The organism is Lactobacillus kefiranofaciens (assembly GCF_014656585.1).
In the GTDB taxonomy this organism is placed as follows: domain Bacteria; phylum Bacillota; class Bacilli; order Lactobacillales; family Lactobacillaceae; genus Lactobacillus; species Lactobacillus kefiranofaciens.
Map to the genome: position 1 here is coordinate 288,357 of NZ_CP061341.1, position 461,373 is coordinate 749,729.

Here is a 461,373-nt window from a genome sequence, read left to right on the forward strand (position 1 = left end):
GTGAAATTTTGGTGTTTTTTCTAAATAGTGAGTACAAAAAACTCCGAGAAACTCCCAGTCGGTTACACAACTCGATAATGTTGCAGGTGGGATCGGTGTAGTTTTTATTTAAGTAGTTGATTGCAATTTGATATTGATCATTTTTGGGAATTTTACGTACTGGGGGATGATCAGGAAATTCGCTAACTAAGTGATAAAAGAGCTGGTAGGTGAGTGAGGCGATCTGTAAATGATTAAGCAGCGTTTTTTTCTTATTCAAAACACCATATAGTTCAGTTAAAGTTGAAAAGAATTTAGTATTTTGAATCTGACGTAAAAAGTTTTTGTTCGGTAAATTCGAAGCTTTGAGTATCTTGCCAGTATCGCTGCCAGTTAATCCGATCCACAAATATTCCCACGGGTTGCTGTGATCAGCTTGAAAAGAGCAAGTCCGACTGCGTGGTACCAAAAATAAATCGCCAGTTTTTAATTTAACCTCGTGATGACCACTGGATAAAAAAGAGCCGGTGCCTTTAATTACATAGTACAAAACATCATTTTTGCGTAAATTATCGCCTTCAAAATATTCGTCAGGCTGACATTGCTGTTGACCATAAAATAAAATATGACTATCGATCTCTGGATTAGTTAGATTATGAAATTGATTAGGCATCTTGACCTCACTATAAAAATTACTCTTAACTACTATTATATAGTAAGTTTAAGAAAATGTGATCGATAAGAAAAAAGCGCTCATGAGGAGCACTTTTCGAGGTTTAAAGAATATTCATAGAAAAATTATGTGTGGAATTATAAATTATGAAATGGGGTATTCAACTTATTGGGCATCCCTTCTTCCGTTAAAGATGAGGTTAAGCAAGGTTGCACTTAAGCTGGCTACGACAATCCCGTTACCTAAGAACAATTGCACTGTTTGTGGTAAAGTTTGGAAAATTTGTGGATAGATGGTAACGCCTAAGCCTAAACCGATTGAGATGGCCACTACTAAAATATTGCGGTTGTTTTCAAAATTAACCTTGGTTAACATTTTAATTCCTTGAACGGCAATCATGGTGAACATCACAAGCATGGCACCACCTAAGACTGCATCAGGGATCATGGTAACTAAAGCACCAATTTTAGGAAGAAGTCCCATACCCATCAAAAGGCCAGCGGCCCAGAAAATAGGACGTTTAGTTTTAATACCTGATAATTGAAGCAAACCAACATTTTGTGAGAATGTGGTGTAAGGGAAGGTGTTGAAAAGCCCACCAAAGACTTGAGCTAAGCCTTCAGCGCGATAGCCCTTTTTGAGGTCTTCTTCAGTGATATCTTTATGAAGCAAATCACCGATAGCGAAGAAGACGCCAGTGGATTCGACCATCGAAACTAAGGCGATGATAATCATCGTTAAACAAGATGACCATTCGAATTCAGGTACGCCGAAGTAGAACAGTTGTGGCAAGTGGAACCATGATGCTTGCATGACTGGTTTTAATGAAACCATGCCTAAGCAGCTAGCGATCAGCGTGCCGACGATCAAACCAATTAAAACAGAAATGGAACGCAGGAATCCTTTAGTCCAGACTTCAATGGCGACAATGATGATGATGGTTAAAAAGGCAACGATAAGATTTTTAGCATCGCCGAAGTCCTTGGCTTGCACATTTCCGCCGCCCATATTTTGAAAAGCGACAGGGGTTAAAGTTAGTCCGATAACGGTGATCAGCGTGCCAGTAACTACTGGTGGAAATAGCTTCTTAATTTTGGAGAACCAACCAGAAATAAGGAAAACGAAGATCCCCGCCACGATGATTGCCCCGTACATAGTGTTGATTGAAAACTTCTGCCCAATCATTTCTAGTGGCGCAACTGCTTGGATGGCACAGCCTAAAACAACCGGCAAACCAATTCCAAAATATTTATTGCGAAATAATTGAATTAAGGTGGCTAGGCCACACATGAAAATATCGATGGAGACAAGGTAAGTCATCTGCGTACTATTGAATTTAAGTGCGGTCCCGATCAAAAGTGGAACAGCAACCGCACCAGAATACATAGCAAGCAAATGTTGCAAACCTAAGATAGCAGCTTTTTTGTGACTAACTTCTTTTTGTGCCATTTTTGTTTTATTCTTCCCCTTCGAAATGAACGTGACCATCCTTGAAACTGTCGATCTTGGCTAAGGCTTCAAAACGCAAGCCTTCGTTTTCGACCCATTCGCTACCGCCTTGGAAGGTCTTGGCAACGATAGCGCCGACACCAACGATGTCACAGCCAGCTTGCTTAGCAATGTTGACCATGCCCTTAACAGCTTCACCGTGGGCTACAAAGTCATCGATGATTAAAATGTGTTCACCTTGGTGCAAAAATTTTTCTTCCACGCAGATCTTGTTGTTAACGTTCTTGGTGTAGGAAAAGACATTTGCCCAGTAGACTGCATCGTTAAGCGTTGATGGCTTCTTTTTTCTAGCAAAAACCATTGGGACACCTAATTGGTAAGCGACCATGATGCCGGGTGCAATACCAGAAGCTTCACAGGTTAAAACTTTGTCGATCTTTTCGTCCTTAAAAAGTCGTTTAAATTCTTCACCACATTGCATCATCAATTTGGGATCAACTTGGTGATTTAAGAATGAATTGATCTTCAGCACATTCCCATCTAAAACTTGTCCATCTCGTTTAATTCTCTCTTCTAATAACTTCAACGTTATCCTCCTAAAGAAATAAGGACCTCTTCTACCTAAAGCTAGGTAAAAGAAGTCCTTAAGATAATTTCTTAACTTTCAATCACCTATAGTCCACCATTTACGGTAGTGGGTAGAAACTGTCGACCTTATTACGACGTTATATAGATATTTATGTTGGTTTAATCTTAGCAGAAGATGTTAACGAACACAAGAGGAAAATTAAGAGCTAATGTTCGACTTATTGAAAGGCTATTCTGCTTTTTCTTTAATGAAAAAGTAAGTGAATAGAAAGTAGGCAATCACACTTAAGTAAAAGAAGTTAGAACCACTACCATAAGGGAAAAAGCGGGAAAGGATGTAGTAAATTCCAATAACTATTAAGGTATACACCCAACTGCCATAAACAAATAAGCGGCGAAGGTGAATTGGTAAGTGCTTTTTATGCTTGATTAAGATCGAAAAGCTAACTTGCTGGAGTAAATAAGAGCTGAAAAAGTAGACTGCAATACTTAAAAGTAGCCAAGTCATTCCCCAAGAAATAACACCGCCCAAGCCGTTTGAGTAATTTTGACTGGCGATCAGTGGTGGGATGATGCTTAAGCTGCCTAAAACACTAGCTAGTACAACATATTTGTTATTGCTTTGCCGAAACTGTTGAATTTGGGATGCTAACTTAGCTTTGGTAGCAGTTAAGTTAAAGTTTTGCTTTTTTAAATCTTTGAATTCACGCATATTTAACCAACTATAAACTAATAGACCGCAAGCAACCGCGATGACAATCAGACTTAAGGCTAGCCCAGTTAATCGAATAATCAAATTGTTAATTTTAAGCCAAATATCGAGAGCTGTCGTAAAACAGAGAATTGCGAGACTGCAAATGGTCAGACTAATAGCTAGGGCACGTAGTTGAGAGTTCTTTTTGGTGGCGGCTAAATAGTTTTCTATTTTATCATCAGCTAGAATGGGTAATTCTTTAGTTGGAGTATTATTTTCATTTTTCACTTCAAAAGAAGGCGTACCATTTTTTAGTAGATAATCAGTAGTAACGCCGAATAATTCTGATAAATCGACAATTTTTTCAATATCGGGAATAGATTGATTGCTTTCCCATTTAGAAACGGCTTGTCGGCTGACATTCATCTTTTCAGCTAAGCCTTCTTGGGAAAGATGATCTTTTTTGCGTAATTCCGCAATTTTTTGACCTAATTTCATGATTGATTGTCCTTTCTGTTTTTGCTTAACTTAAATCTACAAAAAAGCCTGGTTGCAGACAAGAACTTTATGCTTGCATTGCTGGCAACTAGCGGTTGCAACTGCTGGTTGCTTAGGATGAAAGCCGAACAATAAACGAGTATTTTGTATTTTTTGATTGACCTTTTTAATTTTTCCTAGTAGAGTTAGTTAGAAATGTGTAATTGAAAAGAGGGAGTAAATAGTGGCTAAGAATCTAGACGATTTTGATAAAATTATTGTGCTTGACTTCGGTAGTCAATATAACCAATTAATTACCCGCCGTATTCGTGACTTCGGCATCTATTCTGAACTTTTACCACACGATCTTTCCATCGAGAAGATTAAGCAGATCAATCCTAAGGGGATCATTTTTTCAGGTGGTCCAAATAGCGTTTATGACGATGGAGCATTAAAAGTTGATCCTGCAATCTTCAAGTTGGGTATTCCAATTTTGGGTATCTGTTACGGGATGCAATTAATGTCTTACGACCTAGGCGGTAAGGTTGAACAAGCTGAAAACAAGGAATATGGCCGCGCTAATATTACGGTTGAAGACCCAGACAGCATTTTGTTCAAGGGATTGCCTTCAAAGCAATACGTTTGGATGAGCCACGGTGACTTGGTAACTCAAGCTCCAAAGGGCTTCGAAGTAACTGCTTCCAGCAAGAATTGTCCAATCGCCGCAATTGCTAACCCAGCTAAGAAATTCTATGGTATTCAATTCCACGCAGAAGTGCGCAACTCAGAATATGGTTTAGATATCTTGAAGCACTTTGCTTTTGATGTTTGTGGTGCCGCTGCTAACTGGACCATGAACGACTTTATCGACATGAAGGTTGATGAAATCCGCAAGGAAGTCGGCGATAAGAAGGTTATCTTAGGCCTTTCTGGTGGTGTTGATTCCAGCGTTACTGCAACTTTATTGCATAAGGCAATTGGTGATCAATTAACTGCGATTTTCGTTGATCACGGGATGCTGCGTAAAGACGAAGGCGACCAAGTAATGCAAGCCTTGAACAAGGATCTTGGGGTAAACATTATTCGTGTGAATGCCCAAGAAAGATTCTTGAACAAGCTTAAGGGTGTTACTGATCCCGAAAGAAAGCGTAAGATCATCGGTAAAGAATTTATCGAAGTCTTCAACGAAGAGGCTAAGAAAATTAAGGATGTTGACTTCTTGGCTCAAGGTACGCTTTATACCGATGTCATTGAATCAGGTACTAATACCGCGCAAACTATTAAGTCCCACCACAACGTAGGTGGTTTGCCTAAGGACATGCACTTCAAGTTGATTGAACCACTGCGTAAGTTGTTCAAGGATGAAGTACGTGAACTTGGTGAAAAGCTGGGTATTCCGCATGACTTGGTATGGCGTCAACCATTCCCAGGTCCAGGCCTTGGTATTCGTGTTCTTGGTGAAGTTACTGAACCTAAGCTGAAGATCGTGCGTGAATCTGATGCGATTTTACGTGATGAAATCAAGAAGGCTGGATTGCAAGAAAAGATCTGGCAATACTTCACGGTTTTACCAGGAATTCGCTCAGTTGGTGTTATGGGTGATGGTCGTACTTACGACTACACCATTGGTATTCGTGCCGTTACTTCAATTGATGGGATGACTGCTGACTTTACAAAAATTCCATGGGATGTATTAGGCCACATTTCAGACAGAATCGTAAACGAAGTAGACAACGTTAACCGCGTAGTTTACGATGTCACGAGTAAGCCACCTTCAACTATTGAATGGGAATAAGCGGACAATATAATTTGAATGGTAAACCTTGATTTAAAAGCATTTTAAGGAATGAAACCAGCTCAAAAAGAATAAAAAAAGATAAGGTTGTATGCCAAAATGTATGCTAAAAATAAATAGGGATGCATGGTAAAACCATAGTAGTAGCAATAATTGGAGAAGATGATATTTGTTTCGAAGAAGTATCATGTTTACCAAAGTATGCCAAAAAGAAACAAGCTCTTAGTATTATGAAACTAAGGGCTTTTTTGCTTATATAGTATGGAGTATATTAATTATATGAAAGATAAAGATTTAATACATATGCCACTTGGAGCAGTTGAAAAAGAATTAAAAAAATATAGATCACAAATACTAAAGCAGGGAAAAGTCAATTCTGCGGTAGTAAAGCAAATGAATAAACTTGGAAAAGTATCGGGAAAAATTCCAGCGAAAAGTATTTTTTCAAGTCTGCAGTCTAATGGAACTTTAGGCTATAAAAATGCTATAGGGACTTTTAGAAAAAGAACGTCGATTGAGGGTAATTATAGCCAAATCAATTCTGCAGTTAGAACCTTTAGACAGTTAACAAGAAGAATTTTGGGTGATCATGATGAAAACATCAAGGTAGCTAATATATTAATGAGGAATGGATGGGTTACATCAGAATTCATTTATAATGATATTTTGAAAATGAATTATCATAAATCTGAGGAAGAAGTCTTAAGGTATATTGAAAGCTTTTATTCCGCTAATAATTATCAAAGATTTTTTAGAATATTTGATTTAGTGATTGATGGTTTTCAAGAATTAGGAATGAATGAAGGCTATAGATTACAGCTAGTTAGAATAAGAAAAGCTATTTATTCCGATTTTACCAATTATGATCTTTTCATGAATGACTTGTTTTCAATTGCAGAATATGTTTGTGATTTTCAATTGGGATTACTTTCGAACAATGATTACATTAATAAAACTTCGATAAAAGCTAGTAGGAGAAAATATGCTGATGAAAATGGGCAGCTAACAGCGATTGATCTGTTAAGTTTTTTTACAGTTTTAAGAGATTGGTGGGGAAAAGCAAATTTTAAAAAAAGGTTAGCGCATACGGAGTTCAATAGAAATACAGTTGAGCATGGTAGATTTGATCCTAGAAGATATAGAAAAATAGATTTTGTAAAGATACTAGTTTTTATTTTTAATGCAATGATGTCACCAGCATTAAGAAATGACTAATTTAGGAGAAACATTAATGGCAGAAAGAGATCTTTTAAATTTAAAGCAACTAATAAATAGAAATGTTCAAGCAGTAATGCCTCAAGAAGATCAAAAAGAAAATTTTAAAAAGAATATAACTGATTACATTACTAAACTTGAAGGTAATAAAAATCAAAGTGAAGAATTTCAAAAAGGTATTTTTAGAGATTTCCTTGAAGAAGTTATACCAGATAAGCAAATTAATACTAGTGATCGAATTGATTTGGCAATTTATAACGGTAAAACCAGTAAAAGTAGTGTAGGTGTAATTGTTGAGTACAAAAAACTAGACAATAAAGCTGAAATGATGAGTCAAGATAATCTCAATGCCAAGGGATTTAGAGAACTAGTTTCATATTACTTAAAAGAAAGAATTATCAATAAGAATATCGAAGTTAAACGTGGAATAGTGACAAATGGTTATGAATTCTTTGTCATTGATTCTAGGGAATTAGAGAAGCATTTTGTTAAGAACAAGAAGTTAGTTGAAAACTTTAAGAAGTTTGAAAAAAGACAATTATCAGGAACAACAACAGATTTTTTATATAATGAAGTTGTAGCTCCAGAGATTGATAAAGCTTTAAATAAAAAGATCAAAATTGGTTATTTCAATTTACAGGATTATTTAGTAAAGGGTTCCGACCAGTTTAAGCAAAACAGGATAACGCAATTATATCGTTTCTTTAGTTCTGAGAATTTATTAAATGAAGAAATCTTCTCAGATTCAAATAGCCTTAACAAGAACTTTTATAATGAGCTCTTGTATATTATGGGACTAGAAGAGCACAAGAAAAGCGGTAATAAGGTTATTGACCGTTTAAAAGAAAATAAACGTCAATATGCATCCCTCATTGAAAACACTATTGAACAATTGGATATGAAAGATGTACCTGAGAAGGATAGATTTGATATTGCTATTCAATTAGTGGTTGTTTGGGTTAATAGAATTTTATTTCTTAAATTACTAGAATCATCATTAGTATCTTTCAACGGGAGCAATGATTATAAATTCTTGAATTATAAGAAGCTCCATACTTTTGATGATATTAACGATTTGTTCTTTGCAGTTATGGCAAAGAGATTAGATGAACGCTATCCAAGAATCAAAGCAGAATATCCTAACGTTCCTTATATGAATTCATCCTTATTTGAAGCTACTTCTTTGGAAAAATCAGCTAAAGGAATAACAATTAATGAGCTCCGTGAAGGAGATATTGAAGTTTATTCTAAGACCAAGTTAAAAGATAGTAATGGCAAGAAATTAACTGGGAAAATACCTATACTAGATTATTTATTTAGATTCTTAAGCGCTTATGACTTTACTTCTGCTGTAGAAGCAAAGAGTAAAAAGGAGCAAGATCAATTAATTAATGCTTCAGTTCTAGGGCTTATCTTTGAAAAGATTAACGGGTATAAGGATGGCTCTTTCTTTACACCTGGTAAAATCACTATGTATATGGCTAAAAGAGCTGTAAGACAGGCGGTATTAACTAAAGTTAATGAAGTCATGGGCTGGAATGCTAAAGATATAGTTCAGCTAGGGATGCATACTAGAGATTTTGATTTCTCTATTGAAGATCGAAAGAAAATCAGTAACGCAATTGATAATTTGAAAGTACTTGATCCTGCTGTTGGTTCAGGACATTTCCTTGTTTCTGTTTTAAATGAATTAATTGCTATTAAGTCTTCTTTGCGGGTTTTATTTGATAGTGATGGTAACTTATTAAACGACATTCAATGTACTGTAGTGAATGATGAATTAATTGTTCAAACAGAGACAGGTGACAATTTTTCTTATGATGTAAATAAGCCTTCAACTTTAAGAATACAAAAAGCTTTGTTCCACCAAAAACAACGTATTATTGAAAATTGTTTATATGGTGTGGATTTAAATCCTAACTCTGTAAATATTTGTCGGTTACGTTTATGGATTGAGTTGCTTAAAAATGCCTATTATTCAGTTGATGAAAATGGTAACCGTGTTTTAACAACTCTTCCTAATATTGATATTAATATCAAAATAGGTGATAGTTTAATTCATCGGTTTATGTTGAATGCTAACTTTGATTTGCGTAAGACAGATTACAAGAATTACTTATCTTTGGTTAGACAGTATAAAGAAACTAGTAATAAACGGGTTAAAGCTGAAATAAATAAGAGTATTGAAGATATTAAAAATAAACTGTTTGCTAGTTTTACGACTCCTGCGGGTGAAAGATTAAGAAAATTACAGAATGAATTAGGTGATGTTGGACAAACGAATCTTTTTGGAAAGATAGATAATGCTAAATTTGAAGAATTAAAGAAAAAAGCTAAGGAAGCACAAGAAAATTATGAAAAACATAAAAATGATCCTATGTTTAGTAATAGTTTAGAGTGGAGAATTGAATTTCCTGAAGTATTAGATGAAAATGGTCGCTTCGTTGGATTTGATATAGTAATTGCTAATCCACCATACATTTTTGCTAGAAATCAATCTTTTGATGAAAAAACTAAGCAATATTATCTTGCTAATTATGAGGTAGATGAGTATCAAGCTAATACATATACCTTATTTATGGAGCTGGGATACAAGTTATTAAAGAAGAATGGTACGTTTGCATATATAGTTCCTAACAACATGTTAACTATTCAGTCTAACCAAAAAATTAGGGATTTCCTGTTAAATAAAGCAGGTAGTTTAGTAATAATAAATTCCTTAGATAAAATATTTGCAGATGCTAACGTAGATAATTGCCTTGTATTTCTGAAAAAAGAAAAGTCCGATGAGGTAACCGTAGGTGAGTTAGAGAAAGGCGATTTTAATACTGTTGGCACTGTAAAGAAGGATTTCTTTGGTAAAGAAAAACCGTTAATTAGTATTTCTATGGTTAAATATAGGGATGCTATTGATGCTTATTGGAAGATAAATAGTTTGAAATCTTTTGTTGAAAAAAATATTGCTATTGTAAAGGCTGGAATAAAAGCTTATGAGGTAGGTAAAGGTAACCCGAAAATTACTAGAGAAGATAAAGATAATAGGATTTATCATTCAAGAAATAAAATTGATGATACTTATTTACCCTATATTGAGGGAAAAGATGTTAAACGTTATTTTCTTACTTGGTCAGGTGAATATATAAAGTATGGTCCTAATTTAGCTGCTATGCGAGATCCGATGATATTTAGTAAACCTCGTATTTTAGTAAGACAAATACCAAATAAATCTGATTATGCTATTGATGGTATATATGTTGAAAAGAGAGTGATCAACGATTTAAATTCAATGGTGATTACTAATATACAAAATATTTCTCCATTAGTATTGCTTGGATTTATTAATTCTAAGCCTATGACTCTGTGGTTTTTAATGAGATTTGATAAATTTCAGCGTAGGTTGTTTCCACAATTTAAGGTAAATGAATTAGGACAATTTCCTCTTCCCGATATAGGCACTGAAATACAAAACAATATTGAATCATTAGTAAAGATAATCATGCAAAAGGCTAAAAATAATGATGATTATTCTAAAGAAAATACAAAAGTTGATGAATTAGTAATGACAGCTTTTGGACTTGATGAAAAAGAAAAAGAAACTGTTAGAAAATTTGAATTTTGATATCTGTAAATATTAAGATTATTTAAAGAGATGCACTAGAAATTGCTGGCATACTTTAAACATGGTATAAATGATTTACAAAGTTTTTTATTATTTTTAAAGGTATATTTTATTTACTCATTCTGGCAAACGTAGTTATTACATTGCGCCAACATGTTGTGATGACGTCATTATGAGATTGTGTTGGATAAGTCGTAGAACAATGTTGCTGCTACTACAGATCTACGGTGGATTTAAATAGACAAATGTAGCAGTACCACCGTGGGCGCCACGCTAGCGGGTTCTGGTAGTAGCGTGGTTAAAGTATTTAAGTATTTAAAGGTATATTTTTTAACTTTAACTTCTCATACGCTACCAGTCTGCCCATTTTTGGAAAACTGAATAAAAATAGCAATGAGAAGCAAGTGTTCAATGACATTTGCTTCCTTTTAATTTTTTGCGGATTATCAAGCGTTAGAGAATACTTCAACACTGATAATCCGCTTTTTTTGTCCAAATATTGATGTTAGGGATGCTGTATCCCGCTATATCTCAACAAGGAGGTACACAAATATGGCACAACAAAATGAAACTATCAAGGATTCTACCTTTGCACAAGCCATCTTGCCAAAGGCAACTCCAATTAGTAACGCACTTCAAAAACCTTTGAAATTAGCTACTGGTAGCATTTTTAAAGTATTATCTGGTAGCACCGAGGCTGCTAAGGATAGTAATGGTGATGATATCGTGCGTGCAGTTTACAGGGTTCAATCTCTTAATAGCAAGCTTTTACCTTTGTCAACTGAGTTTGAAGTTAAGGTTAAGGGACAAGAATGCATGTTTAAGGAAGAAGATAACGTTGAAATCATGTTTAATTCTAAAATGGTCATTGTAGCGTTTGATGATCTATCACATTGGTCATTTAACGGTCGAGAGGGCTTAAGCGCAACAGGTGTGAGAGTTTTAAACCTTACAAATGATCAAATTATGAAGATCGTTGGGGGCAATCATGCGCATGCTTAAGTACAATCCTAATGATCATTTTCAATTGAATGCTCCATTATTAGTTACTGGTGTAATAGCTGGAATTATTCTAGGTTTTACTTTTCATTCAGCATCATTGTTAATTCTTATGCCAATTGTTAGCCAATATAAGTGGTTAATTGATTGTTTCAATAGAATTGTTTATTCCGATCAAATTAAGGCACTTGATCGTTTAACTAACTCCGCTAAGTTAGCAGATAAGCGTGATAATTACACTATTGGTCGCTATCGTAATGCTGTTAATTATATGTTAGATATGTCTAATCCTAGATATTATTTGTTAGCAGTCGATGCGAATGGTGTTACTAATACTCGCAATTTGCGAGAGCTAGCAAATGAAGTGGGTGCTGCGTTTCATCATTCTGCAAATTTAGAGAGTGTAAGTAATGGTAAAGCGGTATACAGAATTAACATTACTCAATCTCAAGGACAGGTTAGTGAAAGTGATTTCTAAAGTATTACTTACTCCTAATTGTGTAATTGACTGGAAAGCTAGTCCTCACATGATTGTTTCCGGTGTTACTGGATCGACTAAAACAAATACTTTGGAAGATATCTTGTTGTCGTCAATGAGCGCAAAAAGTCGCTTGGATAGCCAGCAAATAGGGATGAGTGCTAAGCCATATCTCATTGACGGAAAGGGTGCGGATCTTGCCAGCTTAAAAAGCTTACATCCCGCAGTAACACCTAATCAAGCCGCACGTGTATTACGTATCATTACACAGAATATGCATAAACGCTATGATCGTTTTTCTGGAGACTTCGGTAAAGTAGCCAGTGATTATATTGAGAACGGTAAAAGTGTTAGAAATATCGTTCTCATAATAGATGAACTGGCTGTTTTACTGAACGATCCAAAGCTTCGTAGTGAAATTCTACGGTACCTTTTTGATTTACTCGTTGCAGCACGTCAAGCATCTATATATGTCTCGCCCCGTTGGGGCAAACAGTAATAGTTGGTATTCAGCGACCATCAGCTGAGATTCTTCCAAGAGATACAACACTTCAGTTTAATAACCGATTATTAATGGCACCCAATGGAGCTGATAACGATACTAAGAGGATGCTATTTCCAATGTCCGACGTTAAAGGACTACCTCTAACTGAGAACATTAAAGGAGCGGCTTTATTCTATAAGAACGGATTTATTATGCCGAAACCAGTGTATTTTCCTAATATGTCTACAATTGATATTCCTAAAATTGTAAGGAAAATTCAAAAAGAGGTCAATCCAAACTGGTTTATACATGAGGATTACTGGGAAGAACCTTAGATGTTGTCTGCTGACGGATGCCAGCTGGAAGCTGGCAAGTGGAACGTTCCGAACGGAGTGTTCAGCATTAACCCGCAATAACTATTAGGCGGGTATATCTGATTAGTTAAGAGGTGTACATAAAAATGACAGAATATTTTGTTACTGTCGATCAAGTTAGTATTAATTTTCCTATCAATAAGATGGGAGGTATGAATACTGCACTTCAGCTGGACAAAGAACTGAAATTATCAAAAATTTTTGGTGATTCAAATAAATCTAAAGCCTTAAATCATTATTCAGATGCCATTGGTTACTATGATGGCAAAATAAAATTTATGTGGAATGATAAGAAAAAGTCGCAAGGTTTATTACTCTACTTTAGTGCATCTGGTTTTAAGGCTTGGAAAAATCTGGGTAAACTCAGGGGTTATGATTTAGATTTTGACAATCTAATTAAAATAATGATAAATAAGAAAGCTAAATTTACGAGACTTGATGTAGCTATTGATGTGATTAATTATGACTTAACGGTTGATGATTTACATCAAAAGTTACAAGATAAACAAGTTTTAATCTTGGATTCTCTTAAAAGAGTATTATCTGCAAAGCATCAAAAATTCTTTGGAGCAAATAAAGTCATTACTGGAATTACGTGTGGTGCGCGTTCTAGTGATAACTTCTTGCGTATTTATGATAAGAAAATAGAGCAAAATAAAACTAGTGCTCCGTATTTTGATTTAGCTCAACAGTGTGATAGTTGGATGCGAATTGAAGGAGAATTTAAACACGACGCTGCTCATGCAGTTCTCAACGACCTAAACCAAAAAGATAAAGATAAGATTAGTCAAAAGTTGATTGGTTATGTAGTTAAGCGATGGCTTCTTACTGATTCTAATCGCAAACTTATTCCATTATGGGAAGAACTTACTGCTTTAGCTAATGATGAAGGTTCTATTCCTCCGTTAATGTCTAAACTTACTGATAGGTTAGTACAGGAATTAAAGTGGTTTTTAGTTGGTGGTGCAGCAGGGATATTTTATCGAATTGCTCAGTTATTTGGAGAAGACGGTAAAAATGATTTTTTTATTCTTTATGATAGATTATGTAGCAAAACCTAATCAAAAAAATCATTATGCAATTCCGAGCAATATGGCGCAGGATTTAGAATTAATTCGAACACAGCATCCAAATATTGATACTATAAATTATTATTTAAAACGAGCAGTTAAAGAAATCGAAAATGAAAAAAAGGCTAATCATACCGACCAAAGCAATGATTAACCCTTTATGGCGAACAAACCAATGAGACGGTTGTTCGCTTTTCATTATCTACTTCTAAGAAGACTTTGAAAAGGAAAAGCTATGAAAAAACTATTAATTAATTATGCAGATCTAGTTGCATTAGGCTTTAAGCCTAACCAAGCTAGAACCATCATTAGAAATGCTAAAAAATTGATGGCTAAAAAAGGTTATCCATTTTATAATGGGAAAAGAGTTGGTTCTGTTCCAGCTTATGCAGTTTCAGAAATCACAGGTTTATCATTCTCTGATAAGACAGAGGGTGGTAATTAATGACACTGATTAAAACCAGATATGCCAATGTTTACAAAGATTCTAACACAGGAAAGTTCCTTTATCAGGTCTTTCTTGGCAGGGATGCTTTGGGTAGATCTCGTTTTAAGAAGGGTAGACGTAACCAATTACGTAAACCTTTTAAAAGCGCACGTGAAGCATATCAAGAAGCACAGCGAATCAAGCAAGAGTATCTTAATATTGATCTGGATAATATCTCTTATTCATACTTCATGAAAGAAAAGTTCTTGCCAAAATATCGTGGTGATGTTGAAGCAACAACGTATGAAACTCATAAAATCATGTTCTTAAAAGGGATAGATTATTTTGAGGATATGTTGTTAAAGAAGATTACAGTTGCAGAATGTGAGGAATATCGCACCTGGCTATTAACTAATTCTGGGTATTCACAGAGCTACGCTAGTTTAGTTTATACGGCGTTTAGGCAGTCTTTAGATTATGCAGTTGAGATAAAGTTGATTCCAAGTAATCCAGCATTGGAGACCAAGGCTATTCCTAAAGGAAGGGCAGTAGCCAAGTATTGGACTAAGGTAGAATTTGAAAAGGTATTATCTTGTATTTCGACTGATAGCTTCTATGAACAACTAATCTATATAACATTTTTATTCTTCTATCGGATGGGTTGTCGAGTTTCTGAAGGCTCAGCGTTAACATGGCGTAATGTAGATTTGGTAAATGGTAAGGTTTCATTTATCCAGAACATACATTATAAGAATAAAATGGATTATACAATTAGCCCATATCTAAAAAATGATGCTAGTCGTAGGACTGTAACTCTTGATAATGAGCTACTCCAGGTCTTAAAAGATTGGAAAAGGCTTCAAGAAAAATATAATGTTAAAAATTTTGTCTTGAGTTATGATGATACTCCATTGAATAAATCAACCTTAAGCCGTTGGTTAAAAAAGTATGCTCAACTTGCTGGAGTACCTAGAGTTAATGGACGTGGTTTAAGACACTCTAACGCTTCATATTTGATTGCTGAATTAGGCGCAGATGTATTAACGGTCAGTCATAGGTTAGGTCATAAAACACCTATGACAACCCTTAAATACCATGCTCACATGTTTTCTGATAATGATTTAGTGATCGCTTCCAAGATGGAAAACAGTATGAGTATTCAACCAGCAGAGAAGTCAGAGGTTGAATTTAATGGAAATCAATATTTAGGCGATGGCAAGATTGTCGGTATGCCAAAAGTATGCCAAAACAAGAAAAAGACAGCTTAAGCATTGATATAAAAGAAACATCCCCTATTCTCGGGGAATAAAACCATTATATTAGTTGGAATTGGAATGCCGATATATCAGCATTTAACAGGAATAAAAACTACTTAAAAAGGTATTAATTGACATAAAAGTATGCCAAAAGGAAGAAGCTCTTAGTATTATAATTATACTAAGGGCTTTTTATTCATGTAATAATTTGGAAAGGAACAAAAATATATGGATAAAGCAAAAATTATGTATGAAAAAGCTATTATTTCTAGAGATAATGTGGCAAGAATTAATTTTGACAAACGATATGTTGATATTGAAGGAAGAAGAATAAATTCAGATCAACCACAAATGTCATTAATTTCTACATTTGTAGTTTTTATCATTAATGTTTCAGAAGGAATAATAGGTAGTTTACTTGCATCTAAAATAGAGAAATTGTGGAATGGAATGAACGTAATAAAAATAAGATATTAAAGAAATTGGATGCAACGGGAAAAATGCAGTCTTTAAAACCTAGTTTTAAAGACTGCAATAATCAAGGAACAGAGATCACCATAATTGTCAGTGGTGACTTGATGCAGATACAAATTATAAATATATTTGAAATCCTTAGGCATTTGAAAAATGATAGATATATTTTTATGTTATCTGAAGATGGAACAATAAAAATTTATACTGAACTTGAGTATGCGCAATCAAAGCATGATTTACAAAACAGGTAGGAACAAAAATGGCAATTACAGAAATTGAAGACAAAATTTCAGAGATAATCATTAAGAAGGATCATGATAACTTTATCTATGACTTTTTAGGAGTGTATGACATCCCTAAAGCAACGATTACTAAATTAAAGAAAGGCATCAATAACTTATCTGATATTGCTGGTGAAGTTTACTTGAAGAATAAACTTTATTATAAGCAGACGGATAAGGATTTAATGCAGTCATTTACTGATGTTAAAGCTAAAGTTGATGAGTTAGGAACTAAGCCTAGATATATATTTGTTACAAACTTTAAAGAAGTCTTAGCATACGATATTAAAACAGATGATACATTGAGCATCCCTTTTGAAAGATTGCCACAGAAGTTTGAATTCTTCTTAGCATGGAATGGTATTGAAAAGGCGGACTTTGATAAAGAGAATCCAGCTGATATTAGAGCGGCTGAAAGATTTGCTAAATTGTATGATGTGATTGTTAAGGATAATCCTAGTGCAACAAGAAAAGGTTTGAATCTTTTCTTAATTAGAGTACTATTTTGTCTTTTTGCAGAAGATACAGATATTTTTGAAAAGAATCTGTTTACTACCAGACTAAAGGAATTAACTAAAATTGATGGTAGTGATTTAGATGATTTTATTGGTCAGTTATTCAGTGTTCTAGATGTTAAAAAAGAAGATCGTCCAGAAGATACTCCTAGTTGGTTAGCAGACTTTCCATATGTTGATGGTGATTTATTTAAGGATCCACATGAATCATTGAAGTTTACGGCTAAGTCTAGAAAACTAATTATTGATGCTGGTGAGAAACTAGAATGGGATCAGATTAATCCTGATATTCTGGGATCTATGCTTCAAGCCGTTGCCAGTGAAGACAGTCGTAGTCATTTGGGGATGCACTATACTTCTGTACCAAATATTATGAAAGTTATTAAGCCTTTGTTCCTTGGTGATTTAAGAAATGAATTTGAAAAGAGTAAAGGAAATTACAAGAAACTTCAACATCTTTATGATCGTATTGGCAAGATTAAGTTTATGGATCCTGCCTGTGGCTCTGGTAATTTCTTAATTGTGACTTACAAGCAATTGAGACAACTAGAGATTGATATTTTAAAAGAACAAAATAGAATTCTAGCTGAAGAAGGTAGCGGTAAGGCTATGATGTATCTGCCTTCTGTAACTTTAGATCAATTCTATGGGATTGAAATTGATGACTTTGCTTGTGATACTACTCGTCTTTCTCTCTGGATTGCTGAACATCAGATGAATATTAAGCTTAGGGATGAAATTAACAATGCTGTTCGTCCAACACTACCTTTACAACATGCAGGAGCTATTGTTTGTGGTAATGCTTTGAGATTAGATTGGGAGAAGATCTTACCTCATAAGAAAGATGATGAGGTTTATTTGTTTGGTAATCCACCTTACTTAGGTTCAAGAAACCAAAATGATAGTCAAAAAGAGGATCTCGCACTAGTCTTTAATGATAATACTGTGGTAAAAAAATTGGACTATGTTTCAGGTTGGTTTATTTGTGCATCTAATTATATCAGTAACACTAACGCACAAAGTGCTTTTGTATCAACAAATTCTATTGTACAAGGAGAACAAGTTCAACGATTATGGTCAAGAGTTTTAAAAGAAAATGTTAATATAAAATTTGCATATACTTCTTTTTTATGGAGTAATAATGCTAAGTCTAATGCTAATGTATATGTCATAATAGTAGGCTTATCTGGAATAAAAGAAAAAACTGAAAAGATAATTTTTACAGGTAATTCATTTAGAACAGTAAAATTTATTAATGCTTATTTAACTGATGGACCTAATGTAATTATTAAACCGTCGAGTAAACCTCTATTTTTAAAGTATTTAGCATTAAGAGGTTCAAGTCCTACAGATGGAAAAGGCGGATTCATTTTATCCAAAAGTGAATATAAGAATGAAGTTAATAGAAATCCAAATTTAAAAGAAATTATTTGTCCATATGTTAATGGAAAAAATTATATTAACAATACGATGGAATATTGTATATGGATACCTACAAAACAGATCTTTGATAAATTTAAAGATGACATATTTATTAAAGACAGAATACAGAAAGTTGAGATAGCTAGATCAAAACGTAAAGATAAATCGTTAATACATATTCCATATAAATTTCAGGTGGTTCAAAATAGAGATTTACCAGCATTATTTATTCCTCAGGCTTCCTCTGGAAATAGAGACTATATTCCTATGGGGTATATAAGTTCTAAATCTATAATTGCTGCACCTAACTTCGGTATATATAATGCACCCATATATTTATTAGGGATTTTGATGTCAAAAATGCATATGTCTTGGATTAAAGCTGTTGGTGGAAAATTAAAGACAGATTTTAGATATTCAAACAGATTGTGTTTTAATACCTTCCCTGTTCCTACTTTATCTACACGAAGAAAAAAAGAAATAGAACAACTAGTTTTAAATATTCTTGATATTCGTGAAGAAGAAGGAGGTACTTTAGCAGAGTTATATGGTTCACCACTTGCTGAAAAGAATCCTAAACCAATGAATGCAAGGCTATTAAAGGCTCATCAAGAAATTGATCAAGTAGTTGATCGAGCATATAAACCTAATGGTTTTAGAGATGACAATGAACGTTTAGCTTTATTATTAGATATGTACAGTAAGAAAGCGAAAGAAAATGAATCAACCAATTAAAACACCAGAAGAATTTTATAAAGACTATGTTGCGCTTTTTGTTCCAACTAATACTGGCTATAACGAATTAAAAAGTATGACTAAAAAGTTGAACATTATATTTGAAAAAGCATGGGCAATAAATTCCGAAGAGACGGCAAAATTAGTTGCTGCATGGGTATTAGGAACTGAAGAAAATAGGGGACTTGAAAATCAAGTTGCCTATGATACTTATATCCAACAGCACTTAGAAACTACTTCTTATATAGATAATATGAAAAATAACCCTAATTTTTCGAAAAATATGTTAGCGAGACTATTAGTAGATGACTTTAAGAATTCATTTGAATTAGATATTAAAATTTTAGCTAATTTAGTATGTATTGATCGGCTCATTCATGGACAGAATTATTCACTAGAATCATTATATTTTGAATCAGCAGGCAGCTTAATAAATCGTTTAAGACAATCTCAAACTGATTGGTCTTTCATAATTGATGCTTTAAATAAAAAAGTTAGAAATGCTTCGTCCCACTTAAACTTTGTTTATGATGCTCGACGAGGATTATTTATTGGTAAGGACGTTGATAGAAGAACTAAAAGTATTGAAAGTTTTGAAGTAACTGCGGAAGAATTTCTTTTAAAGCCACTGCCAGGCCAATCAAATATTATTCAATCATTTATTGCATGTGGTGAATTGCTTTGTATGAAGAAAGATAGTCGAATACATGTAGAAGCATTAAAAGTTTTAAATTAAAGGTAATAAAAATGCAAGATAAAAATGTAGTTGAAGTAAATTATCATCAAACTGGTAAAAGCACTAATACCAATGAATTAGGGATGCGTGAGATGCAGGTGCGTGTTTACCAACATCGTAATTCTCAATATCTTTTAGTTAAAGCACCACTGGCTTCAGGTAAATCTAGAGCTTTAATGTTTGTAGCTTTAGATAAGTTGGCTAATCAAGGCGTTAAAAAAGTTATTGTAGCTGTTCCAGAAAGATCAATAGGTAGATCATTTAAGAATACTGAATTAGTCAAATATGGCTTTTATGAAGATTGGAAGCTTGATCCACAATATGATTTAACTCTTCCAGGTGGGGATGAAAGCAAAGTACAAAAACTAGTGGACTTTCTTAATTCTTCAGAAGGTAGAATTTTAATTTGTACGCATGCTACCTTAAGATTTGCCTATGAAAAAGTAGCTGATGATCGTGCATTTGATAATGTTATGGTTGCGATTGATGAATTTCACCATGTTTCATCTAATGATAGTTCTGTCTTAGGTACTGCCTTGAAGAATATCATGCATAATTCCTCTGCCCATATTATGGCTATGACTGGTTCTTATTTTAGAGGAGATTCAGAGCCAATCCTTTCTCCAGAGGATGAGCAATTATTTGATAAGGTCACTTATACATACTATGAGCAACTCGATGGCTACCAATACTTAAAGTCATTTGGAATTGATTATAAGTTTTATCAAGGTTCATATTTAGATGCTTTACCAGATGCGATTGATACAACTAAGAAGACGATTATTCATATTCCAAGTATCAATTCTAGTGAATCGACTAAGGATAAATACAATGAAGTTGATGCTATCTTTGATGCAATTGGTAACCTCGTTGATAGAGATGATAAGACTGGTATTTATACCATTAAGAGTAAACAAACTGGTAAATTATTAAAAGTTGCTGATCTGGTTAATGAAGATGGTAGAGAAAAGGTTCAAGAGTATCTAAGAAATATTAGTAGTGCTGATGATTTAGATATTATTGTGGCTCTTAATATGGCTAAGGAAGGATTTGACTGGCCATGGGCTGAACAGGCTTTAACTATTGGTTATCGTCATTCATTGACTGAAATAGTTCAAATCATTGGTCGTGTAACTCGTGATAGTTCAAATAAGATACATGCACAGTTTACTAATATGATTGAACAACCAGATGCTAAAGATGATGCTGTTCAATACGCAGTTAATCAAATATTAAAGGCTATTACTGCATCCCTCTTAATGGAACAAGTACTTGCCCCAGAGATTCATTTAAAGAGAAGAAATCATAAATCTGATACTCCTTCAGGGGATGCAGATATTTTGATTAAAGGACTTAAAGAACCAACTACCAAGAGGACTCAAAGTATTATTGAAAATGATCTGCCTGATTTGAAAGCCGCGATTTTGCAGGATCAAGATGTAAAGAATGGAATTGCAGCTAATGTGGATGCAGAAGTAATGAATAAGGAATTAATTCCTAAAGTTGTTATGACTCGCTATCCAGATTTAAGTAATGATGAGATAGATCAAGTTAGTCAATATGTTGTAGCTGATACTGTCTTGCGTCATGCTAAGGTAGATTCTTCGGTTGATCAAGAAGGAAATACGAATGAATTCCTTAAGATGGCAGATAAATTTATTAATGTTAATGATTTAGATATTAATTTGATTCAGTCAATTAATCCATTCCAAAGAGCTTACGATGTTATGTCTCAAAACATTGACAGCAATACTCTTAGAATTATTGAGCGTTCAATTGATGCGAAGAAGTATGATTTCTCTGATGAAGAATTAATGCAATTGTTTATGAATGCAAAGGTATTTGTAGAAAGAACAGGACGCAGCCCAGATAAAAATTCCAATAATGAAGAAGAAGTACGTATGGCTTATGCTTTAGCTAAATTGAGTGACATGAAGGCTAGAAGAAATGAAAATAGATAATTCGCGTCCGATTCGCTCTCTTGATGATATTTTTAATGATCCTGCAGCTGACGAATTGTTGGCAAAACCTAAAAAGGTACAGGTTACTTATGATCCTGAAGTTGAAAAATTTAAAGAGATAGAGAGCTGGGTAAAGGAACATAATGGCAAGGAACCTGAGAAGACTACAGATCTTAGTAGATTAGGTGAACGAAAATTAGCTAGTAGATTAAAAGGAATTCGAGAAGATCCAGAAAGAATAGAACTATTGAAACCTTACGACAAATTAGGTTTACTAAAGCAAGAAGATCAGAATGTGGCTTTAAAAGAAAAAGTTAGTCATGAAAAGATGACTTTCAATTCTTTAGATGATATTTTGAATGATGATTCCGCTTTGTTTGATAATTCTGGTCAGTCCTTGAATTCAAAATTATTTGATACTGGTTCCCTTAATGCATATAAAAAATCTCAAGAAAATGTTGCTAAAAACAAATCAAAGAGAAAAACAATGGATGATTTTAATAAATATCGTCCGATGTTTAAGAAAGTGCAAGCTGAGTTAACTTCGGGCAAGCGACATTTAGTAAGGTATGGTAATAATAAGCTCAAATTACATGGATTCTATGTTCTAAAAGGTCAACTAATGTATATTGAATCTATTGGCTCCGAGTTTAAAAACAATAACCGTAGTGATACCGATACTGATGCACGTTTACACGTAATCTATGACAATGGGACAGAAAATTTCCCGTTGAGAAACGGTTTAATTGCCTCCTTATACGGGTCTAGGCAACGTGGTGGCGGTGGCAAGATTGTCACAGAACCAGATAATAAATTTGAGTTCGGGGCTAATGATCAAATAACTGGCTATGTTTATGTATTAAAATCACTTAGCAATAACGCAGATGTAAAACGAATTCAAGAGGATCATCCTTTGTATAAAGTTGGATTTACTTCGGGAACAGTTGAAAGAAGAATTGCTAACGCCGAGAATGAGTCTACTTATTTATATGGTCCTGTTAAAGTGGTGGCAGAGTATCAGGTTATAAATCTTAATCCAGAAGCTTTAGAAACAGCTTTGCACCATGCTTTATCTCAATATCGTTTAGATGTAGATATTAAGGCAGCTAATGGCAAGATTATTCATCCTAGAGAATGGTTTGTAGTAGACTTTGAGACTATTAATGATATTATTAATGAAATTATGAGTAAGTTACAGATGGCAAACTAAAAATCTTAAGAAATTATAAAGGTAAGCTAAGCGAGCTTTTTAATTGAAAAACATGTTATAATTAAGTAAAGAAAAAGGAGACACAACGGTCTCCAATTACAGCCTGCTTTAAGAGCGGTGGCTAATGATTAATATTTTGTACTAAAAGGCACTCAATATAACCCGCCAAAGTTATAAGATTGAGCGGCTTTTTATTTATTGTGGTGGTCGATGTATGTCAGCAATGCCAACAGAAACGTCCCAAACATCAGCATCAAAGAAATGCCTTCGTAAACCGACATGACTGAAACCTTTTCTTTTAGTGTAGGCCATAGCCCTCACCTCCAGGAGGATAAAAACAGCCACCGCTCATAAAACTTTCTGCAGAAATAATTATAGCGAAATAGATTGTTTTGAGGAAGACGAACAAGCAATAAGATCGCAATCAAATTTGCGGTCTTTTTGAATTATTAAGTTTTTCTAAAGCCTTAAACTCATAGCAAAAATATGTCATTTTTTTGCGTAATTAATAATGGAGTAGGTAAAATGAAAGGAGAAAAATATGTTTTTACTTACGAAAAAAGGTGACAAAATGTTGTATCCTTATGCTGAATTTCCAGGTCGGTTAATAGTTACACATACTCAACCATTAAAAGAAAAAGATGGAAGTATTAAGGTTGAGGTAAACTTCGAATTGCCAACGGATGATGGCTTTAGTGAAGCAAGATATACTTTGCCAGATTATAAATTGCTTTTTAATAATGGCTTTACTCCCTCTGAGACTAAGCGCAATGAAGAGATCCTGCACAATAATGCCAAAATTATCTTAGCAGCGGCAAAAGAGAAAGAGGCTACAGATACCTAATTATTTTACTTATGCGGGATATAAATTATATTTTTGGTCGAATGAAGGTAATGAACCAATACATGTTCATGTAACTAAGGGACACCCCAATCCAGCGTCAACTAAATTTTGGATTTTAAAAGATGGAACAGCTAAGTTATCCAATAATAAAGCAGAATTGTCTTCAAAGGATCTAAAGAAAACTTTCCTGAACTGTGTAGAACTTGGAAGAATTACTTTAGGGTGAAAGATCTAAAATTTTATAAATGAAATATTGCTCAAAGCTCGCAATTAAGTTTGCGAGCTTTTTAATATTAACAAAATTCAAATTTGTTAATATTGAAGATCCATTAAAGCTATAATTATTGACAAAAGACTGCTTTTGTTAATAATTATAGCTAACTAATATAATATAAATTAACAAAAGCCCTATTTGTTAATTTATATTAAAAATGGAGGCTATTATGGTCAAAAATTATCATTCATTATCTAAAGAAAAATACTTACATAAACCACAAATGGTTTCTAAAGGAGAAATAGATCAGATTTATCAATCACGTTTACATGGAGTTAGTTCATATCAAACCAATCTGTATCCCTTTTTGACTAATAAAAATGGAGTACAAACAAATAAATATCCTATCTTTTTTGTATATTTACCTGAGATTGTTAGATTAGAAAGTAACTTAAGAGATAATTCTAATCAAATTAAGAGACTTGCAGAAGCATTACCGGGAATTGCTAAAAGACAGTTTTTAAATTCACTTCTGGTATCTGAGATTACTTATACTAATATAATCGAAGGCGTAAAAACTGACCGAGGAGAGATTAGTACAATTATTCGTGATAATGAAAGTGATCCCAAACGCCCCTCACATAAGAGATTACAATCAACTATTAGAATGTATCAAGAAACTCAAAGTAATCACCTGATTGAAATTGAGTATTTAAAAGATTTTAGAGAAATTTATGACAGCTTATTAGAAGGCGAAATTGAACAAGATAAGTTGCCTAATGGTAAGCTTTTTAGAGATAAGTTATCAAAAGGTGAGAAATTACGAATAGGTGATGCTGTTCATACAGTTCATGTCCCTCCTCAGACGGAAGAAAATATTTCTGAGGCTCTATCTAGTTTAATTGAATTTATGAATAATGATGATTTACCATCAATTTATAAAAGTTTGATTACGCATTTCTTCTTTGAAAATACACACCCTTTCTTAGATGGTAATGGAAGAATGGGGAGGTATTTGCTTTCAACATATATTTCTCATAAGTATGATCATTTTACTGGCTTTTCAGTTGCTACTGCAATCCATTCACGGGTGCAAACATATTACAGGATTTTTAAGGAAGCTGATCAAGCAGAAAATTATGCGGAATTAACCTTTTTCATTGATGAAATGCTACAGTTGCTAGTTGCTCAACAAGAAGAAATTATAGCTACTTTAAGTGAAGATCGGCAGAAATTGACACAAATTGGTGCAAACATTAAGCATCAAGTAAATTCGCTTGATGAAAAATATGATAAAGAAGCAATCCATGCTGTTTTATTTTATCTAGGTGAATCAAAGCTTTTTGCTGGTAATAGAGAATTGGGGATTCTAGATAATGATATTATTGAATTGAATTCAAAAACTGGTAATATTTCGATTAGACGAACTAGGGATGCAATAATTCAATTGGAAAACATGCAATGGATTAAGGAAATTAACGGTAGACCAAAACAGCATGAGATATTGAATGAAATAATTGGATTAAAAGATAAGAAATAGGTTGTTTTAAGAAAGACGAACAAGCAAAAAAGCCCGCAATCAACTTGCGAGCCTTTCTTCTTACTTAGATAACTTATGCACCTTATGTGCCAGGACCATTTCCTTATTGCGATCTTCGTAGATAACGTCTTTGACATAGTTCCATGGTGCCATTAAGCGTCCCTTGTTGTTTCTCCGGAACAAGAAATCTGCGTGATGATGGTTAAGGTGGCGCAGATATCTTTTAGCATTCTGGATATGTGCATGATGTTTTAATGCAATTCTAGGTTCAAAATCGACAATCTTGTGATCAGCATTAAACACTGGATGAACTTTATGGTGCCAATTCTTAGTATCGGCAATGTGCCGGCTCACTTTCTTACCGGCTTCAACGATATTTTCTTTAGTGGCTAAGCCATTCTGATCATCCAATTGTGCATGTGAGTCAAGATAATAGTTGCCTAAACCATCTTGACGATAAAGTCTTAATTTCTTAAATGACTTATCCTTGTGGTCCATTTTTACTTCAATTACATCACCATTAATATGATTCATCAGATACATGTGATGCTTCTTCTTATAATTAACGCTCTTCATGATCAGAAATTCACCCCTATTCAACTTTAAAAGTATAAACATATTTTGTCTTGATGTATAGTAGGATAGCATGAAATTTTAGATAAATCATTAAGTTGCGCTTAAATAAAGTAAAAATAAGTTTTGCTGATAATTAAAATAGTAGCTTTTTTACGGTTTACTCCAAGTTTAAGGGGAAATGTGTTAATAACGGCATTTAACTATTCGTTAAAGCGTGTTACGCTAACCACGGACGTTATATTATAGGATGATTACTTTTAAGTGATTTCATGTATAAGAAAACATGCTTAACTACGGATAAAGTTAAGCATGCGTCCCATAATGCAAAGTCGCTCGTAATGTAGAGGTTGCGAGCGCTTTTATTTTAGAAAAAATTGAAATATATTTCAACTAAATATGTTAATTTTTGCCTTACAATTAATCACGAGGAGAAAATTCATGAAAGTTACTTATGATCGTACTGGGTGTAAATCTTTTTTCAAAAAACATAAAAATTTACATTCGGTAATTGAGAAAATGATTCAGCAGGCTATTCAAGTTCAATTAGAGACGGGAATGAGCAAGGTGAAAATTGCCTCACCGGTTAGAATTGCGGGCCAGTCTATCTACGAATTTCGCTTAAATTTGAAGCAAGCTGGGTCAGTGCGAGTTGCTTTTGCCGTGAAGGATGAACAGATTTTGGTGGTTTTGATTACATCAAATTTGCAAAAAGATAGTTTTAGTCGAGAATTAGAAACGACTTTGAAAGGAAGTCATTATGCGTTTGGTTCCCGTTAAACAGGCAATGAATTTGCTTAAAAAGATGTGCAGCACTAAAAATAAGTATCAAGAGATTAAGCTGCTGACGGCTAAGAAAGATCGTGCAATTACTGTCAAAAATGATGGTAGCGAATTGACCTTGATTGAGGATGGCTATTTACATTTTACTCAAAAATATCCTTTGACTGATCCAGAATGTCGGCATTATGTAAATGCAGCTTTTAAGAAGGAATTTCCACGTAGTCAGCGCGCGTATTTAGTTACCGTGCCAAACATAGTAAACAAGTATTAGGAATGGTATAATTTTTGGTAAGATATCTGTTTAAAAAGGAGGACTTATCTTGAAATACTCAGAAAAATCACCCGTATTGTGGGATGCCATTCATCATGAAGAGCAGCGCCAGCAAGAGACAATTGAATTAATCGCTTCAGAGAACATTGTGTCTGATGCTGTGCGTGAAGCTCAAGGTTCAGTTTTAACTAATAAATATGCCGAAGGCTATCCTGGCAAACGTTATTACGGCGGCTGTCAATATATCGATCAAGTAGAACAGTTAGCGATCGATTATGCTAAAAAGTTATTTGATGCTAAGTTTGCTAACGTACAGCCCCACTCAGGCTCACAAGCTAATATGGCTGTTTATCAAGCTTTATTAAAGCCTGGCGATACTATTTTAGGAATGGGTATGGACGCCGGCGGTCACTTGACTCATGGCGCTAAGGTTAACTTCAGTGGTAAGAATTATCAATCTTATAGTTATGGCTTGAATACTGAAACGGAAGAGTTAGATTTTGACCAGATTCGCGCATTGGCATTGAAGGTAAAACCTAAGCTGATTGTGGCTGGTGCTTCTGCTTATAGTCGCATTATTGATTGGCAAAAGTTCCGTGAAATTGCCGATGAAGTTGGTGCATACTTGATGGTTGATATGGCGCACATTGCAGGGCTAGTCGCTACAGGTCAACATCCAAGCCCAATTCCAGTGGCAAATGTGGTAACTACAACTACTCATAAGACGCTGCGTGGACCACGTGGTGGGATGATTTTATCTAATAATCTTGAGATTGGTAAGAAGATTAATTCCGCACTTTTCCCAGGTATTCAAGGTGGTCCGCTTGAGCACGTGATTGCAGGGAAGGCACAAGCCTTTTATGAAGATTTGCAACCACAATTTACCGATTATATTAAGCAAGTAGTTAAAAATGCTAAGGCCATGGCTGAGACTTTTGCTCAGTCAGAGAATATTCGGGTAGTTTCTGGCGGTACAGATAATCATTTAATGATTATTGATATTACTAAGACCAGCTTAACTGGCAAAGATGCTCAGAATCTGCTTGATAGCGTGCATATTACGACTAATAAGGAATCAATTCCGGGCGACAAGCGCAGTCCATTTGTAACTAGCGGCTTAAGAATTGGTACACCGGCAATTACTAGTCGTGGCTTTAATGAAAAAGATGCTAAGAAGACAGCTGAGCTGATCATCAAGATTTTATCTAATCCAGAAGATGATGCTACAATCGCTGCAGTGAAAAAGGGTGTACAAGAATTAACACAAAAGCATCCAATTAAATAATTACTTGATTAAAGGAAAATTAACAGTCTTAGTTTGCTACTAAGGCTGTTTTTGCTATAATTAAAGGCTAAAAATGGGATAAAAATGAGGGGATGAGTGATTATTTGGAAAAACTAACACGACATAAAATAGGATTATTTTCTGCTGTTATGTTGGCACTAAATTCTTTAATTGGTTCGGGTTGGCTGTTTGGATCCGGTTCTGCTGCTAAGATTGCGGGGCCAGCAGCTATTTTATCTTGGATTATTGGGGCAGTAATTATTATTGCAATTGCTTTAACGTATGTAGAACTGGGAGCGATGTTTCCTGAAAGCGGTGGCATGAGTCGCTATGCTCAATATAGCCACGGACCACTATTAGGTTTTATTGCGGCGTGGGCTAATTGGATTTCATTGATTACTTTAGTACCTATGGAGGCAGTCGCTGCTGTTCAATATATGAGTTCCTGGCCGTGGAGTTGGGCTAATTGGACGAAGAATTTCATTAAAAATGGCAATATAACTTTTGCTGGTTTAGGCGTCGTTTTCATTTTTATGTTGATTTTTACCATGATTAATTTTTGGTCGGTCAAAATTATAACGCACTTTACTAATTTAATCTCGGTGTTTAAAATTTTGTTACCCACATTAACCATTGTTACCTTGATTATATCTGGGTTTCATCCACAAAATTTTGGTTCTAATATTCATGAGTTCATGCCATATGGCACGCGGTCAATTTTTGAAGCAACCTCTGTTTCTGGCATTATCATGTCCTACGATGCCTTTCAAACGGTAATTAATATGGGTGGAGAATTAAAGAATCCACGCAAAAATATTGTGCGTGGAGTGCTGATCTCAATGTTAATTACGGCAGCGATCTATATTATGCTGCAAGTGACCTTTATTGGTACCGTTGAGCCGGGGATGTTAGCTAAAGTAGGCTGGCATGGGATTGACTTTACCTCACCGTTTGCGGATTTAGCTATTATCTTAGGTATTAATTGGTTAGTAATTTTGCTTTATTTAGATGCTTTCGTTTCGCCATTTGGCACAGGAGTAGCTTTTGTAGCCACGGCTTCTAGAGCACTAGCTGCAATGACTCATACGCGCCATTTGCCAAAATGGTTAGGGCGTCTTAATCAGAAGTATTTAATTCCGCTTTATGCAATGATGGCAGACTTTGTTTTGGCGGTTATTCTAGTAAGTCTATTTAGAAATTGGAATTTATTAGCGACTGTAATTACAGCCTCGACGCTAATTGCTTATCTAACTGGGCCAGTGACGGTAATGACGCTGAGAAAATTACGTCCAGATCTAGAACGGCCATTTAAGCCACGCTACATGCCTTGGCTTGCGCCGGTAGCATTCGTTTTAACTAGCTTAGCGATTTATCGGTCAATGTGGCCAACGACTATTCAAGTTATTTTGGTGATTGCGTTAGGCTTGCCGATTTATTTTTATTATGAAATTCGTTACCAGCATTCTAATTGGAAAGAACAGCTGCGCAATTGCTGGTGGATGCTGGTCTACCTGATCTTCATGTCGCTCATGTCGTTTATTGGCAGTAGCGGTTTTGGCGGTCAAGATTGGATTGAGTATCCATTTGATTTTGTAGTAATTATTGTGGTTTCACTATTCTTTTATTATTGGGGATTAAAGACTGGCTTGAATGAGCTTGATCCGTATGCAGAAAAAATTAGTCAAACGAGAAAATAAAATGGCTGAACGATTTAAGTTCAACCATTTTTCTTATGCTTTATTTAAGTATTTATTCAATACCTTAAAGACGCCGTTGTCGTTGTTGCTTGGCGCGATAAATTTGGCAATTTTCTTCACGCTGTCTTGCCCATTAGCCATCGCATAGCTAAGGCCAGCCAATTTAAGCATTTCAATATCATTTTCGCCATCGCCGAATGCAATTAATTCATTTCTAGGCACATCAAGATAAGCTAAAAATTCCTTTAGACCAGCAGCCTTATTAACATTTTGTCTAATAATATCCATATAGTTCCAGCCGCTTGTAGTGACATTAACTTTTTCCACGCTGCGGCTGTTAAAACCATATTCTAATTCACGCCGAACCTTGCTAGGATAATCTACCGTGAGTTTGGTATATTGGTCATCGGCTGGAATTTGAGAAAAGTCATCAATTTCGATACTGTTGGGATAAAAATAATGATGGGAGCGCTTAAACTTAGGCGGAGTGCTTTTCAAAAAATAAGAATGCTTAACGCCACTGACTAATAGCGTTTTAGTTGAGCCGGGATAACGCATCCTTAAGTAATCAACGAATTGCAAAATGCCTTTTTTTGAAAAAGTCGTAGTACGAATAATTTTGCCATCACGCACGAGCACTGCTCCATTGTCTGCGACCAGGTCAACGGAATCGATAAATTCGCTAAAGTCTTCGATTAATCGTCCCGCTGGTCGGCCACTGGCAATGATAAAATGTGCGCCATGCTGATGCAATTGGTGTAAGATTTGTTTAAACATTTGATGATCGTATTCTTTATCGTCATTTTCAAAAGTACCGTCAACATCTACAGCTACAGCTTTAAAAGGAAGATTTGTCATTGTTTTACCTCATTAATATTATTTCTTTTAGTTTAGCATTTTTTGTAAATGCTTACGGAAAAATATCTGCTAATATGAAGAAAAAAAGAGCTTGAATTACTAACTTGAATATGGTATTCTTATTAATGTTAATCGATTAATCTATGATCTGTAATACGGTCATGGCAAAGGAGTAATAAATTATGAAACAAGGTATTCATCCAGATTTTCAAAAAGTAGTTTTCATGGACTCAGCAACTGGTGCTAAGTTCTTAGCTGGCTCAACTTTGAAGCCAAAGGAAACTATTGACTACGAAGGTGAAACTTACCCATTAGTACGTGTTGAAGTTTCATCAGATTCACACCCATTCTACACTGGCAAGCAAAAGTTTGCTCAAGCAGATGGTCGAATCGAAAAGTTCAACAAGAAGTACGGCTTGAAGAAGTAAACTTTTATCTGGTGGAAGCAGTCCCATTGGGGCTGCTTTTTTCATTAAGGGATTATTTGGCAGAATGCTTGAAAGCAAGTATAATGTTTTCTGTATAAAAATGTTTTTATGGGAGTAAATATTCAATGAAAATGCAAATGGCTGAAATTGCCAAGGCTTTAAATACTACTTGTGAAGGCGACGAAAAAACTGTTATTACTTCTGTTGCCTTTGACTCTAGAAAGATCACCAATGGTGGATTATTTGTACCGCTTGAAGGCGAACGTGATGGACATGATTTTATAGAAGGTGCAATTAGTAATGGTGCTTCTGCTACGTTATGGAAGAAGGGCCATCCTAATAAGCCAGATGACATTGCAGTAATTGAAGTTGATGATCCACTGGCTGCAATACAGGATTTAGCACGTTATTATTTGCGTAAGGTTAATCCAACAGTAGTAGGAATCACCGGTTCTAATGGTAAGACCACTACTAAGGACATGGTGGCTGCAGTTTTATCTAAACGTTTCAATGTACATAAGACTCAAGCTAACTTTAATAATGGCATTGGTGTGCCAATGACTATTCTTGAGATGAAACCAAATACCGAGATTTTGGTACTTGAGATGGGCATGGATAGACCAGGTCAATTGCATCATTTAAGTGAATTGACGCACCCTGATGTAACTGTAATTACAATGATCGGTGAGGCCCATATTGAATTCTTCGGCACACGTGATAAGATTGCAGACGCTAAGATGGAAATCACGGACTTTTTACGTGAAGATGGTGAATTTATCTATAATGGCGATGAACCATTATTGCAAGAGCGTGCTAAAAAACTTGATCAAGCTAAGGCTACCTTTGGTTTTAGAGATGAAGACACAGTGCATGCAACTGGTTTTAAGAGCTACATGCACCATGCTACCTTTACGATTAATGACTCTGAGCAGAAGTTCTCAATTCCAATGATTGGTAAGCATAATGTTTCTAACGCGATGGCTGCTATTAGTGTTGGACGTCACTTTGGTGAAAGCGATGAAGAAATTGCAACATCATTGTCTAACTTTAAGCCAACTGCTAACCGCATGGAATGGGAAAAAGGCGACGCTGGCGAAGCAATTATGAGTGACGTTTACAACTCTAACCCCACTGCTGTCAGAGCCGTAATTACTAGTTTTGGCCAAGTTGAGGTTAAACCAGATGGTCGCAGAATTGCTGTATTAGGCGATATGCTGGAATTAGGCAAGAATTCACCAGAGCTTCATGCTGGATTGAACGATACTTTGGATCCACAGATTATTAATGAAGTATATTTATATGGCTCCGAAATGAAGAACTTGTACGATGCATTGCAAGATAAGTACAAGCCAGAACATTTGCATTATTATATGCAAGAACAGACAGATCGCATGATTGACGATCTAAAGAATGATATTAAGCCGGACGACATTGTAGTATTGAAGGGTTCACATGGGATGCACCTGGAGAATGTCTTAGCCCGACTCAGATAGGAGAACAATTTTTTGAAGTTTTCAGAATTAGGATTAAACGACGCACTACTTAAGGCGATCAAGCGCTCAGGTTTTGAGGAAGCAACGCCAATTCAGGCCCAGACTATTCCGCTTGCTTTAGCAGGCAAAGATGTAATTGGCCAAGCTCAGACTGGTACTGGTAAAACAGCAGCTTTTGGCTTGCCAATTTTACAAACTATCAATAAAGAAGAAAAGGTAATTCAAGCGGTAATTATTGAACCAACGCGTGAATTAGCTATTCAGACGCAAGAAGAGCTTTTTCGCTTAGGTCGTGATGAGCATGCTCACGTGCAAGTCGTTTATGGCGGGGCCGATATTGGCCGCCAGATTCGCTCATTAAAGCACCATGTACCTTCAATTTTGGTTGGGACACCAGGTCGTTTATTGGATCACTTAAAGCGCGGTACTGTTAGCTTAGATAATGTAAATACTGTTGTTTTGGATGAAGCTGATGAAATGCTGGATATGGGCTTTATTCAAGATATTGAAAGTATTTTAAAGTACGCTAAGAATCGTAATCAAGTGTTGCTTTTCAGTGCGACGATGCCTAAACCAATTTTGCGCATTGGTGAGAAATTTATGGATCACCCGGAAATCGTTCAAATTAAAGCTAAGGAATTAACTGCTGATTTGATCGATCAATATTTTGTTCGTGCTAAAGAATCCGAAAAATTCGATATTATGTGTCGTTTGATTGATGTTCAAGGACCAGATTTAGCTCTTGTCTTCGGTAGAACTAAGCGCCGCGTAGATGAGTTAACACGTGGTTTGCAAGCTCGTGGCTACAATGCGGCAGGGATTCACGGTGACCTTTCTCAAAGCCGTAGAATGACTGTCTTGAAGAGGTTCCGTGAAGGCAAGTTGGATATCTTAGTTGCGACAGATGTAGCTGCTCGTGGCTTGGATATTTCTGGCGTAACTCACGTTTATAACTACGATATTCCTCAAGATCCAGATTCTTATGTACACCGTATCGGTAGAACTGGTCGTGCTGGTCAAAAAGGAATCTCAGTTACCTTTGTAACGCCAAATGAAATTGGCTATATGAGAACCATCGAACAATTGACTAAGAAGAAGATGTCAACACTTCGTCCGCCAACAGATGATCAAGCTTTGCGTGGTCAATTGAAGCAGGCTAAGTCAGAGATTGAAGACTTGATGAAAGGTGACTTAGGCAAGTATACGCAAGATGCTAGTGAATTATTAGATAATTACTCAGCTCTTGACTTAGTAGCTGCCTTTTTAAAGAATCTGTCGAAAGATTCAACCGATGTCAAGGTGAAGATTACACCTGAAAGGCCATTGCCATATAGGGGTGATGGTCATCATCGTGGTGGTCATGGGCGTGGTCGTAATCATGCACGTGGCAATCATCGCCGTCGCCGTGACAATAATAGTTATCGGCATAACGGCAATCGCGGTAAACGAGGACGCCGCGGCGGTCATTAATTTGTGATCAAGAATAAAAAAGATTAAATTTTTATCTTAAAAAAGAAGTTGTAATCATTGCAGCTTCTTTTTTGTATTATAATTAATTGCATTATGTGAGGTGAAAAACAATGATCAAAGGTGTAGGAATTGACTCAATTGAAGTAGAGCGAGTTAAAAAGATCGTTGCTAAGGGGGATGCTTTTGCTAAAAAAGTACTAACTCCGAATGAATTTGTCCAATATCAAGAAATGAAGGGCAAACGGAAGGTTGAATATCTTGGCGGTCGGTTCTCATTGAAGGAATCTTTTTCTAAAGCAATGGGCACAGGCTTAGGCAAATACGTTGGCTTTCAAGATATTGAAACTTTGTGGGATGATCTAGGGCATCCTGTAATGACTTCAACTAAGTTTAACGGCAATATCTTCCCTAGCATCACACATGACAATCATGAAATTATTACATTTGTAGTTTTGGAGGGAAAATAAATGGTTCCAGGCTATCATCGCCCAGCAGTAGTCAAGGTAAATTTGGGCGCTATTAGAAGAAATCTAGAAAACGAAATGAAGCATCTTGACCCGGGTCAAAAGATGTTTGCAGTTGTTAAGGCTAATGCTTATGGCCATGGTGCAGTTGAAGTGGCAAAAGTAGCCGAAAAAGTTGGTGCAGCTGGCTTTTGTGTAGCAATTTTGGATGAAGCTTTACAATTGCGTCGCGCGGATATTGTTAAGCCAATTTTGGTTTTAGGCGTGGTTTCTCCAGAATATGCACCGGTAGCTGCTGTAAATAATATTTCATTGACCGTACCTAATCTGGAATGGTTGAAGGATGCTGAAAAATACTTAGTTAAAGAAAATCTGCAGCTTAAGATTCATTTAGGAATTGATTCAGGCATGGGTCGAATTGGTTTTAACGAATATGATGAATTTATTGCCGCTAATAAGTTTTTGGAAAATAATGAGCATTTCTTCGTAGAGGGCATGTTTGCTCACTTTGCTTCTGCTGATAGTGCTGACGAAACTTATTTCGAGCATCAACGCGATAAGTTTAATCACATGAAGAGCTTATTAACCGTTAAGCCAAAATGGATTCATGTTGATAATACTGCCGCAAGTATTTTCCACTCAGGCATCAAGAGCGATTTGGTACGTTTTGGCATTGGTATTTATGGCTTAAACCCATCATCTAACCCAGCTTCTCCTGATTTGGATTCGCAAATTAAACTCGAACCAGCTTTGTCATTTGAGAGTGAATTGACTCATGTAAAAACTATTCATCAAGGTGATGGCGTGGGTTATGGTTCAACCTTTGTGGCTGATGAAGATACTATTATTGGAACTGTGCCTGTCGGTTACGCAGATGGCTTTATTCGTAAGTTCCAAGGCTTCAAAGTTAAAGTAGGCGATGATTATTGCCCAATTGTTGGCCGGATATGCATGGATCAATTTATGGTTAAGTTGCCAAAGAAGATGTCAGTAGGCACCAAGGTAGTGATTATTTCAAATAATCCTGATGATCCCAATAATATTAAGGCAGCTGCAGACTACGTTGACACGATTCACTATGAAGTAGCTTGCTTATTAAATGATCGTTTGCCACGCGTTTATTATGAAAAATAAATATTAAAAAATGCTTCCGGGAGATCCCAGAAGCATTTTTATTTTAGCTTAATCTTTTTTCGGATGTTCAATGAAGACGCCTGGATTTTCATCACTCATAATGGTCATTCCAGCTTGCAAGTCTTCAATTTCAGAAACAACAAAGCCTTTCTTTTGCAATTTTTCAACGATCGCCTTCATCGTAATCTCAGATACACCGGCAGGTAATGTGAATAAAGTTCTTCTAACGAAGTCACCTTCAAGTTCTCCAGCTGCAGCATCTAACGTCATTACGCTAGACATATTGGTGTGCTTAGATACGATCTTAGACATCTTAATTAAATTGCCACGGGCATTATCTGACAAAACGGTTAAAACGTAAGAACCATTCTTAATGTCCCAGGCATCTGATAACATATCAAGCAATCTTGAGTGAGTTAGAATACCATAAAAATGACTATCTTCATCAAGTACAGCAATGTAAGGTAAGTCCTTAATATTAAAGAATACCTTGAAAAATGGTGAGTTAACTTTAATCGTCTTAGTAGCATTTTTAAGCAAGTAAGTAACAGGTAAGTTCATATCGCCGTCTTGTGACTTATGACGATAAATATGCATCTTATAAATGTTACCGCGGAAAATAGTGCCAGTATCATCTACGATGGGCACACATCTAAAACCTGAATCTTCTAGAACTTGCAAAGCTTCTGCTAATGTGGCTTTTTCATTAACTGTTGTTAAGTAATCTTTCTTAATAACCAACGATTTAATAAGCATGAGTTCGCCTCCAAAGTGAAAATGTTTCCAATAATTATAGCATAATCGATGAGTTAATTAAATATTAATTAAAGACCTGCTAAAGTAATCATATATATTTTAACAATAGTTAGGCAAATAAAAAAGCATTGCTTTCTGAGAAGTAATGCTTTTTGAAAGTTTAAGGCAGTGATTATTGACGAACCTTAACGCCAGTTTCCTTAAATGCCTTGTCCATAACTTTCTTTAATTGATCTGCAGAAGCAGTCATCAATTCTTGTTCTTTGTCAGTTAATGGCATTTCGATGATTTGTTCAAGACCCTTGCGACCAACAACTGCTGGAGTACCGATGTGAAGGTCGTGTAAGCCATATTGACCATCCATTGGTACTGAGAGTGGAAGTACACGGTGTTCGTCATTTAAGATAGCCTTAGCAATCATTGCAGAAGCAGTACCGATACCATAGAAAGTAGCACCCTTCTTGTTGATGATGTCGTAAGCCATGTTAGCAACTTCCTTGTGGATATCTTCAAGCTTAGATTCATCCATGCCGTGAGCCTTAACCCAATCGCTAACCTTAACGCCACCAACATTGTTGTAGCTCCATGCTGGAAATTCAGTATCACCGTGTTCACCAAGCATGTAAGCATTAACTGAACGTGGGTCAACATGTTCCATTTCGGCGATAACTTTTTGAAGACGACCAGTGTCAAGTGAAGTACCTGAACCGATAACACGATCCTTAGGGAAACCTGACATCTTCCAAGTTGCGTGAGTCAAAATGTCAACTGGGTTGGCAACTACTAAGAAAATACCTTGGAAGCCTGATTCAACAACTGGTTCAACGATTGAAGATAAGATCTTCAAGTTTTTGTTAACAAGGTCAAGACGGGTTTCACCTGGCTTTTGTGGAGCACCAGCAGTGATAACAACTAAATCTGCGTCCTTGCAGTCTGGGTAGTCAGCTGCATAGATATTCTTTGGTGAAGTCCAAGGAGTAGCATCAGCTAAATCGATTGCATCACCTTCAACGTGTTCCTTAGCGATATCAATAATACCTAATTCTTCAGCGATACCTTGTTGAACCATTGAAAATGCGAAGGTTGAACCTACAGCACCATCACCAACAAGAATAACTTTACGGGGTTTTTCATCTCTTGCCATAACAAATAAATCTCCTTTTGATTAGTGATATTTTTAACAAAAAGAATTATATCATGATCTGGGTGCATTAACAAAAGTATTATTTGTCAGTTGTGCTATGATATTTAAGTATTATTGATGAGGAGTTATATTATAAATGAAGATAATTGCAGGTTTAGGTAATCCTGGCCCAAAATACGATAAAACTAAGCATAATACCGGATTTATGACTATGGACCATTACCTTAATGAAAAGGGATTGTCATTAGATAAAGATAAGTTCGAGGGTCATTGGACTAAACAAAAAATTAATGGTGAAGATGTTATTTTGTTAGAGCCACAGACATTTATGAACGAATCAGGTCGTTCTATTAGTCAGGTGGCTAATTTCTTCAAGGTTGATCCGGCTGATGTATTGATCATTCAAGACGATATGGATATGCCAATTGGCAAGATTAGAATCAGAGCTAATGGTAAAAGTGGCGGTCATAACGGTATCAAAAGTATTATCCGTGATTTAGGGACTGAGAAGTTTAATCGCTTGAAGATTGGTATTCGTCATCCTAAGAATGCGACTGTAGTTTCATGGGTACTAACTCCATTTAACGATGAGCAGCAAAAGCTAATGGATGACGCATTTGACACAAGTGTTAAGATGATTGATGACTTTATTGCAGGTCATGATAGTCAATATTTGATGAATAAATATAACTAAAATGCGTTTGACAGAGATTTTAAAACAAGATCAAGATTTAAATAATTTTATTGCAAAAACTAAACAAGTAAAGAATTCACTAATCACTGGCGCTAATGCCGGTGCTTTTAGTCTACTCTTAAAACAGATTGTATCTGAACTTAAAGCACCTCTGATTTTGGTTGAAGAAAATGAGAGTAAGGCACAAAACTTATATGGAGAATTAAGCGCTATCTTAGCAGAAGGAACTGCGCAAATCTTTCCTGTAGATGCAACTATTGCTACACAAACAGCAGTTAGTTCTCCTGATGAATTGAGTAGCCGTATTCAGGTGCTTAATTTTTTATTGAGTGGAAAACCAGGTATCGTAGTTACGACACCGCAAGGTTTGCAATATAAATTGTCAAATCCAGCAGATTTTGCTCAAGCAAGACGAATTTTTGCGCCAGAAAAGGAATATGAACTTCCCGAATTGAATAGTTGGCTAGTGCAATCAGGCTATCATAAAGAAGCTTTAGTTGCTAAACCAGGAGAATTTGCAATTCGTGGGGATATTTTAGATATTTATCCGTTAGATCAAGAGAATCCGGTTAGAATTGAATTTTTTGGTGACGAAATTGATACAATTAAAGAATTTGATTTAGCCACCCAGCGCAGTCAAAAAGAAATCGATCAGGTAGAAATTGCGGCTGCTCAGGATCGAGTTTTTTCTAGTGCTGCTATTCAAAAAGCTGCTGAACAGATAAAAAAGGATATGGCAGATGCACCTGCGCCAGATAAAGCGGTGAAAGATCATTTTACTGTAGTCTTAGATGATTTGAATGCTGGGGGACTGCCTAAAAGCTATGCATTTTTGGTTGATTATTTAATTGCTAAGCCAAGCAGCTTGGTAGAATATTTGGCTAAAAATGGGCAAATTTTATTAGATGATTTGCCTTTAATCAAGCAAGCTGTAGAAACCGTTGATCAGCAGAACGCAGCTTTTATTGATGATGAATTGAAAACTGGTGCGATGCTACCGAAGCAAAGTTTGCGTTTTGACTATGATAAAGTTCTATCTAAAGATAAGCACCATCGAATCTATTTTTCATTATTTCAAAGAAGCATGGGGCGTCTGCGTTTAGGGCAGATGCTTAACTGGCAAACACGGGAACCTGAACAGTTCTTTAGCCAGATGCCTTTGATTAAAACTGAATTGGAATCTTATCGAAAAAGTGGTCAAACGGTTATTTTGCAGGCTGATAATGAAAAAAGAGCTCGTCAGATTGATCAAACAATGGTTGATTTTGGCCTGAATTTGCCAATTGTTAGCCGAAATGAAATCGTTGAAAAACGAGCACAAATTGTGGTTACCGGTTTTACAAGCGGTTTTACTTTGCCATCAGTCAATTTAGTTTATCTGACTGAACGAGAATTATTTAATAAACGACCACACCGTAAAAAGCGTATTAAAACCTTAGAAAATGCCCAAAGACTACGTAATTATACTGAGTTAAAACCAGGTGATTATGTTGTCCATGTTAATCATGGGATTGGCCGCTTTGAAGGGATTAAAACTTTAGAAAACAATGGGGTCAAGCGTGATTATATCACCATTACTTATCAGCACGGCGATCAGCTTTTTGTTCCAGCGGATCAACTGAGTTTAGTTCAAAAATATGTGGCTTCTGAAGGGAAAACGCCGCATATCAACAAACTAGGTGGCAGTGAATGGGCTAAGACTAAGCGTAAGGTTCAATCTAAGGTTGAGGATATCGCCGATGAATTAATCGATCTTTATGCTAAGCGTGAATCGGAGAAGGGTTTTGCCTTTTCACCAGATGATGATTTGCAGAAGAAGTTTGACGATGCTTTTCCGTATCCAGAAACACCAGACCAATTGCGGTCGATTAAAGAAATTAAAGCAGATATGGAAAAACCGAAGCCAATGGATCGCTTACTAGTTGGGGATGTTGGTTTTGGCAAAACTGAAGTAGCACTTCGGGCAGCATTTAAGGCTATTCGAGATAATAAACAAGTAGCCTTTTTAGTACCAACTACTATTTTGGCGCAGCAGCATTATGAGACCATTCAGGATCGTTTTAAAGACTTTCCGGTGAATACAGCAATGTTGTCCCGTTTTCAAACCCCAGCTGAATCCAAAGAGATTATTGACCAACTTGAAGCAGGCAAGATTGACTTAGTGGTGGGGACACACCGTCTGCTATCAAAAGACGTTCATTTTAAGGATTTAGGTCTGTTAATTGTTGACGAAGAGCAGCGCTTTGGCGTTAAGCATAAAGAAAAGCTTAAACAGCTGAAGGCAAATATCGATGTTTTAACATTAACTGCCACGCCAATTCCGCGGACTTTACACATGTCAATGGTTGGCGTGCGTGATTTATCTGTCATGGAGACACCGCCACAAAATAGGTATCCAATTCAAACTTATGTAATGGAACAGATTCCGAGCGTAGTAAAAGACGCATGTTTGCGTGAAATGCAGCGTGGTGGTCAAGTCTTTTATTTGCATAATCGAATTGGCGATATTGATGAAACTGTAGAAAAACTGCAGCAGCTTATTCCGACAGCGCGCATTGCTAGTGCCCATGGACGAATGAGTCAGAATCAATTAGAGGATGTCTTATACCGCTTTTTAAACGGGGAATTTGATATTTTAGTAACTACTACGATTATCGAAACTGGAATTGATATGCCCAATGTTAATACAATGATTATTGAAGATGCGGATCATTATGGGTTGAGTCAGCTCTATCAGCTGCGGGGCCGCATTGGACGTAGTGCACGTTTAGCTTATGCTTATTTTCTTTATCAGCCTAATAAGGTTTTAACTGAAGTTGGTGAAAAACGACTAGATGCAATTCGTGACTTTACTGAATTAGGGTCAGGTTTTAAGATTGCGATGCGTGATTTATCTATTCGCGGAGCTGGCAATATGTTAGGTGCACAGCAGCATGGTTTCATTGATAGCGTAGGGTACGATTTGTATTCACAAATGCTGAGTGATGCGATTAAAGTTCGGAAAGGCAAAAAGGCGGCCAAAAAGTCTAACGCTGAGATCGATTTACAATTAGAGGCCTATATTCCTGATACTTATATTGGTGATCAGGAAGAAAAGATCGAATTTTATAAAAAGATCAAGACTGTTAATAGCCAAGAAGAATTAAATAAGATCGAGGATGAATTAATTGATCGTTTCGGCGATTATCCAGCAGCTGTAGAGAATTTATTAGCTATTGCTGGGTTAAAAGTTGACGCTGATTTAGCGCAGGCGTTAAATGTAATCAAAACTGGCAATAAGATTAAAGTGGAATTTAACGTTGCTGCTTCGCATGAATTAGAAGGCCCGAATATTTTTAGAGCACTTGAGCATGTTAGTTTAAAAGCTCGAATCAGTATGAGCCCAGAAAAGCGCATGGTAGTATTGTTATTGTTGCCAGATGGCATGAAGAATCGAGTTTTATTTAATGAATTAGCCACCTTTTTAGGTGCTGCGAGTGATATTATTCAAAGATGATGTGAAAGGAAGACGACAGTGAGAATCGATAAATTTTTAAAGGTTTCTAGATTAGTTAAAAGAAGAACCGTGGCCAAGGAAATGGCAGATCAAGGCCGAATTAAAGTAAATGGCAGAGTAGTTAAGTCAAGTTACGATGTTAAAATCGATGATTTAATTGAGATTGGCTATGGCGCTAGAACAATTAAAGCCAAGGTGTTGAATATTCGCGAAACTACTAAAAAGGCCGAAGCAAGCGAACTTTATGAATTAGTTGATTAATGACTTTTAACCCAATCGTTGTTATACTTAACTTATATATTTGTTTAAGTAACAGAGGATTAAAAAAATGAATCATGGTCCACGTATTTATAATTCGCTCAGTCCAGAGGAGCAGAGAGCGCGTATTCAGCGTCGACAGGCTAAGAGAATCAAGGAAGTACATCGTGTACGGCTAAATAGAATAATTGCTATTTTTGCGATTGTTTTCGTTGCTTTTGGTGTGCAAATTGCCATTAAGATTTCTCAAACAGGTCGTCTTAATAATCAAGTTCAAGCTGAAAAGAAGACTTTAACTAAAGTAAAAGAGAAGAGACGTAATTGGGCTACTAAGAGAGAAGATCTTAAGGATCCAAATTATGTTGCTAAGCTGATTCGTTATAAATTTTATTATTCTAAGTCAGGAGAAAAAGTTTATAACGTGCATGAAGGAAATGATGATAACTGATGAAGAAATATCAAGCCGGTAATCGGGTTACAGGAGTAATTAATAATATTACCGATTTAGGTATTTTTGTGACTTTGCCTAATAGACATTCTGGGTTAGTGCATCATAGTGATTTTGGCAATAATTGGCCTCGTCAGCGACGCCAATATCAAATTGGTGATCATATTCGTGTGGTAGTGGTTCATATTCATAAGGGTAAGTTTAACTTATCGGTTGCACGGGTGAATGACCCTAAGCTAATTGATCACGATAATCAGTTTTCGACTACTAAAGCAGCTGATTTTAATCGAGTTTTAAACCAGACAAATGAAAATGCTAAAAAAGAGATTGCCCAATTAAGGCAAGTCTTAACTAAAAATTAATCAAATGACCTGTAATGGGTCATTTTTTGCTAGACAAATGAAATTAATTGATTTTTTTAAACAGAATAAAATTGACTTAGTTAATAAAAAAATAGTGGTGGCAGCTAGCGCCGGGCCAGATTCAATGGCCTTGTTAGACATGTTGGTTAAAATGCAGGAAAAAATGCATTTTAAGGTACTTGTAGCGCATTTTGATCATCAATTACGTAATGATAGCCAGCAAGAAACGGAAGTATTGCAAAATTATTGTGAAAAAAATAAAGTGTCGCTCTTTTGGGCTAAGTGGGATAAGCATCCTACAAGCGGTGTTGAGGCAGCGGCTAGGAATGCACGGTATGCTTTTTTAACTCGAATTGTCAAAAAAGAGGGTGCAGCTTATTTGTTAACAGCGCATCATGGTGATGATCTGCTGGAAAATATTTTGCTTAAGTTTATTCGCTCTGGTAATCCAGAAGAAATGAATAGCTTGCAAGCCGTGGGCCAAATGAATGGCGTGGCTTTGGTGAGACCATTTTTAGCTTACAGCAAGCAGCAGCTGTTAGAATATGATCAGGAATATGGAATTAATTATATTGTTGATTCCACTAATCGAGCGGATGAGACAATGCGCAATCGGCTGCGTCATCACGTGGTACCTTTATTAAAAAAAGAAAATCCTGCTTTGCTTGCGAATGCTTTGCGCTTTAGCCGGCAGATGCATGAATTAACAGATTTTGCTAATAAAAGAATTGTACAAATAGGCAAAACGACTAAGTTTTTAACTGCTTATCGAATTGAGAGCCAACAGTTAGCTAATTTAACTGAGTTAGAACGAAAAATTTTCTGGCAGAGAATTATTTGGCAAAAATATCAGCGCCGCGTTAATCAGAATTTAGGCAATTTTGTGGTAATTGAATATCAGGGTTATTTTTATTTATTGAAAAAAGAAAAAAAGGTAGTAGTTCAGCCTAAAAAGATCTTGCTAGATCAGCCATTTATGTTTAAAAATAGAAAGTTTATTTTGACTACTACGAAAAAGCCGGAGATGCAATCAATTGGAGACTTTTGGTTTAAGAAGAACTCGTGCTTTGCGGCGGGGTCATTAATTCCAGAAAAGAAATTATTGCTTAAAAACGGTCAATTAACTAAAGCTAAAAAGAAATTTGCGGAAAACGCGATTCCACTAGCTTTGCGTCCATTATGTTTGACGATTTATACGGATAACGAGCCAGTTTGGGTAGAAAAAACTTATCAAAATCAAAATTGGCTTTCCAATGCCAAACATTATTTTCTATATGAACTTTAAAGAATCACTAAATTAGTTGAAAATATTAGTGGTAGCAACCTATTTTGTGATAAAATTTTAAACGTATAACTTAAAGACTTTGCGGAGGTTTTTTATGAAGAATAACCGGAATCGGCTGTTATCGAACGGCCTGTTCTACATAGTTGTGTTCCTTCTGCTCCTATGGGGAATCAACTGGGCACTCGGCGGCTCTAACAATGGTGGTAGTTCTGAGAATATCAGCTATTCACAATTTGTTAAAGATTTGCGTCAAGGCAAAGTTAAAAACTTTAGTGTTCTGCCCGCTAATGGTGTTTACACTGTTTCGGGTAGTTACAAGAATGCACAAACAACAAAGAATCAATCAAATAGCAATTTTGATTTCTTTAGTAATAATTCCAGCAGAAAAGTTTCACGCTTCTCTACTACCATGTTACAGAATGATTCTACCGTTTCTAACGTGCAAGACTTGGCACAAAAGAGTAATGCTCGGATGACGACTCAAGGAGAATCACAATTTGGCAATTGGATCTCAACCATTGTCATGCTTGTACCAACTGTTTTGTTCATTGTCATGTTATGGATGATGATGAACCAAGGCGGTGCTGGACGTGGTGGTGGCGGCGGAATAATGAATTTTGGCCGCTCACATGTTAAGCCAGAAGATCCTTCTAAGAACAAGGTTCGTTTCTCTGACGTAGCCGGTGAAGAAGAAGAAAAACAAGAATTAGTTGAAGTAGTTGAATTCCTAAAAGATCCATCTAAATATACTAAGTTGGGCGCAAGAATTCCATCAGGTGTTTTACTTGAGGGTCCTCCTGGTACTGGTAAGACGTTACTTGCTCGTGCCGTAGCTGGTGAAGCTAATGTACCGTTTTACTCAATTTCAGGTTCAGACTTTGTTGAAATGTTTGTTGGTGTTGGTGCTAGTCGTGTACGTGACTTGTTTAACAACGCTAAGAAGAATGCACCAAGTATTATCTTTATTGATGAAATTGATGCGATCGGTCGTCGTCGTGGCAATGGTACCGGTGGCGGTAACGATGAACGTGAACAGACATTGAACCAATTATTAGTTGAAATGGATGGTTTTGAAGGCGACGAAGGCGTAATCGTGATCGCCGCAACTAACCGTTCTGATGTCTTGGACCCAGCCTTGCTTCGTCCTGGTCGTTTTGACCGTAAAGTTTTAGTGGGTCGGCCTGATGTTCGTGGACGTGAAGCTATCTTGAAGGTTCATGCTAAGAATAAGCCACTTGCTCCTGATGTTGACTTAAAAGAAGTCGCTCGACAGACACCTGGCTTTGTAGGTGCTGATTTGGCTAATGTTTTGAACGAAGCCGCTTTAGTTGCCGCTCGTCGAAATGGCACTGAGATTACTGCTTCAGACATTGATGAAGCTGAAGATCGAGTTATTGCTGGACCTGCTAAGAAGGATCGCTTGATCGCTGAACCTGAAAGACGTCGGGTTGCTTTCCATGAAGCTGGGCACTCTATCTGTGGTTTGGTTTTAAGTGATTCACGGACGGTTCGTAAGGTAACTATTGTGCCCCGTGGTCGTGCCGGCGGTTACAACATCATGCTGCCAAAGGATGATCAATTCATTTTGACCAAGAAGCAATTGTTTGAACAAATTGTTGGTTTGATGGGTGGTCGTGCTGGTGAAGAAGCAACTATTGGCGATAAGTCAACTGGTGCTTCTAATGACTTTGAACAGGCTACTGCAATTGCACACAGCATGGTAGTTAACTACGGTATGACAGATTCATTAGGAATGGTTGAGCTTGAAAAAGAAGGCGAAACCAATCCATACGGCTTTAAGCCATACAGTGAGGCAACTTCTGCTAAGATTGATGAAGCTGTTAAGAAGATCTTGGATGAAGGTCATGCTAAGGCTCTTGAAATCGTCAAAGAAAATAAGGAAAAGCACAGAATTATCGCTGAAGCTTTGCTTAAGTATGAAACTTTAAACGAAAAGCAAATTATGTCCTTGTACAAGACTGGCAAGATGCCTGAAAAGGATGCCAACCAATATCCAAGTGAATCTAAGGCTTCAACTTATGAAGAAGCAAAGGCTGCTGCAGAAAAGCGAGAAGTCGAAAAGGCTGAACAAAAAGATGCAGATCAAGCATTAGCTGAACAAGAAAAGAATACCTTAGAAACTCCATCAGAGAAGAATCATGATGTTGAAGAACATAATGTGGAAAATCCTGAGAAGAATAAAACTACACCTAATTCAACTCCGGATTCTACTTCAGATGATGAGCATAAGGATAACTAATAAAAATGGGGCCTGAAGAGGGCTCTATTTTTTTAGAGAGAAGGATAAACATGAATGACTATTTAGTAAAATCAATTGATAAAACTAAAAATCTACGCTTGCTTACGATTACAGCCAAGGGTGTAGTAGGAGAAGCACAAAAGAGACATGATCTTTGGTCAGCATCTGCTGCAGTATTGGGCCGTACATTGGTTGGTTCCCTTTTATTAGCTGGAGCTGAACTAACTGATAAGGAAGAATTAACGGTTAGACTATTAGGCAACGGTCCAGTGGGTCCAACTATTGTCACAGCTACTGCCGACTTAGGCGTTAAAGGTTATGTGAAAAATCCCCATATTGCTTTACCACCTAAAAAAGATGGACATATCAATGTAAAAAAGGCAGTTGGTCAAGGTTGGCTAGAAGTAACCAAAGATTTAGGCTTAAAACAGCCTTATACTGGTCAAGTCCCAATTGTTTCTGGTGAAATTGCAGAAGACTTTGCCTACTATTTGACTAAATCTGAACAAATTCCGTCAGCTGTTGGCTTATCAGTCTTTGTCAATCCTAATAATTCGATTGGTGAAGCAGGTGGTTTTATGTTGCAAGCTTTGCCTGGTGCTAGTGATGCTTTAATTACTGAAACAATCAAACGGATTAAGGCTCTGCCAGCTCTTTCTAGTTCATTCTTAGATGGTATGACTCCAGAAGATTTAGCGCGTAAGATTCTAGGTACTGATTGTAAGATTTTGGAAAAAGATGATGTAGCATTCAAATGCGATTGTTCTAAGGAAAAATATGCTGGCATTCTTGAAACCTTAAAGAGCTCAGAATTAAAAGCAATGATTGACCAAGATCACGGCGCAGAGCTTACTTGCAATTTCTGTGGTAATAAATATAATTACACTGAAGACGAATTAAAGGCTATTTTAGCTAAAAAACATGATGAAAAAGACTATTAATTAAACTAAGAGGCTCTAAGGCTTTGTCCTGCGGGGCTTTTTTGATATTATAGTAGGGTATTTGAAAGGATGATTTGGTGGATAACAGCTGGAAAATTCGCGATATCACCATTCCAAACCGAGTTGTTGTTGCGCCGATGGCGGGAGTCTCGAACTCAGCATTCCGCGTTGTCTGTAAGGAATTCGGAGCTGGGTTGGTTGTTTGCGAAATGATTTCTGATCATGGAATTATTTATGGAAATAAAAAGACTTTGAGCATGATGGACGTTGATCCCCGTGAACACCCAATGAGCATTCAGATCTTTGGTGGTAGCGAGGAGACGCTGCTTCAGGCAGCTCAATATATCGATCAACATACCGATGCAGATATTATTGATATTAATATGGGTTGCCCTGTCCCTAAGGTTACTAAGACCGATGCTGGCTCTAAGTGGCTGCTTGATTCAAACAAGATTTATCAAATGGTGCATGCAGTTGTGCAGAATGTCCAAAAGCCGGTTACCGTTAAAATGAGAATTGGCTGGGATCGCAAGCATATTTTTGCCGTAGAGAATGCACTAGCTGCGCAAGAAGCAGGTGCCAGCATGGTTGCCATGCACGGCAGAACGCGTAAGCAGATGTATCAAGGCGAAGCTGACTGGGGCGTATTGCATGATGTTGCGCAGGTCTTGGATATTCCGTTTGTGGCTAATGGCGATATCAGAACGCCCGAGCTTGCTAAAAAGGCCTTGAATGAAATTGGCTGTACTGCCGTTATGGTCGGTCGAGCTGCATTGGGCAATCCTTGGATCTTGAAGGATATGGTACACTATTTAGAAACAGGCGAAACTTTGCCGCCACAAACCGTGCGTGAAAAGGTTGAGACGGCTAAGCATCAGCTTCATGCTTTGGTAAAAATTCATGGAGAAAAACGTGCTGTACCAGAATTTCGGCAACAAGCTGCATACTATTTGAAGGGAATTCCCCGTTCGGCCCGTACTCGTGCTAAAATAAATGAGGTCTGGACGCGTCAAGATGTGTACGACTTGCTTGATAATTTTGTTGATGAATATGAAAAAAGAGAAAAAGCTCGTGCTGCACGACGCGTGACAATGAACAATTAATGGAGGAAAAGATAAATTGGCAAAGAACGAAATGAACGACCAATTACGTGTTCGTCGTCAAAAGATGGACGAAATGCGTGAAAACGGAATCGAACCATTTGGTCAAAGAAAATTTGATCGTCAAGACTTGGCAAGTACTTTAGAAGAAAAGTACGGCAAGGAAGACAAGGATGAATTAAACGATGATATGCCTAAGACCAAGATTGCAGGTCGTATGCTTGCAAAACGTGGTAAGGGTAAGGTAGGTTTTGCTGACCTTTACGACCGTACTGGCAAGATTCAAATTTACGTACGTAAAGACATCGTTGGCGAAGACAATTACAAGATCTTCAAGAAGTCAGATATTGGTGACTTCTTGGGTATCGAAGGTGAAGTTATGAAGACTGATACTGGCGAGCTTACTATCAGAGCTCTCCACGTAACCTTCTTATCAAAGGCTCTTCGTCCTTTGCCAGATAAGTACCACGGCTTGAAAGACGTTGAAGCGATTTACCGTCAACGTTACCTTGACTTGATCACTGACCGTGAAAGCTACATGCGTTTTGTTCACCGTACTCAAATTATCCAAGCTATTCGTGACTACTTGAATGGTCAAAACTTCTTGGAAGTTGAAACTCCAGTATTGCACAACATTCCCGGTGGTGCTGAAGCTCGTCCATTTATTACTCACCACAACGCTTTGGACATCGATCTTTACATGAGAATCGCTTTGGAATTACCACTTAAGCGTTTGATCGTGGGTGACATGGAACGTGTTTACGAAATTGGTCGTGTATTCAGAAACGAAGGTTTGGATACTCACCACAACCCAGAATTTACTGAACTTGAAAGTTACGCAGCTTACTGGGACTTCCACGATGTAATGAACGAAGCAGAAGGCATTATTCGTGCTGCCGCTAAGGTTGTTATTGATGACGGCAAGGTTACTTACCAAGGTACTGAAATTGACTTAGGCAAGCCATTCCGCCGCGTTCATATGGTTGATTTAATCAAGGAAAAGACTGGCGTTGACTTCTGGAAGCCAATGACTCTTGAAGAAGCAACTAAGATTGCCGAAGACCATGATATCCACGTTGAAAAATTCTGGAAGGTTGGTCACATTATCAACGCCTTCTTTGAAAAGTATTGTGAAGAAACTATCGTTGACCCAACCTTCGTTTACGGTCACCCAGTAGAAATTTCGCCACTTGCTAAGAAGAATGCCGACGATCCAAGATTTACTGACCGTTTTGAAATTTACATTATGGGTGAAGAATACGGTAACGCCTTCTCAGAATTGAACGATCCTGATGACCAACGTGCTCGTTTTGAAGCTCAAATGGAAGAACGTGAAGCTGGTAACGACGAAGCCGACATGATCGATGAAGATTACCTTCGCACAATGGAATACGGTATGCCACCTACAGGTGGGTTGGGTATCGGTATTGACCGTTTGGTAATGCTTTTGACTGATGCCCCAGCTATTCGTGATGTCTTGCTCTTCCCAACAATGCGTCCTGAAAAGGTTGAATCAATTGATGCGGAAGTTAAGGCTGACTTGGCTAAGAAAAATAAAGAAAATAAATAGTTTGATTTAAGAAAATAAGTCTTATATCTGTGCTTATGCATGGGTATGAGGCTTTTTTGATACGGAACAACAAATGATTAGCAATATTTCTATTTTTTACAAAAAACACTTGCAAATGAGCGAGCATTTGCTATAATTATATTTGTTGTTGCGGAAGTAGTTCAGTGGTAGAACATCACCTTGCCATGGTGGGGGTCGCGGGTTCGAATCCCGTCTTCCGCTCCAAGATGAAAGGCTCACCGAGTGGTGAGTCTTTTTTTAACGGGAAATGGCTCAGTTTGGTAGAGCGCTGCGTTCGGGACGCAGAGGTCGCAAGTTCAAATCTTGTTTTCCCGATATTGTAAGCTGTCTGTTAGGACAGCTTTTTTATTTTTGCTATAATGAAACCCAAAAACTATAGGGGATGTATATATGTCAGCAGCTACTAAGGAAGAATATGAATTGTTAGTTAGTCAAGCTAAAGCATTAGTTGCAGGTGAAACCGATTGGATTGCTAATACTGCTAATCTGTCTGCACTTTTGTTTAATTCACTACATAATGTGAATTTTGTAGGGGTTTATCGCTACGAAAATGGCGAGCTGATTTTAGGACCGTTTCAAGGGATGCCGGCCTGTGTTCATATTCAAATGGGTAAAGGTGTCTGCGGCACTGCAGCAGCTGAAGAAAAAACACAGATCGTGCCTAATGTACATGAATTTGCAGGTCACATTGCCTGTGATAGTGCTTCTAATTCAGAAATTGTGGTGCCGCTTTTTAAGAACAATCAATTATGGGGTGTATTTGATTTTGACTCTACTGAATTGCATAATTTTGACGAATTAGATAAAAAGTACTTAACTGAAATTGGAGATACAATTTTTAATTAAAAAACAAATTATTTTACTTACTAACAAAATAAAAGTAAAATACCATAGCGTATTTAAAGGGTGGTGTTTGTATGGAAAACTCATATAGTAAAAGCGTAAATCAAGCATTGAAAATCGCACGAGAACAAGCACAAAATTTCCATCATCGCTTAATTGGAACAGAACATGTTTTATTGGCCTTAGTGATTGAAACTGAGGGTAAGGCAGGTAAAATCTTGCGTTCATGGGGGCTAACTCCAACCGCTGTACGTGAAGAAATTGAACGATACACTGGTTATGGCTCTGCCGCTAAGACAAGTTATATGGAAATGTCTCCTCGGTTAAGTTTGGCATTAGATTATGCCAAGAGACAAGCTGATCAAGATGGCTTTAAGGAAATCCAAACCAATCATGTTTTGTTAGGAATAACAGCTAGTGAACAGGTTTTGTCGGCTATGATTCTTAAGAATCTAAATGTAGACATTAGTCGTTTACGTCAAGATGCGATGGATAGTTTGCAGCAAGAGCAAGATTTTGGCGATTCTGCTAATTGGCTTGGTGGCAATGGTAATACTGATGTGAATCAAAAGAAGCAGAAGAACAGTACGACACCAACTTTGGATAAAGTTGCGGTTAATTTGAATCAACGTAGTCGTGAAGGCAACATTGATCCGGTAATTGGTCGTCAGAAGGAAATTAAACGAGTTATTCAGATTTTATCGCGTCGTACTAAAAATAATCCTGTTCTGGTAGGTGAACCTGGTGTTGGTAAGACTGCTGTAGCTGAGGCGATTGCAACTGAGATTGTTAACAAAAGAGTTCCGGAAGATTTGCTTAATAAGCGAGTTATGGCCTTGAACATGGGTAATTTGGTCGCAGGGACTAAATACCGTGGCGAGTTTGAAGACAGAATGAAGAAAATTCTGGATGAAATTGCCAAAGATGGTAAGGTAATTCTTTTTGTTGACGAAATGCATACTTTGATTGGCGCTGGTGGCGCTGAAGGAGCAATTGATGCTTCCAATATTTTGAAGCCGTCATTAGCACGTGGTGATATTCAAATGATTGGTGCAACGACCTTTGATGAGTATCAAAAATATATTGAAAAAGATCAAGCTTTAGCACGTCGTTTTCAACAAGTACGCTTAAATGAGCCTTCTAGAAAAGAGGCTCTAGCAATTTTGCAAGGGCTAAAGCCTAAGTATGAAAAATTCCACTGGGTTACAATTTCTGAGGCTAGTTTGGAAGATGCGGTTGATTTATCTAGTCGCTATATTTCGGATCGCTTTTTACCAGATAAGGCGATCGATTTGGTTGATGAAGCCAGCGCCGCAGTGAAGATTCGCAACAACGTCGGTTCCGATAATAAGCTGATTCAGATTGATGACAAGATTAAAAAATTGATCACTGAAAAGAATGAAGCCGCAGCTAGTCAGAACTTTGTTAAGGCGGCTGAACTTCAAGACACGCAGAACAATTTGCAAGTACGTCGAGAAAAAATGATTGATAACTTGCATGATAAGGCCAGTGCTAATGCGGTGGTTGAACCAGAAGATATTGCAAAGGTGGTTTCTGATTGGACCGGCGTGCCGGTTACTCAAATGAAGCGTAATGAGAGTAAGCAATTAGCTAACTTGGAAGGCATTTTACATAAGCGAGTTATCGGTCAGGATAAGGCTGTTTCAGCTGTTGCTCGTGCTATTCGCCGTAGCAGAAGTGGTATTAAGGATGAACGTCGTCCAATTGGTTCATTCCTTTTCTTAGGCTCAACCGGTGTTGGTAAGACTGAGTTAGCTAAATCCGTTGCAGCTACAATGTTTGGCTCAGAAGATAATTTGATCCGACTTGATATGTCGGAATATATGGATCAAATTGCTTCCAGCAAGTTGATTGGCTCAGCTCCTGGCTACGTTGGTTATGAAGAGGGCGGCCAGTTGTCGGAGCAAGTACGTCGCCATCCATATTCAGTTGTTTTGCTTGATGAAGTAGAAAAAGCTCATCCAGATGTCTTTAACTTACTCTTGCAAGTTCTTGATGAAGGATTTTTAACTGATTCTAAGGGCAGAAAAGTTGATTTTAGAAATACAATTATTATTATGACTTCTAACTTAGGTTCACGTTCTCTGTTTGATAGCAATGCTGTTGGTTTTAATGCAGACAAAATTGATCAAGCTAAGGCTCGTCAAGCCAAGGTAGAGCAAGCGATCAAGCAATTCTTCCGTCCAGAATTTTTGAACCGAATCGATGAGACAATTGTCTTTAATGAATTAACCAAAAAGCAATTGCGCGAAATTGTTACTCTGCTTACGCATAAATTGGTGGTACGTTTACAAAAGAAAGGCGTTACGCTTAAGTTATCACGTGCTGCTTTGGATAAAATTGTCAAAGATGGCTATGATCCAGAAAATGGTGCTCGTCCACTTAGAAGGGCTATTCAAAACGATATCGAAGATAAGGTAGCAGAAATGCTGATTACTGGTGAAATTAAAGATGGTGATACGTTAAAGATCGGCAGTCATCAGGGTCATTTAAAATTTGAAGTAGTTAATGCAAAAAAAGAAGTTGCAAAAGTCAAGTGATATCAGGCATTTAGCCTTGACAAACTTAAAAAAATAGCATATACTTTTTGATGATTTAAAAAGACTGAGATTCAGGATTTTGCTGATCTATTGTCCAGCAAAATGATAAGGGCAAAAACGACAATTCGTTGTTTTTGTCTTTTTTATGCCTAAAATTGCAGTTTTTTGAATTTGTAACAGAAATGTAATATTTGCTTTCTTAGACAGAAAGGATGTTTTTCCTTGTTAAATGGACACGTAGTGAACTACGGTAAACATCGTACCAGACGTAGCTTCTCCCGCATTAAGGAAGTATTGAAGTTACCTAACTTAACCGATGTACAAACCGAATCATATAAGTGGTTTCTTGATAAAGGCATTAAAGAAGTCTTCGACGACATTATGCCAATCAGTGACTTCTCAGGTAAGCTTTCATTAGAATACGTTGGCTATAAATTGCAAAAGCCAAAGTACACCGTTGATGAAGCTCGTAATCATGATGCAACTTATGCCGCACCAATGCACGTTACTTTGAAGTTGACTAACCAAGAAACTGGTGAAATTAAGACCCAGGATGTATTCTTTGGCGATTTGCCATTAATGACCGAATCAGGTTCATTTATTGTTAACGGTGCCGAAAGAGTTATCGTTTCACAATTGGTAAGATCTCCAGGTGTATATTACACTGGCGATTATGACAAGAATGGTCGTCAAATCTTTGGTACTACAGTTATTCCTAACCGTGGTGCTTGGCTTGAATACGAAACTGATGCTAAGAATGTATCTTACGTTCGTATTGACCGTACTCGTAAGTTGCCACTTACTGTATTGATTAGAGCTATGGGAATTGGTTCTGACAGTGACATCCTTGACATGTTTGGTCAAACCGATACCTTGCAATTTACTTTGGACAAAGATGTTCATAAGAACCCAGCAGACTCACGTGTCGCTGAAGCTTTAAAGGATATTTATGAAAGACTTCGTCCAGGTGAACCAAAGACGACTGATTCATCACGTTCACTTTTATATGCTAGATTCTTTGACCCACGTCGTTATGATTTAGCTCCTGTTGGTCGTTACAAGATCAATAAGAAGCTATCACTTAAGAACCGTTTATACGGTCAAACTTTAGCAGAAACTTTAGCAGATCCTGACACTGGTGAAATCATCGCTAAGAAGGACACTGTAGTTACTCACGAAGTAATGGATAAATTGGCTCCATACCTTGATCGCGATGACTTCAAGATGGTAACTTACCAACCTTCAAAGGAAGGCGTATTACCAGATCCTATTACAGTTCAAGAAATTAAGGTCTACTCAAAGGTTGATCCTGAACGTGAAGTTAAGTTAATGTCTAACGGTCATATTGCCGCAGATGTTAAGCATTTAACTCCAGCTGATGTTTTAGCTTCAATCAATTACTTCTTTGCTTTGCAAGACAGCATCGGTACTACTGATGATATCGACCACTTAGGTAACCGTCGTATTCGTCGTGTTGGTGAACTTCTTCAAAACCAATTCAGAATTGGTTTGGCAAGAATGGAACGTGTTGTTCGCGAAAGAATGTCAATCCAAGATCCATCAACTGTTACTCCACAACAATTGATCAACATTCGTCCAATTGTTGCAAGTATCAAGGAATTCTTCGGTTCCTCACAACTTTCACAGTTCATGGACCAACACAACTCATTGGGTGAATTGACTCACAAGCGTCGTATGTCAGCCTTAGGGCCTGGTGGTTTGACTCGTGACCGTGCCGGATATGAAGTTCGTGACGTTCACTATACTCACTACGGTCGTTTATGTCCTATTGAAACGCCAGAAGGTCCTAACATTGGTTTGATCAGCTCTCTTGCTTCATACGCAATCATTAACAAGTATGGTTTCATCGAAACTCCATACCGTCGTGTATCTTGGAAGACCCACAAGGTTACCGATAAGATCGACTACTTGACTGCTGACGAAGAAGATAACTACATCATTGCCGGTGCTAACACTCCTTTGAACGATGATGGTTCATTTAAGAGTGATTTGATTTTAGCTCGTCAAAAGGAAGACAACGTCGAAGTTACTCCAGATAAGATTGACTACATGGACGTTATTCCTAAGCAGGTTGTTTCTGTTGCTTCAGCATGTATCCCATTCCTTGAAAACGATGACTCTAACCGTGCCTTGATGGGTGCCAACCAGCAACGTCAGGCTGCTCCTTTGATTAATCCACACGGCTCACTTGTTGGTACTGGTATGGAATATCGTGCTGCTCACGATTCAGGTGCTGCATTAATTGCTAAGGCTGCTGGTACTGTTGAATACGTTGATGCTAACGAAATCCGTGTCAGACGTGAAGATGGTACTTTAGACAAGTACGTACTTGAAAATTACCGTCGTTCAAACAACTCTAAGTCATACAACCAAACTCCTAACGTTAAATTAGGTGACCATGTTGACGTAAGCGATATAATTGCCAATGGTCCAACTATGGATCATGGTGAACTTGCATTGGGTCAAAACCCACTCATTGCTTTCATGACTTGGAACATGTACAACTACGAAGATGCCATCATGCTTTCAGAACGTCTGGTTAAGGATGACGTTTACACCTCAATCAGTATTGAAGACTACGAATCAGAAGCACGTGATACCAAGCTTGGTCCTGAAGAAATTACCCGTGAACTTCCTAACATTGGTGATGATGCTTTGAAGGACCTTGACGCTGATGGTGTTGTTCGTATCGGTGCCGAAGTTCATGACGGTGATATTTTGGTAGGTAAGGTAACTCCTAAGGGTGTAACCGAATTATCTGCTGAAGAAAGATTGCTTCACGCTATCTTTGGTGAAAAAGCTCGTGAAGTTCGTGATACTTCACTTCGTGTACCACACGGTGGTGGCGGTATCGTTCAAGACGTTAAGGTTTATACTCGTGAAGCCGGCGATGAACTTTCACCAGGTGTCAACACCATGGTTCGTGTCTACATTGCGCAAAAGAGAAAGATTCAAGTTGGGGACAAGATGTCTGGTCGTCACGGTAACAAGGGTACGGTTGCTGCCGTTGTTCCTGAAGAAGATATGCCATACTTGCCAGATGGTACTCCAGTAGATATTTGTTTGAACCCAATGGGTGTTCCATCACGTATGAACATTGGACAGCTTCTTGAATTGCACTTAGGTGCAGCTGCTCGTCAATTGGGTATTCACGTAGCAACTCCAGTATTTGATGGTGCTAGTGAAGATGATGTTTGGGACACAGTTCGTCAAGCCGGCGTAGATAAAGATGGTAAAACTGTTATCTACGATGGCCGTAGCGGTGAGCCATTCCACAACCGTGTATCAGTTGGTGTTATGCACTACTTGAAACTTACTCACATGGTTGATGATAAGATCCATGCTCGTTCAATTGGGCCTTACTCATTGGTTACTCAACAGCCTTTAGGTGGTAAAGCTCAGTTTGGTGGTCAGCGTTTTGGTGAAATGGAAGTTTGGGCTCTTGAAGCTTATGGTGCTGCTTACACATTGCAAGAAATTTTAACTTACAAGTCAGATGACGTTGTTGGTCGTGTAAAGGCATACGAGGCTATTGTTAAGGGCGAAAGAATTCCAAAGCCAGGTGTTCCAGAATCATTCCGTGTTCTTGTTAATGAACTTCAATCATTAGGTTTGGATATTCGTGTTCTTGATATAAACCATAAAGAAATTGAACTTCGTGATATGGATGAAGATTCAAATGAACACTTGAATATTGATTCTTTATCACGCATGGCAGAAGAACAAGAAAAGAAGAAGTTAGCCGAAGAAACTGGAAAATCAGAAGATAAAAAAGATGATAAAGAAACTGCAGATAAGCCAGTAGCTCCTGCAGATGAATCTGACGGAAAAGTTTCTAAATAGTAGGAGGTTAAACTTTTGATCGACGTAAATAAATTTGAAAGTATGCAAATTGGTCTTGCATCACCTAACAAGATCAGAAGCTGGTCATATGGTGAAGTTAAGAAGCCAGAAACCATCAACTATCGTACTTTAAAGCCTGAAAAAGATGGTCTGTTTGATGAAAGAATCTTTGGACCAACTAAAGACTGGTCATGTGCTTGTGGTAAGTACAAGGGTGTTAGATATCGTGGCATCGTTTGTGACCGTTGTGGCGTTGAAGTTACCTCTTCTAAGGTAAGAAGAGAACGGATGGGTCACATTGAATTGGCTGCTCCTGTAACTCACATTTGGTATTTTAAGGGTATTCCATCACGTATGGGTTTAGTCTTGGATATTTCTCCAAGATTGCTTGAAGAAGTTATCTACTTTGCTGCATATATCGTAATTGATCCAGGTGATACTGATCTTGAACCTAAACAATTACTGACTGAAGCAGAATATCGTGAACAAAAGGCTAAATACGGCAACCGTTTTGAAGCTAAGATGGGTGCCGAAGCTATTCGTGAATTGCTTAAGAAGGTTGACCTTAACAAAGAAGTTAAGGATTTGAAGAAAGAACTTCAAACTGCAACTGGTCAAAAGCGTACTCGTGCAATTAGACGTTTGGATATTTTGGACGCATTTAAGAACTCAGGCAACAAGCCTGAATGGATGGTCATGGATGCTGTCCCAGTTATTCCACCAGACCTTCGTCCAATGGTTCAACTTGAAGGTGGTCGTTTTGCTACCTCTGACTTAAACGATTTGTACAGACGAGTTATTAACCGTAATAATCGTTTAAAGAGATTGCTTGATTTAAACGCTCCAAGCATCATCGTTCAAAACGAAAAACGTATGCTTCAAGAAGCTGTTGATGCTTTGATCGATAACGGTCGTCGTGGCCGTCCAGTTGTTGGACCAGGTAACCGTCCACTTAAGTCATTGTCACACATGCTTAAAGGTAAGCAAGGTCGTTTCCGTCAAAACTTACTTGGTAAGCGTGTTGACTACTCAGGTCGTTCAGTTATCGATGTTTCACCAAAATTGAAGTTCTATCAATGTGGTGTTCCTCGTCCAATGGCTTTGGAATTATTTAAGCCATTCGTAATGCACGAATTAGTTAAGCGTGGAATTGCTTCTAATATTAAGAATGCTAAGCGCAAGATTGATCGTGAAGACGATGATATTTGGGATGTACTTGAAGACGTAATCAAGGAACGTCCAGTTCTTTTGAACCGTGCGCCTACTCTTCACCGTTTGAGTATTCAGGCTTTTGAACCAATTTTGGTACCAGGTAAGTCAATCAGACTTCACCCATTAGCTTGTGAAGCCTACAACGCCGACTTCGATGGTGACCAGATGGCCATTCACGTTCCACTTTCAGACGAAGCTGTTGCTGAATCACGTTTGTTAATGTTAGCTGCTCACCATATTTTGGCTCCTAAGGATGGTAAACCTATCGTTACTCCATCACAGGATATCGTTTTAGGTAACTATTGGTTAACACAAGCTGAACGCGGTCGTGAAGGCGAAGGCATGATCTTCAGTTCACCAGCTGAAGCTGCTGTAGCATATGCAAATGGCGATATTCACTACCATACTATTATTGGTATGTCAGCAGATGCTATGCCTAAGAAGCCATGGCCTAAGGGACATGAACACGGCATTTTCATTACTACTTACGGTAAGATTGTGTTCAACCAATTGTTCCCAGATGACTACTTCTACATCAACGAACCAACTGAAGAAAACTTGAATAACCCATTAGCTGCTAAGTACTTCTTGGGTGAAGGCGAAGATATTCACGAAAAGATTGATCAAATCGGTGATGATTTAATCGCTACTCCATTCAAGGGTAGCTGCTTGTCAGATTCTATTGCTACTATCTGTAAGTACTATAAGGTTCAAAGAACTTCAGAATACCTTGATGACTTAAAGAAGTTAGGTTACACTAGTTCAACTACTTCAGGTATTACCATTGGTATGACTGACGTTCCTGAAATTCAAGACAAAGATGAAAAGGTAGCTAAAGCCCGTAAGCAAGTTGACGTTGTTTCTAAGCAATTTAGACGTGGTTTGATTACTGAACAAGAACGTCACGATCGAGTAATTAGCATTTGGAATGCATGTAAGGATGAAATCCAAAATGAAATTGCTCAAATTCACGCTCCACGTAACCCAATTTCAATCATGGCCGACTCAGGTGCCCGTGGTAACATTTCTAACTTTACTCAGTTAGCTGGTATGCGTGGTTTGATGGCTACTCCTAACGGCGGTTTGTTTGAAATTCCTGTTACCTCAAACTTCAAGGAAGGCTTGTCAGTACTAGAATTATTCATGTCCACTCACGGTGCTCGTAAGGGTATGACTGATACTGCTTTGAAGACCGCTCAGTCAGGTTATTTGACTCGTCGTTTGGTTGATGTTGCTCAGGATGTCATTATTCGTGATGATGATTGTGGTACCGACCTTGGTATTACAGTTAGCGCCATCATGGAAGGCGACGAAATGATCGAACCATTATTTGATCGTTTGCTTGGTCGTTTCACCGCTGAAACTGTTAAGGATCCAGAAACTGGTGAGGCTATCGTTGGCAAGGATGTCATGATGGACGAAAAGATGGCTCACAAGATTTGTGATGCTGGCGTAACCCACGTTAAGATTCGTTCAATCCTTACCTGTGATACTCCACATGGTGTATGTCGTAAGTGTTATGGTATGAACTTGGCTACTGGTGAAGAAGTTGAAGTCGGTGAAGCAGTTGGTACTGTTGCTGCACAATCAATTGGTGAACCTGGTACTCAGCTTACTTTGAGAACTTTCCACAACGGTGGTGTTGCCGGTGCTGAAGATATTACTCAAGGTTTGCCTCGTGTTCAAGAATTGTTCGAAGCACGTAACCCTAAGGGTCGTGCAACCATTTCTGAAGTAGATGGTGTAATTGATTCAATTCAAGAAAACCCAGCAGAACATACTCGTGAAATTACTGTTAAGGGCAAGATTGATACTAGAAGCTATAGTGTTCCATATACTGCTTCAGTTGCTGTAGCTGAGGGTGATTACGTTCACCGTGGTGATAAGCTAACTCTTGGTTCTGTTGACCCTAAGGAATTGATCCAAGTAACTGATACTTTGACCACTGAAGAATACATCTTGGCTGAAGTACAAAAGGCCTACAGAATGCAGGGTGTAGATATTGCCGACAAACACGTGGAAGTATTGACTCGTCAAATGTTGCAAAAGGTTCGTGTCCTTGACCCAGGTGAAACCGATATTCTGCCAGGTGAGGTTATGGATATTGGCCAATTCAGAGATCGTAACAAGGAAGTTATCATTTCTGGTGGTATTCCAGCAACTGCTCAAAGTGTTATCTTGGGTATTACTAAAGCTGCTTTGGAAACTAACAGTTTCTTATCAGCTGCTTCATTCCAGGAAACTACGCGTGTTCTTACTGATGCTTCAATTAGAGGCAAGAATGACCCACTTCTTGGTCTTAAGGAAAACGTTATTATTGGTAAGATTATTCCAGCTGGTACTGGTATGCCTGTATATCGCAATATGGAACCTGAATCAGATGTTAAGAAACCAGATTCAGTTTACTCAATTGCCGATATTGAAAAGCAAATGAAGGAAAAAGACAAAGCTAAACAAAAATAGCATAATATAAGAAAAGCGTTTCTACTCGCAAATGAGCGGAAACGCTTTTTCTTTTTACAAAAATTGTGTAATTATGAGTCCAATTAAAATATAAGGAATGAACGGATAATGATAATTAGTTGCCCTTGTATCAATTAAATAAATCAGAATCAATAATATGGAAGCAAAAAGAAGAACTAGATTAGTAATTGAAGGCGTGAAGTATAATGCAATGATGAGGTAGATAAGCAAATCACCACTTCCCATGTTTTGCTTAAAAATATTCCAGCTAAAGACTAAGATAAGTAGTAAGAGAGAAAGCCAGTCAATTAATTGAAAACAGGGGATTTGATTGTCAATTAGAATTACTAGAAATGCTGGGAAAATTAATGGCAAATCGAATTCTTTTTGTTGATAATCAGCAATTGCTACTAAAAATAATGAAAATAATAAAATTCCAGTTAAAAGACCCGCTTTACTACTAAAGTCAATTAAACAAAAAGCAAAACCACCGAGCAATTCGAAGAAAAATAGTTCAGGTGGAATTTTTGTTTTGCAATACTTGCAGCGGCCTTTTAGCAATAAAAAAGAAATAAGTGGTAATTCATCAAGTAGTGATAATTCAAAATGACAGTTATCACAACGTGAGCGCGTCAGTATAAAATTTTGAGTAGTATAACGTTGATAAAATACGCAAGCATGGGATGCTAAACAACATCCGATTAAAAAATTAGTAAAAGTATAAAATGAATACAAAAAATCACCTCATTATTTATTACGCAAAAAAATTGTATTTTTTCTTTTTATTTTAAAAAAGTTTGATTTCTAATAAAATCCGAGTACAATAGTGTTTGTATGTTTTGAACAGTCTATTCGTGAGTCTAAAAAGAAACTCCCGGATGTGTGAACAAAATAGTAATTTTTAGGAGGAAAAATTAATGCCAACCATTAATCAATTGGTAAGAAAAGGCCGTCATTCAAAGGTTACTAAATCAAAGTCACCTGCTTTGAATTACAGCTACAATAGTATGAAGAAGGAATCAGTATTCAACCCAGCTCCACAAATGCGTGGTGTTGCAACTCGTGTTGGTACTATGACTCCAAAGAAGCCTAACTCAGCTTTACGTAAGTATGCTCGTGTTCGTCTTTCAAACTTAATTGAAGTTACTGCCTACATCCCAGGTGAAGGCCACAACTTGCAAGAGCACTCAGTCGTATTAATCCGTGGTGGTCGTGTAAAGGACCTTCCTGGTGTTCGTTACCACATTGTTCGTGGTGCCCTCGATACTGCTGGTGTTGACGGCAGAAAGCAAGGCCGTTCTAAGTACGGTACTAAGAAAGATTAAAGGAGGAGTTAAATAATGCCTAGAAAAGGTCACGTAACTAAGAGAGACGTTTTAGCAGATCCAGTTTACAACTCAAAGCTTGTTACTAAGTTAATCAATCACTTAATGGTTGACGGTAAGAAAGCTAAGGCATCTTCAATCCTTTACGATGCTTTCAACATTGTTCAAGACAAGACTGGTAAGGAACCACTTGATGTATTTGAAGAAGCTATGAACAACGTTATGCCAGTTTTGGAAGTTAGAGCTCGCCGTATCGGTGGTTCAAACTACCAAATCCCAGTTGAAGTACGTCCTGAAAGAAGAACTACTTTAGGTTTAAGATGGCTTGTTTCATACGCTCGTTTACGTAACGAACACACTATGGATGAACGCTTAGCTAACGAAATTATTGATGCTTCAAACAACACTGGTTCAGCAGTTAAGAAGCGTGAAGATATTCACCGTATGGCTGAAGCTAACCGTGCATTCGCACACTACCGCTTCTAATTCGTTCGTTTTAATTTAAGGAGAGAATAATTTATGGCTAACAAGCGTGAATTTCCATTAGAAAAGACACGTAACATTGGTATCATGGCCCACATCGATGCGGGTAAGACTACCACTACTGAACGTATCCTTTACTACACTGGTAAGATCCACAAAATTGGTGAAACTCACGAAGGTGATTCACAAATGGACTGGATGGATGAAGAAAAGGAACGTGGTATTACCATTACTTCTGCAGCTACTACTGCACAATGGAAAGATCACAGAATTAACATCATCGACACCCCAGGGCACGTTGACTTCACTATCGAAGTAGAACGTTCACTCCGTGTTCTTGATGGTGCCGTAACTGTTCTTGATGCTCAAGCCGGTGTTGAACCACAGACTGAAAACGTATGGCGTCAAGCTGAAGCATACGGTGTTCCTCGTATTGTTTTTGTTAACAAGATGGATAAAATCGGTGCTGACTTTGATAAGTCAGTTAAGTCATTGCATGAACGTTTAAACGCTAATGCACATGCCGTTCAAATGCCTATTGGTGCTGCTGATACTTTTGAAGGTGTTATCGACTTAATCAACATGGTTGCTGACATCTATGATGAAGACAAGCTTGGTTCTAAGTGGGATACTGTTCCGGTTCCAGATCAATACAAGGCTGAAGCCGAAAAGCGTCGTGGCGAATTGATTGAAGCCGTTGCTGATGTTGATGACGGCATTATGGAGAAGTACCTTGGCGGTGAAGAAATTTCTAACGATGAATTAAAGGCAGCTATCCGTAAAGCCACTATTAACTTGGAATTCTTCCCAGTATACGCTGGTTCAGCATTCAAGAACAAGGGTGTTCAAATGATGCTTGATGGTGTTATTGACTACTTACCATCACCACTTGATGTTAAGCCTTATGTTGCTCATGATCCTAAGACTGGTGATGAAGTTGAACTTAGAGCTAACGATGATGAACCATTTGCTGCTTTGGCATTCAAGATTGCTACTGATCCATTCGTAGGTCGTTTGACTTTCATCCGTGTCTACACTGGTTCTCTTGAATCAGGTTCATACGTATTGAACGCATCAAAGAATTCACGTGAACGTGTAGGTCGTTTACTTCAAATGCACGCCAACGAACGTAAGGAAATCCCAGAAGTATTCTCAGGCGATATTGCTGGTGCCATTGGTTTAAAGAACACCACTACTGGTGATTCATTAACTGATCCTAAGCGTCCACTTATTTTGGAAAGTTTGAAAGTCCCAGATCCAGTTATCCAAGTATCAGTTGAACCTAAGTCAAAGGCTGATCGTGATAAAATGGATGTTGCTTTGCAAAAACTTACTGAAGAAGACCCAACCTTTAGAGCTGAAACTAACCCAGAAACTGGTCAAACTTTGATTTCAGGTATGGGTGAGCTTCACCTTGACATCATGGTTGAACGTATGAGACGTGAATTTAACGTTGATGCTAAGATTGGTGAACCACAAGTTGCCTACCGTGAAACCTTTACTAAGGAAGCTAAGGCACAAGGTAAGTTTGTCCGTCAGTCAGGTGGTAAAGGTCAATACGGTGATGTTTGGATTGACTTTATTCCTAACGAAGAAGGCAAAGGCTACGAATTCGAAGACGCTATTGTCGGTGGTGTTGTTCCTCGTGAATTCATTCCTTCAGTTGATCAAGGTTTGCAAGAAGCTATGAAGAATGGTGTTCTTGCAGGTTACCCATTGATCGACGTTAAGGCTAAGCTTTACGATGGTAGTTACCACGAAGTCGACTCATCAGAAGCTGCCTTCAAGGTTGCTGCATCATTTGCTTTAAAGAATGCTGCTTCTAAGGCTGGTGCTGTTATCTTGGAACCAATTATGAAGGTTCAAGTAACTACCCCAGAAGAATACTTAGGTGACGTTATGGGTTCAATCACTGCTCGTCGTGGTACCATGGAAGGTATGGAAGACAGAGCCGGTGCTAAGATCATTAACTCATTTGTTCCACTTTCAGAAATGTTTGGTTATGCAACTACTTTGCGTTCATCAACTCAAGGTCGTGGTACATTTACGATGGTATTTGATCATTACTCACCAACTCCTAAGTCAATTCAAGCTGAAATCATTAAGAAACGTGGCGGAGACGCTGAATAATTTTTAATTGTTTTAGCTTATTGAAAGCAATTACACTATAAAAAAGAGTTATCGGAAAAATCCGGTGACTCTTTTTTTGAAAATAAATTTTGAAAAAATCTCCTTAAACCTTGATATTTAAGGAAAGACAAAGTACAATAGTCTTTGTGCTTGAGGGACGATTGTGCCCTGAAGCTATTAATTTGTTGTAAGCGTCGACACAAAAGGTTGCGGCACGCCAGGCTGCATTGCCACAGTGGCGTGCGGGGAATTTTTGCCGAGCGAGTCATCTTTTAAAGAAGACGTTAAGGAGGTAATTTAATGGCAAGTCAAACAATTCGTATTAGACTTAAGTCTTACGAGCATGGTATTCTCGATGAATCAGCTGCTAAGATCGTAGCTACTGCAAAGAGAACTGGTGCTGAAATTTCAGGCCCAGTTCCTCTTCCAACAGAAAGAACTTTATTCACTGTTCTTCGTTCACCACACAAGAACAAGGACTCACGTGAACAATTTGAAATGCGCACTCACAAGCGTTTAATTGATATTTTGAATCCAACACCTAAGACTGTTGATTCATTAATGAAGCTTGATCTTCCAAGTGGCGTAGACATCGAAATTAAACTGTAATTTAAATAGAAAGAGGTGTAATCATGACCAAAGGAATCTTAGGAAGAAAAGTTGGTATGACTCAAATCTTTACTAAAGATGGTGCCTTAGTTCCTGTAACTGTTGTTGAAGCAACTCCTAACGTTGTTATGCAAGTTAAGACTGTTGAATCAGATGGTTACGAAGCTGTTCAATTGGGTTACCAAGACAAGCGTGAAGTTTTGAGCAACAAACCAGAAAAAGGTCATGCTGATAAAGCAAAGACTTCGCCTAAGCGCTTCATTCGGGAAATCCGCGGTGTTGAGCTTAAGGACTATGAAGTCGGCTCAGAAGTTACTGTGGATACATTTAAGGAAGGTGACGTTGTAAACGTTACTGGTACTTCAAGAGGTCATGGATACCAGGGTAACATTAAGCGTTGGGGCCAATCAAGAGGACCAGAAACCCACGGTTCAAGATACCACAGAATTCCTGGTTCAATGGGTTCCATTATCAACCGTGTACCAAAGGGCAAACATTTGCCAGGTCACATGGGTGTAAAGAAAGTTACCATTGAAAACTTAGTAATTGAAAAAGTTGTTGCAGACAAGAACGTATTAATGATTAAGGGTAACGTCCCAGGTGCTAAAAACTCATTGATCGTTGTTAAGACTGCTTCTAAAGCTGTTAAGGCTGATAAATAGGAAGGAGGACTAGAATGGCTAATTTAAAAGTTATGGATCAAAACGGTAAAGACTCTGGTGAAGTTACTTTGAACGATAAAGTTTTTGGTATTGAACCTAACGAAAGTGTCGTTTTTGAAGCAATCATTAGACAAAGAGCCGGTAAGCGTCAAGGTACCTCAAAGGTAAAGAATAGATCTGCTGTTCGCGGCGGTGGTAAGAAGCCTTGGAGACAAAAGGGTACTGGTCGTGCTCGTCAAGGCTCTATCAGAGCTCCACAATGGCGTGGTGGTGGTACAGTATTTGGCCCAACTCCTCGTTCATATGCATACACAATGCCAAGAAAGCAACGTCGTTTGGCTATTAAGTCAGTTCTTTCCCAAAAGTTGATTGACAATGACTTGATCGTTTTAGATAAGTTGACTATGTCAGCTTCTAAGACCAAGGATTTAGTATCAATGTTAAGTAGCTTAAATGTAGATGGTAAAGTATTAGTTGTTTCAGATGACAACAATGTACAACTTTCTGCAAGAAACTTGGCTAAGGTTAAGGCTGTTCCAGTTAATGGCTTGAATGTTGAAGATGCTGTTAACTACGACAAGTTAATCTTAACTCAAGAGGCTGTTAAGAAGATTGAGGAGGTTTTGGCTTAATGAACGCACGCGATATCATTTTAAGACCTGTCATTAATGAAAAGTCCACGAACTTAATGGATGATAAGAAGTACACATTCGACGTGCTTTTAACTGCAACCAAGACACAAGTTCGCAACGCTGTTGAAGAAATCTTCGATGTTAAAGTTAAGAGCGTTAACATTATGAACGTTCGCGGCAAGGACAAACGAGTTGGCCGGTACACCGGTAAGACTGCTCGTCGTAGAAAGGCTATCGTTACTTTAACTAACGATTCAAACGACATCAAGATTTTCCAAGACGAAGATAAAGAAGACAACAAGTAATAGGAGGTCAGTCAATTGGCTATTAAGATTTACAAGCCAACCACGAATGGTCGTCGTCATATGACTTCTTCCGACTTTGCTGAGATTACCAAGACTAAGCCTGAAAAGACTTTGCTTGAATCACAATCACACACTGCAGGTCGTAACTCATATGGTCATATCACTGTAAGACACCGTGGTGGTGGTCACAAACAAAAATACCGTATCATCGACTTTAAGCGTAACAAGGATAATGCTAAAGCAGTTGTAAAGGCTATCGAATATGATCCAAACAGAACTGCTAACATTGCTTTGCTTCACTACACTGATGGTATTAAAGCATATATCTTAGCTCCTAAGGGCTTAAAGGTTGGCGATATCGTTGAATCAGGCGATATGGCAGACATCAAGCCAGGTAATGCTTTAGAGTTAAAGAACATCCCAGCAGGTACTTCAATTCACAACATTGAATTAAGACCTGGCAAAGGTGGTCAACTTGTTAGAAGTGCTGGTGCTTCAGCTCAAATTTTGGGTAATGATGGTAACTACACTTTAGTAAGATTGCAAAGTGGCGAAGTTCGCAAGATTTTGTCAACTTGTCGTGCTACTATTGGTATTGTTGGTAATGAACAACATTCATTGATCCAATTAGGTAAAGCTGGTCGTAAGCGTTGGTTGGGCAAGCGTCCACAATCACGTGGTTCTGTAATGAACCCTAACGATCACCCACATGGTGGTGGTGAAGGTAAGGCTCCAGTTGGTCGTCCACAACCTATGACTCCATGGGGTAAGAAGGCACGTGGTATTAAGACTAGAAATACCAAGAAGGCCAGCGAGAAGTTAATCATTCGTCACCGTAAGGGTAGCAAGTAATAGAAGGAGGGTTAATTAATGAGCCGTAGTATTAAAAAAGGTCCTTTTGCTGATGCATCATTATTAAAGAAGGTTGATGCACAAGCAGATGCAGATAAGAAGCAAGTCATTAAGACTTGGTCACGTCGTTCAACTATTTTCCCTTCCTTTGTTGGTTTGACTATAGCTGTTTACGATGGTAGAAAACACGTTCCAGTATATATTACTGAAGACATGGTTGGTCATAAATTAGGTGAATTTGTTCCAACGAGAACTTTCCATGGACACAGATCCACTGAAGATAAAGCCACCACAACACAAGCTTAGAGGAAGGAGAAACATCTAAATGGCAGAACAAATTAGTTCAGCTAAGGCTGAATCAAGAACTGTTCGCATCGCTCCAAGAAAAGCTCGTTTAGTCGTTGACTTAATTCGTGGCAAGAGCGTTGCTGAAGCATTAGCAATCTTAGAATTTACGCCTAGAGCTGCTTCCCCAATCGTTGAAAAGGTTTTACGTTCAGCTATTGCTAACGCAGAACACAACTACGATCTTGAAAGTGCTAACCTTTACGTATCAGAAGCGTACGTAAACGAAGGTGCAACTTTAAAGAGATTCCGTCCCCGTGCTAAGGGTATGGCTTCTCCAATTAACAAGAGAACCAGTCACGTAGTTGTAGTAGTTTCAGAAAAGAACGATTAAGGGAGGTATATTAATGGGTCAAAAGATTAACCCAAACGGTTTTCGTCTCGGTGTCATCCGTGATTGGAAATCAAAATGGTATGCTGACAAAGGATACAAAGAAACTTTAAACGAAGACCTTCGTATCAGAAAGTTTATCTCAGAAAAATTGAAGGAATCTTCAGTATCCACTGTTGAAATTGAACGTGCAGCTAACAGAATTAACATTTCAATTCATACTGCTAAGCCAGGTATGGTAATTGGTAAAGGTGGTTCTGAAGTTGAAGCTTTAAGAAAACAATTAAACGCTTTAACTGGTAAGCAAGTTCACATTAATATTGTTGAAATTAAGAAACCAGATCTTGATGCTGAATTAGTAGCAGACGGTATTGCTCGTCAACTTGAAGCTCGTATTGCTTTCAGACGTGCTATGCGTCAAGCTACCCAAAGATCTATGCGTGCTGGTGCCAAGGGTATCAAGGTTCAAACCTCAGGTCGTTTGAACGGTGCCGACATGGCAAGAAGAGAATGGCACACAGAAGGTCGTGTTCCATTACAAACTTTGAGAGCTGATATTGATTACGCTTGGGTAAATGCTTTCACTACTTATGGTGAAATTGGTGTTCAAGTTTGGATCAATCGTGGCGAAATCTTACCAACTCGTAAGAATAAGCCAGCTTCAAAGCCAGCGAAGGGAGGAAATAGATAATGCCTTTAGTACCAAAGCGAGTAAAACACCGTCGTGAATTCCGTGGTAAGATGCGTGGTGCTGCTAAAGGTGGTAAGTATATCGCCTTTGGTGAATACGGTCTTGAAGCCCTTGAATCACACTGGATCACTAACCGTCAAATTGAAGCAGCCCGTGTTGCTATGACACGTTACATGAAGCGTGGCGGTAAAGTTTGGATTAGAATTTTCCCTCAAAAGTCATACACTGCTAAAGGTGTAGGTGTACGTATGGGTTCTGGTAAAGGTGCACCTGCAGGTTGGGTAGCTGTAGTAAAGAGAGAAAAGATTTTATTTGAAATTGGTGGCGTTTCTGAAGAAGTTGCTCGTGAAGCTTTAAGACTTGCTTCAACTAAGTTGCCAATCAAGACTAAGTTTGTAACTAAAAGTTCGGAAGTAGGTGGCGAATCTAATGAAGGCTAAAGATATCAGAGCATTAACCACTGATGAAATGTTAGAAAAAGAAAAGCAATACAAAGAAGAACTCTTTAATTTGCGTTTCCAACAAGCAACGGGTCAATTAGAAAATACCGCTCGTTTGAGCAAAGTCCGCAAGAATATCGCCAGAATTAAGACTATTCTGAGCGAAAAAGCGTTAGAAAACAATTAGTGGAAGGGAGCTATTAACTTGAGCGAAACAAACGAAAGAAATCGTCGTCACGTATATCAAGGTCGTGTGGTTTCTGATAAAATGGACAAGACTATTGTAGTTGTTGTTGATACTTACAAGAACCACCCTGTTTACAACAAGCGTTTTAGATACTCAAAGAAGTACTACGCACAAGACGAAAATAACGAAGCTAAAGTTGGCGATACTGTACGTATCATGGAAACCCGTCCATTATCTCGTAAGAAACGCTTCCGTTTAGTAAAGATTGTTAAGAAATCTGTTTAATTTGCGGATTTAGTGAGGGGAGGATTACACAGTGATTCAAAACGAATCCCGTTTAAAAGTTGCTGATAACTCTGGTGCCAGAGAACTTTTAGTTATTAGAGTTTTAGGTGGATCTAAGCGTAAAACTGGTAACATTGGTGACATCGTGGTATGTACTGTTAAGCAAGCAACACCAGGTGGCGTTGTCAAAAAGGGCGACGTTGTAAAAGCTGTAATTGTTAGAACAAAATCAGGTGCACGTCGTGAAGATGGTTCATACATCAAGTTCGACGAAAATGCTGGCGTAATTATCAATGCAGATAAGAGCCCACGTGGTACTCGTATCTTTGGGCCAGTTGCACGTGAGTTACGTGAGCAAGACTTTATGAAGATCGTCTCTCTTGCTCCTGAAGTCTTATAATTGATAGTGAGGTGCACTGATGTTCGTTAAAATTGGTGACAAAGTAAAAGTTATTGCCGGAAAAGATAAAGGTAAAGAAGGTACTGTTCTTTCTGTTAACGTTAAAAAGAACCGCGTAGTTGTTAAGGGCGTTAACAAGATCAAGAAGCACCAAAAGCCTTCACAAACTAACGCTAATGGTGGTGTAGTTGAATCAGAAGGTTCAATTCATGCATCAAACGTTAAGGTTATTAGTAAAAAAGAAGATAAGTAGGAGGGAGGACACACATGGCAAGTTATTTAGCTAAAGAATACAAAGAAAAAGTAGCTCCTGCATTGGCAGACAAGTTTAATTATACTTCATCTATGCAAATTCCTAAGATCGACAAGATTGTTTTAAACATGGGTGTTGGTGACGCTGTTTCTAATGCCAAGAACTTGGATGAAGCTGTTGAGGAATTAACTTTGATTTCTGGTCAAAAGCCATTAATCACCAAGGCTAAGAAGTCAATTGCTAACTTCCGTTTACGTGAAGGTATGTCTATCGGTGCTAAGGTAACACTTAGAGGTGATAGAATGTATGAATTCTTGTACAAATTAATCAATGTTTCACTTCCACGTGTTCGTGACTTCCGTGGTGTATCCACTCGTTCATTTGATGGACGTGGTAATTACACTTTAGGTGTTAAGGAACAATTGATTTTCCCAGAAATCGATTTTGATAAGGTTAACCGTACTAGAGGGTTAGACATTGTTATCGTAACTACTGCCAATTCTGATGAAGAAGCTCGTGAGCTTTTAAGTCAATTTGGTATGCCGTTTGCAAGATAGTGGAGGACATTAATGGCTAAAACATCACAAAAAATCAGAAATCGTCGTCCTGCTAAGTTCTCTTCACGCGAATATACGCGTTGTGAGAGATGTGGTCGTCCACACTCTGTATACCGTAAATTCGGTTTATGCCGTATTTGCTTAAAAGAATTAGCACACAAGGGTCAAATCCCTGGTCTTAAAAAGGCTAGTTGGTAGGATTAGGATACGGTTAGGAGGATAGCTTAAATGGTCATGACAGATCCAATCGCAGATTACTTGACTAGAATCAGAAATGCCAACATGGCAAAACACGATTCAGTTGAAATTCCTGCATCAAACATTAAAAAGTCTATTTCGGAAATTTTGAAGCGTGAAGGTTTCATCCGTGATTACGAAGTTGCAGATGACAACAAGCAAGGCGTTATCAAGGTATTCTTGAAATATGGTCCAAATGGAGAACGTGTCATTTCAGGTTTGAAGCGTATTTCTAAGCCAGGTCTTAGAAATTACGTAAGCGCTGAAGACTTACCTAAAGTTCTCAATGGTTTAGGTATTGCCATCGTTTCTACTTCTTCCGGTGTTATTACTGACAAAGAAGCAAGACAAAAGAACGTTGGCGGCGAAGTAATTGCCTACATTTGGTAATACTGACAGAAAGGAGAACAATCAATGAGCCGAATCGGTTTAAAGACTATTGAAGTCCCTGACAGTGTTACTGTTACCAAGGAAGGCAACAACATTACTGTTAAGGGCCCTAAGGGTGAATTAACTAGATACTTCGATCCAAAGATTACTTTTGAACAAAAAGATGGCAAGATTAACTTCTCACGTTCAAGTGAAAATGATAAAGCACTTCACGGAACTGAAAGAGCTAATTTGGCTTCAATGATCGAAGGCGTAGTTGATGGCTACAAGAAAGATTTGAAGTTAATTGGTGTTGGTTATCGTGCACAAGCACAAGGCAACAAGATTACTTTGAACGTTGGATATTCTCATCCAGTTGTATTGACCGCACCAGAAGGTGTTTCTGTAAAGACTACATCTGCAACTGATGTTGAAGTTGCAGGTGTTTCAAAACAAGATGTTGGTCAATTTGCAGCTGAAATCCGCGCCGTACGTTCACCTGAACCTTATAAAGGTAAAGGTATTCGTTATGTTGATGAATACGTACGTCGTAAGGAAGGTAAGACTGGTAAGTAATAGTTAGTTATTTTTGAGGTGAAATTGTGATTTCTAAACCAGATAAAAACAAGTTACGCTTAAAGCGCCACAGACGTATTCGTGGCAAGATTTCTGGTACTGCTGAGCGCCCACGCTTAAGCATTTTTCGTTCAAATGAAAACATCTACGCTCAATTAATTGATGACGTAGCGGGTGTTACGCTTGCAAGCGCCTCAAGTTTGGATGAAAATATATCAGAAGATGCAACTAAGGTAGAACAAGCTACTGCTGTAGGTAAGGCTATTGCTGAAGCTGCAAAGGCTAAGAACATTTCTACTGTTGTATTATTTGATAGAAGTGGTTATTTATACCACGGCCGTATTCAAGCATTAGCTGATGCTGCTCGTGAAAACGGATTAGAATTCTAGGAAAGGAGATTAACACATGGCAAACCGCAATGATTCTCGTAATAATCGCAGAAATAAAGACGATATCGAAGATCAATTAGTCGCTATCAACCGTATTACCAAGGTTGTTAAAGGTGGCCGTCGCATGAGATTTGCTGCTCTTGTTGTTGTTGGCGACAAGAAAGGCCGTGTAGGTTTTGGTACTGGTAAAGCTCAAGAAGTCCCAGAAGCAATCCGTAAGGCTGTAGAAGACGGTAAGAAGAAAATGATCAACGTGCCTAAAGTTGGTACTACTATTCCTCATGAAGTTATTGGTCACTACGGTTCAGGTAATATTTTATTGAAGCCTGCCGAAGCTGGTTCTGGTGTTGCTGCTGGTGGTGCCGTACGTATCGTTATGGATATGGCTGGTATTTCAGACGTAACTTCAAAATCACTTGGTTCTAATACTCCAATCAATGTTGTTCGTGCAACTATTGATGGTTTGAAGAAGCTTAGAACTAGCGAAGAAGTTGAAAAACTTCGTCAACCTGAAAGAGCTTAGATTAGGGAGATCATAGATGACTGATTTAAAGATTACTTTAATTAGAAGTGCTGCTCACCGTCTACCTGAACAAAGAAAAATTGTTAAAGCTCTTGGTTTGGGTAGAGTAGATAGTACTGTTGTTCTTCCAGACAACGCTGCTACTCGTGGTGCATTATTGAAAATTGCTCACTTAATCTCTGTTGAAGAGATTACTAAATAAGATATCAAGGAGGTGCCAAATTAATGAAGCTTCATGAATTACATTCTGCTGAAGGCTCACGTCGCGCTAGAAAACGTGTTGGTCGTGGTACTTCAAGTGGTTACGGTAAGACTTCTGGCCGTGGTCAAAAGGGTCAATTAGCTCGTCAAGGCGGTCATACCCGTTTAGGTTTTGAAGGTGGTCAAATGCCATTATTCAGAACTATGCCAAAACGTGGTTTTAAGAATATAAACCGTAAAGAATACGCAATCGTAAATTTAGATGACTTAAATAAGTTCGAAGACGGCAGTGAAGTAACTGTTGCAACTCTTAAGGGAAATGGCTTGGTAAAGAAAGAATTATCAGGTGTTAAGTTACTTGGCAACGGTGAATTAAAGGTTAAGTTAACTGTAAAAGTTAATAAAGTTTCCGCAGCTGCTAAGAAAGCAGTTGAAGCCGCTGGCGGAACTGTTGAGGTGATCTAATGTTTTCGACCTTGAAGAACGCCTTTAAGGATAAAGAAATTAGAAATAAAATTTATTTCACGCTCTTTATTCTTTTGCTATACCGGATCGGCGCTAATATTACCGTTCCTGGTATTAATGTGAAGGCGATCACACAGGTTGCTCAAACTGGTTTAGTTCCAATGCTGGATACTGTATCTGGTGGTGGACTAGATAACTATTCAATATTTTCTCTAGGTGTTTCCCCGTATATTACGGCACAAATTGTTATTCAGCTGTTACAGATGGACATTGTACCAACATTAGTTGAATGGGGAAAACAGGGTGAAGTTGGACGACGTAAAACTAATCAAGTGACAAGGTATTTGACTTTAGTTGTTGCCTTTGTCCAAAGTATTGGTATTACATTAGGTTTCAACGCTTTGACTCAAATGGGTTTGGTTAAGAATCAAACACCACAAACCTATGTAGAAATTGCTATTATCATGACTGCCGGGACTATGTTGTTAACATGGTTGGGTGATGAAATTACTGATAAAGGATTAGGTAATGGTGTTTCGGTAATTATTTTTGCCGGGATTATTGCTAGATTACCTAGTGGTTTATATCAAATCTACAAAGAGGAAATTATTAATAATAGTGCCAGTGATCGTTGGCAAGGTATTTTGTTCTTCATCGCGGTTATAGTTGCAATCTTAATCGTAACCCAATTGGTTACGTGGGTTGAACAAGCTGATCGTCGTATTCCAATTCAATATACTAGAAGAGCGACGATTAGTGGTTCTGAAAGTTTTCTACCATTAAAGGTTAATGTATCTGGAGTTATTCCAGTTATTTTTGCCAGTTCTTTTATTGTTACACCGGCAACAATTTTAATGGCCTTTCAAAGAACCCAAGGCGATCAGCAATGGTTTAAGGTAATGAACCAAATTTTTAGCTTACAAACTACTCCTGGTGTTATTATCTACACTCTTTTAATTATCTTATTTACTTTCTTCTATGCTTTCGTACAGGTTAACCCTGAGAAGCTAGCAGAAAACTTACAAAAACAGGGTGCTTATATTCCTAGCGTTTGGCCGGGCAAAGATACACAGGATTATGTTTCCAAAATGTTGATTAAATTATCAACGGTAGGTTCAATATTCTTAGGTTTAGTTGCTTTATTACCTCAATTGGCCACTAACTTTTGGAATCTTCCAAGTTCCATTGGTTTAGGCGGAACAAGCCTTTTAATTGTAATTGGGGTTGTTCTTGAGTTATCTCGTCAGATTAACGGCTTGTTAATGAAAAGAGAATATGTTGGATTCATCAGATAGGAACGGATAAATGATTAACTTAATTCTTTTAGGTTTACCGGGTGCTGGTAAAGGTACAGCATCAGAGAGAATCGTCGATAAATATCACTTAACTCATATTTCAACTGGAGATATGTTTAGGGAAGCAATGGCTAATAAGACTAAAGTTGGTCTTGAAGCTAAAAGCTACATTGATAAAGGTAATTTAGTACCTGACGAAGTTACTGCTAAATTGGTTGAAGAACGTTTAAGTCAACCTGATATTAAAGAAGGTTTTATCTTAGATGGTTTTCCAAGAACTACCGTGCAAGCAGAACTCTTGGAAGGAATTACTAAGCGTTTAAAGAAGCCTTTAACAAATGTCATTGCGCTTGAAGTTGATGAAGATACTTTGATCAAGCGTTTATCAGCTCGTTATATGTGTAAAAAATGTGGCGCAACTTACAACAAGATTTCTAAGAAACCTAAAGTTGAAGGTACTTGTGATCGTTGTGGTAGTCACGAGTTTTACCAACGTGAAGATGATAAGCCAGAAGTAGTTAAGAATCGTCTTGAAGTTAATGAAAAGATGAATACACCTTTGAAAGACTTTTATCAAAAGAAAGGTTTGCTTACTGTAATTAATGGTGAACAAGCTCCAGAAAAAGTCTTTGAAGATATTGATGCGGTATTGAGTAATAATCAATAAAGAAAAATTTGTATAATTTTTTATCCGTGTTATAATTTCAAAGTATGACTGTTTAATTGCGGAGGAACAACTTTGGCAAAAGATGATGTCATTGAAGTAAAGGGTAAGGTAGTAGATACCTTACCTAATGCTATGTTTAAAGTCGAATTGAAAAATGGAGCTACTATTTTAGCTCATGTTTCCGGCAAGATTAGGATGCACTACATTCGTATTTTGCCTGGAGATCGTGTAACTGTTGAATTGTCTCCATATGATTTGACTAAAGGTAGAATTACGTATCGGTTTATAAAGTAATATAACGGAGGGAAACATGAAGGTTAGACCATCTGTTAAACCAATGTGTGAACATTGTAAAGTTATTAAAAGACATGGCCGTGTTATGGTGATTTGCTCTGCAAATCCTAAGCACAAGCAACGTCAAGGTTAATAGTAGAATAAGAGGAGGTGTAGGTTATGGCTCGTATTGCTGGTGTTGACTTACCAAGAGACAAGAGAATTGTTGTTGCATTAACATACATTTACGGTATTGGTGATGCAACTGCTAAGAAGATCTGCGCAGATTCTGGTGTATCAGAAGATGTTCGCTCAAAGGATTTAACTCCTGAAGATCAAGAAAAACTTCGTGCTGAAGTTGACAAGTACCGTGTTGAAGGTGACTTACGTCGTGAAGTAAGCATGAACATTAAGCGCTTAGTTGATATTGGTTCTTATCGTGGTATTCGTCACCGCCGTGGACTTCCAGTTCGTGGTCAAAATACCAAGAATAATGCGCGTACTCGCAAGGGTACTAAGAGAAACCGTTAATTTTATTTATAAGGAGGTTTATTGATGCCTGCAAAGAAAACAGCACGTAAGCGTCGTGTGAAGAAGCATGTTGAAAGCGGTGTGGCTCACATTCACTCAACGTTTAATAATACTTTAGTCATGATTACTGACGTTCAAGGTAATGCAGTTGCTTGGTCTTCAGCTGGTGCATTGGGCTTTAAGGGTAGTCGTAAGTCTACTCCATTTGCAGCTCAAATGGCAGCTGAGGCAGCGGCTAAGAGTGCAATGGACCAAGGTATGAAGCATGTAGAAGTTTCTGTTAAAGGGCCTGGTACTGGTCGTGAATCTGCTATTAGATCACTTCAAGCAACTGGTCTTGAAATTACTGCAATTCGTGACGTTACGCCAGTTCCCCACAATGGTTCCAGACCACCAAAACGTCGTCGTGTTTAATATTGTCCTTGATATAGGACGTTACGTTTTGAAAGGGGCCCAGTAATGATTGAATTTGAAAAACCAAATATTACCGTTGTTGAACAAGAAGATTCTTACGGTAAGTTTGTTGTTGAACCACTTGAGCGAGGCTTTGGTACTACTTTAGGTAATTCTTTGAGAAGAGTATTACTTACTTCTATTCCAGGTACTGGACTTGTTTATGTGCAAATTGATGGCGTTTTACACGAGTTCTCAACAGTTCCTGGCGTCAGAGAAGATGTAACTAAGATTATTCTGAATTTAAAGAAACTTGAATTAAAGTCTCTCTCAGATGAACAAAAGGTTATTGAATTAGACGTTGAAGGTCCTGCCACAGTAACTGCTGATGATCTTAAAGTTGATGCAGACGTTCAAGTCTTGAATCCGGATCAATACATTTGTACCATTGCTAAAGGTGGACACTTGCATATGGAACTTGCCGTAAAGAATGGTAGAGGCTATGTAACTGCAAGTGACAATAAGAGTGATGACATGCCAATTGGAGTTATTCCTGTTGATTCTCTATTCTCACCAATTAAGAAGGTTAACTACCAAGTTGAGTCTACTCGTGTTGGTAAGAGAGATGATTTTGACAAGCTCACTTTTGAAATTTGGACTGACGGTTCAATCAAGCCTAATGACGCCCTTAGTTTTGCTGCTAAAATTTTAGTTGAACACTTTAAAGTGTTTGAATCAGCTGATGCAAATACTAAATTCAGCGAAGTAATGGTGGAGAAGGAAGACGATAAGAAAGAAAAGAAGCTTGAAATGACAATTGAAGAGCTTGATCTTTCTGTTCGTTCATATAACTGCCTTAAACGTGCCGGCATTAACACTCTACAAGAGTTAACTGATAAGTCAGAATCAGATATGATGCGTGTACGTAACTTAGGACGTAAATCATTGGAAGAAGTTAAGAATAAATTAACCGACTTAGGTCTTTCACTTCGTCAAGAAGACTAAGTAGGCAAATAAAGGAGGCAAATCCATGGCATACCGTAAATTAGGTCGCGATAGTGCTCACAGAAAAGCAATGCTTAGAGAAATGACTACTCAATTAATCATGAAAGAACGCATTGTGACTACTGAAACTCGTGCTAAAGAAGTTCGTAAGACTGCTGAAAAGATGATCACTTTAGGCAAGCGCGGCGATTTAGCTTCAAGAAGAAAGGCTGCAGCATTTGTGCGTGACGAAGTAGCAGATATTCACGAAGAAAAAGATACTGTTGTTGTTAAGTCAGCATTACAAAAATTGTTCAGCGATGTAGCACCTCGTTACAAAGACCGTAATGGTGGTTACACCAGAATTTTGAAGTTAGCTATTGCTCGTAAGGGTGATGCTGCTCCAATGGTTATTCTTGAATTAGTTTAATTCAAATAATCACAACTTAATACGTATTAAGAATTATCCATGAAAGTGAGAATAAGCGTAAAGATGATGGCGCAAGCTTAGTCTAGCTTAGATGATTAGAATCATCCCTCTTCATGGGTGATTTTTTTTGCTCTTTTTTCTGTTACAATTACTATTAAGTAATTGATAAGGGGGGGAGTGAAAAAAATGGCAGACAATAGTGCCGTTGAATTTAAGAATGTGTCGTTCACATACCCAGATGCGAAAAAATCTGTTTTGCATGATGTTAGTTTTCGAATAAAAAAGGGATTATGGACAGCTTTAATTGGTCATAATGGTAGTGGTAAATCAACTATTTCTAAACTAATTAACGGATTGCTTATTCCTGATCAAAATGAAAAAAGTGAAATTAAGGTAGAAGGAATAAAACTTACACCCCAGAATGTTTGGAATATTAGGGAAAAAGTTGGGATAGTTTTTCAGAATCCTGATAATCAATTTGTAGGTGCGACTGTTGGTGATGATGTCGCTTTTGGATTAGAGAATCGTGGAGTTCCAAGAGACCAAATGTTAGATAGGGTTCAACGAGTTTTATCCGATGTAGGAATGTTGGACTATATTAATGCAGAACCTGCAAATTTATCTGGTGGTCAAAAACAAAGAATAGCGATTGCTGGAATTCTAGCTGTAGAGCCTGACGTTATTATTTTCGATGAATCAACTTCAATGTTGGATCCGAATGGACGAGAGCAGATACTAGGAATTATTAAAAAGTTAATGTTGGAGAAAAAGTTAACGATTATTTCAATTACTCATGATATTGAAGAAGCTAATTTAGCAGATGAAGTTCTTGTTTTAAATGATGGTCAAATATTAGCACAAGATATTCCAGCAGAGGTTTTTAGTAAAACTGAAATGCTGCGAGAGATAGGATTAGATATTCCCTTTACTGAAAAATTAATTAGTAAATTGGATCAAATAGGCATTAAAATTCCGCAGAATGTAAAGACGAAAGATGAGTTGAAACAATATCTATGTCAATTAAATTTGAAAAAGTAGATTATGTATATTCTCCGGAGACTTCAATGGAGAAAAAGGGGTTAGACAATGTTTCTTTTGAAATAGCTGATCATAGTTTTGTGGCATTAATAGGTCATACTGGTAGTGGTAAATCCACCATGATGCAGCATTTTAATGCTTTGTTAAAGCCGAGTACAGGAACAATTGACATTGCTGGATATCATATTACGTCAAGTACTAGTAATAAAAATTTGAAAAATCTACGTAAACAAGTTAGTTTAGTGTTTCAATTTCCAGAAGCTCAATTATTTGAGAATACTGTACTTGAAGATGTTGAGTTTGGTCCTAAGAATTTTGGCGCTAGTGAAGTAGAGGCTAAGAAGAAAGCATTAAAATGGCTAAAAAAAGTTGGTTTATCAGAAAGCATAATATCTAATTCTCCGTTTGAACTATCCGGTGGTCAGATGCGTCGAGTAGCCATTGCTGGAGTAATGGCCATAGAGCCACAAGTATTATGTTTGGATGAACCAGCAGCAGGATTAGATCCACGGGCTCGCAGAGAAATGATGCAACTATTTGTTGACTATCAAAAAGCGGGTCATACTGTGATTTTAGTAACACATAATATGAATGATGTGGCTGAATATGCAGATGATGTTTTAGTGATGGAGAATGGTAAATTAATCAAGCATGCTCGGCCAGAAGAAGTTTTTGCGGACAAGAACTGGCTCAAAAGGCATTATCTAGATGAACCTACTCCTAGTCTGTTTGCGTCAAGTTTATCTAATTTTAATTTTGAAAAAAATCCATTAATGCTTGAACAATTAGCTAATGAGATTAAAGATAATTTGTGGGGTGAAGCAAGTGAGTAAAATAATTGTGGGACGATATATCCCAGGGAATGCTCTAATTTATAAGATGGATCCTCGGGGGAAGTTATTAATCACTATTTTATTTATTTTTACCATTCTTTTGGCTAATAGCCCTATTAGTTATGGAATAATTACGCTGTTTTGTTTTTTAGCGGTTTTTACTACTAAGCTTAAAGTACGGGTGTTTTGGAATGGAGTTAAACCATTAATTGGTTTGATTTTTTTCACGGCTTTATTACAATTATTTTTTATGACTGGTGGAAAAGTTTATTGGCAGTGGTGGATTTTTACATTGTCTAGTTATGGGATTGTTAATGCAATTTATATTTTTATTCGTTTTACGCTAATTATTCTTATTTCCACAGTAATGACAGTAACTACGATGCCCCTTGAAATTGCAGATGCTATGGAGTGGTTATTAAAGCCATTGAAAATATTTAAAGTACCTGTAGATAAAATTGCTTTGGTAATCTCTATTGCATTAAGATTTGTTCCAACGTTGTTTGATGAAACCTTTAAAATTATGAATGCTCAAAGGTCTCGCGGAGCTGATTTTAATGATGGTGGATTGATTAAGCGAGCTAAGGCAATTACGCCTATCTTGGTACCATTGTTTATTCATTCATTGGAGACAGCGATAGATTTGTCAACTGCAATGGAATCACGCGGTTATCGCGGTAGCCAAGGACGGACAAAATATCGAGTTTTAAGATGGTCAAAATATGATTTGCTTGACTTAGCATATTTCATATTGTTAGTAGTATTATTATTGATTTTTAGGAACCATTAATTATGTTGACAAGATATAAAATGACAATGTCTTATGATGGACATTTATTCCATGGCTTTCAATTGCAGCCAGATCAACGTACAGTCCAAGGAACTGTTGAAGATGCTCTTAAGAAGATGACTAAAGGACAACGAGTTATCGTACAAGGCTCTGGCCGGACCGATGCGGGCGTTCATGCACTAGGGCAGGTAATTCACTTTGATTACCCAGGAAAGGCAATACCAGCCAATAAAATGATTTTAGCGCTTAATTCCATGATGCCTACTGATATTATTTTTACTGATTGTCAAATAGTTGATGAAAATTTTCATGCACGGTATTCGATTAAAGGGAAATGGTATCGTTATCGTGTCAGTTTGGATCATTTTGTCAATCCTTTTAAACGTTTTTACACGGGACATTTTCCTTATGCGCTTGATGTGAAAAAAATGCAGGAAGCTGGACGTGACTTATTAGGAAAACATGATTTTACTAGTTTTGCAGCTAGTGGTGGTCAAATTGAAGATAAAGTCAGAACAATTTATTATGTAAATATTACCAAAGACGAAAAGGAAAATGAGGTAATTTTTGATTTTATCGGTTCAGGTTTTTTATATAATATGGTACGAATCATGGTAGCCGCATTACTAGAAATTGGCAATGAGCGTCGTCCATTGCATGATCTAAAAAGAGTAATTGCAGCTAAGGATAGACAGGAAGTTCGTCAAACAGCCCATGCTAGTGGATTATATCTTTATCATGTTTTTTATGATGATGTACCACAAAAATATCGTCAAGACCGGCATTTATAATTGACTTTTATTGCAAAAGGACGTACTCTAGTATAGTATGTTTGTCCACGATAGGCCCCGGAAACTTATTGTTTTCAAACTGCAAGTAAACGGAGGAATTTAAATTGCGTACTACACCATTAGCAAAATCTAGTGAAATCGAACGTAAGTGGTACATTATTGATGCAACTGACGTATCTTTAGGTCGTCTTTCTGCAGCTGTAGCCACTATTTTGAGAGGTAAGAATAAGCCTCAATACACACCTAATGTTGATACCGGTGATAACGTTATTGTTATCAACGCTTCAAAGATTAAGTTAACTGGTAAAAAGGCTTCAGACAAGATCTACTACCACCACTCAGAATGGCGCGGTGGCTTAAAAGCTGTTTCATACGGTGAGTTGCTTGCTAATAACCCAGTTAAGATGGTTGAAATCTCAGTTAAGGGCATGCTTCCAAAGAATACTCTTGGTCACCAAGAATTCTTGAAGATGCACGTTTATGCTGGTGAAGATCACAAGCATGAAGCACAAAAGCCTGAAAAGTTAGATATCAACAAGTTAATTTAATTAGGAGGTTAAATAATGGCACAACAAGCTGCATACACAGGTACTGGTCGCCGCAAGGATTCAGTTGCGCGTGTTCGTTTAGTACCAGGTAACGGTAAGATCACTGTTAACGACAAAGATGTTGATCAATACATTCCATTCCCTAACTTGGTTAAAGATTTGAAGCAACCTTTAACATTAACTGAAACTGACGGTCAATACGACGTCCACGTTAATGTTAACGGTGGTGGCTTCTCAGGCCAAGCTGGAGCAATCCGTCTCGGTGTTGCACGTGCTCTTCTTGAAGTGGACCCAGATTTCCGTGGCCCACTTAAGAAGGCAGGTTTCTTAACCCGTGACCCAAGAATGAAGGAAAGAAAGAAGCCAGGTTTGAAGAAAGCCCGTAAAGCTTCTCAATTCTCAAAGCGTTAATCTTTGGATTTTACGTTTATACAAAAAGCATCCCGATTTGGGATGCTTTTTTTGTACATTCTTTAATTAAATGTAAGTTAATAATCATTTATGGATATTACATATGATTAACTATAATTACTTTTTCTTTTTTGATTTTATAGTTTCATATGTGTATATTCCCCAGCCAATGAGACATACAATACATAAAAATAATTTCAATTCTTTAGAGTTACTTGTCCAAGTACACCATAAATTGACTGAGGTTGAAATAATTACAAGGATTACTAAATATATATTTAATTTGTTTTTAAGCACGCCTCTACCTCCTAATAAAAATAATATTGTTTTTATCGGTATTGTATATTAAGTTAAGAAGCTGTTCAACTTACAGTCTTGAAAGATGAAATTTATTAAAATAATCTATAAAATGGTCACAATTGGTCACCAAGTTTTCTAAAAGTATCCCAATTTGGGATGCTTTTTTTATCTTCCAAACGTACTTTTCCACCGTTTACCCACAAGAATTAACCATTCACCGAAATTCTTAAATTTAAAATATTTTTCCAGCTACACTAATAAACAAGAAAGGAGGAAAAAGGATGAAGGTAAAATTTAACATTGATAATCAGTTACCAGAAGAACATGCTGAATTTTGGTTAAAAAAGATGACGGATAAATTCAGCCAATTAGGCAAGGAACTAAGTGGTGAACAAGACATGGTCTGGTGCAACCAGGATGATGAAATTGTTCCCGTGAAGTTTGAAAACATTTATTTGATTCAAGTTGAGAGTGAACAGACTGTAATTTATGACGAAGCTCAAAATTATCGTTATAAAGGACGGCTGTATCAAATTAAGAATGTCTTACCACATGATTTTTTAACAGCATCAAGAAGTGCAATTATTAATTATCGGAAAATTGATCATTTGGAGATTATGGATGGCGGCAATATTGATGTCATTATGAAAAATCAGATACGGGTACAAATTTCTAGAAGAAAAATTAAAGATTTGAAGGAAAGGTTAGGATTATGAAAAGAGTAACATCGTTTTTAGTAAGTGGAATGATCGGTATTGGAATTGGAATGGTTTGGTATGTAGTAGAAACCATGCTTCAAACAGGAGAAAATTGGCAACATGTTCAAGTTTCGTTTACTAGCTTAATTTTTTGGTTGATTGCTACTTTTGCAATTGGTGCATTTTTCAACTTGGCTGGATTAGTTTTTGAGCAAACGCAATGGTCATTAAGAAAGCAAATTATTGTAAATTTCTTTGTTTGTTATATTGCATATTTTGCTTTCGAATTAGTAATTAATGATTTTTTCTTATCGATTAAGTTTTTCTTAGTAGTTACTGGAGCTTTCGTCTTAATGTATCTGATTGCTTATGGCTTATATTTTTGGCAATTATATCAAGACGTTAAGGAAATAAATCAAAAATTGAAGGAAAAATAAAAAAGCTCCGAAAAGTTCGGAGCTTTTCTTCATGTTTATAAACTATCTTGAATATTGTCAGCTAAGTAGTCATAAAGCATACCGTGCTTTAATTGTTTAGTGTCAACACCAAGGACTTCAGCGATAGCATAAGCAAATGCCCAAGCGGTAGCAGGACCACGGCTAGTTAAAATTTTATGTTCTTTATCGGTTACAGTGATCTTTTCGCTAAATTTAGCACTCTTATCATACTTCAAGCATTCATCTTCAATGCCAGGATAGCAAGTAAATTTAGCATCCTTTAATACGCCGTAACGAGCTAAAGCACGAGGAGCGGCACACATAGCTGCATCCCATTTACCTGCTTCATGACGCTTAACCATTAAATCACGCAACTTTTCATTATCGCGCAAGTTAGCTGAGCCAGTCATGCCGCCTGGGAATGCGACTAAATCATAATCAAGTAAACTATCATCTACAACTTTGTCGCAAGTTAACTTGATATGGTGGTCACCATCAACTTCTTTGCTAGTTAAACCAACCATATCGCAGTCAACGCCGAGACGACGCAATACGTCAACAACGCTTAAGCCTTCAACTTCTTCGCAGCCATCTGCGAATACTACAGCAACTTTTGCCATTAAAAATCATCCTTTCTGTTAATTTCATTATAAGGGTTAATTGATATCTAGGTAAAACAATAAGTCCGATAATTTACTTAAATGCAAAGTAGGATGCGGTGAAATTGGAATTTTATCTTTCTTAGAGGCAAGCCATAATGATTTTAAGTTGGCATTTTCAGCGCCTTGAATTTCTTCATCTAAATTCGTACCAATGACTAAAGCATTATCCGGGTCAATTTTGGGATGCTCTTTCAAAATTTGAAAGAAAATATTTTTGCTCGGCAATTTTTCTTTAAAATCATCCGCAAAATAAGCTGCATCAAATGAACTAAGAAGTTCGCTAGGAGCTAAGCGTGGTTCGATTTGGGCTTTAGTTTCTTTAGCTAGCAAAATTAAGTTGAGCGAGCCATTAACTTCATCTAAAAAATCGGTTGCACCCTTAACGAGATGAGTTTGTTTTTTCATCTTTTCGTCAAAGATTGCGCGCGTTTGTTCAAGATTTTCTTTTAAAAAAGTAGTTAAGGCAAGATTAATCTGATCATTATGGGACAAAATCTTGAATTGCTTTTGCAGGCTGGTATATTTCAACCTTTCTGCCGGTCCCCAATCTAAGTCGTATTGCTTCAAAGTTTGACGCAAAGCGTTTTTCTCGGCCAACTTTTCATTTAAAAGGCTGCCTTCGGGGATAAAAACTAATGTATCAAATGTGGACATTTAATCACTTCCTTTACGTTAATAACCATAAAAATTATAATAAACTACACAACTTAAAGGAAGGGCTTGCAAATGACGATTTGGACAGTAATATTTCTATTAATTGGTGGCGTGGCCGGTGGATTGTTATCTTCAATTGCTTCAATGGCCTCGCTAGCTTCATACCCAGTTTTATTGGCGGTGGGCACCAGTTTTTGCCAACGTTACTAACGACGCAGCGCTAATTTGGAACAGCTTAGGTGCGACTATTTCTTCAACTAAAGAATTGAAAGGACATTGGAAACAGGTCTGGTTCTACACCATTTTTACCGTTATCGGTTCAATTATGGGCTGCATGGCTTTGCTTGCCTTTCCTTCTAGTGTTTTTGAAAAAGCGGTGCCATTCTTCATTGCATTTTCTGGGATCATGATCATCGTTTCAGGCCAGCAGCATGTTCTGAATACTAAAAAACAGCCACTTGGGTTAAAGATTCTTTACTTTATTGCCTTGCTAATCATGGGTGCTTATACAGGCTATTTTGGTGCAGCTGGTGGCGTCATTGTCTTAGTATTGTTAACCTATATTGCTGGTGAAAAATTTATTGTCATTAACGCGATTAAGAATGTAATTTGTGGTTTCGCCAACCTAGTTGCTCTTATTATCTATATCTTTACCTCGCACATTTATTGGCTGCAGGCTATTCCCCTAGCAATCGGAATGTTTATTGGTGGCTACATTGGGCCTATCATTTTACGTCATGTACCCGAAAAACCGGTTAGGATTTTTATTGCGACTTTAGCATTTATTCAAGCTGGCTACTTCTTTTATACAGCGTATCTGCGCTAAATTTGATACAATATTTAGTAATGCAAAGGGAGTGAGAATTTAATGGCAACAGAAGTTTATTTAGTTCGCCACGGTGAGACGATGTTTAATCAATTGAATAAGGTGCAAGGCTGGTGCGATTCTCCTTTAACTGTTAAGGGGATTAATGATTTAAAGAGAACAGCTAGTGCTTTGAGTCAGGTGCATTTTGATAACATGTATTCATCGGACCTAAAGAGAGCAATTGATACCGTTCACTTGATGAAGAATGCTAATGTGGTTTCAGATATTGGCAAGATCAGAAAGCTGCCTGAGTTTCGGGAAGTCTTCTTTGGTACTTTTGAGGGTGACGATATTAATAAAACCTGGGATCAAGTCGCAATGGCAGCAGGCATAGGACATGAAGATGATGTTGCCAAAATTATCAATCAAGTGGGTTTGCGCAAATTCCGTGAGGCTACTAAAAAGGCAGATCCCCGTCATTTGGCTGAAGATAAAGATGAACTTGATGAAAGAATGGTCCGCGCAATTCAAGTTTTAGGCGATTTGACTAAGAATGAACAAAGAGTGTTGTTAGTCAGCCACGGCGATTTTATTAAGACACTCGCAATCAAGTACTGGGATCAAAGCGATGGCAACCACGACATTCTTTTTCCTAATAATGGTAGCGTTACTCGTGGTATCTTGCATGACAATGGCAAATTTGAGATTGTTGATTACAATATGGATGCGAATAAACTATAGAAAAGTCCTACTGCATAAGCGGGGCCTTTTTTGGTACACTGATAACGAGAGGAAAATATTTATGAATAAAGATCATACAACTAAACGCTATGTGTTTGTCACATTGCTAAATGTTGTTATTACCATCGCTGAATTTTTGGGTGGTATTTTGTCAGGTTCATTAGCATTGCTGTCAGATGCGGTGCACAACCTGAGTGATGTCGGGGCAATTATCTTGTCCTTTGTAGCTCATTTGATTAGTAGAAGAAGTCGCAATACTAAGAAAACTTTTGGCTATGATCGAGCCGAGATCTTGGCTGCTTTTACTAACGGGGTTATCCTAATTGTCATTAGTGTTGTATTGTTTGTGGAAGCAATCCAGCGCTTCTGGAAGCCGGAACATATTCATGGCGGAATCATGCTAGTGGTTTCCATTATTGGTCTGTTAGCTAATGTAATTTCAATGTTGGCGATGCATCGAGATGCAAAGGGCAATCTAAATGTTCGCTCTACTTTTATTCATATGTTGAGCGATGCTTTATCCAGTGTTGCCGTAGTAATCGGTGCGGTTTTCATTTACTTTTGGAATGTGACTTGGCTTGACCCGGTTTTAACCATTTTGGTTTCGCTGTTTGTTTTGCATGAAGCTTACGAGATTACGATGAAGGCGGCCAACGTCTTGATGGAGTCTAATCCTGATGTTGACTTAGCTGAAGTGAATAAAATTGTTTTATCTTTTCCAGTCGTCCAAAATATTCACCACGTCCATGTTTGGCGCTATAGTGACGATTTCATCATGATGGACGCCCATATCAATGTGGATCGCAATTTGCATGCGGATGAATTGGAGAACTTATATCAAAAAATTGGTAAAAAGCTTAAGCAAGAACTGGGCATCAATCACGTTACTTTGCAGGCAGAATGCGAACGCGGACGTAATGATAAGATGATTGTTCCTGGCCGTGGCAATAACGAAAATTAGGTGAAAAAATGTTTAATGTTAATATTTTTACAGCAGTAATCGTTTTAATCATGGGAATTTATGATATGTCCTATGCTTTTAACAGGCGCCACCAACCCAATAATAAGTTTGGCATTGCAGCCTTTATGATTTTGGGTATTATTTTTACTATCGGCGGAATTGTAATGATTGTCAGAAGTTTAATCAAATAAAGGAATCTTAGAATGGCAAAATTAGTATTAGTTCGGCATGGCGAAAGTGTAGCCAATGCCGCCAACGTTTATACAGGCTGGAATGATGTTCCATTAACTAAAAAAGGTGAAGAGCAGGCCAGACAAGCGGGTGAATTGATTAATACTATCTCAGATTTTGCTCCTACGCATATCCATACTTCCGTTTTGTCACGGGCTATTGTTACGGCTAATATTGTTGCCGAGACCTGCAATTTATTATGGCTGCCGATGACTAAGACATGGCGGCTGAATGAACGTCACTATGGTGCTCTTAGAGGTCTTAACAAAGATATCTCGCGCAAAGTCTTTGGTGTAGAACAAGTCTTACTGTGGCGGCGGGGTTTTGATTCGGTGCCACCCGCACAAGGCTCGCCCATTATTGATCGGCGTTACAAGTTGTGTGACCAACATTTAATGCCGCGTGCAGAAAGCTTGCATCAAACGCAAAATCGCTTAATGCCATATTATCATGACCATATTGCTAGTAGGCTAATGAACGGTGAAGATCAATTGATCGTGGCTCATGGCTCTAGTTTGCGTGCTTTAATCAAAAAACTAGAGCAGATTAATGACCATGATATTGTAAAACTTGAGGTGCCGAATGCAGAACCGATTGTTTATACAATGGATGATCAATTAAATATTATTAAAAAAGAAATTTTACGCTAAAAAAATGCACTACGGTGCATTTTTTTAATACTCTTAATAATGATTTCTATCCATCTATGGTAAAATCAATAATGATTTCAAGTATATTTAGTTTGGAGTAGTAGGCAATGCGTAAATTATTTTTATTACGAGGTGCACCTGGCTCCGGTAAATCTTCTTTTATTGCTCGCCATCACTTAACGCCTTATGCGATCAGCCGTGATCATATTAGGCTACTATTGGCAGATTTGACAGTTTATTATCAAGAGGACGCGGATGTTTTACACCAAGTTATTCCGCGGCACGTAACCGTGCGTACTGAGCAAATGGTGGATCACCTTGTTGAACACAAAATGGAACATGGTGAAACCGTGATTGTGGATGGGACGCATATCGTTCCTAGTGCAATTGAACATTTTAAGCCATGGGTAGATAAGTATCATTATGAGTGTTTTGTTGTGGATTTAATGCAGCACAACACTTTGGAGAGTCTGCTTAAACGCAATCAAACCAGAATGCACTATGACTGGGTGAAGCCAGAAGTAGTTAAGCAGATGTATCATTCATATGAAGCACATCCTGAGGTGCCATATTGGGCTCACAAGATCGTTCCTAATCAGATGGAACATGCTTTATCACAAAGAGAAAGCAATTTAGATCGGTACTCACATGTGATTGCTGTGCCGGATAAAGTGGATGAAGAGGATTTTCCACATGTGCATATCTCGAACTTCTATTTTTCATTTAATAATAAATTTACTGAAAAATACGGCACGTATCGCAATGTAGTCTCCATTGCAAAAACGGAAGAAGAAGCAGTTAAGCAGTTCAAGCTGCCGTACTTTGTTTTCAAGTTCCACCACAAGCATTTTTTGATTTCGGCATATCCAATTAGAAATGAGATGCTGGATCCGATTAGAAAAGTAAAGGGAGTTTGGACATATGAAACTGGCCTTTACAACGTGGCTGATTTTGTTAAGGAATTTCCAGAGAATCCTAAGCAGCACGTGCATCAATTCAATTTAAGCAAGCTAGATTCAACCAGGTTGCTTCATATTTGGTAAAAAATTGACTTATTCACAGATAATGTGAATAAGTTTTTTAGTTTTCGTCAACTACCCCAGAATAAATTCTGAGGCTTGGTGGCTCGTTAGCTTGCGCTAACCAGAACACCAGCTTGCTTAGATACAGGCTTGACTTGCCGACGATAATCTTGCAACTATTGCCAGCAGAGGTCGCCTAATTACCAAAGCCTTTTAAGTCCGTGAGTTGCTAACGGACTGCAATTTTTTTAGGCTGCTTTTTCTTTTGTCTTAGGATTCTGCCACAGCTTTTGTCCTTTTTCCAAGATGTTTATTGCCGCATTCCAATCGCGGATATGATGTGTATGACACATCGGGCAAGCCCATTCCCGATCCCTAAGCGTTAATTTTCGATAGCCATTTTGTCCCATAATACTGCCACAAGCATGACAGCGCTGAGTGGTGTATTTAGGATCAATAGTCAGGAATTCTTTGCCATATAGCTGAGCCTTATAAGCCAGCATGTTAAGAAAGCTGCGCCAGCCAACATCAGAGATTGCTTGAGATAAGGCATGATTCTTTAACAAGTTCTTGCTTCTTAACTCCTCGGCAACTACTAAATCGTGGTTTTTGATTAATGCAGTTGAGAGTGTTTGTAAGAAGTCTGCACGTTGTCTGCGAATCTTGTCGTGCAGTTTAGCAACTGCCAGACGCTGCTTCTGATAGTTGCTTGCCGTCCGCAAATTGCGTCCTTCTTGCTTAGCTCGTCTTTGTCTGCGAGAGAGCACGCGTTGAGCATGGGCAAGCTTCTTTTTAGCTTTGCGGTAAAAGCGTGGATTAGCCACCATAGCCCCGTTTGATTCAGTCAAGAAATTATCAAGATTGAGATCAATGCCAATTTGACTCTGCGTTTTAGGCAGGTCTTTGACAAAAGATACGTCACTGCCTAGCTGCATTGATAAATAAAACTGATTATCAGCGATCTTTTTGATCGTCACTGTGCCAATTCTTGTCGGAATATGATTAAGCAAACGAGCTTCAATTAATTTTCTAAAACCAGCAATGCGGACAACGCCCAGCTTAGGCAATTTAACGTGTTTGTCATCGATAAACTTAGCAGTTCCATTATCAAGATAAGCTTCAAGCTGCTTAGGATATTGGCAGTTGGTTTGGTATGACCAGTCGCTGCGTTTCTTGTGGAAAGTCGGTATTCCATGTCCGATCTTGCGGTAGTTGTTCCAAGCCTTCTGATAGTTTTGAATTGTATTAGCCAGCGCTAGACTATCTATTTCTTTAACGCGTAAGAAGCTGTAAGCATTGCGGATATTCTTGGGCTTAGCCAGCAGTTCGTTATTAGCGGCCACTGTTTCTGCCAACTCAGTTTCATAGCGATTAAGAGCAGAAAAAACAAAAGGCATCGCTTGGCACTGTCTACTAGCTAAGAAACGTCGAGCATGATAATTAGTCCGATTGCGTCCTACATAAGAGTTGTAGACAAAGCGTTGAGCATCATAGTTTAGTTTAATGATTTTCTTCTGCTTGGAACTAGGATAAAAGCGCAACTTAATGCCGAAGTGACAAGCCAAACTACTCATTCTCTTCATATTTTTTCACCTCCTCGTAGATTTAATATTTATATTTTACCGGAAAAGGGAACATATGTCTCTAAATTATAATAAAAAAAGCTGACCTAAGGGTCAGCTTGAGCCCTATCCATCCCCGCATTAAAATACGGGGATGGATAGGGCTATTTTCATTAAAATTTTAAAGATTTATTTAAAGAGGTTGATTAGAATATTTTTTTGTCTTACCCTAGCATTGTTAAAAATAATTAAAGCAAATGAACTGTTAGGTGAGACTCCTACGTAAATATACGCTGACGCCCAGCAACATCCAGAGATGCCAACGGGTTAAACAGGCACTGTCGAGTTAAGGCTTTCCCCAGTCAGCTAGTTGAACAGACTTCACGTTACGTAGTGTTAAAACTGAACGACGAGTATAAATCGCTTGATAATTAAGACCAATGCAGTTTTTGCGTTGGCCTTTTTGTTTGTTTGCCGATTTTTTAGAGGGAGAGATTAGAATGCTGAAAATCAACTCTAAAGATCGTGTGGTAACAGATGCGACTTTAGCTAAACGGATTGCTAGAGAGGATAAAAGTAAGGTGTTAACAGAATTAGGAGCTTCTGTTAATGGCTTAACTGCTAGTGAAGCGCGTAAAAGGCTAGAACGCGATGGGTTTAATGAAGTGTCTAACAAAGAACACCATCCTAAATTACATTTTTTAGCTGATGCCTTTTTGACACCTTTTACTGGAGTGCTAGTAATTTTAGCAACTCTATCTTTTTTCACTGATTATGTTTTCGTACCAACTAATCAAAAAGATTTGAGTACAGTGATTATTATGTTGGTCATGATTTTGATTTCAGGAATTACTAGTTTTGTTCAAAACGTTAGAACAAGTGATGCTGTCGAAAGTCTTTTGAATATGGTTTCAGTAACAACCAATATTAGAAGAGACGAGAAAGATCAGGAATTACCAACTAAAGGGGTAGTAGTCGGCGATATTATTAATTTAACTGCAGGTGATTTAGTACCGGCAGACTTACTATTGTTGCGTAGTAAGGACTTATTCTGTTCTGCTAGCTCACTTAATGGTGAATCTAATCCTGTAGAAAAAATTGCCGATCAAAAACCGGAAGATGAAGATAGTTACTTGGATTATCCTAATGTTTTGTATGAAGGAACTAATATTGTTTCTGGATCGGGGATGGGCGTTGTTTTTGCGACAGGCGATCAAACTGTCTTTGGCAATTTAGCTCGTAGTTTAGCTAAAAATAAAAACAAAGAAACTACATTTGATATTGGAATTAAAAATATCTCTAAAATTCTGTTAACGATGACTGCGGTGATTGCGCCATTAGTTTTCTTAATTAATGGATTGACCAAGGGTGATTGGTTAAATGCTTTAATCTTTGCAATTGCAACTGCAGTTGGTTTAACGCCAGAAATGCTGCCAGTGATTGTTACTAGTAACCTAGTTAAAGGCTCTGTAGAGATGGCTAAGCATGAAACGATCGTTAAAAGAATGAGTTCTATTCAAAACTTTGGTTCAGCTGATATTTTGTGTACTGATAAGACGGGAACATTAACCCAAGATAAAGTTGTGCTTGAACGTCACTACAATTTGAATTTAGAAGAAAAACCGAAGGTCTTGGAATTATCTTTTTTAAACAGTTACTATCAAACAGGCATGAAAGATTTGATGGATAAGGCTATTATTGATGTAGCTGATGATGAATTAGACACTAACAATATTAAGCAAAATTATCAAAAAATTGATGAAATTCCTTTTGATTTTAAACGTCGGCGGATGAGTGTAGTTGTTAAAAATAAGAAAAATGAGCATCTATTAGTAACTAAGGGTGCTGCGGAAGAAATGTTGGCATGTTCTAATAGAGTAGAAAAGGATGGGGAGATCAAACCGTTAGATGAAGCGCAGCGAAAAGAGATTTTAGACAAGATTGATGAAATGAATCGTGATGGTCTTAGAGTTATTTTGCTTGCTTACAAGAAAAATCCAGCTCCTGTTGGTGAATTTAGTGTAGCCGATGAAAAAGAATTGATTCTCGCCGGATTTTTAGCATTCCTTGATCCACCAAAGGATAGTGCTAAGGAGGCATTGGATGCTTTAAAACAAGATGGAATTACAGTTAAGATTCTGACTGGTGATAATGAAGCTGTAACGAGAAATGTTGGTGCGCAAGTAGGTCTGAATATTGATAAAGTATACCAAGGTAAAGAACTTGAAAATAAAACTACAGCTGAATTAAAGAAGATAGTGCAAGAATGCGATGTTTTCGTTAAGCTATCACCACAGCAAAAGGCCAAGATTATTAAAGTATTGAGAGAAGATGGGCACACCGTAGCTTACATGGGTGATGGTATTAATGATGCTCCAGCTATGAAGGCTGCCGATGTTTCAATTTCTGTGGACACGGCTGTGGATATCGCTAAAAAATCTGCAGATATTATTTTGCTTCATAAAGATTTACGAATCTTGGAAAGAGCAGTTCAAATTGGTCGACAAGTATTTGGTAATGCAATGAAGTATATCAAGATTACACTTTCATCTAATTTTGGTAATATTTTATCAATTTTAGTAGCATCTTCATTTTTACCATTTTTGCCAATGTTGCCAATTCAATTACTAATTCTCGATTTGATGTACGGAACCAGTTGTTTATCAATTCCATTTGATACAATGAATCGTCATTATCTTTCAGAACCAAGAAAGTGGAGTACTAAGAAGTTGCCTAAGTTTATGTTTTACTTTGGTCCGACTTCATCGATTTTTGATATTTTGACTTTTGCAATTCTATTTTTTGTAGTTTGTCCACAAGTTGTGGGTACCAGTTATGCAGGAGCAACAGCTTCACAAAAATTATTGTTTAGTCTTGTCTTTAGTGCTGGTTGGTTTATTGAATCTCTTTGGACACAAGAAATGGTGATCCATGCTTTAAGAGATCCAAGAGTACCTTTTATTAAGCAACATGCAACGGCAATTGTTACTTGGTCAACCATTAGCATGGCAGTAATCGGAACAGCTTTACCATTTATTACACCGATTGCTAAGGCGATGAAGTTTGGCCCAATTCCAGTTTATTTCTTAGCTGTTGTCTTTATCTTGTTAGTTTTGTACATTGCTTTAACTACAGTAGTTAAGAAATGGTACATGAAGTCAGAAAAATATCTGATTTAAATTAATGCAAAAAGAGCGTAGGTAGATCAAAATATCTACTTACGCTCTTTTATTATTATGAAATGAATAAATTATTCTAATTTACCAGCTTTTGCTAAAACTTCCTTAGCCTTTTCAAGTGAGTGATGTTCTTCACGGTAACGCTTAATATCGTAACCATCAGTATCACTTAACTTATCAAGTCTTTCATCAAGTTCCTTGAATTCTTTTTCAAGGTCCTTAATGACACCTTCTTCATCCTTAACGTAAACATATTCTTTTTCATCAGCCTTAGCATCAATCTTGGCGTCATATTCACCAACTTTTCTAGCATGTTTCAGAATAGACTTGATGTCCTTAATAGTTTCATGTTGTGCGGTACGAGATGACGCTTGTCAGGTACTGAATCTTCAATTTTAGCTAAGTGACTTTCAGCGTTCACTAATCTTCTTAGAAATTCTGTCTAAAGCTTTCAATTATCTCTTTGAATAATCTGTCATGTTTATTACCTCCTAGGTAAATGATCATCTCTAATAAATAGGCTTTCACTGTATGTTTCATTTTTGGATAAAGCAAGAATATGCACTTGGAATTTTTTAAACATTATAAGATTGAGAATACTGGCAGGAAATGAAGAAAAGACTTCAGAATAAATCTGAAGTCTTTCATTAATTTTTAGTATTCATTGAATAGCAGCACCAATGATAATTAAGATTAGGCCAACAAAGGTTGCAATTAATTCGGATTTAGTCTTATTTTCACCGATAAAGAAAATACCGCCTAAAGTAGAAATTATTACGCAAAGTTGACTGTAAATAAAAGCAGTAATAACGCCGTTTAATTGAGCTGAAAAGATATATGCGAATGCGGCGATCCCAAATGAAAAACCGGAAAAGATATTAAGCCAGGTAGCTTTTTCTTTTAATACCTTGGTTTGGCGAGATACTAACAAAAAGATAATACTACCAATAAAGATACCAATCATTTGTGGTAAAAATAGGGTCTGTGCATCGGCTGTGATAGCTTTTGGAAATGATGAATAAATCCAATAACCAATTGATGTGAAGAGCAATAGAATAATATCTCTCATTTTGAGTTTGGCGCTTTTATCTTTGCTGATGGCGGTCAAACTAACACCAACGATAATTAAGATTAAAGCTAAAGTACCAATTAAATATTGAGAGCTGCTAGTCCATTCTCCAAAAATTATTGCCCCAATTAAAGTATTACCGATCAGTTGAAAACCTGTTGATAATGGCATCGTTTTACTGATACCGATATTTCTCATTGAAATGAATTGACCAGATTGTCCAAGTGCACAAAACATTCCAGAAATTAGTGATAACGAAAAAATTGTAATGTTGGAACTGGTTGGATGAATGATAGCTGTAATAATACCGATTATTAATGCCCCAGTTCCTAACCCCATTAACTCATTAGCAGGATGACTATTTTTAATTTTGCCAGCAATAAGTGAAAAAATTCCCCAACCAAGTGCTGGAATTAAAGCAATAAGTATATTCATAAATTAACTACCTTATTTTTTGTAAATACTTACATAATATTAAAATAAATCTAAATTGCTAGCAAATTTTTTGCCTTTTCATGAAAAAGACTAGGAGTGTCAAACATTCCTAGTCTGTTAATTATGTGGAATAAATCTAATTATTAATACTTAAATGCTAAAGCACCCATTGGATCCCATGGCAATAATTGAATAGGATTATCCTTGCCTTCGTCGTAAGCCTTCTTAAGATCTTCTGGCAAAATATCTTTGTTAATAACTGCTTGGTAAACAAATGAGTCAAACCATGAATCACTCATTACGAAGTAGCCTTTAAAGCCTGGCTTTTCACCCCATGAGTTTTCAATCTTCCACTTAGTTGGTTTGCCATCAACGATGTCAACACCAGTAATAACCATTGCGTGGTCCATCATGCTTTCGCCTGAGTCAAGCTTATCAGCCTTAGACATTGAGAAGTCAACGTCAAATAATTGATCACGGCGGTAAAGATTGGTGTCAAGAAGTCCAGCGCGACGTTCAGAATCCTTAACAACGTTTGAACCAAACCATACAACTTCGCCGCTCTTTAATTGCTTGATGATCAAATCCTTCATTTCATCAACCTTTAAGTTCAAGTGACGAACTTGACGACCGCCTTCAACGTTACCTAGGTATTCAACTGAGAAGACCTTGTGGAAAGGCTTATCATCAGTTGGTGAATTAATTGTTGAAATATGATTTTCAAGATCCATGCCAACGTACTTGTCAAAGAATTCCTTAGGAGTAATATCCTTGTCGATGTGGTAGTTCTTGTCATCATCACGGTATTCGAAATTGAATTTCTTAGGTGGAACACCAAGTGAGATTGAAAGAACGCGGAAGACATCGTTTAACATTTCTTCCTTGCGAGCTTGTACTTCATCTTCTGACTTGCCAGCATTAACTAAGTCTCTTAATTCAAGACCATCTTTACGAAGCAAAGTGTTTAAGGTGTCGTTTAAAGCACTTGAGTTGTTTGAGTTAGCAGTTTCTGGGTAAACGCTCTTGGGTACAATACCGTACTTTTCAATAATGCCGCAAAGCATGTCCCATTGACCACCGTCTTGTTGTGGGGTAGCAAATAAGAAGGAAACCTTGCGGTCGCCAAGTGGCTTATCTGCGGAACCGATCACATTTTCGAAGAACCAGTTAGACTTTTCAAATTTGTCCCAGAAGTTAGTGTAGTTTTGCGATAATTCAAAGTCCTTTAACTTAAATTTCTTTTGTAGTGGGTGGCGCATGGTGTTCAAAGCACTGAACATCCAGCAACGACCAGATTGTTTTTGATCAGCTGGTTTACCCGTATCAATTTCGATTGAGAAAGTTGGGTCTAAGTCAATCTTGGATTGTAAATTTTGGCTAGCTTTGAAGATGCCGTTTTCTTGAGCTGCATGACTAGCAACGTTAAAAGCGGGATGCTTGGCTAAATCATTTTCAAATTTAGCAATCGTATCATTGTTGATTTCTTTGGTCATTAAAAAATTCCTCCTTTATTAATTAAACATCAATTATATTTTAACTTATCAAAAGAAAGTAGTCTATCTTTTAAACGGACGATGGTACCAAATTTGGTGAAATTCGGGATGTTTTTCAAAATAGTCGATGATCAGCGGATCTAGCGGCCAGATAGGGTAGCCGCTTTCTTTAGCAATATCAAGTACAGTGTCCATTTCATCGTCTAGTAATCTTGGCATTGATTTTTTAGAATCTTCAGTAGGGACAAAAAAGAAGTGGTTCATTACCCAGACCGTTCCATCTTTGCGGTCAATTTGGTCCATTGTCCAACGACATACTAAAACATCGTTATTATCATAAGTTTCAAAAAATTGATGGGGATCTTGTGGATTATACATAAAATTTTCACCTTAAAAAAATAATTAAACTTTTTTGCGTAATAAATAATAGAGGGCTAAATATTTTTTGTTAGCTGAAAACATTGTAAAATAGATATCTGTTAAAAGAAAAGTAGTAAATGGAGTTATCAAGATGAAGACACGCGGATTTGAAGTAGTAAAAAAATATCAGGATCAAGACATTAATTTACCACGTAGACAGACTTTAGCCAGTGCTGGCTATGACATCGAGGCAGCGGCAGATGTGATTATTCCCAGTATTTGGCGCTTAAATTTCGTGAGAATTTTTAGATTAATTCGAAACGGTCACCAGCTTTATGAGCGTGATTATGAAATGGGCGATGAAGTGTTAAAACCATTTTTAGTGCCTACCGGTCTTAAAGCTTACATGCCAGAAGATGAAGTATTGATTTTAGCTAATCGTTCATCAAATACTTTCAAACGAAATTTAGCCTTGCCAAATGGGATTGGCGTGATCGATGCAGATTATTACAACAACCCTAATAATGAAGGCGAAATTTTCGTGCAGATGATCAACTATGGCGTGCGGCCTTTACATATTAAAAAAGGCGATCGGATTGCTCAGGGAATTTTTATCAAATATCTCAAGACTGATGACGATGACCCGATTAGTCGCCGAAGAGTCAGTGGTTTTGGTTCAACAAATGAAAAGGAAGATGATTAATGGCACGAGTAAAAACACAATATAAATGTCATTCTTGTGGCTATATTTCCGCCAGCTATTTGGGACGTTGTCCTAATTGTGGCGCGTGGAATCAGTTTGAAAAAGAAACTGAAGAAGTACAAAAGCGTTCTACAAAAGCGACTGCTAGCCGTTTAATCAAAAAGACGGGTATCAATGAACCAGTTAAATTAGACAAGGTTAAGGCAGAAAAAGAAGACCGCATCCATACTAAGTCAGAGGAGTTAAATCGCGTCTTGGGTGGTGGCATCGTCCCAGGTTCGCTTGTTTTAATTGGCGGGGATCCTGGTATTGGCAAATCGACCTTGATGTTGCAGATCATGAGCGACTTATCGGAAAAATATAAGGTGCTCTACGTTTCTGGGGAAGAATCAGCTAATCAGATTAAATTAAGAGCCGATCGTTTAGGCGTGGGTCAAAGTAATATGTTGCTATATCCTGAAACAGACATGCATGATATTCGCGAACAAATCAACGATGTAAAGCCTGATTTCGTAGTCATCGATTCGATTCAAACCATGAATGAGCCTAGTCTTGATTCAATGACTGGTTCAGCTTCGCAAGTGCGTGAAGTGACCAGCGAACTCATGAAGATCGCTAAGATGGACGCCATTACCGTGTTTGTCATTGGTCACGTGACTAAGGAAGGCGCGATTGCAGGACCGAAGATTTTGGAGCACATGGTGGACACGGTCCTCTATTTTGAGGGGGATGAACACCATTCTTACCGTATTTTGCATTCAGTGAAAAACCGTTTTGGTGCGGCTAACGAAATTGGTATGTTTGAGATGGAGAATGAAGGGCTAAAAGAAGTAACCAACCCATCATCGATTTTTCTTGATCAAAGATTACCCAACTCTACTGGTTCAGCTGTGGTAGTTTCTCTAGAAGGAACTAGGCCGCTGCTTGCAGAAATTCAAGCATTAGTAACGCCAACTGCTTTTGGCTATGCTAAAAGAACGACTTCAGGCATTAGTTTCAATAAGGCTTCATTATTATTGGCCGTGCTGGAAAAACGAGGCAATTTAATGTTGCAAAACCAGGATGTTTATTTGACTGCGACTGGCGGCATTAAATTAAATGAACCGGCGATTGATTTGGCTATTACAATGGCAGTAGCTTCAAGCTACACTGATAAAGAAATTTCGCCTATAGATTGTTTTGTAGGTGAAGTAGGGCTAACCGGCGAAGTTCGTCGCGTTGATAAAATTGAAGCACGAGTAAAAGAAGCCGCTAAAGTGGGCTTCAAGCGTGTTTTTATTCCGCGGCATAATATGCATGCTAGTTTAAACAGCTTAGGCATTGAGGTTATTCCGGTTTCCAGCATTCCACAGGCGTTAAAATTAGTTTTTGGTTAGCACCAATTGAATTATTACTATATAACGAGTAAACTAAAATTGTTTGTATATACTATTTTTGAAAGAGGCATGAATTTTGGCTAAAGAAAAAATCCGTGTAAGATATGCACCAAGTCCAACTGGTCACTTGCACATTGGTAACGCACGTACTGCACTTTTTAACTATTTATTCGCTCGTCACAACAAGGGTACGATGGTCTTGAGAATTGAAGACACCGACCAAAAGCGTAACGTTAAGGGTGGTTCCAAGTCTCAGATGGAAAACCTTCACTGGTTAGGTATTGACTGGGATGAAGGTCCGGATAAGGGTGGCGACTACGGTCCTTATCGTCAATCAGAAAGAAAAGCAATCTACCAAAAGTACATCGATCAATTAATTGACGAAGGCAAGGCATACTACTCATACAAGACTGAGGAAGAACTTGAAACTCAACGTGAAGAACAACGTGCTGCAGGGATTGCACCTCACTACACTTATGAATATGAAGGCATGACTGCCGATGAGATTAAGCAAGCTCAAGACGAAGCTAAGGCTAAAGGCTTGAAGCCAGTTGTTCGTATTCACATTCCAGAAATGGAAACTTATTCATGGGATGATATCGTTAAGGGTCACCTTGAATTCGAATCGGACACCATCGGTGGCGACTTCGTTATTCAAAAGCGTGATGGCATGCCAACTTACAACTTTGCCGTTGTAATTGACGACCACTTAATGAAGATTACCCACGTACTTCGTGGTGATGACCATGTTTCTAACACTCCTAAGCAATTAGTTGTTTATCAAGCACTTGGCTGGAAGCCACCTAAGTTTGGTCACATGACTTTGATCATTAACTCAGAAACTGGTAAGAAGCTTTCTAAACGTGATGAATCAGTTTTGCAATTCATCGAACAATATCGTGACCTTGGTTACTTGCCAGAAGCAATGTTTAACTTCATTACTTTATTGGGTTGGTCACCAAAGGGTGAAAACGAAATCTTCAACAAGCGTGAATTTATCAAGCAATTTGATCCTGCACGTTTGTCTAAGTCACCTGCTGCTTTTGACCAAAAGAAGCTTGAATGGATTAATAACCAATACATCAAGAAGGCTGACCGTGATACCTTACTTGACTTAGCATTAAACAACTTGCAAGAAGCAGGCCTCATTGATGAACACACAACTCCAGAAAAGATGGAATGGGTTCGTCAATTGGTTAACATTTACTCAGTTCAAATGTCATATACTAAGCAAATCGTTGACATGGCTAAGATCTTCTTTGAAGATGCTAAGGATCTTTCAGATGAAGAAATCGAAGAAATCAAGAATGATGATGGTCGCGGCGTAATTGAAGAATTCAAGAAGCAATTAGACCTCATTCCAAGATTTACTTCAGTGCAAATCATGAATGCTATTCAAGCAACTCGTCATGCAACAGGTATTAAGGGTAGAAAGCTCTTTATGCCAATCAGAATTGCTACTACCCGTTCAATGGTAGGACCTGGTATTGGTGAAGCAATGGAACTTTTAGGTAAGAAGCGTGTGGTAGAACACATCGATTTAACCTTGAAGCAAATGAGCGCCAATAATCTTTAATAAAAAAGAGAATTAACAAAGAAGAAGCTGCAGAAGACTGCAACTTCTTTTTTCTTCTGCTAAAATGAGAATAGTTATTTTCATAGAAGGGATGAGTGTTAGCTGTGAAAGTCTATAATACACTGACGCGCAAAAAAGAAGAATTCAAACCATTAGTTCCAGGACAGATTAGCATGTATGTCTGTGGACCAACTGTGTATAACTATATTCACATTGGGAATGCTCGTAGTGCGATTGCCTTTGATACGATTAGACGCTACTTTGAATATAAGGGCTATAAGGTTAAGTATGTTTCTAACTTTACTGATGTAGACGATAAGATGATTAATGAGGCGCACGCTGAGGGCACTACGGTACCTAAACTGGCGGAAAAGTTCATTGATGCATTTTTAGCAGATACGACTGCGTTAAACATCGAACCAGCAACACTACATCCCCGCGCTACACATGAGATTAAAGTCATTATTAAGTTTGTTCAAACTTTAATTGATAAAGGCTACGCTTATGAAGCAGACGGCGATGTATATTACCGCGCTAGAAAATTCAAGCATTATGGCGAATTAAGCGATCAAAACATTGAACAGCTTGAAGAAGGGGCTTCGGAGCATATTAATGATGAAGAACAAAATCGTAAGGAAGATCCAATCGATTTTGCTTTATGGAAAGCGCAAAAAGAGCCCGATGAAATTGCTTGGGATTCACCATGGGGCAAAGGCCGTCCCGGCTGGCATATTGAATGTTCTGTCATGAGCACTAAATATTTGGGCAAGACGATTGATATTCATGGTGGTGGCCAAGACTTGGAGTTCCCACACCACGAAAATGAAATTGCTCAAAGTGAAGCAGAAACCGGGCAAAAGTTTGTTAATTACTGGTTGCACAATGGCTTTGTCACAGTCGGTAAAGATCAAGAAAAGATGTCCAAATCATTGCATAATTTTGTTACTGTGCATGACATCTTAAAAGAAGTGGATCCGCAAGTTTTGCGTTTCTTCATGGCTAGTGTGCAATATCGCCGGCAAATCAATTACTCAGAAGAAAATTTGAAGCAAGCCACAACGATTTTGGACCGCTTTAAAAATACTTTGACTAACATTAACTATCGCTTAACTGATGATACTGCTAGTGAAGAATCAGCCGAATTAGCTCAGGCAATTGATAAAACTGAGCAAAAATTTGTAGCTGCAATGGATGATGACTTCAACGTTCAAAATGCTTTGACTGCAATTTATGACTTACTTCCAATAATTAATGCCAACGCCAATGCGGAAAAAGCAGATAAAAAGAATTTGCAAAGATTTGCGGATAAGTTGACGGCTTGGCTGTTGGTTTTCGGTGTTGATACGAATAAACTTTGCTTACAAAGCACCGGTTCTAATGACGATGAGATTGAAAAATTGGTTAAACAGCGTGATGAAGCACGTGCCAACAAGGACTGGGCAACTAGCGACAAATTGCGTGATCAATTAAAAGAGATCGGGGTTACTATTCAAGATACCCCTCAAGGGACAAGGTGGACTCGTGACTAAAATCAAGAAATTAACTGAAAAAAATATCAATCCAGATACGTTAAATGGACAAACTTTAGCTTATTTAGGGGATGCAGTTTATGAAGTAATTATTCGCCGACATCTAGTAAAGGGCGGAATCGTAAGGCCACAAGTATTGCAGCGAGAAGCAACTCACTATGTTTCAGCTAAGGCACAGGCTGCTTTAGTTACTAAAATGCAAGATGAACAAATGTTAACAGATCAAGAATTGACTGCCTTTCGTCGTGGTCGCAATGCTAAGACGCACACTAAAGCTAAGCATACTAGTTTGAAGACTTATCAATTATCAACAGGCTTTGAAGCGATGTTAGGTTATTTAGATTTATTAAATAAAAATGATCGTGTAGCTCAGCTTAGCAAGTGGTGTATTGATACTGTGGAAGAGGATGGAATTAAGGACTATGACTTCGAATAAAGATTTTGTATTTGGGCGTCATGCTGGAATTGATTATTTGAAGACGCAAAATGCTGATAAAATCAATAAGGTTTTTTTGCAACATGGCGTACAAGAAGAATTTGCTAATCAAGTTTATGCACTTGCTAAGAAAAAAAGACTGATTGTACAAAGCGTACCTAAAAATAAGCTTGATCGCTTAGTTGATGGAGGCAATCACCAAGGCTTAGTTTTAGCAATTTCAAGTTTTGAATATGCAGATCTAGATCAATTATTGGATAAGTTTGATGAGGATGGTAAAGAACCATTTTTATTAATGTTAGATTCAATCGAAGACCCGCATAACTTAGGCTCAATTTTACGTTCAGCCGATGCTACTGGCGTTGATGGCATCATCATTCCTAAGCGTCACGCAACCGGATTAACTTCAGTTGTAGCTAAGACATCTACTGGAGCAATTGATTATGTGCCAGTTGCGCGAGTAAATAATTTAGTTCAAACAACTAAGAGTTTGAAAAAACGTGGTTACTGGATTTTTGGTACGGATATGGTTGGCGTAGACTACCGTCAATGGAATGCTAAAGGCAAGACCGTTTTGGTAATCGGCAATGAAGGTAAGGGAATTGCGCCTTTACTTAAAAAACAGATGGATCAAACAATTACTTTGCCAATGATTGGCCATGTACAATCATTAAATGCTAGTGTTGCAACCGGAGTTTTGCTTTATCAAGCTTATAACAGCAGACATCCTTTAAAATAAGAATTGATCGAGTAGACAGAAAAAATTATCTGTCTGCTTTTTTGATACACAAAAAATATGCTGTTCTAAATAAACATTCGTTTTCTTATCGTGCTCTGAGTACGACTTGTATTCTTTAAACGAGACACGGGAGAAGATGAATGAAAGCAAGAGAGAAAAAATTAATTAAGAAAGTTAAAGCAGGAGATAGTCAAGCTTTAGAAGAATTATTTAGCTTGTATAAACCATTAGTTGGTGCTGTGGTAAAAAACTACTATGTTAGTCATTATGAATGGAAAGATTGGCAGCAAGATGCAATGATTATTTGTTATGAGACCGCATTGGTATTTAATAGTAAAAAAGGCGATTTCTGTAGCTTTTATCGAACGAAGTTATTTAATCATGCTAGAACATTAGTGAGATATACAATGGCAACCAGAAGAAAGATCAATCATGAGGCTGTTTCCTGGGAAATGGTGCGTGAGCATGGTCAAATTAGTGAACCGATGCAGTCGCCTTTAGCTATTCCGGTGGATGAGACATACAATACCTTTGTCAAAAATTTATCGCGATTAGAATTAATCTCTTTACAGACAATTTTGGGAGAAATTAGTATGGAATATGCAATCGATCATTTGGGGATTGAAGCAATAAAGCTAGTTCGGGCGCGATCACGCACCTTACGAAAAATGCGGAAAGTTCTTTTTTGACATAACTTTCTAGATGCAGTAGCACTCATTTGAAATTCGTATAATACTAAACTGGCCCAATACATAGGGATGATACTCCAAAACTCATCATTATTGGACGTAAATTTTTAAAATAAATGACAAATTATGATCATGATAAATGTTGTTAATAATAATTTGAGAATTTTTGCTTTCGTTGTAATTATCTCCCCAAAATTAAATTGATTAAAGTATACTAGCTAATTCATTAAAACGTAATTTGATGTATTACATTACATACTTTTGATTGTCAATTTGTAGATGAGAAAAAGAAAGTGCGGTATAATATAAAATGTAGAATATTTTAGGAGGTAATTTAAGATGGCAGACGAAATTTTAAAGACTGCATTGTTAGACCGTCACATGAAGGAAGCTTTTGACTGGAGTGATTCAGATATGCCAGTTAGAGATGCCCTTTGGGACTACTTTATGGAAAAGAATGGTAGAGATACCATGAAGACGGAAGAAGATATGCTTCCATTTTTGAAAGACTCAGACGATAAAATCGAAGCCTTCGTTAACGAAAATCTTAAGAAGTAAATCCGACTAAAAAACAATGTTCTACGCACCGTGGTCACGCAAGTTTGACCACCATGACAGCTACTATCCGGTAGCTGTTTTTTTGTATAAGAAATAAAAGGAAAAGCAATGAATTATATTATTGGCATGGATGTAGGGACAACGGCAACTAAAGGCGTTCTTTATGATGAGAACGGTAAAGATATATTTTCTGCCAGGTATGGTTATCCGCTAATTCAAGAAGAAGTGAATCAAGCCGAAGAAGACCCACAATTGATTTTTGATGCTGTTCAAAATACTATTTTTAAATTAGCGCAAAAAGTGAAGGGACAGATTGCGGCCATTTCATGGTCGAGTCAGATGCATAGCTTGATTGGATTAGGGAGAAATAATGAGCTCTTAACTAACAGTATTACCTGGGCGGACAATCGATGTGCAAAAGTAGTGGAAAAAGCTAAAAAAAGTGGTTTAGCACGCAAGATTTATGAAAAAACTGGGATGCCCATGCACCCGATGGCGCCGATCTATAAACTTATGTGGCTGAAAAATGAGCGCCCGGAATTGTTTAACCATGCGGAAAAATGGTGTGGTATCAAGGAATATTTGATTTGGCGTTTAACGGGAAAATTGATCACCGATACAACGATGGCTGCGGGTATAGGGATGCTTAATCTAAAGACCTTAGATTGGGATCAAGAGCTTTTAGAAATCGATCAGAATAAATTACCTAAAATAGTTAAGCCTACACAGGTTATTGCTGCCGTTTACCCAGAATATGTGCAAAAGCTGGGGATAAGTACAGATACCAAAATTATTTTGGGAGCTAGTGATGGTTACTTGTCTACAATTGGAGTTAATGCAATTGATAGCGATCATTTTGCTCTAAATGTTGGGACATCAGGAGCAGTTAGAACTATCGTGGCTCAACCTAAAATAGATCGAAATGCTAGTTATTTCTGTTATCCCGTTGATAAACAGCATTATCTATTGGGCGGTCCGATAAATAATGGTGGGATTGTCTTCAATTGGGCGCGACAAACCTTATTTGATGCTAATGAAATTCCACAGGATTTCTTAGATGTCGCTCAAACCGCACCAGCCGGCAGTCGCAGTCTGATTTTTTGCCTTATTTAGGTGGTGAACGTGCTCCGATTTGGGATGCCAATGCCAGAGGATCTTTCGTGGGTTTAACGCGCATGCATCAAAAGCCTGAAATGGCGCGGGCCGTAATTGAAGGTATTATTTTTAATCTTTACGATGCGGCTTTTAGTTTGATTAAAAATACGAAAAAACCAGTTGCAATTAACGCAACTGGTGGATTTCTCAAAAGTGATTTTGTAAGGCAATTATGTGCCAATATTTTTAATATTCCAATCGTCACAATGAAAGAAGAGCAAAGTGGCACGTTAGCAGCGATGTTTTTAGCACGACAAGCATTAGGTTGGAGTAAAAAGCTTGATGAAATAGTTCAATTTGCTCAAGAAGATAAGGTTTATTTTCCGAATGAAAAAGAAGCAGCTGTTTATCAAAAGCTGTTTCCACTTTATTGTGAAATTAGGAATGATTTGGCTGCTTCTTATAGAAAAATCAGTAGATAAAAACTACTCAGATAATTTCTTGATAGGCATCATTTCGATGTAGCCTCTTGTTCCGATTGGTTCAAGTTGGATTCTAGGATTTGTTTTATCCCAAACATAGCCAATTGTCTTAGGATCGTATTTTTTAATTGCGGTTCTGACCTCTTCAATAGTTTTACCGCAATTTTCCTCAGCAAAAGGTTCGCTTTGGAACATGAGATATTTAGCTGCGGGAAGCTCGATGATATCAAAGCCTTCAGGAACTTGATTATTGTAATCAGGAGCCACCTCAACTCCTTGAACGTATTCAGAAGTACCAGGCTTACGGTATTTAGCGGGTAACCATAGACAAACGGGTTCTCCGCTGATAGATTTGATGCTCTTGAGCAATCCCCATACATCGCAACCAACTTCATCACAATAGTCTAAGTAGTCAGTGGCTTTAATGCTACGTTTGAGGATGATTTTTCTCTTAGGTTTATCAACAACTTGGATAAAAATATTTTTCGTGTTCATGGCTATATCCTTTCTATATCTATTCGGCTTAAATTTCACGCCATAAGGATTAAATAGATAAATTGGAACAGGATAGGCAGCATATTCACTAGGATTACAGTGAAATTCACGTTGAAAAGCGCGCTGATAACCATCCACGCTTTTAAACCCACTTCTTAATGCAACGTCAGTAATTCTATAATTTTGATCGCGTAATTTTAGAGCAGTTTGTGCTAAACGTAGACGCCTGATATATTTTGCCGGTGTCATATTGAGATAATTAACAAATAAGCGATAGGAATACCAAGGTGAATACAAAGAGACTTTGGATAATGCAGTAAGCGTAATTTCTTCCGATAAATGCTTTTTGATGTAATTCTGCATTCGTTGAACTGCTTCGATTTGTTCCAATTTTTATTCCTCCTTACATGTTGTATTATGCCGGATTATTTAGAAAACTACTCGACTTATTTTGCTATAAAAAAATCTCTTCAGGACAATTACCCGAAGAGATTTTTTAAATTTATTTATCTGTTTAAGCGTTCTTCACATTTTTAACAATTTGGTCAACCGTCATCCGGTTATCCTTCAAAATCTCTTTCAAAGGCACTTGATCAGTGTAGACACGTTTTTGACCATAGTTCAAAACCTTCACATCCTTGTCACCAAGGTATGAAGCAACCTTTTCACCGAAGCCACCATCAAGTACGTTGTCTTCAAGGGTGACGATTACCTTGTTTTTATCAGCTAACTTATCCAAAGCATCTTTGTCCAAAATGTTAGCTGAAACAGGGTTAACCAAAGTGGCACCAAGCTTATCAGCAACGCCTTTACCTAACATGTCGTACATGTCACCTAAGGCTAAAATAGCGACATCTTTGCCAGGCTTAATTTGATACTTAATTTCTGAATAATCGCTGGCAATGCTTTCGCCATTTTCAGGCACACGCTTAGTTGGCATCTTGATTGCAACGGGATGCTTCTTTTGCTTAATAGCCCATTCCATCATGGCTTTTTCTTCAGCTAAATTGGTTGGAGCTAGGTAGATCCAGTTAGGTAAGTTGGAGATCATGACTTGGTCAAAAATTCCAAGGTGAGTCTTAGAAGTACCGGACATGCCGCCACCAGCAACCATCATTACTACTGGTAAGTCGTTTGCGGCAACATCATGTGATAATTGGTCGAAGGCACGTTGCAAGAAAGTGGAGTTTTCAAATAAAACGGGAACTGCGCCTTCCTTAGCCATTCCGGCAGCAAAAGCAACCGATTCTTGCTCAGCGATACCGACATCATGGTAGTTTTCAGGATAGTTGTTTTTAATTTCATCAAGGCCGAAGACGCCAGGAATAGCAGCGTTGATGGCCATGATTTTTTCACCGTTTTCGATATGTTCTTTCATAACATCTAAGGCAACGGAATTAGCAGTAGGAGTGTCACTACTTGGAACCGTAGTTTTGTCGGTCTTAAGATCAAATGGCATTACCCAGTGGTGGGCTTCTTCATGGTCAATTGCAGGTTGATAGCCTTTGCCTTTTAGAGTATTAATATGAAGCAAAATTGGATGATCGACGTCTTTAACAGCTTCAAAAGTATCAATCATTGATTTAATATCATTGCCATCAGCGACATAGCGATAGTCAAAGCCTATGGCCGTAAATGGATTTTCTTTGGTTTCACCGTTTGAGTCACGCAACTTTTTCAAAGCAGTAACCAAACCGCCGACGTTTTCATCAATCGACATTTGGTTGTCGTTAACCACTACAACCAAGTTGTGTTTTTCAATAGCTGCATTGTTCAAACCTTCGTAGGCAAGCCCGCCAGTCATTGAGCCGTCCCCGATCAAGGCCATGATATTTTCGTGCTTTCCCATTAAATCACGTGCTTTAGCCATCCCAGTTGCTAAAGCAATAGAAGTTGAGGTGTGGCCAACTGCGTAGTAGTCGTATGGACTTTCATCAGGATTAGAGTAAGGAGTTACATCTTCGTAGTGATCTGGATCAAGCCAGGCTAAGGCACGACCAGTCAGCATCTTGTGCGGATAAGTTTGGTGAGAAACGTCCCACACGATTTTATCTTTTGGTGCATCAAACACATAGTGGTAAGCAATGGTTGCTTCAACGATTCCTAAGTCTGGGCCTAAGTGGCCGCCCTCAGCAGCGTCTTTTTCAAGGATTAAGGTTCTGATTTCTTGGGCTAGTTGTTCCATTTCTGGAATAGATAATTTCTTTAAGTCACTTGGACCGGAAATTTTGTTTAATAAGTATTCTGGATGTTTATTCATAGAGGAGTCCTTTTTGAAAACTATTCATGCTTATTATAGATAAGCAAAATGATTAATGAAAATATTTCGTTCTTATGGATTTCGATTAGTTTTGGTTATTGCAAAAAATAGATTATTGACAGACTTAGCTTGAAGCATATAAAATACTCAATAAGTACGTGTTTTTATAAAAAGGTTTGGAAGTGAGATTATGGCAGTGAAAAAGGCAGCCTTAGCCTGCAGTGTTTGTGGGTCACGCAACTACTCAATCACCGCAAGTAAGAATCGTACTCAGCGACTTGAACTTAATAAGTTCTGTAAGCATTGCGGCAAGAAGACATTGCACAAAGAAACGAGGTAAAAAGGTTAATGATTAAGTTTTTTAAGAGCGTTGGTCATGAAATGAAATTAGTTACTTGGCCAAGCGCCAAGCAAAATAGACATGATACTGTAACTGTTATTACTAGTTCTATTTTGTTTGCGGCATATTTAGGTGCGCTTGACTGGCTATTCAGTTGGCTAACCCAAATGATGTAATTGCTGAGAATAGCAATTATTTACTAAATATGCTACAATATTGACAGCTAAAGAAGGACCTCTGTGGGAGGTTTTTTTATTTACCCAAAATTATAAGGAGAACAAAATGGTCGAAACAGCAAAAAAGCAATGGTACGTTTTACATACTTATTCTGGCTATGAAGATAAGGTTAAGTCAGACTTATTGTCACGTGCACAAAGTATGGGGATGCAAGATTACATTTTTCGTGTAATGGTTCCTGAGGAAGAAAAAGTAGAAACTGTTCGCGGCAAAAAACAAGAAGTTGAAGAAAAGATTTTCCCAGGTTACGTTTTAGTAGAAATGGTAATGACCGATGAAAGTTGGTTCATCGTAAGAAACACTCCTAACGTAACTGGTTTCGTTGGTTCACATGGTGGTGGTTCTAAGCCTTCACCACTTCTTGAAGAAGAAGTAAATCGCTTGCTTAAGAATCAAGGTCAACCAGCTAAGAAGCCAACTGTTCATTTTGACATTGGCGAATCAGTAACTATTACAGAAGGTGCCTTCAACGGCATGGTAGGTAAGATTACTGATATTCAACCAGATAAGTACAAGGTTTATGTTTCAGTTGATATGTTTGGTCGTGCTACTACTGCCGAACTTGATTATGATCAAGTTAAGAAGTTAGACGTCAACGAATAATCTGATCTTTTAGTTGTAATTGTACCTAAACGATGTTATTCTAGTACGGTACATTTATTATTGTGGGAGGAGAAAAAAAGAAAAATTCTCCATTTTAACCGCATCACGGAATCAAGGAGGTTTTGACCGTGGCAAAGAAAGTTATTAACGTAGTTAAGTTACAAATCCCAGCTGGCGCAGCTACCCCTGCACCTCCAGTTGGTCCTGCTTTGGGTCAAGCTGGTATTAACATTGTTGGTTTTACTAAGGACTTCAATGCTAGAACCGCTGACCAAAAAGGCATGATTATCCCTGTAGTTATTACAGTATATGAAGATCGTTCATTCGAATTCATTACTAAGACTCCACCAGCACCAGTACTTTTAAAGCAAGCTGCTAAGATCAAGAAGGCTTCTGGCGAACCTAATACCAAGAAGGTTGGTAAGGTAACCAAAGACCAAGTCAAGGAAATTGCCGAGACTAAGATGAAGGACCTTAACGCTGCTGATATTGAAGCTGCTATGCGTATGGTTGAAGGTACCGCTAGAAGTATGGGTATCGAAGTCGAAGACTAATCCTGTTATTTAGATAACACATTAGGTGGGAGAGTTAAGAGAAGCTCGTTTGACCACATATACAAGGAGGAATTCACATGCCAAAGCATGGCAAGAAATATTTAGATGCTGCCAAGAAGGTAGACTCAAATAAATTATACTCAGTAGCAGAAGCTATGAAACTTGTTAAGGAAACTTCATATGCTAACTTCGATGCTACAGTTGACGTAGCTTACAACTTAAGCGTAGATCCTAAGCAAGCAGACCAACAAATTCGTGGTTCTATCGTTTTACCAAATGGTACTGGTAAGACCCAAACCGTTGTAGTATTTGCTGAAGGTCCACAAGCTGATCAAGCTAAGGCTGCAGGTGCTGACTTCGTTGGTTCAGATGACTTAGTACAAAAGATTCAAGACGGTTGGTTAGACTTTGACGTCGTAGTTGCAACCCCAATGATGATGGCTAAGGTAGGTCGTTTAGGTCGTATTCTTGGGCCTAAGGGCTTAATGCCAAACCCTAAGACTGGTACTGTTACTATGGACATCGAAAAGGCCGTTAAGAACGTTAAGGCTGGTCAAGTAGAATACCGTGTTGACCGTCAAGCAGCTATTCATACTGCTATTGGTAAGGTATCATTCACTGAAGACCAATTAGTTGAAAACTTTGACGCTTTACGTGACGTTATTTTGCGTGCTCGTCCAGCTTCAGCTAAGGGTCAATACATTAAGAGTGTTGCTGTTTCATCAACATTTGGTCCTGGGATCAAGCTTGATCCATTAAACTTGGACTAATCTTAAAATAGATTAATAAAAGCCTCGCATTTGCGAGGCTTTTTTATTTGCCCACGAAAAACTAAATTATGGCTTAAGAAGCTATGGACATAATTGACCTAGTATTTTTTGACATGGTATCATTAATTGTCTATATGAAATCGGATTCGTTTACTTAAGGAAAATGCTAATGAAAAAAAATTCCATTGGAAAAATACTTATCTTAGTACTGCTGATGTTAGCCTTGGTAACTGGCTGTGCTAAGAATAATTCTAAGATTACTATCGTTGGTTCCAGTGCATTGCAGCTTCTAGCAGAGCAGGCTGGTAATGATTATCGGTTGACCCATCCAAATAGCAATATTGTTGTTCAAGGTGGGGGATCAGGTACTGGTTTAAGTCAAGTGCAAGCTGGCGCTGTCCAGATTGGAACCTCTGATATTTTTGCGGAGACGAAAAAAGGCATCGATACGAAGAAACTTAAAGACTATAAAGTGGCGGTTGTTGGTATCGTACCAATTGTCAATAAAGGCGTAGGTGTTAAAAACGTCTCTATGAAACAACTACGAGAGATTTTTACTGGTAAGTTAACGAATTGGCGGCAACTTGGTGGTAAGAATGTTCCAATTATTGTCATTAACCGTTCTAAGGGGAGCGGTACCAAAGACTCTTTTGAAGATATTGTTCTCCCTAAGCAAAAAGCTATTAAGTCACAAGAACAAGATTCAAATGGTGCAGTTAAGAAAATCGTTGATACCACACCGGGAACGATTAGCTATTTGTCCTTCCCATATGCTAACGGCAATAATATTCAAAAGCTAAGCATTGATGGTGTTAAGCCAACTAATAAAAATATCACCACTAATAAGTGGCAACTATGGGCTTATCAGCATATGTATACTAAAGGCGAGCCAAATAAGGAGACTAAGTCTTTTATCAAGTATATGTTGAGTAAAAAGGTGCAAGATGACCTTGTTCCTAAAGTTGGCTATTTGAGTATTAAAGATATTAAGGTAGCCCGTGACAGTAATAATCGAGTTATTAAATAGAAAGAATTTATGGACAATAAAGATAAATTAAAAGAAGTTGTTGATCAGGCGATTGCTGATCAGCAAGTTCCACACGTCAAATTAAAGAAAATCGGTCCGAGTAGTGTCAACATTGATAAACTAACCAAGCCATCCAAAGAAACCCACCAAGAATACTGGGGCAAGGGTCTAACTTATTTGGCAATTGGTTTAATCATTATATTAGTAGTCTCAATTATCGGTTTTGTGGGCTATCATGGTCTAGCTACTTTTACGAATGACCATGTTAATATTTTTCACTTTTTGACCTCGACGGATTGGGATCCAGGCGAAGGCAAGAATCATGTCGGTGCCGCGGTGATGATCGTTACCTCATTTGCGGTAACTTTACTTGCAGCCTTAGTGGCTACGCCATTTGCCATTGCGATTGCTCTTTATATGACTGAATATTCTTCTAAAAAGGGAGCAAATTTCCTGCAATCAGTAACGGAATTATTAGTTGGTATCCCTTCAGTAGTTTACGGTTTCTTGGGATTAACACTGATTATTCCAGCAATTAGAACGCTATTTGGCGGCACTGGTTTTGGTATTTTAGCGGCGACCTTGGTTTTATTCGTTATGGTTTTGCCAACGATTACTTCTTTAACGGTCGATAGTTTAAAAGCAGTACCGAATCATTTTAGAAAAGCTTCGATGGCCTTGGGTGCAACTCATTGGCAGACGATTTATCACGTTGTTTTGCGCGTAGCTACGCCAAGAATTTTAACAGCGGTAATCTTCGGGATGGCCAGAGCCTTCGGAGAAGCCTTAGCCGTACAAATGGTTATCGGTAACGCAGTCCTCATGCCATACAACTTGGTCAGCCCATCCGCAACACTGACTAGTCAGTTGACCAGTCAAATGGGAAACACGGTTATGGGTACCTTGCCAAACAACGCATTGTGGTCATTGGCACTCTTACTGTTAATCATGTCATTGGTATTTAACTTCTTGGTTAAATTAATCGGAAAGAAGGGACAAAAGTAGAATGGATGCAAAAAAGAGAGACAAACTGGCTACTATCATCATTTACATCCTGGTAGGAATTGTTGTCTTGATCTTAGCTGGTATTGTCGGCAATATTTTGATATCTGGTATTCCGCATTTGTCCTGGCATTTCTTAACTTCTGAAGCATCATCATATCAAGCTGGTGGTGGGGTAAGAGATCAATTGTTCAATTCGCTTTATCTATTGATCCTTACTACCATCATTTCATTGCCAATCGCTTTAGGAGCAGCAATTTATCTAGCTGAATATGCCAAAGATAATTGGATAACCAATTTAATTAGAACAACTATCCAGATCTTGAGTTCTTTGCCATCAATTGTAGTAGGTTTATTTGGCTACTTGCTCTTCGTAGTGCAATTCGGCTTAGGCTTTTCGATTATCTCTGGTGCTTTGGCATTAACATTTTTTAATTTGCCAATCTTAACCAGCAATATCGAAGAAGCAATTAAAGGTGTGCCACAGGAGCAACGTGAAGCGGGCCTAGCTTTAGGTTTATCCAATTGGAAAACTATTCGTGGGATCGTATTACCAGCTGCTTTGCCTGGTATTTTGACTGGGATTATCTTAAGTGCCGGCCGAATCTTCGGAGAAGCTGCTGCCTTAATTTATACGGCGGGTCAAAGTGGGTCTACCATTAACTACGCTGACTGGAATCCGCTTAGTCCAACCAGTCCGCTGAATGTAATGCGTCCAGCCGAAACATTAGCCGTTCACATTTGGAAAGTTAATACTGAAGGCATTATTCCTGATGCTACAATTGTTTCCGCCGCAACTTCCGCCTTATTGGTAATTGTCGTAATTGTCTTTAACTTAGGTGCGCGGTACTTAGGCAACAAGTTGTATCGTAAATTAACTGCAGCAAAGTAGGTGAAAGAATGCAGGATTTAAAACCAAGTTATATTAAAACCTTCGCTAAAGATGATTTAGAGCTTTCCACCAAGGACTTGAGCGTCTTATATGGTGGCAAAGTACAAAAATTATTTGATGCTAGTTTACAATTCAAAGAGCATACGATCACTGCTTTGATTGGTGCATCTGGCTCAGGCAAGTCTACCTTTTTGCGTTCACTCAACCGCATGAATGACCGTGTAGCTAAAATTAACGGTGAGATTTGGTTCCATGGCTTAGATGTCAATCAGCCAAATATCAATGTGTACGAATTGCGGAAAAATATCGGCATGGTCTTTCAGCGACCTAATCCATTTCCAAAATCTATTCGTGAAAATATTGTCTACGCCTTAAAGGCTGACGGTCAAAATGATAAAAATGAGCTCGATCGGATCGTTGAAGAAAGTTTGCGGGCCGCTGCTTTATGGGATGAAGTAAAAGATAAGCTCGATAAAAGCGCATTGGCTTTATCCGGTGGTCAGCAGCAGCGCTTGTGTATTGCTAGAGCCTTAGCTGTTAAGCCGGAAGTTTTATTGTTAGATGAGCCAGCTAGTGCGCTAGATCCTGTTTCTACTTCAAAATTGGAAGATACATTGAAGCAGCTCAGAAGCAGATATACGATGATCATGGTAACGCATAACATGCAGCAGGCTTCAAGAATCAGCGATTACACGGCATTCTTCCATTTAGGACATGTAATAGAATACAATTCTACTGCCGAGATCTTTACTAATCCTAAAGGAAAGATTACTGAAGATTATATTCAGGGAAGTTTTGGTTAAAATGACAACAATAATTTCAGCAAAAGATGTACATCTGAGTTACGGTGACTATGAAGCATTGCATGGCATCAATCTTAACTTTCAAGAAAAAGAATTGACTGCTTTGATTGGCCCATCAGGTTGTGGTAAATCAACGTTTTTGCGTTGCTTGAACCGGATGAACGACGATATCGAAAATATTAAGATCACTGGTGAAATCAAATTTGATAAGCAGGATATTTATAGTTCTAAGATGGATTTAGTCGAATTACGAAAAGAAGTCGGCATGGTCTTTCAGCAACCAGCACCATTTCCATTTTCAGTTTATGATAATGTAGCTTATGGTCTAAAGATCGCTGGTGTAAAGGATAAAGAATTAATTGATCAGCGCGTTGAAGAAAGCTTAAAGCAGGCTGCTATTTGGAAGGAAACCAAGGATAACTTAAAGCGAAATGCTCAAGCATTTTCCGGTGGTCAGCAGCAGAGAATTTGTATTGCTCGTGCTTTGGCCGTTAGACCTAAAGTAGTGTTGCTTGATGAACCAACGAGTGCGCTAGATCCAATTTCAAGTAGTGAAATTGAAGAAACACTAATGGATTTAAAGCATAAATATACTTTCATTATGGTGACCCACAACTTGCAGCAGGCTGGTCGAATTTCTGATCAGACAGCTTTTCTAATGAATGGCGATTTAATCGAAGCTGGTCCAACTGAGAAAATATTTATTGCACCTAAAAAACAAATTACAAGTGATTACCTTAACGGTCGTTTTGGATAAAATTTTTGAGGTATAAAGATGTACGAAATATTTTTAGATGAATTAAAAAAATTGAACACGCAATTCATGGAAATGGGTGTGTTTGTTAACGACAATATTGATGATGCAACAAGAGCGTTTGTTGATCACAATAAGGAGAAAGCTAAGTCAATGGTTGATGATGAGGAGAAAATCCCTAGCGAATCAATTGATATTCAAAAGCAAGCTTTGAAATTAATGGCTTTGCAGCAACCAGTAGCAACAGATTTTAGAGTTGTGATTAGTATTTTAAAGGCTACAACTGACTTAGAGCGGATTGGCGAAAATGCAATGAGTATTGCGCTTGAAACGATTAGAGTAAAGGGAAATCCAAGAATTCCAGAAGTAGAAGAAATTATTTCTAACATGACTCATAATGTGCGTCATATGCTGATTCAAGTATTAACAGCTTATGTTCAAGATGATGAAAAAATGGCGCGCGATGTTGCTAGTCGAGACAGTATTATTGATCATGATTATGTGCGTGCTCGCCAATTAATTGTTGATGGGATTGAAGGCGATCCTTCACGGGCAATGGCTTCATCAAGTTACTTTGTAGTAACTAGATTACTTGAGCGAATTGGCGATCATATTGTTAATTTAGCCAGTTGGGTTATTTACAAAACTACTGGTGAATTGGAAGAATTGAGTAATCCGACAGAAAATTTAACTATCTAAGAAAAGGGGTGTATGCCTTTTTTGTATATTTCTTTATAAATTAAAAAATATATATTTTACTTTTTAAGTAAGGATAGTCATAATGTAGAGGAACCGAAAAAGTACTTTAAATTTATGTCCTGTTATTTAGAGTGCAAGGATGTATCGTCTATCATAAGGGGGAAATTATGACTACAATTTTGGTAAACGACATCGTACCTATTTTGATTATCATGTTATTGGGGTACGTATGTGGTAAGTTTACATTCTTTGACGATGATCAACGTTAGGGATTGAATAAGTTAGTGTTAAACATTGCTTTGCCAGCTGCTTTGTTCATTTCAATTGTTAAAGCTACTAGGAAAATGTTTGCACAAGATATCGTTTTAACAATGATCTCATTAGTTGGAGTTACTGGTTTATTCATGCTGAGTTATTACTTGGATAAATTAATGTTCCATAGATCAACGCAAGAAGCTGCTATTTGTGCGATGATTGCTGGTTCACCAACCATCGGTTTTTTAGGCTTTGCGGTACTTGATCCTATTTATGGGAATAACGCAACTACTAATTTGGTTATCGGAATTGTTTCTATCGTAGTTAATGCGGTTACTATTCCGTTAGGCTTATCTTTGATTAATAAAGGTCAAAATGCTTTGAAGTCCAAGGTGGCTAATAAGAAGAGCAATGGTTCTACTCAAGTCGAAGTTAAGCTGCCTAAGAAAGGAACTAGCGCAGTAACTACTAAGAAGGTTGCTGTTCCTGACGATGTACCAGTTAGCGATGAAGAAGCTAAGGCACTTAAGGAAGTTGGTATCCAACGTGAAATTGATTTAGTTCATTCAGAATTTGAAAACCGCGCTGGCAAGGGCAAGGCTGCTGCTAAGAACTCAACTTGGAGTTCAATTGTTGATGCTATTAAAAAGCCAGTTGCTGCAGCTCCATTAATTGCTGTAATCTTGGTTTTAATTGGCATTAGAATCCCAACTTCATGGGCACCAACCTTTGATTTAATTGCTAAGGCAAATGCCGGTGTAGCTGTTTTGGCCGCTGGTTTGGCATTATCAACTGTTAAGTTCTCAATTGATAAGGAAGTTATTTGGAACACTTTCTTCCGTTTGTTCTTGACTCCAGCAATCATTGTTCTTGCTGCATACCTTTGCGGCATGGGCTCAGATCCAACTAAGATCTCAATGCTTTGCCTCGCAACCGGTTTGCCACCTGCATTTTCAGGTATTATCATTTCAAGTCGTTACAACATTTATGTTAAGGAAGGGGCAAGTTCAGTTGCCGTTTCAACCGTTTTCTTTGCAGTAAGTTGTATCTTCTGGATTTGGTTATTACCAATTATTGCTGGCGTATTCCATTAGTTAACAAGTTTAAAATAAACAAAAAATCGACCTAAAAAGTCGATTTTTTTATTTTGGTTTTATTTTTTGTCTTTGATAGGGATGCAACCGGCAATAAAGATAGCCCCACCAATGATTAACCAGAGATTATTTTGCAGTAAATAAGCAAAATTAGCGATTAGAATTCCTAGAACAATAATTAACCAATCTATCAATAAAAAACTTTTAGCTTTTGTTGATAATGGACTGAAGCTTTGAATAATGCTTAGGATAGATTGAGCAACTACTACGATAGCTAAAATGATCCACAGTAAATTGGAGGCGAGTGCACTCATTTTGCCGCCAGCATTAATAATGTCGCGAATACTTATAAAAATTACTGTAATTCCCAGCAATAAAAATAGAATATTGCGTAACTTAGTTAAAATTCGATTTTTTCGTTCTTGATTAGTCATGATTTTCTCCAATCTTTTCTAATTATCTTACAGAAGTTGGGTTAATTTGTAAATTTCCTCTTGTTATTTCTAGTTTTCCCTGCTATACTAAATAACTGTAAATTCTACCTAAGACTCGGGTGGCATGACGCCTTAAAATCCCGCCGAGGCCAGAAGATAATGAAGATTTCAATGCTCCATGTCTTTCGGCATGGAGTTTTCGCTTTAAAAGGCCTTATAGAATTTATTAATGTAATTATGGAGGTGAAACAATTTGAGTAAAACTGATATTGCTGCAAAGGAAAAGATCGTTGATGCATTTGCAGAAGAACTTAAGTCTGCTAAGGCTATCTTAGTTATTAACTACTTAGGTTTAACTGTTGAAGAAGTTACTAACATGCGTAAGGAACTTCGTGATAACGACGTTAAGATGAAGGTTATCAAGAACACTTACTTAAGACGTGCTGCTGTTAAGGCTGGTATCGAAGGTCTTGATGATACTTTCGTAGGTCCTACTGCTGTTATCTACACCGATAATGCTGATGACGTTACTGAACCTGCACGTATCGTTTCTAAGTACGAAGATGACTTCGACGTTATCGAAATCAAGGGTGGTATGCTTGAAGGTAAGTTAACTTCAAAGGACGAAATCAAAGAACTCGCTGCTATTCCAGGTCGCGAAGGTTTGCTTTCAATGCTTGTTTCTTGCTTACAAGACCCAATCCGCAAAGTTGCATATGCTGTTAAGGCTGTTGCAGATGCTAAACCTGACGATGAAGGTTCAGCTGAATAATTATTGAAGATAAATATCTAAATTCTAAATTTCGGAGGATACTTATAATGGCTTTAGATAAGGATAAGATTATTGAAGATTTAAAGGGCGCTTCAATCCTTGAATTGAACGACCTTGTAAAGGCTATCGAAGACGAATTTGACGTTTCAGCTGCTGCACCAGTTGCTGCTGCAGGTGCTGGTGACGCTGCTGCTGCTAAGTCAACATTTGATGTTGAATTGACTGAAGCAGGTCAAGAAAAGGTTAAGGTTATCAAGGCTGTACGTGACATCACTGGTCTTGGCCTTAAGGACTCAAAGGACCTTGTTGACGGCGCTCCTAAGAACGTTAAGGAAGGCGTTTCAGAAGACGAAGCTAACGACATCAAGTCTAAGCTTGAAGAAGTTGGCGCAACTGTAACCCTTAAATAATTACAGCCCAACTGGGCATTAAGAATAAGCTCTTTGCTATGTGCGGAGAGCTTATTTTTTTGTATAATTAATTTTATGATGATTAATATAAAAAATAAGTTAACGCCATATCAATGGTTAATGGCAGGATTATCCATTGTATCCATCTTTTTAATCATTTTGGATTTTGCGGCAGTAATCAGTATTGATCAGCCGTCGAGCAAATGGTTTTGGGTCAATTCTGTGATCGTAGTCTTTTTTGCAATTGACTATTTTCATCAACTTTATGAAGCTAAGAATAAAAAGCAATTTTTTAAAACTCATATTTACGATTTGCTAAGTATTATTCCAATTGTATTATTCCAATTGGCTTTTTGTTTGTGGGACTCAATGTTTTTAATTTATCTGGTCTAGTTTCTGATCTGCGTTTATTACGTTTAATTCGATTAGCCGGATTGATGGGAAAATTAAAGGATATTTTTCATACTAATGGCTTGCTTTATGTAATTTTCTTTACAATTGCATTTTTGTTAGTTGGGGCTGAAGCATTTGGCATTACTGAACACGTATCGCTAGATACCGCATTCTGGTGGGCTTTGTCTACTGCTTCAACTGTAGGTTATGATGCAATTTTTGGCAAAACGATTCCACCGCATAGCATTGTAGGTAAATTCGTAACGATGATTATGATGCTTTTAGGGATTGGAGTTGTAGGAATGTTGACGTCATCAATTACTTCATACTTTATGCGGCGGACTAATGGGCCGACTACTTCAAGAACGCATAATAATATTGAGTTAATTTTAAAAAAGTTGGATGAACTTGAAGAACAGAATAAAAATTTGGCTGAACAAAATAAGCAGATGCATAATGAGATTCAGGAGTTAAAAAATAAACGTGAGGAATCTGAAACCCAGAAGCTTAAAGAATGGTTTGAAAAAAGAAAAGAGCGGGATAATAAATGAGTGCAGAAAAAAATCAAATGTATTTTGCGGTTGATCCGACGGCTAAGCATGATGAACATGTGGTGGATTATCATGTGGATAATGTTGATTTGAAGTTTACCACAGATGCTGGTGTTTTTTCCAAGATGCGGATAGATTATGGCAGCGGCGTGTTGATTAAAGCAATGAAAGATGTTGCTTTCCCCGAAAAGAATATTTTGGATGTGGGAACAGGTTATGGACCTTTAGGCCTGTTTGCGGCCAAGTTCTGGCCCAAACAAACTGTAGACATGGTTGATGTCAATGAACGTGGTCTTAATTTAGCTAAAGCGAATGCGAAAAGTAATCACATTAATAATGTTAATATCTATTCCTCGGATTGTTATACGCAAATAGATGATGATAAAAAGTTTGGCTTAATATTAACAAATCCACCAATTCGTGCAGGTAAAAAAGTTGTAAATGAGATTTTACTGGGCGCAAATGAGCATTTAGTGAATGGTGGCGTTTTGTTAGTCGTGATTCAGAAAAAGCAAGGCGAGCCTAGTGCACGTAAGCTAATGGCCAATTTATATGGAAATTGTGAAATTTTAACAAGAGATAAAGGGTATTATATCTTAAAATCTACTAAAAATTAAATAAATAAAAGATGCTTAAAATCCTTATGAGAGTAGCACTAGAGTTTATAAAAAGACTTTCTTTTATAGGAAGAACTGCATATAATATACATTGAATAAAGAATAGTATGTGAATATGTGAAGAGGATATTAACTATGAAGAAAGCTTGGAAATATATTGTTGCTGTTTTAATCGTAATCATTGGCGTATTTATGTTAGGCATGATCTCTGGTGATAATGAGACTGCTGCTCCAGCAGGTATTGCCGCAGTTTACCTTATTTTGTCAGGCATCTTTTTCTACCACAACTTCAGAAATCGCAATATTGGTACTTTATAATAAGCACTAAGAATAAGTTCAAGAGCTGGTCAAAAAGATCGGCTCTTTTTTGATACAATGAGATCGTAACAGTCAGTGAGAGGTGAAATAATGCTTTCTAGCGATGATAAAAAGAAATACATGCAATTAGCCATTAAAGAAGCCCGAAAGGCTGAAAAACAAGGAGAAGTCCCAATTGGTGCGATTATTGTTGATCCGGAGGGGAAAGTAATTGGCACCGGTTATAATCGACGAGAACTCGATGAAGATGCAACACAACATGCTGAAATGATTGCTATTAAAGAGGCTTGTAAGAATTTAGGCATGTGGCGTTTAATCGACTGTAGTTTATTTGTTACTTTAGAACCTTGTCCCATGTGTGCAGGAGCGATTATCAATTCTAGAATCAAAGATGTCTATTTTGGCGCGCTTGATCCTAAGGCTGGAGCCTGTGGTTCGGTAATTGATTTATTTACGGTAGAAAAATTTAACCATCATCCCCATGCAATTCGAGGATTGTTCCATGATCAGTGTGCGCAAATGTTAAAGGATTTTTTTAGAGCGATTCGTGAAAAGCAAAAGGCGCAGAAGTTAGCTAAAAAAACAGAAAATAATTAATTTTTCATGCAAGAAACTAGAAAACACCAGCAAAATACGGTATTATATTTTGTGGGCAATGTTTGACCTCTGAATTGTGTCAGGACCGGAAGGTAGCAGCACTAAGGTTGCTCGGGCATGTGCCCTTTATTAGACAATTAACAAGCTCTTAGCTCTTTTAGGGTTAGGAGTTTTTTTACTAGGGAAGAGAATCTATGGCTTATCAAGCGCTATATCGTAAATGGCGGCCACGTACTTTTGACAGTGTGATTGGTCAAGAGGCAATTACCGATACTCTTAAGAACGCGATCAAGCGAGGCAAAGTTTCCCATGCATTTTTATTTGCGGGACCTCGTGGAACGGGTAAGACCTCCTGTGCCAAAATTTTTGCTAAAGCGTTAAACTGTACTAATCTTCAAGACGGCGAGCCTTGTAATAAATGCGCCAATTGTATTGCAGCGGATAAAGGTTCAATGCCGGATATTATGGAAATCGACGCAGCCTCCAACAACGGGGTTGATGAAATTCGAGAGATTCGTGATAAGGTAAAATACGCTCCTACTGAAGGTAAGTATAAAGTTTATATTATCGACGAAGTTCATATGCTCTCAATGGGAGCTTTTAATGCCTTGCTTAAGACTTTGGAAGAGCCGCCAGAGCATGTTGTTTTCATTTTAGCAACGACTGAACTGCAGAAGGTGCCAGCTACCATTATCTCGAGAACGCAGCGGTATAATTTTAAACGAATTTCAAAAAGCGACCTTGAAAAGAGAATGAAGTATATTCTCGAACAAGAAAATATTAAGTATGAAGATAAAGCTTTGGCTGTAATCGCGCAAGTTGCTGATGGTGGGATGCGGGATGCACTTAGCATTCTAGATCAGCTGCTTAGCTATGAAAAAGAAAGTGTCAATTATAACGATGCTTTGCAGATTACCGGTTTTGCAGCCAGAGAGAATATTGAACAGATCTTGTTAGCTTTGCTTAACCAGGATGCCGGCAGCGCGTTGAAGTTAGCACAGAAGGAATTAGATCAAGGAGCTAGCTCTAAGAATATCTTAGATGAATTGATTGACTTGGCAACTAAGAGCTTAATGCTGATTAAGACTGGTGACGAGACGAAGGATACTTTTTTATCTGCAGATTTTATTACCAAAATAAAACATATCCCTACAGCAACTTATTATCGTTTGATCACTTTGGCTAACAAGGCTCTAAATGATTTACGCTATACTAATCAACAACAGATTCCACTGGAAGTATTTTTAGTTGAAGCAAGCAGCCCTCAAACTGAGAAAACTGATAAGGCTGTAGCTTCTACAGTAGCTAAGGCTCCAGTTCAAGGCAATGCTGATATGTCTGCGGAATTAGCGGCTTTAAAGAAACAGATCGTAGATTTAACGCAAAAAGTTGCTCAATTAGCTAAACAACCGGTAGCGCAAAATCAAGTGTTTCATTTGGATACGGCACTGCCTAAAACACCAAGCAAACCATTGGTTAAGACGGAGCAGCAGCCGGTTAAGCAAACTAAAAAAAGAATCAAAAAAAGTGCGGCAATTAACCGTAAAGAGGTTTATCATGTTCTTGAAAACGCCACGCGTGCAGATTTAACTACGGTTAAAAATGTCTGGCCTGACTTGCAATCTGTATTAGCAGTATCGGAGAAGGCTTTGCTTGATGTGCTTGAGCCGGTGGCTGCTAGTCCAGATCAAGTAGTGATGAAGTGCAAATACACTTTATGGTTTGAAAATGCTACTAATAGCGATTTCTTGGATAAATTGACAGATTTGATTGAAAAGTTCGCCAAACGTTCTTATAGAATTGTTTTAGTTCCAGATGAAGATTGGCTAGCTGTGAGAAAGGAATTTGTTCAAAGTCACAAGGATGAGTTGCTAGCTAAGAAAAAGCAACAAATTGAAGTAAAAGAAGAAGCAGAAACCAAAGATGATTTACAAGTAATTAATAAAGCAAAGGAACTCTTTGGCGATACTGTAACTATTAAAGATTAAGAAGATATGAATTATGAGTAGAAGACCTAATTTTGGCGGTATGGGCATTGGCGGCATGAACATGCAACAGATGATGAAGCAAGCAAAGAAATTACAAGCACAAATGGCAGAAGAGCAAGAAAATATTACTGCCCAAGAGTTTACTGGTAAGTCAGCCGATGATTTGGTGGTTGCTACCTTTACTGGCGATCGTAAGTTAAAAGACATCAAGATTAATAAAGAAGCAATCGATCCAGATGATCCAGATATGTTGCAAGATTTGGTAATCGATGCGGTTAACAAGGGTTTAGCTCAAATCGATGAAGCAACTCAAGCTAGTTTAGGTAAATATACGAAAGGTTTGATGTAATTGCAATATCCATTACCAATTGCGCATTTAATTGATGCTTATATGAAGTTGCCAGGCATCGGTGAAAAAACCGCTACTCGGTTAGCTTTTTATACGATGGATATGCCGCAGGAAGATGTTGAGGATTTTGCGAAAGCCTTAATTCAAGTGAAAAAAGATATTCACCAATGTCCAATTTGCGGTAATATTACTGAAAAGGATATCTGTGATATTTGCTCTAATCCTAATCGAGATCAGACAACGATTATGGTGGTTGAACAGCCTAAAGATTTAATGGCGTTTGAAGAAATGGGCGAATATGATGGGCTCTATCATGTGCTTCATGGCGTGCTTTCACCGATGGATGGAATTGGACCAGAAGAGATCAATATTAAATCTTTGATTACCCGTTTGCAAAAACACGACGAGGTTAAAGAAATAATTTTAGCCCTGAATTCCACTCCGGAAGGCGAATCAACGGCGATGTATATCAGTAAATTAATTAAACCTGCAGGTATAAAGGTAACTCGCTTAGCAGCTGGATTATCTGTGGGTAGTGATATTGAATACGCTAATTCGATTACCTTGAAGCGAGCAGTACAAGGAAGAACGGCATTATAATGGCTAGAAACAAAGAAAAAATTCAAGAGCTTGGCGATCGAAAATTGGTAGCAGAAATTGAAAAACTGCAAAACCAGATTGCCTGGGAACAAGATTTAGACCAAAACACATTAGACCTGTCAGATGATAACTATATTCAAGGTAGAATTTTAAAGGCTAAGTATACTTTTTTGTATAATGAGGCTCGTCATCGAGGCACAAGATTTAGTGGTATCACTAATGCGATTACGCAATAAAATTAAGTCCTATTAAGGGGCTTTTTTTATTTGTCTAATTAAAAATTTCTAGGACTGTTAATATTTGTGAAACTTCTGTAAAATAGACCTATGGAGGATTTTATGAAAGGTTATTTTGTTAGTTTCGAAGGCCCTGATGGTGCGGGAAAAAGTACCGTTTTAAAAGAAGTATTAGCTGAAATTGGCCCAGAACTTAGACCACAATATCTTGTGACGCGTGAGCCCGGTGGGTCAAAGATTGCGGAAAAGATTCGAGATATTATTTTGGATCCAGCTAATGACGAAATGAATGCGAAAACAGAAGCACTTCTATATGCAGCTTCAAGAAGTCAGCATGTTGAAGAGATTATTCGCCCTGCACTGAAGACGGGAAAACTTGTCTTTTCTGATCGTTTTGTGGATAGCTCTTTAGCTTATCAAGGGGAAGGTCGAGATCTAGGAATTGCGGAGGTTAAGCAGATTAACGATTTTGCTACTGGTAAGCTTGATCCGGATTTGACTTTCTTCTTAGATGTTGCTCCCGAAGTAGGACTTAGTCGAATAAAAAAACTGCGTCCAGATCAGGAAGATCGTTTAGAACAAGAAAATCTTGCTTTTCATAAAAAAGTTTACGCTGGCTTTCAAAAAATTAAGCAGATGTACCCTGAGCGCTTCGTTACTATTGATGCGACTCAGCCAATTGAACAGGTAGTTAAGCAGGTAATCATTACTCTAAAACAGCGAATGCCAGAGATATTTTAAGGACTGATTAGATGAAATTAGTAATTGCTATTGTACAAAAAGAAGATTCCAATAATTTGCAAAGGGCGTTTGTCAAAAACAATGTGCGTGCTACTAAATTAGCAACTTCAGGTGGCTTTTTAAGTCAAGGAAATACTACATTTTTAGTAGGATGTGCAGATGAAAAAGTAAAAGATGTCTTGAAAATTATTAAAGAGGAATCACGTGCAAGAGAAGAGATAGCAACACCGCACATGATTTCGACCGGATATGAAATTACGCAGCCGCTTAAGGTTACCGTAGGCGGTGCTACTTGTTTCGTCGTTCCAGTTGATGAGTTTAAACGCTTCTAATGATTGATATTAAAAACATAGGAACAAGACAAGCTGAATTTCTACAGAGGGCATACGAACAAAAAAAGTTGGCTCATAGTTATCTTTTCGTGGATAGTGATGAGCATCGAGCACTCAATACGGCCTATTGGCTAGCCTGTTTGTTTAATTGTACTGGTGAAACTAAGCCAGATGGTAGCTGCCAAAATTGCAGACAGATTCTATCAGGCAATCATCCGGATGTTTTATTAGTTGAGCCACAAGGCAAGCAGACTTTAGGAATCGATCAAGTTCGTCCTTTAAAAGAAGAACTAGCTAAAAGCCCAGTAGAAAGCAAGCGGCGCTTCTTCTTTATCAATGAAGCTCAGAAGATGACTTTAGCTGCAGCCAACGGTCTGCTTAATCTATTGGAAGAACCGGTGGCGCCAGTAGTCACAATTTTAATTACTAATAATAGTGATCAAATTTTGCCGACGGTTCGTTCTAGAACTCAGATTATCAATTTTGATAATGGTGAAAAGCCTAGCGGTAAAACTGCAATTTTGCTTGAAAATGGTTTTACCAAAAGCGAGATTGATGAATTAGGCAACTTAGATAAATGGGATCAAGAGATCAAGTATTTTTATCAAGAAATGTTAGAACATAATAGTTTAGCATTGGTCAGTGTCCATAAATTATCTGAAGGTGCTAAGTTAATGTCTGAGCAACGCTATATTTTAGTTAGATTAAAGTTGCTAGCTGAGCATGATTTGACAGATACGCGAAAAATGTTAAATGCGGCGCAAATGTTAAAAGATTTGATTGAAGTTGACAAGATGCGACTAAGCAATGTGAGCTTACGTAATGCACTAGATTATCTTGCCTTAAGATGGAAGTAGGTGTTTTTTAATTGGATCCATATTCAAAACTACAACGATTACAAGAAACAACCGAAAATATGACTAAAACGATTGCTAGTCTTGAAAATGATATTTTAGAAACTTTGAAGGAGAATACTGAATTAAAAGTGGAAAATCAGTTACTCCATGAAAAGCTGGATAAGTTAACGGAGAATCAGCCTGCTCCAGAAACCAAGACACAAAGTGGATTGGAGTCATTGAAGAAGATTTATGATTCTGGTTACCATATTTGTAATATGTATTATGGTTCACATCGTGATCCAAGTGCAGATTGCATGTTTTGTCTTGATATTTTAGACAATTTTGGTGAAAAAAAGGGCAGAAAAAAGGACGGTAGATAATGAAACGTCAGAGTAGCTATGCTAAAGATGAAGGCAAGCTTTATTTGGTTCCTACGCCGATTGGCAATTTAGAAGATATTACCATTCGGGCTAAGAAAGTTTTGACCAATGCAGATTATGTTGCGGCAGAAGATACGAGAACAAGTGGGATTCTGCTAGAAAAAATTGGTGTTCATAATCACATGATTTCTTTTCATAAATATAATTCTAAAGAACGCGCGCCTGAATTGATCAAGTTGATGCAGGAAGGCAACGTGATTGCGGAGATCAGTGATGCGGGGATGCCGGTAATTTCTGATCCGGGCTATATTCTAGTGCAAGAGTGCATTAAGCATGATATTCCCGTTGTGCCGCTTCCTGGCCCTAATGCTTTTTCAACTGCTTTGATTGCATCAGGCTTTAATCAGCCGTTTACTTATTATGGTTTTTTGCAACGAAAGTCGTCGGAGCAGAAAACATATTTTGAACAAATGGAAAAAGCCAAAGCTACTTCGATTTTTTATGAAGCACCACATCGTTTAGCTAAGACCTTGAAAAACTTAGCCACGGTTTTGCCTGCCGATCGGCAAATTGTGGCTGCACGTGAATTAACTAAAATTCATGAAGAATTTATTCGCGGCACGGTGCAGGAAGTAACGGATTATTTTGCTAAAAATGCACCGCGGGGTGAATTTGTAATCTTGATTTCACCAAATACGGAAGCTCCTAAGCAACTGTCTTGGGCAGAATTAATTGATTTAGTCAATACTCTAGTCAAAAAAGGCGAGTCTAAGAAAGATGCAATTAAGCAAGTAGCTAAGGAGCATCATGTTTCTAAAAATGAATTGTATGATGAATATCACCAAGGATAAACATGAAATACACTGAAAACTATCAAATTGAATTTAAAGATTGTGATGAGAATCGTCGACTGAAGTTAACTTCTTTAGTTGATCTAATGATGCAGGTTTCTGAGCATCAATTAGATGAAGGCGGCGCTGGAACTGATGATTTAGTTAAGCGAGGGTTAGGTTGGGTCGTTACGCAATATCATTTTAATATTAAGGCTTTGCCTCAGCCAGGTGATCAAGTAGTTTTAAGTACTAATGCTAGTGGCTATAATCGCTTTTTTGAGTATCGTGATTTCGGTGTTGCAGATCAAGCTGGCAATCCATTGGTTACGGTAAAGAGTCAGTGGGTAATGCTTGATTTGAAAAAGCGTCATATGGTTCCCGCTGATCAAAAAATGATGGCAGACTGGGGCGTACCGCTACTTAAGAAGATGCCTCGTTTTCCGCGTCTGCGTCCATTAGATAATTATCAAGCCCAGCGAAGCTATCGCACTCGCTATGATGATTTAGATACTAATCATCATGTGACTAATAGTCATTATTTTAGTTGGTTTATTGATTTGCTTGAACGCGATTTCTTAAAAAGCCATGTAGTAGATACGATTGATCTTAAGTTTGATAAAGAAGTACATTATGGCGAGAAAATTAATTCTTGCATTAACTTAGTAGAAGATGATAATATTAAATCATATCATGTTATTAAGGCACAGGATGGAACCGTAAAAGCTGTCTGTGAACTAGGTTGGCGTAAGGCATAAAGACATGACGTTAGTTATACTTTTTTTATAGGGGGATGGCGGAATGAATACAAGGAAGATTTTGCAAACGGATTTGCAACAAATGGTCTTTTTGGGTATGGTTGTCGCAATGAAGATTATTTTAGGACAGATTTCATTTGGACCGACTATTGTAAAAATAGGACTAGGTTTTGTAGGGAGCGTCTTGTTAGGCTACTTATTTGGTCCGTTATGGGGGACAATTGGAGGCGGCATTAGTGATCTAATTGCCTCAGCTATTTTTGGCGATCAAGGTGGTTTTTTTATTGGTTTTACATTGACTGCAATGGCTGGGCCACTAATTTATGCCCTGTTTTTGTATAATAAGCCGGTCAAGATATGGCGAATTATTGCTTCAACGATTTTAGTTACAATCATTGTAAATATCGGGATGAATACGCTTTGGCTGCATATCATGTATGGGCTGAATTTTAATGCGGCTCTAGTGCAGCGTCTACCGAAAGAGATGATCATGCCTTGGATTCAAATGATTGTGATCTACTTTGTATTGCAAGCTGTTTCTCGTGTTAAAATAAAAAAGTAATTTAAAGCGGAAAGAGAATTGATAATGAAAATCTTAAGTGTTTCTACAGCTACTAATCATTTGAGCGTTGCCTTAAATGATGGTCAACAAGTTATTGTGGAAAAAAACGAACAAGATGAACGCAATCATAGTGAACACCTTGATCCATTAATTGATGAAATTTTAAAAGATAATAATTTAACCTTAAAAGATATCGATCGTTTTGCCGTAGCTATTGGACCTGGTTCATATACTGGTCTGCGGATTGGCATTACGACTGTGAAGATGTTTGCCAGCATTTTGAGCAAAGAAGTAGTTGGCATTTCAACTCTGCAAGCTTTAGCTAAAGGTGTTAAAGAAGAGGCCTTGGTGATCACGGGCTTGGATGCGCGCAATAATAATTACTTTGCAGCTGGCTATTTAAGTAGGGATGTACAGCAAAACGTAATCCCAGATGGACATTATAATATTGATGTTTTAATCAAGGCGATTCAAGAATATGTGGCTAAAAATGAAGTGAAAAAGATCGTTTTTGTTGGTTCAGGTCTTAAAAAACAAGATGAGAAGATTAAGTCATTAGGCATTCCATATGAGTATGGAACTGATGAGCAAAATGTTATTCACGCAGGTTTAATTGGACAATTAGCAGAAAATGCTATTCCAGTTGATCCAGATAAGTTATTGCCACGCTACTTGCGCAGAACTCAAGCAGAAGTGGACTGGCACAAGAAGACAGGAAAGCCATTCGAACCAGATAGTCACTATGTTGAAGAAGTTTAATCAATTTTTCCATTTACCTATTAATCGAATCGATATGGATTTTACGCCATTCATAGCTAATGTGAATGGTAAGATATTGCAAGTTATGCAAGCAACAGATGATAATATTCCAGATTTGTTAGTTCTAGAAGAGCAAGTTTATTCAGGTCACACGCCTTGAAGTAAATTCTCTTTTGCCAGTGAATTAAGAAAAAGACATAATTCGCTTTACCTGGTGGTCTATCATACTTCAACTTTAGTTGCATTTATTGGTGCTAGATTTAATCCAGAGGAAACGCATATTACTAATATTGCGGTCTCGTCGTCTTTTCAAGGGCAGAATATTGGTCGTTATTTGATGGAATTAATGATTGATCTTGCACGTGAAAATGATAGTAATTGCGTTAGCCTAGAAGTACGGGTAGATAATGAGATCGCCCAGAATTTATATCATTCGTTGGGATTTAAGGGTAATTATATTCGTAAAAATTATTATAGTGCCATCCATACTGATGCAATGAATATGGTTTTATGGTTAAAACCGCATCGAATTAACAGAAAGAATTCTACATTTTGAGTGAAAAGAAAGATGTCCGTATTTTAGCTTATGAAAGTTCATGTGATGAAACTTCTACCGCGGTAATTAAAAATGGTCGAGAAATTGAAAGTTTGATTGTGGCAACGCAGATTAAGAGTCACCAGCGTTTTGGCGGTGTCGTCCCCGAAGTCGCTAGCCGTCATCACATCGAAGTAATTAGTCAAATCACTAAGGAAGCTTTAAATGAAGCTAACTGTGATTGGCAAAATATTGATGCTATTGCCGTAACCTATGGTCCAGGTTTAGTCGGGGCACTTTTAATTGGCGTTAGTGCTGCTAAGGCTGCCTCAATGGCTACAGGAATTCCGTTGATTGGCGTTGATCACATCATGGGCCACATTATGGCTGCTCAATTAAAGGATGAAATTGAGTACCCAGCTTTGGCTTTGCAAGTTTCAGGTGGTCATACCGAAATCGTTTTGTTAAAGGATCCGGTTCACTTTGAGATCATTGGAGATACGCGTGATGATGCTGCTGGTGAAGCCTATGACAAGATCGGTCGTGTGCTTGGGGTAAATTATCCTGCCGGTAAGACCATCGATTCTTGGGCTCACCAAGGCAAGGATACTTTCAACTTCCCACGGGCTATGCTGGAAGATGATGACTATGACTTCTCATTCTCAGGACTTAAGTCAGCCTTTATCAATACTTGTCACCATGCTGATCAAATCCATGAAAAGCTGAACAAGTATGATTTAGCTGCCAGCTTCCAAGCTGCCGTAATTGATGTTTTGGCACATAAGACGATTCGTGCAATTAAGCAATATAAGCCGAAGACCTTTATCATGGGCGGTGGGGTTGCTGCTAACCATGGCTTGCGTGATCGCATGAGTGCAGAAATTGCCAAACTGCCTAAGGCAGATCAACCGAAGGTAATTTTGCCAGACATCAAGCTTTGTGGCGATAACGCCGCTATGATTGGCGCTGCTGCATATAACTTGTACAATGATGGTCAATTTGCAGATTTAACTTTGAATGCTGATCCATCATTGGAATTGCCATATGCTAAAAATATGTTGAATTAATAAAATAAATGCTCGTCTTGAAAGACAAGCATTTTTTTGTTGCTCAGATCAGCCACAACGGTAATTACGCTAATATCTGATATAATTAGGATAAATGAATAAAGGAGAATTTTTATGAAACTAAATCAAAAAATCACTTTAGTATCAGTGGCTGCCTTGATGACACTGACTCCTGCTTTAGGCACAATTAGTAGTTCTACTCCAGTCGTGCAGGCAGCTAAGACTTCACAAAAGAATACAATCAAGTTAGTGAAAAAGGAATATGGCGGTGTGCAACTTTATAGTGCTCAGGGTACTGCTCGTAACAAAACTGCTAAATCAGGTGCAACATTAAAAATTTACGGCACTCCTGTTTTGCTCAATGGTCCTAAGCTTTACGATGTCAGTTCAACTAATACTTTCCCTCAGATTCGGATTATCAAGGGTACGTCTTATTACTGGCTAGGCGACAATGGCTACATTAGAACACATAATATTGGTTCCAGCACTCGCGATGGCAAGCTAAAGGCAATGTTTAATTCTTATATTTACGATAAGAATGGCAAGCGTCTTAAGAGCTATCGTGGTGGTAGTGCATTAATTAAGAGAAATACTAGTGTTCAGGTCAAAGGCCAAGCCTATAGGTATAACCCTCATTATTACTATAATGTAGGGAATGGCAATTACGTTCGTGTTAGCGATGTTGCTGAAGTAAATGGCAAAGGCGTAATGATCTTGAATTACAATAGTGCTATTTATAATAAATACGGTAAGAGAATTAAGGGCAAAAAGACTCTCAAGAAGGGGATGCCAATTAATTACTCTGGCAAAATTGAAGTCAGTGATAACAAGGCTGATTTTTATTACATTAAATACGATCAAAATAAGCGCAGCTATTACTCCTTAAGTCATAAGGTAATTAAGGGTGAGTGGTATTACAGCATTGGCAAGGGCCAATATATTAAGGCTTATAATGTCAGTCATATTAATGGTGAAATAATGTACACCAGTAAGCCAACTTATGTAGTACCTAATTCCGACATGCACGTGCTTAATAAAGATTTACAAACAACGGATAAAGTAGTTCGTGCTGGTAAAAAAGTGAAAGTTGATGGAGCTACTGTCAACGGTCAAGGCGATAACGCGGAGTTATACTACCATTTAGCAGGTAAAGATGAATATCTCTGGTGGGGCGATGATAGTGAATATCCAGAAGATGCTCAAACCGAGGGCTTCTTTAAGATTCGCTTCCTGATCGGTGATGAGAGTAATTACAATGATCTCTATAACTCTTACATCACTTTTAAGAAAGATTATGAAAAGACCACGCCGCTCTATATGGCAAATGGTCAGCAACGCAATTTAGATGGCTATTTATATGTAGCTGAAGATGGCAATCAATCAGCTGAACAGAATTTTGACATTAATGGTGCCTGGTATATCTGGAATGCTAAGGAAAATAAAGCAGAGCTCTATTACCATTTGACTAATCAATGGCAACCGGTAGCCGGTAAAGCAGCTGGAAAGTATCAATATTCAAGAAAAACAATTCATCTTGGTGATAGTTTTGTTAAGGCAAGTGATGTTGATACTCATGGATTAAGCGTGAAGACACTTAACACTGCCAGTGAAGCTGAAGCACAAGCTAAGCAAACGTTGACTGCTAGTCAAAAGAATGAATTGGAAAGTAAAATCAGTGATGCTTCGAACATCAAAAATAGTGACAAGTATCGCCTTGCTAATGCCAATAAGCGAGCTAACTATGATGGCGTAGTTAGTGATGCAGAAAATGCACTTAAAGATAGTAAGACAACTGCTTTTGAGGCTAGCGTTCTTCTTTGGAATCTTGATCAGGCACAATCTGCACTTGATGGAGCTAAGGTTAAAGTTAAAGATGTTGATAATTTAACCGTGAATGAAGCTAATCAGGTACTGCAGGTAATGCGTAATGCTAATGGAAAGTTAGACACTTCTGATACTGTAAGTATTTATCAACATTGGGCTCATAAAGATGGTTATTATCCTTCATATAATTGGGTAAGCAGTAAGAAATCCGTTTTTATGTTGACTAGATCGGGTCACAAGAATCAAATCTTGGATGTTAAAGACTACGCTACTGAAAAGTAATAATTTGGAAGATAAAATAAAAATGCCTGGGAGTAAATTCCAGACATTTTTTGTTTAGATTTATTCAAATTCTTTACGAATCTTGTCGCCATCTTCATCAAGTTTTGGCGAATCTTTTTGCAAGCCATATGAGTTCCAAGTACCATATTTCATTGGCGTACCCAAAACTTCATTGCCGTCATCTAAGGTTTTAACCATGCCGCGGTCAATAATTTGATCAAGGCGACGTGTCTTATCAACGTTGAGAACAAGGCCAGCAGGAACGCCTGCTTCATGCAAAATATCATCCCATTCGGCTGCCTTCTTAGTCTTTAGGACAGCTTGCATGGCATCCTTGACGTCGCGCCAGTTTTGCTCACGCAAGTCATTGGTCTTAAAGTTAGCTTGCTCGATCCATTCTGGATGACCTAGGGCATTTAATAAAAGATTCCAGAGATGATCATTGCCACAGCAGATTGCAATTGGCTGATCCTGGCAGTCAAACGTATCAAATGGGTACATATCAGGGTGACGATTGCCAATGCGATGTGGCACCTTGTGTGGCCCGAGAGCGAGCATTAAATTCTGTACCATGAGTGAGAAGGTAGAATCAAGCATGGAAACATCAACCGTGGTGCCTTTACCGGTGCGCTCACGTGCAACCAATGCAGTAGTGATAGCACTGTAGCCGATAATTCCTGCTACGACGTCAGATACTGATGTACCGACTCTGGTTGGTTTGCCATCGGGTGTTCCAGTGGAATCCATTAAACCTGAAAGTGCTTGAACAATGATGTCATAAGCAGCTTGTTTAGACCATGGGCCATATTGACCGAAACCAGAAATGGAAGCGAAAATCAGCTTAGGATATTTTTTAACCATTTCTTTAGGGTCGAAACCTAAACGTGTCATAACGCCAGGGCGGAAGTTTTCTACTACTACGTCTGCTTTAGAGATCATTTTTTCTACTAAGGCATGGTCCTTAGGATATTTCAAATCTAAGGCGATTGATTCCTTGCCTGCGTTACAAATTCTGAAGTATTCGCTAGAACCATCTGCGATGTATGGTCCCATATGAAGCGTATCATCGCCTGTTTTTCTTTCAATATGAATTACCTGATTACCTGGGCACCGCTATCTGCCAGCATTCTGGTGCAAGTAGGGCCTGAAAGGACGTGAGTAAAGTCAATAACCAGCATCCCGCTTAAAGGATAGGGCTTATTTTTATCTAAATGACTGTTTTTTTGCTTCTAATTCCGCATAATTAGGTTCTGTCATAGTTGTACGCTTTCTATTAAAAAGAAAAAGCCGTTCGAAGTGAACAGCTTTTTGATTGAGAATAAATTAATTATTCACCCTTGATAACTTCAGTACGTGGGTTCTTAGGACCTTGAGCCTTAGAAATTACGCCTTCTTCAGTTAATTTTTCGATTTGATCTGGATCATAACCAAGTGAAGCTAAAATTTCCTTGTTGTTTTCACCAAGGTCTGGAGCACGCTTGTAATCAGGCTTGTAATTAGAAAGTGAGAATGGCAAACCAATAGTCTTGAACTTACCACGGTTGCCACCTTGGTCAATAGTTACGATAGTGCCATCTTTGTTCAAGTCTGGGTCATTTTCAATTTCGTGCCAGTCAAGAACAGGACCTACAGGAATACCAGCAGCACCAAGTTTCTTAGTTAATTCATACTTGTCGTATTGCTTAGTGTAGCTTTCGATTAATGGGTAAATTTCTTCCTTGTGTAATTGACGGTTGTGCCAGCCATCGAAGCGAGGATCAGTAGCCCATTCTGGGTGACCCATGGTGTTGGCAATAGCTTCCCAGCTCTTGTCACTGTTTTGGATAACAATGTATACGTAAGCATTAGGATCAGTTTCCCAGCCCTTAGCTTTGTAAGTCCAACCAATAACTTGGCCACCTTCAGTGTTCTCAGCACGAGGAACTGCCTTGCCCCACTTGTAGTTAGGGTAAACAGCGTAGTGAGGAAGGGCACCTAAGTTGTCTAACATGATTTGGTCACGCAACTTGATCCGGCAGAGGTTCAATACAGCGTCTTGCATTGATTGGTAAACAAAAGTACCTTCACCAGTGTGTTCACGTTGAAGAAGGGCAGCTAAGATACCGATAGTCAGATGCATCCCTGAGTTTGAGTCACCTAAAGCAGCAGCTGATTGAGTAGGAACGTTAGCCTTGCCTTCGTTCCAACCAGTAGCAGAAGCAGCACCACCAGCAGATTGAGCAACTGGTTCAAAGGCCTTAACGTTTTCAAAACGTGAGCCTTCGTTAAAGCCCTTTAATGAAGCGTAAATAAACTTAGGATTCATTTCATGCAGCTTTTCCCAGCCGAGGCCATTACGTTCAGCTGAACCAGGAGCGATGTTTTCAACGAAAACATCAGCCTTCTTGATTAAGTCGTACATGATCTTCTTACCTTCGTCAGTCTTAATGTTAACAGTTAAAGACTTCTTGTTGGCGTTTAATTGTAAGTAATAAAGACTCCATGAATCTTTAATATCAAGCAATTCATTTCTAGTTGGGTCACCAGTACCAGTACCAGTACGTTCAATCTTAATAACGTCGGCACCAAGCCATGCTAAAAGTTGTGTACATGATGGACCAGATTGGACTTGAGTCCAGTCGATAACCTTAATGCCCTTTAAAGGTGTATATTTATTTTCTTCAGTCATTATTTATCTTCCTTATCTTCAAGTTGTGATAAATCCAATTCTGGGTTTAAGTTACCAATGTGACCAGATTCCTTACCCATTGATACAGGAATCTGTGCATCAATAATAGTAGGGTTGCCTGATTCGTAGGCCTTTTCAAGGGCATCTTTCATTTCAGCGTAGTTGTTTACACGGTAGCTGTCACCGCCGAATGCCTTAGAAATATCGCTGTAGTGAGCGTTAGCGTCCAAAACAGTAGGGCCTAATTGATCCTTAACAACGTTACGGTCACCATTGTAGATACCACCGTTGTTAACGATGACTACAGTTACAGGTAAGTGGTAACGGCAGATGGTTTCCATTTCCATACCATCAAAACCAAAGGCTGAGTCACCTTCAAGGGCGATAACCTTCTTACCAGTTTCTACAGCAGCGGCGATAGCGTAGCCAAGGCCGACACCCATAACGCCCCAAGTACCAGTGTCAAGACGGTGACGAGGCTTTTGCATACCGATTAAGTTACGGCCAATATCCAAAGTGTTGGCACCTTCACTTACGATGTAAGCGTCAGGGTGCTTTTGCATTAAGTCGTTAATTGGTTCGATTGCGCTGTAGTAGCCTAAAGTTGATTTAGCTTCAGAAGCTGAAATTCTCTTAGCAAATTTAGCGTTGTTTTCATCGCAATGATTCTTAATAGCTTCAAGCCAATCTGCTGGAGCCTTAATGCCAGCCTTTTCGATTGCTGGAACTAACTTTTGCAATACAGACTTGATGTCACCTTGTAATGGAGCATCAATCTTTCTGTTTGAGTCAAATTCAGTTGCGTCAATTTCAACTTGGATAAACTTAGCGTCTTCACGGAACAATGGAGCTTGACCATTAGAAAGCATCCAGTTAAGACGTGCACCGATCAAGAGAACAGCATCTGCTTGACCAAGTGAAAGTGAACGAGCAGAAGCGGCGGATGATGGAGAATCGTCTGGTACAACACCCTTGGCCATTGACATTGGTAAGAATGGAATCTTAGTCTTGTCGACTAATTCTCTAATTTCCTCTTCGCTTCTTGAGTAGGCAGCACCCTTACCAAGTAAAATAACTGGGTGCTTAGCATTCTTCAATAATTCTACTGCACGGTCAATTGCGTCATCTGATGGCAATTGCTTAGGAGCAGGGTCAACTACCTTGTAAATGTTGGCGTCTGACTTTTGTTCAACAGTGTCAGCAACAGTTGCTGCAGGAAGGTCCAAGTAAACACCGCCTGGACGGCCACTAACAGCAGTTCTAACTGCACGAGCTACAGCTAAGCCCATGTTCTTGTGCGCGATCAACACGGTAAGCTGCCTTACAGAAAGGCTTAGCTACGTTGTATTGATCAATTCCTTCGTAGTCTCCACGATCTAGATCGATGACGTGACGGTCTGATGATCCTGAGATCATGATTAATGGGAAACAGTTCTTAGTAGCTTGTGCTAAAGCTGTTAAACCATTTAAGAAACCAGGTGCAGATACGGTTAAAGCTACGCCAGGTTTACCAGTGATAAAACCTGCAGCAGCAGCTGCATCTACAGCTGCATCTTCACGTCTAAATCCATAAAATTTCATGCCTTTTAACTCTGCCAAACGAGCAAAGTCTGTTACTGGAATACCGACAACACCGTACATGTTATTTAAGCCGTTTGCTTGTAAAGCATCAACTAAAAGTGCGGCACCAGTAAGTTCTGTATTATTAGCCACGAAAATACCTTCTTTCAATAATCCCCAAAAATGCAAACAAGACATGCATTTCAAGTTAAAGAAACACCACTTAAAATTAAGATACAAGTTAAAATTTATAAAAAATATATAGTTATTTATAAAGTAAAAACAAAAAACACTTCACTATATTAGGAAGTGTTTCATATATTTCTTTATAAGTTATTCAAAATTATCCATTTCTTCGATGGCTTTTTCCCAGGCGTTATTTGCATCGTCTAATTGTTTTTGAATATTAGATAATTTTTCTTGTAGTGGTCCGAGCTTGTCAAAGTTCGAGGCAATGTCTGGGTTAGCCATCTCAGTTTGGACGTTTTTTTCTTGCTCTTCAAGTTCTTCAATTTTCTTTTCAGCTTGATCAATAGCGCGTTGCAGTTTTCTCTTCTGTGAGTTGCGTTGCTTTTGTTCTTGATAAGACAGTTTTTGCTCACTGACTTCCTTTACCGGAGTAGTTTCTTCAATACTCTCAGCTGCCGCATTTTGCTTGGCCTTTTCATCAAGATAATAAGAATAGTTACCATTATATATCTTGGCGTGACCATCGCGAACGGAAACAATCTTGTTAGCTAGTTGGTTGATGAAGTAACGGTCGTGAGAAACAAAGAGCAAAGTACCGTCGAAGTCTTTCAAAGCTTCTTCTAAGACTTCCTTAGCTTCAATGTCCAAGTGGTTGGTCGGTTCGTCCATTAGCAAGAAATTATCGTGTTCAAGTGATAAAACTGTTAAAGTCAGACGAGCTTTTTGTCCACCAGATAATTGCCCGACAGTCTTGTCGATGTCCTTAGCCGTGAACAGAAAACTAGCAAGAATCGAGCGAACATCACGCTCTGGCATGGTCTTATGCCGATCCCAAACAGTATCTAAAACCGTCTTAGAAGGATCAAGGCCTTGGAGTTCTTGATCGTAGTAGCCAATATCTAAAGAGGCACCACACTTGATTGAACCGCCTTTAGGAGTTAGCTGCTTCATGATTGTTTTGAGCAGTGTAGATTTGCCAATCCCGTTTGGACCGATGATGGCTACGCGATCGCCTTTATTAATTTGGAAAGAGATATCTTTGACCATTGTTTTTTCAGGATAGCCAATGGTTAAATCCTTGAAAATTAGCACTTCTTTACCAGAAGGACGTTCGCTGTTGAAGTGAATACGTACCTTATTTTTATGTTTTGGTGGTTTAATCCGGTCGATTTTTTCTAGCTTTTTACGCCGGCTCTGTGCTCTTTTGGTAGTCGTAGCTCGAACCAAGTTCTTTTGGATGAACTCTTCGTCTTTTTTGATTTCAGCCTGTTGCTTTTCATAAGCGGCTTCTTGATCCTTGTCGCGTTGTTCGCGCTGCATGACATAGGCAGAATAGTTGCCCTTGAATGGCGTCAATTTGCCGAATTCTAATTCGAAGATTTGGGTAGCCAGGTGATCCAAAAAGTATTGGTCGTGGGATACAACCAAAATCGCGCCACTGTAGTTTCTTAAAAAGCCTTCCAGCCAATCCAATGTATCTAGATCAAGATAGTTGGTTGGTTCGTCTAAAAGAAGTAGGGCCGGCTTACGTAAAAGCAGTTTAACAAAAGCTAACCGCGTCTTTTCACCGCCAGAGAGACTGCCAATCTTTTTTTGCCAAGTATCTTCTGGAAACTTAAAGCCGTTCAGAATGCTCTTAATGTCAGACTGATAAGTGTAACCGCCTTTTTGTTCGAAATTAAATTGCTTTTGATCATATTGCTTAAGCAGTTCTTGATCTTCAGGATGATCGGCAATTCTTTCTTGCATCGCGGTTAAACTTTTGCCTTCTTTAATTAATGGGGCAAAAACGGATTCCATTTCATCCCAAATGGTTTGGTTTTTGTCTAAGGCATTTTCCTGTGCAATATAGCCGACATCAATGCCTTTATTAACGGTAAACTCACCATGGGTGGGTTCCTGTTCACCTGTCATAATTTTTAACAGAGTGGTCTTACCAACTCCGTTAGGACCAACTAAACCGATTCTGGCATTAGAATCAATTGAAAAAGTTACATTTTTAAATAGTGTATTGGCCCCAAATTGTTGTTCTAAATCGTGTCCTTGTGCAATAATCATAATTTTTCACCTAATCATTATTCTACCATATGATGCAACGGGTTTTGGAGAGGAATACTATGTTTATATATGTGAAAAATAGCATCCTTGTGAATAAGATACTTGCACAAGTAGCATGTTTATAGTTATGATAGTAATGCTTGATTGTGCATTCACAAACAAAAATACATTTGGGGGGCTTCCATTATGGAAAAAACAAAAATTCCAAAGGCAACAGCAAAAAGATTACCATTATACTATCGCTATTTGATTATTTTGAATGAAGAAGGTAAGGAAAAGGTATCATCAACTGAATTGTCTGAAGCAGTACAAGTTGATAGTGCTTCAATTAGAAGAGACTTTTCATACTTTGGCGCGTTGGGCAAACGTGGCTATGGCTATGACGTTAAGAGCTTGCTGTCCTTTTTCAAGAAGATTTTAAATCAAGATACTTTGACTAATGTTGCCCTAGTTGGTGTTGGTAACTTAGGGCGAGCACTGCTTAATTATAACTTTAAGAGAAGCAATAATATTCGCATTTCCTGTGCATTTGATATCAATAAGAAGATTACGGGTCGTATCTTAAGTGGCGTTCCTGTTTATGATTTGGAAGACATGAAGCAGCAGTTGAATGATCAGCAGATTACGATTGCTATTTTAACGGTTCCTTCTACGGCTGCTCAAAAAACGACAGACGTCATGTTCGATGCTGGTGTGAAGGGGATCATGAACTTTACGCCGATTAGATTATCTGCTCCAGCTAGTGTGCGTGTACAAAACGTTGACTTAGCAACGGAATTGCAGACTTTGATTTATTTCCTAGATAGTGATAAAGAAAATTAAAGCTAAAAAAATAACCAGGGACAAAATCCTGGTTATTTTTTATGCTGTCGTTTCACCCTTAATCAACTTAACTGGCAAAACATAATTTTTTTGTTTTAATTCTTGCTCAGGATGCGCAATTCGCTTGAGTAATAAATTAACCAATAAAGTTGCAATATCCTCGATAGGTTGAGCAATTGTAGATAGCTCCGAATGATAAGTTTGCATCAGTTGCGTTCCATCAAAGCCAATAACTTTTAATTCACTGGGAATCGAGATACCTAGCTTTTTAGCCTCCTGTAAAACCAAAATAGCGGTTAAATCATCAGTGCAGACAACCCCATCAGGTTGATCGTTTGTCAACATATTATGGACTTCCATATTTTTAATGTTAGTCGAATCCGAAAAAGCCACGGAGCGAATATGGGGCGTAAAGCCATAATTTTTAGCTTCATCGAGATAGGCATCTAGACGTTCATCGGTAGGATTGCCCTTTTTATGTTTGTTGCCTAAGAAGTAGATCTTTTTGCAGTCGCCTTGAATTAAATCACGTACGGCAAGTTTAATCCCCTGATAGTTGTCGCAACTGACAATCGGGACGTTTTCGGCTAGTTTACGATCAAAAGAAACAATCGGCAAACCTAATTGCTTATATTCTTCAATCCCTAGATTGTGAGCCCCTGCAATAATGCCATCAACCTGGTTGGCCTGGAGCATGCGTAAATATTCATGCTCTTTCTTTTTGTTCTGTCCTGCGTTGCAAAGAATTACTTTATAACCCCGTTTAAAGAGCGTCGTTTCAACATCTTGTACTAATTCCGCAAAAAACGGATTGGTAATACCAGGAAAGATCAACCCAATTAATTTCATTTTTTTACCTTGCAAGGAACGAGCAAGGGAATTAGGCTGATAATTTAATTTTCGCATTGCCGCAAAAACTTTGTCCTTGGTTTTTTGACTTAAATAGCCATGATTATTAATCACTCGCGAAACAGTTGTCACAGAACAGCCTGCTTCTTTGGCAACGTCGCTTAATTTAGCTGCCATTTATATCACCTTATTTAAAGAATTGTCTTCATCTGCCAAAGTTGGCCTGTGTAAGCAGTATTTTGCTCAAAAGCAATCTTTGGGTTAGCTTGATCAGCAAAGTAGCGACCGGTTAAGACTTCTTCGCCGCCATTGACGAAAACTTCGATTAATGAGTGGTCGACAAAGATATCAAGTTCTAAATCTTTGTTAGCTACTAAACTAGTTTCTCTACTTGTGCCATGATCAACTGCCACTGCTTGTCCAGCTTGAGCACGATCTAGTACTAATTTACCGTTTTGGGTATCAAATTTGATTTGTAGACTGTTAGTTAAATCTTCATTAGCTGCTAAATGTAAATTGCCGGTTTGACCTTGGGCAATTTTTAATTTTAATTCGTATTGCTGTCCAGCCTTTTCACTAATTATTGGGTCGCTGACTTGTTCTTCATCTTGACGCAGCGCCCTCATTGCTTTAACTGGTTTTTGGATCAATTTGTCATCCTTGATTACCAGTTCCTTGACCTGACTCAAGCAGTTAGCCCAGTTTTCATCATCAGTTGGGTAGGTAGTATCAGGCAAACCAACCCAGCTGACTTCGTAAGCATGACCATCTGGTGCGTTAAAGGCTTGGGTAGCGTAAACATCAAAGCCTTTATCCAAGTTGTGCAATTTGCCTGGATTGATCAATTTATGATTTTCAAAATCAATGTCATCGGCAATGATGTACATGTCAGGGTAGACATTGTCGTAGTCGGCGATCTTCTTATCTAATCCTTGTGGACAGAAGATGACGACCACTTTGCCGTCGACTCTAACAATATTAGGACATTCGATCATATAGCCCATGGGCTCTGTGCCCATGTCTAAAAAGCCAAGTTCTTCCCAATTTTTAAGGTCTTGAGATTTCCAAATATCAATGTGGCCATGCTTTTCGGCTTTGTCTTGTGCTCCTAAAATTGCATAGTAAGTATCATTTTGTTTTAAAATCTGTGGATCACGGAAGTGTTCAGTAATGTGATCCGGATTTTTAAATAGGATAGTTTTATCTGAAACTTTGCCATCTTTAGTCATCCAAGCACCGATTTGATAAGGGGTACGGACCCAATTTTCATCACGGTGATTGCCGGTATACATTAAGAAAAGTCTGCCGTCAATTTCACGTGCTGAGCCAGAATATGCTCCGTGAGAATCAGCCATTGTATCAGGCTCAACAGCTAAGCCCAAATTAGTCCAATTAACCAAATCTTGAGATTTAAAGTGAACCCATGACTTTAAACCGTGCACTGCGCCAAATGGATATGATTGATAAAACAGGTGATATGCACCATTAAAATAGGAAAATCCATTTGGGTCGTTTACCAGTCCGGAAATAGGGTGTAAATGATAATGCAACTGATATGGGGAATTAGCAGCTTGTGCTTGTAAATGAAGCAAAGTGTCGGCATCCCATTTATTATAAGGTAAGTAACGTTTTTCTCTTGTACATTCCATAATTTGGCCTCCATGTAAGCGGTATCTTTTAGATCTATTTTAGTAGATAATAAAAATTGTGTCAAACGTTTAACATATGATCTTTTACCAATATAATAACTTATTGGGCATAAGTAAGCAAAATAAATCAAGAATTTTATGTCAAACGATTGACATATTATCTGAATGCGTTATCGTAGTTAGTGAAATGAGAATAAAGCGTTTACAGGAGGATTTAACATGGACCATAGAAAGGTGGCGGAACGAGTAATTAAGGACGTGGGCCGCGATAATATTATTGCGGGTACTCACTGTGCTACTCGTCTGCGTTTAGTATTAAAAGATGATTCAAAAGTTGACCAAAAAGCATTGGACAACGATCCAGATGTTAAAGGTACTTTTAAGACCAATGGTCAATATCAAGTAATTATTGGACCAGGGGATGTTAATGATGTTTACGATGAATTCATTAAGATTACTGGCTTAAAGGAATTATCGACTGATGACTTGAAGAAGGTCGCAGCTGAAGGCCAAAAGAAGAATCCAGTAATGGACTTCATCAAGCTTTTGTCTGACATCTTCGTTCCAATCATTCCAGCCTTAGTTGCTGGTGGTTTGTTAATGGCTTTGAACAACTTCTTGACTTCACCAGGACTATTTGGTTCTAAATCAGTTGTTCAAATGGCTCCTAACATTGCCGGCTTATCAGCAATGATTCAAGTCATGTCAGCCGCTCCATTTATCTTCATGCCAATTCTAGTTGGTATGTCGGCGGCTAAACGGTTTGGCGCTAACCAATTCTTGGGTGCCACAATCGGTATGATTATGACCACGCCTAACTTAGGTGGTGCCGCTAAATTCTGGGATATCTTTGGCTTGCATGTTGCTCAAACCAACTATCAATACCAAGTTATTCCGGTTTTAGTAGCCGTTTGGGTATTGTCAATTTTGGAAAAGTACTTTCACAAGCACTTGCCATCTGCAGTTGACTTTACCTTTACGCCACTTCTTTCAATCATGATCACTGGTTTCCTTACTTTTGTAATTATCGGGCCAGTCTTCAAGGGCGTTTCTGATGCGATTACTAATGGTATTGTTTGGCTTTACAATACTACTGGTGCCTTTGGTATGGGTATCTTTGGTCTTACTTATTCAGCAATTGTTACTACTGGACTTCACCAAAGCTTCCCAGCTGTTGAAACTCAGCTTTTAGCAGCTTTTGCTAAGAATCCAGCAAGTTCCGGTGACTTTATCTTCGTTACCGCATGTATGGCTAATGTTGCTCAAGGTGCCGCAACCTTCGCAGTTTACTTCTTGACTAAGAACGAAAAGATGAAGGGCTTGGCAAGTTCATCAGGTGTATCAGCACTTCTTGGGATTACTGAACCAGCACTTTTCGGTGTTAACTTGAAGTACAAGTTCCCATTCTTCTGTGCCTTGATTGGTTCAGGTGTTGCTGCCGCATTTGCCGGCTTCATGCACGTAACCGCTGCTGCTCTTGGTTCAGCTGGTTTCCTTGGCTTCTTCTCAATTTATCCTAAGACGATTCCAATGTGGGTTGTCTCAGTGTTAATTAGTTTCGTTGTTGCCTTCACGCTTACTTATGTTTATGGTAAGAAGCACTTGAAGGAAGAAGTTCCAGGACAAGATGTTCCAGTTAACGATGCAACTACTCAAGCAGAAGCCAATCAAAAAGCAGAAAAGGTTTCTAAAGAACAATTAAGCTTGAAGGATGAAGTTGTTGCTTCACCAGTTGACGGTACTCCAGAAAGTTTAACCAAGGTTAATGACCAAGTATTCTCTGCTAAGTTGATGGGCGATGGTGCTGCTGTTATTCCAAGTGATGGCACAATCTATGCTCCAGTTACTGGTACAGTGACGATTGCCTATGAGACTAAGCACGCTTATGGTATTAAGTCAGATGATGGTGCTGAAGTTTTGATCCACATCGGGCTTGATACGGTAAACCTTAAGGGTGAGCACTTTGAAAGTTTTGTAAAGCAAGGTCAAATAGTAAACAAGGGCGACAAGCTTGGCACAGTTGATCTTGATGCTGCCAAGAAGGCAGGCTATGACACTACTGTAATGGTTGTCATTACCAACACTGCTAACTATGCAAATGTTCAACGCATTACTGATGCTGGCGACAAGCATGGTGATAAGCTGATTGCTTTGACAGCTCACAATTAATCTCTGATTATCCTCTAGAATCCAGAAAATCAAAACAATTAGATAATTACAGAAAGACACTAAGAAAGATTATTTCTTGGTGTCTTTCTGTAATTACATGCTATCATTATGTTATGACGATTGAGAGAGGAAGTTGAAAATTATGAGTTCTACTAAAGCCTTAAAAGATGAAACTAAAATGTTTAAAGCTGGTAATTCCTGGGGATTTAGAGTTACAAGCAAAGATAAAAAAGCACTAGGTGCCAGCGAAGATACTATCTTTGAAAAGATTATCGATCCTAATGGCGATAAAATTACTTTTAAAAAACTAGATGCCGTTGATCCATCATTAGATTCATTTATGGATGATTTTTATCAAAAGCACGGGGATTTAATGAAGGAGTTAGAAGATAAGTAATGTATTATCTTAACAAGCTAACCCTTATTGCTATTAATAAAAGTGTGATTGAACGTGCCGGAAAAGGTTCTATTGGAATTCAATATACAGAAGGAATAGATATAATTGTAAAGCAACCTAAGCAAGTGCTTTTTGGACATGAGCTTTATCCAACTATTTGGCTTAAAGCAGCTTTCATTTTGCAAAAGATTACTAAAAAGCATATTTTTGCTGATGGAAATAAGCGTACTGCACTGGTTGCTACTACATTTTTTCTTACTAAAAATGGTTATCAAGTTAATTTTACAAAAGATGAAGGCTTAAAGTTCATTCTATTTGTGACTAATAGTGATGATACGGAAGAAGTTATGAAATTTGTAGCGGATTGGCTGAAAAGTCATAGTAGAAAAATAAATTAATTTGTGATAGTTTCAGTAGAAGTCCAAAACAATTAAATCAGATAAAGAAAGACACTAAGAAAGATTATTTCTTGGTGTCTTTTTGTAATTAGAATTCTATTTTCATTTGCTTATTGCTAAAGAGACTATCAATCATGATAGTTTTCTTTTTCTCATCTACGCGGTAAAAAATAGCATATTTCTTGCCAATAGTAATCCGATAGGTTGGAACCGAAAAATGGTAAATTGAACTTACATCTTTGCTGATAAAAGGAAAATCACTGAGTAAGTGAATATTTTTAGAAATCAATGAAACATAATTTTTAATTTGTTCATCTGAGAATTCTAAATCATGCTGCCAATAAGTAATGGTCTGAGATAATGAGGAAGCAAAGCTCTTGCTATATTTAATTTGATACATTATCCCAGCCATACTTTCCAAATTTGGCTTGCATATCTTGTTCCGTCAATGAATTTTTGTCGAATTCAGCAAAGCTTTTTTCAATAAGTTCACGATCATGTTTAACAGCGGTAGATCTTAAATCAATGATGACTTTGTGGTGTTGATGGTCCACCCTGTATTCTAATTTAGCTCCATCTTCGACGCCCCACTCTTTAGGGAAGATACTTCCTAGAGAATTACCAATTTTTCTAACTTTAAGTTCTTTCATGATAGCCACCTCTTGTTGTTTAAATTAATTAAATTATAATATGTTATAACACAAAAACAACAAAATCTATTATAGATATTCACAACGTCGAGGAGTAATTTTTTGGAATATGAAGAATTATAAATCTAATTAACTTTATACTTTTGTTAAATTAAATAGATCTTTTCAACTAATTAGATTTTTAAATTCAAATATTGAGTAAAAGAATGTAATAGATTGGTTATTAGCATGGTGTTTTTTATGCTATAATTTTGCTAATTAAATAAGGGGATGATAAGAATGAAAAACAAAGAAACGACTAAAACTGTCTGGATCATGACCGCTATCTATTGGGTAGTGGGTCTCTTAAGTCTGTTCTGGGGTAAGCTGGAGCATAATGTGGTCTTTAAGCTAAAAGAAATTAATAATGTGTATGCACTAACTTTATTGATCATTTTGATTTTGCCGCTGCTTTTTTCAATCTTATTGTCTTTAAAGGTAAAGCCGTCACGTCTAATTTGCAATCCATTAGTTACCGTAATTTACTTGCTAGTCGTCATTGCAGCAGGGATGGCCTATAATTTTCAAAACATTATTGGTTACTTCTTCCCAATCCTTCTCTTCATTTTGATGGCGATCTTGGCAATCTTCTATGCATTAGTTAAAACCTTTAGGAATAGAAAAGATGGTAAGTACTATTTCATTGATGATGAAGATAAGGAAGAATGTAAAAGTTTTTGGGATGCCTATAAGCAATACTATGTGATGGGATTAACCTATGGCATTATTGATGGGCTACTTTCGGCCATTTAGTTAAAAAGTTAAGAAAAAGCAAAATTAGCACTCTTTTCTAAAAAGTGCTAATTTTTTCTTGCTTTTTTTCACAAAAGAGGTTATTATCATATTTGTAAGTTAGCACTTAGTAAATAAGAGTGCTAATGATTAATAATGATTTTAAATTTCTAAAAAGAAAAATAAAAACATAGGAGGTACTTAACATGTTAGAACCAATTGGTGATCGCGTAATCGTAAAGGTTAAAGAAGAGGAAGAAAAGACTGTTGGTGGCATCGTTTTAGCATCAAATGCTAAGAAGAAGCCAACTGAAGGTGAAGTTGTTGCTGTCGGTGACGGTGCTTACGCTTCAAACGGTGAGAAGATTCCTATGTCAGTTAAGAAGGGCGACGTAGTTATTTACGATAGATACTCAGGCACCAACGTTGAATACGAAGGCGAAAAGTACTTAGTTCTTCGCGAAAAGGACATTTTAGCAATCGCTAAGTAATTAGCTTTTAGTTAAGTTAGATCAAATACAAAATAAAGGAGCATAGATAATCTATGGCAAAAGATATTAAGTTCTCAGAAAATGCAAGACGTTCACTTTTAAAGGGTGTTGATAAGTTAGCAGATACTGTTAAGACTACTATTGGTCCTAAGGGTAGAAATGTTGTTTTGGAACAAAGTTATGGCAACCCAGACATCACTAACGATGGTGTTACTATTGCTAAGTCGATTGAATTAAAAGACCACTACGAAAACATGGGTGCTAAGTTGGTTGCTGAAGCTGCTCAAAAGACCAATGATATTGCTGGTGACGGTACTACTACTGCAACTGTTTTAACTCAAGCTATTACTCGCGAAGGCATGAAGAATGTTACTGCCGGTGCTAACCCAGTTGGCATTCGTCGTGGTATTGAAAAGGCTACTAAGGCTGCCGTTGATGAATTACACAAGATCAGCCACCAAGTTGATTCTAAGGAACAAATTGCTAACGTTGCTTCTGTTTCATCATCATCCAAAGAAGTTGGTAATTTAATTGCTGACGCTATGGAAAAGGTTGGTCACGATGGTGTTATTACTATTGAAGATTCACGTGGTATCAACACTGAATTGTCAGTAGTTGAAGGTATGCAATTCGATCGTGGTTACTTATCACAATACATGGTAACTGACAACGACAAGATGGAAGCAGACCTTGATAATCCATACATCTTGATCACTGACAAGAAGATCTCAAACATTCAAGACATTTTGCCACTTCTTCAAGAAATTGTTCAACAAGGCAAGGCTTTGTTAATCATCGCTGACGATGTTTCTGGTGAAGCTCTTCCAACTCTTGTATTGAACAAGATCCGTGGTACCTTCAACGTTGTTGCTGTTAAGGCTCCTGGCTTTGGTGACCGTCGCAAGGCTCAATTACAAGATATCGCTGCTTTAACTGGTGGTACTGTAATCAGTAGCGACTTGGGCCTTGAACTTAAGGACACTAAGATTGATCAATTAGGTCAAGCTCGTCGTGTAACTGTAACCAAGGACTCAACTACTATTGTTGATGGTGCTGGTTCAAAGGACGCTATTCAAGAACGTGAAGATTCAATTAGAAAGCAAATTGAAGAATCCACTTCAGACTTCGACAAGAAGAAGTTGCAAGAACGTCTTGCTAAGCTAACTGGCGGTGTAGCTGTTATCCACGTTGGTGCTGCTACTGAAACTGAACTTAAGGAACGTCGTTACAGAATTGAAGACGCTTTGAACTCAACTCGTGCCGCTGTTGACGAAGGCTACGTTGCTGGTGGTGGTACTGCCTTAGTAAACGTTGAAAAGGCTGTTAAGGACCTTAAGGGTGAAACCGCTGATGAACAAACTGGTATCAACATTGTCTTAAGAGCTTTGAACGCACCAGTTCGTCAAATTGCTGAAAACGCTGGTAAAGATGGTTCAGTAATTTTGAACAAGCTTGAACACCAAGAAAATGAAGTTGGTTACAACGCTGCTACTGATAAGTGGGAGAACATGGTTGACGTAGGTATTATTGACCCAACCAAGGTAACTAGAACTGCTTTGCAAAACGCTGCTTCAATTGCCGCATTGCTTTTGACCACTGAAGCTGTTGTTGCAGAAATTCCTGAACCAAAGCCAGCTGCTCCACAAGGTGGCGCAGGTGCCGGCGCTCCAGGAATGGGAATGTAGTCGTTAGTGCTTTAGCACTTACTGTTTCAATTCAAAAACGCTTTAGCGTTTTTGTTCATTTGATTAGCGCTTACCATTTCAAATATAGAATATATTCAAAAAGCCGAATCGTTGATGATTCGACTTTTTTATTGACCAGAATTTTGGATTTCGGTATATTAAAAAGCAGTTATTTTGTAAAGGATTGATGTTATTGGAAAAAGACAATTTATCATTTAAGAAAATTCTGGTTATTGCTTCTTTGTTCTTTGGCATGATTTTTGGGGCGGGAAACTTAATTTTCCCTGTTCATTTAGGTCAAATGGCGGGGAGCAACTGGCTGGTTTCTGGGCTTGGCTTTTTGGCCTCTGGTGTTTTATTGCCGCTTTTAGCTTTAATGGCTTTAAGTATCACGCGCTCAAATGGTCTTTATGAACTAGCGAGACCAGTGGGGATGAGCTTTGCTTCGATTTTGTTAGTGCTGATCCATTTGACGATTGGACCATTTGCGGCCACGCCAAGAACTGCCACGGTTCCGTATGAGATTGGTTTTGCGCCATATTTACCGGCTGGCATGCAAAAGTGGGGGTTATTAATTTTCACGGGAATCTTCTTTATCCTGGTTTTTGCCTTATCGATTACCGAAGGCAATATCACCGATTTGATCGGTAAAGTATTAAATCCGCTCTTTATTGTGTTGCTGTTTGTCATTTTTTTAATGGCGTTTATAAATCCCTTAGGAAAAGCTGGCACTACAGCTGTTACTGCAGCTTATCGAAGCGCTGGTTTTACCAACGGATTTTTGCAAGGATATAACACGATGGATGCTTTAGCTGCGTTGATCTTCGGCGTGGCCGTAATTACCGCAATTAAGGAATTAGGTATTACTAAACAAAAGGATGTTTCATTGACTTTAGCCAAAAGCGGTCTTTGGGGGATGCTGGCAATCGGCGTCATCTATGTTTGTTTAATCTGGCTCGGCGCAAGCAGTCTGCATCAATTCAAGCTGGCTTCTAATGGCGGAATAACCTTATCACAGATTTCCCACTACTATATGGGCGTCTTCGGCAATGTCTTGCTGGCAACGCTGACGACAATTACTTGTTTAACTACAGCGATGGGTTTGGTAATTGCCTTTGCGGAAGATTTTCATAAGCGCTTTCCCAAGATTTCTTACAAGACATTTTTACTAGGCAACTGTCTGCTTTCATTTATTTTTGCTAACTTGGGCCTAGATCGGATCGTTGCTTGGTCGACACCGGTATTGATGTTTATTTACCCAGTTGCTATTAGTGTCATTCTTTTAGGTTTGCTATCCCCCAATTTTTAAAAATAATCCACTTGTGTATAAAGTTACCTGCTACCTAACTTTGATCCCAGCATTTTTTGACTTAATTAATGCCTTGCCAGTTGAATTGAAAAATACTGCTTTTGCGCAGAGCATAATTAATTTTGGGCAAGAATATTTCCCGTTGTTTTCAATGGGATTTAGCTGGATTATTTTCAGTTTAGTCGGATTGATTTTGGGACTGGCAATCTATTTTGGAAAGAAAAATAAATAAATAAATATCCAAAAACTTCGAAGTTGAAAAAAGTTCAGCTTCGAAGTTTTTCTTTTAGCTTAATTTTTTAGCTCGGTATTAGCTTGCTGTTGAATATAAAAGATCTGATCGTCTAAGGTATTAGTATCTAATGCTTTAGTAATTGAATGGTCTAATACGCTATAGATTTCGCCAAAGTTTCTAAATTTTGGTTCTGTATAACCATTATTCATAATGGCATTTAGTTTGGTGGAAGTTAAGCTTCCCTGGCTATTATGACTTAAAGCCTGTTGTACTTTTTTATCTAAAACTACTTTAGGCAAGACAGAGCAGCCCTTGTTAATTTCCATTGCTTTTTCTTGTACTCTCTTGTTGATGCACAAAGTCTTAAGAAACTGCCAAGCTAGCTTAGGATTGCGTGCCTTAGAGGAAATTGCAAACATAGAAATATCTACTTGAGTTGCTTTTGCATTTTTAATATGTGGCATTTGCAAGCAGTTCCAAGTAAAGTTATTGGCATTAGTCACATAGTAAGGATAGGAAGTATAAGTCTGATATTTTGCTAAACTAATGGGAGTAAAAGCTACTTTGCCTTGATCAAATAAATCTCTGTTAGCTATTTTAGATTGACCAATATTTCTTAAATACTCAATCAGGTTAAAACCCTTAATTGCGGCAGCGGTGGTTAATTGAATTGGATTATCTTTAGTTTTGCTAAGCCGATAATTATATGCCATTAGAGCATCGCTACAATTATATTCTGAAGTAATGCCAAGTTTTGATCCTTGATATTTAGTAATAGCTAATTGCCGACAAATCCTTTTTAATTCAGCTGGGGTCCAGTTAAATGATGGGGCGAATATTTTGTTTTTTATAAGCAGATCTTTGTTCATCACCATAAATCTAGGATTGGCTTGAAAGGGCAGAGCATATTGTTTCCCTTTTAGTTCACCAGCTTTAAGTGCAACTGGATAAAAACTTTGAGTGGATACATTATTAGTGCTCATTAGACCAGATAAATCTTTAAAGGCACCATTGCTAGCCAATAAATTAAATGAATTATTAGGTACGATCATTAAATCCGGTGATTTTCCTTGTACCATTTTTTCGCTTAACCAGTTACGATAAGCAGATTTTTGAATACCATTTTCATATCTAATTTGTACATTGGGATGTTTTTTCTTGAATTCTTTGATGGCATAGTCGAAGACGCGATATTGGTTGTTGTTAGGTACGTCCCAGGGGCTACCGGTATAGATGCCAACAGTCAGAATATGTTTTGCTTGCCAAGAATTGTATTTAATGACAGCGGTTAAAATGCTTATAAGAAGCAAGATACTAAGGAATAAAATATTTTTCTTTACCTTGGTCATTAGTTAAAGTCCTTGTTAATAATTCCTTTTTGCACAGCCCAAATAGCTAATTGCGTTCTGTCACGAAGATCTAGGCAGCTCAGAATTTTTAGAAATATAATTTCTCACAGTTCCTTCTGATAAAAATAGTTTTTGAGCAATTTATTTGTTGGTGCGTCCTAAGCCGACTTGTTGAATGACTTGCCATTCGCTTTTACTTAAATTTTTAGCTTCGTCGCAATCTACAGCAATTGAATAGTTGGATTGAGCCATTTTAGAAAATAGGCGAAAAACCTTACCAGCAATATCGGGATTAATCATCGCACCACCTGAATAAACCGTATCGATTGCTTTATATAATTCATCGGGAGAAACGCCTTTAAGCAAATAGCCTGATGCACCATATTTTAAGGCGCTAAAAATAAAATCATCATCATCGAACGTAGTTAAAATAATAACTTTAATCTCAGGATATTTTTCTTTGATGTACTTGGTGTAAACCGTGCCATCCATTACTGGCATTCGGATGTCCATGAGGACTACATCAGGTTTATTCTTCTTAATGCTTTCTAGAGCTTCTTGACCATTTTTGACAGTGTCAGTGATGGTGTATTTAGGATTAACCTCAAGAATAATTTTGATAGAGTCTTTAATTAATTCTTGGTCATCAGCGATAAGAATTTTAATCATGATTATTTTCCTCCTTGGGGATCGTTACGATAGTAGTAAATCCAACCTTGCCATTAAATTTAATTTGACCACCTAAACTAGATACTAGATCTTTTAAGTAATTTAAACCAACGCCAGGGATGAAATGGGGTGCACTCTGACCATTGTTGTGAATAATCAGTTGATAATTATTATCTTTCATATTACACATGACTAATACTTTAGTAGCATGTCCATGTTTTAGAGAATTAGTAAAAGTTTCTTCGATGATGTGAAAAATCACGTTTTCCGTTAATTTTTCTAGATTTTCTGCATCCCAGTTATATTCTAAAGTGATATTAAGATGAGAGATGTTTTTAAACTTGTTCAGTAGTTCCTCGAGTGCTGCTTTAAAGGTGTAATTATCTAAAGCTCCTGGTCGAATTCGATTTAACGACTGACGGATATTAATCAGTCCTTCTTTAACAGAAGTAGAGACCTTACCCAATTGTTTTTTAGCAGCTGCCGGATCAACATCAATTAGAACAATTGCGGCATCTAAGCCTACTGCAAAACCAGTTAAAGTATGACCAATCGTATCGTGAATATCACGTGCTAATCTTTCACGGTCTTTATCATGTGAGACGTGCTCAGTAATGTCAGCCATCGATTTAAATTCTTCACTGATAGCCATTTTATTTTTTAATTCTTGTTCACGGGTAATAGAGTAGTGAGCGTATAAAACCAGAATAATAATAAATAGCATTAAATTGGTTAGAGATAGTAAATTACGAGTAAAAGAAATAATGGATCTCGTTGATTGGGGCAGAAAGTCAATATATGCAGATAGACTTGGCGCCTTGATTGCTTCATTAATTAAATTTTGATCAGAGAGAGAAAAAAGGATCAGTAGAATAAAACCGATTAATAGCCATAAACGAAATTTGTTAAATTGGGTTTCATCCTTATTTTTTAAGAAGAGATTGATGAAAACTAATAGAAAAATGCCGTTATATGCCATGTTGAGAGAAAAAAAATAGTTAAGGCAAGAATCAATTCAAGCAAAAGAATGAAATTATTTTGGGCTTTGGTTAAAGTCGTGTTTTGCCTAAAAAGAATGATTGCAGAGAGAATAAAGAAGAGAATAATACTTCTTAAAAAGATAACCATTGGACTAGTTGGGATAGAATTCAACTTAGTTAGCAACTGGTAATCTAGTTGATTTTCATTGATATAGCGACTGATGAAAATATATAGAGCAGCATTGAATAAAACAGCCAAAAAGTTGACTCCCAGCAATAGATTTTTCAATTTAACGATCTGATGAAATTTCATTATTGCCACCCACTTATATTATGTTGGTCCAGATTATGTTGATTGATTAAATAAACCGGAATAGTGATTTTCTTAGGAACCTTTTGGTGATTAATTAACCAATAGGTTGTGTTGACAGTAATTTTAGCCATTTTAATTGGAGATTGAGCTACGGTAGCTGTTACATTCGAATTAAGTGAAAACATCTTTTTCATATTCTCGGATCCATCAACACTGTAAACAGATACATGATAAGGATAATTAGTTGAATCAATAGCTGCTAGTGCACCGATGGAGGCTCGATCGTTTAGGCCCATAATTGTGTCAAATTTTGTCCCTTGCTTAATGGCTTTTTTAACTAAGGGCAGTGAAATTTCTGATTGGCCATAGGTATTGAGACGTTTGACGATCTTAAAATGTTTACCTTTCTTGCTTTGTTTAATTGTGTCGAGGAAGCCCTGAATTCGTTCAACACCCGATATGGCAGATTTATGTTCTAATAGTAAAATTCTGCCGCTTTTTTGCCTGCTTAACATATATTTAGCATCTAATTGCCCCGCGTGATAGTTGGCAGACTCGATTGTGCAATCAGCAATTTTGCTGTTTTTTAGTGGACTGTCGATTACTACAATTTTGATACCTTGTTTTTTAGCTTCTTTAAGCGCTTGATTTAACTTGTGAGAATTACCATTAACCGGATTAATGATAATGGCATTAACGCGTTTTTTAATAAAAGAATGCACTTCTTCTATTTGCTTTTGTTGATTTAAAGCTGGATCACGATTATAAAGGTGATCATTACGATTATTAATTTGGTTAGCAATCTGTTCGTTGATAATGGGATGAATTCATTATTCATTGTCATATAGCTACTGCCAATTTTGACAATTCTTCGTTGTCCTGCATGACAGAAATAAAAGATTAATGTTAGGGCTACTAGCACGATGGCAATGATCAATTCAACTGCTAAGTATTTGTTTAACCGTCTTTTGCTCATGGGACCTTCCTTAATAATGTTAAAACTGCATAAAACAATTATAAGCTAAATAATAATTGTTATAAATGCCATAAATGTGACAAATGTCATCAGAGTAGAGGGAAAACAAGTTACATTTGACACTATGTAAGCGCTTAATTACATGGTAAATTTACACTGTAAACAAACGAGAGGAGTAGAAATATGAAATATTTGATCATGGTTTCTCACGGTCGCTTTGCTGAAGGCGTGAAGACATCTTTGGAAATGTTTGCAGGGGATGCAAATGATCGTGTATTTGCCTTATGTTTGCATAATGGTAAATCTGCTGATGATTTTAAAAAAGAAGTAGAAACTTTTCTTGATCAACACGATTTTAAGGAAAGTGATGAGTTTATTGTTTTGGCCGACATTATCGGCGGCAGCCCATTAACTACTTTTTTGAATGTTTTCTCAGCACGGGGATATATGGATAGAGCAGTAGTTTTAGGTGGAATGAATTTCACCATGGCATTAACTGCAACTGTTTCTTTAGACAATATGGACAAAGAAACTATTGCTCAAACTGCATTGAATGAAGCTAAAACAGCTGTACAACAATATGAAATTCCATCATCCACTGATAATGATGATGACGATGATATTTAATTTTTAGGAGGAAAAATTATGTCAGTATCACTTGTTAGAATTGATGACCGTATGATTCACGGCTTGATCACTACTCGTTGGGCCAAGGAAGTTCCTTGTGATGGGATTATCGCAGTTAACGATAAAGCTCATGACAATCCAATCTTGAAAGAGGCTTATAAGTCAGCTGCTGAAGGTCAAGGTAAAAAGTGCTTTGTTTGGACGATGGATCACTTTAACAAAGTTAAGGATAAGGTCTTAGCTTCCAACACCCGTTACTTCTTGATTACTAAGAATCCACTTGACATGAAGACAATTTTAGTTGATTGGGGCTTTGTTCCTAGCGATGTTAAAGAAGTTATCGTAGGACCGGGCAATGATCGTCCAGGTGCAATTAAGTTAGGCGATAACCAATCATTTACTAAAGAAGAAGGTGTAGCTTTTGAAGCCATAGCTGAAAAAGGCTACAAGGTTCACTTTGCTCTTCTTCCAGATAAACAAATTGGTTACTGGGATAAATACAAGAGTAAGTTTGGTTTCTAAAAACTTAGTTAACTTGAAATAAAAAAGAGGGAATAAAAATGACAATAAGTTGGTTACAAGCTGCCATCCTTGGCTTGTTTGCATGTCTTTGTTCTAACTCATGTATGGCAGGTCAGGCTGTTGGTAACTATACAATTGGACGTCCACTTGTCGGTGGCTTAGTTTGTGGTATTATTTTGGGCAATGTTCCTTTGGGTATTGCTTGTGGTGTTGCTACTCAGTTGGTTTACATCGCTTTAGTAACCCCAGGTGGTACTGTAGCAGCCGATGTTCGTGCTATTTCTTACATCGGTATTCCTTTAGCTATGGTTGCTATTAGTTCACGTGGTTTGAATCCATTTAGTAGTGATGCTGCTAACATGGCTAAGTCATTAGGTACTTTAGTAGGTACTGTGGGTTCAGTATTGTTCTACGCAGTTGCCTTTATGAACTTGATTTGGCAGGCCTTTGGTTGGAAAGATATTGAAAACAACAAATTGAATAGACTTTATGGTGTTGATTTTGGTTGGCCATGGCTTTCACACCTTTGCTTCTCATTCTTGCCAACTATGTTAATGACTCACTTTGGTGCTCAAGCTGTTACTGCTTTACGTAACGCCTTACCAATGGATGGTATCCCAATGAAGACGTTGTTCACTGTTGGTGCTATGCTTCCATGTGTCGGTATTGCTATCTTGCTTCGTCAGATCGTTAATACTTCAGTTGACTTTATTCCATTTTTAGTTGGTTTTACTTTAGCTGCTTCATTACACTTGAACTTAGTTTCAATTACTATTATTTCATTGCTTTTCGCTATGATCTTCTACGAAATTGAAATGTTTGGTGCTAAGAGTGATAATGGTTCATCTGCTTCAACTGTTTCAGCTTCAAGTTCAGATGATGACGATGAAGAAGAGGAGGACATCTAATTATGGATGCAAGTAACGAAAAAAAGATTAGCAAAAAGACATTAAACAAATCTTTTAACTTATGGTTCTGGGGAGCATTAACCTGTTTCTCACAAGAACACATGCAGACATTTGGATATTTAGCTTCAATGTTGCCAATTATCAAGGAGCTTTATCCAGATAAAGACGAACAACAAAAGAATATTCATGCTTATACAGCATTCTTCAATACTAACCCAATGCTTGGTTCTGTCATTATTGGTACGACCGCTTCAATGGAAGAGGCACGTGCTAATGGCAAGGTTATTGATGGCGAAACTATTAACGATATGCGTGCCGGTTTGATGGGACCTATCGCCGGTATCGGTGACTCATTAATCGATGGTACCTTAATTCCTATTTTGCTTGGTTTGGCATTAGGGATGTCACAAAATGGTTCACCAGTCGGTGCGATCTTCTACATTGTTGTTTGGGACCTCATCGCATACTTAGGTCAACGTTTCCTTTACTTCCGTGGTTACAAGTTGGGTGACAAGGCCGTTTCTATCTTAATTGGTAAGCAAGGTAAGGCTATCCGTCACGCCATCTCAATTATCGGTGGTATGGTTGTTGGTGGTGTCTTGGCAAGTTGGGTAAACGTTACTACTTCACTTGAATTAAAAGATGCTACAGGTAAGGTCTTCTTAAACTTACAAAAGCAGTTAGATAGTATCTTCCCAGGTTTATTAACTGTTGTTGTAACTTTGCTTTGCTGGTGGTTAATGGCTAAGAAACATGTATCAGCTATTTGGACCATGATTATCTTAATTGGTGTAGCACTTCTCGGTGTATTAGTTGGTTTCTTCAACCCAGGTTTGAAGTACTAATTTGTAGAAAGGAAGATCCCGAATGACAATTGAGGAAATGCAAAATGGCTATAAAAAAGAAGTAGACTATCAAAAACATATGCTTAGAAACTTAAGCTACTGGTTTCAACTCTTTCTAACTATTAGTGCAGTAGGTTTAGTATTAATCTATTATTTCCACTCTTCAATCTTATTCCTCTTTATCATTGGGATTATTCTGATGGTCGTTGGTGTATTAGGAATGCTGACATTTGGCTACGCCTCTTGGCGAGGATGAAAGAATGTCGATCTAGTCATCAAAGACTATGAAGATAAACTAGCAAAGATCAAAAAGATTAACCAAAATCCAATTGGTACAGAAAAAATAAAATATAGATCAAAATAATTAAATCCATCCTTCTCTAGACGTAAAAACTTCGAAGTTGAAAAAAGTTCAACTTCGAAGTTTTTCTTTTATCTTCCTTTATAGCGTATAATATTTTACAGTAACTCTAGATGAAAATAGAAAAGAGACTTAAATGGCTGAAAAAAAGACTCCGATGATGGAACAATATTATGAAATTAAAAAGCAATATCCTGATGCTTTTCTTTTTTATCGCGTCGGAGATTTTTATGAATTGTTTGAAGATGATGCGGTAAAGGGTGCACAAATTCTTGAATTAACTTTAACGCATCGTTCTAATAAAACTAAGAATCCTATTCCTATGGCTGGGGTTCCTCATTTAGCTGTGGATACTTATGTGAATACTTTGGTAGAAAAAGGCTATAAAGTTGCACTTTGCGAGCAGCTGGAAGATCCTAAAAAAGCTAAGGGCATGGTAAAACGTGGCATTATTCAACTGGTTACGCCCGGAACCATGATGAATGAAGGCCCTAATGATGCCAAGGATTCTAATTATTTAACTTCTGTAGTGACTACTAAAAGCGGTTTTGGCTTAGCTTATAGTGATTTATCCACGGGTGAAATTTATGCTACGCATTTGAAGAGTTTTGACGCGGTTTCTAATGAGCTTTTGTCTTTAAGAACAAGAGAAGTTGTGTATAATGGTCCGTTAACTGAGCAAAAAAAAGACTTTATGCACAAGGCTAATATTACAGTCTCCAGTCCTACGCCAATTGAAGGTGAACATGCGGAAATTTCTTATGTTGAACAAAATTTAACCAATCATGCGGAAAAAGAAGCAACTAGACAATTAGTGGGCTATTTATTGTCTACGCAAAAGAGAAGCCTGGCTCACTTGCAGATTGCTAAAAGCTACGAAGTCAACCAATATTTGCAGATGTCGCATGTGGTGCAGAACAACTTGGAATTGATCGCCTCTGCAAAAACTGGCAAAAAGATGGGTTCGCTTTTCTGGGTTTTGGACAAAACTCATACCGCGATGGGTGGACGACTACTCAAACAATGGCTGGCGCGTCCGCTTTTAAATGTCGATCAAATCAATCATCGTGAAGAAATGGTTCAAGCTTTGTTTGAGGGCTATTTTACTCGAGAAAATACGATTGATGCGTTAAAAGGCGTTTATGACTTGGAACGATTAACTGGTCGGATTGCTTTTGGCAATGTGAATGCGCGTGAACTATTACAATTGTCGCGTTCGCTGCAAGCCGTCCCTGTGATTTTGGATGCCTTAAATCAATCAGATAGTGAAGTTTTGGAGGATTATGCTAAAGACATTGATCCACTTAAAGGCGTTGCAGAAATGATCTCTACTACTTTAGTTAAGGATCCACCGCTGTTAACAACTGAAGGTGGATTAATTCAACCGGGTGTGGATAAGCAGTTGGACCGCTATCGTGATGCTATGAATAATGGTAAGCAGTGGCTAGCTCAGATGGAAGCAGATGAGCGGCAAAAGACCGGCATTGAAAATCTAAAAGTTGGCTATAACAAAGTTTTTGGTTATTACATTCAAGTTTCTAATGGCAATAAGAGCAAAGTGCCACTTGATCGTTATACTCGTAAACAAACCTTGACTAATGCCGAGCGGTATATCACGCCAGAATTAAAGGAACACGAGAACCTCATTCTTGAAGCTCAAACTCGTTCGACAGATTTGGAATATGATCTATTTGTCAAATTGCGTGAAGAAGTTAAAAAGTATATTCCAGCTTTGCAAAAACTAGGCAATCAATTAGCCGCTCTGGATGTTTACTGCGGCTTTGCGACTGTGGCTGAACAAAATAATTACTGCCGGCCAACTTTCCATACTGATAATCAAGATATTAATGTGGTTAATGGTCGTCACCCCGTTGTGGAAAAAGTCATGACTGCTGGCTCCTATATTCCTAATGACGTCAAAATGGATTCTGCCACTGACATTTTCCTAATTACTGGACCTAACATGTCTGGTAAGAGTACCTATATGAGGCAGATGGCATTAATTGCGATTATGGCGCAGGTAGGTTCATTTGTTCCAGCAGACAGTGCTGATTTACCAATTTTTGATCAGATCTTTACTAGAATTGGAGCTGCTGATGACCTTATTTCTGGTCAAAGTACCTTTATGGTGGAAATGAGTGAAGCTAACGATGCTTTGCAGTACGCGACAAAACGCAGCTTAGTTTTATTTGATGAAATTGGTCGAGGCACAGCAACTTATGATGGGATGGCTTTAGCCGGTGCGATTGTTAAATATTTGCACGATAAGGTTGGCGCCAAGGCCTTGTTTGCGACTCACTATCATGAATTGACTGCTCTTGATGAAACGTTAGATCATTTGAAGAATATTCACGTTGGTGCAACCGAAGAGAATGGCAAGTTGATCTTTTTGCATAAAATTTTGCCAGGACCAGCCGATCAAAGTTATGGTATCCACGTTGCCCAACTTGCTGGTTTGCCACGGGCAGTTTTACGTGAAGCAACAAAATTGCTCAAGCGATTAGAAGCTCAAGGTAGTGAACTTGCTCCAGTTAGTCAACAATTAGACTTGTTTGCAGAACCTGTGGAAAACACTAATGATGAAGAACAAGTACAAAATGACAAACCTGCAATAACCGATGCTGAGCAAGACGTTTTAGATGATATTTCTAATCTTTATTTAGCTGATAAAACACCGCTGCAGATTATGCAGATGGTAGCCGATTGGCAGAAAGACTTAAAGGATGATCACTAATGCCTAAAATTCATGAGTTGTCGGAAAACCTTACCAATCAAATCGCAGCGGGTGAGGTAATCGAGCGTCCTGCTAGCGTAGTCAAAGAATTGGTAGAAAACTCGCTGGATGCAGGTGCCACACGAATTAGAGTTGATTTTATAGATGCTGGTTTAAAACAAATTGTTGTGCAGGATAACGGAACTGGGATTGCCCGTGATCAAGTTGATCTGGCTTTTACACGGCATGCGACTAGTAAAATTAATAATGAGCATGATCTGTTTAAAGTAGCAACCCTGGGTTTCCGTGGTGAAGCTTTAGCTTCAATTTCTGCGGTTAGTCACGTTGAGATCATAACTGCAACCGAAGGCGCCATCGGCGTTCGCGCTACTTTTAGCGGTGGCAATAAAAAGGGGCAAGAAGATTCTGCTGCGCGTCAAGGAACTAAGATTACGGTTAAGGATTTGTTTTTCAATACGCCAGCGCGATTAAAATATTTGCGCAGTCCACGGACGGAAACAATGAAAATTGTGGATATTATTAACCGGCTGTCTTTGGGTTATCCACATGTGTCTTTCACCTTGTCGAATACTGGTAAAGTAATTTTGAGAACGACGGGCAATGGCAACTTGAAACAAACCGTGGCTAACGTTTATGGTCGCCATATCGCGGAAGGCATGGAAGAATTTCAAGCTAAAGATAGTGATTTTAAAATCAATGGTTTAATGTCTAAGCCAAGCTTGACTAGATCGACGCGTAACTTTATTTCGATTTTGCTTAATGGCCGCTACATTAAAAACTTCCAGTTGAATACCGCAGTCATGGATGGATATGGTTCAAAATTAGCTGCGCGCCATTATCCAATTGTTGTTTTGGCAATACATGTCGATCCTTTGCTTGTTGATGTTAATGTGCATCCCACTAAGCAAGAAGTACGTTTATCTAAGGAAAAAGAATTAAGCCGCTTAATCACAAGTGCAATTAGTAATGCACTTGTGGAAAAAGTCGAGCAAACTAGTGCTTTCTCTAATTTACACAATCAGCGTGATACGCTTGTGGATCAATTGGAATTTAATTTAAACCAAGATGTGGTGAATACTACGCGTTCAAAAGAGCCAGAAGTACATGAAGAAGAATCGGTTTTTTCTGCTCCTAAAAAGGATGCGACTGAAGAAAAACAAACTAGTTCTGGTTACGTTAATTTAAATATTCCACGTGAAGATGATAAATATATCATCACCAAAACCTGGGATAAAAATGTTGCGCTCCAGCAGACCTTAACGCCATTTAGTTCAAATCAGAATAATCAGGAAGTCATCTCTAGTGGGGATGAAACTCTAGCCAATAATTTACCACGTCTGGCTTATATAGGGCAGACCGATACTTACCTGATTTCAGAAAATAATGGCGATCTTTTTCTAGTTGATCAGGTGGCTGCACGCAGAAGATTGAAATTTGAGCAAATTTTTAAAATGATTGCGGCTAAAAAGATTGTTCAGCAGGGATTACTGACACCAATTGTTTTAGAGTTTGGTAATCTTGATTTTTTACAGATTAAAGATAGAATTGAGCAAATTAAGACATTAGGAATTCACTTAGAGGAGTTTGGTCAAAATAGTTTTATTGTGCGGTCATATCCTACTTGGATTCATAATAATATTGAAGAATCAATTCGGCAGATTTTAGATAGTTACTTAAATCTTGATAAAGGAAAGTCAAATAGACTATTTAAACGGGTTGCTGCATTGCAAGCTAAGCGTGAAATTAAAGGTAAAATTAAGTTATCTGCCGCTGAGGGTAAGCAGATTTTGCTTGATTTGCGTAAAACAACGGATCCATATCACGATGCTGATGGACGTATTGTTTTGATTCGAATGAGTCAAAATGAATTAAGAAAAATGTTTAAGAGGAATGAATAAATGTATGAATATTTTGATGGCATAATTACTGTAGTTGCGCCAAGTTATGTCGTGGTTGATGTAGGTGGTGTTGGCTATAAAGTTTACAGCCCGACGCCATTTGCTTATACGCAAGGACAAAAGGCCAAGGTTTTTATTGAGCAAGTTGTACGTGATACTGGAATTACGCTATATGGTTTTCAAAGCCAAGATGATAAAGGCTTGTTTCTTAAATTGCTTAGTGTCAGCGGCATTGGACCTAAAAGCGCGTTGGCGATTATGGCAGCGGAAGACAGTGATTCGTTAGCTGAGGCAATTGAACAAGGTGAAGTAAAGTACTTAACCCGTTTTCCTGGCGTGGGCAAAAAAACAGCTTCTCAGATTGTACTCGATCTCAAAGGCAAGCTAGGCGATTATGTTGCGCGGCTGGATAGAACAGATGATGGCGAAGATGTGCCACCAGCCTTAAATGATGCGTTATTAGCCCTAATTGCGCTAGGTTATACCCAAAAAGAGGTCGACCGGATTACGCCAAAATTAGAAAAATTTGATGCAGATACGGCTGATCAATATATTAAAAAAGGCTTGGCATTACTGCTTAAGAAGTAGAACTTGGTATAATGGTAAGGCTTGATTAACATAAGGAAGTGAAAGTAGTGGCAGAAAATGAAGATGCAGTAACTTCAGGCAATATTGAAAATCCTGAAGAAGAAGAGATGGAGCTTTCTTTACGTCCGCAAACCTTAAATCAGTATTTAGGGCAAGAGCGAGTTAAAAAGGAAATGTCGATCTATATTAAAGCGGCTAAGCAGCGTGATGAAGCGTTAGACCACGTACTTTTATATGGTCCGCCTGGATTAGGTAAGACGACCTTGGCTTTTGTAATTGCTAATGAGCTGGGCGTGCACTTAAAGAGTACGAGTGGTCCGGCAATCGAAAAGACAGGGGACTTGGTTGCCCTTTTATCAGACCTTGATCCCGGTGATGTGCTATTTATCGATGAAATTCATCGCTTGGCTAAACCAGTTGAAGAAGTGCTTTATTCGGCAATGGAAGACTACTATATTGATATCGTAATTGGTGAAGGACAGACGACGCATGCTGTGCACGTGCCACTTCCACCGTTTACTTTGATTGGTGCAACGACTTTAGCGGGACAATTATCTGCTCCTTTGCGTGATCGATTTGGCATTGTGGAGCACATGCAATATTACACGGTTGATGAGCTAGAAAAGATTGTGCTTCGTTCCAGTGATGTGTTCCATACTTCGATTGCACCGGAAGCGGCCCACGAATTAGCTCGTAGATCGCGGGGGACGCCGCGGGTTGCTAACCGTTTACTAAAACGGGTGCGTGACTTTGCTGAAGTTAAGGGTGAACAAACGATTTCTTGGGCGACGACGGAACATGCTTTAAAGCAGTTGCAAGTTGACGATGAAGGACTGGATCAGACTGACCGTAAGCTGCTGCGGACAATGATTGAAGGCTATAATGGTGGTCCAGTTGGCATTCGGACCTTAGCTGCTAATATTGGGGAAGATCGAGAAACGATTGAATCTCTATATGAGCCATATTTATTGCAGCATGGTTTTATTTTATTGACGCCGCGCGGTCGCATGGTGACTGATAAGGCATATTTACAACTTGGTTTGCCTATTCCAGGTGATAAATAGTATATTTTTCTGTATAATAGTAATATTAATTACACAATAATTTTATGAGGTGAAAAATTTGAATACTTTATTTTTAGCAAATGCTGGTGGCGCTGCTGGCGGCAATATGATGATGATCATTTTATTTATTATTTTGATCGGTTTTACTTACTTTGGTATGATTCGTCCGCAAAAGAAGCAGCAACAAAAGAGAATGCAAATGATGGACAAGTTGAAGAAGGGTGACGAAGTAGTCTTAGTTGATGGTTTGCACGCCAAGGTTGATAAGATTAACGGAGATCATACTATCGTGGTTGACGCTGATGGCATTTACTTAACCTTCGAAAGAATGGCTGTCCGTCGTATTATTCCAGCTGCTGCTCCTGCAGAGCCTGCAAAGACTGAAGAAAAGCCAGCTGACAAGGCAGAAGATGCTAAGACTGATAAGTCAGATGAAAAGGAAAAAATTAAGCCAGCTCCAGCTGATGAACTTAAGTCAACTTCTACTGAAGAAAACAAAGAAGATAAGTAATTAAAACTTCGAAATTAACAAAAGCGGCAAATGTGACGCTTTTGTTTTGCCTTAAAACTGCTTGTTGTAAAATAGAAATGATTAAGTTAACAAGTTACAGAAAAGGATTTAGCTATGAAAAATATTCCTGTTGTGATGATTATTTTTGGTGGTAGTGGTGACTTAGCTCACCGCAAACTCTATCCGGCTTTGTTTAATCTTTATGAACAAGGTTTGATTCATGATAATTTTGCAGTTATTGGTACTGCGCGCAGGCCATGGTCACATGAATATTTGCGTGAACAGGTCAGTGATGCAGTTCATGAGACGCATGATACAGTTGACGAAAATGATTTAAAAGAATTCGCTAGTCATTTTTATTACCAATCTCACGATGTTACTAACGTTGAACACTATGAAACTCTTAAAAAGTTGGCTCAAGATTTAGATGATCGTTATTTTGCTCGTGGCAATCGGTTATTCTACATGGCAATGGCTCCAAGATTTTTCGGCACGATTGCTACACACATTAATGATCAGCATTTGACTGGCAGCGGCTTTAATAGAATTGTAGTGGAAAAGCCATTTGGTCATGATCTGGCTTCAGCTGAAAAACTTAATAAGGAAATTACTGCATCCTTTGATGAAGACGATATCTTCAGAATTGATCACTACTTAGGTAAAGAAATGGTGCAAAACATCATGCCAATGCGCTTTACCAACCCACTCATCAAGAATATTTGGTCAGGTGACTACATTAAAAATATTCAGGTAACTTTGGCTGAACGTTTAGGTGTAGAAGCCCGCGGCGGCTACTATGATACTTCTGGTGCTTTGCGCGACATGGTCCAAAACCATATCTTCCAGATTATTACTTTGCTTGCGATGCCGGAACCTAAAGATTTAGATTCTGCTAGCGTGCACCAAGCTAAGCAAGATTTGCTAGCCAGCATGATTATTCCAACGCCCGAAGATGTCAAAAAGGACTTTGTGCGTGGCAAATATTTGGGTAGTGACACCACTTTTGCTTACAAGCAAGAACCGAATGTTGATCCAAATTCGAATACCGAAACTTTTGTGGCCGGTAAAGTTAAATTTGCTAAGGGACCAGTAGCTGGTGTACCAATTTACTTCAGAACTGGTAAAGAGCTTAGAGAAAAAAAGAATCGGATCGATATTGTGCTCAAGCATATCAACAATCTATATGGTCAAGCTCATTCCAACAATATTACTATCGAAATTGATCCAGAGAGTAAGATCTACATTACCATCAATGGCAAGAGAATTGATCAACCGGGGATTCGCCGTGAAAATTTAACCTATGCTTTTTCTAAAGCAGAAATGGCTAAAGTGCCAGATGGCTACGAGAGATTATTGCATGATGTTTTTGTCAATGATTCGACCAACTTCACTCATTGGAGCGAATTGAAGCGCTACTGGGAATTCATTGATGCCATTGAAGATGCATGGCAAAAAGAAAATGAAGTGGGCAAGCCAAAGGTTGTCCAATATCTGCCATACAGAATGGGACCAAAAGAGGCTAATAACATCTTTGAATCCCTAACTGAACATTGGATTTATGAGTAAAGAAAATCTATTACCGCAAAATGACATCCATCGTCGGATTATTCATCTAGACATGGATGCTTTTTACGCTTCTGTAGAAACGCGAGATCATCCGGAATTAAAAAATAAAGCATTAGTAGTAGGGCAAGATCCACGGCATAATGGTGGCCACGGCGTAGTAGCAACTTGTAATTATCATGCTAGAAAATATGGCGTTCATTCAGCGATGCCAGCAATTCAGGCAGTTCACTTGGTGCCGGAAGAAGAATTAGTTTTTATTCGCCCTAATTTTGAAAAATATCATCGGGTATCTGCGCAAGTTCACAGTTTTATGCATGAGATTACGGATTTAGTAGAATCTGTTGCTTTAGACGAAGCTTATTTGGATGTCACTCATAATAAAATAGGACAGGAATCGTCGGTTCAGCTAGCCTTAGATTTGCAAAAGAAAATTAAAAGCAAATTAGGCTTGAATTCTTCATTTGGGGTTTCATATAATAAATTCTTGGCCAAAATGGGCTCAGAATATGCCAAGCCGTTTGGTAGAACTGTGATTTTACCTGATGAAGCCTTGAATTTTTTAGGGATGCAAAAGATTGCCAAGTTTCCTGGGATTGGACCAAAAACGCAGGAAGAATTGCACAAGATGGATGTTTATACTGGCGGGGATTTACGGCAGGTTCCAGTGTTTGTTTTGCTTAAAAAATTTAAGAAAATGGGCTACATTATTGCTCAACATGCGCATGGGATTGACTTGCGGCCGGTAGTGGCAGATTCCGATGCTAATCGTAAATCGATCGGAATGGAGCGTACCTATGAGCCGGCCATCTATAATCGCGATGAAGCATTGACCAAGATGCGCAACTACTGTGAATATTTAGAAAAAGAACTAAAGAAGCGCGGTTTTCACGCTGGGACGGTAGTTATTAAAGTGCGCAACAACAATTTTGAGACGGTAACCAAACGCAGAAAACTAAAGCATCCTTCTGATAGTCGCTTTGAATTTTTTGATGTTGCCAAGGATTTGTTTGACAGCGTCCATGGCTTTTTAGAAGATGGTATTCGTTTATTAGGCGTGACCGTAACTGATTTTGAAAAAAATAATTATCAACCGATCAAATTGTTCGAGTAAAAAATAAAATGTTTTTCTGTTAAACTAGATACAGATATTTTTAGAAGACGAGGAATAAAAAATGAGTAGTTTTGACGACATTTATGAAAAAATCTTACAATACCCAACAATTATCTTGCACCGTCACACTAGTCCAGACCCAGATGCAATTGGTTCACAAGCGGGCTTGGCTCGTGCATTGATGGAAAAATTCCCAGACAAGCGTGTTCTTTGTGCTGGTGAAAATGACGAAGGGGACTTAGCTTGGATTAATCATATGGACCAAGTTAAGGCGGAAGATTACAAGGGCGCATTGGTAATCACTACTGATACAGCTAATACGCCAAGAATTTCCAACAAGCTTTATGACCAAGGCGACTTTTTAATTAAGATCGACCACCACCCAGATGTTGATCCATACGCAGACATGAGCTATGTCGATCCAGATGCTCCTGCAGCTAGTCAAATTATTGTCGACTTCTTGAATGAAGAAGGCTTCAAGATTACCAAAGAAATTGCCTATCCACTTTATGCAGGTATCGTGGGTGATACTGGTCGTTTCATGTATCCAGAAACTTCAGAACACACCTTTAAGGTAGCAGCCCAACTTGCCGCAACTGGAATCGATATTACCGAAATTGCGAGAAACATTGCCGATGTAACCTTTGATGAAGCTAAGTTGCAAGCAATGGCCATGGATAAGATGAAAATTAACCCAGTTGGTGCAGCTTACACTATTTTGATGCAAAGCGATTTAAAGAAGCTTGGTTTAACTGATGATCAAGCTAATGTGGCCGTTTCAACACCAGGCCGCATTGAAGATGTTCTTGCTTGGAACGTCTTTGTAGAAAAGCCGGATGGCACTTTCCGGGTACATTACCGTTCAAAGGGTCCAGTTATTAACGAATTAGCTGCTAAGCATGATGGTGGTGGCCACGCTTTAGCTAGTGGTGCCAACGCTAAGGACATGGGCGAAGTAAAGCAAGTCTTTGCCGAAGTTGTCGAAGTAACTAAGAAATATAAGGAAGATCATGAATAATATTTTTGAAGATTCTAAAATTAAACCAGCTATTCAAATTGGCTTAAAGAAGATTCATTTTGAAAAGCCGACTAAGGTGCAGGAAAAAGTTATCCCTGCGATGCTATCTGACTTAAGCGTAATTGTTCAAGCCGCAACTGGATCAGGCAAGACGCATGCTTACTTAGTGCCAATTTTTAATGAAATTGAAGAAGACGCACATTATGTGCAAGCTATCGTCACTTTGCCTAGTCGTGAATTGGCAGATCAATTGTACCAAGTAGCTCGTCAGTTGAGAGACGCTTCAGGGATGCATTTTTCAATTGCGCACCTTGCTGGTGGGACTGACCGCGAACGTCAACTTGAAAAGTATGAAAATAATACGCCGCAATTAGTAATTGCCACTCCAGGTCGTTTGCTCGATTTTGTGGAGAAAAAAGTTTTCGCTGTTGACCAAGTGAAGACTTTGATCATCGATGAAGCTGATATGACCTTAGATATGGGCTTTTTGGCAGATATTGACAAGGTCGCTGCTAAGTTGCCTAAAGACGTGCAAATTGCTGCCTTTTCAGCAACCATCCCAGTGAAGTTGTCTAACTTCCTGCGTAAGTACATGACTCATTCGGATCAAATCGTCATTGATAATCCGACTGTGATTGCACCTACGATTAAAAATGACTTGCTTGATATTGGTTCTAAGAATCGTAAGAGCGTTTTGTATAAGCTGTTAACGATGGGACAACCATATTTAGCTTTGGTTTTTGCCAATACTAAGCAAACTGTCGATGAATTGACCAGATACTTGCAAGATCAAGGATTAAAGGTAGCTAAGATTCATGGCGGGGTAACTGAACGAGAAAGAAAACGTACTTTGCGTCAAGTTGAACAAGGACAATTTCAATATGTTGTTGCCTCCGACTTAGCAGCACGTGGTCTTGATATCGATGGCGTTAGTTTAGTTATTAACTATGAAATTCCACGTGATATCGAGTTTGTCATTCATCGGATTGGTCGTACTGGCCGTAATGGCTTATCAGGTCATGCAATTACTTTAATTCGTGAAGAAGAAATGAACCGGATTGAAGACTTGGAAAAGATGGGTGTTCATTTCGACTTTGTTGAAATGAAGAATGGTGAATTAGTACCGCGTAAGCATTACCGCAGTCGTGAGAATCGTCAAGGTAAGAATCGCAAGCTTGATACTAAGTTAGTTGGTTACGTTAAAAAGGAAAAGAGAAAACGTAAGCCTGGCTACAAGAAGAAGATTAAGCGAGCAATTCAAGAAGATAATCGTCAGAAACGTAAGCTTGAACAACGTCATGAAATTAGAAAAGCTAAGCGTTTAAGAAAACGCAAGCGTGAACAAGGACGTTGACACACGTTAATTTTGTAGTACAATTATTCTCAGCTTAAGATATGTTGCTTGATTAATTATTTCCAAGAGAGAGCCAGTTAGATGAGAAGGCTTAATAATGATTAAGGAATGCTCCTTTAAGTTTTTAAATTAATAATATCAAGAGGTAACAAACACTGTTGCAATCAAGGTGGTACCGCGCGCGGAGCGTCCTTGAGTAAGCAATGGTGTTTTTTATTTGTTTTTAGGGAGAAATTTTAATGAAGAAACTAAATAGTTCAGAGTTTCGCCAAATGTTCTTAGACTTCTTCAAAGAACATGGCCACATGGTTTTACCAAGTGCATCACTGATTCCACAAGATGACCCAACTCTTTTGTGGATTAACTCCGGTGTTGCAACAATGAAGAAATACTTCGATGGTTCAGTTGTACCAAAGAACCACAGAATTACTTCTTCACAAAAGTCAATCAGAACTAACGATATCGAAAATGTTGGTAAGACTGCTCGTCACCAAACTTTCTTTGAAATGCTGGGTAACTTCTCAGTAGGTGATTACTTCAGAGATCAAGCTATTCCTTGGGCTTGGGAATTCTTAACCAGTCCTAAGTGGCTCGATTTACCTAAAGACAAGCTTTACTGTACCGTTTATCCAAAGGATACTGATTCATTTAACGTTTGGGTAAAGGCAGGGATGCCAGCAGACCACATTGTTAAATTGGAAGACAACTTCTGGGATATTGGTGAAGGTCCATGTGGTCCTGATACTGAAATCTTCTATGACCGTGGTCAAGAAAACAACGACGTTGCTGAAGACGACCCAGAAAACTTCCCTGGTGGTGAAAACGCTCGTTACCTTGAAATTTGGAACATCGTTTTATCACAATTCAACCACTTGCCAAATGGTAAGTATGTTGATCAACCACACAAGAACATCGATACTGGTATGGGGCTTGAACGTGTGCTTTCAATTTTGCAAGATGCACCAACCAACTTCGAAACTGACTTGTTCTTGCCAATCATTCATGCTACTGAAGAAATGACTCCAGGCAAGAAGTACGGCGTTAACAAGGAAGACACTACTGCCTTTAAGATTATTGCCGACCACGTTCGTGCCGTAAGTTTTGCGATTGCTGACGGTGCCCTTCCTTCAAACTCCGGTCGTGGATACGTATTGCGTCGTTTGATCCGTCGTGCTGATTTGAATGGTCAACGTTTAGGCATCAAGGGAGCATTCCTTTACAAGTTGGTACCAGTTGTTGGTAAGATTATGCAAAGCCACTACCCAGAGGTAATGGACCAACGCAGCTTTATCGAAAAGGTAATCAAGAACGAAGAAGAAAGATTCCAATCAACTTTGGCTACTGGTTTGACTTTGCTTGATGACTTAATCGACAAGGCTAAGAAGTCACCTGACAAGATTATTTCAGGTAAAGATGCCTTCAAGATGTTTGATACCTATGGCTTCCCGTATGAATTAACCTTTGAATCAGCTCAAGATGCTGGTCTTAAGGTTGACAAGAAGGGCTTTGACGCTGAAATGAAGGCCCAAAAGGAACGTGCACGTAAAGCTCGTGGCGATTTGCAATCAATGGGTCGTCAAGACGTAACCTTGATGAACATTAGAGACAAGTCAGAATTTGAATATGGCGTTTACGAAGAACCTCATGCTAAGTTAGTTGACATCGTTGTTGATGATAAGTTAGTTGACAAGGCTGACGGTGAACACGCAACCTTAGTCTTTGACAAGACCCCATTTTACGCAGAACGTGGTGGTCAAGTTGCCGATCACGGTAATATTTACAACCAAGATGGCGATTTGGTAGCTAAGGTTACTGATGTTCAACACGCACCAAACGATCAAAACTTACACTTTGTTGACCTGATTTTGCCAGTAGAAAAGGGTCAAGAATACGTATTAAAGATCGACAAGGAACGTCGGGAAGGCTTACGTCACTCTCATTCTGCTACTCACCTTCTTCACGCAGCACTTCGTCAAGTATTAGGTGAACATACTCACCAAGCTGGTTCATTAGTTGATCCTGATTACTTGAGATTTGACTTCACTGCCATGGAACCAATGACTCCACGTGAAATTAAGTCAGTTGAAGAATTAGTCAACCAAAAGATTTGGGAAGCTATTCAAGTTAAGACTACTATCACTACCCCTGAAGAGGGTAAAAAGATGGGTGCCTTGGCATTATTTGATGGCAAGTATGGCGACAAGGTTCGTGTTGTTCAAATGGGCGACTTCTCCAGTGAATTCTGTGGTGGTACTCACTGTTCCAACACTAACCAAATCGGTATCTTCAAGATTACTTCAGAATCAGCTGTTGGTGCCGGCATGCGTAGAATCGAAGCCGTAACTTCAAAGAAGGCTTACGAATACTTAGCAGAACGTTCAAGCTTGCTTGATGATATTCAAGAAGACGTTAAGGCAACTAAGCCAGACAACATTATCGAAAAGATCGATTCAATCGAAAGCGATCTTCATGACAGTCAAAAGCAAGTTGAAGCTTTGAACAAGCAAATCAACCAAGCTAAGGCTGGCAAGATCTTTGATGATGTCAAATCAGTCGGTGACTTAACTGTCATTGCTACGATTGCTGACGTTAACAACATGAATGACTTGCGTGAACTTGCTGATAACTGGAAGAGCGGCAACAAGTCAGATGTTTTGGTATTAGCTGCTAATAACGATGGCAAGGTCAACATGATCATTAGCTTGAATAAGAAGGCCTTGGATAAAGGTCTTAAGGCTGGCGACTTGATCAAGAAGGCTGCCCCAATCTTTGGCGGTGGCGGCGGTGGTCGTCCTAACATGGCTCAAGCCGGTGGTAAGAAACCAGAAGGTTTGAACGATGCCATTAAAGCCGTAATTGACGAAATTTCTAAGAACTAAAATTAATTAATTGTGTTTAAGCTTTTTTTCAAGTAAAATTGTTGACAGGAGGAATAATTATGAGTTCGCTAGATAAGACGATGCATTTTGACTTTAACCAGAATAAAGGAAAAAATGTTTATGATACTCTGCAAGATGTTTACAATGCGCTTGAAGAAAAGGGCTATAATCCTGTCAACCAGATTGTAGGTTACTTACTTTCTGGCGATCCTGCTTATATTCCACGGCATAATGATGCCCGTAATTTGATTCTTAAGCACGAACGTGATGAAATTATTGAAGAACTTGTTAAGAGTTATCTTGGTAAGAATAAATAATGCGCTTATTAGGTTTAGATGTAGGTTCTAAAACTGTGGGAGTAGCCGTTAGCGATGAGCTGGGGATTACTGCGCAAAAATTAGAAACTATTAAGATCGATGAAACCAAATATAATTTTGGTATGCGTCCATTAAAGAACTTGGTTAGAAAATACGATATTGATGGCTTTGTATTAGGCTTACCTAAAAATATGGATGGCAGCTCAGGTGGTTCGGTTGCCCGTAGCAAAGCTTATGGCAAGAGGCTTGAAGAAAAATTTGGGTTACCGGTGTATTATTCTGATGAAAGATTAACCACGGTTGAATCACAACGCGTGCTCGTAGAGGACGCGGGTATTCATAACCGTAAAAAGCGTAAGCAAGTAATCGATCAAATGGCGGCGGTGCTCATCTTGCAAAATTATTTAGATTTACATCGAAAGGATTAAAATGGCAGCACAAGTTAATGGTGACGATGAAGATCGTCAAATTACCTTGATCGATGATCAAGGCAATGAAGAACTGTATGAAGTATTATTTACTTTTCATTCAGAAGATTATGACAAATCTTACGTGCTTCTTTATCCAGCAGCTGTTGGCGATGATGAAGATATTGAAGTACAAGCTTTTAGTTACGATGCAGATGATGCAGGAGATGTAACTAGTAGCGACTTGCATGAGATTGAATCTGATGATGAGTGGGACATGGTTCAAGGAGTGCTTAATACATTTTTGAACGATGACCGTTTAAGTGGTAAATAAAAAAGGGACTGGCTGTGGCTGGTCCTTTTTGTTAGTTTTAGAAACAAAAAAGTTATGAATAATAAAATCTTAAAAATCTTAGAATTTGGCGAGATTACTAAGCGATTAAGTAGTTTAGCCATTACTGCTCCAGCTAAACAAAGAGCAGAACAATTAATTCCTAGTGGGGATTTTGATCAGGTTCAAACGGCATTAAGGCAAACTCTAGCCTTGGCTAATTTAATGAGAATTAAAGGACAGCTTCCTTTAACTGACTTTCAAGATGTTAAGCCAAGTACTAAGCGGTTAAGCGTTAAGGCTAATTTAAATGCTCAAGAATTAGGTAATTTGCTTTTAGTTTTAAGCTTAGCCAATGAAATTAATGAATTTTTAGAAGATCTTGATGATGAGAAAATTGATTTAACTGCAATTGAACCAATTTTAGACCAGTTGGATGTACCTGATATTCTGTTTAAAGAATTAAAGAAATCACTTGATTACGATGGTGAAGTGTTAGATACAGCTTCCAATACTTTGGCTCGTTTGCGGCATGATATTCGCAGCAATGAAGAAGATATAAAAAACCGTATGGCTGCTTATACTAAAGGGAATAGCAGCAAATACTTGTCTGAACAAATCGTAACGATTCGTGATGATCGCTACGTTATTCCAGTTAAGCAGGAATACCGAGGCAAATTTGGCGGGGTAGTTCATGATCAAAGTGCGAGTGGACAAACGCTGTTCGTTGAACCTGAAGCGGTTTTAAATTTAAACAACCGACAGCAAAATTTAATTGCTCAAGAAAAGCAAGAAATTCGCAATGTGTTAAAACACTTGTCTAATTTAGCTAGAGAGGATATTACTGGCTTAAATAAGATTGCTGCTAGTTTAACTGAGTTAGACTTTTTGCAAGCTAAAGCTAAGTTAGCTAAGGCGATGAAGGCTAGCGAACCAAGGCTAACGAAAGATCATTCTTTGAATTTGCGTAATGCACGTCATCCATTAATTGATCCAGAAAAAGTGGTGCCGAATGATATTCGCTTAGGCGGCGATTTTGATACCATGCTGATTACTGGTCCTAATACTGGTGGTAAGACAATTACGTTAAAGACTGCGGGAATTATTCAACTAATGGCACAGTCAGGTTTGTTCATTCCAGCTGAAGAAGGTAGTCAAGTAGGCGTGTTTAAACAGGTTTATGCTGATATCGGGGATGAACAATCAATTGAACAATCTTTGAGTACTTTTTCGTCGCACATTAATGATATTATTGCCATTATGAAAAATGTAAACCAGGAAACTCTGGTCTTGATTGATGAAATTGGTGCTGGTACTGATCCTGAAGAGGGTGCTAGTTTGGCAATTAGTACCCTAGACTTTTTGCGTAAAAAAGATGCTAAGATCATGGTGACTACGCACTACCCTGAATTAAAACTATATGGTTATAATCGACCACGAACAACCAATGCTTCGATGGAGTTTGATTTAAAGACTTTGTCTCCGACTTACCGTTTACAAATTGGTATTCCGGGTCACAGTAATGCCTTTGCAATTGCGCGGCGGTTAGGGATGCGTGAAGATGTCGTTAAAAACGCGCAGAACTTAATGTCAGATGAAGATTCCGATATTAATAAGATGATTGCGAAGCTGAATGCACAGACTAAGGCGGCTACGACTGACCGTAATCATTTGGAGACTAGCTTAGATCGCAGTCAAAAGTTAGAGCAAAAATTGCAGCAAGCACTTGATTGGTATAATCAACGAGTACAAAAGCAGTTAGATTTTGCGCAAGAGCGAGCTAATGAAATTGTAGCTAAGCGTCGTAAAAAAGCTGATGAAATTATTGCTCGGCTTGAAAAGCAAAAGGGCGTAAAAGAAAACGAGATTATTGATGCTAAGGGTGAACTTAATAGCTTAGAGCGTCAGGCTGATAATTTAGCTTATAATAAGGTCCTACAACGTGAAAAACGTAGACATCATGTAAGTGTAGGCAATCAGGTTAAAGTCCTCTCATATGGACAGACAGGGACGGTTACTAAGAAATTGTCTGAGCATGAATATGAAGTTCAAATGGGTATTATTAAGGCTAAAGTTAGTGATCGTGATATTGAACGAGTTGATTCAGGCAATACGCAACCTAAGAAGCATACAGTCAGAGCAACTAGTGCTATTAGAAGAAGCACTGCTCATAGTGAACTAGATTTGCGTGGTCAGCGTTATGATGAGGCAATGACTAACCTTGATCGTTATATTGACTCTGTTTTATTAGCTGGATTAGATACGGTAACGATCATTCATGGCATCGGAACAGGTGCCATTAGAAAAGGTGTTTGGCAATATTTACGCAGCAGCAATCATGTTAAGGCCTTTAATTACGCTCCTGCTAATGAAGGCGGTAATGGTGCAACAATTGTCCAATTAAAGTAAGCAACCTACTTGCAAAAAGTAAGTAAACCACATATACTAATAATACAAAGTTTGATAAAAATAATTTTGAGAGGTATTTAAATATGGTTGATGCAATTAATGAACAAAATTTTGCGGAAGAAACAGATAATGGCGTAGCTTTGATTGACTTCTGGGCAACTTGGTGTGGCCCATGCAAAATGCAATCACCAGTAATTGATCAATTGTCAGAAGAGCGTCAAGATGTTAACTTCTACAAGATCGATGTTGACCAAAACCAAGATCTAGCTAAGAACTTAGGTATTATGGCTATTCCAACTTTGATTGTTAAAAAAGATGGCAACATTGTTGATCGAATTACTGGCTACACTCCTAAGGAGAAGTTAAACCAAATTTTGGATCAATACGCTAATTAATTATTGGGAATATAAAAAGGGCCTGAGACGTTTGTCTCAAGCCTTTTACTTTGCTTCTTTTTCTTTAAGTAGGTCACGAATTTCTTTTAGATATTCTACTTCAGTTGGTGCGGCTGGAGCTTTTTCTTTTCTAGTGAACTTGTTAACGACCTTTACGATTAGAAAAACTACAAAGGCAATAATTAAGAAATTAATCACTGAATTTAAGAAACTGCCATATTTAAAGTTCGCGTCACCCACTTTAAGCGTAAGATCTGATAGATCAATTTTACCCACAAAAAGTCCGATTAATGGATTGATTAAATTCTTAACGAGGGATTGGACGATTGCAGTAAAAGCCACACCGATAATTACACCAACGGCTAAATCAATTACGTTTCCTCGTGCAATAAATTGTTTAAATTCTTTCAGCATTTTATTACTCCTATATCTAAGTTTAAATTAACAGTTTTATTCAAAGTATACATAAATAAAGAATTATAGTCTATCTAAAAAACTATGCTTTAGCCAAAACGAGCGATAATTTGTACTTTTTTTGCTTTATCTAGAATATGAATTTCACTTTCGGTAGTTCTGCCGGTAGATTTTTGGACTGCTTCGGCAATCATGCCGCTTTCTAGTGAGAATTCTTTACTGTCGCTATTTAAACGATCTTCCACGTTTTGTCCGCTGATCTCGAAGGTAGTAGAGGAGCGGCGTTCTTTGACCTTCTCTAGTTGACCAAATTGAGCCATATTGAAGAATTCTACTAAATCATCCAAATCAGCCAAATCGTAGTGACGTGCAATCCGCTTACCTGCCCAATAAAGGATAGTAGCATTGTCATCACCTAAGATAGTCGGTAAAAGAAAATCGCGATAAAGTTGATTAATAAAATATACATGTTCGTTAGAGTGTTCTGTGTTTTCTGTCATAAACTTGTTCATCCCTTTTATTCTTTTTTATTTTACCGTAAACTAGTAGGAGTAGAAAATAAATTTTTTCTTAATAAGAGGTTTTTATCATGGATAATCGTCCGATTGGACTACTAGATTCAGGTGTTGGCGGCCTGTCTGTTGCTAAAAAAGTAATTCAAAAATTGCCTAACGAATCTACTGTTTTTATTGGGGACAATGCCCATATGCCATATGGTGATCGTACTAGGAAAGAAGTAATTGAGTTAACGCGTAAGTCAGTGAAGTTTTTGCTTAGTAAAAATGTTAAACTGATTATTTTTGCCTGCAATACGGCGACGGCTGCGGCAATGAGCACCATTCAAACAGAGGTTGAACCGCAAATTATTGGCGTCATTCAATCGGGTGCACTTGATGCTGCTAGAAAAACTAATAATAAAAAAGTTGCGGTAGTAGCTACTAACGTGACCATTAATTCTCATGCTTATGCTAAGGAAATTCACTTTAGAGATCCAGAGATTCAGGTAACTGAATTAGCTGCGCCTAAGTTAGCACCGCTGGTTGAAGCTCGAAAAGACCATGCGACTAACTTGAAAGTGGTAAAAGAAAGTTTGACTCCTTTAAAAGAAAAAGATTTTGATACTTTGGTTTTGGGATGTACGCATTATCCATTGATTCAAAGAGAATTTGAAGAAGCAATTGATAATCCGAATGTGACTATTTTGGATCCAGCTGATCAAGTAGCGCAATATACTTTCAATGTAATGAGCCGTGATGGATTATTTAGCACAAGTGATCATCAAGCCAGCCATGAATATTACACTACTGGCAATGTCGATAATTTTGATAAGTTAGCTCGTTCATTTATGGCTAACGATACTTTAACTTCCAAGCACGTGGATACGGAGAACGAATAATGGTAAAAGAAATTTTATTTGCGACGGGTAATCAAGGCAAAGCTAAGGAATTAAAAGAGGCTTTTAAGGTAGCCGGCGTTGATGTTGAGATCAAGACTAACGCGGATTTAGACAATCCACCGCATCCAATTGAGAGTGGCCATACTTTTGAAGCAAATGCCAAGATCAAGGCACATGAGTTAGCTGATTTTAGTAAATTGCCTACCATTGCGGATGATTCGGGTTTAATGGTTGACGCCTTAGACGGTGAACCTGGCGTTAGAAGTGCGCGCTATGCAGGTGAGGCTCATAATGACGCCAAAAATAATGCTAAGTTGTTGGCTAATTTAGGCGGTGTGCCGGAAGAAAAAAGAACAGCCAAGTTCTGGACCACGATTGTTGTTTCTATGCCAGGCGAATTTGATAAAGACTTAGTGGTTTCTGGTACTTGTGCAGGTCGAATTTTGGCTGGACCAGAAGGTGAAGATGGCTTTGGCTATGATCCGTTGTTCTTTATTCCAGATAAAGGCAAGACCTTTGCGCAGATGACAACGGATGAGAAAAATGAAATCTCACATCGCGGCAATGCAATTCGTGAATTGTTAAAACAATTGCCAGATTGGTTAAAACAATTTGATTAATGAAAAAGTGCTCAGGAACTAATATCCTAAGCACTTTTCTTATGCACTGGTTTTAATTGTACTGGCAGTTGCCGCAAATTTAATGTCATTTTTTTTAAAAGCCTGAATATATTGGCTCAAATAAGCATTTCTTACGACTGATTGCTGATCCGGTTTGACCTTAAAATAAACGCCATAGGTAATTGTTTGTCCATTTTGTCCGGTGACGCCAATAATTGACGGACCAGAAGAGATGGACTTTTTAGGTGGCTTGATTGAACCGTTGACTTCTTTGATAATTTGTTCGATTTTTTCAAAGTCATTATCTGCATCTAGCTCTAAGTTAATGGTCAACCCGATTGCGTTATGAGCCAGATTTTGCACAATTGTGATGTTACGGTTAGGGATGTAAATCATCGAGCCATCTGAGGCCTTGAGGCGAGTCGTTCGAAGACCAAGTTGCACCACTGTCCCGATTTGTGAATTGATGGAAACGGTGTCGCCTACGTCAAACTGATCTTCACTTAAAATGAAAAAGCCATTGACTAGATCACTGACAAATCCTTGAGCACCCATTCCTAAAGCCAGCGAAAAAATCCCGGCACTAGCTAATAACGTGCCTACTGGTGCGCCCAAAATGGACAAGATGCCAAATAGATAAAAGAAGATTAAAGTATATTGGAAAATGCTGTTGATTAAAGCCGTAATGGTTTTAGAGCGTTTATTTTTTAAGGTGTTGTGTCTAGATATATAGTTATTGATGATCTTGTGACCGAAGTGTGACAGTAAATAAAAAATTAGAGTAGTGATTGCCAGTTGCCAGATAATCGATAATAAATTTTGACCAATTTTATCCCAATCTATTTGGATTTTTTGCATTTTAAATTGTGTAGAAAACTTCATATGGTGCCCTTTCTGCTAATATATGGTTTAATTAAGGATAACAAGAGATAGTTTGAGAATAAAGTATATTCATGCTAGACTTTTTTTAGAAGATATGGAGGTTAGAAGATGACAATTTCTTATGGTGCTTTGGCTGGGCTAATTGCAGCAGTAGCATTTTTAATTCTGGTTTTGTTTACAATTCCAATGTTAATGCGTACTGCAAAAGTTTTAAATGAAACTAATAAGACAATGGAGACCACGAACCAATCACTAAAAAAGCTATCTGACAATGTGGATGGCTTAATGGGTCAAACAAGTGATTTATTAGATAAAACCAATGACCTAATGACTGATGTTAATGGTAAAATGAAGACGTTAGATCCAGTAGTTAAGGCTGCTGCTGATTTAGGCGAGAGCGTATCTGAATTGAATGATTCTTCTAAGAGAATGGCTAAACGCTTTAGCAGCAATCATTTAAAGCATGCGGGTCTAGTTTCTTCAATAGCTGCGACAGCTTTTGCAAGAAGAAGACGTCGCAGAGGTGACAATTAATAAAGGAGGATTCACCATGAAAAAATTTGCAAGTTTTGTATTAGGCGCGGTTGCTGGCTGCGCAGCTGGATTCATTGCCGGTTCATTGCTAGTTAGTGATGAGCAAGTTGACGATGTTAAGAACAAGATTAAAGATAACGACAAGCTTCAAGATCTGAAGAAAAAATACGATAATGGCACTGAAGTAGTTAAGAATCAATTAGCTTCATTCCCTAAGAATGTTGAAGACGATTCAGAGTTAAAGGACTTCGATGATATTGTAATCGATGATTCAGATAAGGATGACGATGTTACTGAAGAAGACAATGCTAAGCAATCAGTAGATGATTTAAGCAACGCCGAAAAAGATGACACTAGTTCAGACAAGCCAGAAGCTTAATTAAAAAGTAAGAAAAAAAGCTAGAATTTTCTAGCTTTTTTTTACGTAAAAGCGATAATTAATCTTTCAATGGTAAAACTTTTAAGTCCTTGTCAGTGTGAGTAAAGGTCTTGAAGCCATCTTTAGTTACAACACCACAGTCTTCAATTCTGACGCCAGCAAAGCCAGGAATATAAATACCTGGTTCAATGGAGAAGCACATGCCTTCTTCAAGAACTAAGTCATTGCCTTGAACAATTGATGGATATTCATGTACGTTTTTGCCAATCCCGTGACCTAAACGATGGATAAAGTATTCGCCGTATCCTGCCTTAGTAATGATATCACGAGCAACGCTGTCTAGTTCTTCGGCGGTAATACCAGGCTTAGCTGCTTCAATAGCTGCTTGTTGTGCTTCGCGATCAACTTCATAAATCTCACGCTGCTTAGCACTTGGTTCACCATAGGCAACAGTACGACTAGAATCGGATGCGTAGCCATCATGCATAGTTCCTAAATCGAATAAGACTAATTCATTGGGTTGAACTGTATTCATGGTTGGACCAAGGTGCGGGTTAGCAGCATTTTTACCGGCTTGAACGATAGTTTCAAAGCTTTCGTGCATGACGCCTTTTTGGATTTTTAGTTGGTAGTCAATTTGACCGGCAATACTTCTTTCAGTTGCACCAGTTTTAATTGCATCAAAACCAATCTTGAAGGCAAAATCAGCTTCAGCTCCAGCCCCTTGCAATTTCTTAATTTCTTCAGGAGTCTTATAGAGACGCAATCTTTCTATAAATGGCGAAACGTCATTTGTAAAACTAGCACTAGGGAATTCGCTGCGTAAAAGTTGGTAATGGGAAACTGATAAATCAGTTTTTTCAATTGCCCAACTGTGCGTGTCATTAGTTCTCTTGCGAACATTATCAGCAATCAAGCGCCAAGGATTTTCAGAATCAAGGTAGCCAAAGACATCGCCGTTCCATTCAGAATTCTTTGCTTCTTCAACGTTTAGGGCAGGGCAGAAGATGAAAGGTTCCGCATCTTTAAAGGCTAATAGAGCAAAAATTCTTTCATGAGGATCCATGGAATAGCCAGTAAAGTAAGAAATAGTAATTGGATTAGAAATGTATGCAATATCATTGTTTGAATCTTGCAGCCATTGTTGTAATTTATCTGAGTTCATATGTAACCTCTTTTCATTAGTTTATTGTCAGTATAACATGTTTAACTGTGAAAAAATGAAAGAAAAGCTGTAAACGTTTGCACTTTATACAGCATAATGATAAATTAAAGTGAAGGATTTTTTGGAAGGACTGAGAGATTAGAGATGCATAAACAAGAGGTTACAATTTATGATGTTGCTCGAGAAGCCAAAGTCTCAATGGCTACAGTTTCCCGTGTTGTTAATGGAAATAATAACGTTAGAAAAGAAACGCGCGATCGTGTACTTGCAGTAATTAAAAGATTACACTATCAACCAAATGCAGTAGCTCAAGGTTTAGCTTCTAAGCGGACTACTACAGTAGGTTTGATTATTCCAGATTTGACTAATTTATATTTTGCGGAATTATCTAAAGGAATTGATGATATTGCATTGTTATACAAATACAACATTATCATGACTAGTATTGAGAATCGCTTAATGAAAGAAGATCAGGTTATTCAAAGTTTGCTTAATAAGCAAGTTGATGGCGTGATTTATATGTCTAATCGTTTGCCTGAAGAAGCTGCAGAAGCCTTTAAGCGGACGGATACGCCAGTGGTTTTGGCTGGTACAAAGGATAATTGTGAAGAATTTGCTTCAGTGACAATCGATTATAAGAAGGCCGATACTGAAGCTCTTAATTTGATGTTGCATGATGGCAAGAAGAATTTAGCCATTGTAGTTGGCGATCAAGATGCCGTAGTTAACGGTGAAAATAGAATTCCTGCTTATCTTGATTTTATTAAAAATAATGATTTAGGTGAGCCACACGTTTACACGGGTATTAAGGATTACTCAGATGGCTATAATTTATTCCCACAATTGATTAAAGATGGCGTTGATGGCGTAATTGTTACTCGTGATGTTTCATCAGTAGGTATTTTGAATTCTGCAATTGATGCTGGCAAGAAGATTCCTGATGATTTGGAAATTGTCACTGCTAGTGCAACTCAGCTTGCTTCAGTTGTTCGTCCAGCGTTGACTACGATTAAGCAGCCGCTATATGACATGGGGGCTGTCGCAATGCGAATGCTTACTAAATTGATGAACAACGAAGAAGTAAACGAGACGCACATTGAGTTGCCATATGAACTAGTTAAAAAGCAAAGTACATTAAATCAATAGCTACAAAAAAGATCAGCTTTTCGAAGGCTGATCTTTTTTCATCGAATAATTTGGAGAATTTGTCTTTGTGCTTCCGCAAAAGTAGGATTGTAAACTAATTGGTTAGGATTGTATGCTAGTAAGACTAAGTTGGAATACTGACTGACTCTAGGCAAAAGATAGTATTGTTTAAACTCCGATTGATTAAAAAAGCCATAGAACAAAATATCTTTGGCTTTAATCCAACCTAATTTGGTATAAAGCCACATATTTTTAGGAGTACCGTTAAAATTGCGGATTTTAAATAGTTGATTAGCAGGTAAAATTTTGCTTGTTTTAGCCTGATTGTCTGGATAGCTGTAGATGGCAACTTTTTGCTTAGGCTGGGCGATAATTTTTTTATTTTGATAAGGGGCAATGTCTTTTCGTCGTAAATCTAGATTAACAAATTCTGCTGAAATAAAAGTTTTTTCTGCAATTTGGTAATAAAGCTTATCGTCAACTCGGACACCATACATAACATCTACTCGCTGATTGGGGTAGATGTATTTTTTCTCTTTAATTCGGATATAGGGATTCATCATCGTGGCGGTTTTAGTCTTGCCAAAGTAAATACCGGTGCGATCAATAGCATATTTCTTGGTTCCGCTTTTAGCTAACTTATATTTAAATCCGGTTGCTGGATAATTAGTCACTACACCATCAACATTACGGTTGATTAGCCAGTGCCAGAGAGCAGGAGATTCATCCATTTCAGCCCAGACATACAGTTGTTTGTGCAATTTATGCAGCCAATGAATCAGGAAGGGATGTTCCTGGACGATATCGGAAGATGCGTTAATTGCATTTACTTGGGGTAAAATACTGAAGTTGATTCTCTTTAAGCTGCCGACGATTAAAATTAAATAAGCATCAGGCATTATTTCTCTGAAATGAAATAGACTGGCCGCAGAAAAAGAATGAATCATAATTCGTTTTTGCATATGATATTTTTTAACTATCTGGGCAATTTTATCTTCTAGTTCATAAGATGGGTTTAGGCCATGATCAATTTTAGTTTCCAAAACAAATTTAGCATTAGGCTTGTTTTTGTAGTGTTCAAATAATTCGTTTAATGACATAACATGCTCACCATTGTCATACCTTAGCTGTTTCAGCGTCTCAAAGTTATTTTGTGATACAATTGCATGTGTATGAGTAACTCGATAAAGATCGTCATCATGAGAGATGACCAGAACCCCATCTTTAGAAAGCTGGAGATCGAGTTCTACGTAATCGGCACCAGAGTTGAAAGCAGAATTGTCTGCTTGAATCGTTTCCTCAGGATACTTGATTGGGTCACCGCGGTGTCCGACTACGGTAAAACCACTAGTTATTACAAAGACTAAGCTAAAAAAAAGAGCCCATAAGAGCTGGCTTTTACGTTTCATGTGTGTACACCTCTATCGCATATTACAATAGCATGGTTACACATTTTTTTCTATTTATAGTATTATTCTTTTAATCCGTAAAGGTGAATTTAATGGAACAATTGGATTTAATCGAAGAAATTACCAGAAATGATGGCAGTCAATATTATGAAATTTCCAATATCGATCAGAACGGGATTGCTGAATTAGCGGCAGACCATGGCAAAATTAAAAAAGTCAGAATATTGCAGCTGAATATTCCCCGTACTAAGGCCTTAATTGAATATGAAAAGTATATCAATGACACTTATGATCTTCAGACTTTGACTAATGAAGATGACTGGAAAAATCCTAAGTGGGTTGAATGGGCTAAACCCAAGGGAAAAATATTGGATGCATATCACATGATTTTGAAAGCCAATCGAATTGGATAGAAAGCGGTATGAGAAATGGAAACATGGCGAATTTTACATACAAATGATCTACATTCACATTTTGAACATTTTCCTAAAATTGGACGCTATTTAAAAAAGGCACAAGCAGATGATTCTGTTGATGAGATTTATACTTTTGATGCGGGAGATTTTATGGATCGCTCTCATCCATTGACTGATGCTACAGAAGGGCAAGCCAATATTCAATTGATGAACGGTTTTCATTATGATGCAATTACGATTGGCAATAACGAAGGGATCTCTAATCCGCATTGGGTGCTTGAGCATTTATTTGATCACGCGAATTTCCCAGTAGTTTTGGCGAATTTACGTGAAGAGGATGAATCTTTGCCTAAGTGGGCAGTTACGCATAAGATTTTAGTTACCAAGAAAAAGACTCGCATTGCCTTAATTGGGTTAACTGCAGCTTATCCTATGACATATGGACCTAATCACTGGCACGTGAAGATGCTAGGAAATACCATGGATAAAGAATTAGATCGACTTAAGGGACAATATGATGTTTTAATTTTGATTACTCATGTAGGACTAAAGATGGATCGCTGGCTGGCTAAGAATTATCCAGAAATTGATCTAATAGTTGGTGGTCATAGTCATGATCTGCTCGAACATGGCGAAAAAGTAAACGGTACTTGGATTACTCAAACAGGTAAATGGGGTAATTATGTGGGCGATATCCATGTTGAACTTAATGATGATCATCAGGTGACCAAGATTGTTCCCGATACCATACCTACAGTTTCAATGAAGACAGAACCGCAAGATGAGGCGATTATTCAAGGCTATTATGATAAAGGAAAAAGATTGCTTTCAGAACATCATGTAGCTGAATTGCCAGAAAAATTTGCTGATGATAAGGTGGCAGCGGTACAGGTTTCACTTGATGCAATTGCTGATTTTGCTAAGACTGATCTGGCAATTTTAAGTTCAGGCTTATTTTTGACACCATTTAAGAGCGGAATTCTGACGCAATATGATTTGCAAAATGCTTTGCCTCATCCGATGCATATCGTTCGTTCAACTTTGAAAGGCAGCGATTTATGGCGGCTAGTGATGGAAATTGAAAAGAACCGTCATTATTTGGATCATTTCCATCTGCAAGGAATGAGTTTTCGCGGTAAAATTTTTGGGCAAATGTATTATAAAGGCATTCAAGTTGATATGCGCAAGCGAATTGTCTATGTTAAGGGACGTGAAATTGAGCCTGAAAAAGAATATCAAATTGCCTGTTTGGATCATTATGTCTTAGTGCCATTTTTTCCAACTTTAGCTATTGTCGGTGAAAATGAATTTTTGTTCCCACAATTTTTGCGTGAAGTTGTCGGCAATTATTTAGCTAAAAAATATCCATTACCAACAAGAAGTGAAGTAAATGACTAAAAAAAACGAGACTAATTCCAAGAATCAATCATCAGAAAATAGATTTGAAAAAGAGCAGCCTTTACGTCATCCACTTGCTGATGTAGCCCAAGATGGTAAAAGCATCAAGATTGATCATCAGCTATATACGATTGTGGTGAATGAACGGGATGCGCTGGATTTAAAAATGCTCCGCAAAAAATATGATCCTTATCTTGATCAATATGATTATTTGGTAGGGGATGTTTCTAGCGACCACTTGCGGTTAAAAGGTTTTTATAAAGATGTGGTGCGTACTTCAATTGATAAAAAAGAATTGGCGATCGTCGATTATCTAACAGAATACTGTAATCCTGGTGGACCTTATTTTATTTTGGAATTGACAGATCCAGTGCAGCATTATCAGCATCAAATGCCTAAACGCAAGCGTGAATATTCAAGAGAACATAATAGAAATGAGCGCTTTCACCAACGTCGTCGTTATAATAAACGGCATAAAAATGACAACAATCCATTTAAAAAACGCCGAGTTCATCAGACCAAATTTAAGAAAAAGCAATCAGTCGCGGTTAAGAAAAAATTGGGCCGGCATCATTCTTTTGTAATTAAAAAGAGAAAGGGAAAATAGTGAAAGATTACCGGATATTTTTAATTGATTTAGATGGAACAGTCTATCGCGGTGATGATACCGTGGAATCTGGAGTAAGATTTGTTCATCGCTTGGTTGAGCAGAAAAAAGACTATTTATTTTTAACCAATAATACAACCAGGACGCCGCAAATGGTTGTGGATAAATTAAAAGGACACGGCGTACAGACAGATGTAACGCATGTTTATACGCCAAGTATGGCAACAGCAAGCTATATTCTAAAGCAGGATCACCGTAAGAAAGTTGGCTTATATATCATTGGTGAAATTGGCTTGTGGAAGGAATTATTGCAGCATCCTGAGTTTGAAATTAGTGAGCAGCATCCAGATTATGTCATTGTAGGGATGGATAAGGATCTAACTTATCACAAGGTTCGGGTAGCTTCCCGAGCTATTCGCAATGGTGCGACTTTTATTGGAACTAATGCTGACATGAATCTGCCACTAGGGGATGAACTGATTCCAGGTAACGGCTCGCAGTGTGTGTTTGTTGCGGCAGCAAGTGGCGTCGAGCCTTTGTATATTGGTAAACCGGAGTCGATTATTGTAAATATGGCCTTGCAAAAGACTGGCTATGCTAAAGAAGATGCCCTCTTAGTTGGCGATAACTATGATACGGACATCAAGGCTGGATTTAATAGTAATGTTGATCAGTTATTGACACTGACCGGGGTTACGCAAAGAGAAGATATTGCAGAAAAACGGCAGCCAACTTATTTGGTTAATAACCTGGATGAATTTGAGTTATGATTACTAAAAATAATATTTTTGCACTTATTTATCACTTTTTATTTGCTGTTTCTAGCAGCGTGGTGGGGGCAATTGTGGCAAGCTGGCCGTTGCTCTTTATTTTTATGCTCGTGCAGAAGACGTATGAGACCGTTCACATGTCTTTGTTTAAAGTTATGCATAACTATAACCAGTTGCTTTTTTATCTTGTCTGGCCCTTTAAAAAACGCCTGAGAATGGATAATTTTCCTACATCACCAGATGCAGCGGAACATTTTGCCGAGTGTAAGCATTTATTTGTTTTCACTGTAATAGTTTTCATTGTTTGTTTGGCAATGTATTTTATTTTTAAAAAACAAAGAAAAAAAGCACTGCTTAATTTGGACAAATCAGTAGCATTAATTTTCTTATTGTTGCCAATCGTGATCTTTCCATTTGCAGTGACTAATTTTGATAGTTTCTTTGTAGTTTTCCATCATATTCTGTTCAACAATAGCAATTGGTTGTTTAATCCTAGTACTGATCCTATTATCAACGTTTTGACTGAAGGATTTTTTGCTTCTTGTTTTGCAGTAGCTGGGATTATCTATGAATTGTATTTTGCAGAAAAATTATTACGTAAATAAAAAGGAGTTTCCGTTTAGTGGAACTCCTTTTTGAGTGACATTTTTTTCTTTAAGGCGACGATAGCAATTGGCACGACTGAAACTAAAATAATGGCAATCACGATCATTGAAAAATGATCTTTAACAAATGGAATATTGCCGAAGAAGAAGCCAATTACGGTGAACAAACCGGTCCAAAGCAGGCCACCTAAGATATTATAGGTAATGAATTTACCGTAATGCATTTTGCTTCCGCCAGAAATGAATGGCACAAAAGTACGAATGAATGGAATAAATCTCCCTATAACAATCGTGATTGGACCATGGCGCTCAAAGAATTTTTCAGCAGCTAGCCGATTATTTTCATTAATTAACTTATTGAACCAGCTGTGTTTTTCTCCCGCCCTAGTTGACCAAGCGCCAATTTTGTAATTAGCTGTATCACCGATTATGGCTGCAAAAGCAACAACTGCGTAGATAAGCCAAATATTTAAACCATATTTTGGATTGGCAGCCATTGCACTCGCAGCAAAGATAAGCGAATCACCTGGCAAAAATGGAAAAACTACTAAGCCAGTTTCGATAAAAATAATTGCAAACAAAATAAGATATGACCAGCCGCCAAATTGATTAACGATGGTGACTAAATGGTCGTCGATATGAAGTATAAAATCGATTAAAGTCATGTAAAACCCCTATATACTAGTTGAATGAATTGTTAAAGTTTTCTCAGGAAAAAGCCGCCGCATAATGGTTGTAATGGCAATTTGGGCTTCGCCAAAGCCAAGTGCGATTAGAGGAACGCGTCCAGGATAAGTTGCAACATCACCTACGGCATAAATTCCTGCAACATTAGTCTCCATTGTTGAATTAACCGCAACATTTGTCCCTTTAAGATTGATACCCCATTTTTTAACAAAGCGGTTGTTAGCCCTGAAGCCGTAGGCAACAATGATTTGATCAAAGTGCTCAGTTCTCATTTGAGTAGTTCCCATTTGCTTAAGGCCGATCTGTAATTGATTATCGCTTAATTCAATGGTTTTAGGAAGATATGGGGTCAAAAGTTCAACGTTTTTTAATGATTTTAATTGATTAACGCTTGATTCTAAGCCGCGAAATTGATCACGTCTGTGGATCACTTTTATGTTAGCGACCTTGGCTAGCTCTAAAGCTAGGTCTAGTGCCGAGTCACCTCCGCCAAAAATGCCAACGGTTTGGTTTGCAAAATCCTGTGGATTTTTGATGAAGTAATGAACTTTTTTGGAAATATTTTGATCCATCTTTAACGGTAATTCCTTGGGTTTGAAAGCTCCGGCCCCAGTAGCAATAATGATACTTCGAGTGAAGAAGTCATTATCAATAATAAATCCATCTGACTTTTTTTCTACTTGTTCAACTTTATGGTTAGTAATGATTTTAGTTTCATTAGTTAAATTATGTTTTAACTTGTTAATTAATTCAGATGCCTTGATTGAGTCATAGGTAGGGATGTCAGTGATTTGTTTAAATGGATAAAGTAGTTGTGGTTGCCCTCCAACTTCGGATAAGGAATCAAAAAGTATTGTTTTTAAACCATGCAAATGTGCAAAATGGGTTGTAAATAACCCTACTGGACCTGCACCAATAATTGCTAAATCGAATTTTTTAATTTTAAAAACTCCTTTCTAAGTGTTGATGTAACAACTTTAACATGATTTAGGAAGATAATCATTTAAAATTTAGTCTTGTGTAAATTTAGAAAGTAAGGTATATTATTGAAGTCGCGTTTTTGCGAAATGACTTTTGTTAATAAAAAAAGTACTTGCAATTGAGTTTCAAGTATTATATATTAATAAAATCGCTTCGAGAGAGGCGGCTGAGCTTCAATAAAAGAGCTTGAGCAAGGAAAAAACAAGAAAATGAAAAAAGTACTTGCAAAAGCATTGAGAAGCTGGTAACATATTTAAATGTCGTCAGGCGAGAGCAGAAAAGCTCAAGCAGGTCGACGAAAACAAATTCAAGAAAGTTCTTGACAGAGCTTTGAGAGTTTGGTAAAATTAAAGAACTGTCCGGTCTAGCCGGACAGAGGTAGTACTTTGAAAACTGAACAAAGTTTCGCTAAAAGTGTGCGGGTGTAAGAACCCAAACAAAAAGCGAAGTCAATTTCGCAAGCAATAAATTTGAGACAAAGATCTTAAATAATCGAATGAGCAATCATTCAAACTTAATTTTCAAAATGAGAGTTTGATCCTGGCTCAGGACGAACGCTGGCGGCGTGCCTAATACATGCAAGTCGAGCGAGCGGAACCAGCAGAATCACTTCGGTGAGGACGCTGGGAAAGCGAGCGGCGGATGGGTGAGTAACACGTGGGGAACCTGCCCTTAAGTCTGGGATACCACTTGGAAACAGGTGCTAATACCGGATAAGAAAGCAGTTCGCATGAACAGCTTTTAAAAGGCGGCGCAAGCTGTCGCTAAAGGATGGACCCGCGGTGCATTAGCTAGTTGGTAAGGTAACGGCCTACCAAGGCAGTGATGCATAGCCGAGTTGAGAGACTGATCGGCCACATTGGGACTGAGACACGGCCCAAACTCCTACGGGAGGCAGCAGTAGGGAATCTTCCACAATGGACGCAAGTCTGATGGAGCAACGCCGCGTGAGTGAAGAAGGTTTTCGGACCGTAAAGCTCTGTTGTTGGTGAAGAAGGATAGAGGTAGTAACTGGCCTTTATTTGACGGTAATCAACCAGAAAGTCACGGCTAACTACGTGCCAGCAGCCGCGGTAATACGTAGGTGGCAAGCGTTGTCCGGATTTATTGGGCGTAAAGCGAGCGCAGGCGGAAGAATAAGTCTGATGTGAAAGCCCTCGGCTTAACCGAGGAATTGCATCGGAAACTGTTTTTCTTGAGTGCAGAAGAGGAGAGTAGAACTCCATGTGTAGCGGTGGAATGCGTAGATATATGGAAGAATACCAGTGGCGAAGGCGGCTCTCTGGTCTGCAACTGACGCTGAGGCTCGAAAGCATGGGTAGCGAACAGGATTAGATACCCTGGTAGTCCATGCCGTAAACGATGAGTGCTAAGTGTTGGGAGGCTTCCGCCTCTCAGTGCTGCAGCTAACGCATTAAGCACTCCGCCTGGGGAGTACGACCGCAAGGTTGAAACTCAAAGGAATTGACGGGGGCCCGCACAAGCGGTGGAGCATGTGGTTTAATTCGAAGCAACGCGAAGAACCTTACCAGGTCTTGACATCTAGTGCCATTTGTAGAGATACAAAGTTCCCTTCGGGGACGCTAAGACAGGTGGTGCATGGCTGTCGTCAGCTCGTGTCGTGAGATGTTGGGTTAAGTCCCGCAACGAGCGCAACCCTTGTTATTAGTTGCCAGCATTAAGTTGGGCACTCTAATGAGACTGCCGGTGACAAACCGGAGGAAGGTGGGGATGACGTCAAGTCATCATGCCCCTTATGACCTGGGCTACACACGTGCTACAATGGGCAGCACAACGAGCAGCGAGCCTGCGAAGGCAAGCAAATCTCTGAAAGCTGTTCTCAGTTCGGACTGCAGTCTGCAACTCGACTGCACGAAGCTGGAATCGCTAGTAATCGCGGATCAGCACGCCGCGGTGAATACGTTCCCGGGCCTTGTACACACCGCCCGTCACACCATGGGAGTCTGCAATGCCCAAAGCCGGTGGCCTAACCGCAAGGAAGGAGCCGTCTAAGGCAGGGCAGATGACTGGGGTGAAGTCGTAACAAGGTAGCCGTAGGAGAACCTGCGGCTGGATCACCTCCTTTCTAAGGAAGCAGAGGTGGCGGAGAGTAGGGAAGACTACTAAAGGAAGCCACTAAAGCAAACGGAAGCACACTGAGAAACTTTGTTTAGTTTTGAGGGTAGTACCTCAATAAAGAAACGCCAAGCGTAAAAAAGTCGGGCCTATAGCTCAGCTGGTTTAGAGCGCACGCCTGATAAGCGTGAGGTCGATGGTTCAAGTCCATTTAGGCCCATTGACATAACGCGCCAAAAGAGTTAGAGTTATGTCTGGCTGAAAAAATGTTTGGGGGGCTTAGCTCAGATGGGAGAGCACCTGCTTTGCACGCAGGAGGTCATCGGTTCGAACCCGTTAGCCTCCATTGATTCCTAAAGGGGAATCAAAGAGCTAGTACATTGAAAACTGAATATAATCCAAGCAAAAAACCGAGAAAATCAAAGAGAACAGATTGCAAGAGCGACCGAGAAGAGAATTCTTGAGTAAGGTCAAGTAGAAAAGGGCGCACGGTGAATGCCTAGGCACTAGTAGCCGAAGAAGGACGTGACTAACTACGAAAAGCTTCGGGGAGCGGTAAGTACGCAATGATCCGGAGATATCCGAATGGGGGAACCCGGTGCAGGAATGCATCATTTAATGCTGTTAAGGCATTAAAAGGAAGACGCAGTGAACTGAAACATCTAAGTAGCTGCAGGAAGAGAAAGAAAGATCGATTTCCTTAGTAGCGGCGAGCGAAGAGGAAAGAGCCCAAACCAGTTGATTTATCAATTGGGGTTGTAGGACTGCAATAAGGCAGCGCAAGAGATAGTCGAATTATCTGGGAAGGTAAGCCAGAGAGGGTGAGAGCCCCGTAAGCGAAATCTCAAGCGCGCCGAGCAGAATCCTGAGTAGGCCGGGACACGAGAAATCCCGGTTGAAGCCGCGAGGACCATCTCGCAAGGCTAAATACTAGCTAGTGACCGATAGTGAACCAGTACCGTGAGGGAAAGGTGAAAAGAACCCCGGAAGGGGAGTGAAAGAGAACCTGAAACCGTGTGTCTACAAGTAGTCAAAGCACATTAAGGTGCAATGGCGTGCCTTTTGTAGAATGAACCGGCGAGTTACGTTAAGCAGCAAGGTTAAGTCAGAAAAGACGGAGCCGAAGCGAAAGCGAGTCTGAAGAGGGCGAGAAGTTGATTGACGTAGACCCGAAACCAAGTGACCTACCCATGGCCAGGCTGAAGGTGCGGTAAAACGCACTGGAGGGCCGAACCCACGTAAGTTAAAAATTGCGGGGATGAGCTGTGGGTAGCGGTGAAATTCCAAACGAACTTGGAGATAGCTGGTTCTCTCCGAAATAGCTTTAGGGCTAGCCTCGTGGAGAGGATAATGGAGGTAGAGCTCTGTTTGGACAAGGGGCCCGTCAGGGGTTACTAAATCCAGATAAACTGCGAATTCCAGATATCCATGCACGGGAGTCAGACTGCGAGTGATAAGATCCGTAGTCGAAAGGGAAACAGCCCAGATCACCAGTTAAGGTCCCAAAATTTATGCTAAGTGGAAAAGGATGTGGAGTTGCGTAGACAACTAGGACGTTGGCTCAGAAGCAGCCATCATTCAAAGAGTGCGTAATAGCTCACTAGTCGAGTGGCGCTGCGCCGAAAATTTACCGGGGCTAAGCATAATACCGAAACTGTGGATGTGTTTTAAAGAGCACGTGGTAGGAGAGCGTTCTAAGTGCGGCGAAGGTGAATCGAGAGGATCATTGGAGCGCTTAGAAGTGAGAATGCCGGTATGAGTAACGAAAGACAGGTGAGAATCCTGTCCGCCGAAAGACTAAGGTTTCCTGGGGCAGGCTCGTCCGCCCAGGGTAAGTCGGGACCTAAGGCAAGGCCGAGAGGCGTAGTCGATGGACAACAGGTAGAGATTCCTGTACTGTGTACAATCGTTAAGAGCGATGGAGGGACGCAGGAGGCAAAGCACGCATCGAGCTGGATCGATGTTCAAGCGACAAGCGTGGCTAAGAGTAAAATGCTTCTAGCCAAAAAGCGCGAGTCGTGATGAGGAGCGAAGTTAAAGTAGCGAAGGTGCAGCAGTCACACTGCCGAGAAAAGCTTCTAGCCAGAAAGTACATACCCGTACCGCAAACCGACACAGGTAGTCGAGTGGAGAACACTAAGGTGAGCGAGAGAACTCTCGTTAAGGAACTCGGCAAAAAGACCCCGTAACTTCGGAAGAAGGGGTGCTGGCCCGGAAGGGCTAGCCGCAGTGAATAGGCCCAAACAACTGTTTATCAAAAACACAGGTCTCTGCAAAATCGTAAGATGACGTATAGAGGCTGACACCTGCCCGGTGCTGGAAGGTTAAGAGGAGAGCTTAGCGCAAGCGAAGGTTTGAATTGAAGCCCCAGTAAACGGCGGCCGTAACTATAACGGTCCTAAGGTAGCGAAATTCCTTGTCGGGTAAGTTCCGACCTGCACGAAAGGTGTAATGATTTGGGCACTGTCTCAACGAGAGACTCGGTGAAATTATAATACCCGTGAAGATGCGGGTTACCCACGACAGGACGGAAAGACCCCATGGAGCTTCACTGTAGCTTGATATTGAGTATCTTTTAAACATGTACAGGATAGGTAGGAGCCAAGGAAAGCAGGACGCTAGTCTTGCTGGAGGCAATGTTGGGATACTACCCTTGTTTGAAGGATGCTCTAACCTCGACCTGTAAGCCAGGTCAGGGACAGTGTCAGGTAGGCAGTTTGACTGGGGCGGTCGCCTCCTAAAGCGTAACGGAGGCGCTCAAAGGTTCCCTCAGAATGGTTGGAAATCATTCACAGAGTGTAAAGGTATAAGGGAGCTTGACTGCGAGAGAGACAACTCGAGCAGGTAGGAAACTAGGACTTAGTGATCTGGTGGTACCGGATGGAAGGGCCATCACTCAACGGATAAAAGCTACCCTGGGGATAACAGGCTTATCTCCCCCAAGAGTTCACATCGACGGGGAGGTTTGGCACCTCGATGTCGGCTCGTCGCATCCTGGGGCTGAAGTTGGTCCCAAGGGTTGGGCTGTTCGCCCATTAAAGCGGCACGCGAGCTGGGTTCAGAACGTCGTGAGACAGTTCGGTCCCTATCCGTCGTGGGCGTAGGAAATTTGAGAGGAGCTGTCCTTAGTACGAGAGGACCGGGATGGACGCACCGCTGGTGTACCAGTTGTCTTGCCAAAGGCATCGCTGGGTAGCTATGTGCGGAAGGGATAAGCGCTGAAAGCATCTAAGTGCGAAGCCCCCCTCAAGATGAGATTTCCGATGCGCAAGCAATAAGACACCTCAGAGACGATGAGGTAGATAGGCTGGGAGTGGAAGTCCTGTGAAGGATGGAGCGGACCAGTACTAATCAGTCGAAGACTTGACCAAAGCAAAGGCAAGCTGTGAAGGTTTTTTGCGAGAAGGATTATGTTTAGTTTTGAGCGTAGTAGCTCAAAAGAGTACGGTGGCGAAAGCAAGAAGGATACACCTGTTCCCATGCCGAACACAGAAGTTAAGCTTCTTAACGCCGAAAGTAGTTGGTGGGCAACTGCCTGCGAGGAAAGGAAGCTGCCGTGCTCATATGGAGGATTAGCTCAGCTGGGAGAGCATCTGCCTTACAAGCAGGAGGTCACAGGTTCGAGCCCTGTATCCTCCATATCGAGTCGTTAGCTCAGTTGGTAGAGCAACGGACTTTTAATCCGTGGGTCGAGGGTTCAAGTCCCTCACGGCTCATGACCCTAATTTGCGGGTGTGGCGGAATTGGTAGACGCGCTAGATTTAGGTTCTAGTGTTTTCGGACGTGTGGGTTCAAGTCCCACCACCCGTATTTGCCAGTCATATTGACAAATTTGCCGATTTAGCTCAGTTGGTAGAGCATCTGTCTTGTAAACAGGGGGTCGTACGTTCAAGTCGTATAATCGGCATTTATAATTTGCGGAAGTAGTTCAGTGGTAGAACATCACCTTGCCATGGTGGGGGTCGCGGGTTCGAATCCCGTCTTCCGCTTTCATCAACACGCCGGAGTGGCGGAATTGGTAGACGCACGGGACTTAAAATCCCGCGGTTGGTTTCAACCGTATCGGTTCGACTCCGATCCCCGGCATTGATGATGCGCCCTTAGCGCAACTGGATAGAGTGTCTGACTACGAATCAGAAGGTTGAAGGTTCAAATCCTTCAGGGCGCATAGAACGGGAAATGGCTCAGTTTGGTAGAGCACCTGGTTTGGGACCAGGGGGTCGCAGGTTCGAATCCTGTTTTCCCGATTGTAATCTAATGGTATTAGTTACATTTTTGGCGGTGTAGCTCAGCTGGCTAGAGCGTCCGGTTCATACCCGGGAGGTCGAGGGTTCGATCCCCCCCGCCGCTATATTGTAAACTTGGACCTTTAGCTCAGTTGGTTAGAGCAGACGGCTCATAACCGTCCTGTCGTAGGTTCGAGTCCTACAAGGTCCATTTATGATTACTATAATTAATTATCGCGGGATGGAGCAGTCTGGTAGCTCGTCGGGCTCATAACCCGAAGGTCGTTGGTTCAAATCCAGCTCCCGCAATTTGGTCCATTGGAGCAGTGGTTTATCTCGTCTCCCTGTCACGGAGAAGATCGTCAGTTCAAATCTGACATGGACCGTAAGATGGCTCGGTAGCTCAGTTGGTAGAGCAAAGGATTGAAGCTCCTTGTGTCGGCGGTTCGATTCCGTCCCGCGCCATTCATTTTTTATATTAGGTGCGGGTATAGTTTAGTGGTAAAACGAAAGCCTTCCAAGCTTTAGTCGCGAGTCCGATTCTCGTTACCCGCTTTCATGGGCCTATAGCTCAGCTGGTTTAGAGCGCACGCCTGATAAGCGTGAGGTCGATGGTTCAAGTCCATTTAGGCCCATTGGAGACATACTCAAGTGGCTGAAGAGGCGCCCCTGCTAAGGGTGTAGATCGGGTTATTCCGGTGCGAGGGTTCGAATCTCTCTGTCTCCGTAGATATTATTTTTTATTATGAAAGAATCGTATGGCTGTGCGGTTCTTTTTGTTTTACTCTGCTTTTTTGATCGAAATTTGATAAAAAACAAGAAGATTTCAGTGATAATAAGATGATAATATTGGCTTATTAGATTTTTAATTGATTGATAGAATATTTATATTTTCTAAGAGTATTTAGAGGCTTTTTGATAGAGTTAAAGAGGTTCTGGTAGCAGAGGACATAAATAACTTGCAAAACTGCTTTAAGGCAAAATTACGATGAGTATTGGATTTTATTCAGAGTATTAATTAAGGTTAGCAGAATATTTAGCACAAAAGTAAATAAAATATTAGACTAATTTGAAGGGGTACTCCAGAATAGTGTAAGCTTAGAATCCATATTTTACGGCATAAACTAAATAATTAACAAAAAATGTAAAAAGTTCTTGCATTTTAATTAGATATCTAGTACTATTAAATACGTTGTGATTGAGAGCTAACTAATCAGCTTTTGAATTAAAGAAGTTGAAAAAAGTTCTTGACTTTTGAGAGATGATTAGTTATTATAATTAAGTGCTCTTGATTAAGAGATATGACCCGTTGGTCAAGTGGTTAAGACACGGCCCTTTCACGGCCGTAACATGGGTTCAAATCCCGTACGGGTCATTTACCATTAATTAAATATTTTTTGGCACTTACAGCTAATGGAGGATTACCCAAGTGGCTTAAGGGGACGGTTTTGAAAACCGTTAGGCGGTTCTGCCGCGCGTGGGTTCAAATCCCACATCCTCCTTAATATTATCGCGGGATGGAGCAGTCTGGTAGCTCGTCGGGCCCATAATCCGAAGGTCGTTGGTTCAAATCCAGCTCCCGCAATTTGGTCCATTGGAGCAGTGGTTTATCTCGTCTCCCTGTCACGGAGAAGATCGTCAGTTCAAATCTGACATGGACCGTAAGATGGCTCGGTAGCTCAGTTGGTAGAGCAAAGGATTGAAGCTCCTTGTGTCGGCGGTTCGATTCCGTCCCGCGCCATCAAGCTGGAGGAGTAGCGAAGTGGCTAAACGCGGCGGTCTGTAAAACCGCTCTCTCTGAGTTCGGCGGTTCGAATCCACCCTCCTCCATAATAGGGATATCGTATAATGGTAGTACATCGGTCTCCAAAACCGCTGATGTGGGTTCAATTCCTACTATCCCTGTTTAACCTTCATGGCGGAATTGGTGAAGGGGTTAACACACCGGTTTGTGGATCCGGCATGCGTGGGTTCGAATCCCACATTCCGCCCTAGTATTGGGATATAGCCAAGTGGTAAGGCATTAGACTTTGACTCTAACATGCGCTGGTTCGAATCCAGCTATCCCAATCTAAATAATTTTATACTTATGGCGGTGTAGCCAAGTGGTAAGGCAGAGGTCTGCAAAACCTTAATCGTCGGTCCGAATCCGACCTCCGCCTTATCAACTGAGTAAGTTGATTATTTAGTTTAATATTTTGGCGGTGTGGCGGAATTGGCAGACGCGTCAGACTCAAAATCTGGTGTCCATTACGGACGTATCGGTTCGACCCCGATCACCGCTATTGTTTATAAAGCGATTCATTAATTTGAATCGCTTTTTTGTTTTCTAGCTTTGATTTTCCATTATAAATTGCACATATCTTGACTAATCTTTATAATGCTATATATGGAGGTATTTAAATGAATATTGGTCTTTATACCGATACATATTTTCCCCAGATAAGTGGAGTAGCTACTTCAATTAAAACGCTAAAAGATGCGTTGGAACGACAGGGGCATAATGTATTTATTTTTACAACTACAGATCCTAATGTAAAAAAGGGAACGGTGGAGCCGAATGTATTTCGTTTCAGTAGTATACCATTCATTTCATTTACAGATCGTAGAATTGCCTTTAGAGGTTTGTTTGAAGCTACTAAAGTTGCTAAAGAAGTAAATTTGGATGTTGTACATACACAAACAGAATTTGCGTTAGGTACAATTGGCAAGTACGTTGCTCATCAGCTAGATATTCCTGCTATTCATACTTATCATACGATGTACGAAGATTACTTGCATTACATTTTGAACGGGCACTTGCTTCGCCCATATCATGTTAAGCAATTTGTTAAAAGCTATTTAAAAAATATGGATGGCTGTATTGCTCCAAGTGGCCGAGTTGAAGAATTATTGCGTCGTTATGGCGTGCAAATTCCGATTAGGGTAATTCCTACTGGAGTAGATTTGCAGGGCATGAATGGCGATGCTAAGCGTGATGTCCGTCAAGAGTTAGGGATTGCTGAAAATGCACCAGTAATTTTGACTCTAAGTCGAATTGCCGCAGAAAAGAAAATTAATCATATCTTGAATGTAATGCCGGCAATTGTCGATGTTTTTCCTAATATAAAATTTGTAATTGCTGGTGATGGACCTGATGTTAAGGTACTAAAAGATCAAGTTGAACGCTTGACTTTAGAAAATTATGTCATTTTTGCTGGTAATGTTGATCATGGCGATGTAGGGAACTATTATCGCATGGCCGATTTATTTGTTTCAGCTAGTGATACAGAAACCCAAGGTTTGACTTATATTGAAGCGCTGGCTGCTGGTACGCCTTGTGTAGTTTATGATACTGACTATACTGAAAATATTTTTGATCAAGGCATTTTTGGTCGCACCTTTACTACTCAAAGTGAGATGCAGGATGAAATTATTGCTTTGCTTAAACAGGGACGTAAAAGAATACCGCAAGAGATTTTACAAAACAAATTGCAAAAAATTTCCGCAGATCAATTTGCAACTAATGTTTGCGATTTTTATCAATATGCAATTGAACATTACCAGCCTAAACATGAATAAGAATAAAAAGAGGTATAGATGATTAGAATTAATATGTTCTCAGAAGCTGATTCGGTTAAGGGGCAAGGTGTTGGTTCTGCATATAATGAACTAATTAAACTATTGAGAACTCGGTTAGTTGAAAAATATTATGTAACGATCAATAAATATGGTAATAGTGACTTGACGCATTACCATACAATCAATCCAACTTATTATGCTAATAGTTTTTCACCAGCGCGAGGACGTAAGATTGGTTATGTTCACTTTTTGCCAGATACGCTTGAAGGCTCGATTAAGTTACCTGGCTTTGCTAAAAAGATCTTTTACCAATACGTGATCGATTTTTATCAACGGATGGATCAAATTGTAGTAGTTAATCCAGTTTTTATTGATAAATTAGTTGATTATGGTATTGATCGGGATAAAGTGAAGTATATTCCTAACTTTGTTTCTAAGACTGAATTTTATGAAGAATCCTTAGCTAGTAAAAATGCTTTTCGACATCAATTAGGAATTCCATTAGATAAGTTTGTCGTTTTCGGTGATGGTCAAGTACAAGAGCGTAAAGGCGTTGATGATTTTGTTAAAATGGCAATCGCTAATCCTGATGTCCAGTTTATCTGGGCAGGCGGCTTTTCTTTTGGCAAAATCACGGATGGCTATGATCATTTCAAAAAAATGGTAGATAATCCACCTAAGAATTTAACTTTTACAGGAATAGTTGACCGAACTCAACTGGTTAAGTATCTAAATATTGCTGACTTATTTGTTTTGCCATCATATGATGAATTGTTCCCAATGTCAGTACTTGAAGCGTTTAGCTGCGGGACTCCAGTTTTATTGCGTGATTTAGATCTTTATAAAGCAATTATTGCTGGCTATTACATGAGCGGTAAAGATTTTGGTGAAATGAATCAGCTTTTACAAAAAGCTGTTAAAGAGCCACAATTATTGAAGAAATATCGTGAATTGTCGCTTAAAGCAAGTCAGGAATATTCAGAAGAACATTTAGCCCAAATTTGGGATGATTTTTATCACGAACAATACAAATTGGGTAGAGAGTTAGGGCAAATTCACTAATGAACAAAAAACATTTATGGGGCATTTTGATCGTTTTAGCGATCAGTGCCTTTGTGCTTTATACAGACTTAAAACAAACACCATTAACAGAAATTTTAAAAGCAGCTCATGGGCTTAATGTTTGTGCTTTAGCAATGGTCTTTGGTTTGATGTTATTGTCCTATGTATGCGAAGCTGGAATCCTATCAACTCTAGCCAAGAGAAAAAGTGAACCTAAAAGATCAGCTTGGTCATTTTTACGTATTCCGATTATTCAGGCACTATTTAATGCCATTACGCCAATGTCGACTGGTGGTCAGCCATCGCAATTAGCGGCAATGATACAAATGGGCATGGAAGGTGGACGTTCAACTTCAATTTTATTGATGAAATTTATTATTTATCAGGTTGTAGTTCTATTTGCCTATGTTTCAACCATTATTTTTGGCTTTCATATGGTGATGACCAAATTTGCTGGTCTCGCAATTTTTATTGGCATAGGTTTTTTAATTCACGTATGTTCAATTGCATTTTTATTAGCAATTATGTTTGCTTATCGTTTTACTAAAAATACGACTAATTGGTTAATGAATTTATTAGCTAGATTCATTAATAAGCAGCGCGTGGAGAAATGGCGCGCAGCTACTTTGGCAAAAATTGATACTTTTTATACAGAAAGTCAAAAATTGAAAAAAGAAAAAAAGAAATTGTTGATTGCTTCTGGTTTAACGGTTTTGCAATTGCTTTTCTTTTATTCAATTCCATTTATGGTTTTAACTGCTCTCAATGTTCCGTGCTCATGGGCCAATGTAACCCAGATGAATATTATGATTATCATGTTTATGGCAATTATTCCGATTCCGGGTGCATCTGGTGGTGCAGAATATAGTTTTCAAACGTTGTTTTCAACTTTCATTTCATCACATGGTGCTCTTATCTTAGCAATGTTTATTTGGCGCTTTTCAACTTACTTCTTTGGTATGATTTTGGGGATTTTTGGTTGGATTTTTAAACCTAAAAAAATCAAGAATCTGGAAAAGTAATTAATTTTTCTTAAAATAACTGTGTCTTGCTTAAATCAGTAGTAAGATAAGATATCGAAATGAAAGGAGAAAGTGATGGAGCGTACCAAGTCTTTTTTTAAATGGCTAACACAAACTAAACTTGGCTTTTTTACGATTGTCTTAGTATTGTTTTGGCTAAAAACGTATTTTATTTACTTAACCAAGTTTAACTTAGGTGCAGTTGGTCCGATGCAGCAATTTTTGCTCTTAATCAATCCTATTCCTTCAGGGATGTTGTTATTGGGTATTGGTTTATTTTTTAAAGGGCGAAAATCATATTGGATTATTCTAGTCATTGATTTCTTGCTGACTTTATGGCTATTCGCCAATATTCTTTATTATCGTGAATTCTCGAATTTTTTATCCTTTTCGATTATTAAGACTTCAGGTTCAACCTCAGATAATTTAGGTAAGAGTATCGCTGGAATCACATTGGCTAGCGATTTTCTAGCTTTTATTGATATTGCGACTATTATTGTCTTGCTATTGACTAAAGTCATTAAAATTGATATTCGACCCTTAAAACTGAAAATCAATTTATTAATTGAAGCATTGGCAGTCAGCTTAATGGGGCTTAACTTGTTTATGGCTGAAAAAGATCGTTCAGGCTTGCTGACAAGAACTTTTGACAATAATTATATTGTTAAGTATTTGGGGATGAACGAATATGCCATTTATGATGGCTTTAAGACTGCTCAAACTAGTGCTCAGATGGCTAAAGCCAAAGTGTCTGACTTGGATACTGTTAAAAAATATTTGAAAGAAAATCGGGTTAAGCCTAATCCAGAGTATACTGGTGTAGCGAAGGGCAAAAATGTCTTGATTATTCACTTAGAAAGCTTTCAACAGTTTTTGATTGGCTATAAGTGGAAAGGCAAAGAAGTCACGCCAAATCTAAATAAGCTTTATCATCAAAAAGACACAATCAGCTTTGATAATTTCTTTAACCAAGTAGGTCAGGGTAAAACCTCTGATGCTGAAATGATGTTAGAAAATTCATTGTTTGGTTTGCAATCTGGTAGCGCGATGTCCACGTATGGCACTTCCAATACTTTTGAGAGTGCTCCGGCAATTTTGCACCAGCAAGCTGGTTATACCACGGCTGTAATGCATGGTGGTGCGGGATCGTTTTGGAATAGAAATAATGCCTATAAGTCATTTGGCTATCAATATTTTATGCCGCTTTCATTTTATAAAAACAAACCTGGCTATTATATTGGTTATGGTTTAAAGGACAAGATTTTCTTTGATCAATCAATTAAATATATTGAACGCTTGCCGCAGCCATTTTATTTAAAGATGATCACGGTTACCAATCATTACCCGTATGATTTGGACAAAAAGAATCAGTCAATTGCTAAAACGGATACAGGTGATGAAACTGTAGACGGGTATGTTCAAACTGCTCATTATTTGGATCAAGCAATCGGTGAATTAATGCGCTGGATGAAGAAGACAGGGCTAGATAAAAAGACACTGTTGGTCTTCTATGGCGATCACTATGGCATTTCCGGCAATCACCATAAGGCTAGTGCTGAATTGCTAAAGAAAAATTCGTTTAATGACTTTGATAATTTGCAATTTCAGCGGGTACCGTTGATGTTCCATATGAAGGGGCTAAAGGGCGGCATTAACCACACTTACGGTGGTGAGATTGATGTATTGCCAACCTTGCTTAATTTATTAGGTATTAAGGATAAAGACACAATCCAGTTTGGCCATAATCTGTTAGGCAAAGACGTTCCGCAAATTGTCGCTCAAAGAAATGGTGATTTTATTACGCCAGAGTATTCGAAGGTTGGCAGCGATTATTATGATACGAAGACTGGTCAAGAAATTAAGCCAGACAAAAAATTAAAGCAGAAGTTGACTTCAATTTCTAATGAAGTTACGACGCAATTATCTTTATCTGATCGTGTAATTAATGGCAACTTGCTGCGTTTCTATCGTCCTAAATGGTTTAAAAAGGTTAAACCTAAAGATTATGACTATAATAAGACGCCATCGTTAAAACGTTTATTTGACGATCCAAGTAAGACGTCATTATGGTATCAAAATCATAAGAAAACGACGCAGAAGGATTTTAAGACTGATGCGCCAGAATTGAAAAAATAACTGCAAAACTTGATAGTTTGTGATAAACTTGATAAGTAAATCGTATGTGTGTATTGGAGGCAGCGCATTGTATAATTTAGTTATGACGCTACTAATCATTGTCTCAATTTTAATTGTAATTGCGACAATGATGCAGCCACAAAAACAACAAGATGCATTAAACGCCTTATCTGGCGGTGCCGTTTTTAGTGGTCAAACCAAAAAACGTGGTTTTGAAGCATTTATGGAAAAAGTAACCTCAGTTTTATTGGTTTTCTTTTTCGCTTTTGCTATTATCTTAGCTTTCATGTCTTCAAAATAAATTTTGTACCTCCCGATCAAAAAGTGATAGGGGGGCTTTTTTTATAGTAAATATTAAAGATTGGAGAACAATTACATGGCACAAAACGAAAAAATTTTGGCCGGTGTTTTAGAAATTTTTCGCCATAATCCACAAAAACAATATCGTGTTGATCAGATTGAACGAGAAGCACGTCGTGAGAGATTAGGTAATTTTACTGAATTGATTAAGGCTCTTTCTTTTTTAGAGCATGAAAAGAAAATTATCACTGATGGTAAGGGACAATACCAATTGGCCCAAGAAAATACTATTGTTGAAGGCTCATTTAGAGCAAATGACAAAGGCTTCGGCTTTGTTAAGCTAGATGATGAAGAAGTTGATGATGTCTTCATTGCAGCTGATTATACCAAGTATGCAGTTGATGGTGATCGCGTTAAGGTCAAAATTACGGCAGGCGGCAATCCATGGAATGGCAAGGGACCAGAGGGTCAAATCATTGAAATCATTGAACGTGGAATTGATAGCTTGGTTGGTGAGTTTCATCCGTTAACTGATGAGCAAAGGAAAATCAGTCCATTTATCGGCTATGCTTTGAGCAATAATAAGAAGCTGCATAAATATCGGGTATACTTATCAGAAAATGGCTTAATGCCGCAGATGGGTGATATGGTTAAGGTAACCATCAAGGATTATCCTGAAGAAGATTATCCTGAATCAATGACTGGTGCGGTAATTAAGATCATTGGCAATAAGAACGATCCTGGCGTTGACATTATGTCAATCGTGTCAGCTCATGACGTACGGACTGATTGGCCAGAAGATGCAATGAAGCAGGCCAATAATATACCTGATCATGTTACCGAGGAAGAAAAGAAGGGCAGAGTCGATATTACGGATCAGCCAGCTGTTACTATTGATGGGGATGATTCTAAGGACTTTGACGATTCCGTTGTTTTATGGAAAAAGCCGAATGGCAATTATCATTTAGGTGTTCATATTGCAGATGTATCGCATTATGTTACAGAGAATACCCCATTAAATGAAGAAGCATTTCAACGTGGTAATAGTACTTACTTGGTTGACCGAGTAATTCCAATGTTGCCGTTTAGACTTTCTAATGGAATTTGCTCCTTGAATGAAGGCGTAGATCGGCTTGTTTTGTCCTGTGACATGGAAATTACGCCAGAAGGTAAACGCGTAGGCTATAAGATTTATCCTTCTGTCATGCGCTCACATGGCCGTATGACTTATAACAAGGTAAACCAGACTCTTAAGGGCGACTTAGACGGCTTAGAAGATAAGTACGTCAAGTTGCGTCCAATGCTAGAAGAAATGGCAGATTTGCATGCTATTTTGTATAAGCAACGTCATCAGCGTGGTGCAATTGACTTTGAAGAACCAGAAGCAAAGATTATTGTTGATGATCAAGGCAAACCAACTGATATTGTATTGCATGAACGCGGCACTGCCGAAAAAATGATCGAATCCTTTATGTTAATGGCCAATGAAACCGTGGCAGAAGGCTTCTTTAAAAAGCATATTCCATTCTTGTATCGTGTGCATGAAACGCCTGATGCAGAAAGAATTAGGAGCTTCTTTGTGTTCTGCAGTGCATTCGGGCTAAATATTCATGCTGATCCAGAGAACGTGAAGCCACTTGATTTGCAAAAAGTTGTTTCTAAAACTACTGGTACGCCTGAAGAAGCAGTAGTGCAAATGATGATGCTTCGTAGCTTAAAGCAAGCCCATTATTCAGAAGAAGCATTAGGGCACTTTGGCTTGGCTGCTAAGTTCTACACGCACTTTACTTCACCAATTAGACGTTATTCTGATCTAATGGTACACAGAATGATTCATGCTTATCAAGAGCAAGGAACCGGTGAAGAAGTACAAGAGCACTTTGCAAGTTACTTACCAGAAGTAGCTGAACAAACTTCAACGCAAGAAAGAGTTTCTATCGATACTGAACGAGAAGTCGACGATTTGAAGATGACTGAGTATATGGCTGACCAAGTAGGTCAACATTTTGACGCGGTTGTTTCTTCAGTCACTAGTTTTGGTATGTTTATTCAATTGCCAAATACCGTTGAAGGCTTGGTCCACATTTCGAACTTAACCGATGACTTTTACAGCTTTAATGAAAAATCGCTGACTTTAACTGGACGCGGAACGCATAAACAATACAAGGTGGGGATGCCGATTAAGGTAACCCTTATTAATGCTAATGTTGAACAGCATCAGCTAGACTTTGAAGTTTATGATCCTAATGCGCCTAAGAGAAAGCATAGTGATCGCGGCATGAATAATCGCCGTCGTGGCAATCGTGGTTTCCACAATGATCATGGTCATCGTGGCGGTCGTAATGGTAATTTCAATAGACGTGGCAATCGCGGTCGTGGCAACGGCAATAGAAGAAATCGCAGAGACTTTAAGCATTAAGGATTGATTCTATGAAAAAAGAAAATAATGATAATTTGATCGCGCAAAATAAAAAAGCGAGACACGATTATTTTATTAAAGATACGCTTGAGGCGGGAATTGCGTTAACAGGAACGGAGATTAAGTCTGTTCGTGCTAGAAGAGTTAGTTTGCGTGATGGTTACGTTCAAGTATATGGCGGCTCGGCTTATTTGGAAAATGTGCATATTAGTGAATACAAGCAGGGTAATCGTTATAATCATGATCCCCTTAGAAGCAGACGTCTTCTTTTACATAAAAAAGAAATTGCCCGTTTAGCTAAGGCACAATCTCAGCGTGGGATTGCGATTATTCCGCTAAAAGTTTATTTAAAGCATGGTTTTGCAAAAGTACTCATTGGCGTAGGTCAAGGTAAAAAAGAATATGACAAGCGTCAAACGATTAAAGAAAGAGATCAAAAACGCGAAATTCGTCGTAAATATAGTATTTAAAGGACTTTGCAGTCGAAAGATGGCGAAGTTTTTTCTTTTTCTACAGAAATTTTAAACTTTTTTTGCTTGATTTCCTACCTGAAAATGAGCAAATCCCGAACTTTGTCTGCTTATTTTGGTGATATAGCGGAATTGCTTAGTAAAAAATAAGCTGATTAGGGATGCAATAATTACAACACTGCCTCGCGTTTCACATTGATAGCGAACGAAAAGGAAGATTTGCCAAAAGGACAGAAATAGGGTAAATTAATAAAGTCGCTTCGAGAGAGGCGGCTGAGCTTCAATAAAAGAGCTTGAGCAAGGAAAAAACAAGAAAATGAAAAAAGTACTTGCAAAAGCATTGAGAAGCTGGTAACATATTTAAATGCCGTCAGGCGAGAGCAGAAAAGCTCAAGCAGGTCGACGAAAACAAATTCAAAAAAGTTCTTGACAGAGCTTTGAGAGTTTGGTAAAATTAAAAAGCTGTCCGGTCTAGCCGGACAGAGGTAGTACTTTGAAAACTGAACAAAGTTTCGCTAAAAGTGTGCGGGTGTAAGAACCCAAACAAAAAGCGAAGTCAATTTCGCAAGCAATAAATTTGAGACAAAGATCTTAAATAATCGAATGAGCAATCATTCAAACTTAATTTTCAAAATGAGAGTTTGATCCTGGCTCAGGACGAACGCTGGCGGCGTGCCTAATACATGCAAGTCGAGCGAGCGGAACCAGCAGAATCACTTCGGTGAGGACGCTGGGAAAGCGAGCGGCGGATGGGTGAGTAACACGTGGGGAACCTGCCCTTAAGTCTGGGATACCACTTGGAAACAGGTGCTAATACCGGATAAGAAAGCAGTTCGCATGAACAGCTTTTAAAAGGCGGCGCAAGCTGTCGCTAAAGGATGGACCCGCGGTGCATTAGCTAGTTGGTAAGGTAACGGCCTACCAAGGCAGTGATGCATAGCCGAGTTGAGAGACTGATCGGCCACATTGGGACTGAGACACGGCCCAAACTCCTACGGGAGGCAGCAGTAGGGAATCTTCCACAATGGACGCAAGTCTGATGGAGCAACGCCGCGTGAGTGAAGAAGGTTTTCGGACCGTAAAGCTCTGTTGTTGGTGAAGAAGGATAGAGGTAGTAACTGGCCTTTATTTGACGGTAATCAACCAGAAAGTCACGGCTAACTACGTGCCAGCAGCCGCGGTAATACGTAGGTGGCAAGCGTTGTCCGGATTTATTGGGCGTAAAGCGAGCGCAGGCGGAAGAATAAGTCTGATGTGAAAGCCCTCGGCTTAACCGAGGAATTGCATCGGAAACTGTTTTTCTTGAGTGCAGAAGAGGAGAGTAGAACTCCATGTGTAGCGGTGGAATGCGTAGATATATGGAAGAATACCAGTGGCGAAGGCGGCTCTCTGGTCTGCAACTGACGCTGAGGCTCGAAAGCATGGGTAGCGAACAGGATTAGATACCCTGGTAGTCCATGCCGTAAACGATGAGTGCTAAGTGTTGGGAGGCTTCCGCCTCTCAGTGCTGCAGCTAACGCATTAAGCACTCCGCCTGGGGAGTACGACCGCAAGGTTGAAACTCAAAGGAATTGACGGGGGCCCGCACAAGCGGTGGAGCATGTGGTTTAATTCGAAGCAACGCGAAGAACCTTACCAGGTCTTGACATCTAGTGCCATTTGTAGAGATACAAAGTTCCCTTCGGGGACGCTAAGACAGGTGGTGCATGGCTGTCGTCAGCTCGTGTCGTGAGATGTTGGGTTAAGTCCCGCAACGAGCGCAACCCTTGTTATTAGTTGCCAGCATTAAGTTGGGCACTCTAATGAGACTGCCGGTGACAAACCGGAGGAAGGTGGGGATGACGTCAAGTCATCATGCCCCTTATGACCTGGGCTACACACGTGCTACAATGGGCAGCACAACGAGCAGCGAGCCTGCGAAGGCAAGCAAATCTCTGAAAGCTGTTCTCAGTTCGGACTGCAGTCTGCAACTCGACTGCACGAAGCTGGAATCGCTAGTAATCGCGGATCAGCACGCCGCGGTGAATACGTTCCCGGGCCTTGTACACACCGCCCGTCACACCATGGGAGTCTGCAATGCCCAAAGCCGGTGGCCTAACCGCAAGGAAGGAGCCGTCTAAGGCAGGGCAGATGACTGGGGTGAAGTCGTAACAAGGTAGCCGTAGGAGAACCTGCGGCTGGATCACCTCCTTTCTAAGGAAGCAGAGGTGGCGGAGAGTAGGGAAGACTACTAAAGGAAGCCACTAAAGCAAACGGAAGCACACTGAGAAACTTTGTTTAGTTTTGAGGGTAGTACCTCAAAGAGCTAGTACATTGAAAACTGAATATAATCCAAGCAAAAAACCGAGAAAATCAAAGAGAACAGATTGCAAGAGCGACCGAGAAGAGAATTCTTGAGTAAGGTCAAGTAGAAAAGGGCGCACGGTGAATGCCTAGGCACTAGTAGCCGAAGAAGGACGTGACTAACTACGAAAAGCTTCGGGGAGCGGTAAGTACGCAATGATCCGGAGATATCCGAATGGGGGAACCCGGTGCAGGAATGCATCATTTAATGCTGTTAAGGCATTAAAAGGAAGACGCAGTGAACTGAAACATCTAAGTAGCTGCAGGAAGAGAAAGAAAGATCGATTTCCTTAGTAGCGGCGAGCGAAGAGGAAAGAGCCCAAACCAGTTGATTTATCAATTGGGGTTGTAGGACTGCAATAAGGCAGCGCAAGAGATAGTCGAATTATCTGGGAAGGTAAGCCAGAGAGGGTGAGAGCCCCGTAAGCGAAATCTCAAGCGCGCCGAGCAGAATCCTGAGTAGGCCGGGACACGAGAAATCCCGGTTGAAGCCGCGAGGACCATCTCGCAAGGCTAAATACTAGCTAGTGACCGATAGTGAACCAGTACCGTGAGGGAAAGGTGAAAAGAACCCCGGAAGGGGAGTGAAAGAGAACCTGAAACCGTGTGTCTACAAGTAGTCAAAGCACATTAAGGTGCAATGGCGTGCCTTTTGTAGAATGAACCGGCGAGTTACGTTAAGCAGCAAGGTTAAGTCAGAAAAGACGGAGCCGAAGCGAAAGCGAGTCTGAAGAGGGCGAGAAGTTGATTGACGTAGACCCGAAACCAAGTGACCTACCCATGGCCAGGCTGAAGGTGCGGTAAAACGCACTGGAGGGCCGAACCCACGTAAGTTAAAAATTGCGGGGATGAGCTGTGGGTAGCGGTGAAATTCCAAACGAACTTGGAGATAGCTGGTTCTCTCCGAAATAGCTTTAGGGCTAGCCTCGTGGAGAGGATAATGGAGGTAGAGCTCTGTTTGGACAAGGGGCCCGTCAGGGGTTACTAAATCCAGATAAACTGCGAATTCCAGATATCCATGCACGGGAGTCAGACTGCGAGTGATAAGATCCGTAGTCGAAAGGGAAACAGCCCAGATCACCAGTTAAGGTCCCAAAATTTATGCTAAGTGGAAAAGGATGTGGAGTTGCGTAGACAACTAGGACGTTGGCTCAGAAGCAGCCATCATTCAAAGAGTGCGTAATAGCTCACTAGTCGAGTGGCGCTGCGCCGAAAATTTACCGGGGCTAAGCATAATACCGAAACTGTGGATGTGTTTTAAAGAGCACGTGGTAGGAGAGCGTTCTAAGTGCGGCGAAGGTGAATCGAGAGGATCATTGGAGCGCTTAGAAGTGAGAATGCCGGTATGAGTAACGAAAGACAGGTGAGAATCCTGTCCGCCGAAAGACTAAGGTTTCCTGGGGCAGGCTCGTCCGCCCAGGGTAAGTCGGGACCTAAGGCAAGGCCGAGAGGCGTAGTCGATGGACAACAGGTAGAGATTCCTGTACTGTGTACAATCGTTAAGAGCGATGGAGGGACGCAGGAGGCAAAGCACGCATCGAGCTGGATCGATGTTCAAGCGACAAGCGTGGCTAAGAGTAAAATGCTTCTAGCCAAAAAGCGCGAGTCGTGATGAGGAGCGAAGTTAAAGTAGCGAAGGTGCAGCAGTCACACTGCCGAGAAAAGCTTCTAGCCAGAAAGTACATACCCGTACCGCAAACCGACACAGGTAGTCGAGTGGAGAACACTAAGGTGAGCGAGAGAACTCTCGTTAAGGAACTCGGCAAAAAGACCCCGTAACTTCGGAAGAAGGGGTGCTGGCCCGGAAGGGCTAGCCGCAGTGAATAGGCCCAAACAACTGTTTATCAAAAACACAGGTCTCTGCAAAATCGTAAGATGACGTATAGAGGCTGACACCTGCCCGGTGCTGGAAGGTTAAGAGGAGAGCTTAGCGCAAGCGAAGGTTTGAATTGAAGCCCCAGTAAACGGCGGCCGTAACTATAACGGTCCTAAGGTAGCGAAATTCCTTGTCGGGTAAGTTCCGACCTGCACGAAAGGTGTAATGATTTGGGCACTGTCTCAACGAGAGACTCGGTGAAATTATAATACCCGTGAAGATGCGGGTTACCCACGACAGGACGGAAAGACCCCATGGAGCTTCACTGTAGCTTGATATTGAGTATCTTTTAAACATGTACAGGATAGGTAGGAGCCAAGGAAAGCAGGACGCTAGTCTTGCTGGAGGCAATGTTGGGATACTACCCTTGTTTGAAGGATGCTCTAACCTCGACCTGTAAGCCAGGTCAGGGACAGTGTCAGGTAGGCAGTTTGACTGGGGCGGTCGCCTCCTAAAGCGTAACGGAGGCGCTCAAAGGTTCCCTCAGAATGGTTGGAAATCATTCACAGAGTGTAAAGGTATAAGGGAGCTTGACTGCGAGAGAGACAACTCGAGCAGGTAGGAAACTAGGACTTAGTGATCTGGTGGTACCGGATGGAAGGGCCATCACTCAACGGATAAAAGCTACCCTGGGGATAACAGGCTTATCTCCCCCAAGAGTTCACATCGACGGGGAGGTTTGGCACCTCGATGTCGGCTCGTCGCATCCTGGGGCTGAAGTTGGTCCCAAGGGTTGGGCTGTTCGCCCATTAAAGCGGCACGCGAGCTGGGTTCAGAACGTCGTGAGACAGTTCGGTCCCTATCCGTCGTGGGCGTAGGAAATTTGAGAGGAGCTGTCCTTAGTACGAGAGGACCGGGATGGACGCACCGCTGGTGTACCAGTTGTCTTGCCAAAGGCATCGCTGGGTAGCTATGTGCGGAAGGGATAAGCGCTGAAAGCATCTAAGTGCGAAGCCCCCCTCAAGATGAGATTTCCGATGCGCAAGCAATAAGACACCTCAGAGACGATGAGGTAGATAGGCTGGGAGTGGAAGTCCTGTGAAGGATGGAGCGGACCAGTACTAATCAGTCGAAGACTTGACCAAAGCAAAGGCAAGCTGTGAAGGTTTTTTGCGCGAAGGATTATGTTTAGTTTTGAGCGTAGTAGCTCAAAAGAGTACGGTGGCGAAAGCAAGAAGGATACACCTGTTCCCATGCCGAACACAGAAGTTAAGCTTCTTAACGCCGAAAGTAGTTGGTGGGCAACTGCCTGCGAGGAAAGGAAGCTGCCGTGCTCTTTTTTTAATATTCCGGCTTAGCTCAGTTGGTAGAGCGCTTGACTGTTAATCAAGATGTCGTCAGTTCGAGTCTGACAGCCGGAGTACTTTTATATGGAGTGTTGTCCGAGTGGCTTAAGGAGCATGATTGGAAATCATGTATACGGGCTTATACCTGTATCGAGGGTTCAAATCCCTCACACTCCGTATCAAGAGTCTGTAAGCATTGGTCTTACAGGCTTTTTCTTTTTAATGGATGTAATGGGGGAAGAATTTGTGAGATTAAAAAAGATTATAGTCGCACTGTCTTTACTGCTTTTAACCGGAGTGCTTACGGCTTGTTCAACTAAAAAAGAAGAAAATACTAATAAACATAAGGTAGATATTGTAACTTCAACAAATATTTACGCTAATATTGCTAAAAACATCATAGGAAAATATGGCGTAGTGGAAGCAGTCATTAATAATGGTGATATTGATCCCCATGATTTTGAGCCAACTAGTGATTCAGCTAAAAAGGTTGCTACGGCCAATGTCGTGATTGCTAATGGTTTGGGTTATGATAGCTGGATGAACAATCTAGCCAGTGCGAATGATATTCATGTTACTAAAGTGGGCGAACAGCTATTACATCTTAAGCAAGGCGATAATCCTCATATTTGGTACAATTTGAATATGCCGACTAAATATGTCAATTATTTAGTTAAAAAAGCAAGCAAGATAGATCCTAAGCATGCGACTTATTTTAGAAAAAATGCTGTAAAGTACCTTACTAAAATTGATCGAATTAAAAAGTTAGCACAAAAAATAGATGGTCAAAAACAAAAGCCCGTTTATGTCAGTGAGCCGGTATTTGATTATGCTCTACAAGCTTGTCGTTTTAAGATTGGTAATCCTGCTTTTGAGGAAGCTGTAGAAAATGAAACGGATCCTAGTCCTAGGGTTATTCATGAAATGCAAACCAACCTTAAGAAGCAAAAGGTGTCTTTCTTTATTAATAATGTACAGGCCTCAAGCGATACCGTTAATGGAATGGTTAAATTAGCTAAAAAACATCATGTTCCTGTTTTAAACGTGAGAGAAACCATGCCTAATGGGATTAGTTACTCGAATTGGATGTTCGATAATTACCAAAAATTATTTAAAATTTCTTCGAAATAAGGCTTGCATATCTGAAGATGTAATATAATAAACGTTGTGATTGAGAGGTCACTAAGATAACTGAGTTTAAAAAAGTTAAAAAAGTTCTTGACTTTTAAAAGATGATTAGTTATTATAATAAAGTGCTCTTGATTAAGGAACATGACCCGTTGGTCAAGTGGTTAAGACACGGCCCTTTCACGGCCGTAACATGGGTTCAAATCCCGTACGGGTCACTTATGGAGGATTAGCTCAGCTGGGAGAGCATCTGCCTTACAAGCAGGAGGTCACAGGTTCGAGCCCTGTATCCTCCATTGTTCGGGACTACCGTAGTGACGGTAGTCTTTTTTTATACAAAAAGTACGAACAAGAATATTATTTTATCGGTTCAAGTCCTGAGAGGATTCACTAAGAAGTGAAGATGCCTTGTAACCGAATAGCCTGTGTCTATATAGGGGGACTATTATGGAAAAACGTTTGTTTACTTCAGAATCAGTTTCTGAAGGACATCCAGATAAGGTTGCTGATCAGATTTCTGACGCGATCTTAGATGCGATGCTTGAGAAGGATCCTAATTCACACGTTGCTTGTGAAACGATCGTAACTACTGGAATGGTTTTCGTTTTTGGTGAAATTTCTACGAATGCCTATGTTGATATTCAAGAAGTTGTTCGGAAGACCATCTTGCGTATTGGCTATGATCGTCCTGAATTAGGTTTTGATGGCAATAACTGTGCCGTCATGGTGGACATTGACGAGCAATCACCTGATATTGCTGGTGGTGTCGATCACTCACTTGAAACTAGAGAGAATATTTCTGATAAGGATGTATTAGATCAAATTGGTGCGGGTGACCAAGGTTTGATGTTTGGTTTCGCTATTAAGGAAACTCCAGAACTCATGCCTTTACCAATTTCACTCGCTCACCGCTTGATGAGACGCGTAGCTGCATTGAGGAAAGACCATACTTTGGATTGGCTTCGTCCAGATGCTAAGGCCCAAGTTACGGTTGAATACGATGAGGAGGGCAAACCACTTCGCGTAGATACTGTAGTTATTTCAACTCAAACAGATGCAGAAGTATCTAATGAAGAGATTCGTCGGGCAATGATTGATCTAGTAATCAAGGAAGTTATTCCTGCTAAGTACTTGGATGATGAGACTAAGTTCTTGATCAACCCATCCGGCCGCTTCGTTATCGGTGGACCAAAGGGTGATTCAGGTTTAACTGGTCGTAAGGTTATCGTTGATACTTATGGCGGTTACGCTCGCCACGGCGGCGGTGCCTTCTCAGGTAAGGACCCAACAAAGGTTGACCGTAGTGCTAGTTACGCTGCTCGTTATGTTGCTAAAAATATTGTTGCAGCTGGATTGGCTTACCGCTGTGAAATTCAACTTGCTTATGCTATTGGTGTTGCTCACCCAGTATCAGTAATGATCGATACTGCAGGCACTGGTAAGGTTGATGATGAACTGTTAACCGAAGCAGTACGTCATGTCTTTGACCTTCGTCCAGCTGGAATTATCAAGATGCTTGATTTACGTCGTCCGATTTATGAACAAACGGCCGCATATGGTCACTTCGGCAGAACCGATATTGATTTGCCATGGGAAAAGACCGATAAAACTCAAGACTTGCTTGATTATATTAAAGATCATCAATAAAAAATGAGAGGGAGTAAAGAATGAAAAAAACAAACGTGCCTGTAGTCACGCTTGCGATTTTTATGACAACCTTTATGACCGCAATTGAGGGGACGATTGTTTCTACTGCAATGCCAACCATTGTTTCTGATCTGGATGGATTAGAAATCATGAATTGGGTTGTCTCAATCTTCCTGTTAATGACGGCTGTATCCACTCCTTTATACGGAAAACTGGCGGATAGCATTGGGCGGAAACCAGTTTTTTTGTTTGGGATTGCTTTGTTTGTCATTGGATCGTCGTTGTGTGGCTTAGCCCAAAACATGGTGGAGTTAATTTTGTTTAGAGTGATTCAGGGACTAGGTTCAGGAGCCGTTCAACCGGTTGCGATTACGATTATTGCCGATTTGTACACTTTGCAAAAAAGGGCAAAGATGTTGGGATTAAACTCAGGCTTCTGGGGCGTTGCTTCCGTAATTGCACCATTATTAGGTGGTTTTATTGTGCAACACTTGTCTTGGCACTGGGTATTCTATATTAACGTGCCGATTGGGATCATTGCCTTTTTATTAGTGATCTTTTGTTTGAGAGAGCCCAAGCATGGCTCTAAGTCAAAATTAGATCTGCAGGGAACTATTTGGTTAGTAATCTTGCTGCTGGCTTTAATGTTCTTCTTGCAGGATTTGGACAGTACCACAAATATTTTAATAATGGTTGCTCTGGCTATTTTAATAGTAGTCTCTGTAATTGCTTTCTTTAAGGCAGAAAAACGAGCAGAGGATCCAATAATGCCGCTCTCGATGCTAAAAGATAAGGAGTTCCTATCAATTAATTTAATTACCCTATTAATTTCTGGGGTAGTAATTGGTTTTGAATTTTATATTCCAACTTGGATGCAGGGGATTAATGGAACCAATCCTTCTTTGGCTGGCTTTGCGGTTACTCCAAGCTCACTGATGTGGATTGTCGGTTCATTCCTAATTGGTGGGATGCTCGGTCGCTGGGGAATTAAGAAGGCATATGATTATATGCTTCTTGTCTTAGTTCTTGCGGATGCTGTTTTAATCTTCGTGCCAATTTATACGCCATTTTGGGTATTTTGTATTGTAGCCGCCTTTAATGGTACGGCTTTTGGTGCAATCACGACCGCGTCTCAAGTGCGCTCGCAGGTTTTAGTGCCTAAAGATGATATTGGCGTTGCTACTTCATTCAATACGCTGATGAAATATCTGGGGCAAACAATGATGGTTTCAATTTACGGAATCTCATTCAACACATTGGTCGCTCATGGCTTAGCTAAACACCCGGGACTTACGCAAGCGATGATGAATAAAATTGTTTCTGCTGAAAATGCGAAGACCTTGGCTGCCAACGTGGTTCCCCAGCTAAGGCAGGTACTCTTAAGTGGATTAAAGGCAGTTTATGTCGTTTCCATGATTGTCATTATTGTTTCGATTTTCCTTAATCAAATTTATCGAGACCGTAAAATTATAAATAAATAATCTAAGAAAAACAGATATCATAAGTTGGTATCTGTTTTTTCTATGCAAAAATAGAATAACAATGATGCTTATTTAAAAAATATTAATAAAATATATATTTTTATTCCAGTACTTTATTTAAATAATGGTGAAATAAATAGTTCGTTTTTGTTTGCTTTTAGGAATATAAAATGAGCTGTTAACTGAGAATGCTATAATTAAAAATGAAAACTAACAGAAGAATAAGATAACATTATTGAAAGCGTGTGCAGTCCTTCTTGCAAGTAAGAAGAAAGCGCTGTACACTGAAAGTGGTTAAAATAATAGTTGTTATTATTTGAGGTAGAGACTTGAAATAATATGAGTGAGAGTTTTAATGGGGGGCGCTAAAAATGAATATAGTTAGTTTAGCGAGATTCCAATTTGCGATGACAACCATCTTCCACTTTTTCTTTGTACCATTTTCAATTGGTATGGTGTTTGTAGTTGCAATTATGGAATCGATGTATGTTCATACTGGTAAACCTGAATATAAGAAGATGACTAAATTCTGGGGCAATATCTTTTTGTTAAGCTTTGCCGTAGGTGTAGTTACTGGTCTTATTCAGGAGTTCCAGTTCGGAATGAATTGGTCGGATTATTCAAGATTCATGGGTGATATATTCGGTGCACCGTTAGCATTTGAAGCATTGTTATCCTTCTTTATTGAATCCACCTTTATCGGTTTATGGGTATTTACCTGGAATAAAGTAGGTAAGAAGCTGCATCTATTTTTTATCTGGATGGTTGTATTTGGGACAATTACTTCAGCAGTTTGGATTTTAACTGCTAACTCCTTCATGCAGCATCCAGTTGGCTATGCTGTTAAAAATGGGCGTGCCGTGATGGTTAACTTCGGTGCACTGCTTGCTAATAAGCAATTGATGTTTGAATTTGGTCATGTGATTGTAGCTGCTGTGCTTACTGGATCTACAATTATTACTGGTTTAGCTGCTTTCCAATTATTGAAGAAGCATACTTTATCCGATATTAATAAAAAAATTTACCACAAGACTATTCGTTTAGGCTTGACTTTAATGTTGATCCTCTCCTTAGGCACAATTGCAATGGGGGATGTACAGATGCAGTACTTGGTTCATGAACAACCAATGAAATTTGCTGCAACTGAAGCCGTTTATAAGACGACGGGAGAAAGAGCTCCTTGGACTGTAATTGGTTTTGCTAATCCGAAGACTCATGAAGTTAAAGGCAAGATTGAAATTCCTGACATGTTGAGTATTCTTTCATACCACAAGCCAACCGGTGCTGTTAAAGGGATGGAAGAAGTTAATGCCGAAATGGAAAAGAAGTACGGTACTCATATTGCTGGACACAAGATGGATTACTATGTTCCAGTTAATACCTTGTTCTGGAGCTTCCGTTTCATGGCCGGTTTCGGTGCTTTAATGGCATTAGTCTCAATTGTCGGTTTAATTATGACTCGTAAGAATAAAGAGTCGCTTTACAAGCATCGTTGGTGCTTATGGGTATTGGCTTTAATGACCTTTACACCATTTATTGCTAATACTAGTGGTTGGCTAATTACTGAACTGGGTCGTGCTCCTTGGACAGTTTATGGTTTATTCACGATTGCTCAGAGTGTATCACCAAATGTTTCGGTAGCTTCACTATTAACGTCAAATATTGTTTACTTCTGTTTGTTCACTGGCCTGGCTATTATCTTGATCAGCTTAATTGTGCGTTTCTTGCACAACGATCCTGAAGAATTGGCAATGCAAGGCCAAGGCAATAAAGAAACAGACCCATTTGCAAAGGGGGCCTTTTAAATGTCATTCTTGCAAATACTTTGGTTCATTTTAATTGGTGTTTTATTCAGCGGCTTCTTCTTCTTAGACGGCTTCGACTATGGTGTCGGCATGGCCGTCAAGACCTTAGGTCATAATGAAAAAGAACGTAGCCAAATTATTCAAACGATTGGCCCTGTCTGGGACGGCAATGAAGTTTGGCTAATTACCGCTGGTGGTGCAATGTTTGCTTCATTTCCATTCTGGTATGCATCATTGTTTTCTGGCTATTATCTGATTTTATTGATTGTCTTAGTTGGTTTAATTATTCGTGGAGTTTCATTTGAATTCCGGGCCAAGAGTCCTGCTCCCCGTAAGCCAATTTGGGATAACACGTTAGCTCTTGGCAGCTTGATTGCGCCATTCTTTTTAGGAGTAATGTTTATTTCAATGATTAAAGGGATGCCGCTTGATGCACAAGGCAATATGCATGCTACGTTTTTCGATTACTTTAATTGGTTCTCGATTGTTGGCGGAATTGCTTTAACCTTGTTAACTTACCTATATGGTTTGAATTATATTGCAGTTAGAACTAAAGGCGTGATTTGTGATCGCGCGCAAAACTATGCCAAGGCTTTATATTGGGTACTTTATGTTGGTGAGGTAATCTTTGCTTTGCTATTATTGTTCCAAACTGATTTTATTAAAGTACATCCAATTTTGACCTTGATCTGTTTAGTTTTAATTGTTGCATTCTCAGTTGCAGGTCATGTTTCAGTATTTAATAATTGTCAAGGCTGGGCATTTACCTTTAGTGGTTTGACTTTGGTTTCATTAGTCACACTGATTTTCTGTGGTTTATTCCCAAGAGTGATGATTTCATCAATCAGCGGTAAATATGACTTATTGATCCAAAGCGCCTCATCATCTAACTACACTTTAGTTGTGATGACGATTGCTACTGTCATCTTGATTCCATGTATCTTGGCCTACACGATTTGGTCATACTGGATCTTCCGCAAGAGAATCGAAATGCCTGCAATAGGGGAGGGATATTAACATGATTGATCAACACCTTTTTAAACTTAATGGTGCTGGTGCAATTGTAAGAAAGCTTGCAGTGCTTGAAGTTCTGCAAGCTTTTTTGATTATTGGCCAGGCTCTGTCGCTGAGCATGGTAATTACGACTCTCTGGCAAGGGAAAAAAATTGATTGGCTATATTTATTGCTGTTTATCGTTTGCTTTACCGGCAGGCAATTAAATGACCTGGTCCAAGATAAAATGCTAGAAGCTTATTCTAACCGTGAAGCAGAAGAATTACGCCAGCAGTTATTAAGTAAAATTTTTAATGAAGGTCAAGCAATCGTTCAAAAACAAGGAACTGGTAGTTTAATTACAATGGCTCTTGATGGCATCGATGAGGTGCGCAACTACATCAAGTTGATCTACAGTAAAGTCTTAACGATGATGATTGTGCCAGTCCTGCTTTTTGTTGCTATGTTATTTGTGAGTTGGCAATCGGCGGTTATTTTGCTGATCATGTATCCGTTAATTGTTTTGTTCATGATTATCCTGGGGCATGCGGCACAAGATAAGGCAATTAAGCAGTTTGGCAATTTTCAAAAATTGTCTAATAACTTTATCGATTCTTTACGCGGAATTGATACTTTAAAATATCTTGGTTTGAGCAAGCGCTATTCTACTAGTATTTTTCATTTGAGCGAAAATTTCCGCAAAAAAACGATGGCGGTATTAAGAGTAGCGATGCTATCTACCTTTGCGCTAGATTTCTTTACTACTTTATCTATCGCGGTAATTGCCGTCTATCTTGGTTTTAGCTTGTTAAATGGCAAGATCGCGCTCTTTGCGGCACTAGCTATTTTGATTTTGGCTCCAGAATACTTTTTGCCGATTAGAAATTTTGCTGGTGACTTTCATGCTACCTTGAATGGTAAAAATGCTTTTCAAAGAATCAGAGAATTGATTCATGCACCTGAGGAGCCAGTAGAAGACGTTCCCGTTAAAAAATGGGGCAAAACTGATGAATTAGAGCTAAATCAATTAGCTTTTAAATATCAAAAAGGTACTGAGATTGGTCCTGTTTCTTTAAAAATTAAGGGCTACGAAAAAGTTGGCGTTATTGGGGTCAGTGGTTCTGGTAAGTCGAGTTTGATCAACCTATTGAGTGGCTTTTTGACGCCAAAAGCAGGAGAAATCACTATTCAAAATCAGGCCGCTAAGACTTTAAATATCCCAGATTGGCACAAGCAATTGATCTATATTCCGCAAAATCCCTATGTTTTCACGGCAACGTTGCGCGATAATATCGCGTTTTATACGCCGAGTGCAACGGATGAGGAAATTAAGCAGGCAATTCATGTTATGGGCCTAGATGAATTAGTGCAAGAATTGCCGCAAGGAATAGATACGGTGATCGGTCAAGGCAAGCGAGTCCTTTCGGGTGGTCAGGCACAGCGAATCGCGTTGGCTCGAGCTTTTCTAGATAAAAAGAGAAAAGTAATGCTGTTTGATGAACCAACGGCTCATTTGGATATTGAGACGGAAGTTGATTTGAAAAAAAAGATGTTGCCTTTGATGCAGAACCATTTGGTAATCTTTGCGACGCATAGGTTGCATTGGATGAAAGAGATGGATTATATCTTGGTGATGGATCACGGGCAGCTAGTTGAGCAGGGCACCTTTGAAGAATTGAGTCAGCAAAACGGCTACTTTACGAAATTAACTAAGGAAATGCGAGGCAAAGCAGATGATTAATAGAATTCCGATAATCAAGGCCTTAAAGCATGATCGTTGGGTAAAGCCATTTTTAAAGCAATATCGTAAAACATTGATCTTAGCCATTTTCTTAGGAATTTTAACCTTTGTTTGTGGTTCAGGCTTGATGTTTTGTGCCGGGTTTTTGATTAGTAAAACAGCGACGCGGCCAGAGAACATTCTGCTCGTCTATGTACCGATTGTCTTAACTAGAGCCTTCGGAATCGCTCGACCAGCAGTGCAATATTTCGAACGGATTGTTAGCCATAATTGGGTATTAAGAATGACTTCAAGGTTCCGTCAAAAATTGTATGACTCCTTAGAGCGGGATGCGGCCTTGTTTTCTAGTAAGTATCAGTTAGGCGATATTTTGGGACTATTGTCTGATGATGTTAGCCATATTCAGAATTTATATCTGCGGTCGATCTTTCCGATGATGGTTGCCTGGGGCTTATATGCCATTATTGTCATTAGTTTAGGCATTTTATCACCGCTAATGGGCTTATGGATGTTAATTACCTTTGGTCTAATGGTTTTCACAATTCCTATTTGGTCAGTTGTAGTCAACGGCGCGCGCCAATCCTATGAAAAAAGCGTTCAGGATAAATTGTATGTGGATTTAACGGACAACGTGATGGGCGTGACCGACTGGATTTTAGCTGGCAGGGGTCAGGAATTCCTCAACTTGCACGTTGATAGCCGGCAAAAATTGGTCGAAGTGCACCAGAAGATGAAGCATTTTGAGCGGTTGCGTAATTTCTTGATGCAAATACTGTTTTTATTAATCGTGGTTAGCCTAATTCTCTGGGGAGCCGCTCGTTTTGGCGGGCAGGCTAGTCAACTAACCAATTGGATTGCTGCCTTTGTTTTAGCTGTCTTTCCTCTGAACGAAGCTTTAGCAGGGTTGTCAACTGCGGCACAGGAAACCAATGTTTATCAAGAATCACTTAATCGCCTTAATAATTTGCCCGATCCTGATCAAAAAGCAGAGCAAAAGAAAATCAATATAATTACTCCATATAACTTGAAAATAACAAATCTACACTACACTTATCCCAATACGAAAAAAGAAGTACTGCGTGGCATTGATTTAAATATTCATGCCGGTGAAAAAATTGCGCTCCTAGGTCAAAGTGGGGCGGGCAAGAGTACCTTTGCTTCTCTCTTGCGTGGTGATCGCAAACCGACACAAGGACAAATTACCTTGAATGGCATAGAAACTGATCGATTTGGTGATCAAATCACCAAATACCTCAGCGTAATCAACCAAAAGCCTTATTTATTCAATACCACGATTGCCAACAACTTGCGGTTAGGCAATGAAGAGGCTACTGATACTGAACTTTGGGAAATTTTAAAGCGTGTAGGATTAAAAGAAATGATCCAGGCTTTGCCTGAAAAGCTTGATACTAAGGTTGAAGAAGCCGGGCTGCGCTTTTCCGGCGGTGAACGGCACCGTTTGGCATTAGCTCGCGTTTTATTGAAAAATACGCCCATTGTTTTACTTGATGAGCCTACTGTGGGTCTTGATCCATTGACAGAGCAAGCCGTAATCAACACCTTTATTAAGCAGCTTGATGGCAAAACTTTGATTTGGATTACTCATCACTTACAGGGAATTGAACAGATGAATCAGGTGATTTTCTTAGAAAATGGTCAAGTTGCCATGCAAGGTTCACCTGCTGAGCTTTGGCAGACTAGTTCACGTTATCGGGAACTAAAAAAAGCCGATCAAGGACTTTGATCGACTTAGAAGTTGCGCGTTAATAATTTATTTGGCAGTTGCTTTAACAATCTAACTGCCGGATTAGGTTTAAGAATATTCAAGCAGTCAACTGCTTGGTGGACGTATTGCTTAGCTAGATCCTGGCTTTCACTGATGACTGAACTATTCACGATTATACGTTGAACAGCCTGCATATTAGTTAAAGTCATTTGTCGCTTTTTGTTAAGCAGCGGCAGTAATTGCTGCTTTAGGTTAGGTTTATCTAGTGCTAAAAGCAACGGCAAGGAATAAACACCGGTAGCTAAATCTTCTAGTGTGGGCTTATTCATTTGTGCGCCACCATTATAGTCCAGCAGGTCGTCAACAATCTGGAAGGCGATGCCTAAGTTCTCGGCAAAATTTGCTAAAGCCATGGTCTGAGCATGATTGCCACCGGCAAAATGTGCGCCTTCTTCGGCAGCTAGACGAAACAGAGCCGCGGTTTTACCCCGGACATCGCTGATGTAAGAATTCAAGGTTTGCTTCAAATTAAAGCGTTGACCCATCTGTCCTAGTTCACCGTTTAAAATCTGCCGCATCGTTTGGGCATTACGTACAAAGTAGTCGTGTTCATTAATCGCACCAAGCATCAGATCAAAGAAGTCGGTAAATAATAGATCGCCCGTGTAAACGGCCACGTCTTTGCCAAAAGCGGCTTGAATGCTAACGGCGCCGCGACGTTTATCTGAATCATCGATAATATCGTCATGGATCAAGGTGGCCATGTGCAAAATCTCGATTGAAGCGCCTAATTTGATTGTCTGCTCATCTACTTTGCCTACTGCTCGTGCCGCAAGCAATAAGAGACTAGGGCGAAGATATTTGCCGCCGTTGTCAGCCATTGTTAAAAGGGCAGATTGCAGGCTAGGATGAGGAGTCTTAATCGTCTGTTGAATTAGTTCGTTAACTGCTTGAAGTTCAGTATCAATTAGCGGATATTTTTTCCATGGCTTAGAATTATTCATTACTATGTTTTTCCTTAACTAATAAATCTATAATTATGATAAAGGCATCATTTGAGAGGAAGTGGCTTGATGTCGGTTAGTACATTTTTAGAATTAGTAGAAATCAAGGCCAAGACGGCTAGTGTAATGCCGTTTTTACTCGGTCTATGCTTTAGTGCATATTATTATCATTCCATCAATTGGGGCGTATCGGCCGTGTTCTTTATTGCCATGTTCATGTTCAACATGGTGGTTGACATGCTTGACAATTATAATGATTATTATCACGCAGATAGCCAATCTTACCAACAAAAAACCAATATTATTGGGCGAGAAAATATCAACCCCAAGCTGGTTAGAAATTTAATCATTAGCTTAACTGCTGTCTCCGCAATACTTGGCTTATGGCTAGTATATACGGCAGGCTTGGCAGTATTATGGCTAGGAATTTTCTGTTTCTTAATTGGCTACCTCTATTCATCGGGACCACATCCAATTTCTAGTTTGCCGCTAGGCGAGCTAGCTTCAGGCTTTACGATGGGCTTCATGATCGCCTTGATCAGCGTTTATTTGAACGCCTATCAAGTATTCACCTGGAATTGGCTGAGCGTGGGCCAAGTCTTCTTGTTAGCCCTAGCAGATGAATTATGGATTTCCAACTTAATGTTGGCTAATAATATTTGCGACGCTCAAGAAGACGAAGACAATCACAGAAAGACGATCGTTCATTTTATTGGTAAAAAAGCAGCTTTGACTGCTTTCAGTATCAAGAACGTCTTAGCTTTTGCGGTGATTATCTTATTGCCATTCTTAAAATTGGCACCAGCCACTGTCTGGTTAACAGTGTTAATTGTACCGTTCGTTTACAAGCAAAACAAATTACTCTTAGCTAAACAGGTAAAAACTGAAACTTTTATCTGTGCAGTCAAAACTTTATTAATTGGTTCACTTACCTATGTAGTAACGTATATGATCGGATTTTTGTTTAAATAGAAATACGAGGAATTATTATGAAAACAATCGTTGTGTTAGGTGCGGGTTATGCCGGCTTAAAGACCGTTGTTGCTTTACAAAAGAAGTTGCGTGAAGAAGTAAAAATCATCTTAGTTGACCGCAATCCTTATCACTATGAGACCATGCGGCTGTATGAAGTGGCATCAGGGCAAGATCATTACACCAGAATGTCTTATGAATTAGCCGATGTTTTAAATAAAAAGATGACTGAATTGGTCGTTGATGAAGTAGAAAAGATTAACATCAATGATAAAAATGTGGAATTAAAGAATCACGCACCAATTAGCTATGATTACTTGGTTGTCGGCTTAGGCTTCGTCTTAAGTGATATGGGCATTGCTGGGGCAAAAGGGTATGCTTTGCCAATGAGCAATGTTAAAGAAGCTGAGGCTATTCGCGATCACTTGTATGAAGAGATGTGGGCTTACTCCAAGTATAAGGATCCTAAGCATTTGCAAATCGTCATCTGTGGCGCAGGCTTCCAGGCTATTGAATTAGCTGGGGCCTTAGCCCAAGTTCGTCCGCATTTGGCTGAGATGGCCGGCGTTGATCAAAATCAGATTAAGATTACGATGCTTGATGGCTCACTAAGATTATTGCCAATGTTCCAAGGCAAACTCCTTGATTACGCCTTAGGTTTAATTAAAAAGCATCAAATTGAAATTATTAAGCCAGCCTTTGTGCAGCAAGTAACTGCAGATAGCGTATCCTACAAGATGAAAGATAGCGACGAAATTAAAACGATTAAGGCTGGCAACCGGATTTGGATGATGGGCTTCAGTGGCAGTCCAATTATTGACAAGTCAGGTTTCAAGAATCGCCGTGGTCGGGTAATGGTCAGCGATCATTTGACTGCTCCTGAGAGTGACGATATTTATGTCTTAGGGGATGTTTCTAGCGTAATGGTACCAGGTAAGAAGTGGCCATGGCCTAACACTGCACAGATGGCTCTTTCAATGGCCAACTATGCAGCTAAGGATATTAGAAGTCGCGTTAACCACCAGGCTCGTCCAAGCAAGTATGTTTACCACGACTTAGGCGTTGTGGTTGCCATTGGCGAGACCAAGGCCGCAGGCAAGGCGATGGGTCATGGCTATAAAGGCTATTTAGCTTCCGCTTTAAAGAAGATCATTATCGATAAATCTTTGATGGAAACTGGCGGAATCAAAGAAACTCTAGCCGTAGGTCGCTTTGACTTATATCACTAAAATTAAAAAATAAAGCAGAAAAATAAGCATCAGGTTAATTACAACTTGATGCTTATTCTTTATTCCTGATGACGTTCTAACATCTTGGGCTCGATGTAATAGCGGTAAAGGAAGGCATAACCAAGCAAAACAAAGGTAATTCCTTCGATCCAGCCACCAAGCACATCAGATGGGTAATGGACATGTACGAAGATTCTGGTGTAGCCAATCAAGATTGGGAATAGCGCCCAAATAATGATTAAGAGACTCTTCCAGAACTTGCTGCGAATTAGTAAAATAGTTAACACAATCAGAATTCCGAATAACGCGGCACTGCCGACCGAATGTCCAGATGGAAAACTATAACCGTCCGCATAAACTAGATGATGGATCGTCGGCCGCCGCCGTTCAACCGCGTGTTTGATAATCCAGTTATAGCCGTTAGCACAGATCATAACTCCGGCGGTGAACCAGGCATAGGCGTATTGCCGGAAAGTAATTAAAATAATAAATAAAATAATCGTTTCGATCGTGATCACGCTCGTATTGCCCAAATTAGTAAACAGCGTAGCAAAAGCCACATTGGCCGGATTATTATTGCAGATAATTCCCACAACCGCGTTATCAAACATAGTGATAATATGTGAGCCCGATGAAACTAGCAAAGCCCACACTGCATATATGACCACGAAGATGGAAGCAGGGACTAAGCTGCCTCTTGGTGGATTTTCTGTATTAATCAAAAAAAGCCTCTCCCCTTGTAATTTTTAGCATTTGTGGTAAATTATAATCATTATCTATAAGAAAATAAAGGTCAGGAAGCAGTAGCAAGGATATTTTTTCAGAGAGAAACTGGTCGCTGAGAAGTTCTAGAATAGAATTGCGAACTTAGCCTGGTGTAGAAGCCTATCGTCGCCAGCCGCGTTAAGGAGCATAATTAAGTGTCACATGATGTGGAACTTAGGTGGTACCGCGATGATTCGTCCTATGATTTTTATAGTCATAGGGCTTTTTATTTTGTAAAGGAGAAAAAATTTGTATAACCACAAAGTCGTTGAAAAGAAATGGCAAGATTATTGGGCAAAGCATGATACCTTCAAGACAGGTACCGATCCCAAGAAGAAGAATTACTACGCATTGGACATGTTTCCATTCCCATCTGGTAAGGGATTGCACGTAGGTCACCCAGAAGGTTACACCGCAACCGATATCGTTTCAAGAATGAAACGTGCGCAAGGCTACAATGTATTGCACCCAATGGGTTGGGATGCATTTGGTTTGCCAACTGAACAATACGCATTAAAGACTGGTATGGATCCAGCCGTTGTTACTAAGCAAAACATTGCCAACTTCAAGGAACAATTGAACAAACTTGGCTTTTCATATGATTGGGACCGTGAAATTACTACCTCTGATCCTAACTACTATAAGTGGACTCAATGGGTTTTTGAACAAATGTATGAAAACGGCTTAGCTTATGAAGCCGAAGTTCCTGTTAACTGGTCACCAGACTTAGGTACTGTTGTTGCTAACGAAGAAGTTATCGACGGCAAGACCGAACGCGGCGGCTACCCAGTTTACCGCAAGAACATGCGTCAATGGATGCTTAAGATGACTGCTTATGCAGATCGTTTATTGGAAGACCTCGACAGTTTGGACTGGCCAGAACCAGTTAAGGAAATGCAGCGCAACTGGATCGGTCGTTCAGTTGGTGCACAAGTGACCTTCAAGATTAAGGGCAGCGACAAGACTTTTGATATCTTTACTACTCGTCCTGACACCTTGTTTGGCTGCTCATACACTGTTTTGGCTCCAGAAAACAAGTTGGTGCAAGAAATTACCACTGATGGTCATAGAGACGAAGTCAATGCTTACATTAAGAAGATCGAATCCAAGTCAGACCTTGAAAGAACTGATTTGAACAAGGATAAGACCGGTGTCTTCACTGGTGCTTACGCAATCAACCCAGTTAACGGCAAGGAAGTACCAATCTGGATTTCAGATTACGTTTTAGCTAGCTACGGTACTGGTGCGGTAATGGCCGTTCCTGCCCACGATGATCGTGACTACGCTTTTGCTACTAAGTTTGGTTTGCCAATTAACCCAGTATTAAAGGGTGGCGATATCTCTAAGGCCGCCTTTACTGAAGATGGTCCACACATCAATTCTGAATTCTTGGACGGCTTGAACATCAAGGATGCCAAGAAGAAGATGGTTGACTGGCTCGAAGACCATAACTGCGGCAAGAAGAAAGTTAACTACAAGCTGCGTGACTGGGACTTCTCCCGTCAACGTTACTGGGGTGAACCAATTCCAGTTATCCACTGGGAAGATGGCACCACTTCACTTGTACCAGAAGATCAATTGCCACTTCGTTTACCACACGCAACCGACATTAAGCCATCCGGTACGCCAGAAAGTCCATTAGCTAACTTGACTGACTGGGTAAATGTTGTTGATGAAAATGGTCGCAAGGGTAAGCGTGAAACTAACACCATGCCTAACTGGGCTGGTTCAAGCTGGTATTACTTGCGTTATGTTGATCCACACAACGATAAGGAATTAGCTGACTACGACTTGCTTAAGCAATGGCTTCCAGTTGACCTTTACATCGGTGGTGCAGAACATGCCGTAAGACACCTGCTTTATGCAAGATTCTGGCACAAGGTACTTTACGACTTGGGTGTTGTTCCAACCAAGGAACCATTCCAACGTTTGTACAACCAAGGATTGATCTTGAAGAACCACGAAAAGATGTCTAAGTCTAAGGGCAACGTCGTTAACCCAGATGACGTCATCGATGAATACGGTGCAGACTCACTCAGAATGTACGAAATGTTCATGGGCCCACTTGATGCCTCAATCGACTGGGACGACAATGGTCCAGCTTCAACTAAGAAGTTCTTGGACCGTGTATGGCGCTTGTTCGTCAACGACCTTGACTTAAAGGCAATTCCACAAGAAAGAATCGTCGACAAGAACGATGGCGAACTTGATAAGGTTTATGCCGAAACGGTTAAGAAGGTTACCGAAGACTTTGACGCATTGCACTTCAACACTGCTATCAGTCAAATGATGGTCTTCATTAACGCCGCACAAAAGGCTAAGAGCATTCCACGCGAATACGCAGAAGGCTTCGTCAAGCTTTTGGCTCCAGTAGCACCACACATGATGGAAGAAATCTGGCAAGTCTTTGGTCATGATGAATCAATCACTTATGCTAAGTGGCCAACTTACGATCCAGCTAAGTTAGTTGAATCAACTGTTGAAATTATGGTTCAAGTTAACGGCAAGCTGCGGGGCAAGTTCCAAGCACCTAAGGACGCAGATCGTGACGCCGTGCAAAAGCAAGCTTTGGCAATCGAACACGTTAAAAAGTTCTTGGCAGGCAAGGACATTAAGAAAGTTATTGTCGTACCAAACAAGATCGTTAACATCGTTGCTAAATAAGTTAAGTTTTTCCTAAAAGAACAATAATTTTAAACTTTCGGGTTTAAAATGCGTGACAATTGATGAGTTAATACTTTTTGATTTAGGAAAAATTGATGGAAGAAAATAACTTAGATAGTAGAGATCCACAAAAAACTTTTCTAAAAGGTTCGGCCTGGATGACCTTTGGCTCGATTGCCTCAAGAATTCTGGGTGCCTTGTATATCATTCCATGGTATGCCTGGATGGGCCAGTACGGCAACATTGCCAATGCCTTGACCGCGCGTAGCTATAATATCTACACGATTTTTATCCTAATCTCGACAGCAGGTATTCCGGGTGCGATCGCTAAGCAGGTAGCGAAGTACAATGCTTTGAATGAATATGGCATCGGGCGCAAGTTGTTTCATAAGGGTCTAATTTTGATGGCGATTCTAGGCGTAGTCTCAGCCGCGATCATGTATTTTGCCTCGCCACTGCTCGCGTCGAATGGTAGTCAAAGCGACCCAAGGCAGATCGCGGTTATGCGTAGTTTGTCCTATGCGATCTTGATTATTCCGATTTTGAGTATCATGCGAGGTTATTTCCAAGGTTATGCCGATATGATGCCGAGCGCAATGTCGCAGTTTGTCGAACAGTTTGCCCGAGTAGTCTGGATGCTGTTGACTGCTTTTGTCATTATGCAAATGCAGCATGGCTCGTATGTGCATGCAGTTATTCAATCCAACCTGGCGGCAGCCATTGGGGCACTGTTTGGCATTGGCTTGTTAATCTGGTTCTTGTTTTCTAGAAGAAAGCAGCTGGATAGCCTCGTGGCACATTCGAATAATCGATTGAAAGTTTCCACGACGGATCTGTTTTTGGAAATTGTGGAACAGGCGGTTCCTTTCATCATTATTGATTCCGGAATTACCTTGTTCTCACTGGTTGATCAATATACCTTCCACCCAATGATTGCAAGCCTGGTTCATGCTAGTTCAGATACGATTGAAGATTGGTATGCCTTGTTTGGCCTTAATGCCAACAAGCTGATCATGATTATTGTGTCTCTGGCGAGTGCGATGGCAGTTACAGCGATTCCGTTACTGTCAGCGGCTCATACTAGAGGCGACTATAAGAGTATTTCCAAGCAGATTGCCAATACGATGGACTTATTCTTGTTCGTCATGATTCCGGCATCCTTTGGAATGGCTGCAATCAGTAAGCCGATCTACACCGTGTTTTATGGTACAGATCCATTAGGTAGCAATATCTTATACTTGTCTGCTTTTACCGCGATCAGCTTAGGCTTGTTCACGGTCTTAATGGCGATTTTGCAAGGTTTATCCGAGAATGGCTTAGCGATTAAGTATTTAGTCTTAGGTTTAATTCTGAAAGGAATCTTGCAATTCCCGATGATCTTTCTGTTTAAGATTTACGGACCGCTGGTAGCAACCAATTTAGGCTTATTGGTAGTTGTACTTTTATCATTGAAGCATCTTGAAGTGCAGTATGCCTTTAATCTGAACCGGACTAGTCGTAGACTGGTGGGGATTACTGCCTTCTCAATCGGGATGTTCCTGATCGTTAAACTAGTTGAAATGGGCTTAGGCAAGTTTCTTAATCCCGACCACAGAATCACGGCGTTGATTTTAGTAATCTTGTCGGTTGGCGTGGGCGTGATCTTCTATGGAATTGCCACGCTCAAGATGGATCTAGCGCAAAAAGTCTTAGGTAGCAGAATTGAACGCGTTTTAGTTAAGTTTCATATACATGATTAATAAGAGAACGATGATGTCACTTAGATGTCATCGTTCTTTTTTGGTGTAATATTTGTTCAAGTATAATTTAGTAAAGTATGTTTTAGTAATTTATATTTTAGTTAATGACTGAAACTTGAAAGCTAGAAATCACGCTCTTTCCGCATGGTTTCTAGTCTTTTTTGCGTAAAAATAAAAACGCAGGATTTCTCCACGTTATACTTTAAGTATCAAATCCAAAGTAAAGGAGATCCTACGCAATGAAAAGTATAACGCAATTTAACCAAGAAAAGGACACTGAATCCTTAATTTCTGCTTTTGTTAAACTAATTGGTCTAGCTGGGCTAAGCAAAAAAGTAAATTTTAGACGACATTCCCTGGTTAGCCTGTTAATGGTTATTACCTGGATGATCAAGGCTAGATTTGCGCGAAAGTCGCTTAACCGCTGTCAGCGCGCCAAGAATTTTACTGCTAAAACTGGCAGAAATGTGCTTAATGATGGCCGCATCAACTGGCAGAAGCTGGTCTGTTTGGCTGCTGTCAAACTGATTTCTGTTTTGAAACCGGTAATTGATCGACGTAGAAGATTGGCTTTAATCGTTGATGACACGCTAATGGCTCGTTCTTGTTCTAAGAAGACCGAATTATTGGCTAAAGTCTATGATCATGACAAGCATGAATTTTTAACCGGCTATCGTGGTCTAACTGTTGGCTGGAGCGATGGCAATACCTTCTTGCCGGTTAATTTTGCTTTGATGTCAACTAAGAAAAAAGAGAATATGATTGGCAATCAGCCTGTTACTACTGATCAGCGCTCAATTGCCGGTCGTAGAAGAACCCAGGCTCAAAGACCAATGAACGCTGTCACGGTGGAGCTGCTTAAGCAGGCTGTCGCGCTGGGCATACCGGCTGAATACGTCTTATTCGACAGCTGGTTCTCTTCACCTAAAATGTTCTGGCAGCTGAAACAATTAGGGTTAGACAGCGTAGGCATGCTTAAGCATACCAAGAAAGTTTATTATCGTTACCGCGGCCGCCTTTATGATGTCAAAGGCCTGTATGAACGTTTGGCTGCCGCCAAAACGCGGCAGTAAAGGAAAATATTTAGTACTGGCAACTACGCAATACAAGCTGCATCCACAGGAAATCATTCAGCTCTATGGCCGCAGATGGCAGATCGAAACTTATTTTAAAGCAGCTAAGCAATACTTAGCCTTAAACAAATCACAGATTCAAAGCTATGACGGGCAATGCGGCTACATTGCCGTGACAGCTCTAACTTATGATCTGTTGGCTTGGCAAGAAAGACAGAGTATCGATGATCGAACCTTAGGCGATTTATTCTATTTAATGAATGAAGCGCTGCCTGATTTAGCCTTTGAAGAGGCATTGGTCTACCTGCTTACCGCTCTTAAAGAAGTAAAAGCAGAGATCTCCGCCACAGTGGAACAAATATTAGACAACTTTATTAAGTTATTGCCGGTTTTCATGCAAAAGCAGCAGCTGCGGACAGCTTAAAAACTAATTTAAGAGACAAAAAGCCAGATCCAATATGGATCCGGCTAGTTTTAGTGCTTTCAAGTTTCAGTTAAGTAAAAAGGAAAGAGTGATTGGTAAGATAAATGAAAATATATTCTATATCTTAGCAGTAGATCCTAAGTTTGATTTATATCAACATGGTTGATCATTTAAGCCAGCTTTCAGTTGGCTTTTTGCATATGTAAAAAGCCTAATTGCTATTCAAAAAAAGTCTAGCATCCCTGCTAGACTTACCCTTATGCCCGCTAAAGGATTCGAACCTTCACTCAGTCACCTGAACAGCGACCTGAACGCTGCGCGTCTGCCAATTCCGCCAAGCGGGCTTTTTTAATTCGTACATGAATAATAATACCAAATATTTGGTAAAATGTAAGCATAAATATCTTATTATTTAAAAAAGGATGGAATTTCATGGTTTTTAGTAAAAAAATAAAGCGAGCTTTGATTAGTTTCGTTGCTCTTATTTCATTAGTTTCGTGTAGTACCGCTTTTTCATTGCCAGTATCCGCTGATGCGGCTAATAGCTATCAAGCAGATCAAGTCAATCTGGCCGTGAAATCAGCAATTGCAATTGATAGTGATTCTGGACAGATTTTATATGCCAAGAATGCAGATAAGACTTTGCCAATTGCCTCAATGACTAAATTGGCAACGGTATATCTTACTTTAAATGCAATTAAGAATAAAAAAATCTCTTGGAATAAAAAAGTAAAGCCAACTGCACCGATTGTTAAGGTGGCTAATAATGCTGAATATTCTAATGTGCCACTGAAGATGGGGCATTCATACACGATTAAACAGCTCTATCAAGCTACTCTGATCGAGTCAGCCAATGGTGCGGCTATGTTATTGGGGCAGACAATTGCCGGCTCACAGAAGGCCTTTATTAATCAAATGCGCGCGCAGGTTAAAAAATGGGGCATTGAAGATGCTAAGATTTATACGGCTTGTGGTTTGCCAAATGGTAATTTAGGTAAAGATGCATATCCTGGCATTAATAAAAACGCTGAGAATACTATGTCAGCCAAGGATATGGCGATTGTAGGTCAGAACTTGATCAAGGATTTTCCAGAAGTCTTAGATACTACTAAATTGGCTCACTTGGATTTTAAAGATCAGGGTAAGACAACCAAGATGGCTAATTTTAATTGGATGTTAAAGGGCCTTTCACAATATGATCAAGCATATCCAGTAGACGGTTTGAAAACCGGTACAACTGATGCGGCTGGTGCCTGCTTTATCGGCACTATTAAGCATAGTGGTGCCCGCTTAATTACTGTAGTAATGGGTGCACGTCATCAAGATGGGACGGATCCTTCACGCTTTATTCAAACTAAAAAGTTAATGAATTATATCTTCACTCAATACCGTCCAGTAACTATGAATGCTGGCAGTCAACTAAATGGCGCCAAGTCAATCAAGGTTACTGATGGTGACAATGCTGCTACTAATTTGGGTTTGAAGAATAAGACTACTATTTGGGATCCAGCAGATGGCAAGACTTTGGTTGCTAGTTTGAATAAAAAGGCGGTTGAAGCTCCGATTGCTAAAAATCAAGTGATCGGCGACTATCAATTGAAGTCTGGCAATGAGAAGATTGTTTCAATAACCAATTCAAATGGGATGAATGTACCAGCCAAGGCCTTGGGTGCCAATGGCAAGGTCAATATCTTCGTTAGAATCTGGCGCTGGATTTTCGGAGGCAGATAATAAATGACGGAAATCACTGAAGATTTATTAAAAAAAGTTATTGTAAAAAGAAAAAGCGATAGTTATAAGGGTAAGTATGGCCGAATTTTGTTAATCGGTGGCAGTGAAAATTATGGCGGCGCAATTATTATGTCAACTGAAGGAGCGGTTAATGCTGGTGCTGGTTTAGTAGCTACGGCTACGCATCCAATGAACTTGACAGCTCTTCATGCTCGTTTACCTGAAGCAATGTTTTTAGACTGGCATGACGCGCAACTAGCTGATTTAATCAAAAAAATGGACGTCATTGTTTGTGGCCCAGGCCTGGGGATGAGTGATTTAGCTAAGCAAATTATGGTCATCCTGCGGCGTTGTTGTAGTGAAAAGCAGACGGTAGTTTTAGATGCTAGCGCGCTCGATTTAATCAGTGAGGACAAGACCTTATTGCCAGCTAACGCGGGACATCTAGTTCTGACCCCACATCAGATGGAGTGGCAACGTCTTAGTCAAATCAGAATTCCATTTCAAACAGACAGTGCTAATATCGCGGCGCTTAATCAATTAATTCCTGATAGCAACGCGATGTTAGTGCTGAAGTCTAATCATACGCATGTTTATGATGGTACAGGACAAATTTTCGTTAATCCAATTGGTAATCCTGGAATGGCAACAGGCGGTATGGGTGACACGCTCGCAGGCATTATTGGTGGTTTTGTAGCGCAATTTGGCCCTAGTACTGAAACTGTTCTGGCGGCAGTATATATGCATTCACTAGCTGGTGATCTGCTTTATCAGGATCATTATGTAGTTAGACCAACAGAAATTGCTAAGGTATTACCAAAATTAATGAAAAAGTATTCAGAACTTAGCTAAACATGTTAAAATCTTAGTTGTAATAAAATACATCCCGATAGGGATGTTTTTTTAGCAAATGTTTCGAATGACGCGAAATATTGTTTGAATTAAGATTTAAAAAAGAAGATTAACATATTTATGAAAAGAAATATCATTATTGGAGTAGCATGTATTATCGTTTCCTTTGGTGCAATTATCGGTTTGGCTAAGGCTTGTGCGCCGCAGACTGATCCTACCCCAGCATCATCGGTGGCTACTCAAAGCAAGAATAAGAAGACTCATCACAAGAAGGCCAAGAAGATTAATGCAGCAATTTATCGTCCTTATAAAGATCCTAAGGATCTAAGAAAGGCTGGCACTTGGAAAAAGAAGAGCGAAACTAAGAAGCATCCTAAGATCAACCCTAATGAAACCGATTTAACTTTGCGTGTTTCGCTGAAAGGCAACCGTACTTATTTGCTAAGAAAAGGCAAGGTTATTTACACCATGCTGTCTACGGGTGGCATTTACAAAAAAGGTAAATCTTTAACACCAACTGGTAAGTACACCATTCAAGGCGGTCGCGGAGATAGTTTCTTCAATTATAATTTAGGTGAGGGCGCCAATAACTGGACTAGCTGGAGCCCTGATAACGTGTATCTTTTCCACTCCGTGCCAACTAAGGGTGATGGTACATATAATCTGAAAGAGGCTAAGAAACTTGGCCAAACGCAAGGTTCACATGGCTGTATTCGCTTGAGCGTGCCAGATTCTCGCTGGATCATGAATAATATTCCTAATGGTACTAAGGTAGTAATTAAAGATAAATAGAAGATCGCTGCTCAGATTAAGAGTAGCGTTTTTTTGCTGATAAGATTAATTTCTTAAATTTCTCACGAGAAAATCGTCTTTTTTACGTAATAAATAGTAGGAGTGCTTTTTTCACTTCAAATTATGTAAAGGACGGTATAATTATGGTACGAAATGAAAACCATAATCTAACAATTACTCGTGATCCTATTTTCGGCCATGTTTTTAGCAAACCAGAAAATTGTCTGCATTTGTTGCGCAGTATTCTTCCGGAGCGGGGTATAACTGAAGTTGAAGTTACGCCGCAAAAGCAATTGAACAAGAAATTGTGGGGAAGAAATGTGATCATGGATCTCTGGGCAAAAGACAAGCAAGGAGAAATCTTTGATGTTGAGATGCAAACCAGTAAACAAAAATGTGCTGGCGTGCGCTTTCGATATTATCAATCCGTAGCGGATCAGGATTCTTTGAAGTCGGGTGAAAGTTTTGAACAAATCAGAGAAACTTACATTATTTTTATTTACCCGTTTGATCCATTTGGTGAGGGGAAATATATCTATGAAAGCGTAACGCTGCTAGATAAAGGCAACCCTGATTCCTATGCAAATACAAAAACACATTGGATTTCAATTAATGCCAATGGTTACAAAGGTAAGATTACACCGGAATTAAAGGAATTTCTAGATTACATTAAGCATGGGTTGACTGAAAGCAGCAGTAGCTTTATCAAAAAAATCGATCAAGAGCGGTTAGATTACATTAGAAGTCCAGAATGGAGGGAAGCCAAGATGAGTTTAGATATGCTATTAGCTGATGAAAGAGCAGAGGCTAGAAAAGAAGGAAAAGCGGAAGGTAGAGTAGAAGGTCGGGCAGAAGGCAAACTTGAAGCTCAAAGAATAGGTGTCAAAAAATTTGTCAAAAGATTTCGGGAAATAAATCAGTCTGATGCTTGGATTATGTCCAAGTTAATCACAGATTATGGTGCTGATTTTAGTAAATCCGAGTTGGAAAAATTAATGCAAGAAGCGGAACGAGAATAGTTTTTATATTAAATTAGTAGCAAGACCTATTTTTTCCTGTTATAATCATCTGTGCTAAGTGGTTAAAAGTAGTAATTATTTTCTGTTTTAAGCGAATCTATGTTGGTGGAAGATAGGTATTAGGAAATAATGAAGGCGTGTTTAACTGTCAAAAATAAAGAATTTTAATAAGCGGATACTTTGTATCAATATGAGTGGTACCGCGGGTTAATGCTCGTCTCTTTCTACAGTTGTAGGAAGAGGCTTTTTTATTTGAAAAGAGGAAAAAGATGGACTTTAAAAACGAAGTAGTTGATTTAGTTGCAAGCCAAGTTGATTTACCAAAAGAAAAAATCGCTGCCTTAATCGAACGTCCTAAGAATGCCAAGATGGGCGACTATGCCTTCCCAGCATTTATTTTGGCTAAGACCATGCACAAGAATCCAGCAATGATTGCTCAAGACATTGCTGGGAACTTAAGTAGCGACAATTTTGCTAGCATCAAGGCGGTTGGACCTTACGTTAACTTTGCAATTGATCATGAGAAATTGGTTTCTTCAACCTTGAAGGAAGTTTTGAGTGCTGGAAAACATTATGGTGATCAAAAATTAGGTGAAGGCAATGTACCAATCGATATGTCTTCGCCTAACATTGCTAAGCCAATGTCAATGGGACACCTTCGTTCAACCGTAATCGGTAATTCTATTGCTAAAACCATGGAAAAAGTGGGCTATACTCCAATTAAGATTAACTATTTAGGAGATTATGGTACCCAATTTGGTAAGTTGATTGCTGCTTACAAGCATTGGGGCAATGAAGAAGACGTTAAAAAAGATCCTATCATGAACCTATTCCATTACTATGTAAGATTCCATAAGGAAGCTGAAAAAGATCCAGAACTCGATGATGAAGGTCGTGAATGGTTTAAGAAGCTTGAAGATGGTGATCCTGAAGCGGTTAAACTGTGGAAGTGGTTCCGTGAAGTTTCGCTGAAAGACTTTAAGCGTATTTATAAGGAACTTGGTGTAACCTTTGATTCTTATAGTGGTGAAGCTTTCTTTAACGATAAAATGCAACCGGTCATCGATGAATTGAAGGAAAAAGGCTTGCTGCATGAATCTCGTGGTGCTCAAGTTGTAGATATGGGACCTGATGAAAACCCAGCAATTATCGTTAAATCTGATGGTACCTCAATTTACTTAACCCGTGATCTGGCTGCTGCTGAATGGAGAATGAAGGAATACGACTTCGTTAAGATGCTCTATGTGGTTGGTAACGAACAAGCACAACACTTTGTTGAGCTTAAGACTGTTCTTAAGAAGATGGGTTATGACTGGGCCGATGAGATTCACCACGTACCATTTGGCTTGATTACTCAAGGCGGTAAGAAGTTGTCTACTAGAAAAGGCAATGTGGTCTTCCTCGATCAAGTATTAAAGGATGCGGTTTTTCTTGCTAAGAAGCAAATTCAAGAAAAGAACCCAGACTTGGCCAATCAAGATCAAGTTGCTCATGATGTTGGTGTAGGTGCGGTTGTCTTCCACGATTTGAAGAATGACCGGTTAGACAACTTCGACTTCAATTTGGAAGAAGTCGTTCGTTTTGAAGGCGACACTGGTCCTTATGTTCAATACACCAATGCTCGTGCACAGAGTGTACTCAGAAAAGCAGCTGCCATGGGCAAAAAGCCAGCAGAAGATGATTTAGCACTTGATGACGATTGGGCATTTGCCGTAGCTAAAGATTTAGCTGATTTCCCAAGAATTATTGCTAGAAGTGCAGATAAATTTGAACCATCGGTTATTGCTAAATTTGCTTTAGACTTGGCTAAGAAGTTTAACAAATACTATGCAAATGTGGAAATTTTAACTGACGATGATCAAATCGGTGCTCGTCTTGCTTTGGTAGAGGCAACTTCAATCGTATTGACTGAGTCTCTAAGACTTTTGGGCGTAAATGCACCTAAAGAAATGTAATGAAAAACGTGGAAAATAAAAAATAGCGCTTACATTTTGTGAAAAATTGTTCATAAAGCAATTATTAGGGTACAATATGCATGTAAGATATTTAGGAGGTATTTTTTAATGGCTTATTTTGACAACGGTAATAAAATCTTTAAAGATGCTCGTAAGAACCATTACGCTGTAGGTGCTTACAACACTAACAACTTGGAATGGACTCGTGCAGAATTACGTGCTGCTGAAGAAACTAGAACTCCATTGTTGATCCAAGTATCAACTGGTGCTGCTAAGTACATGGGTGGTTACAAGTTCGTTAAGGACATGGTAGCTGACCAAATGGATTCAATGAACATCTCAGTTCCAGTTATTTTGAACTTGGACCACGGTGACTTTGAATCAGCTAAGGAATGTATCGCACTTGGTTACTCATCAGTTATGTTTGATGGTCACAAGCTTGATACTGAAGAAAACTTAGCTAAGACTAAGGAAATTATTAAGTTAGCTCATGAACGTGGTATTTCAGTTGAAGCTGAAATCGGTAAGATCGGTGAAAACCAAGGTGCCGATGGCGGTGAATTAGCATCAGTTGAAGACGCTAAGACTTTCGTTGCTGCTGGTGTTGACAAGCTTGCTTGTGGTATTGGTAACATCCATGGTGTTTACCCAGCTGGCTGGAAGGGCTTGAACTTCGACCGTCTTAAGGAAATTGCTGAAGCTGTTCCTAACGAACCACTTGTACTTCACGGTGGTTCAGGTATTCCTGAAGACCAAGTTAAGAAGGCTATTTCACTTGGTATCGCTAAGGTTAACATTAACACTGAATTCCAATTAGCATTCCAAAAGGCTACTCGTGAATACATCGAAGCTAACAAGGACCTTGACAAGGCTAACAAGGGTTACGACCCACGTAAGTTACTCCTTCCAGGTACTGAAGCTATTACCGATGCTATGAAGGAAATGATCGGTTGGTTAGGTACTAAGACCATCGATGACGAACTTAAGGATGCATCATTCGACCGTTCATCATTAAACGAAGAATAATCATTTGATTATCAATTAGAATAAAGCTCAGCTTTTGCTGGGCTTTATTTTTTTGCAAAAGAGGATTTAGCTATGCAGGAATTAAGTATTCAATTGTCAGATACTGAATGGCCATTAACTTATACTGATCATGATCGCCAAATTGTACGAGCAATTGTGGTCGATGATCAACAAGATTTCTATTTTGTTAGGGCTAAGCGTGATGATAATTTTGGTAAGGCAACTTTAATTGAAACTTTTGGTGGCGGTGTTGAGGCCAGTGAGGATCTAGAGACTGCGCTTAAGCGAGAGCTCAAGGAAAAATTAGGTGCTGAAGTTGAAATTATTACGAAGATTGGCGTAGTTAGTGATTACTATAATTTGATTCATCGCCATAATATTAATAATTATTATCTTTGCGAAGTCACTTCTTTTGGTGAAAAACATTTAACTAAGGATGAAATAGAAGATTTTCATTTGTCGACTTTAAGGTTGAGTTATCGGGATGCCGAAGAAGAATATAAAAATGTGCGGAAACTAAAATTGGTAAATTAATTGCGGCCAGAGAGTTACCGGTTTTAAGAAGAGCAAAAGTGTTGCTGGGCGAATAATTATGCGTGAAATACCAATTAAATAAGTAAAGTCATTAATAAAACAGCTATTGAAAAGTAAAGAACCGAAATGTGTGGTGTTGCTTACTAAGAAGAAAGATCGTTCGTTAACAATTGAAGTTGATAGTGGACAGATGAAATTCACTGAGCAGGGGTATGAGAATACTGTTAATACATTTGCGATTGCTGATAATGTGGCAAAGCATGCTTTTACTGCGACATTTAAGCGTGAGTTTCCACGAAGTCATCAGGTTTATGTGAGTGAGAAGTGAGATTTAATTGTAATTAACTAATATGTATGTTTAGCTGATTTTTAGCTTATAATTAGAAGTTGAATATCTTAATTATTGATTAAAGTATGGCTCAACCTTTGTTGAGCTTTATTTTTTTGTAAATATGATGTCAAAATAGTGTGAATCTGATGAATTTAGGCGCAGAAAGGTAAAAATGATATTATATCCATAGTTTGTAACAATGTAAGTGGATAAATTTATATAAAAATGGAGACGTGGAAAATTATAAATTGAGATGACTAATTTGATTTTAGGTTTAATTGAACAGACAACATTTATAATAATTTCTGTTTTATTTGATATTTTATCTTTTAATAAAATATCGCAATCTGTAAAGAAAAAATATGATAAATTATTTTTGTTTATTTTTACTTTAAGTGTTGTTCTTCTAAATATATTTTGTGTTATTTTCTTCAATAGATATGATCTAATAATGACGTTATATGAAATATTAGGACTATATATTTATTTTGGATTGATAAGAAAAAATAATAAGAAACTTATTTTGGGATCGGCTATGTTTTTTAGTTTAGTTGATTTTATTTTAGATGTTGGTGATAAGTTAATAAATTCGCTTTTTTTAATATTTAAATTAAACAGTAGAATATATTTGTGGGATATATGTTTGAGTATTATTGGAATAGTTTTGAAACTGTCAAATCTTTTGTGTAAATAAATCTTTCTCGTAGATTGATTTTTTTAATTAATTATTTATTCAAAATAGGATTCTAGAGTGTCTTGTACTTGACCAAAGCCTTTATGAATTCGCTTGAAATATCGATCATTGTAGCTCATTGCTTGTATTCCAATAAAAGTATCTAATGACTGTTCATTTGGAAACTCTGCTTTAGGTTTGGCTTTGCGCTTAACAACATTATTAAAGGATTCAATCATGTTAGTTGAATAGATTGAACTTCTGATCTGTTTCGGATAGTTATAAAAAACTAGCAGATCCGCTTCAAGGTCTTTTACATTCTGAATTACATGCTTATAAGCTTTCTGCCATTTACTATAAAAGCTATGTAAGACTGTTATACCTTCTTGCTTGTTAGACTGTTGATGAACTTGCTTAAACTCGTTCATAATTGCCTCACGGTCTTCTACACGTACTTTAGCGCAGATATTACGCATTACGTGAACCAAACAGCGCTGGAAGTGAGCTTTAGGATAAGTTTGCATTAGTGCAGTTTTCATACCCACAACACCATCTGATAAAAATAATTCAACTTGTTTAAGGCCTCTGCTTTTCATATTTTGAAGCAACTCCGTCCAGACTTCGATATTTTCGCTAGGAGCTATGCAATAATCGATCACTTCTTTGTGACCGTTGGGCTTGATACCAATGGCAATATATACTGCTTCTCGTTCAAAAGTTTCTCGACGCAACGGTATATACGTTGCAGCAAGATAAACACAAAAGAACTTATCGCTCAGCTTACGCTTGTGATAAGCCTCAACTTTAGGAATCATTTGCTTAGAGATATTAGACACTTGAGCTGGACTATAATGACTGCCATACATTTTTTCGATCAAATTAGCTATTTCTCTAGTGGTTACACCTTTAGAATAAAGCTTTATAACCATATCTTCTAAGAGATCAGGATGTTGTTTATAGTCTGGCAGAGTGTGTTGATGAAACATACCATTGCGATCTCGTGGCACTTGTACCTCAATTGATCCAAACTGGGTATCAATTTTACGGAAATACGCACCATTTCTAGAATTACCAGTATTCCAGCCGTCTCTAGCATAAGGATCATAGCCTAAAAAGGCAGTCAGTTCAGATTCTAACAAGTCATTAACAGCTTGTTGGATTTCATGACGAAGCAAATCATTAATTTTATCTTGATTGAATAGAGCTTGAGTTATATTTTTGGTAAAATCATTCATGAAGGAGTTCTTCTTTCTGTATGTGTTTTTTGTTCAAACCAATCATACGAGAAAGGAACTCCTTTTTCTAATGTTTTAGGAAATTAAATTAAGGAATAATTCATCCTTACACAAACTATTTTACAGTCTCATAGTTTTTGTGTATAGATTTAATTCTCAAATTAGAATGTATTTAACAGACGTAAATAGTACTATTTTTTTAGGAATTATTATTTATTTATATTTTTCAATTGAATTAGTTAATAACTATTTATTCTTTAATCAAAGACCCGTTGAGGTTGCTAATATCCTTTTAAGTCTATTAATGCTTCAAACAATTTTTGCAATTGTATTGTATATGGGAATTATTCATATTCAAAGAGAAATTAAAACTAAGCAACAGCAGCTTTGAATGCAAGCTGAAAATGAACAGTTAAAAGAATATTCCAACTACCTTGATAAAAATGAAGATGAATTGCGTCGTTTTAAGCATGATTATCAAAATATCTTAAATAGTTTAAGAATTAGTGCTGAAAAATGTGATACGGAGTCTGTAGTAAAACAATTATCTGAATATACTGATACTCAGTTTGATGAAAAAGCGCTTCGCAAATATAAGGGTGTTAACCATGTCCATATTGAGGAGCTAAAAAGTATTGCCATTGCTAAACTGGCGAAACTGTATAACGAAAATATTGACTATAGTTTTGGTTGTGAGGTAGAAATTTATAAAATTCCGCAATCAGTTAATATTTTAGATATAATCCGGATTATGGGCATTACGTTCGACAACGCAATTGAAGAAAGTCAAAAATTAATTCAAATGACAGGTAACAAAGATAGTGCGAAAGTTGATGCAATGTATTACCAAGAGGATGGTAACTTTGAATTTAGGATTAGAAATCGAATAGGTATGATCGACAAGGTAAATCTCAATAGACTTAATCAAGAAGGTTATACTACTAAAAAATTTCATTCTGGCATTGGCTTAGCAAACGTAAAGCAAATCGAAGCGAAATATGAAAATAGTATGCTCATTGATTATGGTATCGAAGATGACTGGTTTGATTTTGATTTAACAATTATGCCAGACGATATGGAAGAAAATTCTTAAAATGAAATATTCAGTATTTATTTGTGATGATGATCAAAGTCAAATAAATATTATTAGTAAATTTCTAGGAAAAGCTGAAGGAATTATTTCTGATAATTACGATATTGTTTTTGATATTGCGTCGGCAAATAATTTTGGTAATGCAAAGAAATATTTAGAATCAAATCCATATGATGGTGGTATTTATTTCTTAGATATTGAATTAGAAAAAGAAATCGGCAAAAATAATGGGTTTGACTTAGCTGAATTGATTAAGAAGCAAGATAAAAAAGCACAAATTATTTTTATTACTACACATGCTGATCTATCTTTAATTTCTTTTGAAAGACGCTTGGGCCCAATTGACTATATTGTTAAGCCTAAAAATGAAAATGAATACATTCAATTTCAACGACGGGTAGTTAAAACTGTAGAAATTGCAATTTCTAACTTAAAGAACTCTGACTTTGTTCAAAAAATGACTTTTCATTATAAAGTTGGTAGGCAAATTAGAAATGTAAATATTGATGATATTATTTATATTGCTACTACAGATACACCACATAAGTTGGAGATTGTTAAAATGAACGGCCGAGGACAATTCTTCGGCAGTATTAGTAAATATGCGAAAGAAAATTCATCTCTAGTAAAGATTAGTCAATCTTGTTTGGTGAATCCAAATAACATCGAATTAATTGATTTGAAAAAGTATAAAGTTACCTTTGTAAATGGTGATACAGCAGATTTCTCACTATCTGAGTATGGAAAAATGAAAAAATTGTTCGATAAAATTAAAAATTAATTTTGATGTCAGATTTTAGTTTTTTTACGGATTTGCTATCAAGTAGGCTGTCTTTTGACAAAATGGTCTAGGGATGTAAAATCTTGCTATGATATTCATATAGGCTACTAAAGGGTAGTTAGTAACTTATGGGTATGAAATTTTGTAAGTATAAGAGGGATGTATTTAGAATGAAGTTACAGAAACTGTTTACTGGTGGCATTTTTATTGGCTGGAACTGTGACCATGCTTTCAGCTACACCTAAGTTAGTAAATGCCGCATCTACTAGTTCTGCTCCTGTTGCAGCCGTCAAAAACAAGGCTAGCTTTACCAAGGAAGGCTATATCATGCGCATTCTTAATGATAAAGATGCGTCAAAGATTTATGTTGGTAAGTCCAACTACAAAAAATTAGTTAAAAATATCATGCCTTCAAAGAAAGCAAAAACTATTAGTCCTATAAAGATTCAAAAAGTTAAGTTTAGAATAGAAAAAGTCCTTAATGTTAAGGGACGTGGTGCTGGTGCACCAGTATATTTGGTTGCTTCCAAGGATAAGAAATATTCTAGTTGGACCACTCAATCTGGTTTGCAATACTATTACTTAAATAGCAAAGCAATGAAGAATGTGAAAAAGCCACTTATGAGAATTGCTAATAGATTGAATACTAGTCTTAAGAAAGCAAACAACAAACGTGACTTCAATGCTGCTATGAAAGCTGCAAAAAAGTTACATGGTAATCAAAGAAAGTTTGTTTTACGTTCTTTGAAACAATTAAAGAAAGATGGCTCAATGAACGTGGGTGGAACTAATCTATTAATTTTTGGTTTGCAATAAAATAAATAAGCTCAGCGTTTACTGGGCCTTATTTTTGTAAAATTTAATTATGCATAAAAAACGAATAACTATCTTAATTAGTACATTTGCAATACTTGTCTTAATAGCTGGAATACTTTTTACCAAGAATTGTTGGCACAACAGTATTGTTGCTCGAATTCAAATTGTAAATATTAATTCTAAATCTAAAAAGATTTCCAATTATGATGTGCTTTCAAATAGAAAAATTAGAGAAATCCATGACTCACATGATTTTAGTATCGCAGAAAAAATAAAAGTTGATCCTAATATATTTGGTACATATACTAAGAAAAATCAAACTCATTTAAAATTATTAAAAAAGATACCATTGTATAATCAAGAACAGCGTAGAGTTAATGATGCTAATTATTGGAAAATGATAAATAGTATTGTTCAAAACGTTCACTCTGATATTTATAAGTTGACTTTGTTTAGGGTGCATAAACATTATTATGCTTATGTTCAGATTAATCAGTAAATTTTAGATGCAGGTACTCTTTATGAATTCAATCCAAAATCAAATAATCTAAAAAAGTTGTGCGATTTGGATGGAAAAGAAATCATAAATGTTAGTCAATAAAATAAAAGCTCAGCATTTGCTGGGCTTTATTTTTTGCATAATTTATCTTTTCACATTAATCCAGCGACCATGAACTTCAATTTTGCCATCTTTTTCTAGTTCTTTTAACTTACGGCTGAATGTCTCCGGCGTAATTCCCAAATAGCTGGCTAAGTCCTTTTTCTTCAGTTCTAATTTCACTTCATTTTTACCTTGTTCATTGGCCAAGTCATTTAGGTAAGCCAATATCCGTTCTTTGGCATCTAAAGTATTTCTAAGCACCGAATTGTGTTCAATTGCCACTAATTTTTCACCGAAATTATTTAAAAGCTTCAATGATAAATCCGGTGTTTTTTGCAAAAGTTTTTGAAAATCAGCACGATTAATTGAACAAACCCAGGTGTCCTCCACAGCTTCAACGAAGTTTTCACTTTCGCCTTGTTTGAATAAATGTTGTTGTTCCTCAATGTCACCTTTTTGGAGTATACCTAGCACAACTTCTTTACCATCTTTTGATAGGTTGTAGACTTTGGCCTTTCCCTGATCGATGACAATCATGCCATCTTTACCATCGTCAGGTTGCCTAATGAGACTTCCTTTAGGAAAACTTTGCTGGTGTTCGGAGACGGTTACTAGTTTTTCTTTTAATTCAATTGGTAAATCAGTAAAAAGGGCTGCATTACTTAAACAAGCAATTGGTGAATGTTTTGTCATGAGAATCATCTTTTCTAAAATTCTTGATTTAAATCAATTTTATCATAATAGCTTCTTATTATAATTAATTACGATAAGTATTGAGACAACAAATTATTACTCAAAGATTGTATGATGAATTTGAAAACATCAGAGTTTAGAAAGGATTTATCAAGATGAAAAAATATATTGCTCATATTACACCATTGAATGCTGAAAAGATTGGTTGCAAGGCTCACGGCACCGCTGAATTTACTGAAGATGGCGACAAGCTTCATGTCAAAGTAGAAATGCTCGATACTCCTAAGAATATTGAACACTGGGAACACTTCCACGGCTTTCCTGATGGTAAGGAAGCTCATGTTCCAACTATGGCTCAGGATAAAAATCATGATGGCTTCATTGATTTACCAGAAACTGAAGAAGTATCGGGTACAACCATGGTGCCATTAGATGATGCGCCGCAAGACATGAATATCCCTCACGATGGCTATCCAGTAGCTGATGAAAACGGTCATTACTAATATGAGGTTGATATTCCGTTAGAAAAATTGCAAGCTAAGTTCAAGGACGCTTTTGGCACTGAAGATCTTCAATTAGATAAACGTGTAGTTTATGTCCACGGTGTACCAAAAGATCTTGAATTGCCTGACACTGTTGGTGGCTGCGTAATGAGTTATGATGCTCATACAACTTTGCCAATTGCTGCTGGTAAAATTGAAAAAGCCTAATAGTTAAGTAAATACTGTTCGTGAGTAGCTAATGCTGATGGACGGTATTTTTTTGCACTCAATTGAGTGAGCTATCAGGGAAGTGTAGAATAAAAGATAATATTAATAAAATGAGCAGTTAAGAAAGAAGAGATATAGATATGAGTAAATACCATCAGCTGTGGCAATATATCAAGGATAACAAAAACGGTGACTTTGAACTTTCTTTTGATGAGATCGAGAAAGCAGCAGGATTGCCAATCGATCATTCATTTTTGCGTTATAAAAAAGAATTGCTTGATTACGGGTTTGAAGTGAAGAAAATTTCACTCAAGAATAAGACAGTTAAGTTTCATCAGTTATAGAGGCAAAGTATGGCTTACGATTTTAAAAAAGAAGAAAAGTAATTTTATCGTCCGAGTAAGAAGCCTGAATTAGTTGATGTTCCCTCGATGAAATTTCTAGCTGTTCAGGGCAAAGACAACCCTAATAGTGCAGACGGTGAATATCAATATGACCTTCAGTTGCTTTATAGCTTAGCTTATACGATTAAAATGAGCAAAAAAGGTACACATAAAATCAAAGATTATTTTGATTTCGTTGTTCCGCCATTAGAGGGCTTTTGGTGGCAAGACGGTATTGATGGCGTGGATTATAATCATAAGGAGAAGTTTAACTTCATTTCATGTATTCGAATGCCGGAGTTTGTGACTGATGATGTTTTTGATTGGGCAAAAAAGAAAGCTACGGCTAAGAAGAATTTAGATTTTAGTTCAGTTAAATTAATGACGCTGGCTGAAGGAAAATGCGTCCAAATTATGCACGTTGGTAGCTACGATGATGAACCAGCAACGATTGAGAAGATGCACGAATTCATTGATAATCATGACTTAACCTTGGACTTTTCGAAAAAACGACGTCATCATGAAATCTATCTCTCGAATCCGCAACGTACTAAGCAAAAGAATTTAAAGACGATCATTCGCTTGCCAGTAAGAGAAAAATAATTAAGAAGAAATCAAAAGGCCCAGCCGTAGTGTAGCTGAGCCTTTTTTTGAGATTAAAAATTAAGCTTGATCCATAAAGTCTTTTAATTTATCAATGGAGAATTGATCACCATAATCCTGTTTTAGTCTGTTTAAAATTTGTTCATTGCTACCGCCAAAGTCTCTTAATGCAGTAATCAGTTTTTTAATGTCAGAGATAGTAGCATTTGTAAAGCCTTTTTGTATACCCTTTTGCATACCTTTCTGCATACCTTTTTCTTCGGCTTCTTGTTCTTTTTCCAGCATTCTAGTTTCGTAGTCGATCATTTTGTCCCTCCATTCTGGATCTTCGTTCATGTCCTTGATCCGTGTTTGAATTTCGTCAAAAATTTTGTTCAAGTGGACAGGCCGGTTGTTGATTAGGTCAACTAACCCCAATTCATCGGCACTTTCTCCATTGGGAATACCTTTGCCATTAATTATAATTTTTTCTAGCCCGTCCTGCAATTGCTTAGCCTTGTTGTGGTCCTCGTAAGTGTGGTAAGTATATTTGATTCGACCCTCACCTTCTGAAGAATTTGTAGATCTGGACTGGCGGCAGAAACAAAAAGATGAGGGGAAGCTAACTTATTATGGTGGCAAACAAGAAGCTATTAAACAGGGAGTTTTTGATGATATAGATTATTGCGTTTCAGTACACGCTATTGGAGAACAATTTAAAAATCGTACTATAGAACTTAATTGTGATTTAGCAGGCTTTAATTTTAAGTATTTTGATTTTTATGGGAAGGCAAGTCATGCGGCCTTTGCGCCAGAAGCTGGAGTAAATGCTCAAAGTATTGCCACATTGTTTACAACAGCACTTGCTATGCAGCGTCAGCAGCTTAAAGATCCTAATCGAATTCGCTTTAATCCTGTAATGATTGGTGAAAATACTGAATCAATTAACGTAATCCCTGATCATGTCAAAATGGGTTCTGATCTAAGATTCTTTAATGTGAATTATGCTCAAACAATTATGCAGCATTTTGATAATGCGGCTAAAGGATGTGCTCTAGCATTAGGCGGGCAAGTTGAGATTAATACGCAAGTAGGCTATTTACCGCTACATTCAAATCGTGATATGAATGCGTTGGTTAAAAAGACGTTTGAAGCGGATGATAGAATACCAGACCTAATTGATGATCGTGGCTATACGATGGCAGCTGGTGATATTGGTGACGTAGGCTTTCTGATACCCACTATTCAAATCGGTTATGGCGGCTGGAAAGGAACTATTCATGGTTCGGACTTTAAACTAATTAATCCTGAATTTGTACTAAAAATTTTCCCAGAGTTTGTGTTTAATAGTGTACTAAATATTTCGCATAATTTAGAAAAGGTAAAGTCTTATCGACATAGTAAAGAAGAGTATTTGCAAGCTCTAGAGGGGATGGAGAAATAATAATGAAGTACATTAAAAACTATGGGCCATTAATTTTGCTGGTTCTGTTGATTGATCTAATAGCTGAAATGATTGGGATGCAAATTTTTTCATTAGGTAAAATAGAAGTTTCAATTTTGCCATTGGTGTTTGCCGTAATTTTCGCTATTTTAATTTATTTAATTCCTTGGCATCCCATTAAACGCTTATATAATGACAAGCGAGTTAAATTCGCAGGCAAATATATGATTTTAATTATGTTGTCATTAATGGCTCGCTATGGTGCTAACGTAGCTCCTAAGATTAATGAAATCCTCTCAGTAGGCTGGGTATTTTTAGTGCACGAACTGGGTAATTTAGGGACAATTCTCTTCGGCTTGCCTGTAGCGTTGTTTTTAGGATTAAGACAAGAAGCAATTGGTTCAACATTGGGGTTAGGCAGAGAAGGAGAGTTAGCTTATATTAGTGAAAAATATACCCTTGATTCACCAGAAGGACGAGGAGTATTAGGAATCTATTTGATTGGAACTATCTTTGGTTCAATTGTATTTTCGATTTTAGCTCCTTTATTGTTGGGAATGGGCTTTAGCTATAAGGCCGTTGCGATGAGTTCCGGCGTTGGTTCTAGCTCGATGATGACAGCTGCTTCAACGGCTTTGGCTGCGATTGTGCCCGACCATAGTGAAACTATTTTATCTTTTGCGGCCGCAAGTCAATTGTTAACAAGCTTCATTGGCACATACATTATGTATTTCTTGGCCGTGCCCTTGCAGAAATTCATGTATATTCACATCACGCATTTGTTAGATCATAAAAAAGAGGAGTATCCAGAACATGATTAGAGAGAATAACTTTTTTAAATTGGGTCGCGATGCATTAATTTTAGCATTAAGCGTTAGTTTAGTACTTTTTGTTCAATGGATAAAGTTATTGAAAAATTCGAAAAGTACGCCTATTACAACGGATACTTTCATTGGATTAGGTCTATTATGGTTGTTTTCTCTTTTGGGGATTATCATTAGCATGTTAATGAAAAGAATGCCTTGGAAGATTGTTCAAGGTTTTCCGATTCTAGGTTGGGTTTCAATTGTATCGTTAATTTTTTGTTTAATCAGTTCGTATTGCGTTAGAGTAATTAATGCCGTTGACTTTTTATCTTTGACTACTTCGGTATTAGCTTTTGCAGGCATTTCCGTCACTTATCAATTGAAGGATTTAAGTAAAATCTCTTGGAAGATTTTGATAGTTGCTTTATTTGTATTCTTCGGGATGTACTTCATGGATGCTCTAATATCACAGATTGCCCTTAATTTAAGTGGAAAATAAACAAGAGACTAGATTCTACATGGAGTCTAGCCTCTTTCTTTGACTTACTGAGGTTAATTTTCTATTAATATAAAAAAGCCACGAGCTATTCTCGTGACTTCTTTAAGTAAAACAAATTACTTGTTAACTTCAGCCTTGAAAGTCTTACCTGGCTTGAATGCTGGAACGTTAGTTGCAGCGATTTCAATTTCTTTGCCAGTTTGTGGGTTGCGACCCTTACGAGCAGCACGGTGACGAAGTTCAAAAGCACCGAAACCAACCATTTGAACCTTGTTGCCTTCAGCAACGTTGCTCTTAACAGTTTCGATGTAAGCGTCTAAGACATTGTTGATGTCGCTCTTAGTAGCATCAGTCTTTTCAGCAATTTGGTCTACTAATTGTTTCTTAGAAATAGTTTCCATGAAATATACCTCTTGTCTCATAAAAAATAGGGAGTCTGATTCATCGAAACAAGGCAATATTCGCCTCGTATCAATAAAGACCAGTATCTAGGTTAACAGAAAAAGCCTCTACTTAAAAGTATAAAGTTACTAATTTAACAAAGAAATAATTTTTCATGGAAAGAGTCTAAATCTTAATCGCTGTAGACTTAAGGGGGTTTGATTTTGAATTAGTCATGTCTGCAATACCACAATTCATCTCTAACTACAAGATGTTGTATCTAAAATTATTTGTGCTACAATTCTTAGTGCTTTGAATTTTAGAATTTAGTTTTTGGAGGAATGTCTTTTGATGAAAATTGGTAAAAAGTTAATCACATTCGCGGTAGCTGGTCTGGCATTAGTAGGTACCGCCGCTTGTTCAAAAAATACAGGAAATTCTGATGCTGATGAAAAGATTCCCGCTAAGATTAACAAGAAAACGTCAATTGTCTTTTGGCACGGGATGCACGGTGCGCAAGAGGCAACGCTTAAGCAATTGACTAATGAGTTCGAGAAGAAGAATCCTAATGTGAAGGTTAAGCTTGAAAACCAAGGCTCATATATTGACTTGCAAGGCAAGTTAACTTCAACCATGCAATCACCCAAGAACTTGCCTACTATTACCCAAGCTTACCCAGATTGGCTGTATAACGCCACTCAAAATAAGATGCTGGTGAATTTGACCCCATACATTAATAATAAGAATGTAGGTTGGGGCAGTGCCCAGAAGTCTGGCATTAGAGCTGAGCTTTTAGATGGTGCCAAGATTAAGAATACCCAATATGGGATCCCATTTAACAAGTCGATCGACATTTTGGTTTATAACAAGACCATGTTTAAGAAATATGGCATTAAAAAGGTGCCAGCAACCATGGCTGAGTTGAAGCAAGTTTCTGAAACTATTTATCAAAAGAGTCACCACCAAGTTGTAGGTGCCGGCTTTGATTCCTTGGCTAACTACTACACTTTAGGCATGAAGAACGAAGGCATTAATTTTACCGATAAAATTAACTTTACCGGTTCTGCTTCTAAAAAGGTAATCAATTACTACGCTGATGGAATGAAGAAGGGCTACTTCAGAGTTGCTGGCTCAGAACATTATTTGTCAGGTCCTTTTGCTAATGAGAAGGTCGCAATGTTCATTGGTACTTCTGCTGGTGAAAGTTACGTTAAGCAAGGCATTGGCGGCAAGTTCGAATATGATGTTGCTCCTCGTCCTGGTAAATACACGATGCAACAAGGTACAGATATCTACATGTTTAGTCAAGCTTCAACTATGCAAAGAGCAGCTGCCTTCAAGTACATGAAGTTCTTGACTTCAGAGGCCTCACAGCTTAAGTGGGCTAATAAAACTGGCTATATCCCTGTAAATACTAAGGCAGTAACTACTAAGCAATATGTTGATAATAAGAACATTAAGTTACCAGCTAAACTTAGCCAAGCAATGAAGCACTTGTACAGTGTTCCAGCTGAGAAGAATTCTAATGCTGCATACAATCAATTGAACAGCATTATGCAAAATATTCTGTCTGCTGCACAAAAGAAGCAAAATGTTAATAATCAAAGCGAAGCAGGCAAGCAAAAGTTTGATGCTGCTTGGAAACAATAGAATATAGTAAAAACAGCTTTGCGAAAGCAAGGCTGTTTTTTATTGGTGCTACTGACGGTGATAAATTGAATAAATGATAAAATAAAATCAAGATCATAATTAAATTTAGAAAAGGATAAATATGACACCATTTGAAATTGCGCAAAATGCTGAAAAGGCACTTTTATATGAAGTTGTAACTAATCCTAAGCCGGGGTTAGTTGATCCTGCCGATCGTGGCCCTCATCCCGATATGAATGTTTATTTGTTTGTCGATAGCAGTTTGAGTTTAAGAAAATATTTTGTCCAAGCGGCTAATATTGGCAATAATTTTAATGGAAAAGATTTACGGCAGATGTTTAATTTGCTACGGCAAGTTGGCATTAAGGCTGAAAAAAAGATGTTTACGGCAACTCATGAAGTCAACACGCATAAGGGTGCTATTTTTTCACTAGGCTTATTTGTATGTGCTAGTGCTTATTGCCAAAATCATACGGCAGATGAATTTACTGTGATTCAAAAGATGACGCAAGGATTAGTTGAGCATGATTTAGGGCAAAAAAGTGAGACAGCAGGAGAAAAGCAATTTTTGCAATATGGTAAAGGTGGCGTGAGGGCAGAAGCTGAGGCGGGCTATCCTTTAGTACGAGATGTTGCTTTACCATTTTTAATGCACACGACAGGTGATTTAAATGCACGTTTATTAGATACCTTAATGAAGATTGTGAGTGAAATTGAAGATTCCAATTTAATTAAACGAGCAGGAAATATTGAAGTAATTGCATGGGCGCATCAACAAGCTAAAAAATATTTAACCTTGGGCGGCTATCAAACTGAAGCTGGAAAGCAATTTATGTTGGAACTGAATCAGACCTTTAAGGAAAGAAATTATAGCTTGGGTGGCAGTGCTGATTTGTTGATTATTACGATTTTTATGGCGTTGCAGAAAGAAATTATTTAATGGGTCTGTTTTGCTTTTACATTTAAAAGGATTTAAAATAAAAATAGACATTTAAAAGAATTTAAAGAGAATTAAAAGAAAATGGAGACAAAAATGAAGAATCCATTTAATCCAACTTTTGGCGATGTTCCACAAATTTTCTTAAAGAATAATGCTGATAGTGAACTTCATAAAATAATTAATATGATTGTTGACAGTGATTATGCACGTTCCATTTTTATCACTGGCGTTCGTGGAATGGGTAAAACTTCATTGATGATGAGCGTTTCGGAATATTTTGAAAAAAATAGCGGTTATTATATAGTTGATTTGATAAATAAAGAAGGAATAGTTAATTCATTAGTACGGTTATTAGCTAGTCAAGTAGGTTCTCAGCTTCAAAAAACTTTACGTGATATTACTGCTTTTTCAATAGATAGTCCTTTAGGTGGTATTAGCATTAATAAGCACAATGAAGCATCTAATATTGATGTTGCGTTAAATGAATTAATGGCAGGAATTGAAAAACAACATAAAAGAGTATTAATTACTTTGGATGAGGTTGATAATAGTAAACCGATTAGAGACTTTGTTCAGATTTTTAGTTCATTGAAGCGCAAGAAGTATCCAGTATATTTAGTTATGACAGGTCTGCCAGATTTAGTATTGAACTTGCAGAATGATGATAAGCTTACTTTTTTACTGCGGTCAGATAAGGTAGTAGTTAAACCGTTGCAGAAATTAGATATTTTTAATACTTATCTTAGAATATTTAAGTGTGATTCCAATGTGGCGACTAGAATGGCTCAGATGACTAAGGGCTATTCTTATGCGTTTCAGCTTTTAGGCTATCTGTTGTTTGATCATGTTCAAGATCAAGTACCAAATATGGTAGATGTTGACGCTATTGCACCAGATTATAAAAATTATTTGTACAATAATGCTTATCAGAAAATTTTTGCAGAAATGTCTGATATGGATAGAAAATATTTGTATGCAGTTTGTGGAAACCATAAATTAGATGAAGTTGCAAAAATTATGGGTAAAAGCAATGTATTTGTAGCGCAATATCGGCGTCGAGCACTAGAAAGACATCTGATTGTACCGACGAAATTAGGTTACGTCTCTTTTACTTTGCCATATTTTGAAAATTATCTTAATGAGACTAAAAATGTGGATTCAATTTTTTATTTAGGCTATTAATTAGTAATTTTTAATAAAAGATTAAGAAACTATAAAGTATTTCAGAAAGGATTTTTATGAATAATAAAGAAAACGATGCATTAACTAGTGCTTCTGAAACTATTGATGTCAGTTCTGGTTCATCTTTGATGGAAACGGAAAATAAAAATGAAGAAACTTCAAGTCCTTGGCCTGGTCCTAAAGGAATGATTCCGGTCACTAGTGGTAAGGCAGACGATGCAAATGTTCATAATCGGGTCTTTTTGGATAATATTTTGGTTGAAATGCGGGTAATTGACTCTGTTGAGCCTGATTTAAGCACGACAATTTTAGGCAAAAAGTATGCATCCCCGCTTATGCCAGCTGCAGTATCGCATTTGAATAAAGTCTTAAGTGATCAAAGTAGAAAACCAATGCAAGAAAAAGCGGTTGCCGCGCGCAATATGGGCTTGCTTAACTGGATCGGCATGGAAACTAATGAAGAATATGGCGAGATTATCAAACAAGGTGGCGATACTATTCGGATCATTAAGCCATTTGCAGATCACCATAAGATTTTAGATGAGATTCAATTCGCTGAAAAAACTGGTGCCGTTGCTGTGGGGATTGATATTGATCATATTGCTGGCAAGAATGGCAAGTACGATGTAGTTGATGGCATTCCGTTAGGCCCAATAACCATGGAAGATCTAAAACAATATGCAGCAAGTACTAAGTTGCCATTTATTGCTAAAGGCGTGTTGTCAGTTTCTGATGCGCTCAAGGCAAGGCAAGCTGACTGTAAGGCAATTGTGGGTTCGCACCATCATGGTCGTGTTCCATTTGGTGTTCCACCATTATCTGTCTTACCAGAGATTAAAAAAGCTTTGCAAGGTAGCGGGATGGAAATCTATGCCGATGGCTCATTAATGAGCGGCTATGATGCCTATAAGGCTTTGGCAATGGGTGCCGATGCCGTGTTAATTGGACGCGGAATTTTATCGGAATTGTTAAAGAATGGTACTAAGGCAACCGAAGATAAGCTGAAGAAGATGAATGAACAGTTAGCCGAGATGATGATGTATACCGGCATTAAGGATACGAAATCATTTGATTCTAGTGTATTGCATTATCAAAAATAATAAGTCGAGAAAAAAACAACGTAGTCTAGAGGATAAGGCTACGTTGTTTTTTTACAGTTGAATTTTTTCTTCTGGCAGTTTAGCATCTAATTTTTCAAAAGAAAAGGGCTTAATCAGTGAGATCTCATAAGCGTCTAGCGCCAGCTCTTCACCGGCAAAATTCGGATTGTATAGCGGATCGCCAATGATTGGCGTACCCAGGGATGCAAGGTGCACGCGAATCTGATGAGTACGGCCTGTTTCCAGCGTCAGACGTACGATTGCACTTCCGTCATAGTTTCTTTTTAACACTTGATAATGAGTCACGGCATGTAAACCATCAGGAGTAATCATTCTTTTTCTTTGATCATCAGGATCATGTCCAATTGGCTGATCAATTGTGCCTTGGTTCTCTAGTTTATCTGCATGATCAACCTTAGCTAAATAATCGCGGTGAAAAGTTTTGTTTGTTAATTCACGATTTAAAATAGGTACGACCGCTGGATTTTTAGCGATTAATAATAAGCCGCTAGTAAGCATGTCTAGGCGGTGAACGATGTAGGGACTATATCCTAGATAAGTAGCGCAATCGTTTAAGGCCGTAGTAGTTTCGTCTAAATTAGGGTGCGTCTTTTGCCCCTTCTTTTTGTTGATAATTAATAGATTCTTATCTTCATAGATTACATCAGGCAATTTGCCGTTGGCAGGATATTTTTGTTGAGCAGATTCGACTTGATCTAAAACAATGTCTATTTGATCACCGGGGAAAATTTCTTCATTAAAATAGCGATATTCTCCATTTATTTTTACATTTTGCTCAATTCGCAAATAGTGGCGCCACTTTCTAGGGATTAGCAACTTGCGTAAAACGTCGTTAACAGACATTGCCGCAAGATTTTTAGGATAAAAAAGTGTAAAATGATAAACCATAAAATTTTCCTAAGTCTCTTTCAATTCTAAACACGTGTTTTTACAATGTGATACAATTTTCTTGTTTCTAATTATAAGGAGCAATGTTAATGAATAACGACCAACCAAGAAAAAGCTTTTTTAAAGATAGATGGCATCGCTTTGATAATCGCTTTTTCATCGGACGATGGATTATTTTAATCCTGCTCACTCTCATTTTTTTAACTTGTACATATTATACAATTAAAGTTAAGACATCGAATATTTCTAATTTAAAGGCAGCGTTGTCAACGACAACGACTATTTATGATTATAAGGGCAAAAAGGCAGGCTCACTGTATTCGCAGAAGGGATCTTTTGTCGAATATAACCAGATCTCGCCTAATATTAAAAATGCCGTAATTTCAACAGAAGATCAGACTTTCTGGAAAAATCCCGGTTTTAGTATTAAAGGGATGGCTAGAGCAGCCTTGAGTTTGGTGATTCACCACGGACAAGTTACTGGTGGTGGGTCAACGCTAACGCAGCAACTAGCAAAGAATTCTTTATTAACGCAGCAGCAGACTTTCTCACGGAAGCTAGAAGAATTGTTCTTTGCTATTGAGATTAACCATGTTTATTCTAAAAAAGATATTCTGACGATGTATCTGAATAACGCCTACTTTGGCAACGGAGTATGGGGCGTGCAGGATGCTAGTCGCAGATATTTTGGCAAGAATGCCAGTCATGTGACGGTAGGTGAAGCGGCTACTTTAGCGGGGATGCTGCGTAATCCTAGTTTTTACAATCCCGTTGACCATATGGGTAATGCCTTGTCGCGGCGTAATTTAGTATTAAGCTTGATGGCCGATAATGGTAAATTAACTGCTGCGCAAGCTAAGGCTTATGCTAAGCAAGGTTTGCAGCTTGAGAATACTTTTAGAAATAAAGATGGCTACCGTTATCCTTACTTCTTTGATGCTGTGGTTGACGAAGCCATCAGTAAGTACGGTTTGACTGAAGAGCAGGTAATGAATAAAGGACTAAAAATTTACACGACTTTGAGCCAGAATTATCAAGGCCGTTTGCAAAATACCTTTGAAGAAAGCTGGCTCTTCCCTCAAGACGGGACTGATGGTACGGCTTGTCAAGGAGCTAGCGTAGTCATGGATCCAGGAACTGGTGCTGTGCGTGCTGTCGTTGGTGGTCGGGGCAAACATGTCTTTCGTGGTTATAATCGGGCAACGCAGATGAAGCGTCAGCCTGGTTCATCCATTAAGCCACTAGCAGTTTACGCGCCAGCTTTGCAAAATGGCTATCACTATGATTCGGAATTATCGAATAAATTGCAAAAATTCGGTAAAAATAATTATGAACCGCATAACGTTGATAATAGCTATTCTAACAAGATTCCAATGTATGAGGCCTTGGCTCAAAGTAAAAACGTGCCTGCAGTATGGCTCCTAGATAAAATCGGGGTAAGCAAAGGTGTTCAATCGGTAGAAAACTTTGGCATTAAGGTACCTAAGAGCGACCGCAATCTTGCTTTAGCTTTAGGTGGTTTATCTACCGGTATTTCTCCTTTGCAGATGGCTCATGCTTATTCGGCTTTTGCTAATAAGGGAAATTTGCCAAATAATTCTTTCTTTATCACTAAAATTACAGATGCCAGTGGTAATGTTTTAGCCGAGAATAACAATCCAGGCACGCATCGCATTATCTCCGAAAATACTGCTAAAGAAATGACTACCATGATGTTGGGCGTCTTTACTAGTGGTACGGGTCAAGCCGCTCAGCCGAGCGGTTATCGAGTAGCCGGTAAGACTGGCTCAACCGAGGTACCTAATTCTTATGGCTTTGGCACTAAGGATCAATGGATTGTCGGTTATACTCCCGATGTCGTCTTAGCTACTTGGGTCGGCTTTGACCGGACCAATAAGCAGCACTTTATGCAGGGAATTTCTGAAACTGGCATAACGCGACTGTATAAGGCAGAGATGGAAGGAATTTTGCCATATACTGCGCAAACGCAATTTACTGAGAAGTCACCGGGACAAATTATCAAAAATAATGGTTCGAACTTCGACTGGACCGGCGGTTTAGGAGAAAAAATTCAAGATGGCTTAGGTTCTGCGGGACAGAAGATCAATGAATGGTATAATGATGTCAAAGGGCTTTTTGGCCAATAAAATTTAGGAGGACCATGAATGGTTAATATTTACGATTCAGCAGCTAACCAATTAGCAGAAGACTTAACGAAGACAGAACAATACAAGGCTTTAGCAGATGCTATCAAGGCCGTGCAAGCTGATGAAGAAAGTTCAGCATTGTTCAAGAAGATGGATGAATTGCAAACCAAGATTTTGCAAGCTCAACAATCGGGTAAGCCAATGGCTAAGGAAGATCAACAAGCTTACCAAGATCTGAACGGTAAGGTGCAAAAGAACGAAAAGATTGTTTCACTTCTTAAGACTGAACAAGACTTGTACAATCTGCTTGGTGATGTGCAAAAGACCTACACTAAGCCAATTAATGATCTTTATGAAGATCTTAGAAATTAAAATTCGCGATGAAATTTATTCACTTTGCAGATGCGCACTTAGATAGTCCATTTCGTGGGCTATCTTTTTTGCCATCTAAGGAATTTAACCAAATTTATCAAGCAGCCGATCAATCATTAACGAGAATCGTTGATCTGGCGCTAAAGGAAGATGTTGATCTAATTTTAATTGCGGGCGATACCTTTGATAGTGATCAACCGTCGCCGCGTGCGCAGCTATTTTTTGCTGAACAGATTAAACGCTTGACCGATCAACAAATTCAAGTGGTTATGATTTTTGGTAACCACGATCATATGAAAAAAGAAGACTTGTTGGTCAGTCCAAGTCCATACTTCAAATTACTGGGTGCTAACGAAAAAGTTGAAAAGTCTACTTTTACTACCCAAAGTGGTTTTGCTTATGATGTAGTTGGCTTTTCATATTTAAATAATCATATTACTCGCGATATGATGCCGGATTTTTCTGAAAAAGGCTCTAATTATACTTTTGGCTTAATGCATGCTCAAGAAAAGGAAAATGATAGCCACAAGAATGTTTATGCTCCATTTACGGTCAGTGAAATTAAAGAATTAAACTATGATTATTTTGCTTTAGGTCATATTCACGCGCGCAACAATTTATCGACTGCTCCTTGGATTGTTTATCCGGGCAATATTCAGGGCCGGCACATTAATGAGATGGGCGAAAAGGGATGTTACTTAGGTAAGATTGATGAAAACAGCAGAAAGACAACAATCGAATTTAAGCAAACCGGCCCAATTGTTTGGCAAAGTCGTGCAATCAATCTTGAGGCAGCGATTAGTAAAAATGATTTGCAGGCTAAGATTATCAATAGTTTGCAGGCTGAGCAAAAGTCGTATTTTAGTTTGCAGATTAAAGGTGCACAATATCTAACTGCTGAAGAACGGGAGCTAGTTCAGGATTCTGATTTTTGGCAAACTGTTTCCATGAATTTAGCTGCTGGGTCTCAATTAGTGGATGTTCGCTTTGAGATTAATAATAGTCTTGAATTAAATGACAGTGATCAACAGGCTTTTGACCAAGCAAAAGGTGAAATCTTTACTAGTGCAGAATTTAGCCAAATTGTTAAAGACTGGCAGAAGAAAGATCCGTTAACTGAAAAATTGGCGGCTGATCCCGATTTTATTGAAGCTGTTAAGCAATTGACCGAGGTTAAGCTAATGAGTAAATTGAAAGGAATTACCGATGAGACTGAAACAAATTAAAATTATCAATTTTGGGCAGTTCTCCAATAAAACTTTTGATTTGCCTAGCGACCAATTGGATGTTTTCTTCGGTGCAAATGAGGCGGGTAAGAGTACGACCGTTGCCTTCATCAAGCAAATTCTGTTTGGTTTTCATTTGCGCAGCAATTCATCACCCTTTTTTGAAGACTACACGCCACTAGCTCACGTTAGTCCGATGGGCGGTAGTTTAGTTTTTACTGCGGCTGACGGTGAATATGAATATGAGCTGGAACGCCTTTATGCCAAGGGTGACAAGACTAAGTGCGGTATTTTAACCGTTAAAAAAGACGGCCAGGTTGTGCCAGAGAGCGTCTTTTTTGATCAAATTCAGAATATCGACGGTTCGTTTTATGCCGATAGCTTTATTTTTAACCAAGAGATGCTGGGGCAAGTGACCAGCTTAAGCCAGGCGGATTTACTAGAACGTATCTATTACCTAGGCGCAGCTAATAGTAGCCAATTGTTACAGTTGCGTGATGATTTTGCCAAAGATGCTGGCAAGCTGTTCAAAAAGACGGGTAAGAAGCCAGAAGTTAATCGTTTGTTAAAGCAGATGACGGATGACCGTGAACATTTGACGGCTACGCAAGCGGAATTTAGCGATTATGAACAATTAGACCAGAAATTTTCTGCTCAAAAAGAGATTTTACAAGAAAAGCAGTCGATTTTAGCCAAATTGCAAAAACAAGAACAAAGTTTGCGTGATTTGCAAAAAGAACTTGGTAATTATCAAAATCTGCTTGATTTGCAAAAGCAGGTGAAAGATGTTGCTTTTGATGGTGAAAATTATCAAAGAGCTCAGGACATCATGGCGCAGGGCCGCAACTTGCAGAAAACGATTGAATCTCTGAAAGAGCAGCTAACGGAGTTAACTGATTCAAGTGAAGATTTGACTGCTGCTAAAGAATTGATCCAGCAGAAGCCACAGCTTTTGCAATGGCAGGCAGAATACAAGGCTTGTCTGCAAAAGGGCAAGCAGTTAAAGCAGGAAAAAGAACAGCTTTTGACTTTGACGCCGGATATTGAACCATTGCTGGGCTACGATCAAGCGCAGATTAAGCAACTGCAAAATGATTATCTAGCTTTGCCCAAGCAGGTGGATAGTGCGCCTCAAGTTAATAACACTAATAATAAGTTCTGGTATGCAGCTGGTGCTGTTTTCGCTGTAATTGGGCTGATTATAATAATTACAATGGGCATGGTTGGAGTTGCCGCTTTGAGTGCGGGCTTTATCTTTTTGATTATAGGATATAGTAAAGCCAATCAACAAAAAGCAAGTAATGCGTCAATTTTGCAGAAGCAGCAGTTAGCTCAAAGTAAGCGGGAAGATTTTAAGCAAAAGTATGGTCTAAACTCAGATACTCTAGATCTGAATAATGTTTTAACTAATTTAGGGCAGTATCATTTAAAAGAAAGTGCCGAGGCTGACAATAACGAGCAAATAAATGAGATTAATCAAGAAGTGGCTCAACTATCCACGGCAGTGCAAAACACGTTAAAACAGCCTGTAGAAAATGATTTTACGGCAGTTTTGACTGCCCTGGATGAAGTTGCCAATCACGTTGACAGTATTCAAGCCAGCCAGCAGAAAAAGGCTAGCTTAACTGCATCTCTCAAGCAGGATGAGCAAGATCTCAAAGAACTGGGATTAAAACTTAAAACCATATTTGCCCAAGCCAACGTTGAAAATATGGCAGGCTACGATGAGCTTTATCAAGAGTCACTCCGTCAGGCTAAGATTAAAACGCAAGTTAATACCTTAAAGGAAAGCTTAGGGCAGGACTTGGCTCAATTAAAAGAACTTAATGCTTCTGAATTACTGCAAAAACTGCATAAATTGGACCAACAAATGGAAGCTGCAACCAGTGAAATTAGCACTGCTCAACAAGAACTGGCTCAATTGCAGGTTAAATTAAATAATTTGGCCGATTCAACGGCTGTCTTTCAGGCAAAGCAGGATCTCGCCAATACTGAAACTAATTTTATTAATAGCAGCAAAGAATACTTGGCTGATCTCTTAGCTTCAACTTGGATTAGTCGTTCGCTTGATATAGCCTCTAACGAACGTTTTCCTAAGATGATTGCGGCAGCACAAGAATATTTTGCATTGCTCACCGGTGGTCGTTATACTGGGATTGATTTAGCTAAAAAGTTGACGGTTATTCGTCACGATGGCAAGAAGCGTGAAGTGAAATACTTGTCGCGTGGTACGGCAGAGCAGTTGTACTTTGTCTTGAAGTTGGCCTTTATTGAACAGATTAAAGACAAAATTAATTTGCCAATCTTAATTGATGATTCATTTGTGAACTTTGACGATCGACGCGTCAGCTATATTGAAAAGCTGCTCAAGAGGATTAGCGAAAATAATCAGGTATTGATTTTTACGGCCCAAGAGAAATTGGTCGACCAGTTGCAAATCGAGCCGTTGACTTTTACGAAAGGAACCCAAAATGCTTAAAAGATTGTTAGACTACAACGATGGCGAAGAAATGGACATTGTTGTTTTAATTAAAAATTTGCAATTACGGCACAATAAGAAAGATAATCTTTATTTAGCGATGCAATTTGGCGATGGTTCTGGTGAAATTCGCGGCAACTATTGGGATGCTAATCATCAGGATGCGGCCACTTTTAGCACGGGTACGATTGTGGAATTGAACGGCAAACGCGAGGAATATCAAGGTCGTCCGCAAATTCGGATTTATAGCTTGCGCGTGGTAGGACCACAAGAAGGCTATGAGCTTGATCAGTTCGTGAAATCTGCGCCGGAGCCAATTGACGAGATGAAAAAGGAAATTAATAGCTTTCTTGCACAGGTGCAAAACCCAACTTGGAAGTCGATTGTGGAATATCTGCTTAAAAAGTGGGGCAAGCGTTTCTACGATTATCCAGCTGGCAAGAGCAATCACCATGCGGTTCGCGGCGGGCTGGCTTTTCATACATTGTCGATGTTGAGGGATGCAAAGGGCCTGGCAGATAATTATGAACAAATTAACCGGTCGCTCCTTTATGCGGGATGCATCGTGCATGATATGGGCAAGGTCTTAGAATTATCTGGTCCAGTTGCTACGCAGTATACGGCAGAGGGTAATTTAGTCGGTCACTTGGTTTTAATTGATGAGCAAATTATGCTAGCTGCGCAAGATTTAGGGATTGATCTTGAGTCAGAAGACCTGCTTTTATTGCGGCATATGGTTTTGTCGCATCATGGCCGCTTTGAATATGGTTCGCCCAAGTTGCCAGCACTCTTAGAAGCGGAGCTGCTTCACCGAATCGATGATTTGGATGCGGCAGTTTACGCGGTAACGAATGCTTTGCAGCATACACCGAAGGGCGAATTCACTGAGCCGCTTTCGAGTCAGGAGAATAAACGATATTACCGTCCGAAAAATGATCCAGCTTTAGATCATTCACATCATTTAGAATAAGAAAAAATGACTGCGAAAATGTATTGCAGTCATTTTTTAATAATTATTTCTTATGGATCATATTTAAAAAGTTGCGCCATTTACTGCCGCTCACTTGATAGTCTTGCACGGGCTGAGTAACTTCTACGCAGCCAAGGTACTTGCCATTATCATCATGCAAGCTATAAAAAGAAATGTTGAGAGGCTGTCCATCTTTATGGATGTTGATGGAGATTGAGTTGCGTTTGCCTTCGTGCATCTGCTTTAAAACGGCCTTAACGCGGCCTTGAGAATGTCCCGGATGAACTTCGAAGACAGTTTTGCCAATATCTTTTTCAGTGCGAGGGAAAATGCGGTGCTTGTTCATTGAAGACCAGACAACGATATCGTGGTCGTCTAGTACGTCGAATTCTTGTGGAATAGTGGTAAAAATTGCGTTGAGCTCATCTAGGGAAAGATGGCCACCTGTTAGTTTAATGTCAGTCATAATTAAGTCTTCTTTCTATACTTTAATTTTAGCATTAAAGCGTTTACTTTGACTGTTATTAAATAATTGAGGTTATTTGGTTTTGCTTAGTAAAATAAGTAGTTACAATTATGTAAGAAAGATTAAGTAAGGGATTTTCTATGAAGGCACTACAGGTAGTAAATTGGATGAGGGTAAAAAATTACGCTCAACTAAAAGATTCCGACGAAAAATATGTTAATGTAGAACCTTTAACTCAAATGAGAGCGATGAAATTACTTTACTATATGCAGGCTGCAAGTTTGGTTCTTCGCAATGAATCGTTATTTGATGAGCCGATATTAGCTTGGAAGATGGGTCCTATCGTCAAATCTGTGTATAACAAATATAATGGCCAGTGGTCCATTGTTGAAGAGGGTAGTATTACAGATGCAGATCGTGCAGATTATAATTTGGTACAAAAAGGTCCTGAGATCAGAGATATTGTAAACACAATTTACGATTATTATGGTCAGAGATCTGCTTCGGATTTGATGGAGCAAACTCATCATGAAAAGCTTTGGCAAGATACTCCAATCAACCAAGTAATTAAAAATGAGGTAATTAAGGATTACTTCAAAAACATTTTTCTAAAGGCTGATTAGTGAGATGACATTAAAGCACCATTTCCCACACCAAACAAAAAATCCAATCCTCAAGCGAGAATTGGATCTTTTTATGCAGTAATATTTTTATTACTTAGTAGTACCAGTTGAAACGTAAGCTGATAATACATCCTTCAAGTCGTTATCCTTGATTGAAACATCAGCACGCTTCAATACAGTTGCAATAACGTCCTTCATGGTTGCTTGGTCTTGAGCCATTGATGCGTAAATTTGGTCATCGATAGCCTTCTTGTGATCAGCAAACTTACCCTTAGCAGGACGGTTGATCATCTTGATTACGTGGTAACCAGATTGTGACTTAACTGGAGTTGAAGTAACTTCACCGTTCTTAAGCTTAAATGCAACGCTCTTGAATGATGAGTCTAAAGTGTTGTCAGTTGAGTCAAATGCAGGCAACATACCAGCCTTGTTCTTAGTAGCAGTGTCAAGTGAGTACTTCTTAGCTAAACTCTTGAAACTCTTGCCATCCTTCAATTGCTTGATGATACTTTCAGCAGTTGACTTCTTAGCAACTAAAATATGTTGTACAGTTACCTTAGGTTGGTAGTTCTTCCAAGCTTGTTGTTCTTGCTTCTTAGAAACCTTCTTAATGTGCTTCAAAGCTTGTTCAGAAAGGAGGTTAGTCTTCAAGTTTTGTTTAAATGCTGAAGCAGTCATACCATTTTGTTGTAAAACAGCACTGAATTGTGAGCCATATTGCTTCTTGTAGTTGTTGTATTGCTTGTCAACTTTCTTAGATGAAACGTATTTGCCATATTGTTGTTCCAAAGCACGATTAATGATCATGTTGGCTAAAGCTGATTTACCAGCTTGAGACTTCTTCATTTCATCGTAATATTGTTGTTGAGTAATCTTGCCACCCTTGTAAGAAGCAACAGTAGCATTGCTGCCGCTATTAGAGCAGGCAGCAGTAGATAATGCAACACCAGCTACAGCAACGACTGTAGCAATTTTCTTCATATAACTCTTCATATAATTAAATCTCCACATCCTTAAATAAGTAACTATTCACTAATATACCATAAAAAAGGCGAAACCGTAGTTAAACACGTAAATATTCACAGAAAAATCAAAATTTCTTTAGGCTTTTTTATTATCTGGCGCTAAATTTTCTAAATCTTGATTCATTTCTTCGCCTTTTTGCTTGAGGCGATCAACAGTTGGCTGAATATGACGAGAATATTTTTCAATATCATCACCCATATCGCTAATAGTACGTTGTGCTTCAGGCATCTGAGCGTTTAACTCTTGACTGGCTTGCTTAGTCTTTTTTAGAGCACGAGCAAAGCTCTGGGTATCATGTTTAAGACCATCGAATTCAACCTTTAGGGGTTTACCGGGACGATTTCCTTTATCATCTTTCATGCAAGAGAAGATCAAGCCGGCAGTGGCTCCCAAAACAGAGCCTAACAGAAAATGCTTCATAAATTACTCCTTAAAATTGTGACTTAATTTTGTCGGCAACTTCATTGTACTTAGCTTCGTCATACTTATCAGCATTATTGCGAGTCATAAGTTTCAGGCCGTCACCTTCAAAACGAGGGATGAAGTGAATGTGTGAATGCATTACTACTTGATTAGCGGCTTTACCGTTATTAGTAGTGATATTCATGGCAGTAACGTTAGGGAAGGCAGCTTTAATTGCGTTGGCAATTTCAGGAATATATTGCAAGTAGCGTTGTGCGTCTTCCTTAGTGTAGTCGAATAAGTTGACGATGTGCTTTTTTGGCACCATCACAGTGTGACCGGGGTTAACTTGTGAGATGTCCAAGAATGCCTTAACATCATCATTTTCGAAGACGGTGTAGCTAGGAATTTCACCGCGAATAATTTTGCAGAATAAACAATCTTTATCTAAATTTTCCATATTATATTACCTCTTGCTTGTTAAACTTTAGTTTCTACATATATCCATGATATTATAAAACATGATAGTTTACTAAAGAAAGAAACGAAAAAATGACATTAAAAATTGAACATTTAACAGGAGGCTATACTGGCGTTCCTGTTATTAAGGATATAAATTTAGAAATCAAGCCAGGCGAGGCCCTTGGTTTAATCGGATTAAACGGGGCAGGTAAGTCTACCACGATCAAGCATATTTTGGGCTTGCTTCGTCCACCAAAAGGCAAGATCACGTTAAACGACGTGGTTTTGACTCAGCAGCCAACTAAGTTTAAGCGCCAAGTTGCCTACATCCCTGAAACACCAATTCTTTATCCAGAGTTGACCTTGAAGGAACACTTGGAATTAACCATGCTCAGCTACCACTTAGATGAAAAGCAGGCTTGGACAAGAGCACATGAACTGCTCAAGATGTTTAGACTTGATGACAAATTAGAGTGGCTGCCAATTCATTTCTCAAAAGGGATGCGGCAGAAGGTAATGATTATCTCCGCATTTTTAGCTGATACGAGTCTGCTGGTAATCGATGAACCATTTACTGGCTTGGATCCATTAGCTGTGGCTAACTTGATTGATCTGATTAAACAAGCGATCTCTAATGGCAAGATGGTGCTGATGACCACGCACGTGTTAGCTGATGCGCAACAGGCGATCTCTAATTACGCGGTGCTTAATCACGGTACGATTGAAGTGATTGGCAGCTTGCAAGAGATTCGCCAGCACTATGGCTTAAAGCCAGATGATCCATTTGACAAGTTATATTTGGCTTTGAATAGAGAGGATCATAGCAATGCGTGAGTTAGCGAAAAAAAGACTGAACGAAAATCTCAAGCAATCAGTTAAATACTTGACGCTGGTTTTCAATGACTTCTTTATTCTGGCTTTGATCTTCTTAGTGGGTGCCTTGATGTTCTGGTATGCACAGGCAATGAAGACGATGCCAAGCAATCTCTGGTTTTATAAGCCGCTGGTTGGCTTGATCATGTGGCTACCGTTATTAACCGGCCGCTTAGTTACCTTATTAAAAGATGCGGACATGCAATTCTTGTTCACGCAAGATGCCAAAATGGAAGAATATTTGAAGCCGATGATCAAATATAGCATGGTGCTGCCAATTATTTTAATCGTGCTTTTAGGCGGGATCTTATTTCCGTTTGCGACGATTAAGGCAGGGATTCCCGTGTGGTCTTATGCTTTGATTGTGATTGGCACAATTTTGTTAAAGGGATGCATGCTTTTAATTGAAAAAGAAAACTTGTATTTCTATTACAATTCACCTAATTGGCTAAGTCTAGTTATTACTTTGGCAGTATTACTGATTGGCTGTCTTGGCTCTTATATTTATCCAATCGAAGCTGTGGTTCTGATGATAATTGCTCATTTAGGGACTAAAAAAGAAAAGGGCATTTTCGACTGGCGCTATGCAATTAAAGCTGAACAAGCCAGAAAGGACCGCGTATATTCTGTCTTCAGCATGTTCACCGATGTGGCTGAAAAGCAGGTAAATATTAAACGTAGAAAGTATTTAGACTTCCTCTTACCTAAGTCAATTGCTAAGGAAAATCCAAACTTGTTCTTGTACAGAAGATCGCTTTTGCGTAACCCTGAATACTTGAACTTATTGGTAAGAATGACCGTCTTTGCCATTTTGATTTCATGGCTAGTGCAAGATTGGAAATGGGCACTGGGCTTGTCTGCCTTAGTAATTTTTCTTACGGTATATCAATTATTGCCGATGGCAACGGAGTTTGACCGCAACTTCATGTATCGCGTTTATCCAATCGAGCGGCAAAATCGTGGTAAGGATTTGGTCAAAGTATTGACGTTAGGCTTGTTTATCCAGTGGCTATTGATCAGTATCTTCTGGTTAGTTGTGTTGCCAATCAACATTAATTTGTTTGAGGCAATGGCCATTTTGTTGGTCTTCACTGTGCTGGTCATTGCTGCATATTTGCCAAGCAAAGTTAAAAAGATGAATCAAAAGAATTTTGGAATTAGATAGGGAATAGAGAATGAGATTAAGAAATAAACCTTGGGCCGTAAAGTTAGTTAATGATCATCCAGAAAGCGTCTTGCAAAATCCAGATCCAGAAAAGAAGATCGATTGGACCGAGCGTTTTGGCAATGATCATCCGATTGAAATTGAAGTAGGTTCTGGCAAGGGACATTTCATTACGACCTTGGCTAAGCAAAATCCGGACAAGAATTATGTGGCCTTAGAATTGCAAACAACGGCCGCAGGGATTATCTTGCGCACGAAGTTAGAAGAAGGTTTGGATAATTTGCAGATCCTGCGTGGGGATGCCGCTGATATCGACTGCTTTTTTGATAAAAATACGACAGATGTCATTTACTTGAACTTCAGTGATCCGTGGCCAAAGACTCGTCATGAAAAGCGCCGCTTGACTTACAAGAGCTTCTTAGCTAAGTATGAGCAAGTGCTCAAGCCAGATGGCCATATTGAGTTTAAGACGGACAATTCGGGCTTGTTTGCATATTCGGTGCAAAGTATGAATAATTACGGGATGCATTTTGATTTTGTCTCAGTGGACTTGCACCATGAAAAGGCGGAGATTGTTGAAAAGAATATCGAAACTGAATATGAGCATAAGTTTGCGGCTAAGGGCAATCCGATTTATGCGTTGCATGCTAGTTTTGATGAAAAATAATATTGTGAAGAATAAAAAGAAGTATTTCTATCTTGTGTTTAGAGCATTGGAAAGAAATACTTTTTTTCATATTTTCTGAGTTATAAAATATGAAATTAGATGTTCAAATAAGTATAATATAAAAGGAAAATTATTAATAAATATCATGGATGAGGTAATTGTTATGGATAACATACCAACATCAGTAGATTGGGCAAATTTAATTGCTGAATTACCTGAAGAAAAAGTAGATATTGATAAGAACGGTCATTATGATCCTGCTAAGTCACCTAATTTTCATGATTGGATGGTTAATGGCTAAACTGAAATTATTGCGAAAGCAAATTGATTTTTATATAATACTTATAAATAGTAAGCAAGTGAGGTAACAACATGGAAAAAATTAAAGAATTAACCGAAGATAAATTGCAAGAAATCATCAAGTCAGGTCACGTGGTATTGGAATTCTCCGCTACTTGGTGCCCGGACTGCCGCTTTCTTGATCCATTCTTGCCAGAAATTGAAAAAGATTTTTCTGATGCCAAATTCTACCAAATCGACCGTGATGGCTCAGTTGACGTGGCAAAAAAATTAATGATTATGGGAATTCCTTCATTTGTTGTCTACCAAGATGGCAAAGAAATTGGTAGACTAGTAAATAAGGACCGTAAAACTAAAGATGAAGTAGAAAACTTTTTACGATCACTTGACTAATAGAGGAGATTTAAAAAAGCATGATTACTAGTACTAATAAAGAAGCTTATCCTAACACTTTGATCGTTATCTTGGGTCACGACGAAGGCCGTAGCTCATTTGAAGAAAAAGACGATGTAACCCGCGTTACTAATGACGAAGGCAAGACTATTGGCTTCAACTTCTTCAACGTTGACAAGTTTATGGACTACGACAAGTTGCCAAATGGCCCAGTTAAGTTGTCAGATGATGAACTTGCTGCCCTTAACAAGAAGTTAGCTGAAGCCGGCTTTGACGATAAATTCGCATACGGCAAGCCAACTCTTGTTTACGGCTACGTTAAGACCTGTGAAAAGCACCCAGATTCAGATCACTTACATGTAACCACTGTTCAAGTGGGCGATGATGAAGAACACCAAATCGTTTGTGGTGCTCCTAACATCGCTCAAGGTCAAAAAGTTGTTGTTGCCCTTCCTGGTACCTTGATGCCAAGTGGTGAACAAATTTGGCCAGGTCAATTGCGCGGCGTTGATTCATACGGCATGATTTGTTCAGCTCGTGAATTAGGTTTGCCACACGCACCACAAAAGCGTGGTATCATGGTTGTTCCAGACAGCTTCGAAGTTGGTGCAGAATTCGAACCAACCAAGTGCGATGAATTAATTGCTAGTGGTAAGATTACTTTATAATTTAATTTTGATAAAAGGGCGCTGAGAATATCTGCGCGCGTAAAACGGTTGAATGCAAAGATAAAAGAGATAATAGTCGTAATTACTGAAAGTCGAAAATATGCCAACTTTTTTGCTAAATAAACCTTCAAGAAAAATGGTAAAAAAATGGTAAAATAGTTAACGAATAAATCCGTTAAAAATTCGAGGGAATAATAAATGTTAGATAAAAACAAACAAATTTGGTTTATTGGTATTAAGGGTACTGGTATGGCATCCCTAGCACTCTTACTTCATGACTTGGGTTACAATGTTGCCGGCAGTGACATTGAGAAGTACACTTTCACTCAAGTTCCACTTGAAAAAGCCGGCATTGAAGTGAAGAACTTTGATCCGAATAACATCAAGAGCAACGATGAACAAGTCATCGTTAAGGGTAACGCCTTCAAGGAAGATAACCCAGAAGTTAAGGCTTGTCTTGATAAGGACGTTAAGTGGCAATCTTACCCAGATACTGTTGAAGAAGTTGTGCAAAGTCATACTTCAATCGGTGTTTCTGGTACCCACGGCAAGACCTCAACTACTAGTCTGTTATCACACGTTTTGGGCGAAGTCGCTCCAACTTCATATTTAATTGGTGATGGCCGTGGCAAAGGTGTTGCAGGCTCACGTTTCTTTGTTTACGAGGCTGATGAATACCGTCGTCACTTTTTGGCATACCACCCAGATTACCAAATCATGACCAACATCGACTTCGATCACCCAGACTATTTCAAGGATCAGGCCGACTACACCAGCGCATTCCAATCAGCTGCTGACCAAACCAAGAAGGCACTCTTTGTTTGGGGCGATGACAAACGTTTGCAAAGTTTGAAGACTGATATTCCTAAGTACACTTACGGCTTCAGCGACAGCGATGACTTCCAAGCTACTGATATTAAGAAGTCAACTACTGGTTCCAAGTTCCACGTTTTAGCTCACGGCAAGGACTTGGGTGAATTTGAGATTCACTTATTTGGTGATCACTCAATTTTGAACTCGACTGCCGTAATTGCTGTTGCCTACACCGAAAAGGTGCCAATGGAAGACATCAAGAAGGGCTTACCGTCATTTATGGGTGCTAAGCGTAGATTTAGTGAAAAAGACTTCGGCGACATTGCTGTGATCGACGACTATGCACACCACCCAACTGAAATGCGTGCTACTATTCAAGCTGCCCGTCAAAAGTTTCCAGACAAGAAGTTGGTTGTTGTTTTCCAACCACACACATTCTCCAGAACCAAGAAGTACCAAAAGGACTTTGAAGAAATCTTAAGCGACGTCGACAAGGCTTATGTTACTCCAATTTATGCTTCAGCACGTGAAGCTAACGGCGACATTTCTAGTGAGGATTTGGTTAAAAATATTCCTGGTTCAGAAGTGATCGATTTAGACAACATTGCTGACTTGACCAAGAATAAGAATTCCGTCATCGTCTTCATGGGTGCCGGCGACATACCTAAGTACGAGGATGCTTTTGAAAAGTTGCTGTAGTTAATTGGACTAAGGTCCTATTTGCAAATTGCAAATAGGACTTTTTTTGCGTCTCTGGTTTATAATTTGATTATGGGGTTATCAGCAGTTAACAAAATAAATACTAAAAAGTGATAAAATCTGTTAATTTATGACAATAAGTGATATAATCTCCTTAACGAAAGTTGAGGAGTTTTTTTATGGCATCCAATAAACAATTACCCAAGTATTTATCTATCGGACAAGCTTCTAAATATTTAAATATTGCAATTCCTACTCTAAGGCTGTGGGAAAGAAAAGGAATTATTAAGCCAATCAGAACTGCTGGAAATCAAAGAAGATATACCCCGCAAATGCTGGATGATGCACTAGCAGGGAAAAAGCCTGCCAAGCCAGTATCCAAAGATAAATTGATAATTGGCTATTGTCGTGTCTCTTCTGCCGGACAAAAAAATAATTTAAAGCGTCAAATAGCAGTAGTTACTAATTTCTGTGAAATGCAAGGCAAGCCGTTTAAAATTATTTCTGATATTGGTTCAGGGCTTAATTATCACAAAAAAGGCTTAAAAGAGCTGATTCATCTGATCTGCACCCAGCAATGCAGTCAAGTAGTAGTCAATTATCAGGATCGTTTAGTTAGATTTGGTTTTGAATTAATTGAAGACATATGCCAAGAAAACGATGTTGAAATAACAGTTATTAATCAAACCAAAGCCGAAAGCTCTAATGAAGAGCTAGTAGACGATGTGCTTTCAGTTATTTCTGTTTATTCTGCTAAGCTTTATGGAAAGAGAAGCCATCATAATGAAAAGATCATCAAAACCAATCAAGAGCTATTCAAAGACCGTTAGAGCATACTCGCTTAAGCTTGATGAAGATACTTATACTAAATTAGATCAGCTTTTTATAAATTATGGCAAATGTCGCAATATGTTTCTAAATCAATATTGTGGCATCAGTCATATGCTTGATGTTAAGCAGTATCGCAAATTACGTGATCAAATTAAAGGCTCTAAGCAAAACAAAAAGTATGTAGCCAAATACAATTTCTTAGATAAACATTGGTGTTACGCATTAAGCGATGCTTGTGCCAACATCAATTCGATGTGGAGTAATTTAGCTAACCAAATTCGTAGAGTCGTGCAAGCAAATGAGGCAATAGATAAAGATGAAAGACACTTGATCTACTATCTGCTTTCCATTAGAGAGTTGTGGTATTATGCCTTAACCAACAATCAAGCAGTACTTTTAGATTTGTCTCACGGATTGCAAAAGCACCTAGCAGAATTAGAAGAAGCTGTTACGCCTAAACAAAGAAAACATGCTTATTCATATTTAAGCAGATTAACTAGACGCTATAAATATACTCCTCGAAAGCATCATAGCTTAAATAAATCTATGACTTATGATGAAAGCATGTACAAGTTTACCGGCGATCAGCTAGAAGAGCTTGCCATTTCATCGCATGTATCAAGAAAGAGATTTAGTTTAAAGCTGACAAGTCCATGGCATTATCGTTTAAATGGCAATTTACAAATTATCTTAGATCGCGATAAAAAGCGGATTGAAATTCATAAGGTAATTAAAGTTAGACAAAAGAAAGAATATCAAGCAGGCACTAAACTCGGTATTGATAAAGGGCTTGCCACGCTGGTTTCTTGCAGTAGTGGTCGTGAATATGGCAAAGGTTTTAGCCAGTTTACTAGACCTGAAATTGAACAGGAAAGCCAATACTTAGCTAGACGCAATCCTTATTACGGTTATCGCTATCAATTAAAGAAAAAGCTTAATCAGCTAAAAAACGCCAATATACCTAAACAAATTATCAAGAAAAAGCAATTAACTAGGCAATTAAACAAGTTGAACGCTAATAATATTGGTCATAAGCGCAAAGATAAGCGCCACGCATCTTATCATGCTTGTCTTGAAAGCAAAATTAACCATGCAATTAAAACAATGATTAAGCTGGAAACACCAAGTTTGATTGTTAAAGAAGATTTGACCTTTACTAAGGAAAAAATAGCTAAGAAAGGCAGTAAATATGAACGCCAAGTTAGACGCAATCTTTCCTCATGGACTAAAGGAGTATTAAATGAACGTTTAGAGTATTATTGCCAGCAATATGGCATTGACTTTAAAGACGTTAACCCAGCCTACACTTCCCAATATTGTCCAAATTGCGGACGGCACTTTATCGTAAGATTTGGCAAGCACAATGAAAAGACCTTATGTCCTAATTGTGGAGAAATGGACTGTAATATCGCTGCATCAAAGAATATCCTAGCAAGAGCCACAGATAAAGAAATTACGCTTTATACGCCATATAAAAAAGTAAAAGCAATTCTTGATCAAAGAATTGCCAGTTAAGAAGAATTATTAAATAAGTCGACTGCCACAAAGCGAAAGGCGGAATGCCTCTCCTTTTATCAGCTAAGCTGAGGACATGTCGCAAAGGACTTTAAGTCCATTCTTAGAGCTAGGGAATGTTCCTAGGCTAAAGAAAAACAAGAATCGAAGAACCTTCATGTGGGGCAGATCAAAGCCAGTCCCTATTAATAGGGTAATAGAAATATTAACCGCGCCGCGTTCAACCGTACCCACAGAGCTTAACGCTTAAAAAAATCGCTCTAGCAAAAGCTAGAGTGAGTGAGACATGATAAAAGCTATTAGGAATATTAGTTTTTATTAGGTTTTATAATTCGGTTTGAATAGAAAGAAGATATCAAAATGGTAAAGAACATTACGCCTGACTTAGTATATCGTTTAAATGGGATGCACAATGTTGTTGCTCAAGTTGGTGCAGTTATGGATAAACACGTTTTTGCTTTGCAGCTGCTGCACAGTGCACACGATGTTTTAGTTTATAGAAAACATGAGGGTTTAACTAAAAATATTGATTATACAGAACCACATTTAGTAATGACGGGCTTTGGTCATACGCAAACTTGGATTCCTGCTAACGATAAAGATGAATATTTTGTTGGGGCTAAGCCGAACTCAGGCAACTGGACGACGCAAATTGCAAGGGTAAAGTATCCTAAATTATTGTCCGAAAACTACACTTCAAATACGCAATTGCCACGTTTGTCCCATTTAAATCATGCAACTGATGTGCCTTATGATGGGCACAACCACTTGCACCGGGTTGAGGCCTGCGTTTCACCAAATGGTAAATACTTTATGATTGCAGCTATTTGGAATGATGATTCTGGTCACTTTGCTTTGTATGATCTGAACGAAGTTAACCAAAAATTAGATGAAAATGGTACTAAGAATACGCCAATCACCGATTTGCACTGCTTAAGTGCATTTCATATTGATAATTTTGATCATCCAAGCGTTGCACCGAACCAAGAAGAGGATCAAGTAATTGATTCAGTTCAAGGCTATGCAATTGACAATGACAAGAATATTTATATTTCTAACCAATTGTCACCAGAGATTAACCACACAACTGGTGAGGTAACGACCTGGAAGCGCAAGATTGTTAAGTTCCCATGGGGCGAAACTAATAGCAACAACTGGGATGTCTCTATGATTGATGGCATTGATTTACCAGATCGCTACAGCGAAGTAGAAAGCATCCAAGTTAATGCCCCAGATGATATTTATTTGACGGTTGCCTACCACCAAAAGTACATTAAGAATGGTGAATTCAGTTTAAGAACTTTGGAAAATCAAGTTTTCCATATTAGTGATTTGTAGAATTAGATGAGCAGATTGCCGAAAGGTGATCTCTTTTTATTTTAAAAATATTTTGCAAAAATATATACAAACGATATGCATATGATATATAATATCCATAAATTCAGAAGGGAGTGATTGAGATGGCAGAGAAGACAACAGGCCTGTATGTCAGAATGAATCCTGAGAAGAAGGAAAAGGCAGAAGCAATTTTGAAGCAATTAGGCTTGAATTCTGCGACTGCGATTAACATGTTTTATGATCAAATTATTTTACATAATGGTATTCCTTTTAGAGTTGAAATTCCAAATGCGTGGGATAATTTGGATCATATGAATAAGTATGAATATGCTAAGCTCCTGGATGAACGGCTTAATACGCTCACCGGAAGGGAAGATCTATTGGGGGGGATGTCGCTAGGCGACTCAATGCTGATAAGAAAGACAATTAGTTTGAGGTAATAATTATGGTTACGAAAGTTTTACTAGGTGTAATTATTGTTTTAATCATTGCTTACATTTGTTGTGGTTTTAGAATCGTGCCGCAGAACAATGAAGGTTTAGTTGAAACCTTAGGGAAGTATTCTAAGACTGTGAAGGCTGGTTTTATCTTTATTTGGCCATTATTCCAGAGAATTCGCAAGGTGCCGCTTGCTTTGCAGCCACTGGAGATTTCTAAGTATTCAATTATTACCAAGGATAATGCGGAGATTACGACTTCCTTGACGTTGAACTACTTGGTAACCGATTCATACCGCTACTTCTACAACAACACTGATTCAGTTGAATCGATGGTGCAATTAATCCGGGGTCACTTGCGTGATATTATCGGTCGAATGGATTTGAACTCTGCTTTAGGTTCTACTAAAGAAATCAACGATCAATTATTCGTAGCTACCGGCGATTTGACTGATATCTACGGCATCAAGGTGGTCCGGGTGAACGTCGATGAATTGTTGCCAAGTCCTGAGATTCAACGGGCCATGGACAAGCAATTAACGGCCGATCGTGAAAAGACTGCCTCAATTGCCAAGGCCGAAGGTGAAGCTAGAACAATTGAAATGACCACTAAGGCTAAAAATGATGCCTTGGTTGCTACGGCTAAGGCTAATGCTGAAGCCGTTAAGACACAGGCTGATGCTGATGCTTACCGTGTCCAAAAGATGCAGGATGCTTTGTCTAAGGCTGGTGAAGGCTACTTTAGAAATCAAAGTTTGGATAGTTTCAACCAGTTGGCCCAAGGGCCTAACAATTTGATTGTTGTAGGCAAAGATGAAATGACCGATCTGGGTAAGGTTCCAGCTTTAAAGAAGGTCTGGGATGCCAGTGGTAAAAACGAAGAATAATTTAGAATAAAGAAGCACATCTGTGCTTTTTTATTTTGTCTAAAAACATCAGGCTGAAAGAATAGCACTAAAACTGGTAAAATGGATAAGTAAGAAAAGAACTATTTAATAAAGGGGCAGACAATATGGCCGATAAAAAATTACTTTTAATTGATGGTAACTCAGTAGCTTTTAGAGCCTTTTATGCGCTTTATCGTCAGCTAGAATCTTTCAAAAATCCTGAAGGTTTGCATACCAATGCGATTTATGCTTTTAAAAATATGTTGGACGTCTTATTAAAAGATGTTGAACCAACCAACGTCTTAGTTGCGTTTGATGCAGGCAAGGTAACCTTTAGGACCAAGATGTACAGTGATTATAAGGGTGGTCGAGCCAAAACGCCTGAAGAATTGCTTGAACAAATGCCTTATATCCAAGAACTGTTGCATGATTTGGGTATTAAAACCTATGAACTAAAAGATTATGAAGCCGATGACATCATTGGTACTTTTGTTCAAAAGGGTGAAGATGCTGGCTTTACTACTACTGTAGTTACCGGTGACCGCGACCTAACTCAGTTAGCATCAGATAAGACAACAGTTGAAGTAACTAAATCTGGCGTTTCTCAACTTGAAGCCTATACGCCAGAACACATGAAAGAAGTTAATGGCGTGACCCCAACTGAATTTATCGACATGAAGGCCTTGATGGGCGATAATTCCGATAATTATCCTGGTGTCACTAAGGTTGGTCCCAAGACTGCTTCTCGTTTGATTCAAAAATATGGTTCAGTAGAAGATCTCTATGAACATGTTGATGAAATGAAGAAGTCTAAGTTGAAGGAAAATCTGATCAATGATAAGGATAAGGCCTTTTTAGCTAAGAAACTAGCTACCATTGATCGTGATTCACCAGTAACGATTGGTATCGACGACGTTAAGCGTGAACCAGTTGATTATGAAAAACTGCGCCAATTCTACGAGCAGATGAACTTTCGTAAGTTTTTGGCCGACTTGAATGCTTCAGGCAAAGGTCAAGCAGCTACTGAAGTGGAAAAAGTTGAATATACCGTTTTAAATGATCAAAATGTTAAAGATATTAAGGCTAGTGAAAACGATCAAGTTGAATTCTACTTAGCCATGCTCGGTGCCAACTATCATTTAGCGGATTTTGTCGGCTTTAGCTTGAAGATCAATGATCAGATTTACGTTTCAAGGGATGTCGATTTACTTAGTGAAGACAATTTGAAGCATCTTTTGGAAGATGAAAAGATCAAGAAAAATGTCTTTGATTTAAAGCGGACCACGGTTGGTTTAAATCGCTTAGGCATTCATGCCCATGGTTTGGACTACGATATGCTTTTAGCTTCATACTTGGTTAATAATGAAAACAACTCCAATGATTTAGGCGAAATTGCGCATTTATATGGTGATTACTCTGTTAAAACCGATATCGAAGTTTATGGTAAAGGCAAGAGTGAACATGTTCCAGATGAAGACGATGACTTATTCAACCACTTGGCTTCCAAAGTAAATGTCATCGCCAAATTAAAAGAACCGCTATTGCAGAAGTTGAAGGAACATGAACAAGATGACTTGTTTGATACAATTGAGATTCCAACGGCTCGCGTTTTAGCTAAAATGGAAATGAATGGCATGAAGGTGGAGGCCAGCACCTTGATTCAGTTGCAGAATGAGTTTGCCGTTAAGTTAAAAGAACTGGAAGACAAGATTTACCAGCAAGCTGGGGAACGTTTTAATTTGAATTCACCTAAGCAATTAGGCCATATCTTGTTTGAAAAATTAAACTTGCCAGTTTTAAAGAAAACCAAAACAGGTTACTCAACTTCGGTTGAGGTGCTTGATCAATTGAAGACGCAAAGTCCAATTGTCAGTGAGATTTTGGATTATCGTCAGATTGCCAAAATTCAGTCAACCTATGTTAAAGGTTTGCTTGATGTCATCCAACCTGATGGTCGCGTACATACGCGTTACTTGCAGACTTTAACGGCAACCGGACGTTTATCTAGTGTTGATCCTAACTTGCAAAATATTCCAACGCGTACTGAGGAAGGTAAGCAAATCAGAAAGGCCTTTGTGCCAACCGACCCTGATGGTTATATTTTCTCTTGTGACTATTCACAGGTTGAACTTCGTGTATTGGCTCATGTTTCTGGGGATGCTCATATGCAAGAGGCCTTCAAGACCGGCTATGATATTCACTCGCACACGGCGATGAAGATTTTCCACTTGGATTCACCAGACGAAGTAACTCCATTAATGCGGCGACATGCTAAGGCCGTTAACTTCGGAATTGTTTATGGTATTTCTGATTATGGTTTGTCTAAAAATTTAGGTATCTCTAGAAAGCAAGCCAAAGAATTTATTAACAATTACTTTGAACAGTATCCGCAAATTAAGGACTATATGGATAAGGCTGTGCAAGAGGCACGCGACAAGGGCTATGCTGAAACGATCATGCACCGGCGCAGATATTTGCCCGATATTCATGCTAAGAAATACACTGTCCGTGCTTTTGCCGAGAGAACCGCGATTAACTCGCCAATTCAGGGTTCAGCGGCCGATATCATCAAGATTGCGATGATCAATATGCAAAAGAAGCTGGATGAACTTCATCTGAAGACCAAGATGGTAGTACAGGTGCACGATGAATTGATTTTCGATGTGCCAAAGGATGAACTAGAAACGATTAAAAAGATTGTCCCTGAAGTTATGCAATCAGCAGTTAAACTTGATGTGCCACTGATTGCTGATTCTGGCTGGGGACACAATTGGTATGATGCAAAGTAGGTGATAGAATGCCTGAAATGCCTGAAGTAGAAACCGTACGGCGAACTTTAATTCCTTTAGTCAAAGGAAAAACAATTGAAAAAGTAATTCTGTGGTATCCCAAGATTGTGGCGACGGATCATGAACATTTTTTAACGGAGCTTCCTGGTAAAGAAATTATTGATATTGACCGCTATGCCAAGTATTTGCTTATTCGTTTGAGCGATAATTTAACGATCGTTTCGCATTTACGCATGGAAGGCAAATATCATTTGACCACGCCAAATGCGCCTAAGGATAAGCATGATCATGTGGAATTTATTTTTAATGATGGTACAGCTTTGCGCTATAACGACGTGCGAAAGTTCGGCCGCATGCAGCTGATTTTAACTGGTACTGAAAAACAAGCGACGGCAATCGGCAAACTGGGCCCCGAGCCTAATAGTCCGGAATTTAGCGACCAATATTTTATTGCTAGTTTAAAGCGCAAGAAGAAAAACATCAAAAATACTTTGCTTGATCAAAAGACCGTTGCGGGCCTGGGCAATATCTATGTTGATGAAACCTTGTGGCAAAGCGGGATCCATCCCTTAAGCAGCGCCAATAAGATCCCGGCTGATAAAGTGAAGGAGTTGCGTCGCAACATTAACGAAACAATTACCATTGCTACTAAAGAACGCGGCACAACGGTGCATACTTATCTGGATGCCAATGGTCAAACCGGCGGCTATCAAAAAATGCTTAAGGTTTACGGTCATGCTGGCGAAGCTTGTTCTAAGTGCGGCACGACGCTAGAAAAAATTAAGGTTTCAGGCAGAGGTACTACTTTTTGCCCCAAGTGTCAGGTGATGTATCAATGAGTTATGTTTTAGCATTAACCGGTGGAATTGCTACCGGCAAGAGTACAGCGGACAATTTTTTTAAAAAGAAAAAGATCCCGGTAATTGACTGCGATCAGATTGCACATGAGTTAATGAAGCCAGATCAGGCTTCCTGGCAGGCAGTCAAAAATAATTTTGGCAAGGAATATTTAAATCCTAATCAAACGATTAACCGTAAGAAATTAGGGCAATTGGTTTTTAATGATAAAAATGCCTTAGCAAAGTTAAACCAGTTGACTCATCCGTTAATTTTCGCTAAAACTATTCAAAAGATAAAAGAATATCAAAATAGTAGTCTAATTATTTTAGATGCACCGGTTTATTTTGAGTCAGGAATGGATAAAAAGAATATTGCTAATGGTGTTTTAGTAATTACTTTGCCTTTTGAATTGCAGCTTAAACGGTTGAAAGAGCGCAATCAATTGACTGATGAAGAGGCAAAGGCTCGCATCAATAGTCAGATACCGCTTAAGAAAAAAGCGCAAATGGCTGATTTTGTTATTGCAAATACTGGTACAATAAAAGAACTAGAAAATAAATTAGAACAAATATTAATTAAAATCAAAAAAGAGGGATAGCTATGGAATGTCCAAATTGTCATCAAAATGCCTCCCGCGTTATTGATTCACGTCCAAGCGATGAAAATCGCGCAATCAGACGACGCAGAGAGTGCGAAAATTGTGGTTTTCGTTTTACTACTTTTGAAAGAGTAGAAACTGCACCGTTGCTAGTTGTAAAAAATGATGGTACGCGTGAACCGTTCAATCGCAATAAAATTTTGCATGGAGTCATGGCGGCCGGTCAAAAACGACCAATCAGCAGTGAACAATTCGAGAAATTGGTTGATCGGGTTGAAAATAAAATTAGAAAACAAGGTGTCAGTGAGATTTCATCTAAGAAGATTGGTCAATACGTAATGGATGATCTGGCTAACCTAGATGATGTGGCCTACATTCGCTTTGCTTCTATCTATCGTGAATTTAAAGATATGTCTAGTTTTATGAAGACGATGGAAGACATGATGGCCAAGAAGGGAAAGAGTAACTAGGAATGTTTGAGACATCTAATCCCAAACATCTTTATTACGTGGCCAATAAGATTACTCTTTATCCAGATGATGAAAAGATCTTGATCAAGCTTTATCAACCGTTGGTGGGTGCAGTTGCGGTTGCACTTTATCAAACTTTGATTAGTGATTATGATCCCTATGGGATAATCTCTGATTCAAAGGGGATATATTCATTACAGGAGCAGCTTGATTGTAGCTTGAGAAAATTATTTCGAGCATTGCATAAGCTAGAAGCGGTGGGATTAGTTAAGACATATTTATCCGATAATGTTTTTAATAATATCTTAGTTTTTAAATTATTTAAGGTGCCGAGTGCGGATAAATTTTTTGCTACTCAGTTGTTGGCTAGTTTATTAAAAGAGAAAGTGGGCATAACTACTTTTCATCAGTTGAGCCATAATTTTGCGGAAGCAGCCAAGTTACGAGAAAAGCCGATCAAAAATGCTCGTGATGTGTCAGCTAATTTTATTGATGTCTTTCGGCTGCCTGGAGATGAAGCAATTACGCCATCAAGAGATGTAGTAGAGGCAGCTAAAGAGAATAAAATTAAAAAGGCAGAAACAGCCACAGTTAATGATCATGATAATGTAGATTGGGACTTTATCAAAAATAAATATCAAGTTTATCAGATTCCAGCCAAAGAAGTTGAAATCAATCAAAATCAAATTCGTAGTTTAATGCAGACTTACGGCTTATCTGAAGAAGAATTCGTAGATGAAAGTTTGCCTTGTTTGCATGGCTCGTATAAATTAAATATGCGTGACATTAGTAATACCTTGGCTGAAAATTATAAACGTTCTAAGACTAGAGAAAATGTGCAAAAACAGCTTAATGAAGGTCAAGAGAAAGCATTAGCATCGATTGAAAGCTTAGATGCAAATGACAAGAAGCTACTGAAAAAAGCTCAAGAGAATTCACCAGCTGAGTTTTTGTATCGGCTGAAAACCGAAAAGGGTGGAATCGCTAGTACTAATGAAAAATATATTATCAATAATTTGCATACGCAATATGGCTTGCCAGAAGATTTGATTAATATTTTGACTTATACTTGTTTAACCTATGATTCTGTAGTTAGTTCTAAATTGGTTTATAAGATTGCTAATGATTGGTTGCAGCATGGTGTAGCTACTGGCGTACAGGCCCTGCAATATGTAAAGAAACGTCACAATAGTTTGGGTAAAAAGAAAAATAGATGGGTACCTACTAAGCGCGTTGAAAAAGGTACAGATTGGAGTAAAAAGAAAGCTGATCCTAATAGTGGAGAATTTTCAACCGAGCAATTAAAGGATCTATTCAAAGACTTGAATAATAAATAAAGAGAGTAGGTGAGATAATGGAGCCAATTGGTAAGGTGATTAAGAGAATTGTCAAACAACGCAACTTAGATAGTGAGCAAGATTTAATTAACGAGGCTATCAAAGATCCAGATGTGCAAGCCTTTTTGACTCAGAATGCGGATAAAATTGATAAGGCAATGGTTAAAAATAGCATTTCAACGATTTACGAATTCTATAGTCAAAAAAAGAATCCGAGCAAAATAATGGCGGGCTATGTGTCCCAACTGTTTCTAAATGGTAAGGTGATTGATATTCGTTATACGCCTACCAGAAGCAAAATAGCGGTTGATCGTAAGCGTGATGCTCGAAGAAGGTTGCAGCTAATTGATCTGCCTGCTCGTTTACAAAATGTTGAACTGAGCAAAATTGATATTAGTGATGAGCGTAAGCCAGCACTAAATTTAGTTTATGCTTTTTTGAGAAATTTTAAGCATAATCCTCATGCCAAAGGACTTTATTTATCAGGAGACTTTGGCGTTGGTAAAACCTATCTTTTAGCAGGACTAGCTAATTATGTAGTTACCAACATGAATAAAAATGTAATCTTCTTACATGTACCTACTTTTATAGCAGGGCTTGCTAGTCATTTTGATGATAATAGTCGAACAAGTTTGCAAGAAGAAATTCGACGTTTGTCAGAGTGCGATTTGCTTATTTTAGATGATATTGGTGCAGAGAGTCTTAGTCAGTGGTCACGTGACGATGTTTTAGGCGTTATTTTACAAGCTAGAATGGACAATGTATTACCTACTTTCTTTTCGTCTAATTTAGATATGGAAGCCTTGCAATCTCACTTTGAAGAGACGCGTAATGCTACTGATCCGGTTAAGGCCAGAAGATTAATGCAGCGAGTACGTTTTTTGGCAACAGAAGTGGTGGTCTCTGGTCCTGATCGTAGAAATTCTTTGCATTAATTTGATAAAAAGTCTTGCATTGATGTCTTCATTGCGTATAATTGAAATTAATTAAACGAGACATGTTGATGTTCGCCTCAGAGAGAAAAGCCTAGTTCTGGAAGCTTTTCATTAGAGCATCTTCCCGACTCGTTTATTCCCAAAGTTGAATTTCTATTAGGCTGGATACCTTTATTAATCCATATAAGAGGTTAGACGTACGCTAACCTGAATTTTGGGTGGAACCACGCAATTAACGTCCCGGTGCTAGCAATAGCACTGGGATTTTTTATTTGGAGGTAAAAAATATGAGTTTTTCAGTTACTCTACCAGATGGCTCAAAGAAAGATTTTGACAAAGCCGTTTCAGTTAAGGAATTAGCTTCATCAATTGCAACTTCTCTTGGAAAAGCTGCTGTTGGTGCTAAGGTAAACGGTGCAATTAAGCCAGTTGATTATGAAATTAACAATGATGTTGAAGTTGCTATTCTTACTGATAAGGATGAAGAGGGCTTAGACATCTTAAGAGCTACTGCAGCATTCGCACTTGAAGCCGTAGCTAAGAAGGAATACCCAGAACTTCACTTGGGTCAACATGTTGCTGACAAAGATGGCTTCTATGTTGATACTGACAAGAAGGACCAAATCAAGGTTACTGAATTGCCAAATCTTGAAAAGGCTATGGAGAAGTTAATCAAGAGCGGTCAACCAATTGAACACGTTGAAATGGACAAAGCAGTTCTTGCAGATATGATTAAGGACGATCCTTACAAGAGCGAACTCTTAAAGAGGGTTGAAGGCGATAAGGTTGATGCTTACAAGTTAGGCGACTTTGTTGACTTTGGCTTCAATGCTCTTTTGCCAAATACTGGCAAGATTAAGCATTTCAAGCTGTTATCAGTTGCTGGTGCTTACTGGTTAGGCAAGTCATCAAACCCAATGCTTCAAAGAATCTTTGGTACTGCATTCTTCAAGGAAGCAGCATTAAAAGATGATTTAAAGCGTCGTGCTGAAATTAAGGAACGCGATCACAGAACTATCGGCCGTGACCTTGATCTCTTCTTCGTTGATCCTAAGGTTGGTGCTGGTCTTCCTTACTGGATGCCAAAGGGTGCTACTATTCGTCGTGTTGTTGAACGCTACATCATCGACCGTGAAGTTGCTGACGGTTACCAACACGTTTATACTCCAGTGTTAATGAACCTTGATGCCTACAAGACTTCTGGTCACTGGGCACACTACCGTGATGACATGTTCCCACCAATGGACATGGGTGATGGTGAAATGCTTGAACTTCGTCCAATGAACTGTCCATCACATATTCAAATTTACAAGCACCACATTCGTTCATACCGTGACCTTCCACTTCGCGTTGCTGAACTTGGTATGATGCACAGATATGAAAAATCAGGTGCTTTATCAGGCTTACAACGTGTACGTGAAATGACTTTGAATGATGGGCACACCTTCGTAGCTCTTGACCAAGTTCAAGATGAATTTGCTAAGATCTTGAAGTTGATCATGGATGTTTACAAGGACTTCGATATTACTGATTACTACTTCAGACTTTCATACCGTGATCCAAAGAACACTGAGAAGTACTTTGCTAACGATGAAATGTGGGAAAGAAGTCAAAAGATGCTTAAGGGTGCTATGGATGACCTTGGCCTTGATTACGTTGAAGCTGAAGGCGAAGCAGCATTCTACGGCCCTAAGCTTGATATTCAAACTAAGACTGCTTTGGGCAATGATGAAACTATGTCAACTATCCAACTTGACTTCATGCTTCCAGAAAGATTTGGCTTGACTTATGTTGGTCAAGATGGTGAAGAACACCGTCCAGTTATGATTCACCGTGGTATTGTTGGTACTATGGAAAGATTCATTGCTTATCTTACTGAAATCTACAAGGGTGCATTCCCAACTTGGCTTGCCCCAGTTCAAGCTGAAATCATTCCAGTTAACAACGAAGTTCACGGCGAGTACGCTGAAAAAGTTCGTCAAGAACTTGCTAAGCGTGGCTTTAGAGCAGAGGTTGACAACCGTAACGAAAAGTTAGGCTACAAGATTCGTGAATCACAAACCCAAAAGGTACCTTACACTTTGGTATTAGGTGACGATGAAATGAAGGCTAATGGCGTAAACGTTCGTCCTTATGGTACTGAGGAAGAAAACTCAATGAGCCTTGATGAATTCATCAAGGAAATCGATGCTGATGTTAAGTCATACTCACGCGAAAATTAATTAAATTAGTTAATAAAGAAGATCGTATGCAATTTTTGCATGCGATTTTTTTGTAAGGAAAATGCAAATTAATTGTTAATTGTATTAATCTGTTTGTCATATTTGGATGAGACAATAAGAGTAACGAGATTTTAGCGAGGGGACTTAAGCATGAAGAAAAAAATAAGTATGTTGTTAATAGCTATTTTATTGATGCTTGGATTATCTAGTACGCTTATTGCTAAAGCTAGTGCTGCTTCCTGGGGAGCTAAAAAAGTCTATACAACGCCTAAACGTACGCGGGGTAATTGGTATTATAAGAAAAATGGTAAAATTAGAAAGCTTAGAATTACTACTCATACGCTGAATGGGGTTAAACTTTACAAAATATTAAAAGGCAGTGCAATGGAAAGCTGGACAAGAAAATTGGCTAAAGCAGATGAAGATGCCAATTTTAAATTAGCCAAAAAAGTAGGTAATTCTAAATATGAGGCTTATACTTTTAAATTCCATGGCAATTATGGGTTTAACGCTAGTGACTGGCTGGCCAATGATAGTACAAATACCGGTTCATATTATGCACCAGTGAAAAAACACCGTAAGGGTAAAAAAGTCACAGTTTTACGAGTAGGAAATGGCACGGATAATAGCTTTTCATTCTACGGCTATTCAAGTAAAAAATTAGCTAAATAGGCATAGGGGCATTGAGAAAAAATCTCAGTGTCTTTTTTGCATAAATATTTTGTTTATCAAGCCGAAATATTAAAATAGAAGATGCGTATAGTTATAGAAGGAGAAAAAATGAAGAGACATAAATTAATAGCGGTAGTTGCTTTAATTACGCTGCTATCTAGCGTGCCGGTGTTCTTTAATAAACAACCACAATTAGTGTTAGCTAGCAAGAAGAATGGTAATGCTAAGAAGACAAAATTAAGTGATAGCCAAATTATTAAAAACTTAGGCGTGAAGAAAGTAGCTAACCTTACTAATGATAGTTTGACTGCTAAGTATGCAGCGATTGTAAAGGGTCAAAATTACACTTGGGAGAATCCTTATATTAAAGTCAACCCATATGAGAATTCACCATTGACTGTGTTGATGATTTTTCATACTGATTAACCTACCAAGATTAGCTATCGGGTAATTGGGAAAACAGCTAATACAACTATTTCTAATAAAGTAGAAGGCTATCAAACTGATCATCAAGTTCCGATTGTAGGACTATATGCTGGTTATGAAAATTTCGTTGAAGTTACTATGACTAGCAAAAATAATGAAAAGGAAACTAAAACCTTCAAGATTAAGACGATTAATTTACCTAAATGGATTAGAAATTTCCCAATTAAGGTTACAGTTAATGACAAGAACAAAATGAATATTGGTTCAAATGAATTAACTGTCTTAAATAGAACGACTAAACAAACTTTTGCAGTTGATGCTGATGGACAAGTTCGCTGGTATTATTTACGCTGGAATGAGCATATTTTTGAACAATTGAGCAATGGACGTTTGCTTTTGTTTAATAAAATTAAATCTGGCGATGAAAAATATAATATGTTAGTAGAAACTGATTATTTGGGCCGCGTCTATCGTCAATTTAGCTTCGATAAAACTTTAGGTGGTAGTTATGCTGGAACGGCCGGTTTGTCTTTAGTGCACCATGATGTTGCTGAGATGCCTAATGGCAACTGGCTATTGACGGTTGATGATGGCAGCAAGTATGTTGAAGATACAATTGCTGAACTAGATCCTAAGACTGGTAAAATTGTGAAGGTAATTGACTTTAAGAAATTTTTTCCAGAATCCATGTATAAGAATAACAAGATAAAGGCTAATGATAATACAAGTAGCGGCTTGGGCCTGATGGATTGGCTGCATATTAATTCAATCTATTATGACCCTAAGACGGATAATATTCTACTGTCAGCTCGTAATCAGGATATTATTTGGTCAATGAATTATCGTACGAATAAGATTAATTGGATCTTTACTAGTAAACCGGCTAAAGAATGGCCAAGTTCATTTAGAAAATATTTGTTAAAGCCAACGAAGGGTACTAAATATACTGGTGGGCAACATGGTTTATACATCTTAAAAGAGTCCGGCAATAAATTAGATATTCTGCTTTATGACAATAATATTGCTGTAACTAACGGTGATAAAAAGCAAAGTGGAAAGTACTCTGCTGCCATTGAATATCAGATTGATACTAAGAAAAAGACAATTAAACAGGTATGGAGCTATGGTGAAAAATTGGGTAAGAGCAATTTTACTGAAGTAATTGGCTATGCTCAGCGTTTAGCTAATGGCAATACTTTGATTGATTTCGGTTTTAAGAATAAAGGCAAGGAGAGCAATATCATTGAAGTTGATGCTCATGGCAACCAGGTCTTTAACTTAACGATTAGCAATAGTGCCAAGGATATGACTTACGTTTACCGGGCATATCGAATGAAGTTCTATCCAGACAACTATATTTTTGATGCAACAAAATAGAATTTTCTCTTGACGAGTTTTAATTAAACTCGTATAATACAGGAGTTGAGAACAAGAAGAAGCTCCCGCTTCTCGCCTAAGTTAAGTTAACCTCTGGGCTGATCGATAATTTCTGTTGATTAAAGGCGGGCGTTACTTATCCCGCCTTTTTCTTGTCCTCAAATTAACACGGAGGTGAATAGTCATACCAAGGAGTTTAATCTTAAACGAAAGAATTCGCGCTCGCGAAGTTCGTTTAATCAATGAAGATGGTCAGCAAGTTGGTGTTATGAACAAGATGGAAGCTTTGCGTCGCGCAAGTGAAGCAGGTCTTGACCTTGTCTTAATTTCACCTAATGCTAAGCCACCAGTAGCACGTATCATGGACTACGGTAAGTACCGCTTTGAACAACAAAAGAAGCTTAAGGAATCCCGTAAGAAGTCCAATACAGTCAGTGTAAAAGAAATTCGTTTGAGTCCAACAATTGAAGGCAATGACTTCGATACTAAATTGAAGCATGTTCGGAAGTTCCTTACTAAAGAAGGTGCTAAGGTTCGTGTATCAATTCGCTTTAGAGGTCGTGCCATCACTCATAAGGAATTAGGTCAACAAGTACTTGAGAAGATGGCCGAAGTCAATTCGGATATTGCTAGTGTAATTAGCAGACCGAAGATGGAAGGTCGTTCAATGTTCTTAATGCTCGCACCTAAGAGTGAAAAGGACAAAAAGAAAAAGTAGTTAATTGGAGGAAATAGAAATATGCCAAAGATGAAAACAAACCGCGCTTCTGCTAAGCGTTTTAAGAGAACTGCAAACGGTGGCTTGAAGCGTCACCACGCATTTACTGGTCACCGTTTCCACGGTAAGACCAAGAAGCAACGTCGTCACTTGAGAAAAGCTGCTATGGTTTCAAGTAGTGACATGAAGCGTATCAAGCAAATGCTTGCTCAAATGCGTTAATTATTCGTTCTTTAAGACTATAGTAGGAGGAAATTTAAATGCCAAGAGTTAAAGGTAGAATTGTAACACGTAAACGTCGTAAGAAGGTCATGAAGCTTGCCAAGGGTTACCGTGGCGCAAAGCACATGCAATTTAAGGCCGCAAGTACTCAATTATTTGTTTCATACAAGTACGCATTCCGCGACCGTAGAAGACGTAAGAGCGAATTCAGAAAGTTATGGATTGCTCGTATTAACGCTGCTGCAAGACAAAATGACATCTCATATTCTAAGTTAATGCATGGTTTGAAGTTAGCCGGTGTTGATATGAACCGTAAGATGTTAGCTGATATTGCTTACAACGATTCAAAGACTTTTGCACAATTAGCAGAAACTGCTAAGAAGGCATTGAACTAAAGTTGCTTAATGAATAAAGGCCAGGGAAATATCTCTGACCTTTATTTTTCTATTTCATTTTTGAATTAAAGCACGTAACCTGATTTTTTCGTCAGGTGATGTAAAGGCAGCGTCGACTGCATTTAGATAAAGTGTAGTTTCTTCTTCTGACGTTAAGTTAGTCTTTTCTTCAAGTAATTTATATTCACGTGGAAGATTGGTATTAGAAACTGTCATGTCATCAGAATTAAGGGTAACTTTCATACCCTTATGCAACAGATTCTTGATAGGGTAAGAAGTGATTCGATTAAAAGCTTTAGTATCCATGTTAGATGTTGCGCAGCATTCTAATACAGTTTGCTGTTGGATTAATTCTTTGGTTAGTTCAGGATCTTCAATGCAGTGAATGCCATGCCCAATCCGATGAGCGCCCATGGCTAATGCTTGACGAATGGAGTCAGGGCCAGCTGCTTCACCTGCATGTATAGTGAATGGTATGCCTAATTTTATTGCGTGATCAAAGAAAGGTTTGTATTTAATATTGGGAATCGGGCCTTCGCTGCCAGCTAAATCAATGCCGACAACGCCATGGTGTAAGAATTTCTTGGCTAACTCTACCGTTTTCATGTTCTCTACTTGATTATTCTTGAAACGCATTAAACATAGGATTAATCCGGCGTGTAATTCGGGTTGATTATTTTTACTTTGTTGATCCGCTAAAAAACGATTTAAGCCGGCGATTGCCGCTTCAATAACTGTTTTCTGCGTTAATTCATTTTTAGTATGTAATTGTGGGGCAAAACGAATCTCTGCATAGACTAGTCCTTGCTGTTTTAATTCAGTAAGCAAATCATAAACAATCGTCTCCAAATCATGACGAGTCTGCATTAATTTATTAGGTAAAGCGAATTTTTCTAAAAATTGATCTAGACTTTTGCAGTTAGCATTAACTGACAGCTGTTGTCTTAAGTCATGATCTGAAGGTATGGGCAGATTATGTTCAGCCATTAATTTTTTAACAGTGGTAAAAGGAACAGAGCCATCCAAATGAAGGTGCAAATCGATAAATTTTTTCATCATTTTTCCTTTCTAAATTTAATTGATGAATAGGATAATAGGTTAAATTGTTTTGATTTTATCACTTTTTCGTAAGAATGGAACAAAAATTTCTAATGCAAACGCATTTTTGATATTATAGAGAGTGATAAAAAATGGAGAGTTTATATGTTATTTAGACCAAAGTATACAATAAATACGATTTACAATTTGGACCCCGCCAAATTAAATGAAATGGGAATCAAAGCAGTTTTTTCAGATCTAGACAACACATTGCTAGCCTGGAATAAGTTTGAAACTGCCAAGGAAATGGATAAATTGAACCGGGCATTGGCTAAGGTTAATATTAAGCTGGTCGTAATTTCCAACAATAATGCTCAAAGAGTGGGCAAGGTGCTTAATCCTTACCACATAGATTTTGTGGCTAAATCGCGCAAGCCATTGCCTTTTGCAATTACCCGCAAGCGTGAGGAAATGCATTTAGAAAAGAGTCAGGTGATGATGGTTGGCGATCAGTTGATTACCGACATGCAAGCCGGCAATTTAGCGGGCGTTAATACGGTTTTGGTTAAGCCACTGGTTGAAACGGATAAGTGGAATACGCGGATTAACCGTTTCTTTGAGAAAATTATTTATTTCTTCCTCGGTTTATCGCATCGAGTAACATTTAAGGAGACTTTGCAAAATGGATGAGGATATTATTTGTATCGGCTGTGGCGCTGTACTGCAATCAGATGATCCTAAAAAGGCCGGCTATTTGCCTAAAAGCGCGTTAGATAAGGCAAGAACAAATGAAAATACTGATGTTTATTGTCAGCGCTGTTTTAGATTGCGTCATTATAATGAGATCATGCCAGTTGATTTAAATAATGATGATTTTTTAGCGTTGCTTAATTCGTTGGCAGAAAAGAAAGCATTAGTTGTGAATGTAGTTGACTTGTTTGACTTTTCAAATTCGCTGTTGTCATCCCTTAAACGGTTTGTTGGTAATAATGATTTTATCCTAGTTGGCAACAAATTTGACCTATTTCCTAAGAATTCCAAACAAAGCAAAATTAAGGATTGGATAAGGCAAGAAGCTAACCGCATGGGACTTTATCCTAAGAAAATCTTCTTGGTTTCTGCGCGTAAGAAATTGAATTTAGACACTTTGATTGAGTATATTAATCAGCAGTCTCAAGATAAAGATGTGTACTTCGTGGGAACTACTAATGTGGGTAAGTCTACTTTAATTAATGCTATCGTAGACATGATGGGTGATATTCAAGATCTGATTACTACTTCTCGTTTCCCCGGAACTACATTAGATAGGATTGAAATTCCTTTAGAGAATGGACATTTTTTGATTGATACACCGGGAATTATGACCGAGAGTCAATTGACTACACATCTGAATGCCAAAGATTTAGAATTAATCTCACCTAAAAAGCCACTTAAGCCGGCAACCTATCAATTGTTGCCAGGGAATACATTATTTTTAGCGGGCTTAGGTCGTATTGATTACTTGAAGGGTGAGTCAACCAGTTTTACAGTTTACGTAGCTAGAGGGATGTATGTTCACCGCACTAAGACAATTAACGCTGATGCTTTTTATGAAAAACATCGAGGCGAGCTGTTAGCACCTCCTGCTAGTGATGATCAATTACCTGCACTTAAGGGGCAAGAATTTAATACCAACTATAAGAGTGATCTTTTATTTGGTGGGATTGGCTTTGTTACTGTGCCTAAAGGCTGTGTTGTGAAGACTTATACCCCAGCTGGTATTGGATTAGGAATTCGTCGTGCATTGATTTAGAGGGTTTGAAAAATGGTTAATCCAAAATGCGTTGAAAAAGAAACACCAACAGTTGAAGCAAAACCAAAGATGGAGCAAGAAAAAAGTCGCGGCCGGCAAATTGGCATTATGGGCGGCACTTTTAATCCGGTTCATATTGCGCACTTAGTTGCAGCTGAACAAGCGATGACTAAGCTACGTTTAGATGAAGTATGGTTTATTCCAGATAATATTCCGCCACATAAAAACGCTTCATTAACTTCTGCTAAAGATAGAGCTACAATGCTAGATTTAGCAACTCGGGATAATCCTAAGTTTAGAGTAAAATTACTGGAATTGTTCCGCGGCGGTGTTTCTTATACTGTTGACACAATGCGTTATTTGAAGGAGAAAGCACCTCAAAATAATTATTATTTGATTATGGGCAGCGATCAGGTAAACAGTTTCCATACTTGGAAAGAAGCACCAACATTAGCTAAAATGGTAACTTTAGTTGGAATTCGGCGACCAGGTTACCCGCAAGATCCACAATACCCAATGATTTGGGTAGATGCACCTGACATTCGCTTAAGTTCAACAGCTATTCGTCGTTCCGTGGCTACGGGCACCTCAATTAGATACTTGGTATCAGAAGCAGTTAGAAAGTATATTATAGAGAAGGGACTTTATCTTGACGAAACTAACATTTAAAAAAACGTATTCACCATTATCTAGTGCTGAAATTATCGCTAAAGAAAAAGCTAATATGGATGAAAAGCGGTTTGAGCATTGTGTTCGCGTTAGTGAAACTTCACGAGAATTAGCTAAGTTAAATGGATATGATGAAGATAAGGCAGCATTGGCTGGATTTGTTCATGATTATGCTAAGCAAGTACCTGTAGAGCAATATCGCAAAGTAATTAAAGAGCAAGATTTTGATTTAGATTTGCTTAATTGGAATCGGGCAATTTGGCATGGGATTGTAGGGACCTACTTTATTGAGCGTGATTTAAAAATCCGTGATCCAGAAATTCTGACTGCTGTTCGGCGTCACACTACTGGGGATGTTAAAATGACGACGCTTGATAAGATCGTTTTTATGGCGGATTTTATTGAGCCAGGACGCCATTTCCCTGGAGTTGAAGAAGCACGTAAAATTACCTATGCTAATTTAGATGAAGGTGTGGGTTACCAATTGACTCATACTTTGGCATTTTTAATTGAAGAAAGAAATAAAATTTATCCTCGCACAATTGATGCGTACAATTTTTGGGGTATTAAGAAAGATTAATTCATAAAGGAGATAATATTTTGACTAGTCAAGAAATTTTAAATTTTACTACTAAGGCAATTAGTGACCGTCATGGTGAAGACACAGAAGCTTATGATATGCGTGGAATTAGTATCTTAGCCGATTATTATGTCATTACCAGTGCTGGTTCTAATCGACAACTACATGCGATTGCTAACTCAATTGTCGAAGAGGCACATAAGAACAATTACACCGATTATCGCATTGAAGGTACTAGAGACTCTAACTGGCTTTTGCTTGATTTAGGTGATGTAGTTGTTAATGTCTTTACTCAAGAAGCTCGTGAATTTTATAATTTGGAAAAATTATGGGCTAATGGTAAGCAAGTTGAATTGAAGGAAGATTAATCAATGAGCGTGGTGGGGATTATTGCGGAATTTAATCCTTTTCATAGTGGACATGAATTTTTGTTAAATCAAGCGCGGCTTATTGCTGGCAATGATCCGATCGTAGTCTTAACGTCTGGTAACTACGTCCAACGTGGTGAAATGGCAATTATGAGCAAATGGAATCGAGCTAAGGCCGCACTTCAATCAGGAGCCGATTTAGTGTTTGAAACACCATTTTCAACCACGGTTGAGCCAGCCGATTTATTTTCATTAGGCAATATTGAGCAACTAGCTAAATTAGGTGTGACCGATCTAGTTTTTGGCGTGGAAGATGCAAATTTGAATTTTACTTATCTTGGTAGCAAGATTGCTGAAATCCCACAAAATCATATGAATTTTAAGGATTATAGTCAAACTTATTCGACTCAATATAATCAAATGGTTGCGCGGGAAGTTGGTCATGAAATTAATCAGCCTAATGCGATCTTAGGTTTGGCTTATGCTGTTGCCAACCATAATTTAGGTTCACCGCTTAGTTTGCATCCAGTTCATCGCATTGGAGCGGGACACGATGATTTGCTTCAACGTAGTGGCGTGGTTCAAAGTGCTAGTGCGATTCGCAATTTATTGCTTCATAATGAAAATACGGATAATTTGAAATATTGGATGCCTAAATCTGAAGCCGTTGAACTTGCTAAGCAGGAAGTTTATCCTAACTGGAATTTGCTTTTTCCTTTCTTAAAGTATCGTTTAGAATCTTCTTCAATAGAAGATCTGCATCAGATCTATCAAATGAGTGAGGGATTAGAATATAAGATGAAGGAAGGAATTCATTTAGCACGTGATTTTACTGAGTTTTTGCGTCGGATTAAGTCTAAGCGTTATACATATTCACGTTTGCGTCGCTTAAGCCTGTATACATTGTTAAATATTACTCAGGCAGATATGATTGCCAGCTTTAACGAAGAGTCATTGCTGCTTTTAGGTTTTAGCAAGATTGGACGTAAATTCTTAAAAGACAATCGTAAAAATTCTCAAACGAAAATTATTTCTAAAGTAGATAAAAGAAGTGCTAAAAGTGGTTCACTGGCATTACAAGTGCGAGTTGATCGCTTATTTGAACAAATAATGGGCGTGGATCAAAATTTTGGTCGGCGTCCGCTCGAGGTGTAATATGCTAGAAATTAGTTTTGCTAAAATTCAAAATTCTGCCGAACCGTTGGTTCACATTGAACGTGACGTAGAGATGCGACCAGAATTCTTTAAACGAAGTAAAGATTTATTAATTGATGCACAAAATATACATGTAACAGGTGATCTGTTTTATCAAGAGCCTTTTGTTACTGGAAATTTCCAAGTAACAGCTGGTTTAGTTGTTCCGTCAAGTAGAAGCTTGAAACCAGTTAAGTATCATGAAGACTTCGCTTTTACTGAAAATTATGTTGATCGCAAACCAACTAAAGAAGAATTAGAGGATAACGATACCATCGTTCAAGTTAAGGATGACGTTATTGATTTACAAACGGCCGTTGAAGATAATATGTTATTAAATATCCCAACTACTATTCTTACCCCAGAAGAAAAGGAGAAGAATATTTATCCTGAGGGCAAGGATTGGGAAGTAGTTTCTGAAGCAGTTTTTGAGGAAGGCAAAAAGAATCAAATTAATCCAGCTTTTGCGAAGTTAAAAGTGCTATTCGATAATGAGGATTAGAAGAAAAAGTAACAAAATTTTACAATTTTTAAAAATCAGCCAGAGAAATTTTACTTTGACTGTTTTTTTGCTTGTTTTAGAAGCATTTTTAAAGTATCCTTTAATTATAAAAACATTTTTTAATTAATTTATTAGTATTAAAAACCAAATTGATCTAGAGGAACTGAGTTAACATGGCAAAAATTCTAATTATTGAAGATGAAAAGAATTTGGCTCGTTTTGTTGAGCTTGAATTACAACATGAAAATTATGAAACAGTAGTAGAAAATAATGGTCGTAAAGGTCTAGAAGATGCTTTGAAACAAGACTTTGACGCTATTTTACTTGACCTAATGCTACCTGATTTAAATGGGTTAGAAATTGCGCGTCGCGTTCGTCAAGTTAAGATGACACCGATTATTATGATGACGGCACGTGATTCTGTGATTGATCGTGTATCTGGCTTAGACCATGGTGCAGATGATTATATTGTTAAGCCTTTTGCAATTGAAGAGCTTTTAGCTCGTTTACGTGCTGTTTTACGTCGCGTTAAGATCGAAAAAGACGCTTCTAAAGTTACAGTAGCTAAGCAGAAGATTGTTAAGTTTAAAGACTTGACAATTGAAACTGCTAATAGAATTGTTCATCGTGGCGACGGCAAAGCAATTGATTTGACTAAGCGCGAATACAATCTATTAATGACTTTGATTGAGAACAAAAACAATGTAGTTAGTCGTGATCAACTTCTCAACAAGATTTGGGGTCCTGAATCAAATATTGAAACTAACGTAGTTGAAGTTTATGTACGTTACTTACGTAATAAGATTGACGTACCAGGTCAACCTTCATACATTAAGACGGTTCGTGGTACCGGCTATATGGTAAGAGATGAAGATGATGACCAATAATGGTAAGAGATGAAGATGATGACCAATAATAAAGAAAGTAAAGAGACCAAGCATTCTTCGTTGATCGTCCGGTGGGTTAGCATCGTGGCATTAACGATCACGGTCTCTTTTGTCATATTTTCAGTAGTTGTCTATCAGTTGGTAAGTAAGCAATCAATGGACCAGCAGCAGGAAACTTCTACTAATGTCGTAACTACATTAGATCAGACATTGAGTTCAATTCCAGATGAATTAGAAATTTCTAACGTTATTCCATCGCTTTCGCCAGCAACGCGTAGAATTTTGCAAGGCGGACCAGCGATTAGCAAAAAAGATACTAAGAACAATGCTTTTAATGATAATTTGTTAGCAACTATTTATAATCCTGATATTAATATTGCTGTTTATAATAAACATAGAGAAGTAGTTTTTACTAATGGCAATGCTACTCCGGATTTAAAGCCATTTTCTGCAGAACGACAGAATAAAGTAATTAAGCGTAAAGGGCATTCAGTTCTAGTAACTTATCAAAAGGTACATTCGGAAGTTAACAATAAGCTGACAGGTTATATTGTTATTTCAAATAATATGACTTATTACAATCATTTAATGAATAATTTGTTGCATTCAGTGATAGCTATCTCATTAATTGCGATTATCTTCTTCATTGTAATTTCTTATATTTTAGTAGTTAATGTAGTTAAGCCGATTAAAGATATGTCCAAAGTGGCTAAAAAAGTTAATGCCGATCCTAATAGTGGAGCTCGAATTAAGGAGCTTCATCGTAATGACGAATTAGAGGATTTGGCAATATCGATTAATCAGATGCTTGATCGGATGCAAGGCTATATTGATCAACAAAAGCAATTCGTGGGAGATGTTTCTCATGAATTAAGAACGCCAGTGGCGGTAATTGAAGGGCATCTTAATATGCTTGAACGCTGGGGCAAAGATGATCCTCAAATTTTAGCTGAATCAATCGATGCTTCCTTGCAAGAAGCTGATCGGATGAAACATCTAATTCAGGAGATGTTGGATTTAACTCGGGCTGAACAAATCGATGTGCAATATCCATATGAGGTTACTAATGTTAATGAAGTAACTCAGCGTGTAGTAGCCGATATGGCGATGGTTCATCCTGACTTTAAGATTCAACTTGATGAAGATGATCTGCCAGCAGATACTGAGATTCAAATTTATCATGGTCACTTGGAGCAATTATTAGTTATTTTGATTGATAATGGGATTAAGTATTCTACCGATCGTAAGCAAATTATTGTTTCTGCTGGTGTGACCAAGAAAGATGTCAATATTATTGTGCAAGACTTTGGTGAAGGAATTTCTAAAGAAGATCAACATAAGATTTTCAACCGTTTCTACCGTGTCGATAAGGCTAGAACTCGTGAAAAAGGTGGTAATGGCCTAGGCTTATCAATTGCGCAAAAATTAGTTGATAGTTATCATGGTGAAATCAGCGTAGAGTCAGTTGAAGGACAAGGCAGTCAATTTAAGATGAGGTTCCCACGATTGACTAAAAAGAAAGCTGCCAAGTTAAGAAAACTAAATGAGAAAAAAGAAATGCCTAAGAGTAATCTGGAGGCATAATAAAGAAGCAGTTCAAATTGAGAACTGCTTTTTTTCATAGAGATCTTTCTTCAAAAAGATGACCAGTTGAACTTAATATTCTGGCCAGTTCAGTCCAAGAAAGACTGATCGTTTGGGTATTATCATTGGGATGTACGCCAACTAAGTTGCTTTCCTCCATAGCTGCTTGGTCAACGATTAATGGAATTGTATTGGTAGTGTCATTAAGTAAACTGAAGGGTGAGACTGAACCAGATTTAATCTGTAATTTCTCTTCAAGCTCTGTTTCAGAGACAAAGGTTAAACTACTGGAATGCAATTCAGCTTTAGTTTTTTGCCAATCGATTTTCTTATCTTCTGGCAGCATTAATAAATAATAGTGTTTGCTATTGCGCGTTTTGATGAAAAGATTCTTGCATTTAGCGAAGTCCTTATCTTTTAAATGTTGATCGGCTTCTTCACTGGTAAATACTGCGGGGTGAGAGAGGAGCCGGTAGGTGATATTATGTTCATCTAGTAACTGCAATATTTCTTGACTGTTCATCGTTTTCTCCTTAATAAAAAAGTCAGGTTTAATCCTGACTTTTTTTGTTTATTTGCGTTTTTGTTTGCCTTGATTACGTTTGCGTAGATCTTGATGCAATTCTTTTTTAGCTTCGTTAGTTTGACTATTATTAGAGTCGGTCTTGAATAAGGCATTAATCTTTTCTTTAGTAACTACAACTTCAATTGGCTTATCCTTCAATTCGGCAGCTACTTGTTTCTTTACGTTTGGCATTAGGATAAAGGTAACGATTACTTGTTGAATAATCATTACTAAGTTACCGGCGGCCCAGTATAAGGCTAAGGCACCAGAGAAGGATAAACTGAAGAATAAAGTCATAATTGGGTTGAAGATCATCATTGATTGCATGGCCTTCTTTTGTTCTTCAGGAATACCGATCAGTGAGATGTAACTCTGGATAACGGTGAACACAGTAGCGATAATGGCCAATATTACTGATTTTTTACTCAGAGAAATACCAAAGAAAGTAGACTGCGCTAATTGTGGTGAGTAGAATACCGCTTGGTAAATCCCCCACATAATCGGCAGCTGAATAATCAATGGCAAACACCCCATGCCGCCAGTTAAGGACATTTCATTCTTAGAGTATAGTTCTCTTTGCCAGCCTGATAAAGTCATCTGCTGCTGAGGAGTGATGTCCTTATGCTTCATTGCGCCTTGGATTAGCTTCATTTGTGGCTGCAGGCGAGTCATTTTTTCTTGTTGACGCACGCTCTTATTTTGTTGAACCAGCATCAATGGCATCAAAATTAACCGTACGACTACAGTAATAATGACGATCCCCCAGCCGGCACCGTTGTTGCCACCCACTGTTTGGGCTGTATGCACCATGATATTTTGCAAAGGCTTGCCTAGCCATTGGTAGACCAAGCCGTAAATTCCACTGTGTGGAGCAACATGAGGATCAGTCGTTGCACCACAAGCACTTAGCACAAGAGTAGCTACTACGACGATAGCTAACAGTCCTGCATATTTTTTGATTTTTTTCATTTAAATTAATCACCACTTATTTTCTATTAAAAAGATACATCTAATATAATACATGAAAATCATGCATTTTTTCCACATTTGGGACAGATTCTTGACTAATATTTTCAATATGAGCAAAACCAGATGCGGATGACAATTTTTCAATGAAACGTTCGATTTCGCTACCTTCGGCTTGCAAGAAAATAGTAACTGTACCATCAGAGTTGTTTTTTACTGTGCCAGGAATGCCCATTTGATTGGCTAAATTTTGAGTACTCCAGCGAAAGCCAACGCCTTGTACTAAACCTGAAACGACTAATTTTCTAGTTTCCATATATTTGCTTCCTCTTTTTAAAAACAGTTTCATCTTTAATTTTAACATGTCTAATTATCATCTATAATGTAGAGAGAAGCAAAAAGGAGAAAAATATGCAACAAATCAGTTCAGTTAACAATGCAACAGTAAAGAAATTAGCTAAATTAAAGCAAAAGAAATATCGTGACGAAGAAAATCGCTACTTGATTGAGGGCTTTCACTTGTTTGAAGAAGCAATGAAGGCTAACAAGAAGTATCAATATATTTTGGGTACTGAACAGGCACTTGATCAGGCAGAAGAAAAGTATGATGTTGATCTTAGTGGTAAAAACGTAATTTTGATCAACAAAGCGATTGCTCGACACTTAAGCAGCACCAAGAATTCACAAGAAATTTTTATGGTGCTTAAAATTGACCAGCCGCGTGAATTCCCATTTAATTTTGGCAAATGGGTATTGCTGGATAATTTAGCTGATCCGGGAAATGTCGGTACGATTATTAGAACTGCGGATGCTGCAGGATTTGATGGCGTGGTTTTGTCACCAGAAAGTGCAGATTTGTACAATCCAAAAACACAAAGAGCAATGCAAGGCAGTCAATTCCATATTGACTTAATTAAACGCGATTTGGCTAATGTTATTACTGATTTTCAAGATATTGGCATTCCGGTTTATGCTAGCATGTTAGATAGAACTGCTAAACAATTGCCAGACTTTGAAAAAGTACCCCAGCTTGCTTTAATTATCGGCAATGAAGCACATGGCGTAAGTGAAACGATTGCCAATTTAAGTGATGAGAAGTTGTATATTCCAATTAAGGGACAGGCTGAATCGTTAAATGCTGCAGTAGCTGCCGGGATTATGATCTATCACTTTGCATAACACTTGTATTAAGTAAGTGAATTTTCTATAATGATCATTAGCAAGAACAACTCAACTATTATGTTAAAATATGCTAATATTTTTTGTTGGAATTAGATGATGGAGGAATCACTTATGCTTGAGGTTAAAGAAAAACAAGAAAAGGCTCCTTGTAGCCCAGAAGATTATGAATTATGCAAACATTTTATTAAAGCTTTCCAGATTATTGGCAAAAAGTGGAATGGCTTAATTATTAGTTCACTTTGTGATACCGAAGATATGCGTTTTAAGGACCTAGCTCGTTGCATCGAAGCTTGTTCTGATCGGGTTTTGGTTGAACGGGTGAAGGAACTTGAACGCGATCAAATCGTTCGCAGAACAGTAGATGATAAGACTGGCATTATTTCTTATGGGCTAACTGAAAAAGGTGCTGAACTTAAGCCAGTCTTTGATCAAGTGCATCATTGGGCCGATAAATGGGCCTAGGACTTGCAAGAAAATCAAAAAAGAAATATCATATTAATTAATTACTGAGATCAAGACTAGTAGCGATTAGCTTTTTGAGACAGAGAATCTTTTTTAAATAGCTGAAAGAAAAGATAAAAGAAGCAATTGTGAATTTCATCTTGGGAGTAGAATCTAATCAATTCCGGTATTTCACCGTTAACGAAAATTAAAGTGTGAGCTTAAGATGCTCAAACTAGGGTGGTACCGCGACGCTTCGTCCCTATGAAGGGACGGAGCTTTTTTTATTGTGAAAGGAAAAAGATTTAATGGACTTATTTGATAAGTTGAAAGAGCTCCATGAAGAGGGAGTTAACCAAATCAATAAGGCAACTAATGAAGATGCTTTAAATAAAGTTAGAGTTAAATTAGTTGGTAAAAAAGGCGAATTAACCAAGATTTTACACTCGATGCGTGACGTTGCACCAGAGAACAGACGTGAAGTCGGTCAAAAGGTGAACGAATTACGTGATATGTTTAATACGCAATTGGATGCTGCTAAGGAAAAAATGGTTAAAGCACTTTTGGCTAAGCGCCTTGAAGATGAAAAGATTGATGTTACTTTGCCAGGACGTGAAGCTCATTTAGGTTCTAAGCACCCCATCAATATTATCTTAGACGATCTTGAAAGCTACTTTATCGGTATGGGTTACAAAGTTGTGCAAGGTCCAGAAATTGAAACTGACCATTACTGTTTTGAAATGATGAACTTGCCTAAGGGTCACCCAGCTCGTGATATGCAAGCAACTTTTTATATCGATGACGAAAATCTGCTGAGAAGTCAAACTTCAGGTGACCAAGCTCGTGTGCTTGAAAAGCATGATTTTGCTAAGGGTCCATTAAAGATGGTTGGTCCTGGTAAGGTTTACCGTCGTGATGATGATGACGCTACTCACTCCCATCAATTCATGCAAATGGAGGGTTTGGTAGTGGATAAGCACGTTACGATGAGTGACTTAAAGGGTACCTTGGAAATGATTGCCAAGCACGTCTTTGGTCAAGATCGAGCAACTCGTCTTCGTCCAAGTTACTTCCCATTCACCGAGCTATCAGTTGAAATGGATGTATCCTGCTTCAATTGTGATGGCAAGGGCTGCCCGATTTGTAAGTATACTGGTTGGATTGAAGTTTTGGGTGCTGGTATGGTTCATCCTAATGTTTTGGAAAATGCTGGCGTTGATTCCACTATTTATGGTGGTTTTGCCTTTGGTTTAGGACTTGATCGTTTTGCTATTTTGAAGTACGGCATTGACGACATTCGTGACTTCTACACTAACGATGTTCGTTTCTTGAAGCAATTCCGTAAGGAGGAAAATTAATAGATGTTAGTTTCATATAATTGGTTACAAGATTTTCTTAATTTAGATCAAGAACCTCACGCTTTAGCTGAAAAAATCACTCGTACTGGCGTAGAAATCGCTGATGTTAAGCATCCAGCAGAGGGCTTAAAGAAATTAGTTGTTGGTAAAGTGCTTGACTGCAAGGGCGTTGAAGGCACTCACTTGCACTTGACTCACGTTGATGTAGGTGAAGATGAACCGTTGCAAATTGTTTGTGGTGCGCCTAATGTTGCCGCAGGTGAATTGGTCATCGTTGCTTTACACGGTGCTCGCATTACCGGCAATGAAAAGATCAAGAAGGGTAAGATCCGCGGCATGGAAAGCTACGGCATGATCTGTGGCATGCAAGAAATTGGCTTTAGCGACAGTGTTGTACCAGAAGAATTTGCCAACGGCATCTATGTCTTCCCAGAAGACGCTGACGTTAAGCCAGGGGAAGACGTTTATGAAGCACTTGGCATGAATGACTACATCTTGGACTTCGATATTACGCCTAACCGTGCCGATACTTTGGGCATGGAAGGTGCCGCATATGAAGTTGGTGCCATTGTTGATCAAAAGCCTAAGGTTGAAGACGTTGTATTAAAAGAAGACGGTCCCGCTTGGACTGACTCACTTGATGCTAAGGTTGATGAAAAGCTTACTCCTAAGTTTTATTTACGTAAATTGACTGGCGTTAAGATTCAAGACTCGCCACTTTGGATGCAAAGACGTCTGTGGAATGCCGGCATTCGTCCAATTAACAATGTCGTTGACGTTACTAACTACGTCATGCTTTTGACTGGTCAACCAATGCATGCTTATGATGCCAAGACTTTTGCTACTGGCAAGCTTGAAGTTAGATTGGCTAACAAGGGCGAAAAGCTTACTTTGCTTAATGAAAAAGAAGTTGAGCTTGATCCGCACGATATCGTGATTACTGATGGCGATAAGCCGGTAATGATGGCTGGTGTGATGGGCGGACTTAATTCTGAAATCACTTCAGAAACTACTGACGTCATTTTGGAATCAGCTATTTTTGACCCAACCTTGGTTAGAAAGGCTGCTCTTCGTCATGCTAACCGTACCGAAGCTTCAAGTCGTTATGAAAAAGGCGTTAACTGGGATGCAACCGAGAAGGCAATCAACATGGCTGCACTTTTGCTTAGAAATGATGCTTCAGCTACTGTTGATGAAGGCATTTTAAAGGCTACTGATAAAAAGCGTGGTTCAGTGGTAGTTAATACTACTGTTTCATACATTAATAAGGTTTTAGGTACTGAAATTAGCGCAGCTGACATGATTAAGATCTTTGATCGTTTGGGCTTCCCCGTTGACCAAGACGGTGACAAGATTGCTGTTCATGTGCCAAACAGAAGATGGGATATTGCCATTCCAGCCGACTTGGTAGAAGAAGTTGGTCGAATTTACGGCTATGACAATTTGAAATCGACTCAGCCTCTGCTAGCTGAAACTCATGGTGGCTATTCCAAAAAAGAAGAAATGATGCGTCGGATGAAGGCTATTGTTCAAGGCCAAGGCTTGATGGAAGCTATTTCTTATTCATTGACTTCACCAGAAAAGGCTGTTCGCTACACTAAGGATCCTAAGGCTGTTGCTAAAGTAGAAATGCCACTTAACTCAGGTCGTTCAGTTATGCGTCAAAACTTGATGACTGGTTTGGTTGACGCTGCTAGCTACAACTTCGCTAGAAAGCAAACCCAATTAGCCTTCTTTGAACAGGGTAGAGTTTATGACCACGATGGTGGTACATTTAATGAGCATGAACATTTAGCTACTCTTTATTCAGGTAATACTTTTGCAGAAAATTGGCAACATGTGACCCAAAAAGTAGACTTCTACTTTGTTAAGGGCCAATTGACTAACTTGTTTACTGCAATAGGGATTGATCCTGAAAGAGTGGTTTATAAAGCTGAAGGAATTGTAGGGATGCACCCAACGAGAACTGCTGGCATTTATATTGATAAGCAATATGTTGGGATGATTGGAATGATTGCTCATGCTGTAACTTTTGCTGACAAGGCTCTTCGCGGCAGCGAACTTTACGGTTATGAAATTAACCTGGATGTTATTATCCCAATGTTGACTAAAGGAATGACTGCTAAGCCAGCTCCTAAGTTCCCAGCAATTGAACGTGACCTATCACTCTTGGTCGATAAGGAAGTTACTAACCAAGAAGTTGAAAATGTCATTAAGTCTAATGCTGGTAAATACTTAGTGGCTCTTAAAGTAATCGATGTTTACGAAGGTAGCCATATTGAAGCTGGTAAGAAGAGTTTTGCCTACAATTTGACCTTCTTAAACGAAAAGGATACTTTAACTGACAAGGTTGTTAATAACGCTATGGACAAGATCAGAGCTGGCCTTGAAAATGATCTTGACATTAAAGTTCGTTAAAGGTTGACTTTACTGGTGTAAACCAATATTATTGATCAGTGCAAAGAAAATTTAATTTCTGAGGAGTTAAAAATATGCCTGAAAAATCTTATCCAATGACTGCTGAAGGTAAAGAAAAACTTCAAGCAGAATTGAAAAATTTAAAATTAGTTAAGCGTCCGGAAGTAATTAAGCGAATTAAGGTTGCACGTTCATTCGGTGACTTATCAGAAAACTCCGAATACGATGCAGCTAAGGACGAGCAAAGTCATGTAGAAGACAGAATTGAGCAAGTTGAAGACATGCTTAAGTATGCGCAAGTTGTTGATGCTGACAGTGTTGATCCTAATGAAGTTTCAGTTGGTAAGACTATTACCTATACTGAGGTCGGTACAGATGATCCTGAAACCTACACTATTGTTGGTAGTGATGAATCTGACCCATTAAACGGCAAGATTTCTAACGATTCACCAATCGCTCAAGCTCTTTTGGGCAAAAAGAAGGGTGAAACCGTATCAATTACCACTCCTGGTAGTCAATTTGACGTTGTAATTAACGAGGTTAAAGCTTAATTAGCAAAAAAGACCGGGATTTTCCTGACCTTTTTGTGTAGAGAGGTTTTTAAAATGCGAACAGTAGGAATAATTGGCATGGGGCATGTTGGTGCTACAGTTGCATATACTTTATTTACCCATGGTATGGTTGACGATTTAATTTTAATTGATAAAAATGAAGACAAAGTAAATGCTGAATATAATGATTTGCATGACACTTTGGCTAGAAACGACAGCTATGTCAACGTAAGAAAACAAGACTGGGATGGCCTGGAAGATGCAGATATTATCATTACAGCCTTTGGTGATATTGCAGCTTCAGTTAAGACCGGCGACCGCTTTGGTGAATTTGATTTAAACGCTAAGAATGCTAAAGAAGTCGGTGCAGACATCAAGGAATCAGGTTTCCATGGTGTTTTGATTAACATTTCCAATCCATGTGATGCCATTACGCAAATTTTGCAAAAAACAAGTGGCTTAAAGAAGAATCGTGTCTTTGGCACTGGTACATTCCTTGATACTGCTAGAGTTCAAAGAATTATTGGTGAAAAATTGGGTCAAGATCCGCGTAATGTAGAAGGATTTGTGTTGGGTGAACATGGTTCTTCACAATTTACTGCTTGGTCAACGGTTAGAGTTAACAATAAAATTGCCTTGCAGTTATTTAGCGAAGATGAGCAAGAGAAGATTAGTGAACAATCAAATAAGAACTCATTTATCGTGGCTAAAGGCAAGGGCTATACCAGTTATGCTATTGCTACCTGTGCAGTTCGTTTAGTACAAGCTGTGTTTAGCGATGCTCGGTTATATTGCCCAGTTTCAGTTTATAATCCAGAATTTAAGACTTATATTGGCTATCCAGCAATCATTGGTCGCGATGGGATTGAAGAGGTAGTCGAACTCAAGCTTACTTCAAATGAACGTGAAAAGTTGCAAGGTGCTGCTGATAAGATTAAGGAACACTTGGAGCAATTGAGTAAGTAAAATTTAAGATAAATTAATTACTGTACAAAAGATCGAAATTTTGATTAATTTCGGTCTTTTGTATTTTTCTCAAAAAATTTTGGCCTTTTTTTGCGTAATAAATAATGGGAGGTAAATTTTGAAAATTAAACGCAAAAGAGGTGAAGTTTTTTTGAATCAAATGAAAAAATTGATCAAGAAGTTTGAGCAAAATCCTGGTGACTTTACATATGATGAAGCTATTAGATTAATGAGATATGCAGGTTTTAAGCTATTAAACAAAGGTCGTACAAGTGGCTCACGAGTGCAATTTGAGCGTGGTGATGTTAAAATTAATCTACATAAACCACATCCACAGAACACTCTTAAACAATATCAATTAAAAAAGTGAAGGGATGGATTAAGGAAGGCAGGTATAAGGCTATGAGTCTACTAACCTACAAGGGATATCAGGGTACTATTGAAACAGAAGACGACATCTTGTTTGGTGAAGTATTAGGGTTAGAAAATACTTTCATTTCTTATGAAGGAAAAACTTTAGCGGAATTAAAACAAGATTTTAAGGCGGGTATTGATGACTATCTTGAAAATTGTCAATTAGAACATGAAAAGCCCGAATGTCCGAATAAAGATAGAGCAAAAATTTAGTGGCAAGAGTTATTGTCAGCATCTTTAGCTTAAAAAAGTAATTGATATGTAATTTTGAAGGTAGTGAATATGAAAACAAATAAGTTTTCTTCTAAAGATTTTGTATTTGAAAAATCATCCAGAATTGTATAGTTTGGATGTCGACTAAAAATATGGATAAAAATGAAGCCCACAACCTTTATGCAAAGTTGTGAGCTTCTTTGTAACTATTTAGAACAGATCATTAGTGATCTTCATGGTTAGTGAAGTAACGGTAATCTTTACTCTTGTCGAATAAAACAGCACGAGCATTTTCACCATTAGAAATTGAGAAAACAACATCAGGATATTGGGTCTTAACTTCATCTTCAACTAAGCCTCTAAGCATAGCATTATTGGCTAAAACAGAACCAGTTAAGGCAATCTTCATTGGCTTAGGATCTTCGTAGCGACTCAAACCGATCAAGATATCACGAGCAAGAAGGTGAGCTTGTTCTTTAATAACCTTGGTTGCATCTTCATCGCCGGCGTCAGCAAGCTTAGCTACGTGAACGGCCATGCCAGCAACCTCTGGATTAGACATTCTGTAGAACTTAGCATTGCATTCATTCATGTGTTCTACATCGAATAACTTGGTAAACATTGGGATAAGTGAATTTTCTTCACGTTTGTCCCAACTAAGAAGTGCAGATTGCATAGCTGAACGAGCAATTGCATAACCTGAACCTTCGTCACCTAAGATATTACCATAACCGCCAACTGCGATTAAGTGACCATCTTGTAAACCATTATAAACGGATCCGGTACCGGCAATAACCAAAGCACCATCATCACCTTCAAGACCAGCATATAGAGCTAAGAGTGAGTCGGTAATTGCGCGTGTAGGCAAGTTATTGATTCTTGATGAAATAGTTGCAGCGACTTCTGGTGCGTTACCTACAACAGATAAACCCGCAATCCCAACTAAAACGCGCATGCAGTCGCCATCGACTTTATTCAGCAGTTCATTAATTGTATCTGAAATATTCTTGATACCGCCTTCGTAGTCAGCGTTAATTTGACCTGTACCGCCTTCTGCGCGACCGATTTCCTTGCCAGTTTCATCATATGCGATTGCAGTAGAATGTGTACCACCTGCATCAACACCAATTTGGTATTTAAGAGCCATAATTAAATCTTCCTTCTATATTAATTTATCCAAATGATAACGTATACATTTTATTACATTTTTATTGGCTAGGTCTAGTATTATTTCTGCTGTTAGCGCTAACAGTGCGTATTTTTTATCGAAAAATAGTAAATAATGATTGAAATAATAGTGATCAGTAATCCGATTAGAAAAATCCATGGGATATAAATTAAGGTAATTTGATGCTGTCCTTTAACTAATTTAAAGTTTAAAAATGTCTTCATGAATAAAGTTTTATTCTGATGCAGCAGTTTGCCTTTGTCAAAAATGAGCCAATTGGAGCTAGCAGGAATAGTGGAATTCATGGTCATTGCTTTTTTGGTTGCAAACCGGTTGGATTTGATTTTTAAACCAGCTTGCGAAAATATTGGTTGATTTCGTTTGAATGCGGTGATTTGCGTATTTAATTTAGTGGTATTTAATCGCCATAAGTTAGCTGAATTTAGATTTAAATCGTTCTTTTTTAGAGTGATAGCGATTTGAATACGTTGGCCTTGCATTTGGCTGCCTAGATTAATTAATCGTGGGTCGGGATCACGCACGGATAAATTAAGGTTAGAATCGTTAACATGAATTTCTGTGCTATTTTCATCAAGATCGCCTGGCAATTCGAGATAATAAGAATCATTAGTATGCGGTCTGAAATTAAAAATTACGCGACTAACTTGAGCATGCTTTTTTCTGGAGTATTGCATCCAGCCGCCTTCCCAACCAGTGACGCCATTTTTTTTAGGATCAGGCCAGATAACACGGGTAAAAAGCTGCGTTTTCTTACCAGTAGCCTGTTTAAATAACAGGTTTTGGTTATTACTGATGCTGGCAGGATCAAACTTAATTTCTTTAGGAGCAGTTGGCGAAAGGAATAGTAGAGGCAAAGCATGATTATTTTTTACTATTAGTAATTGCTTGAATTTTTTCTGCATTGCATAGTCGCTAACATCAATTCGGTGATTAGGATTATCATATTTCATCTGCTTGTTTTTACGTAGCGGAATAATATCGTTGTTGGGTAAGAGATAATATTTAACCCCTAATAAATCATCAGTAATTGGCGTGCCACCAAAATTATTATAGGAATTACTGTTATTGACAAAACCTAAATTCATTAAAAGATTAAGAACGCGTTGGTCAGAAATGGAATTAAAACTACTGAGGCCGTTATAATCAGCCGTAAAGGGATCACCATCTGAGCGGTAAAAAGTTTTTTCTGTGCGGTAAAAGCCTTGATCATGCATTTTTAAGTATTGCATAGCCTGGTTAGTATTAGCAGCGAAGTTTTGAAAATCGCTGTCTTTCTGATATGCCAAATTGCCTAAAGAAAGTACAACATTGATAATTAATTCTAGTTCTACAATTAAATAAAAGAATGGCGCGGCTAATTCAGTTTTTTGATAGATTAAGCCAATAAAAAGCAGACCTAATGCAAGAAAACTACAGGATGAAATTTGTGCTTCTTGAGTTAAAAATTCAAAACCTTGATTTAAGCATAAGTAAATAGCTAATCCCAATGCTAATATAGCTAAGATGCCAATTTGAATAAGCGAGATTTTTTCATGTTGTCGAAGAAAGTCAATCGCTAGGTTCAAACTGAGGAAGATCAAGACAAAACTAAAACGACCTGGATACCACACTGGAAATTGACCTAAGTGCCATAGTAAGACTAACGGTGTCCAAAACAATGAAGCAATTAAAAATGATAATAATAAGCCGTTAGCTAGTTTATTTTGCCAATTTATTTTTTTACTTAAGAAATATAGGATTGTAAACATAAGCAGGGGCAGGGCGATATAAATATTAGGCATCCCTTCCTGCATCTCATGAAAGTTGTAGGCACCATCAGCTAATTTGCTAAATTGTTCATATGGTGGGAACTGAAAGCCCCATGACCATTGAGCTGAGGACGCAGCTTTGCCCTGCAGCATTTCTACAAAAACAGGCAGCAACATAAAAGCATTGAAGAAGGAACCAAACATGCTACATTTGAGATAATTCCAAAAAAGTGGCAATCTGCTTTCTTTTTTAATGAAGAAGATCTTAGTTAAGAAATAAAGCAAGCCGAATAATAGTGCCATAAAAGCTGTGTAAAAATTGGTTAACCATAATAGAAAGGTGATTAGTGTTAAATGATTTTTTTGCTTAGCTAATACTTTATCTATGGCATCAATTAATAAAGGCAAAAGCAAAACTGCATCTAGCCACATTAAGTTATAGTAATTGCCAATTACATAACCAGATAAAGCGTAAGATGAACTAGCAGCTAAAACATAGAAATAATTAGCGATTTTTTGATGCCAATAGTAATAGCTAGTCAAGCCAGCCATTGCGATTTTTAATGCAATAATGATTAAAATTGCTTGGGGAACGAATTTTTGTGGGAATAAAAACAGCAATAAATTAAACGGACTAAAGAGATAATAAGCGTCAGTAGCTAGCATTGAGCCACCTAAGCCGTTAGAAAAGGTGTAGATTAGTTTAAGGGGATGCGTGAAGAGGTTGCTTCTAAAAAAAGCTAAAAAGTCAACGTATTGCTGACCTAAATCTACTGTTAAAATACCGTTGTGGGTATAGAAAAAGTAGCTCACAAAGATTAAACCCGGTAAAATAAAACTTATGAAATAAAAGAGAGTTTCTTTATTGAAAGATAATTTATGCATAGTAAAATAATGTTTCATTAAAATTTGTCAAAGCTCCATTCTCAATCGTAGAATTAACGTTCAGTTTTTGTTAAAATACAGACAGTTTTAGTAAGGGACGATATACGTGGATTATTTTAGAAAAAATAGTGGGACTGGCTCCAATAAGCAGTCCTCTACTCCAATAAGAATGCGAATCATTCTGGGCGTAATCCTGATCTTATTCGCGATGCTAATTGGTCAGCTGGCATATCTGCAGCTGGTCTATGGCTCTCGTTTTAAGGCGGAAGTGCAGAGAACTGATTCAACTGTTATCTCTAATCAGGTGCCCCGTGGGGTAATGTATGATGCTAAAGGGCGGATTCTAGTTGGTAATAAGGCAACCAATGCCATTACCTATACCAAGAGTGCGTCGATAACGACGACAGATGTTTATAAAATCTCCAATGCCTTAAGCAATTACATTAAGATTACCGATGAAAAGCCCACAAAGCAAATGATAGCTGATTATTATTTAGCTAATAGTGATAATAACACTAGAATTACGGCTAAATTACCTAGGTCAGCCAAGGTTGATCCTGATGGCAATAAAAAGACTAATGGTGAAGTCTATAAGGCAGCTTTAGCCTATGTGGAAAAGATGGATCCTAAGCTTACGCCTAAGGAAAAGACTGCAGCTTTGATCTTCAATAAGATTTCAGGGGCCTATACTTTATCAACGATTTATGTGAAAAACAAAAATCTGACTGATAAAGAAATTGCGCAGGTAGGTGAACACTTATCAGAATTGCCAGGAGTCGGCATTGGGACTGACTGGCAAAGATCGTATCCTAACGGTTCATCTATTCAAAGTATCATTGGTTCTGTTTCAACTGAAAAATCCGGTTTGCCAAGTGATAATCTACAGTATTACTTAAGAAATGGCTATTCCAGAAATGATCGAGTTGGTATATCATATCTTGAAGAAGAGTATGAATCGCTTTTGAAGGGTACTAAGTCGACTAGCCGTGTAACTACTAAGTCTAACGGCAATATTCAGCAAACTAAAACCGTTTATGACGGTCAAGCGGGTGCTAGCCTGATGCTAACGATTGACGCGCAATATCAAAAGAAGGTTCAAGCTGCGCTTAAACGAGTTTATAGTTCAGCTGAAGCAGCTGGGGCGGCTCGTTATTCTAATGGTGCTTATGCCGTTGCAATGAATCCTAAGACGGGAGCTTTGCTAGCTGTTGCTGGACTTAATCGCAATACTAACACAGGTAAAGTAACCGATAATGCCTTGGGCGTAATTAACCAATCATTTGTTATGGGGTCTGTTGTTAAGGGAGCAACGGTTTCTGGTGGTTTAATTAATCATGTGATCACGCCAACTAATAATACTTTGCCAGATACGCCAATTTACTTACCTGGCTCACCAGTTAAGAAATCTGTTTATCCAGTCGGTACATTCAGTGCCCTAGATGCAGAAACGGCTTTGGAAGTTTCAAGTAACATTTATATGATGCATTTAGCGATGAAATGGGTTGGCGCCAAATACGTGCCTAAGCAATACATTCATATGCCAGATGACTCGTTTAATGTGTTGCGAAGAAACTTTGCGATGTTTGGCTTAGGACAAAAAACCGATGTTGATTTGCCAGGAGAGGTTTCAGGAATTGAAGGTAAATCCTTTAACTCTAAAGGCAATATTTTGTCAGGTTCTGTCCTCGACTTGGCTTATGGTAACTATGATGCTTATACGCCAATTCAATTAGCGCAATATGTTTCTACGATTGCTAATGGTGGTAATCGGATGCAACCGTATATTGTGCAATCAGTTGGGCGCACCAGCAAGGATGGTAAGAAGGTCTACATTAGCTATAACAAAAAGCCTAATGTTCAGCAATCTATTCCTTGGACATCAGCTGAATTGAACGTGGTTCAACAAGGGTTCTGGCGCGTTGTTCATGGAACTAATGGTTGGGGTACGGCTCACCCATTAAAGAATGTTAAGCCTTCAATCTCTGGTAAAACTGGTACCGCACAGACATTCTATTATGATGCGGAACATCCTAACAGAAAACACAATATTGAATTGATTAACGCAACTTTCATTGGCTATGCTCCTTCTAAGAACCCTAAATTGGCTGTGGCAGTAGTCTTCCCAGGACTTGACCCAGATGGTGAAGGAACGTATACTTTACAGGTTGCAAAGGCCATGATTAAGGATTATTTTGCACTTCATTCCACAAAATAACAATTTTTACTGGTCAAATTGCTTGAAAAATGCTATTCTAGTACAGTCAGAATAAAAGTGTAGGTGGTGAAAAAAATGGCAGATAACATCATTTTGGAATGCACCGAATGTGGCGATAGAAGTTACTTATCTAAGAAGAACAAGCGTAAGCATCCGGAACGTTTATCTTTGAAGAAGTATTGCCCAGTTGAAAGACGAGTAACACTTCACCGTGAAACTAAGTAATAAACCAAAGTAGCAGGTTGTGTGCCTGCTATTTTTTGTTTTTAGGTAAAAATATGAAAAAATCAGAATTAAGACAACAACAGATAAAACGATTAAAAAAATATGTAAATTTCCAAGATAAAAAGCAAGAAGATAGTCAATTACTTGAAAAATTTTTGGGGTTAAAGATAGTAAAGGATAGCCAAACATTTGGCGTTACTGCATCTTTACCAATGGAAGTAGATACATCTGAATTGATTGCTCGTTTATGGGATCAAGGCAAGGAAGTTTATTTAGCTAAAGCTAGAACTGATCAAGAGCATACTTTAGATTTTTTACATTATACATATAAAAGCAAATTAGTGAGATCAAAATTTGGTGTAGAGGAAATCGCTGAAGATGATCATACAGAAATCAACAATGAACTTGATGTTGTTCTGGTTCCAGGCTTAGCCTTTGCATTAGATTCGCATGTTCGTTTAGGTTTTGGTGGCGGTTATTACGATCGTTTCTTAGCTAAATATCAGCGGCAGACTGTCTCTTTGGCAAATAAAGTGATGCAATTTCGACAGGCTAATTGGCCAGTTGAAAAGACAGATGTGCCAGTGCAAACAATTGTGACAACTGAAAAAATCTATTAGAATAATCACAATGATAAGTTTAAGGGGGATTATATGAATCACAAAATTAACCTCTCACAATCATTTGTGACTTTAGGAATTTTAATTATACTGCTCGCTGTTTTTTTGGTAGAAGTATTTTTAGGCGGCTCGGAAAATACTAACGTGCTAATGAAAATGGGCGCCATGAGCAATTTTGCCGTGGTTGTTGGTCAGCAGTGGTGGCGTTTATTTACTGCTCAATTTTTGCATATTGGTGTCATGCACCTGGTTTCTAATGCCGTGATTATTTACTACATGGGGCTTTATATGGAGCCGTTGATGGGTCATTGGCGTTTCTTAGCTACTTATTTGCTAGCCGGGATAGGTGGTAATTTACTTAGTTTGGCTTTTGGCTCAGATCGTGGCCTTAGTGCAGGGGCTTCAACCGCATTATTTGGTCTTTTTGGCGCAATGACCGCCATTGGTTTACGTAACATGCGCAACCCAATGATTAGCTATCTAGGACGGCAAGCCTTTGTATTAGCTTTGATTAATTTAGCACTAGATTTATTTGTACCAGGTATTGATATTTGGGGGCATCTTGGTGGTTTGATTAGTGGCTTTTTGCTCGCAATTATCATGGGTGATCATATAATGAAGACTTATAACCCTAAGTGGCGGGTTTTAGCTGGTGCGGTACTAATCGTGTATGTTGTTTGGACAGTTAGAACAGGGATGGTTATTAACTTCTGATGAAAACTTTATATGATGTACAGCAGCTGTTAGAAAAATATGGTATTTTGGTTCATGTAGGTAAACGGATCTGGGACATTGAGTTAATGGCCTTGGAGCTAGATAATATCAATCGTGCGGGGATAATAGATCCGCATGATTATATGGTGGCTAAGCTGATTTTACGTAAAGAGCACCGCGTTGAAGAATTAAAAGAAAAAGAACGCCAGAAAGACGCTAAAAAAGATAGCAAGTAAATTAGATTAGCGGTATCATTATATTTGTAAGTTTTTATGAAAGGGCAGATTAGAGTTTATGTCGAGTTTTTTAATTGTCTTAGATATTGTTTTATTGGTTATCTTACTAGGAATTGGTGGTATATGGGCTTGGAATAAGATTCAAGCTAAGTCTATCGGTGGCGAGATGACTAATAAAGAATTTAAAGAGGGCATGCGGAAGGCACAAATCATCGATCTGCGTGAGAAAGAACCATTTAAGCGGAAACATATTGATGGTGCCCGTAATCTGCCATATACAATGCTTAAGTATCAATATGGTGAGTTAAGAAGTGACTTGCCAGTTTATCTTTATTCGGATTCCAATACGATTACTTTAAGAGCTGCCCGTTTCTTGAAGAAGAAGGGCTTTGTTTCTATCCACTGGCTTAAGGGTGGATTCGAAGCATGGGATGGCAGAACTAAGAAGTCTAAATATTAATTAAAAAGACACATTTGGAGGAGATCCAATGTGCTTTTTTTGTATCAAAATTAACGAGAATGGATGTTTATGCAAAAAGTATTAGCAATCGTAGGACCGACTGCAATTGGCAAGACTGATTTAGCAATAAAAGTTGCTCAGCAATTGAATGGACAAATCGTGTCAGGAGATTCAATGCAAGTCTATCGTGAAGTGGCAGTCGGTACAGCCAAGGCGACTAAGGAAGAGCAAGAGCAGGTAAAGCATTATTTAGTTGATACCCGATCGATCTTTGATGAGTATTCAGTCAAAGACTTTGTTACTGAAGCAACAAAAGCAATTACTCAAATTACCGAGCAAAATAAACTGCCTATTTTAGCTGGCGGAACTGGTTTTTATGTTAATGCCTTGCTGAATCAGATGCAGCTAGGTGAAAAAAAGAATGAAGATCGTGGTACGTCTCAAAAATGGGAAGATTTTTTAAAGCAAAATGGCCCGCTAAAATTATGGCAAAAATTAAACACTAAGGATCCGGCGGCAGCTAAAAAGATTCCTGTACAGAATACACGTAGAGCGATGCGGGCATTAACAGTGATTGATCGCACGGGGAAGAAATTTTCACAGCAGCAAAAAAAGATTAAGCCGCGCTATGATTATTTGATTATTGGCCTCAATTCTGATCGTCAGGAAATATATCGACGCATCAATTTGCGTGTAGATAAGATGATAGAGAAGGGGATGCTTAACGAGGCGCGTTTTATTTATGATAATCGGACGAAAGAGCATCAAATTTTGCAAGCTATTGCTTATAAAGAATTTTTCCCTTATTTTGCGGGCGAAAAGACAGTGGCTGAATGCGTTACTCAATTAAAAACGGCCTCTAGACGCTATGCCAAGCGGCAACTGACTTATTTTAGAAATCAATTGCCAATTACCTGGTTTGATCCCTTAAACGATCCAGAATGTGAAGCCAAGATTATTAGAAAAGCGAGTGAATGGCTAAATGAATAATTTACCAGAAAAATTACAAAAAATTGTTAAAGCAGTAGATCAGCAAATTGCGCCAAAATTGGCAGAAATTGAAGATCAAATCGTTTACAACCAAGCTAAGGTGCTAAAAGCCTTTCAAGACAATGATGTAGCTGAAGCTGATCTCAATGGTGCAACTGGTTATGGCGATGATGATATTGGTCGTGATAAATTAGATAAAGTGTATGCACAGGTATTTCAAACCGAAGATGCTTTGGTTCGTCCTCAATTTGTCTCAGGTACGCACACGCTCTTTACGGCATTAAATGGCAACTTGAAATATGGTGATACGTTAACTTACTTAACAGGAATGCCTTATGATACTTTACAAAAGGTGATTGGCTTAACTGACGATAAGCGCGGCACTTTAGCTGAAAGAGGGATTAAATTCTCTTATGTACCATTAAATGATCAAAATTTAATTGACTATGATGAAGCTGAAAAGATTTTAAAGCGTGATCAGCCCAAGATTGTTGCTATTCAGCGCTCACGCGGATATTCCACTAGAAAGACTTTTACTGTTGATCAAATCAAAGAAATGATTGCTTTTGTCAAAAAGGTAAGTCCAAATAGCATTGTCTTTATCGATAATTGCTATGGTGAATTTTCTGAAAAGCATGAGCCTACCGAATATGGTGCGGATTTAATGGCTGGTTCTTTAATTAAAAATGCCGGTGGTGGTCTAGCCAAGACCGGTGGTTATATTGTTGGTAAAAAGGAATTGGTTGAAAATGCTAAACTCGCACTAACTGCACCGGGATGCACTGATGAAGGAGCTACAATCGGCAACTTGCATGATTTTTATGAGGGCTTCTTCTTGTCGCCTAATGTAACAGGAATGGCTGAGAAGGGCATGATCTTTGCGGCTGCATTATTTGCCAAGATGGGGTTAAATGTGACGCCAGCTTGGGATGAGAAGCGTAGTGACATCATTGAAACAATTATTTTTAATGATCCTGATAAGATGATTAAGTTTGTGCAAGAAGTACAGAAAAACTCGCCAATTGATTCTTTCGTCACTCCTGAAGCAGTCCACATGGAAGGATATGAAGATAAAATTATTATGGCGGCTGGCAATTTCGTTTCAGGTTCAACGATTGAGTTTTCAGCCGATGGTCCGGTTAGACCGCCTTATGCTGTCTATATGCAAGGCGGTCTGACCTATGCCCATGATAAAGTGGCAATTGTCAACGCTGTGTGCGATACCTTTTTTAATAATGATTAACAAAAAGTAAAGTTTCGAAATTTTTAATGGACCAATTTGACTTTTTGAAATTGGTCTGCTATTCTATTAAATAGTTCTAGGAGATAAAAATTAATCATAGGACCAGACCAATTTTATATTTTTAGTTTTTATAGGTGAATAAGACTATGAGTAAACAATATACTGCAGAAGAAATTAAACAAGAAGTTGAAGACAACGACGTAAGATTTTTGCGTTTATGCTTCACTGATATTAATGGTACTGAAAAGGCTGTTGAAGTACCAACTAGTCAACTTGACAAGGTCTTGACTAACGATATTCGTTTTGATGGTTCTTCAATTGACGGCTTCGTTCGGCTTGAAGAAAGCGACATGGTTTTGTACCCTGACTTTTCAACTTGGTCAATTTTACCATGGGGCGACGAACACGGTGGCAGAATCGGTCGTTTGATCTGTTCAGTTCATACTACTGATGGTAAAGCTTTTGCAGGTGATCCAAGAAATAACTTGAAGCGAATTATTAAGCAAATGAATGATGCCGGTTTTGATGCATTTGACATTGGTTTTGAAATGGAATTCCACCTCTTCAAGTTAGGCGAAGATGGCAACTGGACTACAGAAGTTCCAGATCACGCTTCATACTTTGATATGACTTCAGATGATGAAGGTGCAAGATATCGTCGTGATATCGTTGAGACTCTTGAAAGCATTGGCTTTGAAGTTGAAGCTGCTCACCATGAAGTAGGTGACGGTCAACAAGAAATTGACTTTAGATTCGATAATGCTTTAGCAACTGCCGATAGATGTCAAACCTTTAAGATGGTTGCTCGTCATATTGCAAGAAAGCACGGCTTATTCGCTACATTTATGGCTAAGCCGGTTGAAGGCCAAGCTGGTAACGGGATGCACAATAACATGTCACTCTTTAAGGGCAAGAAGAATGTCTTTTATGATGAAAATGGTGAATTCCACTTATCAGATACTGCACTTTACTTCTTAAATGGTATTTTGGAACATGCGCGTGCAATTACTGCAATTGGCAACCCAACTGTTAACTCATATAAGCGTTTAATTCCAGGTTACGAAGCTCCTTGCTACATTGCTTGGGCTGCTAAGAACCGTTCACCACTTGTTCGTATTCCAAGTGCTGTTGAAATCAATACTCGTCTTGAGATGCGTTCAGCTGATCCAACTGCTAACCCATACTTGCTTTTAGCTGCATGTTTGACTGCCGGTTTAAACGGAATCAAGGAACACAAGATGCCAATGAAGCCAGTTGAAGAAAACATCTTTGAAATGAGCGAAAAAGAAAGAGCTGAAAAGGGCATCAAGCCACTTCCAACTACTTTGCACAATGCTATTAAGGCATTTAAGGCTGACGACTTGATTAAGAGTGCATTGGGTGACCACTTAACTCGTAGCTTTATTGAATCCAAGGAATTGGAATGGTCTAAGTATTCACAATCCGTTTCAGATTGGGAACGTCAACGTTACATGAATTGGTAAAATTTAATTAAAATTAAATATATTTTTAGCTGAATTTGCTATATAATATTTAAAAATGATATCCCTAATGTAAGTTAGGGATATTTTTGTGTTCATAACGAAGCCTGGGGTAATGCAATGAGTAAAAGAATTTTAGCGCTAATTGGAATATTGATGGCATTAGGTTTAACTGCCTGCAATCAAAATACGGCTAATAATATGAATAATCAGCGCAAGGCTAATACTCAAAAGCAGGGCCTAACTACTAAGCTAAATGCTCCTGAGCAAGCTAGTGCTTTTATAATTTATGCAGCAATGAAATATAAGGGACATTGGCAGAAACTTTATCAACGAGCTCAAGCTACTAAGCTCAGTGTGAGCGTAAAAAATCATACTGGTTTTCGCGTTAAGAGCAAAGATTATATTTATGAGGCAAGTGATGATGGTAAGGAAGCCGATACTTTTTATACGGTAAAGGATGACCAGATTACTTGGTATACTGGCAAGAAAAAGCAGGGCAGTGCTGAATTAAGCAATGTTGTCAACTACTTAAATAGTCATGAACAAGCCAATCAAGTTAAACAATTAGCGGCTATTACCAAAATAGGAGCGGCAATTACGTCAGACAAATATGGTGTTAAGGGTGATAACGGCTTGAGCTTTATTCCTAAGAGCTTGCGTGGTACTTGGTATAATCGCCAGGGGAAAAAGCTAGTGGTAACTGATCATACGATCAATGGTGAAGAAATTCATATGATTGATAATGCTAGTTTTGCTCCAGTATCTTTTAAACAAACCGAAAAGTGGGCCCGTGCTCGGATGGAAAACATCAATGGAATTGATTGCTATCACGTTCAGAGCTTGAATCAGCAAGGCTTTGGTCTGCTCTATACCGTGCAAAAGAAAGACGGTGAACATGCAATAGCGACTTACAGCGTTGATACTGGCGATTTTACAGGATCTTATTGGAAGTCAATTAAGTCAGCTAAAATTAACAGAGATGCAGTATTTGCCAGTCTTAAGTAAAAATCGTAATTTTTCTATAAAATTGTTGTAAAAATTTGGTTAAACTGGCTTTTTATAATATGATTATTATAATGATTATTATAAAAAATAAGATAGGAAAATTAGAAAAGGGGAATCCTTTTGAAAAAGAAATTAACTGTATTGGTTGCTATTTCTGCAGCTTTAACTTTGGCAGGATGCAGTCAAAGCAGCCAAGGGAATACTCAATCACAATCAGCTAAGTCAAGTAAAATAGCTAAGAAGACTTCTACCAAGCCGACTGCAGAGTCAACTAGTTCTAAGAGTAGTAGCAATGATGATTTTGTTAAATTGTCAGCTGACAAGATGGACTATAAGACTACAGCTAGTGCAATTACTGTTTATGCTGCACAAAAGTATGGCGATACTTGGGAGATAGCCTTAAATGCAGCTGAAAAGGGCAATTTAGATGTAGCGTTTAGAACTAAGGATGCTACTGGAATCAGTGCTGATAACTCTGGCTATGTCTATGAAGTTAGTGGTACAGGTAAGAGTAGCAATGCCCGTTACATGTTAGGTGGCGGCGATGGTAGTGATAAACAGGTTACAATCTTCGTTAAGCAGCGTAATTTAGGTACTATCAGTTTAGGTGAGATTGTTAATTACTTAAATAGTAAGAAGGCTGGCACTACAGTTGATAGTTTAGCTAAGAATACGCAACTAAACGTTAAATTGCAGGGCGATGAGGCCGCAAGCAAGACGTCACCTGTTCAAAGCAATAAATCATCAGCTAGTGTGATTCCGGCGAACTTGCAAGGTACTTGGTACACTGCCGATACTGGCAATGGCAATATTGATACTTTAACAGTTTCAAGCAATAAGATTAATGATGAAGCTGGCTTTAGTATGGATGTTAAGAAGAAGAATACTGGTTCTTCAGATACCACTACTGGCTATATGAAGCAAACTGCTATCAATGGCATTAATTTCTATAGTTTTACTAATATGGGCCAACAACCTGGTCAAGGGAGTACTTACCTTGCACCACATACTGAGAACGGTCAGAGTGTGGTTGTATCTGCTAATTCTAATGGTCGTACAAATGCCGTCTATTGGAAGAGTGAAGCTTTAGCTAAACAAAATGCTAATAAGCAATTTAAAGATTTGAAATATTAAAAAGCATAAGAAATGATATGAACCCCAAATTTGGGACATATTATTGAACTGCTTTATTTAAAACCATATTTCGATATTCTATCGGAGTATGGTTTTTTAGTACTGTTTTAATTCTATCATGGTTGTAGTAATGAATGTATTCCTTGATTGCTTGTTCTAATTCATCCATGGTTTTGAATGTCTTTTCAAAGCCATAGAACATTTCTCGTTTAAGAATGCCAAAGAAGCCCTCCATTAAGCCATCATCCAATGAATTGCCCTTGCGTGACATAGACTGGGAAACACCATGATGTTCAAGCCATGCCTGAAAAGCTGCGTGCTGATATTGCCAGCCCTGATCAGTATGAAAAATTAAGCCATTAAGAGCTGGATGCTTTTGATAAGCTTGATCCAGCATGTCCATTACTTGTTTCAATACTGGATGACGGCTTAATGTATAAGCAACAATCTCTTGACTGCAGCCATCCATCACAGGTGATAGATAAAGCTTTTCTCCATTAAGGTGAAATTCAGTAATATCTGAGTACCAATGCCTATCTGGGATAATCGCCGCAAAATGACGTTTAATTAAATTGGGCTTGATTTTTCCAATAGTTCCTTTATAGCTTGAATATTTAAATCTGCGTCTAATCGAAATGGCATATAAATGCATTTTGACCATTAAGCGCTTAACACGCTTATGATTGACTATAATGCCTTCACGACGCAATTGAGCAGTAATTCTGCGATAACCATATCGAGGCTTGTGCTCTTCGAATATTTTCTTAATCCGCTTCATGATTTTTTCGTTCTTTAAATCTTTGTCATCCTTGCCTAGTGTGTAGTAATAATTACTGCGTGATAAATGCGGCAGATCAGGATTGGAATTAATTGTATCAAGCACAAAACTAACGGTTACGTATAATTCTTGCCTTAGCTGTGTAACCACAGAAACTATTTCTTGTGCTGTTGGTCTCTGGTTCTTTGTGAGACTAAGGCGTTCAATTTTTTTACAAATTCGTTCTCGACAGTAAGTCTTAAGTTCTTCCGTTTGAGGTCCTTTATTTGCTTTTGAAGCTCTTGAATCTGTTTGTCTTTGTCCTTCATGGGTAGGTCTGCCTTTCTTATGATTAATGACATTATACCCATCTTCTTTATATTTGCGAATCCAATTATAAATCATGCCCCGACTAGACAATCCTAATTCTAAAGATACTTGATCGGCTACTTCGTGATTAAAAAGAACTCTTCTGATAGCTTTCTCCTTAAATTCAACTGAGTAGTTTGTATAACCAGTATCAAGAATCTCTATCCCATGGCGTTCTACTAACGTAATTAGATAAAACAAGTTTGCCCGATTTACTCCATATTCCTTAGCTGCCTGGTTAGCTGATATATTATAATTTTTCCAATTATTGTAAATATCAATTTTATCTTGTTTGGATAATTTAGACATAAATAAAAACCTCGAAATTCTTGTCCGAATTTCGGGGTTCATATCAAAAAAAGCGCACGATTGGCGCTTTTGTTTTGGCTAGGATTATTACTTTAACTTGGCTACTCTGACTACATCACGTTCGATCATTAATTCTTCATTGGTTGGAATCAATAAAGTAGCAATCTTTGAATCTGGTTGAGAAATTAAACCTTCTTTATTAGCACGGTTAGCTTCCAGATCTGGTTTCATGCCTAAGAACTTAAGGGCATTCATTACCCTTTCTCTAACGCCATAATCATGTTCACCAACACCAGCAGTGAAGATAATACCATCTACGCCACTCATTTCTACGATATAAGAGCCAATGTATCTGCAGATTCGATTAATGAAGATGTTACGGGCTAAATCAGCTTTGCGCTTCTTTTCACCAGTTAATGGGGTCATGTCTTCTCTTAGATCACGCATATCTGGCGATATCTCGGAAATACCCAATAAACCAGATTTATGGTTTAAAATAGAAATCATTTCATCCATTATGAGATTTTCTTTATGCATGACGTATTCAAGTAGTGATGGATCAACGTCACCTGATCTAGTACTCATTGTAATTCCTGCAACTGGGGTGAAACCCATTGAGGTATCGAGTGACTTACCGTCTTTGACTGCGGTAATTGAAGCGCCTGAACCTAAGTGACAAACAATTAATCTTAAGTCAGTTAAAGGCTTATTAAGCATTTGAGCAGCCTTTTGAGTAACAAACCGCACAGAAGTACCATGGGCACCATATTTTCTTACTTTGTATTTACGGTAGTATTCATAAGGAACTGAGTATAGATAGTGAACTGGATCAAGAGATTGATGGAAGGAAGTATCGAATACAGCAACTTCTGGTACATCAGGCAATCGATCAATAAAGGCCTTAATGTCATCGGCTTCAGCCACATTATGCAATGGTGCATATTCCTGCAAGTCGTAAATTTCATGCAGATTATCCTTGGTGATTAATGATGAATTCTTAAACTTTTCGCCACCGGCAACAATTCTATGACCGATACCAATAATTTCATGTGGGTCATTAATTACGTCATATTTCTTTAAGTTGGTTAAGAGCAACTTAACTGCTGTAGCTTGATCAGGAATATCGATGTTGTCGACATGCTTAGATTTGTCTGCTAATTTTGTTTCAAAAGATGAATCATCTAAACCAACTCTGTCTGCCATTCCTTCTGCTAGAACTTTTTCTTCAGGAAAAGAAAAAAGTTTAAATTTAAATGATGAACTACCTGAATTAATTACTAAAATTTTTTTCATGTTTATGTCCTTAATAATTAAACCATCCTATTAAAAATGTACTTACATACTAAGTATACTATATACATTTTTAATTTATGTAATAAATTAAAGCGCTGTCTTATAAATAACAAAAGGAGACTGTAAAATAGTTTGTGTAAGGATGAATTATTCCTTAATTTAATTTCCTAAAACATTAGAAAAAGGAGTTCCTTTCTCGTATGATTGGTTTGAACAAAAAACACATACAGAAAGAAGAACTCCTTCATGAATGATTTTACCAAAAATATAACTCAAGCTCTATTCAATCAAGATAAAATTAATGATTTGCTTCGTCATGAAATCCAATAAGCTGTTAATGACTTGTTAGAATCTGAACTGACTGCCTTTTTAGGCTATGATCCTTATGCTAGAAATGGCTGGAATACTGGTAATTCTAGAAATGGTGCGTATTTCCGTAAAATTGATACCCAGTTTGGATCAATTGAGGTACAAGTGCCACGAGATCGCAATGGTATGTTTCATCAACACACTCTGCCAGACTATAAACAACATACTGATCTCTTAGAAGATATGGTTATAAAGCTTTATTCTAAAGGTGTAACCACTAGAGAAATAGCTAATTTGATCGAAAAAATGTATGGCAGTCATTATAGTCCAGCTCAAGTGTCTAATATCTCTAAGCAAATGATTCCTAAAGTTGAGGCTTATCACAAGCGTAAGCTGAGCGATAAGTTCTTTTGTGTTTATCTTGCTGCAACGTATATACCGTTGCGTCGAGAAACTTTTGAACGAGAAGCAGTATATATTGCCATTGGTATCAAGCCCAACGGTCACAAAGAAGTGATCGATTATTGCATAGCTCCTAGCGAAAATATCGAAGTCTGGACGGAGTTGCTTCAAAATATGAAAAGCAGAGGCCTTAAACAAGTTGAATTATTTTTATCAGATGGTGTTGTGGGTATGAAAACTGCACTAATGCAAACTTATCCTAAAGCTCACTTCCAGCGCTGTTTGGTTCACGTAATGCGTAATATCTGCGCTAAAGTACGTGTAGAAGACCGTGAGGCAATTATGAACGAGTTTAAGCAAGTTCATCAACAGTCTAACAAGCAAGAAGGTATAACAGTCTTACATAGCTTTTATAGTAAATGGCAGAAAGCTTATAAGCATGTAATTCAGAATGTAAAAGACATTGAAGCGGATCTGCTAGTTTTTTATAACTATCCGAAACAGATCAGAAGTTCAATCTATTCAACTAACATGATTGAATCCTTTAATAATGTTGTTAAGCGCAAAGCCAAACCTAAAGCAGAGTTTCCAAATGAACAGTCATTAGATACTTTTATTGGAATACAAGCAATGGGCTACAATGATCGATATTTCAAGCGAATTCATAAAGGCTTTGGTCAAGTACAAGACACTCTAGAATCCTATTTTGAATAAATAATTAATTAAAAAAATCAATCTACGAGAAAGATTTATTTACACAAAAGATTTGACAGTTTCTTAAGAGGTGACATATATGAGCGAAACGGCTAATTTTAACATGAAACTTCCTAAAAGTATGAAAGAGGAAGCACAGGCTACTTTTAAATCTATGGGAATGGATATGGCAACGGCTACTAGATTTTTTTATACTGCTGTGATTCAACAACAAAAACTACCATTTACACCTAAAGCTGATAATGGTGCTTTAGAAGTTATTAAAGAAATGCATGATGAAAAAAGTAATGGTAAAGAATATTCTTCAGCAGAAGATTTTAGTAAAAACTGGCTAAAGGATTTAAATTAATGAAAGTTATACCTAAAAAGTATTTTTTAAGGACCGCCAAGAAGTATAAAAAGAAACATTATGACTTAACTAAAGTTAATAAAATAGTAGAACTAATTGAAGCTGAGAATTTCAAAGAATTAAAAGAAAAGCATAAATTAGGAGTGATACACGGAACACATCCGCCACTGTATCATGTTCATGTTGATAGATCTTATAATGATGATTGGTTATTATTTTATGCACTAAGAGCAAACAGTTAGGAGAAAGAAAAAAGAATACCTTCCCATCTATTGATGAGGGGATGAATTTGGTCTTTCTCCTGCTTTTTTATCTAAATTTATTCTTTCGATGGTAAAATTAAATACGCAAATAATATCGTTATCTTCAGGAGATGAAATTATGGCTTTTAAAACTAAGCTGGCTGAGCAGGAAATTCAGCTTGGCACTAGAAAATATCGCATTTATCCAGAGGGCGAAGAAATCGCCTGGATTTGGCAGCTGTTTGGAGCTAACCGCTTTGTCTGGAACCAATTTGTAGCTGCTTTTGAGGCACGCTATGAGGCTAATCCTCAGCTTAAGTTTCCTAAGATTGGGATCTTGAAGAGCTGGCTACCTTTAATGCGCAAAGAGCATGAATGGCTTAAGCGAATTAACAGCACCTCCTTGCAATTTACTGTCGAGCGCTTTAGCGATGCTATGTGGGCTTTTCTGACTAAAAAGCAAGCTAAGCAAGGCAAGCCTAGGTTTAAAAGCCGTAAGTATTATTCTCAAACAGCAACGATTAAAAACGTTAAATATCAAACTAGAGCTGGCGCTCAAGCTCAGATTGAAGTGCTTAGTCCGCATCATTTAAGAATTGGCAAAAAGAATGGCATTACTTTAAGAATCAGTTCTTTGAATAATCTTAGAAATGTCAGAATCCCAAAAGCCGTCATCTCCTACCGGCAGGACTTAAACCGCTACTATATCAGCTTTTCTGTCGTGAAAGACAAGCGACAGTTGGCTCAATACAGCACTAAGAGCAAAAAGACCGGGAAAATGGTCGGCATTGATGTCGGACTGGATAAAGAGTGGCTAGTTACCAGTGATGGCCGCCGCTTTAGCGTGCCTGATACCTTTAAGCTAGAAAAAGAAATGATCAAGCGCCAAAGTCATTGCGACCACAATCGCACAGCGGTTGAGAAGCAAGTAGCTAGATTTAATCATGAATATGAAACTAAGATTGATAAGTATGATTATTATAATTGGCAGAATCTGAGAAAGACCAAAAGCAAGTACCAGCTGAAGATTAGAAACATTAGATACGACTACTTGCAAAAAGTGACAACTGAGCTGGTTAAAAGCTATGATGTGATTGCCATTGAAGATTTGAAAGTCAAGAATCTTTTAGGCAATCACAAATTGGCGCATAATATCGCTAATGCTTCTTGGGCAACGTTCAGAAGGCTGTTGGCGTATAAGTGCGAGTGGTACGGCAAGAAATTAATTGTGGTGGCGCCGCAGTATACTAGTCGCATCTGTTCGGCATGCGGCAGAAAGAATCCGCAGTTTGCGCACATGAAAACTAGAGACTGGCTGGCAGTCAGAAACTGGACTTGTCCATACTGTCAAACAGATCACGATCGAGATGAAAATGCGGCTAAGAACATCTTAGCTAGAGCAGCTAGCTAAAAGAAAATAGCAAAAACAGGCTTGGGCCAAGCATTGCTAAGATAGGCCGACCGCTATGCTCTGGTGGGAATTAAAAAGCCACAAAGCTTAGCATATTTGAGCAGACATTTTTGAATGAAGAGCACAAGTCAGGCTGTTCGCAAAAAAGCTCTAATAAAGAGACCACCCATCTATTTGATGGGTGGTAGGTCATACAACCAGATTGGCTTGTATTGTTTTACTGATCCTCGTTTTATCATTGCTTCTTGTTAAAGAAAGTAATGATCATTGATAGTTATTTTCTTTGATTATTTGCAATCACGATAGAAATAGATATCAGCTTTTCCTTCTTGAGCAGTGCCACGATAGTCGCGGTTATTAAAACCACCGATTTCAAAGCTATTTTTTAAATAAAACAAACAAGCTGATAAATTATTATCTTGAGCAATCGTATATACGCCTTGTAACTTCAATTGATGAGCTTCGTTTAACGCTGCCTTGATCAAACGACTGCCAATATGTTTTCCGCGATATTTTTGATCAACCTTTAGGTCATCTAAATATAAATACTTGAACATGGCCTGTTCTAAAATAGCAATGCCGATGCATTGATCATGATCGTAAGCACCCAGGTAGATTGTATTAGGATCATATTGATAATCATAGTTAGGAAAACATTGCTGACTTGTATGTTTAAACTTTTGAATATGATAGTCCCATTTTCCCTCAGTTAAACTAGGAACCAATTTTCCCCATATTTGAAAGGGTTCATTGGGATGATTAATGTCATTTTTATTATTTTCGGTTATTCTTTTAATAGTAATCATAGTTCTATTTTCTCATAATTTTAGTAACAAAAAACGCTGACGGTTGTCAGCGTTTCTTAGATAATAGAATAAGTTAAAAAGATAGGTTAAAATCTTAATTTACTTTACTTGTCTTCATAACCCTTTGGGTGGTTTTGGTGCCACTTCCAGGCAGTTGCGATTACATCGTCAACATTTTCGTGCTTTGGTTTCCAGCCTAAAACAGTTCTTGCTTTAGTTGAATCGGCAACAAGTGAGTCAGGGTCACCGCCACGACGTGGACCCATAGTATAAGGGATGTCGATACCGGTAACTTTCTTAGCACTTTCCAAAATTTCAAGGTTGGAGTAACCATGTGCAGTACCCAAGTTGAAGACGTCTGACTTGTTGGTCTTCATCATGTGCTTTAATGCCAAAATGTGGGCGTCGATTAAGTCTTCGACTTGAACGTAGTCACGGACGTTAGTACCATCCTTAGTGTTATAGTCATCACCAAAGATAGTGAACTTGCCGTCACCAGAAAGGGCACTCTTCAAAATATTTGGAATCAAGTGAGTCTCTGGAGCATGGTCTTCACCGATTGAGCCATCGCTTGAAGCACCAGCAACGTTGAAGTAACGCAGAGCAGTATACTTAATGCCATCAGCCTTGTCAGCCCAAGCCATGATCTTTTCCATCATCATCTTGGTTTCACCATATGGGTTGATTGGGTTAAGTGGAGTATCTTCGGTGATTGGCAACTTCTTAGGAATGCCGTAAGTTGCGGCGGAACTTGAGAAGACTAAGTACTTAACGTTAGCGTCATTCATAGCCTTCAATAATGAAATCATACCAGTAACGTTATTGTCGTAGTACTTAAGGGGCTTCTTGACAGATTCCGGAACCAATGAGTAAGCGGCAAAGTGCATTACTGCATCGATTTTTTCGTCGCGCAAAATCTTGCTTACTAAGAAGGTATCTTCGATATCGCCTTGATAGAACTTAGCTTTAGGATCAATGGCCTTTCTGTGGCCAGTGTATAAAGCATCAAGGACAACAACGTCGTTGCCTGCCTTAACTAATTCGCGAACAGCGTGTGAGCCAATGTAGCCTGCACCACCGATAACTAAAACTTTCATCTATTTTCTCCTTTAATCATTATTTACCTTTTATTTGAAACAAGTTACATTATAGCACATATTTTAGTAAATAATTTACTTATTTAAATAAATTATTTTAAAACTGGTTTAAGATGAAGGAAAACTCATGATCTTTTTCTGGATCAATATGATAAGCTGGTTCAACATCTGAGCCCCAACTATCAATTCCACCAACACCGCGAACGGCTCCAGCAATAACTAAAACGGTTCTACGCTTAAGTGGCAATTCCTCAATGTGCGTCGCGTTCTCTAATTCTTCGGCTGTATATGGTAAGCAACTGAAGTTAAATGGCTTATCAGCTTGCTTGACGTTGAGAGAAAATTCACTTTGATCATGATCCGCATTATTTGGGGTAGTATTGCGGTTAATAGTTAATTCCTCAGTTTGCATGTGCATCCCGTTCTCTTGAGGTACTAAATATCTAGTAACTGGCAAACCATCAACGTGGAAACTGCCTTTTTCCGCTCCAGCCATCCGGTCAGGATAGGTCTCACCAGACAAACCAGTATAGTCAAAGCTAGTAGCGGCCGTTGGCATAATGAAACGCATCCCAATCACAGGAATGGCAGGCAAACCTTTTTTACCATAATAATGCATGGTTACCTTAATTTGACCAGTACTATCAATATTATAAATTACTTTTACTTTAGTCGCAGGAATTGTTAATGTTTCATAGGTAAAAGTTATTTCAACCTGCTTAGCATATTCGTGATTGCTGAACTTATTATTGATGGGTGCAATTGGCAATTGATCAAAGTCATGATCATCGACTTTCAAGTGCTTGTCGATGCATTTATTAAACATATCGGCACCGAGCCATTGAACAGCCTTAAGGTTGAAGCCGCTTCCGCGGTCGTTATCGGTAGTTGCCCGCCAGAAAGTTGGCATTGGCACACGGTAGAGCCACTCTTTGCCTTTAATCTTCATTGATTCAAGACCGTTTTTTTCATAGCTAAAGATGTAGTGGAAATCTTCGCCATCAATTCCTAGTGTTGCATCACCGTAAATGATTTGTAATTGCTTATTTGTGTAATCCATAATAGTATCTCACTTCCTGCATAGCTGGCTTTGGCGTTCTGTCGGCAAACATTAAGCCATCGCCAGAAAATTCATAGTCTGAATGACGATCATCGAAGTCGCCACCGTAGCGCAAGACATCTTGTCCACTGATTGGATCATGAACTAAGAGTGCTTGGTCGATGAAGTCCCAGATGAAGCCACCGAAGTATTGTGGGTACTGGTCAAGCAGCTTAATGTAAGAGCCCATGCCACCATCGGAGTTGCCCATGTCATGCATGTATTCACATTCCATGAATGGCTTGGCTGGATTATTCTGCAAGTATTCTTCTACTTGCTTAGGTGGCAAATACATGCAGCTTTCGACATCAGAGATTTTATCTTTTAATTCTGGCGTGTGGACAACGCCTTCGTAGTGGGTAAGACGCGAATCATCATGAGACTTATAGAACTTATTCATGGCGATAATGTTATCACCGGCATATGATTCGTTGCCTAATGACCAAAAGAGAATTGAAGTATGGTTCTTGAAGGTTTCGTAATTGCTGCGAGCCCGATCAACTACAACTTCTTTCCATTGTGGTACAGAACCAGGAACATTGTATGATGGTTCAATTGCTCCCATTTTTTGCCAGGTAACGTGAGATTCTAGGTTGTTTTCGGCCATAACATAGATTCCGTTTTGATCACAGAGGTAATACCACGGAATTTGGTTAGGATAGTGACAGGTTCTGACAGCATTAATATTATTTTCCTTAAAGGTATGAATGTCAGAAGTCATGTCAGCTATAGTTACGCTGCGGCCGCGTTTGGCGTCCCATTCATGTCGGTTGACACCATTGATGATTAGACGTTTCCCGTTGAGTAAGACAACTTTGTCTTTATTAATCTCAATTCTTCTAAAGCCGAACTGATAAGGAACAAGTTCAACTAGATTGTCTTGCTCATCATAGATTTCAATTAATAATTGATAAAGATATGGATCATGGTTGCTCCAGAGATGAACGTCTGGAAATTCTTGATCTGTGATGGCCACAGTCTTTTGCAGTGGTTCACGCTTTTCTAATAAAGTTTGACCAGTTTCATCTTTAACTACAAGATGGAGTGAACCAGCAGCTTGGTCGGTGAAGTGCAGCTTGGCGTTGAAGACACCGTCACGGTAATTATCTTTGACTGTTGGTTTAAGGTCCATATCAGTTAAATGATTAGCAGGGATGCCAACTAGCTCAACTGAGCGGAAAATACCGGAGAAGCGGAACATATCTTGATCTTCTAGCCAAGATGAAGTACCTTGCTTGAAGACTTCTACCGCAAGAACATTGTCTTTTTCTTGCAAATATGGAGTTAAATCAAACTCTGAAGGGGTGAAGCTGTCTTCGGCATAGCCTACGAAGTGACCATTTAGCCAAACAAACATTGCTCTTTCAACGCCTTCAAAGACAATGTGGACGTGTTGCTGTTGCAGACCAGGTTCAACGTCAAAATGCTTGATGTAAGAGCCGACCGTGTTATCTTTGCCTTCACTAAAAGAGCCCTCTTCTTTATCATTTTGGTTCAGTGCATAAGCTGGCCGACGGAAGATTTTACCTTCCCAAGGAGCCAGGATATTAATATATTGATTTTGAGCAAAATCGCTTAATTCAATTTCACTTGGCACAGCAATAGTGCCAAAGCTTGAAGCGTCAAAATCTTTTTGGTAAAAGTCTTTTGGCCGACTTTGTGGATTAGGTGAGAACTTAAATTGCCAAGTGCCATTTAAACTTTGTTTAAAGCTGCTGCGCTGTTCTTGCCATTCGCGATAATTCCGGTAAAAAGGATGATCGCTGTGAGCAGGCAATTGATTAACCCTGAAAGTTTCAGGATCATCAAGCCATTTAATATTTGCTTGCATGTTATTACCTGATTTCTATAAAAAAACTACTTGAAAACGCTTTTATTATAACACGTTTATAGCTAGTTAATAAATAATTTACTGATAAAAATAAATTATTTATTATATGTGCTGTCTTGACTGCTTTGAAAGTTAGTAAATAGTTTGTATAATAAAAATAAAAACTTTATGTAAATAGAAAAGAAATAATTATGACAACAATTAAAGAGATTGCCCAAGAATCAGGTTATTCCTCGGCCACGGTTTCTCGTCTGCTTAATAATGACCCCAGCTTATCAATCACGGCAGATACTAAGAATAAAATTTTAGAAATAGCTAATAAATTAGGCTATTGGAAAGATCACCAAGAAAAGAAAATTCGTCCCACGATCGCTTTGCTTTATCGGGTAAATCACCAAGAACAGCTTCAGGATGAGTATTTTACTTCCCTTAAACAAGCATTAATTTCAACGGTAGAGCATGATGCTTTAACGGTAGAGCATGATGCTTTGAAGATGAAAACCTTCTATGATGTAGAAGACTTAATTCAGAATGCTTCTTCTTTTCAAGGCTTTATTGGTGTAGGGGCGGGACCAATTAAGGATTCTAGTTTAAAGAAACTGCATGAGGTCTTGCCTAACGGTGTTTTTGTAGATACTAATCCAGCACCTGAATTATTTGATTCTATTCGGCCTAACTTAGTTTTAACGGTGAAGAATGCCATCGATCTATTTATTAAGAATGGCTACGATCGTATCGGTTTTATTGGTGGCTGGGGACAAAAGCATAACGATATCCAAGAATTTGATGTGCGAACGACTAAATTTGCGGATTATATGAAGGCTAGAGGCAAGAGTACTGAGTGGATGTTTGTTGATGGTCCATTTGGCGTGGATAATGGCTATCGATTGGGGAAGGAAGTTCTGGCTAAGTGCAAAGATAAATTGCCCCAAGCTTTTTTGATTGCTTCTGATACTTTAGCTGTGGGCGTGTTGCAAGCGTTTAATGAAGGAAAAGTAAACGTTCCCAATGATACCGTCATTTTAAGTATTAATAACAGCAACGTTGTTAAATATGTTTCACCGCCTTTATCTTCCTACAATATTAATCAGCAAGAGATGATCGATATGGCATTAGATATTTTGACGAATTTGATTATTAAGCCTGATTGGGCTCATATGGATGTTAGCATGAACACTAATTTAGTGATACGTAAGAGTTTTGTTCCCAAGGCAAAGTAAACTTTTTACTAAACAAAAAAATTTTTTAATAGAGTCTTTAAAAGAGAATGTTGATAGATAGCATTCTCTTTTTTTGTATGTTTCAGTAAATCATTTAGTGAATAAAATAATAATATTTACTACAACAACAAAAGAGTATATAGTAAGCATTGTAAACGATTTCAATAAGCGTTTAGGGGAGGAAAAGAAATGCATAGTCATAAAGTTTCGGGAAAGCAAATTGTTTCCTATGCATCGTTCTGTTTGGGTAACTTAGGTCACTCAGCCTTTTACGGTGTAATGAGTACTTACTTTATTATTTTTATTACTAGCGTGATGTTCAACGGTTTGCAACAATCAGTCGCAGACAAATTGATTGGACTGATCACTGGCTTAATGGTTGTTATCAGAATTGTTGAATTGGCAGTTGACCCAATTTTGGGTAATATTGTTGACAATACTAAAACAAGATGGGGCAAATTCAAGCCCTGGATTCTAGCGGGTACTGTTGTTAGTGCAGCTTTATTGCTAGTTTTATTTACAGGAATCTTTGGTTTAGCACAAAAGAGCTGGGTACTCTTTGCTATTCTATTTGTACTAATTTATATCAGTTTTGACATTTTTTATTCATTATCTGATGTTTCATATTGGGGCATGGTTCCGGCTTTGAGTGAGGATTCACATGCACGTGGTATTTATACTTCACTTGGTGCTTTTTCGGGTGCGATTGGTTGGAATGGCTTAGCAATTATCGTTGTTCCAATTGTTACAGGAGTAACCTTCGCTGTAACCGGTAAACATGAGGAAGGTGCACCTGGTTGGTTGGCCTTTGCGGCTGTAATTTCAGCTTTGGCAATTGTCAGTGCTTTAATTGTCTGCTTTGGTACTAAGGAAAAGCATAATATTATTAGAGATTCTGCCAAGCAAAAGACAACTTTGCGTCAAGTGTTTGGAGCTATCTTCCGTAACGATCAGATCTTATGGCCAAGTTTAGCTTACTTGCTCTTTTCACTGGCCAACACAATCACTTACGGTGTTTTGTTCTACATGTACAAATTCGTAATTGGCAAACCTGGTGATTTCTGGGTAGTAGGTGTCATCGCAACTATTATTGGTTTATTTATTAGTCCATTATTCCCAATTTTGAATAAATACATTCCAAGAAAATGGTTATTCATTGGCGGACAAACTTGCATGTGTTTAGCATATCTATTGTTTATTTTTGGTCGCAGCAATATTTTCTTAATGGACTTAGGCTTAGCTTTATTAAATATTAACTTTGCACAGTTAGTAACTGTTTTGACTGTGACTGATGCAATTGAATATGGACAGCTTAAGAATAGTCAAAGAAATGAAGCCGTTGTCTTAGCCGTTCGTCCGATGATTGATAAGTTTACTGGTGCCGTATCTAATGCCTTAGTTGGTTATGTTGCTATTGCGGCAGGGATGGCCGGTACAGCTACGGCAGCTGATATGACTGCTCATGATATTAGTACGTTTAATATTATGGCTTTGTATATTCCACTGGCTTTAGCAGTTCTATCAATTATTGTTTTCTTAAGTAAAGTAACTTTGACTGAAAAGAAGCACGCTCAAGTTGTAGAACAACTAAAGGATAAATTGGCTGAAGGCGAGATTGAAAAGGAACAAGCTGCAGTTAGTGTGAAAACTCAATCTGTCTACGCACCGGCAGATGGTAAATTAATGGCCATGTCATCAGTTGTTGATGAAAAGGGTCAACCATTCCCAGGCAAGGGCTTTGCAATTGAACCAAGCAGCGGCAAGATCTATGCACCATTTGATGGCACGATTAAGTTCACCTTTGGTACTAAGCATGCCTTCGAGATTATCTCACAAAATGGATTGCAAGTAGTTGTCCACGTTGGTTTAGGTACAGTTAACCTACGCGGTGAAGGTTTTGAAACCTATTATGATGATGGTCAAGCGGTTAAGAAGGGCGATCTGTTGCTGGAATTCGATCGTGATCTAGCTCTTAATAATGGCTATAAAGATACTGTGGTTACCTTCTACACGCAGCCAGGCAGAATTGAGAAGTCTAGTGCGATTCAAGCTGGGACAACTATTAAACATGGTGAAAAAGTAGTAGAAGTACAGTTTAAGTAAAAAAATATGACACAAACTTTAACACGCTTTTTATATGGCGGAGATTATAATCCTAATCAATGGCCTGAAGATACTTGGACCAAGGATATTAAGGTGTTCAAGCAAGCTGATTTGAATTCAGCGACGATTAACATCTTTTCATGGGCATTGCTTGAACCTGAAGAAGGCAAGTATGACTTTAGCAAGTTAGACAAGATTATTGCAGAATTGTCTGAGGTTAATTTTGACATTGTATTAGGTACCTCAACAGCTGCGATGCCAGCTTGGATGTTCAAAAAATATCCGGATGTTGCCCGCGTTGATTATCAAGGCAGACGTCATGTTTTCGGACAGCGTCACAACTTCTGCCCTAATAGTAAAAACTATCAAAGATTAGCTGGTGAGTTAGTAGAGAAGCTCGCTGAGCACTATAGCAATAATCCACATATTGTGGTTTGGCACGTTAATAATGAATATGGCGGCAACTGTTATTGCGAGAATTGTCAGAACGCTTTTCGTGAATGGCTAAAAAATAAGTATCAGACTTTAGATAATTTAAATCATGCTTGGAATATGAATGTTTGGAGTCATACTATCTATCATTGGGATGAAATTGTCGTACCAAATGAACTAGGGGATGCTTGGGTCCAGAAGGAACCGAGACGATTGTCGCTGGCATGTCGATTGACTATCTGCGTTTCCAATCCGAGAGTTTACAAAATCTATTTAAGTTAGAAAAACGAATTATTAAGAAATATGACCCAGAAACGCCAGTGACAACTAATTTTCATAGTTTGCCAAATAAGATGATTGATTATCAAAAATGGGCTAAAGATCAGGATATTATCTCTTATGATTCTTATCCAACCTATGATGCTCCAGCTTATAAGCTGGCCTTTCTTTATGACTTAATGCGCTCACTCAAACACCAGCCATTCATATTAATGGAATCGGCACCTTCACAGGTTAACTGGCAGCCTTATAGTCCACTGAAGCGTCCAGGTCAAATGGCAGCAACGGAATTGCAAGCTGTAGCTCATGGTGCGGATACCGTGCAGTTCTTCCAGTTGAAGCAAGCAGTTGGTGGCTCTGAAAAATTCCATAGTGCTGTAATTGCGCACTCACAGAGAACGGATACCAGAGTATTTAAGGAATTAACTGCCTTAGGAAAAAAGCTGAAAAAGGCTGGTCCAACTATCTTGGGTTCAAAGACTAATGCTAAAGTGGGGATCATCTTTGACTGGAGCAACTTCTGGTCTTATGAATTCGTTGATGGCATTAGCCAAGATATGAACTATGTTGAGTCAATTTTGGATTATTACCGTCAATTTTATGAACGCAATATTCTAACTGATATTATTAGCGTCGATGATGATTTCAGTAAATATGATCTGGTGGTAGCACCAGTTTTATACATGGTTAAGCCTGGATTAGGAGAAAAGATTAACGACTATGTCAAACAGGGTGGCAATTTTGTTACTACCTATATGTCTGGTATGGTTAATGAAACGGATAACGTTTATTTAGGTGGCTATTCTGGTCCACTTAAGGATGTAACAGGCATCTGGGTGGAGGAAAGCGACGCAGTTGTGCCAGGGCATAAGACGACTGTTTCCTTGAATGGTCAAACTTATAATGCAGGCTTCATCTGTGACTTGATTCATTCAGGGGATGCTAAGGTTTTAGCCAAATATGCCAACGAGTTTTATGCTGGCACGCCTGCTATAACTGAGAATGAATATGGTCAAGGCAAGACATGGTATGTTGGTACCAGACTAGATCATCAAGGCTTAACACAGTTGTTTAATCATATTGTGTTGTCTACTGGGGTTAAATCCTTAGTAGGTGATAGTCATAAGTTAGAGGTGACTAAGCGTGTTACCCAAGATGGCAAGAAATTGTACTTCGTTTTGAACATGAGCAATGAAGAACGAGAATTGCCAACTGAATTTAATAATTATCAAAATTTATTAACTGGTGAATTAGCTCAAGTTAAGATGAGAGCTTGGGACGTGCAAGTTTTGGTTAAATAGAATAATTATTTATTGATGTAAGTAAGAGGTTAAATTAGGCATTTAACCTCTTATTTTAATCTCTTAAATAAAATATTTTATTTATTCAAGTAAACTATTTACTAAATAGAATAAATGCCATATACTATTATTTGAAAACGATTACAGATTAATTATTGAGGTACAAACAATGAATAAAGAAGAATTGCTTAAAGAATACGAAAAGACTTTTGGTGAAAAGGCTAAGGATGTCTTCTTCTCACCAGGCAGAATTAATGTTATTGGCGAACATACCGACTACAATGGCGGGCATGTCTTCCCAGCCGCAATTAGTTTAGGTGTCTATGGCGTTTATGGCCCAAGAGATGACAAGAAAGTGCGTTTGTTCTCAGGCAACGTTGACGGTGATATCGTTGAATTCGACATTGATGACACTACCGTAGAAAAGGATGATCGTTTCTGGACTAACTACTTTAAGGGCATGATCACATACTTGCGTGAAAAGTATGACAACATTGATCATGGCTTTAACTTGTATATTAAGGCCAACTTGCCATCAGGTTCAGGTCTGTCATCAAGTGCCGCCATTGAAATGCTCATGGGTATTATCTTGAAGGATGAATTCAACTTGGACGTTGATCGTATTGCTTTAGCAAAGATGGGTCAAAGAACTGAGAATGAATTCGTTGGTTTGAACTCAGGGATCATGGACCAATTTGCCTGCATCATGGGTAAAAAAGACAGTGCTATCTTCCTTGACTGCAACACCTTAAAGTATGAGTACATGCCACTTGCTTTGGGTGATTATGAAATTATCATTATGGCTACTAATAAGGAACATACCTTAGCTGACTCCGCCTACAATAACAGAGTTGCTGAATGTGGCAGCGCATTGAAGAAGTTGCAAAAGAAGCTCGATATTAAGTCACTTGGTGAACTTGATAACAACACCTTTGATGAATATTCCTACTTTATTAATAATGAAACTGAAATCAAGCGTGCGCGTCATGCCGTTAGTGAAAACCAAAGAACTTTGCGTGCTACTAAAGCAATGAAGGACGGCGACTTGGCTAAATTAGGTCGCTTGATCAATGCTTCTCACGTTTCACTTCATTATGATTACGAAGTAACTGGTAAGGAACTTGATACTTTAGCAGAAACTTCTTGGAAACAACCTGGCGTACTTGGTGCAAGAATGATCGGTGGCGGGTTCGGCGGTAGCGCAATTGCCATCGTTAAGAAGTCTGAAGCCGAGAACTTCAAGAAGAATGTTGGTCAAGTTTACCGCGATACAATTGGTTATGATGCTAGCTTCTACGATGCAGAGATTGTTGATGGTACTAAGAGAATTTAAGGGGTAAGTTATGAAGGTTATTGAAAAATTTGCAGACGAAGTAATTAATAGCGGCGCGTACGAACCACTTGATCGTGTCTATGTCATTAACAAAATTCGCGGTTTAGTTGGCGATAACGATGAAGAGGAAAATGATAAGCCAGCCGCCAAGCAATTAGTTGACTTAGCCGTTAAAAATGAAAAAATTTCTGATGACATCACTTCACGTGAAGTCTTGAATGATCAATTATACGATTTGGCAACACCAACACCATCTAAGACTAATAGTATTTTCTGGCAAAAGATGCAAAAGTCTTCTGAAAAAGCAACGGATTGGTTCTACAAGCTTTGTGAAGACAATAATTATGTTAAAAAAGAAGCTATTGCTAAGAATGTGGTCTTCTCAGGCACTAGTTCCAAGGGTCATGGCCTAGAAATTACGATTAACTTGTCTAAACCTGAAAAAGATCCGAAAGCCATTGCAGCGGCAGCTCATGCCACAGGCAAGAAGTACCCACAATGTGCGCTTTGTCTAGAAAATGAAGGTTACAAGGGTGGCTACGGTAAGAATGCTCGTTCTAACTTGAGAATTATCCGCATGAACATTGCCGGTCGTCCATGGGGCTTCCAATATTCACCATATGCTTACTTTAATGAACACTGCATTTTCTTGGATCAAAAGCATATTCCAATGGTGATTAATGAACAAACATTAATTAACTTGGTTGATATTGAAAAGATCTTCCCACACTATTTCGTTGGTTCTAATGCGGACTTGCCAATTGTTGGTGGTTCAATGCTTGCTCATGAACACTACCAAGGTGGTCGTCATACTTTCCCAATGATGAAAGCTGGCATCAAGAAGACCGTTGTCTTTGATTCATATCCAACTGTGATGGCTGGGATCGTTGACTGGCCAATGAGTGACTTGCGTTTAACTAGTGAAAATTCACTGGATTTAATTGATCTTGGTGCAAAGATTATTAAATTCTGGGATAATTATTCAGACACTGCACGCAGCATTAAGGCTTACGATGGTAAGACTCGTCACCACACGGTAACGCCAATCATGCACCGTGAAGGCAAGAACTTCGTGCTTGATCTAGTTTTGCGTGATAACAACACTAGTGACCAATATCCTTTGGGCATTTTCCACCCACACGAAAAGTTATGGCACATTAAGAAGGAAAATATCGGCTTAATTGAAGTAATGGGTCGTGCAATCCTGCCAGGTCGACTCAAGAGTGAACTTGAAGAAGTTAAGAAGTACTGGCTCGGTGAAGACAACAAGATGGCTGCTAGCCACAAGGATTGGGCTGGCCGAGTGAAGGCTGAGAATGAAATCAGCTGGGACAATGTTGATTCAATCATGCAACAAGCTCTAGTTGAAGTCTTTGAACAAGTCTTGCAAGATGCCGGCGTCTTCAAGAACGATGCAGACGGCGACAAGGGTTGGGATCAATTTATCTTAGCATTAACTAGAGAAATCGGCTAAATTATGAAAACAAACTTTGTTAAATATGGTAGAAAAGATGATCAGGATCTCTGTGAGATAACATTGCAAAATGATCACGGCATGACAGTGAAGGTACTGAATTACGGCGCAACGCTGGAGAAGGTACTGCTTAATGGCGAAAACATGATTCTGTCATTGAAGTCGCCTGAAGATTATTCTAAGGAGCGTAATTTCTTAGGTGGTACTGTCGGCAGAATCGCGGGTCGCGTGCGGCATGGTCAATGGAAGCATGGCTTAGAGACGCACCAATTGCCTCTAAATGATGGTGAAAACCATATTCATGGTGGTATCGGGACCGATATGCAAGTCTGGAGTTTCAGACCATCCTGTGATGAAAAAGTAGCCCGCGTTGATCTGACTTTATTTGATCCAGATATGCATAATGATTATCCCGGCAACTTGAAGCTGCATGCTCGTTATGAGCTGGATAATGATAATACCTTGCATTATTGCTTGGAGGCAGTGAGTGATAAGCTGACGATCTTCAATCCGGTCAACCATACTTACTTCAATCTTGGTGAGCATGCGGCAGACTTGAACTTGCAGATGAACGCTGATTATTATTTGCCAGTAGATGCATCTGGCTTGCCTGACTGTGGAATGGTGGAAGTAGCAAATACTGCCTTTGATTTCAGAACTGCTAAGCGGATTGGTGCCGCCTTGGAGAGTAATGATGAGCAAATTAAATTGCGTAATGGGCTTGATCATCCATTCATCTTGAATGGAAATAAGCCAGCTACCGTATTGTCTTCTGCTGAGCATAAGCTGACCGTTTCTACTAATGCGCCAGCCTTAGTACTGTATACGGCTAATCACTTCAACCATACTGGCATCCCTGATAATATCGGCCAGTATGATGGCATTACCTTTGAGGCGCAATGTCCGCCAGCAGAGGGCAATGATCTCGGCCAGATTACATTATTAGCTGGTGATAAGTTCAAGCGGACCGTTGATTGGAAGTTTGAATAAAAATTAGGTTGAAATTGTTTGTACCATTTCAATAATAACGTTTTGATTGAGAGCGAAATTCTTGAGTTGAGAATTTCGCTCTTTTTTCTGCAAATAACCCGAACTATTCCACAAATATTCCGGCAAATAAGAATATCGCTAGCAATTCTCAAGCTTCATCTGCTTTTCTTTTATTTTGCCGTTGTTTGTGATAAGTTAAGTAGCGATTTTGTGTTGTGGAGGAAAAATACAAAGGATGAAAGTAAATGATTTAAAAAGTGGAATTGGCAGAAAATTGCCTTAGCTTGTTATCCTTATATTGTGATCTTGTTGACCGTTTATTTAATGATTCGGTTTCAGATTTTGAAGCATGCAGTCATTTTAAGCAGTGACGCGTTTTTACATTTTCACCGGTTTTACGATACTAGCATGCAGATTAAGACGGGAAATTATTCTTATTTCCAGACAAATTATGGGTTTAATCATTCAGGACGAATTTTTAATGCAATGTATGGTCCATTCTTTGCCTATTTAAATGGGTTGGTACTTTTGTTAGTGCATAATTGGTTTAATTTCCAGATTCTTAGCATTTTTGCCGTCTTCTTAATTGCTGGAATAGGGATTTATCAATTAGCGCTGAAGGCGAAGGTCAACCACGTTATTGCTGTTTTATTGGCGGTAATTTATTTGCAATTTGGCATCGTGGTCGGGATTTTGAAGTTCAATTTCATGGCTTGGGGTGCCGCGTTAGCGCCGTATGCGATAATACACGTTATCTACATGGTGGAAGATAAGCAGCGACCGATTCACTGGTTTAGCTTAGCAATAATTATGTCAATTGTGAGCCAAGTTCACGTTTTATGCAATAAGAACAAACAGTGAGGAGAAAGAACAAAGAATACCTCCCCATCTATTGATGAGGGGATGAATTTGGTCTTTCTCCTGCTTTCTTTTTTGCCTAAATTTATTCTTTCAATGGTAAAATTAAATATGCAAATAATGTCGTTATTTTCAAAAAAGGAGATGAAATTTATGGCTTTTAAAACCAAGCTGGCCGAACAAGAAATTCAGCTTGGCACTAGACAATATCGGATTTATCCAGAGGGCGAAGAAATCGCCTGGATTTGGCAGCTGTTTGGGGCTAATCGTTTTGTCTGGAATCAGTTTGTGGCCACCTTTGAAGCACGCTATGAGGCCAATCCTCAGCTTAAGTTTCCCAAGATTGGGATCTTGAAGAGTTGGCAGCCTTTAATGCGCAAAGAGCATGCCTGGCTTAAGAAAATCAACAGCACTTCTTTGCAGTTCACAGTCGAGCGCTTTAGCGATGCGATGTGGGCCTTTTTAACTAAAAAGCAGATCAAGCAAGGCAAGCCTAGATTTAAAAGCCGTAAGTATTATTCTCAAACAGCAACGATTAAAAACGTTAAATATCAAACCAAGGCTGGCGCTCAAGCGCAGATTAAAGTGCTTAGCCCTCATCATTTAAGAATCGGCAAGCATAACGGTATTACGCTGAGAACTAGTTCTTTGAATACTTTGAAAAACGTTAGAATCCAAAAAGCCGTCATTTCTTACCGGCAGGACTTAAACTGCTACTATATCAGCTTTTCTGTGGTGAAAAACAAGCGACAGTTGGCTCAATACAGCGCTAAGTCTAATAAGACAGGCAAAAAGGTCGGTATTGACGTTGGGCTAGGCAAAGAATGGCTGGTTACCAGTGATGGCCGCCGCTTTAACGTGCCTGACACCTTTGAGCTGGAAAAAGAAATGATCAGGCGTCAAAGTCATTGCGACCGTAACCGCACAGCGATTGAGAAGCGAGTGGCTAGATTTAATCATGAGCATGAAACTAAGATTGATAAGTATGATTATTCTAATTGGCAGAAGCTGAGAAAGACCAAAAGCAAGTACCAGCTGAAGATCAGAAACATCAGATATGATTACTTGCAGAAAGTGACCACTGAACTGGTTAAAAGCTATGATGTGATTGCCATTGAGGATTTGAAAGTCAAGAATCTCATGGGCAATCACAAATTGGCGCACAATATCGCCAATGCTTCTTGGGCAATGTTCAGAAGATTGCTAGCGTATAAATGCAAGTGGTATGGCAAGAAATTAATTGTAGTGGCGCCGCAGTACACTAGCCGCATCTGTTCGGAATGCGGCAGAAAGAATCCGCGGTTTGCGCACATGAAAACTAGAGACTGGCTAGCAGTCAGAAACTGGACTTGTCCCTACTGTCAAACAGATCATGATCGAGACGAAAATGCCGCCAAGAATATCTTGGCTAGGGCAATAAATTAAGAAAATAACAGATAAGGCTTGGGCCAAGCCTTGCTAAGATAGGCCGACCGCTATGCTCTGGTGGGAATTAAAAAGCCACAAAGCTTAAGCATATTTGAGCAGACATTTTTGAATGAAGAGCAAAAGTCAGGCTGTTCGCAGAAAAGCTCTAATAAAGAGACCACCCATCTATTTGATGGGTGGTAAGTCATGATGCCAACTTGGTTCAAGGTATTGTTAGTAATGACGATTGCTTCATGGTTAGCTGTAATTGGCTATGGTATTTATCATTGGCGTTTTAGATAAAAAAAACAGGATTGTTTCAAAATAGAGCAATCCTGTTTTTTTAATCCTGTTTTGGCAAACTCTGGCGGTACATCTTCGGACTGAAGCCGCTGTATCGTTTAAATGCCTTAGAAAAAGTGAATTCATCGCTATAGCCTACGGCACGTGATACTAGTTGAATTGGATCATCTGTATTAGCTAAAAATTCTTTGGCGTTTTCCATCCGTAGATTGATCAAAAATTGTTGCGGCGAGAAGCTAAGATTATTTTTGAACAATGTATAGAGATAACTTCTAGAAATATCCATCTTGTTGCAGAGATCAACGATTGATAAATTGGAATTATCAAAATTTTGTCTTAAGTAAGTGATGGCAGCACGCAATTGTTCATCCTTGGTGATAGAGTTCTTTCTCTTCTTGGTCGGATATTCGACATTGAGATTATAGAAAGTGAAATACAATAATGCCCCAATCAAGATGTCATTGGTTAAAGAATTGGGAGAATGAGCTGCATTGAACAAATCATTCAAACTTTGACAGAATTTACTGCCTTGCACCTGCTTGAGGTAATTTTGCGTAGATAAGAGCGATCCCGACAGCATGGCTCTTATTTTAATTCCAGATAAGCCCAGCCAGAAGTAGCTCCAGGGTTCTTGTCCGTCGGCTTGATAGAAGCAAGGTACACCTTTCGGCAAAATAAAGACATCCCCAGCTTTGAGCGATACCATTGAATGATTGGCCGAGGCAAAGGTACCCTTGCCTTTTTGAATATAATGAATTACATAATTATTGCGCACGTTATTACCTTTGAAAGAGTAGTTAGGTTTACAGTTTTCTTGCCCCCAGAACAAGATATTGCTTTCCAGGCTTTTTCCGCTTAAAGTTCTATATGATCCATCCATAAAAATCCCCTTTAATTTTGCCATTTAAACATGATTTTATGTTTTCGACAAAGTTAACTAGTTCAATAATACTACTAATCTTAATAAAAAAGATGTCAAAATGTTTAATAAAAATAATGACATGAACTAGAAAAATGACGCTATGGAGAAAATCCTCTCTAGATGTGATAATTAATAACGTAATGAAAGCGAATACATAGTTATTATTTAGAGGGGGGAAGATGTCACTGGGCGCACGCCTTGCGTACAGCTTCGGTGCCTTTGGTAACGATTCATTCTATGGATTGCTATCAGGCTACCTAATTATGTTTATTACGTCGCACTTGTTTAACACAGGTAATGCGGCAGAGGATGCCAAAATGATCAGTATAGTTACTTTGATCATCATGGCTTTAAGAATCGTTGAGTTGTTGATCGATCCGTTCATCGGAAATGCGATCGACAGAACCAAGACTCGCTGGGGCCACTTCCGTCCTTGGGTTGTAGTTGGCGGATCAATTTCAGCAATTATCCTGTTAATGCTCTTTACCAATTTAGGTGGTTTGTATCAAAAGAATGCGGTTTTGTACATGATCGTTTTTGCTGTCTTGTACATTACCATGGATATCTTTTATTCATTTAAGGATGTCGGCTTTTGGTCAATGTTGCCATCATTAACTACTAATTCACGTGAGCGTGAAAAGACAGCTACTTATGCTCGTGTCGGTTCAACTGTCGGTGGTGGTTTAGTTGGTATCTTAGTTATGCCAGCCGTTATCTTCTTCTCAGCTAAGGCAACTAGTACAGGTGACGACAGAGGTTGGTTCATCTTTGCCGCAATTATTTGTGGTATTGCCTTCGTCTCAGCTTGGTGTGTTGGTTTATTCACTCGTGAAGTTAACAGCGATATTCGTAAGAACAAGCAAGATACTAAAGGTATCGTTGGTATTTTCAAGGCTTTGTCAGGTAACGACCAATTAATGTGGGTAGCATTAGCTTACTTATTCTACGGCATTGCCATTAATATTACTAACTCACTTGAAGTTTACTACTTCACTTACATTATGGGCATGCCTAAGGCATTCTCAATCTTTTCAACTATTAATATCTTCTTAGGAATCTTGGCTACTTCATTGTTCCCAGTTTTATCTAAGAGAATGAGTCGTAAGGCGCTCTTTACTACATGTTTAGTAGTTATGCTTTGTGGTATGGGAATCTTTGCCTTCGCTGGCAGCAATTTGCCATTAGTATTATTAGCTGCCTCAATCTTTGGTTTCCCACAACAGATAGTCTTCTTGATCGTTTTGATGGTGATTACCGACTCAGTTGAATACGGTCAATTAAAACTTGGTCACCGTGACGAAAGTTTGGCTTTATCAGTTCGTCCGTTAATCGATAAGTTCGGTGGTGCCGTATCAAACGGTGTTGTTGGTCAAATTGCCATCATGGCCGGAATGACTACAGGGGCTACTGCCGCTTCAATTACCGCAGCAGGCAGAACCAACTTCAAGTTAATGATGTTTGCCGTACCAGCTGTCATGCTTGTCATTGCCATCATTATCTTCGCCAGCAAAGTTATCTTAAGCGAGCAAAAACACGCAGAAATTGTTGCTAAGCTTGAACAAACTTGGGGCAAGAAGTATTCTGGTGATCAAGATGCTAAGCAGGCAAACGGCTCAATTGAATTGCCAACTCCAATTGCTGGTCAACTAATGAACTTGTCTGAGGTAAATGACCAAACATTCTCATCTGGTTCTGTTGGTCAAGGTTTTGCTATTAAGCCAAGCGACGGTCGTGTACTTGCACCATTTGACGCTACAGTAAGACAGGTATTCACCACTAGACATGCCGTTGGTTTGGTTGGCGATAACGGTGTAGTGCTCTTGATTCACATTGGTCTTGGCACAGTGAAGCTGAAGGGAACAGGCTTTATTTCTTACGTGACTGAAGGACAAAAGGTTAAGAAGGGTCAAGAATTGATTGAATTCTGGGATCCAACGATCAAGAAAGCCGGCTTAGATGATACTGTTATTATGGTGGTTACTAACTCTAAGGACTTCAAGAATATTAAGTTGACAGCTCAAGCAGGCACTGAAGTTAAGGCTGAAGATAATGTGATGTCGTTAGAAGCTAAAGCCAAGGCTGCAAGCAAGTAGGAGAGAATCATGACACAAGAATTAATTACATTTGATGAAAAAAATAAGGTCTTTCATCTGCGTAACGAGCAAATTTCATATTTGTTATCAATAGAAGATGGCGGCACGCTTTGTCACTTATACTTTGGTAAAAAAGTAAATCATTATCATAACCAATTGCGTTATCCTCGAGTTGACCGTGGTTTTTCTGGCAACTTGCCTGGTTCACTTGACAGAACTTTTTCAAGAGACTCTTTGCCTAAGGAATACAGCACGGCTGGCGAAATGGATTATCATACTCCAGCAGCGGTAGTTCGCCAAGCTGATGGTTCTAATGCTTTGTTCTTGACTTACAAGGGCTACCGCATTGAAGCTGGCAAGCCAGATTTGGCAGGACTACCTCATTCATGGGTGGAGAAGCAAGATGAAGCCCAGACTTTAATTATTACTCTTGAGGATCAAAAAACAGGATTAAACTTTGACTTGCTCTACACGATTTATCGCGACCGACCAGTAATTGTTCGTTCAGTAAAGGTTAAGAATGAAGGTCAAGAATCTGTTAACTTAGAAAAAGTTGCGTCAATGCAAATGGACTTTGTAGATCGCGATTTTGAATCAATCACCTTGCCGGGTGCTCATGCCCATGAAAGAAGAGTTGATAGAAACAAGATTAATCAGGGTATTCATGTCTTCTCCAGTCACCGTGGCACTTCTAGTCACCAGATGAATCCATTCTTGGCCCTAGTTGATCATGATACGGATGAATTCCAAGGGGATGCCTATGGTTTTGCCTTAGTTTACTCAGGCAACCACAAGTTTGAAGTAGAAAAAGACCAATTCGCGCAAACTCACGTCAATATTGGAATTAACGACTTTAACTTTAACTGGAAATTAAAGGCTGGCGCAGATTTTCAAACGCCCGAAGTATTAATGGTTTACTCAGATCAAGGTTTAAACAAGATGAGCCAAGCCTTCCATAGTTTGATTCATGACCGCATTATTCGTAGCAAATACAAGAATGAAGTGCGTCCCATCTTGGTTAATAACTGGGAAGCTACCTACTTCGACTTTAATGAAGATAAGCTCAAGACGATCGTTGATGATGCCAAAAAGTTGGGCATCGAGATGTTTGTCTTAGATGATGGTTGGTTTGGACATCGTGATGATGATAATTCATCCTTGGGCGATTGGCAGGTCTTTAACAAGAAGTTCCCTAATGGTCTAGGACATTTTGCCGATTATGTTCACGAGCAAGGTTTAAAGTTTGGTTTATGGTTTGAACCAGAGATGATCTCTTATGATTCTGACATTTATAAAAATCATCCCGACTACTTAATGCATGTTCCTGGCAGAAAGCCTAGTCCATCAAGAAACCAATACTTGCTTGACTTAGGTCGCAAGGAAGTGCGTGACAATATCTTTAACCAAATGGAGAAGATCTTAGGCTCAGGCAAGATTGACTATATCAAGTGGGATATGAACCGTCACTTGTCTGATGTTTATGAAGCTGACTTGCCAGCAAATCGACAGGGTGAAACTTATCACCGTTATGTCTTAGGACTGTATGACTTGCTTGAACGAATTGTTGATACACATCCTGACCTATTAATTGAAGGCTGTTCAGGTGGTGGTGGTCGTTTTGACGCTGGGATGGCCTACTATGATCCACAAATCTGGGCAAGTGATGACAGTGATGCCATTGATCGCCTGACCATTCAATACGGCACCAGTTTAGTTTACCCACAATCCATGATGACTTCTCATGTTTCGGTTAGTCCGAATGAACAAAATGGCCGCATTACGCCATTCAATACGCGTGGCGTAGTTGCAATGTGGGGCGATCTTGGCTATGAGCTTGATTTGACCAAGATGAATCAAGCAGATCGCGAGGCTGTAGCTAAGCAAGTAGCGGAATATAAAAAGATCAGAAAAATTACGCAATTTGGCAAATTCTATCGTTTGAAGTCTGCTCAAACTAGCAATCAATGTGCCTGGGAAACCGTATCACCAGATAAAACTGAAGCTGTCTTAAGCGTAGTAAAGGTCATGGCTTCAGCTCAACCATATTTGACTAAAACTAAGCTAGTTAGTCTTGATCCAAATAAACAATATGAAGATCAAGCTACTCATCAAGTTTATGGCGGCGATGAATTAATGAACTTGGGCATCTATGACCCAGTAGAACACGGCGATTTCAAGGCTTACATGTATCACTTCAAGGCAGTAGACTAGGAGAGTTATCATGCCAATTAAGAACAAGGTAATGTTGATTACTTATCCAGATAGTCTGGGTAAAAACTTAAAAGAACTAAATGAAGTCTTGGAGAATGACTTAAAGGGTGCAGTTGGCGGCATTCACTTATTGCCATTCTTTCCATCAACGGGTGACCGTGGCTTTGCTCCGACGGATTATAGTACTGTAGATCCTAAGTTTGGCGATTGGTCAGAAGTTGAAAAATTAGGTGAGAAGTATTACTTAATGTTTGATTTCATGATTAATCATATTTCACGACAATCTAAGTATTACCAGGATTTTCAGAAAAATAAGGATTAAAGTCCGTATGCTGACATGTTTCTCAGCTGGGACAAGTTCTGGCCTAAGGGTCGACCAACCAAGGCAGATGTTGATTTAATTTATAAACATAAGGATCGCGCACCTTATCAAGAAATCACCTTTGCTGATGGTAGCAAGGAAAAATTATGGAATACCTTTGGTCCGGAACAGATTGATCTAGATGTCCGTAAAAAGGTAACGCAAAAGTTCATTAAGGATACTCTGATTAGCTTAATCAAGCATGGTGCCGATATTATTCGTTTAGATGCTTTTGCTTATGCAGTGAAAAAATTAGATACGAATGATTTCTTCGTTGAACCAGAAATTTGGGACTTATTGAAACAGGTACAAGATGACATCGCGGATGAGGGCGCAACAATTCTGCCTGAAATTCACGAGCATTATTCGATGCCATTCAAGATTGCCAAGCATGGCTACTTCATTTATGATTTTGCCTTGCCAATGGTAACTTTGTATTCGCTTTATTCTGGTAAGTCGAACCGCTTGGCAGCGTGGCTGAAGAAATGTCCGATGAAGCAATTTACGACGCTGGATACTCATGATGGGATCGGCGTAGTAGATGCCCGCGATATCTTAAGTCCTGCAGAAATTGATTATACTAGCAAAGAGCTTTATCAAGTTGGCGCTAATGTTAAGAAGAAGTACTCAAGTGCTGAATACCATAACTTAGATATCTACCAAATTAATACTACTTTTTATTCAGCTTTGGGTGACGATGATCAGAAATACTTTATGGCGCGTCTGCTTCAAGTTTTTGCACCAGGGATTCCGCAAGTTTATTATGTGGGGATGCTAGCTGGCAAAAATGATATTGAGCTGTTAGAAAAAACTAAAGAAGGTCGGCAATATCAACCGGCATTATTACAGCAAGGCTGAGGTTGATCAAGAAGTGCAACGTCCGGTTGTTCAATCTTTATTGAAACTTTTTACTTTTAGGAATAATGAAACTGCTTTTGATTTGAATGGATCCATTGATATTTCCACTCCTCAAGATAATGAAATCCGAATCGTACGCATGAATCATGAACAGACTAGGAAGGTCGAACTGCTGGCTAATCTGGAGGACTTAACTTATGAAGTATTAGCTAACGGTAAAAAAGTTAGCTTTTAGTGAAAAACCATGTTTATCTCGATTAAGAAGAGATAGATGTGGTTTTTTTGTTGGCAAAAAGTTATAAAAAATCTCTTTATATCTTTTACTAATCAAATTTCAAAGAAAAATCAAAATTGCTTGTTATCATATAATTAGGAAGAAGGGATAAAGGTTGAATATCTACGGCAAATATGCCTCGACACTTAATGAGTTGCTTGATCAAATGCTATTGCGTTTTCGGCAATTAAATCAAAATTATGAACGTAAATATCATGAAAGATTGTATGAACATTTGCGTGGTCGTGTTAAAAGCAAAGCCAGCATGGAAGAAAAATGCCGCAGGAAGAACCTTCCGCTGACGCCTAATTCTGCTCTGCAGATTAATCACGATAGCGTAGGTTTGCGAGTAGTCTGCAATTTCATTGATGATATTTACACTTGTATTGATTACATTAAAAGTTGGGATAATATCACCGTTTTTAAAGAAAAAGACCATATCACTAATGCTAAGCCTAATGGGTATCGCTCCTACCACATGATCTTATTGGTTACTGTGCCTAATGAAGATGTTAACGGAAATATTCCCGGGAAATACTTCGTTGAGGTGCAGCTAAGGACAATTGCTATGGATACCTGGGCTAGCTTGGAACATGAGATGAAATATAAGCATCAAATCAAGCATCCCGAAATGATTGGTAGAGAATTAAAACGAGTTGCTGATGAACTTGCGTCTTGCGATATTAGTATGCAGACGATTCGCCAGCTAATTAGGGAAGAGGACTGATTTAATCGATGAGAGTTTTAGTAGCAGAGGATGAACCGCAACTTTTACGCGTGTTAACAGTTGCGATGCAGAAGTCAGGCTATGATGTAGATCCGGTTGATAATGGGTTGAAGGCTGTCGAGCATAGTAAGGAGAATTCTTATGATGTAATTCTACTAGATATCATGATGCCAGTGATGGACGGGATTACAGCTCTAAAGAAAATTCGGGCACGCGGTGATAAAACTTATATTCTGATGCTAACGGCAAAGGCTGAAGTTGATGATCGTGTAACTGGTCTGGATAGTGGCGCGGATGACTACATTACTAAACCATTTTCATTAAAAGAGTTGCTGGCTAGATTGCGGTCAAAAGAGCGGCGTGAAGATGATTACACTCCGAATGAGTTGCGAGTAGGGGATGTTTCTTTAAATGTTGCTGAACAAGAACTGGTCAGTCAGAACTCAATCATATTAAGCGGGACAGAAACACAATTAATGGATTATTTCTTGCTCAATGAGGGAAAAGAACTCTCCACTGAAGAATTATTAAATCATGTTTGGAAAAATGACCAAGATGCCGATAGCAGTGTGGTCTGGATTTATGTTTCTTATTTAAGAAGAAAGCTAGAATCCATTCAAAGTACCGTTCACATTGATGGTGAAAAAGGTGGTTCGTATAAATTGGTTAAGTAGGTGAGAAAATGATTCAGAAGTTTCGTTGGAAGTTCATCGGCACTTCTGTTGCCGCATTATTATTAGTTTTATTAATTACTCTAGGTGGCTTGATTGGAATCACTCGTATTCAGAGTCAAAATGAAGTTCATCGCGTTTTAACCGCATTGGTTAAAAACGAGGGGCATTTGACCCCGCAAAATGCGCAGCCTGCCTTCGGCGATCAAGATAACCCCATTAACCGCAATTTCTTGGGTGGAAAATATAATCCCGAAGCCGTTTATCAGTATCGCTATTTTGCTGTGACCATTGATGCTAGTCATAACGTGCATGTGGTTAATAGCACCAATGTTTATCGTTTAAAGAATACGACAATTAGAGCGATTACGCGCAAGGCTTTGGAAGAGCATAGTCAGACTGGCAATGTTAATATTGGGCAAAACCAATATGCTTATCGTGTTGCTAAGGATGGCACTGGACAAACGATAGTTATTTTTTTGAATGAAACTTTGATTTTTAATCGTTTTTGGTTATTAGTTAGAGTAGCCATTGTTTTAGGAATCTGTGCTTTGATCGTTTTTGCCGTAATTTTGATTTTGGTTAGTCGCAAGGCGATCAAGCCAATAACCGATACTTACCACAAGCAGCAAGAGTTTATTACTAATGCTGGGCATGAATTGAAGACGCCATTAGCAGTGATCTCAGCGAATACTGAAATGGAAGAGATGCTCGGCAATAACTCAGAATGGAATGAAAGTACTAAGCAGCAAGTGGCTAAGCTGACTAAGTTGATTAATAGCTTGATTTCGCTTGCGCGAGCAGGTGAAACTGGTGAGATTACTCTCAGCAAGGTGGATTTTTCTCAAATTGTCGAAGAAACGACGCAAGACTTTAAGTCAGTAATGAAGAAAAATAATTTAACTTATCAAATTTCAATTCGAGAAGGAATTAAAGTTATTGCTGAAAAGCATACTTTAGCTGAAATTCTTAATATTTTGCTAAATAATGCTAGAAAGTATTGCGATCCTGGTGGCAAGGTACAGGTTAAATTGACTAAAGGTGGTGCCCTGAATAAGAGCGCGATCTTGCGAGTAAGCAATACTTATAAGGAAGGAAAAGGTCAAGATTATAGTCACTTCTTTGACCGTTTCTATCGCGAAGATGAGTCGCATAATTCTAAAAAAGGCGGCTTGGGTATCGGCTTATCGATGGCACGAGAATTGACGGAAGCTTTTCGCGGTCGTATTTCAGTTCATCACAAGGGTGATGATATCGTCTTTAGCGTAATTTTAAAAATTGCCAAATAGTTTCTTGGTTTGTTGTACAATAAAAACAAGAATCGGGGGAAATCAATTTTGGCGAAGAGAAAATCAATCTATACTAAAGACGTAATTTTAGTAATGGCGGCATCGTTCTTCTTTATGTTTAGCACGATGTTCGTCAATCCTTTAATTAATGGCTATGCCAAGAATTTGGGTGCTAGCAGCACTTTTGCCGGGATTATCGTCGGTATTATGAGTGTAGCAGCTATGTTTTTGCGCCCAGTCGCTGGAAATCTAACTGATAAATTTTCTAAATATTTACTGTCATTTATTGGTGGCGTATTAATCTTAATTGGCGTGCTTGGTTATGTCTTCACGCCCTCTAGCGAATGGCTGCTATTATTTCGGTTAATTAATGGGACTGGTTATGTTTTGTGTACCGTCTGCATGACTACCTGGTTGGCATTCCTGGTGCCGCGTCAACACGTGGGTGAAGCCATGGGCTTTTATGGCCTAATGAATGCTTTGGCTATGGCGCTGGCTCCAGCCTTGTCGATCAATATTTATCAAAAAATCGGCTATCGTGAAAGTATGATCGCCTCTGCTGTATCGGCATTTTTAATGGTAATTGCTATTCAATTCGTGGGTAATCATGCTTTGCCAATTAAGCGGCCGAGGACAAAAAAGAAACACTTTAAGATTATTCAATTGAATGTCTTGCCCGTTGCTATTCTAACTACTTTGTTTGCCATGCCTTATTTTGTAACGCAAGCCGATATCGTTACTTATGTAGAGCAAAAACATTTGAGTGTTGCTGTTGGTGCCTATTTCTTAATCTATGCCGTGGTCTTGCTAGTTATTAGAATTGGGCTTAAGCGTTATTTTGATACCGTACGTTTTGGCGTGTGGTTTTGGATTAGTTTAGTTTCAACTGCGGCTTATATTAGTTTGTTAGCTGTCATGAATAATAATTGGCAGATGGCACTGGCTGCCGCGGGCATGGCTTTAGGCTATGGTATTATTTATTCAGTACTGCAGTCAACTGCACTGCTGCTAGCACCGATTGAAGAACAAGGCCTAGCTAGTTCTACCTTTTATTTAGGCTTGGATATTGCGATGGCCTTTGGTCCAATCATCAGCGGCGTAATCGATAGCGTTTTGCCGATTAAGTATTTCTATTGGGTCGAACTAGTATTGATTCCTGTGATGTTATTAGTCTACTTTATTTGGCGTAAACGCTTGAACGATGCGATCGATCATCATTAAATTTAAGAAAGGATGAAGAGCATGAGTGATTATTTAGTAAAGTCAAAGTTAGGAAAAAATGAATGGCAAATCCAAAGTCAGGCGCGGGATCATGAGCTGATTTGTGATACTACTGACGCGGCTCATAATGCGGGTCCTAATCCAGTTGAATATCTTTGCACGAGCATAAATTCTTGTATTGTAATGTCAGCAGGAATGATAGCTAAAGCACATGATTTAGACGTCACTAATTTTCGTGTTGAAAATCATGCTCAGACGGAAAAGCTAGGTCATGGCAAGTCGGTAGTAACAGAAATGACAATTGAAGTTTTCTTTGATTCATCAATGAGTAAGGAAAAAAAAGAGAAGTTCTTAGCTCATGTTTTGCATGTGTCAACCGTGTATCAAACGCTTAAAGAAGCAATTAAGATCTATGTAGAATTAGCTTAAAGGAGAAAATATGGCAATTTTAGATGAAGCAGTTGTATTAAATGATGGCAGTTTAATGCCCAAGATTGGCGTAATTGGTACTAATGACGCAGAATTAGCTAAAGCAGTGAAGATGGGCTATCGGCTGTTAGCTTGCCCGGCGGATAAGAACTTAGATCTAACTAAGGTCAGTCCACAACTTTATGTTGAGATCGAAATTTCAGAAGAAATTAAGACGCGAGAAGAATTACGCAATAGTTTTAAGATTATTCGAAATAACTTGGTTAAAAATCATGCGGATTTGTGTTTATTGAAGTTGAGCGATGATCTTAAGCGTAACGATGAAGTCTGGCAAGAACTCGAACAGCTTAAGATTAAGGGCTGGGTAAAGACTTTAGGCGTTACTAGAGCTAATGCGGATGAATTAACCGATATTTTGCAAAAGGTTCAGGTTAAACCTAGTGTGGTAGAAACTGAAATTGAAGATCAAGGTGTGATTGCCTTAGCTCGCAAGAATAAGATGCAAGTCGAAGTACCTGTTCATGGTGATATTGAAGCATTGACTGAGCTGGCGGAGAACTATAAGACGATGCCAGTAGAACTGGTTCTGCGCTACTTTAATCAAAAGAGCATTATTCCGTTGATTGAGGCGGGGGATGCAGTTAAGAATCCGAAGACTGACTTTGTGATTAAGGGTGCAGACATGAGCACGATAGGTCAATTATTTTCCGGGAAATAGTTCGTAATCAGATTGTAAGTTAATAAATTAAGAAAAATGTTATAATGATTTTACAATAAAGTTTGTTTTAGGAGATATGTTTATAATGAAAACTAAAAAATTATTTACTTCATTAGCTGCGGCAGTTATGCTTTCAGCTGGATTAGCTGGTAGTGGTGTTGCAATGACTGCTGAACCTGTTCATGCGGCTACTGCTCAAACTGCTAAGAAGGGGACGGTGAGTCTTAAGCGTAGATCAGTAAAGGCTACTATTAATGTTGACAAGCCTAAGATTTATGTTGTAAGTCAAGATGGTAAGTCAATTAAGTCCCAAGATTCAACTTATACTAAGGGCCAAGTTGTACCAGTTTATTGGTCAACTGAAGCTACAAGTTCAAATGGTCAAAGTCCTAATTCATTGACTTTGTATTATGTAGAAAACAAGACCATTGATGGTAAGGATTGCATGATTTTCCTTAGTGCAGCTGATGTAACTACTGCTGATACTGAAGCAGTTCAAGCTGCTTATAAGAATAGAGAATTAAAGTACATCGTCGTAACCCCTAAGTCCAAAAAGGGTGCTAAGATTTACTACGCTTACAAGAAGAGCAAGAAGTCAAAGAAAATTTACTTCAAAGCAACCAAGAAGAAGATCAAGAAGGGTAAGAAATACAAGACTTCCATGATCGTTAAGCATGGTAAGACTAGATATGTTTACATTGGCAAGAAGAGATATGTTAAGTCAACTGCTGTAAAGACAGTTAGCATTAAGTATGCTCCAGTTAAGTTGCCAGCCTAAGAAAGACGCATGAAGCTCATCTGGGCATTCATCACGGCGCCATTGAAAGCTTAACAGCAGGACATAGCTATTTAAACGATTTTAGCAGAAAAATAAATCAAATAAATATTTAAGAAATTAAGGTCAGACTAATGGTTAATAGCCTACCGCAAAAATATTGACACTTACCATTTACACAAAAGATTTGACAGTGTCATAAAAACAAACTATAATAATAGTTATTATTGAAAGGAAGATTTTTTATATGAAGAAATTAGATACTAACAAGTTGACTGACAAACAAATTAAGTTCTTTAACGAACACCTAGCATACATGGCAACTGTTAACAAGGAAGGTAAGCCAGATGTAGGTCCTAAAGGTTCACTTAAGGCTATTGATGCTAACACTTTGCAATACCTTGAAAAGACTAAGTCAGAAGCTTATGACAACTTAAAGAATGGTTCAGAAGCAGCTATCGTTGTTGCTGATGTACCAACTCACAAGGCATTCCGTGTTAGAGGCTATGCTGAAACCCATGAAGGTGATGACTATGCTAAGAAAATTTTGAAGGATACTAAGTTCCCTAACGCATATGTTGTAAACATTAAGATTGATGAAATTGACGCTTAATTAATTCATCTGTGCTGAAGCGCTCCATGAAAATGGGGCGTTTTTTGCATTCTTAATATTTTTTCAAAATTATAGTCAATAAGTTATGCAAGATTCATGTTTATAGACTAAAATAGTAATGTAACTATATTGAGAATTGTTTTGATAAGATAGATATATGAAAAAAATTTGCCCTAATTGTGGTAAAGAAGTAGATCCTGAGGAAAAGTATTGCCCATTCTGTCATTTCAATTTAGTTAATAATGAAGAAACGATCGTCACTATTGACGTCGGACTTTTAGGTCGTAGAGAAGTGTCGGGTTCGGATGAAGAATCTGACAAGCCGCCAGAGAAGGAAGAGTCGGCTACCGAAACAGCCACGCCGCCTTCTAAGCCTAAGTCGCCCAAGCAAGTTAAGCCTGCTGAGCAGTCTCTAGCCAAGTCGCCTGAGAAGCCAAAGACGGAAGAATCTAAACTTAAAAAGTCAAAGAAGACAGATCCGGTTCCACCGGCTCATGCTACTTCCTTACTGAAGAATAAGAAACATTTTAATATTTGGCCAATTGTCAGTGCAGTTGCTATCTTGCTAGTTGCAGTTCTAGTGATGGGAAGCACCAGCTTCTACAGTCGCAAGCAACAGGTCAATAGAATTGAAACCGCCATTAAGAATGACAAAGTTAGTCATCTAGTAGCTGCTGATAAGCAGAAGATTACAGCCAAGAAGTTGAAGCCACTTAGTGACTACTACAAGAAGAATCCGAAGGCTTATAAGAAGCTGAAGAAGGATCTAATGGGGAAGAACGATGGCCCCAATTCGATTGATCCAAGATGGTCATTACTTGGGTCTCTTCCCACGTTATGTAGTGCAATTGCCAACTTACAAGCTGCAAGTCAAGAATGATTATCAGCATACAGCTGTGACGGTTAATGGTGAACACTTTGATCAAGCAGCACAGGTATTGCCAGGTCGCTACAAGATCAAGGCCGAAACCTCATATCTTGGTCAAACTGCCAAGGATGAAAAGACTGTTGATGTTTGGTCAGATCAGGAAAGTAAAGTTAAACTGAATGTCGGCAGCTTCAAGGTTAAGAGCGCACCAAATGCTAAGGATTACTTAAACAATAAATTGGCAGCTCAACTTGATGGCAAGGGTGAAAAGACCTTTACCGACATGCCATTAACTAAGGACTTCTCGCTTTACGTTGCTAAGAATAGTAACGGCAAGCTAGTCAAGAGTAAAATGATTGCTAATGCGACTGCAATTGTGAGGAAGCACAACAATCATGTCTTTGACTTAACTTGGGGCAGTTCTTCTGTGAAGGCTTTATTAGAGAAGAACTTTAACAAGCTAAACGCTAAGGACTTTATCAATGGCAAGAAGAATCCTAATTACGCTCAGTTGAAGAAGATTGTAAGAACTTGGAAGAAGACACCGAGTCTGACAAGTTACAAAGTTAAGGTTAAGCAACATAATAAGAATTTGAAGAGTTTGAATTATAGCGTTACCTTTGACTTTAAGTTCAATATGGGCGGCACGAGCAGACAGGTAATGAAATTTACCAATGCTTCGATTAAGAAGAGTCAGGCTGGATTGAAGATTGATTCAATCGGTTCTGGACGTTTGCTTGGTGCAAGATAATGATGAATAGAGCATCCCGTGAGGGATGCTTTTTGTGTTGCTTAAATTAGTGAGGCTCTTTGGAGTTTTCTCGTGGATAGCTGATAGTAGTAAAAATAGGGTACAATGATAGTAAAACAATGTGTAAATTTTTAAGGACAGTTATAAAGCAATTAAAAATGGAGAGAATTAGATGATTAACGGAGAAATTAAAAATAAAGTTGATGCTTTGTGGGATAGTTTTGCTGCTGGAGGATTGACTAATCCTTTAGAAGTTATTGAACAAATTACTTACTTAATGTTTATTCGTGAGTTAGATGAAGCAGATAATATTCAGCAAAAAGAAAATATGATGTTGGGTTTACCATACACCAGTATTTTTGCGGGAGAAAAGAATATAGGTGGTCAAACAATTGAAGGTAAAGAATTAAAATGGTCAGTATTTCATGATTTACCCGCAGATAAGATGTTTATCTTAATGAATAGATTTGTATTCCCATTCATCAAAAATCTACATGATGATAAAGATAGTGCGTATTCCAAATATATGACAGATGCGATTTTTAAATTGCCAACTCCAGAATTATTATCAAAAGTTGTTGATTCACTTGATGATATTTACAAAACAATGGATAAGGTTCGAAAAAGTAATTTAGAAAAAGCTGACAGTGAGGGTAATCTTGCTGAAAATATGTCCAGTGATGTTCGTGGTGATTTATACGAATATTTACTAAGTAAATTGTCAACTGCAGGGCGGAATGGTCAATTTCGTACCCCTCGCCATATTATCAAAATGATGGTTGAGTTGATGAATCCAACTCCAGACGATAAAATTGCTGACCCTGCATGTGGTACTTCTGGATTCTTAATAGCCGCTGCAGAGTATTTGAGAGAAGATCCAGAAAAAGAAAAAGCAATCTTTTATAATCCAGAGAATAAAAAACGCTATATGAGTAGTATGTTTACTGGCTATGATATGGACAGAACTATGCTCAGAATCGGTGCCATGAACATGATGACGCATGGGATTACTGATCCTCATATTGATTATCGTGATAGTCTTTCTGATCAAAATACTGATAAAGACGAATATTCTTTGGTTTTAGCAAACCCACCTTTTAAGGGAAGTCTGGATTATGAAACGGTATCAGATGATCTACTGAAAGTTTGCAAGACCAAAAAGACAGAATTGCTATTTTTAGCCTTATTTTTAAGAATGCTAAAAGTTGGTGGTCGCTGTGCATGTATTGTTCCAGATGGTGTTCTTTTTGGATCATCACGTGCACATAAAGCCGTTAGAAAACAACTTGTAGATGGAAACCGATTAGAAGCTGTAATTTCAATGCCTTCAGGTGTGTTTAAACCTTACGCTGGTGTGTCAACAGCAGTTTTGATTTTTACAAAGACTAATCATGGTGGCACCGACAAGGTATGGTTCTATGATATGACTGCGGATGGTTATTCACTTGATGATAAACGTACAAAAGTTGATGAAAATGATATTCCAGGTATCATTAAGCGATTTAAGCGTCTAGATAAAGAAGCAGATAGGAAACGTACAGATAAGTCATTTTTAGTTGATAAGAAGGAAATAGTCGATAATGCGTATGACTTATCAATTAATCGCTATAAAGAAATTAAATATGTTCCAGTTAAGTATCCACCTACAGAGGATATTTTGGCAGAAATTATGAAATTGGATGCAGAAGCAACTAAGGATCTCCAAGAATTGAAAGATATGCTTGGAAAGATTGAAAGATATGCTTGGAAAGTAAGGAAAGGAAAAACAAATTCAGATTTGTAGGGAATAGATGAAAACAAAATATATTAAGTTAGGAGAAGTTGCTACATATATTAACGGATATGCTTTTAAACCTAAATATAGAGGTTCAATTGTTTGTTCTTTAAACTTCTTAGAATAAACCCGCTTTCTAGTATTCAAAATATTTGTTCCATGCATATCAATCAATCTAAGCATGTAATCCAGATTAGCTAAGTTCATTTTATATGCTTTTGACAACTGACTGATTGAGATTTTCTCATCTTTCCATTTACGATAAATTTCTATCTTTTGTTCTTTATTAAATTTAGACATAGTAAAAGACCTAAAAGTGTCTCACTTTTAGGTCTCACTTCAATTTGTGATTATCAATTCTTTTTTATTTTGTTGATTTTTTATTTGTAGCAATTCGGGTCTGCGTGCTAATTCAATATAAGGGCGATCATTTTCTACAGCTATCCCTTCGGTTTCGCGCAAGGTATGAAATTGGTAGTGCTGTATGAGTTTTCCTGGATGGGTAATTATGAATAAATTATCGTTAAAAGCTAGGTAAAACTTAGAACGACTAGAGGTAAAGCCTTGCAGAGGTGAATTGTTTTTTACAAAATCAGATTGAGTTGCTCCGATTTCTGTTGGCATCCATGTATTTCCGTTTCGACTTAATTTCCAGTATTCATATAATCCTTTGCTGGCATTATGAAAAGTAACGTACATTAAGTGACTATTAATAAAGCAAGCGTTATGAAAATAGCGTGGATAATAGCTAGAACGATTCCATACTTTTATAGTCCAAAGATGGTTAATTTGGTAGTTTTTTCTAGAAATTTGAAAAATTTCTTCGGATTTATCGGGATTAGCTTCTTTGTTGCTGCTAGCCAGTACATAAATATATTTTTTAGTCATGCCGATAGATTGTCCGTGCCCCAGCTTCATATATGGAGATATTGCAATATTGCGTGATGTGTTTTTAAATTCTCGCCACTTCATAGTAAGTAAATTTTGTGATTTAAGTGGATCGGACAAATGATTGAGATTATAAGTAACTAGATGTCCCCATTCAACGTTAGGTTCACTGAAATATGAAACAGTTAATTGATTTTGTTTAAGGCTGATCCCTTGAGGAATAACTCCTATTTGATTAAGAGGAGTAGGTTGGGGAGTTAATGAATGAAAACGAGGTTGGTAAAATTGGGTTATCATCAAATTATGCTTATTATCATAATATCTATTAATTTTGGTTTCAGGCTGATAATTATTTTCGGGATTCCAATTTGGAGAAGAAGATTTGGAACTACCAGAGAATGTTTTTACTAAAGAAGGTCCAGCAATAGCAGTTCTGTTTGCGACAGTAATGCCTTCGTTTAAATTAGGTCTAACATGAACGTTGATTGTTGTTTTTAAATGATGGTATTTTAATTTAATTGTAAATTTCCCAGGAGTTGTAGAATTAACAAAATTTTGGGATGCAGATACTTTTTTAGGATCGATTAAGGTGCCGTGCTTGTCTGCAATATAAGAAATTGCATCCCTCACTGGGAAAGAGTAATAGGGATTACGAGTTAAAGATACATGCTTTGCCGCAAGTAGTTTGCTACGTAAAAATAATTTTTCATTAACCCAACCAATTTGTCTACCGTTGACTGTTAATTGATAAAAACGTCCTTGCTTGGTTTGCGCTGATTTAAGAGATTGAAGCAAACCGTTCCTGAAATCCTTGGTAGAAGTGAAAGCATTGATACCACCGTCTTTAGAAATATTGCGATAAATTGGAAAATCATGGAGTCCAGCCAATTTAGTTTGAACATTAGTGTAAGTAGTTACTGGTGCAGGCTTTAACACGATAGATCCGTTTTTTAACGGATTAATTTTTAAAGGTAAATAAAAATATAGAATGAATAAAATTAATATCGGTAAAATTATAAAATATAAAAACTTTTTCATGATATTCATATTATCTACTAAATCTAAGGGCGTGACTAAACTATTTAGATTATAGATGTAAGATTAAGAGGTTTAATTGAATCTTGAAAGCTTTTTTCATTGATAAAATTCTGTATAATAAAGCTTAAGCATATTAAAGGAAGTTGATTAATTAACTATGTTAAAAGAAGAGAAGAAATTTGATCAATTTGGGCAAAAATTATTTATGCAAGGCACTTTGCAAGAATTTGAAAAGAAAAATGGCCCAATTAAGGGCAGAATGGCAATTACTGAGGGTAAAATTCCGCCTGAAATGTTAAATAAATTGCAACCTGAATTAATGAAAAATCCTAAATGGAAAGTAGTCGAAGGCAGTTTTGATTTTTCAAACTATACTATTGGGATGGTAGTAGGTCTTAATCCAATCAAGCCATTGAGTGAAGGATGGCTAGTTCCTCAATTAGGTCATCCCGGTGTACAACCAGATAAGCATTGGCAGGAATTCTTTATGGAAAAAGTAATGAATTTAATTGACGAAAATGGTCATATTGATTTGCCATTGTTTACTTGGATTTCAGATAAGAATGATTTGACGAAATCTGCAAAAGATATGTAGTAAAAAAGCCACTTAGAAGGATGAAAGACCTTCTTGGGTGGCTTTTTGCATTTTATTTTAAAAAATTTTATTTACATAATTTCATATAAATATACAATTATTATGTAAGGTGAATTAAGAAAAGCTTATGAAGCCTTACTAAGGTGGTGATGCCAATGAAGAAGCACCGAAGACGGGTCTCAAAAGAGGCACGTTACAACAGAAAAACCGCGATTATCAATCTGATAACTGCGGTAATCATGTTATTAGCTTCGATTGTTGGATTACTCCACTAATCCAACACATGAGGGATAACTTCCCTTGTGTGTTTTATTATACTATGAATTATAAGGATAAGTAAAATGAAAGATAATGATAAAGAATACAATAGAGTTACTACAGTAATTAATAGAATAGCATTAATAATATTTATTATTGCAGTTGCAATATTTATCATTAATTTGATTAAATGAAAAATTGAATAATGAGAGACTGTAAAATAGTTTGTGTAAGGATGAATGATTCCTTAAATTAATTTTCAAAAACATTAGAAAAAGGAGTTCCTTTCTCGTATGATTGGTTTGAACAAAAAATAAGGACAGAAAACAATATTTAAATAAACGTTCAAACGCTAAAAATTTCATTTTAAAATTAGCAACTAAGGAAGATCTTGAACAAATCAAAGAATATATTAAGTAACGAGAAAATGAGTTACAATAAGCTTATCAGCGGTAAGAAATTCTACGTGAACTTATTGCGAATGGATCAGTTTTTTGGATTGGCTGATTCATTAAATCCTATATTAAAAATACGCTAGGAATTTGTCTTAGCGTATTTTTTGTATTCTATTGATTTTGAATGTAAAATAATGGGATGGAATTTGGACGGAAAATTACAAGAATTTAGGAGGTTATGAGAGAATGACGGAGAATAACGAACAAACGAAAACCACTGATACCAAGCCTAAAGGCGCATTAGACACGGCAATCTTTGCTGGGGGATGCTTTTGGTGCATGGTGAGCCCATTTGATAAGCTGCCCGAAATAGAAAAGGTAGTTAGTGGGTATACTGGTGGCCATGTTGCCAATCCAACTTACGAAGAAGTCTGCACGGGTAAAACTGGGCATACAGAAGCCGTTGAAATTACTTTCGATCCTGAAAAAATGCCTTATCAAAAGTTGCTTCAATATTATTGGCAGGTTACTGATCCCACGGATGCAATGGGGCAGTTCCAAGATCGTGGCGATCAATATCGTCCCGTAATTTACTATAACTCACCAGCACAGAAGGAAGCTGCGGAGAAGTCCAAACAAGAATTAGCTGAAAGCGGCAAGTTCGATGATCCGATTGTAACGCAAATTGAACCAGCTCAACCATTTTATCCAGCAGAAGAATATCACCAAGATTTCTATAAAAAAGATCCGCTTCGTTATGCAATGGAAGAAGCGGGTGGCCGAGAAAAATTTATCAAAGAACACTGGGATAAATAATGAAAGCTTTGTCTGTGCGTGGTGACTATGTCATGCAGATGATTAACGGCACCAAGAAAATAGAATATCGCACGTGGAAAACTAATTATCGCGGACCGATTTTGATGTGCTCTACGGCAAAAAGAGTGCCGAATTCTGCACCAGGATATGCACTTTGCGTGATGGATCTGTATCGAATAGACTGGAATGATGTCGATCAATGCTATTATTGGTACATTAAACTTAAGAATTTGATTGATCCGATTAAAGTAAAAGGACAGCTTAAGCTTTTTAATGTTGATGATGATGTAATTATTCCAATTAAGAGCTCAGAATTTGAAAAACAAGTTATTCCATTGATTTATCGTTCCAAAAATAAACACGTTTAATAATATAACTTATGTAAAGCAGTGAAAATATGACAATTATTGCTTTGGATCATTTTGTAATTACTGTGACTGATTTAAATAAATCTAAGAATTTTTATCATGAAATTCTAGGATTGCCTATTGTTGATGAACAAAATGGCTTCGTTTCTCTTCAATGTGGTGATCAATTAATTCGACTGAGAAAAAAGACTAATGGGGTTAACGCAATTGTGGCTAAACAATTGGAAACGGGAGTTTTTGATTTTTGTCTTCAAACTGATCAACCTATTAAAAATGTGATAGCTAAGTATAAATCAAATAATCAAGAGATTATTTCAGGCCCAGTAGAGAAGCATGGTGCACATGGAAAAATGACTTCTGTCTATACTAGGGATCCACCAGATGGGAACTTGGTCGAAGAAGCCGATTTTAGAAAACAAGATTCCTATTTCATGTTTGCCATTTGATCAAGATAAGCTTGAAGTCCCTGATCAAAATGAAATTATTTTGGAACTTGAAGTGCCAGATGAAAAAGTCGTAACGGTTGATTATAAGACCTGGCTTTACTTGGCTAATGAGGTTGACCAAGCTTTGCGCAAGTACGATAGTACTAAAGATATGAATAAGATCTTAACTTTGCAAAAAAAGAATTAGCTTTGGATCGGATGACTAGAGTATATTTGCTTGACGTGTTGGATCAAACAAAGACGATGAATTTCATCCCCGAATTAAAGATGTCATATGTTAAGAGTGCATATGAAAATGCGGACGGCGAATTGAAGGAAATTAAAGATTATTAGTGAGAAGCATCCCTCATTCGGGGATGTTTTTTCATGATAAGATAGATCTATAAGGGGCTCTAATTATGAAAAAGAAAGGCTATATTAACTCCACATAGATAATTAGATTTGCAACAAAAGAAGCAGATTGGACATTGTGTCTGATCTGCTTTTTGTTGCGATGATTTATTTCAATTTCACGTCCCAAGCTGCAATTTGCTTGTCTCCATAATATTTATGGTAAAGCTGCTTAGTCTTATCGCTTTGGTATGCTTTAACAATTTCATGGTAAATTTTTTGATTTCTTTCTGACGTGCGAGCACAAATAATATTGATCCATTGTTCAGAATCTTTATTTAACGGTTCAATAAAGATTGTCTGCTTTTTACCCAGACCTGCTAGTCCAGCAAAGTCATTGTTAACTACAGCTGCGTCAACGTCATCAATCATTCGGCTGATATGCTCTGAGGCAATTTCTTTGATCTTGAAATTCTTAGGGTTATCAGTTATATCTGCAATTGATACTAGAACTTTGTGTGGACGCAATTTGATCAATCCCGCATTTTTAAGAACGAAGAGTGCACGAGATTCATTGGTAGAATCGCTAGGAACAGCGATTGTTGCTCCGTCTGGTAAATCGTCTAGATGATGATATTTATTACTGTATAAACGAATAGGGGCGATATAAGTTTTTCCGATTGCTGAAATACCACCGTGATTGGACTTATTCCACTCATTTAAGAAGGCATAATGTTGAAAAGCGTTTAGATCAACATCACCTGATTTAAGTGCTTTATCAGGTTGATCATAACCGTCAAAGCTAACGGTTTTAACTACTACATGATATTTTTGTTTTACCGTTTTAGCTACGTTTTTCCAAATTGCGATGTCAGCTTTATTTGCACCAACAATACCTACCTTAATAACGCGAAGTCCATTATTTTTCGGGGTGTAGAAAAAGCTAAAATAACCGGCGATTAAAATAAATATAGCAAATAATGAAATTACTAATGCGTTTTTGTGGCGTCTTTTTCTCATTTAAACCAACTCCTTTAGAAAATAAAAAAAGCACTCATCCTTAAAAGGACGAATGCTCGTGTTACCACCTTAATTTGCCATTTACTTACGTAAAAAGCCTTACTAACTATCAATCAATAGCTTGTTTTATTAACGAGAGCAACCCCGTCACTGGCTAAATATCACCAGTGCAATCGATCTAAACCCATCTTCCTTGAAGACTTTTTCTTGTTTTTCACCTAACAACAAGTCTCTGAAAAAAAGTATTTCAAGTACTCTGTTTATCATGATTTTTAATTATTGATGTTAATTTATCACTTAATTTTAATATTGTCAATGCGTACAATTTAAGATTTGATCAATTCAATATGGTTGATATCATTCAAATGAACTGCTGTCCCAGAAATAGTTACCATATTTTCATTGGAATAGCCTTCTACAAAACCTTTGATATCTTCAGCAAGATTTTTTAGTTGAATACTGACAGGGTAGTGATTGCTGAAGGATTGCAACAAAATTTTGCTAATTTCAGCTTCACTCATTTCGGTCTTTTTAGGATAAACAGTTGCTCTTTTTTTATTATCTTGATTAATTTTTAAAGTGTGATCACTAAGAAAAAAGCCGGACCATTTTTCATGCCGCGATCTTGGTAATTTCTGAAGAAGTTTTCAACTTTTTGATCAAAATTATCATTCATAAGCATTACTGCCATTATGCCCACCGACTAGATTACTACGCTGAATCGCTGTGGCTCCGGGCATTAAACTGGAGGCCTTAACTATGGAAGAAAAGCCATATTTCTTTCTGACTTGATCTACCACACGATCTAACTTATACCGTTTTAATTGTAGTTCTGGATCCTCAAGAATATTCAACTGCAGACTGCAATCAGGTGAGAGTTTACTATAATTAACGCCAATACAACGCACAGCTTGTCCTTGCCAGTTATCACGAAAAAGCTGCAGCAAGACTTTGACCAAATCATGACTAACATTAGTAGGAGTGATTTTTTTGGACATTAAAGCCACCGCGGTGGTCACCGTAATCAGCTTCACCAAAAGCATATCCAATGAACAAGTTGACACAAGCAGATCGAAGATTATGTGCTCGAATTCTGGCAGCAACTTGTTCGCCGACTTCACGAATAACGATTTCAATCTGCCTTTGATCAAAATAATCACGTTGCAAGACTTGTGAGTTGCCATAGCTTTTAGTTTTTGGGTGATATTTATGACTAATGATGCTGCGATCGACGCCCCAGCTTTCTGCAAAAAGTTGTTCACCAATGATGCCAAATTCTCGCTTCAGCACTGCAGGATCAACTAGGATTAAATCAGGTGCTTCTTTTTTAGAAGGTAAATCACGAGTACGCATGACATTATGCAAGCCATATTTTTTCTTAGCTAAAGGGGAGGCAGCTATGATTAATCCAGAGCCCCAATTGCTGCCTTTTTGCCTAGAAATCACGGCAAGGCAAACGGTTATTGGATTTAAACCTAATCTTAAAGCCTCACACGAAGCAAAGAAACTCTTATTGTCAATCATGAAAATGATGTGATGAGGTTCATATTTGTAATCATACATTTTGATCACTTCCAGTTCATTCGAACACTAGTGTGCTTAAATTCATTGTACAAACTTTTGTTCGAATAAACAAGAATAATTTAAAAAAAGGCTGCATTAAAGTGCTAAAATGAACCTGTATCACGGAGGAAAGAAAATGGATTTTAAAAAGGGTAGTAAATTTACACTAATCTTGTTAGCAGGTTTGGCTCTTGCAGGATGTTCTAATAATCAAACTCATAGGGCTGCAACTCATAAGACGCCTAAGAGCTCTGCTGGCTTAGTCGAACGTAAAAATAAACCAACTAAGATGGGACACTTAAAAGCTAATGACTTGAGTCCACAAAAGACAGTTGCTGTAGTTACTGCTTATGCTGGTAAGAAGTATTCAGATAGCTGGGGCAGTGCATTGAACAACGCGAAAAAGAATGGACTGCAAGTAGACCTAAAGAATCAATCAGATTATTCATACATGAAAAATGGTAGCGGCGTTGCTTATATGGTTGGCAATAATACAGGCTATACTTTAAAGCAAGTTAATGGTGAAAACACGTACTATCTTTATGGTAATAAAGAAGAGTTAGCATCTGTAACTATGAAGCAGATGATCGATTACTTGAACCGATTAGATTCGGATAGTCTTGTTAACGACTTAGCTGAAAATGCTAAAGTAGTTGATCAACGTTCAGACTCAAGTGATAATACTAGCGAAGATAGTGGTCACAAGACTAATATTCCCGCTGATGGTGGATTATTCAATGTGCCAGCCCAATATCAAGGAACTTGGTACACTTATCCAGCTGATGATAATAAGTTAGACACTATTAAAATTAGTCAGCATGAAATTACTGATGGTAAGTATATAACAGAATTGCATAAAGTTGATCGTAAAGTTAATTACGACTATATGGAGAAATATGCTAAATCCAAATCTTATTTAAAAGCTACTAAGAATTGGGGAAGAGCCAGTTTTTGGAATTTGCACGGCATTAAATATCTAAATGTCATGGGCTGGATGCAAGGTGCTGGTGATGGTACTTTCTATGGTCCTCATACTGAAAATGGTCAGCCTGTATTAGTGATTGCTGAAGGAGCAGGCCTTTGGACTAACTGTGTTGCTTGGAAGAGTCCACAACTTGCTCAGCAATATAAGCATAAGAAGTTTAAAGACTTGTATTATCAAGGTGATGAATAGGTAATTGTTTGTTGGAGCATTCCAGAGAGGGATGCTTTTTATTTTTCAGTAATCGTAATTACAGTAATTATAATTATCGTAAGTACGATTACTGTAATTTAAATTACTGAAAGATGATGATAAGTGGAGAAAAACGCTAAAAATGTAGTGTTAAAATTATAGAGTATAGAAAAAGTTAATATGAATCCATTAGCTTAAAATTTAGAAATTAAAAAGAAAGCAAACAACAATGCAAGCAAGTATATTTAATGCAACGGAGCGATTTTTCGCACCATTTCAAATGATTTTAAAGATTCCGGTCTATCAGCGTAATTATGACTGGAATAAAAATAATGTAAAAAGATTATTAGATGATTTACATACTGTAATTAAAACTAAAGAGCATCATTTCTTAGGTGCGGTGGTTTATCTTGAATCAACTAATAGTGATATAGGATTACCAGAATACTTGATTATCGATGGGCAACAAAGATTAACTACCATTACATTAATGCTTCAAGCCTTAAAAGATGCCACAGTTGATGGTGATGCATTTACTACTGGAACTATTGAAAGTTTTCTAATTAATACTCAATCGCCATCACAAGAATATAAAATCAAGTTGAAGCCTATTAAATCAGATAATATTCAATATTCTGCATTATTAAAACACGATAATTCAAAATTAGATGAAAATAGTCATATTGTAGAAAATTATAGATTAGCGAAACAAACTTTTGATAATTGGTTAAGGCAAGGTATAGCAAGTAGAGAAATTTTATGGGCTATAAGACAACTTCAAGTAGTAGGAATTAGTCTAAAAGAGGGTGAGGATGATCCTCAAATAATTTTTGAAAGCATAAATTCTACGGGTGTTGCTTTAACCAATTCAGATTTAATTCGTAATTTCTTGTTAATGAGTGATCATGACCAAGAAAGACTATTTGAGGATTACTGGCTACCTATTGAAGATAAACTGAGAAGAGATAATAGTAATCATGCTATGGATGCATTCTTTAGACAATTTATTATTATGAAGAAAAATTCAGTAGTCGCTGAACGTAAAGTTTATCAAACTTTTGTTGATACATTTAAAAATGAAAATCTAAGTCATGAACAAGCACTTAAGGAAATAAAAGATTATGCAGAATTATATGCTTCTTTTATGTATCCAGCAGAATCTAGTTATAACGATGATATTAAAACAGATTTAGCTAGTTTAAATAGAATAAATCAAAGCACATCTTATCCATTCTTCCTCCATGTTTTCCATGACTATGAAAATAATGAAATTGATGAAGAAACTTTAACTAAAGTGATTCATTTGATTACAATTTATCTTATAAGAAGGACAATTTGTGATGTGCCTTCTAATTCTTTATTAGGATTTTTTGCTAGTTATTATGCTAGAACATTTAAATTAACTAAAAATAAGAAAAAATATTACGAAGCCATCAATAAGTATTTATTTGTTCAACAAAATCAAAATGAAGTACCAGATGATAATCAACTCAAAAATGCATTAATTCACTCAAAGCTTTATTTGAATAAAGGACTTTGTGACTTAATAATGCTTGATATTGAGAATGGAAACTCAAAGGAAAAGTTAAATTCAGAAGATTTAACTATTGAACATATCATGCCACAGACAATGAGTAAATCGTGGCGTAAGAATATTTCTGATGAAGAACATGATGAATTTGTTCATACATTAGGGAACTTATCTATAACTGGATATAATTCTGAAATGTCTAATAAGAGTTTTGCTGAAAAGAAACATATTTTAGAAGAAAATTCTAAAGCAATAATTCTTAATGAGGATGTAGTAGATAAAGATGAATGGACAATCGCAGATATTAAGGCTAGAGCAGAGAGGTTGGCAGATATACTATTGAATCGTTATGAATTAAATCCTATTGAAGATTCAAGAATTGAGTTTGAAGCTGTAGATAAAATTGGATTAGACAATTTAGATGCGACTACAGGAAGAAAATTAGTTTCATTTACTCTTGAAGGATCGAAGTATCCTGTTAAGTACTTTAAAGACGTGCCTCTTCAAGTTATTCAAATCTTAGACCAAGATAATCCGGATTTGTTGAAAAGCCTAGTTGGATTAACTTGGAAAGGAACATTAAACAATGCTAATCAAAATAATAGCTTCATAATTTGTCAAGAGAAAGATATTGATGACAAATTAAAGTGGAGTTACTCCAAAGTTAGAGATGATATCTATGTAATGACTGGTGGAAGTGCTCATCGTAATATGCATGTGCTTAAGCAAATAATTGAAGCATATAAGATACCAAAAGATGAATTTTATCTTTCTGTTAAAGTGAAATAAAATTAAATGAAATTACCAATCACAATAACCCAAATTGCACATCAACCTAAAATATTGCCTTTAAATAAGATCGTTAAGGGCAGTGATTTTACGATTAAGCAATTGAACCCAAATACTGTCATCTCAAAGGAAGATGAAAATATAAGACCGACTGAGGTAGAAACCATAGTGGATTATCTTTCTCGCTATGTGCTACTTGCTGATGCACATGCTTTTAATGTTGCAAATGCTAAAGCCAAGCAAGATTTAATTCATGGAATTATTCCGGTTAAAGAATATAAGAAGCTTTTAGATCAAGAAGAAAGATTAAGATATTTAGTTAAAGATCTGTCAGATGTTGATTCATTATCAGATGAAGCTATTTGCTTGGCAACAGACATCTGTACGTGGGAAGATGCATTTCGCAGTGGTCGATATGTTAAACCAAAAGCACATCCTGATACATTAACAACTGAACACATTAGAACGATGATTCAACGTGTTGAAAAATTCTTTGAGGAATTTGGTTGGCCAACTAGGGATGCATTTTTTGCTAAGACTGAAAATGGTTTTGTCTCTGGAGATGATGACTATCTTTTAAAACAAACATTATTGGATTTAAAGGTTTCAGTGAAAACTACTATGCAAATTTCATGGGTTCGCCAGTTGCTTTTGTATTATACGTTAGGATTTTATAATCATTTTAATAAGGAAGATATTGAGCGATTAATGATTTTCAATACAAGAACAAATACCGTGTTTTTTATTGATATTGCTAATATTGATCAGTCCGTCTTTGAATTTGTTTATGATGCAGCTGAAAAACAAAGTAAGATTAATGAAAGAGAATTACGAAAGTATATAAATTAAATGCACTTGACTAAAGTGCATTTTTATTTTTCAAATATTAGTTCTTTTATTATAGAGATTTTCGGCCGAAGAATGTAAAATATTATTTGAACACTTTCGTTGATATCAAACGAAAATTAGAAGGATTGAAAATTAATGTCAGAAGAAAAAGTTTTAACTAAGAAAGAATTAGAGAGTGCTTTATTTAGTGCAGCAGATGCATTACGGAGACTGTAAAATAGTTTGTGTAAGGATGAATGATTCCTTAAATTAATTTCTTAAAATATTAGAAAAAGGAGTTCCTTTCTCGTATGATTGGTTTGAACAAAAAACACATACAGAAAGAAGAACTCCTTCATGAATGATTTTACCAAAAATATGGCTCAAGCTCTATTCAATCAAGACAAAATTAATGATTTATTGCGTAAAGAATTACAACAAGCAGTTAATGACTTGTTAGAAGCTGAATTAACTGCCTTTTTAGGTTATAATCCTTATGCAAGAGACGGCTGGAATACCGGCAATTCTAGGAACGGTGCCTACTTTCGCAAGGTGGATACGCAGTTTGGCAAAATTGAAATCCAGGTGCCACGAGACCGCAACGGCCTGTTTCATCAGCACACGCTGCCTGACTACAAGCAGCATGCAGATGTGTTGGAAAACATGATCATCAAGCTTTACTCTAAAGGCGTAACTACCAGAGAGATAGCTGATTTGATTGAAAAAATGTATGGCAGCCATTACAGCCCCGCTCAAGTATCCAATATTTCTAAGCAGATGATCCCCAAGGTAGAGGCCTATCACAAGCGTAAGCTGAGCGATAAGTTCTTCTGCGTTTATCTAGACGCTGCCTACGTTCCTCTGCGCCGAGAAACTTTTGAACGTGAAGCTGTCTATATTGCCATTGGCATCAAACCTAATGGCCACAAGGAAGTTATCGACTACTGCATTGCGCCCAATGAAAACATTGAAGTCTGGACGGAGCTGCTCCAAAGCATGAAGTCTCGCGGCTTAGAGCAAGCAGAGCTTTTTCTTTCAGATGGCGTTGTGGGCATGAAGACAGCACTGGCAAAGACCTATCTTCAAGCTCATTTCCAGCGCTGCTTGGTTCATGTCATGCGTAATATCTGCGCTAAAGTACGCGTGGAGGATCGCGAGGCAATTATGAACGAATTCAAGCAGATTCACCAGCAAGCCAATAAAGCAGCTGCTGTTGATGTATTGCATGCCTTCTATGCCAAATGGGACAAGAGTTATAATCATGTCATAAGAAACCTGAAAGACATCGAGCCAGACCTGCTGGTCTTCTATAATTATCCTAAGCAGATCAGAGCTTCAATTTACTCTACCAACATGATTGAATCTTTTAACAACGTCATTAAGCGCAAGGCTAAGCCTAAAGCAGAGTTTCCGACTGAACAGTCGCTTGATACTTTTATTGGCATCCAAGCAATGAGTTACAATGACCGCTACTTCAACCGAATTCACAAAGGCTTTGGTCAGGTTCAGGACACCTTAGAATCTTACTTTGATTAAATAAAGAATAAAAAATCAATCTATGAGAAAGATCTATTTACACAAAAGATTTGACAGTTTCGTCTTAGAAGAAAACAGAACAAGGGAAACTATTAACTTTGATAATGCTCAAGTAGAACATATTATGCCACAACGTTTAAATAATGATTGGCGTCTAGAAGTCAAAAATGCTGATAAAATAAATGATCAATTAGGCGGTACAATAGGAAACTTGACTTTGACTATGTATAATCAAGAAATGAGCAATAAAATATTCAGTGATAAAAAAGAATACTATAGCAAATCCAATGTTTCTTTAACTAGAGAAATTCCTGAGAGATATGATCAATGGAATAAAGATACAATACTTGATCGTACAAAAGATTTATCTAATGAACTTTGTCAAATTTTTGCCAAACCAGATATTAAGAGCGAAGAAGCTGAAGATATTGCTGGAGAACATACCATTAATGAAGAAGTTGACGTAACAGGTAAGAAGCCTGTTCGTATTACATTAAATGATCGAGATTACTCAATTGACTCTTGGCGTAGTGCTTTAGTAATTTTTCTGAACTATGTTTGGGCAATTGACAGTCGTAATTTTGAAAAAATTCGTCAAGACGATTCATTAGACATGAAACTATTTTCTCACTTTACTCGGCCAGCAGTACTAGCAAACAATATAAGAGTAGAAACTAATCACTCTGCTACAACAATTATTGCAATAATTTCAAAAATAGCAGATTTATGTGATATATCTGATCAAGTCAAATACACAATTAAATAGTAATATAGGAAGATCAAACGGGATAATCTTAATTTGATCTTCCTAATTTTTTCGTATGTAATTCACTTCCTATCATTGATATAATGAAAATGTTACTAAATTGAATGGGGTATTATAATGTCACGCAGTTATAATGGTGGAATTGCTTCTTATGCAATTTGGCTGCCAGAACTTACAAAATTTATTGAGCTTTATCAGTCAGGTTATAGTATTAATGATATTAAGCAAATGAGTGATGAAGAAAATATCTTTCAAATGCCAACGAAAGCACGTGCTAAAAGATGTTCCAGAAACCTTGCCGTCAGAGTAAAAGCATTGCCTGAATCAGTTTTAAATATATTCTCGCAACTTGATACTTCCAATCAAAAAATCATTTCTTTATTGTCAGTAATGTTAACTAGTCGTATTTTAGATGAGTTTATCTATGAGGTGTATCGTCCCAAAGTGCAAATGCGAGAGGATATTTTGAAAAGCTATGAAGTGGAAGCATTTATTAATCAAAAAAGGATAGAGAGTCCTACAATTGCTGCGTGGTCGCTAAATACTTATAAGCGAATTAAGGGAGCACTAAAGACATATATGCGGGATGGAGGATTGATGGAGATTGATCCTCAAAATAAAAAACAAGATAAGCTTCTGTTTCCATTACTTGATTCTCAATTAGTTTTAGCAATGAAAGTTGCAAAGTTAGATTATGAATTAGCTGCTTTAGGAGGGATGTAATGACTGAGAATATTAAAGTTAGGATCGAACACTTAAAAGAAAAAATGGACGATTCTAAGTTTCGACATAACGAAGGTTTATCAAATGAAGTAGGCTATTATGTTTTTGATTATCCAGCAGATCAGGAACTTTATATGCGGAAGCAGATTGATAAAATTCAAGAAAGCCCCCGTGCAGCAAGAGTTAATCTAAAAGTATTTGATATTTATGACATTATGATGCATTTGCTCAAGGATCAAGAAAAATATACTGGATCTGATCCTATTCCGATTTTAGAGGATATTGAGAAAAATCAAGGATTCGATGTTTTAATCGAACAAATAAACAACATTCTTGAAATGAGTGAAAATAATAATTTGATTGTTGGATATATTAAAGAAAGAATTCCAGAAGGGGATGGACAATGTATTGTATTTCTGACTAGACTAGGCAAAGTCTATCCAATTATTCGCGCTCATAAAATTTTAAACACTATGCATCAAGTATTAGATAATAATCCAGTTGTTATGTTCTATCCTGGAAACTACGATGAAATGAGCTTGCGTGCATTTGGCGAAATTAAAGATCAGAATTACTATAGAGCATTCAGAATAGATTAAAGGCATATTATGATACAAATAAAAGATATTTTTGCAAAAGATATAAATAGAGATATTCGTGGCGTCATTAAAATTGGTCAAGATAGTGATGATATTAAACAACAAGAACTCGAAGAATATGTTGTAACTGATGAATTAAAACGTAACTTTACTCGTTTTTTTGATGCTTATGATAAGAGTATTAATAATCCTACCGATGAAATGGGAGCATGGATTAGCGGTTTCTTTGGATCAGGTAAATCTCACTTCTTAAAAATCCTTTCCTATTTATTAGAGAATGATACGGTAAAAGGACGTCAAGCAATTGATTACTTCTTACAAGATGGTAAATTCGATGATGATCATTTAGCTGATGCCATTAATAAAGCTACTAGTGTACCGACCGAAGTTGCTTTATTCAATATTGATTCAAAGGCTGATTCGAACGCTGCAAATAATGATAATTCAATTCTAGATGTCTTTCTTAAAGTCTTTAACGAGCAATTAGGATATTCACCAATTTCAGTAGTAGCAGATATGGAACGCTGGCTTGATAGCATTGGTAAATATGAGGCCTTTAAGCAAGCTTTTGCAGATTTAGCTACAACGGATCATTCTAGCTGGGTTGAACTTAGAAAAAATTATGCATTAATGTCAACTAAGATTAAGACTGCTTTAGTAAATTGTGACGCATTAGATGAAACAGATGCAGATAATTATGTTAAAACTCTGTTAACTAAAAAATTTAGTATTGATGCAACAGCTTTTGCTAAGTTGGTTAAAGATTATCTTGATAAACAAGGCAATGATGCTCATTTTGTATTCCTAGCTGATGAAGTTGGTCAATTTATTGGTGACAATAATAGTAGAATGCTTAATTTGCAGACGATCGTTGAACAATTAGGTGTCCAATGTCAAGGTCGTGCTTGGGTAGTAGTTACTTCTCAGCAACAAATGGATGAAGTCGCCAGCAACTTTTCTAAATATGAACGAGATTTCTCTAAAATTCAAGGTCGTTTTAATACTTTGATCAATATGAGTTCTGCCAACGCAGATGAAGTTATTCGTAAAAGATTACTGACTAAAAAGCCACTAGTAAGTGATCAATTGGCAGATATATACTCTCAAGAGCAATATAGCATTAATAATAAGATTAATTTCAGTGATGCAATCAAGCGTCAAAAATTTGATAATGCTCAAGAATTTGTCGAAAACTATCCATTTATTCCTTATCAATTTAGTTTATTAAAAGAGGTCTTAACTGCGGTTCGTCAACATGGTGCGAATGGTAGTCACATGTCTGATGGTGAACGTTCAATGCTAGGAACTTTCCAGGAAGCTACCAAGAGATATGAGAATGATGAATTAGGTAGATTAGTACCATTCTCTGCATTCTTTATCGGGATGAAAGAGTTCTTAAGCCATGATCACCAAGTGGTATTTGATCGAGCTCAAACCGATAGGTATGTTAACAAAAATAATGAAGACTATTGTTTTAATATTCAAGTATTAGCCGTTCTCTTCATGGTACGTTATGTTGATAATTATCCTTCAACTTTAGAAAATATAGTTACTTTACTGCTAGATAGTGTTGATCAAGATAGACAAGCTTTAACTGCAGAAGTTAAGGATGCTTTAAATGTCTTAATGAGACAGAATTATATTCAAAAGAAGCTGGATACTTACCAATTCTTGACTGATTCAGAACGAGAAGTTAATGAAGCAATTAATGCAATTGAAGTTGATGATCGTAAGGTAGCTCAAAAGATTGGTTCATATTTATTAACATCTAATTTGATTGACGCCAAATATACGTATCCTTATATGAAGAATCAATATATCTTTGAGTTCAATGAATATATTGATGAAATGGGGTTAAACCGTTTAAGCAATAATCTCAATATTCAGATTATCTCTCCATTGATTGCTGATGATTATAGAGAAATTGACTTTAAACAAAAGGCTAGTGATGGTAAGAACATCATTATCGTTCTTAAAGACGATGATCGTTATATTGAAAACTATCGTCATATTGAAAAGATTAATGCTTACTTGCAAAAACCGGAAAGTCAATCAGATGATAAAAAGCAAGAAATTGCCTTTAATAGAAAGGCTGAATCTAAGCAGGTAGAAGAAGCCACTCAGAAGATGATCAAGGATGATCTGATTGATGCTGATATTTATGTCTTGGATGATGTTTTACCTAAGGGTAGTAATTTTGAAAGTCGATTAGAGCAAGCCAAGAAGGAAATAATTGATAGTAATTATCGTAATTTACATTATTTGACTGCGGTTAAGACGGATCAAGATATTCTTGATACCCTAAAGGGTAAAAATAAAGATGATTTGTTCAGTGATGATGAACAGGCAATCAAAGAAATCATCAACTATATCAATGTCCAAGCCAGCAGCATGAATAATGTCTCATTGGCTAATGTGATTAAACGTTTTGGTGAAATCCCTTATGGTTATAAGCCAACTGATATTGCTTGGATGGTAGCTAAAGCATTTGTTAACGGTAAAGTTAAGTTCTATTTTAACAATGAACAGATTTCATTGACTAGTGCTCAAGAGGATCCTAAAGGAACGCAACGTTACTTAATCGGCAGGAATAATATTACCAAGTTGACGATTAAACCAGTTAAAGAAATATCGATGCGTCAAAAGAGGGATGCGAAAGATTTCGTTGAGGATATTCTTAATAAACGTCTGTCAGTAAATGAAAATACTACTTCTGAACAAATGGCAGACGATATTATAAACAAAACAAAAAGTTTTGTCGATTGTTTAAATGCATTAATGCGTAAAAAGTATAATTTTGATACGCCTTATCCTGGTCATAAATTATTAGCTGAAGGTGTTTATGACCTGAATGCTATTGTTAAAGTTAAAGATAGTGACCGTGTCTTCCAGATTATTTCAGATCATTTAGATGATTATGAAGATTGGCATGAAGAACTCGAAGATAAAGCTATTCTTGAGTTTTACGGGGATGGAGAGCAAACAAGTAACCAACAAGCAATTTGGAATAAAGCACATCGCTATCTTGATCGTTATAATTACGCTAAGAGTATGATTAGCGATCAAGACTTAATTGGAATTGCTCAAAAAATTAAAGGTTGCCTAAACGATGATAACTTCAACATTACAATTCCTAAGCTTAAAGAGTTAAATACCCAGTTTGCAGATAAGTACAATGATGTGATCCAAGAGGCTTACGATAAGATCGAGGCACAAATTCAAATAAGTCTTGATGTAATAAAGAAGAGAATTGCGGAATCAGATTTTCCGGAAGATAAAGACCGCGAATTAAATGATATGGCGGAAAATGTCTTTAATACTTTATTGCAAAAAGCTAAGGAATACAGCAATAGCGCTAGTGAAGATGCTTATGTATCATTGGTTGGACTAAAAACTAATATTGATGGTCAAACTAATGAGCAGAAGGAAAATATTGCTCGAGTTAGTTCAGAATTAGCTGAACAGGCTAGAAGAGAGCAAGAACTTCGAGAAAAGAAAACTGCAGCAGAAGAAAATGACAAGAAAGAACCTGTTTCTGTAGCTCCCGTATCTAATAAAACTAAACCTATTATTAGAGTTAAGAGTAATAAATCTAAAGATATTACTGAACTAGTTCATGAAGATTCATGGAAGATCACGAATGAAGAAGATCTTGATAAATATTTAGATGAATTAAGAAAGAATATTAAACAAGAACTTCAACATACAGATATCTTAAATGTAGACTTCAAATAAAAGTAAAGGCACTCAGAGCGTATTACTCATGAGTGTCTTTACTTTGCTATAATTTAGATAATTATATTAATTAAGGAATCAACTAAATGGATAAGAATAAGATTAAAAAATATGCGATTAATGCAAGAACAGAATTAATTAATGCTATTAAAGTTAAACTAGCAACTTTAGGCATGGATGAAAATGAGATTCAAGACAAATTGTCGATTTCAACCCCAGACAAGGAATACTATGTTGATGATAATGAAGCTAATGCATTAACTGGTGCACAAATTGGTTGGCGCAAAGATATTGTGGCAGAATTGAATCGCCATGGATATCAAGAAGATTCTAAGACTGCATATAAGGATTTTGTAGAAGAAGTTGCTTACACTTGGTTCAACCGAATTATTGCTATTCGGTTTATGGAAGTTAACAATTACTTGCCAAGTAGGGTGCGGGTTCTTTCTAGTGAAGAAGGTAGAAATGAACCCGACATTATCAATGAAGCAATGGAAATTGGTGATGATCTTGGTGGCTATAGCAATCAAGAAAAAGAATTGATCACTACCGCATTAACAGAGAAGACTCCTGAGTTAATGGATAATTTGTATACCATGCTATTTATTAAGCAATGTGATGCATTAAGTGAGATTCTTCCTGGATTGTTTGAAGAGACATCTAACTATTTGAAGTTGTTGTTCACTCCACATTATGATCGTGGCGTCATTAAAGAATTGGTTAATGAAATTCCAGAAGAATATTTTGATGTCAAAAGGGAAGGACAAGTTCAGATTATTGGTTGGCTTTACCAGTATTACAATACAATCCCTAAGGAAAATTCTTTTAAAAAGAAGAAGTATCAAACTGATGATATTCCACCTGTGACTCAATTATTTACTCCTGATTGGCTTGTTCGTTACATGGTAGAGAATTCTTTAGGACATTATTGGATAGATATTCTTCATGCTAAAGGTGATTCTCGTTCTGAAAAAGATATTGCGAGTGAATTTAATTGGAAGTACTACATGCCTAGTTCTGAAAAGAATAAAGTTGAAATTCGTCCAGAATTAGCAAATAAAGAAGTAACTGATATCAAATTTATTGATCCAGCAATGGGTTCTGGTCATATTCTTATTTATGCGTTTGACATATTGATGCAAATTTATGAAACACAAGGTTATTCTAGAAGGGATGCTGCTACATCAATTATTAAGAGTAATCTTTATGGCTTGGATATTGATAAGCGTGCATTTCAACTTTCTTATTTTGCTTTGTTGATGAAAGCAAGAGAATACAATCGTCGAGTACTTAGAAGGCATTATACAGTAAATTTATACGATGTACCTGAAGTAAAATATAGTACTAAGGATTATACAGATTTAATTTCTAGTGATGATTTAGATAAAAAGACAGTTGAAGATTTAGATAGTATTTTAAATGTGTTCCAGAACGGTAATGATTTAGGATCTATTATTAAAGTTAATAAGAATATTGATTTTGATAGTTTAAGAAAGCTATTCGCTGATAACCCTAATCAAGGTAATGAACAACCAGATTTGTTTATTGACATGAGGACTAGATTGAATACTGCTCTTGATGTAGCTGAAGTTCTTAGCGATACTTACGATGTGAGTGTTACTAATCCACCTTATATGGGTGGGGGAAAAATGGATCCACCATTGAAAAAATATGTTCAAAAGAATTATCCTATTTCCAAAGCAGATCTATTTAGTGTCTTTATTGAAAAGATGATAGAACTTACTTCTAATATTGGCTACATTGGAATGATTACCATGCACTCATGGATGTTTCTATCTAATTTTGAAAAATTAAGAAAAGAAATTCAAAATCATACTATTATAAACATGGCTCATTTAGGGACAAGGGCATTTGGTGACATTGGTGGTGAAGTAGTTCAGACTACTACTTTTATTTTACAAAAGGCAAAAAGAGAAGAGTATTTAGGTAGTTATGAAAGATTGGTTGATTACGGTTCTCAAGATGATAAGGAAAAGATGTATCTTGAGATGGTAAATGATAAAGATAATAATGATGTTTACCACGTAGATCAATCAAATTTTGATAAGATACATGGTAGTCCTATTGCTTATTGGGCAAGTGAGAATCTGATTAATGATTTTGAAAAGGGAATATCCTTAGGAGAAGTAGTTCAAGCAAAAGTAGGATTACAAACTGGGGATAATAAACGTTTTTTACGTCAGTGGTTTGAAATAGGAATAGATAATATTAGCTTTAATTCACATAGTATTAAAGATTCAGTAGAATCTGGTAAAAAGTGGTTTCCATATAATAAAGGCGGTTCATATCGTAAATGGTATGGAAACTATGATTATGTAGTAAATTGGCAAAATGATGGTTATGAAATAAGACATTTTGCTGATGATAAAGGAAAAATAAGATCAAGACCACAAAATACAGAGTTTTATTTCAAAGAAGCAGTTACTTGGTCATTAATAACCAGTAATTTAATTTCTATGCGTTATCGTAAATCAGGAAGCATACATGATGTTAGTGGTATGTCTCTATTTTCATCTGAAAATAAATTAAAAAATATCATGGGAATGATGAATTCGAAAATTGGTCAATACCTTTTATCAATGATAAATCCTACTATTAATTTTCAAATTGGTAATGTAATATCTGTGCCAATTGTTGATACTTCTGATAATAAAGTAGTTGAAGATTTAGCCAATGAAAATATTATAATTTCTAAGCTTGACTGGGATGCCTTTGAAACTTCATGGGACTTCCAAAAGAATCCGCTTTTAACTCAAAATGTTGCATCCCTCCATCAAGCCTACGATAGATGGTCTGATGAAGCACTTACACGTTTCAACCAATTAAAATCCAACGAAGAAGAACTCAACCGTATCTTCATCAATCTCTATGGCTTGCAAGATGAATTAACTCCAGAAGAAGACGACAAAGAAGTATCTGTTCGTAAAGCAGATCAAGTTCGCGACATCAAAGCATTTTTGTCTTACTTTATCGGCTGTGTCTTTGGTCGTTATTCATTAGATCAAGATGGTTTAGTCTATGCTGGTGGCGACTGGGATGATTCAAAATATACGACATTCAAGCCAAACTCAGAAAATATTATTCTATTAACTGATCGTCAATACTTTGATGATGATCGTGATATCATAGTTCGCTTGAAAGAATTCTTGACTAAGACCTTTGACCCTGAAACATTGACAGAAAACATGGACTTCATTGCTCAAACATTAGAACCTAAAAAGTTTGAACGAGGTACAAGTGCAGAAGATATTATTAGAACCTATTTCTTAAATGATTTCTATAAGGATCATGCTAAGATCTATCAGAAGCGTCCAATTTACTGGGAATTTAATTCAGGCAGAAATAAAGGCTTCAAGGCATTGATGTATCTACATCGTTACAACACTGAACAGCTTCCAATGGTGCGTCATTATCTGCATGAGCTTCAGCCTGCAATGAATGATCTAATTGAAGTTGATCAAAACTTGCTCGATCAAGAAACAACAGCTAGTGCTAAGAGTAAATATCGTAAGACAATTGCTACTCTTAATAAGCAAATGAACGAAATCATGAAGTATGACCAAATTCTAGATCACTTGTCACAAAATCCGGTTAACCTTGATCTGGATAATGGTGTACTTGTTAACCATGATAAATTGCAACAAGGTGAGAAGTTGTTGTCGAAGTTATAGAAAATAAAGTGAGAAGTCCTATATGTGAAGCAGATAAGGCTTTTCGTTATAATTTAAACAAAACATATATTCTGAGGTGATAGTATTTGACTGAATTAAATCGTATAGAACAAGCAATAAAAGAAATTGATCCAGCTACTTTTCAAAAACTTTGTGATGAATATGAGAGAAACGAATGTAAAGCAAAAGGCATTGATGCTAGTTTAGTACCTCTAGGTTCGGAAGATGGAAAAAATAAAACTACTAAAGGTACTCCTGATTCATATATAGTTACTTCAGATGGCAAATATATACTAATGGAGTATACATCTCAGAAAAAGAAGATATTGCAAAAAGTTAAAGATGATTTATCCAAGATTTACGATAGTGGAATTGATAAAAACCTAATTAAGAAGATAATATATTTTTCAGCCACTTCAAGGATTGAACCAGAGGATGTACAAGCAATAAGAAACTTTTTGAAAAAGGAAAACATAGATTTCAAATTTGTTTCAAATTATGATTTGGCAACAGATATTAGAGATAAGTATAGAAGCCTTGCAGAAGAATATTTAGGTTTCGTATTAAAGCCACAACAATTAATGACTGCTAAAGAGTTTGAAAAAGACTTTAATGATCAATATACTGGGGCATCAACATATAATTATTTTGCATATAGAGATGGTGAGCTTGAACAGTTAAATGATAAGTTACAAAATAAAAATGTGGTTATATTAACTGGATCAAGTGGTGTTGGAAAAACTAGACTAGCATACGAGTACACTAAAAAATATGGTGATCAAGTTTTCTTTGTGAACAATGTCTTCGATACAAGAGCATTAATTTCCGAAATTCAAAGCTATATTGAAGATTCTTCTTTGAAGGTCATAGTATTTGACGATGCAAATCGAATTAATGATTTACAAAAAATTTTTCAAGCTTTTCAAAGAAAAATAAAAAATTCAAATATAAAAATCATACTGACAGTACGAAATTATGCAAAGAATGATGTTTATGAAGAACTTAGCCATTTGATTGATGTAGATATATTGGAATTAACACAGCTTTCGGCAATACATATTCGAAAATGTATTGAAAAAATATATAATATTACAGATGATATAGTCTTGGATAGAATTGGGGCAATATCACATAGCAATTTAAGATTCGCATTACTCTCAGCAAAAGTCTTTAATAAAAGACATCGACTTTCAGATATTAGTGACTTTAGTCAAGTATTTAAGCAATTATTAGGTGATGTTTTAGTTAGAAAACATTTAGATTTACGTAGTCTTATTTCTTTGGGCATAATTGCTTTTTTAAAGAATGTTGATATTAAAAGAATTAGCTATTATAAACCGGTATTAGAAAAATACAAAATTTCAGAAGAAGAATTCAAAGAAAATATTGACATACTTACCCAAATGGAATTAATAAATGTGGTAAATCATAGATATGTATTTTTTGAGGATCAAGTTATTTGTAGCTATGTATTAAAGACAGTGTTTCTTGATCGACAATTAATTTCTCTAAATTTTATGATTAATAATTATTTTGGATATGTTTCTAACATTGTTCGTGATAATGTACAAACTTTGCGTGGCTTTTTTCAGAATGAAGAAAATAATAGCTATGTTACACAACAAGTAAAGAAGTCATTTCAATTCTTCCATGATCAAGATGAAATTCTATATTTGCAATTTGTTTCTATGTTTTGTAGCTATGATATTAGTGCAGCTGTAAGCTTAATGCTAGCAAAGATAAAAAAAGTTAAGCCAGTAAAAGTTGATATGGACAATAAAATTGAAAATGATACCTTTCTATATGATTATTTACTAAAAATAATAGGAGGTATATCAGATGAGGAGCCCGAGTTAGCAGCAGAACTTTTTTATAAATACCTTGTTAAAGTGCCGCAAAAAGTATCTCAGTTTAAATTGGCAGTAAATGAATTCTGGTCAATTCGATTTAATACTTTTAGGATTTATAAATTTGCACAGCAAATTGCACTAATTAATGAATTAGTTAAACATTTCCCTGAAAAATCAGCACAAAGAGTTTTTCTAGCTATTAGTCCCGATTTTCTTAAATTGCACTTTCACACCGCAAATGTGATTCCAAATGATGAATCTACCCTTTTAATGCAAGATTTTAGTGCTTTTAAAACGCCAGAATATGTTGAATTTAGAGAATTTATTTGGCAAGGTTTAATAAGTTTAGCTAATCAGAAAACAAATCATAAACCAATTAAACATTTAATTGCTGATTACAGTAGAGATTTAAGATTAACTATTATTAATAACTCAAATTCAGTGCATTTAGTACAAGATGTAATAGAAAATGACAAGAGATATTTGGTAAAGATTATCCCAATAGTATTTCGTTCATCAAACTTGACTGATTGTGAAGTAGTTACAAATATAATAGAGTCTTTTAATAAGTTAGATATAGGTATGCCAAATTTAAAAGAATTTAGTGAAAATTCCATTTTTAAACTCTATCAAAAACTAAGTATTCAGGTTCGTTCTAAAGATTTTGATGAAAACAAATTCATTAAAGATTTTCCAGATAAATTTGGGTTACTAAGACAACTTGTAGATTTATTGGAAAAAACTGATAATGGTATTATTGCGTATAAAATATCCGATATATTTCATTCTCTAATAAAAGATATTAAAGGTAATCATTTAAATGCTGCCAAGATTATTTTTGAAAGCAAAAAAACTGTTGAGTACGTTAATATACAAATTTTTAACTATTTATTTAAAGAATTCGAATTAAAACAAATAATTAATTTAATACAAGATTCTAACATCGATCATCAAGATCTTCTTTGGTATTATTTCTTTAGCAATATTCCATGTGACAAAGTAAATGAAGAGACGTTTGATTTGTTAAAAAATTGGCTTAATCACGAAACAGAAGAAGACATTGGCAATACTGTAAATCGTAATATATTATTTGCTCAGAAATTTAATGAAGTTAATAAACATGCGTTAGAGGAATGTTGTGCTATTGTGTGGTCTAAAGGAGAAGAATTTCGAATAATTTATTTCAAATATGTTTCTTTAACTGAAGAACAAAGTTTAGTTCTTATAAAATCTTTTCAAAATATTACTCTTCTAGAGGATATATACTTATTTATTTTAAAAAGAAACAGTCAAAATGGAAATTATTCGGGGTATTTATTTAAGGACATTTATAAGGAAGATACTGATTTTTTAATAAGATATATTGATGATATTTTGATACCTCAACTGAAAAATACTTATTCAGTTAAAAATAAATATGAGCTAATTAATCTGATCGCAGGACAATACGGACAAACTGTTTTATGCACTATATGGAATCATATTTATCAAACAAGACAGCCAGTTCTTCAAATAGTTTATCTTAGATTCTTGATAAATCAGTTATGTTGTGTACAAGGTGAGGCAAGCACGCAGATAAATAAATGGCTGACCACATTGATTCAAAAAAACAATGATAATACTGCGAAAATGCAGATGATTTTTGATGGTTTAAATGAGTGCGATGATCTATCAATATACCACAGATATATTAAAGTCTTAATTTTAACTAAACCTGATCCTGATTTTTTTAATAAGATACGTCTTGATAAAAGTAGTTTATCCTGGGATGTAAGTGAAGCAGGAATAAATAAAGTGTTTGGAGGGGAAATTGAGCAACTTCAGAAACTATCTAAATGGACAGGGCAGCGGGGGTTAGATTATTTTGAATATAAAAGAATAATTGATCAACGAATTGAAGTGCTGCAAAAAGAACTAAGAGATCTTCTTGATAGGTTAGATGCAGGAATAGATTAGGAAAAATTTTTAATAAATATACTTAGATACATTAAGCACCAAGACCTCGTCGGTTAACTCGATGAGGTCTTTTTTGCATCCCTGCCGACTGTTATAATTTATTTAACAGATTTAGGAGAAGATTTATGCCTACATTAACTACTGATAAGATTATTGCGAAACTTAATAGCTACTTTACAGATAACCAATATGTTTTTTGGTACGATGATAAGCAAGAATTCAAGGATATTATTGATTCAATTGCACAGCATTTAAGCTCGGTTAAGCTTTATAAAGCTCAAGCAAATCAACAATTCAAGAGTAAGATTGACCTGCTAAACGATTCAGAGCATAAATATTTAATCTATGCACCATACAAGAGACCTGCAATTCAAGAGAATTACCTAACTGATATGGAACATTATTCTAAGCTCTTCACTGCAGATGCTACACAAATTATCTTGGAAGAACTCCAACTTCCAGAGAATCAACTGCTTTTTGTTAAGAAGTATAATAGTTACTTTGGTGCTAAAACTAGAAGAGCAGATTTTGTTAAGTATTGGTCTGATACTTTTGATAAGACACCAGAAAAGGGTATTATTGCTGCAATTACTAAAACAGAGAAGCTCGATATGAATGAGTTGTTAATGAAAGTAATTGCTGCAGGCTATGTTAATAATCATTATATTTTTATATTTAGTAAATATGATGTGCTTGATACTTTTTGGAAGCTGGTCATGAATTACTTTGGTGGTGAAGTTGATAGTGAAGTTGATCTGAAGTATTTAGTTGAGCGCATTTTTATCACATATTTAGCCAATGAATTAAACAATAAGCTCCCTGATAGATTTAAAAATTATTATTTGAAGCAGTCTGATAATGTACAGATCTTTATTGATCGTTTTGCTGACTCAAATAAGTATCAGCAATACTATGACAACTGCTCATCTACAGTTTGGCGCGATTTGAATTTGAATACCGTGTTGAAGCATGAACCAGCCATGATTTTGACTAAGATTAGCATATTCGAAGAAATTAACCATTTAATTTTGGCTAAGTTAGTCGCTAAATTTGACGGCAAGAGAATTACCGATTATGAGCAACTGCTTGAGATCATCGATCAGATGCTTGATCATACACGTAATAATTTCAATGGCGGAACTGAACCCGAATATAAATTCTTACGATATGCTGCAGAATTATTGAATTTAAAAGTGCCAATGGTTGATGATTGGCAAGATGAATTGAATGATTACTTAGATAATAGCTACAAAATTGACACGATTTATCGTAAGAGTTTGCTAGCTTACACTAATATCATTGATACTGATAATTATATTGATATAAAAAAAACTATTGATCGTTATTATGGCAATATTTTGCTTGATAGCTCTGTTAAGCAGTGGAATGAAACTTTTGATCTAAAGGAGGTTCCTGCCAAGCTGAAGCAAGAACGTTTTTATCATAATTATGTCAGGGATGTACGAGAGAGAGTAGTTGTGATTTTCTCTGATGCCTTGCGTTATGAAGTGGCTAAAGAATTAGAAGAAGAACTAAATAGCGATGATCGTCTGACAATGAAGATGAATCATGCAATTACGGTTTTACCATCCGTCACTTATATGGGGATGAATGTGATGCTACCTCATGAAACTTTAGAATGGGATAATAAAACTTCTAAGGTTAAAGTAAACGGTGAAAATGCAGAGAATACTGACAGTCGGGACAAGTTACTTAAGTCATATGATGAAAACAATCTTGCTTTTCAATTAAAGAATGTCCTAGAAATGTCTTCTAAAGAGATTAAGCAAATGATTACAGGTAAAAATGTAATTTACCTCTATCATAACCAAATCGATGCCAAGGGACATGAATTAAAGACAACTAAAGAATTAGTCGAAGCTACTGAGAAGGCAATTGATGAAATTAAGCAGGCTGTCCAGGTCTTAAGAACTAATGGTATAACTCACATCATCATTACTGCTGATCATGGATTTATTTATCAAGAAAAGCCAATTGAAGATAAAGATAAAATCGATCTTCAAGGTCAAAATTATGAAGGAAATGCTCATTTAAGATATTTAATTACTCCAAGTCAAATTAGTGTAATGGGTGTTAAAAATACAACAATGGGTGTCAGTTTAAATAATGATGACCCTACTAATGTTTATTATCCAGTAAGTCCCAATGAATTCGTAGCTAGAAGTGGAAGCAAGAATTATGTTCATGGTGGTTCTTCTATTCAAGAAATGTTAATTCCTGTTTTAGATATTAAAGCAACTTCTAGAAGATCTATTGCTCAACCAGCAGAAATTAAGTTAGCGGCAACAACATTTAGAATTAATAATTTGAAGATGAATCTATTGTTCAACCAGACTGCGCCGATTAGTGATACCGTCTTACCAGCAGAATATCATGCTTACTTCACTGATGAAGATGGTAATTTGATTTCTAATAATGTAACTATTGAAGCAAATCGAACTGGCTCTGCGGCCGATCGTACAATTGCTATTACGATTACAATGCAAGACATGCAGTATGATCTTGATAAGAAATACTATTTAGTAATAGATCGTGAAGGTAGTACAGAAGAGCCAAAACGATTTGAATATAGTATGGATTTGATTAATTAATGGATTAGTGCACAGATTAGCTTAATACCTAATCTGTTTTATTTTGAGGGAAATTAGTAATGAGAAGAAGAAGTGTATTTCGCAAGCCATCACTGAAGGCATCGTTTAAAGCACGAACTACAGGTAGGGCTAAGAGAGCAGTTAAACGAGCGATCATACCAGGATATGGTAAAAAAGGCACAGGATTCATTAAAAATCCAAAACGTAGCATGTATAATGCGGTTTATCATCGAACAAGTATTGATACTTTAAAACCAATTAAGAACAAGAAAAGAACTACACAAGGTCAGGGAAATCAACAATCATCTAGTTCCTGTCTTTGGTGGATTTTTTGGATAGTAATATTGATATTATGTTTAGCCAACATTCATATAACCTTAGGAATTCTTGCTGTTTGCGGAATAGTTTGGTTAATAGTCAGATTATTTAAAAAACATGATAAAATCAATTCTTCTAATGCAGGAAATGTAGATCAATCTGTTGATTCAACTGATACACCAAAAACTACGAGACCGTAAAATAGTTTGTGTAAGGATGAATTATTCCTTAATTTAATTTCCTAAAACATTAGAAAAAGGAGTTCCTTTCTCGTATGATTGGTTTGAACAAAAAACACATACAGAAAGAAGAACTCCTTCATGAATGATTTTACCAAAAATATAACTCAAGCTCTATTCAATCAAGATAAAATTAATGATTTGCTTCGTCATGAAATCCAATAAGCTGTTAATGACTTGTTAGAATCTGAACTGACTGCCTTTTTAGGCTATGATCCTTATGCTAGAAATGGCTGGAATACTGGTAATTCTAGAAATGGTGCGTATTTCCGTAAAATTGATACCCAGTTTGGATCAATTGAGGTACAAGTGCCACGAGATCGCAATGGTATGTTTCATCAACACACTCTGCCAGACTATAAACAACATACTGATCTCTTAGAAGATATGGTTATAAAGCTTTATTCTAAAGGTGTAACCACTAGAGAAATAGCTAATTTGATCGAAAAAATGTATGGCAGTCATTATAGTCCAGCTCAAGTGTCTAATATCTCTAAGCAAATGATTCCTAAAGTTGAGGCTTATCACAAGCGTAAGCTGAGCGATAAGTTCTTTTGTGTTTATCTTGCTGCAACGTATATACCGTTGCGTCGAGAAACTTTTGAACGAGAAGCAGTATATATTGCCATTGGTATCAAGCCCAACGGTCACAAAGAAGTGATCGATTATTGCATAGCTCCTAGCGAAAATATCGAAGTCTGGACGGAGTTGCTTCAAAATATGAAAAGCAGAGGCCTTAAACAAGTTGAATTATTTTTATCAGATGGTGTTGTGGGTATGAAAACTGCACTAATGCAAACTTATCCTAAAGCTCACTTCCAGCGCTGTTTGGTTCACGTAATGCGTAATATCTGCGCTAAAGTACGTGTAGAAGACCGTGAGGCAATTATGAACGAGTTTAAGCAAGTTCATCAACAGTCTAACAAGCAAGAAGGTATAACAGTCTTACATAGCTTTTATAGTAAATGGCAGAAAGCTTATAAGCATGTAATTCAGAATGTAAAAGACCTTGAAGCGGATCTGCTAGTTTTTTATAACTATCCGAAACAGATCAGAAGTTCAATCTATTCAACTAACATGATTGAATCCTTTAATAATGTTGTTAAGCGCAAAGCCAAACCTAAAGCAGAGTTTCCAAATGAACAGTCATTAGATACTTTTATTGGAATACAAGCAATGAGCTACAATGATCGATATTTCAAGCGAATTCATAAAGGCTTTGGACAAGTACAAGACACTCTAGAATCCTATTTTGAATAAATAATTAATTAAAAAAATCAATCTACGAGAAAGATTTATTTACACAAAAGATTTGACAGTTTCGTTTTTATAATGGCGCGGGTGTTCCCACATTAAATAGAAATGATGTACACATTCAAAAAATTATAAATATACCTAAAAGTGAACAAAATAAATTTGCTTCATTTGTCTAACAAGTCGACAAATCAAAAGTTGTTAATAAACTAATAATGAAATATATTATAGATAAGGGATATATGATCATAAAATATAGGTATTGCTATGACAAATTTTGACTATTTAAAGACAGAGAAAAAGTTCACAGACTTTGTAGATGTGGCAATCGCTGCAGAGAAAATTGTAAATATAGATCCTGCTAGCAGCATAATTGATTGTCGTCGTGCAATGGAGTTTGCAATTAAATGGATGTACTCGGTAGATACTGCATTAGAAAGACCTTATCAAGATAAATTAATTAGTCTGATGAGTACGGATGATTTCCATGGAATTGTAGATGATGACTTATGGAGACGATTAGATTTAATTAGAAGATTAGGCAACATTGCGGCACACAATCCCAAGAAAATGGATCGCGATCAAGCTGTATTATGCTTAAAAAATTTATATGTATTCTTTGATTTTATAGCTTATTGCTATGCTGATCAGTATGATCATAATCGAGTTCCGTTTGATGAAAAATTATTGGAACAGAATAATGTAGCTATTGCAGCTAAGCCCGTTCAAGAGCAAGTCAGTCTGGATAAACTAGTTAAGAAAAATAAGGAACTTGAGGGTGAACTTTCTAAGCGTAGTGAGAATCAAAGAAAGAGCTATACTCCTAAGCATCCTTTAAGATTGTCTGAATTTAAAACTAGAAAAATTTATATTGATTCACTTTTGGCAGATGCTGGTTGGACAGAAGATAGTGATTGGGTTAATGAATATAAGCTTGAGGGGATGCCAAATGCTTCAGGAGTCGGTTATGCTGACTATGTTTTATTAGATAATGCCGGCATACCTCAAGCAGTAATTGAAGCTAAAAAAACTTGTGTTGATATTTCGAGGGGAAGACAGCAAGCAAAGCTTTATGCAGACGCAATTGAAAAGAAATTTAATAGGAGACCCTATATCTTTTTAACTAATGGGTTCGAAATAAGTTTTGTAGATAATGAACATCCAGAGCGTAAAGTTTCCGGTTTTTATTCAAAACGTGATTTAGAAAAATTACGTAATTTACAAACTATGAAACAGAAGCATCTTGATAATATTGAGGTTGATGACAATATTGCAGGTAGATACTATCAAAAAGCTGCTATTAAAGCTGTTTGTGAAAGTTTTGATCAAAAAATAAGCGTAAAGCTTTATTAGTTATGGCAACTGGTTCCGGTAAAACTAGAACTGCCATAGCACTCTGTAAAGTTTTAATTAACGCAGAATGGGCGAGAAATATTCTTTTCTTGGCAGATAGGACTGCGCTAGTTACACAAGCAAAACGAAGTTTTGTTAATTTATTACCTAATTTATCGTGCACTAATTTAACTGATAAGAAAAGAAATTTAAATGCAAGATGTGTTTTTTTAACTTATCAAACAATGTTAGGTTGCATTGATTCTCTTAGAGACGATGAAGGTAAATTATTTACTGTGGGACATTTTGATTTAATTATCATTGATGAAGCACACCGTTCAATTTATAACAAATATCGTGATATTTTTAATTATTTCGATGCACCAATGGTTGGATTAACTGCAACACCTAAAGATGAAATTGATAAAAATACTTATTCTGTTTTTGAACTTGAAGATGGCGTGCCAACCTATGGTTATGAATTAGCACAGGCTGTTAAAGATGGATATTTAGTTAATTATGTTTCAATTGAAACTAAGATGAAATTTCTAAATCAAGGTATTAAGTATGATGATTTGTCAGAAAGAGATAAAGAAACATATGAGAATACCTTTGAAGATGAAGACGGAAAGTTACCGCGGAGCATCAATCCTACTGCAATTAATAACTGGATTTTTAATACAGATACAATTAAGAAAGTTCTTCATATTGTTATGAAGCAGGGATTGAAAATCAATTATGGTGAAGAATTAGGTAAAACAATTATCTTTGCTAAAAATCATAAACATGCGGAAGCAATTTTGAATATTTTCAATCAAGAATTTCCGGAGTTGGCAAAGGGTAAAGATGGCCAACCTTATGCCAAGGTCATTGATAATTATATGACGTATGCACAGTCTGCAATTGATGAATTCTCAGAACCTAATAAATTACCACAGATTGCTATTTCTGTAGACATGTTAGATACAGGAATCGATGTTCCAGAGTGCCTAAACCTAGTATTTTTTAAACCAGTTTATAGTAAAGCAAAATTCTGGCAAATGATTGGACGTGGGACACGTTTGTGCCCTGGTTTGATTGATGGCAAAGATAAAGATAAATTTTATATTTTTGATTTTTGTGGGAATTTCGAGTTCTTTAGAATGAGTAAAGGTAGAGAACCTCAGGCTACGCTACCACTTCAAGGTGCTCTGTTTAATTTAGAATGTCAATTAGTTTATAAGCTTCAGGATATTGATTATCAAACTGATCCAATGATTAGTTACCGAAAAGCACTAATTGATAATTTAGTAGATAAAGTTAAAAAATTAAATCGTGATAATTTTGCAGTTAAACAACATATTAAAGATGTTGATGAGTATGCAAATGTAGTAAATTATCAAGACTTAACATATGATGATTGTCTAGAAGTTAGAGAAGAAGTTTCGCCGTTAATTTTACCTGATGATGATGAAATTTCAGCATTGCGTTTTGATGCTTTAATTCTTGAACTAGAACTTGCAAATATTTCTCAAAAGCCAGCAGGAAGATATAAGAGTGATATCATTCGAAAGATTACGGCAGTATCTAAGGTTGCTAATATTCCAGAAATTAACGCAAGAAAAGATCTGATTGAGAAAATCATTAATACTGATTATCTTGATGGTGCAGATATTCAAGATCTAGAGATGATGCGAAAGGAACTACGAGGTTTAATTAAGTACATTCCTAAGAGATCAAGGATTTTTATGACAGATTTTAATGATAAAATCCTTGATACTACTATCAATGAACCGAAATATGATACTGAAACTTTGAAAAACTATAAAGCCAAGGTTGAGTATAATATTGCCAAACATCAAAAAGATAATAAAGTTATCCTGAAGTTGAAAAACAATCGACCAATTAATGGCACTGATTTGAAAGAATTAGAAAAAGTTTTTTGGAAGGATATTGGTACTAAAGAAGACTATGCCAAAGAATACGGTGATCAGCCATTAGGTGAATTTATTCGTAGTATTGTTGGTTTAGATATGAAATCAGCAAAGGCAGCTTTTGCAAAGTATCTTAATGACCAAAACCTTAATTCAAGGCAAATATACTTTTTAAATCAAATAATTGAATTTATTGTTAAAAATGGAATGATGAAAGACTTAACAGTTTTACAGGGTTCTCCATTTACTGATCAAGGAAATATTATTGATTTATTTGGTAATAATCAAACTTTGTGGCAGGGAATTATGGGAACTATCCAAAAGATTAATAGTAATGCAAATGTAGTAGCGTAAAGTATAAGAAGTTAACAATGATCGATTACAAAACTTTAAAACACAGTGAAAATGGGATGCCAACTTGGGATGGGTTTTTAGGCCCAACTTTAAAGGTGGCAGAAACTAAAGAAAATTGGCGGCTTCAAGATCTAGAAATGGCAGTAATTCAAGCGGTTAATTTGCCTGAAGATCTAGCTCAATTAAGATATACGTCTAAATATCATGATTTAGTTGCTAAAAACAGAATTAATTTTACGGTCAGTGATCTGAAAATTTCAGGATTACTGAATTGCCATAAACGTGGCTGCTATAAAATCAGTGAATTTGGAAAGCATATCTTAGAAGAGCGCGGGGTGAATATCACTGCTAAATTTGTTCACTCGCTGCCAATGTATATTAAATATCAGAAAAAGCGCAAGCAAAACTCGTCTGATGAGAATGAAGATAATGATATTCAATCTTTTGAGCTAACCGAAAAACAAATTTCTAATTGGTTTGATAAGCAAGCTAGTGATTTAACTGAACAATTACTTGCCAAACTTCGTAAAACAGATCCGTACAAGTTTGAACACATGATGGTTCAATTGCTGAATCAGATGGGCTATAAAGGCACTGATGGTCAATCATTAGTAACGCAAAAATCTAATGATGGTGGGATTGATGGCATTATTAATCAAGATCCATTGGGACTGCAGACTATCTATGTTCAAGTCAAACGTTACGCAGAAAATAATGTGATCGGCAGTCCCGAAATTGATAGTTTTTCTGGTGCATTAAGACGTAAGTGTGCTGATCGCGGCGTATTTATCACAACATCATCATTTACGAGTGGAGCTAAAGAAGCAGCTAAGCAATTGAATATTGCTCTTGTTGATGGCGAGATGTTAACCAATTTAATGGTGCAATACAAAGTTGGAGTCCAAGTTCGACAAACTTATGAATTGTATGAAATTGATGATAATTTTTTTGAAGAGTAATTGTTTGAAATTTTTAAATATCGAAGTGTGATGTTATATGATGAAACTTAAAGACTATGTGTTTAGCAAGAAAGTTAAAAAATATTCTTTGATAGGTAATTTAGGATTATTGCTAGGTATACTTTTGAATTTGCTAAATAAAATTCTATTATAAAGTGGAAAAAATAAAAGAAGCTATTGCAGATTTAATTAAAGTAAGAAATTAATTATGGATAATCAAAATAAGTCAAACAAACTATTAAACATTGGTGCCGAAGCATATCGCAATGGTGATTACCAAAAGGCCCAATCATATTATGAAAAAGCTGCAGAGTTAGGCAATGATCAAGCTGCCTGCAATTTAGGCTATATTTATGAGTATGGTCGGACAGGAGAAAAGAATCCTCAAAAGGCCTTGAAGTGGTTTAAAAAATCAGTTGAGACAGGTAATGCTAATGCCGCGTACAAAGTAGGCGATGCATACTTCTATGGTGATGGTGTCGCTGAAGATGATAATTCAGCTTTTCAATATTATCGAAAAGCAAGTGAAATTGCGCGTGGATCAGCTGGTTGAGATGATGATATTAAGTCAGATATTTATTATCGAATTGCACTCTGTCTTCACACAGGACGTGGCATTGAGCAAGATGATTTGCTGGCATTAAGGTATATTAATGAAGCGGAATATTATTCATATTGTGATCGGTTTGCAAATAAATTCATGTGGCAGTCAATTGCAAAGAGAATTGAAAACTTGCGTAGTGAAATTTTGACTAATTTACAGCAGTTTGAGTAATTAGAATCGCAGTAATTTCAAGCAAGCAGTTTGCTGAACATGCCGCGAAAGTGTAACTACAGATGTGCAGGTAGACTTAAAAAAGTGTACATGCGAAGGGAAATAATGACTAAAATTATTTACGTTGATGTTGATTTAAATAAGATTGCTAATGGCTCCGTACTAGCTACTGATATTCCAGAGTTAGGCAAGGTTCATCAAGAGGCGATTATCGAAGAGAAGGAAATGGATTTGGCGACTGAAAAGGATACCTATAATTTCTGTCCTTTAGGTTATCGCTATGTTGATTTAGATGAAACAAAATATCAAGTAATCGATGATCAAGTTTACGTGCCGATCCAAGTTGAATATGGCAATCTTAATAATTTTAAGCAGGATGCACATGAAATCCATGAACATAAAAGCAGCACGTACTTTCAAAAATGGCTGCTGTGTGCATTCTTAGCTGATTCGTTGCCATTTGATGTGGCGGCAAGAGTAACAGCTTGGTTTAGTGAAGAATAATTGAAAGAGGTAATGTTATGAAGCTTAAGAAAATTGCATTAAGTATTGTTGCAGGAACCGCGCTTTTTGTTCCTGCTGCTTTGGCAAAACAAACTCAACCAACTCAAACAGTGCAGGCAAGTTCTCTGAAAAATAAGATTACGATTGTTAAGAGCTATACTCACCCAACTTTGTATAACAAAAATGGTAAGGGTTTGGGTAGCCAAAGTCAGATCAATTTTAATAAACCACTTCGTTTTTACGGACAACCAGTCATTATTCAAGGTCCGAAAGTTAATGCCTTCATCAATCTTAACGGGATGTCACAAGCTATTATTAAGGGTGAAACTTATGCTGATCTAGGCGATGGCGGCTACATTAGCATGAATTCAGTCGGTGGTTATAATTGGAATAATAGTCAGATCAGTATAAGAAAAAACACCTATGTTTACAATAGTAAAGGCAAGCGTTTATCAACCTACCGTGGTCGCAAGGCTTATCTGACTAAAGGCAGCAAGATTAAGTATGCTGGTAAAAGTTGGACTACTTATCCAGATTCCTACTTCAATTTAGGTGGCGGCAATTATCTGAAGTCTAATAACGTTAATACCATGAATGGTAAAGGCGTTTTGAAGCTGAATACTAATACTGCTGTTTACAATAAGAAGGGTCGTCGCATTAGCTTTAATGGTCAACGCGTATTTCCTAAATATTCAATTGTAAATTACGCAGGCAAGCGTCGCACTAAGACCAAGGCTGATGATTATTACTACACTAATTTAACTGGTAGTAAATCATATGCAGTTAAAAATCACAAGATTAAGGGTCAAGATTACTACTATATCGGTAAAGGTGCTTATATTAAGGCGATAAATGTTGGCCGCATCAATGGTAATCCTGTATTCCGTGATGGCGGTGCAACCACGATTATTCCGCAAACAGATTTGTTCATTTATAATTCAAATTTAAAGAAGACCAAAAAATCCGTTAAGAAGGGCCAAAAGATTAGAGCGGTAGATCCAGTGGTACTTGGCAGTGGTGATATTGCTCAGCTCTTCTTCAGGATTAAAGGAACATCCAACTATGTATCTTGTGGCGATTACAGTGAATATGGCTTTGAGGATGATGAACACGTTGGCTACTTTAACTTCCGTGTCAGATTAGATCCTGTTAAAACCATTGAAAATGCTGAAACACGTGCCGCTGAAGAATCAGATTAATCGTAAGTAAAGACGTTATCCGTTGGGATAGCGTTTTTTTGTGAGGCAAAGTATAAAGCAAGTATAAAAGAAGTATAAAATAATAGACTAAAGTATAAAGGAAGTATAAAATGGTAAATTGAAGTATAAAAGAGACAAGGTGATAATATGGTTTCCTCGAATATAAATAGTAATCCTTTTATGCCCAGTTTTGGACGAATACCGCCGATGGTCTTGGATCAACGTTCGGTTATGGATAATTATCTGTTGCGTCTTAATTTAGGGGATGCAAAGTATCAGACTTCTTTAGTATATGGTGTCAGAGGTAGCGGTAAGACAGTCTTTTTATTAAACGTTCAGCGTAATTTTGAAAAAGAAAAGAAACATTATTTTGTGCGTTTAAATTTAGGGCAAGGAAATTTATTGTTTCAACTTTTGAGTAATTTACAAGAAATATCTGGTACTAATTGGAGTGAAATTCTTAAATCCGTTCAAGAAATTAATATTTTAGGAAATAGTATCAGTTTTCAAGATGCGCAAAATGATGTACCAATTAATTACAGCGTAGTATTACAGAAACTATTAACTAAATTCAAGGCTAGAGGAATATCAGTTTTAGTAGGAATTGATGAGATTGAAGTTAGTGATGATATTCGTTCATTCGCTTCTGTTTATCAAACTTTAATTGGACAAGACTTGGATATTTCATTAATTATGACAGGTTTGCCTAGCAGAATATTTGAACTGCAGCATGAAAAGACATTAACCTTTTTGCTAAGAAGTAATCGAATTTATTTAAAGCCTTTAGATAAAATATCAATTAGAGAAAATTATGCCTCTGCTTTTGAAAAAGGCGGCAAAAAAATTGATCCTTTAGTGCTGGATCGTTTAGTTGATAGCGTGAGGGGTTATGCCTATGCATTTCAGACAATAGGTTATTATGCCTGGGATCAAAGTGAAGATTATATAGATAGTTCAATAGCAGATGGGGCACTCGCATCAACTAAAAGCGACTTATATCAGAATGCATACGAGAAACTTTACACTGAAGTTTCCGATAAAGATCGTGAATTATTAGATGTCATTGCCAGTGCTAAAAAAGAAAAGGTGCCGATTTCATTTTTATTGGATAAATTTGATAATCGTAAAAATTATTTGTCAGTGTATCGTGCAAGGTTATTAGATGATCAATTGATCTTTGTTCCTGAGCGTGGTTATGTGAGCTTAGCTTTGCCATTTTTTGCTGATTTTATTGTATGGTATAAAGAAAGACATTTGCTTGATTAATATCATAATGGCCAAAATAAAGACGTTATCCATATGGATAACTTTTTTTGTTCCCATTTTTATCCAAAAATGAATAGAAAATAATTTTAAAAGTAAAATATCTTGCTTTATACTCATAAACATATTATAATTTTATCATAATATGCTAGTCTTATATATTTGATGAGAGGTATTCAGATGGATTGGACTATTATTCAGCAGGCATTGCCAGCATATGGACATGGATTCGCTCTAACGGTTGGACTCTCAATAATTGGTATTATTGGTTCAATTATAGTAGGGGTCATCGCAAGTTTGTTGCAGTACTTCAAGACGCCGGTTTTGAGTCAAATTGCAACAGCCTATGTCGAATTAGCTCGTAATACACCACTTTTAATTCAATTATTCTTTTTGTACTATGCTTTTCCAGTAATTGGTTGGCGGATGTCGTCAATCACTGCTGGGATTATCGGCTTGATCTTCCTAGGTGGTGGTTATATGGCGGAAGGGTTTACCGGTGGCTTTCAAGGTGTAACCAGTAGTCAGATTCATTCAGGCGAGGCACTGGGCATGAATCGGCTTCAGCTTGCACGCTATATTGTTTTTCCGCAAGGCTTTGCACTCAGTATGCCTGCTTTGACTGCTAACATTATCTTTTTGATTAAAGAAACGTCTATTTTTACAGTCATTGCCATTCCTGAATTGACTAATACAGCGATGGACTTGATCGGGATGTATTACCGGTCTAATGAATATTTGCTTATGTTAGTAATTGGTTATGCGATCATTATGATCCCAGTAATTTTATTGCTAAACTGGCTAGAAAGGAAAGTTCGCTATGGCACATTCGGGGATTAATGTTTTATTTAGTGGCAGCAACTTTGATCGTTTGCTAGTTGGTTTATGGACAGCCATTTGGATTGCCGCTTTGTCGATTATTATTGGTTTGATAATCGGCACTTTATTTGGAATTTTGCGGACTATGCCGAACAAGATCATTCGCTTTATTCTGCGTGTATATCTTGAAATTTTCAGAATTTTGCCTAGTGTGGTTTTGCTTTATCTGGTCTACTACATTTTGCCAAGAAGTTTGCATATCAATTGGCCAGGTACTTGGATGGCGGTCTTGGCGTTCTCGTTGTGGGTAGCTGCGGAATTCAGCGATATTATTCGTGGTGCATTGCAATCGGTGCCTTTAGCACAAAAAGAGAGTGGCTTGGCCCTCGGCTTAAGCAAAGCACAACTTTTTCTCTATGTTTTATTGCCACAGGCCTTTAAATTAGAATTGCCAGCAACGATCAACTTGGCCACTAGAGTAATTAAAACGACATCGATTTTAATGCTGATCAGTGTCATGGATGTGATCAATGTGGGACAGCAGATAATTGAAGCTAATAATCAACAATATCCAACCGGTGTTTTTTGGGTATATGGTTTAATCTTCATTTTCTACTTTGTGCTGGATTATCCTTTATCTGTCTGGGCAAAGAGTTTACTAGCAAAGCAAAAATAGGTGAGAAAAATGACTGAAGAAATTTTAAAAGTTGAGCATTTAAACAAGTTCTATGGCGACTGGCAAGCATTGCATGATATCAATTTCGATTTGAAAAAAGGTGAGGTTTTAGCAATTTTAGGTCCATCTGGATCAGGAAAATCTACTCTTTTGCGTACTTTAAACGGGCTAGAAGATTATAAAGATGGCGAAATTATTTTCCACGGTAAGAAGACTCAGTCATCAGCTAAGCAGTGGCAAGCTATCCGGCAAAAGATTGGTATGGTTTTTCAATCATATGATCTTTTCCCTAATTTAACGGTGATGGATAATATTCTGCTAGCTCCAACCAAGGTGCAAAAAAGAGATCGTGCTGAAGTTAAACAGATCGCCACTAAGTTGCTTAAACGGGTAAATATGGCGCAATATTCAGATTCGTATCCCCGTGAACTGTCCGGTGGGCAGCAGCAAAGAGTAGCGATCGTGCGTGCTTGGGCTATGAAGCCGGAAATTTTGCTACTGGATGAGATTACTGCTTCACTTGATCCCGAAATGGTACGCGGCATTGAAGAGATTGTAGCTGAATTATCTAAAACAGATCATATGACCATGATTTTGGTTACTCACCAAATGAATTTTGCTAAACGTGTTGCTGATGAAGTGCTCTTTTTGGAAAAAGGAAAAGTGATTGAAGATACGCCATGTGAACAATTTTTTACTAATCCTCAATCTGATAGAGCTAAGCAATTCCTCGCTGATATGGATTTCTAGGGGGCGTGACTTATGAGCGGACGCAAAATTTTTAATACGATTATTGGAATAATTGCCGCAATTACAGTTTTAGCTTCCATGTACGTTGGCTTAACCAAGCCGTATTTGGCTCGTTCTGCCGGTGGTGGCGGTTGGAATAATGATAATAGTGTTACTCAAATAAAGGCGCGAGGCTATATTCGAATTGGGGTTTATGGCGACCTGCCTCCCTACGGTTGGGTAAACTCTAAAGGCAAGCGAGTTGGCTTTGATTTGCGTTTAGCTAGAAAATTAGCCAAAAACTTAGGCGTCAAGCCCCGCTTTACTCAGTTAACTGGAAACAACAGGGTTGATGCCTTGAATTCTAACAAGGTAGATCTGGTCTTGGCTAACTTTACCGAGACCCCTGAAAGAGCAAAAGTTGTTGATTTCGCGTATCCTTACATGAAGGTTTCAACTGGGGTAGTTTCACCTAAGAAGGCTCCGATTACTAGTGAAAAGCAATTACGGGGAAAGAACTTAATTTTGCTTAAGGGCTCGACAGCGGAAAACTACTTTGCCAATCGGCCAGGGATTAAGCTATTGCGGTTTGATTCCGAAACGCAGCAATTCAACGCTATGAAGAATAAGCGTGGTGCCGCTTTAGCCGATGATAACTCTTACTTGTATGCCTGGATTAGGAAAAATCCGCAGTATGTAGTTGGAATTAGATCAATTGGCCCTCATCAGTTCATCGCTCCAGCAGTGAAAAAGGGCAATAAGTCCTTACTCAAGTGGACTAACCAGCAAATTGATCAGCTTACTAAAACTGGCTTCTTCCGTGAAGACTATCGAATAGAATTGAAACCATACTTTGGTAAGGGAATCATTCCAAGTGATATTTTGATCAAATAATTAATTAAGAAAAGCAAAATTAAAAGCTTGGCTTTTAGGTAAGCCAAGCTTTTTTGCAACTTATTTTTCTGTTTGTTGTTTAACTCTTGATCCTAGCCAATATGGAAGAGCAACAAAGACAACTCCGCCGAGGATATTTTCGATGCTGACCCAAAGCAAGTTATACCAGAGACCACTCATCGTCACAGTACCAGCACCTTGAGCTGGATTAATTAATGCAACGATTAAGGTGGTCATGTTGGCAACTGAGTGTTCGAAGCCGGATGAGAAGAATGCGAGTAGACACCACCAGGCCATAAGCAATTTAGCAGTATCATCTTTAATTTGGAAAGTTGACCAGACGGCTAGGCAAACTAAGATATTGCATAAGATACCACGGAGAACTAATTGAAATGCTGGAGCTGACATCTTAGCGGCGGCCGCTTTAGTGAAGACTGCAGCGACTGCAGGAATGTCAAAGCCAGAGGCCGTAAAGAGCCAATTTAAAAGTGTGGCGCCGACTAAATTGCCTAGCCAGCAGATGATCCAGAGGCAAATAGCTTGACCAATGGAAATTTTCTTTTTAAACATTCCCGCACCCATCACAAAGTTATTGCCAGTAAATAATTCAGCGCCAGGTATGATGACTAGACTCAAGGCAACACCAAAGATTAGTCCTTTAATTAAGCCTGCTGCGGGATTTTTACCTAATTGAGCACCAATGGTGAAGGCCAACAAGATACCAAAGCCGATATACATCCCTGCTAAGATGGATAGAGCCACTTAAAATTAAATTGGCTGCAATGAGCGGTTCAGCTGTCCAAGAGCCAATTGTACAAAATTACATTCAACAATGGCATAAGATCGGTTTGAATGTTAGTTTAACCGGTGGTAGATTAATGGAATTCAATTCTTTCTATGATAAACTTGATCATGATGATAAAAATATTGACATGTTCATGGCTGCTTGGTCATTGTCAACTGAACCATCACCAAGAGGGATGTACAGTGAGACCAATCCGATGAATAATTCAAGATTTGTAACTAAAGAAAACAACAAGTTGCTTGATGAGATTGATTCCACCAAGGCTTTCAATCATAAGTATCGGGTAGCTGCCCTTCATAAGTGGCAACAATATATGAATGATGAAGCTTACATTGTACCCTTGACTAATTCATATTCAATTCAAGCAGTTAATAAAAAGATTGTGAACTACTCACTTAAACCATCTGCTGCTAATAGTCTTTGGTATAAGGTAGGGTATGCTAAGTAAAAATTAGCGAAAATAGAATTTTTGACTAAAGATAGCATTTATTGAAAACGTCTTGCTGAAAGATAAAGTATAATTGAAATCACCAAATTATTGTTGATGTTTTAAGAAAATGCGAGGTCAAGGAAATGAAATATAAATGGGGAATCATTGGAACAGGATACATTGCTGGTCGTATGGCAGCAAACTTACGTGATCATTATTCTCCTGCTGTAGCAGTAGCTGCTAGAAATTATGATAAGACAAAGAAATTTGCCCAAAAATATCAGATTCAACAAGCTTGGCCAACTCCCACATAATTATTTGCTGATTCAGCAATTGATATTGTTTATATTGGCACACCTAACAATACGCACTATGATTTCATTAAAAAGGCGCTGCTTGCGGGAAAGCACGTTTTGTGCGAGAAACCAATGGTGATTAACAGAGAGCAATTTTTAGAATTAGTTAACTTAGCTAAAGAAAAACAATTAATTCTTGAAGAGGCATATACACCTTTTCATATGCCAGTCATGAATAAGATTAAAGAGGCAATAGATGCAGGTAAAATTGGTAAAGTATGTGAAGTTCAAGCTAATTTTAGTGCAGCAATAAAAAATCCTAATCCTAAGGGGAGATTGTACAATCCAGCTCTTGGTGGTGGAAACTTATTAGATATGGGCTGCTATCCAATTTGTTTTGCTCAATTATTTATGTCAGTTACTAATCTAAAAATTAAGAGTGACGTGCAAATGGGATCAACTGGAGTTGATATTGCCTCACAAATTTTGCTCGAAAATGATAAGCAGCAGTTCGCGCGTTTATCGTCGTCATTTCGTGATTTAATGCCTAAGATTGGTGTGATTGCAGGAGAAAAAGGTTACATTATTGTGGATCACTTCTCTCGCAGCGACCATGCGACGATACACTATTTAAATAGTAAAACTGAAGAGATTAATGCTGGAGATAGCGAACAGGCTTGGCTTTATGAAGCGTACGATTTCGAACAATATATTGATGCAGGAAAAGATCGCGGTGAATTAGCGATGTCATATACGATTATTAAGATTATGGATGTATTGAGACAAAGTTGGAAGTTTAAATATCCCAATGAACTAAAAATTCAAGAAAATAATTAAACTACATATTATGTATGCATAAAAATAAAACTACTGACATATCAACGTTTTTAACGAAGATTATCAGTAGTTTTTATTTTATATTTCATTATATTAAGCAAATGAACGAGGATTTACATCGTGCGCATATTCTTTTAATTCTAATAAACTATACTTCTTACCAAATAGAGTATTTTTATCAGGAACTAAACGATACGTATTGTTTAGTTCCTGATAAAAATTTGTTGTTAAACATTTTTCTCTTTTTACCATAAAGTGTATGTTGATTCAGCCATTGTTCTGCTTGATTTCTTGATAAATATTTCATGAAATCTTCCTTTCCTAAATAGTCAAAGTAGCTGTAATGCTTGGTGTGAGGAATTTTACGCACATCTTTAAGCATGACGCCATTTTTGTTAAATAGGTACCAGTAACCATTAATCTTTTTTAGACCCTTGATTGCGGAACCATTTTTTAAGTAGTAGGTATTGCCATTAGTTACTTTCCAGCCGCTATTGTTTTTAGCTGGAGTATTGTTTGAATTTTGGGTGGTCTGATTCTGTTTATTTTCTGAGTTTTGAGAAGAATCAGATTTATTTTCTTGCGTATTATTTTGCTGCTGCGTATTACTGCTGGTCTGACTGCTTTGATTATTCGTTTGGCTGGTCTGAGATTGATCAGTTTCATCAGCTTTAACTGTAGTAGAAAAGCCAGTGAGCAAGAAGCAGGAAATAATACTAATGAATACAATTTTTGTTTTCATAATAAGCCTTAGATGAATGGACGCTTAATTCCGGCAATAACGTTACGTTGACTGTTGGAAATTGGAGCAACCATTACACATGGTGGCCAACTTTCGATAACACGGTTGTTACCTAAGTAAATAGCAACGTGCCAGATAGTGTGTGTACCTGGTTGGTAGTAGAATACCAAGTCACCACGTCTTCTTTGAGAATATGCCACACGCTTGAGGTGCTTGTCTGCCCAAAGGTTGCGTGAGTTCCATTCGTTGCCTGGGTGAGCGTGACCGATTGAGCTAGTTGGGACAGGACTAATTCCTCCAGCGTACAGCCCTTGCATTACTAAACCAGAGCAGTCTACACCATAAGCGGGACTTGAAGAGCAACCTGCAAGCCATGGCTTACCCATATATTTGTAAGCTTGGTTAATCATTGCTTCGACGTGAGCTTTTCTGCCTTGCCAAGCCTTAGCCTTTAATGGGGCAACATAACTATCAATGCCGTACCAAGACTTTTTAGAAAAGCCCATCTTTTGCCAAGTCTTAAGGTTAACATTACCAGTTGCCTTTAAACCATGATGACGTTGGAAGTTCTTAACTGCATTGTAAGTAGCTTGGTTGTAGTAGTTCTTGCCATACCAAGTACCCATACGGTGCATTACTTTCCAAGTTTTAATACCTTCGTATCCGCGCTAAAGGTTGTAGCCAACGTGACCATATGGCTTGATTTGAGTGTAATGAACTTGATGATAGCCTTTAGGATTTTGGTAACCCTTAACTTTGGCAATCAATGATTTCTTAGCACTGATGTACTTGCCGTTGCTTAATTTTAAGACTGGAGCACTATCAGTGGGAGTGACCAACTTGCTAGTTAAGTAGTGATATCCGTTTTTAGCATGATGATCAACTTGAGTTAAAGCAGCATTCCTTATAGATAGTAGCATTGTGCTTTAAGCGAATGATCTTAGGATTAGATGAGAGATAATCGCTCTTATTGAAAGCTGGAGCTTTCTTTTCTGTAGTAGAACTTTGAGACTGATTAGAGTTCTGTACTACTTGAGTATTTGATTGAGCATCGCTAACAGCATCGGCTTGAACGTGATTAGTAGAACAATTCCTGCACCAAGCAAAACTGCCACGATAGCTGTGTTCCACTTTGTCTTTTTCAACATATATTTTCTCCTCCATAATTTTTGGGAATTCATTGGTTATTTTACTCGTGTTTTAGAAGTTTTTAAATTAGGAAGGAAAAATTTAAAATGAGTAGAAGATATAAATAAAAAAGAATAAAATAAATAGGATGAAACTGAATAAATTTTAGTTTTCATAAAATTGAAATGGCTCAATGATAAGGGATCTTTTAGTGTATTCTCCACGTATGTGGAGGTGATCCTAACTTCTCCAGCTAATGCATGAGGCGTCTTACGTATTCTCCACGTATGTGGAGGTGATCCTAACGTTTTTGTTTCGTTTTCACTTGAACGTAAGTATTCTCCACGTATGTGGAGGTGATCCTAACGTTTTTGTTTCGTTTTCACTTGAACGTAAGTATTCTCCACGTATGTGGAGGTGATCCTAATCTTGTAACTCACCAAAAGTATAAGCATCAGTATTCTCCACGTATGTGGAGGTGATCCTAATCTTGTAACTCACCAAAAGTATAAGCATCAGTATTCTCCACGTATGTGGAGGTGATCCCATCATTAAAGTCAATGAAATATGTAAATAATAGTATTCTCCACGTATGTTGAGAGTGTCACTGTCCTGGAACGTACAGAAAAATAGCTTGCAAACGCCGGTGTAACGGCATTTTTAGGTGATCGGAAGTGTACTGATTCTGGCTTTAACGATTGGAATTAGTACACTTTTTCTATTTGAAGCTGGCGGGTCGAGTGTTCTATGTCCTATTTCGATAGTCGAGTAGACGATTGTCCAGTTTGGCAGGTCGTGTCGATTAGGGTAGTGAAAGTAGAGGTGAGCCTTGATATGGTAGCGTTTGTGGTATGTACGAATCGGTCAGTTTGGTACTAAGGATTGAGTTAGGCAGATTGCAAGAAATAACTTGAACGAATTTAGTGACGTAGATTAAGCAAGAAGATCTCGATTGGTGTATGCCAATTAAGACATTTAAGTGGCCGTGAATTCAGATACCAATTGATTTGAACCAGTTGGTAATCACTTAGTTCTTCAATGGCTTGTCCCTTGGGAATAAACCGTCGCAAAATTCGGTTACGGTTCTCATTACTACCGCGTTCATGTGGTGAATAAGCATGGGCAAAATAAACCTGAGTACCTGTTAGCTGTTCAGTAGGAAGATTAATCCTAAATATGTACTAGTTGATTTAGTGAAAAAAGGAATAGCTTTTCATATTGGGGAATTACCAATTGATGTCCGAACCAAAATTGAAGAAGCGTACCGTAAGGGAATCCTAAAGGTTTTTTTGTACAAGCACTTTACTAGAGGGGGTAAATTTACCAGCTGACAATATTTTTGTTACTTCACTTAGCAATGGTAAGAAGAAACTAAACCAGTTGGAGTTCTTAAATTTAATTGGTCGGGTTGGCAGATTAGGCCACTCTATGATTGGCAATGTTTTTCTTATTACCGGCGAAAAAGAGAAATCGCACAGTAGCTTAAATTCTTATTTGAAGTATTTAATCAAGAAACTAAGCAATGAGGATCTATCTGTAGAAAAAGCATTAAAACCTAAACAAGTAGCAGCAATTAAAAAATCATTAAGTACAGGGGATATTAAACTTTCTGCAGTAACGGATAAGAGAAACTACAACTTACTCAGAAAGATATCTTTAATCTATATTAAAGAACTAAATCATGGCCAAGAAGGATTCACTCGAAAGCAATTTAAAAAGAAAATTTCAGAGAATGATGAAGCAGTGATTATTAATGCGTTGCATTCTAAATACCCTGATGAATTGCAGGATGATATAAACTTTTCTGCTGACCAGTCGAGGTTGTTAAAGAAAGCAATAACGGGTGAAGAAGTTAAGGGATTTCCTCAAATATTTAATGATCAAAATAAGCTAAATGTTGAAGGGACTTATCAATTCTTCCTAAAATTAGCGCATATTTTTAGCTGGAATTTGTATGAAAGAAAATTTATTCATGCTGATTCAGATGAAAATATACAACATCAGACGTTGGAAGATTATGCCAAATTAACCTTGATGTGGATTAGCGGATATAGCCTTAAGCAGATCTGTGATTTTGTTATTGAAATTCGCCAACGAGATTTTCAATTTCTTGATAGATTAGATCAAAGTCGAAAGTTAGTATGGAACATTAATTGGGATACTATTGCGATCAATATCACTATGAATCAACTGAACAAACTGAATTTTGTACTAGGAAAGTATTTTCTCAAAGTTTCAAAGGAACTGTCCGCTAATAGTATTCCTTTAGATAATAATTGGTACCAATACCTTGAATATGGAACTAGTAATGATCTTCGAATATGGTTACAACAAAATGGATATTCTCGGGAGTCGTCGCAATATATAGAGGACAAAGCGGATGAATTTATTGTTAACGGCCCCTTTGGACCATTAATATCAAATAGAATAGACGATGCTAACGATCCGGATGATATCAATGAAACAAAAGAGATAAAAGTTAATGTGCCAGAAATATTCAATTAAGTAAATAAAGAGAGGAATAGTTTGGATAATGAGTGAGATCAGCTTTAGGTACAATAAATTATGGAAGCTATTAATTGATCGTGGCATGAAAAAGAAAGATCTACAACAGGCTAGTGGAGTTAGTGCCGCTTCAATTGCTAAGTTGGGTAGGAATGGTAATGTTACGACTGAGATATTACTAAAGGTTTGTAAGGCCTTAGACTGTGATATTAGTGACATTATGGAGATCGTACGAAAGTAACAGAAGGAATAATAAAGGAGGATAGAGGTGATATTTATTTAAAATGAGCAAGGAAGAAATAAGCCTTTTCGATGATCAAAAATTTGAAACTGATCATAAAAAATTTGAATTAAAAGCAATAGGTGATGATGGTCACCTAATTAAATCTAAGGAACGAGTTCAACATCATGGTGAAGTTTTTACCCCTAAATGGATGGTGAAAAAGATGCTGTCTGAACCAGCCATTCAAGAAAAATTGCACGATCTTCATGCCACGTTCTTTGAGCCTAGTGCGGGAGAGGGAGCATTTTTGAAAGAAATCCTACATCAAAAGCTTAGCTATGTAGATCAAATATCTAACAAGATTACGTGGAAAAATAATGCACTGTGGGCTTTGATGAGCATTTATGCGATTGAGTTGCTTCAGGATAACCTAATTAGAGCTAAAAGAGCGATGATAGATGTTTTTATAAATCACTATCAAACGTTCATGCAAAAAGCACTCAGTAGTAATACTGATCTATATAAATCGGCACGGTATATTATCGATGTGAATATTGTTCAGGGAAACACACTGACTTTCAAGAATTCAGAGAATAAGTTAATTGAGTTCAGGGAGTGGATCCCATCTGGAAATAAGGTAAAGCAGAACACATTCACGTATAAATCATTGTTTAACAACGATGATATGGATGATTTAAACGCCAACGAAGGACAATTGAGCCTATTTGATGATTTTGAAAATGGTGATTCTAAGCAGAATCAACCGGTGCAGTTGACAAAAGTATATGAGGTGTAAAAATGGCTAATAAGAAATTTAAGTTTGATGTTGTAATCGGTAATCCACCTTATCAAGAAGAAACTTCTGAGTTAAGTAGGAAAAATGGTCAGAAAAGCGTAAAAAATATTTTTCAATTGTTTCAGGAACAGGCTGATAAAGTAACAAGAAAGTGCGTTTCTCTAATTTATCCAGGTGGTAGATGGATTCAGCAATCTGGAAAGGGAATGAAAAAATTTGGACTGATCCAAATAAACGATCCGCATCTAAAAGAGGTAACGTTTTATCCTGATGCAAATGAAATTTTCGATAAGGTTGGAATTGCTGATGGGATTTCTATAGTTGTAAAAGATATGAATAAAACCACCTCAGGGTTTAAGTATATTTACTCTAAGTCAGGTAAAACTAAGAAATTAAATTTAGATAATCCTGGAGAACAAATACTTCCGTTGAATCCTGCTGATTTATCCATGGTTACAAAAATATCAGCGTTTGTAAAAAAGTTTTCTTTAAATTATTTACATGACGCAATACTTCCAAGATCGTTATTTGGAATTGAAAGTAGTTTTGTCGAGGATAATCCTAATAAAATTCATCCCTTTAAACGGAATTTTGATGATAAAAAATATGTAAAGTTATTTTCTAATGATAAAGCTGGTAAAGCTGGAAGGGCTACATGGTTTTTAGCTGATTTAGACTCTATCCAAAAAAATAAGGACTATATTAGTAAATTTCAAGTGGTAGTTTCGAGTGCAAATGCTGGTGGCCAAAAACGTGATAACCAAATATCTATTATGGATAATCATTCAGCTTTTGGTAGATCAAGAGTAGCATTGAGGTCGTTTGATACGTTGGATGAAGCTGAAAACTTTATGAAGTATGCTGAATCTAAAGTAATTAAATACACTTTTTTGTTAACAGACGAGGCATTATCGTCTCTCGCAAAATGGGTTCCTGATGTACTAGATTACACAAATAACAATAATTTGATTGATTTTGCTCAAGATATTGATAAACAACTTTGTAATCTCATAGGTTTCGGTCAAGAAGAATTTAAATATATCAATGATAGAGTAAATAGCATAAGGAGTGATAAATAATGAATACTCCTAAAATTAAATCGTTTAAACGAATCATTCCCATGATTTACGCTTATACTACTCCTAACGATATTTCTCACAATGGTTGGACCAAGATTGGTTATACCGCTTATCAATCTGTGGAAGACAGAATTAAGCAGCAAAGTCATACTGTTGATGCAAAGACTAAATTGTTATGGCGCGGCAACGCCCGGTATGAAGACGGAACCGATGAGACGTTTACCGATCACGATTTTCATGATTACCTGACACAGAAACGTCATATTGGGCGTAAGCCAAAAACAGAATGGTTCCATATTGATGGCCGAACTTCCCATCAATACTTCCACGAATTTGCTGATCGTGATTATGGGAATGTTCAAGGTAATGATAAGCATGTTCAGTATGAGCTTCGTAAAGAGCAGCAAAAGGCAGTTGATCAAACAATTGCTTACTTTCTTAAAAATGGTGAAGGCAGCGAATTCTTGTGGAATGCTAAGCCACGGTTTGGTAAGACACTCACTACTTATGATTTAGTCCGTAAGATGCAAATGCAGAATGTACTGGTAGTTACAAATCGGCCTAGTATTGCAAACTCCTGGTTTGATGATTTTGACAAATTTATTGCTTGGCAAACTAATCTTAAATTCGTTAGTGAAACGGATGCCTTAAAAGATAAGCCAGTACTTTCTCGTCAGGAATTTATTGATTCCATTTCTGATGGCAATGATTATGGTCAGGTTGTTTTTGAGAGTCTTCAAGGGTTAAAAGGTTCGGTTTACTTTGGTGGAGAATACGACAAATTAAAGTGGATTGAAGATCTTAACTGGGATTTATTGATCATTGATGAGGCCCATGAAGGTGTGGATACTTATAAGACGGATAAGGCATTCGACAAAATCAAACGTAAGTATACACTTCATCTTACTGGTACGCCGTTTAAGGCCCTAGCCAAAGGTAAATTTGCTGCGGATCAAATCTACAACTGGTCTTATGCTGATGAACAGCAAGCCAAAGCTGATTGGAATGAAGATGCTGAAGGTGGTAGCAATCCATATGCCGTAATGCCACGCTTAAACATGTTTACTTACCAATTATCAGAATTGATGGCAGACACTTTAAAACAGGGTGTTGATTTAGACAATGGTGACAAAGCAGATCCAGCATTTGATTTAAATGAATTTTTCAAAACGCAGAATGGTAAATTTGTTTACGATGAAGCAGTGGATCATTTTCTTGATACATTGACTACTGGAGAAAAATACCCATTCTCAACTCCAGAATTAAGAACAGAACTTGCACATACTTTCTGGCTGCTTAACCGAATAGATAGTGCTAAAGCTCTGGCAAAGAAATTGAAGCAGCATCCTGTTTTTAAGCATTATCATATTATTCTTGCGGCGGGTGATGGCAAACTTGATGATGACCAATTAAATGATGATCAACTTGAGAAGGCCAATGAAAAAGCCATTGATAAAGTTCAAAAAGCAACTAAAGAATACGATAAAACTATCACTTTAAGCGTGGGCCAACTGACTACTGGTGTAACAGTTAAACCTTGGTCGGCCGTTTTGATGCTTTCAAGTATGAAGAGTCCCGCCGAGTACATGCAGGCTGCCTTTAGAGCACAAAATCCATATACTTTTGAGCGCAATGGCGAGTTAATGCAAAAAGAAAATGCCTATGTTTTTGACTTTGATCCAACTCGGACACTAACTATTTTTGATGAATTTGCTAATGATTTAATGGCTGAAACTTCAAATGGCAAGGGGACCGCTGCTGAGCATGAAGCAAATATTCGTAAACTGCTGAATTTCTTCCCGGTTATCGGTGAAGATGGCGATGGCAAGATGGTTGAACTTGATGCTAAACAGGTTATGTCTATACCTCGTCAGTTAAAATCACAAGAAGTTGTTAAACGTGGTTTCATGAGTAACTTCTTGTTTACTAATATTTCTCGAATCTTTGCAGCACCTGCCGAAGTACGTGAAATATTAAATGGTTTAGTAACAGCTAAAGAAGGGAAAGCAAAAAAGACTGAGCAAAATGCTATTGAAGGTGCTGAAGAAGTTTCAGTTAATGATGATGGTGAAGTTGAAATTCCTAAAGAGAAAGTAATTGGTAAATCAAAAGATCTTTTTGGTGACAAAGTTTACTCTGACTTAGGAAACCAGTTAGTAGACTCAGTTTCTGATGCTGACAATACGGACTTTAAGTCAGCAGCTAAGTCTATTTCTAAGAAAGTCAATGATTCTCTAAATAAAGAAGTTATTAATAGAGTCGCTAATGATTATGGCTTGTCCAAGAGAGAAGCTAAAAAGCAACAACAACAGATTGAAAAGGAAAATGAACAGGCATTAAATAAGATTGCTGACGAGCTTAACGATCAAAAGAAAGTAGCCGAAGTTAACTATAAGAAAGAACAAGCAGCTGCACGTGATCAAGCAGAACTTAATGAAGCTAAAACAAAATATGAAACTACTGTCCAGAATATTATGAATGATTTTAGCAAAAGAGTACAAGATCACGTTAAGAAGACGGTTGAAGATGTTCCAGCTAAAGTGGTTGAACGTGTTGAAAAGCACGAGGAAGAGCAAAAATTAAATAATGTTGAAGAAGATGCTAGAGCACACCTGCGGGGTTTTTCTCGTACAATTCCCAGCTTTATTATGGCTTACGGTGATAAGAATTTAACTTTGCAGAATTTTGACGATTATACCGAGGATGATGTTTTCAAAGAAGTAACAGGCATCACGGAGGATCAATTCCGTTTCTTGCGTGATGGTGGTGATTATGTTGATGCCGAAACCAATGAAGAGAAACATTTTGATGGTCATTTATTTGATGAAGTAGTGTTTAATGACTCTATTAAGCAGTTCCTTGAAAAAAAGGACCAATTAAGTAATTACTTTGATGACAATAGCACGGAGGATATTTTCGATTATATTCCTCCACAAAAGACTAATCAGATTTTTACACCAAAAGCAGTTGTTAAACATATGGTGGATGATCTGGAAACAAATAATCCAGGTATTTTTGATGATCCTAATAAAACATTTGTTGACCTATATATGAAGTCAGGGCTGTATATTACCGAAATTGTTAAGCGATTATTTCGCAGTGAGAAGATGAAACAGCTCTTCCCAGATGACCATGAACGTATTAAGCATATTATGGAACAACAGGTATATGGCTTGGCACCAACGAGGATTATTTATTTGATTTCGACTAACTATATTTTTGGATTTGATAAAGAACTGAAGAATAGTTTACTGGAAAAGCATTTTAAACAGATTGATGCTGCTAAATATGCCCAAGAAGGTACTTTGCAGGAAGTCGTCCAACGAGAATTTGGGGAGGAAGAATAGATGAAAGCTGATAGTATCCATCTGTTTGATTTCCTAGGAAGTGGGAAAACTATTTTTGAAATCCCCGTTTTTCAGCGAAATTATGAATGGGATAAAGCACAGTGTGAGCAGCTTTTTAAGGATTTAACGATAGCTGCACAAAACGATACTGATCATTTTATAGGCGCGATTGTTTATGTTACTGAAACTGGAAATAAGATGAGTCATATCTATCGCATCATTGATGGACAGCAACGTTTAACTAGTTTGACTCTGCTACTAAAGGCATTATCAGATGCTGATAAACAAGACCGAGCTGAAATTGAGGAAGAATATTTAACCAATAAATATCTGGATGATAATAATCACCTTAAGTTAAAGCCGGTCGAGCATGACTATGAAGCATTTGAATCTGTTATGAATGAAATGACTGATTACGATCAGCCGTCAAAAGTCATCGATAACTATCGACTGTTCCAAAAATTGATTAGTAATTCAGACATTGATAGTTCTAAATTGTATGAAGCAATGAATCACTTCAACATGGTTTATATTGAGTTAAGTAGTGACCCTAATGAAGAAAATCCGCAAGTCATTTTTGAAAGTTTAAACTCAACTGGGCTTTCACTCTCATCCTCGGATCTAGTGCGAAACTTTCTTTTAATGAAACTAGATTCGCAGGAGCAGTCGGACCTTTATAAAAAATACTGGGTTAAGATAGAGCGGATGTTTGCAACTAAGACTTTTGCAGAATTTATTCGACATTACTTAGTGGTAAAAACTCATGTATCGGTAAAGAGAAATAATGTTTATGGGAGTTACAAAGACTACTTTATTGCTGAAAAATTAAATTCTGAAAACGCATTAGCGGATTTATTTAAGTTTGCCAACTATTATGACCAGATACTAAACCATAAAACTGAAGATAGTGAATTCAACAGGATTTTGGACCATATTAATGTCATGGATAGTAAAGTAGTGTTCCCTTACTTGATGTTACTAATGGATTTGATAACCTCTGGTGAAATTGATCAAGGACAAGCTAATAGGTTAGCGCATATTTTAGAGAGCTACTTATTCCGTTTAAAGGCATGCCAATTGCCAACAAATGGCTTAAATAAAATTGTTGTTGGACTTTGTGATTTATCAAAGGTAAATGGCAATTTAAAGCTAAGATTGCTACGCCTGCTAAAAGCAAATTTCCCCGATGATCGTAAATTGTCCGATAGCTTGATGGAAGTAGATCTTTATCACCAAAGAAATCACTTAGCTAAATTAGCATTGGTTATTCTGGAAGAGCACCATACTAAAGAAACAATTGATTTTAACGATGCGCAAGTAGAACATATTATGCCTCAGCGTTTAAATGAAGAATGGCGATTACAAGTTACCAATGCGGATAAGATCAAAGAGCAATTTGGTGGCACACTAGGTAATTTAACTCTTACTAAGTACAATCAAGAAATGAGTAACAAGCCTTATAATGAAAAAAGAGAATATTATCAAGATTCAAACGTGTTCCTTACTAGAGAAGTAGCGAAGACTTATGACCATTGGGGCAAGGACACCATCACTGACCGCACTAGAAAGCTTACTGATGAGCTAATAAAAATCTTCCCAATGCCAGACATAAAAGAGGTCGGTGAAGATGAGATTACTGGTGAATACACAATAGCCCAAACAGTTGATGTCACTGGTAAGAAACCTGTTCAGATTACTATTAGTGGAGATGACTATTCGGTAAAGACCTGGCGTCAAATGTTAGTTGCTTTTCTGAATGATATTTGGAATAAAGACAGTTTGAATTTTGACCGCATTAAGGAAAATAGGCAGATTGATAGAATGTTATTTAGAGTTAATAGGAATCCGGAAAAGTTGGAAAATGGAACAGAAATTGAGACCAACTTCTCGGCTACTGTTATCTTAGCCATCATTGCAAAAATATCTGAAATCTGTGATATTACGGATCAAGTATCTTATACAGTTAAGTAGACAATTTTAAGGGTATTAGCAGTGACAATTTACTGCGAGGGGGATGATAAAAGTTGAGTAATAGAATTGAAAAATTAGAACCAAAAGAATTTATCAAGAGATTTGAGCAACTTTTGCTTGATAAAGAAACAAATAGAATTTTAATTCGTGGATATTTTGATGATGATAAATTACTTTTAGTGTTTAGTTGCCTTTATGATTTGAAAGAATTTAATAAGGGTACTATTGTAATTGGTAACACTACTGTTCCTAATGAAAGGGAATTCCTTGAAAGAGGACTTCGCAAAGTAGTTCCAAGATTCAATTTAAGAGATTCATTTAACGTGTATGGGATGATTACTAATTTTGTGCAGTGGAGGAGAAATAGAGACTTTCCATTCGGATTTGATAAAGATTTTGCAGTTTTTCATCCTGTGCAGTCTGTATTAGATAGTACAGATTTCCCCCAATTTTGTGCTGCATTAAAAAATGTCAGAGCAAGGAAAAATATCCTTATAACCACTAATGATGTCAATAATAATGCTGAAAAACTTTATCCATATATAGATTCGACTCTTATTTTGGATACAACAAGTATTAATAAAGAACATGAAAAAACTTACAAGGTAATTCAAAGTAATCTTCAGGCTGATCACAAAGTTTTACCATATTAAATGTCAAATGACTTTGTTCTTCCGCAGACACTCTGATTTTATTTTGAAACTTATATGTTCCCACAAACCAACAAAATCCGTGAATTACTATTCATCACTAAAATCCTTCAAGATTCAACATTTTAGATTCGAGTAAACGGATGTACTGCTTTTAGTTGGATAGCCCAAACCGCCTTAACCAGCGGATAATTAAGAATGTGTAATTGATCAACTAAGCTCGTGGGTGGAGGTGATCCTGTTCCAAATGGTTGTGATAGATGGGGAATGATGTATTCTCCACGTATGTGGAGGTGATCCTTAACCCCCGACCCACAAACGCAACCACAGCCAGTATTCTCCACGTATGTGGAGGTGATCCTTAGAGAATATCAAAAGAAGCATCCCAAAAAGCGGTATTCTCCACGTATGTGGAGCAACCAAAAACAGGACTAACTCAACCAGATTAGTCCTGTTTTTCATCTATATTAAAATATTTCTTCGCTGCATCGCTCATGCGATCAGGCGTCCAGACCGGATACCAAACAAATTCAACATCAACATTTTTTACTTCTGGCACTTTTTTAACTGCCTGAGTAATACTATCAATTAGGTAGCCATTTAACGGACAAGTAGGGGTAGTCAAAGTCATATTGATTAAACAGATTCCATCTTTGTCCAGATCGATTTCATAAATTAAACCTAGATTGACTACATCAACATTCAATTCAGGATCGATAACTGTCGCCAATTGATTGATAATATCGTTTTTAATTGTTTCACCGTCACGCATTTTATCACGCATCCTTGCCAAAAATTTTAGCTTTGATTGCTTGGCCGGTTGGAGTACCAGCTAAGCCGCCGATTCCGGTCTCACGCAGGGATGCTGGCATTTGATGACCAACTTTTTTCATAGCATCGATACATTCGTCAGCTGGGATCACGCTAGTGCATCCCGCAAGTGCCATATCCGCCGAAATCAGGGCATTGCCAGCACCGATCGCATTTCTCTTAACGCAAGGGACTTCAACCAAACCGGCAATTGGGTCACAGACCAGTCCTAGCAGGTTAGACATAGCGATGGACATCGCTTGTGCGCTCTGTTCAGCACTACCGCCAGCCGCTTCAACTGCAGCAGCGGCGCCCATTGCAGATGCACTACCAACTTCAGCTTGGCAGCCACCAGTTGCGCCTGCAATTTCTGCGTTGTTGGCAATAACTAGGCCGAATCCGCCCGCCGTAAAAAGAAAGCGAATCATTTGCTCTTCACTAAGATCCATTCTTTTTTCTAATAAAAACAAAACACCAGGCAAAGTGCCAGAAGATCCCGCAGTTGGAGTAGCACAAATTACACCCATTGAAGCGTTGACTTCGTTAGTGGCAACAGCATTTTGTACTGCGGCCATAATTGTGTCACCAGATAAAGTATGGTGGGTTTGACGATATTTCTTGATTTTGACGGCTTCGCCACCGGTTAAACCAGTTTTTGAGAAAACGCCATCGCCACTTTTTCCTCGTTCTACGGCGGCACGCATTGTAGCTAAATTATGTTTCATCCGGTTCCAAACTTTTTGTCGTGGTAAACCAGACAGCTTGCATTCTTGTTCAATAATCAATTCTGAAATTGGTTTTTGCTGTTTTTCAGAATCAGCAACGATTTCTTTAATGTGGTTATACATAATTTTGCTCCATTTTAAAGCCAAATAATATTTTCAAATTTTTCTTTTAATTCTTTTACTAAGGCAGGTTTGAGATAGTTTTCGACGTCATATTCGTAAATATTGCAATCCTTAGTGTGAAAAATTCTCTTTTTACTAAAAGGAGCTTTTTCTTGCAATAAAGAAGTCAAATTCTGCTCGTTAAGTATCTCTTTTTCATAATCAAGCCAAATGATAATTGGCAGTGAGCCTGTCGGAGTGATCGCGGTATCGTGAATTACTAAATGACGAATTTCGATCGATCCACCACCGATAGAACAGCCTGATATTTGTGCTTTTTTGGTTCCGCTGGACATGTCTAAAATTGCTGTATTGGGATGATCAATTGGACTGGGGCCATCTTCTTCGACAAAACGAATGTCAATGCCGCGTTTTTTAGCAATTTCGGGTGCATTGGGTACGCGTAGATCATCTGTGTCAAAGCCTAAAATCCCTGCGGCAATGGCATAGTCTGTACCATGGCCACGGTGCGTTTGGGCGAAAGAGCCGTAGTAATGCACTGTTACTTTTCTAGGAACTCCTCCAAACAGCTTGTTTCCAGCTCGGCCGATTGCAACAGCACCAGCTGTATGTGAACTAGACGGTCCTACCATACCGGCCCGATAATATCAAATACACTTTTGTAACGATTCGTCATTTTTTAATCTCCAAGTAAGTATTCTGCTTTCATTATAGCGAATTATTACTAATCAATGTATTATTTTAATAGTAATTAAAAATTAGCTAGGGTTATCAGCAGTTAACAAAATAAATATTAAAAAGTGGCATAATCTGTTAATTTATGTCAATAAGTGATATAATCTCCTTAACGAAAGTTGAGGAGTTTTTTTGGCTCTTTGTCAAATCCTGTTGATAGAGAGTAAATGAATAGAATCAGGCAGTCATTAAAAGGCTGTTTGGTTCTTTTTCTGTATATTGATTTTCCTCTAAACGAATTCTGGTTAATAAATTGATAAAATTGGAATAGCCGAAAGCTGTTCGTTCGATTTGCTTGATTTTGCGGTTGAAGCCTTCAAGACAGCCATTAGAATAAGGCAGCGCCGCACCGTTAAGCACCGCTTTTAGATTGTATTTAAAAGTTAGCAGCGTCTTATGCATTAGGGTTCCAATTGAATCTTTGCTGGTAATCAATGATTTAAGCTCTTGAGTGTTGTTTGTTTCAATTGCTTGAATAAAACTCTGCATCAGGTTATATGAGTTCTCTAAAGCAGTATTGGCACTGATGCCTTCCATGACTACTTGAGCTTGTGTTAAGCAGTCTTTATAGTGCCAGTTGTAGCGAGGATGAATTTTTTCCAATTCATCATATTTCTTCAAGTATAGCTTCCAGGGAGATTTGAGCAGCTGATACTGTCTGGATCTTTTATCAAAGGTCTTCATGACTTTAACTCTGAGCGAGTTAAAAGAACGAGTAAGCATTTGAATCATGTGAAAGCGATCGATGACAATCTGAGCATTAGGGAAACAGGCTCTGACAATGTCCTGATAGTAAAAGTTGAGATCCATCGTAACGGTTCTAACGTTGGCTCTGGCTTGAGGCGAAAAACGTCCAAAATACTTAAGCAGATTCTTCTTATAACGCGTTCTAAGAATCTGCACGACTTGATGACTATCGCCGTCTAAGCAGATAAAGTGCAGCTGACGATCAACGCCTTTGAATTCATCGAAAGCCAAATGAGCTGGCAGATACTCATAGCTGTCAAGGAAACGGTGAGAGCAGCTGCCTAAAACTCTTTGAACCGTGTTGACAGAAACATTGTTTTCTCTGGCAATGCTGGTCATCGAACGATCTTCAGTTAACGCAGACAAAATTTTTAGCTTAGAGGCATTAGAAATAGAACAGTACTTGCTTGCCAATTCTGATGGGGCCATTGACCAGCGACTGCAATCACGGCATCTAACTCGCTGCTTAGCCAGTCTAATAGTTACTGGATGGCTGGCATTAGCTGTTAAATAGCGAATGTTGGTAATCAGATGTCCATTATGCAGGAGAGCCAAGGAGCCACAGTAAGGACAAGCAGGCTGAATCAATTCTGCTTCATAGATTTTGTGCTTTTTCATCTGGACCATTTTGTAGAAATAGTCTTTGAAAACAATATTTTTTTCTTTAATATCAAGATCAAATTTAATACAATTATTAAAAGAGGACATAGAAACACACCTTTATTTATAAAATGTTTAGTAGGATAGATTTTTTATTACAGGGGACTATGTCCTCCTTTTTTATGCAATAAAAAACCTGTTAACAGCTTATCATATTGATAAGTCATCAACAGGAAAAATTATAGAGCCGTTTTTTTATGGCATCCAATAAACAATTACCCAAGTATTTATCTATCGGACAAGCTTCTAAATATTTAAATATCGCAATTCCTACTCTAAGGCTGTGGGAAAGAAAAGGAATTATTAAGCCAATCAGAACTGCTGGAAATCAAAGAAGATATACCCCGCAAATGCTGGATGATGCACTAGCAGGGAAAAAGCCTGCCAAGCCAGTATCCAAAGATAAATTGATAATTGGCTATTGTCGTGTCTCTTCTGCCGGACAAAAAAATAATTTAAAGCGTCAAATAGCAGTAGTTACTAATTTCTGTGAAATGCAAGGCAAGCCGTTTAAGATTATTTCTGATATTGGTTCAGGGCTTAATTATCACAAAAAAGGCTTAAAAGAGCTGATTCATCTGATCTGCACCCAGCAATGCAGTCAAGTAGTAGTCAATTATCAGGATCGTTTAGTTAGATTTGGTTTTGAATTAATTGAAGACATATGCCAAGAAAACGATGTTGAAATAACAGTTATTAATCAAACCAAAGCCGAAAGCTCTAATGAAGAGCTAGTAGACGATGTGCTTTCAGTTATTACTGTTTATTCTGCTAAGCTTTATGGAAAGAGAAGCCATCATAATGAAAAGATCATCAAAACCAATCAAGAGCTATTCAAAGACCGTTAGAGCATACTCGCTTAAGCTTGATGAAGATACTTATACTAAATTAGATCAGCTTTTTATAAATTATGGCAAATGTCGCAATATGTTTCTAAATCAATATTGTGGCATCAGTCATATGCTTGATGTTAAGCAGTATCGCAAATTACGTGATCAAATTAAAGGCTCTAAGCAAAACAAAAAGTATGTAGCCAAATACAATTTCTTAGATAAACATTGGTGTTACGCATTAAGCGATGCTTGTGCCAACATCAATTCGATGTGGAGTAATTTAGCTAACCAAATTCGTAGAGTCGTGCAAGCAAATGAGGCAATAGATAAAGATGAAAGACACTTGATCTACTATCTGCTTTCCATTAGAGAGTTGTGGTATTATGCCTTAACCAACAATCAAGCAGTACTTTTAGATTTGTCTCACGGATTGCAAAAGCACCTAGCAGAATTAGAAGAAGCTGTTACGCCTAAACAAAGAAAACATGCTTATTCATATTTAAGCAGATTAACTAGACGCTATAAATATACTCCTCGAAAGCATCATAGCTTAAATAAATCTATGACTTATGATGAAAGCATGTACAAGTTTACCGGCGATCAGCTAGAAGAGCTTGCCATTTCATCGCATGTATCAAGAAAGAGATTTAGTTTAAAGCTGACAAGTCCATGGCATTATCGTTTAAATGGCAATTTACAAATTATCTTAGATCGCGATAAAAAGCGGATTGAAATTCATAAGGTAATTAAAGTTAGACAAAAGAAAGAATATCAAGCAGGCACTAAACTCGGTATTGATAAAGGGCTTGCCACGCTGGTTTCTTGCAGTAGTGGTCGTGAATATGGCAAAGGTTTTAGCCAGTTTACTAGACCTGAAATTGAACAGGAAAGCCAATACTTAGCTAGACGCAATCCTTATTACGGTTATCGCTATCAATTAAAGAAAAAGCTTAATCAGCTAAAAAACGCCAATATACCTAAACAAATTATCAAGAAAAAGCAATTAACTAGGCAATTAAACAAGTTGAACGCTAATAATATTGGTCATAAGCGCAAAGATAAGCGCCACGCATCTTATCATGCTTGTCTTGAAAGCAAAATTAACCATGCAATTAAAACAATGATTAAGCTGGAAACACCAAGTTTGATTGTTAAAGAAGATTTGACCTTTACTAAGGAAAAAATAGCTAAGAAAGGCAGTAAATATGAACGCCAAGTTAGACGCAATCTTTCCTCATGGACTAAAGGAGTATTAAATGAACGTTTAGAGTATTATTGCCAGCAATATGGCATTGACTTTAAAGACGTTAACCCAGCCTACACTTCCCAATATTGTCCAAATTGCGGACGGCACTTTATCGTAAGATTTGGCAAGCACAATGAAAAGACCTTATGTCCTAATTGTGGAGAAATGGACTGTAATATCGCTGCATCAAAGAATATCCTAGCAAGAGCCACAGATAAAGAAATTACGCTTTATACGCCATATAAAAAAGTAAAAGCAATTCTTGATCAAAGAATTGCCAGTTAAGAAGAATTATTAAATAAGTCGACTGCCACAAAGCGAAAGGCGGAATGCCTCTCCTTTTATCAGCTAAGCTGAGGACATGTCGCAAAGGACTTTAAGTCCATTCTTAGAGCTAGGGAATGTTCCTAGGCTAAAGAAAAACAAGAATCAAAGAACCTTCATGTGGGGCAGATCAAAGCCAGTCCCTATTAATAGGGTAATAGAAATATTAACCGCGCCGCGTTCAACCGTACCCACAGAGCTTAACGCTTAAAAAAATCGCTCTAGCAAAAGCTAGGGTGAGTGAGACATGATAAAAGCTATTAGGAATATTAGTTTTTATTAGGTTTTATAATTCGGGTTGAAGATAATGAATAAAGAAAAAGATGAATTGAAGAGAAATTTAGAGAAGGTAGCGGAAGAACAGGGTGGTCAACAAGCAGTGTCTTATCAAGACTTGTTTAATCCACGATTCATGCAAAAGAATACTCATTTTACTACGATTGATGTTTTTGTAAGAGAATTAGGTGCAAAAAGTTTTCCTGATATTGAACAATTAGGTCAAAAAGTGGTAGATAATTTTGTTAAGAAGGAAACTAATTTTAATAGCTGGGAAGAAATGCAACAGCGTGCAGTTAGCGAATATATGAGTAGTTTGTTTTAATGAGATAGCAAATTAGTAAAAACAGATAATAGTTTTTGTTCTTATTTTGTAAGCGCTGTAACTTAATATGCTGTCATAGACATGAAGGATAAATTTGTAAACTATTGATAGTTATGAACTTATATTCATAAGTTCGGAGGAAGTTATATGACAGACAAAGAAATTTTGCAAAAGATTGAACAAAAAGTTAAGGATTCAGAAAATTGGAGCGTTTACCATCATTTAACAGATAATCTAGGATCACCTGCAATAATGCTTCGTGAAGCTAATACTAATGCAGATAGATTAGGTGTTAACATAGATGTCTTCAAAGGATATGCTTATTTATTCTTAGACAACGGAACACCTGCAGAACCAGGCAAGCCATTTTCTGTTCAAACGTTAAGTAGTTTGAATGCATTGACAGAATTGCTTGACATAGTAAAGCCTTACATTAAAAGATAATAAATTCGTTGATCGTTTAAAATGCCTCACATTGTGGGGCATTTTTTATAGCTAATTTTAAATTTTCTTAAAGCATTAAGTGATCCTTTTCACATATAATAATTAAAGACTAATTTTTAGAAAGTTGGAAAAGAAGTGACAAATAAAAAATCATTTTTTCCTTGGTGGATATTTATTGTTTGTTGTTTTATCTCAATGATTGGGTTCGGCCTATTGGTTAACACAATTGGGTTATTCTTCGGGCCAATCAGTCAAGAGTTTAATGTAGGCCGTGCTAACGTTGCACTAATGACGACGTTCCAGAACGCGGCAGCCGCAATTGCTTTGCTTTTTGCAGGTAAAATCATGGAAAAGGTAAACTTACGCTGGCTCTTAACTGCTTGTTTTGCCTTAATTGCCGTTAGCATGCTTAGCTTAACATTTGCCAATTCATTAGTTCATTTTTATCTTGCTTGGACAATCATTGGGATTTGTCAGCCAATCGCAATTACTTTGTCAATTCCTGTTTTGCTTAGCAAGTGGTTTAACCAAAAGCTCGGTACAGTGATGGGAATTTCGCTTGGACTGTCTGCTTTAGGTGGAACAATTTTTAATCCGATTATTGCCGAAGTGATTAAACAATTTGGTTGGCGTGGCGGCTTCGTTGGAGAAGCAATGCTAATTGGGCTAATTTTGGTTCCTTTAGCTATTTCTATTAAGCCTGAACCAACGACGCAATATCCTGCATATGGCAAGGCAATGCGATCAAGTAAAAAGGTGGCTTTAACAGGTTTAAGTTTAAAGCAAGCTTTGAAGATGCCAGTATTTTACGCTGTAGCTTTCGCTATGCTTGCACTGCAATTTGTTTCTGGTTCTGTCCAACATATTTCAGGACATATTACTAATATCGGAATTTCACCGATTACTGCCGCAACTGTTGTATCTGGAGTAATGATTGGTGCCGCAATTGGTAAGATTTCTATCGGTTATTTTCTGGATAAGTTTAATGCCAAGTTAGTTTTAGCCGTTTACTCTTTATTTGGTGTAATCGGTTGGGGCGGCCAGGCAATGCTTAGAGAAAGCAATTTATTGATTTTAGCTGCTGTAATTCTAGGTTTAGGTCAAGGAGTTTGCTTGGTTGCTTTACCATATCTTATTCGTCAAATCTTTGGTGAAAAAGATTACAGCAACATTCTTTCTGTCATTAATATGATCGGTGCCTTTGCAATGTCAGCTTCAGTTTACCTGATCGGTTTATTCTTTGATCAAACTGGATCTTACAATTTAGGATGGATGATTAACGTTTCAGCATTTGCGCTTAGCTTCATTGTGATCATGATTACATTGGGTAAAAAAGAAAGTGCTAACTCAGATTTAGAAATAGTTGAGTAAAAAGAAAAAAGCTTCGTCTCATTAAGAAACGAAGCTTTTTTGCATGCTTAAAATTATTATCTATTTTCGTTAACTACCTTAACAATTTGAATGATTACAGTTGGTATTACTGCAAGACCAATAATCCAAAGAAGTTGATTGCCAGTTAAAGGAGTTACTGCAAACAACCCGTGCAATGCAGGTACAAATAAGATTAATGCTAAAAGCAAAGTACCTACGGCAAATGCAGCTAAGCTGTACCAGTTCTTCTTGAAGCCAATCTTGAAAATGCTGTGTTGTGAACGGCAGTTGAAACCGTGAAGTAATCTAGCAAATGTCAAAGTAGAGAAGGCCATCGTACATGCAACAGCTGGACTAGTTTGACGACCAATCATGAAGGCGGTAATTACGCCGACTGCAATGATCAAACCTTGAAGTCCTACCTCGGTAACTAATGACTTATTCAAGATACCAACCTTAGGATCACGTGGCTTTCTATCCAAGATATCAGGAGCACCCGGTTCAACACCGATTGCTAAAGCTGGAAGAGAGTCAGTAACTAAGTTAATGAACAGTAATTGCACAGCGACAAATGGAACTGAGAAGCCACCGATTGAGGCAAATAATACTGTGATGATGGCTGACAAGTTACCTGAAAGCAGGTACATAATAGCATTTTTAATGTTTTCAAAAACAGTTCTACCATTTGCAACAGCCTTAATGATAGTTGCGAAGTTATCATCAGCCAAGATCATGCTGGCAGCATCTTTAGATACTTCTGTACCTGTGATACCCATAGCAACACCAATGTCGGCTTTCTTCAAAGCAGGGGCATCGTTAACACCGTCACCAGTCATAGAAACAATGTGATCTTTCTTTTGCCATGCGTTAACGATCCTGATCTTGTTTTCAGGAGATACACGAGCATAAACGGCGATTTTTTCAATCTTTTGCTCAAGCTCTTCATCACTCATCTTATCAAGTTCAAGACCAGTAACAGCCATGTCGCCATCATTGAATATGCCGATCTTTTTAGCAATAGCAACTGCAGTAACCTTGTGGTCACCAGTAATCATTACAGTGCGGATACCAGCCTTTTTAGCTCTGGCAACAGCTTCAATACTTTCTTCACGAGGTGGGTCCATTTCAGATACCAAACCAATGAAAGTAAAGCCGTTTTCTGTTTCAGGGGTTAAATCTTCATCGCTTTCTTTATAAGCGAAGGTCAAAACACGCAAACCATTTTCTGAGAAGTGTTGGTTTTGAGCTAAGATTTGCTTCTTATCTTCTTCAGTGATTGGGCGAACTTTATCATCTAATCTGATGTTGACGCAGCGATCAAGCAAGACATCGATTGCACCCTTAACGAAGATAGTAGGAACTGTATGAATCAGGTGCTTAGTACTCATCAATTTTCTGTCAGAGTCAAAAGGAACTTCTTGCTTACGAGTTAACAGTCCTCTTAAATCTTCTTCTGATATGCCTAAACCTTTATCACCTAAGTCGATACCAGGTACTTGGCGGTACATTTCTAATAATGCGTATTCAGTTGGGTCACCGATTCCCTTACCATCAACTAAGCTAGAATCGTTGTTTAACACTGCATCATATAGTAAGTAACGGTGCAATTGATTGTCTAGATTAAGTTGATTTGGCTTAAGGGTTTTGCCACCGATATAGATATCTTGGACTGTCATCTTGTTTTGAGTTAAAGTACCGGTCTTGTCAGAACAAATAACTGATACTGAACCAAGTGATTCAACGGCAGCCAAGTTTTTAATAATGGCATTTTCCTTAGCCATTTTTTGCGTACCCATAGCTTGCACGATGGTTACGATTGAACTTAAAGCTTCAGGAATTGCGGCTACAGCCAATGCTACTGCAAAGAGCAGGGCATCCATAATTGGCTGACCACGCCAGATTTGCAAACCAAGCACGATAGCACAGATGATTAAAATTGCTGTAGCTAGTTTAGACGAGAACTTATCCAGTGAAATTTGCAATGGGGTACGACGTTCCTTGGTTTCATTCATCAAGGAAGCGATCTTACCGATTTCTGTGTTCATCCCTGTGGCGGTAACTACCACATTAGCACGACCATAAGTTACTAAAGAACTCGAGTAAACCATGTTAATGCGATCGCCAAGCGGCATTTCGTGATCAAATTCTACATCTGCCTTATCAATGTTGGTTGATTCACCAGTTAAAGAACTTTCATTAACTTGCAGTGAGAAGTTGTCCAAAATACGGCCGTCGGCTGTGACCATGTCACCGGCTTCTAAGAGCATAATATCGCCGGGTACAACATCTTTTGAATCAATTTCAATCTTTTTGCCATCACGCAAGACCTTGGCGCTAGGCGAGGACAGCGACTTTAATGATTCAAGCGATTTTTCAGCCTTGATGTGCTGCACAGTACCTAAAATTGCATTCAGGATTAAGACAGCGACAATTACCAAAGTACTTTCAAGTTCGCCAGTAAAGGCAGAAATGACAGCGGCGATAATTAAGATAATTACCATTAAGTCTTTAAATTGTTCTAAAAAGACCTGCAATGTCGTCTTCTTTTTGCCTTCAATTAAGGCGTTCTTGCCATACTTAGCTAAGTTGTCCTTAGCCTGCTGAGATGATAAACCACCGCTAGCCGTCTTTAATTCTTCTAAGACTTTAGCTTTGGTCTGTAAATAATATTGTTTCAATATAAGACCCTCCATTAAACTTCAGTAAGTCCCAAACAAAAAAGAGACTACTGCATAAACTTAAGAGCGTTTATGTAATAGTCTCACCATTTAAACTCACAGCGGAAATTGCTTTCGTGACTTGACGCCATGAGTACAATTATTTGTCGGTTACTCCCTATATGTATACTAAATTTATATCATACATGTATCTTTTTTCAACTGAAATCTTAATTCTTTGTTTTATTATCAGATAATTTGTGATAATCCATTTGCAAACGTAAGGCTTCGTAGACTGGCTGACCACCAAGAAGGTCTAATACGTAGTAGGCAATAAAGACGGTGATTACCATTGGTAAAACTTGCTGAACCGTGCCGACCATTTCAGTGATTAACATTACAGCGGTGAATGGTGCCTTTTCAATTGCACCAAAATATGCGGCCATTGAGATAACCAAAATATGTGGGTAATAGGTTGGAGTAATAATATTAGTCTTGATCATTAGATTTGCACAAAAGATTCCAAGAATAGCTCCTAAAACCAGGATCGGCATGAAGATACCACCAGGAACAGATGAGCCGTATGACAGTATGGAGAAGACAAATCTTATGACGAATAATAAAACTGGAATTAAAACAAAACTCCATGAAGTAGCCGCATGTATTCCCAGATTATTTTTGAAAAGATCATCGATTAAAACGTGAGAACCACCAAGTAAATGTGCATTCCATAAACCAACAGGAATAATCAAAACAAATGGAATGATGCTGTGATAAATTGCCGGTATTTTCTTAATCTTGTTAAACCAAGGCTTGAGGCTAAGCAGAGCATATTGATATATATATGCACGTAAGCCTAATCCTACGCCGATAATAGGTAAGGTCCAATAAATATTGACCGGTAAATAACCATTAACAGGTAAATATAGACATGGCTGATTGCCAAAAAATAGAATAGTGACAAAGTCAGCTGAAAAAGTAGCCGCTAAAACTGCGATGACTTTCTTAGGCTTAAAGTCAAAAGAAATTTCCTCGACTAAGAATAATGCACCTGCAATTGGAGCACTAAAGGCTGCCGCAAGACCTGCAACGACCCCGCATTCTTGCAATTCTTCTCCATCTGACTTAAATGTAGTTTCTGCTAATCCTTGGCCAACCATAGATCCTATTTCAATACATGGACCTTCACGTCCTAGCATTAGTCCAGGACAAATAGCTAACAAACCTCCTATAGGACGGACCACCAAGGCATTTTGTTTTCATTTAGGAAAATTGCTTCAATTTGTGGTACCCCTGATCCTACTAGTTGATCAAGATAAGGGACAATAATTTTACCTAAAATAATGGTAATTACAATCATTAATATAATGTAAGGAATTATCCACACAGGGTTGGCCCTCATTTGCGGATAAATAAAATAAAGTATTTGCATAGTATGATCGATTATCCAGCGAAATATACTAACTATTAATCCAGTAATTAATCCTACAGCGATTGCCCGAACTAGGCGACTAGTAATTGTACTGGAAAAAGGACGATGTAATATTTGATTAGCTTTTTTTATCATTCTTAAACATCTTCATATCTTTTAAATTTGCAACAACTATTACACTTTTATCCTAGCAAAATGAAAGTAAAAAAGCATTATATTTTGATGTATGAAGATAGTTAATTTTAGAAAATATTTTAGTAGCAGATCCAACTATAGATGTTCATGAAAATGTCAGTTTGAATAAACTGAATTCTGATGTGCTAACTCAACTTGACATTAATAAAAAATTTATCTAATGAAAAAAGGACCAACTTTGAAAGTTGTAGTGAGCCGTAAAAGTTAGACACTTTTACGGCTTTTACTATGTCTAAATTAAATAAAGAACAAAGATTAGAAGTTTATAATGATTGGAAATTAAGGAATCAATCAGTATCTCAAATTGCTCGTAGTCAAAAATTGAATAAACAAAGTTTAAATTATATGATCAAATTAATTGATCGATATGGTATTGAAATCTATGATCAGCCAAACACTAGATTTACTAAAGATTTTAAAGAAGAGGCAATCGTTAAAGCTCTAACAAGAACTAAATCACTCGATGATTTATCACTTGATCTAGGTTTAAGAAGCAATGGTATTTTGTGCAATTGGATTCGCGAATACAAGAAAAATGGGTATAATGTCGTTATCAAGAAGAAAGGACGACATCCTGCTCATGAACAAGAAACCCAGCCCATCACGCAAGGATTTGAAGAAGCGGATCCAGCAACTAGAAGAAGAAAACTTAAAATTGCGTATTGTGAATGCTTACGTAAAAAACTAAGCGCCTTGGATCAGAAATATCACAAGAAATAGCCCAGGCAATCACTGAACTAAGGCAAGAATTCGGCGTAAGCTTGGATTATATTTTTGATACTCTAGCTCAAAACTCAAATTATTATGAAGGACAGATATTTAATAAAGGTAAAACAGTAACCTTGAATTCAGGGAAGAAAGTAAAATTAAGAGAAAATAGAGAAGCGCATCTTTCTGGAAATAGAATAATTCTATTTCCTAGCTTAAATAATCAAAAAAGTTTAAAGATAGTTTCTTATGTTCCAAATGATGAAATTTCTTTATTACGAAAGAATCAAAATACTAAATTTCAAATGAAAAATAGACATGGAGAAACCATAATTGTTGATGGAAAAGTAAAAAGTGTAGCGATTTATCCCAAAGAAGTTGCGGGAAAAGAAGGTTACCTATTAGTTTCAAATATTTCGCCTACTAAAAGGCAAAAAGTATACTTAAGATATGGAATGGAAAGTCAAGTATCTGTAGTTATAAGTCGGCAAACCTATTTTAACTTTTTAAAAGATGAGATATTTGATAAGCAATAGTTTTTATAATTAATACGAAATATTTTATATAAAAACGCAATTACACATAGTTGTATTAATAAGAAAATATCTAAATTGTAATACGATTTTTTACAAAGCAAATGCTATAATATATACAAAAAGGCAAAGGTGTATGTACAAAGGAGATGCGTTATGGCTGCTAATAATACAAAACATATTTTCAAAAATGGCAATTCTTACGCAATTCGTATTAGTAAGGAAGATCGTAAACAATTGGGTATTGATGAATCTGCTGATTTAATAAAAACCATCAGTCCTGATAACAAAACTATATCCTTTACTGTAGTTACTCCTAATGAAAATCAAGAAGTTGATGATTTTGCAAAAAAATTTATGGCAGAGCATAAAAAAGCTTTTGAAGTTCTAAAGGATATGTAATGACTAACTATTTAACGCGTAATGAATTGATCAGATTGAATCTTTTAACAACGTCATTAAGCGCAAGGCTAAGCCTAAAGCAGAGTTTCCGACTGAACAGTCGCTTGATACTTTTATTGGCATCCAAGCAATGAGTTACAATGACCGCTACTTCAACCGAATTCACAAAGGCTTTGGTCAGGTTCAGGACACCTTAGAATCTTACTTTGATTAAATAAAGAATAAAAAATCAATCTATGAGAAAGATCTATTTACACAAAAGATTTGACAGTTTCAGCTACTAGCTTAAGAGATAAAATAGTAGCAACTAAACAATTAAAGGAAATGTTTAAAGATAATGGTGGGATCACTAAACTGCGGGAATATGATAGAGAAATATGTAATTTCAATCAAAATATCTTGATTTTGCAACAGAAATTAGAAACTAATTCTAGAGCTTTCCCAGATAGACAGCAAAAAAAGCTTCAGAAGAAATTAGAAAAAGAATATTTAAAGCAAGTAGCTAAAAGAGATGATTTAGTAAGAGCTAGAGGCCAGCTTGCAATATTAATTGATGATTTCAAGAAGAATCAAGGTAAAATACCATCTCCTAAGATTCAACAACATTTAAGAGATTATTTGAATAATCGAAAGAGATTTTAGAACCACCTTCAAGCTTACTTTCTCAAAGGCTAAAAAGCGCAAAAAAATAGGCTTGTGAAAAACAAACCGTACACATTTAGAGAATGCCGTTATTTCAGCATTCTTTTTTATTTTTCAAAAAAGCTTCACAAGCAGACCAATTCTCTTTTAGTTACCTATCTATCAAATTTCCAATCACCTGTATTGGTTCAATGTGATATTGGGATCTTGTTTTCTGAAACAAAATTAATTCTTAACTTACCAGTATAAATATTATATTTAGATGCCATCTTTAAGGCCCAGTTTTGTGCTTAATCGCATACATTAACTTTGATTTATTCTTAATCAACAAATTTTCAAGGAACTTAACAGTGATAATTATCTTGAAAGCGATCAATTTAAAGAAGGGTTTGAAGTCTTTAAATCAAAGAAAGGACACCAAACAATGTGATGCTGAAATTAAGGCATCAACACAGTGTTAACTTGAAACAAAAAAGACCTCATTTTCCAAATTTAGAAAAGTGGGGTCTTTTAGTTTATGTAATGCATATTATCGACAGTAGTAATCGTCACAAGGCCTTACAGCGTTAAGCAAAATAAGTTTATATTCTTTAAAACGATACTATATAAAATGTTGTTCATGTTTTTCAAAATCACAATCATAATCTATAACTGTAATTGCATACTTCTCTTTATCTATAAAATCCTTTTCAGTACTTTCATAAATAATATTAAAATAGGCTCCCATTCCTCCCAAAAAATTTAATATCTCTACTAACTTATCCAAATTAGAACAATATATAGTAATACCATTCACACATTTTTCAAAATTTATGTCTTTAAAAAAGGCCAATAACTCTACTAATTTAACCCTTTTTTCTTTCCTCATATTAGAATCCCATAGAATTATTAATTACATCAGCACGAGCTAAACTGTAAGCATGACCAGTCAGAGAAACTCTACCATGTTTACCATACGTAGAGTACGTTCTATATGAAGACCAGTCAGTTTTGGCAAAATGGCTAAAATTCAAATACCAAGTTTTCTTTTTTCCATTAGTAAAATGTGCTGTTAATTTCCCTTGAAATCTATAAATTGGAAAATAATTCCAATCTGTTACTCCAATATGGATATAAAATCTACCACCTGATGCATACAATCTAATGTAACCAGCATCTCCAAACTTGATTGTCGGGAAGCTTCCAAAAGGCGAAAATGAATTTTGAGAGACAGGCTTATTACTTTGAAGAGGAATAGTAATTACATTATTACCAGTAATATCTCCTGTAGACTGATTGTTGTTAACCGGTAACACAACTGCAGAATCACCTGAACCACTTTGAGTATCAGCTAATACAGTACTACTCATAGTCCACGAAGATACCAATAATACTAACAGACTACTGAATACTAAAACTAATTGTTTGCTTCTCATTATTAAATTCTCCTTAATTTTTAAATAATTATTTATTTATTATAGAAGAATAGTTATATTCGTCAAGTACTTTTTTCTATCTCCAGAATTGCCACCAATGTTTCTTCTTAATTTCTTGGTAATTAAGAATTTTTATTTACCGTAAATTGCAATAATAAATTGAACGCTTAAGCTGCTTGATAGATTTGATCTAATTCTCTCTCAAAGATTTCATCTGGCGTGTGATATGCCAGGATCTTTCTAGGCAAAGAGTTGCACCCATTATTGTGGGGATAGTGCTTGCACTATTCGACCACTGGTTGGATAATCGAGACAACGATAAAAAGTAGCGTAGTCGCACCATTCAACCCTCACGCTCAGTAGTTGCCATGAGTGAAAAAAGAAGCCTTACCAGTTGCGTTGGTAAGGCTTTTTGAGCATCTTGTTTTGACACTGTAATTTCTTCGTTGCTACACTGATTATAACATAGAGACTATGATTTTGAAATTTTTCGTATTTTCACTTGTGCTAGGATGGCTAAAACACTTTAACTAGCACCATACGTGTTCAATAGATTAAGACAAAGTTAATATTTGACAGTCTACCTCAAAGGAATTGATACTAAAAAGCTAAAATTATTTATAATAGTATTGTGATGATAATATTTATTTTAGATTGTTTTTGAATTTGTATTGGCTGGAGCCATATGCAAGCATAATACGTTATTTTTTGAGAGGTGATTTGATGAGTAATATTAAAATTGTAAATCTTTCTTTTAGATACAATGATAGCAGTGAAAATATTTTTAATAATTTAAATTTGAATTTAGACAGTTTTTGGAAACTAGGACTAGTTGGAAGAAATGGACGTGGCAAGACTACGTTTTTAAATTTACTTCGTGGAAAGCTCTATGGATCAGGAAAAATTCAAACTAAAATACCATTTTCGTATTATCCAATTACTATTAATGAACCTAAAAATATCACTTTTTATGAGTTACAAAAACAAAAAAATTTTGATCAATGGAAATTAGAGCGAGAACTAAATTTGATGAATGTTGGTATTGATTTATTGTGGCAGCCATTTAATACTCTGAGTGGCGGAGAACGGACTAAAGTTTTATTGGCTCTATCATTTACTGATAGAGATTCATTTGCCTTGATCGATGAACCAACTAACCATTTAGATGAAATTAGTCGTAAGGAAGTTGCGAATTATTTAGTTAAACAGACTAAAGGATATATTGTTGTTAGCCATGATCGTGATTTCTTAAATCAAGTAACTGATCACATTTTAGCAATCGAAAATACCGAAATTCATTTATATCAGGGAGATTTTTATACTTATGAAGATACAAAACAAAAGAGAGATGAATTTAATCAGCTAAAAAATAAAAAATTACAGGGAGAAATTAAAAATTTAAATAGGAAGTATGTTCGTTTTAATAATTGGTCGGATAGCATCGAAGCTCAAAAATATTCTGGTATGAAAACAAAGCATATTATTAATCGACGTACTCAATTGAATAAAGGTGCTATAGGTCACGATGCTGCGAAGATGATGAAAAAAGCTATTAATACACGACGCCGTTTGGATCGAAAAATTGATTCTAAAAGAGGACTAATGGCGAATATTGAAGATGTGCCTGAGTTGACCATAAACTTTAAACCTAATTACCATCAGACGCTGCTAGAAACACAACATTTTAGTTTAACTGTTGGTAATAAATGCTTATTCGATAATCTAAATTTAATTATAAGGAATCACGGTGTAATTTCATTAGAAGGCAAAAATGGTTCCGGCAAGTCTAAGTTTTTAAAGCTATTATTAGGTCAAGCAGTTGATAGCAGCTATCAAGGCAAATATAAATTAACCAACGGTTTATCAATCTCATATTTGCCTCAAAATTTTAATCAATATACTGGAACGCTGAAAGAATTTGCTAAAAAACAAAAAATTCCCTATGAAAGATTGTTAAATCTTTTAAAGAAAATGGGATTTCCCCGTTCCGCCTTTAATACTCCAATTGAAAAAATGAGCATGGGGCAACAGAAAAGGGTTGCAATAACAAAGTCATTAGTAGAACCTGCTGATTTATATTTGTGGGACGAGCCTGCAAATTATTTAGACATTTTTAATCAAGATCAAATAATAAAATTACTACAAAAAATCAAACCAGCAATGTTATTAATTGAGCACGATCAGCACTTTATTAAACAGGTTGCTAATCAAAGAATTAAGTTAAATCAAAAAATATGAGACGACAGCGATTTTTGAGTTTTGGTTAAGTAATATTAGAATTGCTTAATAACTCCTAGTTATTAAAAATTTAATAGAGTAGGGGAAGATCGATTCTGTTCTCCCTCATTTCACCGTACATACGGTTCCGTATCCGATATTATGTTTGTAATTATTTGCGAGATAAATAGTATTTTTTATATCGCAAATTTTGAAGTAGTTGAATTTGCCTCTGACCACTTAGTTTACCTTGGTAAATATTAATGATAGTAGTGGTTGAACAACTGCTTTTCTTCTATGGATCAGATCTTTGATCTTGTCATAAAGTTTGACTTTCTCCTAGTTTTGCTTGTCAATGTTCGTCCTTTTTCCAAAAGCCAAAGCCTTGAAAATTTTTCTTAGTTGGCCGCACAACTTTAGTTTTCGTTGCGTTAACCTTTATAAGAGAAGTTTTCTTTCTAGTCACTTCCTTTATCTATAGTGTCCTATTGGCTTGTGGTTCACTACATTTGGCAATAACTATCTGTAGCCCCAGCTTTCATTGGACTATGCCCAACAAACATGAAAAGGGAGTCAAATTCTATTTAGTACTTAGTTCCCTCCAAAAATAAGACTAGTAATCTAATATTGGGCAAAAAACATTAGATTATTGGTCTTTTATAAACTTAATTGTAACTAAAATCGTCAAAATTATAGACATTAAAAATAATTTTGAAAATCGATTGACAAAATTTAATATTGTTAATATACTTTTAATAAAGTTAATTAAAAGGAGGTAACTTATAATGAAAAAAGAGGAAAAAAATGATGTTAAGGCGGGAGCTAAAGTTAAGTTGGTCAATAAGGTTAAGTTTGGTGAACATAATAGACCAAATACTTGTTACTGCTTGAGTGGTTGCTAATGAAGTAGCTTACTTTGATAGTTAGATTGATAGATTTATTAATAAATTTACGCGTGGTGCTAGTTAAATCGTTTTAGTTAATAAAAAAGTCCAATCGGACTAGACTCAAGTTGTAGTATTCAATAGAAAAGAGTCTGATCTGATTGAGCTGCCTTAAGCTTAAGCGTTTTAGTCATCCTAACACAAGTTGGTTTTAAGGATTTAGTCAAAATTTGCCGGTACTGGTATCGTTTATCTGCTCCGGCTGAATTTAGTCAACGGCGAAACATCAACCAGGTAAAAGCTACGGACAGTTTAATCTTGGCTTTGCTTATCTGGCAGGCCAAGACTGGAATCGAATCACAAAGAAGGTTCTGCGAATGCTTCGGCTGTCTATCGCATTCGCGTTTTAACCGCCGTTCTCGACAGCTGCTCCAGTTGATTTATCAGATACGCCAAAAAATGAATCAAAAAGTTGATTTAAGCGGACAATTCTTGATTATTGACAGTTTTCCCGTTCCAGTTTGTCAGCCGGTTCGCAATTATCGCGTAAGGATTTTTCGCGGTTCTGCGAATATTGGCTATAAGGCAACCAAAAAGATCTACTATTATGGTTTCAAAGTTCATGCGATTGTCAGCGACGACGGCTATGTTCTTGATTATGCCGTAACCCGCGCCTCAGTCCATGATGCCAAGGAAACGGTGGAACTAATGAAAAATACTCATCCACCCAATCGCTATCTGCTTGGCGATGAGGGCTATTTAGGCAAACGATTGCATGATCAATTAAAGCAAATGGGCTATGAACTGTGGACGCCATATCGGAAAAACATGGCTGGCGCCAAAAAGCACGATGATCGTCAATTGATGGCTATTCGCAGAACAATTGAAAGCGACTTTTCACTTCTAACTCATTACAACGCCGAGAACAATCGAGCGCGCAGTTTAACTGGCTTTCAAGCACGATTAGAAATTGCTATTCTGACTTATAATCTAGCTTTAATCTAGCTTATTGTCTAGAACGATTTAACTAGCACCACGCGTATAAATTTATCAATCTTTTTTTATATGAATATGCATTATGGAGAATTTAAATGAAATTAAGATCGAACTTAGGCTTTTTAGGGAATACTAACGATAAAATTATATCAGTACAATTGCCTGGTACAGACGGAAAAACTTTAAAAATTAAACCTGAAGAATATGGAGAGTTTATTTCTTTTTTACGATATTTAAATAAAACAAACAAATCAAAAAAAAGACTTTCTGCTACTCAGGAAGAATATTTACAATTTTTAGAATCACATAATTTGGTTTACAAAAAAGTTGACTTAAAACAGGAAAATAATCCGCGTTTGTTGAACTTTGTTAAGAATTTTATGGATACTACGGATAGATATTTATTTTCAGACAAGGTAAAAAATAAAGTAGCGGTAATTATTGGATTAGGAACTCTGGGTACCTCTATGCTGTATTATTTAATACAAATGGGGGTAACTAATTTTGTTTTGATTGACGGAGATAAAGTTGAACATAAGAATTTATCTCATCAGCATTATTACACCGAAAAAGACATTGGTAAATATAAGGTTGAGGCTTTAAAAAATCGATTATTGGATAATCATAGTTTAAATATTAAAACAGAATCAAATTATCTTTCTGATAAAAAGCAATTGGATAATTTGGTGGCTAATAAAGATAAGAAAAATACATATGTTTTTTGTGCATTTGACAATTTAGGCAGTCAATTGTTGCAAATAGTACGTGAAATAAACGACATCTATCCGACTTATATTGCTGGTTATAATAGAAAGCTAGTTTTTGCCACAATTGTATCGAATTCTTTTTTAGAAGACTATGAAGAAGAGGTAAAGGATTATGACGTTATAAAAGACAATTCGGGAATGGGCTTTTTAGGGGATTTAATAGCTCTATTAATGTTACGACTTTGGCTACAAAAAATGCTTCCCAAATTAGATTATGGCTGGGACTACTTAGAATATTCTTTATTTGATAATGAATCATCAATATTTAGTCATTATTTAACTAATAAAAAATTAAATATTAATGATAAGACATTCTTCTTTAAGTTTGTATTGGATTCTCACTTAAATAATCTTTATTCACAATATCTATTGAGTGGTAATGAGGATAACATAGAAGAAATTAAAGCTATTAGTGAAAATTTTAATTTAGACATTGAAGAGATAAATACGACCGTAGATGAGTTCAGATCTAAGAGAGATTCTTTACATATAGCTTATTCTGGAAAGGATATGAATATAAAACATTTTTACAATGAAATAATGCCAAATATAATTATGTCTTCAAAACTAGCTCAAAACTTGGATAATTGTTTAAAAAAAGTAGAGTCAGAAACTGTATCTTTAGTTAATAAGAAAAAGAAAAAAGTGCGCGATAAATATGTTAAGCAGCTTAGCAATTTAAAAAGACAATTGCCATGTTTAGCTTCATTAGTACGAGAAATAAATAATACTTTTTTTCCAGATGAAGAGATAGATTTTCTCAAATATAAACCGCAGATCTCAACTCCAAAACTTATATCTCTTAGTGATCAAATAAAAAAAGTATCTCTAGTTGATAACTTAATTCCTAATTATTCTCTTACACAACATATTGAATTTATGAATGAGCATAATTTTTTAAAAGTATCTAAACAATATAAAACATCATTTACTTCGTTTGATGAAAGATATAATGTATCAACTTCATTCATAAAGCAAGATAATAATTTATGGGGGTTACTTACATTAGGGCATGAAATAGGGCATAATTATTTCAATTCATTTATTGAAAATGCTACTGCTAAGGTTAATATGTCCACATTAACGGCAGAGACTTTTGCATTTATAAATGAGACGTTAGTTATGCATCAATTAATGAATGATCCACAAAATAATGATTATTCTTTTGACCTTTTGTTTTATTTATATAGACTTATATCTGTACCATTTTCTATGGATTTATACCAAAAGAAAGTTTTTGCTGAAAATGAAACCGAACTTTCGTGGAATGAAATTATCAATAAGAGATTAGAGACTATCACTACGCTTTTTCCAAATAAAAAGATTTTAAATTTGAAATATAGCCATCATAATATTTCCATGAATGATGATTTTTTATTCAATGAAGCTGAGCTGTTTCTGTATCCTCGAGCATATCTTTTGGGACTTTTTATTTCCTCGTCTTTTATTAATGATTCTAATTTATATATTACGTTTATTGAATATATAAATAATGCAGTAAAGTTAGATATCAGTTTGATATTAGAAAAGGTTTTCAACGTATCTGAAGATGAAGCAATAGAAAATGGTGTGATGTTATTCCGAAAGTTTTTGCAAGGTCTAAATCATAATGTTTAATATTTGGAGGTTTCTATGGCACTACAATATGTAGAAATTCGGTATCGCTTTCTTTTTCTTGTTATTTCCTTTTTCAAATCTTTGCAAGTAGTATTTATTGCGATAATTAGTCAGCAGATGATAAATTGGATTTCAAGACCGCAACTTAATCAATTATTAGGTTTAGTTATGATTGCCTTTTTAGGATTAATAATATTTTGGATAATAGGTGTTGGGTATCAAAAAATATATTTTACAGTTGTACAGAAAATAAACTATAATATCAAAGCAATTACAGGCAAATACCTAATCTTTAATGCTCGCCCATACGTAAAAGTGAATACATCTTTTTTTACTAACGATTTAAAGTCAATTGAAACAAATAGGGTGGAAGCAGAGCTACAAATTTTAACAAACGGAATTCAATTTGGAACTGCAGTAATTTCGGCAATAGTAGGGTCATTATCTTTAACTATAATCTTTATGGTAGCATCTTTTTTACCAGGAATTTTGCAAAGATTAATGGGAAAGAATATTGAAAACAAGTCGAAAGGTTGGGAGAAGAGTAACAGTAGATATACTGAGATTGTTAAGGAAACGGAAATGTTTGCGTCTTCTGCCAGATTATATAATACAGAAAGTAATCTCTGGGAACGTTTCAAAGTATTAGCCAATAAAATGGAAGTAGCTCTAATGAAATTAAATTTTTGGCAGGGCTTTACTAATGAAGCCATTAGTATAATAGCATATAGTGCAATTACTATTGCTCCTATTGCTTTTGGTGTTTACCTTGTAAGTCAAAAAAATATTACCTTGGGTACATTAATCATGATTAGTCAGTTGTCTAATAATTTCGTTAACCCAGTAATTACTATTTCTGCTTATTTTAATGATCTGAAAGTTGCTAAGCCCATGTGGGAAAAGTTTAAAAAAATATCAAACGATAGTAACTATTATTCTAAAAGCCAATCTAATTTACATGACATAAAAAGTATTGAATTAAAAAATGTGACAGTTGCATACGATGATAAAGTTATTTTTAAGGATGTGTCCTTTAACATCAAAAAGGGTGATAAAGTTTTAATTGTTGCACCTTCTGGGTGGGGAAAATCTACACTTTTAAACACATTGTTAGGGAATATGTATATTAAAAGTGGAAAATATTTAATTAATGGAAATGATGTAGTTTCAAATCTTAGTGGAGTTCATAATTATTTTAGTTATATTAATCAAGAACCTAAACTATTAAATGATACCATACTTTACAATATTACTTTAGGATATCCAGATTATGGAAATACATTAAATAGTGTTATAAAGAAAGCTGGGTTAGAAGAGCTGGTAAGAGAAAAGGGATTGAGCTTTAAAGTAGGAATTTCAGGCAGCAATTTATCTGGTGGGCAAAAACAAAGAATAGAAATTGCTCGAGCATTGTTCTTTAAGCGATCAGTAATACTGGCAGATGAAGCAACTGCTTCGTTAGATCCTAAACTTTCTAAGATAATACATGATACTCTTTTAAAGGAATATCATGGAACTCTTATTGAGGTCGCACACCATCTTACCTCTGAAGAAAAATCTATGTTTAACAAAGTAATTGATTTCAATAATTAATAAGTTGTGTGACTTACTATTCTAGGTGCTGAAATGTATAATAAATTTTTTTAATTTAAATGTTAAAACGGAGCTGTATACACAAGAAGTAACTTTACTGAAGTCAAAATAAATATTTAGTGTGATTTTTTATTATTGTGTTTAATTTGGTCGATTGTAAAATTAAGTTGAACACTTTGTAAAAAATAAAAGTCCATCTGAACCTGTTTGATAGAATGTTAATAACCACAAAAACATCTATTGGAGGTCACAAATGGACTCTTTACATTCTACCATGAATCAGCACGTTAAAGGCAAGCACTTGTCATTTGAAGAACGGGTTATTATCCAAACTCGCTTAAAAGATGGCTGCTCTATTAGAGCAATTGCTCGCGAACTGGGCTGCTCTCCTTCTACGATCAGCTATGAAGTCAGACGGGGCACTGTTTCTCTCTATCACGGCAAGCAGAAGCGCTACAAGGCTGATCAGGGCCAAAGCGTTTATCAAATAAATCGGCGCCACTGTGGCCGCAAATCAGCTTTCTTGAAGAAGGCTGGCTTTATCAATTATGTCATTAAGCATTTCTTTGAAGACGGCTGGTCGCTTGACGTTTGTGCCAACCGTAGTTTAGCTACCGGGGAATTCTCGCATTATCAAACAGTCTGCACCAGAACTCTGTACAACTACGTTGATCAAGGACTGATGACCATCAAAAACTATGACTTGCCCGAAAAGCTCAAGCGCAATACCAAGCTTCATCATGTTCGCCAAAACAGGAAGAAGCTGGGACGAAGCATCGAAGAGCGGCCTAAAGAGATTGAGCAGCGCAGCGAATTTGGTCATTGGGAATGCGATCTTGTCTTGGGTCATAAGACCAAGGACGATCAGGTTCTGTTAACTCTTTCCGAGCGCATGAGCCGCGAATTCCTGATTATTCGTATACCTGACAAGACCTCTGCCAGCGTCATGCAGGCTTTTCAAATGCTTCAAAAACAGTACAGCGAGCATTGGAACGATATCTTTAAGACAATTACTACTGATAATGGTTCAGAGTTTGCGGATCTAGCTAATCTGGAACAAGTCTCTAAAACGCTTATTTATTATGCTCATCCTTATACTTCTTGTGATAAAGGAACTGTTGAAAGACATAATGGCCTGATCCGCAGATTCATTCCTAAAGGAGACTGCATCAATAACTATTCTCTCCAACAAATCATTGATATTGAAGCCTGGTGCAACTCTTTGCCCAGAAAGATCCTGGCATATCACACGCCAGATGAAATCTTTGAGAGAGAATTAGATCAAATCTATCAAGCAGCTTAAGCGTTCAATTTATTATTGCAATTTACGTTGTGTTTAATTTATAAGAAGATAAAAAATAATTAATTAATTTTTCGAATAAAATAGTGGAGGATTTCCCCCTCCGCTATTTTGATATTGACGTAATATAATATTACGCGCAGTGATAGTTCAATCGAGTTAGAACCTTTTTGTCATACCTTAAAATTCATGAAAAGAACGTCCATTCAAATTAGCTGGAAGTCCAAAAGTCTAGCATCAATCTTTAAATTAATGGTACTTGTAAATTATCTTTGTTGATTTTGCTATCAAGGAAAGAGATTATTCCAAATTTAATAAACGTTATCAATTATCACGTGAGTATGACGTAGTTACAAATGATTATACGGTAAGCTTGGATGTGCAGCTAATTTTAAGTGTAGGATTTAAAGATGTAAAGTATAAATATTTAGGTTATAACAAAAGGTTACTACATGTATTTATTTACGCATGTGAATAAGATATCTTAACTTTTAGATAGAGCCGTTTTTTCGAGGCAAGTAGCGAATGCTACTTGCCCTTTTTATACGGAAAAACTGGGCGAAGATTGAACCTAGTATTTATAAGAAGTATTGGGATAATTAAGTGTATGAAATGTAAAAGAATGCTTTCCTTAAAACAATTCTTTTATGTATTACAGGAAATGTTACTAATTTGAGACTGTAAAATAGTTTGTGTAAGGATGAATGATTCCTTAAATTAATTTCTTAAAATATTAGAAAAAGGAGTTCCTTTCTCGTATGATTGGTTTAAACAAAAAAACACATACAGAAAGAAGAACTCCTTCATGAATGATTTTACCAAAAATATGGCACAAGCTCTATTCAATCAAGACAAAATAAACAATTTATTGTGCAAAGAACTCCAGCAAGCAGTTAATGACCTATTGAAAGCTGAACTGACTGCGTTTTTAGGCTATGATCCTTATGCCAGAGCTGGCTGGAATACAGGCAGTTCACGCAATGGTGTTTACTTTCGCAAGGTTGATACGCAGTTTGGCGAGATTGAAATCCAGGTGCCACGAGACCGTAACGACCTGTTTCATCAGCACACGCTGCCTGACTACAAGCAGCACTCCGATGTTTTGGAAAGTATGATTATCAAGCTATATTCCAAAGGCGTAACCACCAGAGAGATAGCTGATTTGATTGAAAAGATGTATGGCAGCCATTACAGCCCAGCTCAGGTATCTAACATCTCCAAGCAGATGATTCCAAAAGTTGAGGCCTATCATCAGCGCAAACTCAGTGATAAGTTCTTCTGCGTTTATCTAGACGCTACCTACGTTCCTCTGCGCCGAGAAACTTTTGAACGTGAAGCTGTCTATATTGCCATTGGCATCAAACCTAATGGCCACAAGGAAGTTATCGACTACTGCATTGCGCCCAATGAAAACATCGAAGTCTGGACGGAGCTGCTCCAAAGCATGAAGTCTCGCGGCTTAGAGCAAGTAAAGCTTTTTCTTTCAGATGGCGTTGTGGGCATGAAGACAGCACTGGCAAAGACCTATCCTCAAGCTCATTTCCAGCGTTGCTTGGTTCATGTCATGCGTAATATCTGCGCTAAAGTACGCGTGGAGGATCGCGAGGCAATTATGAACGAATTCAAGCAGGATTCACCAGCAAGCCAATAAAGCAGCTGCTATTGATGTATTGCATGCCTTCTATGCCAAATGGAACAAGAGTTATAATCATGTCATAAGAAACCTGAAAGACATCGAGCCGGACCTGCTGGTCTTCTATAATTATCCTAAGCAGATCAGAGCTTCAATTTACTCTACCAACATGATTGAATCTTTTAACAACGTCATTAAGCGCAAGGCTAAGCCCAAAGCAGAGTTTCCGACTGAACAGTCGCTTGATACTTTCATTGGCATCCAAGCAATGAGTTACAATGACCGCTACTTCAACCGAATTCACAAAGGCTTTGGTCAGGTTCAGGACACCTTAGAATCTTACTTTGATTAAATAAAGAATAAAAAATCAATCTATGAGAAAGATCTATTTACACAAAAGATTTGACAGTTTCAGCTAATCTGAAAAAGATGGGAATAGATATGACTACGGCCACAAAAATGTATTATATTTATATTAATCAACATGGCAAACTTCCATTCGCTCCAAGTACAGGTAGATCGGAATTAGATCAGGCTGTATATGAAGCAAAACATCATCAGTATGCAGGAGAGTACAATTCATTAGAAGAATTCCGAAAGGATCTGTATTCTCCTGATGAAGATTAAATATACACATAATTACATAAGAAATTGAAACAACATCATGCTCATAAGTTGACCAATTATTATGAGCTACATATTAAAGGAATTGACTATTAGAATATGATTTTGATAAAGAAACCGGTGATTTGATTCTTATCTTAATTGATACTGGTGATCATGATGATTTGAAAAGAAAAAGATATTAAGTGTCTAGGAAAAAGCTCTTTGTCTGAATAACAAAAAAGGGACCAACTTTTGAAAAGTTGATCCCTTTTTTGTTACTTCCAAGCCCATGGATCTTCATGCCAGGTCTTTAATGTTTGGTATTGTTCGCTTGTGATATGACCAGATTCATTTTCCTTTTTGAGTAGTTCTGGGTAAGAAAGAAGCGGCGCATATTTAACTCTTGCTTTTTCAAAGTTTTCTTTTGCATCAGGCAAGTAATAAGTAAAGATTGAAGAAACACCGATGACATTGCCGCCATCTTTTTCAGTTGCCTTAACTGCGTTTAAAACAGAGCCACCTGTAGTGATCAGATCATCAATTAATACAATCTTGTCATTTGCAGTAAAACGACCTTCAATTTGGCGACCTTTACCGTGGTCCTTTGGCTTAGGACGAACATAGATCATTGGCAGGTGCAATTTTTCAGCAACAAGTGCTGCGTGAGGGATACCAGCTGTAGCTACACCGCCGATGATAGCTGCTTCAGGAAATTCTTTAGCGATTAAATTTGCTAAATCGCTAGCAATCATATCGCGCAAGTCCGGGTAAGAAACCATTAAGCGCAGATCGGTGTAGATTGGTGAAAGCATCCCGCTAGCATAAGTAAATGGTTTGTCAGGTGAAATAGTAATAATTTTTTCTTGAATAAGTTGACTGATAATTTGATCTTGATGCATGTTAATTAAACTCCTTTTTAATTGCTTCGTATGCTGCATGAGGGTCGCTTGTTAAGGTTATAGGACGACCTACTACGATGGCAGTTGAGCCCCATTCTCTTGCTTGAGCTGGTGTAGCCACACGGGACTGATCATCTTTACTACTTCCTTTTGGTCGGATGCCAGGTGTGACATACAAAAAGTCATTACCAATTGCCTGATGTAATTCTTTAACTTCGAGTGGTGAACAAATTACGCCATCGGCTCCTGACTTTTTAGCCGTTTTAGCAAGACTCATTACTTGTTCACTCATTGATAAAGCACAATTTTGCTCAAAACGCAAAACTTCATCAGAGATGGAAGTTAATTCAGTGACAGCTAAAAGTTTAGGTACATTTGCACCATTCGGAGTTCCCGCAATCAGCCCGTCTTTTGCGGCTTGAATCATTTGGCTGCCACCAAGTGCATGAACAGTAGTGTAAGTGATGCCGAGCTTAGCGAGCTGTTTTGCTGCTTGATAAACAGTATTAGGAATATCATGCAATTTTAAATCTAAAAAGATTTGGTAGCCTTGTTTAGCTAATTTTTTTACTAATTCAGGACCCGTGTGATAGAAAAGTTCCATGCCAATCTTGATAAAAACATCTTGCGGCTGTCCTAAGTTAGATAAGATTTTTGTTAATTGTTCTTGATTGTCAACGTCTAAAGCAACAATTACAGGTTTCATTTTCCCTCCATACAAAAAAGTCTATACCAGTGCAGAGAGACACCAGGTATAGACTTTCCCTAGATAAATTTAAGCCAATATTTTGAACTTGCGGTCTCTCTGTACCGTTTAAAGTTTGATCAAGGTGAAGTTTAACACCCCTGATTAGAAAATACAACAGCAAATTTTTGACCTTGCAAAAAAATAAAAGGCGTGTAGAATCAATTTCTAAAAAATAAGCGAATGACAGCGAGCATTCATTTTGGAGGAAAATTATGGTTAATACTCATGTAAATTTACCCGGTTTAGATTTGAAAAATCCAGTAATGCCAGCTAGTGGCACCTTTGGTTTTGGCGATGTGCCAGCCGCACAAAAATTTGATTTAAATGAATTAGGTGCAATGGTGATTAAAACTACAGCTCCGCACGCTACAACAGGTAATCCGCAGCCACAAATTGCGGTTTTAGAAGATGGTGTTTTGAATTCCGTGGGGCTGACTAACCCTGGCGTTGATCATGTAATTAGTGAAAAATTAACTAAATTACGTCATCAATATCCCGACTTGCCGATTATGGCCAGCGTGGGAGGAGACAGCGAAGAAGATTATGTCGAAGTCGCAAAAAAACTGTCTGATTCTGGCTTAGTCAATGCGTTAGAAATTAATGTGTCCTGTCCTAACGTGGCACAAGGCGGCATGAGTTTTGGCGTTCATGCCGGTGTAGTTGAAAAGTTAACCAAAAAGATTAAGATGGCAGTTGCTTTGCCAATTTATGTCAAATTGACTCCTAATGTGACTGATATTGTTGAGATTGCTAAAGCAGCCGAATCCGGTGGTGCAGACGGGATTTCGATGATTAATACTCTGTTAGGAATGCGGATCGATATTAAAACTAGAAAGCCCCTTTTAGGTCACAACATGGGCGGCTTATCTGGTGAAGCTGTGAAGCCGATTGCCATTCGCATGATTAGTCAGGTCCGTCAAGCTACAACTTTGCCAATCATCGGGATGGGCGGAATCAATTCTGCTCAAGATGTAATCGAGTTTATGCTGGCTGGTGCTAATGCTGTAGCAGTTGGGACTGCTCATTTTAACGATGAACTGGCAAGTAAGCATATCGCCGAAGAATTACCAGCGGAACTAGAAAAATTAGGCGTAGAAGACATCAATGATTTGGTTGGACAAGTTAAATTTAATTAACTCTTGACAAACATATTCAATTACAGTAACTTTAAAGCAATGAATGTCCTTTAAAATTAGTCCCGTGAGGCTAGCAAGGCAGGCTTAAATAGTTTTACTTTACTAAAAGCTCCTAGTCTCAATGTAGGCTGGGAGCTTTTTTCATGGGCAGAGTTAGGAGAATTTTATGGCAAAAGAAATATGGGATGCATTGGCAATTAAGCGTGCATTAACGCGAATTACCTATGAAATCATTGAACAAAACAAGGGAACCGATGATTTGGTTTTAGTCGGGATCAAGACTCGTGGCGTTTATCTAGCTAATAGAATTCATGATCGAATTCAAAAATTGGAAGGCGTAGATGTGCCTGTTGGTGAATTAGACATTACGCTTTACCGTGATGACCGCCATGATGCTTCACTAAAGCAAGATCCAGTGGTTAATTCAGACAATATTGGTGTAGACATCAACAATAAGCGAGTAGTTTTGATTGATGACGTAATCTACACGGGTCGTACAATCAGAGCAGCCATGGATGCGCTCATGCACGTTGGTCGACCAAGCTTGATTAAAGTTGCAGTTTTAGTAGATCGCGGCCACCGAGAATTGCCAATTCGAGCAGACTTTGTTGGTAAAAATATTCCAACTTCTGCAGATGAACAAGTTGCAGTTAATGTGATTGAAAAAGATGGCAAAGATTCAGTTGAACTGAAGGCTTTGCCTAAGTAAAAAGAATAACAGATAAATAATCAACCATTTAATTGACTCCAGAGAGGGCCAGAAGGGTTGCTTAGTTTTTCGTATACAAAAATACGGAGAAGAAGCCTGGAGCAATTAAATGCTTCAGGCTTTTTTTGATAGAAAGAACAGAACATGAAAAATTTAAATCTTGTTGCTTTACCACATTTTGTTAGTGTTGAAAATTTGAAAAATGATGAAGTTGAGGCTCTGATTGAACGTGCAGAATACTTCAAAAAAGGTGGAGCTATACCTGGGTTAACCAGACCGGTTTACGTCACTAACATGTTTTTTGAAGATTCAAGCAGAACTCATACTAGTTTTGAGATGGCGGAAAGAAAGTTGGGCTTGACTGTGATTCCATTTGATCCAGCTCATTCATCTGTCAACAAGGGTGAGACTTTATACGATACCTCACTAGTGATGAATGCTTTAGGAGTAGATCTTGAAGTGATTCGTCACTCACAAAATGAATATTACGAAGATTTGATTAATTTAAAAGAGCATCAAAAATTAAACATCGGTGTGATTAATGCAGGAGATGGTTCGGGTCAGCATCCTAGCCAATGTATGCTTGATATGATGACGATTCACGAACACTTTGATCACTTCAAGGGATTAAAAGTAGCAATCGTCGGTGACATCACTAATTCCCGCGTAGCCAAAAGTGACATGGAGCTTTTAACTAGACTTGGCGCAGAAGTTTACTTCTCTGGCCCTGAATATTGGTATTCTAAAGACTTTGACCAATATGGCAAGTATGAAGAACTTGATAAATTGATTCCTAAAATGGATGTCATGATGTTGCTACGGGTGCAACACGAACGTCATAGTGGTGATCCTAATGAAAAGAAATTTGATGCTCACAGTTACCATGAAAAATATGGTATTAACCATAAACGCTATGAGGCTATGAAAAAAGATGCGATCATCATGCACCCAGGTCCAATTAATCATAATGTTGAATTAAGCGGTGATTTGGTAGAAAGCGACAAGTGCATGTTTGTGCGTCAAATGGAAAATGGCGTCTTTATGAGAATGGCCATGCTGGAAGCAGTTTTGCGTGGTAGAAAACTCGGAGGGCTTGAATAATGCAAACAGTAATTAAGAATGGAACAGTTTATCAAAATGGACGTTTGATTCATGCCGATGTGCTAATTGAAGATCAAAAAATTAAAGCGATTGGTACTGATTTAACTGGCGACAAAGTCATCGATGCAACTGGTAAGTTGGTTAGTCCAGGACTGGTTGATGTGCATGTCCATTACCGCAATCCTGGACAAACATATAAGGAAGATATTGAAACTGGCAGCAAGGCTGCAGCCCATGGCGGCTTTACTACAGTAGGAGCCATGCCTAATGTGACGCCGGTTCCAGATACGCCTGATTTAATGAAAAAGATGGTTCAAGAAAATAAACAAAAAGGCATCGTGCACATTTTTCAATATGGTCCAATTACCAAAAATGAAACAACAGATGAACTGCCTGATTATGCCACATTGAAAAAAGCTGGTGCCTTTGCCCTCAGTAACGATGGTCACGGCGTGCAAACTGCTCAAACGATGTACCTTGCTATGCAAGAAGCAAAGAAGAATGACTTGATTGTTGCAGCGCATGCTCAAGATGATTCACTTTTTAATCACGGCATCGTCAATGAAGGAGAAAAGGCAAAAGAACTGAATTTGCTGCCAGTAACTGAACTAGCTGAAACAACTCAGATTGCAAGAGATCTTTTATTAGCCGAAAAAACAGGTGTTCATTATCACATTTGCCACGTTTCAACTAAGACTAGCGTTGAATTAGTGAGAATGGCAAAAGCGCGCGGAATTAACGTTACTTGCGAAGCCGCACCACACCACTTGCTTTTAACTGAAGATGATATTCCTAAGGACAATGGCTATTACAAGATGAATCCGCCACTTAGAAGCAAGGAAGATCAAGCAGCTTTATTAGTAGGCTTGCTGGACGGCACGATCGATTTAATTGCAACTGATCATGCTCCGCACGCTAAAAAAGAAAAGCAAGGTGGAATGCAAAATGCGGCTTTTGGAATTACCGGTAGTGAGACAGCCTTTAGCACGCTTTATACCAAATTTGTTAAAAACGATAAGGTCTTTACATTAGAGCAATTGTTATCTTGGTTGAGTGATCAACCGGCTAAAGTATTTAGCTTAAAAAAGGCAGGAGTGCTGGAACCCGGACGTCCAGCAGATGTTGCACTTTTTGACTTAGAACATGAAACAGAATTAAAAGAAAAAGATTACCAATCAAAAGGCGTCAACACCCCATTTACTGGACAAAAGGTTTATGGAGCAACGGTAATGACAATGGTTGATGGCAAAGTTGTATATCAAAAAGGAGAAGATTAATGCGCTATTTAATTTTAGAAGATGGCAGCATTTATGCTGGTGAAGGATTTGGCAGCGATCGAGAAACTACTGGTGAGGTTGTTTTTACGACGGGGATGACCGGCTACCAAGAGGCAATTACTGACCAATCTTATGCCGACCAAATCTTGGTTTTCACTAATCCATTAATTGGCAATTACGGCGTTACCTTAGCCGATTATGAATCTTTGCAACCACAAATTAAAGGCGTGATCTGCCACCAAGTTGCCCGCCACCCTGATAATTGGCGGATGCAAAGCAGTTTGCCAGAATTTTTGAAGCAACTGCATATCCCTGGTATTCAAGGTATCGATACGCGAGAATTGGTTAAAAAATTGCGTGTACATGGTACATTGCGCGGCAAGATTGCTAATTCTAAAGAAAACGCAGAAAAAATAGTTCAGGAATTAAAGCAAAAAAATGTCACTCAAGGCGTAATTAGCCGCGTTTCTACTAAGAGTGCCTACCCGGTCCCAGGATCCAAACGTAACATCGTGGTGATTGACTTCGGTATTAAGCACAGCATCTTACGTGAATTGGCTGAGCGCGACTGCAACTGTATCGTTTTGCCATATACCGCAACTGCAGAAGAAGTATTAAACTTGCATCCCGACGGTGTTCTTCTTTCAAACGGACCAGGTGATCCAGAAGAAATGATCGAAGCAACCAAGATGGTGCAAGAAGTAGAAAAACATGTGCCGCTGTTTGGAATTTGCATGGGCCACCAAGTTTTTGCCTTAGCTAATGGTGCTAAAACCTACAAGATGAAGTTTGGTCACCGCGGTTTTAACCATCCGGTCCGTGAGATTGCGACCGGTCATATCGGCTTTACCTCTCAAAATCACGGTTATGCAGTTGATGCAAATTCAATTGATAAAGATAATTTAATGATTACCCATGAAGAAGTTAACGATGGCACTATAGAAGGATTGAGACATAAAAAATATCCTGCATTTTCGGTTCAATTTCACCCAGATGCAACACCAGGACCACACGACGAGGATTCGCTATTTGATGATTTTATGTCAATGATTGATCAAAGAAAGGAAGAAGAGCATCATGCCTAAAAGAACAGATATTCATAAGATTATGGTGATTGGTTCAGGTCCAATTATTATTGGTCAGGCCGCAGAATTTGATTATTCTGGTACTCAGGCATGCTTGGCTCTGCGCGAGGAAGGTTATGAGGTTGTTTTAGTCAACTCCAATCCAGCAACAATCATGACTGACACTACAATTGCCGACAAGGTTTATATTGAACCCTTAACAGTAGATTCAGTTTCTCGAATTATTCGTCAGGAATATCCAGATGCGATTTTGCCAACATTGGGTGGTCAAGTTGGATTGAACATGGCATTGGCTTTGGCAAAAACAGGAATTTTGGATGAACTCCATATTGAGCTTTTAGGTACCAAGCTTGCTTCAATTGAACAAGCAGAGGACCGGGAAAAATTTAAGGAACTTTGTCAAAAATTAGGTGAACCGGTTCCACCTTCTAAGACGGTTAAGACGGTCGAAGATGCCTTAGCATTTGGGGATGAAATCGGTTATCCAATCATTGTGCGCCCAGCCTTTACCATGGGTGGTACCGGTGGTGGTATTTGTCACAATCATGATGAATTAGCCGAGATTGCCAAAAACGGTTTGGAATTGTCTCCTGTAACGGAATGTTTAATTGAAAAATCAATTGCAGGCTACAAAGAAATCGAATTTGAAGTAATGCGCGATCATAATAATAACGCCATGATCGTTTGCTGTATGGAAAACTTTGATCCAGTCGGTATTCACACTGGTGATTCCATCGTCTTTTCACCAAGTCAGACTTTGTCTGATAAAGAATATCAAATGCTCCGTGATTGTTCGTTGCGGCTAATTAGAGCATTGAAGATTGAAGGGGGATGCAACGTTCAGCTTGCCCTTGATCCAAATAGCTTTAATTATGATGTGATCGAAGTTAACCCAAGAGTTTCTAGATCTAGTGCTTTGGCTTCTAAGGCAACTGGTTATCCAATTGCCAAAATGGCGGCTAAGATTGCCGTTGGTTTAACTTTAGATGAAATCAAGAACCCAGTAACGGGGACCACTTATGCCGAATTTGAACCAGCTTTGGACTATGTAGTCTGCAAGATCCCTCGCTGGCCATTTGATAAGTTCCCTAAGGCTGACCGAGTTTTGGGTACGCAAATGAAGGCTACCGGTGAAGTTATGGCCATTGGTCGAACAGCAGAAGAAGCCATGCAAAAAGCGGTAAGATCACTAGAGATCGATGAAAAAGATCTTTATTCACCTGAAGCACATCAGGCAAGTGATGCACAGCTAGAGCAAAAATTAGTCAAGGCCCAAGATGATCGCTTCTTTTACTTAGCTGAAGCTTTCAGACGCGGTTATTCAGCTCGAGATGTGCACGAATTAACGAAGATTAATTATTACTTCTTAGATATCGTGCAACACATGGTTGAGATGGAGAAGACCCTTGAAGAGAACAAGGATGATGCCGATACTTTGCGTTTGGCCAAAAAATATGGCTTTAGCGATCCAACCATTGCCAACCTCTGGCATGAAAATGCAGATCAAGTCCGTGGCTTTAGAAAAGCTCATGGCATTATCCCGGTCTATAAAATGGTTGATACCTGTGCGGCAGAATTTGAGTCAAGTACGCCATACTTTTACTCAACCTATGATGCAGAAAATGAATCGCATAAGACGGGCAAGAAGTCAGTCATTGTTATCGGTTCAGGCCCAATCAGAATTGGTCAAGGGGTCGAATTTGACTATGCAACAGTTCACTCGGTTAAGGCTTTGCAAAAGATGGGCTATGAAGCCATTGTCATTAACTCTAATCCCGAAACTGTTTCAACAGACTTCTCGGTTTCAGATAAGCTTTACTTTGAACCACTGACTTTAGAAGATGTTTTGAATGTTTGCGACTTGGAACAGCCTGAAGGCGTGATCGTGCAATTCGGTGGTCAAACCTCAATTAACTTGGCGGCCGGTCTTGAAAGACATGGCGTTAAAATTTTAGGAACAACGGTTAAGGATCTTGATCGAGCAGAAGATAGAGAAGAATTCGATCAGATTATTAAGAGCTTGCATTTGCATCAACCACAAGGTTTGACTGCAACGACGCATGAAGGAGTAATGAAGGCAGCTGATCAACTAGGCTATCCAGTGCTGGTTCGACCATCTTATGTTTTAGGCGGCAAGGCAATGGAGATCGTTTATTCAAAGGATGAATTAGAAGAATATTTGCATGATCACGCCGATATTGCAGAAGATCATCCTATCTTGGTCGATGATTATCTTGATGGACGTGAATGTGATGTTGATGCAATTTCTGATGGCAAGACAGTACTGCTTCCAGGAATTATGGAGCACATTGAACATGCGGGCGTTCACTCAGGTGATTCTATGGCAGTCTATCCACCACAAACCTTTAGTGATGAAGTTAAAGAAAAGATTACGGATGTGACTAAGAAATTAGCTTTAGCTTTGAACTGTAAGGGAATCATGAACATTCAGTTTATTGTGCGCGATGGGGATGTCTATGTAATTGAGGTAAATCCACGTGCAAGTCGAACGGTGCCATTCTTGAGTAAGATTACCGGTATTGAAATGGCGCAAGTTGCAACTCGCGTGATCATGGGAGAAAGTCTTGAGCAGCAAGGTTATGCAGATGGTTT

The 461,373-nt window shown here is 37.7% G+C and carries 409 protein-coding genes, 36 tRNA genes, 6 rRNA genes, 1 other RNA gene, 33 pseudogenes, 3 riboswitches and 4 other annotated features (2 of these 492 running past the window's edge); of the genes and pseudogenes, 400 read left to right on the plus strand and 85 right to left on the minus strand.

Annotated features, from left to right (window positions below; all coding sequences use genetic code 11):
* The 4 genes from ICI50_RS01405 to ICI50_RS01420 form a co-directional block, all read right to left on the minus strand.
* Positions 1–652: the 5' portion of an AraC family transcriptional regulator gene (locus ICI50_RS01405; protein WP_188891806.1), read on the minus strand. The gene continues 173 nt to the left of window position 1, outside the view; 652 of the gene's 825 nt are visible here — the first part of the coding sequence; it begins with the start codon at positions 650–652; its stop codon lies beyond the left edge, outside the window.
* Positions 653–817: 165 nt separating this feature from the next.
* Positions 818–2,101, minus strand: a complete 1,284-nt coding sequence (locus tag ICI50_RS01410; RefSeq protein ID WP_013855294.1) for a nucleobase:cation symporter-2 family protein — start codon at positions 2,099–2,101, stop codon at positions 818–820.
* Between the two features lie 7 nt (positions 2,102–2,108).
* A complete protein-coding gene (locus tag ICI50_RS01415; RefSeq protein WP_188891807.1) occupies positions 2,109–2,687 on the minus strand; it encodes a xanthine phosphoribosyltransferase in 579 nt (192 codons plus the stop codon).
* Positions 2,688–2,756: 69 nt separating this feature from the next.
* A riboswitch (purine riboswitch) is annotated at positions 2,757–2,854 on the minus strand.
* Between the two features lie 64 nt (positions 2,855–2,918).
* On the minus strand, positions 2,919–3,881 hold the full coding sequence (locus ICI50_RS01420) for a helix-turn-helix domain-containing protein (RefSeq protein WP_188891809.1): 963 nt from the start codon (positions 3,879–3,881) through the stop codon (positions 2,919–2,921).
* 220 nt (positions 3,882–4,101) lie between these two features.
* On the opposite strand from ICI50_RS01420, the gene guaA reads away from it, so the two are divergent.
* The 16 genes from guaA to ICI50_RS01500 all read left to right on the plus strand — a co-directional run bounded on the left by guaA (position 4,102) and on the right by ICI50_RS01500 (position 22,911).
* On the plus strand, positions 4,102–5,655 hold the full coding sequence (guaA, locus tag ICI50_RS01425) for a glutamine-hydrolyzing GMP synthase (RefSeq protein WP_280530470.1): 1,554 nt from the start codon (positions 4,102–4,104) through the stop codon (positions 5,653–5,655).
* A 279-nt stretch (positions 5,656–5,934) separates the two neighbouring features.
* Complete coding sequence (locus ICI50_RS01430) at positions 5,935–6,870, plus strand: hypothetical protein (RefSeq protein ID WP_188891812.1); 936 nt, start codon at positions 5,935–5,937, stop codon at positions 6,868–6,870.
* Positions 6,871–6,886: 16 nt separating this feature from the next.
* Complete coding sequence (locus tag ICI50_RS01435) at positions 6,887–10,489, plus strand: type IIG restriction enzyme/methyltransferase (RefSeq protein WP_188891814.1); 3,603 nt, start codon at positions 6,887–6,889, stop codon at positions 10,487–10,489.
* Positions 10,490–11,041: 552 nt separating this feature from the next.
* Positions 11,042–11,491, plus strand: coding sequence for a hypothetical protein (locus ICI50_RS01440; RefSeq protein ID WP_095341962.1), 450 nt, complete (start codon positions 11,042–11,044; stop codon positions 11,489–11,491).
* A complete protein-coding gene (locus tag ICI50_RS01445; protein ID WP_143445825.1) occupies positions 11,478–11,966 on the plus strand; it encodes a hypothetical protein in 489 nt (162 codons plus the stop codon). The genes ICI50_RS01440 and ICI50_RS01445 overlap by 14 nt, the downstream gene beginning before the upstream one ends.
* A complete protein-coding gene (locus ICI50_RS01450) occupies positions 11,956–12,465 on the plus strand; it encodes an FtsK/SpoIIIE domain-containing protein (protein WP_188891816.1) in 510 nt (169 codons plus the stop codon). The genes ICI50_RS01445 and ICI50_RS01450 overlap by 11 nt, the downstream gene beginning before the upstream one ends.
* A 122-nt stretch (positions 12,466–12,587) precedes the next feature.
* Positions 12,588–12,785, plus strand: a complete 198-nt coding sequence (locus ICI50_RS01455) for a hypothetical protein (RefSeq protein ID WP_143445824.1) — start codon at positions 12,588–12,590, stop codon at positions 12,783–12,785.
* A 125-nt stretch (positions 12,786–12,910) separates the two neighbouring features.
* Positions 12,911–13,885, plus strand: a complete 975-nt coding sequence (locus ICI50_RS01460) for a replication initiation factor domain-containing protein (RefSeq protein ID WP_095341958.1) — start codon at positions 12,911–12,913, stop codon at positions 13,883–13,885.
* Positions 13,886–14,129: 244 nt separating this feature from the next.
* The gene (locus ICI50_RS01465) at positions 14,130–14,339 is read left to right on the plus strand and encodes a DUF3173 domain-containing protein (protein WP_095341956.1); all 210 of its coding nucleotides are present in this window, start codon (positions 14,130–14,132) and stop codon (positions 14,337–14,339) included.
* Positions 14,339–15,589, plus strand: a complete 1,251-nt coding sequence (locus ICI50_RS01470) for a tyrosine-type recombinase/integrase (protein ID WP_095341955.1) — start codon at positions 14,339–14,341, stop codon at positions 15,587–15,589. Before ICI50_RS01465 ends, ICI50_RS01470 begins: the two co-directional genes overlap by 1 nt.
* A 216-nt stretch (positions 15,590–15,805) precedes the next feature.
* A complete protein-coding gene (locus ICI50_RS01475) occupies positions 15,806–16,054 on the plus strand; it encodes a hypothetical protein (RefSeq protein WP_013855298.1) in 249 nt (82 codons plus the stop codon).
* Complete coding sequence (locus tag ICI50_RS01480) at positions 16,018–16,302, plus strand: hypothetical protein (RefSeq protein ID WP_188891818.1); 285 nt, start codon at positions 16,018–16,020, stop codon at positions 16,300–16,302. The genes ICI50_RS01475 and ICI50_RS01480 overlap by 37 nt, the downstream gene beginning before the upstream one ends.
* 8 nt (positions 16,303–16,310) lie before the next feature.
* A complete protein-coding gene (locus tag ICI50_RS01485; protein WP_188891820.1) occupies positions 16,311–19,004 on the plus strand; it encodes a class I SAM-dependent DNA methyltransferase in 2,694 nt (897 codons plus the stop codon).
* Entirely contained in the window at positions 18,988–19,740 is a 753-nt protein-coding gene (locus tag ICI50_RS01490; protein WP_095341952.1) for a hypothetical protein, read from the plus strand. The genes ICI50_RS01485 and ICI50_RS01490 overlap by 17 nt, the downstream gene beginning before the upstream one ends.
* Before the next feature lie 11 nt (positions 19,741–19,751).
* Positions 19,752–21,701: a DEAD/DEAH box helicase gene (locus ICI50_RS01495; RefSeq protein ID WP_013855301.1), complete on the plus strand. Its 1,950-nt coding sequence runs from the start codon at positions 19,752–19,754 to the stop codon at positions 21,699–21,701.
* Entirely contained in the window at positions 21,688–22,911 is a 1,224-nt protein-coding gene (locus ICI50_RS01500) for a GIY-YIG nuclease family protein (RefSeq protein ID WP_095341950.1), read from the plus strand. The genes ICI50_RS01495 and ICI50_RS01500 overlap by 14 nt, the downstream gene beginning before the upstream one ends.
* A 191-nt stretch (positions 22,912–23,102) precedes the next feature.
* Here the strand turns inward: ICI50_RS01500 and ICI50_RS11000 are convergent, their stop codons facing one another.
* Positions 23,103–23,192: a putative holin-like toxin gene (locus ICI50_RS11000; RefSeq protein WP_074484233.1), complete on the minus strand. Its 90-nt coding sequence runs from the start codon at positions 23,190–23,192 to the stop codon at positions 23,103–23,105.
* A gap of 260 nt (positions 23,193–23,452) precedes the next feature.
* Between ICI50_RS11000 and ICI50_RS01510 the strand changes: the two genes are divergently transcribed.
* From ICI50_RS01510 to ICI50_RS01520, 3 genes are all read left to right on the plus strand, one after another.
* Positions 23,453–23,755 carry a hypothetical protein gene (locus tag ICI50_RS01510; RefSeq protein WP_013855304.1) on the plus strand — a complete coding sequence of 101 codons (303 nt, stop codon included), beginning with the start codon at positions 23,453–23,455 and terminating at the stop codon, positions 23,753–23,755.
* 58 nt (positions 23,756–23,813) lie between these two features.
* On the plus strand, positions 23,814–23,981 hold the full coding sequence (locus ICI50_RS01515; protein ID WP_236694777.1) for a hypothetical protein: 168 nt from the start codon (positions 23,814–23,816) through the stop codon (positions 23,979–23,981).
* A gap of 217 nt (positions 23,982–24,198) precedes the next feature.
* Complete coding sequence (locus ICI50_RS01520; RefSeq protein ID WP_188891822.1) at positions 24,199–25,509, plus strand: Fic family protein; 1,311 nt, start codon at positions 24,199–24,201, stop codon at positions 25,507–25,509.
* A 60-nt stretch (positions 25,510–25,569) separates the two neighbouring features.
* Here the strand turns inward: ICI50_RS01520 and ICI50_RS01525 are convergent, their stop codons facing one another.
* Complete coding sequence (locus ICI50_RS01525) at positions 25,570–26,085, minus strand: hypothetical protein (protein WP_056940902.1); 516 nt, start codon at positions 26,083–26,085, stop codon at positions 25,570–25,572.
* A 438-nt stretch (positions 26,086–26,523) separates the two neighbouring features.
* On the opposite strand from ICI50_RS01525, the gene ICI50_RS01530 reads away from it, so the two are divergent.
* The 4 genes from ICI50_RS01530 (at position 26,524) to ICI50_RS01545 (ending at position 30,118) form a co-directional block, all read left to right on the plus strand.
* Positions 26,524–26,862 carry a hypothetical protein gene (locus ICI50_RS01530; protein ID WP_056940901.1) on the plus strand — a complete coding sequence of 113 codons (339 nt, stop codon included), beginning with the start codon at positions 26,524–26,526 and terminating at the stop codon, positions 26,860–26,862.
* Positions 26,843–27,136, plus strand: a complete 294-nt coding sequence (locus ICI50_RS01535; RefSeq protein WP_025084045.1) for a hypothetical protein — start codon at positions 26,843–26,845, stop codon at positions 27,134–27,136. The genes ICI50_RS01530 and ICI50_RS01535 overlap by 20 nt, the downstream gene beginning before the upstream one ends.
* Positions 27,137–27,185: 49 nt before the next feature.
* A complete protein-coding gene (gene glyA, locus ICI50_RS01540) occupies positions 27,186–28,421 on the plus strand; it encodes a serine hydroxymethyltransferase (RefSeq protein ID WP_188891824.1) in 1,236 nt (411 codons plus the stop codon).
* A gap of 104 nt (positions 28,422–28,525) precedes the next feature.
* Positions 28,526–30,118: an APC family permease gene (locus tag ICI50_RS01545; RefSeq protein WP_056940910.1), complete on the plus strand. Its 1,593-nt coding sequence runs from the start codon at positions 28,526–28,528 to the stop codon at positions 30,116–30,118.
* Positions 30,119–30,151: 33 nt separating this feature from the next.
* On the opposite strand, the gene ICI50_RS01550 is transcribed toward ICI50_RS01545, so the two are convergent.
* Positions 30,152–30,976 (minus strand): Cof-type HAD-IIB family hydrolase, encoded by an 825-nt coding sequence (locus tag ICI50_RS01550; protein ID WP_056940900.1) that lies wholly within the window; start codon positions 30,974–30,976, stop codon positions 30,152–30,154.
* A 182-nt stretch (positions 30,977–31,158) separates the two neighbouring features.
* On the opposite strand from ICI50_RS01550, the gene ICI50_RS01555 reads away from it, so the two are divergent.
* From ICI50_RS01555 to alr, 5 genes are all read left to right on the plus strand, one after another.
* Positions 31,159–31,404 carry a type B 50S ribosomal protein L31 gene (locus ICI50_RS01555; RefSeq protein WP_013855312.1) on the plus strand — a complete coding sequence of 82 codons (246 nt, stop codon included), beginning with the start codon at positions 31,159–31,161 and terminating at the stop codon, positions 31,402–31,404.
* A 125-nt stretch (positions 31,405–31,529) separates the two neighbouring features.
* On the plus strand, positions 31,530–32,897 hold the full coding sequence (locus ICI50_RS01560; RefSeq protein WP_188891826.1) for a UDP-N-acetylmuramoyl-tripeptide--D-alanyl-D-alanine ligase: 1,368 nt from the start codon (positions 31,530–31,532) through the stop codon (positions 32,895–32,897).
* Between the two features lie 12 nt (positions 32,898–32,909).
* A complete protein-coding gene (cshA, locus tag ICI50_RS01565; RefSeq protein WP_013855314.1) occupies positions 32,910–34,367 on the plus strand; it encodes a degradosome RNA helicase CshA in 1,458 nt (485 codons plus the stop codon).
* A 110-nt stretch (positions 34,368–34,477) separates the two neighbouring features.
* Positions 34,478–34,834, plus strand: coding sequence for a holo-ACP synthase (acpS, locus tag ICI50_RS01570; RefSeq protein ID WP_013855315.1), 357 nt, complete (start codon positions 34,478–34,480; stop codon positions 34,832–34,834).
* Complete coding sequence (alr, locus tag ICI50_RS01575; protein ID WP_188891828.1) at positions 34,835–35,965, plus strand: alanine racemase; 1,131 nt, start codon at positions 34,835–34,837, stop codon at positions 35,963–35,965. It abuts the gene before it with no gap.
* A gap of 48 nt (positions 35,966–36,013) precedes the next feature.
* Here the strand turns inward: alr and cbpA are convergent, their stop codons facing one another.
* Positions 36,014–36,721, minus strand: a complete 708-nt coding sequence (gene cbpA / locus ICI50_RS01580; RefSeq protein WP_013855317.1) for a cyclic di-AMP binding protein CbpA — start codon at positions 36,719–36,721, stop codon at positions 36,014–36,016.
* Between the two features lie 172 nt (positions 36,722–36,893).
* Entirely contained in the window at positions 36,894–37,865 is a 972-nt protein-coding gene (locus tag ICI50_RS01585; protein WP_013855318.1) for an L-lactate dehydrogenase, read from the minus strand.
* A gap of 136 nt (positions 37,866–38,001) precedes the next feature.
* Between ICI50_RS01585 and pth the strand changes: the two genes are divergently transcribed.
* The 16 genes from pth (at position 38,002) to rpoC (ending at position 61,243) form a co-directional block, all read left to right on the plus strand.
* Positions 38,002–38,559 carry an aminoacyl-tRNA hydrolase gene (gene pth / locus ICI50_RS01590; protein WP_054640139.1) on the plus strand — a complete coding sequence of 186 codons (558 nt, stop codon included), beginning with the start codon at positions 38,002–38,004 and terminating at the stop codon, positions 38,557–38,559.
* 1 nt (position 38,560) lies between these two features.
* The gene (mfd, locus tag ICI50_RS01595; RefSeq protein ID WP_056940898.1) at positions 38,561–42,055 is read left to right on the plus strand and encodes a transcription-repair coupling factor; all 3,495 of its coding nucleotides are present in this window, start codon (positions 38,561–38,563) and stop codon (positions 42,053–42,055) included.
* 18 nt (positions 42,056–42,073) lie between these two features.
* Positions 42,074–42,316 (plus strand): RNA-binding S4 domain-containing protein, encoded by a 243-nt coding sequence (locus ICI50_RS01600; RefSeq protein ID WP_013855321.1) that lies wholly within the window; start codon positions 42,074–42,076, stop codon positions 42,314–42,316.
* A 67-nt stretch (positions 42,317–42,383) separates the two neighbouring features.
* Positions 42,384–42,761, plus strand: coding sequence for an FtsB family cell division protein (locus ICI50_RS01605; RefSeq protein WP_013855322.1), 378 nt, complete (start codon positions 42,384–42,386; stop codon positions 42,759–42,761).
* Positions 42,761–43,123 carry a S1 RNA-binding domain-containing protein gene (locus ICI50_RS01610; RefSeq protein WP_013855323.1) on the plus strand — a complete coding sequence of 121 codons (363 nt, stop codon included), beginning with the start codon at positions 42,761–42,763 and terminating at the stop codon, positions 43,121–43,123. The genes ICI50_RS01605 and ICI50_RS01610 overlap by 1 nt, the downstream gene beginning before the upstream one ends.
* Positions 43,124–43,160: 37 nt before the next feature.
* Positions 43,161–44,408, plus strand: coding sequence for a tRNA lysidine(34) synthetase TilS (gene tilS / locus ICI50_RS01615; RefSeq protein ID WP_013855324.1), 1,248 nt, complete (start codon positions 43,161–43,163; stop codon positions 44,406–44,408).
* 94 nt (positions 44,409–44,502) lie between these two features.
* On the plus strand, positions 44,503–46,668 hold the full coding sequence (gene ftsH / locus ICI50_RS01620; protein WP_054640138.1) for an ATP-dependent zinc metalloprotease FtsH: 2,166 nt from the start codon (positions 44,503–44,505) through the stop codon (positions 46,666–46,668).
* 50 nt (positions 46,669–46,718) lie between these two features.
* On the plus strand, positions 46,719–47,609 hold the full coding sequence (hslO, locus tag ICI50_RS01625; RefSeq protein WP_013855326.1) for an Hsp33 family molecular chaperone HslO: 891 nt from the start codon (positions 46,719–46,721) through the stop codon (positions 47,607–47,609).
* Between the two features lie 77 nt (positions 47,610–47,686).
* On the plus strand, positions 47,687–48,712 hold the full coding sequence (gene dusB, locus ICI50_RS01630; protein WP_013855327.1) for a tRNA dihydrouridine synthase DusB: 1,026 nt from the start codon (positions 47,687–47,689) through the stop codon (positions 48,710–48,712).
* Positions 48,713–48,728: 16 nt separating this feature from the next.
* Positions 48,729–50,279, plus strand: coding sequence for a lysine--tRNA ligase (lysS, locus tag ICI50_RS01635; protein ID WP_188891830.1), 1,551 nt, complete (start codon positions 48,729–48,731; stop codon positions 50,277–50,279).
* Positions 50,280–50,429: 150 nt separating this feature from the next.
* A tRNA-Gly gene (locus ICI50_RS01640) sits at positions 50,430–50,504 on the plus strand.
* A 37-nt stretch (positions 50,505–50,541) separates the two neighbouring features.
* Positions 50,542–50,615 (plus strand) — tRNA-Pro (locus ICI50_RS01645).
* A gap of 75 nt (positions 50,616–50,690) precedes the next feature.
* On the plus strand, positions 50,691–51,146 hold the full coding sequence (locus ICI50_RS01650; RefSeq protein WP_188891832.1) for a GAF domain-containing protein: 456 nt from the start codon (positions 50,691–50,693) through the stop codon (positions 51,144–51,146).
* A gap of 71 nt (positions 51,147–51,217) precedes the next feature.
* The gene (locus tag ICI50_RS01655; RefSeq protein ID WP_013855330.1) at positions 51,218–53,704 is read left to right on the plus strand and encodes an ATP-dependent Clp protease ATP-binding subunit; all 2,487 of its coding nucleotides are present in this window, start codon (positions 51,218–51,220) and stop codon (positions 53,702–53,704) included.
* A gap of 222 nt (positions 53,705–53,926) precedes the next feature.
* The gene (gene rpoB, locus ICI50_RS01660) at positions 53,927–57,568 is read left to right on the plus strand and encodes a DNA-directed RNA polymerase subunit beta (RefSeq protein ID WP_188891834.1); all 3,642 of its coding nucleotides are present in this window, start codon (positions 53,927–53,929) and stop codon (positions 57,566–57,568) included.
* 15 nt (positions 57,569–57,583) lie between these two features.
* The gene (gene rpoC, locus ICI50_RS01665) at positions 57,584–61,243 is read left to right on the plus strand and encodes a DNA-directed RNA polymerase subunit beta' (RefSeq protein WP_188891836.1); all 3,660 of its coding nucleotides are present in this window, start codon (positions 57,584–57,586) and stop codon (positions 61,241–61,243) included.
* A 54-nt stretch (positions 61,244–61,297) separates the two neighbouring features.
* On the opposite strand, the gene ICI50_RS01670 is transcribed toward rpoC, so the two are convergent.
* Complete coding sequence (locus ICI50_RS01670; RefSeq protein WP_013855333.1) at positions 61,298–61,978, minus strand: prepilin peptidase; 681 nt, start codon at positions 61,976–61,978, stop codon at positions 61,298–61,300.
* Between the two features lie 182 nt (positions 61,979–62,160).
* On the opposite strand from ICI50_RS01670, the gene rpsL reads away from it, so the two are divergent.
* The 40 genes from rpsL (at position 62,161) to ICI50_RS01870 (ending at position 84,909) form a co-directional block, all read left to right on the plus strand.
* Positions 62,161–62,568 (plus strand): 30S ribosomal protein S12, encoded by a 408-nt coding sequence (gene rpsL / locus ICI50_RS01675; RefSeq protein ID WP_007126796.1) that lies wholly within the window; start codon positions 62,161–62,163, stop codon positions 62,566–62,568.
* Between the two features lie 15 nt (positions 62,569–62,583).
* Positions 62,584–63,054 carry a 30S ribosomal protein S7 gene (gene rpsG, locus ICI50_RS01680; RefSeq protein ID WP_013855334.1) on the plus strand — a complete coding sequence of 157 codons (471 nt, stop codon included), beginning with the start codon at positions 62,584–62,586 and terminating at the stop codon, positions 63,052–63,054.
* A gap of 33 nt (positions 63,055–63,087) precedes the next feature.
* Positions 63,088–65,181: an elongation factor G gene (gene fusA / locus ICI50_RS01685; protein WP_188891838.1), complete on the plus strand. Its 2,094-nt coding sequence runs from the start codon at positions 63,088–63,090 to the stop codon at positions 65,179–65,181.
* Positions 65,182–65,481: 300 nt separating this feature from the next.
* A complete protein-coding gene (rpsJ, locus tag ICI50_RS01690) occupies positions 65,482–65,790 on the plus strand; it encodes a 30S ribosomal protein S10 (RefSeq protein WP_003549023.1) in 309 nt (102 codons plus the stop codon).
* A 23-nt stretch (positions 65,791–65,813) separates the two neighbouring features.
* A complete protein-coding gene (gene rplC / locus ICI50_RS01695) occupies positions 65,814–66,452 on the plus strand; it encodes a 50S ribosomal protein L3 (RefSeq protein ID WP_013855336.1) in 639 nt (212 codons plus the stop codon).
* Between the two features lie 14 nt (positions 66,453–66,466).
* The gene (gene rplD, locus ICI50_RS01700; protein WP_013855337.1) at positions 66,467–67,084 is read left to right on the plus strand and encodes a 50S ribosomal protein L4; all 618 of its coding nucleotides are present in this window, start codon (positions 66,467–66,469) and stop codon (positions 67,082–67,084) included.
* Positions 67,084–67,389, plus strand: a complete 306-nt coding sequence (gene rplW / locus ICI50_RS01705; protein WP_013855338.1) for a 50S ribosomal protein L23 — start codon at positions 67,084–67,086, stop codon at positions 67,387–67,389. The genes rplD and rplW overlap by 1 nt, the downstream gene beginning before the upstream one ends.
* Before the next feature lie 15 nt (positions 67,390–67,404).
* Positions 67,405–68,241 carry a 50S ribosomal protein L2 gene (rplB, locus tag ICI50_RS01710; RefSeq protein ID WP_013855339.1) on the plus strand — a complete coding sequence of 279 codons (837 nt, stop codon included), beginning with the start codon at positions 67,405–67,407 and terminating at the stop codon, positions 68,239–68,241.
* Between the two features lie 18 nt (positions 68,242–68,259).
* Positions 68,260–68,547, plus strand: coding sequence for a 30S ribosomal protein S19 (rpsS, locus tag ICI50_RS01715; protein WP_013855340.1), 288 nt, complete (start codon positions 68,260–68,262; stop codon positions 68,545–68,547).
* A gap of 19 nt (positions 68,548–68,566) precedes the next feature.
* Positions 68,567–68,920: a 50S ribosomal protein L22 gene (gene rplV / locus ICI50_RS01720; RefSeq protein ID WP_013853500.1), complete on the plus strand. Its 354-nt coding sequence runs from the start codon at positions 68,567–68,569 to the stop codon at positions 68,918–68,920.
* Positions 68,921–68,933: 13 nt separating this feature from the next.
* Positions 68,934–69,608: a 30S ribosomal protein S3 gene (gene rpsC, locus ICI50_RS01725; protein ID WP_013853501.1), complete on the plus strand. Its 675-nt coding sequence runs from the start codon at positions 68,934–68,936 to the stop codon at positions 69,606–69,608.
* Positions 69,608–70,048 (plus strand): 50S ribosomal protein L16, encoded by a 441-nt coding sequence (gene rplP / locus ICI50_RS01730; protein ID WP_013853502.1) that lies wholly within the window; start codon positions 69,608–69,610, stop codon positions 70,046–70,048. The genes rpsC and rplP overlap by 1 nt, the downstream gene beginning before the upstream one ends.
* Positions 70,038–70,235 (plus strand): 50S ribosomal protein L29, encoded by a 198-nt coding sequence (rpmC, locus tag ICI50_RS01735; protein ID WP_003549032.1) that lies wholly within the window; start codon positions 70,038–70,040, stop codon positions 70,233–70,235. Before rplP ends, rpmC begins: the two co-directional genes overlap by 11 nt.
* Before the next feature lie 18 nt (positions 70,236–70,253).
* Positions 70,254–70,520 carry a 30S ribosomal protein S17 gene (rpsQ, locus tag ICI50_RS01740; protein ID WP_013853503.1) on the plus strand — a complete coding sequence of 89 codons (267 nt, stop codon included), beginning with the start codon at positions 70,254–70,256 and terminating at the stop codon, positions 70,518–70,520.
* Positions 70,521–70,551: 31 nt separating this feature from the next.
* Positions 70,552–70,920, plus strand: a complete 369-nt coding sequence (gene rplN, locus ICI50_RS01745) for a 50S ribosomal protein L14 (protein ID WP_013853504.1) — start codon at positions 70,552–70,554, stop codon at positions 70,918–70,920.
* Positions 70,921–70,939: 19 nt separating this feature from the next.
* A complete protein-coding gene (gene rplX / locus ICI50_RS01750) occupies positions 70,940–71,173 on the plus strand; it encodes a 50S ribosomal protein L24 (RefSeq protein ID WP_013853505.1) in 234 nt (77 codons plus the stop codon).
* Positions 71,174–71,187: 14 nt separating this feature from the next.
* A complete protein-coding gene (rplE, locus tag ICI50_RS01755; protein ID WP_054640135.1) occupies positions 71,188–71,730 on the plus strand; it encodes a 50S ribosomal protein L5 in 543 nt (180 codons plus the stop codon).
* A 12-nt stretch (positions 71,731–71,742) separates the two neighbouring features.
* Positions 71,743–71,928, plus strand: a complete 186-nt coding sequence (locus ICI50_RS01760; protein ID WP_003549037.1) for a type Z 30S ribosomal protein S14 — start codon at positions 71,743–71,745, stop codon at positions 71,926–71,928.
* Positions 71,929–71,958: 30 nt separating this feature from the next.
* Positions 71,959–72,357 (plus strand): 30S ribosomal protein S8, encoded by a 399-nt coding sequence (rpsH, locus tag ICI50_RS01765; protein ID WP_054640134.1) that lies wholly within the window; start codon positions 71,959–71,961, stop codon positions 72,355–72,357.
* Between the two features lie 24 nt (positions 72,358–72,381).
* Positions 72,382–72,912, plus strand: coding sequence for a 50S ribosomal protein L6 (gene rplF, locus ICI50_RS01770; RefSeq protein WP_056940893.1), 531 nt, complete (start codon positions 72,382–72,384; stop codon positions 72,910–72,912).
* A 26-nt stretch (positions 72,913–72,938) separates the two neighbouring features.
* Positions 72,939–73,301, plus strand: a complete 363-nt coding sequence (gene rplR, locus ICI50_RS01775) for a 50S ribosomal protein L18 (protein ID WP_013853509.1) — start codon at positions 72,939–72,941, stop codon at positions 73,299–73,301.
* A gap of 16 nt (positions 73,302–73,317) precedes the next feature.
* Positions 73,318–73,824 (plus strand): 30S ribosomal protein S5, encoded by a 507-nt coding sequence (gene rpsE, locus ICI50_RS01780; RefSeq protein ID WP_013853510.1) that lies wholly within the window; start codon positions 73,318–73,320, stop codon positions 73,822–73,824.
* A gap of 16 nt (positions 73,825–73,840) precedes the next feature.
* On the plus strand, positions 73,841–74,026 hold the full coding sequence (rpmD, locus tag ICI50_RS01785) for a 50S ribosomal protein L30 (RefSeq protein WP_013853511.1): 186 nt from the start codon (positions 73,841–73,843) through the stop codon (positions 74,024–74,026).
* A gap of 23 nt (positions 74,027–74,049) precedes the next feature.
* Positions 74,050–74,490 (plus strand): 50S ribosomal protein L15, encoded by a 441-nt coding sequence (rplO, locus tag ICI50_RS01790; protein WP_013853512.1) that lies wholly within the window; start codon positions 74,050–74,052, stop codon positions 74,488–74,490.
* Positions 74,490–75,785: a preprotein translocase subunit SecY gene (gene secY / locus ICI50_RS01795; protein ID WP_013853513.1), complete on the plus strand. Its 1,296-nt coding sequence runs from the start codon at positions 74,490–74,492 to the stop codon at positions 75,783–75,785. The genes rplO and secY overlap by 1 nt, the downstream gene beginning before the upstream one ends.
* 10 nt (positions 75,786–75,795) lie before the next feature.
* A complete protein-coding gene (locus ICI50_RS01800; RefSeq protein WP_013853514.1) occupies positions 75,796–76,452 on the plus strand; it encodes an adenylate kinase in 657 nt (218 codons plus the stop codon).
* Positions 76,453–76,524: 72 nt separating this feature from the next.
* Entirely contained in the window at positions 76,525–76,746 is a 222-nt protein-coding gene (gene infA / locus ICI50_RS01805; protein WP_013853515.1) for a translation initiation factor IF-1, read from the plus strand.
* A gap of 16 nt (positions 76,747–76,762) precedes the next feature.
* On the plus strand, positions 76,763–76,879 hold the full coding sequence (gene rpmJ, locus ICI50_RS01810) for a 50S ribosomal protein L36 (protein WP_005721621.1): 117 nt from the start codon (positions 76,763–76,765) through the stop codon (positions 76,877–76,879).
* A 26-nt stretch (positions 76,880–76,905) separates the two neighbouring features.
* A complete protein-coding gene (gene rpsM / locus ICI50_RS01815; RefSeq protein WP_013853516.1) occupies positions 76,906–77,256 on the plus strand; it encodes a 30S ribosomal protein S13 in 351 nt (116 codons plus the stop codon).
* A gap of 24 nt (positions 77,257–77,280) precedes the next feature.
* On the plus strand, positions 77,281–77,670 hold the full coding sequence (rpsK, locus tag ICI50_RS01820; RefSeq protein WP_054640131.1) for a 30S ribosomal protein S11: 390 nt from the start codon (positions 77,281–77,283) through the stop codon (positions 77,668–77,670).
* A 45-nt stretch (positions 77,671–77,715) separates the two neighbouring features.
* On the plus strand, positions 77,716–78,654 hold the full coding sequence (locus ICI50_RS01825) for a DNA-directed RNA polymerase subunit alpha (protein ID WP_013853517.1): 939 nt from the start codon (positions 77,716–77,718) through the stop codon (positions 78,652–78,654).
* A 25-nt stretch (positions 78,655–78,679) separates the two neighbouring features.
* Complete coding sequence (rplQ, locus tag ICI50_RS01830) at positions 78,680–79,063, plus strand: 50S ribosomal protein L17 (RefSeq protein WP_013853518.1); 384 nt, start codon at positions 78,680–78,682, stop codon at positions 79,061–79,063.
* A 186-nt stretch (positions 79,064–79,249) separates the two neighbouring features.
* The gene (locus ICI50_RS01835; protein ID WP_013853519.1) at positions 79,250–80,101 is read left to right on the plus strand and encodes an energy-coupling factor transporter ATPase; all 852 of its coding nucleotides are present in this window, start codon (positions 79,250–79,252) and stop codon (positions 80,099–80,101) included.
* On the plus strand, positions 80,077–80,934 hold the full coding sequence (locus tag ICI50_RS01840; RefSeq protein WP_188891839.1) for an energy-coupling factor transporter ATPase: 858 nt from the start codon (positions 80,077–80,079) through the stop codon (positions 80,932–80,934). Before ICI50_RS01835 ends, ICI50_RS01840 begins: the two co-directional genes overlap by 25 nt.
* A complete protein-coding gene (locus tag ICI50_RS01845; protein ID WP_188891840.1) occupies positions 80,927–81,724 on the plus strand; it encodes an energy-coupling factor transporter transmembrane component T family protein in 798 nt (265 codons plus the stop codon). The genes ICI50_RS01840 and ICI50_RS01845 overlap by 8 nt, the downstream gene beginning before the upstream one ends.
* 2 nt (positions 81,725–81,726) lie before the next feature.
* Positions 81,727–82,515, plus strand: a complete 789-nt coding sequence (truA, locus tag ICI50_RS01850; RefSeq protein WP_188891841.1) for a tRNA pseudouridine(38-40) synthase TruA — start codon at positions 81,727–81,729, stop codon at positions 82,513–82,515.
* Positions 82,516–82,619: 104 nt separating this feature from the next.
* Positions 82,620–83,063 carry a 50S ribosomal protein L13 gene (gene rplM / locus ICI50_RS01855; RefSeq protein WP_013853523.1) on the plus strand — a complete coding sequence of 148 codons (444 nt, stop codon included), beginning with the start codon at positions 82,620–82,622 and terminating at the stop codon, positions 83,061–83,063.
* A 15-nt stretch (positions 83,064–83,078) separates the two neighbouring features.
* Positions 83,079–83,474 (plus strand): 30S ribosomal protein S9, encoded by a 396-nt coding sequence (rpsI, locus tag ICI50_RS01860; RefSeq protein WP_013853524.1) that lies wholly within the window; start codon positions 83,079–83,081, stop codon positions 83,472–83,474.
* Positions 83,475–84,055: 581 nt separating this feature from the next.
* Positions 84,056–84,490, plus strand: a complete 435-nt coding sequence (locus tag ICI50_RS01865) for a LytTR family DNA-binding domain-containing protein (RefSeq protein WP_013853525.1) — start codon at positions 84,056–84,058, stop codon at positions 84,488–84,490.
* Positions 84,487–84,909 carry a DUF3021 domain-containing protein gene (locus ICI50_RS01870; protein ID WP_013853526.1) on the plus strand — a complete coding sequence of 141 codons (423 nt, stop codon included), beginning with the start codon at positions 84,487–84,489 and terminating at the stop codon, positions 84,907–84,909. The genes ICI50_RS01865 and ICI50_RS01870 overlap by 4 nt, the downstream gene beginning before the upstream one ends.
* A 35-nt stretch (positions 84,910–84,944) precedes the next feature.
* Here the strand turns inward: ICI50_RS01870 and ICI50_RS01875 are convergent, their stop codons facing one another.
* Entirely contained in the window at positions 84,945–85,529 is a 585-nt protein-coding gene (locus tag ICI50_RS01875) for a DJ-1 family glyoxalase III (protein ID WP_188891842.1), read from the minus strand.
* Between the two features lie 36 nt (positions 85,530–85,565).
* On the minus strand, positions 85,566–86,225 hold the full coding sequence (locus tag ICI50_RS01880) for an HAD family hydrolase (RefSeq protein ID WP_188891843.1): 660 nt from the start codon (positions 86,223–86,225) through the stop codon (positions 85,566–85,568).
* A 72-nt stretch (positions 86,226–86,297) separates the two neighbouring features.
* On the opposite strand from ICI50_RS01880, the pseudogene ICI50_RS01885 reads away from it, so the two are divergent.
* The 6 genes and pseudogenes from ICI50_RS01885 to ICI50_RS01910 all read left to right on the plus strand — a co-directional run bounded on the left by ICI50_RS01885 (position 86,298) and on the right by ICI50_RS01910 (position 90,659).
* Positions 86,298–87,051: pseudogene (locus ICI50_RS01885) on the plus strand (sulfite exporter TauE/SafE family protein).
* Positions 87,052–87,093: 42 nt separating this feature from the next.
* Positions 87,094–87,774 (plus strand): histidine phosphatase family protein, encoded by a 681-nt coding sequence (locus ICI50_RS01890; RefSeq protein WP_056940891.1) that lies wholly within the window; start codon positions 87,094–87,096, stop codon positions 87,772–87,774.
* A 61-nt stretch (positions 87,775–87,835) separates the two neighbouring features.
* Entirely contained in the window at positions 87,836–88,735 is a 900-nt protein-coding gene (locus ICI50_RS01895; RefSeq protein WP_013853532.1) for a cation diffusion facilitator family transporter, read from the plus strand.
* Between the two features lie 8 nt (positions 88,736–88,743).
* On the plus strand, positions 88,744–88,926 hold the full coding sequence (locus ICI50_RS01900) for a hypothetical protein (RefSeq protein WP_013853533.1): 183 nt from the start codon (positions 88,744–88,746) through the stop codon (positions 88,924–88,926).
* Between the two features lie 12 nt (positions 88,927–88,938).
* Complete coding sequence (locus ICI50_RS01905) at positions 88,939–89,616, plus strand: 2,3-bisphosphoglycerate-dependent phosphoglycerate mutase (RefSeq protein WP_025084052.1); 678 nt, start codon at positions 88,939–88,941, stop codon at positions 89,614–89,616.
* Positions 89,617–89,723: 107 nt separating this feature from the next.
* Positions 89,724–90,659, plus strand: a complete 936-nt coding sequence (locus ICI50_RS01910; protein ID WP_013853535.1) for an AAA family ATPase — start codon at positions 89,724–89,726, stop codon at positions 90,657–90,659.
* A gap of 227 nt (positions 90,660–90,886) precedes the next feature.
* Here the strand turns inward: ICI50_RS01910 and ICI50_RS01915 are convergent, their stop codons facing one another.
* On the minus strand, positions 90,887–92,221 hold the full coding sequence (locus ICI50_RS01915) for an RNA-guided endonuclease InsQ/TnpB family protein (RefSeq protein WP_188891844.1): 1,335 nt from the start codon (positions 92,219–92,221) through the stop codon (positions 90,887–90,889).
* Between the two features lie 233 nt (positions 92,222–92,454).
* Positions 92,455–92,622, plus strand: a riboswitch (M-box (ykoK) riboswitch).
* A gap of 78 nt (positions 92,623–92,700) precedes the next feature.
* Here ICI50_RS01915 and mgtA point away from each other — a divergent pair.
* Positions 92,701–95,379 carry a magnesium-translocating P-type ATPase gene (gene mgtA / locus ICI50_RS01920; protein ID WP_013853537.1) on the plus strand — a complete coding sequence of 893 codons (2,679 nt, stop codon included), beginning with the start codon at positions 92,701–92,703 and terminating at the stop codon, positions 95,377–95,379.
* A gap of 71 nt (positions 95,380–95,450) precedes the next feature.
* Here mgtA and ICI50_RS10740 read toward each other — a convergent pair.
* The 4 genes and pseudogenes from ICI50_RS10740 to ICI50_RS01935 form a co-directional block, all read right to left on the minus strand.
* Positions 95,451–95,834 (minus strand): annotated as a pseudogene (locus ICI50_RS10740) (hypothetical protein).
* A gap of 206 nt (positions 95,835–96,040) precedes the next feature.
* On the minus strand, positions 96,041–96,883 hold the full coding sequence (locus tag ICI50_RS01925; RefSeq protein WP_013853539.1) for a RhaT/GlcU family sugar-proton symporter: 843 nt from the start codon (positions 96,881–96,883) through the stop codon (positions 96,041–96,043).
* Positions 96,884–97,026: 143 nt separating this feature from the next.
* Positions 97,027–98,376: an aminopeptidase C gene (pepC, locus tag ICI50_RS01930; RefSeq protein WP_013853540.1), complete on the minus strand. Its 1,350-nt coding sequence runs from the start codon at positions 98,374–98,376 to the stop codon at positions 97,027–97,029.
* A 63-nt stretch (positions 98,377–98,439) separates the two neighbouring features.
* A complete protein-coding gene (locus ICI50_RS01935; RefSeq protein ID WP_013853541.1) occupies positions 98,440–98,754 on the minus strand; it encodes a GNAT family protein in 315 nt (104 codons plus the stop codon).
* Positions 98,755–98,887: 133 nt separating this feature from the next.
* Between ICI50_RS01935 and ICI50_RS01940 the strand changes: the two genes are divergently transcribed.
* The 9 genes and pseudogenes from ICI50_RS01940 (at position 98,888) to ICI50_RS01980 (ending at position 107,919) form a co-directional block, all read left to right on the plus strand.
* Positions 98,888–99,439, plus strand: coding sequence for a dCTP deaminase/dUTPase family protein (locus tag ICI50_RS01940; protein WP_056940889.1), 552 nt, complete (start codon positions 98,888–98,890; stop codon positions 99,437–99,439).
* Positions 99,439–100,815: a DNA repair protein RadA gene (gene radA, locus ICI50_RS01945; protein ID WP_188891845.1), complete on the plus strand. Its 1,377-nt coding sequence runs from the start codon at positions 99,439–99,441 to the stop codon at positions 100,813–100,815. The genes ICI50_RS01940 and radA overlap by 1 nt, the downstream gene beginning before the upstream one ends.
* Positions 100,816–100,891: 76 nt before the next feature.
* Complete coding sequence (gene gltX / locus ICI50_RS01950) at positions 100,892–102,391, plus strand: glutamate--tRNA ligase (protein WP_188891847.1); 1,500 nt, start codon at positions 100,892–100,894, stop codon at positions 102,389–102,391.
* Between the two features lie 104 nt (positions 102,392–102,495).
* Complete coding sequence (gene cysS / locus ICI50_RS01955; RefSeq protein ID WP_420864882.1) at positions 102,496–103,920, plus strand: cysteine--tRNA ligase; 1,425 nt, start codon at positions 102,496–102,498, stop codon at positions 103,918–103,920.
* The gene (locus ICI50_RS01960; protein ID WP_013853546.1) at positions 103,913–104,356 is read left to right on the plus strand and encodes a Mini-ribonuclease 3; all 444 of its coding nucleotides are present in this window, start codon (positions 103,913–103,915) and stop codon (positions 104,354–104,356) included. Before cysS ends, ICI50_RS01960 begins: the two co-directional genes overlap by 8 nt.
* On the plus strand, positions 104,343–105,095 hold the full coding sequence (gene rlmB / locus ICI50_RS01965) for a 23S rRNA (guanosine(2251)-2'-O)-methyltransferase RlmB (RefSeq protein WP_188891849.1): 753 nt from the start codon (positions 104,343–104,345) through the stop codon (positions 105,093–105,095). The genes ICI50_RS01960 and rlmB overlap by 14 nt, the downstream gene beginning before the upstream one ends.
* A 140-nt stretch (positions 105,096–105,235) precedes the next feature.
* A complete protein-coding gene (locus tag ICI50_RS01970; protein WP_013853548.1) occupies positions 105,236–105,784 on the plus strand; it encodes a DNA-directed RNA polymerase subunit sigma in 549 nt (182 codons plus the stop codon).
* 339 nt (positions 105,785–106,123) lie between these two features.
* Positions 106,124–106,342: a P8 family protein gene (locus tag ICI50_RS01975; protein WP_013853549.1), complete on the plus strand. Its 219-nt coding sequence runs from the start codon at positions 106,124–106,126 to the stop codon at positions 106,340–106,342.
* A gap of 108 nt (positions 106,343–106,450) precedes the next feature.
* A pseudogene (locus ICI50_RS01980) lies at positions 106,451–107,919 on the plus strand (gluconokinase).
* A 3-nt stretch (positions 107,920–107,922) separates the two neighbouring features.
* On the opposite strand, the gene ICI50_RS01985 reads toward ICI50_RS01980, so the two are convergent.
* Positions 107,923–108,804, minus strand: a complete 882-nt coding sequence (locus ICI50_RS01985) for a helix-turn-helix domain-containing protein (RefSeq protein WP_025084053.1) — start codon at positions 108,802–108,804, stop codon at positions 107,923–107,925.
* A 124-nt stretch (positions 108,805–108,928) separates the two neighbouring features.
* A complete protein-coding gene (locus ICI50_RS01990; RefSeq protein WP_013853552.1) occupies positions 108,929–110,674 on the minus strand; it encodes a 1-deoxy-D-xylulose-5-phosphate synthase in 1,746 nt (581 codons plus the stop codon).
* A gap of 190 nt (positions 110,675–110,864) precedes the next feature.
* Here ICI50_RS01990 and rpmG (ICI50_RS01995) point away from each other — a divergent pair, with 190 nt between their 5' ends.
* From rpmG (ICI50_RS01995) to ICI50_RS02050, 12 genes are all read left to right on the plus strand, one after another.
* On the plus strand, positions 110,865–111,014 hold the full coding sequence (gene rpmG / locus ICI50_RS01995) for a 50S ribosomal protein L33 (RefSeq protein ID WP_082598958.1): 150 nt from the start codon (positions 110,865–110,867) through the stop codon (positions 111,012–111,014).
* Positions 111,015–111,022: 8 nt separating this feature from the next.
* The gene (gene secE, locus ICI50_RS02000; protein ID WP_013853554.1) at positions 111,023–111,190 is read left to right on the plus strand and encodes a preprotein translocase subunit SecE; all 168 of its coding nucleotides are present in this window, start codon (positions 111,023–111,025) and stop codon (positions 111,188–111,190) included.
* Between the two features lie 106 nt (positions 111,191–111,296).
* The gene (gene nusG / locus ICI50_RS02005; RefSeq protein WP_013853555.1) at positions 111,297–111,854 is read left to right on the plus strand and encodes a transcription termination/antitermination protein NusG; all 558 of its coding nucleotides are present in this window, start codon (positions 111,297–111,299) and stop codon (positions 111,852–111,854) included.
* 128 nt (positions 111,855–111,982) lie between these two features.
* Positions 111,983–112,408, plus strand: coding sequence for a 50S ribosomal protein L11 (rplK, locus tag ICI50_RS02010; RefSeq protein ID WP_013853556.1), 426 nt, complete (start codon positions 111,983–111,985; stop codon positions 112,406–112,408).
* Positions 112,409–112,485: 77 nt separating this feature from the next.
* Positions 112,486–113,178 carry a 50S ribosomal protein L1 gene (rplA, locus tag ICI50_RS02015; RefSeq protein WP_013853557.1) on the plus strand — a complete coding sequence of 231 codons (693 nt, stop codon included), beginning with the start codon at positions 112,486–112,488 and terminating at the stop codon, positions 113,176–113,178.
* 169 nt (positions 113,179–113,347) lie between these two features.
* Positions 113,348–114,205: a phosphate ABC transporter substrate-binding protein gene (locus ICI50_RS02020; protein WP_188891851.1), complete on the plus strand. Its 858-nt coding sequence runs from the start codon at positions 113,348–113,350 to the stop codon at positions 114,203–114,205.
* A gap of 9 nt (positions 114,206–114,214) precedes the next feature.
* Positions 114,215–115,210 carry a phosphate ABC transporter permease subunit PstC gene (gene pstC / locus ICI50_RS02025; protein WP_054640122.1) on the plus strand — a complete coding sequence of 332 codons (996 nt, stop codon included), beginning with the start codon at positions 114,215–114,217 and terminating at the stop codon, positions 115,208–115,210.
* Position 115,211: 1 nt separating this feature from the next.
* Entirely contained in the window at positions 115,212–116,099 is an 888-nt protein-coding gene (pstA, locus tag ICI50_RS02030) for a phosphate ABC transporter permease PstA (RefSeq protein ID WP_013853560.1), read from the plus strand.
* 8 nt (positions 116,100–116,107) lie between these two features.
* Complete coding sequence (pstB, locus tag ICI50_RS02035) at positions 116,108–116,902, plus strand: phosphate ABC transporter ATP-binding protein PstB (protein ID WP_188891853.1); 795 nt, start codon at positions 116,108–116,110, stop codon at positions 116,900–116,902.
* Position 116,903: 1 nt separating this feature from the next.
* Positions 116,904–117,659, plus strand: coding sequence for a phosphate ABC transporter ATP-binding protein PstB (pstB, locus tag ICI50_RS02040; RefSeq protein WP_188891855.1), 756 nt, complete (start codon positions 116,904–116,906; stop codon positions 117,657–117,659).
* Between the two features lie 18 nt (positions 117,660–117,677).
* Positions 117,678–118,355 carry a phosphate signaling complex protein PhoU gene (gene phoU / locus ICI50_RS02045; protein WP_188891856.1) on the plus strand — a complete coding sequence of 226 codons (678 nt, stop codon included), beginning with the start codon at positions 117,678–117,680 and terminating at the stop codon, positions 118,353–118,355.
* Between the two features lie 272 nt (positions 118,356–118,627).
* A complete protein-coding gene (locus ICI50_RS02050; protein ID WP_226908580.1) occupies positions 118,628–119,704 on the plus strand; it encodes an AEC family transporter in 1,077 nt (358 codons plus the stop codon).
* A gap of 59 nt (positions 119,705–119,763) precedes the next feature.
* Here the strand turns inward: ICI50_RS02050 and ICI50_RS02055 are convergent, their stop codons facing one another.
* Positions 119,764–120,138: a hypothetical protein gene (locus ICI50_RS02055; protein ID WP_013853565.1), complete on the minus strand. Its 375-nt coding sequence runs from the start codon at positions 120,136–120,138 to the stop codon at positions 119,764–119,766.
* A gap of 89 nt (positions 120,139–120,227) precedes the next feature.
* Positions 120,228–120,349: a sequence feature (ribosomal protein L10 leader region), on the plus strand.
* A gap of 42 nt (positions 120,350–120,391) precedes the next feature.
* On the opposite strand from ICI50_RS02055, the gene rplJ reads away from it, so the two are divergent.
* The 22 genes and pseudogenes from rplJ (at position 120,392) to ICI50_RS02165 (ending at position 135,878) form a co-directional block, all read left to right on the plus strand.
* A complete protein-coding gene (gene rplJ / locus ICI50_RS02060) occupies positions 120,392–120,910 on the plus strand; it encodes a 50S ribosomal protein L10 (protein ID WP_013853566.1) in 519 nt (172 codons plus the stop codon).
* A 47-nt stretch (positions 120,911–120,957) separates the two neighbouring features.
* Positions 120,958–121,320: a 50S ribosomal protein L7/L12 gene (rplL, locus tag ICI50_RS02065; RefSeq protein WP_013853567.1), complete on the plus strand. Its 363-nt coding sequence runs from the start codon at positions 120,958–120,960 to the stop codon at positions 121,318–121,320.
* A gap of 75 nt (positions 121,321–121,395) precedes the next feature.
* A pseudogene (locus ICI50_RS02070) lies at positions 121,396–122,264 on the plus strand (potassium channel family protein).
* The gene (locus ICI50_RS02075; protein WP_013853568.1) at positions 122,261–122,881 is read left to right on the plus strand and encodes a class I SAM-dependent methyltransferase; all 621 of its coding nucleotides are present in this window, start codon (positions 122,261–122,263) and stop codon (positions 122,879–122,881) included. Before ICI50_RS02070 ends, ICI50_RS02075 begins: the two are co-directional and overlap by 4 nt.
* Positions 122,882–123,016: 135 nt before the next feature.
* A complete protein-coding gene (locus ICI50_RS02080; RefSeq protein WP_013853569.1) occupies positions 123,017–123,199 on the plus strand; it encodes a hypothetical protein in 183 nt (60 codons plus the stop codon).
* Positions 123,200–123,289: 90 nt separating this feature from the next.
* The gene (tadA, locus tag ICI50_RS02085; protein WP_013853570.1) at positions 123,290–123,796 is read left to right on the plus strand and encodes a tRNA adenosine(34) deaminase TadA; all 507 of its coding nucleotides are present in this window, start codon (positions 123,290–123,292) and stop codon (positions 123,794–123,796) included.
* A 45-nt stretch (positions 123,797–123,841) separates the two neighbouring features.
* Positions 123,842–123,935, plus strand: an RNA gene (gene ffs, locus ICI50_RS02090) — signal recognition particle sRNA small type.
* Between the two features lie 55 nt (positions 123,936–123,990).
* Positions 123,991–125,784, plus strand: coding sequence for a DNA polymerase III subunit gamma/tau (gene dnaX, locus ICI50_RS02095; RefSeq protein WP_188891858.1), 1,794 nt, complete (start codon positions 123,991–123,993; stop codon positions 125,782–125,784).
* Between the two features lie 13 nt (positions 125,785–125,797).
* A complete protein-coding gene (locus ICI50_RS02100) occupies positions 125,798–126,133 on the plus strand; it encodes a YbaB/EbfC family nucleoid-associated protein (protein WP_013853572.1) in 336 nt (111 codons plus the stop codon).
* Complete coding sequence (gene recR / locus ICI50_RS02105) at positions 126,134–126,733, plus strand: recombination mediator RecR (protein ID WP_013853573.1); 600 nt, start codon at positions 126,134–126,136, stop codon at positions 126,731–126,733.
* Positions 126,733–126,969 carry a YaaL family protein gene (locus tag ICI50_RS02110; RefSeq protein ID WP_056940886.1) on the plus strand — a complete coding sequence of 79 codons (237 nt, stop codon included), beginning with the start codon at positions 126,733–126,735 and terminating at the stop codon, positions 126,967–126,969. The genes recR and ICI50_RS02110 overlap by 1 nt, the downstream gene beginning before the upstream one ends.
* 102 nt (positions 126,970–127,071) lie before the next feature.
* Complete coding sequence (tmk, locus tag ICI50_RS02115) at positions 127,072–127,710, plus strand: dTMP kinase (protein WP_013853575.1); 639 nt, start codon at positions 127,072–127,074, stop codon at positions 127,708–127,710.
* 11 nt (positions 127,711–127,721) lie between these two features.
* Positions 127,722–128,042 (plus strand): cyclic-di-AMP receptor, encoded by a 321-nt coding sequence (locus ICI50_RS02120; protein ID WP_013853576.1) that lies wholly within the window; start codon positions 127,722–127,724, stop codon positions 128,040–128,042.
* Positions 128,042–128,899 (plus strand): DNA polymerase III subunit delta, encoded by an 858-nt coding sequence (locus ICI50_RS02125; RefSeq protein ID WP_013853577.1) that lies wholly within the window; start codon positions 128,042–128,044, stop codon positions 128,897–128,899. Before ICI50_RS02120 ends, ICI50_RS02125 begins: the two co-directional genes overlap by 1 nt.
* Before the next feature lie 11 nt (positions 128,900–128,910).
* On the plus strand, positions 128,911–129,261 hold the full coding sequence (yabA, locus tag ICI50_RS02130) for a DNA replication initiation control protein YabA (protein ID WP_025084055.1): 351 nt from the start codon (positions 128,911–128,913) through the stop codon (positions 129,259–129,261).
* On the plus strand, positions 129,261–130,112 hold the full coding sequence (gene rsmI / locus ICI50_RS02135) for a 16S rRNA (cytidine(1402)-2'-O)-methyltransferase (RefSeq protein ID WP_013853579.1): 852 nt from the start codon (positions 129,261–129,263) through the stop codon (positions 130,110–130,112). Before yabA ends, rsmI begins: the two co-directional genes overlap by 1 nt.
* Before the next feature lie 2 nt (positions 130,113–130,114).
* The gene (locus ICI50_RS02140; RefSeq protein WP_013853580.1) at positions 130,115–130,849 is read left to right on the plus strand and encodes an acyl-[acyl-carrier-protein] thioesterase; all 735 of its coding nucleotides are present in this window, start codon (positions 130,115–130,117) and stop codon (positions 130,847–130,849) included.
* 43 nt (positions 130,850–130,892) lie between these two features.
* On the plus strand, positions 130,893–131,411 hold the full coding sequence (locus ICI50_RS02145; RefSeq protein WP_013853581.1) for a folate family ECF transporter S component: 519 nt from the start codon (positions 130,893–130,895) through the stop codon (positions 131,409–131,411).
* A 24-nt stretch (positions 131,412–131,435) separates the two neighbouring features.
* The gene (gene tsaB / locus ICI50_RS02150) at positions 131,436–132,170 is read left to right on the plus strand and encodes a tRNA (adenosine(37)-N6)-threonylcarbamoyltransferase complex dimerization subunit type 1 TsaB (RefSeq protein ID WP_013853582.1); all 735 of its coding nucleotides are present in this window, start codon (positions 131,436–131,438) and stop codon (positions 132,168–132,170) included.
* Positions 132,154–132,726: pseudogene (rimI, locus tag ICI50_RS02155) on the plus strand (ribosomal protein S18-alanine N-acetyltransferase). Before tsaB ends, rimI begins: the two are co-directional and overlap by 17 nt.
* Positions 132,723–133,772 (plus strand): tRNA (adenosine(37)-N6)-threonylcarbamoyltransferase complex transferase subunit TsaD, encoded by a 1,050-nt coding sequence (gene tsaD, locus ICI50_RS02160; protein ID WP_013853583.1) that lies wholly within the window; start codon positions 132,723–132,725, stop codon positions 133,770–133,772. Before rimI ends, tsaD begins: the two are co-directional and overlap by 4 nt.
* A 114-nt stretch (positions 133,773–133,886) precedes the next feature.
* Complete coding sequence (locus tag ICI50_RS02165) at positions 133,887–135,878, plus strand: SLAP domain-containing protein (RefSeq protein WP_188891860.1); 1,992 nt, start codon at positions 133,887–133,889, stop codon at positions 135,876–135,878.
* Positions 135,879–135,938: 60 nt separating this feature from the next.
* On the opposite strand, the pseudogene ICI50_RS02170 reads toward ICI50_RS02165, so the two are convergent.
* From ICI50_RS02170 to ICI50_RS02185, 4 genes and pseudogenes are all read right to left on the minus strand, one after another.
* Positions 135,939–137,135: pseudogene (locus tag ICI50_RS02170) on the minus strand (CaiB/BaiF CoA transferase family protein).
* 70 nt (positions 137,136–137,205) lie between these two features.
* A complete protein-coding gene (frc, locus tag ICI50_RS02175; protein WP_188891861.1) occupies positions 137,206–138,546 on the minus strand; it encodes a formyl-CoA transferase in 1,341 nt (446 codons plus the stop codon).
* A pseudogene (oxc, locus tag ICI50_RS02180) lies at positions 138,546–140,304 on the minus strand (oxalyl-CoA decarboxylase). The gene frc and the pseudogene oxc overlap by 1 nt, the downstream one beginning before the upstream one ends.
* Positions 140,305–140,439: 135 nt before the next feature.
* A complete protein-coding gene (locus tag ICI50_RS02185; RefSeq protein ID WP_056940884.1) occupies positions 140,440–142,353 on the minus strand; it encodes an ABC-F family ATP-binding cassette domain-containing protein in 1,914 nt (637 codons plus the stop codon).
* A gap of 186 nt (positions 142,354–142,539) precedes the next feature.
* On the opposite strand from ICI50_RS02185, the gene ICI50_RS02190 reads away from it, so the two are divergent.
* Positions 142,540–143,175, plus strand: a complete 636-nt coding sequence (locus ICI50_RS02190) for a redox-sensing transcriptional repressor Rex (protein WP_188891862.1) — start codon at positions 142,540–142,542, stop codon at positions 143,173–143,175.
* 39 nt (positions 143,176–143,214) lie between these two features.
* On the opposite strand, the gene ICI50_RS02195 is transcribed toward ICI50_RS02190, so the two are convergent.
* Both ICI50_RS02195 and ICI50_RS02200 read right to left on the minus strand, forming a co-directional pair.
* On the minus strand, positions 143,215–144,201 hold the full coding sequence (locus ICI50_RS02195) for a LacI family DNA-binding transcriptional regulator (protein ID WP_188891863.1): 987 nt from the start codon (positions 144,199–144,201) through the stop codon (positions 143,215–143,217).
* A 14-nt stretch (positions 144,202–144,215) separates the two neighbouring features.
* Positions 144,216–145,673, minus strand: coding sequence for a sucrose-6-phosphate hydrolase (locus tag ICI50_RS02200; RefSeq protein ID WP_013853590.1), 1,458 nt, complete (start codon positions 145,671–145,673; stop codon positions 144,216–144,218).
* A gap of 219 nt (positions 145,674–145,892) precedes the next feature.
* Between ICI50_RS02200 and ICI50_RS02205 the strand changes: the two genes are divergently transcribed.
* The 3 genes from ICI50_RS02205 (at position 145,893) to ICI50_RS02215 (ending at position 148,637) form a co-directional block, all read left to right on the plus strand.
* Complete coding sequence (locus ICI50_RS02205) at positions 145,893–147,842, plus strand: sucrose-specific PTS transporter subunit IIBC (protein WP_056940882.1); 1,950 nt, start codon at positions 145,893–145,895, stop codon at positions 147,840–147,842.
* Positions 147,843–147,984: 142 nt separating this feature from the next.
* Positions 147,985–148,239, plus strand: a complete 255-nt coding sequence (locus ICI50_RS02210; RefSeq protein ID WP_013853592.1) for an AbrB family transcriptional regulator — start codon at positions 147,985–147,987, stop codon at positions 148,237–148,239.
* Complete coding sequence (locus ICI50_RS02215; protein ID WP_013853593.1) at positions 148,239–148,637, plus strand: type II toxin-antitoxin system death-on-curing family toxin; 399 nt, start codon at positions 148,239–148,241, stop codon at positions 148,635–148,637. Before ICI50_RS02210 ends, ICI50_RS02215 begins: the two co-directional genes overlap by 1 nt.
* An 88-nt stretch (positions 148,638–148,725) precedes the next feature.
* On the opposite strand, the gene ICI50_RS02220 is transcribed toward ICI50_RS02215, so the two are convergent.
* Both ICI50_RS02220 and ICI50_RS02225 read right to left on the minus strand, forming a co-directional pair.
* Positions 148,726–149,037: a type II toxin-antitoxin system RelE/ParE family toxin gene (locus ICI50_RS02220; RefSeq protein ID WP_013853594.1), complete on the minus strand. Its 312-nt coding sequence runs from the start codon at positions 149,035–149,037 to the stop codon at positions 148,726–148,728.
* Positions 149,024–149,287 carry an AbrB/MazE/SpoVT family DNA-binding domain-containing protein gene (locus ICI50_RS02225; protein ID WP_013853595.1) on the minus strand — a complete coding sequence of 88 codons (264 nt, stop codon included), beginning with the start codon at positions 149,285–149,287 and terminating at the stop codon, positions 149,024–149,026. The genes ICI50_RS02220 and ICI50_RS02225 overlap by 14 nt, the downstream gene beginning before the upstream one ends.
* A gap of 270 nt (positions 149,288–149,557) precedes the next feature.
* On the opposite strand from ICI50_RS02225, the gene ICI50_RS02230 reads away from it, so the two are divergent.
* The 4 genes and pseudogenes from ICI50_RS02230 to brnQ all read left to right on the plus strand — a co-directional run bounded on the left by ICI50_RS02230 (position 149,558) and on the right by brnQ (position 153,775).
* The gene (locus ICI50_RS02230; RefSeq protein ID WP_373852434.1) at positions 149,558–150,079 is read left to right on the plus strand and encodes a hypothetical protein; all 522 of its coding nucleotides are present in this window, start codon (positions 149,558–149,560) and stop codon (positions 150,077–150,079) included.
* A 185-nt stretch (positions 150,080–150,264) separates the two neighbouring features.
* A complete protein-coding gene (groES, locus tag ICI50_RS02235) occupies positions 150,265–150,549 on the plus strand; it encodes a co-chaperone GroES (protein ID WP_013853597.1) in 285 nt (94 codons plus the stop codon).
* Between the two features lie 53 nt (positions 150,550–150,602).
* Entirely contained in the window at positions 150,603–152,234 is a 1,632-nt protein-coding gene (gene groL, locus ICI50_RS02240; protein ID WP_013853598.1) for a chaperonin GroEL, read from the plus strand.
* A 193-nt stretch (positions 152,235–152,427) separates the two neighbouring features.
* A pseudogene (brnQ, locus tag ICI50_RS02245) lies at positions 152,428–153,775 on the plus strand (branched-chain amino acid transport system II carrier protein).
* A 59-nt stretch (positions 153,776–153,834) separates the two neighbouring features.
* Here the strand turns inward: brnQ and ICI50_RS02250 are convergent.
* From ICI50_RS02250 to ICI50_RS02270, 6 genes and pseudogenes are all read right to left on the minus strand, one after another.
* The gene (locus tag ICI50_RS02250) at positions 153,835–155,127 is read right to left on the minus strand and encodes an ABC transporter substrate-binding protein (RefSeq protein WP_188891864.1); all 1,293 of its coding nucleotides are present in this window, start codon (positions 155,125–155,127) and stop codon (positions 153,835–153,837) included.
* Positions 155,127–155,796, minus strand: a pseudogene (locus ICI50_RS02255) (response regulator). Before ICI50_RS02255 ends, ICI50_RS02250 begins: the two are co-directional and overlap by 1 nt.
* Positions 155,789–156,421: a sensor histidine kinase gene (locus tag ICI50_RS10745; protein ID WP_236694776.1), complete on the minus strand. Its 633-nt coding sequence runs from the start codon at positions 156,419–156,421 to the stop codon at positions 155,789–155,791. The pseudogene ICI50_RS02255 and the gene ICI50_RS10745 overlap by 8 nt, the downstream one beginning before the upstream one ends.
* 326 nt (positions 156,422–156,747) lie before the next feature.
* A complete protein-coding gene (locus tag ICI50_RS10750) occupies positions 156,748–157,089 on the minus strand; it encodes a hypothetical protein (RefSeq protein ID WP_236694775.1) in 342 nt (113 codons plus the stop codon).
* Positions 157,089–157,811, minus strand: coding sequence for a substrate-binding domain-containing protein (locus ICI50_RS02265; protein ID WP_013853602.1), 723 nt, complete (start codon positions 157,809–157,811; stop codon positions 157,089–157,091). The genes ICI50_RS10750 and ICI50_RS02265 overlap by 1 nt, the downstream gene beginning before the upstream one ends.
* A gap of 23 nt (positions 157,812–157,834) precedes the next feature.
* On the minus strand, positions 157,835–158,065 hold the full coding sequence (locus ICI50_RS02270; RefSeq protein WP_013853603.1) for a hypothetical protein: 231 nt from the start codon (positions 158,063–158,065) through the stop codon (positions 157,835–157,837).
* A 183-nt stretch (positions 158,066–158,248) separates the two neighbouring features.
* Here ICI50_RS02270 and ICI50_RS02275 point away from each other — a divergent pair, with 183 nt between their 5' ends.
* The 20 genes and pseudogenes from ICI50_RS02275 to trxA form a co-directional block, all read left to right on the plus strand.
* Complete coding sequence (locus tag ICI50_RS02275; RefSeq protein WP_056940880.1) at positions 158,249–158,692, plus strand: PTS sugar transporter subunit IIA; 444 nt, start codon at positions 158,249–158,251, stop codon at positions 158,690–158,692.
* Between the two features lie 18 nt (positions 158,693–158,710).
* Positions 158,711–159,214, plus strand: coding sequence for a PTS sugar transporter subunit IIB (locus ICI50_RS02280; RefSeq protein WP_013853605.1), 504 nt, complete (start codon positions 158,711–158,713; stop codon positions 159,212–159,214).
* A 38-nt stretch (positions 159,215–159,252) separates the two neighbouring features.
* A complete protein-coding gene (locus ICI50_RS02285) occupies positions 159,253–160,122 on the plus strand; it encodes a PTS mannose/fructose/sorbose/N-acetylgalactosamine transporter subunit IIC (protein ID WP_013853606.1) in 870 nt (289 codons plus the stop codon).
* Positions 160,123–160,124: 2 nt separating this feature from the next.
* Complete coding sequence (locus ICI50_RS02290; RefSeq protein WP_188891865.1) at positions 160,125–160,967, plus strand: PTS system mannose/fructose/sorbose family transporter subunit IID; 843 nt, start codon at positions 160,125–160,127, stop codon at positions 160,965–160,967.
* Between the two features lie 22 nt (positions 160,968–160,989).
* Positions 160,990–161,331, plus strand: a pseudogene (locus tag ICI50_RS02295) (DUF202 domain-containing protein).
* A gap of 154 nt (positions 161,332–161,485) precedes the next feature.
* Entirely contained in the window at positions 161,486–164,062 is a 2,577-nt protein-coding gene (mutS, locus tag ICI50_RS02300; protein ID WP_095341966.1) for a DNA mismatch repair protein MutS, read from the plus strand.
* Positions 164,062–165,960 carry a DNA mismatch repair endonuclease MutL gene (mutL, locus tag ICI50_RS02305; RefSeq protein WP_188891866.1) on the plus strand — a complete coding sequence of 633 codons (1,899 nt, stop codon included), beginning with the start codon at positions 164,062–164,064 and terminating at the stop codon, positions 165,958–165,960. The genes mutS and mutL overlap by 1 nt, the downstream gene beginning before the upstream one ends.
* The gene (gene ruvA, locus ICI50_RS02310; RefSeq protein WP_013853611.1) at positions 165,961–166,548 is read left to right on the plus strand and encodes a Holliday junction branch migration protein RuvA; all 588 of its coding nucleotides are present in this window, start codon (positions 165,961–165,963) and stop codon (positions 166,546–166,548) included.
* 47 nt (positions 166,549–166,595) lie between these two features.
* The gene (gene ruvB / locus ICI50_RS02315) at positions 166,596–167,612 is read left to right on the plus strand and encodes a Holliday junction branch migration DNA helicase RuvB (protein ID WP_056940877.1); all 1,017 of its coding nucleotides are present in this window, start codon (positions 166,596–166,598) and stop codon (positions 167,610–167,612) included.
* 58 nt (positions 167,613–167,670) lie between these two features.
* Positions 167,671–168,123, plus strand: coding sequence for a preprotein translocase subunit YajC (gene yajC, locus ICI50_RS02320; protein ID WP_013853613.1), 453 nt, complete (start codon positions 167,671–167,673; stop codon positions 168,121–168,123).
* A 114-nt stretch (positions 168,124–168,237) separates the two neighbouring features.
* Positions 168,238–169,689 (plus strand): glucose-6-phosphate dehydrogenase, encoded by a 1,452-nt coding sequence (gene zwf / locus ICI50_RS02325; RefSeq protein ID WP_188891867.1) that lies wholly within the window; start codon positions 168,238–168,240, stop codon positions 169,687–169,689.
* The gene (gene dinB, locus ICI50_RS02330; RefSeq protein ID WP_188891868.1) at positions 169,682–170,800 is read left to right on the plus strand and encodes a DNA polymerase IV; all 1,119 of its coding nucleotides are present in this window, start codon (positions 169,682–169,684) and stop codon (positions 170,798–170,800) included. The genes zwf and dinB overlap by 8 nt, the downstream gene beginning before the upstream one ends.
* Before the next feature lie 61 nt (positions 170,801–170,861).
* Positions 170,862–171,818, plus strand: coding sequence for a DHH family phosphoesterase (locus tag ICI50_RS02335; RefSeq protein WP_188891869.1), 957 nt, complete (start codon positions 170,862–170,864; stop codon positions 171,816–171,818).
* The gene (locus ICI50_RS02340; protein WP_188891870.1) at positions 171,811–173,172 is read left to right on the plus strand and encodes a DEAD/DEAH box helicase; all 1,362 of its coding nucleotides are present in this window, start codon (positions 171,811–171,813) and stop codon (positions 173,170–173,172) included. The genes ICI50_RS02335 and ICI50_RS02340 overlap by 8 nt, the downstream gene beginning before the upstream one ends.
* A 239-nt stretch (positions 173,173–173,411) precedes the next feature.
* A complete protein-coding gene (alaS, locus tag ICI50_RS02345) occupies positions 173,412–176,051 on the plus strand; it encodes an alanine--tRNA ligase (protein WP_188891871.1) in 2,640 nt (879 codons plus the stop codon).
* A gap of 59 nt (positions 176,052–176,110) precedes the next feature.
* Entirely contained in the window at positions 176,111–176,368 is a 258-nt protein-coding gene (locus ICI50_RS02350) for an IreB family regulatory phosphoprotein (RefSeq protein WP_003627753.1), read from the plus strand.
* Complete coding sequence (ruvX, locus tag ICI50_RS02355; RefSeq protein WP_188891872.1) at positions 176,368–176,796, plus strand: Holliday junction resolvase RuvX; 429 nt, start codon at positions 176,368–176,370, stop codon at positions 176,794–176,796. The genes ICI50_RS02350 and ruvX overlap by 1 nt, the downstream gene beginning before the upstream one ends.
* A 1-nt stretch (position 176,797) precedes the next feature.
* Positions 176,798–177,109 (plus strand): DUF1292 domain-containing protein, encoded by a 312-nt coding sequence (locus tag ICI50_RS02360; RefSeq protein WP_188891873.1) that lies wholly within the window; start codon positions 176,798–176,800, stop codon positions 177,107–177,109.
* Between the two features lie 54 nt (positions 177,110–177,163).
* Positions 177,164–179,515, plus strand: a complete 2,352-nt coding sequence (locus tag ICI50_RS02365; protein ID WP_188891874.1) for an endonuclease MutS2 — start codon at positions 177,164–177,166, stop codon at positions 179,513–179,515.
* Positions 179,516–179,559: 44 nt separating this feature from the next.
* Positions 179,560–179,910: pseudogene (gene trxA, locus ICI50_RS02370) on the plus strand (thioredoxin); the annotation flags it as partial.
* Between the two features lie 45 nt (positions 179,911–179,955).
* Here the strand turns inward: trxA and mscL are convergent.
* Positions 179,956–180,324, minus strand: coding sequence for a large-conductance mechanosensitive channel protein MscL (gene mscL / locus ICI50_RS02375; protein ID WP_054640209.1), 369 nt, complete (start codon positions 180,322–180,324; stop codon positions 179,956–179,958).
* A gap of 89 nt (positions 180,325–180,413) precedes the next feature.
* Entirely contained in the window at positions 180,414–180,836 is a 423-nt protein-coding gene (locus ICI50_RS02380; RefSeq protein WP_025084059.1) for a YslB family protein, read from the minus strand.
* A 77-nt stretch (positions 180,837–180,913) separates the two neighbouring features.
* Between ICI50_RS02380 and murI the strand changes: the two genes are divergently transcribed.
* Together murI and ICI50_RS02390 are read left to right on the plus strand one after the other, a co-directional pair.
* Positions 180,914–181,720, plus strand: a complete 807-nt coding sequence (gene murI / locus ICI50_RS02385) for a glutamate racemase (protein ID WP_095341917.1) — start codon at positions 180,914–180,916, stop codon at positions 181,718–181,720.
* The gene (locus ICI50_RS02390) at positions 181,720–182,340 is read left to right on the plus strand and encodes an XTP/dITP diphosphatase (RefSeq protein ID WP_095341916.1); all 621 of its coding nucleotides are present in this window, start codon (positions 181,720–181,722) and stop codon (positions 182,338–182,340) included. The genes murI and ICI50_RS02390 overlap by 1 nt, the downstream gene beginning before the upstream one ends.
* A 39-nt stretch (positions 182,341–182,379) precedes the next feature.
* Here the strand turns inward: ICI50_RS02390 and ICI50_RS02395 are convergent, their stop codons facing one another.
* Complete coding sequence (locus ICI50_RS02395) at positions 182,380–183,222, minus strand: mechanosensitive ion channel family protein (RefSeq protein WP_188891875.1); 843 nt, start codon at positions 183,220–183,222, stop codon at positions 182,380–182,382.
* A gap of 108 nt (positions 183,223–183,330) precedes the next feature.
* On the opposite strand from ICI50_RS02395, the gene ICI50_RS02400 reads away from it, so the two are divergent.
* Together ICI50_RS02400 and ICI50_RS02405 are read left to right on the plus strand one after the other, a co-directional pair.
* Positions 183,331–183,756, plus strand: coding sequence for a DUF948 domain-containing protein (locus ICI50_RS02400; protein WP_188891876.1), 426 nt, complete (start codon positions 183,331–183,333; stop codon positions 183,754–183,756).
* A 16-nt stretch (positions 183,757–183,772) separates the two neighbouring features.
* A complete protein-coding gene (locus tag ICI50_RS02405) occupies positions 183,773–184,135 on the plus strand; it encodes a hypothetical protein (protein WP_013853629.1) in 363 nt (120 codons plus the stop codon).
* Between the two features lie 58 nt (positions 184,136–184,193).
* Here the strand turns inward: ICI50_RS02405 and ICI50_RS02410 are convergent, their stop codons facing one another.
* On the minus strand, positions 184,194–185,300 hold the full coding sequence (locus tag ICI50_RS02410; protein WP_013853630.1) for a M24 family metallopeptidase: 1,107 nt from the start codon (positions 185,298–185,300) through the stop codon (positions 184,194–184,196).
* Positions 185,301–185,444: 144 nt separating this feature from the next.
* Between ICI50_RS02410 and ICI50_RS02415 the strand changes: the two genes are divergently transcribed.
* Positions 185,445–186,446: a substrate-binding domain-containing protein gene (locus tag ICI50_RS02415; protein ID WP_013853631.1), complete on the plus strand. Its 1,002-nt coding sequence runs from the start codon at positions 185,445–185,447 to the stop codon at positions 186,444–186,446.
* A gap of 38 nt (positions 186,447–186,484) precedes the next feature.
* Here ICI50_RS02415 and ICI50_RS02420 read toward each other — a convergent pair whose 3' ends face one another.
* Complete coding sequence (locus ICI50_RS02420; RefSeq protein WP_188891877.1) at positions 186,485–187,855, minus strand: glycerophosphodiester phosphodiesterase; 1,371 nt, start codon at positions 187,853–187,855, stop codon at positions 186,485–186,487.
* A gap of 92 nt (positions 187,856–187,947) precedes the next feature.
* Between ICI50_RS02420 and ICI50_RS02425 the strand changes: the two genes are divergently transcribed.
* From ICI50_RS02425 to ICI50_RS02445, 5 genes are read left to right on the plus strand one after another with little or no spacing between them, the layout of a single operon-like run.
* Positions 187,948–188,268, plus strand: a complete 321-nt coding sequence (locus ICI50_RS02425) for a hypothetical protein (RefSeq protein ID WP_013853633.1) — start codon at positions 187,948–187,950, stop codon at positions 188,266–188,268.
* Positions 188,269–188,283: 15 nt separating this feature from the next.
* Entirely contained in the window at positions 188,284–189,669 is a 1,386-nt protein-coding gene (locus ICI50_RS02430; RefSeq protein WP_188891879.1) for a bifunctional metallophosphatase/5'-nucleotidase, read from the plus strand.
* Entirely contained in the window at positions 189,662–190,276 is a 615-nt protein-coding gene (locus ICI50_RS02435; RefSeq protein ID WP_188891880.1) for a YutD family protein, read from the plus strand. Before ICI50_RS02430 ends, ICI50_RS02435 begins: the two co-directional genes overlap by 8 nt.
* On the plus strand, positions 190,276–191,046 hold the full coding sequence (locus ICI50_RS02440; RefSeq protein WP_013853636.1) for a TIGR01457 family HAD-type hydrolase: 771 nt from the start codon (positions 190,276–190,278) through the stop codon (positions 191,044–191,046). The genes ICI50_RS02435 and ICI50_RS02440 overlap by 1 nt, the downstream gene beginning before the upstream one ends.
* Positions 191,043–191,651, plus strand: a complete 609-nt coding sequence (locus ICI50_RS02445; protein WP_013853637.1) for a TIGR01906 family membrane protein — start codon at positions 191,043–191,045, stop codon at positions 191,649–191,651. The genes ICI50_RS02440 and ICI50_RS02445 overlap by 4 nt, the downstream gene beginning before the upstream one ends.
* Before the next feature lie 14 nt (positions 191,652–191,665).
* Here ICI50_RS02445 and ICI50_RS02450 read toward each other — a convergent pair whose 3' ends face one another.
* Both ICI50_RS02450 and ICI50_RS02455 read right to left on the minus strand, forming a co-directional pair.
* Positions 191,666–192,316 carry a VTT domain-containing protein gene (locus ICI50_RS02450; RefSeq protein WP_013853638.1) on the minus strand — a complete coding sequence of 217 codons (651 nt, stop codon included), beginning with the start codon at positions 192,314–192,316 and terminating at the stop codon, positions 191,666–191,668.
* Between the two features lie 9 nt (positions 192,317–192,325).
* Positions 192,326–193,210 carry an NAD(P)/FAD-dependent oxidoreductase gene (locus ICI50_RS02455; protein WP_013853639.1) on the minus strand — a complete coding sequence of 295 codons (885 nt, stop codon included), beginning with the start codon at positions 193,208–193,210 and terminating at the stop codon, positions 192,326–192,328.
* Between the two features lie 631 nt (positions 193,211–193,841).
* Here ICI50_RS02455 and ICI50_RS02460 point away from each other — a divergent pair.
* The 53 genes from ICI50_RS02460 (at position 193,842) to cydC (ending at position 226,635) form a co-directional block, all read left to right on the plus strand.
* Positions 193,842–195,405, plus strand: a 16S ribosomal RNA gene (locus ICI50_RS02460).
* A 135-nt stretch (positions 195,406–195,540) separates the two neighbouring features.
* A tRNA-Ile gene (locus ICI50_RS02465) sits at positions 195,541–195,615 on the plus strand.
* Between the two features lie 53 nt (positions 195,616–195,668).
* Positions 195,669–195,741 (plus strand) — tRNA-Ala (locus ICI50_RS02470).
* A 122-nt stretch (positions 195,742–195,863) separates the two neighbouring features.
* Positions 195,864–198,766 (plus strand): 23S ribosomal RNA (locus ICI50_RS02475).
* A gap of 72 nt (positions 198,767–198,838) precedes the next feature.
* A 5S ribosomal RNA gene (gene rrf, locus ICI50_RS02480) occupies positions 198,839–198,955 on the plus strand.
* The 16S, 23S and 5S rRNA genes sit together here with 18 tRNA genes alongside, the layout of an rRNA operon.
* Before the next feature lie 6 nt (positions 198,956–198,961).
* Positions 198,962–199,034, plus strand: a tRNA-Val gene (locus ICI50_RS02485).
* A gap of 4 nt (positions 199,035–199,038) precedes the next feature.
* Positions 199,039–199,111: transfer RNA gene (locus ICI50_RS02490), tRNA-Lys, on the plus strand.
* A gap of 12 nt (positions 199,112–199,123) precedes the next feature.
* Positions 199,124–199,205, plus strand: a tRNA-Leu gene (locus ICI50_RS02495).
* A 24-nt stretch (positions 199,206–199,229) separates the two neighbouring features.
* Positions 199,230–199,302 (plus strand) — tRNA-Thr (locus ICI50_RS02500).
* A 10-nt stretch (positions 199,303–199,312) separates the two neighbouring features.
* Positions 199,313–199,384 (plus strand) — tRNA-Gly (locus ICI50_RS02505).
* An 11-nt stretch (positions 199,385–199,395) separates the two neighbouring features.
* A tRNA-Leu gene (locus ICI50_RS02510) sits at positions 199,396–199,481 on the plus strand.
* Positions 199,482–199,489: 8 nt separating this feature from the next.
* Positions 199,490–199,563 (plus strand) — tRNA-Arg (locus tag ICI50_RS02515).
* 5 nt (positions 199,564–199,568) lie between these two features.
* Positions 199,569–199,642 (plus strand) — tRNA-Pro (locus ICI50_RS02520).
* Positions 199,643–199,672: 30 nt separating this feature from the next.
* Positions 199,673–199,746 (plus strand) — tRNA-Met (locus ICI50_RS02525).
* Between the two features lie 12 nt (positions 199,747–199,758).
* Positions 199,759–199,832, plus strand: a tRNA-Ile gene (locus tag ICI50_RS02530).
* Positions 199,833–199,856: 24 nt separating this feature from the next.
* Positions 199,857–199,930, plus strand: a tRNA-Met gene (locus ICI50_RS02535).
* A 3-nt stretch (positions 199,931–199,933) separates the two neighbouring features.
* Positions 199,934–200,007: transfer RNA gene (locus ICI50_RS02540), tRNA-Asp, on the plus strand.
* Positions 200,008–200,013: 6 nt separating this feature from the next.
* Positions 200,014–200,086 (plus strand) — tRNA-Phe (locus ICI50_RS02545).
* A 19-nt stretch (positions 200,087–200,105) separates the two neighbouring features.
* Positions 200,106–200,176: transfer RNA gene (locus tag ICI50_RS02550), tRNA-Gly, on the plus strand.
* A gap of 5 nt (positions 200,177–200,181) precedes the next feature.
* Positions 200,182–200,256: transfer RNA gene (locus tag ICI50_RS02555), tRNA-Ile, on the plus strand.
* A 2-nt stretch (positions 200,257–200,258) separates the two neighbouring features.
* Positions 200,259–200,348, plus strand: a tRNA-Ser gene (locus ICI50_RS02560).
* A gap of 576 nt (positions 200,349–200,924) precedes the next feature.
* Positions 200,925–200,996 (plus strand) — tRNA-Glu (locus ICI50_RS02565).
* A 40-nt stretch (positions 200,997–201,036) separates the two neighbouring features.
* Positions 201,037–201,123: transfer RNA gene (locus ICI50_RS02570), tRNA-Ser, on the plus strand.
* A 9-nt stretch (positions 201,124–201,132) separates the two neighbouring features.
* Positions 201,133–201,206 (plus strand) — tRNA-Met (locus ICI50_RS02575).
* A 3-nt stretch (positions 201,207–201,209) separates the two neighbouring features.
* Positions 201,210–201,283 (plus strand) — tRNA-Asp (locus tag ICI50_RS02580).
* A gap of 6 nt (positions 201,284–201,289) precedes the next feature.
* Positions 201,290–201,362: transfer RNA gene (locus ICI50_RS02585), tRNA-Phe, on the plus strand.
* Between the two features lie 7 nt (positions 201,363–201,369).
* Positions 201,370–201,451: transfer RNA gene (locus ICI50_RS02590), tRNA-Tyr, on the plus strand.
* A 4-nt stretch (positions 201,452–201,455) separates the two neighbouring features.
* A tRNA-Trp gene (locus ICI50_RS02595) sits at positions 201,456–201,526 on the plus strand.
* Positions 201,527–201,539: 13 nt separating this feature from the next.
* Positions 201,540–201,612 (plus strand) — tRNA-His (locus tag ICI50_RS02600).
* A 7-nt stretch (positions 201,613–201,619) separates the two neighbouring features.
* A tRNA-Gln gene (locus ICI50_RS02605) sits at positions 201,620–201,691 on the plus strand.
* Between the two features lie 21 nt (positions 201,692–201,712).
* Positions 201,713–201,783 (plus strand) — tRNA-Cys (locus ICI50_RS02610).
* A 38-nt stretch (positions 201,784–201,821) separates the two neighbouring features.
* A tRNA-Leu gene (locus ICI50_RS02615) sits at positions 201,822–201,906 on the plus strand.
* 118 nt (positions 201,907–202,024) lie between these two features.
* Positions 202,025–203,182: a glycosyltransferase family 4 protein gene (locus ICI50_RS02620; RefSeq protein WP_013853640.1), complete on the plus strand. Its 1,158-nt coding sequence runs from the start codon at positions 202,025–202,027 to the stop codon at positions 203,180–203,182.
* An 18-nt stretch (positions 203,183–203,200) separates the two neighbouring features.
* Positions 203,201–204,244 carry a glycosyltransferase family 4 protein gene (locus ICI50_RS02625; protein ID WP_013853641.1) on the plus strand — a complete coding sequence of 348 codons (1,044 nt, stop codon included), beginning with the start codon at positions 203,201–203,203 and terminating at the stop codon, positions 204,242–204,244.
* Positions 204,244–205,266, plus strand: a complete 1,023-nt coding sequence (locus tag ICI50_RS02630) for a lysylphosphatidylglycerol synthase transmembrane domain-containing protein (RefSeq protein WP_056941271.1) — start codon at positions 204,244–204,246, stop codon at positions 205,264–205,266. The genes ICI50_RS02625 and ICI50_RS02630 overlap by 1 nt, the downstream gene beginning before the upstream one ends.
* 75 nt (positions 205,267–205,341) lie before the next feature.
* Positions 205,342–207,402, plus strand: coding sequence for an LTA synthase family protein (locus ICI50_RS02635; RefSeq protein WP_056941270.1), 2,061 nt, complete (start codon positions 205,342–205,344; stop codon positions 207,400–207,402).
* Between the two features lie 67 nt (positions 207,403–207,469).
* The gene (gene secG / locus ICI50_RS02640; protein ID WP_013853644.1) at positions 207,470–207,703 is read left to right on the plus strand and encodes a preprotein translocase subunit SecG; all 234 of its coding nucleotides are present in this window, start codon (positions 207,470–207,472) and stop codon (positions 207,701–207,703) included.
* 75 nt (positions 207,704–207,778) lie between these two features.
* Entirely contained in the window at positions 207,779–210,121 is a 2,343-nt protein-coding gene (gene rnr / locus ICI50_RS02645; RefSeq protein WP_188891882.1) for a ribonuclease R, read from the plus strand.
* An 11-nt stretch (positions 210,122–210,132) separates the two neighbouring features.
* Positions 210,133–210,591, plus strand: a complete 459-nt coding sequence (smpB, locus tag ICI50_RS02650; RefSeq protein WP_056941268.1) for an SsrA-binding protein SmpB — start codon at positions 210,133–210,135, stop codon at positions 210,589–210,591.
* A gap of 629 nt (positions 210,592–211,220) precedes the next feature.
* Positions 211,221–212,784: ribosomal RNA gene (locus ICI50_RS02655) — 16S ribosomal RNA — on the plus strand.
* 208 nt (positions 212,785–212,992) lie between these two features.
* A 23S ribosomal RNA gene (locus ICI50_RS02660) occupies positions 212,993–215,895 on the plus strand.
* A gap of 72 nt (positions 215,896–215,967) precedes the next feature.
* Positions 215,968–216,084: ribosomal RNA gene (rrf, locus tag ICI50_RS02665) — 5S ribosomal RNA — on the plus strand.
* A 14-nt stretch (positions 216,085–216,098) separates the two neighbouring features.
* Positions 216,099–216,171 (plus strand) — tRNA-Asn (locus ICI50_RS02670).
* A gap of 11 nt (positions 216,172–216,182) precedes the next feature.
* Positions 216,183–216,273, plus strand: a tRNA-Ser gene (locus ICI50_RS02675).
* Between the two features lie 69 nt (positions 216,274–216,342).
* Positions 216,343–217,227 carry a metal ABC transporter solute-binding protein, Zn/Mn family gene (locus ICI50_RS02680; RefSeq protein WP_025084330.1) on the plus strand — a complete coding sequence of 295 codons (885 nt, stop codon included), beginning with the start codon at positions 216,343–216,345 and terminating at the stop codon, positions 217,225–217,227.
* A 143-nt stretch (positions 217,228–217,370) separates the two neighbouring features.
* Positions 217,371–217,442: transfer RNA gene (locus tag ICI50_RS02685), tRNA-Glu, on the plus strand.
* 5 nt (positions 217,443–217,447) lie between these two features.
* Positions 217,448–217,520: transfer RNA gene (locus ICI50_RS02690), tRNA-Val, on the plus strand.
* A gap of 67 nt (positions 217,521–217,587) precedes the next feature.
* Positions 217,588–217,674: riboswitch (SMK box riboswitch) on the plus strand.
* Positions 217,672–218,871: a methionine adenosyltransferase gene (gene metK, locus ICI50_RS02695; RefSeq protein ID WP_188891884.1), complete on the plus strand. Its 1,200-nt coding sequence runs from the start codon at positions 217,672–217,674 to the stop codon at positions 218,869–218,871. It overlaps the preceding riboswitch by 3 nt.
* 20 nt (positions 218,872–218,891) lie before the next feature.
* On the plus strand, positions 218,892–220,352 hold the full coding sequence (locus ICI50_RS02700; protein WP_188891886.1) for an MDR family MFS transporter: 1,461 nt from the start codon (positions 218,892–218,894) through the stop codon (positions 220,350–220,352).
* A 371-nt stretch (positions 220,353–220,723) separates the two neighbouring features.
* Positions 220,724–222,157 carry a cytochrome ubiquinol oxidase subunit I gene (locus tag ICI50_RS02705; protein ID WP_188891888.1) on the plus strand — a complete coding sequence of 478 codons (1,434 nt, stop codon included), beginning with the start codon at positions 220,724–220,726 and terminating at the stop codon, positions 222,155–222,157.
* Positions 222,158–223,174, plus strand: a complete 1,017-nt coding sequence (gene cydB, locus ICI50_RS02710; protein WP_013853652.1) for a cytochrome d ubiquinol oxidase subunit II — start codon at positions 222,158–222,160, stop codon at positions 223,172–223,174.
* A 1-nt stretch (position 223,175) separates the two neighbouring features.
* Positions 223,176–224,891 (plus strand): thiol reductant ABC exporter subunit CydD, encoded by a 1,716-nt coding sequence (gene cydD, locus ICI50_RS02715; RefSeq protein ID WP_188891890.1) that lies wholly within the window; start codon positions 223,176–223,178, stop codon positions 224,889–224,891.
* Positions 224,884–226,635 carry a thiol reductant ABC exporter subunit CydC gene (gene cydC, locus ICI50_RS02720; RefSeq protein WP_056941363.1) on the plus strand — a complete coding sequence of 584 codons (1,752 nt, stop codon included), beginning with the start codon at positions 224,884–224,886 and terminating at the stop codon, positions 226,633–226,635. The genes cydD and cydC overlap by 8 nt, the downstream gene beginning before the upstream one ends.
* Before the next feature lie 5 nt (positions 226,636–226,640).
* Here the strand turns inward: cydC and ICI50_RS02725 are convergent, their stop codons facing one another.
* Positions 226,641–227,621, minus strand: a complete 981-nt coding sequence (locus tag ICI50_RS02725; RefSeq protein ID WP_056941362.1) for a polyprenyl synthetase family protein — start codon at positions 227,619–227,621, stop codon at positions 226,641–226,643.
* A 69-nt stretch (positions 227,622–227,690) separates the two neighbouring features.
* On the opposite strand from ICI50_RS02725, the gene ICI50_RS02730 reads away from it, so the two are divergent.
* Positions 227,691–228,593, plus strand: coding sequence for a prenyltransferase (locus tag ICI50_RS02730; protein ID WP_013853657.1), 903 nt, complete (start codon positions 227,691–227,693; stop codon positions 228,591–228,593).
* 17 nt (positions 228,594–228,610) lie between these two features.
* On the plus strand, positions 228,611–229,822 hold the full coding sequence (locus ICI50_RS02735) for an NAD(P)/FAD-dependent oxidoreductase (protein ID WP_013853658.1): 1,212 nt from the start codon (positions 228,611–228,613) through the stop codon (positions 229,820–229,822).
* Between the two features lie 59 nt (positions 229,823–229,881).
* Here ICI50_RS02735 and ICI50_RS02740 read toward each other — a convergent pair whose 3' ends face one another.
* Entirely contained in the window at positions 229,882–230,544 is a 663-nt protein-coding gene (locus ICI50_RS02740; RefSeq protein ID WP_013853659.1) for a phosphatase PAP2 family protein, read from the minus strand.
* A 292-nt stretch (positions 230,545–230,836) separates the two neighbouring features.
* Between ICI50_RS02740 and leuS the strand changes: the two genes are divergently transcribed.
* From leuS to ICI50_RS02755, 3 genes and pseudogenes are all read left to right on the plus strand, one after another.
* A complete protein-coding gene (leuS, locus tag ICI50_RS02745; protein WP_013853660.1) occupies positions 230,837–233,251 on the plus strand; it encodes a leucine--tRNA ligase in 2,415 nt (804 codons plus the stop codon).
* 92 nt (positions 233,252–233,343) lie between these two features.
* Positions 233,344–234,990, plus strand: coding sequence for a putative polysaccharide biosynthesis protein (locus tag ICI50_RS02750; protein WP_188891892.1), 1,647 nt, complete (start codon positions 233,344–233,346; stop codon positions 234,988–234,990).
* Positions 234,991–235,229: 239 nt separating this feature from the next.
* Positions 235,230–236,487, plus strand: a pseudogene (locus tag ICI50_RS02755) (IS4 family transposase).
* 260 nt (positions 236,488–236,747) lie between these two features.
* Here ICI50_RS02755 and ICI50_RS02760 read toward each other — a convergent pair.
* A tRNA-Leu gene (locus ICI50_RS02760) sits at positions 236,748–236,831 on the minus strand.
* A gap of 88 nt (positions 236,832–236,919) precedes the next feature.
* Between ICI50_RS02760 and ICI50_RS02765 the strand changes: the two genes are divergently transcribed.
* The 8 genes and pseudogenes from ICI50_RS02765 to ICI50_RS02800 all read left to right on the plus strand — a co-directional run bounded on the left by ICI50_RS02765 (position 236,920) and on the right by ICI50_RS02800 (position 244,724).
* A complete protein-coding gene (locus tag ICI50_RS02765) occupies positions 236,920–238,218 on the plus strand; it encodes a serine hydrolase (RefSeq protein WP_188891894.1) in 1,299 nt (432 codons plus the stop codon).
* 3 nt (positions 238,219–238,221) lie between these two features.
* Positions 238,222–239,070: an NAD(P)H-hydrate dehydratase gene (locus ICI50_RS02770; RefSeq protein ID WP_013853689.1), complete on the plus strand. Its 849-nt coding sequence runs from the start codon at positions 238,222–238,224 to the stop codon at positions 239,068–239,070.
* A 120-nt stretch (positions 239,071–239,190) separates the two neighbouring features.
* On the plus strand, positions 239,191–239,862 hold the full coding sequence (locus ICI50_RS02775) for a L,D-transpeptidase (protein WP_188891896.1): 672 nt from the start codon (positions 239,191–239,193) through the stop codon (positions 239,860–239,862).
* 143 nt (positions 239,863–240,005) lie between these two features.
* The gene (locus tag ICI50_RS02780) at positions 240,006–240,881 is read left to right on the plus strand and encodes an Rpn family recombination-promoting nuclease/putative transposase (RefSeq protein ID WP_210767450.1); all 876 of its coding nucleotides are present in this window, start codon (positions 240,006–240,008) and stop codon (positions 240,879–240,881) included.
* A 269-nt stretch (positions 240,882–241,150) separates the two neighbouring features.
* On the plus strand, positions 241,151–242,836 hold the full coding sequence (argS, locus tag ICI50_RS02785) for an arginine--tRNA ligase (protein WP_188891898.1): 1,686 nt from the start codon (positions 241,151–241,153) through the stop codon (positions 242,834–242,836).
* Positions 242,837–242,944: 108 nt separating this feature from the next.
* A complete protein-coding gene (locus ICI50_RS02790) occupies positions 242,945–243,862 on the plus strand; it encodes a class II fructose-bisphosphate aldolase (protein WP_188891900.1) in 918 nt (305 codons plus the stop codon).
* A 72-nt stretch (positions 243,863–243,934) separates the two neighbouring features.
* Positions 243,935–244,452 (plus strand): annotated as a pseudogene (locus ICI50_RS02795) (NUDIX domain-containing protein).
* Positions 244,453–244,532: 80 nt separating this feature from the next.
* Positions 244,533–244,724, plus strand: a complete 192-nt coding sequence (locus tag ICI50_RS02800; RefSeq protein WP_244040391.1) for a hypothetical protein — start codon at positions 244,533–244,535, stop codon at positions 244,722–244,724.
* A gap of 732 nt (positions 244,725–245,456) precedes the next feature.
* Here the strand turns inward: ICI50_RS02800 and ICI50_RS02805 are convergent.
* Entirely contained in the window at positions 245,457–246,635 is a 1,179-nt protein-coding gene (locus ICI50_RS02805; protein WP_188891901.1) for an IS256 family transposase, read from the minus strand.
* A gap of 391 nt (positions 246,636–247,026) precedes the next feature.
* Between ICI50_RS02805 and ICI50_RS02810 the strand changes: the two genes are divergently transcribed.
* The 4 genes from ICI50_RS02810 (at position 247,027) to ICI50_RS02825 (ending at position 249,824) form a co-directional block, all read left to right on the plus strand.
* On the plus strand, positions 247,027–247,728 hold the full coding sequence (locus ICI50_RS02810; protein WP_013853697.1) for a GHKL domain-containing protein: 702 nt from the start codon (positions 247,027–247,029) through the stop codon (positions 247,726–247,728).
* 1 nt (position 247,729) lies between these two features.
* Positions 247,730–248,509 carry a LytR/AlgR family response regulator transcription factor gene (locus ICI50_RS02815; protein ID WP_013853698.1) on the plus strand — a complete coding sequence of 260 codons (780 nt, stop codon included), beginning with the start codon at positions 247,730–247,732 and terminating at the stop codon, positions 248,507–248,509.
* Positions 248,510–248,716: 207 nt separating this feature from the next.
* Positions 248,717–249,325, plus strand: coding sequence for a hypothetical protein (locus tag ICI50_RS02820; protein WP_244964968.1), 609 nt, complete (start codon positions 248,717–248,719; stop codon positions 249,323–249,325).
* Positions 249,326–249,374: 49 nt separating this feature from the next.
* Entirely contained in the window at positions 249,375–249,824 is a 450-nt protein-coding gene (locus tag ICI50_RS02825) for a hypothetical protein (RefSeq protein ID WP_013853700.1), read from the plus strand.
* 144 nt (positions 249,825–249,968) lie between these two features.
* On the opposite strand, the gene ICI50_RS02830 is transcribed toward ICI50_RS02825, so the two are convergent.
* Complete coding sequence (locus tag ICI50_RS02830; RefSeq protein ID WP_188891903.1) at positions 249,969–250,619, minus strand: Crp/Fnr family transcriptional regulator; 651 nt, start codon at positions 250,617–250,619, stop codon at positions 249,969–249,971.
* A gap of 155 nt (positions 250,620–250,774) precedes the next feature.
* Between ICI50_RS02830 and ICI50_RS02835 the strand changes: the two are divergent.
* From ICI50_RS02835 to ICI50_RS02845, 3 genes and pseudogenes are all read left to right on the plus strand, one after another.
* Positions 250,775–251,329, plus strand: a pseudogene (locus ICI50_RS02835) (hypothetical protein).
* Between the two features lie 140 nt (positions 251,330–251,469).
* Positions 251,470–251,673, plus strand: a complete 204-nt coding sequence (locus ICI50_RS02840; protein WP_013853703.1) for a hypothetical protein — start codon at positions 251,470–251,472, stop codon at positions 251,671–251,673.
* A 9-nt stretch (positions 251,674–251,682) separates the two neighbouring features.
* Positions 251,683–252,315: pseudogene (locus tag ICI50_RS02845) on the plus strand (GyrI-like domain-containing protein).
* A 60-nt stretch (positions 252,316–252,375) separates the two neighbouring features.
* Here ICI50_RS02845 and ICI50_RS02850 read toward each other — a convergent pair.
* On the minus strand, positions 252,376–252,801 hold the full coding sequence (locus ICI50_RS02850; protein ID WP_236694816.1) for a hypothetical protein: 426 nt from the start codon (positions 252,799–252,801) through the stop codon (positions 252,376–252,378).
* A 43-nt stretch (positions 252,802–252,844) separates the two neighbouring features.
* Between ICI50_RS02850 and ICI50_RS02855 the strand changes: the two genes are divergently transcribed.
* The 3 genes from ICI50_RS02855 to ICI50_RS02865 are packed head-to-tail and all read left to right on the plus strand — an operon-like array spanning position 252,845 to position 255,043.
* Positions 252,845–253,738, plus strand: a complete 894-nt coding sequence (locus tag ICI50_RS02855) for a peptidase dimerization domain-containing protein (protein WP_013853705.1) — start codon at positions 252,845–252,847, stop codon at positions 253,736–253,738.
* A 2-nt stretch (positions 253,739–253,740) separates the two neighbouring features.
* Positions 253,741–254,559, plus strand: a complete 819-nt coding sequence (locus ICI50_RS02860; protein ID WP_056941165.1) for a DUF3100 domain-containing protein — start codon at positions 253,741–253,743, stop codon at positions 254,557–254,559.
* The gene (locus tag ICI50_RS02865) at positions 254,552–255,043 is read left to right on the plus strand and encodes a hypothetical protein (protein WP_013853707.1); all 492 of its coding nucleotides are present in this window, start codon (positions 254,552–254,554) and stop codon (positions 255,041–255,043) included. Before ICI50_RS02860 ends, ICI50_RS02865 begins: the two co-directional genes overlap by 8 nt.
* Positions 255,044–255,159: 116 nt before the next feature.
* On the opposite strand, the gene ICI50_RS02870 is transcribed toward ICI50_RS02865, so the two are convergent.
* The gene (locus ICI50_RS02870) at positions 255,160–255,444 is read right to left on the minus strand and encodes an HU family DNA-binding protein (protein WP_188891905.1); all 285 of its coding nucleotides are present in this window, start codon (positions 255,442–255,444) and stop codon (positions 255,160–255,162) included.
* Positions 255,445–255,775: 331 nt separating this feature from the next.
* Between ICI50_RS02870 and ICI50_RS02875 the strand changes: the two genes are divergently transcribed.
* The 4 genes from ICI50_RS02875 (at position 255,776) to ICI50_RS02890 (ending at position 260,296) form a co-directional block, all read left to right on the plus strand.
* Complete coding sequence (locus ICI50_RS02875; protein WP_056941166.1) at positions 255,776–257,074, plus strand: extracellular solute-binding protein; 1,299 nt, start codon at positions 255,776–255,778, stop codon at positions 257,072–257,074.
* Positions 257,075–257,195: 121 nt separating this feature from the next.
* Entirely contained in the window at positions 257,196–258,014 is an 819-nt protein-coding gene (locus tag ICI50_RS02880; RefSeq protein WP_013853709.1) for a triphosphoribosyl-dephospho-CoA synthase, read from the plus strand.
* A gap of 93 nt (positions 258,015–258,107) precedes the next feature.
* A complete protein-coding gene (locus ICI50_RS02885) occupies positions 258,108–259,196 on the plus strand; it encodes an ATP-binding protein (protein ID WP_056941168.1) in 1,089 nt (362 codons plus the stop codon).
* A 56-nt stretch (positions 259,197–259,252) separates the two neighbouring features.
* Positions 259,253–260,296: an FMN-dependent dehydrogenase gene (locus ICI50_RS02890; protein ID WP_013853711.1), complete on the plus strand. Its 1,044-nt coding sequence runs from the start codon at positions 259,253–259,255 to the stop codon at positions 260,294–260,296.
* A 51-nt stretch (positions 260,297–260,347) separates the two neighbouring features.
* Here the strand turns inward: ICI50_RS02890 and ICI50_RS02895 are convergent, their stop codons facing one another.
* Positions 260,348–261,205, minus strand: a complete 858-nt coding sequence (locus ICI50_RS02895; RefSeq protein WP_188891907.1) for an RluA family pseudouridine synthase — start codon at positions 261,203–261,205, stop codon at positions 260,348–260,350.
* A gap of 89 nt (positions 261,206–261,294) precedes the next feature.
* Here ICI50_RS02895 and ICI50_RS02900 point away from each other — a divergent pair, with 89 nt between their 5' ends.
* Genes ICI50_RS02900 through ICI50_RS02920 form a run of 5 tightly spaced genes read left to right on the plus strand, consistent with a single transcriptional unit; the run spans position 261,295 to position 268,399 of the window.
* Entirely contained in the window at positions 261,295–263,352 is a 2,058-nt protein-coding gene (locus ICI50_RS02900) for a PBP1A family penicillin-binding protein (protein WP_013853713.1), read from the plus strand.
* 18 nt (positions 263,353–263,370) lie between these two features.
* Complete coding sequence (locus tag ICI50_RS02905) at positions 263,371–263,724, plus strand: YlbF/YmcA family competence regulator (RefSeq protein ID WP_188891909.1); 354 nt, start codon at positions 263,371–263,373, stop codon at positions 263,722–263,724.
* Between the two features lie 8 nt (positions 263,725–263,732).
* Positions 263,733–264,950: a metallophosphoesterase family protein gene (locus tag ICI50_RS02910; protein ID WP_013853715.1), complete on the plus strand. Its 1,218-nt coding sequence runs from the start codon at positions 263,733–263,735 to the stop codon at positions 264,948–264,950.
* Positions 264,931–267,429 (plus strand): ATP-binding protein, encoded by a 2,499-nt coding sequence (locus tag ICI50_RS02915; protein ID WP_188891911.1) that lies wholly within the window; start codon positions 264,931–264,933, stop codon positions 267,427–267,429. The genes ICI50_RS02910 and ICI50_RS02915 overlap by 20 nt, the downstream gene beginning before the upstream one ends.
* Positions 267,422–268,399: a 3'-5' exoribonuclease YhaM family protein gene (locus ICI50_RS02920; protein WP_013853717.1), complete on the plus strand. Its 978-nt coding sequence runs from the start codon at positions 267,422–267,424 to the stop codon at positions 268,397–268,399. The genes ICI50_RS02915 and ICI50_RS02920 overlap by 8 nt, the downstream gene beginning before the upstream one ends.
* Positions 268,400–268,442: 43 nt before the next feature.
* On the opposite strand, the gene ICI50_RS02925 is transcribed toward ICI50_RS02920, so the two are convergent.
* Complete coding sequence (locus tag ICI50_RS02925) at positions 268,443–268,865, minus strand: PAS domain-containing protein (RefSeq protein ID WP_013853718.1); 423 nt, start codon at positions 268,863–268,865, stop codon at positions 268,443–268,445.
* Positions 268,866–269,005: 140 nt separating this feature from the next.
* Between ICI50_RS02925 and ICI50_RS02930 the strand changes: the two genes are divergently transcribed.
* Positions 269,006–269,488 carry a Panacea domain-containing protein gene (locus tag ICI50_RS02930; RefSeq protein WP_025084153.1) on the plus strand — a complete coding sequence of 161 codons (483 nt, stop codon included), beginning with the start codon at positions 269,006–269,008 and terminating at the stop codon, positions 269,486–269,488.
* Positions 269,489–269,578: 90 nt separating this feature from the next.
* Here ICI50_RS02930 and ICI50_RS02935 read toward each other — a convergent pair whose 3' ends face one another.
* From ICI50_RS02935 to ICI50_RS02945, 3 genes are all read right to left on the minus strand, one after another.
* Positions 269,579–270,481 carry a peptidylprolyl isomerase PrsA gene (locus ICI50_RS02935; protein WP_188891913.1) on the minus strand — a complete coding sequence of 301 codons (903 nt, stop codon included), beginning with the start codon at positions 270,479–270,481 and terminating at the stop codon, positions 269,579–269,581.
* Between the two features lie 108 nt (positions 270,482–270,589).
* A complete protein-coding gene (locus tag ICI50_RS02940) occupies positions 270,590–270,934 on the minus strand; it encodes a hypothetical protein (protein WP_013853723.1) in 345 nt (114 codons plus the stop codon).
* 10 nt (positions 270,935–270,944) lie between these two features.
* A complete protein-coding gene (locus ICI50_RS02945) occupies positions 270,945–271,376 on the minus strand; it encodes an HIT family protein (RefSeq protein ID WP_056941022.1) in 432 nt (143 codons plus the stop codon).
* A 92-nt stretch (positions 271,377–271,468) separates the two neighbouring features.
* Here ICI50_RS02945 and ICI50_RS02950 point away from each other — a divergent pair, with 92 nt between their 5' ends.
* The 24 genes and pseudogenes from ICI50_RS02950 to rplT all read left to right on the plus strand — a co-directional run bounded on the left by ICI50_RS02950 (position 271,469) and on the right by rplT (position 294,965).
* Positions 271,469–272,212 (plus strand): ABC transporter ATP-binding protein, encoded by a 744-nt coding sequence (locus tag ICI50_RS02950; protein WP_054640656.1) that lies wholly within the window; start codon positions 271,469–271,471, stop codon positions 272,210–272,212.
* Entirely contained in the window at positions 272,205–273,416 is a 1,212-nt protein-coding gene (locus ICI50_RS02955; RefSeq protein WP_013853726.1) for an ABC transporter permease, read from the plus strand. Before ICI50_RS02950 ends, ICI50_RS02955 begins: the two co-directional genes overlap by 8 nt.
* Positions 273,417–273,426: 10 nt before the next feature.
* Entirely contained in the window at positions 273,427–274,083 is a 657-nt protein-coding gene (trmB, locus tag ICI50_RS02960) for a tRNA (guanosine(46)-N7)-methyltransferase TrmB (RefSeq protein ID WP_188891915.1), read from the plus strand.
* 163 nt (positions 274,084–274,246) lie between these two features.
* On the plus strand, positions 274,247–274,384 hold the full coding sequence (locus ICI50_RS02965; protein WP_013853728.1) for a hypothetical protein: 138 nt from the start codon (positions 274,247–274,249) through the stop codon (positions 274,382–274,384).
* A gap of 71 nt (positions 274,385–274,455) precedes the next feature.
* Positions 274,456–274,776, plus strand: coding sequence for a thioredoxin family protein (locus tag ICI50_RS02970; RefSeq protein WP_013853729.1), 321 nt, complete (start codon positions 274,456–274,458; stop codon positions 274,774–274,776).
* Positions 274,777–274,796: 20 nt separating this feature from the next.
* A complete protein-coding gene (gene ytpR / locus ICI50_RS02975; RefSeq protein ID WP_054640653.1) occupies positions 274,797–275,444 on the plus strand; it encodes a YtpR family tRNA-binding protein in 648 nt (215 codons plus the stop codon).
* A 198-nt stretch (positions 275,445–275,642) separates the two neighbouring features.
* Positions 275,643–276,956, plus strand: coding sequence for a UDP-N-acetylmuramate--L-alanine ligase (gene murC / locus ICI50_RS02980; protein ID WP_013853731.1), 1,314 nt, complete (start codon positions 275,643–275,645; stop codon positions 276,954–276,956).
* Positions 276,957–277,135: 179 nt separating this feature from the next.
* Positions 277,136–277,786: an IS607-like element ISLhe9 family transposase gene (locus tag ICI50_RS02985; RefSeq protein WP_188891917.1), complete on the plus strand. Its 651-nt coding sequence runs from the start codon at positions 277,136–277,138 to the stop codon at positions 277,784–277,786.
* Positions 277,740–279,302, plus strand: coding sequence for an RNA-guided endonuclease TnpB family protein (locus ICI50_RS02990; RefSeq protein WP_244964963.1), 1,563 nt, complete (start codon positions 277,740–277,742; stop codon positions 279,300–279,302). Before ICI50_RS02985 ends, ICI50_RS02990 begins: the two co-directional genes overlap by 47 nt.
* A gap of 360 nt (positions 279,303–279,662) precedes the next feature.
* Positions 279,663–280,640: a class III bacteriocin gene (locus ICI50_RS02995; protein WP_013853733.1), complete on the plus strand. Its 978-nt coding sequence runs from the start codon at positions 279,663–279,665 to the stop codon at positions 280,638–280,640.
* 122 nt (positions 280,641–280,762) lie between these two features.
* Positions 280,763–281,070: pseudogene (locus ICI50_RS03000) on the plus strand (type II toxin-antitoxin system RelB/DinJ family antitoxin).
* A 15-nt stretch (positions 281,071–281,085) separates the two neighbouring features.
* On the plus strand, positions 281,086–281,964 hold the full coding sequence (locus ICI50_RS03005; protein WP_013853735.1) for an SPFH domain-containing protein: 879 nt from the start codon (positions 281,086–281,088) through the stop codon (positions 281,962–281,964).
* Positions 281,965–282,089: 125 nt separating this feature from the next.
* Positions 282,090–284,753 (plus strand): DNA polymerase I, encoded by a 2,664-nt coding sequence (polA, locus tag ICI50_RS03010; protein ID WP_013853736.1) that lies wholly within the window; start codon positions 282,090–282,092, stop codon positions 284,751–284,753.
* 8 nt (positions 284,754–284,761) lie between these two features.
* Positions 284,762–285,592 (plus strand): bifunctional DNA-formamidopyrimidine glycosylase/DNA-(apurinic or apyrimidinic site) lyase, encoded by an 831-nt coding sequence (gene mutM / locus ICI50_RS03015; RefSeq protein ID WP_188891919.1) that lies wholly within the window; start codon positions 284,762–284,764, stop codon positions 285,590–285,592.
* Positions 285,589–286,191, plus strand: coding sequence for a dephospho-CoA kinase (coaE, locus tag ICI50_RS03020; RefSeq protein ID WP_013853738.1), 603 nt, complete (start codon positions 285,589–285,591; stop codon positions 286,189–286,191). The genes mutM and coaE overlap by 4 nt, the downstream gene beginning before the upstream one ends.
* 2 nt (positions 286,192–286,193) lie before the next feature.
* Positions 286,194–286,661 (plus strand): transcriptional regulator NrdR, encoded by a 468-nt coding sequence (nrdR, locus tag ICI50_RS03025; RefSeq protein ID WP_013853739.1) that lies wholly within the window; start codon positions 286,194–286,196, stop codon positions 286,659–286,661.
* 2 nt (positions 286,662–286,663) lie between these two features.
* Entirely contained in the window at positions 286,664–287,998 is a 1,335-nt protein-coding gene (locus ICI50_RS03030) for a replication initiation and membrane attachment family protein (protein ID WP_188891921.1), read from the plus strand.
* A 17-nt stretch (positions 287,999–288,015) separates the two neighbouring features.
* Positions 288,016–288,933 carry a primosomal protein DnaI gene (dnaI, locus tag ICI50_RS03035; protein WP_188891923.1) on the plus strand — a complete coding sequence of 306 codons (918 nt, stop codon included), beginning with the start codon at positions 288,016–288,018 and terminating at the stop codon, positions 288,931–288,933.
* 287 nt (positions 288,934–289,220) lie between these two features.
* On the plus strand, positions 289,221–291,155 hold the full coding sequence (gene thrS, locus ICI50_RS03040) for a threonine--tRNA ligase (protein ID WP_013853742.1): 1,935 nt from the start codon (positions 289,221–289,223) through the stop codon (positions 291,153–291,155).
* A gap of 150 nt (positions 291,156–291,305) precedes the next feature.
* The gene (locus ICI50_RS03045; RefSeq protein ID WP_013853743.1) at positions 291,306–291,827 is read left to right on the plus strand and encodes a hypothetical protein; all 522 of its coding nucleotides are present in this window, start codon (positions 291,306–291,308) and stop codon (positions 291,825–291,827) included.
* Between the two features lie 108 nt (positions 291,828–291,935).
* Positions 291,936–293,630: pseudogene (locus ICI50_RS03050) on the plus strand (aryl-sulfate sulfotransferase).
* Positions 293,631–293,677: 47 nt separating this feature from the next.
* Positions 293,678–293,789: a sequence feature (ribosomal protein L20 leader region), on the plus strand.
* A gap of 40 nt (positions 293,790–293,829) precedes the next feature.
* Entirely contained in the window at positions 293,830–294,348 is a 519-nt protein-coding gene (gene infC, locus ICI50_RS03055; protein ID WP_201781720.1) for a translation initiation factor IF-3, read from the plus strand.
* Between the two features lie 21 nt (positions 294,349–294,369).
* Positions 294,370–294,570 (plus strand): 50S ribosomal protein L35, encoded by a 201-nt coding sequence (gene rpmI, locus ICI50_RS03060; RefSeq protein WP_013853746.1) that lies wholly within the window; start codon positions 294,370–294,372, stop codon positions 294,568–294,570.
* A 38-nt stretch (positions 294,571–294,608) separates the two neighbouring features.
* On the plus strand, positions 294,609–294,965 hold the full coding sequence (gene rplT / locus ICI50_RS03065) for a 50S ribosomal protein L20 (RefSeq protein ID WP_013853747.1): 357 nt from the start codon (positions 294,609–294,611) through the stop codon (positions 294,963–294,965).
* Positions 294,966–295,019: 54 nt separating this feature from the next.
* Here the strand turns inward: rplT and add are convergent, their stop codons facing one another.
* Positions 295,020–296,021 (minus strand): adenosine deaminase, encoded by a 1,002-nt coding sequence (add, locus tag ICI50_RS03070; RefSeq protein WP_056940984.1) that lies wholly within the window; start codon positions 296,019–296,021, stop codon positions 295,020–295,022.
* Positions 296,022–296,168: 147 nt separating this feature from the next.
* Between add and ICI50_RS03075 the strand changes: the two genes are divergently transcribed.
* The 9 genes from ICI50_RS03075 (at position 296,169) to ICI50_RS03115 (ending at position 303,579) form a co-directional block, all read left to right on the plus strand.
* Positions 296,169–296,693, plus strand: coding sequence for a YqeG family HAD IIIA-type phosphatase (locus ICI50_RS03075; RefSeq protein WP_013853749.1), 525 nt, complete (start codon positions 296,169–296,171; stop codon positions 296,691–296,693).
* Entirely contained in the window at positions 296,686–297,795 is a 1,110-nt protein-coding gene (gene yqeH, locus ICI50_RS03080) for a ribosome biogenesis GTPase YqeH (RefSeq protein WP_013853750.1), read from the plus strand. Before ICI50_RS03075 ends, yqeH begins: the two co-directional genes overlap by 8 nt.
* 12 nt (positions 297,796–297,807) lie before the next feature.
* On the plus strand, positions 297,808–298,464 hold the full coding sequence (locus ICI50_RS03085; RefSeq protein ID WP_188891924.1) for a nicotinate-nucleotide adenylyltransferase: 657 nt from the start codon (positions 297,808–297,810) through the stop codon (positions 298,462–298,464).
* A complete protein-coding gene (gene yqeK / locus ICI50_RS03090) occupies positions 298,445–299,044 on the plus strand; it encodes a bis(5'-nucleosyl)-tetraphosphatase (symmetrical) YqeK (RefSeq protein ID WP_013853752.1) in 600 nt (199 codons plus the stop codon). The genes ICI50_RS03085 and yqeK overlap by 20 nt, the downstream gene beginning before the upstream one ends.
* Before the next feature lie 20 nt (positions 299,045–299,064).
* On the plus strand, positions 299,065–299,412 hold the full coding sequence (gene rsfS / locus ICI50_RS03095) for a ribosome silencing factor (protein ID WP_013853753.1): 348 nt from the start codon (positions 299,065–299,067) through the stop codon (positions 299,410–299,412).
* Positions 299,413–299,415: 3 nt separating this feature from the next.
* On the plus strand, positions 299,416–300,567 hold the full coding sequence (locus ICI50_RS03100) for a nucleotidyltransferase (RefSeq protein ID WP_013853754.1): 1,152 nt from the start codon (positions 299,416–299,418) through the stop codon (positions 300,565–300,567).
* Position 300,568: 1 nt separating this feature from the next.
* Positions 300,569–301,108 (plus strand): YceD family protein, encoded by a 540-nt coding sequence (locus ICI50_RS03105; RefSeq protein WP_013853755.1) that lies wholly within the window; start codon positions 300,569–300,571, stop codon positions 301,106–301,108.
* Positions 301,109–301,281: 173 nt separating this feature from the next.
* Complete coding sequence (locus ICI50_RS03110) at positions 301,282–301,995, plus strand: response regulator transcription factor (protein ID WP_013853756.1); 714 nt, start codon at positions 301,282–301,284, stop codon at positions 301,993–301,995.
* A gap of 9 nt (positions 301,996–302,004) precedes the next feature.
* Positions 302,005–303,579 (plus strand): HAMP domain-containing sensor histidine kinase, encoded by a 1,575-nt coding sequence (locus ICI50_RS03115; protein ID WP_095342210.1) that lies wholly within the window; start codon positions 302,005–302,007, stop codon positions 303,577–303,579.
* A gap of 34 nt (positions 303,580–303,613) precedes the next feature.
* On the opposite strand, the gene ICI50_RS03120 is transcribed toward ICI50_RS03115, so the two are convergent.
* From ICI50_RS03120 to ICI50_RS03130, 3 genes are read right to left on the minus strand one after another with little or no spacing between them, the layout of a single operon-like run.
* Positions 303,614–304,102 (minus strand): YbaK/EbsC family protein, encoded by a 489-nt coding sequence (locus ICI50_RS03120; RefSeq protein ID WP_054640396.1) that lies wholly within the window; start codon positions 304,100–304,102, stop codon positions 303,614–303,616.
* Between the two features lie 48 nt (positions 304,103–304,150).
* Positions 304,151–305,113, minus strand: coding sequence for a membrane protein insertase YidC (yidC, locus tag ICI50_RS03125; RefSeq protein WP_056940986.1), 963 nt, complete (start codon positions 305,111–305,113; stop codon positions 304,151–304,153).
* A 40-nt stretch (positions 305,114–305,153) separates the two neighbouring features.
* On the minus strand, positions 305,154–305,426 hold the full coding sequence (locus tag ICI50_RS03130; protein ID WP_056940987.1) for an acylphosphatase: 273 nt from the start codon (positions 305,424–305,426) through the stop codon (positions 305,154–305,156).
* 95 nt (positions 305,427–305,521) lie between these two features.
* Between ICI50_RS03130 and ICI50_RS03135 the strand changes: the two genes are divergently transcribed.
* The 8 genes from ICI50_RS03135 (at position 305,522) to ICI50_RS03170 (ending at position 312,653) form a co-directional block, all read left to right on the plus strand.
* Entirely contained in the window at positions 305,522–306,289 is a 768-nt protein-coding gene (locus ICI50_RS03135) for a TrmH family RNA methyltransferase (protein WP_056940988.1), read from the plus strand.
* Positions 306,290–306,403: 114 nt separating this feature from the next.
* Positions 306,404–306,754 (plus strand): winged helix-turn-helix transcriptional regulator, encoded by a 351-nt coding sequence (locus ICI50_RS03140; protein ID WP_013853762.1) that lies wholly within the window; start codon positions 306,404–306,406, stop codon positions 306,752–306,754.
* 37 nt (positions 306,755–306,791) lie between these two features.
* Positions 306,792–307,000 (plus strand) — a binding site (T-box leader).
* Positions 307,001–307,041: 41 nt separating this feature from the next.
* Positions 307,042–308,091, plus strand: a complete 1,050-nt coding sequence (gene pheS / locus ICI50_RS03145; RefSeq protein ID WP_025084207.1) for a phenylalanine--tRNA ligase subunit alpha — start codon at positions 307,042–307,044, stop codon at positions 308,089–308,091.
* A 3-nt stretch (positions 308,092–308,094) separates the two neighbouring features.
* Positions 308,095–310,509, plus strand: a complete 2,415-nt coding sequence (gene pheT / locus ICI50_RS03150; RefSeq protein ID WP_188891926.1) for a phenylalanine--tRNA ligase subunit beta — start codon at positions 308,095–308,097, stop codon at positions 310,507–310,509.
* A 74-nt stretch (positions 310,510–310,583) separates the two neighbouring features.
* A complete protein-coding gene (gene greA / locus ICI50_RS03155) occupies positions 310,584–311,060 on the plus strand; it encodes a transcription elongation factor GreA (protein WP_054640395.1) in 477 nt (158 codons plus the stop codon).
* Positions 311,061–311,114: 54 nt separating this feature from the next.
* Positions 311,115–312,026, plus strand: a complete 912-nt coding sequence (locus ICI50_RS03160) for an L-lactate dehydrogenase (protein ID WP_013853766.1) — start codon at positions 311,115–311,117, stop codon at positions 312,024–312,026.
* Positions 312,027–312,144: 118 nt separating this feature from the next.
* Positions 312,145–312,396 (plus strand): type II toxin-antitoxin system HicA family toxin, encoded by a 252-nt coding sequence (locus tag ICI50_RS03165; protein ID WP_013853767.1) that lies wholly within the window; start codon positions 312,145–312,147, stop codon positions 312,394–312,396.
* 32 nt (positions 312,397–312,428) lie between these two features.
* Complete coding sequence (locus ICI50_RS03170) at positions 312,429–312,653, plus strand: hypothetical protein (RefSeq protein WP_013853768.1); 225 nt, start codon at positions 312,429–312,431, stop codon at positions 312,651–312,653.
* A 223-nt stretch (positions 312,654–312,876) separates the two neighbouring features.
* Here the strand turns inward: ICI50_RS03170 and ICI50_RS03175 are convergent, their stop codons facing one another.
* Both ICI50_RS03175 and ICI50_RS03180 read right to left on the minus strand, forming a co-directional pair.
* Entirely contained in the window at positions 312,877–313,800 is a 924-nt protein-coding gene (locus ICI50_RS03175) for an N-acetylglucosamine kinase (protein WP_013853769.1), read from the minus strand.
* A gap of 98 nt (positions 313,801–313,898) precedes the next feature.
* Positions 313,899–316,493 (minus strand): YfhO family protein, encoded by a 2,595-nt coding sequence (locus ICI50_RS03180; RefSeq protein ID WP_188891928.1) that lies wholly within the window; start codon positions 316,491–316,493, stop codon positions 313,899–313,901.
* An 88-nt stretch (positions 316,494–316,581) separates the two neighbouring features.
* Between ICI50_RS03180 and ICI50_RS03185 the strand changes: the two genes are divergently transcribed.
* From ICI50_RS03185 to ICI50_RS03235, 11 genes are all read left to right on the plus strand, one after another.
* Positions 316,582–318,690, plus strand: a complete 2,109-nt coding sequence (locus ICI50_RS03185; RefSeq protein WP_013853771.1) for a peptidoglycan D,D-transpeptidase FtsI family protein — start codon at positions 316,582–316,584, stop codon at positions 318,688–318,690.
* 75 nt (positions 318,691–318,765) lie between these two features.
* On the plus strand, positions 318,766–318,915 hold the full coding sequence (rpmG, locus tag ICI50_RS03190) for a 50S ribosomal protein L33 (protein WP_006351577.1): 150 nt from the start codon (positions 318,766–318,768) through the stop codon (positions 318,913–318,915).
* A gap of 53 nt (positions 318,916–318,968) precedes the next feature.
* Entirely contained in the window at positions 318,969–319,535 is a 567-nt protein-coding gene (locus ICI50_RS03195; protein WP_013853772.1) for a 5-formyltetrahydrofolate cyclo-ligase, read from the plus strand.
* A 33-nt stretch (positions 319,536–319,568) separates the two neighbouring features.
* Positions 319,569–320,249 (plus strand): rhomboid family intramembrane serine protease, encoded by a 681-nt coding sequence (locus tag ICI50_RS03200; RefSeq protein WP_013853773.1) that lies wholly within the window; start codon positions 319,569–319,571, stop codon positions 320,247–320,249.
* A complete protein-coding gene (locus ICI50_RS03205) occupies positions 320,249–320,485 on the plus strand; it encodes a YqgQ family protein (protein WP_013853774.1) in 237 nt (78 codons plus the stop codon). The genes ICI50_RS03200 and ICI50_RS03205 overlap by 1 nt, the downstream gene beginning before the upstream one ends.
* Positions 320,486–320,543: 58 nt before the next feature.
* Positions 320,544–320,945, plus strand: coding sequence for a rhodanese-like domain-containing protein (locus ICI50_RS03210; protein ID WP_013853775.1), 402 nt, complete (start codon positions 320,544–320,546; stop codon positions 320,943–320,945).
* Positions 320,946–321,014: 69 nt separating this feature from the next.
* Positions 321,015–321,935: a tRNA (adenosine(37)-N6)-dimethylallyltransferase MiaA gene (gene miaA, locus ICI50_RS03215; RefSeq protein ID WP_056940990.1), complete on the plus strand. Its 921-nt coding sequence runs from the start codon at positions 321,015–321,017 to the stop codon at positions 321,933–321,935.
* Entirely contained in the window at positions 321,928–323,178 is a 1,251-nt protein-coding gene (locus ICI50_RS03220) for a methionine gamma-lyase family protein (RefSeq protein WP_095342476.1), read from the plus strand. Before miaA ends, ICI50_RS03220 begins: the two co-directional genes overlap by 8 nt.
* Positions 323,179–323,324: 146 nt before the next feature.
* Positions 323,325–324,662 (plus strand): type I glutamate--ammonia ligase, encoded by a 1,338-nt coding sequence (gene glnA, locus ICI50_RS03225; protein WP_188891930.1) that lies wholly within the window; start codon positions 323,325–323,327, stop codon positions 324,660–324,662.
* Between the two features lie 117 nt (positions 324,663–324,779).
* Entirely contained in the window at positions 324,780–325,667 is an 888-nt protein-coding gene (locus tag ICI50_RS03230) for a hypothetical protein (protein ID WP_013853779.1), read from the plus strand.
* Between the two features lie 120 nt (positions 325,668–325,787).
* Complete coding sequence (locus tag ICI50_RS03235; protein WP_013853780.1) at positions 325,788–326,801, plus strand: hypothetical protein; 1,014 nt, start codon at positions 325,788–325,790, stop codon at positions 326,799–326,801.
* Positions 326,802–326,841: 40 nt separating this feature from the next.
* Here the strand turns inward: ICI50_RS03235 and ICI50_RS03240 are convergent, their stop codons facing one another.
* Together ICI50_RS03240 and ICI50_RS03245 are read right to left on the minus strand one after the other, a co-directional pair.
* The gene (locus ICI50_RS03240; RefSeq protein WP_244964964.1) at positions 326,842–328,236 is read right to left on the minus strand and encodes an IS3 family transposase; all 1,395 of its coding nucleotides are present in this window, start codon (positions 328,234–328,236) and stop codon (positions 326,842–326,844) included.
* A gap of 87 nt (positions 328,237–328,323) precedes the next feature.
* Positions 328,324–329,529: an acetate/propionate family kinase gene (locus tag ICI50_RS03245; protein WP_013853782.1), complete on the minus strand. Its 1,206-nt coding sequence runs from the start codon at positions 329,527–329,529 to the stop codon at positions 328,324–328,326.
* Positions 329,530–329,775: 246 nt separating this feature from the next.
* On the opposite strand from ICI50_RS03245, the pseudogene ICI50_RS03250 reads away from it, so the two are divergent.
* The 4 genes and pseudogenes from ICI50_RS03250 to ICI50_RS03265 all read left to right on the plus strand — a co-directional run bounded on the left by ICI50_RS03250 (position 329,776) and on the right by ICI50_RS03265 (position 332,956).
* A pseudogene (locus tag ICI50_RS03250) lies at positions 329,776–330,954 on the plus strand (IS256 family transposase).
* 79 nt (positions 330,955–331,033) lie between these two features.
* Positions 331,034–331,303 (plus strand): type II toxin-antitoxin system RelB/DinJ family antitoxin, encoded by a 270-nt coding sequence (locus ICI50_RS03255; protein ID WP_013853783.1) that lies wholly within the window; start codon positions 331,034–331,036, stop codon positions 331,301–331,303.
* Positions 331,303–331,545 carry a type II toxin-antitoxin system YafQ family toxin gene (locus tag ICI50_RS03260; protein ID WP_013853784.1) on the plus strand — a complete coding sequence of 81 codons (243 nt, stop codon included), beginning with the start codon at positions 331,303–331,305 and terminating at the stop codon, positions 331,543–331,545. The genes ICI50_RS03255 and ICI50_RS03260 overlap by 1 nt, the downstream gene beginning before the upstream one ends.
* A gap of 139 nt (positions 331,546–331,684) precedes the next feature.
* Complete coding sequence (locus ICI50_RS03265) at positions 331,685–332,956, plus strand: RNA-guided endonuclease InsQ/TnpB family protein (RefSeq protein WP_074484264.1); 1,272 nt, start codon at positions 331,685–331,687, stop codon at positions 332,954–332,956.
* Between the two features lie 287 nt (positions 332,957–333,243).
* On the opposite strand, the gene ICI50_RS03270 is transcribed toward ICI50_RS03265, so the two are convergent.
* The 4 genes from ICI50_RS03270 to ICI50_RS03285 form a co-directional block, all read right to left on the minus strand.
* A complete protein-coding gene (locus tag ICI50_RS03270; RefSeq protein ID WP_056941171.1) occupies positions 333,244–333,762 on the minus strand; it encodes a GNAT family N-acetyltransferase in 519 nt (172 codons plus the stop codon).
* A 104-nt stretch (positions 333,763–333,866) separates the two neighbouring features.
* A complete protein-coding gene (gene galE / locus ICI50_RS03275) occupies positions 333,867–334,859 on the minus strand; it encodes a UDP-glucose 4-epimerase GalE (RefSeq protein ID WP_013853786.1) in 993 nt (330 codons plus the stop codon).
* Between the two features lie 97 nt (positions 334,860–334,956).
* Entirely contained in the window at positions 334,957–335,919 is a 963-nt protein-coding gene (locus ICI50_RS03280; protein WP_013853787.1) for a beta-galactosidase small subunit, read from the minus strand.
* Positions 335,903–337,789 carry a glycoside hydrolase family 2 TIM barrel-domain containing protein gene (locus tag ICI50_RS03285; RefSeq protein WP_188891931.1) on the minus strand — a complete coding sequence of 629 codons (1,887 nt, stop codon included), beginning with the start codon at positions 337,787–337,789 and terminating at the stop codon, positions 335,903–335,905. Before ICI50_RS03285 ends, ICI50_RS03280 begins: the two co-directional genes overlap by 17 nt.
* Positions 337,790–337,980: 191 nt before the next feature.
* On the opposite strand from ICI50_RS03285, the gene ICI50_RS03290 reads away from it, so the two are divergent.
* The 8 genes and pseudogenes from ICI50_RS03290 to ICI50_RS03325 all read left to right on the plus strand — a co-directional run bounded on the left by ICI50_RS03290 (position 337,981) and on the right by ICI50_RS03325 (position 349,204).
* Positions 337,981–339,009: a LacI family DNA-binding transcriptional regulator gene (locus ICI50_RS03290; RefSeq protein WP_056941173.1), complete on the plus strand. Its 1,029-nt coding sequence runs from the start codon at positions 337,981–337,983 to the stop codon at positions 339,007–339,009.
* Positions 339,010–339,198: 189 nt separating this feature from the next.
* Positions 339,199–341,112, plus strand: coding sequence for a sugar MFS transporter (locus ICI50_RS03295; protein ID WP_188891933.1), 1,914 nt, complete (start codon positions 339,199–339,201; stop codon positions 341,110–341,112).
* A 6-nt stretch (positions 341,113–341,118) separates the two neighbouring features.
* Positions 341,119–343,124, plus strand: a pseudogene (locus ICI50_RS03300) (beta-galactosidase).
* A 169-nt stretch (positions 343,125–343,293) separates the two neighbouring features.
* The gene (locus ICI50_RS03305; RefSeq protein WP_056941176.1) at positions 343,294–344,457 is read left to right on the plus strand and encodes a galactokinase; all 1,164 of its coding nucleotides are present in this window, start codon (positions 343,294–343,296) and stop codon (positions 344,455–344,457) included.
* Between the two features lie 10 nt (positions 344,458–344,467).
* Entirely contained in the window at positions 344,468–345,931 is a 1,464-nt protein-coding gene (locus ICI50_RS03310; RefSeq protein ID WP_056941177.1) for a UDP-glucose--hexose-1-phosphate uridylyltransferase, read from the plus strand.
* Between the two features lie 3 nt (positions 345,932–345,934).
* The gene (locus ICI50_RS03315) at positions 345,935–346,921 is read left to right on the plus strand and encodes an aldose epimerase family protein (RefSeq protein ID WP_054640570.1); all 987 of its coding nucleotides are present in this window, start codon (positions 345,935–345,937) and stop codon (positions 346,919–346,921) included.
* Between the two features lie 408 nt (positions 346,922–347,329).
* Positions 347,330–347,782 carry a hypothetical protein gene (locus tag ICI50_RS03320; protein WP_210767451.1) on the plus strand — a complete coding sequence of 151 codons (453 nt, stop codon included), beginning with the start codon at positions 347,330–347,332 and terminating at the stop codon, positions 347,780–347,782.
* Positions 347,783–347,932: 150 nt separating this feature from the next.
* Positions 347,933–349,204 carry an RNA-guided endonuclease InsQ/TnpB family protein gene (locus ICI50_RS03325; protein WP_188891937.1) on the plus strand — a complete coding sequence of 424 codons (1,272 nt, stop codon included), beginning with the start codon at positions 347,933–347,935 and terminating at the stop codon, positions 349,202–349,204.
* Between the two features lie 325 nt (positions 349,205–349,529).
* Here ICI50_RS03325 and ICI50_RS03330 read toward each other — a convergent pair whose 3' ends face one another.
* On the minus strand, positions 349,530–350,369 hold the full coding sequence (locus ICI50_RS03330) for an AraC family transcriptional regulator (protein WP_188891939.1): 840 nt from the start codon (positions 350,367–350,369) through the stop codon (positions 349,530–349,532).
* A 221-nt stretch (positions 350,370–350,590) separates the two neighbouring features.
* Here ICI50_RS03330 and ICI50_RS03335 point away from each other — a divergent pair, with 221 nt between their 5' ends.
* The 14 genes and pseudogenes from ICI50_RS03335 to ICI50_RS03395 all read left to right on the plus strand — a co-directional run bounded on the left by ICI50_RS03335 (position 350,591) and on the right by ICI50_RS03395 (position 366,053).
* Complete coding sequence (locus tag ICI50_RS03335) at positions 350,591–352,504, plus strand: sugar MFS transporter (RefSeq protein ID WP_188891941.1); 1,914 nt, start codon at positions 350,591–350,593, stop codon at positions 352,502–352,504.
* Positions 352,505–352,513: 9 nt separating this feature from the next.
* Positions 352,514–354,715, plus strand: coding sequence for an alpha-galactosidase (locus ICI50_RS03340; protein ID WP_188891943.1), 2,202 nt, complete (start codon positions 352,514–352,516; stop codon positions 354,713–354,715).
* 10 nt (positions 354,716–354,725) lie between these two features.
* Positions 354,726–356,169: pseudogene (gtfA, locus tag ICI50_RS03345) on the plus strand (sucrose phosphorylase).
* Positions 356,170–356,323: 154 nt separating this feature from the next.
* Positions 356,324–356,935, plus strand: a complete 612-nt coding sequence (locus ICI50_RS03350) for a GTP pyrophosphokinase (protein ID WP_180707424.1) — start codon at positions 356,324–356,326, stop codon at positions 356,933–356,935.
* Between the two features lie 8 nt (positions 356,936–356,943).
* A complete protein-coding gene (locus ICI50_RS03355; RefSeq protein ID WP_054640545.1) occupies positions 356,944–357,609 on the plus strand; it encodes a response regulator transcription factor in 666 nt (221 codons plus the stop codon).
* Positions 357,610–357,617: 8 nt separating this feature from the next.
* Entirely contained in the window at positions 357,618–358,895 is a 1,278-nt protein-coding gene (locus ICI50_RS03360) for a sensor histidine kinase (RefSeq protein ID WP_095342254.1), read from the plus strand.
* 48 nt (positions 358,896–358,943) lie between these two features.
* Positions 358,944–360,116, plus strand: coding sequence for an MFS transporter (locus ICI50_RS03365; RefSeq protein ID WP_188891944.1), 1,173 nt, complete (start codon positions 358,944–358,946; stop codon positions 360,114–360,116).
* 21 nt (positions 360,117–360,137) lie between these two features.
* A complete protein-coding gene (locus tag ICI50_RS03370) occupies positions 360,138–360,545 on the plus strand; it encodes an OsmC family protein (RefSeq protein WP_054640547.1) in 408 nt (135 codons plus the stop codon).
* Between the two features lie 10 nt (positions 360,546–360,555).
* Positions 360,556–361,263, plus strand: coding sequence for an aldo/keto reductase (locus tag ICI50_RS03375; RefSeq protein ID WP_188891946.1), 708 nt, complete (start codon positions 360,556–360,558; stop codon positions 361,261–361,263).
* An 85-nt stretch (positions 361,264–361,348) separates the two neighbouring features.
* The gene (locus ICI50_RS03380; protein WP_188891948.1) at positions 361,349–362,041 is read left to right on the plus strand and encodes a hypothetical protein; all 693 of its coding nucleotides are present in this window, start codon (positions 361,349–361,351) and stop codon (positions 362,039–362,041) included.
* Between the two features lie 244 nt (positions 362,042–362,285).
* On the plus strand, positions 362,286–362,651 hold the full coding sequence (locus ICI50_RS03385) for a pyridoxamine 5'-phosphate oxidase family protein (RefSeq protein ID WP_054640550.1): 366 nt from the start codon (positions 362,286–362,288) through the stop codon (positions 362,649–362,651).
* A gap of 157 nt (positions 362,652–362,808) precedes the next feature.
* Positions 362,809–363,531, plus strand: a complete 723-nt coding sequence (locus ICI50_RS10765) for a zinc-ribbon domain-containing protein (RefSeq protein ID WP_244040340.1) — start codon at positions 362,809–362,811, stop codon at positions 363,529–363,531.
* Positions 363,434–364,270 (plus strand): zinc ribbon domain-containing protein, encoded by an 837-nt coding sequence (locus tag ICI50_RS10770; protein ID WP_244040339.1) that lies wholly within the window; start codon positions 363,434–363,436, stop codon positions 364,268–364,270. Before ICI50_RS10765 ends, ICI50_RS10770 begins: the two co-directional genes overlap by 98 nt.
* A gap of 172 nt (positions 364,271–364,442) precedes the next feature.
* The gene (locus ICI50_RS03395; protein ID WP_188891950.1) at positions 364,443–366,053 is read left to right on the plus strand and encodes a class I SAM-dependent DNA methyltransferase; all 1,611 of its coding nucleotides are present in this window, start codon (positions 364,443–364,445) and stop codon (positions 366,051–366,053) included.
* 60 nt (positions 366,054–366,113) lie between these two features.
* On the opposite strand, the pseudogene ICI50_RS03400 reads toward ICI50_RS03395, so the two are convergent.
* Together ICI50_RS03400 and ICI50_RS03405 are read right to left on the minus strand one after the other, a co-directional pair.
* A pseudogene (locus tag ICI50_RS03400) lies at positions 366,114–366,344 on the minus strand (IS3 family transposase); the annotation flags it as partial.
* A gap of 39 nt (positions 366,345–366,383) precedes the next feature.
* Positions 366,384–367,970 (minus strand): SH3-like domain-containing protein, encoded by a 1,587-nt coding sequence (locus ICI50_RS03405; RefSeq protein ID WP_244040338.1) that lies wholly within the window; start codon positions 367,968–367,970, stop codon positions 366,384–366,386.
* 157 nt (positions 367,971–368,127) lie between these two features.
* Here ICI50_RS03405 and ICI50_RS03410 point away from each other — a divergent pair, with 157 nt between their 5' ends.
* The 6 genes from ICI50_RS03410 to ICI50_RS03435 all read left to right on the plus strand — a co-directional run bounded on the left by ICI50_RS03410 (position 368,128) and on the right by ICI50_RS03435 (position 371,181).
* Positions 368,128–368,565, plus strand: coding sequence for a hypothetical protein (locus ICI50_RS03410; protein ID WP_003626431.1), 438 nt, complete (start codon positions 368,128–368,130; stop codon positions 368,563–368,565).
* Between the two features lie 899 nt (positions 368,566–369,464).
* Entirely contained in the window at positions 369,465–370,034 is a 570-nt protein-coding gene (gene msrA / locus ICI50_RS03415; RefSeq protein WP_056941059.1) for a peptide-methionine (S)-S-oxide reductase MsrA, read from the plus strand.
* On the plus strand, positions 370,034–370,402 hold the full coding sequence (locus tag ICI50_RS03420; RefSeq protein WP_003626425.1) for an ASCH domain-containing protein: 369 nt from the start codon (positions 370,034–370,036) through the stop codon (positions 370,400–370,402). Before msrA ends, ICI50_RS03420 begins: the two co-directional genes overlap by 1 nt.
* A 29-nt stretch (positions 370,403–370,431) precedes the next feature.
* Positions 370,432–370,848: a VOC family protein gene (locus ICI50_RS03425; RefSeq protein ID WP_054640629.1), complete on the plus strand. Its 417-nt coding sequence runs from the start codon at positions 370,432–370,434 to the stop codon at positions 370,846–370,848.
* A complete protein-coding gene (locus tag ICI50_RS03430) occupies positions 370,784–371,035 on the plus strand; it encodes a hypothetical protein (protein WP_143445836.1) in 252 nt (83 codons plus the stop codon). Before ICI50_RS03425 ends, ICI50_RS03430 begins: the two co-directional genes overlap by 65 nt.
* Positions 371,036–371,037: 2 nt before the next feature.
* Positions 371,038–371,181, plus strand: a complete 144-nt coding sequence (locus ICI50_RS03435) for a hypothetical protein (protein ID WP_188891953.1) — start codon at positions 371,038–371,040, stop codon at positions 371,179–371,181.
* 165 nt (positions 371,182–371,346) lie between these two features.
* Here the strand turns inward: ICI50_RS03435 and ICI50_RS03440 are convergent, their stop codons facing one another.
* The 3 genes and pseudogenes from ICI50_RS03440 to ICI50_RS03450 form a co-directional block, all read right to left on the minus strand.
* Complete coding sequence (locus ICI50_RS03440; protein ID WP_056941058.1) at positions 371,347–372,198, minus strand: MetQ/NlpA family ABC transporter substrate-binding protein; 852 nt, start codon at positions 372,196–372,198, stop codon at positions 371,347–371,349.
* A gap of 41 nt (positions 372,199–372,239) precedes the next feature.
* Positions 372,240–372,474, minus strand: a binding site (T-box leader).
* 50 nt (positions 372,475–372,524) lie between these two features.
* Positions 372,525–372,719 carry a hypothetical protein gene (locus tag ICI50_RS11005; RefSeq protein WP_308202827.1) on the minus strand — a complete coding sequence of 65 codons (195 nt, stop codon included), beginning with the start codon at positions 372,717–372,719 and terminating at the stop codon, positions 372,525–372,527.
* A gap of 147 nt (positions 372,720–372,866) precedes the next feature.
* Positions 372,867–373,761, minus strand: a pseudogene (locus ICI50_RS03450) (DinB/UmuC family translesion DNA polymerase).
* A gap of 136 nt (positions 373,762–373,897) precedes the next feature.
* Between ICI50_RS03450 and ICI50_RS03455 the strand changes: the two are divergent.
* The 23 genes and pseudogenes from ICI50_RS03455 (at position 373,898) to ICI50_RS03565 (ending at position 408,780) form a co-directional block, all read left to right on the plus strand.
* Entirely contained in the window at positions 373,898–374,935 is a 1,038-nt protein-coding gene (locus ICI50_RS03455) for a hypothetical protein (protein ID WP_180707423.1), read from the plus strand.
* A 229-nt stretch (positions 374,936–375,164) separates the two neighbouring features.
* Positions 375,165–377,255, plus strand: coding sequence for a DUF262 domain-containing protein (locus ICI50_RS03460; RefSeq protein ID WP_188891955.1), 2,091 nt, complete (start codon positions 375,165–375,167; stop codon positions 377,253–377,255).
* Positions 377,256–377,261: 6 nt separating this feature from the next.
* On the plus strand, positions 377,262–378,104 hold the full coding sequence (locus ICI50_RS03465; protein WP_095342247.1) for a hypothetical protein: 843 nt from the start codon (positions 377,262–377,264) through the stop codon (positions 378,102–378,104).
* 336 nt (positions 378,105–378,440) lie between these two features.
* Positions 378,441–379,619 (plus strand): IS256-like element IS1201 family transposase, encoded by a 1,179-nt coding sequence (locus ICI50_RS03470; RefSeq protein ID WP_188891957.1) that lies wholly within the window; start codon positions 378,441–378,443, stop codon positions 379,617–379,619.
* Positions 379,620–379,641: 22 nt separating this feature from the next.
* Positions 379,642–380,385: an HNH endonuclease family protein gene (locus ICI50_RS03475; RefSeq protein ID WP_244040364.1), complete on the plus strand. Its 744-nt coding sequence runs from the start codon at positions 379,642–379,644 to the stop codon at positions 380,383–380,385.
* 117 nt (positions 380,386–380,502) lie between these two features.
* On the plus strand, positions 380,503–381,108 hold the full coding sequence (locus ICI50_RS03480; protein WP_014918810.1) for a DUF1819 family protein: 606 nt from the start codon (positions 380,503–380,505) through the stop codon (positions 381,106–381,108).
* Positions 381,108–381,707, plus strand: coding sequence for a DUF1788 domain-containing protein (locus tag ICI50_RS03485; protein WP_188891959.1), 600 nt, complete (start codon positions 381,108–381,110; stop codon positions 381,705–381,707). Before ICI50_RS03480 ends, ICI50_RS03485 begins: the two co-directional genes overlap by 1 nt.
* A gap of 9 nt (positions 381,708–381,716) precedes the next feature.
* Positions 381,717–385,442 carry a BREX system P-loop protein BrxC gene (gene brxC / locus ICI50_RS03490; protein WP_188891961.1) on the plus strand — a complete coding sequence of 1,242 codons (3,726 nt, stop codon included), beginning with the start codon at positions 381,717–381,719 and terminating at the stop codon, positions 385,440–385,442.
* An 86-nt stretch (positions 385,443–385,528) separates the two neighbouring features.
* Positions 385,529–389,134: a BREX-1 system adenine-specific DNA-methyltransferase PglX gene (pglX, locus tag ICI50_RS03495; protein ID WP_188891963.1), complete on the plus strand. Its 3,606-nt coding sequence runs from the start codon at positions 385,529–385,531 to the stop codon at positions 389,132–389,134.
* An 86-nt stretch (positions 389,135–389,220) separates the two neighbouring features.
* The gene (locus ICI50_RS03500) at positions 389,221–392,940 is read left to right on the plus strand and encodes an nSTAND3 domain-containing NTPase (protein ID WP_188891965.1); all 3,720 of its coding nucleotides are present in this window, start codon (positions 389,221–389,223) and stop codon (positions 392,938–392,940) included.
* Between the two features lie 125 nt (positions 392,941–393,065).
* On the plus strand, positions 393,066–395,552 hold the full coding sequence (gene pglZ, locus ICI50_RS03505; protein ID WP_188891967.1) for a BREX-1 system phosphatase PglZ type A: 2,487 nt from the start codon (positions 393,066–393,068) through the stop codon (positions 395,550–395,552).
* A gap of 59 nt (positions 395,553–395,611) precedes the next feature.
* On the plus strand, positions 395,612–396,070 hold the full coding sequence (locus ICI50_RS03510) for a hypothetical protein (protein WP_244040365.1): 459 nt from the start codon (positions 395,612–395,614) through the stop codon (positions 396,068–396,070).
* A gap of 120 nt (positions 396,071–396,190) precedes the next feature.
* Positions 396,191–397,369, plus strand: a pseudogene (locus ICI50_RS03515) (IS256 family transposase).
* A gap of 261 nt (positions 397,370–397,630) precedes the next feature.
* Positions 397,631–400,962 (plus strand): annotated as a pseudogene (locus ICI50_RS03520) (DEAD/DEAH box helicase family protein).
* 17 nt (positions 400,963–400,979) lie between these two features.
* Complete coding sequence (locus ICI50_RS03525) at positions 400,980–401,921, plus strand: restriction endonuclease (RefSeq protein WP_188891969.1); 942 nt, start codon at positions 400,980–400,982, stop codon at positions 401,919–401,921.
* A 208-nt stretch (positions 401,922–402,129) separates the two neighbouring features.
* On the plus strand, positions 402,130–402,474 hold the full coding sequence (locus tag ICI50_RS10775) for a tetratricopeptide repeat protein (protein ID WP_244040341.1): 345 nt from the start codon (positions 402,130–402,132) through the stop codon (positions 402,472–402,474).
* A 327-nt stretch (positions 402,475–402,801) separates the two neighbouring features.
* A complete protein-coding gene (locus ICI50_RS03535; protein WP_188891971.1) occupies positions 402,802–403,200 on the plus strand; it encodes a hypothetical protein in 399 nt (132 codons plus the stop codon).
* A 17-nt stretch (positions 403,201–403,217) separates the two neighbouring features.
* A complete protein-coding gene (locus ICI50_RS03540; protein ID WP_188891972.1) occupies positions 403,218–404,399 on the plus strand; it encodes an SLAP domain-containing protein in 1,182 nt (393 codons plus the stop codon).
* Between the two features lie 246 nt (positions 404,400–404,645).
* On the plus strand, positions 404,646–405,665 hold the full coding sequence (locus tag ICI50_RS03545; protein WP_244964969.1) for a hypothetical protein: 1,020 nt from the start codon (positions 404,646–404,648) through the stop codon (positions 405,663–405,665).
* Positions 405,666–405,842: 177 nt separating this feature from the next.
* Positions 405,843–406,502, plus strand: coding sequence for an amino acid ABC transporter permease (locus ICI50_RS03550; protein ID WP_172985782.1), 660 nt, complete (start codon positions 405,843–405,845; stop codon positions 406,500–406,502).
* The gene (locus ICI50_RS03555; RefSeq protein WP_054640498.1) at positions 406,483–407,157 is read left to right on the plus strand and encodes an amino acid ABC transporter permease; all 675 of its coding nucleotides are present in this window, start codon (positions 406,483–406,485) and stop codon (positions 407,155–407,157) included. The genes ICI50_RS03550 and ICI50_RS03555 overlap by 20 nt, the downstream gene beginning before the upstream one ends.
* A gap of 9 nt (positions 407,158–407,166) precedes the next feature.
* Positions 407,167–407,907 (plus strand): amino acid ABC transporter ATP-binding protein, encoded by a 741-nt coding sequence (locus ICI50_RS03560; protein WP_188891976.1) that lies wholly within the window; start codon positions 407,167–407,169, stop codon positions 407,905–407,907.
* A gap of 12 nt (positions 407,908–407,919) precedes the next feature.
* Positions 407,920–408,780, plus strand: coding sequence for a transporter substrate-binding domain-containing protein (locus ICI50_RS03565; RefSeq protein ID WP_056941179.1), 861 nt, complete (start codon positions 407,920–407,922; stop codon positions 408,778–408,780).
* A 60-nt stretch (positions 408,781–408,840) separates the two neighbouring features.
* Here ICI50_RS03565 and ICI50_RS03570 read toward each other — a convergent pair whose 3' ends face one another.
* Positions 408,841–409,518, minus strand: coding sequence for a formate/nitrite transporter family protein (locus ICI50_RS03570; RefSeq protein WP_188891978.1), 678 nt, complete (start codon positions 409,516–409,518; stop codon positions 408,841–408,843).
* Between the two features lie 17 nt (positions 409,519–409,535).
* Between ICI50_RS03570 and ICI50_RS03575 the strand changes: the two are divergent.
* The 4 genes and pseudogenes from ICI50_RS03575 to ICI50_RS03585 form a co-directional block, all read left to right on the plus strand.
* Positions 409,536–410,033, plus strand: a pseudogene (locus ICI50_RS03575) (oligopeptide ABC transporter substrate-binding protein); the annotation flags it as partial.
* Positions 410,034–410,158: 125 nt separating this feature from the next.
* On the plus strand, positions 410,159–410,329 hold the full coding sequence (locus ICI50_RS03580; RefSeq protein ID WP_156398511.1) for a hypothetical protein: 171 nt from the start codon (positions 410,159–410,161) through the stop codon (positions 410,327–410,329).
* Positions 410,330–410,341: 12 nt separating this feature from the next.
* Positions 410,342–410,500 (plus strand): annotated as a pseudogene (locus ICI50_RS11025) (Gfo/Idh/MocA family protein); the annotation flags it as partial.
* A 3-nt stretch (positions 410,501–410,503) separates the two neighbouring features.
* Positions 410,504–411,148 (plus strand): Gfo/Idh/MocA family protein, encoded by a 645-nt coding sequence (locus ICI50_RS03585; protein WP_420896593.1) that lies wholly within the window; start codon positions 410,504–410,506, stop codon positions 411,146–411,148.
* 178 nt (positions 411,149–411,326) lie between these two features.
* On the opposite strand, the gene ICI50_RS10780 is transcribed toward ICI50_RS03585, so the two are convergent.
* The 3 genes and pseudogenes from ICI50_RS10780 to ICI50_RS03605 form a co-directional block, all read right to left on the minus strand.
* Complete coding sequence (locus ICI50_RS10780; protein ID WP_244040344.1) at positions 411,327–411,890, minus strand: hypothetical protein; 564 nt, start codon at positions 411,888–411,890, stop codon at positions 411,327–411,329.
* Positions 411,891–411,898: 8 nt separating this feature from the next.
* Positions 411,899–412,862 (minus strand): annotated as a pseudogene (locus tag ICI50_RS03600) (NlpC/P60 family protein); the annotation flags it as partial.
* Between the two features lie 1,076 nt (positions 412,863–413,938).
* Positions 413,939–414,172: pseudogene (locus ICI50_RS03605) on the minus strand (transposase); the annotation flags it as partial.
* A gap of 274 nt (positions 414,173–414,446) precedes the next feature.
* On the opposite strand from ICI50_RS03605, the gene ICI50_RS03610 reads away from it, so the two are divergent.
* From ICI50_RS03610 to ICI50_RS03640, 7 genes are read left to right on the plus strand one after another with little or no spacing between them, the layout of a single operon-like run.
* Positions 414,447–415,523, plus strand: a complete 1,077-nt coding sequence (locus ICI50_RS03610) for a hypothetical protein (RefSeq protein WP_244040345.1) — start codon at positions 414,447–414,449, stop codon at positions 415,521–415,523.
* A gap of 37 nt (positions 415,524–415,560) precedes the next feature.
* Positions 415,561–415,764 (plus strand): helix-turn-helix domain-containing protein, encoded by a 204-nt coding sequence (locus ICI50_RS03615; RefSeq protein WP_424991497.1) that lies wholly within the window; start codon positions 415,561–415,563, stop codon positions 415,762–415,764.
* A gap of 43 nt (positions 415,765–415,807) precedes the next feature.
* Positions 415,808–416,542, plus strand: coding sequence for a methylase (locus ICI50_RS03620; protein WP_188891982.1), 735 nt, complete (start codon positions 415,808–415,810; stop codon positions 416,540–416,542).
* A gap of 2 nt (positions 416,543–416,544) precedes the next feature.
* Positions 416,545–417,621, plus strand: coding sequence for an Eco57I restriction-modification methylase domain-containing protein (locus tag ICI50_RS03625; RefSeq protein WP_188891983.1), 1,077 nt, complete (start codon positions 416,545–416,547; stop codon positions 417,619–417,621).
* On the plus strand, positions 417,621–420,968 hold the full coding sequence (locus ICI50_RS03630) for a DEAD/DEAH box helicase family protein (protein WP_188891985.1): 3,348 nt from the start codon (positions 417,621–417,623) through the stop codon (positions 420,966–420,968). Before ICI50_RS03625 ends, ICI50_RS03630 begins: the two co-directional genes overlap by 1 nt.
* Entirely contained in the window at positions 420,969–422,939 is a 1,971-nt protein-coding gene (locus tag ICI50_RS03635) for a DUF262 domain-containing protein (RefSeq protein WP_188891987.1), read from the plus strand.
* A gap of 53 nt (positions 422,940–422,992) precedes the next feature.
* Positions 422,993–423,592 (plus strand): hypothetical protein, encoded by a 600-nt coding sequence (locus tag ICI50_RS03640; protein WP_188891989.1) that lies wholly within the window; start codon positions 422,993–422,995, stop codon positions 423,590–423,592.
* Between the two features lie 442 nt (positions 423,593–424,034).
* Here the strand turns inward: ICI50_RS03640 and ICI50_RS03645 are convergent, their stop codons facing one another.
* From ICI50_RS03645 to ICI50_RS03660, 4 genes and pseudogenes are all read right to left on the minus strand, one after another.
* On the minus strand, positions 424,035–424,361 hold the full coding sequence (locus ICI50_RS03645) for a metal-sulfur cluster assembly factor (protein WP_188891991.1): 327 nt from the start codon (positions 424,359–424,361) through the stop codon (positions 424,035–424,037).
* Positions 424,362–424,365: 4 nt separating this feature from the next.
* Complete coding sequence (gene sdaAA, locus ICI50_RS03650) at positions 424,366–425,247, minus strand: L-serine ammonia-lyase, iron-sulfur-dependent, subunit alpha (RefSeq protein WP_188891992.1); 882 nt, start codon at positions 425,245–425,247, stop codon at positions 424,366–424,368.
* A 14-nt stretch (positions 425,248–425,261) separates the two neighbouring features.
* Positions 425,262–425,923, minus strand: a pseudogene (locus tag ICI50_RS03655) (serine dehydratase beta chain).
* 236 nt (positions 425,924–426,159) lie between these two features.
* Positions 426,160–427,437: an ISL3 family transposase gene (locus ICI50_RS03660; RefSeq protein WP_188891994.1), complete on the minus strand. Its 1,278-nt coding sequence runs from the start codon at positions 427,435–427,437 to the stop codon at positions 426,160–426,162.
* 149 nt (positions 427,438–427,586) lie between these two features.
* Here ICI50_RS03660 and ICI50_RS03665 point away from each other — a divergent pair, with 149 nt between their 5' ends.
* From ICI50_RS03665 to ICI50_RS03685, 5 genes are all read left to right on the plus strand, one after another.
* Positions 427,587–428,237, plus strand: a complete 651-nt coding sequence (locus tag ICI50_RS03665; protein ID WP_188891996.1) for an IS607-like element ISLhe9 family transposase — start codon at positions 427,587–427,589, stop codon at positions 428,235–428,237.
* Positions 428,191–429,753, plus strand: coding sequence for an RNA-guided endonuclease TnpB family protein (locus tag ICI50_RS03670; RefSeq protein ID WP_244964963.1), 1,563 nt, complete (start codon positions 428,191–428,193; stop codon positions 429,751–429,753). The genes ICI50_RS03665 and ICI50_RS03670 overlap by 47 nt, the downstream gene beginning before the upstream one ends.
* A gap of 346 nt (positions 429,754–430,099) precedes the next feature.
* Positions 430,100–430,393: a hypothetical protein gene (locus tag ICI50_RS03675; RefSeq protein WP_023192717.1), complete on the plus strand. Its 294-nt coding sequence runs from the start codon at positions 430,100–430,102 to the stop codon at positions 430,391–430,393.
* A gap of 147 nt (positions 430,394–430,540) precedes the next feature.
* Entirely contained in the window at positions 430,541–430,837 is a 297-nt protein-coding gene (locus tag ICI50_RS03680; RefSeq protein WP_023191368.1) for a hypothetical protein, read from the plus strand.
* 135 nt (positions 430,838–430,972) lie between these two features.
* Positions 430,973–432,208, plus strand: coding sequence for an MFS transporter (locus ICI50_RS03685; protein WP_188891998.1), 1,236 nt, complete (start codon positions 430,973–430,975; stop codon positions 432,206–432,208).
* 56 nt (positions 432,209–432,264) lie between these two features.
* On the opposite strand, the gene ICI50_RS03690 is transcribed toward ICI50_RS03685, so the two are convergent.
* Both ICI50_RS03690 and ICI50_RS03695 read right to left on the minus strand, forming a co-directional pair.
* Positions 432,265–434,901 (minus strand): cation-translocating P-type ATPase, encoded by a 2,637-nt coding sequence (locus ICI50_RS03690; protein ID WP_188892000.1) that lies wholly within the window; start codon positions 434,899–434,901, stop codon positions 432,265–432,267.
* Positions 434,902–435,095: 194 nt separating this feature from the next.
* Positions 435,096–436,432 (minus strand): annotated as a pseudogene (locus tag ICI50_RS03695) (ClC family H(+)/Cl(-) exchange transporter).
* Positions 436,433–436,720: 288 nt separating this feature from the next.
* Between ICI50_RS03695 and ICI50_RS03700 the strand changes: the two are divergent.
* The 5 genes and pseudogenes from ICI50_RS03700 to ICI50_RS03715 all read left to right on the plus strand — a co-directional run bounded on the left by ICI50_RS03700 (position 436,721) and on the right by ICI50_RS03715 (position 438,777).
* On the plus strand, positions 436,721–437,212 hold the full coding sequence (locus tag ICI50_RS03700) for a hypothetical protein (RefSeq protein WP_226908584.1): 492 nt from the start codon (positions 436,721–436,723) through the stop codon (positions 437,210–437,212).
* Positions 437,213–437,253: 41 nt separating this feature from the next.
* The gene (locus ICI50_RS10785) at positions 437,254–437,736 is read left to right on the plus strand and encodes a hypothetical protein (RefSeq protein ID WP_226908585.1); all 483 of its coding nucleotides are present in this window, start codon (positions 437,254–437,256) and stop codon (positions 437,734–437,736) included.
* A 153-nt stretch (positions 437,737–437,889) separates the two neighbouring features.
* The gene (locus ICI50_RS03705; protein ID WP_025084325.1) at positions 437,890–438,135 is read left to right on the plus strand and encodes an AbrB/MazE/SpoVT family DNA-binding domain-containing protein; all 246 of its coding nucleotides are present in this window, start codon (positions 437,890–437,892) and stop codon (positions 438,133–438,135) included.
* Between the two features lie 28 nt (positions 438,136–438,163).
* A pseudogene (locus ICI50_RS03710) lies at positions 438,164–438,349 on the plus strand (IS256 family transposase); the annotation flags it as partial.
* A gap of 50 nt (positions 438,350–438,399) precedes the next feature.
* Complete coding sequence (locus ICI50_RS03715) at positions 438,400–438,777, plus strand: hypothetical protein (protein ID WP_013853815.1); 378 nt, start codon at positions 438,400–438,402, stop codon at positions 438,775–438,777.
* A gap of 601 nt (positions 438,778–439,378) precedes the next feature.
* Here ICI50_RS03715 and ICI50_RS03720 read toward each other — a convergent pair.
* Together ICI50_RS03720 and ICI50_RS03725 are read right to left on the minus strand one after the other, a co-directional pair.
* Complete coding sequence (locus tag ICI50_RS03720; RefSeq protein WP_025084343.1) at positions 439,379–439,645, minus strand: hypothetical protein; 267 nt, start codon at positions 439,643–439,645, stop codon at positions 439,379–439,381.
* Between the two features lies 1 nt (position 439,646).
* Positions 439,647–440,192, minus strand: a complete 546-nt coding sequence (locus ICI50_RS03725; RefSeq protein WP_054640689.1) for a hypothetical protein — start codon at positions 440,190–440,192, stop codon at positions 439,647–439,649.
* A gap of 224 nt (positions 440,193–440,416) precedes the next feature.
* On the opposite strand from ICI50_RS03725, the gene ICI50_RS03730 reads away from it, so the two are divergent.
* The 8 genes and pseudogenes from ICI50_RS03730 (at position 440,417) to ICI50_RS03765 (ending at position 451,826) form a co-directional block, all read left to right on the plus strand.
* A complete protein-coding gene (locus ICI50_RS03730; RefSeq protein WP_143445839.1) occupies positions 440,417–440,521 on the plus strand; it encodes a type I toxin-antitoxin system Fst family toxin in 105 nt (34 codons plus the stop codon).
* 394 nt (positions 440,522–440,915) lie between these two features.
* Entirely contained in the window at positions 440,916–442,430 is a 1,515-nt protein-coding gene (abc-f, locus tag ICI50_RS03735) for a ribosomal protection-like ABC-F family protein (RefSeq protein WP_013853819.1), read from the plus strand.
* A gap of 1,024 nt (positions 442,431–443,454) precedes the next feature.
* Positions 443,455–444,324 (plus strand): annotated as a pseudogene (locus tag ICI50_RS03740) (IS982 family transposase).
* A 60-nt stretch (positions 444,325–444,384) separates the two neighbouring features.
* Positions 444,385–446,673, plus strand: coding sequence for a ThiF family adenylyltransferase (locus tag ICI50_RS03745; protein ID WP_188892001.1), 2,289 nt, complete (start codon positions 444,385–444,387; stop codon positions 446,671–446,673).
* A 15-nt stretch (positions 446,674–446,688) separates the two neighbouring features.
* Positions 446,689–448,266 (plus strand): ATP-binding cassette domain-containing protein, encoded by a 1,578-nt coding sequence (locus tag ICI50_RS03750; RefSeq protein ID WP_188892003.1) that lies wholly within the window; start codon positions 446,689–446,691, stop codon positions 448,264–448,266.
* Between the two features lie 253 nt (positions 448,267–448,519).
* Positions 448,520–449,569: an IS30 family transposase gene (locus ICI50_RS03755; protein ID WP_013853823.1), complete on the plus strand. Its 1,050-nt coding sequence runs from the start codon at positions 448,520–448,522 to the stop codon at positions 449,567–449,569.
* 802 nt (positions 449,570–450,371) lie between these two features.
* Positions 450,372–451,551 (plus strand): annotated as a pseudogene (locus ICI50_RS03760) (IS256 family transposase).
* 89 nt (positions 451,552–451,640) lie between these two features.
* On the plus strand, positions 451,641–451,826 hold the full coding sequence (locus ICI50_RS03765; protein ID WP_013853825.1) for a hypothetical protein: 186 nt from the start codon (positions 451,641–451,643) through the stop codon (positions 451,824–451,826).
* A 254-nt stretch (positions 451,827–452,080) separates the two neighbouring features.
* On the opposite strand, the gene pyrE is transcribed toward ICI50_RS03765, so the two are convergent.
* A complete protein-coding gene (gene pyrE / locus ICI50_RS03770; RefSeq protein WP_056940810.1) occupies positions 452,081–452,704 on the minus strand; it encodes an orotate phosphoribosyltransferase in 624 nt (207 codons plus the stop codon).
* Position 452,705: 1 nt separating this feature from the next.
* Complete coding sequence (gene pyrF / locus ICI50_RS03775) at positions 452,706–453,410, minus strand: orotidine-5'-phosphate decarboxylase (RefSeq protein WP_056940811.1); 705 nt, start codon at positions 453,408–453,410, stop codon at positions 452,706–452,708.
* Positions 453,411–453,664: 254 nt separating this feature from the next.
* Here pyrF and ICI50_RS03780 point away from each other — a divergent pair, with 254 nt between their 5' ends.
* The 6 genes from ICI50_RS03780 to carB form a co-directional block, all read left to right on the plus strand.
* Positions 453,665–454,588 carry a dihydroorotate dehydrogenase gene (locus tag ICI50_RS03780; RefSeq protein ID WP_056940812.1) on the plus strand — a complete coding sequence of 308 codons (924 nt, stop codon included), beginning with the start codon at positions 453,665–453,667 and terminating at the stop codon, positions 454,586–454,588.
* A gap of 166 nt (positions 454,589–454,754) precedes the next feature.
* Positions 454,755–455,297 (plus strand): bifunctional pyr operon transcriptional regulator/uracil phosphoribosyltransferase PyrR, encoded by a 543-nt coding sequence (gene pyrR, locus ICI50_RS03785; protein WP_013853829.1) that lies wholly within the window; start codon positions 454,755–454,757, stop codon positions 455,295–455,297.
* Between the two features lie 144 nt (positions 455,298–455,441).
* Positions 455,442–456,398: an aspartate carbamoyltransferase catalytic subunit gene (locus tag ICI50_RS03790; protein WP_095342120.1), complete on the plus strand. Its 957-nt coding sequence runs from the start codon at positions 455,442–455,444 to the stop codon at positions 456,396–456,398.
* Positions 456,398–457,675: a dihydroorotase gene (locus ICI50_RS03795; RefSeq protein ID WP_056940814.1), complete on the plus strand. Its 1,278-nt coding sequence runs from the start codon at positions 456,398–456,400 to the stop codon at positions 457,673–457,675. Before ICI50_RS03790 ends, ICI50_RS03795 begins: the two co-directional genes overlap by 1 nt.
* Positions 457,675–458,760, plus strand: a complete 1,086-nt coding sequence (gene carA, locus ICI50_RS03800) for a glutamine-hydrolyzing carbamoyl-phosphate synthase small subunit (RefSeq protein ID WP_056940815.1) — start codon at positions 457,675–457,677, stop codon at positions 458,758–458,760. Before ICI50_RS03795 ends, carA begins: the two co-directional genes overlap by 1 nt.
* On the plus strand, positions 458,753–461,373 hold the 5' portion of the coding sequence (carB, locus tag ICI50_RS03805; protein WP_056940816.1) for a carbamoyl-phosphate synthase large subunit. It continues 568 nt past the right edge of the window; the window shows 2,621 of its 3,189 coding nt (coding positions 1–2,621); the start codon lies at positions 458,753–458,755; its stop codon lies beyond the right edge, outside the window. The genes carA and carB overlap by 8 nt, the downstream gene beginning before the upstream one ends.

Bases quoted from the DNA above. Each gene is read 5' to 3' on its own strand.
- ICI50_RS01410 (WP_013855294.1), bottom strand. From the start codon at position 2,101: ATGGCACAAAAAGAAGTTAGTCACAAAAAAGCTGCTATCTTAGGTTTG.
- ICI50_RS01420 (WP_188891809.1), bottom strand. From the start codon at position 3,881: ATGAAATTAGGTCAAAAAATTGCGGAATTACGCAAAAAAGATCATCTT.
- ICI50_RS01430 (WP_188891812.1), top strand. From the start codon at position 5,935: ATGAAAGATAAAGATTTAATACATATGCCACTTGGAGCAGTTGAAAAA.
- ICI50_RS01435 (WP_188891814.1), top strand. From the start codon at position 6,887: ATGGCAGAAAGAGATCTTTTAAATTTAAAGCAACTAATAAATAGAAAT.
- ICI50_RS01440 (WP_095341962.1), top strand. From the start codon at position 11,042: ATGGCACAACAAAATGAAACTATCAAGGATTCTACCTTTGCACAAGCC.
- ICI50_RS01445 (WP_143445825.1), top strand. From the start codon at position 11,478: ATGCGCATGCTTAAGTACAATCCTAATGATCATTTTCAATTGAATGCT.
- ICI50_RS01455 (WP_143445824.1), top strand. From the start codon at position 12,588: ATGTCCGACGTTAAAGGACTACCTCTAACTGAGAACATTAAAGGAGCG.
- ICI50_RS01460 (WP_095341958.1), top strand. From the start codon at position 12,911: ATGACAGAATATTTTGTTACTGTCGATCAAGTTAGTATTAATTTTCCT.
- ICI50_RS01465 (WP_095341956.1), top strand. From the start codon at position 14,130: ATGAAAAAACTATTAATTAATTATGCAGATCTAGTTGCATTAGGCTTT.
- ICI50_RS01470 (WP_095341955.1), top strand. From the start codon at position 14,339: ATGACACTGATTAAAACCAGATATGCCAATGTTTACAAAGATTCTAAC.
- ICI50_RS01475 (WP_013855298.1), top strand. From the start codon at position 15,806: ATGGATAAAGCAAAAATTATGTATGAAAAAGCTATTATTTCTAGAGAT.
- ICI50_RS01485 (WP_188891820.1), top strand. From the start codon at position 16,311: ATGGCAATTACAGAAATTGAAGACAAAATTTCAGAGATAATCATTAAG.
- ICI50_RS01490 (WP_095341952.1), top strand. From the start codon at position 18,988: ATGAATCAACCAATTAAAACACCAGAAGAATTTTATAAAGACTATGTT.
- ICI50_RS01495 (WP_013855301.1), top strand. From the start codon at position 19,752: ATGCAAGATAAAAATGTAGTTGAAGTAAATTATCATCAAACTGGTAAA.
- ICI50_RS01500 (WP_095341950.1), top strand. From the start codon at position 21,688: ATGAAAATAGATAATTCGCGTCCGATTCGCTCTCTTGATGATATTTTT.
- ICI50_RS11000 (WP_074484233.1), bottom strand. From the start codon at position 23,192: ATGTCGGTTTACGAAGGCATTTCTTTGATGCTGATGTTTGGGACGTTT.
- ICI50_RS01510 (WP_013855304.1), top strand. From the start codon at position 23,453: ATGTTTTTACTTACGAAAAAAGGTGACAAAATGTTGTATCCTTATGCT.
- ICI50_RS01520 (WP_188891822.1), top strand. From the start codon at position 24,199: ATGGTCAAAAATTATCATTCATTATCTAAAGAAAAATACTTACATAAA.
- ICI50_RS01525 (WP_056940902.1), bottom strand. From the start codon at position 26,085: ATGAAGAGCGTTAATTATAAGAAGAAGCATCACATGTATCTGATGAAT.
- ICI50_RS01530 (WP_056940901.1), top strand. From the start codon at position 26,524: ATGAAAGTTACTTATGATCGTACTGGGTGTAAATCTTTTTTCAAAAAA.
- ICI50_RS01535 (WP_025084045.1), top strand. From the start codon at position 26,843: ATGCGTTTGGTTCCCGTTAAACAGGCAATGAATTTGCTTAAAAAGATG.
- ICI50_RS01550 (WP_056940900.1), bottom strand. From the start codon at position 30,976: ATGACAAATCTTCCTTTTAAAGCTGTAGCTGTAGATGTTGACGGTACT.
- ICI50_RS01555 (WP_013855312.1), top strand. From the start codon at position 31,159: ATGAAACAAGGTATTCATCCAGATTTTCAAAAAGTAGTTTTCATGGAC.
- ICI50_RS01560 (WP_188891826.1), top strand. From the start codon at position 31,530: ATGAAAATGCAAATGGCTGAAATTGCCAAGGCTTTAAATACTACTTGT.
- acpS (WP_013855315.1), top strand. From the start codon at position 34,478: ATGATCAAAGGTGTAGGAATTGACTCAATTGAAGTAGAGCGAGTTAAA.
- alr (WP_188891828.1), top strand. From the start codon at position 34,835: ATGGTTCCAGGCTATCATCGCCCAGCAGTAGTCAAGGTAAATTTGGGC.
- cbpA (WP_013855317.1), bottom strand. From the start codon at position 36,721: ATGCTTATTAAATCGTTGGTTATTAAGAAAGATTACTTAACAACAGTT.
- ICI50_RS01585 (WP_013855318.1), bottom strand. From the start codon at position 37,865: ATGGCAAGAGATGAAAAACCCCGTAAAGTTATTCTTGTTGGTGATGGT.
- pth (WP_054640139.1), top strand. From the start codon at position 38,002: ATGAAGATAATTGCAGGTTTAGGTAATCCTGGCCCAAAATACGATAAA.
- mfd (WP_056940898.1), top strand. From the start codon at position 38,561: ATGCGTTTGACAGAGATTTTAAAACAAGATCAAGATTTAAATAATTTT.
- ICI50_RS01605 (WP_013855322.1), top strand. From the start codon at position 42,384: ATGAATCATGGTCCACGTATTTATAATTCGCTCAGTCCAGAGGAGCAG.
- ICI50_RS01610 (WP_013855323.1), top strand. From the start codon at position 42,761: ATGAAGAAATATCAAGCCGGTAATCGGGTTACAGGAGTAATTAATAAT.
- tilS (WP_013855324.1), top strand. From the start codon at position 43,161: ATGAAATTAATTGATTTTTTTAAACAGAATAAAATTGACTTAGTTAAT.
- ftsH (WP_054640138.1), top strand. From the start codon at position 44,503: ATGAAGAATAACCGGAATCGGCTGTTATCGAACGGCCTGTTCTACATA.
- hslO (WP_013855326.1), top strand. From the start codon at position 46,719: ATGAATGACTATTTAGTAAAATCAATTGATAAAACTAAAAATCTACGC.
- ICI50_RS01650 (WP_188891832.1), top strand. From the start codon at position 50,691: ATGTCAGCAGCTACTAAGGAAGAATATGAATTGTTAGTTAGTCAAGCT.
- ICI50_RS01655 (WP_013855330.1), top strand. From the start codon at position 51,218: ATGGAAAACTCATATAGTAAAAGCGTAAATCAAGCATTGAAAATCGCA.
- rpsL (WP_007126796.1), top strand. From the start codon at position 62,161: ATGCCAACCATTAATCAATTGGTAAGAAAAGGCCGTCATTCAAAGGTT.
- rpsG (WP_013855334.1), top strand. From the start codon at position 62,584: ATGCCTAGAAAAGGTCACGTAACTAAGAGAGACGTTTTAGCAGATCCA.
- fusA (WP_188891838.1), top strand. From the start codon at position 63,088: ATGGCTAACAAGCGTGAATTTCCATTAGAAAAGACACGTAACATTGGT.
- rpsJ (WP_003549023.1), top strand. From the start codon at position 65,482: ATGGCAAGTCAAACAATTCGTATTAGACTTAAGTCTTACGAGCATGGT.
- rplC (WP_013855336.1), top strand. From the start codon at position 65,814: ATGACCAAAGGAATCTTAGGAAGAAAAGTTGGTATGACTCAAATCTTT.
- rplD (WP_013855337.1), top strand. From the start codon at position 66,467: ATGGCTAATTTAAAAGTTATGGATCAAAACGGTAAAGACTCTGGTGAA.
- rplW (WP_013855338.1), top strand. From the start codon at position 67,084: ATGAACGCACGCGATATCATTTTAAGACCTGTCATTAATGAAAAGTCC.
- rpsS (WP_013855340.1), top strand. From the start codon at position 68,260: ATGAGCCGTAGTATTAAAAAAGGTCCTTTTGCTGATGCATCATTATTA.
- rplV (WP_013853500.1), top strand. From the start codon at position 68,567: ATGGCAGAACAAATTAGTTCAGCTAAGGCTGAATCAAGAACTGTTCGC.
- rpsC (WP_013853501.1), top strand. From the start codon at position 68,934: ATGGGTCAAAAGATTAACCCAAACGGTTTTCGTCTCGGTGTCATCCGT.
- rplP (WP_013853502.1), top strand. From the start codon at position 69,608: ATGCCTTTAGTACCAAAGCGAGTAAAACACCGTCGTGAATTCCGTGGT.
- rpmC (WP_003549032.1), top strand. From the start codon at position 70,038: ATGAAGGCTAAAGATATCAGAGCATTAACCACTGATGAAATGTTAGAA.
- rplX (WP_013853505.1), top strand. From the start codon at position 70,940: ATGTTCGTTAAAATTGGTGACAAAGTAAAAGTTATTGCCGGAAAAGAT.
- rplE (WP_054640135.1), top strand. From the start codon at position 71,188: ATGGCAAGTTATTTAGCTAAAGAATACAAAGAAAAAGTAGCTCCTGCA.
- ICI50_RS01760 (WP_003549037.1), top strand. From the start codon at position 71,743: ATGGCTAAAACATCACAAAAAATCAGAAATCGTCGTCCTGCTAAGTTC.
- rpsH (WP_054640134.1), top strand. From the start codon at position 71,959: ATGGTCATGACAGATCCAATCGCAGATTACTTGACTAGAATCAGAAAT.
- rplF (WP_056940893.1), top strand. From the start codon at position 72,382: ATGAGCCGAATCGGTTTAAAGACTATTGAAGTCCCTGACAGTGTTACT.
- rpsE (WP_013853510.1), top strand. From the start codon at position 73,318: ATGGCAAACCGCAATGATTCTCGTAATAATCGCAGAAATAAAGACGAT.
- rpmD (WP_013853511.1), top strand. From the start codon at position 73,841: ATGACTGATTTAAAGATTACTTTAATTAGAAGTGCTGCTCACCGTCTA.
- rplO (WP_013853512.1), top strand. From the start codon at position 74,050: ATGAAGCTTCATGAATTACATTCTGCTGAAGGCTCACGTCGCGCTAGA.
- secY (WP_013853513.1), top strand. From the start codon at position 74,490: ATGTTTTCGACCTTGAAGAACGCCTTTAAGGATAAAGAAATTAGAAAT.
- ICI50_RS01800 (WP_013853514.1), top strand. From the start codon at position 75,796: ATGATTAACTTAATTCTTTTAGGTTTACCGGGTGCTGGTAAAGGTACA.
- rpmJ (WP_005721621.1), top strand. From the start codon at position 76,763: ATGAAGGTTAGACCATCTGTTAAACCAATGTGTGAACATTGTAAAGTT.
- rpsM (WP_013853516.1), top strand. From the start codon at position 76,906: ATGGCTCGTATTGCTGGTGTTGACTTACCAAGAGACAAGAGAATTGTT.
- rpsK (WP_054640131.1), top strand. From the start codon at position 77,281: ATGCCTGCAAAGAAAACAGCACGTAAGCGTCGTGTGAAGAAGCATGTT.
- ICI50_RS01825 (WP_013853517.1), top strand. From the start codon at position 77,716: ATGATTGAATTTGAAAAACCAAATATTACCGTTGTTGAACAAGAAGAT.
- rplQ (WP_013853518.1), top strand. From the start codon at position 78,680: ATGGCATACCGTAAATTAGGTCGCGATAGTGCTCACAGAAAAGCAATG.
- ICI50_RS01835 (WP_013853519.1), top strand. From the start codon at position 79,250: ATGGCAGACAATAGTGCCGTTGAATTTAAGAATGTGTCGTTCACATAC.
- ICI50_RS01840 (WP_188891839.1), top strand. From the start codon at position 80,077: ATGTCAATTAAATTTGAAAAAGTAGATTATGTATATTCTCCGGAGACT.
- truA (WP_188891841.1), top strand. From the start codon at position 81,727: ATGTTGACAAGATATAAAATGACAATGTCTTATGATGGACATTTATTC.
- rpsI (WP_013853524.1), top strand. From the start codon at position 83,079: ATGGCACAACAAGCTGCATACACAGGTACTGGTCGCCGCAAGGATTCA.
- ICI50_RS01865 (WP_013853525.1), top strand. From the start codon at position 84,056: ATGAAGGTAAAATTTAACATTGATAATCAGTTACCAGAAGAACATGCT.
- ICI50_RS01870 (WP_013853526.1), top strand. From the start codon at position 84,487: ATGAAAAGAGTAACATCGTTTTTAGTAAGTGGAATGATCGGTATTGGA.
- ICI50_RS01875 (WP_188891842.1), bottom strand. From the start codon at position 85,529: ATGGCAAAAGTTGCTGTAGTATTCGCAGATGGCTGCGAAGAAGTTGAA.
- ICI50_RS01880 (WP_188891843.1), bottom strand. From the start codon at position 86,225: ATGTCCACATTTGATACATTAGTTTTTATCCCCGAAGGCAGCCTTTTA.
- ICI50_RS01890 (WP_056940891.1), top strand. From the start codon at position 87,094: ATGGCAACAGAAGTTTATTTAGTTCGCCACGGTGAGACGATGTTTAAT.
- ICI50_RS01895 (WP_013853532.1), top strand. From the start codon at position 87,836: ATGAATAAAGATCATACAACTAAACGCTATGTGTTTGTCACATTGCTA.
- ICI50_RS01900 (WP_013853533.1), top strand. From the start codon at position 88,744: ATGTTTAATGTTAATATTTTTACAGCAGTAATCGTTTTAATCATGGGA.
- ICI50_RS01905 (WP_025084052.1), top strand. From the start codon at position 88,939: ATGGCAAAATTAGTATTAGTTCGGCATGGCGAAAGTGTAGCCAATGCC.
- ICI50_RS01910 (WP_013853535.1), top strand. From the start codon at position 89,724: ATGCGTAAATTATTTTTATTACGAGGTGCACCTGGCTCCGGTAAATCT.
- ICI50_RS01915 (WP_188891844.1), bottom strand. From the start codon at position 92,221: ATGAAGAGAATGAGTAGTTTGGCTTGTCACTTCGGCATTAAGTTGCGC.
- mgtA (WP_013853537.1), top strand. From the start codon at position 92,701: ATGCTGAAAATCAACTCTAAAGATCGTGTGGTAACAGATGCGACTTTA.
- ICI50_RS01925 (WP_013853539.1), bottom strand. From the start codon at position 96,883: ATGAATATACTTATTGCTTTAATTCCAGCACTTGGTTGGGGAATTTTT.
- pepC (WP_013853540.1), bottom strand. From the start codon at position 98,376: ATGACCAAAGAAATCAACAATGATACGATTGCTAAATTTGAAAATGAT.
- ICI50_RS01935 (WP_013853541.1), bottom strand. From the start codon at position 98,754: ATGTATAATCCACAAGATCCCCATCAATTTTTTGAAACTTATGATAAT.
- ICI50_RS01940 (WP_056940889.1), top strand. From the start codon at position 98,888: ATGAAGACACGCGGATTTGAAGTAGTAAAAAAATATCAGGATCAAGAC.
- radA (WP_188891845.1), top strand. From the start codon at position 99,439: ATGGCACGAGTAAAAACACAATATAAATGTCATTCTTGTGGCTATATT.
- rlmB (WP_188891849.1), top strand. From the start codon at position 104,343: ATGACTTCGAATAAAGATTTTGTATTTGGGCGTCATGCTGGAATTGAT.
- ICI50_RS01970 (WP_013853548.1), top strand. From the start codon at position 105,236: ATGAAAGCAAGAGAGAAAAAATTAATTAAGAAAGTTAAAGCAGGAGAT.
- ICI50_RS01975 (WP_013853549.1), top strand. From the start codon at position 106,124: ATGGCAGACGAAATTTTAAAGACTGCATTGTTAGACCGTCACATGAAG.
- ICI50_RS01990 (WP_013853552.1), bottom strand. From the start codon at position 110,674: ATGAATAAACATCCAGAATACTTATTAAACAAAATTTCCGGTCCAAGT.
- rpmG (WP_082598958.1), top strand. From the start codon at position 110,865: ATGGCAGTGAAAAAGGCAGCCTTAGCCTGCAGTGTTTGTGGGTCACGC.
- secE (WP_013853554.1), top strand. From the start codon at position 111,023: ATGATTAAGTTTTTTAAGAGCGTTGGTCATGAAATGAAATTAGTTACT.
- nusG (WP_013853555.1), top strand. From the start codon at position 111,297: ATGGTCGAAACAGCAAAAAAGCAATGGTACGTTTTACATACTTATTCT.
- rplA (WP_013853557.1), top strand. From the start codon at position 112,486: ATGCCAAAGCATGGCAAGAAATATTTAGATGCTGCCAAGAAGGTAGAC.
- ICI50_RS02020 (WP_188891851.1), top strand. From the start codon at position 113,348: ATGAAAAAAAATTCCATTGGAAAAATACTTATCTTAGTACTGCTGATG.
- pstC (WP_054640122.1), top strand. From the start codon at position 114,215: ATGGACAATAAAGATAAATTAAAAGAAGTTGTTGATCAGGCGATTGCT.
- pstA (WP_013853560.1), top strand. From the start codon at position 115,212: ATGGATGCAAAAAAGAGAGACAAACTGGCTACTATCATCATTTACATC.
- pstB (WP_188891853.1), top strand. From the start codon at position 116,108: ATGCAGGATTTAAAACCAAGTTATATTAAAACCTTCGCTAAAGATGAT.
- pstB (WP_188891855.1), top strand. From the start codon at position 116,904: ATGACAACAATAATTTCAGCAAAAGATGTACATCTGAGTTACGGTGAC.
- phoU (WP_188891856.1), top strand. From the start codon at position 117,678: ATGTACGAAATATTTTTAGATGAATTAAAAAAATTGAACACGCAATTC.
- ICI50_RS02055 (WP_013853565.1), bottom strand. From the start codon at position 120,138: ATGACTAATCAAGAACGAAAAAATCGAATTTTAACTAAGTTACGCAAT.
- rplL (WP_013853567.1), top strand. From the start codon at position 120,958: ATGGCTTTAGATAAGGATAAGATTATTGAAGATTTAAAGGGCGCTTCA.
- ICI50_RS02075 (WP_013853568.1), top strand. From the start codon at position 122,261: ATGAGTGCAGAAAAAAATCAAATGTATTTTGCGGTTGATCCGACGGCT.
- ICI50_RS02080 (WP_013853569.1), top strand. From the start codon at position 123,017: ATGAAGAAAGCTTGGAAATATATTGTTGCTGTTTTAATCGTAATCATT.
- tadA (WP_013853570.1), top strand. From the start codon at position 123,290: ATGCTTTCTAGCGATGATAAAAAGAAATACATGCAATTAGCCATTAAA.
- dnaX (WP_188891858.1), top strand. From the start codon at position 123,991: ATGGCTTATCAAGCGCTATATCGTAAATGGCGGCCACGTACTTTTGAC.
- ICI50_RS02100 (WP_013853572.1), top strand. From the start codon at position 125,798: ATGAGTAGAAGACCTAATTTTGGCGGTATGGGCATTGGCGGCATGAAC.
- ICI50_RS02110 (WP_056940886.1), top strand. From the start codon at position 126,733: ATGGCTAGAAACAAAGAAAAAATTCAAGAGCTTGGCGATCGAAAATTG.
- tmk (WP_013853575.1), top strand. From the start codon at position 127,072: ATGAAAGGTTATTTTGTTAGTTTCGAAGGCCCTGATGGTGCGGGAAAA.
- ICI50_RS02120 (WP_013853576.1), top strand. From the start codon at position 127,722: ATGAAATTAGTAATTGCTATTGTACAAAAAGAAGATTCCAATAATTTG.
- ICI50_RS02125 (WP_013853577.1), top strand. From the start codon at position 128,042: ATGATTGATATTAAAAACATAGGAACAAGACAAGCTGAATTTCTACAG.
- rsmI (WP_013853579.1), top strand. From the start codon at position 129,261: ATGAAACGTCAGAGTAGCTATGCTAAAGATGAAGGCAAGCTTTATTTG.
- ICI50_RS02140 (WP_013853580.1), top strand. From the start codon at position 130,115: ATGAAATACACTGAAAACTATCAAATTGAATTTAAAGATTGTGATGAG.
- ICI50_RS02145 (WP_013853581.1), top strand. From the start codon at position 130,893: ATGAATACAAGGAAGATTTTGCAAACGGATTTGCAACAAATGGTCTTT.
- tsaB (WP_013853582.1), top strand. From the start codon at position 131,436: ATGAAAATCTTAAGTGTTTCTACAGCTACTAATCATTTGAGCGTTGCC.
- ICI50_RS02165 (WP_188891860.1), top strand. From the start codon at position 133,887: ATGAAACTAAATCAAAAAATCACTTTAGTATCAGTGGCTGCCTTGATG.
- frc (WP_188891861.1), bottom strand. From the start codon at position 138,546: ATGACTGAAGAAAATAAATATACACCTTTAAAGGGCATTAAGGTTATC.
- ICI50_RS02185 (WP_056940884.1), bottom strand. From the start codon at position 142,353: ATGATTATTGCACAAGGACACGATTTAGAACAACAATTTGGGGCCAAT.
- ICI50_RS02190 (WP_188891862.1), top strand. From the start codon at position 142,540: ATGGAAAAAACAAAAATTCCAAAGGCAACAGCAAAAAGATTACCATTA.
- ICI50_RS02195 (WP_188891863.1), bottom strand. From the start codon at position 144,201: ATGGCAGCTAAATTAAGCGACGTTGCCAAAGAAGCAGGCTGTTCTGTG.
- ICI50_RS02200 (WP_013853590.1), bottom strand. From the start codon at position 145,673: ATGGAATGTACAAGAGAAAAACGTTACTTACCTTATAATAAATGGGAT.
- ICI50_RS02205 (WP_056940882.1), top strand. From the start codon at position 145,893: ATGGACCATAGAAAGGTGGCGGAACGAGTAATTAAGGACGTGGGCCGC.
- ICI50_RS02210 (WP_013853592.1), top strand. From the start codon at position 147,985: ATGAGTTCTACTAAAGCCTTAAAAGATGAAACTAAAATGTTTAAAGCT.
- ICI50_RS02215 (WP_013853593.1), top strand. From the start codon at position 148,239: ATGTATTATCTTAACAAGCTAACCCTTATTGCTATTAATAAAAGTGTG.
- ICI50_RS02220 (WP_013853594.1), bottom strand. From the start codon at position 149,037: ATGTATCAAATTAAATATAGCAAGAGCTTTGCTTCCTCATTATCTCAG.
- ICI50_RS02225 (WP_013853595.1), bottom strand. From the start codon at position 149,287: ATGAAAGAACTTAAAGTTAGAAAAATTGGTAATTCTCTAGGAAGTATC.
- ICI50_RS02230 (WP_373852434.1), top strand. From the start codon at position 149,558: ATGATAAGAATGAAAAACAAAGAAACGACTAAAACTGTCTGGATCATG.
- groES (WP_013853597.1), top strand. From the start codon at position 150,265: ATGTTAGAACCAATTGGTGATCGCGTAATCGTAAAGGTTAAAGAAGAG.
- groL (WP_013853598.1), top strand. From the start codon at position 150,603: ATGGCAAAAGATATTAAGTTCTCAGAAAATGCAAGACGTTCACTTTTA.
- ICI50_RS02250 (WP_188891864.1), bottom strand. From the start codon at position 155,127: ATGACCAAGGTAAAGAAAAATATTTTATTCCTTAGTATCTTGCTTCTT.
- ICI50_RS10745 (WP_236694776.1), bottom strand. From the start codon at position 156,421: ATGGCTGACATTACTGAGCACGTCTCACATGATAAAGACCGTGAAAGA.
- ICI50_RS10750 (WP_236694775.1), bottom strand. From the start codon at position 157,089: ATGAAATTTCATCAGATCGTTAAATTGAAAAATCTATTGCTGGGAGTC.
- ICI50_RS02270 (WP_013853603.1), bottom strand. From the start codon at position 158,065: ATGAGCAAAAGACGGTTAAACAAATACTTAGCAGTTGAATTGATCATT.
- ICI50_RS02275 (WP_056940880.1), top strand. From the start codon at position 158,249: ATGAAATATTTGATCATGGTTTCTCACGGTCGCTTTGCTGAAGGCGTG.
- ICI50_RS02280 (WP_013853605.1), top strand. From the start codon at position 158,711: ATGTCAGTATCACTTGTTAGAATTGATGACCGTATGATTCACGGCTTG.
- ICI50_RS02285 (WP_013853606.1), top strand. From the start codon at position 159,253: ATGACAATAAGTTGGTTACAAGCTGCCATCCTTGGCTTGTTTGCATGT.
- ICI50_RS02290 (WP_188891865.1), top strand. From the start codon at position 160,125: ATGGATGCAAGTAACGAAAAAAAGATTAGCAAAAAGACATTAAACAAA.
- mutS (WP_095341966.1), top strand. From the start codon at position 161,486: ATGATGGAACAATATTATGAAATTAAAAAGCAATATCCTGATGCTTTT.
- mutL (WP_188891866.1), top strand. From the start codon at position 164,062: ATGCCTAAAATTCATGAGTTGTCGGAAAACCTTACCAATCAAATCGCA.
- ruvA (WP_013853611.1), top strand. From the start codon at position 165,961: ATGTATGAATATTTTGATGGCATAATTACTGTAGTTGCGCCAAGTTAT.
- zwf (WP_188891867.1), top strand. From the start codon at position 168,238: ATGAAAAATATTCCTGTTGTGATGATTATTTTTGGTGGTAGTGGTGAC.
- dinB (WP_188891868.1), top strand. From the start codon at position 169,682: ATGAGTAAAGAAAATCTATTACCGCAAAATGACATCCATCGTCGGATT.
- ICI50_RS02335 (WP_188891869.1), top strand. From the start codon at position 170,862: ATGAGTAGTTTTGACGACATTTATGAAAAAATCTTACAATACCCAACA.
- ICI50_RS02340 (WP_188891870.1), top strand. From the start codon at position 171,811: ATGAATAATATTTTTGAAGATTCTAAAATTAAACCAGCTATTCAAATT.
- alaS (WP_188891871.1), top strand. From the start codon at position 173,412: ATGAAGAAACTAAATAGTTCAGAGTTTCGCCAAATGTTCTTAGACTTC.
- ICI50_RS02350 (WP_003627753.1), top strand. From the start codon at position 176,111: ATGAGTTCGCTAGATAAGACGATGCATTTTGACTTTAACCAGAATAAA.
- ruvX (WP_188891872.1), top strand. From the start codon at position 176,368: ATGCGCTTATTAGGTTTAGATGTAGGTTCTAAAACTGTGGGAGTAGCC.
- ICI50_RS02360 (WP_188891873.1), top strand. From the start codon at position 176,798: ATGGCAGCACAAGTTAATGGTGACGATGAAGATCGTCAAATTACCTTG.
- ICI50_RS02365 (WP_188891874.1), top strand. From the start codon at position 177,164: ATGAATAATAAAATCTTAAAAATCTTAGAATTTGGCGAGATTACTAAG.
- mscL (WP_054640209.1), bottom strand. From the start codon at position 180,324: ATGCTGAAAGAATTTAAACAATTTATTGCACGAGGAAACGTAATTGAT.
- ICI50_RS02380 (WP_025084059.1), bottom strand. From the start codon at position 180,836: ATGAACAAGTTTATGACAGAAAACACAGAACACTCTAACGAACATGTA.
- murI (WP_095341917.1), top strand. From the start codon at position 180,914: ATGGATAATCGTCCGATTGGACTACTAGATTCAGGTGTTGGCGGCCTG.
- ICI50_RS02390 (WP_095341916.1), top strand. From the start codon at position 181,720: ATGGTAAAAGAAATTTTATTTGCGACGGGTAATCAAGGCAAAGCTAAG.
- ICI50_RS02395 (WP_188891875.1), bottom strand. From the start codon at position 183,222: ATGAAGTTTTCTACACAATTTAAAATGCAAAAAATCCAAATAGATTGG.
- ICI50_RS02400 (WP_188891876.1), top strand. From the start codon at position 183,331: ATGACAATTTCTTATGGTGCTTTGGCTGGGCTAATTGCAGCAGTAGCA.
- ICI50_RS02405 (WP_013853629.1), top strand. From the start codon at position 183,773: ATGAAAAAATTTGCAAGTTTTGTATTAGGCGCGGTTGCTGGCTGCGCA.
- ICI50_RS02410 (WP_013853630.1), bottom strand. From the start codon at position 185,300: ATGAACTCAGATAAATTACAACAATGGCTGCAAGATTCAAACAATGAT.
- ICI50_RS02415 (WP_013853631.1), top strand. From the start codon at position 185,445: ATGCATAAACAAGAGGTTACAATTTATGATGTTGCTCGAGAAGCCAAA.
- ICI50_RS02420 (WP_188891877.1), bottom strand. From the start codon at position 187,855: ATGAAACGTAAAAGCCAGCTCTTATGGGCTCTTTTTTTTAGCTTAGTC.
- ICI50_RS02425 (WP_013853633.1), top strand. From the start codon at position 187,948: ATGGAACAATTGGATTTAATCGAAGAAATTACCAGAAATGATGGCAGT.
- ICI50_RS02430 (WP_188891879.1), top strand. From the start codon at position 188,284: ATGGAAACATGGCGAATTTTACATACAAATGATCTACATTCACATTTT.
- ICI50_RS02435 (WP_188891880.1), top strand. From the start codon at position 189,662: ATGACTAAAAAAAACGAGACTAATTCCAAGAATCAATCATCAGAAAAT.
- ICI50_RS02445 (WP_013853637.1), top strand. From the start codon at position 191,043: ATGATTACTAAAAATAATATTTTTGCACTTATTTATCACTTTTTATTT.
- ICI50_RS02450 (WP_013853638.1), bottom strand. From the start codon at position 192,316: ATGACTTTAATCGATTTTATACTTCATATCGACGACCATTTAGTCACC.
- ICI50_RS02620 (WP_013853640.1), top strand. From the start codon at position 202,025: ATGAATATTGGTCTTTATACCGATACATATTTTCCCCAGATAAGTGGA.
- ICI50_RS02625 (WP_013853641.1), top strand. From the start codon at position 203,201: ATGATTAGAATTAATATGTTCTCAGAAGCTGATTCGGTTAAGGGGCAA.
- ICI50_RS02630 (WP_056941271.1), top strand. From the start codon at position 204,244: ATGAACAAAAAACATTTATGGGGCATTTTGATCGTTTTAGCGATCAGT.
- ICI50_RS02635 (WP_056941270.1), top strand. From the start codon at position 205,342: ATGGAGCGTACCAAGTCTTTTTTTAAATGGCTAACACAAACTAAACTT.
- rnr (WP_188891882.1), top strand. From the start codon at position 207,779: ATGGCACAAAACGAAAAAATTTTGGCCGGTGTTTTAGAAATTTTTCGC.
- smpB (WP_056941268.1), top strand. From the start codon at position 210,133: ATGAAAAAAGAAAATAATGATAATTTGATCGCGCAAAATAAAAAAGCG.
- metK (WP_188891884.1), top strand. From the start codon at position 217,672: ATGGAAAAACGTTTGTTTACTTCAGAATCAGTTTCTGAAGGACATCCA.
- ICI50_RS02700 (WP_188891886.1), top strand. From the start codon at position 218,892: ATGAAAAAAACAAACGTGCCTGTAGTCACGCTTGCGATTTTTATGACA.
- ICI50_RS02705 (WP_188891888.1), top strand. From the start codon at position 220,724: ATGAATATAGTTAGTTTAGCGAGATTCCAATTTGCGATGACAACCATC.
- cydB (WP_013853652.1), top strand. From the start codon at position 222,158: ATGTCATTCTTGCAAATACTTTGGTTCATTTTAATTGGTGTTTTATTC.
- cydD (WP_188891890.1), top strand. From the start codon at position 223,176: ATGATTGATCAACACCTTTTTAAACTTAATGGTGCTGGTGCAATTGTA.
- cydC (WP_056941363.1), top strand. From the start codon at position 224,884: ATGATTAATAGAATTCCGATAATCAAGGCCTTAAAGCATGATCGTTGG.
- ICI50_RS02725 (WP_056941362.1), bottom strand. From the start codon at position 227,621: ATGAATAATTCTAAGCCATGGAAAAAATATCCGCTAATTGATACTGAA.
- ICI50_RS02730 (WP_013853657.1), top strand. From the start codon at position 227,691: ATGTCGGTTAGTACATTTTTAGAATTAGTAGAAATCAAGGCCAAGACG.
- ICI50_RS02735 (WP_013853658.1), top strand. From the start codon at position 228,611: ATGAAAACAATCGTTGTGTTAGGTGCGGGTTATGCCGGCTTAAAGACC.
- ICI50_RS02765 (WP_188891894.1), top strand. From the start codon at position 236,920: ATGGTTTTTAGTAAAAAAATAAAGCGAGCTTTGATTAGTTTCGTTGCT.
- ICI50_RS02770 (WP_013853689.1), top strand. From the start codon at position 238,222: ATGACGGAAATCACTGAAGATTTATTAAAAAAAGTTATTGTAAAAAGA.
- ICI50_RS02775 (WP_188891896.1), top strand. From the start codon at position 239,191: ATGAAAAGAAATATCATTATTGGAGTAGCATGTATTATCGTTTCCTTT.
- ICI50_RS02780 (WP_210767450.1), top strand. From the start codon at position 240,006: ATGGTACGAAATGAAAACCATAATCTAACAATTACTCGTGATCCTATT.
- argS (WP_188891898.1), top strand. From the start codon at position 241,151: ATGGACTTTAAAAACGAAGTAGTTGATTTAGTTGCAAGCCAAGTTGAT.
- ICI50_RS02790 (WP_188891900.1), top strand. From the start codon at position 242,945: ATGGCTTATTTTGACAACGGTAATAAAATCTTTAAAGATGCTCGTAAG.
- ICI50_RS02805 (WP_188891901.1), bottom strand. From the start codon at position 246,635: ATGAATGATTTTACCAAAAATATAACTCAAGCTCTATTCAATCAAGAT.
- ICI50_RS02810 (WP_013853697.1), top strand. From the start codon at position 247,027: ATGCAAGCTGAAAATGAACAGTTAAAAGAATATTCCAACTACCTTGAT.
- ICI50_RS02815 (WP_013853698.1), top strand. From the start codon at position 247,730: ATGAAATATTCAGTATTTATTTGTGATGATGATCAAAGTCAAATAAAT.
- ICI50_RS02825 (WP_013853700.1), top strand. From the start codon at position 249,375: ATGCATAAAAAACGAATAACTATCTTAATTAGTACATTTGCAATACTT.
- ICI50_RS02830 (WP_188891903.1), bottom strand. From the start codon at position 250,619: ATGACAAAACATTCACCAATTGCTTGTTTAAGTAATGCAGCCCTTTTT.
- ICI50_RS02840 (WP_013853703.1), top strand. From the start codon at position 251,470: ATGAGTAAATACCATCAGCTGTGGCAATATATCAAGGATAACAAAAAC.
- ICI50_RS02860 (WP_056941165.1), top strand. From the start codon at position 253,741: ATGAAGTACATTAAAAACTATGGGCCATTAATTTTGCTGGTTCTGTTG.
- ICI50_RS02865 (WP_013853707.1), top strand. From the start codon at position 254,552: ATGATTAGAGAGAATAACTTTTTTAAATTGGGTCGCGATGCATTAATT.
- ICI50_RS02870 (WP_188891905.1), bottom strand. From the start codon at position 255,444: ATGGAAACTATTTCTAAGAAACAATTAGTAGACCAAATTGCTGAAAAG.
- ICI50_RS02875 (WP_056941166.1), top strand. From the start codon at position 255,776: ATGAAAATTGGTAAAAAGTTAATCACATTCGCGGTAGCTGGTCTGGCA.
- ICI50_RS02880 (WP_013853709.1), top strand. From the start codon at position 257,196: ATGACACCATTTGAAATTGCGCAAAATGCTGAAAAGGCACTTTTATAT.
- ICI50_RS02885 (WP_056941168.1), top strand. From the start codon at position 258,108: ATGAAGAATCCATTTAATCCAACTTTTGGCGATGTTCCACAAATTTTC.
- ICI50_RS02890 (WP_013853711.1), top strand. From the start codon at position 259,253: ATGAATAATAAAGAAAACGATGCATTAACTAGTGCTTCTGAAACTATT.
- ICI50_RS02895 (WP_188891907.1), bottom strand. From the start codon at position 261,205: ATGGTTTATCATTTTACACTTTTTTATCCTAAAAATCTTGCGGCAATG.
- ICI50_RS02900 (WP_013853713.1), top strand. From the start codon at position 261,295: ATGAATAACGACCAACCAAGAAAAAGCTTTTTTAAAGATAGATGGCAT.
- ICI50_RS02905 (WP_188891909.1), top strand. From the start codon at position 263,371: ATGGTTAATATTTACGATTCAGCAGCTAACCAATTAGCAGAAGACTTA.
- ICI50_RS02910 (WP_013853715.1), top strand. From the start codon at position 263,733: ATGAAATTTATTCACTTTGCAGATGCGCACTTAGATAGTCCATTTCGT.
- ICI50_RS02915 (WP_188891911.1), top strand. From the start codon at position 264,931: ATGAGACTGAAACAAATTAAAATTATCAATTTTGGGCAGTTCTCCAAT.
- ICI50_RS02920 (WP_013853717.1), top strand. From the start codon at position 267,422: ATGCTTAAAAGATTGTTAGACTACAACGATGGCGAAGAAATGGACATT.
- ICI50_RS02925 (WP_013853718.1), bottom strand. From the start codon at position 268,865: ATGACTGACATTAAACTAACAGGTGGCCATCTTTCCCTAGATGAGCTC.
- ICI50_RS02930 (WP_025084153.1), top strand. From the start codon at position 269,006: ATGAAGGCACTACAGGTAGTAAATTGGATGAGGGTAAAAAATTACGCT.
- ICI50_RS02935 (WP_188891913.1), bottom strand. From the start codon at position 270,481: ATGAAGAGTTATATGAAGAAAATTGCTACAGTCGTTGCTGTAGCTGGT.
- ICI50_RS02940 (WP_013853723.1), bottom strand. From the start codon at position 270,934: ATGAAGCATTTTCTGTTAGGCTCTGTTTTGGGAGCCACTGCCGGCTTG.
- ICI50_RS02945 (WP_056941022.1), bottom strand. From the start codon at position 271,376: ATGGAAAATTTAGATAAAGATTGTTTATTCTGCAAAATTATTCGCGGT.
- ICI50_RS02950 (WP_054640656.1), top strand. From the start codon at position 271,469: ATGACATTAAAAATTGAACATTTAACAGGAGGCTATACTGGCGTTCCT.
- ICI50_RS02955 (WP_013853726.1), top strand. From the start codon at position 272,205: ATGCGTGAGTTAGCGAAAAAAAGACTGAACGAAAATCTCAAGCAATCA.
- trmB (WP_188891915.1), top strand. From the start codon at position 273,427: ATGAGATTAAGAAATAAACCTTGGGCCGTAAAGTTAGTTAATGATCAT.
- ICI50_RS02965 (WP_013853728.1), top strand. From the start codon at position 274,247: ATGGATAACATACCAACATCAGTAGATTGGGCAAATTTAATTGCTGAA.
- ICI50_RS02970 (WP_013853729.1), top strand. From the start codon at position 274,456: ATGGAAAAAATTAAAGAATTAACCGAAGATAAATTGCAAGAAATCATC.
- ytpR (WP_054640653.1), top strand. From the start codon at position 274,797: ATGATTACTAGTACTAATAAAGAAGCTTATCCTAACACTTTGATCGTT.
- murC (WP_013853731.1), top strand. From the start codon at position 275,643: ATGTTAGATAAAAACAAACAAATTTGGTTTATTGGTATTAAGGGTACT.
- ICI50_RS02985 (WP_188891917.1), top strand. From the start codon at position 277,136: ATGGCATCCAATAAACAATTACCCAAGTATTTATCTATCGGACAAGCT.
- ICI50_RS02990 (WP_244964963.1), top strand. From the start codon at position 277,740: ATGAAAAGATCATCAAAACCAATCAAGAGCTATTCAAAGACCGTTAGA.
- ICI50_RS02995 (WP_013853733.1), top strand. From the start codon at position 279,663: ATGGTAAAGAACATTACGCCTGACTTAGTATATCGTTTAAATGGGATG.
- ICI50_RS03005 (WP_013853735.1), top strand. From the start codon at position 281,086: ATGGTTACGAAAGTTTTACTAGGTGTAATTATTGTTTTAATCATTGCT.
- polA (WP_013853736.1), top strand. From the start codon at position 282,090: ATGGCCGATAAAAAATTACTTTTAATTGATGGTAACTCAGTAGCTTTT.
- mutM (WP_188891919.1), top strand. From the start codon at position 284,762: ATGCCTGAAATGCCTGAAGTAGAAACCGTACGGCGAACTTTAATTCCT.
- coaE (WP_013853738.1), top strand. From the start codon at position 285,589: ATGAGTTATGTTTTAGCATTAACCGGTGGAATTGCTACCGGCAAGAGT.
- nrdR (WP_013853739.1), top strand. From the start codon at position 286,194: ATGGAATGTCCAAATTGTCATCAAAATGCCTCCCGCGTTATTGATTCA.
- ICI50_RS03030 (WP_188891921.1), top strand. From the start codon at position 286,664: ATGTTTGAGACATCTAATCCCAAACATCTTTATTACGTGGCCAATAAG.
- dnaI (WP_188891923.1), top strand. From the start codon at position 288,016: ATGGAGCCAATTGGTAAGGTGATTAAGAGAATTGTCAAACAACGCAAC.
- thrS (WP_013853742.1), top strand. From the start codon at position 289,221: ATGAGTTTTTCAGTTACTCTACCAGATGGCTCAAAGAAAGATTTTGAC.
- ICI50_RS03045 (WP_013853743.1), top strand. From the start codon at position 291,306: ATGAAGAAAAAAATAAGTATGTTGTTAATAGCTATTTTATTGATGCTT.
- rpmI (WP_013853746.1), top strand. From the start codon at position 294,370: ATGCCAAAGATGAAAACAAACCGCGCTTCTGCTAAGCGTTTTAAGAGA.
- rplT (WP_013853747.1), top strand. From the start codon at position 294,609: ATGCCAAGAGTTAAAGGTAGAATTGTAACACGTAAACGTCGTAAGAAG.
- add (WP_056940984.1), bottom strand. From the start codon at position 296,021: ATGAAAAAATTTATCGATTTGCACCTTCATTTGGATGGCTCTGTTCCT.
- ICI50_RS03075 (WP_013853749.1), top strand. From the start codon at position 296,169: ATGTTATTTAGACCAAAGTATACAATAAATACGATTTACAATTTGGAC.
- yqeH (WP_013853750.1), top strand. From the start codon at position 296,686: ATGGATGAGGATATTATTTGTATCGGCTGTGGCGCTGTACTGCAATCA.
- ICI50_RS03085 (WP_188891924.1), top strand. From the start codon at position 297,808: ATGGTTAATCCAAAATGCGTTGAAAAAGAAACACCAACAGTTGAAGCA.
- ICI50_RS03100 (WP_013853754.1), top strand. From the start codon at position 299,416: ATGAGCGTGGTGGGGATTATTGCGGAATTTAATCCTTTTCATAGTGGA.
- ICI50_RS03105 (WP_013853755.1), top strand. From the start codon at position 300,569: ATGCTAGAAATTAGTTTTGCTAAAATTCAAAATTCTGCCGAACCGTTG.
- ICI50_RS03110 (WP_013853756.1), top strand. From the start codon at position 301,282: ATGGCAAAAATTCTAATTATTGAAGATGAAAAGAATTTGGCTCGTTTT.
- ICI50_RS03115 (WP_095342210.1), top strand. From the start codon at position 302,005: ATGAAGATGATGACCAATAATAAAGAAAGTAAAGAGACCAAGCATTCT.
- ICI50_RS03120 (WP_054640396.1), bottom strand. From the start codon at position 304,102: ATGAACAGTCAAGAAATATTGCAGTTACTAGATGAACATAATATCACC.
- yidC (WP_056940986.1), bottom strand. From the start codon at position 305,113: ATGAAAAAAATCAAAAAATATGCAGGACTGTTAGCTATCGTCGTAGTA.
- ICI50_RS03130 (WP_056940987.1), bottom strand. From the start codon at position 305,426: ATGGAAACTAGAAAATTAGTCGTTTCAGGTTTAGTACAAGGCGTTGGC.
- ICI50_RS03135 (WP_056940988.1), top strand. From the start codon at position 305,522: ATGCAACAAATCAGTTCAGTTAACAATGCAACAGTAAAGAAATTAGCT.
- ICI50_RS03140 (WP_013853762.1), top strand. From the start codon at position 306,404: ATGCTTGAGGTTAAAGAAAAACAAGAAAAGGCTCCTTGTAGCCCAGAA.
- pheS (WP_025084207.1), top strand. From the start codon at position 307,042: ATGGACTTATTTGATAAGTTGAAAGAGCTCCATGAAGAGGGAGTTAAC.
- pheT (WP_188891926.1), top strand. From the start codon at position 308,095: ATGTTAGTTTCATATAATTGGTTACAAGATTTTCTTAATTTAGATCAA.
- greA (WP_054640395.1), top strand. From the start codon at position 310,584: ATGCCTGAAAAATCTTATCCAATGACTGCTGAAGGTAAAGAAAAACTT.
- ICI50_RS03160 (WP_013853766.1), top strand. From the start codon at position 311,115: ATGCGAACAGTAGGAATAATTGGCATGGGGCATGTTGGTGCTACAGTT.
- ICI50_RS03170 (WP_013853768.1), top strand. From the start codon at position 312,429: ATGAGTCTACTAACCTACAAGGGATATCAGGGTACTATTGAAACAGAA.
- ICI50_RS03175 (WP_013853769.1), bottom strand. From the start codon at position 313,800: ATGGCTCTTAAATACCAAATTGGTGTTGATGCAGGTGGTACACATTCT.
- ICI50_RS03180 (WP_188891928.1), bottom strand. From the start codon at position 316,493: ATGAAACATTATTTTACTATGCATAAATTATCTTTCAATAAAGAAACT.
- rpmG (WP_006351577.1), top strand. From the start codon at position 318,766: ATGGCAGATAACATCATTTTGGAATGCACCGAATGTGGCGATAGAAGT.
- ICI50_RS03195 (WP_013853772.1), top strand. From the start codon at position 318,969: ATGAAAAAATCAGAATTAAGACAACAACAGATAAAACGATTAAAAAAA.
- ICI50_RS03200 (WP_013853773.1), top strand. From the start codon at position 319,569: ATGAATCACAAAATTAACCTCTCACAATCATTTGTGACTTTAGGAATT.
- ICI50_RS03205 (WP_013853774.1), top strand. From the start codon at position 320,249: ATGAAAACTTTATATGATGTACAGCAGCTGTTAGAAAAATATGGTATT.
- ICI50_RS03210 (WP_013853775.1), top strand. From the start codon at position 320,544: ATGTCGAGTTTTTTAATTGTCTTAGATATTGTTTTATTGGTTATCTTA.
- miaA (WP_056940990.1), top strand. From the start codon at position 321,015: ATGCAAAAAGTATTAGCAATCGTAGGACCGACTGCAATTGGCAAGACT.
- ICI50_RS03220 (WP_095342476.1), top strand. From the start codon at position 321,928: ATGAATAATTTACCAGAAAAATTACAAAAAATTGTTAAAGCAGTAGAT.
- glnA (WP_188891930.1), top strand. From the start codon at position 323,325: ATGAGTAAACAATATACTGCAGAAGAAATTAAACAAGAAGTTGAAGAC.
- ICI50_RS03230 (WP_013853779.1), top strand. From the start codon at position 324,780: ATGAGTAAAAGAATTTTAGCGCTAATTGGAATATTGATGGCATTAGGT.
- ICI50_RS03240 (WP_244964964.1), bottom strand. From the start codon at position 328,236: ATGTCTAAATTATCCAAACAAGATAAAATTGATATTTACAATAATTGG.
- ICI50_RS03245 (WP_013853782.1), bottom strand. From the start codon at position 329,529: ATGAAAAAAATTTTAGTAATTAATTCAGGTAGTTCATCATTTAAATTT.
- ICI50_RS03255 (WP_013853783.1), top strand. From the start codon at position 331,034: ATGAGCGAAACGGCTAATTTTAACATGAAACTTCCTAAAAGTATGAAA.
- ICI50_RS03260 (WP_013853784.1), top strand. From the start codon at position 331,303: ATGAAAGTTATACCTAAAAAGTATTTTTTAAGGACCGCCAAGAAGTAT.
- ICI50_RS03265 (WP_074484264.1), top strand. From the start codon at position 331,685: ATGGCTTTTAAAACTAAGCTGGCTGAGCAGGAAATTCAGCTTGGCACT.
- ICI50_RS03270 (WP_056941171.1), bottom strand. From the start codon at position 333,762: ATGATTACTATTAAAAGAATAACCGAAAATAATAAAAATGACATTAAT.
- galE (WP_013853786.1), bottom strand. From the start codon at position 334,859: ATGAAAGTTTTAGTTATCGGTGGTGCAGGCTACATTGGCTCACACGCT.
- ICI50_RS03280 (WP_013853787.1), bottom strand. From the start codon at position 335,919: ATGGATTACACAAATAAGCAATTACAAATCATTTACGGTGATGCAACA.
- ICI50_RS03285 (WP_188891931.1), bottom strand. From the start codon at position 337,789: ATGCAAGCAAATATTAAATGGCTTGATGATCCTGAAACTTTCAGGGTT.
- ICI50_RS03290 (WP_056941173.1), top strand. From the start codon at position 337,981: ATGACAACAATTAAAGAGATTGCCCAAGAATCAGGTTATTCCTCGGCC.
- ICI50_RS03295 (WP_188891933.1), top strand. From the start codon at position 339,199: ATGCATAGTCATAAAGTTTCGGGAAAGCAAATTGTTTCCTATGCATCG.
- ICI50_RS03305 (WP_056941176.1), top strand. From the start codon at position 343,294: ATGAATAAAGAAGAATTGCTTAAAGAATACGAAAAGACTTTTGGTGAA.
- ICI50_RS03310 (WP_056941177.1), top strand. From the start codon at position 344,468: ATGAAGGTTATTGAAAAATTTGCAGACGAAGTAATTAATAGCGGCGCG.
- ICI50_RS03315 (WP_054640570.1), top strand. From the start codon at position 345,935: ATGAAAACAAACTTTGTTAAATATGGTAGAAAAGATGATCAGGATCTC.
- ICI50_RS03320 (WP_210767451.1), top strand. From the start codon at position 347,330: ATGCAGATTAAGACGGGAAATTATTCTTATTTCCAGACAAATTATGGG.
- ICI50_RS03325 (WP_188891937.1), top strand. From the start codon at position 347,933: ATGGCTTTTAAAACCAAGCTGGCCGAACAAGAAATTCAGCTTGGCACT.
- ICI50_RS03330 (WP_188891939.1), bottom strand. From the start codon at position 350,369: ATGGATGGATCATATAGAACTTTAAGCGGAAAAAGCCTGGAAAGCAAT.
- ICI50_RS03335 (WP_188891941.1), top strand. From the start codon at position 350,591: ATGTCACTGGGCGCACGCCTTGCGTACAGCTTCGGTGCCTTTGGTAAC.
- ICI50_RS03340 (WP_188891943.1), top strand. From the start codon at position 352,514: ATGACACAAGAATTAATTACATTTGATGAAAAAAATAAGGTCTTTCAT.
- ICI50_RS03355 (WP_054640545.1), top strand. From the start codon at position 356,944: ATGAGAGTTTTAGTAGCAGAGGATGAACCGCAACTTTTACGCGTGTTA.
- ICI50_RS03360 (WP_095342254.1), top strand. From the start codon at position 357,618: ATGATTCAGAAGTTTCGTTGGAAGTTCATCGGCACTTCTGTTGCCGCA.
- ICI50_RS03370 (WP_054640547.1), top strand. From the start codon at position 360,138: ATGAGTGATTATTTAGTAAAGTCAAAGTTAGGAAAAAATGAATGGCAA.
- ICI50_RS03375 (WP_188891946.1), top strand. From the start codon at position 360,556: ATGGCAATTTTAGATGAAGCAGTTGTATTAAATGATGGCAGTTTAATG.
- ICI50_RS03380 (WP_188891948.1), top strand. From the start codon at position 361,349: ATGAAAACTAAAAAATTATTTACTTCATTAGCTGCGGCAGTTATGCTT.
- ICI50_RS03385 (WP_054640550.1), top strand. From the start codon at position 362,286: ATGAAGAAATTAGATACTAACAAGTTGACTGACAAACAAATTAAGTTC.
- ICI50_RS10765 (WP_244040340.1), top strand. From the start codon at position 362,809: ATGAAAAAAATTTGCCCTAATTGTGGTAAAGAAGTAGATCCTGAGGAA.
- ICI50_RS10770 (WP_244040339.1), top strand. From the start codon at position 363,434: ATGGCCCCAATTCGATTGATCCAAGATGGTCATTACTTGGGTCTCTTC.
- ICI50_RS03395 (WP_188891950.1), top strand. From the start codon at position 364,443: ATGATTAACGGAGAAATTAAAAATAAAGTTGATGCTTTGTGGGATAGT.
- ICI50_RS03405 (WP_244040338.1), bottom strand. From the start codon at position 367,970: ATGAAAAAGTTTTTATATTTTATAATTTTACCGATATTAATTTTATTC.
- ICI50_RS03410 (WP_003626431.1), top strand. From the start codon at position 368,128: ATGTTAAAAGAAGAGAAGAAATTTGATCAATTTGGGCAAAAATTATTT.
- msrA (WP_056941059.1), top strand. From the start codon at position 369,465: ATGACGGAGAATAACGAACAAACGAAAACCACTGATACCAAGCCTAAA.
- ICI50_RS03420 (WP_003626425.1), top strand. From the start codon at position 370,034: ATGAAAGCTTTGTCTGTGCGTGGTGACTATGTCATGCAGATGATTAAC.
- ICI50_RS03425 (WP_054640629.1), top strand. From the start codon at position 370,432: ATGACAATTATTGCTTTGGATCATTTTGTAATTACTGTGACTGATTTA.
- ICI50_RS03430 (WP_143445836.1), top strand. From the start codon at position 370,784: ATGGGAACTTGGTCGAAGAAGCCGATTTTAGAAAACAAGATTCCTATT.
- ICI50_RS03440 (WP_056941058.1), bottom strand. From the start codon at position 372,198: ATGAGAAAAAGACGCCACAAAAACGCATTAGTAATTTCATTATTTGCT.
- ICI50_RS11005 (WP_308202827.1), bottom strand. From the start codon at position 372,719: ATGAGTGAAGCTGAAATTAGCAAAATTTTGTTGCAATCCTTCAGCAAT.
- ICI50_RS03455 (WP_180707423.1), top strand. From the start codon at position 373,898: ATGGATTTTAAAAAGGGTAGTAAATTTACACTAATCTTGTTAGCAGGT.
- ICI50_RS03460 (WP_188891955.1), top strand. From the start codon at position 375,165: ATGCAAGCAAGTATATTTAATGCAACGGAGCGATTTTTCGCACCATTT.
- ICI50_RS03465 (WP_095342247.1), top strand. From the start codon at position 377,262: ATGAAATTACCAATCACAATAACCCAAATTGCACATCAACCTAAAATA.
- ICI50_RS03470 (WP_188891957.1), top strand. From the start codon at position 378,441: ATGAATGATTTTACCAAAAATATGGCTCAAGCTCTATTCAATCAAGAC.
- ICI50_RS03475 (WP_244040364.1), top strand. From the start codon at position 379,642: ATGAGAAAGATCTATTTACACAAAAGATTTGACAGTTTCGTCTTAGAA.
- ICI50_RS03480 (WP_014918810.1), top strand. From the start codon at position 380,503: ATGTCACGCAGTTATAATGGTGGAATTGCTTCTTATGCAATTTGGCTG.
- ICI50_RS03485 (WP_188891959.1), top strand. From the start codon at position 381,108: ATGACTGAGAATATTAAAGTTAGGATCGAACACTTAAAAGAAAAAATG.
- brxC (WP_188891961.1), top strand. From the start codon at position 381,717: ATGATACAAATAAAAGATATTTTTGCAAAAGATATAAATAGAGATATT.
- pglX (WP_188891963.1), top strand. From the start codon at position 385,529: ATGGATAAGAATAAGATTAAAAAATATGCGATTAATGCAAGAACAGAA.
- pglZ (WP_188891967.1), top strand. From the start codon at position 393,066: ATGCCTACATTAACTACTGATAAGATTATTGCGAAACTTAATAGCTAC.
- ICI50_RS03510 (WP_244040365.1), top strand. From the start codon at position 395,612: ATGAGAAGAAGAAGTGTATTTCGCAAGCCATCACTGAAGGCATCGTTT.
- ICI50_RS03525 (WP_188891969.1), top strand. From the start codon at position 400,980: ATGATCGATTACAAAACTTTAAAACACAGTGAAAATGGGATGCCAACT.
- ICI50_RS10775 (WP_244040341.1), top strand. From the start codon at position 402,130: ATGGATAATCAAAATAAGTCAAACAAACTATTAAACATTGGTGCCGAA.
- ICI50_RS03535 (WP_188891971.1), top strand. From the start codon at position 402,802: ATGACTAAAATTATTTACGTTGATGTTGATTTAAATAAGATTGCTAAT.
- ICI50_RS03540 (WP_188891972.1), top strand. From the start codon at position 403,218: ATGAAGCTTAAGAAAATTGCATTAAGTATTGTTGCAGGAACCGCGCTT.
- ICI50_RS03550 (WP_172985782.1), top strand. From the start codon at position 405,843: ATGGATTGGACTATTATTCAGCAGGCATTGCCAGCATATGGACATGGA.
- ICI50_RS03555 (WP_054640498.1), top strand. From the start codon at position 406,483: ATGGCACATTCGGGGATTAATGTTTTATTTAGTGGCAGCAACTTTGAT.
- ICI50_RS03560 (WP_188891976.1), top strand. From the start codon at position 407,167: ATGACTGAAGAAATTTTAAAAGTTGAGCATTTAAACAAGTTCTATGGC.
- ICI50_RS03565 (WP_056941179.1), top strand. From the start codon at position 407,920: ATGAGCGGACGCAAAATTTTTAATACGATTATTGGAATAATTGCCGCA.
- ICI50_RS03570 (WP_188891978.1), bottom strand. From the start codon at position 409,518: ATGTATATCGGCTTTGGTATCTTGTTGGCCTTCACCATTGGTGCTCAA.
- ICI50_RS03580 (WP_156398511.1), top strand. From the start codon at position 410,159: ATGAAATATAAATGGGGAATCATTGGAACAGGATACATTGCTGGTCGT.
- ICI50_RS10780 (WP_244040344.1), bottom strand. From the start codon at position 411,890: ATGAAAACAAAAATTGTATTCATTAGTATTATTTCCTGCTTCTTGCTC.
- ICI50_RS03610 (WP_244040345.1), top strand. From the start codon at position 414,447: ATGATTGGCAATGTTTTTCTTATTACCGGCGAAAAAGAGAAATCGCAC.
- ICI50_RS03620 (WP_188891982.1), top strand. From the start codon at position 415,808: ATGAGCAAGGAAGAAATAAGCCTTTTCGATGATCAAAAATTTGAAACT.
- ICI50_RS03625 (WP_188891983.1), top strand. From the start codon at position 416,545: ATGGCTAATAAGAAATTTAAGTTTGATGTTGTAATCGGTAATCCACCT.
- ICI50_RS03630 (WP_188891985.1), top strand. From the start codon at position 417,621: ATGAATACTCCTAAAATTAAATCGTTTAAACGAATCATTCCCATGATT.
- ICI50_RS03635 (WP_188891987.1), top strand. From the start codon at position 420,969: ATGAAAGCTGATAGTATCCATCTGTTTGATTTCCTAGGAAGTGGGAAA.
- ICI50_RS03645 (WP_188891991.1), bottom strand. From the start codon at position 424,361: ATGCGTGACGGTGAAACAATTAAAAACGATATTATCAATCAATTGGCG.
- sdaAA (WP_188891992.1), bottom strand. From the start codon at position 425,247: ATGTATAACCACATTAAAGAAATCGTTGCTGATTCTGAAAAACAGCAA.
- ICI50_RS03660 (WP_188891994.1), bottom strand. From the start codon at position 427,437: ATGTCCTCTTTTAATAATTGTATTAAATTTGATCTTGATATTAAAGAA.
- ICI50_RS03665 (WP_188891996.1), top strand. From the start codon at position 427,587: ATGGCATCCAATAAACAATTACCCAAGTATTTATCTATCGGACAAGCT.
- ICI50_RS03670 (WP_244964963.1), top strand. From the start codon at position 428,191: ATGAAAAGATCATCAAAACCAATCAAGAGCTATTCAAAGACCGTTAGA.
- ICI50_RS03675 (WP_023192717.1), top strand. From the start codon at position 430,100: ATGAATAAAGAAAAAGATGAATTGAAGAGAAATTTAGAGAAGGTAGCG.
- ICI50_RS03680 (WP_023191368.1), top strand. From the start codon at position 430,541: ATGACAGACAAAGAAATTTTGCAAAAGATTGAACAAAAAGTTAAGGAT.
- ICI50_RS03690 (WP_188892000.1), bottom strand. From the start codon at position 434,901: ATGGAGGGTCTTATATTGAAACAATATTATTTACAGACCAAAGCTAAA.
- ICI50_RS03700 (WP_226908584.1), top strand. From the start codon at position 436,721: ATGTCTAAATTAAATAAAGAACAAAGATTAGAAGTTTATAATGATTGG.
- ICI50_RS03705 (WP_025084325.1), top strand. From the start codon at position 437,890: ATGGCTGCTAATAATACAAAACATATTTTCAAAAATGGCAATTCTTAC.
- ICI50_RS03720 (WP_025084343.1), bottom strand. From the start codon at position 439,645: ATGAGGAAAGAAAAAAGGGTTAAATTAGTAGAGTTATTGGCCTTTTTT.
- ICI50_RS03725 (WP_054640689.1), bottom strand. From the start codon at position 440,192: ATGAGAAGCAAACAATTAGTTTTAGTATTCAGTAGTCTGTTAGTATTA.
- abc-f (WP_013853819.1), top strand. From the start codon at position 440,916: ATGAGTAATATTAAAATTGTAAATCTTTCTTTTAGATACAATGATAGC.
- ICI50_RS03745 (WP_188892001.1), top strand. From the start codon at position 444,385: ATGAAATTAAGATCGAACTTAGGCTTTTTAGGGAATACTAACGATAAA.
- ICI50_RS03750 (WP_188892003.1), top strand. From the start codon at position 446,689: ATGGCACTACAATATGTAGAAATTCGGTATCGCTTTCTTTTTCTTGTT.
- ICI50_RS03755 (WP_013853823.1), top strand. From the start codon at position 448,520: ATGGACTCTTTACATTCTACCATGAATCAGCACGTTAAAGGCAAGCAC.
- ICI50_RS03765 (WP_013853825.1), top strand. From the start codon at position 451,641: ATGACTACGGCCACAAAAATGTATTATATTTATATTAATCAACATGGC.
- pyrE (WP_056940810.1), bottom strand. From the start codon at position 452,704: ATGCATCAAGATCAAATTATCAGTCAACTTATTCAAGAAAAAATTATT.
- pyrF (WP_056940811.1), bottom strand. From the start codon at position 453,410: ATGAAACCTGTAATTGTTGCTTTAGACGTTGACAATCAAGAACAATTA.
- ICI50_RS03780 (WP_056940812.1), top strand. From the start codon at position 453,665: ATGGTTAATACTCATGTAAATTTACCCGGTTTAGATTTGAAAAATCCA.
- pyrR (WP_013853829.1), top strand. From the start codon at position 454,755: ATGGCAAAAGAAATATGGGATGCATTGGCAATTAAGCGTGCATTAACG.
- ICI50_RS03790 (WP_095342120.1), top strand. From the start codon at position 455,442: ATGAAAAATTTAAATCTTGTTGCTTTACCACATTTTGTTAGTGTTGAA.
- ICI50_RS03795 (WP_056940814.1), top strand. From the start codon at position 456,398: ATGCAAACAGTAATTAAGAATGGAACAGTTTATCAAAATGGACGTTTG.
- carA (WP_056940815.1), top strand. From the start codon at position 457,675: ATGCGCTATTTAATTTTAGAAGATGGCAGCATTTATGCTGGTGAAGGA.